The sequence below is a fragment of the Klebsiella sp. R445 genome (genome assembly GCF_051131755.1).
GTDB classification, from domain to species: domain Bacteria; phylum Pseudomonadota; class Gammaproteobacteria; order Enterobacterales; family Enterobacteriaceae; genus Klebsiella; species Klebsiella lignicola.
On the sequence record NZ_CP180446.1, the window covers coordinates 744712 to 1202699 of the forward strand.

Below are 457988 nucleotides of genomic sequence, written 5' to 3' on the forward strand. Positions count from 1 at the left end.
TCAGGAAGAGCGCTATCCTGAAGGCAAGTACCCGAACCGTTCAGTCCATGACACCGGTCTCGGCGCCTATGCCAAGGATAACGAGTCGCTGAACAACCACGATGACGTCGTGTGGATCACTACCGGCACCACCCACGTGGCCCGTGCCGAAGAGTGGCCGATTATGCCGACCGAATGGGCGCACGCGCTGTTGAAGCCGTGGAACTTCTTTGACGAAACGCCGACCCTCGGCGAGAAGAAAAAGTAGTCCACGTTTCAGACCGACAACCTGGCCTGCCCGGGTTACGGTGTAAGATGATGGTGTTGTGAGTGAGCGCCACCGAGGGTAATCCGTCGCGTGGCGCTCACGTTTTCACGAGGCGTCGTTCCAGCTTTGCACCACAAAGCGCAACCGCCCCGAAATGCCCGGTACCGAAGGGCGTTTTTTGCCGTTGGCATCCAGCGTGACGCTGTCTACCGGGATGGTGACCTCACAGGCCTTACCGGCTATTTCCTTCGGTTGCAGAACGATATCGGCGCTGGAGAATCCGGCGTCCTGCCAGGCATATTTTATCTTCCAGAGCGTGTTATCGTTGGTCGGCGGGACAATCTCGAGGATCAGCGAGTTGCGGAACAGATACCCTCCTTCATAGTGTTCGTTGAACCAGAATCGCTTCTCGATTTCATAATCCGGCATTTTGACCCCGAGTATCAGGCTGTAGGCCAGCGAGCGCCGGTTTTTATTGACGCGCGCGCTCTTCGACAAGAACACGCTGGAGAGGTACTGCGACGCACGTTTTTTCTCCGACCACTCTTTTTGCGTCAGACAGGCAACGGAGTCTTCTTCCGAGACGCGACGGGTTAGCGACCACGGCTTGCCGCGAGGCGAGGCGATCGCCTCTATCTGATAGATGGCGTCAATTTTCGACGCATTGCCCCCCGCCGCTTTGATTGCCGCCTCCGGCAGGCGAATGTCATCAATATCCAGCCAGATATCCACCCGCACATCGCCAAACAGAAAACGAGCCAGGTTCTGGAAGGCCTCTTCGCTGTTCACAATGCCAAAATAGCCAGAGTGTGAGCGATAGGTGAAGGCTTTCGCACAGGGGGTGCCAAGAGAGCCATCGGCATTCAGACCGGTTAACGTGGCATTCTCGATTTTGACCAGACCATCGCTGCCGTTGCCGACAAAGGTTCGCGATAGCGCGGCGGCGGCATCATAATCGAGGCGGTTGGTGCCGACCATGGTGAAAATCCGCGAGGACGGCAGGCAGGATTCCGGTATCACATCGACCCGGTTATGGCGTTGGTAGGCCTGTTGCAGGTTCAGGTAATCCGCCATCCGCTCGCGGTTAAAATTGCTGACGCTGCTTTGCCACGGCAGGTCCGGAACGTTGAGCCCCGCGAACTCAATCCCGTTATGGGGCGTCGCATAGGTGAAAAATTTATCAACACTGGCCACCATCATGCCCGGATCGAGCTGCGGATTTTGCAGCAACGCCCGGCATACCAGCCCGCCCATCGAGTGCGCCACCAGATAGCAACGAAAATCGCCAGCCACCTTCACGCCACTGTTGGGATTCGCCAGCAGTAACGTCCGCACCTTGAGCAGTAGCTTCGATAGCCCGATGGCGGCGTCCTCGATTGACGGCGTCTTACCGGACCCGAGCAGTGTCGAGGCGTCATCATAATAGCGATAGACGATCACCGATTTATCATCCAGTACATTGCCGGTGGGTTTCCCCTCCGGATCGGTCTCCCAGCCCTCATCCATGATATCCAGCCCCTGCTCGAACACATCGCTATAGCCAAACTCCGTGGCCAGGCGAATTACCGGGGATTCGAAAAAAAACTTCCTGGGGCGATCTTTCTGGCTCGCCGATGCACGCAGCATCGTTGAGCCAAGATTAAAACCATTAAACGGATCTGCTGTAGTCTCATTAACGTCGCGTTGCGTCATCGCATAACCACGAACGTAAATAATAGGGAAAAAAGGCACTTTATTATTAGCCATTTTTATTTTCCTGAGAATTATTATGCTTATACCCAACAAATTTCAAGATGCAGCCAACGCTCCTGCATGTTGAAAACAACGGGTATATTATGGGTGGCGAGACACGCCATACAGCCCTTTGTATTTATCATTGGTTGCAGAGGCGACTAACACTGACCACGAATAATGAAAGATATTCACTTTCGAGGGATAAGCACCGCGGTTACCTTCGATAGTCCACAAAATACCGTCAGCGTAGCGTTGAACAATGCCGACATGGCCCTGCCAGGCGCTCTCCTTTGGTTTTTTCGGGTCAACTCTCAGCCAGCAGATAATATCGCCCGGTTGCGGTGGGTTACTTAATGACGGGGTATAGGCATAGCCCAATGATTTCATTTTATTATGCAGCGCCTGGGCGGAGGTTTGATAACCAAATACCGCCGGTGATGCCTGGTTAAAACAGTAGCTGACAAAAGCGGCACACCAGCTTTGCCCCTGTGAACCGTGCCCGGAAAAGTACTTCTTAATATCCGGCCCGTGGTTGTCGGAGCCCTGCTCACCGTGGCCAAGTTCACCCTGCGCTATCTTGAGCGCCGCCTGGCCTGCGGGACTGCCGCCTTTGACGTTCACCAACGGAGGCGCAGCCGGCACCTGCACAACCGGCTGCCTGCCTAATGCCACATCCAGCGCCCAGCGGGTATGCGGGCCGACTTTACCATCAACCACCAGCGGTTGGCCTGAGGCATCAAGGTTGGCTACCTGAAATGCTTCTACCGACTTTTTAACCACCTGGTCAAATTTATTACCTGGCGCCAGGCCAAAAGATAATTCCCGTAAATCATTTATTAGCTGCGCGACTGCGCTGCCTTCATCACCGAGTTTAAGCATATCGTCCCCGTCATATTCACGTTGGTTAATAAAGAAATAATTCGCATGATAAATGTAATGCTAAACACCACAGACTATTACAGATAAAAAAATAACATCACCTCCCGAGAACCAGGAATGTTAGCTCGCTATTTTAAACGCGAAATAGTTCTCTTATAAAAAATCATCATAAAAGAATTATCATATTATACCCCGATCAATTGCATGATAAATATCAGGCTTTGAGCCTGGCGGAAAATAGCGATAGAGAATAACCACCATCAATATGGCGCTGGGCCAGTTTGGTCACCGACAGGCTCTTATTTAGCGTAGTTATCTCGTGCAAGAGATCAAGTGGCGGGCCGACCGCCCTTTTAGCCGCCACCTGGATTGCGGCGTAAGCGCCTGATCCGGGCTACAGGGTGGTGAAATCGAGAAGGTATTTACCGTGGCTGCTGGCGCGGATCGCCTCCTGCCAGCGATGCAGCGGCACCACCTCCACCGGCGGCAACGTTGTCGTCGGCAGCAGACGCCAGATCCCGGCAAACGCCGCCTGCCATTGCGCGTCCGAAAGGGTCGTCAGCGCCTCGCGCAGATGGAATTTGTGCACCCGCGGAAGCGACCGGGTCTGGGTCAGCGCCTGGCCGGATAACAGCCCGTAGGAGATCAGTCCGGTGCGATCCGCCAGTACCGACAGCAGGGTGTTCGCCAGCTCCCCGCCCACCGCATCAAATACCCAATCGGCATTCTGCCCGACCTGCTCCAGCATCAACCGGTCCGCTTCCAGCAACGGGTAGACCCCCTGCTGCTCCAGCCGGGGAATATGCTGCGGCGAACGGATAACCCCACTCACCGATCGCGCCCCTTTATGCAGCGCCCACTGCGCCAGCAGGCTGGCACAGCTGGAACCCGCCGCGGTCAGCACGATATTGCACCCGGCTACCGGCCAGCGGTTGAGCATCAGCAGCGCGGTTAACGGGTTGATATAGGCACGGGCGGCCAGCAGATCGTCGATGGCGTCAGGTACCGGCACCAGCCAGCGCTCGGGGATATCCAGATAACGCTGCCAGGTACCATCGCCACGCAGGGGCAACACCCGCTGTCCGGGGGCAACTCTGGCACCGGACGGCGCCTCCACAACGACTCCAACGCCTTCGTAACCCGCCGTCGCCGGCAGCCGGGTACGGTGGCTGTAGCCCCCAGTGATGGGGATCAGATCCGAGGGATTGACCGGCGCATAGCGCATCGCAACCCGCACCTTACCCGCCGCCAGCGGCAGCATGGGAGTAGTACGCAGCGTAAGCGCCGCGGCCGGCGCCCCGTAAGTGTCATAGCAAAGCGCGTGGTTCAGCATAGCGTGGGAGTTACCACCCTCCGGCAAAACAGAGGCGCAATAATAGCAGGATTCGGCGGGACATTTCCCGCCAAAGACGGGGCCATTAGCCCGGACCATCGCTGGCGGCAGCCAGCAGCGGGACGATCAGATCGCTCATCGGCGTCGGAATACCATGGCGACGGCCTCGCCGCGGTATCACGGCGTTGCGGATCTCCCACTCCAGCGGATGCCCGGCTTCACGGTCAATCAGAATCGAGGTGCTGAGGTCGGGCGGCGCACGGTGGAAGCCGTCGAGGATCTCCTGCGGGACGCCGTCGCTCAGCGACGCGCCCTCGGCGCGGGCGACGGTCAGGCATTCACGCAAATAGGCCAGGGCAACCTCACTGATATCAGCGCGGGAGAACATACCGGCCCGACGCCCGGTCAACACCATCAGCCCGGCGACGGCATTTTGCAGCAGCTTACGCCATGCCACAGAGGTAAAATCGGCGGCCAGATCCACCGCACAGCGGGTTTCCCGCAGCGCGTGTTGTACCCGTTGGGCTTGCGGCACATCCGGTAGCGTCAGGCGTGGCGCGGCCCGTAGCCACACCGAGGTTTCCGATTCGCGCAGCGCAGGAAACCACACCACCGAGGGCAACACCGGGGAACCGGCAACCCACGGGGCAAACTGCTCCTGCTGTTCTACGCCGTTTTGCAGGACGCACACTACCGTATTGTCATCGCATAATACGGCCAGCCAGGGCGCAATCGCACGGATCTGGGTGGTCTTCACCGCCACAAAAACCACATCGACCGGCCGGGCTATCGTCGCCGGATCGCTCAACAGCGGTCCGGGCACGGTAATCTGGCCGCCGTCAAAGCGCAGCGACAGTTGCGGATGGGGCGTGCGGGCGCAAATTAGCGGCGTACGCCCGGCTTCATGCAGCGCCGCCGCGATGGTGGTACCAATGGCGCCGGGCCCAATCAGGGCAACGCTTGGCTCTTGCGATCTCATTTCTGCCTCCTGAGGATGATCTCCGCCCGATGGCGGGCAGTAATCAACAGTAGCGAGAAAGGATAGCGTTGAGCAAGCCCGGCGGTCCGGGCGCCGTCAGCGGGTTATCGTCAGGGAGACACTAAAAACGCTCAGGATTGACAGATTAAAAATAGCGGACTGTAATCGAAGCAGGAGTTCAAACGAAAAAACGCGCGTAATACCCGGCATCGCCTGATGCTGGTGGGCACTCGTGGAACTTTTTTGGCTAACGCCATAATTAAGAGTCTATCCCAGTAGGCGTAGATTGATGTAGCCAGTTTGGTCACGAACAGCGCGGACCACCCGAGCGTACACGCAGAATGTGAGGATGGTGAGCACCGCCCAGGACCAAAGTGGCAAATAAAACAGCCTTATGGGATAGGCTCTAAGTCAATGTTATTGCGGGGATCATCATGGTAACCGATACGCACTACCACCTGGCTCTCAACGAGTTGGCTAAATTACACTCATTACCCCCAGAACAAAAGCTGAGCACTATTTTTCGCATAACTACCATGTACGAACAAAATATTACCAATTGGTATAAAAATGAGGTCAAGAAAAAACGCAGACTCTCTTTATTACTGCTATCAGTAATATTAATTATTATGGTGGCCATCGGTTACATTCAGATCCTTAAGCTTCCTTTTATTAATGATGTCGATAATAAGCTGTGGTTTACCCAAATATCCCTCGGACTACTAACGCTTGCCGTACTGCTATTTACTGCCGACAGAGCATTTCGTATTACTGGTGGATGGATGAATTACATTAATACTATGATGGTCATCGAGACACGCCATGCGGAATTTATTGCGGAATGGATAAAAAACGATGGCACCCACCATCAACAACCAACTGAGCACTATCGTCAAGCGACCGACATTGCGGCTGCGTTTATTAATGCGCTCCACCTTGCACAGTTACAAGAAACTCAATCATGGTCAACCCAGCTAACGGAGTCCATTAAGCAGCTAGATTCCTTGATGATTAAAAAACAGAAGGAAAAAAACGGTAATTAATGAGCCAAAAAGTGAGAGCAGCGCCCGGTACTGCATGACCAGGCGCTGGGTTTAACGATTAATAACGTACGCAGACCGATTTGGTCTCGCACCAGTCGTCCAGCCAGTCCGGGCCGAAGTCGCGCCCGGTACCGGACTGCTTCATGCCGCCGAACGGCAGGTTGGCATCGATAAGCGTATGGCTGTTGATCCATACCGTGCCCGCCTGCAGGCGTTCGGTATAGCTCAGCGCCTGGGTCAGATCGCCGGTCCAGACGCTGGCGGTTAAGCCAAAGTCGCTGTCGTTGGCAAGGCGCAGCGCTTCTTCGCCATCGGCGACGCGCACCAGATTCACCACCGGCCCAAACACTTCCTCGCGGCTCAGACGCAGTCCGGCAGCCGGGTTAATCACCAGGGTTGGCGCAATGTAGTAGCCCTGGCTATCTGGCCCGAGCTGTCCGCTGATCAGTTCAGCATTGTGCTGGCGGGCATCATCAAGATAGGCCGCCACTTTGGCGCAGTGGGCCTTCGAGACCACCGGGTTAATATGGGTGGTTTCCAGCATTCCCGGCCCGACCTGCAGGGATTTCACCGCCTGCTCAAACCCGCTCACCAGAGTGTCGAACAGCGGTGCTTCAATGTAGATCCGCGAGCTGGCGGCGCACACCTGGCCCTGGTTGAGGAAGCTTCCGGTCATCAGGCCTTCAATCACCCATTCCGGGTTAGCATCTTTGAGGACGATCGCCGGGTTTTTCCCACCCAGCTCCAGCGTCACCCGGGTCAGGCGATCGGCAGCCACCCGCGCAATGTGCTTGCCCGTGGCGGTGGAGCCGGTAAAGCTCACCTTCGCCACCTGCGGATGTGCCGTTAGCGCCGCCCCGCACTCGCTTCCGCTACCGGTCACCACGTTAAACACCCCGTCCGGGATCCCGGCTTCGGTCGCCAGCTCGGCAACGCGCAGCAGGGTCAGCGGGGTAGTTTCCGACGGCTTAATCACGATAGAACACCCGGCCGCCAGCGCCGGCATCACCTTCCACATGCCAATCATCAGCGGGAAGTTCCACGGGACGATCCCGGCGACAACCCCCACTGGCTCTTTCTTCGTCCACGCCTGGTAACGTGCACCTTGCGGGAACGGAATCGACACATCGAGCGTGCGCCCGCTGATTTTGGTCGTCAGTCCGGCGGTGTAGCGCATCCAGTTCAGCGTGCAGCCCACTTCAAAAGTGCGGGAAATATTGATGGATTTGCCCTGTTCCAGGGTTTCCAGCTGCGCCAGCTCTTCACCATGCTGTTCGACCAGGTCGGCAAAACGCAGCAGGATCCGCTCACGATCGGCAGGGGTACGCCCCACCCAGCTACGGGCGACAAATGCCCGCCATGCCGACATCACCGCACGATCGACATCAGCGGCATTGGCATCCGCCGTGCTGGCAATAGCCTGGCCAGTCGCCGGGTTCCAGACGGTGAGCCGCTGTTCGCTTTGCGATTCCTGCTGGCTACCATCGATATACAAACCATGCTGTCGGTCTAAAAACTGCTGTACGCTGGCGAGCAGCGCAACCTGTGCTGTGGACATATCGCTTCCTTATTCCTCTCGGGTCGTGAATTGAGTCTACGACGAGGTCGGCATCCGCGCTTTTTTCTCTGTGACATTCGTTTGTGCCGCTGTGACAGGCTCCGCAATTAAGCATTTTGCGTACCCAGAAGTGTGCCGCAGGTAATAGTTCTTTCATATACTCCGGCTCCCGCTCTTGTATGCCGCAACGTAAATGCAACAATGCAGAAACATTATATCGATAAGAGAAACATTATGGCGACGGCGGAGCACGGACAGGATTACCAACGCTGGTTGGCGAAAATCAATCAGGTCTGCGGCCATTTTGCCGCCCGTCCGCTGGAGGGGAACTTTCACGGCGAGATTGACGCCAGCTACGCGGGGAATCTGAAAGTCAGCACCGTCACCGCCTGCGGGGTGAATTTGTTCCGCACCCGCAACGAGATCAAACGCAGCAACGACGACTGGTTTTATACCGTGTTCCAGCTCGCCGGCCAGGCGGCTATTGAGCAGGACGATCGCCAGGTGGTGCTGGAAGCCGGCGATATCACGCTGATTGACGCCTCGCGCCCCTGCTCTATCTTCTGGCAGCAGACCTCGCGCCAGGCCTCGCTGCTGCTGCCCCGGCAGCTTATCGAACACCAGCTGCGCGGCAGCGAAATCAGCATTGCCTCGCGCCTGCAAAAATCGCTGCCGATGGTTCAGCTCAGCCAGCGCCTGCTACAGGAAAGCATGAACAGCCCGGAACTGTCGGACAGCGAAAGCGAAGCGGCGCTGGAGGCCATCGTCTGCCTGCTGCGCCCGATGCTGCACCAGCAGGAAGCCCAGCCGTCTCGCCGGGAGAAGCAGTTCCAGAGAATTATTGAGTTAATCGATGCGTCGATTCAGGCAGAACATCTGCGCCCGGAATGGCTGGCGAACGAAACCGGGATGTCATTGCGCAGCCTGTACCGGCTGTTTGCTGACAAGGGTCTGGTGGTCGCTCAGTATATTAAGAACCGCCGGCTCGACCTCTGCGCCCGGGCGCTGCGCAGCGCCCATGACGATGAGAAGCTGGCGGGGATTGGCTACAGCTGGGGATTCAGCGACCACAGCCACTTCTCCACCGCGTTCAAGCAGCGTTTTGGCGTGTCGCCGGGAGAGTACCGCAAGCGCTGCCGCTAATTATTTGCGTAGCCATTTGCCGTTCAGCCCCTGGACATACTCCCCAGGCTGCGCCCGGTTGACCAGCTTCTGCCCGGCCATTTTGGCCACTTCATCCACCGGCAGATTATTTTCATCCGCCAGCTGCTGGTAGCTTTCACTGCGCGCCGTATTGATCCGTGCGACCAGCGCCAGAGTTTCCTGATCCTGACGCAATGGCGCCAGATAGCCCTTCAGCGTTTCGCCGACCCGCCCCTGTTCCCGGGCTTCGCTCAGCGTCAGCGCCAGCGCCGGCGTACTGAGGAGTAGCAGCGTCAGCGCCGCGATTGTCAGTCGTTTTCTCATCGCCACCTCAGAATAGATCGCTGCGCGACTTCAGTAACGCTTCAACATCCTTATCCACTTTGATACGAATCTCGTGCTCAATTTTGACATTCATATTGATGGTGATCGGTTCCTTTGATGCCGCGATTTCAATGCGCGGCGTACAGCCCGCCAGCAGCATCGGCACCAGCACCGCCGTTAGCAATTTCATCATTGTTGTTCCTTACACTTTTTACTGTCCGTACAGCTGCGCACGGGGAGCACGGCATTCTGCTCAAACCATGCCTGTAAATTGTCGCCAAAACGTAAACTGCGCCACAGGTCAAAAATATTCTCTTGATGAGAATAGTTTAAATGCACCGTATTACTCTGATCCCCGACGCGGCTGGTGCCGCTGATGGTCGCTTTCAGGGTCAACATCCCGAGGTTATCGAGGTCGATGCGCGTCCATGAGCGGGAGATCTCCATATAGCGCAACCAGTTAATTGCCGCGCCGACGGAGATATTATCGTTCACCATCGCGTCCGCCATGTCCTTATCGAGACGCAGCGTCATCGGGCCGGGGTTGCCCAGCCAGCCGTCTTTGATGATCCATTTCTCGTTGTTCAGCCACAGCGGCAGCGCCCCGTTGAAGGCGCCGGACATGGCAAACTGTTTGATATTAACCGCGCTCACCAGCTCGCTGCTGGAGATATGCTGCAGCCGCAGCAGCGCCGGGTCATGCTGTGGCATCCGCAGCTGCTGCATGGTCACCTGGCCCCCGAGAACATCCACGCTGACGTTGCTCAGCTGTAGCGGCTGGCTCTCGCTCCACGGCCAGGCTCCCTGCAGGTCTGCGGTCAGGTTTTTCGCCGTCACCTGGTTGACGATCTCGCCGATGCGCAGCGATACCGGACGGCGGGTCCCCAACTGCCAGACCCCCTCGCTAAAGCGGAACGGCAGGACAAAATCGACGCCATTGATCTGGTTGTCCGGCATCCAGGCGCTACCGCCTTTCAGCACGCCGTGCCCCCCGGCTTCGAATCCCTGTTCGGCTGCCGCCGAGAAAGCCACCTGGGCGTACAGCATCCCTTCGCGCAGGTTCATTTTCCACTCCGGTGGTACCAGCGGCTGAAACACAGTCAGCGACTGTTTCGGCCACCATGCCTTACCGCGCAGGCGTTCACCATCCCAGCGCCCGATGACCCGAACCGGACCGATTTTGTTGGCATGAAGCGTGCCGTTAAACTGAAACCAGGTCGGGTCGCGACCATCAATGGTGAATTTTAACGTTGAAGGTGGCAGCACGCTGCCGTGACTAAAGCTGGTGGTCCCCGCATCCAGCGACAGTGCGCCGGTCAGTTTCGGGTGCTGCTCATTACGCAACCAGTGGATCGGTTGATCCAGCGTCAGGCGCGGCGCGCTCACCAGCATGGTGCCATATTGCAGTTTATCAAAGCCCGTCGACAGGCTGTTCAGGACAATCGAGCTGTCGACCCATGCTCCTGCCCCTTTGACGTCCCACCGCGCCTGCATCGGGGTGAAGTGACCGTCGCCCCAGTAACGCCACTGCCAGCGACCGCTGTCAGGCATAAAATTGTCGGCCTGGCCGTCAAGATGCAGCGTGAAGTCTCCCATCTGCTGTTCATGGGCGCGCAGAATCGCCTGCAGACGGCCGTCCACGCCCTGCTGGGTCACCTTGACCCCCGCCAGCGGCAGACGGACTTCATCAATATTCAATGAATCGACCACCCGCCCGCGGGAACGCAGCAGCGCGCCGGGGTTGAAGGCCAATGCCGGAGTGGTCAACGGGCCGCTGAGCCTGGCCGGCAGTACGGCATAAACAATCAGATCTCCCAGCTTCGCCTCGCCGGTCAGCTGTAACGGCATGTCGCTGTTGTCCATGCTCAGTTTGCCGGGGCCGATGTTCAGCACGGCGTTGCCTTTACCGGCTTTGCCCTGGGTCAGGACGTTGAGCCTACCGCTCACCTCCATCTGCTCGGTGCCTTCCTGCCAGTTGCCCACCGACAACGCCAGACGACCACTTAATGGGTAGCCGGCATAGTTGGTGCTCCAGCGACCATCGCTGATGACGATGCGCTCGGGGGTCACTTCCCAGGGAAGATCGAGTATCGGCTGCACTTCACCGCGCGGCGTCACTACCAGTTGGCCGCGGTTTTTCTGCCACTCCAGCTCGGCGTCAACCAGCCCGCCGGTTTGCGGAAATTCAAAGGTGGTCAGCAGTTGGCCATCGACCGGCAGGCCGTCCGGAACCAGCGGCATATGAAACTCGCCGGCCAGCTTCACCGGCGGTTGCTCGTCGACCAGCTGGGCGGAAAAATGGCTGACGGTAAGCGCCTGTCCGCGCAGGCGCGCCTGCAAGGTCAGCTCTTTGCCGCTGTAGCCAATATCCTGCTGCTGCGGAGTCAACGACATCACCAGTCGCCCCTGCCATTTTTCCCACGGCGAGAGGCGCAGGTTTTCAATGGTCAGCCAGCTGTAAGGCAGCATCGACTGCCACTCCGCCAGGGTACGCGGCGCGCCCACCGTCGGTTCGCTTTCGGGCAGTTTGCTCAGACAGGCGCTATTGATATCGAGTTCGTCGAGGTGCAGCCGCCAGCGGCTGGGATGAGAAAGTTGGGCATTGGTCACCCGGGCCAGCTCACAATCGCCGACCAGATAGCGCAATTCGGGAATGCGTAAAGCAGAACGCGTCAGTCGTGGGCTGTCGGAAAAAGCGATGCGGGTCCCCTCTGGCAGCCAGATCCCTGCAAGCGTTGGCACCCAATGGGTAAGCGTCGACAACATGGCCAGCGGTAGCAGAATAAGTGCTAACAATAGCGCGATGGCGGCTTTATATTTACCCTTCATGGGCAGTAATATCCTGATTAAACAAAAGTAAAAGCCGAAAGAAGTGCGTATTGTGGCACGTTCGACTAGCGAGTTAAAGGATCTATCCAGCTTAAGAATAGCTGGTACACAACACCACCACCGTGAATTTATGCCTTTCGCCCGTTAAGCCGCCATTTAATCGTCCCCTGTCACACTCGACGTCTTCGTTCCCGTCGCCGGAGGATCCCGTGGACTTTTTTGTTTTGCTTATCGAACACGCCCAGCGCCACTATTCATGGCTCTTGATGGTGGTGTTTATGCTGACTCTGGCTAAATCCTGCGCCCTGATTTCACTGCTGGTGCCGGGCACCTCCGGGTTGCTGTTGCTCGGCCCGCTGGCCTCCGGCAGTCTTAACCATTTCTTATTAATGTGGCTCAGTGCCAGCCTCGGGGCAATCGGCGGATTCTGGCTCTCCTGGTGGCTGGGACGGCGCAACCGGCATCGCCTGACGAGCATACGCTGGCTGCGCGGCCAGCGATTGACCCGCAGCCTGGTATTTCTGCAACGTCACGGGGCATGGGCGGTATTTTTTGGCCGTTTTCTGTCGCCGCTTCGCGCCACTCTTCCGCTGGCCAGCGGCGCCAGCGGGACCGCGTTCTGGCCATTTCAGCTGGCCAACGTCGGTTCCGGGCTGCTGTGGCCACTGATGCTGCTGGCTCCCGGAGCCTTTAGCCTCAGTTTTTGGTAAAACACATTGTGTTTTAAAGAGATACCTCAACACCGCGATATGCTCTAGAATTATCTGTATCACCGTTAAGGCAAACTTATTTTTAATATTTGTATGATTATTTTAAATATGCTACCGTGCCGGTATAATCACTGGAGAAAAGTCTTATGAAAATCGCTGTGTATAGTACAAAGCAGTACGATAAAAAGTACCTTCAGCATGTTAATGATGCATATGGCTTTGAACTTGAATTTTTCGACTTTCTGTTAACCGAGAAAACGGCGAAAACCGCCAACGGCTGTGAAGCAGTGTGCATCTTCGTCAACGACGACGGAAGCCGCCCGGTGCTGGAAGAGTTAAAATCGCACGGCGTGAAGTACATCGCCCTGCGCTGTGCCGGCTTTAACAACGTCGACCTCGAGGCGGCAAAAGAGCTGGGTCTGCGCGTTGTGCGTGTCCCGGCCTATTCGCCGGAAGCCGTTGCAGAACATGCTATCGGCATGATGATGTCGTTAAACCGCCGCATTCACCGCGCCTATCAACGCACCCGTGATGCTAACTTCTCCCTCGAAGGGTTAACCGGCTTCACCATGCACGGTAAAACCGCCGGGGTGATCGGTACCGGGAAAATCGGTGTGGCGACGCTGCGTATTCTGAAAGGATTTGGCATGCGCCTGCTGGCGTTTGATCCCTATCCGAGCGCAGCGGCGCTGGATCTCGGGGTCGAGTATGTCGACCTGCCGACACTGTACGCGCAGTCTGACGTGATCTCCCTGCACTGCCCGCTGACCGATGAGAACTACCATCTGCTGAACCATGCGGCGTTCGACCAGATGAAAGATGGCGTGATGGTGATCAACACCAGTCGCGGCGCGTTGATTGACTCTCAGGCGGCAATTGATGCCCTGAAACACCAGAAAATTGGCGCCCTGGGAATGGACGTCTACGAGAACGAGCGCGACCTGTTCTTTGAAGACAAATCCAACGACGTGATTCAGGATGACGTATTCCGTCGTCTCTCCGCCTGTCACAACGTGTTGTTCACCGGACACCAGGCGTTCCTGACCGCCGAAGCGCTGATCAGCATTTCGCAAACCACGCTGGACAACCTGCGCCAGGTGGATGCCGGCGACACCTGTCCGAACGCACTGGTCTGATTTCTTTTTCCTTTTGTGCCCTCCTGCTACGGGGGGCACTTTCAGATAACCCCCACAGAAAAAGTCCGCAGTAAAGTTAACAATCGCTTATGCCATTCATCGTTCAGGTTGCCTGGGAATTGACGGCCCTGCCGCCTGCAAGCAGCCCGAATAATATTGGCTAAATCTGATAAACGTAATGAATGATTTGGGGGAGTAATGAATAAGTTTGCTGTACTGCTGGCGACGGGAATGCTGTTATCGGGTTGTGTGTATAACAGCAAGGTATCAACTGGCGCCGAGCAACTTCAGCACCATCGCTTTGTTCTGACCAGCGTCAACGGCCAGGCGCTGAATACGCAAGGAAAGCCGCTGGAGCTGAGTTTTGGTGAAGATATGTATGTCTCAGGCAATATGTGTAACGGCTTTAGCGGCAAAGGCAGCATCAGCGGCGGCGAGCTGAAGGTCAAAGCGCTGGCCATGACCCGTATGATGTGCAGCGATTCGCAGCTCAATACGCTGGATCATACGCTGGGCACGATGCTACGTGATGGCGCGCAGGTCGACCTGACGGAAAATCAGTTAACGCTGGCTACCGCCGATCAAACGCTGGTCTATAAACTTGCGGATCTGGTGAACTAGTAGTTACCGCAGCTGCCGCCCGCTAACGCTTGCTCGCTGCAACGCTTACCGTTGGGTAATGCGCACATCCCGATCGCTGATCCATCAAGCTGCCGTGCCACCGATAATGAGCCGCCAATCATCGCGCAGTTCGCCTGCCCGGTGCTGCTCATTGCGGCACGCATGCCAGGCGGCACATGTGCCGCTGTCGCCTGTTGAACCGGTTCACTACTACAGGCCGACAATAATAACGCGGCACACCCCACTAAAAACGCAGCTCGCATCGATTTCCCCTCAGCAATATCTAAAAATAAGCAAACCCAAGAATAATAGGCAGCGCAGCCGTGAACGTCGAGAGGCGAAATACGTATTTATGCGCCCCATTAACATTTCTTAGCAAAATATCTGGTGTAACCTTGATCTCGACAGGGTTTGTCATGCATCTCAGGGCCTGAATCCCCTACAGCTCAACGATACCGCCATGATGACGCCCCCCGGATGATGACCGGCAGACCGCAGCAAGTCCGGTTTAAGATCATAGCGATATCCTCCGCCATCCCCGCCGCCGCGCCTGTCTTTCATGGATCAATTTGTGCACTCGAAAGCCTCATAACTTCAAGGGTATAGATAATACTCTTATACTAACGACTATAATTACAGGACCTGTGGCCGTTTGTCGGGTCCCTTCTTTTGCGCAATGTTAGGGTGTCTTCTTATGATTACTATCGACGGTAATGGCGCGGCCGCTTCAGTCGCGTTTCGCACCAGTGAGGTTATCGCCATCTACCCGATTACGCCCAGTTCAACCATGGCGGAACAGGCGGATGCCTGGGCGGGAAACGGGCTGAAAAATGTATGGGGCGACGTGCCTCGGGTGGTAGAAATGCAGTCGGAAGCCGGGGCCATCGGGGCCGTACACGGTGCGCTGCAAACCGGCGCCCTGTCGACCTCGTTTACCTCATCGCAGGGCTTACTGCTGATGATCCCGACACTGTACAAACTGGCCGGGCAGCTGATGCCGTTTGTCCTGCACGTCGCCGCCCGTACCGTAGCGACCCATGCGCTCTCTATTTTCGGTGACCATTCGGATGTGATGGCCGTGCGCCAGACCGGCTGCGCCATGCTGTGCGCTAGCAGCGTGCAGGAAGCGCAGGACTTTGCGCTGATCTCCCATATTGCGACCCTGAAAAGTCGGGTGCCGTTTATTCACTTCTTCGATGGTTTCCGGACCTCGCACGAAATTAATAAAATCATCCCGCTGGCGGACGACACCGTGCGCAGCCTGCTGCCGCAGGCCGACATCGACGCGCACCGTCTGCGCGCGCTGAATCCGGAACATCCGGTGATCCGTGGGACCTCGGCGAACCCGGATACCTATTTCCAGTCCCGCGAAGCGACCAACCCGTGGTACGACGCGGTCTACGACCATGTCGAAACAACGATGGACGATTTCGCCAGCGCCACCGGACGCCAGTACAAGCCGTTTGAGTTCTACGGCCATCCGCAGGCGGAACGGGTGATTGTGATCATGGGCTCGGCCATCGGCACCTGTGAAGAGGTGGTGGACGAGCTGCTCAGCCGGGGTGAAAAAGTCGGGGTTCTGAAAGTTCGCCTCTATCGCCCCTTCTCCGCCATGCATCTGCTGGCGGTGCTGCCGGAGAGCGCCCGTGCCATCGCGGTGCTGGATCGCACCAAAGAGCCGGGTGCCCAGGCGGAACCACTGTATCTCGATGTGATGAGCGCGCTGGCGGAAGCCTTTAACCGCGGCGAGCGCGAAACCCTGCCGCGCACCATCGGCGGGCGCTATGGCCTGTCGTCAAAAGAGTTCGGCCCGGAGTGCGTGCTGGCTATTTTCAATGAGCTGAACGAAGCCCGCCCTAAACCGCGTTTTACCGTCGGCATTTATGATGATGTGACCAACCTTTCTCTGCCGTTGGTTGAGAACACCTTGCCGTCGCAAGCCAAGCTTGAAGCCCTGTTTTATGGCCTTGGCAGCGACGGCAGCGTCTCGGCTACCAAAAACAATATCAAGATTATCGGTAACTCCACCCCGTGGTTCTCGCAGGGCTATTTCGTCTATGACTCGAAAAAAGCCGGGGGGCTGACCGTCTCGCACCTGCGGGTAAGTGAAAAACCGATTCGCTCCTCCTATCTGATCTCCCAGGCGGATTTTGTCGGCTGCCATCAGCTGCAGTTTATTGATAAGTATCAGATGGTCGAGCGGCTCAAACCGGGCGGCATTTTCCTGCTCAATACGCCCTATGCGGTAGATGAAGCCTGGTCACGCCTGCCGCAGGAAGTCCAGGCAGCACTGAACCAGAAAAAAGCGCACTTTTATATTATCAACGCGGCGAAAATTGCCCGCGAATGCAGCCTGGGCGCGCGCATCAACACCGTGATGCAGATGGCGTTTTTCCACTTAACGCATATTTTGCCGGGCGACAGCGCGCTGAGCGAACTGCAGGGGGCGATTGCCAAAAGCTACAGCAGCAAAGGTCATGAGCTGGTTGAGCGCAACTGGCAGGCGCTGGCGCTGGCCCGAGAGTCCCTGGCTGAAGTGCCGCTACAGCCAGTCGATGCCACCAGCCCAAACCGTCCGCCGGTGGTGTCCGACGCCGCCCCGGACTTCGTGAAAACCGTCACCGCCGCGATGCTGGCCGGACTTGGCGATGCGCTCCCGGTTTCTGCGCTGCCGCCGGACGGCACCTGGCCGATGGGCACCACCCGCTGGGAAAAACGCAATATCGCCGAAGCGATCCCTATCTGGAAAGAGTCGTTGTGTACTCAGTGCAACCACTGCGTCGCGGCCTGTCCGCATTCGGCAATCCGTGCCAAAGTGGTTTCCCCGGAAGCGATGGCCGACGCCCCTGCCAGTCTGCACGCCCTTGACGTGAAATCCCGCGATATGCGCGGGCAGAAATATGTGTTGCAGGTCGCGCCGGAAGATTGCACCGGCTGTAACCTGTGCGTCGAAGTGTGCCCGGCAAAAGACCGCCAGGATCCGCAGATCAAGGCCATCAACATGATGTCGCGCCTTGAACACGTCGAAGAAGAAAAAGTGAATTACGACTTCTTCCTCAACCTGCCGGAAATTGACCGTAGCAAACTGGAACGCATTGATATTCGCACCTCGCAACTGATTAGCCCGCTGTTTGAATATTCCGGAGCCTGCTCCGGCTGCGGCGAAACGCCGTATATCAAGCTGCTGACTCAGCTGTACGGCGACCGGATGCTGATCGCCAACGCCACCGGCTGTTCGTCGATTTATGGCGGCAACCTGCCGTCTACCCCTTACACCACCGACGCCAACGGCCGCGGTCCGGCGTGGGCAAACTCATTGTTTGAAGATAACGCCGAATTCGGTCTCGGCTTCCGGCTCTCTGTCGATCAGCATCGTCAGCGGGTAATGCGCCTGCTGAGCCAGTTTGCCGATAAGATCCCGGCGGCGCTGAACGAGGCGCTACAGGCACAAGCCACTCCAGAGCTACGCCGCGAGCAGGTTACGGCGCTACGTCTGGCGCTGGCTGACGTTGAGGGCGCCGAGGAGCTGCTCACCGATGCCGATGCGCTGGTGGAGAAATCCATCTGGCTTATCGGTGGCGATGGCTGGGCCTATGACATTGGTTTTGGCGGGCTCGACCATGTGCTGAGCCTGACCGAGAACGTCAATATTCTGGTTCTCGATACTCAGTGTTACTCCAACACCGGCGGTCAGGCATCGAAAGCCACGCCGCTTGGGGCGGTGACCAAGTTCGGTGAGCATGGCAAGCGTAAAGCGCGCAAGGATCTCGGCGTCAGCATGATGATGTACGGGCATGTGTATGTGGCGCAAATCTCGTTGGGCGCGCAGTTCAATCAGACGGTGAAAGCGATTCAGGAGGCGGAGGCCTATCCGGGTCCGTCGCTGATCATCGCCTACAGCCCGTGTGAGGAGCATGGCTACGACCTGGCGCTGAGTCACGATCAGATGCGTCAGCTCACCGCTACCGGCTTCTGGCCGCTGTATCGCTTTGACCCGCGTCGTGAGGATGAAGGGAAATTGCCGCTGGCGCTGGACTCACGCCCGCCGTCAGACGCGCTGGCAGAAACGCTGCTGAACGAGCAACGCTTCCGTCGTCTCAACGCTCAGCAGCCGGAGGTCGCGGAGCAGTTATGGAAAGATGCAGCGGCGGATCTGCAAAAACGCTACGACTTCCTGGCACAGATGGCCGGCAAGGCAGAGAAAACGGGCAGTGAAAGTTAGGATACAAGCCGAGTAATGCCATAAAGAAAAAAGCCCGAATATCCATTCGGGCTTGTCACCTCTACCGCCAGAACATATCGTGCAGAAATATCTGACGGTAATAAACCGTACCAGCGACAATAAAGTACATATAACAGGAGAATAGTACGCCAACGGTTTCTCTATGTATAATTTTTATTTTATACATATTCACGCAATACATTCACGAGAATTATCACCGCAACCATCAAATTACTTATTTTAGATTTTATTTATATCGTAACAATTGATTCTTATCTGATCTTAACCCCCTCCTTTAGCAGGTGACCACTTTTTCATCGGAAGTTAAAAAATAAAAACATTCAAAGGAATATCTCAATGAAAAGACGTTACTCCAGCATTATTAGCCGCTGGTGCGGCGCACCCTGCTGAATTTATAATAAAGACGGCAATAAATTAGATCTCTATGGCAAGGTTGACGGTCTGCACTATTTTTCTGATGATGCCTCAAAAGATGGCGACCAATCTTACGTTCGTCCTGGCTTCGTTGTTACCCCTGGTGGTTTACCAGTTCTGATGTCCCGGCCCGTCGGCAACGGCGGGCATTATCAACGCACCTTAAACAGCGGCCATCTCAGCAAAACAATAAATCTTCTGTATTAAAATAGTCACCCGATGAATGATATATTACCGGTAAAGCCTGTCGTTGAGGACGCCTGTCATGCACCATCATCCTGTGAGATCATCCCGAATTGCCTCCGTCGCCTATGACGATGCCTCTGGCACCCTCGAAATCCGTTTTCGCGACCACTCCACGTTGCAGTACGAGAATGTGCCGGAACGTTTGTTCCAAAATTTTCTGCAGGTCGTCTCTAAAGGACGTTTTTATGATGGCGTGATCAAAGGAAAATTTACCGAACGTCGCGGGAACTAACCCCAAAGTGTGACCCGGTCATAAGACAAACCTCCCCGTAATGGCATATACTTTAAGCGGTTACTTAAACAGGAGGTTTTATGGCCAGAATAATTCTTGTACCCATTGATATTTCAGATAAAGAATTAACTCAACGCGTTATTTGCCACGTTGAGGCAGAAGCACGCATTGATGATGCCGAAGTGCATTTTCTGACCGTGATCCCATCCCTTCCCTATTACGCTTCGTTGGGGATGGCCTATACCACCGAACTGCCGCCGATGGATGAGTTCAAGGCGGAGTCGGAAACGCGTCTGAAAGAGATCGTGGCGCAGTTTTCCATTCCGGAAGACCGGGTGCGACTCCATGTTAAAGAGGGCTCGCCGAAGGATAATATTCTGGAGCTGGCGAAAACGCTGCCGGCGGATCTGGTTATCATCGCCTCTCACCGCCCGGACATCACCACCTATCTGCTTGGCTCTAACGCTGCTGCCGTGGTACGGCACGCCGACTGCTCGGTGCTGGTCGTGCGTTAATGCTTTGGCCCGCCGCCCCGGCGGGCCTTTTTATCTGCATCACCGGCAGGCTAAACGCCGGAAATGTGCTGACATCCCCTCCGTGAATCCGTACCATACACGCCACAGACTTACACCCTTCATCCTTCAAGTTGCCTGGGTGTTGGCTGCACCCGTTCACCCCAGTCACTTACCTGAGTAAGCTCCAGGGGATTTACGGCCTTGCCGCCTACACGCAACTCGAATTATTCAGGGTATAAACTCATCAATGTCAGACATCATTAATTGCGCCCACACGCCGCGCCGCAAGCACCGTGCGTGGGTCACACTATGAATTGAGCCACTATTAAATGCTGCAAAATCAAGATATTAGCAAAAAAGAAAAGTACAACATCGATAAACTGCAAAAGCGCCTGCGCCGTAACGTGGGCGAAGCGATTGCCGACTTCAACATGATTGAGGACGGCGACCGGATTATGGTGTGCCTTTCCGGCGGCAAAGACAGCTACACCATGCTGGAAATTTTGCGCAATCTGCAGAAAAGTGCGCCCATTTCATTCTCGCTGGTGGCGGTCAACCTCGACCAGAAACAGCCGGGCTTCCCCGAGCATATTCTGCCGGAATATCTGGAGCAGCTGGGCGTCGAGTACAAGATTGTTGAAGAGAATACCTACGGGATTGTGAAAGAGAAAATTCCAGAAGGCAAAACCACCTGCTCACTGTGTTCTCGCCTGCGTCGCGGGATCCTCTACCGTACCGCCAGCGAACTGGGCGCGACGAAGATTGCCCTCGGCCACCACCGCGACGACATTTTGCAGACCCTGTTCCTCAACATGTTCTACGGCGGCAAGATGAAAGGTATGCCGCCGAAGCTGATGAGCGATGACGGGAAACACATCGTGATTCGCCCGTTGGCCTACTGCCGCGAAAAAGACATCGAGCGTTTCGCTCAGGCGAAAGGCTACCCGATTATTCCGTGCAATCTGTGCGGTTCGCAGCCGAACCTCCAGCGTCAGGTTATTGCCGATATGCTGCGCGACTGGGATAAACGTTACCCAGGGCGGATCGAGACCATGTTCAGCGCCATGCAAAATGTGGTGCCGTCTCATCTGAGCGACATTAATCTGTTCGACTTTAAAGGGATTAACCACCAGTCTGCGGTGGTGGACGGCGGCGATTTGGCCTTTGACCGGGAAGATATTCCGTTACAGCCTGCGGGCTGGCAGCCGGAAGAAGACGCTGCGCCACTGGAAGAGCTGCGTCTGGACGTGGTGGAAGTGAAGTAACAAACCTGCGTCTCAGCTTTGTGGCTGGGACGCGTTTTGATACCCGTCATACTTCAGGCTGCAGGTGCGTTGGCTTTCCTCGTTATTGGGCTCATCCATAAGCCTCGCCCTTGCCGCTTGTATGCAACTCGAATTATGTTGGGTATACCGTTTACTTCAGCAGACGGACCCGGCAGTTTTTGCCTTTGATCTTGCCGTTTAGCAATTGCTTATAGGCTTTCTGCGCCACGCCCTGACGAATTGCCACATACACATGCGCCGGATGGACGTTAATCTTGCCAATGTCGGCACCATCAAAGCCCATATCCCCGGTCAACGCTCCCAGCACATCGCCAGCACGCATTTTGGCCTTCTTGCCGCCATCAATACACAGCGTCGCCATTTCTGCATGCAGCGGAGCGATATTGTCGCCTGCCGGTGGGTTCATCCAGTTGAGCTTGAGCTGCAGCATTTCGGACAGAATATTCGCGCGCTGCGCCTCTTCCGGAGCACACAGGCTGATCGCCAGACCGCTCTCGCCCGCACGGGCGGTACGGCCAATACGGTGTACGTGAACTTCCGGATCCCACGCCAGCTCATAGTTAATCACCAGCTCCAGCGATTTAATATCGAGGCCACGGGCGGCGACGTCAGTGGCCACCAGCACCCGCGAGCTACCGTTGGCAAAACGCACCAGCGTCTGATCGCGATCGCGCTGCTCAAGGTCGCCATGCAACGACAGCGCACTCTGCCCGGCGGCGTTCAGCGAATCACACACGGACTGGCAATCCTTTTTGGTGTTACAGAACACCACGCAGGACGCCGGTTGATGCTGGCTGAGCAGCTTTTGCAGCAGCGGGATTTTGCCGCGTTGAGAAGTTTCAAAGAACTGCTGCTCAATGGCTGGCAGCGCATCGACGGAGTCGATCTCAATGGCAAGCGGATCGCGTTGCACACGGCCGCTAATCGCCGCGATGGCTGGTGGCCAGGTGGCAGAAAACAGCAGCGTCTGGCGATCGGCCGGTGCAAAACGGATCACCTCATCGATGGCGTCGCTAAAGCCCATATCGAGCATACGGTCGGCTTCGTCCATCACCAGCGTCTGCAGGGCATCCAACGACACGGTGCCTTTTTGCAGGTGGTCCAACAGGCGGCCCGGCGTGGCGACAATAATATGCGGCGCATGCTGGAGTGAATCACGCTGGGCACCGAAGGGTTGCCCGCCGCACAGCGTTAAAATCTTGGTATTCGGCAGAAAGCGTGCCAGACGGCGCAACTCGCCCGCGACCTGTTCGGCCAGTTCGCGGGTCGGGCACAGCACCAGAGATTGTGTCTGGAACAGAGTCGCTTCAATATGCTGAAGCAACCCCAGACCAAATGCCGCTGTTTTACCACTGCCGGTTTTTGCCTGCACGCGTACATCTTTGCCCGCCAGAATAGTGGGCAAGGCCGCAGCCTGAACAGGCGTCATCGCGAGATAACCCAGTTCAGTAAGATTAGCGAGCTGGGCGGCAGGTAAAGCATTCAATGTAGAAAAAGCGGTCACAATGGTTTCTCGATTTAACGGGCACATAAAGGGCAGGCGCGTATCCTCGCAGATCTGCGGCTCTGATGCGACAATTTAATCGGTTCATCATCCGGCGGCGGGTCTGGCAGTGGATGCGGGCGTGGGCGCGGATCGGGCTGCGGTGTCGGGTCGTTCGGTTCAGGTGAAATCGGTATTGATGTCAGGGGTTGGTATGGCATGTCGACTCTCCCGGTTGTGTGCGGGTGTACCCATTAAGCGTAGAAGCTGGCAACCAGAGAGCAAAAAAAAGCCGACTTAATCAAGTCGGCGTCGTACGAATCAATTGTGCTATGCAGTAATTCAAAAAAGGAAGTAAGACAATATGGAGCGCAACGCCCATCGCTTGACGTTGCATTCACCTGCGAGAGAGATATTGCCCCGAATGGGTAGATGGTTTATTGATTTCGCTCAAACATTACCGGATTTTCACGTTCAGGCAGGCGATGAAACACGATTATTTACAGCCATTTACTACGATGCAACCACCATGTAACACCGCCAATGAGAACGACTAACATTATGCAGAATAGAGAAAAGCCCAAATGCCACTCGTTGCCGGGGATCCCGCCAAGGTTGACGCCAAACAGGCCGGTCAAAAAGGTGCTGGGCAGAAACACCATCGCCATCAATGACATGGTATAGGTACGGCGCGACAGCGCCTCCTGCATAATCTGCGCGATTTCATCGCTCATGATTGCCGTCCGCGAAATGCAGCTGTCGATTTCGTCCAGCCCTCTCCCCAACCGGTCGGCAATATCCTGCATCCGCCGGCGATGATCGTCATTCATCCACGGCAGGCGTTCGCTGGCAAGGCGGGCGTACACATCGCGCTGCGGGGCCATGTAGCGGCGCATCACGATCAGCTGTTTGCGCAGCAGCGCCAGGAAACCGCGCGGCGGCACCTGCTGGTCCAGCAGATTGTCTTCGAGATCGATAATCCGGTCGTGCAGCTGCTCGATAAATTCACTGGCGTGGTCAGTTAGCGCATCGCAGATCTCCACCAGCCAGCTACCGCAATCCACCGGCCCGGTGCCCTCCCGCAGATCGCCGAGCACATCATCCAGCGCCAGCACCCGCCGCTGGCGGGTCGAGACGATTAAGCGTTCGTCCATGTACAGGCGCATAGCCACCAGCTGATCGGGCCGCTCATCGGTGCTGCCATTGATGCAACGCAGCGTGATAAGAGTCCCGTCACCGACCCGGGTCACCCGCGGGCGGGTACTCTCGCCGGCTAAGGCATCCCGGACGCTGTTGGGCAACAGCGGTGTGGATGTCAGCCACTGTGCGCTATCGGCGTGGGTATAGTTCAGATGCAACCAGCAAGGGTGATCCTTATTAATCTCGTCACTGTCAGTCAGCGGTTTAACGCCGCCCTGCCCGTCGAATTGCCATGCAAAAACGGCATCCGGTACGTTCAATTCCGATCCCTTAATGGCGTCCACCCGACCTCCGTCAGTTATTGCGTATTTTTGCTAGTCTAGCCTGGCACCTCGGTTAATCAAGCGCTAATGGCAGCAGGGTGCTGAATTTGCTGATGAAAAAGCAATCTGGGGAGGGAGCAACAGAAGGGGAAATAAAGAACCCGCCGGCGGCGGGTCATGGGTGTGCTTAACGATGATGCGTCCAACCCGCCGGATTAACCACCGCCAGAAACTATGCTGGCGGACAGGCAGGCTGGCAGGAGCCGTTCATTTTTTCTCTTGTGCGTACTGACGCGCGTAGTCGTGCAGATGGGTACACATGTTTATTTCCTCCATTGTGATAAGCAGGGTAAGCGTAGACCGTCCCGGCTGTTTTGCAAACCCGGATTAAAATAGCGTTCGCCCCACTTCTGCCCGACCTGTCCCGCGGTTTCACGCCGTTAACCTGCGTAACGCACGGTTCCCTTTGCTGCTAATTGCTGTATTATGCTGTTTGTTGCAATATTTTGCTGGATTCGCACATCATGCACAAAACCGCCAGACAAAAATACCTACTTGATATTATTAGTGAAAATGGACAGGTTAGCATCAGCGAGCTGGTGGCGAAGCTGCAGGTTTCCGCGGACACCATCCGTCGCGACCTCGGCGACCTCGAAAAACAGGGCCTGGCGCAAAAGAACCACGGCGGCGCGATTGCCCTCGATCTATCCGCGATGAACCGTCAGGGTAGAAACGCCCTGCTGTCGGAAACCAAGCAGCGTCTGGGCCGCCTGGTCGCCGACAAAATCCCGGCGGGTTCGACGCTTTTTTTAGACGCCGGCAGTACGATTCTGGCCGTCGCCAGCCAGATTACGGTGCCGGTGACGGTGATCACCACCTCTTTGGATATTGCGTCACATTTCAGCGCGCGCCCTGATATCCAGCTGATCCTGCTGGGGGGAACCTGGGACAGCCAACAACGACTGTTTGCCGGCAGCGCCACCCTGGCGCTGTTAGCTCGCTATCGCGCCGATATCGCTATTCTTGGCGCCTGTGCGATTCATGCGCAGCTGGGCTTAAGCGCCAGCCAGGAAGCAGATGCGGAAATTAAACGCGCGATGCTCGCTGCCAGTACCGAACACTGGCTGGTGGCCGATCATATGAAGCTAAACCACTGTGAACCGCATCTGGTGGCCGGGTTAGCCGACATCGATCAACTCTTTTTGGACAGACCCTGGGAAGAACTGGGGGACAACAACGCACTGCAGGTCAATATTGCTGGCGCACAACAACGTGGAGAAGGTAATGAATAAAGTCATCGCTCGTGGGGGTAAAGAGATCAATATCGCGTTGATCGGATATGGCTTCGTCGGCAAAACGTTTCATGCCCCACTCATCCAGTCGGTCGACGGGCTGAAGCTGGCGATAGTCGCCTCCGGCAATGAAGAGAAGGTTAAGCAGGATCTGCCGGATGTGACGGTCATCGCTTCACCAGAACAGGCTATTCAGCACCCGGATGTTGATGTGGTGGTGATCGCCTCGCCGAACGCAACCCATGCGCCGTTAGCCAAACTGGCGCTGAATGCCGGTAAACATGTGGTCGTGGATAAACCTTTTACTCTGGATATGCAGGAAGCCCGCGAGCTGATCGCCCTGGCGAAGGAAAAACAGCTGCTGCTGTCGGTGTTCCATAACCGCCGCTGGGACAGTGATTTCCTCGGCATTAAGCAGGTTATCGAGCAGGGGCAGCTCGGCAAGGTTAAGCACTTTGAATCGCATTTTGACCGCTTCCGCCCGGAAGTTCGCGTCCGCTGGAGAGAGCAAAACGTCCCTGGTAGCGGTTTATGGTTTGATCTCGGGCCGCATATGATCGACCAGGCGCTGCAGCTTTTCGGCCTGCCACAGTCGGTCCAGGGCAATATCGCCACCCTGCGTGAAGGCGCAGAGATCAACGACTGGGCACACGTGGTCCTCAATTACCCGCAGCACAAAGTGATTCTGCATTGCAGCATGCTGGTGGCCGGCGGCGTTTCACGCTTTACCGTGCACGGCGATAAAGGCAGCGTCGTCAAACAAAGAGCCGATCAGCAGGAAGCGCAACTGCTGGCAGGCGTGATCCCAGGCAGCGAAAGCTGGGGCCACGACGACGACAAGATGGTGATGTTTGATGCCGCGGGACAGACTCAACAGCATGAGACGCCGCGCGGCGATCAGCGTCAGTACTATATTAACGTGCGCGATGCCTTAACCGGGGCGATTGACAACCCAGTATCGCCGCTGCAGGCACTGGCGGTGATGGCGGTATTAGAAGCGGCGGTCCAGTCAGCGGAATCTGGTACGGTGCAAACCGTCGCCCTGACCGCCGACGAGCGGGCTGCGCTGTAATCACCCTTCTCTTAATAACATGGCCTGCCTGGCTCGCAGGCCATGCGTTATTGTCTTTTCTCCCCGCTTTAGCTCGCCTTTAGCCACTGCCATACTGAGCATAAACGTAATGTCCACACCGATCCTGGCATGAGTAATAAAGCATCATCGCACCAGCGACATCTCTGGATATTTCCGCTATTTGGGAGGAGGATGGACTGGTAAACCTGCGCGTTATAGGTTATTGCTATTACGATGGCTGTTTTTCCGAGAGACTGAACTGGAGATGTTTATGTACTACACGTTAGGAGATACCACCCTCCACTTTTATCGTTATCAATGTCGCTTCTACGTCGCCCACTGGGATGGCGGTAACGTGATGACCGATAAATTCAAACAGTTCATTGAAATGATTGCCGACAAGACTGGTCTCGAGCCAAAGGGCGTCGAGACGGTTGCCCGGGATTACTTCAACAACGTGGATTAACGCCCGGCAAATCTATCCTGCTTTTGCCGCACCATCTGGTGCTTTACCCAGAAAATAATCGAAGCCCCTTGGCATCATCTGCGCAAACGGCGCGCGTATTGTGCTACTGAATACGTCTTACAGAGGGGCTTATCGCATCTGCCATTCTCTCGTTTTAGCCCCACATTCAGGTGTTCAACGATTCTGCAATTTATATTTATTTTTTAGACATATACGCAACCTGCCTGCATACTTATCGTGCGACACTGATCCTGTTTAAAGCCGAGTTAGCCCGGAATTTTTAAGTGAAAAATCCATCTGTCGTATCCATAACATGCTATACCCCTTATTGGTTATTGGCATTTCTCGCCAAAAAAATCACTTACGCAGCATAAAAACGCATTTCTATAAACAAGCCAAAATATTTAATTAGGATTTTTCTTAACCCTGGAGTAGATTGCATTTGATAAAAGCAAGAATATCCATGAACGTCCCGGGGAATAAAAAATGGCAAACTTACTGTTTTTAGTTCTGGCAATAATACTGCTTCTTGTCGCTGTTTTTTCTCTCGTTTCTTATATCAGAGACAGAAAAAAACAACAGTTTACGTTCAAGAAGCGTCGTTAACCACAACGTTTAGCTAACAGGAAAAACTTTACTTACCACTAACACGCCTAAGCATAAGAAAGACTAATACATAATATAGCAATCATATTAACCATTTAATAACATAATGGGACTGCCACCTCATGCACCTTCGAGACGTTATGACGCGTTGAGTAGAGTATATTCTGTCAGTCCAAATTATATTATTTTCAATTATCAGGTAGCTAATAAAATGAATCAGGTCATACGCTAGCGTATCTTTATATCCAGAAGACAGCGATGACCTGATGTCTGCAAGCGCAACTCCTTCATCAGTTCAGCATCGCCTGTAACTGTGGTGACCAGTAATAAGGAATGACCTTTTTGGCCGTTATTCCATCGAAATCCGGGATTGCCCGCCATGACGGCTCATTATTAGCTCTATACACTACGGTTCCTTGCAGATTGATACCAATAAGCCCGCCGCTGTTATCCACAGCGTAAGATGATACCCCTTTCGGATACACCACCTTTTTAAATTCAAACGCCGAATTGAAGTTTTTCTCTTTGCTGGTAAATAATACTGAGCCCGGGATATTATAAATCTTCCCGTCTTCACTCATTATGCGCATCAGAAAGTACTGACTCATATCCGGCTCGTCAAAAAACACCACCGGGGTAATGCCGTCGAATACAAAGTGGGTAAATCCTTCTTTCTGCACGCAGGCTATCTTAACCCGCAGCAGATAGCACTGTTCTTTATTGCCAAAGTAAGCGTCGCGAATGACTGCGCGATCCTCCGGCGAAAGCCGCTGGTAATGACTGACTATTGGCCCTTTTATCGGGTCCCATGCGGGTAAAAAAGTATAGGCTTCGACTTTGCCATTTTCATGAAAAACAACCGGGTAGCCATTATAGTTGGCCAGTGCCACGATGTTATCCTCGAACGCTTTAATCAGCGTCAATTGCTGCCCGTCAAAAAACAGCACTCTGTTTTGGCTGTCTAAAATCAGGCCTCCTTTCTTCAGGCCAAAGGGGGCATCGTTGAAGGCATATTCTACGGTGTGGACGATCAGCATCCGTACTTTAAATTTGTCGCCTTCGTTTTTTAATATTTTATGTAGCTTCAATAAATAGGAAAGCTGAAAGGCATGACTCCCCTGCTCTTCAAATGACCTATCGCACTCGGGATAGGATAACGACATAAAGATCCCATGGGTACATTTCACATGCTTAAACCCATCCATATGGCGGGCTTCGTGAACGAGGGTCATGGCAAGACCTGAGACCGACGCCTCGCCATTTAACATACACAGGCGCATGGTTTTGTCTGCTTTCTCGCTATCCAACACCACGCCCCCTTCCTGAAACCCGCAAATGTTCGCGTTGTGGGGTAACAGAATAATATTTTTGATCCTGCTGGTAATATATTCAAACGACTGTGCTTTGCCGGAATCGGACCGTTCTTTTGACGGGACTTTTATTTTTGAAACGGTTTTAATTTGCTCAAGTGCGAGGATGAGTTTAGTAAAATCGCCATTATCACAATGATCCTTAACGCTGTATTGCCGCACCTCTTTGCCATCTTCATCCTGCGCACTGACCTTAAAGTGAGCGAGCATCGCTTTAACCCGCTGGGGCTCGAGACATTTAGCCGGTTCTGTCCCGGCAGCCTGGGAAAATGAACTGAGTAGCAACAAGGTCGCAATAACCAACACCGGGGAAAGCGATCTCACTGCGTTCATGCGGATCCCTCTTAACACTTTAAAAAGCCGAGAGAACGGGTATCAGTAACAGGAAAGAATGGCAGGCACTTTTAAGCGTAGCCCACCGGCAGATGGCGCGATAGCTACCGCCATCACTTTGTGACGTTTCAGGAGAGACACAGCCAGTACCGGCGTAAAAAATGGCGCGAATTATCGCGCCATGGTGATATTCCGGAGTTAACTCTAGCTTAATGCTTTTCGATATACATCGTGCGGCTATAGGCCACGTCTTCCGGGTTATTGATCGGGTAGCCTTTCAGCCACGGTTTAATTAACCGGCCGTTGGTGTACTGGTAGATTGGCGCAATCGGCGCTTTGCTCATGATGATTTTTTCTGCCGCGTTGTAATCATCATTTCGCGCTTTCTCCGAAGTTTCCAGCGCCGCCTGATTCAGAATTTTGTCATAGGCCGGGTCGTTAAAGCGGGAAATATTGCCGCTATGGGTCGACGTCAGCAGCGACAGGAAAGTCGAAGGTTCATTGTAATCCCCCACCCACGACGCGCGGATCACATCAAAATTACCGGTGTTGCGGCTATCGATGTAGGTTTTCCACTCCTGGTTCTGCAGCTTCACGTCCACGCCGAGATTCTTCTTCCACATCGACGCCACCGCTATCGCAATTTTCTGGTGGTTTTCTGAGGTGTTATAGAGCAGCGTCAGTTGTAAAGGACGGCCCGGACCATAGCCTGCCGCCTGCAGCAGCGCTTTCGCCTGGGCGTTCAGCTCGGCCTGGCTCATGCTTTCCATCTGCGAAGGCTGCGGGGTAAACCCGGCTGTCACGTCCGGGGTAAAGTGCCAGGCCGGTTTTTCACCGGTCCCCAGTACCTTCTCGGCCATGATACGCCGGTCGATGGTCATACTCAGCGCCAGACGCACGCGCTCATCGGCGGTCGGCCCTTTTTGGGTATTGAAGGCGTAATAGTAGGTTCCCAGCTGTGGCGGGGTGTACACCTGACCAGGAATATCTTTTAGCAATTTCTGATACATGTTTTTCGGGAAGGACTCAGTGATATCAATATCACCGGCCAGATAACGCTTGGTCGCCGACGACTCCTGGTTGATCGGCACGAAGGTCACCTGCTGGATCACCGTTTTGGCGTTATCCCAATAGTGGCTGTTCGGCACGACCACCAGCTTTTCGTTCACCACCCGGTCCTTTAAGACATACGCGCCGTTACCGATCAGGCTGCCCGGACGGGTCCAGTTGGCTCCGCTTTCAACATTCGCTTTCTGAACCGGATAGAAGGCAAAGCTGGCGGTCAGATTACTGAACCACGGCAGCGGTTTATCGAGCTGTACGCGCAGGGTGCGCGCATCCACGGCGGTGACGCCCAGGGTATCTGGCGCGGCCTTGCCGTCGATAATATTCTGGGCATTGCTGATCCCCGCCAGCGCGGCGAACCAGGCAAATGGCGATGTGGTTTTCGGATCGACCAGTCGCTGCCAGCTGTAGACAAAATCTTGTGCGGTGACCGGCGAGCCATCGGACCAACGCGCATTATCGCGCAGGGTAAAGGTCCAGACGCGGTTGTCGTTGCTCTGCCAGCGGGTTGCAACGCCAGGGATAATATTGCCTTTTGCGTCCTGGTTGACTAAACCTTCAAACAGATCGCGAATGACCTGGATTTCCGGCAGACCAACGGCTTTGGCGGGATCTAACGACGCTGGCTCATCTTTAATGTGCCGTACCAGCACCTGCTTTTCCGCTAATACGGTGCCCTGAGGGACATCCGCCGCCCAGGCAAGAGAAGAAACGCTGGCTAACCACAGCGCGCCGCATGTCAATGTGACAGGATACTTCATGAGATCCCCTTTAAAATAAAAGAACCAAAGCTGGCAGAACGATAATTATTTGTTTCATCATCGAAAATTGCAAACGGCTTATGAGAGAAAATTGACCTCTCTTGTGTTTTAACGGCGACAGGAAACTATTTGATTCCGGGGCGCTTTTACACAACACTGCTGGAAATAACCTGCTAACAGGATGCCCTATGCCTCTTTCTCGTCCTCGCCCACTGCGCGGCGCCTTTCCGCCCGGCACACAACGCTATGGTCAGTCCCATCTTGGGGCGCCGCTGCTCTGGTTCCCCGCTCCGCTGGCGGAAAGCCACAGCGGGCTGATCCTTGCCGGGACCCATGGTGATGAAAACTCTTCGGTCGTCACGCTCTCCTGCGCGCTGCGCACGCTCAAGCCAGAATTACGGCGTCATCATGTGGTGCTGGCGGTGAACCCTGACGGCTGTCAGTTGGGGCTGCGGGCCAACGCCCGGGGCGTCGATCTGAACCGTAACTTCCCGGCGGCAAACTGGAAAGAAGGGGAAACGGTGTATCGCTGGAATAGCGCCGCGGAGCAGCGTGACGTAGTACTGCTGACCGGAGAAAAGCCCGGTTCGGAACCCGAAACCCAGGCGCTGTGCCAGCTGATCCACCAGATCCACCCGGCGTGGGTGGTCTCGTTTCACGATCCGCTGGCCTGCATTGAAGACCGCGGCCACAGTGAGCTGGGGCAATGGCTGGCAGATGCCTTTACGCTGCCGCTGGTCAGTAGCGTGGGTTACGAGACGCCGGGCTCTTTTGGCAGCTGGTGCGCCGATATCGGCCTGCCCTGCATTACCGCCGAGTTCCCGCCCGTTTCAGCTGACGAAGCGACAGAAAAGTATCTGTCGGCGATGACTGACCTGCTGCACTGGCACCCTCAGAGATGAAGCACGCCGGTGCTGAAATGCAGCGCCGGTTCAACATCCACCGCCAGCCAGGTAGGACCGTCCAGATCGGCAAAGCGCGCCAGCGGTGCCAGCGGTAGCGCCGCAGAGATGGCCCGCGACGTGCAGAGCATGCAGCCGAGCATCCGTTCAAACCCAAGCTCCTCAGCCTCCTGAGCCAGAAACAGCGCTTCGGTCAGACCGCCAGTTTTATCCAGCTTGATATTCACCATCTCATAGCGCCCGCGCAGCTTCGGCAGGCTGGAACGGGTATGGCAGCTTTCATCGGCACAGATCGGCAACGGATGAATAAAATTCTCCAGCGCGGCATCATCGTCCGCCGGTAGCGGCTGCTCGAGCATCGCCACGCCAATATCTGCCAGCAGCTGACAACGTGCCGCCAGCCCGTCGCTGTGCCAGGATTCATTGGCGTCGACAATCAGCGTGGCCTGCGGCACCGCGTTACGGATGGCAATCAGTCGTTCGCTGATCAGATGATCGTCCAGCTTCACCTTCAGGAGCCGGGCGCCGTTTTCCCACAGCGCTGCGGCACTGGCCGCCATCTGCTCCGGGGTGCCAATCACCACGGTTTGCGCCGTGACCACCCGATTCGGCAGCCCCACCCCCAGCAGTTGCGGGATCGTTTTCCCGACGCTTCTGGCCTGCAAATCCCACAAAGCGCAATCCACGGCATTACGCGCCGCGCCGGCCGGCAATAGCTGCTGCAGCTGTTCGCGGGTAACGCCGCTCTCCAGTTGCTCGCCAATGGCGAGGATCTGCGCCATCACCGAAGCGATGCTCTCGCCATAGCGTGGATAGGGGGTACACTCCCCGACGCCTTTCACGCCGTTCTCTTCCACTTCGACCACCACCACTTTTGCCTCGCTGCGGCTGCCGCGGGCAATCACAAAGGGGGTATGTAAGGGCCAGGCTTCTTCATACACTCGCAGATTTCGCATTCCCAGGTTCCTCCAGGGGAAACAGTAAATAGGATTTGCCGTGCCGATAACGGATGTCATACACTACCGGTGACGTTAACTATATGTAAACAGGAAGATAAACATGTCACAAACCGTGCATTTCCAGGGCAACCCCGTTTCTGTTCAGGGCACCATTCCTCAGGCAGGCGCCGCAGCGCAGCCGTTTACGCTGGTCGCCAAAGATCTCTCTGACGTCGCGCTGAGCCAGTTCGCCGGCAAACGTAAAGTACTGAATATTTTCCCGAGCATCGATACCGGCGTGTGCGCGGCATCGGTACGTAAATTCAACCAACTGGCATCCGAGCTGGATAACACCGTTGTGTTATGCATCTCTGCCGACCTGCCGTTCGCCCAGTCTCGTTTCTGCGGCGCGGAAGGCCTGAACAATGTCGTCACCCTCTCCACCCTGCGCGCTCCGCAGTTCCTGGCTGATTACGGCGTAGCTATTGCAGCCGGTCCGCTGGCGGGTCTGGCAGCACGTGCTGTGGTCGTTGTTGATGAAAATGACCAGGTTGTATACAGCCAGCTGGTGAATGAAATCACCGAAGAGCCGGACTACGATGCAGCCCTGGCTTCGCTGAAAGGCTAAGATAGCCCGCGAAACACAAGCCTCCGGTGACGGGGGCTTTTTTATTTCTGCGGCGCTATTTCTGCGGCGCATAGCGCGAAATAAAGCGCGCGATCGCCGGGCCGGTCAGCAAAATAGTAAACAACCGCAAGGTCTGCATCGCCATGATAAACGACATATCAGCCCGCGTGCCGGCGGCGATAATCGCCACCGTATCCAGTCCACCGGGGCTGGTCGCCAGATAGGCGGTCATAAAATCAAGCGGCAGTACCTGAGTCACCCCCAGCGCCATCAACGCGCAGACCACAATCAGGCCGATAATCGAGGCGATAATCTGCGGCAGCGTCTTGAGGGCCAGCAAAAAGATGGCCTTATTAAACTTTAGACCAACGCTCCAGCCAACAGCGGCATAAGCCAGTGCCAATAACCATTCCGGCAGCTCCAGCATCAGCCAGCCCTCGCCTTGCACCAGCGCGCCGGCTAGCATCGGAAAGAGCATGACGCCGGAAGGAAAACGCGTTTTCAGCCCCAGCCATCCTGCGGCGGCGGTCAGCAGCAATGTACAGGGCAATTGCCAGGTTACGGGCGGAAACCAGACTATCTGCTGGCTCATCTCCTGGGCTTCGCCACCGAGGGTAAAGCGCACCACCAGCGCCGCGGCCCCGGCCACAAAAAGCACCCGCAGGTACTGCATCAACGCCACCAGCCGCACGTCAGCACCGTAATCCTGCGCCATCACCACCATCGCCGAGGCGCCGCCGGGCGAGCTGCCCCACGCCCCGGTCGCGCCGGGGAGCGAGCTATAGCGAACCAACAACCAACCGGTCAGGGCGCTGACGGCAAGAGTGGAGAGCAGAATGAACAGCACCAGCGGCCAGTGCTCGATGAGCACGCCAAAAATCGAGGGGGTCAGCGTGCGGGCGATCATGCAGCCGATAATGGCCTGGGCGGCAATAAAAAAGGGACGGGGTACCCGGATGTTGGCCCCGCGCAGGCTCAGGGCGATCCCGGCGATCATCGGCCCCAGCAGCAGCGCCGCCGGCAGATGAAGCCAGAACAGCAGCCATGAGAGTCCGGCAGAGAGAGCCAGCAGTTTCATCCACTGAAGCAGATGACCCGGCGAAGTCGACATCCGTATTCCTGGGAGAATGAGTAAAACCTGAGTATATACAGAACGGTGCGAAAGACAGCCCCTTCGTCATAATCAACCGGCTGCGGGCAGCCGGTGACAGACTTACTCCTCGCCTTTTTTCTGGCTGAGGCCGTATTCGCGCAGCTTATTGGCGATCGCCGTATGCGATACCCCAAGACGTTTCGCCAGTTTGCGGGTGCTCGGGAAACTACGGTACAGCTGGGTCAGCACCGAGCGCTCAAAACGACGGGTAATATCGTCCAGCGATCCCTCCATGGCCTCTTCGCCTACCGGAAGAGAGGCCGCATCGTGGTCCGGCAGCAAAATATCCTGCGGACGCATCTCGTAACCATCCAACTGAGTTAACGCGCGGTAGACCGCATTCTTCAGCTGACGAACGTTGCCAGGCCAGCTGTAGCGGGTCAGGACGGTACTGAGATCGGCAGAGAGTTTCGGCCGCGGGATCCCCTGCTCGTCGGCAAAACGGGCGACAAACAGTTCGGTCAGCGGAATGATGTCCTGCGGACAGTCGCGCAGCGGCGGCAGATTCAGGGTCAGTACATTCAGACGATAGTAGAGATCTTCGCGGAATAACCCCTTCTGCACCAGCTCCACCAGATTCTTCTGGGTGGCGCAGATAACCCGGACATCGACATGAACTTCGTGATCTTCCCCGACCCGACGGAAGGTGCCGTCATTGAGAAAACGCAGCAGTTTAGTCTGCATCCGCGGCGACATTTCGCCGATTTCATCCAGCAGCACCGAGCCGCCGTTGGCCTGCTCAAAGAAGCCTTTTTTGCCCTGAATGGCGTCGCCGAACAGCTCGCTCTCCACCGCATCTTCCGGAATCGAGCCGCAGTTCAGTGCCAGATAGGGTTTAGCCGCCCGCGGACTCGCCAGATGGCAGGCATGCGCCAGTAAATCTTTGCCCGTGCCGGTATCGCCGACAATCAGCAGCGGCGCGCTCAGCATCGCCAGCTTACGGGCCTGCTCAACGACATGACGCATTTTCGGCCCGACGGCCAGAATCTGGCTGAAGGCGCTGGTGTCCTGGGTGGTCATGGTTTGCAGTTGACGCCCCATACGCACGGTCGAACGCAACATCGCGACCGCACCGGTCAGGACCCGTTCACCGTGCTCACCTTCCAGGTACACCGGGGTGATTTCCAGCACGAAGTTCTGTCCGTTCACCACCACATGTTCGCTCAGCGACTCCTGCGGGCTGCTTTCCAGCCAGCGCTGAACGTTAAAATCGGTAATTAACTGCGCGACCGGATGATTACGCAGCCGCTCCGGGCTTTGCGCAAACAGCTGGCAGCTGGCGGGGTTCGCCAGTTCAACCTTGCCTTTGGTATCCAGCGACAGCACCGGCTCCGGCATCGCCACCAGCAGCGCGCTCAGCGCCAGGTGTTCACGCTCCGACGGCATCCATGGCACGGTACGCACGTCGGTCACGCCGGAAATACGGCGGATTTCCGCCATCAGGCTGCTGAAGTTGGCAAACTCCAGCTCGGCAAAATTGAGGTAAATTCGGCCAATAGGATCGATGTCAATGCCGCGTAAATCGATACCGCGTAGCACCAGCAAATCCAATAATTCACGGGTCAGACCAAGACGGTCTTCACAAAAGACTTCAAGACGCATGGGAGTTTTCACCCTAAAAAGGCCAATGACGGATGAATAATAGGACAGTTATTTGCTGGCGTGAAGATAGCTGTCAACAAATATTGACAGCATGGCGGAAAAAGCGCCGTTGTGGCGTAAAGATATCCGCTCACTGGCGCTGTGCCCGGCGCGCGGAAACAAAAAAGCCGCCGGTTAGCCGACGGCCCTGATGATTGACGTCGCTATCAGGCCTGAGGTTTACCCTTCTGCAACGTATCCTTGAGCTGGCCTATCAGTTCGCGGCGGAAATCACCCAGCCGCGGTTTATCGTCGGCGATCCACGGCAGCGGACGGCACAGCTCCATGGCCTTAATCCCCAGACGGGCGGTCAGCAACCCGGCACCGATCCCCTGGGCCGCGCGCGCCGATAAGCGCGCCGCCAGATCCTGCGACATCCAGTCCATACCTACTTCGCGCACCAGTTCACTGGCCCCGGCGAAGGCGATATTCAGCAGCACCAGGCGGAACAGACGCAGGCGGCTGTAATAGCCCAGTTCGATACCGTACAGCGTGGCGATGCGGTTAATCAGCCGCAGATTACGCCAGGCGATAAACGCCATATCCACCAGCGCCAGCGGACTGACGGCGATCATCAGCGTCGATTCCGCCGCCGAACGGCTAATTTCTCGGCGCGCCTGGGCATCGAGAACCGGCTGCACCAGTTGCGCGTACAGACTGACCACTTCGCGGTCATTTTGCGTTTCGTGGATGGCCGCATACCAGCGTTGTAACGCCGGGTGCGCCTGATCCAGTCCAGCCTGCTGGGCCAGCTTCTCGCAAAATGCGCGCCCTTTGCCGACCGCATGGCTGTGCATCAGATCCCGGGCCTCATCGCGCTCATGAGCGCGCTGGCGCAGACGCCACAAGCGACGCCATTCGGTCGCCACCGAGCCGACGCCGGCGCCGACAATCAGCGCCCCGGCGACGCAGCCGCCGAGGGAGATCCAGTCCTGCGTCTGCCAGGCGGTCATGGTCCACTGTACCCCTTGCGCCACCACGCTGACGCCAAAGATCGCCAGCCCGGTGCTTACCATCCGCCGCCACAGGCTGCGTTTTGGCCGCAGCACCGACTCCACCACCGCCTCTGCTGCGCCCTCTTCTTCTTCCAGCGCGTCGAGGCGGGCCGGGGCAAATTTCTCCGCCTCGACGCCATCAAAGGCTCGGGCCGATTTCAGGGCATCTATTTTCTCCGCTTCCAGCGGCCCGTCGAAGTCGATACGCGGTTTTATCGGTTCGCTCATCGCAATTTATCTCCGATCAAAAATTCAAGCGCTGCGTCCATGCGGATATGCGGCAGCGGCTTATCAACGTCCATCACCTGCGGACGGAAATTCTCAAACTGGAACCCCTGCTGTTGCCAGAACGCCTGGCCCGGCAGACGGGCCGGTACTTCACCCGGATAGACCGTCAGGGGCTGACCATCGCTCAGGCGAGCCCCGCGCAGTGCGGGAATTTTCTCGCCGTTAACCTCGATTAACCCGCTCTGCGTCGCCTGAATCGACGCCAGGCCCAGGCAGTCCATGCTGATACCTTCGAAGGCGGCATTTTGCCAGGCATCCTGAATCAACTGCTGCAGCAGAGAGACCATATTGCCGTGCTGATCGACGGTGACGTGGTCAGCTTTGGTAGCGGCAAACAGCAGTTTGTCGATCACCGGGGAAAACAGGCGGCGGAACAGGGTCCGCTGGCCATAATGAAAACTCTGCATCAACTGGGTCAGCGCCAGGCGCATATCGTTAAAGGCCTGCGGCCCGCTGTTCAACGGCTGCAGACAGTCCACCAGCACGATCTGGCGGTCAAAGCGCAGGAAATGATCCTTGTAAAAGCCCTTCACTACTTTTTCGCAGTAGTACTTAAAGCGCTCGCGCAACATGCCGACATTGCTGTGTCTGTCGGCCTGCGTCAGCCTGGCTTCCCCGATCGCGTCGACATCCGGCCACGGGAAAAACTGTAGCGCGGGCGCCCCGGCCATGTCGCCGGGCAGCACAAAGCGGCCTGGCTGAATAAAGTGCAGCCCTTCACGCTTGCAGGCGTGCAGATAGTCGGTCCACGCGGCGGCAATCTCCGCCAGGCGGTTTTCATCCGCCGGCGCCAGCGGGTCCAGCCCTTCGCACAGCTGACGCCAGCGAGCTGACCACTCCGCACGATCCCCTTGCAACAGGCCGGTCATCTGCCGTGACCAGCTCAGGTAATCCTGGGCCAGCATCGGTAAATCGAGCAGCCATTCACCTGGGTAATCGACGATTTCCAGATACAGCGTGGAGGTTTCTTTAAAGTGACGCAGCAGCGATTCGCTGGAGCGGTAGCGTAGCGCCAGGCGAATTTCACTGACCCCGCGGGTCGGCGTCGGCCACACCGGCGGCGAACCATACAGCTGCGCCAGTCCTTCATCATAGGTAAAACGAGGAATGCCGAAATCACGTTGCGGCACGCGTTTGACGCCAAGCAGGCGCTCTTCACGGACCGCGCTGAGCAGCGGCAGGCGCGCGCCGGAGTGAATATTCAGCAGTTGGTTTACCAGGGCGGTGATAAAGGCGGTTTTACCACTTCGGCTAAGGCCGGTCACCGCCAGACGTAAATGCCGGTCAACCCCGCGGTTGACCAGCGCATTGAATTCTGTTTTGAGTCGCTTCATTGCCATCCTGTAGTGCGCTGAAGGAAAGTGCTTTTATTATAAGCTATTAGGTGAAGATAAGCAGAAAGTTCTCCTGCCTGCGCCGCAGACGCCAGGCACGCCTGCCCGGCCTCTTATTTCATCCCGCGGGCAAAGCGCTGGGCCAGGCGACTGAGCACCGGCTCAAGGGCAACGGCCAGCAGCATTTTTAACGGTCGACGCGCTACCGACTTCACCGCCCAGCCAGCAACCCCGGCTGGCCCGTAGCGTAACGCCGTCAGCAGCACCAGCTTGCCCACGATTTTCAGACCGGGCTTCATCTTTTGTCCTGTTTGCTGCCATTTGATATTCATGCGTGACCTCGTCGTTAGGCTACAGCTGGCGGAACCGGCTGCGCAGCGTAAAAGTATCTGACGTGACGTAACGCTCCATTTCCCGCAGACGGCGTTCACTGGCCGCCAGCTCCTTGTCCGCCGCGGCTAACAGTTCGCCGCTGGAGGGCATTTTCTCGCCATGCAGTTCGCTATCCGGCATCGGGTCGAGTACAAAGGTCAGGATGATGTACGCCACCACCACAAAGAAAAACAGGCCAAATATCATCGCCAGCACGGTAATCAAGCGCACCAGTTTGACCGGTACATCCAGGTACTGCGCAATACCGGCGCAGACCCCTTTGACCATGCCAAGCTGCGGCACGCGCCAGAGTTTTTTATTCAGGTCCAGTCCGCCCATTATTTTTCTCTCCAGTTCGGATGTTCGGCATCAAGAATGTCTTCCAGCGTCTGGATACGTTCGCGCATGCGCTTCGCATCATCGGTCAGCTGCAATAAACGCTGCTGTTCGTTCTGCGATAAACTGCCGCTGGCGCTGCGGTTGTTGTAGTGCAGCCACAACCAGACCGGTAATACGAACAGCACGAACAGCGTCAGGGGTATGGCAATAAAAAGCGTACTCATGTGTACTCCTTACAGTGAGTGAACGGCGGCGCATCACCGCGCCGCAACACCTGCGCCTTCAGTCTGCCGGAACTGCACAGCATGTGCCGAAGGCGTGGGTGTATTCCATTAGTTATTTTGGTTCATTTTACTTTTTAAGGCCGCCAGCTGTTCGCTGATTTCGTCGTCCGCTTTCAGGTCGGCAAACTGTTGGTCCAGGGTTTTCTGTTTGCCAAAACCATGGCTCTCTGCTTCCGCTTCCATATGGTCGATACGACGTTCAAAAGATTCAAAACGCGCCATCGCTTCATCAATTTTGCCACTGTCCAGCTGACGACGTACGTCGCGAGAGGAGCTGGCTGCCTGATGACGTAAGGTTAACGCCTGCTGGCGAGCGCGGGTTTCGCTCAGTTTGTTTTCCAGCTCGCCAATCTCTTTTTTCATGCGCGTCAGGGTTTCATCGATCATCTGCGCTTCATTTTCGAGGCTGGCAATAAGGTCGGTCAGTTTTTGTTTTTCGATCAGTGCCGCACGGGCCAGATCTTCTTTATCCTTGCGCAGCGCCAGTTCGGCTTTTTCCTGCCACTCTGCCTGCTGGGCAAGGGCTTGTTCGATACGGCGGCTCAGCTGTTTCTTTTCGGCCAGCGCGCGAGCCGAGGTGGAACGTACTTCCACCAGAGTGTCTTCCATTTCCTGAATCATCAGGCGAACCAGCTTCTGCGGGTCTTCCGCTTTCTCCAGCAGGGAGTTGATGTTGGCGTTCACGATGTCGGCAAAACGAGAAAAAATACCCATAATAATAATCCTCATAGTTCTGATATCAGGCGGTGGCCTGTGGCAATACTGAGAGTATTAATACAAGTTACGTGCCAAGTTTTTATCTTATTGATTTAAAAGGAAGTGATTGTTATCTGCACAACGGGTTGCTAGAGTAACCTGGTGAATCACACGATTAAATGGCGAATTTCATCATGGCGGACTACAAGGATAACCTGCTCGGCGAAGCCAACAGCTTTATCGAGGTACTGGAACAGGTTTCGCGGCTGGCACCGCTCGATAAACCGGTGCTGGTCATTGGCGAGCGCGGTACTGGTAAAGAATTGATCGCTAACCGTCTGCACTTTCTCTCTTCCCGCTGGCAGGGGCCGTTTATCTCCCTCAACTGCGCGGCATTAAATGAAAACCTGCTGGATAGCGAACTGTTCGGCCATGAGGCCGGGGCTTTTACCGGCGCCAGCAAACGTCATCCCGGCCGTTTTGAACGCGCCGATGGCGGAACGCTGTTTCTGGATGAGCTGGCCACGGCGCCGATGCTGGTACAGGAAAAGCTGCTGCGGGTGATTGAATATGGTGAGCTGGAGCGCGTCGGCGGCAGCCAGCCGTTACAGGTCAACGTGCGGCTGGTGTGCGCCACCAATGCCGACCTGCCTGCAATGGTTGAATCCGGCCATTTTCGTGCCGACCTTCTCGACCGTCTGGCCTTTGATGTGGTGCAGTTGCCGCCGCTGCGCGAACGGCAAAGCGACATCATGCTGCTGGCAAATCAGTTTGCCATTCAGATGTGCCGCGAACTGGGGCTGCCGCTGTTTCCGGGCTTCAGCGAAAACGCCTGCGACACGCTGCTGGGCTACCGCTGGCCGGGGAATATTCGTGAGCTGAAAAACGTGGTGGAGCGTTCGGTCTATCGCCATGGCACCAGCGACAGCGAACTCGACAACATCATCATCAACCCTTTTCATCAGCAGCAATCGCCACTGCCGTCACATCAGCGCGCCGATGCCGACCTGCAAACCGCCGGGCCTGCGCTACCGTTGGATCTACGAAGCTTCCAGCATGAGCAAGAAAAAAACCTGCTGCAGGCAAGCCTACAGCAGGCGAAGTTCAATCAGAAACAGGCGGCGCAGTTGCTCGGCTTAACCTACCACCAGCTACGGGCGCTGCTGAAAAAGCATCAGCTGTGAGACAGCCGCGGCAGCATCAGGGCGCTGACTACCGTCGCGCCCAGACACATCGCTGCGTTGAACCACAGGGCATACTGCGCGGCGCTGGCCATGCCAAGCGGTAACAGCAGCGCGAAAAGTGACGCTGTCACGGCAATCCCCATCGCCCCGCCCAACGAACTGCCCATCTTGTAAATCCCAGAAGCGACACCGACTTTATTTTCCGGGGCGTTCACCACCGCGGTGTCGGTGGACGGCGTGGCGTAGCAGCCCAGCCCAAGGCCAAACAACACGTTACTGAGAAAGACCGTAACGATATAGACGGATTTATCGAGGAAGGTGCAGGAGATAAGCAGGATTGCCACCGCGGTAAAGACCGGCCCGGTCATCATCGGCAGCCTGGCCCCGTAGCGCTGCAGCAGCTTTTCACCGACGCGGATCATCGCCAGCACGGTGACCAGATAGCCCAGCGTCATTCCGCCGGTTTCCAGCGGGCTCAGGTTGTGCCCTTTCTGCAGCCAGATGCTGGTGATCATCATCGTGCCGACGGCGCCATTGAGCATAAAGTTTGACAGTACCGCCGCGCTGTAGGCCCGGTTGCGAAACAGCGCAAAATCAATCAGCGCCGATTCCCCTTTACGCAGTCCGCTGCGGATGAAATACCCGCCCGACACCAGTGAACCGGCGAGCATCGCCAGCGACAGGCCGCTGCTCCAGCCCCAGCTGTGGCCTTTGCTGATAAACAGATTAAACAGCACCAGCGAGACGATCAGGCTCAACAAACCGCTGATATCCAGCTTGTGCTCCTGCGCGCTGGCGCTACGGCTCTCCGGCGTGCCGCGCAACAGCAGCAAGGCCACCAGCGCCACGGCAATGGAAAAGACAAAGATCCAGCGCCAGCCCAGCCCGGTCGCGATAGCCCCGCCGACAAACGAGCATAAGCCGCTACCGCCCCACGAGCCGATGACCCAGAAGCTCACCGCCCGCTGACGCGCTTTGCCTTCGTACCAGGTTTTTATCAGCGCCAGGGTGGCCGGCATAATGCAGGCCGCCGATAACCCCTGCAGGGCGCGCCCGGCCAGAAACAGCCACGGCCCCTGCGCCAGCACCAGCAGAGCACTGCCGCCAATACTCAGCATCAGGCCGATATGGGTCATGCGCATCCGGCCAAATTTATCCGCCAGCCCGCCGCTGGCCACCACAAAGCAACCGCTGAACAACGCGCTGAGGCTCACCGCCAGCGTCAACGTTTCAAGGGAGATATCAAGACTGTTTTTCATTGCCGGTACGACGTTAATCACCGACTGGGCAAACAGCCAGAAGGTCAACACGCTCAACACAATGCCCGTCAGCAGACGGTCGGTACCAACAAAAGGTGCTTCGGTCAGAGATACGGAACTCATAAGTGGGTCCTCCCCATCGTGAGTGGTTAACGCAGATAATGTTCCGTCAGACCGCACCACAGCGCCGCGCCCTTGAGCAGGATCTCATCGTTGAAGTCGTAGCCAGGGTTATGCACCATACAGCGGTCGGCTTCGTCCCCGGCACCGATGATGAAGTAGCTTCCGTGCGGGTTATGCTCCAGCATAAAGGCGAAATCTTCGCTGCCCATAAAGGGCTTCACTTCGCCGACCAGCGCTTCGCCAAACAGCGAGGTTGCCACCGTGCGCACCATCTCATTGGCGGCAGGATCGTTTTGCAGCACCGGGCTGCCGTTGATATGGCTCAAGGTGGCAGTAGCGTTAAAGCTTTCCGCCTGGGCAACGGCAATGTCGTGGATCCGCTTGAGGACCGTTTCGCGCACCTGTTCGTTGAGGGTACGTACCGTCAACTTCATCAGTACTTTGTCGTTGATAATATTGGGCGCATGCCCGGCCTGGATACTGCCCACGGTCACCACCGCCGGTTCAAAGGGGGTGATATTGCGCGACACAATAGATTGCAGCGCGAGGGTGATATGACAGGCGACCAGCGTCGCGTCGACGGTGTGTTCCGGTACTGCCCCATGCCCGCCGACCCCTTTCACTTCAATGTGCAGCGTATCGGAAGAGGCCATCATCGCGCCGTCGCGCAGGCCAATTTTGCCCAGCGCCTGCCCCGGCATGTTGTGCAGGCCAAACAGGATGTCGCAGGGGAATTTATCGAACAGACCATCTTCGACCATCACCCGCCCGCCATACAGCAGCTCTTCCGCCGGCTGGAAAATCAAATGCAGCGTGCCGTCGAACTGCCGGGTACGCGCCAGATATTCGGCGGCGTAGAGTAGCGTGGCGGTATGTCCGTCATGGCCGCAGCCGTGAAACCGGCCATCGGTCTGGCTGGCCCAGGCCTTGCCGCTGGCCTCCTGCATCGGCAATGCGTCCATGTCTGCCCGCAGGCCCAGACGACGCTCGCCGTTGCCCACCTTCAGGGTTCCGACCACTCCGGTCCCTCCCAGACCACGGTGTACCTCATAACCCCACTCCGTCAGCAGACGAGCCACCTCATCGCTGGTTTTATGTTCTTCGAAGCCAATTTCCGGTTGTTGATGGAATCGACGGCGCAGCTCAATAAACGATGCTTCTTTAACCTGTAATGCCTCAATAAGCGGATGTGTCATTTTTGTTATTCCTTGATTGTGTTTGCGCGACACTTTCGAGTTTATGCTGTCCGATTAGCATTAAAGTGCTGTTTTTTTTGTTTTATATTGACGGATTATTCATGAGTGTTTTTCATACAGATCGGTTATGACAAAAAATAACCTGTTATTTTTTGTCCTTGAGAAGAGGTGACGGTGGAGCATCATTCAGGCGATTTTAGCGTCGCAGTCCGCGATATTCGGCAGTTCAATCAGCCGGAGAGTGAGCTGTTAACCCTGATCTGGGTGCTGGAAGGTCACGTAGAGCTGCATGACGGTGACGGGCAGCAGATACTGCACCCTGACGAGCTGGCCATCGTGAACCGCAACCGTCGGTGGCACCTGCACGCGGCGGCCGGTAACGCAGTGATGCTCCTGACCTTGTCCTGCAGCTGGCTGACACGCCTCGATAGCGAGTTCTTTGCCGTGGGCTACCAGGTCAGCGACGAAACGCGCGACGCCGATGATAATCTGCGCCGGTTAATGCGCCAGTTGCTGGTGATAGAGCTGGTGAATCATCAGGCCCGCTACCGGCTTGAAGCCAACCGCTGGCTGAGCGAGATTGCCCTGCTGCTCTCCACCCGCTTCTCCCGCCCACTGACTTCCAGCCCCAAACGCGGGGCAGATAAGTGGAGCCGGCGCATTGAGCGGGTGGTGGCGCGTATCGATGCAAACTACCAGCGTCGGCTTTCGCTCCACGATGTTGCCGCCGCCGAGTTTGTCTCTGAAGCCTGGCTGTCGCGCCTGTTTCGCAAGGAAGTGGGCATGAGTTTCATGCAATACATGACTGCCCTGCGTCTCAATAAGGCGGCGGAGCAGCTGATCGCCACCCGCAAACCGGTCCAGCAGATTGCCCAGGAGCAAGGTTTCGCCAGCACCCGCATCATGAGCGATCTGTTTAAACGCCTGCATGGGGTGACGCCGCGTCAGTTTCGCCAGCAGCACCCGCAAACCAGCGGCGAATCCGCGCGCCCACGTACCGGGCTGGTGGATATCTGGCAGCCGGTGGCCGTCGAGCGTCTCTATGCCCGTCTCAATGAGCCGGAACAAAATGGCTGGGACAACCCGCCGCCGCTGCTCAACCCGCAGCAAACCCGGCAGATCGATCTGCGCCAGCTGCCGACCCGCGTCGCCACATTACGCCACACCCGCATGGTGGTCACCGTCAGGGAACTGGATGATTTACTGCGTGAGGATGTACGCCGTGAGCTGGAGCAGCTACACCGCAGCCTGCCGGTCTACGCGATTGATATTAACGATCCTTTTCTCAGCAGCCAGTTGTTTGCCACCGGCTGGGACGATCCGCAAATGGCTGGCTACGCCTGCTGGTATAACCTGCAACAAATTTTTAGCTGGCTGGCGAAAATGGGCTGGGGGGTGATTTTACATACCGGGCTGACCACCCGCTGTGATTTGCTACAGCGCTTTTTGCGCCTCGCCGCCAACCATTTCCCGGCGACAACCCTCGCCAGCTGGCGTTTTGTCTGGCACTGGTCTCCCCAGGCCACCGAAGCGGCCCGCCAGCATGCCTGGCAGCAGCAGCGCGAGACCTTACAGGCCTATCTGTCGCAGCCGCAGCTGGGGGTCTGGCACCGCTTCCCTGAGCTTGCCATTAGCGATGATCCGCTGCTGCAGTCGCCCATTCTCAGCGAAGCCAGCTTTCTCGCCTGCCAGGCCGACGCCAATGAACTGCTGGATCTGGCCCAGTTGGATAGCAGCAGGCTGGCCTCGAGCGAATACTATCCGGTGCATAAGCTGCGGCAGATCCACAGCGCCCTGCGCCAGCGTCAGCTGTCGCTGCCGGTCTGGCTGTTGTCCTGGAACACCTTAACCGGCAATACCCGCGACACCAACGGTCGGTTTTTCCGCGGCGCATTGCTGATGGATAACCTGCTGGGGCTGGCGGAGCAGGTATGGCTGGCGGGCTTCTGGCTCAACTCTGGCCTGCAAGGGGAATCGAGCGTTACCGGCAAGCTGGATACCTCCAGCCTGGCGCTGCACTATCTCCATGGCCTGCCCCGTCCGGTTTACTGGGTGCTGTGGTTATGGCGACGGCTGCGCGGAGACGTACTGGTTAACGACAAAAAAATGTTGCTGTTACGTCACGGCAATCAGTATCAGCTTCTGCTGCGCAATACGGTGGTGTTCAACCCCTGGCTCTCCAGCGAAGAGGCCTTTATCCAGCGCTTTCGTCAGCCCTACAGCGTGCGTTTGTCCGGGCTTGAGGGGCGCTGGCGGGTGAAACAGCATCTGTTCGATCAGAATCACGGCGCATTATTCCCGCTGTTTGAAGACTTTCGCAGCCACAGCGGCCCGGACGATGAGGATTATCAGTGGCTGATGCACCAGGCCCGCCCGGCGCTGAGCGTTTCGGAAGAGGCACCGGAGAGCGGCTGGCATATTGTCGACTCCCTGGACAGCAACGCGCTGGTGCTTTATGAGTTCACCCCGTTAGGTGATTAACCAGACAATTTTCTGCACTAATTGATGCACTGCGCATTTTCATCAACCACAGCGGCATAATGTAGACACGGGACTCCATCGAGGATCACACCGTGAAAAAACTACTGATATGTTGCTTGTTCGGGGAAACCGCGAACCTCTTAGCGAAGAAAATGCAAAAAATCGCGGATACTCAGGGGATGAATATGCTGATTAGCGCCGTCGGTCTGGAGAATGTCTTTAGCGTGGCTCCCGCCTACCACGCGGTTTTAGTGGCGCCGCATATTCAATATAAGACCGATGAGATCGCCGCCGTGTTGCTGGATAACCAGCAGATTGCGGTGATTGAAAGTCTGCCCTACGCCGCTTTTGACGGCGAAAAAGTACTGCAGTTTGCCATGACCAGGCTGGCCCATTCGCTCACCTGATAGCGCCTGATTCCGGCCTTCGCGATGCCATGCGGGTCGCTCGCAGCGCAGCAGCCCGCATTTTACCCGCCGTCGCCTGCCGGGCCAGATTGCCCTGTGTTTTCAGCGCCCTGGGGTTAAATATTTGTAACTGGCAAGATGTGTCAATGTGAATTATAGTCTGCGCCATCATCGTTCAATGGACTGAAAACGCACATGATTCCGGTTAATATTCATACTCTTAGTCGCTATGCGGCCCACGTCAGCTTAACCCACACCATGAAGCATCATCATTCACCGGCGCTGTCGCTGATGATGATTTTCTCGGACCTGTGCATTCGTTCGACTCTTGATGCCTATCGCCAGCAAGGCTGGGAAATTAGCGAGAAACGCAGCGGGATGGTATTGCGGTCTTTCGTGGCCACCCATCGTGAAGGCTCAGAAATTGAAATCACACCCAAGGAGTATATCGGGCGTTATAACCGCCTGCTTCCGCTGTAATCACCAAGCTTACTGGAGAATTCAGCCATAAAAAGATACCATGTTTCATTATCCCCCATACAACGCATGAATATGCTGAGAAGCGCTTAAAAGAGCACCATACCCTCAGGTTTTTGATGAATATCAACCCGTCACCTCCTTGGACGCATCACGATCGGCGCGGCTTGCGCCCTCGCGGGTTTTACGCGTTTATTCAGGGAAATGGCAGATAAAAACGCCGGATGGGTTTACGAGGTATACTCGAAGGAGTGGTGCTCTCGCACAATGACGCAGCGACTGACTAAATGGTTCCTGTGAGCGTTTAAGGTGATGGAATATGTCATTGAACATTAATAAAACAGAGCTCTGCTCTATAACCAAAAAAATATTATGCGCCTGAAACTCTCCTCCCTGCTGGCGGCGCTATCGCTGCTGTGTACGCAGGCAATGGCCGCGCCCACGCTGCCGGCAAATGCCGACATCCGCGACAGCGGTTTTGTTTACTGTGTAAGCGGTCAGGTCAATACCTTTAACCCGCAGAAAGTCAGCAGCGGGCTGATTGTCGATACCTTAGCGGCTCAACTCTACGACCGCCTGCTGGATGTCGACCCTTATACCTACCGGCTGGTGCCGCAGCTGGCGGAAAGCTGGGAAGTACTGGATAACGGTGCCACGTACCGCTTCCATCTACGTCCTCACGTCGCTTTCCAGTCGACCTCCTGGTTTAAGCCCTCTCGCGCTTTTAATGCAGACGATGTGATTTTCACCTTCAATCGCATTTTTAAGCGCGACGATCCGTGGCACAACGTCAACGGCAGCAGCTTCCCCTATTTCGATAGTCTGCAGTTTGCCGACAGCGTAGAGAGCGTGCGCAAGCTGGATAATCAAACCGTCGAATTTCGTCTGAAGCAGCCGGATGCCTCGTTCCTCTGGCATCTGGCGACCCACTATGCCTCGGTGATGTCGGCGGAATATGGCGCACAGCTGGCCAAAGTCGATCGCCAGGAACAGCTCGATCGCCAGCCGGTCGGCACCGGTCCGTTCCAGCTTGAAGAGTATCGCGCGGGGCAGTATGTACGCCTGCAGCGCCATCCTGGCTACTGGCGCGGTAAGCCGCTGATGCCGCAGGTGGTGGTCGATCTCGGCTCTGGCGGCACGGGGCGTTTGTCAAAACTGTTAACCGGTGAGTGCGACGTGCTGGCCTGGCCGGCTGCCAGCCAGTTAACGATCCTCCGTGACGATCCGCGCCTGCGCCTGACGCTGCGCCCGGGCATGAACATCGCGTGGCTGGCGTTCAATACCGCCAGGCCGCCGCTGGATAAACCCGAAGTTCGCCACGCGCTGGCGCTGGCCATTAATAACCAGCGTCTGATGCAGTCCATTTATTACGGTACCGCCGAAACCGCCGCGTCGATGCTGCCGCGCGCCTCGTGGGCCTACGATAACGACGCAAAAATCACGGAATACAACCCGAAGGAAGCCCGGGCCCAGCTTAAAGCGCTAGGTCTGGAAAAGCTGACGCTGAAGCTCTGGGTCCCGACCAGCTCGCAGGCCTGGAACCCCAGCCCGCTGAAAACCGCGGAACTTATCCAGGCGGACATGGCGCAAATTGGCGTGAAGGTTATTATCGTGCCGGTGGAAGGCCGATTCCAGGAAGCCAGATTGATGGACATGAACCACGATCTGACCCTTTCCGGTTGGGCTACCGACAGTAATGACCCGGACAGTTTTTTCCGTCCACTGCTGAGCTGCGCGGCCATTGCCTCGCAGACCAACTTTGCCCACTGGTGCAATCGCGAATTCGATGAGGTGCTGCAAAAAGCGCTACGCTCACAGCAGCTGGCTTCGCGTATTGAGGCCTATAAAGAAGCGCAGCATATCCTGGCTCGCGACCTGCCGGTGCTGCCGCTGGCTTCATCGCTGCGCCTGCAGGCCTACCGCTATGATATGAAAGGTCTGATCCTGAGTCCGTTCGGTAACGCCTCCTTTGCGGGCGTCTCGCGGGAGAAAAAAGACGAGGTGAAAAAACCATGATTATTTTTACCCTGCGCCGCCTGCTGCTCCTGCTGGTGACGCTCTTTTTCCTGACCTTCGTGGGCTTCAGCCTGAGCTACTTTACGCCCCATGCCCCGCTGCAGGGCGCCTCGTTGTGGAATGCCTGGCAGTTCTGGTTCACGGGACTGCTGCACTGGGACTTTGGCGTCTCCAGCATTAACGGCCAGCTGATTTCAGAGCAGTTGAAAGAGGTGTTCCCGGCGACCATGGAGCTGTGCATCCTCGCGTTTGGCTTTGCGCTGTTAATCGGTATCCCGGTGGGCATGCTGGCGGGCATCATGCGCAATAAGTGGCCGGATACCCTGATCAGCGCCCTCGCGCTGGTGGGATTTTCGATTCCGGTGTTCTGGCTGGCGCTATTGCTGACGCTGTTTTTCTCCCTGACGCTTGGCTGGTTCCCGGTTTCCGGGCGCTTTGACTTGCTCTATGAAGTGAAAACCGTCACCGGCTTTGCGCTGATTGACGCCTGGCTTTCCGATTCGCCGTGGCGCCATGAGATGATCGTTAGCGCCGCGCGCCATATGGTTTTGCCGGTCCTCACGCTGGCGGTGGCGCCTACCACCGAAGTGATCCGTCTGATGCGCATCAGCACCAGCGACGTGTACGACACCAACTACGTTAAGGCCGCCGCCACCCGCGGCGTTTCGCGACGCACGATTTTACATCGCCACGTGCTGCACAACGCCCTGCCGCCGGTGATCCCGCGTCTTGGCCTGCAGTTTTCAACCATGCTGACCCTGGCGATGATCACCGAAATGGTCTTTAGCTGGCCGGGCCTGGGCCGCTGGCTGATAAATGCCATCCGCCAGCAGGATTACGCCGCGATTTCGGCAGGCGTGATGGTGATTGGCGCGCTGGTGATTACCGTCAACGTGATATCAGACATTCTGGGAGCAATGGCTAACCCTCTGAAACATAAGGAATGGTATGCCTTACGATAGCGTCTATCTGGAAAAGCGCCCACCTGGCGCGCTGCGTACCGTATGGCGGAAATTCTACGGCGATACCACCGCCATGATCGGCCTGTACGGCTGTGCCGCTCTGATCCTGCTGTGTGTTTTCGGCGGCTGGTTTGCCCCCTACGGTATCGATCAGCAGTTCCTCGGCTATCAGCTGCTGCCGCCATCATGGTCGCGCTATGGTGAAGTGTCGTTTTTCCTCGGCACCGACGATCTCGGTCGCGATGTGCTGAGTCGGCTGTTAAGCGGTGCGGCTCCCACCGTGGGCGGTGCTTTTGTGGTGACCTTCGCGGCCACCCTGTTCGGCCTGGTGCTTGGGGTTATCGCCGGTTCGACCCACGGCCTGCTGTCGGCAATGCTGAACCACATCCTCGATACCCTGCTGTCGATTCCGTCGCTGCTGCTGGCGATTATCGTCGTCGCCTTTGCCGGGCCGCATCTGAGCCATGCGATGTTTGCCGTGTGGCTGGCGTTGCTGCCGCGCATCGTCCGCTCGGTCTACAGCATGGTGCATGACGAACTGGAAAAAGAGTACGTCATTGCCGCCCGTCTCGACGGGGCCTCTACCCTCAATATTTTATGGTTTGCGGTGCTGCCCAATATCGCCTCCGGGCTGGTGACGGAGATCACCCGCGCCCTGTCGATGGCCATTCTGGATATTGCCGCCCTCGGTTTTCTCGACCTTGGTGCCCAGCTCCCCTCGCCGGAATGGGGCGCGATGCTTGGCGACGCGCTGGAGCTTATCTACGTGGCCCCGTGGACGGTCATGCTGCCCGGTGCGGCGATCATGATTAGCGTGCTGTTGGTCAATCTGCTGGGCGACGGTATCCGCCGTGCCATTATCGCCGGGGTGGAATAATGCCGTTACTCGATATTCGCAATTTAACCATTGAGTTCAAAACCAACGAAGGCTGGGTCAAAGCCGTCGACCGCGTCAGCCTGACCCTCGCGGAAGGGGAAATTCGTGGCCTGGTGGGAGAATCCGGCTCCGGTAAAAGCCTGATCGCCAAAGCGATCTGCGGGGTGACCAAAGATAACTGGCGGGTTACCGCGGACCGCATGCGCTTCGATGATATCGACCTGCTGCGTCTCTCCAACCGTGAACGCCGCAAGCTTATCGGCCACAACGTGTCGATGATTTTCCAGGAGCCGCAATCCTGTCTGGATCCGTCTGAACGCATCGGTCTGCAGTTGATGCAGAATATCCCCGGCTGGACCTTTAAAGGTCATTGGTGGCAGCGTATAGGCTGGCGTAAACGTCGGGCCATCGAGCTGCTCCATCGCGTCGGGATTAAAGACCACAAAGACGCGATGCGCAGTTTTCCCTACGAATTAACCGACGGGGAGTGTCAGAAGGTGATGATTGCCATCGCCCTCGCTAACCAGCCGCGTCTGCTGATCGCCGATGAGCCGACCAACGCCATGGAGCCGACGACCCAGGCGCAGATCATCCGTCTGCTCACCCGCCTGAACCAGAACAATAACACCACGATTTTGCTGATCAGCCACGATATGCAGATGCTCAGCAAGTGGGCGGATAAAATCAATGTGATGTACTGCGGGCAAACTGTGGAAACGGCACTCAGCGAAGAGCTGGTGAACACGCCCCATCACCCGTACACCCAGGCATTGATCCGCGCGATCCCCGATTTCGGTAGCGCCTTGCCGCATAAAAGCCGTCTTAATACCCTGTCGGGCGCGATTCCCCTGCTTGAGCAACTGCCGATCGGCTGTCGGCTGGGGCCGCGCTGCCCGTACGCGCAACGAGAATGCATTGAGACGCCGCGCCTGGTCGGAGCCAGAACGCATCTGTACGCCTGTCATTTCCCGTTGAACATGGAGAAAGAGTGAAATGGTCGAAACATTGCTCGAAGTCCGCAATCTGAGTAAGACCTTTCGCTACCGTACCGGTTGGTTTCGGCGTCAGACTGTGGAAGCGGTCAAACCGCTGAGTTTTACCCTGCGCGAGCGTCAGACTCTGGCGATCATTGGTGAGAACGGCTCGGGGAAATCAACCCTGGCGAAAATGCTGGCCGGGATGATTGAACCGACCTCCGGCGACCTGCTGATCGACGATCATCCTCTGGCGTTTGGCGATTACTCGTTCCGTAGCCAGCGGATTCGCATGATCTTCCAGGATCCCTCAACTTCGCTTAACCCGCGGCAGCGGATTTCGCAGATCCTCGACTTTCCGCTGCGCCTGAATACCGACCTCGAACCCGAGGCCCGGGAGAAGCAGATCATTGAAACGCTGCGAATGGTCGGCCTGTTGCCGGATCACGTCAGCTACTATCCCCATATGCTGGCTCCGGGACAGAAACAGCGTCTGGGTCTGGCCCGAGCGCTGATCCTGCGCCCGAAGGTGATCATCTGCGATGAAGCCCTCGCGTCGCTGGATATGTCGATGCGCTCGCAGCTGATTAACCTGATGCTGGAGCTTCAGGAAAAACAGGGAATTTCATATATCTATGTCACCCAGCATCTCGGCATGATGAAGCATATCAGCGATCAGGTGCTGGTGATGCACCAGGGGGAAGTGGTCGAGCGCGGCAGCACCGCCGACGTACTGGCTTCGCCGCTGCACGATTTAACCAGACGCCTGATTGCCGGACACTTCGGTGAAGCGCTCACCGCCGATGCCTGGCGTAAAGACGGGAAATAACCGTCTGTATACTATTCCGGCGGCGCTGCCGTCGGGATACTGCATTTTTCGCTAGCGCCCGCACCTGCTTTTTATTTTGCCACCTTCCGCCAACAGCACTTGTCTATACAAGCATTGACAAATCCCTCATCGCTCACAATGATGACGCAGCGTTACACAACCAAAAAACTGACCTGATGGTGAAACTGCGATGCTGACTTCCTTTACCTTCTCCGCTTTGCCGATAACGCCGTGGAAAAACGGCGGCGGTACGACACGTGAAATCCTCTGCGTTCCGTCACCCGATCCCGATGCGCCGTTTCTCTGGCGCGCCAGCATCGCCACGCTGCAAAACGACGGCCCGTTCTCCCGGTTTACCGGCATCGATCGGGTGATTATGCTGCTGGAAGGCGAACCGCTGTGGCTGCGGGGCGACGGAATTAATCATCAGCTGAGATACCCGCAGCCGTGGGCATTTCCCGGCGAATGGGCGCTCAGGAGCGAAGGCATCACCGCTCCGGGGCTGGATTTTAATATTATGACCCAGCGCAGCCGGGCCAGTGCCAGCGTCAGCGTTGTCTCCGACCAGCAACTGCCCGGCAGCGAAGGGATTGCCTGGGTGCTGCAGGGACGCTGGCAGCTGGCTGGCGCTAGCTATGATGCCCGCTCGGGGATCGGCTGGCAGGGGGAGTCGCCTGGCATCATGACGCCGGACTCTGTCGATGCTCTGTTATTGCTGGCACAAATTACCCGTCACCGGAGTGAAATTGACCGGGTGAATGACGTCAAACGGGGCTGATATCCGGTGATATACTGGAGGGTGTCCGGTCGTCATTACGTGTGAAGACACGAAAATAGCGTGACACAAGGGGTCGTCAGTGGGATATAATTCTCGGCTAAATTTGAGTTATTTTGAAATAACAACCTTAACCCCATGATTGTTAAAGTAAAAATAAGCAATAACGATAAGGATTAAAGCTATGGGTTTTCTTTCCGGTAAGCGCATTCTGGTGACTGGCGTTGCCAGCAAACTGTCCATCGCCTACGGTATTGCGCAAGCAATGCACCGTGAAGGGGCTGAACTGGCGTTCACCTATCAGAACGAAAAACTGAAAGGTCGTGTGGAAGAATTTGCTGCGGCACTGGGTTCAAACATTGTACTGCCGTGCGACGTGGCTGAAGATGAGAGCATCGAGTCTCTGTTCACTGAACTGACCAAAGTGTGGCCGAAGTTTGACGGTTTCGTTCACTCCATCGGTTTCGCACCGGCGGATCAACTGGACGGCGATTACGTTAACGCGGTTACCCGTGAAGGCTTCAAAATTGCCCACGACATCAGCGCTTACAGCTTCGTGGCGATGGCCAAAGCCTGCCGCGGCATGCTGAACCCGGGTTCTGCCCTGCTGACCCTGTCCTACCTGGGCGCAGAGCGCGCTATCCCGAACTACAACGTAATGGGTCTGGCGAAAGCATCCCTGGAAGCTAACGTACGCTATATGGCGAACGCGATGGGTCCGGAAGGCGTGCGCGTCAACGCTATCTCTGCGGGTCCAATCCGTACTCTGGCAGCATCCGGGATCAAAGATTTCCGTAAAATGCTGGCCCACTGCGAAGCGGTTACCCCGATTCGTCGCACCGTCACTACCGAAGACGTCGGCAACAGCGCAGCCTTCCTGTGCTCTGACCTGTCTGCCGGTATCTCCGGTGAAGTCGTTCATGTCGATGGTGGCTTTAGCATCGCGGCAATGAATGAGCTGGAACTGAAATAAGTTCCTTCCCCTCCTCGGGTCTCTGAGGAGGGGTCTCCCCCGCCAGTTCCCCTTTCTGTTATTCCAATCCGCTATTTGTTAGTACGGATCAATATTTTCTACTGCCTCAGGGTTACGCCAGGATAGTTATGCATATATGGCCCACAAAAGTGCGGCTAGTCATATACCTATCAAGGAACGCCCATGGAGCAACGCCGCGTTTATGGCAAAAATCACTGGTATCATGAAACCCAGTCAACCATCTGCCCGGTCGATGTACTGCCACTCGTCCCTGAAGCCGCCGATGTCGAAGACCGCTTTTTACTCGATCTGACGTTGCCGGAAGCCTGGAGCCAGGCGCATGCAGGCTGGCTGCTGCCGGCCAGGCGGCTGGCGGATGCCTTTTTCCCTGCCACCGTGATGGTCAACCGATTACATACGTTGAGCGCCTACGATCGCCTGAGCACCGCCCTGACCGTCGCCCAGGTGTATGGCGTCCAGCGCCTGTGTAATCACTATGCCGCGCGCCTCGCACCGCTGTCCGGCCCGGACTCTTCCCGGGAAAGCAACCGCCGGCTGGCACAAATTACGCAGTATGCCCGCCAGTTAGCCAGTTCCCCGTCGGTGATTACCGCGCTGTCCCGCAGCCAGCTCGATGAGGTGGGCTTAACCCCGCGCGATATCATCCTCATCAATCAAATTATTGGTTTTATCGGCTTTCAGGCGCGGACCATTGCCACGTTTCACGCGCTAATGGGCTTCCCGGTGCGCTGGATGCCGGGTATGCCGCAGCAAGACGATGCGCCGGCAGAGCTGTTTTCGCCAGATCCCGTCAGCTGGCAGCCCGATGTGAACGAAACCGAATGGCGCTATGCGGATGATGAGCGCCAGGCTCTGCTGGCAAGCTGTCAGCCACACTCGGGATTTTCCGCGCTGGCGCCGCTACTGGCGACCCACGAAGCCATCTTCAAAACCCAGAATACCCTGCTGGGCCGCTTACATGACCTTCAGCCCCATGCCGAGTCGATGGCGCTGCTGTCCGCCCGCATCAACGGCAGCGCCAGCTGTTTTAACGCCTGGGTGCAGGCGGACGCAGAAAGCGACGCGCTGTCCACATTGCTGCGTTACGACGATAACGCCCTGGCGCACTGGGGAAAAAACCATCCCGATGAGTACGCGTTGCTGCAGGCGGCACAACTTTTAACCCGCGCTCCCGCCCGGTTAAGCGCCGCGCAATTAACCCCGTTGATCGAGCAGGGGCTTTCGCCGCGAGAGATTATCGATATTCTGGCGTGGTGCGGTTTGTGTGGCTGGATTAATCGTCTGAAAATCGCCCTCGGGAATGTGAGTCAGCAGACCTAAAATGCCAAACATCGCTTGCTGCAACAGGCATTATCGCGTAAAAATGTCAGCCGCTCTTTTAGCCACGAAAATACCTAATTATGTTTCAGGACAACCCGCTGCTCGCGCAGCTTAAACAGCAACTGCATTCTCAGACTCCTCGTGTTGAAGGGGTCGTAAAGGGTACAGAAAAAGGCTTTGGCTTCCTCGAAGTTGATGCGCAGAAAAGCTACTTTATTCCGCCGCCGCAAATGAAAAAAGTGATGCATGGCGACCGTATCAGCGCCGTGATCCACACTGAAAAAGAGCGCGAAAGCGCTGAGCCGGAAACATTGATTGAGCCTTTCCTGACGCGTTTCGTCGGTAAAGTGCATAAGAAAGATGACCGCCTGTCGATTGTTCCCGATCATCCGCTGCTGAAAGACGCTATCCCTTGCCGCGCCGATCGGAGCGTGAACCATGATTTTCAACAGGGTGACTGGGCCGTTGCAGAAATGCGCCGTCATCCGCTGAAAGGCGACCGTGGTTTTTATGCGGAATTAACCCAGTTCATTACCTTCAGTGACGATCATTTCGTTCCCTGGTGGGTTACGCTGGCACGCCATAATCTGGAAAAAGAAGCCCCGGATGGTGTCGCCACCGAGATGCAGGATGAAGGTCTGGAACGTCGCGATTTAACGGCGCTGGACTTCGTCACCATCGACAGCGCCAGCACCGAAGATATGGATGATGCGCTGTATGTCGAGACAGCCGAAGACGGTAAACTGCACCTGACCGTCGCGATTGCCGACCCGACCGCCTGGATTGCTGAAGGTAGCAAGCTGGATCAGACCGCGAAAATCCGCGCGTTCACCAACTATCTGCCGGGCTTCAATATCCCAATGCTGCCGCGTGAACTGTCTGACGACCTGTGCTCGCTGCGTCCCCAGGTTGTGCGCCCGGTTCTGGCCTGCCGCATGACGCTGGCCGCCGACGGTACAATTGAAGACGATATCGAATTCTTCGCCGCTACCATCGAGTCAAAAGCGAAGCTGGCTTATGACAACGTCTCCGACTGGCTGGAAAAAACCGGCAGCTGGCAGCCTGAAAACGACGCTATCGCACAGCAGATTAACCTGCTGCAGGATGTTTGCCTGCGCCGCAGCCAATGGCGTCAGACCCATGCGCTGGTGTTCAAAGACCGCCCGGACTACCGTTTCGTGCTGGGTGAAAAAGGCGAAGTGCTGGATATCGTGGCCGAACCGCGCCGCATCGCCAACCGCATCGTCGAAGAGTCAATGATTGCCGCCAACATCTGTGCCGCTCGCGTCCTGCGCGACAAGCTGGGCTTTGGTGTTTATAACGTTCACACCGGTTTTGATCCGGCGAACACCGAGCAGTTGGCAGCACTGCTGAAAACGCATGACGTGCATGTTGATCCGGTCGAAGTCCTGACCCTCGACGGCTTCTGCAAACTGCGTCGCGAACTGGATGCTCAGCCATCAGGTTTCCTCGACAGCCGCATTCGTCGTTTCCAGTCCTACGCAGAGATCAGCACTGAGCCTGGTCCTCACTTCGGCCTTGGCCTGGAAGCCTATGCCACCTGGACTTCACCGATTCGTAAGTATGGCGACATGATTAACCATCGTCTGCTGAAAGCGATTATCAAAGGTGAAAACGCCTCTCGTCCGCAGGATGAAGTTGCCGTTCAGATGGCCGAGCGTCGTCGCCTGAACCGCATGGCCGAGCGCGATGTCGGTGACTGGCTGTATGCCCGTTATCTGAATCCGCAGGCGGGCACCGATACCCGTTTTGCCGCTGAAATCATTGATATCAGCCGTGGCGGTATGCGCGTGCGTCTGGTGGATAACGGTGCCGTCGCCTTTATCCCGGCGCCGTTCCTGCACGCCGTCCGCGATGAGCTGGTCTGTAGCCAGGAAAACGGCACCGTCCAGATCAAAGGTGAGACCGTCTACAAGGTGACTGACGTTATCGACGTCAAGATTGCTGAAGTTCGCATGGAAACCCGTAGCGTCATCGCGCGTCCGTTCGCCTGATAGCACGCCTCAGCGGCTCCTGATCCCAGGGGCCGCTCTCTTTATCACCTCATTTGACCGCATTTCTCCGCTATTTATGCTCGAATGATTTATGTTGTGCTATTTTTTCACTTCTCTTTTTCATCCGTTTTTTGCATCATTGATTTCATTCGTTTTTGTCACCAGGATAATGCTATGTCTGAATTGAATGCCCGCCTGCTCGCCCAACGCATCGATACCGTGCTGGATATTCTGGTTGCCGGAGATTATCACTCTGCGATCCACAATCTGGAGATCCTGAAAGCGGAACTTCAGGCGCTCACTGACGATCAAGCGGAAACAAAGCCCGGCCAGCCAAAAGCACCCTGGGAAATCTGAACGTCCATCTCGCCACAATCGCCCGCTGGAGTCGATTGTCGGCAAAATAGCCCTCTAACTGCGATGTTGCTATGAACGCCCGACAACAAAGTATTTTGCAAATGGTCATCGATAAAGGCCGCATGAGCGTGGCCGATCTCGCCAAAATGACCGGTGTTTCTGAAGTTACGATTCGCCAGGATTTAAATTTACTGGAAAAGCAGAGCTATCTGCGCCGGACCCACGGTTTCGCCGTTCCGTTGGACAGTGAAGATGTCGAAACCCGCATGATGACCTACTTCTCTATCAAGCGAGAGCTCGCCAGCCGGGCCGCCAGCCTGGTCAATGCCGGAGAGACGGTGTTTATCGAAAACGGCAGCTGTAACGCTCTGCTGGCCCGTACGCTGGCTGAGCGCGGCGATATCACCATCATTACCGTTAGCAGCTATATTGCCCATCTGCTGAAGGAGACCCCTGGTGAGGTAATTCTGCTCGGCGGGCTGTACCAGAAACGCAGCGAAAGCATGGTCGGCCCCTTGACCCGGCAATTTATCCAGCAGGTGCATTTCAGCAAGGCCTTTATCGGTATTGATGGCTGGCAGCCGGAGACCGGTTTTACCGGGAAAGATATGATGCGCGCCGATGTGGTCAACGCCGTGCTGGCAAAAGGATGTGAAGCCATCGTGTTGAGCGACAGTTCGAAGTTCAGCGTGGTGCATCCGTATCCGCTCGGCCCGACGACGCTCTTTAGCCGTCTTATTACCGATGAAAACCTTAGTGACGATGCACGCCAGCAGCTGGCGGACAATGGTTTAACCGTTGATATCGTCAGCTGCAGCTGATTTCACCCCAGTCATCCCCTTCTCCATTCGCTTCTCCTTCCGCCGCCCACCTTCGTGGGCGCAGGCGCCACGCGGCCTATCTGAGAGTTTTCCGAGCCGGCAATTAAGAGTTTTTACCTGCCGGTAAAATTTAAAAAAAGTAGAATTAATGTTAGCGATATAACAGGAAGTGACTATCACCCGCGTGATTAAAGTAACACCTGCGCAACTTAAGTTTCATGGAATAGCCCTTAAAGCTGAGCATCACGCTATGATTTAAGGGAAGTTGGATCCATGAATAGATTATTCAGGAGAAAAATTATGATGACTTCAACGAGCAAAAAAATGGCTGCCGCAGTACTGGCTATCACTGTCGCAATGTCTCTGAGCGCTTGTTCTAACTGGTCTAAACGCGATCGTAATACCGCTATCGGTGCGGGTGCGGGTGCAATTGGTGGCGCAGTATTAACCGATGGTAGCACCCTGGGTACTCTGGGTGGCGCGGCCGTCGGTGGGATTATCGGCCACCAGGTTGGCAAATAAGTTTTAAACTAAACAACCAATAAAAATAATTTACTTCATCAGACTTACGCACCTGAAAGTATCAAGGCCACGGGATTTACCGTGGCCTTGTCATATTAGCCGCCCGCCAGTTTTACTTTCAAGCCTTTGGCTTCCAGCAGCGATTTCAGCAGATCCCGCTTATCTCCCTGAATCTCAATAATACCGTCCTTAACTGAACCGCCGCAGCCGCATTTCTTTTTCAGCTCAGCGGCCAGTTTCGCCAGCGCATCATCGTCGAGGTCGATTCCGGTGATCAGGCATACGCCCTTACCTTTACGGCCGCTGGTCTGGCGCTGAATGCGCACCACGCCGTCGCCTTTCGGACGCTCTACCACCGTCTTGGGTTCATCGATGCGGCCGCTGTCGGTCGAATAGACCAGCCGACTATTAGAATCGCTCATTATGCCCCCTTGTGCAGTGATGCATTGATGCTGCGTAAGGTCGCTGCCGGATCTGCAGACTGGGTGACTGGACGACCGATAACCATATAGTCAACGCCGGCTTCCTGTGCCTGTTCCGGGGTCATAATACGACGCTGATCGCCCGCGTCGCTGCCCTGCGGACGGATACCCGGCGTGACCAGCTTGAATGCCTGGCCCAGTTCCTGCTTGAAGCGCACCGCTTCTTGCGCCGAGCATACCACGCCATCCAGACCACAGCGCTGGGTTAATGCCGCCAGCTTCGCTGCATGATCGGCAGGCGATAGCGTGATCCCGAGATCCTGCAGGTCGCTGGCTTCCATGCTGGTCAGCACGGTTACGGCAATCAGCAACGGCGCATCGTTACCAAACGGCAGCAGTGCTTCACGCGCCGCGGTCATCATCCGCGCGCCGCCGGAGGCATGTACGTTGACCATCCAGACGCCAAGCTCTGCCGCCGCCGCCACGGCACGGGCCGTAGTGTTCGGGATGTCATGGAATTTCAGATCGAGGAACACCTCGAAGCCACGCTGATGCAGATCGCGTACAAACTGCGGCCCCAGCAGTGTAAACATCTCTTTGCCCACCTTCAGGCGGCAATCGCGCGGGTCGATAAGGTCAACAAATGCCAGCGCTTTGTCGCGGTTATCATAATCGAGCGCAACAACAACCGGAGAGGATGTAACAACGCGAGGAGAAGAGGTAGCAGTAGACATCGTGACCAGACCTTAATTGTTGATAGGCGCCGTCTGGCGCAAAAAAGGTAAACGGGCAGCATTCTACCTGCGATATCGGCAAATTGACAGGCTGCTTTTATCCCCTGCCAGACGAGGCTGTCTACGGAGCTGAGGTGGTGAAACGCTATAAATTCATTAGTATGTTGTAACTAAAATGCGATTTTTTTAGACCTTGCGTCGGTTATTGTCCGTCGAGGCCGCGAATCGGTTTAATGGTTGACCATGAGCGGCAGGACGGGCAGTGCCAGTAGAGCGTATGCGCCGTGAAACCACATTTCTGGCAGCGATAGCGCGGTTTACTGCGTACCTGTTCACCCACCATATTGCGCAGCACGCCGAGGCTCTCTTTCGCGCGTCCCTCTTCGGCTTCATTGAGGTGATAGTCCATCAGCTTATGGAACACCCGCATAGTCGGATGACGCTCCAGCTGACGGGTCACATAGTTTTGCGCAGACTCGATCCCTTCCCGCTGCTCAAGGATTTGCGCCAGCATCAGCTCTGCGGTGGCACCGGTGTTTTCATCGGCACAGCGGCGTAAGAACTGCTCCCACTCGTCGAGCTTCCCCAGCTGCTGGTAGCAGGTCTGCAGCATGTCGAGGGTTTCCCCCACCAGCTCTTTATCCTGATTGATGACCCGCTCGAGGCTCTCTACCGCTTTCGCGTAGTCGCCCTTCTCCATCCACACCCGGCCCATCATTATCGATACCCGGGCGCTGTTGCGGTCCGCCGCTGCGCCTTTCTTCAGCAGCGTCATGGCTTTGTCCATCTCGCTGTTCGCCATCTGCTGCAGCGCCAGCTCACACCAGAAGTTGGCGATATCGCCCCGGTGTTTTTCTTTACCGAGCTTAACCAGCCGTTCGGCGACATCAATAGCAGACTGCCAGTCGCTGGTGGCCTGATAGATTTGCAGCAGTTGCTGCAACGCGCTGAGGCGAAAATCGGTCTCGTCTACCAGCTGCTTGAACATATCTTCCGCGCGGTCGTAGAGGCCGGCGGCCATGTAGTCGCGACCAAGCTGCTGAACGGCCAGCAGTCGCTGGTCGTAGGTCAGCGAGGCGCTTTCCATCAGGCTCTGGTGAATACGAATGGCCCGGTCAACCTCGCCGCGGGAGCGGAACAGGTTACCCAGCGTCAGGTGGGCCTCAACGGTGCCGGTGTCCTCTTTCAGCATGTCGAGGAACAGATCCACGGCTTTATCCTGCTGATTGCTCAACAGGAAGTTCACCCCGGTCACGTAATCACGTGACAGGCGGCTCGCATCGTCCTGTTTGGACTGTTGTGCACTTCTGCGCCCCATATACCATCCATAAGCAGCGGCAACGGGCAAAAGCAGAAACAACAACTCCAGCATAAATGATTATTCCTTCAGCGCAGGAACGGCTGCACCAGCCGGCGTGGTGCTGGCAGGAGCAATTTGATGTTCGAGACGCTTAATTTTACGTTCAGCACGAACCAGGGAAACGCGTACCCGCAGCCAGAAAAGGCCGCAAATCAGCCAGCCAATCGCAAAACCTGCGGCGAAAAGGACCGCCAGCAACGTTGAAATACGGAATTCACCCTGCGCAAGCAGATAGTTGAAGGTGACCTGTTGATCATTTTGCGCGCCCAGCGTCACCGAGATGACGAAGATGGCGAGTACCAGTAAGAAAATAAGTAAATATTTCACACTACTTCCCGTTTTGTGGGTTGAGCGAAAAAATCCCGCATTCAGCCCTATAAAGTATCATTTTCGCTGCAGTGGTGAAATGGAAAAGCATGACACCCTGTCAGGATATGTGTCCGGCTGGCGCGAAAATCAACGCTATTCCTGTTTTATGGCCCGTTTCTTAATATCCTGGGCCTCTTCGCCCGGTGGCGTAAGCGGACCGCACAGCCGCTGCGTGAGCCAGGTCGCCAGCGTCACCAGCAACCACGAGATAAGCGTTGCAACAATCAGGTCCTGCGGCCAGTGCATACCCAGCGCCAGGCGGCTGCCCATCACCGCCGTTGCCCACGTCAGCAGAGCGGCCATGGTCAACCAACGCCGACGCGGCCACAGCAGCCCCACGCCGAGCAGCGCCCAGCTGGCGGCAAACATGGTGTGGCCGGAAGGGAACGCAAACCCGGTTTCTTTTTGCCAGTGCTTACGCAGGAATTTAGGAATATCCTGCTGCTGCGCCAGCTGTTCATGCACCAGTTTAGCGCGTTCTTTGCGTTTTAACGCGTAGAATTGCTCGACGGGCACCTGTTGGCTCTTTTCTAACCAGACCACATACGGGCGCGGTTCCTGCGCCTGCTCTTTAATCCAGGATTTAATGCCCTGCCCCAGCAATATTGCCGCCGCCAGTATCATAAACAGCACCACGGCCGCGCGCAGGCGAAAACGCAGACACCACAGGAACCAGGCGCATAACAGCGTATGGGTGATAATCCCCCACGGCTGGGTCACGCTCTCGGTCACCCAGTACAGCATTTTGAGCTCGGCACCATGCAGTCCGGGCTGCCACTTCCATCCGGATATCCAGACCACGGCGGGCATAACAATGAGCAGTGTCGCCGCAACGGCAGTTCGTCTGGCTATCGACAGCATCTTATCTCCTTATTTCATCTCCCGACTATCATAACGGAAAGTGGTTCGTTTGTGCGCTTTACGCGCAGGCAGCCGTGCGTAATTAGGAGAACGTCACGGCATTGTGGCAAAATAGCGGCAAACAGAAAGCACATTCAGGTGCTGACAAAATCTGGAGAATCACATGCAGCTTAAACGTGTGGCAGAAGCCAAACTGCCAACCCCCTGGGGCGATTTCCTGATGGTGGGATTTGAAGAACTGGCAACCGGGCAGGATCATGTCGCACTGGTATTCGGCGACATTTCGGGCCAGCAGCCCGTCCTGGCTCGCGTACACTCTGAGTGCTTAACGGGCGATGCCCTTTTTAGTCTGCGTTGTGATTGTGGTTTTCAGCTGGAAGCGGCCCTGTCGCATATTGCCGAAGAGGGACGCGGCATTCTGCTGTACCATCGTCAGGAAGGCCGTAATATCGGTCTGCTGAATAAGATCCGCGCCTATGCGTTACAGGATCAGGGCTACGACACCGTAGAAGCGAACCATCAGCTGGGTTTTGCCGCCGATGAGCGCGATTTCACGCTATGTGCCGATATGTTCAAACTTCTGCATGTTGACCAGGTTCGTCTGCTGACCAACAACCCTAAGAAGGTCGAAATCCTGACCGAAGCCGGAATCAATATCGTCGAGCGCGTGCCGCTGATTGTGGGCCGCAATCCGAAGAATGCCCATTATCTGGATACGAAAGCCGCGAAAATGGGTCACCTGCTGAATAAGTAAGGCGTCGGAAAAGATTCAGGGCCAGCAATTGCTGGCCCTTTTTTTACAACATTTACAGCATATTGCGGATCACATAATGCAGAATGCCGTCATTCTGATAGTAGGTGAGCTCTGTGGCGGTATCGATGCGGCAGCGGCAGTCAAGCACCTCCTGCCTGCCGTCCGCGCGCGTTAAGAGCACCTCAACCGTTGCACCAGGCTGTAGCGCCTGAAGATTGCCGATGTCGATCTGCTCTTCACCGCTGAGGCCCAGCGTTTTGCGCGTGACGCCCTGCGGGAACTCCAGCGGCAGGATCCCCATCCCAATCAGGTTAGAACGGTGAATACGCTCGAAGGATTCGGCAATCACCACCCGTACGCCCAGCAGGCGCGGCCCCTTAGCTGCCCAGTCGCGGCTGGAGCCAGAACCGTACTCTTTCCCGGCGACCACCGCCAGCGGTACGCCCTCGCGTTTATACTGCATCGCAGCGTCATAGATAGCGATCGGTTCGCTGCCCGGCAGGTGGCGGGTCATCCCCCCCTCAACGCCCGGTACCATTTCGTTGCGAATGCGGATGTTGGCAAAAGTACCGCGCATCATCACTTCGTGGTTACCGCGACGGGATCCGTAGGAGTTAAAGTCCGCGCGCGCCACACCGTGCTCTTGCAAATAGCGCCCGGCCGGGCTGTCGGCTTTGATACTCCCGGCGGGGGAAATATGGTCGGTAGTGACCGAGTCTCCGAGCATCGCCAGAATGCGCGCCCCGTGAATATCCTCCACCGGCTTCGGCTGTACCCCCATGTCATCAAAAAATGGCGACAGGCGAATGTAGGTGGAGTCTTCCTGCCAGTCATAGGTGTCGGAGCGTTCGACCTCAATCGCTTTCCACTCCGCCGTGCCTTCAAACACCTCAGCGTACTCTTTGTGGAACATCTCGGTCGAGACCTGCTCCACCGCCCGAGCAATCTCATGGCCGCTCGGCCAGATATCTTTCAGATAGACCGGCTGCCCCTCTTTGCTGGTGCCCAGCGGGTCGCTCGTCAGGTTGATGTTCATATTCCCGGCCAGCGCATAGGCCACCACCAGCGGCGGCGACGCCAGCCAGTTGGTTTTCACCAGCGGATGAATGCGCCCTTCAAAGTTGCGGTTACCCGACAGCACCGCGCCGACGGTTAAATCACCTTTTTTGATGGCCTCTTCGATCGGTTCCGGCAGCGGCCCGGAGTTACCGATGCAGGTGGTGCAACCATAACCTACGAGGTTAAAACCAAGCGCATCGAGGTACGGCGTCAGCCCGGCATGCGCCAGGTAATCAGAGACCACTTTGGAACCCGGTGCCAGCGATGCTTTAACCCACGGCTGTGGTTTAAGGCCCAGCTCCACCGCTTTTTTCGCCAGCAGACCGGCAGCCATCAGGACGCTGGGGTTGGAGGTGTTGGTGCACGACGTAATGGCGGCAATCGCCACCGCGCCGTCTGGTAATGCGTAATGGTGTCCGTTCAGCGTATAGTCTACCGGCTGACGGGCGTTCTGTGCCCGATTGACTTCCAGCTCGCTGCTGGCGGCGAATGCCTTAGGTACATCGCCCAGCGCCACGCGATCCTGCGGCCGCTTCGGCCCTGCCAGGCTGGCTTCCACCGAAGCCATATCCAACGCCAGCATGCTGGTAAAGACCGGCTCATCCCCGGTCTGGCGCCACATGCCCTGCGCTTTGGCGTAGGCTTCCACCAGCGCCACCTGCTCGTCGCTGCGGCCACTCAGGCGCATGTAGCTCAGGGTGACGGCGTCGATCGGGAAGAAACCGCAGGTCGCCCCGTATTCAGGCGCCATATTGGCGATGGTAGCGCGGTCCGCCAGCGGTAGTGAATCCAGACCATCACCATAGAATTCGACAAACTTACCAACCACGCCATGCTGGCGCAGCATCTGGGTTACCGTCAGCACCAGGTCGGTGGCGGTGATCCCTTCACGCAGTTTACCGCTGAGCTTAAAGCCCACCACATCCGGGATCAGCATTGAGACCGGCTGTCCTAACATCGCGGCTTCCGCTTCAATACCGCCGACGCCCCAGCCGAGCACCCCCAGCCCGTTGATCATCGTGGTATGCGAGTCGGTTCCCACCAGGGTGTCAGGCCAGGCAAGCCACTCGCCGTTTTGTTCTTCGCTCCAGACCGCTTTACCGAGGTATTCGAGGTTAACCTGGTGGCAAATACCGGTGCCCGGCGGCACGACGCTGAAGCGGCTGAAGGCCTGCTGACCCCAGCGCAGGAACACATATCGTTCATGGTTGCGCTCCATTTCAAGGCGGACGTTTTCTTCGAACGCCGACTGATGGCCAAAGCGGTCGACCGTCACCGAGTGGTCAATCACCAGATCAACGGGCGACAGCGGATTAACCTTCGCCGTATCTCCGCCCAACCGTTTTACCGCTTCACGCATGGCGGCTAAATCGACCACTGCCGGGACGCCGGTAAAATCTTGCATCAACACGCGCGCCGGACGATAGGCAATTTCCCGGTCAGCATGCGCATGTTCAAGCCAGCCCGCGAGGGCCTGAATGTCTTCGGCGGTCACGGAGTCACCGTCCTGCCAGCGCAGCAGGTTTTCCAGCAGTACTTTGAGCGATTTGGGTAGACGGGTCAGATCGCCCAGTTGTTTAGCGGCCAGCGGTAAGCTGTAGTAATGGTAGGTTTTATTTTTGACCTGTAGCGTATCCTTACTGGCTGCTCGTAGGGTTGACGACATAGCTCCTCCTTTATTGCAGGGATGGCATGCCCTGAATCTCCTCAGGGTTAATAATAAAGATAACACATCCCAGCCATAACACTTTGATAACAACCCAAATTGCTAAAATCGGCAAAAGCGCCAAAAACAAAAATCCTGAATAAAGACAGGGTATATTGTCGAATGAAATTGATAGAAAAGAATATATCTGAGGGAATCGTATTAGTACATGAGTACAGAAAGAACTAATCGCCAGGTATCTGACGATTAGTTCAACAGAAGGGATGATTGTTTAAAACTTGTGGTCGCGAAATATATCCTCCTTGTCGCCGCGGGTTATTAACTAAAATAATTTCTCACGATTTCGCTGTCATAAAAATGAAACATACCGCCTTCCAGAAAATGTACGCTCAGCTGATGATCCAAACGTTACAGACGACGAGCGCGATGATACTCCAGAACATCGCTAACCCGATGAGTACGGCACTCCAGGCCCGACTCCTCAACACAGGATCAATCTCCGTTTTGTCACTTTCCTGTGACATCGCCAACTTCATATAATCGATATCACTAATCATTTTATCACCACCAATCGCTAAAATTATCAGGTACAGTTAAAGCTTAATTAGAGATAATAAATTAATCCAGTGAATTCTGATTTCTCCTATTATCTTTGATTATTATTTTGACCCCACCGGGTATATTTGCATTCGTGTTAATAGAAATAATGATTTTTGTGATTCAGACGACGTTTACAAATGTAATTAAGGGCCATTATAGGATTTGGCATCCCACTAGGGGATGCCCCATATGCAGTGCTATCACTTTTCCGGCAGTTTAATATCTTTAAACATCGCCTCAATGTCTTCATTCGAACGTAAAGCCACCGCCGTATCAACCACATCACGCGTCAAATGCGGCGCAAAACGTTGAATAAAATCATACATATAGCTACGCAGGAAGGTGCTGCGGCGGAAGCCTATTTTGGTGGTGCTGTGGCTGAAGATGCCGTTAGCATCCAGCTTGACGAGATCCGGATCGGAGACTGGATCGACCGCCATGCTGGCAATCACCCCGACGCCAAGGCCCAGACGCACATAGGTTTTGATGACATCGGCATCGGTGGCGGTGAAGACGATACGCGGTGTCAGCCCGGCACGGTTAAACGCGGTATCCAGTTCGGAGCGGCCGGTAAAGCCAAAGGTGTAGGTCACCAGCGGGTATTGCGCCAGCTCTTCGATCGTCACCGAGCCTCGGGAGGCCAAAGGATGTTCCGGCGTCACCACGATCGAGCGATTCCAGTGGTAGCACGGTAGCATCACCAGGTCATCGTAGAGATGCAGCGCTTCAGTGGCGATGGCGAAATCGGCATTGCCCTTTGAGACCGCTTCAGCAATCTGCGTCGGCGAGCCCTGGTGCATATGCAGGGAGACACGAGGATAACGTTCAATAAAGCCCTTAATCACGCCAGGGAGCGCATAGCGGGCCTGGGTGTGGGTGGTGGCAACGTACAATGAGCCTTTGTCGGGCCAGGTATGTTCGCCGGCCACCGATTTAATCGCATCAACCTTGGACAGCACTTCGCGTGCAATACGAATGATCTCCTGGCCTGCAGGAGTGACCTGAGTTAAATGTTTGCCGCTACGGGCAAAAATCTGAATGCCAAGTTCATCTTCCAGCATCCGAACCTGCTTACTGATGCCGGGCTGCGAGGTATACAGGCCTTCGGCAGTAGAAGAGACGTTCAGATTATGGTTAACCACCTCAACGATGTAGCGGAGCTGCTGTAATTTCATGGCTGATATCCGTTAACGCGTAAAATGAGCCAGCTTGATACATGAACGTTTCAATCGATTGAGGTCTGTTGCACACCAGGACGATCCCTGCGGGTTGCAGTGATATCGCCATCAGGCACGCTGAAACGATGATGTATAAGACGATTTAATAATAAAAAAGAGATTAACTATAACCACTATATCATTTATACCTTCAGTGTATAGACACTAACAAAAAATAATAAGCCGGTTATAAGGCAGCGTTCAGGCGGGGAATAAAAGCCATTTTAGCTGAAAAATCAGCAAGAAAAAGGGCCGCTATGCGGCCCTTTCAGGAGAGTCATGTGCTTACTTTTTCGCTTCAGTCCATTTGCCATCAATATAGAAGGCTGACCAGCCGGTCGCTTTGCCATCTTTCTCTGAGGCCACGTACTGCTGCTTGGTCTTACGGCTAAAACGCACCAGCGTTTTGTTGCCTTCAGGATCCTGCTGCGGTGCATCGGCGAGATAACGCAGTTTCTCGGCCAGACGATCGCGGAAGCGATACAGTTCTTCAACTAATGGTGCACGTGTTTCACGTGATTTCGGGAAGGTGTTAGCCGCGAGGAAGACCCCTGCAGCACCATCACGCAGCACAAAATAGGCATCCGATTTTTCGCAAGGCAGTTCCGGTAATGGAACCGGATCTTCCTTCGGCGGAGCCACTTCGCCATTACGCAGAATTTTACGCGTATTCTTACATTCGTCGTTGGTGCAGGCCATGTATTTGCCGAAACGTCCCATTTTCAGGTGCATTTCAGAACCACATTTCTCGCACTCAACGACCGGGCCGTCATAGCCCTTGATGCGGAATTCGCCCTCTTCAATCTCGTAGCCGTCGCAGGTCGGGTTGTTACCACAGACATGCAGCTTGCGCTTCGGATCGATCAGGTAGCTGTCCATCGCCGTGCCGCATTTCTGGCAACGACGTTTGGCACGCAGCGCGTTGGTTTCGGCGTCATCACCTTCCAGCACGTTGAGTACTTCGTTTTCCGGTACCAGGTTAATGGTGGTTTTGCAGCGTTCTTTTGGCGGCAGCGCGTAGCCTGAGCAGCCGAGGAACACGCCGGTGCTGGCGGTACGAATACCCATCTTGCGGCCACAGGTCGGACAGTCGATGCTGGTCAGCACCATCGGGTTCGGCTGCATGCCGCCCTCTTCCGGATCCTTCTCAGCCTTTTCCAACTGGGTGGTGAAGTCGCCAAAGAAGTGGTCCAGCACCTTACGCCACTCGGCCTGGTGGTTAGCCACCTGGTCAAGACGGTCTTCCATCTGCGCGGTGAAATCGTAGTTCATCAGATCGCGGAAGTTCTCTTCGAGGCGATCGGTGACAATCTCACCCATTTTTTCTGCATAGAAGCGACGGTTTTCTACCCGCACGTACCCGCGATCCTGAATGGTCGAGATGATCGACGCATAGGTAGACGGACGGCCGATACCGCGTTTCTCCAGCTCTTTTACCAGCGACGCTTCACTAAAGCGCGCAGGCGGCTTGGTGAAGTGCTGCGCTGGCATCAGCTCAACCAGGGTCAGGCTCTCGCCCTGATTGACCACCGGTAAGGTGCGATCTTCATCGCCTTTACGCAGCGCCGGCATCACTTTGGTCCAACCGTCAAAGCGCAGCGTACGGCCACGCGCTTTCAGTTTGAAGTCACCGGCTTTCACGGTCAGCGTGGTGGAGTCGTACTGCGCCGGTGTCATCTGACAGGCGACAAACTGGCGCCAGATCAGCTGATACAATTTCAGCGCGTCCGCTTCCATCCCTTTCAGGTCTTCAGCCATCACGCTCACATCAGAAGGACGAATCGCTTCGTGCGCTTCCTGCGAGTTTTCTTTGCTGGTGTACTGGTTGGCGTTTTCCGGCAGATACTTTTTACCAAAGTTATCGTCGATATATCCGCGAACCATGCTGAGCGCATCCTGGCTCAGGTTGGTGGAGTCGGTACGCATGTAGGTGATGTAGCCCGCCTCATAGAGACGCTGCGCCATCATCATGGTTTTCTTAACCCCAAAGCCCAGACGCGTACTGGCGGCCTGCTGCAACGTCGAGGTGATAAACGGCGCACCCGGCTTGCTGCTGGTCGGTTTATCTTCACGCTCGAGGACGCTGTAGCTGGCTTTTTCCAGCAACGCCACCGCGGCCATGGTTTCGTCACGGTTAACCGGACGGAATGGCTTGTCGTGCTTGTGCGTGACTTCCAGCGGCAGGGCATCGCCCCCCGGCGTGGTGGTACTGGCGTCGATTTCCCAGAACTCTTCCGGGACGAAGGCTTTAATTTCGCGTTCGCGTTCAACCACCAGACGTACAGCAACGGACTGGACGCGGCCGGCAGACAGGCCACGCGCAATTTTTTTCCACAGCAGCGGAGAAACCATATAGCCCACAACGCGGTCCATAAAGCGACGCGCCTGCTGGGCGTTAACACGATCGATATTCAGCTCGCCAGGCTTATCAAATGCCTGACGGATCGCGTTTTTAGTGATTTCATTGAACACCACGCGGCTATAGCGTTTTTCATCTCCACCGATAACTTCCCGCAGGTGCCATGCAATGGCTTCCCCTTCGCGGTCAAGGTCAGTTGCGAGATAGATATGGTCGGCTTTTTCAGCCAACTGTTTGAGTTCTGAAACTACCTTTTCTTTACCCGGAAGTACTTCGTACTGTGCATCCCAGTCATGCCATGGGTCGACGCCCATACGATTGACCAGAGCGCTACGTTCATCCTTTTTAGGCTTTTTAGCCCCTTTGGTGGAGGTAGAGTCGGCGCTCTTTTTGGAAGCTGAGCCACTGGTCGGCAAATCGCGGATATGACCGACGCTGGATTTCACCACGTAGTCATTACCCAGATACTTATTGATCGTTTTGGCTTTTGCCGGGGACTCAACGATAACGAGAGCTTTACCCATATTCACCTTTACCTAATTTGATTCATCCAGGAATAGATCGCACATGTTGATTCACCATCCATGGACGGCGTACGTCAAATGTTGCGACGCCGTCGATGGATATCAACCCTTTGCACGTCTGGTTTCACATCCATAAAACCAGATAGCTGAGTTTACTGACGTTTGCCCGTCAGGTGACATAGCACGAAGAATTTTTGGCCGAATGTCAAGCAAATCTGTTGCCAGATCGCCGAAAGCGTCACACTGTACCTGATAAAATTCGTTACGCAACTTTATTAGCATGCAAATGCAAATCCTGCCAGTAAAGTCATGTTTCTTAGACCCTTGCCATTATCCATGTATTCTAAATGGAAAATTTGCCCCTGCTCGCCACGCGGCGTAAACTATCGCAGGAAGAAACACAGGAGTCCGTTATGCAAGATACAACCCAACCTATCGATCGCCAGACACTACTTGAAGTAGCGAACAAACTCATTCGTGAACATGAAGACACGCTCGCCGGAATCGAAGCGACCGACGTTGTTCAACGTAATGGCGTACTGGTTTTCAGCGGCGAGTTTTATCTTGATGAGCAAGGCCTGCCAACGCCCAAGAGCACCGCGGTATTTAATATGTTCAAATATCTGGCGCATACGTTGTCAGACAAATACCACCTGGCAGATTAGGCTTTGTAATTTATCCAAAGCCCATAATGTCAACGCGAGGCATTTGCCTCGCGTTGTTGTTTGATAAGCCAGTTACATCAGCGGTTTTTGTCCCCGCTGCCACCAGCGGAGCAGTAACCGGTCGGCACTTTCCGCGGCGCTCCCGGTAAAACGGTCGAGCATTTTTTTACGCTGCTGGTAACGCACGGCAATCACGTCATGATTGTCAATCAGACCCAGAAGCAGTTCGTCACTGGTTTTCACCGCGTCCACCAGTCCCTTCTCCAGCGCCTGCACGCCATACCAGTGTTCACCGGTTGCCACTTGCTCGATATCCAGTGTGGGTCGCATTTCATGGACAAAATCTTTGAACAACTGATGGGTCTCGTTCAGGTCTTCGCGGAACTTGCGGCGGCCTTCATCCGTGTTCTCACCCAGCAGTGTTAAGGTCCGTTTGTACTGCCCGGCGGTATGCAGTTCAATATCGATCTCTTTGCTCTTCAGGAAACGGTGAAGGTTTGGGATCTGCGCCACCACCCCGATAGAGCCGAGGATGGCAAAGGGAGCGGCAACAATGTTGTTCGCCACACAGGCCATCATATAGCCACCGCTGGCCGCGACTTTATCGACCGCGACGGTGAGTGGAATTTGTTTGTCACGCAGACGCTGCAGTTGCGAGGCTGCCAGGCCATAACCGTGGACCACGCCACCGGGGCTTTCCAGACGCAGAATAACCTGGTCGCGGGGGTTTACCGCCGCCAGCACTGCGGTGATCTCTTCGCGCAGGCTACCGACTTCGTGTGCATCCATACTGCCTTTAAAATCCAGCACCCAGGCACGCGGTTTGCTGTCCGGCTCCGCGGAGCCCATCTTGGCCCGCGCTTTGGCGGCTTTCGCCTCCTGCTTGAGCTTTTTCTTTTGCGCTTTATGCCAGAGCTTTTGCTGCGGGCCATCGAGCAGCGCTACCGCCAGCTCTTCCCGCATATCCTTGTATTGCTCGCTAAGATTAGTCACCCGTAGCTCTCCGCGCTGTTTCTTGCGCAGAGCCTGGTTAACGATAATTGCGGCAATAACCGCAATCGCGACAACCACTGTCACGATTTTGGCCAAAAACAGGCCATATTGAGCAAGTAATTCCACGTTTTCACCTTGTGTAAACCACTGACGTTGAAGCACAGTGTACATCAGCCGCCTTCAGGAAGTCTCTGCGCTTTGTGTGCGGTACGACGGTCGTTCCTCTTTTTTTAGCGACGATGAAAACGTTGCAAGATATTCATTTCGATACGTGTTTCCCCCTTCGCCGATTGCAATAGCCGCCTGTTTCAGGCATAAAACGCAAAAGTGAGATACCGAATACACCGTGCGATCGTCTGAAGATTGCTCAAGGAGTCGCCGTGCACTATCAGCCGCAGAGTCATTTATTAAAAGATCGCATCATTCTGGTTACCGGCGCCAGCGATGGGATCGGTCGTGAAGCCGCGCTAACCTACGCGCGCTACAACGCCAGCGTTATCCTGGTCGGACGTAACGAAGAGAAGCTGAAAAGCGTCTCGCATGAGATTCAACAAACCGGCGGGATCCCCGCGCCGTGGTTTACGCTGGATCTACTCACCTGTACTCCTCAGGCGTGTCAGCAGCTGGCGCAACAGATAAGCATCCACTACCCGCGCCTCGATGGCGTGCTGCATAACGCAGGCCTGCTGGGTGACGTGTGTCCGATGGACCAGCAAAAACCGGACGTCTGGCAGCAGGTTATGCAGGTTAACGTCAACGGCACCTTTATGCTGACCCAGGCCCTGCTTCCTTTATTACTGAAGTCCGAGTCCGGCTCATTGGTCTTCACCTCCTCCAGCGTTGGCCGTCAGGGACGCGCCAACTGGGGCGCATACGCCGCCTCCAAGTTTGCGACTGAAGGCATGATGCAGGTGCTGGCCGAAGAGTATCAGAGCCGTCACCTGCGAGTGAACTGCATTAATCCAGGTGGCACGCGCACCAAAATGCGCGCCAATGCCTTCCCGACGGAAGATCCGCAAAAACTGAAAACTCCCGCCGATATCATGCCGGTCTATTTATGGTTGATGGGCGATGACAGCCGTCGTAAGACGGGAATGACCTTCGATGCCCAACCCGGGCGCAAACCAGGAATTGCACAATGAGTGATGAACGCTACCGTGAACGCCAGCAGCGGGTAAAAGATAAAGTCGACGCCCGGGTGGCGGCAGCGCAGGAAGAGCGCGGCATTGTTATCGTGTTCACCGGTAACGGGAAAGGGAAAACCACCGCCGGTTTTGGCACCGTCACCCGTGCCATCGGGCATGGTAAAAAAGCCGGCGTCATCCAGTTTATTAAAGGTACCTGGCCCAATGGCGAGCGCAACCTGCTGGAGCCACACGGGGTTGAATTTCAGGTGATGGCCACCGGTTTTACCTGGAATACTCAGGATCGGGAAAGCGACACAGCCGCCTGCCTCGCCGTCTGGGAGCATGCGCGGCGGATGCTGGCTGACCCGACGCTGGACATGGTTCTGCTTGATGAACTGACCTACATGGTGGCCTACGACTATCTGCCGCTAGAAGAGGTACTGTCTGCCCTGCGTAACCGCCCAGCCCAGCAAACGGTGATTATCACCGGGCGCGGCTGTCATCGTGAAATCATCGAGCTGGCCGATACCGTCAGCGAACTGCGGCCGGTGAAGCACGCCTTCGATGCCGGTATCAAAGCGCAGATGGGAATTGATTACTAAGCGCCAGGCGCTCAAGCAGCACCTGATTAAGCGGTAAACACAGGCAGTCCTCACCCAATGCCAGTGCGCTTTCCATCCTGTTTTGCTTTGAGACAAAACGCTTGCGGTATTCCGTCGGCGTCAGACCACAGTATTTATTAAAGGCGGCAATCAGGTATTTGTGTTCCTGAAAGCCGCAGCTGTGGCTGATGTCGGTGATTGGCGTACGGGTATCGCGCAGCAGCATTCTGGCCTTATTCAGCCGAACCAGCGTGAGATACTCCTTAAAATTATGCCGGCTGACCTTCTTGAACAGCCGCGAAAACCACGAATAGCTCATACCGCTATGGTTCGCCACCTCGCTCAGCGTCAGCGGCTGATCGAAGTGCTGGTTAATAAAATCGATTCCTTTTTTGATCATCGCCTCTTCACGCAATGAGCTTTCCACGTGCGGGGCCGGCTCTCCTGCCTGTACCAGCGCATCGAGCAGCAGGTAAGTCATCGCAATACGTTGGAACGGCGTCTGGTTATCAATCAGCTGTGCTAACAGTTCACTGAGCCGCCGGTACACCTGCTGGTCCGTAACGGTTTTACTGCGCCCCTGGGTACACCAATGGAGTACCGGCGCGGTGTGCAGTTCATCAAACAGGCCGGGAGAGAACTGGACGGTCACCAACGAACTGCCCTGCTCTTCGGCACACAGTGAATGTACCGCCTCGGCATTGATATACACCATGTCTCCCTGTACCAATTCCACGTTCTGCTGGCCAACGACGATCGAAAACCGCCCGCTCATAACGGTGATTAACTCTGGCGCCGGGTGCCAGTGAGGTTCGCAATAGCGCACCTCGGCGGCAAAGACATTTAGCTTATCGGCATCAAAAGCAATCAGCTCATAGCCGCTGTTTACCGTATGCCGCCCGGCCTCTGGAGCCGGGCGTGGATGAGTAACGGAAAATGGAAACACGCATCATCTCCTGTGCCGGGACGATTATTCACGCCCGGCAAGTACATCATTGAGCTCGTCGCGGTCGATATCCAGTGCTAAAAACTCGGTCAACGCGATCAGCAATCCACAGAACAGATCGGGAGCCAGTTGGATCAACCGTTCGCGGATTTGCGCCGGTGGCAGCTGGCTTTTACGGGCAATCAGGGCCACAACCCGTTCGAGCGCTTCCGGCTGCTGAATCAACTGCTGCAGCGAGTTATCGTCACGTAGCGGGACGCAGCGCGGCGGGCAATCTACCTCGACCTCAGCATGCAGCGCCAGATCGCGGGAAGAACTCCCCACCCGAATCTGCCAGCATCCCGGCGTGATAACCCAGTCGGCCAGCCCTGGATGATAACAGGCCAGCTCCGCGATGGGCAGTTGCAGGCTTACGTGGCGGGTTTCGCCTGCGGCCAGCGACACTTTGCTAAACGCCTTAAGCGCCCGGACTTCGCGGATAAGCTCTCCGGCCGGCGCGCTGACGTACAGTTGAACGACTTCTTTCCCTGCGCAATCGCCAGCATTAGTGAGTGCGAAAGAGACGGTCAGCGTCTCGTCGGCGCCCACGCGCGGCGCGGAAAGCTGGATATCACGATAGACAAAACGAGTATAGCTCAGGCCAAAACCGAACGGGAATTGCGGCGCCAGGCGGCGTTTATCATAGTAACGGTAGCCGACAAACAGCCCTTCGCCGTAATGATGACGCAGGTTTTCCCCTGGATAGTGAAGCCAGGCTGGAGTCTCTTCAAGGGTATTCGGTACCGTCACGGTCAATTTACCGCACGGGTTGCGCTTACCGAACAGAATCTCCGCTACCGCCCGCCCCATGCCCTGCCCGGCAAAGAAGGTCTCCAGAAGGGCTTTACAATCCGTAAGCCAGGGCATCACCACCGCATCGCTGTTAGCCAGCACGACCACCACATTAGGCTGAACGGCTGCTACTTCCCGAATCAGCTGCTCATGTACCGCCAGAATATTCAGATCATGACGATCGCCATTCTCCCCATCTTCACCAACGGCGGTGCTGACAAAGATAATGGCCACGTCCGCCGCCTGAGCTACGTCTCGGGCTTCAGCCAGCGCCTGCGGATCGCTGCACAGATCGTCCGGCGCTCCAACGGCCCAGGAGACACTGAAATCATCCCCGGCAAGGTCAAAAATTTCGTCGAGCGGGCGATCCAGCAGCCAGGGAACTGTGGTCGCACAGCCAGAACCTTGAATCACTGGCTCCTGCGCTGGCTTACCAAGCACCGCAATCCGTGGCGTACGTTCCGCCCGCAGCGGCAGCAGATTATCCTCGTTTTTCAGCAGCACGATAGATTCAGCCGCCAACTGCTGCGCCAGCACGTGGTGCCCCGGGAAATCAGCCTGAGTCAGTGGGAGACGGTGGCGCTGAACTTTATCCAGCAGCGCCAGCATCCGCTGACAGGCGCGATCGACCACCGCCATAGGCACCTCGCCGGCGTTAATTGCTGCCAGCAGCGTCTGTTTGTCGCGACGGGTTTCCGGCATGGCCAGATCGTTTCCCGCCAGCAACGAGGCCGGACGGTCCTTGATGCCATACCAGTCGGACATCACCAGCCCGTCGTAGCCCCACTCCTCACGCAGAACCTGAGTCAGTAAAAAGGGGTCCTGCGAGGTCTGAACGCCATTAAGCCGGTTGTAGGATGACATCACGGTCCACGGCTGAGATTTAGCGATCGCCCGCTGGAAACCGGCAAGATAGATTTCACGCAGCGCCCGCTCATCAATGATCGAGTCCATCTCCGTGCGGCGGTATTCTGAATTATTCGCCGCAAAATGTTTCAGACTGGCGCCTACCCCCTCCTGCTGCAACCCGTTAATTAACGCGGCGGCAATGTCCCCGCTGACCACCGGGTCCTCGGCGTAATATTCATAACCCCGTCCGGCCAGCGGCGTACGACGGATATTGATCCCTGGCCCCAACAGAATACCAACCCCCATCTGCTGACATTCACGCCCCAGCGCCTGCCCCATTAGGAATACCAACTCCACATCCCAGCTACAGGCGAGGCTGGAGCCGTTGGGAAAGCAGGTTGCCGGCAGCGAGGCGCTGAACAGGGCTTCACTGCCACCTTTCGCCACCGGCTCTTCCACCGCAGCCCGGTCAGCCGTCTGGGTGATAACCGAGATGAAGTCGTCCATGCTCCACTTTTCGTGGCCATCGATTTGCGCACTGCTGTAGCGCACTCCGTAGGTACCATCGGTCATCACGATATCGCTGATCCCATGTTGCGCTAGCGAGGCCGTTCGCCACAGACCATTTCCGGTCAACAACGCCACTTTCTCTTCTGCGCTCATCGCGGCAATTAAAGTATTAAATTCAGTATTCATCTCTGACTCCCTGAGGCTAAAGCGCATTCTGTTTACGCAGGCTAATTTTCTGAACAATCTCACGATAGGTTTTTTCATCCAGCGAATAACAGGCCACAAATATTGCGCTAATCGTGAACATGGTCCCTGGGAATAACGTCATCAAAATATTAATCCCGTTAGTTGCGCTGGCCGTAATATTAGCCGCGTCATAATGATAGTAATCCAGCATCCAGCCCGCACAGCCGCCACCAATCGCCATCGCAATTTTGGTGATAAAATTAAAGAAGCCATAAATTGCACCTTCCGTGCGCACGCCGTGATGCCATTCGGCATACTCCACCGTATCGGCAATCATTGACCACATGGCAACAAACCCCATCCCCAGAGTAATACTATAGAGACACACGCCGGTCATAATGAGCCATAGATTATTCGCCGCCACAAAGTACTGCATCAGCACCCCCAGGACACCAATCAGCAGCGCTACCAGCGCCATTCTCTTTTTGCCCATCAGGGCGATCGCCTTTTCTGAAATAACGGTCCCGACAATATATGCAGCAGACTGAATCAGGAAAAATGTTGCGGTATAACCTTCACTGCCAATAATGTATTTAATAAAGTAGATCGCAATTGCCATCCATACGGTGTAGGCGATATAGAAGAAGACCGTAAACAGCGACAGATTAAGCAGCGGCGCATTCCCCATCACCGCCCGCAGCATTTCTCGCAGCGTTGGTGCCGGGGCCTCCTCTTCTTCGCCCACTCGCTCTTTGGTCATCTCAAAGCAGGCAAGGAACAGAAACGTCGCCAGCAGTGCAAAGCATGAGACGGCAAAAACATAGCCTGACTGCTTATCCGTAAACGGCGAGATCAGCATATCGGCGGTAGTTGGAACGATTAAATAGCCCACAATCGCCAGCACAAATCGATATACTGACAACGATGACCGGGAAGCTTCGTGCTGCGTTAGACGATTAGTTAACGCCGAATATGGAGTATTAACTGCGGTATAAGCCAGGCAGTAAATGGTATAAGAGAGCAAGGCAAAATAAAACTTCGCCTCACCGCCAAACGGCACAAAGCACAATACAGTTAAAAAACCTAATGGCACTGCCCCATATAATAACCAGGGGCGTAGCTTCCCATATTTGCTGTGAGTTTTATCGATAGCAAAACCGATAATAATATTAAAGACAGCATCAACCACCCGCGCAATGACAAATATCAGACTAGCCTGCACGGCGCTGATACCATAAATATTGGTATAAAAGAACAGTAAAAAAAGAGAAACAAAACCGAATGATAAGTTGGACGCAAAGTCACCGAAACCGTAACCTATTTTCTCTTTCACGCCGATAACCACATAGCTTGCCGATAATTTTCCTGCTGTATCCATTTTTGGCTACCTGTTATTGTAATCAGTATCGACAGTATATGGCGTTAGCAGCAAAGGTACTTTGCGTTATTTGTCCGGGTATTTCCTGTTTTTTGTCTTTATACAGAAGTGTGAAAGGCGTCACATGAGGGAGAAGCGTGGGAACAGCGTCCGGCGGGAGCCCGCCGGACAGCATCAGATTAGCCGTTGTTACGGCTGCCGCCAGAACGGCGATTGCTGCTGTTGCCCACCTGGCTATGGCGTTTCACCGCGCGACGAATCTGATTCGCCTTCACACGACGACGATCTTTCTCTACCGCTACTTTAGTGGTGGTTTCTGCCGGCAGCTCCACCAGCTCACGCAGGTAGTTGGTCTGCGCCAGATCCAGCTCGGTATAGCCGCCGCGAGGCAGGCCTTTTGGCAGCGGGATATCACCGTAGCGAACGCGGATCAGACGGCTGACCTGAACACCGACGGCCTCCCACAGGCGACGGACTTCACGGTTACGCCCTTCGGTCAGCGTCACGTTGTACCACTGGTTGATCCCTTCACCGCCGGCAAACTTGATAGTTTTAAAGGCCGCCGGGCCATCTTCCAGTTGCACACCGCGAGACAGCTGACGCAGTTTGTCTTCGTCAACCTGACCAAACACGCGCACGGCGTATTCACGTTCGACTTCACGGCTTGGGTGCATCAGTCGGTTTGCCAGTTCACCATCGGTGGTAAACAGCAGCAGACCGCAGGTGTTGACGTCCAGACGCCCCACCGCGATCCAGCGTGCGCCACGCAGTTTTGGTAAACGGTCAAACACCGTCGGACGGCCTTCCGGATCGTTACGGGTACAGAGTTCACCTTCCGGTTTGTAGTACGCCAGAACGCGGCAAATCTGCTCAGCAGACTCTTTCACCGAGATCACATGACCATCGATACGAATTTTCATACCCTGTACAACTTCAACGCGATCGCCGAGGGTGGCGATTTTGCCATCGACGCTGACGCGGCCAGCTTCGATTTTAGATTCAATCTCACGGCGGGAGCCGTGGCCGGCGCGGGCCAGCACTTTCTGTAGTTTCTCGCTCATTGAGCTTCCTTAAGGTGTCGCCTTCCCAGGCGTCTGGTATACTTTATAAAACAACCGGATAGCTATATAACCAGTTGTTTTGTAGATGCTTTCTACATCAAAGGGGGGCGTTATCTTCAGCTGAAGCCGGGCCCGCCCGTCTACGTGGGCGGCTATTCTACACTAACTAAAAAATGAATGCTGCTTTGCGTTGCATTCGCCTGCTACGCCGGTCTACAGGCACCATGGATTATGCGTCAGATTGCCGCCGTTATCCTCCCTGTTGCGCACAATTTCACGCCTGTTCACCCTTTTTTTCATCGTCAGCGGGACTCTCAGTCTGGTAATAGAACGCCCCGGTTTCACAGCGGAAGCTGGAAAAGGCCGCCGGGTGATGGAAATAGTATCCCTGCGCCTTCTGACAGCCCAGCTTCTGCAGCTGCTGCTTCACGCCCTCATCTTCTATCCCTTCAGCAATCAGCGGCACTTTAAATCCGCGAGCCAGCACGATCAGCGAGTTAATCACCGATGTCGCTTTCTCATCATCCAGATAATTACTGATAAACTGCTGGTCGATTTTAATACTGTCGAACGGCAGCGTATGCAAATAGGACAGGCTGGAGAAATTGGCGCCAAAGTCATCGAGCGAGACGGATATACCGTGGCGACGCAGGTAGCTCAACATCTTACCAATCCGCTCAACGTTATTGGCCAGCACGCGTTCGGTTATCTCGATACAGACGTTGGCATTTGATAGCCCATTGCGACGAATGGAATCCATTAAGTGCCAGGCAAAATCCTGCTGCAGGATCTGGATCGCCGAGACATTAATATAGATAACGAAATCTTCCGGCGCGCCGCGGGCAATCATCGCGGCCAGCTCACGGCACGCCTCTTCTATGATCCATTTCCCCAACGGAATGATAAGCCCGGTTTCTTCGGCCAGCGGAATAAAACGGTCAGGAGGGACGTCACCCAGCACCTCAGAATGCCAGCGGATCAGACACTCCCCTTCACGGCAGTGTTCCTCATCGCCCTGATCGATAATGGGCTGCAGGACCAGATGAAACTCCTGACGATGAATCGCATCGCTCAGGTGCTCATGCAGGCGGATATTAAACAGTTCGCGATCGCGCATTTCGCTGGAGAACAGCGCAACCACACCATTGCCCTGCTTTTGCGCCTGCTTCAACGTAATCCATGCTTCCTGCAGTACCTGGGTCACGTTCTGCGCGGTGATCTCGCTGAAAACCATCCCGACATTACCGGTATAGACATACTTTTTATCTGACGGATAGTGCTCCAGCTCTTCGCTGATAAACAGGGACGATAAAATCTCGCGGTAGCGTTGATAATCCTTTTGCTGATTCATCCCCGGAAAAACAATAATAATTTTATCGTCTTTATCGCGGGCGAGCAGCGTGTCCGTCGGCAACAATGTCTGCAGACGACGGATAAACTCATTAATAAAGGTGTTGCCGTACTCCGCCCCTAACGAGTTAATAATGGTGTTCATGTTGCTGATACTCACCAGCCCCAGCAGGTTGCGGCGACTGTACAGCGCATCTTGTTGCAGAAGACCCGCCCGGGTAAACAGCCCCGTGCTTTCATCCTCTTCAATTTTCCGCCGCTGGCTTTCGAAACTTTCCGCCAGCTTGTACGACAGCGCCATAAAGGTGGTTTCGAGGGAGACAATCTCCGGGAAATGTCGCTTATTATCCGGCGGGGTCCAGCGATGTGTCGCCAGTTGGTCGGACTTACGCACGATATCCTGCAGCGGTTTCGCCACCCGTTTCAACACCCAGAACACCACCAGCAGGCCAGTTATCAGCACCAGACACAACACCGCCATCGTCATCATCGAATACTTCACCACCGTGTGGGTAATGGTTTTCGCCGGGCTGATGATCATCCCCTGCCATTGCAGTAATGACTCGCGGTCTCGTACCGGGAAGGCATCGACGTAATAATCTTTGCCCTGCACCGTCATCGCTTGCAGGCCCGGCTGCCGCGCCTGTTTTACCGCCTCGTTCGCCGCGACGATAACCGGGTTGTCGAGGGCGTCAAGATTTTGCAGCGTGAGCGCGCTCTGCCCCTCTTTTTTCAGCATGCCGTGCGCCAGCGTCGGGAGGGATGAGGCGATTAATTGCTGCTGCTCGTTGACGAGCAACAGCACGCTGCCCGGAAAGGGTTTAAGTTTTTCCAGTTGCTGATTCAGTTCTTCGAGATGCATTTCGCTGGCCACCACGCCGACAAATTTCCCCTGACGGTTAAACGCCGGGGAACTGTACGCGACCGCGATTTCCTGACGATGCTCATCGTTCTGAAAAGGGGCTGTCCAGCCAGCATTCTGGCTGTGTGCGACAGGCTTAAACCACGCGCTCTGTAAAACATCTACATTGTCGATCGTTTTATCGACGCTGGCGTTCACGCTGAGATGGTTGTAGACCGTCAGTTGATGCTGAGTTTGCGCATCCTTGAGCGAGAGATAGTCATTATCCGAATGCGTTTTATCATGTGCCACCTGAACCAGGTCGCCATTTACGCTACCAAACTCAATGGTGCTCAGATCCTGCTTGTTGATAAATACGTTGTTGAGGGTATTGGCGATATCGCTGACCAGATGACGAACCTCGATGGTATCACCCACTTCGCGCCCAATGGCATGAACAATAATGGCATTCGACTGGATCGGGACATCGATATAGTCATGAATAGCCTCTTCGATGGCGATTCGCCTGGCGCTGAGAATGCTCTGGCTGACTTCATCAATAAAAGCCGATCCCTGGAAGTAGAGAAAAGTATAAACGATCAGCAAAACCGCGATAACGGTGGTAAGCATCGTTAACGGAATCATATGCGCCAGCGACAGCGGATAGCTCTTGATAGAAAACTGTTTCTTGAGAATTTGCATAGAGTCTCCCGAAGGCGCCGCCGTTATTCCGGCTCGACAAACAAAATGCCGTTTTCCGGTGTGAATTGATCGAAGGCCTTCGGTCGGGAGTAGTAATAACCCTGAGCGAGATCACATCCCATCTCCTTGAGCCTGGCCGCCATTTCTACGGTCTCGACCCCTTCGGCAACCAGCGGAACTTCAAAGCTTTGTGCCAGCATCAGTACGGAGGCGATCACCGCCTCACTCTTCTTGTCATCCAGCACGTTTTTCACGAACCCGCGATCGATTTTCAGGCAGTCAAACGGCAATGAATGCAGGTATGAGAGGCTGGAATAACCAGAGCCAAAATCATCAATCGCCACCGATACGCCCAGACGGCGTAAATAGGCGAGGATCTTCACCACCCGGTGGGTATCGTGCAGCAGGACGCTTTCCGTAATTTCGATGCAAATATTGCTGTTCATCAGCTCATAGCGCTGGATGGCAGCCAGTAAATGGGTCGAGAAATCAGGTTGTTGTATCTGCACCGCAGAAATATTCACATGCAGCTTAAAGTCCTGCGGCGCACCGTTGGCAATAAATGCCGCCAGTTCACGACAGGCGGTTTCGACAATCCACTTACCGAGCGGCACAATCATGCCGGTATGCTCGGCCAGACCAATAAATTTGTCCGGCGGCACAAAGCCCAGCACGTTGGACTGCCAGCGGATCAGGCATTCACCCTCTTTGCAGTGGCTGCCTTCTTCAAAGGAGACGATGGGCTGCAACACCAGATGGAAACCTTCGGTCTGCAGGTCATCGCACAGGGCCTGGTGCAGACGCAGGTTATTGACCTCTTCTTCGCGCATTTGCGAGGTAAACAACTCGCTGGCTCCGCTGCGTTGGAGTTGCGCATGCTGTAAGGCAATACTGACGTTCATCAGGCATTCGCTGATGTTCTCCTGCGACAGGGTGTCCTGGACCATCCCGACGTGGCCGGTGAAAATATGCGCATCACCGGATGACTCCGGCGTCGCCAGGCGGAATATAGAGGAGAGCAATGAGCTGTAATAGGCCACATCTTTGCTTTCATAGGTTCCGGCAAACGCGATGATAAACAGATCTTCACGATCGCGGCAGCACAGCGCCCCTTCCGGCAGGATCTCGCGGATACGCAGGGCAAACTGGCGGATAAACTGGCGTGCCAGCTCATTGCCCAGCACGTTCTTCACCGAGTTGTAGTTGCTGACATGCACCATCGCTAACAGGTTGCGGTTGTGATACAGCGACTCGGTCAGCAGCAGGCCGTTGCGGTTTAAAAATCCGGTTTCCGGATCCTCTTCTAACTTTTTACGCTTATTTTCGAAAGCCCCTGGCAGGGTCTGCGAGACGTTATTCAGCGCCTCATCGAGGTTAGCGATCTCCGGGAACAGCCGTTTAGGCTGTTTGGTCCACGGCATCAGGCCTGGGCGCACTTTATCCGCCACCTCTTTCAGCGTGCCAGTAAAGTGAGAAATAATAAGCGCCACAACGACCATCAGTGCAAAGATGAACAGCATATTGCTGAAGGTCATCATCAACCGCTGCTGGTTCATCGCGGTATTCGCCTGCTTATAAGGCGCGATCATTAGCGCCTTCCACTTCAACGCCCGATCGCGATCCTGGACATCAAAGACGGTAGCCAGATACTCACGGCCCTCAATATTAAAGGACGTGACATCCTGCGGACGGCTGGTCTTCAGGATCTCGCGAATCACCGGCTGGCTTTGTTGCAGCGCCGCAGTGACGCCAGAGGAGGCGACGATATGGTTGCTTTCATCGCTTATCAACAGCGCTGAGCGGGTGCCCGGAAGAATACTTTGCAAATATCCCTTCATATCGGCCGGCATCGTCCCGCTGGAGATCAGCCCGCAGAACATCCCCTGCTTATTGAATACCGGCAGATGATAGATGATGGTCGGGCTCCCGGTGAGGCGCTCGATACTCCAAAAAGGTTGTTTCTTTTGTAGCGCCTTAACAAACCACGGCTGCCCGGTAACGTTGAAATGCTCGTTAACTTTGACAATCGTCGAATCTTTGGTGATGCCGCTATAGCTCACCAGACGCTGCGGCTCGCTAGCCAGCGTGCGTTGTAAATAGATTTGGTTGCTGTGATCGTTTCGCACCACGGAATAGTAGCGACCGCTGGTTTCAGCCCAGGAAAGGCTTTTAAATGCCGGGGTGGAATTCAGAGCATGAGCGGTTAAATAGACTAACTCCGGCACCAGTTGCTGTTCCGGGATATTATTGTCACTGCCCTGAATATATTGCTGCAACAGATTACTGACCTGCCGTGGGCGCTCGAAGAAATCTTCCAGCTTATGTTGCACCAGTTGACTATTACTGAGCAGCAATTGCTTACTGACCACCTCTTCCACCTGATGAGACTGATAATTAAATAATCCAGTCAGGCAAACGATAATGACAATCAATAAGAGCAGAGAAACCAGAAGCACACTTTTTAATAAAGTGAACGGATACGTTTTATAAGAAAATTTGGTCATAGGACACGTTATGTTAATCATACCCATGTGGGTGAAATCGTTTAATAAATATCACCCCACAATGACGCATCAAGGGCAATCAGAATGAAGCTATCGGCTAGCGAATTGCCAATACGGACGGTGCGCTGGTACGATTGCGCCCCGTTTTTTTCGATTGGTATAAATAGCCATCTGCTTCTGATAGCAGCTTGTCAAAGATATCGACAATATTCTGCCGCATCGCTGTTCCGTAGCTCAGTCCAATACTGACAGTCAGTGACAGCTTTTTACTGCCCCATTCGACTTCCATCTCCTCAACGGCCTGACGGATCTCTTCCGCCAGTTGTAAACCCGCGTCACCGGGCTTGCCGGCCATAATGACCGCAAACTCTTCGCCCCCCAGACGGGCGACGATACCGAGCTTACCGACGACGCTCTTCACCCGGCCCGCAAAGGCGGTAAGCACGCGATCGCCGCAGTCATGTCCCCAGGTATCGTTAATATTCTTGAAATGGTCGATATCAAGAATCAACACGTTAAGCGGGGTGGCATTGCCGGTATCATCCAACTCTTTTAGCCGTTCATAGAGACCAAAACGCGAATAGACCCGAGTCAAATAGTCATACCTGACCTGATGTGAGAGCTGCGTAACGAGGGTATTAACCGCCTCAACGCTGACCGCCACAATCAGCGGGCTGAGCGCAACGGCTGCGATACCTAATCGCGCCGAAATGATCGGCGGGATCGGCCCCATCAGATGAATTCCGGAGACTTTTTGGTCCACCATCAGCACTTCAACAACGCCGGCCAGCAAGGTCAGTAAGCAGGTGGTCGGCAACGAGTAGACAATTGCACACCAGATTAACGCAGGCAGGATCATCGACAGCGTCCCCATACTTTCCAGGGTACCGGTGGTGATGGAAACCGTCAGCGACAGCACCAGCAGGACCAACGGTAATGGTCGACTCAGCGTTATGCGTCGCGGCGTGCGATCTGCTCTGCGAATTAAGATGACCGGTAATACCAGCACGCTGGTGGTAAACTCTTCACTCAGCCAGGCCGGGTAGATTTGCCAGAAGTCGTTCTGATGCATCTGCGCATAAAAATAACTGCCAGGAATAGCGCACAGTAACCCGGTAAACAAACAGTAGCTGTACAGTCGAAATATGGTTATTTTTAAATGAGGTTCGGCGGGCTGGCGTTCTCTTAATATCAACCCGCTTAATATTGCCACGAAAGCAATATCAGACATGTTCATCAGTATGCCGGTCAGGTCGTAGTTATCGAGCACCAAGCCGGAAAACAAAACCGCCAGGATAAAAATCACAAAATAGTAAGGCTGGCGCAGAGACTGGTGACGAATAAATAATCCTGCCACTACTGCATTCATTGGCCAGAATAGCGCCGTACCGTGATGGCCAATAAATTGCCCAACGGCATACAGCGCCACCGTCAGACTAAAAAGAACAACGGTGTTCAACAGGGGTTTATCCTTCTTAAAACCAGCAGAAGGATAAATTGTCAGCTTATGCATAATATTCAGATTCTATTAAAACGCTGTCTTCAGCAGACATCGTAAGCGCAATAATAGTAGCGAGGTTAAAAAACAGCCGCAACGCGAATGTTATCTTAAAATAAACTATGGCAGGAACAGCATACCGGGCGGTCAGCAATATACCGCCCGGTGTGGATATTTACTGGAACGGTTTTACATCGCCAACGCCTTCACGCAGCACCACCGGTGAATCTTCGGTCAGATCGATTACGGTTGTCGGCTGTTGCCCCAGATAACCCCCGTGAATAATCAAATCCACCAGCTTCTCCAGCCGGTCTTTGATCTCTTCCGGATCGGACTCGGTGAATTCGCTGCCGGGGAGCATCAGCGAGGTCGACAGCATCGGCTCACCCAGCGTCTCCAGCAGCATCTGGGCTATCGGGTTTGACGGGACACGCATCCCGATGGTCTTACGTTTTTCCTGCAACAGACGGCGCGGCACCTCTTTGGTCCCTTTGAGGATAAACGTGTAGTTGCCCGGCGTGTTGTTTTTAATCAGTCGGAAGGCCACGTTATCGACAAACGCGTAAGTCGACAGCTCAGACAGATCGCGACACATTAGGGTGAAGTTGTGACCATCTGGTAGCTGACGAATGCGGCAAATACGCTCCATGGCGCCTTTATCTTCGATCTTACACCCCAGCGCGTAACCGGAATCTGTGGGATAGACAATCACCCCACCCTTACGCACAATTTCCACCGCCTGGTTAATCAACCGAGCCTGCGGGTTGTCCGGATGAATATAAAAAAACTGGCTCATATTTCCCTCTCAATTTTATTCTGCGGCCGTTTCCCAGCTGTGCCAGATCCCTTCTACGCCTGCGGGTAGCCAGAGCTTGCGGCCCAGCTCAATCCACGGGCAAGGCTGATGAAAATCAGAACCTTGCGAGCCGAGCAGGCCAAATTGTGCAGCGTACGCGGCAAGCTGCGTACGTTCGTGGGGTGCCTGCTGACATTGCGCCAGCTCCATCGCATCGCCACCCTGCTCACTGAAGTGGGCCAACAGCCGTTTCAGCCACTTGGCGGAGAGGTCGTAACGCCCGGGATGGGCGATAACCGCTTTGCCGCCAGAATGATGAATGACATCAATCGCTTGTTTTATTGTACACCACTGCGGGGGAACGTAACCGGTTTTCCCACGTGCGAGATATTTTTTGAAAACGTCGGCCATATTGCTGGCGTGACCGGCTTCGACCAGGAAGCGCGCGAAATGACCGCGGGTAACCGCCCCGCCGTCGGCGAGCGCCAGCGCTCCTTCCCAGGCGCCGGGGATCCGCGCTTTGTCCAGCCGTTCAGCAATTAACTGCGCCCGCAGCATACGGCGGGCTTTCTGTTCCTCTAACAGGCTGGTCATTGCCGGATGGGCAATATCAATATTGAGACCCACGATGTGAATTTCATGGTTTTCCCACAGAGTGGAAATCTCAACGCCGGTCACCAGCGTCAGCGGCAGGCCGGAGCGGGTAATTTCGGCCTGGGCCGCGGGGATCGCCGCCACGGTATCATGGTCGGTGATTGCCAGCGTCCCGACCCGCATCTGGTGCGCGCGATGAACCAGTTCTTCTGGAGTCAACCGCCCGTCAGAGGCGGTGGTATGGCTGTGCAGATCGTAAATGACTGCGTATTGACTGTCGCTCAAAGAGACTCCTGCTGGACATAGACTTAAATTAGCGCATTATCATACCGACTCGCGGAGAAAATCTGCAAACAAGGGTTGACTTTATTCCTCTGGACTAGTTAACTAGTACGCAAGTTCACATGAAGGGGTATCACGATGAAAACGCAATCTATCACTCTGCACGGCTGGTGGCGCACCTCCTGATATCGGGCGGCGTAATCGCGTTTTGCACTCAGCATACAGATACCCGGCCCGCCAATGAGCGGGCTTTTTATTGGACAAAATATTATACCGAAAGGCGAGAATAATAATGCAAACAACAAAACCGGCACTCGAGCTTCTCACCAGCGACGCCATCTACCGCGAAAACCCGACGGCGTTGTTCCACCAGCTGTGCGGCGCGCGTCCCGCCACGCTGCTGCTGGAATCTGCAGACATTGACAGTAAAGATGATTTAAAGAGCCTGCTGCTGGTTGATAGCGCGTTGCGTATTACCGCATTAAGTGACACCGTCACTATCCAGGCACTCTCCGCCAACGGCGCGGCCCTGCTGGAGCTACTGGATAACGTGCTGCCGGCGGGCATCGACAATCAGCGCCAGCCAAACATCAGAACCCTGACGTTTCCACCGATCAGCGCCCTGCTGGATGAAGACGCTCGCCTGTGCTCTTTATCGGTCTTCGATGCCTTCCGCCTGCTGCAGGAACTGGTAACCGTTCCGCAAGATGAGCGTGAAGCGATGTTCTTCGGTGGCCTCTTTGCCTATGACCTGGTAGCCGGATTTGAAAACCTGCCGCCGCTGGAGAGCGATACCGCCTGCCCGGATTACTGCTTCTACCTGGCGGAAACCCTGCTGGTTATCGATCACCAGACCAAAAACACCCGCATTCAGTCCAGCCTGTTCACCCCGCTGGAGAGCGAAAAACAGCGCCTGACGCAGCGCATCGCCCAACTGCGCCAGCAGCTTAACGAACCGCCGGCGCCGCTGCCGGTCACTAAAGTCGAAGCGATGACCTGCGACTGCGATCAGACCGACGAAGAGTACGGCGCCGTAGTGCGCAAAATGCAGCGCGCCATCCGGGCCGGTGAGATTTTCCAGGTGGTGCCATCGCGCCGCTTCTCGCTGCCCTGCCCATCGGCACTGGCGGCCTACGATGTGCTGAAGAAGAGCAACCCTAGCCCGTACATGTTCTTTATGCAGGATAACGATTTCTCGCTGTTCGGCGCCTCGCCGGAAAGCTCGCTGAAGTATGACGCGCTGAGCCGCCAGATCGAGATCTACCCGATTGCCGGTACCCGTCCTCGCGGCCGCCGTGCCGACGGGTCGCTGGACCGCGATCTCGACAGCCGTATCGAACTGGAAATGCGTACCGACCATAAAGAGATGTCCGAGCACCTGATGCTGGTCGACCTGGCGCGTAACGATCTGGCACGCATTTGTACGCCAGGCAGTCGCTACGTCGCCGATCTCACCAAAGTTGACCGCTACTCTTTCGTCATGCACCTGGTTTCCCGCGTGGTCGGTGAACTACGCAGCGACCTTGACGTCCTGCACGCCTACCGCGCCTGTATGAATATGGGCACCCTCAGCGGAGCGCCAAAAGTGCGCGCCATGCAGCTCATCGCCGCTGCCGAAGGTAAGCGTCGCGGCAGCTACGGCGGTGCCGTCGGCTACTTTACCGCCCACGGCGACCTCGATACCTGCATCGTCATTCGTTCTGCCTATGTCCAGGATGGCATTGCCACTGTTCAGGCCGGTGCCGGTATCGTTCTGGATTCCGTGCCTCAGTCCGAAGCGGATGAAACCCGCAATAAAGCTCGCGCGGTGCTGCGCGCAATCGCCCAGGCCCACCACGCTAAGGAGACTTTCTGATGGCCGACATTCTGCTGCTCGATAATATCGATTCTTTTACCTATAACCTGGCAGACCAGCTGCGCGCTAACGGCCATAACGTGGTGATTTACCGTAACTCCGTCCCGGCACAGACCTTGATTGAGCGTATCGGCACCATGGACAACCCGGTACTGATGCTCTCCCCAGGCCCTGGCACCCCCAGCGAAGCGGGCTGCATGCCTGAGTTGCTGACCCGGATGCGCGGCAAGCTGCCGATCATCGGCATCTGCCTCGGTCACCAGGCGATTGTCGAAGCCTACGGCGGCTATGTCGGCCAGGCTGGTGAGATCCTGCACGGTAAAGCCTCCAGCATTGAACATGACGGCCAGGCGATGTTTGCCGGACTGACTAATCCGCTGCCGGTTGCCCGCTACCACTCACTGGTCGGCAGCAATATTCCCGCCGGGCTGACTATCAACGCCAACTTTAACGGCATGGTAATGGCAGTACGTCATGATGCGGATCGCGTTTGCGGCTTCCAGTTCCATCCGGAATCTATTCTCACCACCCAGGGCGCGCGCCTGTTGGAACAAACGCTGGCGTGGGCGCTGCAGAAACTGGAGCAAACCAACACCATCCAGCCGATTCTGGAAAAACTGTATCAGGCCGAAACCCTGAGCCAGCAGGAGAGTCATCAGCTGTTCTCTGCGGTCGTGCGGGGTGAAGTCAAGCCCGAGCAGCTGGCTGCCGCACTGGTCAGCATGAAAGTGCGTGGCGAGCAGCCGCAGGAAATTGCCGGTGCCGCCACCGCGCTGCTGGAAAATGCCGCGCCGTTCCCACGCCCGGATTACCTGTTTGCCGATATCGTTGGCACCGGCGGCGACGGCAGCAACAGCATCAATATTTCCACCGCCAGCGCCTTTGTTGCCGCGGCCTGTGGCCTGAAGGTGGCGAAACACGGTAACCGTAGCGTCTCCAGCAAATCGGGGTCTTCCGACCTGCTGGCCGCCTTCGGTATCAACCTGGACATGAATGCCGATAAATCCCGCGCCGCGCTGGATGAACTGGGGGTGTGCTTCCTGTTCGCACCGAAGTATCACACCGGTTTCCGTCACGCGATGCCGGTCCGTCAGCAGTTGAAAACCCGCACGCTGTTTAACGTGCTCGGGCCGTTGATCAACCCGGCGCATCCGCCGCTGGCGCTGATTGGCGTCTACAGCCCGGAACTGGTGCTGCCGATTGCTGAAACTCTGCGAGTGCTGGGTTATCAACGTGCGGCGGTGGTGCATAGCGGCGGGATGGATGAAGTGTCGCTGCATGCGCCGACGGTGGTTGCCGAGCTGCACAACGGTGAAATCAAAAGCTACCAGCTGACGGCAACGGACTTCGGTCTGACCCCTTACCATCAGGAGCAACTGGCCGGCGGCACGCCGGAAGAAAACCGTGACATTCTTACGCGCTTGCTACAAGGTAAAGGTGAAGCCGCTCATGAAGCCGCTGTCGCCGCTAACGTCGCGATGCTGATGCGTTTACACGGGCATGAAGACCTGAAAGCCAACGCTGAGCAGGTGATCAACGTGCTGCGCAGTGGAGCGGCCTATGACAGAGTGACCGCATTAGCGGCAAGAGGGTAAATAATGCAGACCGTTTTAGCAAAAATCGTTGCCGACAAAGCGATTTGGGTAGAAGCCCGCAAACAACAGCAACCGTTAGCCAGTTTTCTGAATGAGGTCGTCCCGACACAGCGTCATTTTTACGATGCGCTTGCCGGAACCCGCACCGCGTTTATTCTGGAATGCAAAAAAGCGTCTCCGTCGAAAGGACTGATTCGCCAGGATTTTGACCCGGCCGCTATCGCCGGCGTCTATAAAAACTACGCCTCAGCCATCTCCGTACTGTGTGATGAGAAATATTTCCAGGGCAGCTTCGACTTTCTGCCGATCGTCAGCGCCATCGCGCCGCAGCCGATACTGTGCAAGGATTTCACCATCGATCCTTACCAGATATACCTGGCGCGTTATTACCAGGCCGATGCTTGCCTGCTGATGCTGTCGGTGCTGGATGACGAGCAGTATCGTCAGTTGGCCGCCGTCGCCCACAGCCTGAATATGGGCGTGCTGACCGAAGTCAGCAACGAAGAAGAGCTGGAGCGCGCGATTGCGCTGGAAGCCAAAGTGGTCGGGATTAACAACCGCGACCTGCGCGATATGTCGATCGACCTGAACCGCACTCGTCAGCTGGCGCCACGTCTGGGCCATGATGTCACGGTGATCAGCGAATCCGGTATTCATACCTACGCCGAGGTGCGCGAGCTTAGCCATTTTGCCAACGGCTTCCTGATCGGCTCCGCGCTGATGGAACATGCCGACCTCGATGGCGCCGTGAAGCGCGTGCTGCTCGGGGAAAACAAAGTCTGCGGCCTGACCCGTCCACAAGATGCGCAGATTGCCTGCGAATCCGGCGCGATTTATGGCGGTCTGATTTTCGTCCCTACCTCGCCACGCGTGGTGAACGAGACTCAGGCAAAAGAGATTATCCAGGCGGCGCCGCTGCGTTACGTTGGCGTGTTCCGCGATGCACCCGTCGCCGAAGTAGCGGCACGGGCAGAGCATCTGCAGCTGGCGGCCATTCAACTGCATGGCAACGAAGATCAGGCCTACATCGACGCCCTACGCGCGGCGCTGGCGGATAGCGTTGAGATCTGGAAAGCCCTGAGCGTCAGCGATACGCTGCCGCCGCGCGATCTCAACCACGTCGACAAGTATCTTTTCGATAATGGCCAGGGCGGTAGCGGTCAGCGTTTCGACTGGACACTGCTGCAAGGCCAGGACCTGCGTAACGTCATACTGGCGGGTGGACTGGGTGCCGATAACTGTGTAGACGCCGCCAAAAGCGGTTGTGCCGGACTCGATTTTAATTCAGGCGTTGAGTCGCAGCCGGGGATTAAAGATGCCAGCAAGCTGGCCTCGGTTTTCCAGACGCTGCGCGCATATTAAGGAGCAATGCAATAATGAGTACTTTACTGAACCCCTATTTTGGTGAATTCGGCGGTATGTACGTCCCGCAGATCCTGATGCCTGCCCTGCGCCAGCTGGAAGAAGCGTTCGTCAGCGCGCAGAAAGATCCTGCGTTTCAGGCCGAATTTAGCGATCTGCTGAAAAACTACGCTGGTCGCCCGACGGCGCTGACCAAATGCCGTAACCTGACCGAAGGTACCCGCACCACGCTGTACCTCAAGCGTGAAGATCTGCTGCACGGCGGTGCGCACAAAACTAACCAGGTTCTGGGTCAGGCGCTGCTGGCTAAGCGCATGGGCAAAACCGAAATTATCGCTGAAACCGGCGCCGGTCAGCACGGCGTGGCCTCGGCGCTCGCCAGCGCCCTGCTCGGCCTGAAATGCCGCATCTATATGGGAGCAAAAGACGTTGAGCGTCAGTCGCCGAACGTCTTCCGTATGCGTTTAATGGGCGCTGAGGTAATTCCGGTGCACAGCGGTTCCGCCACCCTGAAAGATGCCTGTAACGAAGCGCTGCGCGACTGGTCTGGCAGCTACGAAACCGCGCACTACATGCTCGGCACCGCCGCGGGTCCGCACCCGTTCCCGACCATCGTGCGTGAGTTCCAGCGGATGATTGGCGAAGAGACCAAAGCGCAGATTCTGGACAGAGAAGGACGTCTGCCGGATGCGGTTATCGCCTGCGTCGGCGGTGGTTCCAACGCCATCGGGATGTTTGCTGACTTTATCGACGAAACCAACGTCGGACTGATCGGCGTCGAGCCTGCAGGCCACGGGATTGAAACCGGGGAACACGGCGCGCCGCTGAAACACGGCCGCGTTGGCATCTACTTCGGCATGAAGTCACCGATGATGCAGACCGCAGACGGCCAGATTGAAGAGTCCTACTCCATTTCGGCCGGTCTAGATTTCCCGTCGGTTGGCCCGCAGCACGCCTTCCTCAACAGTACCGGGCGCGCCGATTACGTCTCGATTACCGATAACGAAGCGCTGGACGCCTTTAAAGCCCTCTCCCGTCATGAAGGGATTATTCCGGCCCTCGAGTCCTCCCATGCGCTGGCCCACGCGTTGAAAATGATGCGTGAGAACCCGGAAAAAGAGCAGTTGCTGGTGGTTAACCTGTCCGGTCGCGGCGATAAAGACATCTTCACCGTACACGACATTCTGAAAGCGCGAGGGGAAATCTGATGGAACGTTATGAGACGCTGTTTGCACAACTGAAAAGCCGCCAGGAAGGCGCATTTGTTCCTTTCGTCACCCTCGGCGACCCGACCCCGGAACTGTCGTTAAAAATCATTGATACGCTGATTGAAGCCGGCGCCGATGCGCTGGAGCTGGGGATCCCCTTCTCCGACCCGCTGGCGGACGGCCCGACCATTCAGGGTGCCACCCTGCGCGCCTTTGCCGCCGGTGTTAACCCGGCGCAATGTTTTGAGATGCTGGCGGCGATCCGCCAAAAGCACCCGACGATCCCGATTGGCCTGCTGATGTACGCGAATCTGGTGTTCAGCCCGGGGATCGACGCGTTCTACGCCGAATGCCAGCGCGTGGGTGTCGATTCGGTGTTGGTCGCCGACGTTCCGATTGAAGAGTCCGCGCCGTTCCGTCAGGCCGCGCTGCGCCATAACATCGCGCCGATCTTCATCTGCCCACCGAACGCAGATGACGAACTGCTGCGCCAGATAGCCTCCTGGGGACGCGGCTATACCTACCTGCTGTCGCGCGCCGGGGTAACCGGAGCGGAAAATCGCGCCGCGCTGCCGCTGCACCATCTGGTGGCAAAACTGGCCGAATACAACGCCGCGCCACCGCTGCAGGGCTTTGGTATCTCCGCGCCGGATCAGGTCACTGCCGCGCTTGACGCTGGCGCCGCCGGGGCCATTTCCGGCTCGGCGATCGTCAAAATCATCGAGCGCAATTTGAACGATCCGCAGGCCATGCTGGCCGAGCTGAAAACCTTCGTCCAGAGCCTGAAAGCTGCCACCAAAGCGGCATAACGGCACCCACCGCCTGGCACCATGCCAGGCGGTTATTTTTGCTGAAGGCTATTGGCATATTGCCGCGTCAGACGAAATAACGCCCGCACATCCGCTTCATCCCACCCCGCCAGCGCCTGGCCGCAGGATAACAGTCAGAAACGCACCGTTTTTATGATCGATTAAAAAAATCGCTTCCGCACAAAAGTTGGGGTTGATATATTAGATGAGAACTATTATCTTTCTCATTACCGAATAGTTGAGCAAAACACTCAGGTATTCGGTACGACATTGCTCACATTGCTTCCAGTATTTTTCGCCCGCACTTGTGCGGGCTTTTTTTTGGCCTCATGCCACCTGCTGCCTAAGCCGGGCGTGCCCCGTAGCTCAGGAACAGCAAAGCTGGTCATACTGCAACCAGCTTCACTCAGACAGCGCAGACGCGTTTAGAACCGATAACCCGCAGAGAACATAAACACCCACGGATCCAGGCGGGTACTGACTTTCTGGTCCACGCCGCCGGCTTTGAATTTCACGTCGGTGTCGATATCCATGTACCACACCGACATGTTCAGCAGCCAGTCGCGGTTGATCAGATAGTCCAGCCCCACCTGGCCTGCCGCCCCCCACGAATCCTTCAGGCTTAGATCCGACAGCCCGGCGTCTTTGCCGGTATCGTTAAAATCTTCATTAAAGAAGGTGGTGTAGTTGATACCGGCACCGATATAGGGACGGACTTTGCTCTGCGCGTCGCCGAAGTACCATTGAGCCATTAAGGTTGGCGGGAGCAGGTTTACGGTAGCGATGTTGCCCGTCGGGCCGGTGCCGACTTTATGGCGGAACGGCGTGGCGGCCAGCAGCTCAACGCCAATGTTGTCCGTCGCCATATAGGTGAAGGTTAACCCCAACTGCGTATTATTGTTGACGTTGAACCCGCCCAGACTTCCCAACACGTTATCCGAGCCTTCCGTCGGGCGGACGGTCGCCGTACCTGCACGGATAAAGAACTCCCCGGCTTCATGCGCCCAGACGCCGCCAGAAAGGGTACTTAAAATAATGCCAGCCACTGCTAATTTTTTCATATCCACTTCCTCATTATGGTTATTGCGCGGTGAATATACCCATAATGAGTTATGTTTGATCCAACATAGATCACACTAAGTCATGAGATGTAACATTTATTGATCCAGATTAATTTTCTGTAAATGACTGTAATTGAATCATGGTCGATTACATCAGTTTTACCCCGGATGCGCTAATACTGGCGACTTACTCCCCGAACAGCCGTGAAAAACGGTGTCCGCGAGTGATTGTTGTCTTCATCCGTCTTTACAAAGATATACTTAGCCTGATGTGAGCAGAGCGTGCTACGCCGAAGGGATTTGCGGTACAATCGCCGGCTAGCTAACACCAGCAATACTCAAGGAGAGTGCATGTCTATCACGGCGAAGTCCGTCTACCGTGACACGGGAAATTTCTTTCGTAATCAGTTCGTCACCATTTTGCTGATTGCGTTGTTGTGCGCATTAATTACGGTAGTCCTTGGCCATGCTTTTTCACCCAGTGAAGAGCAGCTCTCAATACTTAGCGAAGGCGACAATCTGGCGGGTAGCGCCGGGCTGTTTGAACTGGTACAGAACATGACCCCTGAGCAACAGCAGATCCTGCTGCGTGCCTCGGCGGCCTCAACTTTTTCCGGTCTGGTCGGGAATGCGATTCTCGCCGGCGGCATGCTGCTGTTGATTCAGCTGGTTTCCGCAGGTCAGCGGGTCAGCGCCCTGCGCGCGATTGGTGCTTCTGCGCCGGTCATGCCAAAGCTGCTGTTGCTGATCCTGTTCACCACTTTTGTGGTGCAGATGGGAATGATGCTGGTTCTGGTGCCGGGCGTACTGCTGGCGATCGTGCTGTCCTTTGCCCCTATCATGCTGGTGCAGGATAAGCTGGGGATCTTCAACGCCATGCGTAGCAGTATCCGTCTGGCGTGGGCCAATTTACGTCTGGTGGCACCGGTGATCCTCGGCTGGCTGCTTGCGAAAACCCTGCTGCTGCTGTTTGCATCGAGCTTCGCGGTACTGACGCCAAACGTCGGCGCAGTGGTCATCAATACGATCAGCAACCTGATTTCCGCCCTGCTGCTGATCTATCTGTTCCGCTTGTATATGCTTATTCGCCACTAAATTTAACCCTGGCCGGTAATCATTCCGGCCATATCTGAACAACGGATCCAATGTATGAAGCAGTTTCTGGATTTTTTACCGCTGGTAGTCTTCTTCGCATTCTACAAGCTCTATGATATCTACGCCGCGACCACCGCGCTGATTGTCGCTACCGCAATCGTGTTGATCTACACCTGGGTACGCTATCGCAAAGTTGAAAAAATGGCGCTGATCACCTTTGTGCTGGTGGCCGTCTTTGGTGGTCTGACGATTTTCTTCCATAACGATGAGTTTATTAAATGGAAGGTCACGGTCATCTATGTGCTGTTCGCCGGTGCGCTGCTGTTCAGCCAGTGGGTGATGAAAAAGCCGCTGATCCAGCGCATGCTGGGTAAAGAGCTGACCCTGCCGCAACAGGTCTGGTCGCGCCTGAACCTTGCCTGGGCGCTGTTCTTTATTCTTTGCGGGCTGGCCAATATCTACATCGCGTTCTGGTTACCGCAGAATATCTGGGTCAACTTCAAGGTCTTCGGCCTGACGGCGCTGACGCTGGTCTTCACCCTGCTGAGCGGCGTGTATATCTACCGCCACATGCCGCAGGACGATAACCACTAATCCCTGCTCTGGCGACACGCACCGCTTTCTGCGTGTCGCTTTTCTCCCCGCCATTTTCATAGTAGCATCGCGCTGATCTTCATTGACCAGCACAGAGTACAGAATGACAACAACAGATCTCGCGCCGAAGGGCGAAATGGTTTTACGCACCCTGGCGATGCCGGCGGACACGAACGCCAATGGCGATATTTTTGGTGGATGGTTGATGTCGCAAATGGATATTGGCGGCGCCATTATGGCCAAGGAGATCGCCCATGGTCGCGTGGTGACCGTGCGCGTAGACGGCATGACCTTTTTACGACCGGTCGCCGTGGGTGACGTGGTGTGCTGTTATGCGCGCTGCGTGAAGCGTGGCAACACCTCTATCACCATCAACATCGAAGTATGGGTGAAGAAGGTCTCTTCAGAACCGATTGGTCAGCGCTATAAAGCTACAGAAGCACTTTTTATCTACGTCGCGGTCGACAATCAAGGTAAACCGCGCGCCATTCCTGGCGAGTAACACGAAAAATGGCCCGGTTTACCGGGCCATTTTTGTTACAGGAAGCCGAGCAGAGAGAAGAAGATATAGCCGAGGACAATCACGATCACCGGCAGGATATACAGCGGAAAGTATTGCACCAGTATGGTATGACGCGGCACCACGATACTCCCCGCAATTTGCTCACGGGTGCGCCCTTCTGGCCCTTTAGCCTGTTCCAGCAGCAGCTGATCTTCCACCCCTTCGCGCAGGAACTTCGCCTGACGACTCATCCGCGCACCCGAGGCCTGTAACGCCATGCCGACAAACACCAGGATATAAATAATCCAGAAGCCGATATTCAGGCTGTGTCGAAAATCCGGCAGCGGCGAGTTGTACCAGAAAAAGTTAAGAAATGGCGTATTGAAACGCATCATTTCAATCATGACGTGCGCAAAGTCCATCAGCACCGCATCAATGCCCGGCTTCTTTTCGCTGTGCTCGTACATAAACTTCAGTACCGAAATCAGCGTCGAAATCACCGCGGGAATAAAAATCACCCACCCTAAAATGCGTTTAAGCACTGCAATGCGTCCAGCTTGTTGATACGTCATCGATTCCCCTTAATTAAGACGCCTTAACCACTTGCTAAGTCTACCTTCAGTGGCGAATTTCGCCCAATAATGCGCGGTATGATATACCATGAGGAGATATTCATACTACTTACGCTACTGGAGAGGGACTTATGTCAGCAAAGCGACACATTCATGCCGCTATTTTTGATATGGATGGATTACTGATTGACTCCGAGCCGCTATGGGATCAGGCGGAACTGGAGGTTATTGCAAGCCTTGGCGTCGATATCAGCCGCCGCGATGAGCTGCCGGACATGCTGGGACTGCGCATCGATTTAGTAGTGGACCTGTGGTTTGCCCAGCAACCGTGGCAAGGCCCGGACCGCGCCGAGGTCACCGCGCTAATTATCAACCGTGCGATTCAACTGGTTGAAGCCTCCCAGCCGTTACTGCCGGGCGCCCGTGAAGCCGTTGCCCTGTGCAAAGCCCAGGGGCTGAAGATTGGCCTCGCCTCCGCCTCGCCGTTACGTATGCTGGAAAAAGTGCTCGCCATGTTTGATCTACGCGACCAGTTCGATGCCCTTTCCTCCGCCGAATCGCTGCCCTACAGCAAGCCCCATCCGCAGGTGTACCTTAACTGCGCCGCCAGCCTGGGGGTCGACCCCATGGCCTGCGTGGCGCTGGAAGACTCCGTCAACGGTATGATCGCCAGCAAAGCCGCCCGAATGCGCTCGATCGTCGTGCCTGCCGAGGAAAACCGCAACGACCCACGTTTTGTGCTGGCTGACGTCCGCCTCACAACCCTGTCCTCGCTGACCGCCGCTGAACTCGGCCTCTGATTTTACCTCCTGTTGTGATGTGCGGGTGACAATCCGCTCATCACAAAATAAAACAGCGTTTCATTTTTAATTGTTTTTTCCTGCCTCAGCCTCTATGCTTGAACATAACGGTGATGTTTAACGTATATATCAATCGGCATACAGAGGTGAATATGGTACTTAACGCCTTCGACCTGACGGGTAAGGTCGCGATCGTGACGGGATGTGACAAGGGACTGGGTCAAGGGATGACGCTGGGCCTTGCGCAGGCCGGGTGTGATATCGTCGGCGTCAATCGGAAGATCCCCCACGAAACGGCCGCCAAAGTCGAGGCGCTGGGCCGCCGGTTCACCGCCATTCAGGCCGACCTCAGCCGTCAGGATGATATTAGCGAGATCGTCGCCAAAGCGGTCTCCGCCATGGGCCATATCGATATTCTGGTTAATAACGCCGGCACCATTCGTCGTGCGGACGCCCTGACGTTTACGGAGCAGGACTGGGACGATGTGCTGAACCTCAACCTCAAGTCGGTGTTCTTTTTATCGCAGGCGGTTGCCAGGCAGTTTATTCAGCAAGGGCGCGGCGGCAAGATCATTAACATCGCCTCGATGCTCTCTTTCCAGGGCGGCATCCGCGTCCCCTCGTATACCGCGTCCAAGAGCGGCGTGCTGGGCCTGACCCGCCTGATGGCCAACGAATGGGCGGGACACCAGATTAACGTCAACGCCATTGCGCCAGGCTACATGGCCACCAATAACACCCAACAACTGCGCGATGATGCTGAACGCAGCAAAGAGATCCTTGACCGTATTCCTGCCGGTCGCTGGGGCGTTGCCGATGACCTGCAAGGCCCGGTGGTATTCCTGGCTTCCGGCGCGGCGGATTACGTGAATGGTTATACCCTTGCGGTGGATGGCGGCTGGCTGGCACGGTGATATTTTTGTGACATAGAGTTACACCGTCACCTCTTCCGTGTACTGTATAAAAACCCTATACTGTATGAATTGACAGTTTAGGGTTTTTATCATGACGGCGGAAGGCCATCTCCTCTTTTCTATCGCCTGTGCGGTATTTGCGAAAAACGCAGAGTTAACTCCCGTGCTGGCACAGGGTGACTGGTGGCATATTGTCCCCTCCGCTGTGCTGACCTGCCTGCTGCCGGATATCGATCATCCTAAGTCGTTTCTCGGGCAGCGATTAAGCTGGATAGCCAAACCAGTTGCCCGGGCCTTTGGCCATCGGGGGTTTACCCATAGCCTGCTGGCAGTCTTCGGCGCCATGACGCTGTTTTATCTGAAAGTACCGGAAAGCTGGATTGTGCCCGCCGACGCGGTACAGGGACTGGTGCTGGGTTATCTGAGCCATATTCTTGCCGATATGCTGACGCCAGCGGGGGTTCCGCTGCTGTGGCCCTGCCGCTGGCGTTTTCGCCTGCCGATCCTCGCGCCACGTAAAGGCAACCAGCTGGAGCGCGCGCTCTGTATGGCGCTGTTTGTTTATGCCGTGTGGATGCCGCAAACCTTCGCCGAAAACAGCGCCGTTCGCTGGTCATCGGGGATGATTAACTCACTGCAGATCACCTTTAATCGCTTTATTAGTCATCAGGGCGGACGATAAACAGGCGGAAAATGCAGATTAGTTATAATCAATTCCATTTGAATATAAGTAATGAATTCCGCTTCTGCTAACCTTGCGCCCATAGCGCTGGTAACAGACCAGCCAGATAAAAAACAAATCAGGAGAACGGGGATGAATTTTCCATTAATAGCGAACGTTATCGTGTTCGCGGTTTTACTGTTTGCGCTGGGGCAAACGCGGCATAAACAGTGGAGCCTCGCCAAAAAAGTCCTGGTCGGCCTCGTGGTCGGCGTGGTATTCGGCCTGGCGCTGCAGCTGATCTACGGTTCTGACAGCCAGGTGCTGAAAGACTCCATTCAGTGGTTCAACATCGTCGGCAATGGCTACGTCCAACTGCTGCAAATGATCGTGATGCCGCTGGTATTTGCCTCGATTCTGAGTGCGGTTGCGCGTCTGCATAACGCTTCTCAGTTGGGCAAAATCAGCTTCCTGAGCATCGGTACACTGCTGTTCACCACCCTGATCGCCGCGCTGGTCGGCGTACTGGTGACCAACCTGTTTGGTCTGACCGCCGAAGGTCTGGTGCAGGGCACAGCGGAAACCGCCCGCCTCAACGCCATTCAGAGCAATTACGTTGGCAAAGTTGCCGACCTCAGCGTCCCGCAACTGATCCTCTCTTTCATTCCGAAAAACCCGTTTGCTGACCTGACCGGCGCCAACCCGACCTCAATCATCAGCATCGTTATCTTCTCCGCGTTCCTCGGCGTCGCGGCGCTGAAGCTGCTGAAAGACGACGTCGCCAAGGGCCAACGCGTGCTGACCGCCATCGACACCCTGCAGGGCTGGGTGATGAAGCTGGTACGTCTGGTAATGCAGTTAACGCCGTACGGCGTGCTGGCGCTGATGACCAAAGTTGTGGCCGGTTCCAATCTGCAGGACATCGTTAAGCTGGGCAGCTTTGTGGTGGCTTCTTATCTTGGGCTCGGCATCATGTTTGTGGTGCACGGTCTGCTGCTGGCGATCAACGGCGTGAGCCCGCTGAAATACTTCCGTAAGGTGTGGCCGGTTCTGACCTTTGCCTTTACCAGCCGTTCCAGCGCCGCTTCTATTCCGCTGAACGTCGAAGCGCAAACCCGTCGTCTGGGCGTACCGGAATCTATCGCCAGCTTCTCAGCTTCCTTCGGGGCGACTATCGGCCAGAACGGCTGTGCGGGCCTGTACCCGGCGATGCTGGCAGTCATGGTCGCACCAACCGTCGGTATCAACCCGCTTGACCCGCTGTGGATCGCCACCCTGGTCGGCATGGTTACCGTCAGCTCTGCCGGCGTTGCTGGCGTCGGTGGCGGCGCGACCTTTGCGGCGCTGATCGTGCTGCCGGCGATGGGGCTGCCGGTGACGCTGGTCGCTCTGCTGATCTCCGTTGAACCGCTGATCGATATGGGCCGTACCGCCCTCAACGTCAGCGGCTCAATGACCGCCGGCACCCTGACCAGCCAGTGGCTGCGCCAGACCGACAAAACGATTCTCGACAGCGAAGAAGACGCCGAACTGGCGCATCGCTAACCGCCCTTTCCGGCAGGCATAAAAAAACCGCAGAGGGTTAACTCTGCGGTTTTTTTTATGGTTCACTGGGCTATCAGGAAGCGATATCGCCTTCCTGACGGGTCTGCATGGCCCAGCGTTGTGCCGCCTCTGGCAGAGTAAACGGCGGTGAACGCCGGAAGTTCTCGCCCATCAGCACGAACGCGACATATTTACCCCGCAGCAGCCACACATCGCGAAAACCGTCCATTTTGACGGCGTGTTCCGGCGGGGCTGGCTCCACTCGAGGCACGTAGCTAATGACAGGGCGATTTTGTTGGCGAAGTGTTTTCATAACCGATAGATTCACTAAACAAAGCGGGAAACATAATCAGCTATGATAGCCGATTGCAGCCCCTTTCGTCGCCCCTAACGTTGTACGTTCAGTGCGGCTGGCGGAATATCAGAGAGTGGGTTGAGATGAAATCAGGGGAGGACAAGCCTCCCCTGCGTGCTTCAGATTACACGTCGCGATAGGTTCCTAAACGATAACCGCGTTCAGCAATCGCATACTTCAGCGATGCCGACGTCAGCACCTCCAGCTCCGCCAGGCGCGGGTAGCAATAGGCGCTCCCCATGATGGTGTTATCAACAAATGCCGGGTGACACATCACTTCCAGCGATGTTTCATCACGTTGAATGGAATCATCGAGGGTTTGCAAAAACAGCGCTTCAGAAATGGCCTCGCCGTAAAACTCGCTGGTAAAGCCGTCGCTGCTGCGCGCCGCGTCCTGCGCCAGGCCATCCCGCTGGGCGAGCTGGCGGTCAATACGCAGCGCCACCCCTTTTTCGCGGGCAAACGCGGCCACAATCGGGTAAATCCCGGCGATCATATGCACATGATGATGGCTGTCGATGTGCGTCGGTTCGCAGCCAAACAGCTCGACAAACCGGCGATACTGGCACTCCAGCTCATGCGCGATTTCGTCCAGCGGCAGGCTGTCTTCTTCCGCCATCTGCCAGATCCACTTGCCTAACCGTCCCTCGCGGGTCAGCCCCGGCATGGCCGATAACGGCTCGCCCAGCGTCAGGACAAAATGCATCCCGATGCCCAGCTCCGGGACGCTGCGGCTCAGCTGGGCGGCGTGACCAATAGCCGCCCCGTTGACCAGCGCCGTTGTCGACGTGACAAGTCCATTTTTGCAGGCTTCAATAATCCCGTAGTTCTGGCCTTTACTCAGGCCAAAATCGTCGGCATTAACGATTAACACGCGTTCCATCGGCCGCTCCTGTTAGTGTTTCAGTTTTTCAATGGTCGCCGCAAAGTTTGGTAGCCACTTTTCGTGCGCCAGGATCATTTCACGCGCCAGCAGTTCGGCATCGCGGTCAGAATGGATCAGCGGGCTTAAATTCAGCGCCAGCAGCACATCGTTAAGCTCTCCGCTGATCGCCGCCTGGCTGGCCGCTACTTCAAACCCTTTGATGGTATAAATCAGCCCCAGCACTTTCTCATCGAAATGAGTAATACGTGGCGTCGGGGTTGCCCCGTCACGGCCCAGCGTACAGGTCATTTCCACCGCCCAGTCGGCCGGGATGTTATCGATATGGCCATGGTGTGGAATGTTGACGTAGTGCTCGGTCTGCTTGTCATTGTAGATGGCGTTGATGACTTCGCAGGCCGCATCGGAGTAATAGGCCCCGCCGCGCAGCTCCAGCTCTTTCGGTTTGACGTTGAGATCCGGATTTTTATACAGCTCGAACAGCTGTTTCTCGACTTTCTGCACCACCTGGGCACGGGCGCCGCCTTTGTAATACTCTCCCATTTCGATAGCCAGCATCTCTTTTGGCTTGAAGTAGTACAGCAGATAGGAGCACGGAATCAGGCGCAGAGAGCGAATCAGCCCCTCGCTGAACGGCAGATCGAAGATGTTTTTTACCGAGTTGGCGCTCAGGGTGCCGGCTGCGACACCATCCAGCAGCTCGTCGAAACGAGACACGCCGTTAACCAGCACATCGCGCACGAACACCAGGTGGTTCAGACCAAACAGATCGATAGACAGCTCATCGCTCGGGCTCAGCTGCAGCACGTCGGTGATGAACATTTTCATGCCGATAGGAATATTGCAGACGCCGATGAAACGTTTGAAGCCGGTGTGACGATAGACCGCTTCGGTAACCATCCCGGCCGGGTTGGTAAAGTTGATGATCCAGGCATCCGGGCAGATTTCCTGCACGTCTTTGACGATATCAAAAATTACCGGAATGGTACGCAGGCCTTTAAACAACCCACCTGCACCGTTGGTTTCCTGACCAAGATAGCCGTGGCTGAGCGGAATGCGCTCGTCTTTTTCTCGGGCCTTAAGCTGGCCGACGCGCAACTGGGTGGTAACGAAGTGAGCACCTTCGAGGGCGGCACGGCGATCCAGCGTTTTGTAGACCTTGATCGGCACGCCGGCTTTTTCCACCATGCGCTCGCACAGTGCATGAATAATATCGAGTTTTTCCTGGCCTTCCGCCACGTCCACCAGCCACAGTTCCGTTATCGGCAGCTCGTGATAACGTTTCAGGAACCCTTCCAGTAATTCTGGGGTGTAGCTGCTTCCGCCGCCGATCGTGACAACTTTTAATTTCTGGCTCATTTTACTCTCCCTTTTGGCATCGCGAATTGCACGTAGCCTACCCTCCGCATCTACACGGACAGTAACTTGAATAGTGTCTGAGGCGGAACATTCCGCCCCGGATTAATTAATGCTGGTCAGCTTTTTACGATAATTGCTCGGGGTAAAAGAGGTCAGCCGTTTGAATGTTTTAATAAACAGACTTGGGCTACTGTATCCCGACTCATAGGCAATATCAGTGACCGAATAGTTGGTGATTTCCAGCTGTTTTTTCGCGAAATTGATGCGAATATCATTAATAATCTGCATCGGCGTCTTACCATAATAGCGCTGGGTCGCCCGGGTTAAATATTCCTGAGTTTTCCCGGAACGCTCAATCATATTCTCAAGCGCCCCTTCGCCAAACTTCAGTTTATCGTGCATATCCTCGACGGTATTTTTCAGCCATTGCGGAATGACATCCTGCACCGGCTCCTCGCGGTAATGCCGTAAACGGTTAATGGTATAAAACGACACCAGTTCAATAAATTCGTCAAATTCGGTATCGCGAAAATTCAGCGAAGCAATCACCGACTCGATATAACTAAGAAAGGTGCTTTTGACAGCGTAGACCTGTGAAGCGACCAGTCCAAACGGCAGCAGCGGTAAATAGTGTTTCTCAAAGAAACGCTTGCTGATACCCACGTTAAGAATGCGTGTCGCGCCAAAAGCATAAAAGCTCTGATGATGCGACCCCATTGGGATAAAGACAAAATCCCCGCGCTCCAGCAGCACCCGTTTACCGTTGATTTCCTGGTAATAACGCCCGGTTAAAACGATGGTGTACTCGTAATAATCATGCTGGTGAAGCCCGCTTACGCTTTCCGTTTTGTTGTAAATAACCACATGAAAATCTTTGCCGTTGAAAAGCTGCTGTTCTCTGGCGGTACTGATCTCGGTGGTTATCATCTTTGGCTGCCTCATCGTGTAGATGGCCTATTGTACCTTCTCGTGCAGCTCAATCAATTCGGCAACCAGTTCACGTGCCAGCATTGAGGTCATCAAATGATCTTGCGCATGAACCAGCACCAGGCTGACCTTCATTTTACCTTCACCTTCATCGCTTTCAATCAGTTGGGTCTGTACACGATGTGCTTCACTCAGCGCCAGGCGCGACTGCTCCATCATGTTTTTAGCGGCGGCGAAGTCGCCCTGCTTTGCCTGCTTCAGTGCAGCATAGGCCAGGCTGCGGGCCTGTCCGGAGTTGATAATCAGCCCCATCACAACCTCTTCGAGGTCGTTCTCAGGTGCAGCAACTGCGTCGATATGGTCCAGATCAAACATAATTATTCCCTCGTTTCTCAGGCGGTACGGGAGTGCTCCCGTACCGCTCGACATCAGAATTTCAGTGCGTTAGCGATATCTTCTTCGCTTTCCTGCTCTTCAATCACCGCCTGCGCCTTATTGGAGACCGCCACGAACGGCAGGTAAACCAGCACCGACACACCCAGGTTGAACAGCGCCACGAAGAGTGCAGCGATACTGCCGTTACTGTTAAAGAACGCGCCGAGGCCGGTAGGCATGGTCCACGGTGCCAGGTTGGTCACCGGTGGGATAATCCCCATCGAGTAGGCAGCAAGCGTAATCGCCGCCAGAATCGGCTGAATCAGGACGAACGGGATGAACATCACCGGGTTCATGATGATCGGCAGACCAAACAGAATCGGCTCGTTAATCTGGAAGATGCCTGACGGCAGCGCCAGCTTAGCCACCTGACGGTGATCCGCACGGCGTGAACCGATGAAGATGGCGATAATCAGGCCGAGCGTTGCCCCGGAACCACCCAGCAGAATGTAGGAATCCAGCATCGGCTTAGCCCAGAAGTGGAACTCTTTACCCGCGGCGATAGCAGCTTCAACAGAACCGTACTGGTTGTACAGCGCGATGTTTTCCAGCGCCCATGGGGTCATGATGCCGTTATCCAGCGCGGTCAGCGCCAGTGAACCGTGTACACCAAAGAACCACAGCAGGGAGTTGAAGATAACGTAAGCCCAGCCCACCACGCTGCCCATTGACGCCAGCGGTTTGGAGATGGAGTCCATGATAATCTGGTGGAAGTTGCTGCCATGGTTCGCCAACAGCCACGAGATAATGCCGAATACGGACAGGATCAGGAAACCCGGAATCAACGCTGAGAATGAACGCGATACCGAGGCCGGTACGCTATCCGGCAGGGTGATAACCCAGTTGCGACGGATAACAAAGGTGAACATTTCTGCCACCAGCAGGCCGATGATCATGCCCGAGATAATGTTCGCCCCACCCAGCCAGTTGGCACCGACCGCATAGGCTTCGCCCACGCTGTAGGGAGTCACGGTCATAAATGCCGCAACCGACAGCAGACCTGCCGCCAGCGGATCGACTTTTCGCTCTTCAGCCAGCGCCATGCCGATAAAGAATGGCGCCATCAGCGACATAATGCCTAACGTACCGTTATAAACGTTTCCGCCGATGGCTTTAAAGCCGTTTAATGTTTCAATGGTTGAGCCATCCAGGCGAATACCCATTGAATAGAAGAAAGAACCTTCACCAAAGCTCAAAAATACGTTGTTGATTAATACGAACATGGCCCCCGCAAGGGTCAGCGGCATTAATTTAATAAAGCCGTTTTTAATCGCATTGATGTGCGGTTGCTTTCCTATTTTAACAGCAAAAGGAAGGAGTACCTTTTCAAGCGAGTCAATCACTTTACTCATATCAAATACCCTTTAAAGCCGTAATCGAATAATTACGGCATGATGTATGAAATTACTCTTTGACGGGAAATAAACTCTCACCTTTCACTTTTTCGCCAGTTCCATATTACCGCTGTGGACAATTTCCCCAGCGAAATCACGAAAAGATATCGAGTTTTAAAATAAAATTATTGTGCAGCAGCTTTCTTAATGGCCGCAACGGCCGCTTTCAGGACACCTAAACCATCGACTTTGCCATACAGCGTCGAGTCGATAACTTCCACCGGCTTATTCGACAACAGCCGCTGAATTTCTGGAAGCATATACGCAATTTGTGGGCCTAATAATACGACATCAGCTTGCGGGCCTTTTTCTCCAGCCAGGGTTTCCGGATAGGCTTCAATGATGACCGGCACTTCATATTTTTCTGCCTGCGCCCGCATTTTTGAGACCAGTAGTGATGTAGACATTCCAGCCGAACAGAATAAATAGATGTGTTTCTTTTCCATGAGCGCTTCCTCAATTTGTAAGACCTGGCGGCTTCAGAATCACCTTAAGTCTGAAAGCCGGCTAAGGCGTGTCGTCATTTCGATTAATATTGTTTATGCATTGAGTATACGGCATCGCTCGGGACCTGGATAATTCCTGGTTAATCAAAATTGTCTCTCATTGACCTCGCGTTTTGACAACCTTCACATTTCCCTCAAATAATTCGCGCAATTAAATAAGCATCAGTGCTCATGAAAAAGCCCGACCGGTGGTCGGGCTTTCGTAGATCTAAGCGTGATGAACTACTTAGTCGTGCGCGGGTCGGTATCGTATTCGGCACAGGTCTGGTAGCCAGAGTTCATGACGTGCCCGGTCTCATCGAGGGCGACAAAGTAGGTCTCCATTTTACCATCTCGTTGACCCAGGATGTAGGTCTGGCAGGTTCCGCGAGCGTGGATCATGGTGACCTCAGATGCCGGTTTACCCGCGATCTGCAGGACCTGTGAACGGGTCATGCCTTTTTTCACATCTTTAACTACCGGCTGCGTGAACTGGTCAGCGGTACGATCGTAGGCAGTACAACCAGCCAGAATGGTCAATACTGCTGCTGCGCCTAAAAATCCTGCAAAATGCTTGTTCATATTCCGTCCTCTTTTATTCGTGTGTTAATAAGCCTGGAATAAAAACCGTTATTTTTCAAGCTGAAGGTCCAAATCGGCTAAATTTAAGATCTTTCTAATAAAAAATATCTATACCCTAAATAATTCGAGTTGCTTGTAGGCGGCAAAGCCGTAAATCCCCAGGAGCTTACTCAGGTAAGTGACTGGGGTGCGCGGGTGCAGCCAACACCCAGGCAACTTGAAGTATGACGGGTATATGTCGTTGATTGCCTTCTTTTGCATCAGTCAAAACTGTGATCCTTGTCGTTTTACCGTCAAAGAGGTAGCTTAAACCCTAACTGGCAGCCAAACAGATTCACTTCCCGGAGGGCGCGATGACGCTACAACACGAAATTATTCAGGCGCTGGGTGCTAAGCCCCAGATTGATGCTGAAGGCGAGATCCGCCGCAGCGTGGATTTCTTGAAATCCTATTTGCAGACCTATCCTTTTATACAGTCACTGGTGTTGGGCATCAGCGGCGGCCAGGACTCAACGTTGACCGGGAAACTGTGCCAGCAGGCTATCAATGAACTGCGTGCGGAAACCGGGAAGACGGAGCTGCAGTTTATCGCCGTGCGCCTGCCCTACGGCGTTCAGGCAGATGAGCAGGACTGTCAGGACGCCATCGCCTTTATTCAGCCCGATCGCGTGCTGACGGTGAATATTAAAGGTGCCGTGCTGGCCAGCGAGCAGGCCCTACGTGAAGCCGGCATCGAGCTCAGCGACTTTGTTCGCGGCAATGAGAAAGCCCGTGAACGCATGAAAGCGCAGTACAGCATTGCCGGCATGACCCACGGTGTGGTGGTCGGCACCGACCACGCCGCAGAGGCGATTACCGGCTTTTTCACCAAATACGGTGACGGCGGTACGGACATCAACCCGATCTTCCGCCTCAATAAACGCCAGGGCAAACAGCTGCTGGCGCAATTAGGCTGCCCGGAGCATCTCTATAAGAAGCTCCCGACCGCCGATCTGGAAGACAACCGCCCGTCCCTGCCGGATGAAGTGGCACTTGGTGTGACCTACGAAAATATCGACGACTATCTGGAAGGCAAAACGCTGGATGCCAAAACCGCGGGCATCATTGAAGGCTGGTATCTGAAAACCGAGCATAAGCGCCGCCCGCCGATCACCGTCTTCGACGATTTCTGGAAAAAATAGCGCCTGCCCTGCTGACGACACAACCCCGGCCTCTGCCGGGGTTATTTTTTGCAGCGAAGAACAAAAAACCTGTACCGCACAAACGAAAAAACCGCCGGTCCTGCCCAATGCCATACGGCAAGTGTTGGGCAAGACCGGCGGTCTTCATTCAGTGCGCTGAATTACTCAGCTGATGCAGGCATTTTACCTTCTGGCGCTTTGCGATCTGTCAGATGCTTCTCAAAATTCGCATTGAACTGTTTTTTCTGTTCCGGCGTCAGGATGTTGTAGATCTTGTTCTGGGTTTCCATACGGGAAAGCGCCATTGCTTTGTGCTGGGCTTCCATCTTGTCAATCTGCGCTTCTGCCTTCGCTTTATCGAAGGTATCGCTGGCGATCAGGTTATGCATCGCGCGGCGCTCGTCCAGTGACGGACGTTTCATGTTGTCGCGCTGGCCTTTCATGATGTCGCGGACCTGCTGTTTTTGCGCATCGGTCAGATTCAGACCTTTGAACATCATCTCGTGCGGGCCGCCGTGCATCCCTTTATGGTGCATCATCGGTTTGCTTTCGGTTTGTGTTGCAGTGGTATCAGCAGCGTGGGCCAGGTTAGCAGCGCCCAGGGCCAGGGTAGAGGCAACAAACAGAGCAGTAATCTTCTTCATAATCAGTCCTTACTTTACGTTATTCTTACGGCGATTTGCCGTGTTGACGAGATAAACTTTACGACGTTTATCGTCAATTAGTCAGAGCAAGAGTAAAACAATGAAAGTGTAATAAACAGTTTCTCACCAATTATGGAGAAAATAAGGAATGGAGGAAAATAATTGCAACAAATGTTATTTAACAGGCTGTTTTTAATGACATTAACCAAAACTATAAAGCAACACAGATTAAAAACAAAGCATTTATCCAGGAATAATCCGCAATCAAATCTCAAAGCACGAAAAAATAAGAACGGAACTAAAAAATGGCGGTGAAAAATTAACGATGCCGCCCGCATGAGCGGCGAAGATATTCAGGGGATGCGCTCCAGCATCAGCCCGGCGCGCAGGCCCGTCGCCACCGAAGGGTTAGGAAACAGCACGTACTCCTGCGCCTTCTCCACCGTGTAACGTGTCTCGCCATCTTCTGCCAGCAGGGTACCGGCGGTGAAGGCGGTAAAGTTGAGGGTCTGCGCCGACATATGCAGCTGGAAATTATCACTCTTGCGGATGATCTGCTGCACCACCCGGTAGCGCAGCGGCGCCGCGTCGCTGTCAACCACCGTCAGATCTCCCACCAGCAGACGCATTAAGGCCTTGCGGGTGACAGCGAATTGCGCAAGGTCATTCTCCCCAAACGGTAGCGCCTTACCCAACTCAAGAGTGCAGGAGAGCGCGTCAAAATGTTCACTGCTGTAATGACTGAAGGTTCCCGCCGGCTGCTGATGAAACACCAGCGCCTCCAGCCCGGCTCCTGCGAGCCAGTGTAAGAATCCCTCGTCCCACGGCGTTTCCCGCGCCGGAAGCACGCCGAAGCGCGTATGTCGCGACCCGCGGATGGCGGTATGTAAATCCAGGTGCCAGCGCAGTCCCGTAGAGGCGGCATAAAACCGGGTCAGCGTCTTTTCCAGCAGACGCGCTCTGCGGGTCTCCTCACCGGCGGGAAACTGCTGCCAGCACCCACCAAACATCCGGTTAATATCGCTATCGAGGTAGCGTTTATCCGCGCGTAACGCGCCAGGGTTGCCAAAAACCACCAGCAGCCGCCAGCGCAGCGGTAGCTCGCCGGTAAACAGTTGCTGGAGCAGATCATGCACCATTTCCACCGGCGCGGTTTCATTGCCGTGCAGACCTGATGAGAGCACCAGCGAGCGCTCACAGCGGGCGTGCGGAGTCAGTTGCAGCACCCCGCAATCCAGCCAGTGCCAGCGAAAATGGGCGGTTTCGCCATGAAAATGGTGGGGCAAGCGCCCCGCCAGAGTTAATGCCAGAAAGTCGTCCACGACGCCTCCTTGAAAAGATAAACACGACCGCAGCTAGTGCTGGAACGGGTAGACGGAACCGAGCTGCAGGATTTGCGTCAGCCGGTCGAGAGCCTCGCGGCCTTCGCTTAGCAACTGCGGGTCAGCCAGATCCGCCTGGGTCAGACGGTCGCGATAGTAGCGTTCGACCCAGTCATTGAGGGTGGCAAATAGTGCATCGTTCATCATCACCGCCGGGTTGACAGCCCGAAGCTCCTCTTCGCGCACCACCACTCGCAAGCGCAGACAGGCCGGACCGCCGCCGTTGGCCATGCTTTCGCGCAGGTCGTACACCTGCAGTTCATCAATTGGGTTAGCTTCCGCCAGCAGCTGGTTCAGATAGCGCCAGACCCCGGCATGCTCCCGCGCCTCCTGAGGCAAAATCAAACGCATCGCGCCATCGGATTTACTCAGCAGCTGGCTGTTGAACAGATAGGTCGCCACCGCATCTTCTACGCTGACGGCGCGGGTCGGCACCACGACCGGCGTAAAACCGGCGACCTGCCCGGCCAGTTGCTGCATCAGCTGAGACTGATCGACAAACGCCTGCTCATGGCAAAACAGCACCTGCTGATTGCTGACCGCAATCACATCGTTATGAAACACGCCTTTGTCGATGATCGCCGGGTTCTGCTGGGCAAAAATCACCTGCCGCGGGTTAACCAGGTTCAGGCGCGCGACCGCTTCACTGGCTTCGCGGGTCTGTCGCGCCGGATAACGCTGCGGCCGCTCATCATTACCGCCCTGCTGACGGCCATAGACAAAGAGCTGCAGACCGGGAGCGCCATACTCCGCGCCCAGCCGGTTATGGTTGGCCGCCCCTTCATCGCCGAACAGCGCCACCTGTGGGAGCGCCGAATGGACCGCAAAATGTTGCGGGTCGGGAAAGATCGCCCGCAGCAATGCCTCCGTGGTCGGCGCTTCGCTGGCACGATGGAATTTATCGTTAAGATTGGCAACGGTCAGGTGGACCCGACCGTCGAGCGAATCGACAGAGGGCGACACCGTAGCCGCGTTAGCTACCCACATCGACGAAGCCGAACTGACCGCCGACAGCAGATCCGGTGCCTGACGGGCCGCCTTCTCGATGACCTGCGGGTCGCTGCCGCTGAAGCCCAACTGGCGCAACAGCGGCACATTCGGGCGCTCCTGCGGCGGCATCACCGCCTGCGGATACCCGGCATCCGCCAGCGCTTTCATCTTCTTGAGCCCCTGCTGTGCCGCCAGCAGCGGGCTGGAGACCCGGTAGCGGTGGCGGGTCGAGGCCTCATTGCCAAAAGAAAGCCCGGCGTAGTGATGGGTCAGGCCAGGAAGCCCGTCAAGATTCAGCTCCCAGGCTTTCATTGTGACCCACCCCGCCAAAAGTCGAGACCAGGGCTGAGGGTTTCCGGCATGCTCAGCGTTGGCGTTTCGAGGCTTGCCATCGGCCAGGCGCAATAATCCGCGGCGTACCACGCCCCTGGGCGATGGTTACCGGAGGCACCGGTCCCGCCAAAGGGTGCAGTACTGGCCGCGCCGGTCAGCGGTTTATTCCAGTTGACGATCCCGGCGCGCGCCTCCAGCAGCAGGCGGTCGAATTTCTCCCGGTCGGGCGAGATCAGCCCGCATGAGAGGCCGAAGCGGGTGGCGTTCGCCAGCGCTATCGCCTGATCAAAATCGTCATAACGCCAGACCCCAAGCAGCGGCCCGAAGACCTCTTCATCCGCGACCCCGGCTACTTCCGTCAGCTCGATAATCCCCGGCGTCAGCAGCGAGGTACCGGCCTGCAGCAGCCGCGGCTCCAGCAGCGTGGTGCCACCGCTGGCAACCAGTTTGAGCCAGGCCTGATGGACCTTGTGCGCCGCCTGGGCAGAGATCAATCCTCCCATGAACGGCTGGGGGGAAGCATCCCAGGTGCCGGGAATCACGTTTTGTGACACCGTCACTAATCGGTCAAGAAAACGATCGCCGGTTTCGCCCCGCTTCACCAGCAGCCGACGCGCGCAGGTGCAGCGCTGCCCGGCGGTGATAAAGGCCGACTGAATAGTCAGATGCACCGCCGCATCAATATCCTGCGGTTCATCAACGATCAGCGGGTTATTGCCTCCCATTTCGAGCGCCAGAATTTTTTCTGGCTGCCCGGCCAGCTGGCGATGCAGCTGAAAGCCGGTCGCCGAACTGCCGGTGAACAACAGCCCGTCAATATCCGGCCGGGCGCTCAGCATTTCGCCGGTTTCCCGTCCGCCCTGGAGCAGGTTCAACACCCCCGGCGGCAGACCCGCCTCGGCCCACAGTTTCACCACCGCCTCGCCGCTGTTGGGCGTCAGTTCGCTGGGCTTGAACACCAGCGTATTTCCGGCCAGCAGCGCCGGCACGATATGGCCGTTAGGCAGATGCCCGGGGAAATTGTAGGGACCAAATACCGCCAGCACCCCGTGAGGCCGGTGGCGCAGCGTTGCCGCACCATCGCTCATGGTGGTCTGTGCTTCACCGGTACGGCTATGGTAGGCTTTCAGCGAGATCGCAATCTTGTTGATCATCGCGCCGATTTCCGTGGCGGCCTCCCATTGCGGCTTGCCGGTTTCCGCCGCGATAATCGCCGTCAGCGCGGCTTTGTGCGTCTCCAGCAGCACGGCAAATTTTTCGACGATCGTCTGCCGGGCGCTGAATGGCTGCCTGGCCCACGCCGGGAACGCCTGGCGCGCGGCCTTCACCGCCAGGGCAACCTGCCCGGCGTCGGCGTCGTTGCCCTGCCACAGCAGCACCTGGCTGACCGGGTCGGTTTTAGTGCGGGCCGGGCCGCGTCCGCTCTGCCAGTCGCCGTTAATCCACAAACTCATGATTTTTTCTCCTCAGGGATCAGCTGAACCAACCGCAGCGAGTCGCCAGCGTGGCATTTCAGGACATCCAGTTCGCGGGGGCTTAACAGCAGGCGATCGGTCTGCGGATCGGCCGCAACCAGCATGGCGCGAAACTGCTGATACTGTTCATTGGCCACCAGGCAAAGCGGCCATTCCCCCGGCGCAGGCTGTCCTTCAGCCACGGTGACCATCCGGCTTTTCCGAATCGCCCGCACCCGGTCAATGTCACACTCCAGCGTCGGCCCGCCGTCGAAGATGTCGATATAGTTGCGATAACGGAACCCTTCTTTCTCCAGCACCGCACGAGCCGGCGCGGTTTGCGGGTGTACCTCGCCGATCACCGCACGCGCTTCGTCGGATAAAAAGTCGATATACAGCGGATGCTTGGGCATTAAGGCAGCAATAAAAGCTTTTTGCCCGGTGCCGCACAGGTAGTCAGCGCGGGAAAACTCCATAGCGAAAAAGCGTTTCCCGAGGCTTTCCCAGAACGGCGAGTAGCCATTCTCGTCAATCACGCCGCGCATCTCCGCCACCACTTTTTCATTAAAGTGCTCGCGAAACGCGGCCATAAACATAAAGCGCGATTTCGACAGCAGGTAGCCGTTGCCCTCTTTACGCCAGGCGGGGTCGAGAAACAGCGTGCACAGCTCGCTGCTGCCGGTGTGATCGTTGCTGAGAAACAGCGTCGGCAGTGCGTTGTAGACATTAAGCTCTTTCGAGGCATGCACCTGCGTCCCCACGCGGTAGTTGTACCAGGGATCGTTCAGCCCTACCGCCACTTCAATGGCACAAATCCCCACCACCTTGCCGCTGACGCTGTCTTCCAGCACGAACACGTAACCCTGTTCGCTTTTTGGCAGCTCTCCACGCCAGGTCTTCATTGAGCGCTCAATGCGTGCCGCCAGCGTCGCTTCATCCGCCGGCAACGACGTCAGCCCGCCGCCGGTTTCCCCGGCAAGGATCATCAGACCGGCCAGATCGTCTGGCGCAACCGGACGGATCACCATCATGATGATGCTCCCGCGAGGAAGTGGCGGCAGGCCAGCTCAAAGCGATCCAGCCCGGTGTTCACCTCTTCCTCACTCACAATCAGCGCCGGGGCGAAACGCACCACGTTGGCCCCGGCAATCAAAATCATCAGCCCGTCTTCCGCAGCCTGTGTACTAATGGCTTTCGCCTTGCCGGCCCAGGCATCGTTCAGCACGCAGCCGATCAGCAACCCCATGCCACGGATCTCCTTGAACAGGCCGTAACGGGCGTTAATGGCGTTCAGTCGTTCGCTAAACCACTGATGACGTTGCTTAACGCCGTTCAGCACCGCCGGCGTATTGACGATGGACAGCACTTCACCCGCCACCGCACAGGCCAGCGGGTTCCCACCATAGGTGGTCCCGTGGGTCCCTACCGTCATGACGCTGGCACAAGTTTCGCTCGCCAGCAGCGCGCCAATCGGGAAACCGCCGCCCAGCGCTTTCGCCGTCGACAGCAGATCCGGTATCACGCCATAGCGCATGTAGGCGTACAACTCGCCGGTACGCCCCACGCCGGTCTGGACTTCATCAAAAATCAGCAGCGCCTGATGGGTATCGCAGAGTTCACGCAGGCCGCGCAGAAACGCCGGGTCGGCGGGCACTACGCCACCTTCACCCTGCATCGGCTCCACAATCACCGCACAGGTGTTGTCATCGATCAGCGCGCGGGCGGCGTCGAGATCGTTATAGGCGGCATGCTGGATCTGCGGCGGCAGCGGCGCAAAATCCTGAGAATAAGCCGGTTGTCCGCCGGCGGAGACGGTAAACAAGGTGCGCCCGTGGAAAGCGTTGTTGAACGCCACGATGCCGCTTTTCTGGCTACCGAAGCGATCGTGGGCGTATTTGCGCGCCAGCTTCAGCGCCGCCTCGTTGGCCTCCGCGCCGGAGTTACAGAAGAACACCCGGTCGGCGAAGGTGGCGTCGATAAGCTGTTTCGCGAGACGCAGGACCGGCTCATTGGTGTAACCGTTGCCGGTGTGCCAGAATTTTCCGGCTTGTTCCGTCAGCGCCTTAACCAGTCGCGGGTGAGCATGACCAAGCGCGTTAACCGCGATACCGCCAGCAAAGTCGATGTACTCTTTGCCCTGCTGATCCCACAGGCGCGACCCTTCACCACGTACCGGAATAAAAGCCGCCGGCGCGTAGACCGGCATCATCCATTCATCAAAGTTGCTACGCGTAATTGACTGAGACATATCGACCTCTTCAGGTAAATAAAAAGTATTAATAATGTTAAATATTATGAGTTGTTACGCTGTAAATGTAGATTGCACACTTCGTGCCAGCCAGCAGTAAAAGTGCATAAACCGGGGTCAATAACGGAATATCAAGGAGTTACAAAAGTAGATTATTCACATCTAATGCATAATTAGTGAATAACTATCTTATTTTGCGCCACAGGCAGTGAATAAAACAGCTGTGTTATGCATGAGTAAGATATAATTCTGCATTTGTGATCGTATGCGAAATTTATCGTAAAAATTCGCCCTTTTTTGGCGCAACTTGCGCCAGCATGGTGCGCAATAGCAATCCTCGCCGCGCCTATAACACTAACAGGCACAATAAAATGCCTTCCGGCAGCCAGCTCGACGAAATTCTGCTACCATCCCTGCACTATTCACCTTGCACAGTGGCAGCGACTATGAAATTTGTCTCTTTTAATATCAACGGCCTGCGTGCCCGTCCTCACCAGCTGGCCGCCATCGTCGACAAGCACCAGCCCGACGTGATCGGCTTACAAGAAACCAAAGTGCACGACGACATGTTTCCTCTCGAAGAGGTCGCAAAGCTCGGCTACAACGTGTTCTACCACGGACAAAAAGGCCACTATGGCGTGGCGCTGCTGACCAAAGAGACGCCGGTCTCGGTGCGTCGCGGGTTCCCTGATGATGGCGAAGAGGCCCAGCGCCGCATCATCATGGCGGAGATTCCCTCGGCATTTGGTAACGTGACGGTCATTAACGGCTACTTCCCGCAGGGGGAAAGCCGCGATCACGAAACCAAATTCCCGGCCAAAGCCGCGTTTTACCAGAACCTGCAAAACTACCTTGAGAGCGCGCTGAATAAAGACAATCCGGTGCTGATCATGGGCGATATGAACATCAGCGCAACCGATCTGGACATCGGCATCGGCGAAGAGAACCGCAAGCGCTGGCTGCGCACCGGCAAGTGCTCGTTCCTGCCGGAAGAGCGTGAGTGGATGGATCGCCTGATGGGCTGGGGGCTGGTCGATACCTGGCGCCGCGCCAACCCACAAACTAACGATCGTTTCTCGTGGTTCGATTACCGCTCTAAAGGCTTCGACGATAACCGCGGGCTGCGTATTGACCTGCTGCTGGCCAGCGAACCATTGGCCCAGCGCTGCGTTGAAACCGGCATCGATTACGAGATCCGTGGCATGGAAAAACCGTCGGACCATGCGCCGATCTGGGCCACCTTTAAACCGTAACGCCGTCGCGCTATCGACTCTCCCGACCCTCGCGGTCGTGGAGAGTCACCTTTTTCTGAGCAACATCAATAAATCAGCGGTAAGACATTGTTGTGATTCGTCATTTGTAATACTGTCTCGCCCACTTTTCCCGGTGGGAAAGCGCGCGCGACACAGGGTTGATACAGGAGACTCCGCAATGCAAAAGAAGCCGTTACCCGGCAGAATATAAGCTGCTGATTATTATCGCCCTGCTCTCTGTTCTGGCCGTCGTTATCACCCTTTCCGGCTTCGCCGACCTGATTACGCATTTTCATCATCTGCAGACCCTCATCCGCCAAAGCGGTGCCCTGGGCTGGACGTTGTACATCGCCCTGTTTATCGTCGCCACCCTGTGCCTGTTCCCGGGCAGTATCCTGGTGATGGTCGGCGGTGTGGTCTTTGGCCCACTGTGGGGAACGATACTCTCGCTGTGCGCGGCGACGATGGCCTCGGCGCTCTCTTTCCTGCTGGCCCGCTGGCTGGGGCGCGATCTGCTGCTGAAATATGCCGGCCATACCGCCACCTTTCAGGCGATTGAACGCGGTATAGCCCGCAGCGGCAGCGACTTTTTAATTTTGACCCGCCTGGTTCCCCTGTTTCCCTACAATATCCAGAACTACGCTTATGGCCTGACGGCTATTCCATTCTGGTCATTCACGCTGATCTCGGCGCTGACCACTCTGCCGGGGCTGTTCATCTACACCCTGATGGCCAGCGAGCTTGTCCGGGAGGGGATCACCCTGGGCTTCGTGCTGAAGCTGAGCCTCGCTGGTCTGGTCTTGTTTGGCATCATTCAGGGGGCAAAAATCTTTGCCCGCCAGCGGCAGATTTCTGCCGACGGGTGGCAGGTGAACGATGGCGAAAAATAGCGGGTCTTTAGTCTGGTACTGGCGGGGCGTGCTTATCGTCGCGGGGATAAGCGCGCTGCTTGCCTGGTGGCTGATCCCCGGCGTCAACGCCTTCATTGAACACAGCCTGGCGGCGTTTTCCGCCTTAGATCAGCAGGCTATTGAGCGTTTTATTGACTCTTATGGCGCTCAGGCGGCGCTGGTCTCCTTCGCCTTAATGCTGTTACAGGCGGTGGTAGCCCCGCTGCCCGCCTTTCTGATCACCTTTGCCAACGCCTCGTTATTTGGCGCCTTCTGGGGCGGGCTGCTCTCCTGGACCAGCGCCATGGCCGGCGCGGCGCTGTGTTTTTACATCGCCAGAATTCTCGGTCGCGAAGCGGTGGAAAAACTGACCGGCAAAACGGTACTGCATGGGATGGACAGTTTTTTTGAGCGTTACGGCAAGCATACGATTTTAATCTGCCGGCTTTTGCCGTTCGTCCCCTTTGACCCCATCAGCTACGCGGCCGGCCTGACCTCGATTCGCTTTCGCCAGTTTATGCTCGCCACCGGCATCGGCCAGTTGCCTGCGACTATCATATACTCCTGGGCTGGCAGTATGCTGACCGGAGGCACCTTCTGGCTGGTCACTACATTATCGATTCTGTTTGCTTTGGCGTTGATTATCTTTATCGCCAAAGCCTGTTATCTCGAACGACATAAGAGGAAGTCCTGATGCGACTGCCGCCGCTCGACACGATCCCCCTGATCCTTCGCCCGCAGGCGTGGCTCCATCGTCGCCACTACGGCGAGGTGCTCAGCCCTATTCGCTGGTGGGGGCGTATCCCGTTTGTGTTTTACCTGGTGTCGATGTTCGTCGGTTACCTGGAACGTAAACGCTCGCCCCTCGACCCGGTGCTGCGCGCGCTGGTCAGCGCCCGTATTGCCCAGATGTGCCTGTGTGAATTCTGCGAGGATATCACCAGCATGAAGCTGGCGGAACGCACCGGTAGCGTCGATAAATTACAAGCGGTAGCCGACTGGCGTAATAGCCCACTGTTTAACGAGCAGGAGCGGCTGGCGCTGAGCTACGCCGAGGCCGCCAGCCTCACGCCGCCCACCGTTGACGATGCGCTGCGCGCCCGACTGGCCGACAGCTTCGACCCTCAGGCCCTGACCGAACTGACGGCGCTGATCGGTTTACAAAATCTCTCCGCCCGCTTTAACTCCGCCATGGCGATCCCGGCGCAAGGTTTGTGTCAGATCCCCACGGCCACCTCTTCCGACATCAGATCATAAGGATATGGGTATGCGCTATTGTTTACTCTGGCTGGCGGCGCTGTGGTTCACGCCAACCATCGCCAACGCCGGTGAAAGCTGGCAGCTCATCAAAGAGCAGGCTCGCGGCCAAACGGTGTGGTTTAACGCCTGGGGCGGTGACCCGGCGGTGAATCGCTACCTCGACTGGGTCAGCGACGAAGTAAAACGCGACTATGCCGTCGATCTACGGATCGTGCATATCGCCGATGCGGCCGATACCGTCAAACGCCTGAAAAGCGAGGCCCGGGCCGGGCGAAAGCATAATGGCTCGGTGGATCTGCTGTGGGTCAATGGCGAGAACTTCCATAATCTGAAGGCCGCCAGGCTGCTGCAAACCGGCTGGGCAGAGTCGCTGCCTAACTGGCGTTACGTCGATACCCGTCTGCCGGTCCGGGAAGATTTCTCCGTCCCCACCGATGGCGCTGAATCACCATGGGGCGGCGCGCAGCTCACCTTTATTGCCCGCCGCGCACAGACCCCGATGCCGCCCAGCGATCCGCAGGCCCTGCTGGACTTTGCCACCGCGCATCCAGGCACCATCACCTACCCGCGCCCGCCCGACTTCACCGGGACCGCTTTTCTCGAGCAGTTGCTGATTAACCTGACGGAACGGCCAGAGGCCCTGCGTCAGCCGCCGAACGCCAAAAGCTATGCCGCCGTGACCGCGCCGCTATGGCACTATCTCGATCAGCTCCATCCTCAGCTATGGCGCGCAGGACGAGACTTCCCGGCGTCCCCCTCCCGGATGGATGCGATGCTGACCAACGGCACCCTCGCGTTATCAATGACCTTTAACCCATTGCACGCCTTGCAGAAAGCTGCCAGCGGTGAACTGCCGTCTGACAGCTACAGCTTTGGCTTCAAACGCGGCATGCTCGGCAACGTCCACTTCGTAGCGATCCCGGCCAGCGCCCGCGCCTCTGCCGGGGCCAAAGTGGTGGCCAATTTCCTGCTCTCGCCCGCGGCACAGTTGCGTAAAGCCGATCCGGCCATCTGGGGCGATCCGAGCGTGTTAAATCCGGAATCGCTCTCCACCCAGCAGCAGCAAGCGCTACAGGTGCTGATGCCGCAAAACAGACCGCCGGTGCTGGCGGAACCACACGCTGCCTGGGTTGATGCGTTGGAGCAGGAATGGCTGCGCCGCTACGGTACGCACTGATCCTGCTGGCCTGGGGAAGCATGGTGCTGATTTATCTGCCCGTGCTCCCCGGCATCGCGTTGATGATCGCCCCGGCGCTTCAGCTTTCCAGCTGGCAGGCGCTGTTTGCCGACCCGCAACTGTGGCAGGCGCTGGCCGCCACCCTGGTTTCAACGCTGCTGGCGGTGGCGGTTGCGGCACTGATCACTCTGACGATCGTTAGCGCGCTGTGGCCCTCTCGCGGCTGGCAGCGGCTGGCGTCACGTCTGCCGCTGCTGCTGGCGGTGCCCCATGTTGCTTTCGCTACCGCGGCGCTGCTGCTCTTTGCCGAAGGCGGCTGGCTCTATCGTGTCTGTACCCTGTGTACCCCCTTCGCCGACCGTTACGGCATCGGCCTGGGGCTAACCCTCGCCGTCAAGGAGAGCGGTTTCTTGTTATGGGTGGTATATGGCCTGCTGGGAGAAAAACGGCTGGCGGAGCAGGTCACGGTGATGAAAAGCCTCGGCTACGGCCGCTGGCAGTGCCTGAAATGGCTTATTCTGCCGACGCTGCTGCCAGCGATGACGCTGGTGCTGATCGCCACCACCGCGTGGAGCCTGTCGGTGGTCGATGTTGCGCTGGTGATCGGTCCGGGAAACCCGCCGACCCTGGCGGTGCTGGCCTGGCAATGGTTAAACCAGGGCGATGAACTCCAGCAGGCAAAAGGGGCCCTCGCCAGTCTGCTCCTGCTGCTGATCCTCGCGGGTCTGGTCGCTGGCGGCTGGGGCCTGTGGCGTCTCTGGCAGCGGCAGCCTGCGGATCTGCGCGGCATTCGTCGCCCGCAGTCGAAAGCGCGATCCGGTCGACTGCTGGCAGGACTTCTGCCGTTCTGCGGCCTGGGCTGCGCGCTGTTTCTGACCTGGCTGGCATACGGCACCGCGCCGGTCAGCGGCAGCCTCGCCACCAGCCTGACGCTGGCGCTGCTGGCCGCGTTGATCGGCGCTGCGCTGTGCCTGCTGTGGCTGGAGTGTGGCCCGTCCCGTGGTGATAGCTGGGTCTGGCTGCCGTTGGTATTACCCGCGCTCCCGCTGGCTGACGGACAGTATCAGTTGGCGCTGTACGCCTGGCTGGACGGCCAGATGATGACCGTATTGTGGGGCCATCTGCTGTGGGTGATCCCGTGGATGTTATTTATTTTGCGTCCGGCCTGGCGGCAGCGCGATCCGCGTATGGCGCTGGTCGCCCGCACCCTTGGCTGGGGACGCGGCAAGATATTCTTCCGGGTCACGCTGCCGCTAATGCTGCGTCCGCTGCTGGCGGCGCTGGCGGTCGGTTTTTCGGTGAGTATCGCGCAATATCTGCCTACACTGTGGTTAGGGGCCGGGCGGATGAACACCCTCACCAGCGAAGCCGTGGCGCTCAGCGCCGGCGGCGATACGCAAACCCTTGCCGCGCAGGCCTTATGGCAACTGCTGCTGCCGGCGTTCTGTTTTAGTCTGACTGCCCTGCTGGCCTGTGTGGCTGGCCGCTATCGCCGAGGATTACGCTAGTGCTCACCGTCAAGAATCTGACCCTGACACAACACCACCAGCCGCTGCTGCGCGAGGTCGGGTTTTCCGTGCGTGCCGGAGAAGTATTGACGCTGATGGGCCCTTCCGGTAGCGGGAAATCCACGCTGTTTGCCTGGATGGTAGGAGCGCTGGCGGAACATTTTCAGGCCACGGGCGAACTGTGGCTGGCCGACAGCCGCTGCGATACGCTGCCCACCGAACGGCGTCGGATCGGGATTTTATTTCAGGATGCGCTGCTGTTTGACCACTTCAGCGTCGGGCACAATCTGCTGCTGGCGCTGCCGGCTGAAGTGCGCGGTGGTGAACGCAAAAATCAGGTGCAACAGGCGCTGGAGCGGGCCGGACTGACCGGGTTCTACTCCCGCGATCCGGCGACCCTCTCCGGCGGCCAGCGTGCGCGAGTGAGCCTGCTGCGGGCGCTGCTGGCACGACCGTTAGCGCTACTGCTGGACGAGCCTTTTAACCGCCTGGATGCCGAACTGCGCGCTGATTTTCGCCAGTGGGTTTTCGATGAACTGGCGCGGCTGGCGATCCCCGCCGTGCTGGTGACTCACGACAGCCACGATATCCCCGACCGCGGTCGTTGTCTGAAAATGAGCGACTGGCAATGAAACCCCGGCTAACCTGCGTTACCGCAAAGAATTTGCCCGCGTCGCAGTGGAGAATGTGCGCTCAATTTTCTCTTGTCGGGCATTTCGATGAAACGTGTTTCTCAATTGACCGCACTCGCCCTGCTGATCGGGCTTGCTGCTACTACCACCTCCGCCGCTGAAACCATGCCAACGCTGACGCTCTCCGCTTTGCAGCAACAGCACGGTGTCGCTATCGATACCCGTCTGAGCGCGTTCTACAACGGCTGGCCCCAGTCCGCTAACGGTCCCCAGGGCCATGAACCGCAGGCGCTAAACCTCTCCGCCAGCTGGCTCAGCGCCATGAGCGACGATCGGCTTAGCACCTGGGCGAAACAGCACCAGTTGCAGGCCACCTCGCCGCTGGCGCTGTACGGTAGCGAGGCGGACAACCGCAAAGTGGCAGCGCGTCTGCAGGCCGCAGGGTTTACCCATCTCAACACCCTGAGCGATGCGCTCACCCAGACCGACCGACTGCAAAAACTGCCGCATTTTGAACAGCTGGTTTACCCGCAGTGGCTGCACGATCTCCAGCAAGGCAAAGCGGTGACCGCCGCGCCGGCCGGAGAGTGGAAAGTACTGGAAGCCGCCTGGGGCGCGCCGAAATTTTATCTGCTGAACCATATTCCCGGCGCCGGCTACATCGACACCAACGAGGTGGAGAGCGAACCGCTGTGGAACAAGGTCTCTGACGACAAGCTGAAGGCACTGCTGGCAAAACAGGGGATTCGCCATGACACCACGGTGATCCTCTACGGCCGTGACGTGTATGCGGCGGCCCGCGTGGCGCAGATTCTGCTGTATGCCGGGGTGAAAGACGTTCGTCTGCTCGATGGCGGCTGGAAAACCTGGTCCGATGCGGGCCTGCCAGTAGAACGAGGGACGCCGTCGGAGCCGAAACCGGCGCCAGACTTCGGCGCCCCGATCCCCGGTCAACCGCAGCTGATGCTCAATGAAGAGCAGGCGCGCGGACTGCTGCACCGTCAGGACGCGTCGCTGGTCAGCATTCGTTCCTGGCCTGAGTTTGTCGGCACCACCAGCGGCTACAGCTATATCAAGCCCAAAGGTGAGATCGCCGGCGCCCGCTGGGGACACGCCGGAAGCGACTCAACCCACATGGAAGACTTCCATAACCCGGACGGCACCATGCGCAGCGCCGACGATATTGCTACCATGTGGCAACAGTGGAACATCCGCCCGGATCAGCAGGTGGCGTTCTACTGCGGTACCGGCTGGCGCGCTTCTGAAACCTTCATGTATGCCCGGGCCATGGGCTGGAAAAATGTCTCGGTGTATGACGGCGGCTGGTACGAGTGGAGCAGCAATCCGAAAAACCCGGTACAGCGCGGCGAACGCGGCCCCCAGAGTAGCCTGTAATTCTCTACGCCTGACGCTGAAGCTGCTTCAGCGTCAGGTAGCCACTGTAAATCCGGGTAGCGGTCGTCAGCCAGCACAGCGTGCCGAAAAGCCAGGCCAGCCACGCAAAGTGCGCCGGAAACAGGCAGCAGAGCACAAACAGCAGGATAGTTTCACTCCCCTCCGTCAGCCCGCCCAGATAGTAAAAAGATTTGTGGGCGTAGCCCGGGTTATCAATCTGATGCTTTGCCGCCAGCGCCGCAAAGGCGAGGAAACTGCTGCCGGTGCCGATAAAGGCAAACAGCAGCCAGCCGCCGGCCACCGCGTTCTGTGCCGGATCGGCGAGGATAAAACCAAACGGTACCAGCGCATAAAACAGAAAATCGAGCGCGATATCGAGAAACCCGCCCGCATCCGTCAATCCCCGACGACGTGCCAGCGCGCCATCCAGGCCGTCCAGCAGGCGGTTCAGCACAATCGCCACCAGCGCCGCGCCGTACCAGCCTAACGCCAGAAACGGTAACGTCAGTACGCCAATAGCGAAGCCGGTCAGCGTGACGCCATCGGCGGTCATGCCGATGCGCTCCAGACGTGCGGCGCAGACATTGAGTAACGGTTTCAGGCGGGGATGCAGATGACGATCGAGCACGACATATCTCCAGCGGGCTAAAGGTTGTCTGGTACAGACAAAGACGGTGATAATAGGCCATTATCCTGCAAGGAACGATGATTCAGATGCAAAAAACGCTTGATGTAGTGGCCGCCGTCATTGAACAGGACGGCAACATTCTGCTGGCGCAGCGCCCTGCCCACGCCGATCAGCCAGGCATGTGGGAGTTTGCCGGTGGCAAAGTCGAGCCTGGCGAAAGCCAGCCCCAGGCGCTTATCCGCGAACTGCAGGAAGAGCTCGGTATCACCGCCGAGGTGGAACGCTACATCGCCAGCCATCAGCGCGAGGTTTCCGGCCGCCTGATTCACCTGCACGCCTGGTGGGTGCCGCGTTTTAGCGGGCTGCTCGCCGCCCGCTACCACCAGCAACTGCACTGGTGTACCCCGCAGGAGGCGTTAACCTTCAATCTCGCCCCGGCGGATATTCCGCTGCTGCATGCCTTTATCGCCCAACGGGCGACCGACCTTCCCCGCTAGCCCTTTCATCTGGCGTCATCGTTTTTAGTTATGACAGACGCCAGATTATAAATTTTCCTGTCAGGTTAATTTTTCCTTGCTTGCCTAACGATTCCCGGTGTTATAGTCGGAAAACCGGCCTTTTCAAGGGCCACATAATAAAAAAACAGACCAAAAATCATTCAGATTACCGCGCGACCGCCGCTAACACGCTTTTGACGCTGGCGACGAGGCAATCTGAGATGTGACGCGAATACATGCAACCACAACCATAAGGGGAAATTATATCTATGGATCAGATGTGCACTCTGGAAAGCTTTCTCACCCGCGTTCAACAGCGCGATCCTCAGCAAACCGAATTTGCTCAAGCCGTCCGCGAGGTCATGACCACGCTGTGGCCGTTCCTTGAGGAAAATCCGCGCTATCGCCAGCTCTCGCTGCTGGAACGTCTGGTTGAACCAGAACGTGCTATTCAGTTCCGTGTGGTTTGGGTCGACGACCGCAATCAGGTTCAGGTCAACCGCGCCTGGCGCGTGCAGTTCAACTCCGCCATTGGTCCGTACAAAGGCGGGATGCGCTTCCACCCGTCGGTTAACCTGTCGATCCTCAAGTTCCTCGGCTTTGAACAGACCTTCAAAAATGCCCTCACCACGCTGCCAATGGGCGGCGGCAAAGGCGGTAGCGACTTCGATCCTAAAGGTAAAAGCGATGGCGAAGTGATGCGCTTCTGTCAGGCGCTGATGACAGAGCTGTATCGTCATTTAGGCCCGGATACCGACGTTCCGGCGGGCGATATCGGCGTTGGCGGTCGTGAAGTCGGCTTTATGGCCGGGATGATGCGTAAGCTCTCCAACAACAGCGCCTGCGTCTTCACCGGTAAAGGACTCTCCTTCGGCGGCAGCCTGATCCGTCCGGAAGCGACCGGTTACGGCCTGGTCTACTTCACCGACGCGATGCTCAAGCGTCACGGTCTGGGCTTTGAAGGGATGCGCGTTGCGGTGTCCGGTTCCGGCAACGTGGCGCAGTACGCCATCGAAAAAGCGATGGAGCTGGGGGCGCGCGTCATCACCGCTTCCGACTCCAGCGGCACCGTGGTCGATGAAGCCGGCTTCACGCCGGAAAAACTGGCCCGTCTGTGCGAAATCAAAGCCAGCCGCGACGGCCGGGTTGCCGATTACGCGCGTGAATATGGCCTGGTTTACCTCGAAGGCCAGCAGCCGTGGTCCGTGCCGGTTGATATCGCGCTGCCATGCGCCACCCAGAACGAACTGGATACCGATGCCGCACGCGTGCTGATTGCAAACGGCGTGAAGGCTGTTGCGGAAGGCGCCAATATGCCGACCACGATCGCCGCCACAGACCTGTTCCTCGAAGCGGGCGTCCTGTTCGCACCGGGCAAAGCGGCCAACGCCGGCGGCGTTGCCACCTCGGGCCTCGAAATGGCGCAGAACGCCGCGCGCATGAGCTGGAAAGCAGAGAAAGTCGACGCGCGTCTGCATCACATCATGCTCGACATTCACCACGCCTGTGTTGAATACGGCGGCGAAGCTCAGCAGACCAACTATGTTCGTGGCGCCAACATCGCCGGGTTCGTCAAAGTGGCTGACGCCATGCTGGCGCAGGGCGTTATCTAAGCTCAGCATCCGTTGCAAAAAGAGCCGCGAACAACGCATCAAAAACCAACGAACGGTGGCCGCCTCATTGCGAGGCGGCCATGTGTTTATAGTTGTCCGACATTGAGTTGCAGGTTGTCCTGAGGCCTGTTTTTAAGGCTTTGCCAGAAAAATCCGTACATACCAATCAGCACAAAGCAGAACAGAGGCATAACGAAACCAACGAACATTGACCAGATGTCGGCAATTGCCCCCATTGCCATTGGCATGACGGCCCCCCCGACAATCGCCATAACGATATACGATGAGGCTTTTTTGGTTTTTTCCCCCAGTCCCGAAATCCCCAGAGCGAAAATAGTCGGGAACATAATCGACATAAAATAGAAGCTCAATATCAGAGCGAGCACGCCCGCCCAACTTGATGAGAACATGGTAATAAGCATCAGCAGACAGTTGATGATTGAGAAGACATACAGGATTTTGTGCGACGCATATTTGCTCAGCAATAACCCTCCAGTGAAACGGCCAATCATAAAGAGCCCGAATCCTCCGAAGGCCAGTAGCTGAGATGCGCCGCGCTCCGTAATCTTCCAGCCTTCGGAAGTGTTCCAGCTCCAGCTTTCAGGTAACCACTGCGCAGTGGCAAGGGAAAACAACGGTGAATGGTCCACGACGTAGTTAATAAAAAAGCTGAAAATACCGGTCTGCCCTGCCACGTAGAAGAACTGCGCGACAATGGCAAAGACGAAATGCGGCTTTTTCCAGAGGCTGTCAGTGCCTGTCGACTGCCCGGAGACGGTAGTCTCTTCTTCTGGCGTGATGTCGGGCATTTTTTTGAACAAGAACAGTGCGGCCAGTAGCAGTACCGCCACGCCTATACCCAGATAGGGAACAAACAGGGATTCGTTGCTGGTGGAGACTTCACCGGTAGATGACAGAATAAAATGACCGCCAATCAATGGCCCCAATATGAGACCAATTCCGGTGACTGACTGCGAAAGATTAAGCCTTGCAGCACCTTTATCGGGCGGCCCCATCACTGCGGCATAGGGATTGGCGATAGTTTCAATACAAGTCAAACCGGTTGCCAGAATAAACAGCCCGACCAGAAACGCCCAGAACTCTTCACTGCGTGTGGCGAGGATAAAACAAAAAGCGCCGCAGGCAATCAGCGCCAGGCCAGCGAAGATGCCGCCTTTATAGCCAAATCGCTGAGCCAGAATCCCTGCGGGGATCGCCATAAAAAAATAACCAATATAATTAGCAAACTGTACTAGCGCAGACTCTGCTTTACTCACATTCAACGTATTTTGGAAATGTTTATTTAATACATCTATCAGCCCGGTACTAAATCCTAAGACCAAGAAAAGACAGGTTAATAATAAAAACGAAGCAAGATGATTTTTGCCATCAGGGGTGCTGAACATTTTATTAATTCCCATGATGTGTTCTTCCTGTATAGGTAGGGTAAGTTTAGTCTCCGCGCTGCGTATCCCTGGCGTTATTCAGCCCACAAAAATCCCTCGCCATTACCAGGATGACGATAACACTTCTGTTTTTTAATATAACGGAGACGTTTTTTCACATATTAAATAGCGGCGATTATTTGTTCTTTGGTTGGTGGATTCGCGCCCTTTTCACGACAATTGAGGGCCGCGGCGATACAGCCCATTTTTAATGCTTCGCTCAGAATCACTTCATTGGCGTTGAGTTGGTACCGGTCATCAATGTAATCCACGATGACCGACAAGAATCCCGCGGTAAAGGTGTCTCCGGCGCCGATAGTATCCACGACATCAATACTCATTGCAGGCTGGTGCAATACGTGATCGCGGGTGTAAACCCAGGCGCCATCACTCCCGGAGGTAATCGCAACGACCTGAATGCCACGTGAAATCATGTGAGTACAAAACGATTCAACAGATTCATTCGGAGCCAACCATTGCATATCAGCAAGACTTAAGCGTAGCAGTTGTATGCCTGAGGTAATTCGCTCAAAACGGGCCAGATAATCGTCACGGCAAGGAATCAAAGCTGGTCGGATATTAGGGTCAAAAGAGATAAATCCATCTAAATTATGAATGTATTTTTCCCAGAATGTCCCGCATGGTTCCTGCATTAATGAAATAGATCCAAAATGATGTAATCTGGCTGTCGACTGTGAAAAAGAACTTGTATTATCCAGTATCACATCTGCGGCACCAATAGAATAAAAAGCATATTCTGGCTCGGCATTTTCTGGTGTTGATACAAAGGCCAGCGTGCTGGGTGAATCGCTACGAATAATATTATCAACGCCTACATGATTCTTGTGCAGATAATCATAAAGCTGTTTACCAAACATGTCCGTGCTGAGCTGAGAACAAAATTCAACGGAGCACTCCAGACGACCCAGGGCTATCGCCACGTTGTAAGGTGAACCACCCGGATGGGGAACAAAAGTACCGCCTTCTTGAGTAAAGTCGATAAGTCCTTCGCCATAACAAGCAACTGCGCTCATGCTACTGCCTCCTTACTCGCAGGTTGCTCTATTTCTCTTTTACAGACGTCCAAAACGTCAATATCCGGCCCGGAATCTTTTCCTGACAGCAAAAGATAGGTCGCCTGGCCATGCAAGGCATAGGGAGCAAAATGCCACGTGTCCCGGTGAAGCTGGATGCCACAGCTGCCATCAAGATGAATAGCCACTAGCTCGTCTTCCCTTAGCGCACCCGGTTTGCCTAAGACCATGACACTTTCCCCCGTTAAAGGAATAAAGGTCTCTTCTGTCTGGCGGTGACGTTCAATTTTTTCCAGCACCAGTGGGCGTGGGTAAGATACTAAGTAGCTGGTGACCGGATGGTCGGTAAAGTCATTTGAATCTGCAACGTGGTGGTAATAGTCAATATCACCTCTGGCGAGCGTGGGTGTTGATGTGGGCTTGCCGAGCAGGTGCCCATAGGGGGCAATATTTTCTGCTGTTATCTCAATTAAGGGAATCGTGTTGAGGTACATAGGTCAGTCTCCTTCTGGCTGGTTGGATAAACGCGGCCGGGTAGTAGAGCCGCGAACAATAAGCTCAGGCGTAAAACGCCATGTAGCGGGCATTTCCGTCAGTTCCCCACGCAGCCTCTGAAAGAGCTGTCTGGCGGCAAACTGGCCCATTTCGTATACGGGCTGGCGGATTGTCGTTATCGGACAAGGGAAAAATTCGGCCCATTCAGGATCGTCAAAAGCAAGAAATGAGATATCGTCAGGCATCGACAAACCTTGCTGAAAGGCGGCTTTCATGATGCCGGTGGCAATGTCGTTATTGGCGGCGATGATCGCGGTGGGTCTTGTTGCTGCCTGTTGCGCGAAGATCTGACTGGCTGCTTCAAACGCCTGTGAATACAGTGCTGTAATGCCCGGAAGTTCAACTATCTGGTGGGTAATGGCCGAACCACAGGCTTTCTCGAAGCCCTCCAGACGTTCGCGGAAGGTTTCCGCTTGAATGCTGCCACCAATGTAAGCCACATGGGTATGGCCAAGATGGGCCAGATGTTGCGTGGCAATCCTCATACCTTCTTCGTTATCCAGACGCACAATGTCACTTTGCGGACGTCCGGAATAACGGTCGATTTCAATCACCGGGATGGTGTCGAAGTTGCTCAGATTGTTAAGGGCATTGACGGTAGGAATGATCAGTAATCCCTGCAACTGGTGACTTCGCAGCTGCGCGATAATATTTTCCTCTTTCGCGGCATCTTCATCCGAACTGCCCACCATCAGGGTAAACCCCTCACGATATACAACGTCCTGGATGGATTTCACAATGACCGCATGAAAGGGGTTAAGGATATCGGATACCACCAGTCCAATGGTGCGCGATCCGCCCTGACGCAGGTTACGGGCAAAGATATTGGTTTCATAACCCAGATCTTTAATTGCCGTCATGATTCTTTGTCGTGTACTTTCAGCAACTTTTTCGGGTTTGGACAATGCCCGGGATACTGTGGAAGGCGAAAGCCCGGTTTTCTTCGCAATATCAATAATATTCGCCATGCTTGCCTCAATGACAACGTTTGCATTTTGGGTTAAAAATAAATAGCAATAAAAAAGTTTCACAAAGAAATTAAATGACAACGTTTGCATTGCTATGGAGGACATTTTATAGACAAAATGTGGCGAAAGACTTTAACCCGCCTCACAGATCTCTGGTGCAGAAAATTTATTTTAGGGAAGTGTGAAGAGGCGTGAGTTTTTTTGTCGTTGTTCATCCGGCTTTGGCGTAATGCCGATCAGTAAATGAACGGCATTGCGCCAAAGCGGTTTTCTATTAAGGATTGTCAGACGCGGGATCTGCCGCCGGCTTACGCGCTTTCGGTTTGGTTTTAGCCTTGCCTTTGCTGAAGTTCTTTTTGCCATCACCGGGGGCGACGATTCCGCGGAACTGGCGCACCGGCGTGCTGCGGGCCTGGTCAATCAGCTGGTACAGCGTGCCGACCAGCGGCTGCATAAAGTCCTGATAGCGGCACTGCTTTTCGCTGATTTGCGTCAGCACCGACTCCCAGTGGGCGGTCATATCCGGGCGGGCCGCCATTTCCGGCAGCGAGTGGATCAACGCCCGTCCCGCGTCGGAAGAGTGAATATAGCGCCCCTTTTTAACCAGAAAACCGCGCTTAAACAGCAGCTCGATGATCCCGGCGCGGGTCGCCTCCGTTCCCAGGCCGTCGGTCGCGCGCAGGATTTTCTTCAGATCTTTATCCTGCACAAAGCGGGCGATCCCGGTCATCGCCGACAGCAGCGTCGCATCGGTGAAGTAGCGCGGCGGCTGGGTCTGGCGTTCAACAACCTCGCCCTTTTCACACAGCAGTTCATCGTCCTTCGCCACCACCGGCAGCGGCGTCCCGTCGTTCTCTTCGTCGCGCTCTTTATTGCCGAGCAGCGTCCGCCAGCCGGCTTCCGCCAGGAAGCGCGCTTTGGCAACAAATTTACCGTTGGCGATGTCGAGATCGATCTGACATTTACGGAATACCGCGTCCGGACAGAACTGCATCAGATACTGACGGGCAATCAGGCCATAGACCTTCTCTTCGTTATCCGAGAGTTTCACCTTGCTGCTGCGGGCGGTCGGGATGATCGCATGGTGAGCATCGACCTTTTTGTCATCCCAGCAGCGGTTGCGGATTTCCGGGTCAACCACCGGCTGCGGCAGCAGATCCGCAGCATGCACAGTAATGGCGTTCAGCACCGAATGGCGACCGGCGAAATGCTCCTCCGGCAGGTAGCGGCTGTCTGAACGCGGATAGGTGATCAGCTTGTGGGTTTCATACAACTTCTGGCAGATATCCAGCACGTTCTGCGCACTAAAGCCGAAGCGTTTCGCGGCCTCAATCTGCAGCGCCGAGAGTGAAAACGGCAGCGGTGCCGGCTCGGAATCCCGCTTATCGTTATAAGCGGTCACCAGCGCTGGCTTACCTTCAATGCGCGCCACCACGTGCTCAGCCAACGGGCGATGCAGCAAGCGGCCCTCTTCATCCTGATAGGGTTCGCAGGCATCGCTTGGCTGCCAGGTGGCGACGAAACGTTCCTCTTTCGGCGTCACAATATGCGCTTTGACGTCAAAGAAATCTTTGGCCACGAAGTTCTCGATCTCTTCGTCACGCCGCACCACCAGCCCCAGTACCGGCGTCTGGACACGTCCTACCGATAGCACGCCCTGATAGCCGGCATTGCGGCCCAGCAGCGTATAGGCGCGGGTCATGTTGATGCCATACAGCCAGTCGGCACGGGCGCGCGCCAGGGCCGACACGCAGAGCGGAATAAATTCGCTGTTGGCGCGCAGACGCGTAATCGCCCGCTCTACCGCCTGCGGGTTAAGGTCGTTAATCAGGCAGCGCTGCACCTGCTGACGCTTTTCCGGCGCCAGTTGCAGATAGTCGAGCACTTCATCCACCAGCAGCTGCCCCTCTCTGTCGGGGTCACCTGCGTGAATCACCTCCTGCGCGTCGCCAAGCAGACGCTTGATCACGTTGAGCTGTTTGGTGACCGACGGTTTTGGCTGCAGCTGCCATTTTTCCGGCACGATAGGCAGGTCAAGCAGGTTCCAGCGCGCATAGCGGCCATCATAGACGTCCGGCTGGGCCTGCTCCAGCAGATGGCCGATACACCAGGTGACCACCTGCCCGTTGCCACACTCGATATAGCCATCACCTTTCCGGTGCGGTTTGGGTAGCACTTCAGCGATGGCACGCCCGAGGCTGGGTTTTTCCGCTATAAACAACCGCATGTAATCAACGAATCTCGATCATCGGGCGTCCGCCCCGGGCGGTTACCAGCTCGCCGATGGCGGCCAGTTGAATGCCGAACTCTTGCGCAGCGGCATAGATCTCGTCCTGCGCATCCGGCGTCACCGCCAGCAGCAGACCGCCGGAGGTTTGCGGATCGCACAGCAGATCGCGCCACTCTGCCGGCATCTCGCCCATCAGGTGACCGTAGCTGGCAAAGTTACGCCCGGTACCGCCAGGCACCGCGCCCGCCGCGATATACGCTTCCACACCAGGCAGTTTCGGGATATCGGCATAGTTGAGCAGCGCCTGCACGCCGGCACCGCGGCACACTTCACTCAGGTGGCCCAACAGACCAAAACCGGTGACGTCGGTCATCGCTTTGACCCCTTCAATATTGGCGAAAGCCGCCCCGGCGAGGTTCATCTGGCACATGGTTTCCGTTGCCAGTCCCTGATGCTCTGCTTTGAGCAGCGATTTTTTCTCTGCCGTGGTCAACACGCCAATCCCGAGAGGTTTGGTGAGGAAGAGCTTGCAGCCCGCCTGGGCGGTACTGTTTTTCTTGATTCGCTCCGTCGGCACGACGCCGGTCACCGCGAGGCCAAAAATGGGCTCCGGGGCGTCAATGGAGTGGCCACCAGCCAGCGAGATACCGGCCTGCTGACAGGCAAAGCGCCCGCCATCAACCACTTCGCGGGCAATCTCCGGCGCCAGGGTATTGATCGGCCAGCCCAGAATGGCAATCGCCATGATCGGTTTTCCACCCATCGCGAAGATGTCGCTGATGGCGTTGGTAGCGGCGATACGCCCAAAGTCGAATGGATTATCGACAATCGGCATAAAAAAGTCGGTGGTGCTGATAATGGACGTGCCGTTGCCCAGGTCGTAGACCGCAGCATCATCGCTGGTCTCATTGCCGACCAGCAGGTTTGGGTCGATAAACTTGGCCCGATCGCTCTTGAGGATCGTTTCCAGCACTTTAGGGGAAATTTTACAACCACAACCGGCTCCGTGGCTGTATTGCGTTAAACGAATAGCTTGCTCGCTCATGGACATCTCCTGTCATTGCAATCCCGCTATGGTAGCGCTCAAACGCCAAGGTAGTAAGTCCGTCAGTCTTAAATCGCGAGTGGTTGCTCATTAAGCAGACAAAAGTCCGCTTTTAGCGGTGGAGGGGGTGACAAATACAAATTCTGCTGCATTTACCGCAAGGGGCACGTTTCCGGGCAGATTCAAAAGAGAGCGTTTCCACACTAGCCCGGCATGTTATGCCTGCCGGGCTATCCGATGGCGATCAGAAACGGATCACAAACGGTGAGGTGTCAGGCACTGAAATGGTGGTTGAGGCTTTCAGCTGCGGCGTACCGAGGTAGAGAAAACCGACGATTTTATCCTGCTCACGACAGGCAAAGCCGTCACGAACCACCGGGTTTTCGGTCAGGGCGCCGCTGCGCCAGATGCCGTTAAAGCCTTGCGCGACCGCCGCCATCTGCATGGCCATTACCGCACATCCCGCCGACATCTCCTGCTCCCACTTCGGCACCTTCGGATGATCTTCGCAGCGGGCGACGACGGTAATGATCAACGGCGCACGGAACGGCGCGCTACGTGCTTTTTCGATCCCTTTTTCATCCTGCCCGGCGGCAATCGCCCCTTTCTCCAGCAGTTGGCTGAAGCGTTCGCGGCCGTCATCAGCAATAATATAAAAGCGCCACGGCTGCAGCGTGCCATGGTCCGGCGCGCGCAGGCCAGCGCGAAGAATGTTTTCCAGCTGTTCGCCAGCCGGTGCCGGATCGGCCAGGCGCGAGGCGCTACGGCGATTAACCAGTAGTTCGAGAGCATCCATCTGTATAACTCCTGTGATGTCATTTTTCATAAAATTAACATGCACGAGAATTTTGTTACAGCACGACCGGTGATTCCTGCTGACAACCGCCAGTGGTCTCTTTAGGATAACCAGACGCGGCAACCCCTGCGGTTAGCCCATTTTTAATAATGTTAGGGAGAATACATGCGAACTCTTTGGCGGCTGCTCGCCGGATTTTTTAAATGGACATGGCGGGTGCTCAATTTTATTCGCCAGCTCGCACTGAACCTGGTATTCCTGCTGCTGGTCCTGGTGTGTGTCGGTATCTGGGCGCAGTTCAGCAGCACCACGCCGGAACATGCGGCACGCGGCGCGTTGCTGATGGATATCACCGGCGTGGTGGTGGATAAACCGTCCGCCAGCAGCAAGCTCGGGGTTATCGGTCGCCAGCTTTTTGGTGCCAGCTCCGACCGCCTGCAGGAAAACTCGCTGTTTGATATCGTCCAGACCATTCGTCAGGCCAAAGATGACCGGAACATCACCGGTATCGTGCTGGATCTGAAAAATTTTGCCGGTGGCGATCAGCCGTCGATGCAGTACATCGGTAAAGCCCTGCGCGAATTCCGCGACAGCGGTAAGCCGGTTTATGCCGTTGGCAGCAGCTACAGCCAGGGGCAGTATTATCTGGCGAGCTTCGCCAATAAAATCTGGTTGTCACCACAGGGTGAAGTCGACCTGCACGGTTTTGCCACCAACGGGCTGTACTACAAGTCGCTGCTCGATAAGCTGAAAGTTTCTACCCATGTCTTCCGCGTCGGCACCTATAAATCGGCGGTTGAGCCGTTTATCCGCGACGATATGTCACCGGCCGCCCGTGAAGCCGATAGCCGCTGGATTGGCGAACTGTGGCAGAACTACCTCAATACCATCGCGGCTAACCGTCAAATCACGGCGCAGCAGCTGTTCCCAGGCGCTCAGGGCCTGTTGGACGGACTGCGTAAAGTGGATGGCGATACCGCACAATACGCGCTGAATAATAAACTGGTTGATGAGCTGGGTACCTCCACCGACGTAGAGAAAGCGCTCACCAAACAGTTTGGCTGGAGCAAAGCGGATAATAACTATCGCGCCATCAGCTATTACGATTACAACGTCAAAACGCCGGCCGACCAGGGTGCCTCTATTGCGGTGATCTTTGCTAACGGCGCGATCATGGATGGCGAAGAGACCCCTGGCAACGTCGGCGGTGACACCACCGCGGCACAGGTCCGCGACGCCCGTCTCGATCCAAAAGTGAAAGCGATCGTCCTGCGCGTAAACAGCCCTGGCGGCAGCGTCAGCGCATCGGAAATCATTCGTGAAGAGCTGGCGGCGGCGAAAGCAGCCGGTAAACCGGTGGTGGTCTCCATGGGTGGAATGGCCGCGTCTGGCGGTTACTGGATCTCCACGCCGGCTAACTACATCGTGGCGAACCCGAGCACTCTCACCGGCTCCATCGGTATTTTCGGGGTGATTAACACCGTTGAAAATACGCTGGATTCGATTGGCGTGCATACCGATGGCGTGGCGACCTCCGTGCTGGCGGATGTGTCTACCACCAAATCCCTGCCGCCTGAAGTGCAGCAGCTGATGCAGTTGAGCATCGAGAACGGCTACAAGCGCTTTATCACGCTGGTGGCTAACTCACGTAACAGCACGCCGGAGAAAATCGATCAGATTGCTCAGGGCCACGTCTGGACGGGTGAAGATGCGAAGGCCAACGGGCTGGTCGATAGCCTTGGCGATTTTGACGATGCGGTGGCAAAAGCCGCTGAACTGGCGAAGCTGAAGCAGTGGCATATCGATTACTACCAGGAAGATCCGACCTTCTTCTCAATGGTGGTTGATAGCCTGACCGGTTCGGTGCGTGCTTCGCTGCCGGCCGCGATACAGGCCTGGCTGCCGGCGCCTGTCGCCGCTGCCGCCAATGTGGTCAAAGCGGAGAGCGATAAGCTTGCCGCGTTTAACGATCCACAAAACCGTTACGCCTTCTGCCTGACCTGCGCCAACATTCGTTAATCCTTTCCCGGCAGATACGCCCCGCTGACGTTGTTATTGATGTCAGCGGGGCGAAACCACGCCAGCAATCTTAGTCAGAACTCCCCCGGTCAACGCTGCTGTGACCTGAAGTATGTGTAATTTTCGATACGTCACTTTATACTGCGCCTGTCTACGTACAACCTAAGCGATGATATGCAAAAGAAATCGATTTACGTTGCCTACACCGGTGGGACCATCGGTATGCAGCGCTCTGAACACGGTTATATCCCCGTTTCCGGCCACCTGCAGCGCCAGCTTGCGCTGATGCCTGAGTTCCACCGTCCGGAGATGCCGGATTTTACGATTCATGAATATGAGCCGCTGATGGACTCTTCCGATATGACACCGGAAGACTGGCAGCATATTGCTGACGACATTCGCGCCCATTATGACGAGTACGACGGTTTCGTGATTCTGCACGGCACCGACACCATGGCGTTCACCGCGTCGGCGCTGTCGTTCATGCTGGAGCATCTGGGGAAACCGGTTATTGTGACAGGGTCACAAATTCCGCTGGCCGAGCTGCGTTCCGACGGGCAAATCAACCTGCTGAATGCCCTCTACGTTGCCGCCAATTATCCCATCAATGAAGTGTCGCTGTTTTTCAACAACCGACTGTATCGCGGCAACCGTACCACCAAAGCCCATGCCGACGGTTTCAATGCTTTCGCCTCGCCGAACCTGGCCCCGCTGCTGGAAGCCGGGATCCACATTCGACGCCTCGGTACGCCGCCTGCGCCACAGGGCAACGGTGAGCTGATTGTCCACCCGATTACCCCGCAGCCCATTGGCGTAGTGACGATCTACCCGGGGATTTCCGCCGATGTGGTGCGTAACTTCCTGCGCCAGCCGGTCAAAGCGCTGATCCTGCGCTCTTACGGCGTCGGTAACGCCCCGCAAAACGGTGAGTTTATCGAGGTGCTGGCGGAAGCCAGTCAACGGGGGATCGTGGTGATCAACCTGACCCAATGCATGTCGGGTAAAGTCAATATGGGGGGCTACGCCACCGGTAACGCCCTCGCCCAGGCCGGTGTTATCAGCGGTTTCGATATGACCGTCGAAGCGACGCTGACCAAGCTACACTACCTGCTGAGCCAGAATCTCAGCGTCGAGGCCATCCGCCAGCTGATGCAGGAAAATCTGCGCGGTGAGTTGACCCCTGACGAGTAAGGAGAACCGATGACCCATCGCGCACTTTTGTTGGTCGATTTACAGAATGATTTTTGCGCCGGCGGCGCGCTGGCCGTACCGGAGGGTGACAGCACCATTGATGTCGCCAACCGACTAATCGACATGTGCCAGGCCCGGGGTGAGCCCGTTGTCGCCAGCCAGGACTGGCACCCGGCGGATCATGGCAGCTTCGCCAGCCAGCATCAGGTTGAACCCTACTCCCAGGGTCAGCTTGATGGCCTGGCGCAGACGTTCTGGCCGGATCACTGCGTGCAGAATAGCGAAGGTGCGGCGCTGCATCCGCTGCTGAAGCAGCAGGCTATCAGCGAGGTGTTTCATAAAGGCGAAAACCCGGCGATCGACAGCTACAGCGCCTTTTTTGATAACGGACATCGCCAGAAAACCCGGCTGGATGCGTGGCTGCGGGAACGCGACATCAGCGAACTCATCGTCCTGGGTCTGGCGACCGATTACTGTGTCAAATTTACCGTACTGGACGCGCTGGCGCTGGGCTATGTCGTGAACGTGATCACCGACGGCTGCTGCGGGGTCAACCTTCAGCCTCAGGATAGCGCCCACGCCTTTATGGACATGGCCGCCGCTGGCGCCACGCTGTATACCGCTGACGACTGGCAGGAAACGCAGCCTTAATCCTGCCGTGAAGTACTCTCATCAGCTCACTCCCCGATCGCACATTGCTTGCCGGGGGGATGGGCTGGTGCTAACCGTTCCCGGTTGTCCGGGCGGTTACTGCAGTTTAAACGTGGAGATCGGCTTGGGTGCGATACCGAAATCTTCTTTCAACTGCTGCTTGCTCTTCATCACCATCTGGCCATTGGTATCGATGGTCATATGCTGAGCATCGCTGTTATGCCGCGCCTGATAGAGCATCACCAGCTGCAGGCTGTTCTCTTTCTGGGCCTCGGTTAACGCCACGCCATCCGGCCATTTTCCCAGCTCCACCGCGGTCACCAGACGCTGGTAAACTTCGGGGGTCATGCTGTCTATCATTTGCTCGATTTCCATGGTCCGCTCGACTCCACGTTGGAATAATTTGCTGAATCGTTTCTCTAACCTTTAATTTGCTCGCCGTTATCGTCGTCGTTGAAGCTTAATGACGCCGAATTTACGCAAAAACGCTCGCCGGTAGGTTGCGGGCCGTCGGGGAACACATGCCCGAGGTGGGCATCGCAATTTCCGCAGCGAATTTCGGTGCGCTGCATGCCGTGCGAGTAGTCATTCAGATAACGAATTGCTTCGTCACTGACCGGCTCGTAGAAGCTCGGCCAACCGCAACCTGAGTCATACTTCGAATCAGAGCGAAACAGCGCCGCATCGCATACCAGGCAGTGGTAGATGCCGTCGCGCTTGTTGTGGAGCAGTCGTCCGGTGAACGGCGGCTCAGTACCGTGATTCTGCGTCACGTAAAACTGCATCTCACTCAAGTTTTTTTTGAGTTCGTCTGAGGAGGGTTTATTCGCCATGTGCATGCTTCTCACTGTGAAAGGACAACGTTACCGGCCGATTCTAACAAAACATTAACAATGAAGCGTGGACTTTTGTTCTAAACTTATTCGATGCCAAAAGGCAGCCCAGATAATTGTGATTTACATCACATTTTTATCTTTACCGACCTTTAAAATTCCGGGCGCAGCCCCAATATGGAATTGGGCTCAAAGGGAGAGTGAGGCAGATCAATGGTGCGAAGGTATGCTCAGTATTGATTTGTCGCAATGATTGACACGATTCCGCTTGACGCTGCGTAAGGTTTTTGTAATTTTACAGGCAACCTTTTATTCACTAACAAATAGCTGGTGGAATATATGACTATCAAAGTAGGTATCAACGGTTTTGGCCGTATCGGTCGCATTGTTTTCCGTGCTGCTCAGGAACGTTCTGACATCGAGATCGTTGCAATCAACGACCTGTTAGACGCTGACTACATGGCATACATGCTGAAGTATGACTCCACTCACGGCCGTTTCAACGGTACCGTTGAAGTGAAAGACGGTCATCTGATCGTTAACGGTAAAAAAATCCGTGTTACCGCTGAACGTGATCCGGCTAACCTGAAGTGGAACGAAGCAGGTGTTGACGTTGTTGCAGAAGCAACTGGTCTGTTCCTGACTGACGAAACCGCTCGTAAACACATCACTGCTGGCGCGAAAAAAGTCGTTCTGACTGGCCCGTCCAAAGACAACACTCCGATGTTTGTTAAAGGCGCTAACTTTGACAAATACGAAGGCCAGGACATCGTTTCTAACGCATCCTGCACCACCAACTGCCTGGCACCGCTGGCTAAAGTTATCAACGACAACTTCGGCATCATCGAAGGTCTGATGACTACTGTTCACGCGACCACCGCAACTCAGAAAACCGTTGATGGCCCGTCTCACAAAGACTGGCGCGGCGGCCGCGGCGCAGCTCAGAACATCATCCCGTCCTCTACCGGTGCTGCTAAAGCAGTAGGTAAAGTACTGCCAGAACTGAATGGCAAACTGACTGGTATGGCGTTCCGCGTTCCTACTCCGAACGTATCCGTTGTTGACCTGACCGTTCGTCTGGAAAAAGCTGCTTCTTATGAAGAAATTAAGAAAGCAATCAAAGCTGCTTCCGAAGGCGCAATGAAAGGCGTTCTGGGCTACACCGAAGACGACGTTGTATCTACCGATTTCAACGGTGAAGTTTGCACTTCCGTGTTCGATGCTAAAGCTGGTATCGCACTGAACGACAACTTCGTGAAACTGGTTTCCTGGTACGACAACGAAACTGGTTACTCCAACAAAGTTCTGGACCTGATCGCTCACATCTCTAAATAAGTTGAGATGAGAATCTGATCCAAAAAGGCGACTTCGGTCGCCTTTTTTTATGTACACGCCACCCCGCATGCTGCCTGTGCACTGGCTGCCTTTTGGGGGATGGAGGTGTCACGCCAACGAAGGATTGCACCATGATTAATAAAATTTTTGCTCTCCCGGTTATTGAAGAAATCTCGCCTGTCCTGTCCCGCCGTCAGCTCGATGAGCTGGAGCTGATCGTTGTTGACCATCCGCAGGTCAAAGCCTCCGTCGCCTTCCAGGGCGCCCACCTGCTGTCGTGGAAACCTGCCGGCGAGGAAGAAGTCCTGTGGCTGAGCGGGAACACGCCATTCAAAACCGGCGTTGCGCTGCGCGGCGGCGTACCGGTGTGCTGGCCGTGGTTCGGCCCGTCGGCACAGCAAGGTCTGCCTTCCCACGGCTTCGCCCGTAACCTGCCGTGGACGCTGAAAGGCCATGATGAAGACGACAGCGGCGTGATGCTGACCTTCGAACTGCAAAGCAGCGAGGAGACCCGTCAATACTGGCCGCATGACTTCACCCTCTATGCGCGCTTCAAACTGGGTAAAACCTGCGAGATCGAACTGGAAGCGCACGGCGAGTTTGAAACCACCTCCGCGCTGCACACCTACTTCAACGTCGGCGATATCGCTGCCGTTAAAGTCAGCGGCCTGGGCGATCGCTACATCGATAAAGTCAAAAATGCCGAAGAAGGCGTGCTGAGCGACGGCGTACAGACCTTCCCGGACCGTACCGACCGCGTATACCTCAATGCCGAAGCCTGCAGCGTGATCCACGACGATGCGCTGAACCGCAATATCGACGTTGTCCATCATCATCACAGCAACGTGGTCGGCTGGAACCCTGGCCCGGCGCTGTCCGTGAGCATGGGCGATATGCCGGATGATGGTTACAAGACCTTCGTTTGTGTGGAAACCTGCTGCGTTACCGAACCGCAGAAAACCAGCGAAGAGAAGCCTTCTCGCCTGGCGCAAACTATTCGCGTCGTGAAACGCGGATAATCCCCGCCCTCCCGCGATGCGGGACACGCCGGATCAAAAACAGGGCGATATCGCCCTGTTTTTATGGCTGACAAACGTCCGTTACCAGAATCCCACCAGCTTCATCCACGCACCGCCCAATACCAACCAGATAGCAATAGACGCCAGTGAAACCACAAAGCTGACGCTCCACCACTGCCCTGTGGTGTTATAGCCCGAACCAAACAGCGCCGGCCCCGGGCCCCCCGAGTATTGCGTCAGCCCCATCGACAGATTAGAGGTATATCCGAGCACCAGCGCGGCGAAAAGCGGCGGTACGCCGACGGAAACCGCCACCGCCAGGAAAGCCAGATACATCGCGGAAATATGCGCCATCGCCGAGGCGAAGAAATAGCGGGTATAGAAATAGACCACCACCAGCAGTAAAAACACGGTGATCCATTCAAAGTGCCCGACATAACCGACAATGCGCTCCGATATCCATTTGATCATGCCATATTTGTTAAGCGCGTTGGCCATCATCACCAGCACCGCGAACCAGAACATAGTGTCCCAGGCGGTTTTTTCTTCAATGATGTTTTTCCACGACATGATGTTGCTGATCAGCAGCACCATCAGCCCAATAAACGCCGAGAGCGTGGCGGGAATGGAAAAGAAGATATCCCCGACGGTCCAGAGCAAGATCAGCAGCACAAAATCAAAGGCGAGGATTTTCTCTGCCAGCGACATCGGCCCCATTTTGCGCAGCTCTTCGCGGGCAATAGCCGGGATTTCCGGCGTTTTCTTCAACTGCGGCGGATAAATCGCGTAGATCACCAGCGGCAGCAGGATCAGCGAGGCAATCCCCGGTACGATGGCCCCGACAAACCACGTCGTCCAGGTGATCTCGATTCCCTGACTTCTCGCCAGCTCAGCCACCAGCGGATTGCCGGCCATGGCCGTTAAAAACATCGTACAGACGATGGCATCGATCTGCGACACGCAGATCATCAAGAACGCCCCGGCTTTTCTCGCCGTCGCCCCCGGTTCGGACTGGTAGGCGGTGGCAATGGATTGGGTAATCGGATACATAATTCCGCCGCCCCGCGCGGACGCCGAGGGGATCCCTGGCCCGAGAACCACGTCCGACAAGGCCAGGCCGTAGGCCACGCCCAACATGCTGGATCCGCACTTAGAGATAAACCACAGCGCCACCCGCTTGCCCAGCCCGGTTTTGATCACCGCCCGGGAGATGAACATCGCGATACCAATCAGCCAGATGGTGCCGTTGGCAAACCCGGATAGCGCCGCGACTTTGTCGCTCTTACCCGGCGAGAGAGGCGTCACTCCCAAAAAGGCGGAGACGATCAACGCAATCATCGTCACCGCGCCCATCGGCAGCACTTTCAGGATAATGGCGAAGATGGTGGCGGCAAAAATGGCAAACATCTGCCAGGCGTGGAGGGTGAGCCCATCGGGTGGTGGAGTAAACCAGATAATCACGCCGAAGAGTATTGTCAGAACGGCTTTCCACAGCGGGAAAGCCAGCTTCACATCCAGAGGCTGAGTAGGTTCAGTCATATGTATCTCCTTTTTCTTGTATCTTTAAGGGGATACTCACGACTGAGCCATGATTCTCATCAACAAAGCGCCAACGTTTTTTGGCTGAATAGTTCTCTTTTACACCATATCCAGCGGCGTTTTGTGGCCCGGGGCCGGAAAGGCCTGCTCCATTAGCGCGATATCGTGCTCATCCAGCACCACCTCAAGCGCGGCGGCGTTCTCTTCGACGTGGTCCACACTTCCCGCTTTTGGAATCGCGATCACACCCCGGTGGCTGATGACCCACGCTAATAACAGTTGGGCCACGGTAATGCCTTTTTGCATCGCCAGTTTGCTCAGTGCAGGATGATTCATTAAGCCATTGCGCAAGCGCCCCGCCTGAGCCAGCGGGCTGTAGGCCATTACCGGCAGCGACTGTTGCTGGCACCACGGCAGCAGGTCATGCTCAATGCCCCGTGACGCGAGGTGATAGAGCACCTGATTGGTGGCCGTCAGCCACCTGCCACAGCGCCTGCATCTCGTCTATGTCGAGGTTTGATACGCCCCAGCGGCGAATTTTGCCCTGCGCGACCAGCTTCTCCATTGCCTCAACGGTCTCGGCAAAGGTGAACTCACCGCCCCAGTGCAGCAGATACATATCAAGATAGTCGGTACGCAAACGGCGCAGGCTAGCCTCGCAGGCGGTCACCATTTTTTGCCCGCCGGCATTCCACGGATAGACCTTGGACACCAGTATCACCCGGTCACGCAGGCCGCAAATCGCCTCGCCCACCACCTCTTCTGCCCCGCCGTCGGCGTACATTTCGGCGGTATCGATAAGCGTCAGCCCTCGTTCAACGCCCGCACGTAGTGCAGCGACCTCCTGCGAGCGCCGGGCGCTATTTTCGCCCATAAACCAGGTGCCTTGCCCGATAGCCGGAACCGCCGCCCCCTCGCCAAAACGCACTGTTTTTCCCATCATCGACTCCTCGGGGTAGATTGTTGCACCACCGTAATGCAAAACGGGGCGTAACGCCCCGTTATGATGCATGAAATTCTTGGTTATGGTGCACAACGGCTGCCAATCAGAAGGTATAGGTGATCCCGGTGGAGATCAGGCCGCTCCAGGATTTATCCACCATCGGGCTATCGGTGATTTCATCGGCCAGGCGGGTGTAGCGCGCGACGCCATAGACGCTCCAGTCACCGAGGAAACGATAGTTTGCCGACAGCTCAAGATAAGGGTTCCAGCTGCTGTCCGGGTCATAGCTACGCATACCGCTACGATTTGACTCATGCTGTGACACACCGTAGTAGTATTCGTTCTGATTGTCGCTGTTCCACTCGAGGCCAATGCCCGGCGTCACGGTCAGGTTGCCGTTGGTGTAGCGATACAACCAGGCCGCATCCCAGGTGATACCATTGCTCTGATCCAGCGTATCGCCCGCGAGAGTGGTGCGCAGAAAGCCATATTGTGTGTTGTGGATATAGGTCAGCCCGGCCATCATGGTGGTTTTACGACGGTCCAGCTTGCGCATTTGCTCGCTGTCACTGTCGCCCGGCTTGAAGTACATCGGCGACCAGTAAGCGGTAATAGACAGTTTGTCGCTGTTGTCATTCCATAAATAGTAACCGCCACCTAAGCCGTGAAACCAAAAACTGTCGCTTTCATAGCTGATGGCCGGGACCGGATAGACATCGACATCATATTGTTTATACGGGCTTTCGACGATACCCACGCCGGCCCCTAACGTAAATTTCCCTTCAGCGTGGGCCGCTGAAACAGATGCTGCAAGGCACACACTGAGTGCCAGCGGTTTGATCTTATTCACAATCCATTTTCCCGTTTGTCAAATAATACGCCCCGGCAGTTTAACGTCGTAGACCTCATGCCTCAAATTCTTTACCCGTCATTACATAAAACCATTCAATCTGGCATCAACCTGTGACCATTCGCTTGCAGGGAAATGACACCACGATGACAGCACCTGACAATTGATGCGAAATAGCCGCTCTTTTCCGGATGAGTTATTGATATGTCATTGAAATTGTATTTTGGCGCCATGCAAGTTTTCTAAATGCATCTACGCTTTAATTTAGAAGACGTCTTTCTGCCGCACGCGATCTTTACCCCCCCAACAACCTGGCATAAGGGTTGCTGGAGAATCAGTGAACGTCGTGCAGTTTACCTCTTCCGGGAGCTCCCACTATTCATATGAACGGCTCTCAACTTGTGCTAAAAACGAAAGGACGGCATGCCATGAATATATTCGATCACTATCGCCAGCGTTATGAAGCTGCCAAGGACGAAGAGTTCACACTGCAGGAATTTCTTACCATCTGCCGGCAAGATCGCAGTGCTTATGCCAACGCGGCAGAACGGCTACTGATGGCTATTGGTGAACCAGTTATGGTCGATACGGCCCTGGAGCCACGGCTGTCCCGTCTCTTTTCAAACCGGGTAGTCGCACGCTATCCGGCATTTGAAGAGTTTTACGGTATGGAAGATGCTATTGAGCAGATCGTTTCTTACCTGAAACATGCCGCGCAAGGCCTGGAAGAGAAGAAACAGATCCTGTATCTGCTGGGGCCGGTCGGCGGGGGTAAATCATCGCTGGCCGAACGTCTGAAGTCCCTAATGCAGCGCGTACCGATTTACGTACTCAGCGCTAACGGTGAGCGTAGCCCGGTCAATGACCATCCGCTGTGCCTGTTTAACCCGCAGGAAGATGCCCAGATTCTGGATAAAGAGTATGGCGTACCGACCCGCTACCTCGGCACCATTATGTCGCCGTGGGCGGCAAAACGTCTGCATGAGTTCGGCGGCGACATCACCAAATTCCGCGTCATCAAAGTCTGGCCCTCCATCCTTGAGCAGATTGCCATCGCCAAAACGGAACCCGGTGATGAAAACAACCAGGATATCTCGGCGCTGGTTGGTAAAGTGGACATTCGTAAACTGGAGCACTATGCCCAGAACGATCCGGACGCCTATGGCTACTCCGGCGCCCTGTGCCGCGCCAACCAGGGGATTATGGAATTCGTCGAGATGTTTAAAGCACCAATTAAGGTGCTGCATCCGCTGCTGACGGCCACCCAGGAAGGGAACTATAACGGTACCGAGGGAATTTCCGCCCTGCCGTTCAACGGCATTATTCTCGCCCACTCGAACGAATCGGAATGGGTGACATTCCGTAATAACAAAAACAATGAGGCCTTCCTCGACCGTGTGTATATCGTCAAGGTGCCTTATTGCCTGCGCATTTCCGAAGAGATGCGTATTTACGAAAAACTGCTCAATAACAGTGAGCTGACCCACGCGCCTTGCGCGCCCGGCACCCTTGAGACGCTGTCCCGCTTCTCTATTCTCTCACGCCTGAAAGAGCCGGAAAACTCGAGCATTTACTCTAAAATGCGCGTTTATGACGGTGAAAGTCTGAAAGACACCGACCCGAAAGCGAAATCCTACCAGGAGTATCGCGATTACGCCGGCGTTGATGAAGGCATGAATGGTCTGTCCACCCGCTTCGCCTTCAAAATATTGTCACGCGTGTTTAACTTTGACCACGTCGAGGTCGCCGCCAACCCGGTGCATCTGTTCTACGTGCTGGAGCAGCAAATCGAGCGTGAGCAGTTCCCGCAGGAGCAAGCGGAACGCTATCTGGAATTCCTCAAAGGCTATCTGATCCCGAAATACGCCGAGTTTATCGGCAAAGAGATCCAGACCGCCTACCTGGAATCCTACTCCGAATACGGGCAGAACATTTTCGACCGTTATGTCACCTATGCGGACTTTTGGATCCAGGATCAGGAGTATCGTGACCCGGATACCGGTCAGTTGTTTGACCGTGAGTCCCTGAATGGGGAGCTGGAAAAAATTGAGAAGCCTGCCGGGATCAGCAACCCGAAAGACTTCCGTAACGAGATCGTCAACTTCGTGCTGCGTGCAAGGGCCAACAACAACGGCCGCAATCCAAACTGGACCAGCTACGAAAAACTGCGCACGGTTATCGAGAAGAAAATGTTCTCGAATACCGAAGAGCTGTTGCCGGTCATTTCGTTCAACGCCAAAACCTCAACCGACGAGCAGAAAAAGCACGACGATTTTGTCGACCGTATGATGGAGAAAGGCTATACCCGCAAGCAGGTCCGTCTGCTGTGCGAATGGTATCTGCGTGTACGTAAATCGTCCTGACGGAGCAGCCCGGCAGTGACGTCACTGCCGGGTATATAACAACTGCGTATGCCCGTAATCAATCGGCGATGGGCGTGGGAAGCGCCCAGGGTCAGCGGCCCGGAAAGCGGACCGCCGAGGCTTGAGTGATGAACGGCAGAGTTGGCAATTGCGGTACAGGAGGGCATATGACCTGGTTCATAGACCGGCGCCTGAACGGGAAAAATAAAAGTGCGGTGAACCGCCAGCGCTTTTTGCGCCGTTATAAGGCGCAGATAAAACAGTCGATCTCCGAGGCAATTAACAAGCGCTCGGTGACCGATATTGACAGTGGAGAGTCCGTCTCCATCCCAACGGATGATATCAACGAACCGATGTTTCATCAGGGTCGCGGTGGGCTGCGCAATCGCGTCCATCCCGGCAACGATCACTTCGTCCAGAACGACCGCATCGAACGACCCCAGGGCGGCGGAGGCGGCGGCGGGAGCGGACAGGGGCAAGCCAGCGCCGATGGCGAAGGCCAGGACGGGTTTGTCTTTCAGATTTCCAAAGACGAGTACCTTGATCTGCTGTTTGAGGATCTCGCCCTGCCGAATCTGAAGAAAAACCAGCAACGTCAGCTCACCGAGTTTAAAACCCACCGCGCGGGCTTCACTGCCAACGGGGTGCCAGCCAACATTAGCGTTGTCCGCTCGCTACAGAATTCGCTGGCGCGGCGTACCGCTATGACCGCTGGCAAACGCCGCGAACTGCGGGCGCTGGAGGAGGACCTCGATACCATCAGCAAAAGTGAGCCAGCGCAATTGCTGGAGGAAGAACGTCTACGCCAGGAGATCGCCGAGCTACGGGCAAAAATCGACCGGGTACCGTTTATTGATACCTTTGATTTGCGTTACAAGAACTATGAAAAGCGGCCTGAGCCTTCCAGCCAGGCGGTGATGTTCTGTCTGATGGACGTGTCGGGATCCATGGATCAGGTGACGAAGGATATGGCTAAACGTTTTTACATCCTGCTGTATCTGTTCCTCAGCCGGACCTATAAAAACGTCGAAGTGGTCTATATTCGCCACCATACCCAGGCCAAAGAGGTCGACGAGCATGAGTTCTTCTATTCGCAGGAGACCGGCGGCACGATCGTTTCGAGCGCCCTGAAGCTGATGGATGAAGTGGTGAAAGCGCGCTATGACCCGTCGCAGTGGAATATCTATGCGGCGCAGGCCTCGGATGGTGATAACTGGGCCGATGACTCACCGCTGTGTCACGAACTGCTGGCGAAAAACATCCTGCCGGTGGTGCGTTACTACAGCTACATCGAGATAACCCGCCGGGCGCACCAGACGCTGTGGCGTGAATACGAGCATCTGCAGGAGAAGTTCGACAACTTCGCCATGCAGCATATCCGCGATCAGGAAGATATCTACCCGGTCTTCCGTGAACTGTTCCATAAGCAGGGTACAGAAGTGAAAAACTAACCCGCAGATCGGCCAGCGACGCGACGTTTCTGGCTGATTTTTTGCCTTCCCCTTCCACCGGCAACATGCACCTTTGATGAACGCCCCATGGCCTGCACCGACAGACCATAGGGCTTAAGGCCGTTGAAACGGCACTCCGCATCAGAAGTTGTATTTCACACCGACGCGATAACGCGTTTGCCGCTCATCCGTCACTTTACTGCCTGAGATGTTGCCGATAGCCATATACGGCGACCAGTTCTTGTCGATTTTGTAGGTCAGTTTGAAATCATGAGTCCACTCATAGCTCTCATTATCTGACAGAATCACCCCGGCAGAGTTGGCTTTTTTATAGTCAAACTCATAGTCCAGTTGATAATCATTGAAGAATTTCCACGACAGGACGCTGGTCAGGTTATAGCCGTTTTCTGAGGTGTCCTTTTGGGTACCGATGTTGGTGGAGTTACGCTTGAAGTACGGGCGATAACGCAGCGTGGCGCTGACATCCTTGCTCAGGTTGACCTTACCACGCAGATAGGGGCGATAGTTATTTGAGGTTGAGCTACTATCCAGTGAAAAACCCGGTTCAACCTGAAAGGTATCATTGATTTTATAGACATAGCTGGCGATCGCTTCCGTACCGTTACTGACGGTCTCATTCCAGGCTTTATCTTTCTTCTGTGACCCCTTCCATTTGCCTTCCAGCGACAGACCAAAACCATTAGCAAAGCGATGCGACATTAACAACCGGTCTTTATGGTTATTACCGCCGCTGTCGTTAATCTCGTGACGATAGTCAAAAGTCACCGCATGAACCGAAATACTTAAAAGTGAAGCGCTAAGTAATAAAAGCGGACGCAACATATAACCCTCTATGTTTTTATATTCCAAAGGTAAGGGAAATCCCCTGCGCATTGGCAGGTGAATGAATAAAATCATTTTAATAATGGGGTGTGTGGTGCCGGGTGCCTCCCGGTGAATTGGGCGCTGAAACACCAATCCGTCCATAAAATAGAAACGTCATCAGAGGATACTCTCATGTCAGCATGACCCCTCCGCATAGGGGGATTCACCACACATAATTCTTTTACCTGTATGAGAAACATCAGGCAATGACCATATGATTTTATGGCCTACACTTTCACATAAATTGAAATATTGTTTTGAGATCGTGATCCAATTATTTATCAGTAAATTAAAATTAATTAAGATACTTTTAATAAAGATAATCCTAAGAATGCAAATCAATAAATACAAAGAGTTACGTAAAATCACCAGAAACTGGTCATTTAATTATCTGAAAAATTAAGAACGAGCATTTAAAAAAAGTAAAAATCATCCTGGCTAACAGAGAAGATGCGAACAATAAAATGCCGTAAGCTTGCCGGGTAACTTTAGGGCTGACAGACGCTGCAGGCTAAACGAAAGACAAACCATCTTACTGTCAGGATTGATTTGTTGAGGCAACAACACAACACTCAGGGAAACATCTGCGGAAACGCAGAGAATAACCGCACCACGACCGCTGGAGTCTCACTATGACTATCTATGGAAAGGACAGTTTTTACCTCTATGGGATAGAGAAAATTCTGAAAGAGTTACATCCTGAAGGAAGTAAATACGCTAATAACGAACAACCATATGTATATGTCACCTGCGGCATGGAGGTGCATGAAATATACTCTTTGTTATTTTCCAGGCCGCCAGTGCACCACTCTGTATTTATAACTTCAGAGCGTTATTTTGATACGATCAACCGGCTGTTCCCGGGATTAATAAAATTATATCTGCCGGAAAGGCTGGGCGTCGACGCGTTACGGCAGGCGCTGTGGGTGATGCGCTTGTTATCCGAGCAGAACAAAACGGCGGGCTACCTACCCCATACCTTCAAATTCACCACCGCGGAACAACAGATCATGAGGCTGCTGATACGCGGGCACTCGTTGGGAGATATTGCCCGCATCCGGGGCGTCAGCCCGACGACGGTGAGCGTCCAACGCAATGGCCTGATGAAACGCACGGGAACGAAAAGCCTGCAGGAGCTCTGCTCGCTCTATAGCGCTCTGAGCCCCTATTAACAAAAACGGCCGGCGGTATAATGCCGCGAGCCGTTGACGATTATGTCCAGGCCGCCAGCAAGGTCGCCGGCCGTCAGGCCGTTTCAATGCTGGCGCGTTCTGGCAGCACCCCGCCCTTCATCTCCGCCATAACCAGGCTGGCAATGTCGGCATGCTGATGCACCTTGCCGCACTGCAGAATAATCTGCCGCGCATTATCGTAGCCCGGCGCCCACAGCCGGTTATTCATCAACACGTCTTTATAGATGGCAATCAGCGGCTTCTTCCACGCCGCGGCCATATGCACGACCGAGGTGTCCGGCGAGATAATCAGGTCGGCACCGGCAATTAACGCCATCGCGTGATGCAGGGTCTTAAACGGGTTGATGCTCACCCCTTCCGGCAACGGGAGGCGGATTTCATTTCGGTGATCGAGCAAAATAATGTGCAGGTCAGGGTAGGCTTCGCGCAGCCTGTCGATGATGACCGACAGCTGCTCCTGCGACAAACTGCGGTCGGCATGGCCGGCAAAAATATTAATAACCACCTTTCTCCCGGCTAAACCGTCGAGATAAGCGCGGACTTGCTGACTAATATCCGCAGGGATATGCAGGTCATATCTCTCAAGGTGGCTGGCATCAAGATGCAGATAGTCGGCAATAAAGGTAAAGGTTTTGCTGACGTGCCAGTTTTCACAGTCAAAGGCAAAAGATTTGGTGTAATGGTTAATCGATGCCCATTTATTAAAGCCCAGTACCGATTTGGCTTTTATTTGGCGTAGTAACAGCATGCGGTGTATGGGCATATCGAATAACGAAGGGTCGATAACAATATCGTACTTATTATTCGCCAGCTCATTAATAACAGACTTAGGAACGTTATGGGTAAATTTGCGCAGAAAATCGCTTGAGGACACATTTTCAGCCTCATAGATCCGGCGGATGCCGGGATGATTTTTCATGACCAGGCTGTTCGATTTGGTCAGCAGAAAATCGACGATATAGCCCGATTCATGCAGGCATTTCACCAGCGCCGAATCTACAACGACATCGCCTATCGCCCCTTCATTGCGCATCAGTAACACCGTTTTCGCCGGTGATAATGCGGAATCATTGCGCTTGTGGTTGTCCCATAATGTTTTCGCAATATAAACACGCATAACATTGCGGACTTTCTTAGTAAAATAATTACGGCGCCTGTTCAGCTCCCTTATTTTTTTGAATTTTCGGGGGGATACGCGCACCGCGGTGTTTGCTTTCATCATAACCTCGTAACCACAATCAATAACATTCCTGCTGGTTTTGTTAAGGACTAAATAAAATGAGAAAAGTTCGATTGCGTAATATAAATCCTTACGCCAGCAGCATTCCAGCATTTTCCTTTGGAGACAAAATGAGTAAATTATGAATTAATTACGAATAATACCGCAGGTTATTAACGTTACCCCGCTCGGATGGCGATTGCCGCCGCCAGAGGTTTTCATCTGTTAAGAAGAAGTTTATGCTGATGGTTTTGCCAGGGTGGACGTCACAAAATGAACGCGCCAGAAAAACAGGATACCCATCGCCAGTTGCTCGCATTGCTTGATAACAATCAGGCGCACTATCGGGTGGTAGAACATGATGCCGTGGGCAAGTGCGAAGCCGTGTCAGAAATTCGCGGTACCGCGCTGGGCCAGGGCGCAAAAGCGCTGGTCTGCAAAGTTAAAGGCAACGGCGTGAATCAACACGTGCTGGCGATCCTCCCCGCCGACCAGCAGGCCGACCTGTCGCGTCTGGCGCAGCATCTTGGCGCGCGCAAAGCCTCACTGGCCAGCCCGGCCGAGGTCGATACCCTTACAGCCTGCGTTTTTGGCGCCATTCCGCCTTTCAGCTTCCATCCTGCGCTGCGGCTGATCGCCGATCCGCTACTGTTCGACCGCTACGGTGAAATCGCTTTTAATGCCGGCCTGCTGGAGAAATCAATCATCCTCAATACCGCCGACTATCTGCGCATTGCCCGTCCGGAGCTGCTGGCGTTTCGTCGCGAAGCCTGACGCTGATTCTGGCGTGCCGCTGGTGATTGTTATGCAGATGCATGAATACGCGGCCAGAAAGTAAAAAAAGCCTGTTTACTCACGCTATTACGCGTAAAGTAGACAGGCTTATTCTGTTGGCAAGGATCCCTTTTTATGTTCGATACCACCCTGTTTATTCTTCTGGGGCTGGCCGCGTTGGGTTTTGTTAGCCATAACACCACCGTCGCCATTTCTATCCTCGTGTTAATTATCGTCCGCGTGACCCCGCTCAACGTCTTTTTCCCGTGGATTGAAAAACAGGGGCTGACGATCGGCATTATCATTTTGACCATCGGCGTGATGGCGCCGATTGCCAGCGGCACCCTGCCGCCGTCAACGCTCCTCCACTCATTCGTGAACTGGAAGTCGCTGCTTGCCATTGCCGTCGGGGTGTTTGTCTCGTGGCTCGGCGGGCGCGGCGTGGCGCTGATGGGCTCGCAGCCGCAACTGGTGGCCGGGCTGCTGGTCGGCACGGTGCTGGGGGTGGCGCTGTTCCGCGGCGTACCGGTTGGCCCGCTGATTGCCGCCGGGATTATCTCGCTGTTTATCGGGAAGTCGTAGTCAGGCTCGCCAGGTAGCGTCCTGGGGTCTGCCCCAGCCCCTTTTTGAACATCGTAATAAAGGCGGTGGTCGAGTCGTAGCCGAGGGTTTGCGCCGTTTGCTGCACCGTCTGGCCGCGAATCAACATTTGCAGGGCCAGGATCAGCTGCAGCTGATGGCGCCAGCGACGAAAGCTCAGCCCGGTCTCCCGCACCACCAGTCGCGCCAGGTTGCGTTCGCTCATGGCAAACTCTGCGGCCCACTGCCCCAGTGTCTGCCAGCGCGCCGGATCAACCGCCATAACCTCCGCCATTTGCCGGATCCGCGGATGGGCGGAAACCGGCAGCTGAAGATGTTCCTGTGGTTGCTGCGGCAGCTCGTCGAATAACACCTGAACCAGCCGCTGGGTTGTCGGATGGGTTAACTCCGCCCCACTCCGACCGGCAAGCGCCAGAATCAACTCACGAACCAGCGGCGAAATTTTTAGCGTACAGCAGTGCTGCGGCATCGCTGCCGCCTCAGGTTCTATAAACAGAAAGCTGATTTGCGCCCCGGGCGTGGCGCGATTGCTGTGGGGCATCAGCCCGGGAACCCACACCGCATACTGCGGTGGCACCATCAACATGGCGTTTTCCACCTCGCAGGTGAGCGCACCGTGCAGCGCGAGAATCAGTTGGCCTTTCCGGTGCTGATGCTGCGCAATATATTGCTCATCTTCCACCACCTGTATGCGAAACGCGAGGGCCGCTTCGTGACCGCTGTCGGGGTCGTAGCCGTCGAGGCCGAGTCCAATCATCATTTTGTCCGATATTAGCGATAATCTGTCATTTTAGCTTGATTTAAACAGCGAGCAAACGCGCTATGGTAAGCGCCCTGTTTACTCGTCAGAGAACGTTATGAGTTCTGTTTTATCTTCTGCTACCGGCCGCCGCAATCTGCTGCTGATTACCGGTATTTTATTGATTGCCGCCACGCTGCGGGTCACCTTTACCGGCACCGCCCCGCTGCTGGATGCCATTCGCGCTGAATATGCGCTGACTACTGCACAAACCGGGATGCTTACCACGCTGCCGCTGCTGGCCTTTGGCCTAATCTCGCCGCTGGCGGCGGGTGTCGCCCGACGCTTCGGCATCGAACGTAGCCTGCTGGTCGCGTTGATACTGATTTGCCTCGGTATCGGCCTGCGTTCGCTGCCTTCAACCTTCCTGCTGTTTGGCGGGACGGCGATCATCGGCTGCGGTATTGCCCTGGGCAACGTTCTGCTGCCGGGCTTAATCAAGCGCGATTTCTCGCAGCACGTTGCCCGAATGACCGGGGCCTATTCGCTCACCATGGGCGGTGCGGCGGCGCTGGGTTCGGCGATGGTGGTCCCGCTGGCCATGGCCGGCTATGGCTGGCGCGGCGCGCTTCTGATGTTGATGGTCTTCCCGCTGCTGGCAGTGTTGTTCTGGCTGCCGCAATCGCGTAAGCCGTCGGTCGCACCGTTGACCGGCTCCGGCGCGATGCATAATCGCGGGATCTGGCGCTCGGCGCTGGCGTGGCAGGTGACGCTATTCCTCGGCATCAACTCGCTGGTGTATTACGTGATTATTGGCTGGCTGCCCGCTATCCTGCAGAGCCTCGGCTACAGCGAAGCGCAGGCAGGCTCCCTGCACGGCTTGCTGCAACTGGCAACCGCCGTACCGGGCCTGGCGATTCCGCTGATCCTCCATCGGTTGAAAGATCAGCGCGGGATTGCGATTCTGGTGGCTTTACTGTGCGCCATCAGCGCCTGCGGCCTGTGGTTCTGGCCCGGGCAGGCGGTATTGTGGACGCTGATCTTTGGGTTTGGTTCCGGTGCAACAATGATCCTCGGACTGACCTTTATTGGTCTGCGCGCCAGTTCCGCTCATCAGGCGGCGGCGCTGTCGGGTATGGCACAGGCGGTCGGCTATCTGCTGGCAGCCTGCGGGCCACCGTTGATGGGGAGAATACATGATGCCAATGGCAGCTGGCAGATTCCACTGCTCGCCGTGGCGCTGATTTCAGTGGTGATGGCGGTGTTTGGTGCCCTCGCCGGTCGTAACCGGGAGATCGCCGGATAACCCGCCACTGTCCTGCTAAGCCGCCAGCATGCTGGCGGCATCTTCACGTCGGATGGCGATGTTAATGGCTCGCCGCATGTAACAGCGCCTGCACCAGCGGCGACGGGCGGCCCTCCAGGGCGTTACGCTCATGCTGGAACAAGGTCGCCACAAAGAACGGATGGGTGACCAGTTCCACCGCGCGGATTTCCCCTTCGTCATCCCAGCCGGTAACCCGCAGATCGCCCTGCTCCAGTTCAGCCGCAAAGCTCTCAGAGATACCGTAATTGCAGTGGTAGCCCTCTTCGATATTATCGCGGCCATAGGCGCGCGCAATCAGGGTGTTGGCACGCAGTTCAATCGTGTCCGTTTTTTCCACCAGCGAGCAGCTTAATGGCGCAATGACCATCCGCCCTTCGGTGTCGGTTTCCGCATGCGCCGCATCCTGCCAGCCCAGCACATTGCGGGCATACTCGATAATCGCGTGCTGAAAACCACCGCAGGTTCCAAGGAACGGCACGCTGTTTTCACGGGCATAGCGAATGGCGGTAAACGCACCTTCGGCATGTTGGTACGGGCTGGCGGGCACCACCCAAATCGCATCGTAGTCGGCGAGCGCATCGGCATCGTGGATATCGCGGGTTGCCAGCCAGTCATAGCGTACTGGCAGTTCCATGACGGCGGCAGCATCATCGATAGCAAGGGGGATCGCTTTATGGGCAACCACGTCAGGATTGTAGTCACCAACCAGGGCAATACGCAGGGGGGAGTTCATAGCAGGTTCCTTATGTCATAGCGATTTTCGGGCAACACAAGGACGCTCAGGTTAGCGATCTCCGCTGCAGAACACAATCCCTATTTTTGCGCGGACCTCCTGCCATTTTTGGGGCGCTTTCCTGCGGGTAATTTTCATCTGAAGGCGTTATGGTATAGCGCAGAACAACACCGGCGGACGAAATATGAAGAGCAAGATTCTGGTCAGCGCCTGTTTGATGGGGTTTCAGGTGCGTTATAACGGCAGTGAAAAAGCGCAGCTTGCCGGGATGCTGGCGCGCTGGCAGCAGGATAACCGGCTGGTGATCCACTGCCCGGAACTGGCCGCCGGGCTGCCGATTCCGCGACTTCCCGCCGAGATTGTCAGCGCCCAGGGAGCAGAGGTGATGCAGGGTCGGGCGCAGATTGTTGAAAGCAACGGTCAGGACGTCACGGCACACTATCAGTTGGCCGCCTGGCTGGCGTTGCGGGCCGCCCAGGAATCCGGTTGCGATGCCGCGTTATTAACCGACGGTAGCCCAACCTGCGGCAGTCAGTTTATCTATGATGGCACCTTCAGCGGACAGCGAAAGCCGGGCTCAGGCGTCGCCGCAGCCCTGCTGCGCGAGCACGGTATTACGGTGTTTTCCGACGGGCAGGTACCGCAACTCCTCGCCTGGATGGCGGCAAGAGAGAACAACGATGATCCATTGTAAACGAGTATACGATCCGGCAGATCCCAGCGATGGTTATCGTGTCCTGGTGGACCGACTCTGGCCCCGCGGGATCAAAAAAGAGGCCCTGCTGCACGATGAGTGGTGTAAAACGCTCACCCCGTCCACGGCGCTACGTCAAGCGCTGCACGGCGGGGTGATCGATTTTAACCATTTCAGTCAGCAATATCGCGACGAACTCGACGCCCACCGTGACGAGGGATTGCGCCTCGCCACGCTGGCTCACCAGCAGCCGTTAACCTTGCTGTATGGTGCCAAAGATACCCGGCAAAACCATGCGCTGGTGCTGGCCCAGTGGCTGGAGACGCTGGCCTGATAGCGGTTCATCAGGATTTGGTAGGGTGGTCGCGACGCCAGAGCGCCCATTCGTCGATCGTTTCGCCACTCGGCAGTTTACAGTCCGAACGCGCACCCTGCGGAGTTTGTACCGGGATCAGCGTTCCCCCTTTCTGCGTACAGTAAACGGCAGCCGGGTTGGCCATGCCAATCTGTTGCGGCGGTGGCGGCGCATCCTGTTGCTGAGCACAGCCGGCAAGGGCCAGCGGCAGCATAATCGTCATCCACTTCATGTCGGTTCCCTTTTTGTACAGAGCGTGTATTCGCCCTGATTCTTCATGGTTTCTCCATTTTACCTACACTTTTGCCCGGTAGAGTAGCCTTGTTCTCGAACTGACCAGAGAACAGATCATTCCATAATCAATGAGTTTTTCCCCGTCGCCCCCGACGGGGCTTTTTTTTGGGCGTTAACAAAGTGAAATAAAAGGATTTATTTCAGTGATTGTCCACACTTCGACCACATTGACCACATTTACAAGAATAGCCCCCTCTTCAGGGGGCTATTTTTATACCGCGAGAGTAAGTTGGCTGTTCCCGTAGTGAGAAGCCGGGAAAGCATCGCCAGGAATGAAGCCTGGTGGCAAGGGTTCTGAACTGGTCGAACGCTTAGTCACTCTGCGCTCTACGGTGTTCAGCGTCGTGAATGACTCGCTGCATTCGAGATTCTGGCATTGATGGTATTGCCGGATGGTGAACTCGCTTAACCGGCGGCTAGTGCGGGTGCGGGCATTGGCGCCGCAGTATGGGCAAACAAACATGATGATCTCCCATAGGGAGTTGAACTCATGCCTATTATGAACGTTACTGTTCAGTTTCTGCAATCCAGTCGCTTATTTTCGCCTCAAGCTCCATTTGTGTCGTAAACCCGTTATCACCGATGTCATGTTCTGCCCTGGCAATAATCCAGTCCTGTGAGTCTATTTCTGCCTTAAAACCCGACACGGTCAGATGCATCCCCGGATATAAATCAGCGCGTCCACGCGCCAGGGTAATTGAAAACTGTGCAGCCCCTTTCTGCAGCTGTATCCACTTCGCTGCCGCTGCGCGCTTAGCGGCTGTTTCGTTCTGGTAGGTTTTACGCAGTACGTACACATTGCCCTCTGCGCCTTCCATATAATCCCCTTCCGGGCGACTGCTTTTCTCCTGCGTTTTTTCCCTGGCGGCGCTGGTTTTGCGTCGGGTCACCTTAACCGGCTTTTTCTTCCCAAAGTTAAGATCCAGCCAGTACGCCCGCACACCAGTGTAAGCATCTCGATCGGCAATGCGGAAACGGTGGCGATCTCCGCTGGCGCGGGTGATGTCAGCAGAGGGCAGCGCTCTGCCAGATGCACTGAAACCACCTCCGGGCAGGATAAACAACAGACAGCCATTTTTCACGGTGGCAATTGCCCCCAGCATGTCGGCCATACGGGTTAAAAAGGACATGTCGCTTTCTTCGGTCTGATCTGCATGGTCGATCTCAATGTCGATCAGGGCCTCGCTGATCATCGGTTTCAGGGTGTAGCGCCGGGCAATGGCCGACACGACACGCTCTACCGTCACGTCATGCCAGGACACTTCACGCCTTACGTTCATCTCTTCGCGAAAATCAGCGCTGTGCGCAGTAATGTCGATAACATCCGGCGGCCCGCTATGTCCCACCTCATCAACGGTGTACAGGCCTTTGTAGATCAACGCCTCTCCCATCCAGCCGATAGATACCGCAAGCTCTGCGCCACGGGGCGGCAGCTCCGTCATCCCGTCAGCGTCATCGATTGACAGCGTTAACTGGTCAGCATCAAAACCGTTGTTATCCGTGATGGTGAGCGCCGTAATGCGCCCGGCCAGCTCGGTGAGCACAACCCCACCCAGCGTGATACTAAAATCAGGCTTTTTTACTGCATCACGTAACGTTTCTGCATACGTCTCCGCCGCTGTTTTTAGTGTGTCTGCAATCGCCATAACACCCCCGTTTTTTGCTGATGATTCCACGCCCGCGCGCGGGGCTGAATCCCTTTTTGTTGTCAGCGAACGGGCAGACCGGTAAGCACGCGACGGCGACGGGCCGAACGTTGAATATTGCCCTGAACTCAAAGAGCAACATGATGGTGAACATATGTCTGAAACTCGTTTTCATGGCGTCCGCTCACGCGAAACTACTGACCTGCAGCGGGCAATCAATGACATTGATTCCAGCGTGATCGGTATTGTCGCGATTGCTGATGACGCCGATCCCGACACTTTCCCACTGAATACACCAGTTTTACTGACGCGGGTGCGAAATGCGTTAGGTAAAGCCGGGCAGACCGGCTCCCTCTACAAAACCCTTAAAGCCATTTCCGATCAGTGCAGCCCGCGCGTCGTGGTAGTCCGGGTGAAAGAGGCTGCCGGTAACGGCGCCGGCCAGTCTCAGGCCATTATTGGCGGGACGGATGGTGACAGCTATACCGGCATGTATGCCCTGCTGACGGCGGAAGCTAAAACCGGCTATCGTCCGCGCATCCTGGCGGTACCGGACTATGACACTGCAGAGGTGACAGCACAGCTTTGCGTGATTGCCCAGAATCTGCGTGCTTTTGTTTATGCCAGTTGTCAGGGATGCAACACCGTGGCAGAAGCTAAAGCCTATCGGACAACTTTTGCTTATCGCGAACTCATGCTGATCTGGCCGGACTGGATCGCCTACAACCCGGTGACCGATGACAATGAAACGTTTCCCGCACCGGCTTATGCCTGTGGGTTACGTGCAGCCATCGATAACAGCCAGGGCTGGCATAAATCACTGTCGAACGTAGTAGTGAATAACGTACTGGGTATTTCGAAGGATGTTTTCTGGGCATTACAGGCAGAAGACAGTGACGCCAACGAGCTGAACAATAATGAGATCACGACGCTTATCAAGCGCGACGGATTCCGTTTCTGGGGTAACCGTACCACCGACACCGAAATCTACACCTTCGAGGTGTTTACCCGTACCGCACAGATCCTGGCGGACAGTATTGCAGAAGCCCAGTTTACCTCTGTTGATGATCCACTGACTCCAGCCAACGTGAAAGACGTAGTAAGTGGCATCCGCGCAGCACTCAACAAAAAAGTCACTGCAGGCCAGCTTATCGGCGCTGACTGCTGGTATGACACGCTGGACAACGGCACCACGGATTTACGTCAGGGTAAGCTGATTGTTCGCTACAGCTATAGCCCGGTCCCGCCGCTCGAAGATCTGACGCTCTACCAGACATTTACCGATGATTTTTACGAACCGGCGTTCGCGTCGCTTGGGGGTGAATAATGGCAGTTCCTCATAAACTGCGGCTTTTTAGCTGCTTCGTTAATGGTGATAACTACCTGGGCAAAGTGACCTCCTTCACCCGGCCCAAACTGTCACGAAAAATCGAGGATTATCAGGGCGGCGGCATGCTGGGTGCGGTCGGGGTTGATCTCGGTTTTGATGCGGGTGCGCTGGACTCCACGATTGTTTTTGGTGGTGTTATCAAGGCTCTGTTTCTTGAATACGGTGCGGAAATTGACGGCACGCGGCTGCGCTTTGCGGGCGAATACTACACGGATGGTGAGAGCCAGCTTGTGGAGGTTGAACTACGCGGGCGGTTTACTGAACTCGACGGCGGAGATTCGAAACAGGGGGAAGATACGGAGGAAAGCTACACGTTTAAATCCACCTATTACAAGTTCTCGATTGATGATCAACCCATCATCGAAATCGACCTGCTGAACTTCATCTACAAAAAGAACGGTCAGAACATGATCCCGGACCGCATCACTTCCGCCCTGGGCATGGGCAATTAATCACCTTTCAGGGGCGGCGATAATGCCGTCCGGAGATATCAGAGATGACAAAAAAAGCGAAAAATATTTTCACGCTGACTCAGCCAGTAGTGCGTAAAGACAGTGAGATTAACCAGGTAGAAATCACCGGTGCGATCAGCCAGGCCGGCTCGTTGCGTGGTCTGAACCTTATCCGGGTTGCCAATATGGATGCAGACTCCATCGCAACGCTGTTAACACGAGTCACCGCCCCTGCGCTGACGCAAAAAGAGATTAACGAGATGCACACCCTGGACTTTATCGGGCTGGCGGAGTTACTGATCCCTTTCTTGAATCCGCCGGAGCCTGGGGCGTCGAACGGGGCGGAGACGGAGAACGCGTAATCACCGTTGCATTTGACCAGATTGACGATCTGGTTGCGGATATTGCCGTTATTTTTAACTGGCCGCCCTCTGAGGTTTTCGGCATGGATCTTGGCGAGGTGATAGCCTGGCGCAAGCGGGCGGCGCTTCGAAGTGGTGCCAGTGATGAAGAATCTTGATATTCGCGTCGCCTTCAGCGCGATCGACAGATTTACCCGCCCCGTTAACGCTGCCCGCCAGAGTGCGGGCGGTCTTTCCAACTCCCTCAGAACAACCCAGTCCACTCTAAAGGGCCTCGATAAAAGCAGCGCCACCTTTCAGCGCATGGCCGCTGCCGTCGGCAAAACCGATCGCTCCATCTCACGTGCGCGCACTCGTTTCGAGGGACTGTCTGAAGCGCAACGCAAAAACGGAACGCTGACGGAAAAACAGCAGGTACTGATGACCCGGCTGGGTGAACGTCTCGAGCGACTGACCGCAAAACGAGTGACGGAAGTCGCCCGTCTTCGAGAGAGCGCATCGGCGTTACGTCAACATGGCGTGATGCTTTCCGGCAGTAGCGCCACTATCGGGAATGCGATACGCCGTACCGATCAGCTCAGTCAGTCGCTTGAACGGGAAAAGCACCAGCTGGCTGCGGTGACCCTGGCCCGCAAACGCTATGAAGGCGCGCAGCAGACCGCCGGTAAGTTGCGATCCGGTGGGGCGATGGCAGTCGCTACGGCTACAGCGGCCGGGTACGGTGCCGGGCGTTTTCTGTCGCCGGCAGTGGGTTTCGATGAGGAAATGTCAAACGTTCAGGCTCTGACGCGGCTTGATAAGGGTGATTCACAGCTGGCCGCCCTGCGCGATCAGGCCAAAAAACTCGGTGCAGAAACCGCCTTCACGACCCGCGATGCAGCCAGCGGCCAGGCCTTCCTGGCAATGGCTGGCTTCCCCCCTGAAGCTATTCGTGACGCCCTGCCAGGCGTGCTTAACATGGCACTGGCGGGCAGCATGGAGCTGGGGGAAACGGCAGATATTGGTTCAAATATTCTCTCTCAGTTCGCCCTCAACGCCGGAGAAATGGACCGTGTCAGCGATGTACTGACAGGCACATTCACCCGAACTAACACCACACTAAGCAGCCTCGGCGAAACCATGAAAGTTGTCGGGCCGGTGGCTGCTGGTCTTGGGATCAGCCTGGAAGAAGCTGCAGCCATGACCGGTACACTGGCTCGAGTGGGCATCCGCGGTAGTGAAGCCGGTACGGCAATGCGTCGTTCACTCTCCCGACTGGCCTCCCCCACAACGGCAGCAAAGAAGGCGCTTAAGGAACTGGGAGTAGCAACAGCCGACGCAAGCGGCAAAATGCGTCGCCCGTTCGATATCCTTCTGGATCTACAAAAACGCGTCTCCCGCTTCGGCGATGTGGATCAAATTTCTTTTTTCAAAGATATCGCCGGAGAGGAAGGCTTTGCCAGCCTTCAGTCACTGGTTAACGGTGCAGGAGATGGTTATCTCCAGTCACTCTATGAGCAAATCGCGGAAGCACATAAGAACCAGGAAGCGCTTGCCGTCGCCAACAAGAAGAAAGACAACCTTGGCGGTGATCTGAAAGAGCTGGACAGCGCCTGGGAGGCGTTTCGCATCGCTGTGGCAGAGACTGTGGACGGTCCATTACGCAGTCTGACACAGGGGCTTAGCCGCGTTATTGGCAATATTAAAAGCTGGGTAGAAGAAAATCCCCGACTCACACGGACATTGTTACTGGCCGGCGGTACCGCGCTGGCGTTGACTGCCGCCATTGGTGGGTTGTCACTGGCTGCAGGCCTGCTTATTGGGCCAATTGCAAAACTCAGGCTGGGCTTTGCGCTGCTGTCGGGTGGGAGTGGCATTGGCGGGGTCGTTTCGGCGTTCCGATTACTGACCACGGTGGGCGGCAGCTCTCTGACAAAGCTCAGTGGCTGGGGTGTTTTTCTCAATGGTCTGGCTGGGCGCGTCAGCATTTTAACAGGAGTGATGGCACCCCTGCGTGGTGCATTGCTGGGTGCGTTTGCCTCTCCGGGTGCTGCAATAGGTTCCCTGCTAAAAGGGATTTCGGGGCTGGCACTGCGACTGACCGGTCTGCCCGCTCTGTTTGGCGTGATTAAAGTGGGGATCACTGCGCTGGGTGGCGGATTGTCATTGTTGCTGAGTCCGATCGGTCTGCTGGGTGCTGCGTTCGTGGCGGCTGGGGTACTGATCTGGAAATACTGGGGACCGATTAAAGCTTTCTTTAGCGGCTTTTTTACCGGTGTGGTCCAGGGACTGGCACCCGTACGAGTTGCATTTTCCCGGCTGTCTCCCGTTTTCGGCGTCATTGGAGACGGTGTCCAAAAGGTCTGGGACTGGTTCAGGAAATTACTGACCCCCGTTGAAGAGAGTCGCGAAACACTCAATAAGTGCGCCAGCGCGGGTGAGACCTTTGGCAAGGTGCTGGGAACAGCTCTTAGCGTGCTGCTGTGGCCGCTTCAGAAATTAATGGAAGGTGTCGGCTGGCTGCTGGAGAAACTCGATCTTATCCCTGATGGCATTGAAAGAGCCAGGCTGGAAGCGGCCAGGATCCGGGCTATCCCGGTCATGTGGGTGTGGGATGAAAAATCCGGACGCATGGTTAAAAAGGAATGGACGTGGTCACCCGAAAAGCCAGTGGGAAAAACTGAGAATCCTGCGCCTAATATTCTGGGAGGTGAATCAGGAACAGAGCGACGTCTGGGCCAGATTGCAGATAACACAAAAGGCCTTCTGGATGAGGAAAAACGCAAGCGCGTCGGACCTGGGGATATCGTATTCAAAAACCTGCCCCCCGCTCTGGCAGTACGAGGTGAGTGGCAGGAATCGCGACTTGTCCAGCAACCTGTTAGTGCTCGCCCGGTTATTGCTGCCGGAGAGCCATTGATTAAGCAGGTCCCCGCCAGGCAGCCAGTCCGCCGAAATGAAATCAGGCGCCCGGCAGCTGCAGTGCCGGCTGATGGTTTTTCCGGTGAGATTCACGTCCATTTGCACGGCATCAAGAATGACAATCCGCGCGAACTGGCTCTACTTGTCGGCGAGGCGGTCCGCACTGAGTTAGATAAACAGCAACGTGCTACCCGGGGTTCATTCCGGGACCATGATTAACAGGAGTTATAGCTATGATGATGGTATTCGGACTTTTTGTTTTTGAACTCAGGACATTGCCCTATCAGCAATTGCAGCTATCCCGCAACTGGCGGCACGTCAAGAATGATCGCGTGGGCCGTAGCGCAAAATGGCAGTACGTTGGCGCCGGTGAGAACCAGCTGACGCTGGGCGGGTTGCTGTATCCCGAAATTACCGGCGGAAATCTGTCGTTAGGCGCTGTCTCCACTATGGCATACACCGGGCTTGCCTGGCCGCTGATCGATGGTGTCGGCTCCATCTACGGGATGTATGTCATTACGGGATTGCAGGAAACGCATCAGGAGTTTGATCGCTATGGTAAAGCGAGAAAAATTGAGTTCACACTCTCGCTGCAGCGGGTCGATGAAGATATCCGGGAGCGGCTGCAAAGTTCCTCTGTTAGTGAACTGATAGCAACCCTTAGAGAGGACACTGAAATTGCTTTAAATACAGCACGCGATACGCTCGTTTAAGGATAGATTTGCAGAGATTCGTTGAACTCACAAAGAAGAAGACAATGTCACTGATACCTATTCATCTGTGTCATAGCTTCAACAGATTTAGTAGATACTCCTGGGAAATATGCCGACGATGGACATCATCATGGCACACATTGCAGAGAGTAATTAAGTTATCCAGGGTATTTTCACCGCCGTCTGCATGATGCTCGATGTGATGTAGTTCGAGGAAAGTTCTTGGGTCATTTGCTGTTTTACGCGCATGGGACCACCCACAGTTTCTGCAGGCATGATGATCACGTTCAAGCACAGCTACACGGACCGGATCAGGGATTTTGCGGTCATGTACCTCAGCCTGTCGATCTTCTTCCAATAAATAGGCACCTACTTCCAGCTCTGGTCTACCTGAGTTTTTGGTCGCAATTGGCCAACCATCTTCAGTACGAAGCTCACGTGTACGCCGGGCCCATTCCTTACTGTCATTGGCCAGATATCGTAGCTCTTCACCCGTAACAGGACGACCGACATTCTTACGCAGATGAGAGAGAATTTTATCTTTTGTGGAGATTTTACTGCGCCTAAGAACATTAGCTTCATTCCAACGCCACGCAGCCTCTTTGTCCTGCTCCGTGGTCATCAGCGCATAAACATCAGTTTTAAGAACGCTCAATGAGTCGGCCTGAAGTTCCTCCAGCGTCACTTCCTGTTGTTCAATCATTTCCCTGAGAGTGGTTCCACTCAGCACGGACCAGCCGAACTGAACACGTAGTTCCCTGATTCTACGGGCATATTCACTGATGCCCGCGACCACCATGAGCTCGTCACCATGGATGACGATGCCGGGATATTTAAGCAAATACGCCATGATCCGATCACGGGCAGAATTACAGTTCTCCTCATTAAGCAGGGAACTGCCTAAATCACGTAATAAATGATTGGCAGGAACAAGCGTCAGTACTTGTTCCCTGAGAGAGTCGTCCGTGAGCTTATGCTCAAAGTCCGTAATTAACTCCAGAAGCTGTTTACGCAGCGTTTCCGGTTCGCTCTTCTTCGATCTTCTCGCCATTTTTAATCAAATATTCCATTAAATTAAGAACATAGGATGCAATTTTTTGTGCAAACAACGGAGGAACTGCGTTACCAATCTGCCTAGCGATTTCAGTTTTTGTCCCTACAAAAGTAAAGTCATCCGGAAAACTCATCAGCCGAGCGGCTTCACGATGAGTTATGGGACGATGCTCTTCCGGATGAAGATAACGTCCCTTCTCGGGCTTAAAGAACTCTGTACGGATAGTAACCGAAGGGCGCTCCCACCATAACCGGCCAAACAGATCTGTCCCACCTGAAGTTTTTTTGATCCAGCATGCTGGTGTGATATCAGGTCTATTCTTTTGCAAATCAAATCTATTACCCCCTACCGGTACCGCGCGATAACGTTCCTGGGAAATGGGGGTCGGGTTCCTGCCAAAGTGCAGATCCAGTGGAGAAGGAACGTCTCTGATATCTGTTCCTACTGGTTCAGGTAAATCACCAATAAAATCTCGGACCGTCAGCCACGCTGGCAACGTTCCTTCCTTGTCCGGGTTCCGGTGCGAAGGCGCAGGCGGGAATGCAGGAATATCATCCAGCAGGAAGCGATCCTTTTTAATACCAATCGCAATGGCTCGTTTCCGAGTCTGAGGGGCTCCATAATCGGCGGTATTTAGGACTGAAGGGTTTAGAAGAAGAAATCCCATACCCTCGGCACGATCGCGAATGTCCTGAAATTCATCACTCGATAAAAGACCAGGTACGTTCTCCATTACGAATACTGATGCCGAAGACCGCTCAATAATATCCATATATGGTTCCCACAGAGCTCGTCGGTGGTCACCTTCTCGATTCTTATTGAGTAAGCTGAATCCCTGGCACGGCGGTCCACCGATGACAAGATCCGCCTCAGGAATGGTGTTTTCAGCAATCCACTCTTCAATGTTTGCTACGACACCATGTTCACCAAAGTTCGCATTGTATGTCCTGATGGCAGCCTTATCATTATCAAGGGCCAAGACGCTTTCGAAATGAGCGCCATTTTCACCTTTCATGAAACCGCACGATAACCCGCCAGCGCCACAAAACAGGTCAATGACCTTTAACTTATTGATTCTACTCATTCAAATTCAATCCCAACTCCGAATTTAATATCATTAGATAAGTGTACCATAAAGATAATCTGTATGTATTTACAGTGTAATATTATCCTGTCTTGTAGCCATTGATTCAAGAATGGGTATAGCCCGTACGTACTACATACTCTGCAAACCAGACGTACCCGTGACCATGTATGCCATCAGGGTCCCAGGCTGCACCCGGTGACCTGTCACCAGAACGGTGCCAGTGCGGCGGCAGGTTATCAGCCTCAATTTTCACGTTGTTGCTGCCGCTAGCCACACAGTGTTGAGAGCCAACCCGTACAACCCTATCGCTTAAATCAACCCATGTCTGCCAAGGGAACTGAGTCGCTGGGCTTTGTTCACCAGAGATGATGATCCCGACGTAAAAAATAGCATCAACAATGGCCTTGCATCCAGCTCTATAGCTGTCCAGCCCAAGCGATTTCAGCGCCTCAGATGGATTGCTCAGATCGAACATTTTTTCTCTTTTTGCAGTGCGTCAGTAATGCGTGAATTATCCCCTGCAGCTAAAGTGCCTCTGTGTGCGATCTGATGACAGCCTTAACGGATGGGATTGAAACCACATTAAAAACAGCTCCGTACATATTTACTAACTTTACATTCCGAATTTAGCCTTACACATCACCAGATATTCCGAAGTATGGATGCATAATACTACTGACATATTGTATGTTAAAAAAATACGTCAACATCTATAGTTCAAAAGTAAAAAATCTCATACTCCACTGTAGATAATAAGTCTTTGAAGCAGAACCATATCAATATTTATAATATATATCCCACACACTTCACTTCAACAAAGACAGCAAGTATGATCCTTGCTGTCTTTACTATTTGACTGCATTTAATCAAATCAAACCTTCATTTCGTGCCATCAACTCGATTTCAGTGCGTACGGGTCTTACAAATTCGAGCCATTCCGGTGTTGTAGCAAATAATTCTATAACGTCTTTAATAATCACTTCCGTTGATTCAGGGTAGTGTGGCTGAATAGCGTTAACATAATCATGCGAATTTAACACAGCTTGTACACGATCAAGAGAATTGTAAATATCTAATTGAATCCCGTTTAATTCCGCAGGATTCAATCGCAAAATGCAATTTCGTACAAATTGCTCAGGTTTTTCACCTGCTGGAAGTTCATATTGCTGTATTCTTGAAAATAAATCACCCCGCCACTCGCGAGATCTTGCGTCTGTACCGTTTATAACTTTGGCAATTTGGTCCTGTTTCTCTAATGAAGTGCTGTACACATCCCCATCTATTATGGATAATATCATGTCTTTATCTTTCCCAGTCATGATAAGCCCAGCAGTCAAGCTGAACGCATTTTGCGCAGTTCCAAACTCACTAATATCGACATATCTCACAACACCTAGCTGCTGACATATTTTTTTTATTATCCTGGCAGAGAAATCATCCTCAACAAATAGAGACAACGGCCTTTCGAGGATACCAGTGAGGGCTAGCATTGCATCATGCGTAATCTGCTGCATACATAAAGTTTGCGCACCTGTCTTATATATATAGCGTATATTTATTCTATCCGATTTTTTTAACACACCCTCTCTGTGAGTAGTGAATATTACTTGCAAGTTTCGCGATCTAGAAATATCAACCACTACCTGTAATAGCCGCTGAAACGCATCCTCATGCAATAATAAATCTAGCTCATCAATAAGTATTAGGGAATATTCTGGCGCCTCATATAAAACCTTAAGCATTTTAATTATTCGTTGTTCACCAGCTCCCATGCTTACTTGTGAATATGTAACACCATTGATACCTAATCCATATACAACTTCATTCCATTTTTGAATAGTGTGCTTGTATATTTCAGTATAAGCTCGATTGAAAACAAACCCTGTTTTATTTCTAATATTGATGCTATCGGCATCTGTCAATAAGGTTGTAACATACTTCACCTGTTGTGAACCTGTCCGACTTTTATTTTTAATATAATTGATATATTCAAGAGTAGGGGTGGATGTATAGATACCTATAAAGAAAACACTGCGATAAGGTTTAGATTCTTGTCGAGGAGACCAGCGAGTACTTCTTTTTTCACTCACTGCATCGGTTACAACCACCTCAGCATCAAGATTATTTCTTTCTACATAAGAGTAAGTCAGGTAGAACCTTGTACCTGACCATAAAGCATGGGGATTAGGTTTGAAATACTCGCTCATCTTATGTGTTTCTGATAAATCGTTACGATCAGGTCGAAAACTTGACGCTAAAGCATGAAGTAAACTTGATTTGCCGACACAATTGGCACCGAGAATTGCAGTCACTTGATGAGGAGTAAAAGTAAGACTATCTAAATTATCAATGTTTTTAAGCTTATCGATTTTTATCGATACTAATTTCTGCCTTGTATGCCTACCCATTCCAACTCCTTAAATCATAGGTATAGAATTCGTTTCGTACACCCATCGCACTTTGATGATTAAAACACTTCCAATCATACTCCCCGGTTATTAGTTTGGGAATTGCGATTTTATGATTGACATATCATTTAGTAATCTCGTCCAGTTTAACACTCACCTTGATTAACCAGTGAGAATTCAATTATTCGATGCAACTACTGCAAGTATTGCCCTACTTAAAATTAAAATTTTACCTAAGAAATGTGACTACATCAGTTGACTTTTTTTAGTTTTCAATCCATCGAACTTTCATTCCAAAAAATTAATATATACAATAATGTGTTACCTATGCTGTGCGTTTCCACATAACCAGTGAGACATACTCGTTGGTCACATCTATCGCTTTGTTGCTGGATTCCTTCAGGCCTGCTGCATCAGTGTATGTTCCCTCAGTCAGCGCAAGCGGACCGTTTTTCTGGTTATCCGTGCCATGTGTAGCATCTGGGTCCCAGGCCGCACCCGGTGACCTGTCACCAGAGCGGTGCCAGTGCGGTGGCAGGTTATCAGCCTCAATTTTCACCTTGTTGCTGCCGCCGGTCACGCCGTATTGAGAGCCTATCCGCACAACCCTGTCAGCAAAGGTTTCGCTTAAATCAGCCCATGTCTGCCAGGGGAAGCGAGTCGCCGGGCTTTTCTCACCAGAGATGACGATCCCAACGTAAAAAATGGCGTCAACAATGGCCTTGTATCCGGCGCCCTCGCTGTCCAACCCCAGCGACTTTAGCGCCTCTGATGGATTGCTCAGATCGGACAGGTTTTGCTCTTTTTGCAGTGCGCCAGTAATGCGTGAATCATCCCCCGCCGCTACCGTTCCTGCAGCGGTTCCAACATCCCGCGTGGCTGAATCCCCCAGTCCCAGATTATCCCTGGCCTCTTCTTTGTCCGTTAAATCAGAAAGGTTGTCATCTTTCTGCAGTGCGCCAGTCATGCGGGAATCATCCCCTGCCGCTACCGTTCCCGCCGTGGTACCGACGTCCCGCGTGGCTGAATCGCCCAGTTCAAGATTATCCCGCGCCTTTTCTGCATCTGACAGATCCGACAGATTCAGCGACCGGCGAAGATAACGTTTATCGCCTGACTCCTGGGTTATGGTGGCAAGCGTCGGATCGATAACGAGCTGCACGCTGGCGGTGTGTGTGAGAGTCAGCACCAGAGTCAGGATGATCTCTTTGATGATAGAATCAGATTGCGCCGGCAGGTAGGTCGCCGGGTATGCGCCGTAAGCGATGAGCGTCCCCTTAGCACTGACCAGCCCCACCTCTTTGAGAGTTTTATCAGGATAATCCCGACAGTTGATGACGATCTGACCGCTGATAAACCCCTCATAGCTGGAATCAGAGTCAAAACTTTCACGGCCAAACTGACCAAAAAGGGCCGTTACTGCCGCCAGGTCATCGGGATCGGTTGGCAAAATCGCCCCTCCGCCATCCCCAATCAAGACGGACGTAATGTGAACGACTTCGCCGGCCTGATACGCGGCCTCAATTTCGGCGGCGCCTGCCGTTGTGAGTGTCAGTCCTGTTGCCATAACGTATCCTCAGTTTGCTGTTCTGGTTCAATGCCATACACACTGGCAAGGCAATCGTAAAAATCCTCGCTGATGTTTTTGCCATCAGCATCAATATCGCCGTCATTCACATGAATCACCCCCGCCGCCTGCAACATCTGCAGATACTCAAGGAAAAATTCATCGGTCTGGCAAAATCCGATCAGTGTTTTGATTTGATTGAATGTTTTCATAATTGGCTCGCTATCCAGTTACCCGGTAATGCGTCGTAATCATCCAGGCTGGCGCAGTTGGAAAACGTGTAATAGTGCGCGGTAACATTCGGCACTTTGCCCATAAATACCAGCCCCTTACCAGTGATCTCGGCACATCCACGGAATGTGGCGGTGGTGGTGACAATGTCCGGGTAGCTGCTGAGATCAAAGATTGCGTTAATGTCTGTACGCAGCAGAGCACAACCGTCGAACAGGTAACCAACTGTCGTGGCCGGCGTGCTATTCAGCAGGCCAGCACCGACCTCTGTCAGTGCAACACAGCCGGCGAACGTATTGGCCATGGTGGTCGCTTTGATACTGGTGGCGAACAGACCGGCAGGCACTGAACGGAGATTTTTACATCCACTAAAGGTCTGCACATAGGCGGTGACGTTGGGGTTGCCGCTGAACAGGCTTTCGGGTATTTCCACCACGCCGGTATTCTGGAACGTTGCATTAAACGCGGTGATCAGAGGGCATGATGTGAATAATGCTGCCGGAATGCCTGCGAGTGAGGTGCAGCCGTAGAACGTTGAATCGACACTGGTCACCAGCGTGTTATGCCTCAACAGGTCAGCGGGTAATGCTGACAGTGCAGTACAGCCCGAAAACGTCATGGTTAATGAGGTGATATTGACGCAACCCGCAAACAGACCGGATGGCACCGCTACCAGCGCGGTACAGTCCAGAAAAATCGTACCCAGCGCCTTCAGAGAGAGCATGTCGCTGAACAGTGTTTCAGGTACCGTGGCAAGCTGGCTGCATTTATTAAACAGGTGGGTCAGACTGGTGACCTTAATGCACCCGGCAAAGATATCACCGGCCAGCGACACCAGCGACGTACAGCCCATGAACATGTACTGTATGTTGGTCAGAGCGCTACAATCGCGGAACGCCCCGGCCCCAATACTCGCCAGTGAGGTGCACTGAGCAAATGCCTCGTAGAACGTCGTGACTAACGACATACCCGCAAAGGCCTCAGCTCTGATAACTGTCAGGCTTCTGCAACTGTAGAACGCATCACTAAAGGTTGTTGCCTTGCGACAGTCAGCAAACGACGGGAGGCCGGTTAATGCCTGGCAACCAGAGAAGACACTGGAAAATGAGGTCGCACTGATACAACCCCGGAAAATGTCGTCCCCTACTGACTCCATGATGCGACAGTTATAAAACGCGGATGAAAATGTCTGTGCCCCGATACAGCCCGAGAAAACAGCACTGCCAACGGTGACCAGTGAAGAGCAGCCATAGAAAACCGTGCCAAAGTACGTGACTAATGGCAAATCTTTAAAGAACTCATCAGGCACTGAGGCCAGTTGTGAACATCCGCTGAATGCCCCGCCAAAGTGAGTTGCCTCCAGACAGTTGCGGAACAAGCGTGAGGGTAACGCCTCCAGAGCGATACAGTTCTGGAAAATTGCGGTGAACAGCCCGCCCGGTACATCGCTGAATAAATCACCTGACAGGGTTTTAAGCGCACGGCACCCGTTAAATGCGGAGCCAAAGTGATACCCGCTACTGCACCCGGCAAAAACACCGGTCCCCGAATCAGTCAGAGATATGCACCTCGAAAACGCGCTGAGGAATTGTGTTGCGGAAGCGCAGCCCCGGAAGGTGTTGTTGCCTGTACTGCGCAACAGCGTGCAGTTTCCAAAGACCGATTCAAACGAGATAACATGAGATAACCCGCTGAACAGCCCGTCAGGAATAACGGTCAATGCGGTGCAGCCGTAGAATGCCATAGTGAAGTCTGTGGCACCCTGCAGGCCAGAGAAAAGGCCCTCCGGCAATTCAACCAGTGAGGTGCAATTCCTGAAAATGAAACGGCACTGCTGGATATTGGGCAGATCGGCAAAGGCCCCTTTGTGAACCATGGTCAAACTGGTTGCACCTTCCGCGAAATAATCCAGGCCGTCCCTCTCTCCTGTCACGCAGATAATCTCCCGCACGGGGTTTAATGCCATGCCGATGGCACCCTCCACGCGCTGGAGAGTGGCGCTCTCCGTATTCTTAACCGTTATCGTATATTCCCGGCCCACTTCCAGTGGGCGAGTGGTGGCAACCCATCCCCAGACCGCGCCGGGGTTAACAAACTGGTAATCCCGGCTGTCGATGCCATCGCCGTAATCAATCGTAAAATCCTCATCCAGACGCACATAAAAAAGCGGACTGGCGAGGTTATCAATACGCGACACAAACTTAAGCACCGCAACCACTTTCACCGTAATGGCCGCACTGACGCCGTTGGCGGTTGTCACTGTGACGGAGCAGCTTCCCCGCTTCACGCCAGTGACCACAATGGCGCCGTTACCGATCCGGGCAGTCGCTATGGTGCTGTCAGACGCGGTCACCGTAAATGTCTTGTCTTCTGCATATTCTGGCAGAATGGTCACCGTGACGGTTTCAGCATCGCCGGGGGCCAGGTTCAGGGTGTAGCGGGATAAAGCCACCTGCAGCGGGACAAAGTGCGGCATGATTTTCTCCGTGGCGTACATGTACCCGGCGGCATATGAGGCGCCCTGAAGCCGGCCAAATACGTGAACAGAAAACCAGCTGCGCAGGTTTCTGGCACGCAGCACTGCGATTTTCAGATCCTGCTGGTCGTATTCCGTCACCGGCAAATCATTCTGATGTACGTTCAGGCGGAAGGTGTACGGATCCCCCTTCGGATTCTGGTTGAACCATTCGACAATGTCCGTACCGAAAGGGCTGTCCACCAGGGCATGGCGGACGGAGGCAACCGTACCGCGATGGCGGTGAATGTAGTGCGCACGCTTTATCGCATCGCGTTTCTTTTGCTCTGACCAGTTGATATTCCAGGTATCAACCTGATATTCCCATGCCAGCCAGGGCAGAAGCGCCAGCGGGCAACTGTCAGGATCTTTAACCCAGCGGATCAGATGCACAGGCAGGCTTACCAGTGCGGCAGCGCTGGCCCTGTCAATGGCACGCTCTACGGCGGTGGCGTTGGGTGGCAGGATACTGACGGGATAATTAGCGGTCATAATCCATCACCACGAGATTAATGTTAACGGAAGTGCAGTACGGCGCCTCCCCCATGCCCGCCACGACGTCGGCGGCAGGTGAATGCAAATCGACGGTAACAACCCCGTCCTGATGCAGAGCGCCATCAATGCCGGACCGCGCGGCGGTGGCATTTATGAGGTGCGCTGAAATGGTGTAATCGTTCAGTGCGGCAGTGGCTTTTTCCAGCACCATTTCAGTGTCCACCCCGTACGGGACGTAAATGTCGGCGACCACCGTATAGTTCACAATCACAGCAGAGCGGACATAATCGGCGACATAATCTGTAATCGGGCGCACGTCCTCCGGGTTCACGGCGTCGAGAACCTTATCCAGCAGTGTCTGGGGTGCCGTGCCGTCCCCGATACGCGACAACACGTAGAGAAACACCCGCCCTTCCTGATCGTGTGTTTCCGGGCCATAGGCGCGTACATCAAGTACATCCGCGTCGGCTCCCCGCGCAAAATAGTGATAGGCATTCCGGGCGCCCGCCGTACTCAGGCGTGCCCATGAGAGCAATGTCCGCGCGCGCAGTGCTTCGTCGCTTTCGTATACGGCGTCCGTCTCGTCAGTGGCTTCAGCAATCAGCAGGCGTTCCGTGTCAAAATTACCCGCGACCTGATCGAGATCCGCTTTCAGTGCGCTGGACAGTAGTACGGCGCGAACGGCTTCATTGATACGTTGCAACAGGTGGATCTCGCGATAGGTGAACGCCTGCGCCAGTGCGGCCATCGGTTCAGACTCCAGCTGCAGCGCAGCAGATACCGATGCCTGTTGCTGTGCAGGCATTGCCGCGACAATGAGCGCCTGAACATCGGCCAGCACGGTTTCATAATCCGGCACCTCGACAATGTCAGGCTGTGGGATCTGGGATAAATCGACGGACGTCTGCACGCTAACTCCTTAACCTGATGGTGTTGCCGGTTTCGGTCATGGTTTCGGTGATCGTGCCGGCCAGTTCAGCGGTGACGGCGCCTGTTTCCGAAAACACCATATTGACCGTGGTCAGACTGATCCGCGGCTCCCACTGCGCCAGTGCAATGGCAGTGGCGCCCATCAGCTGCATACGGGTGACGGTGTTCTGCGGCGCATCGAGTAAGTCAGGCACCGCACTACCGAAATCCCGACGCATCACGCGGGAGCCTGTTGGCGTGGTCAGGATTTTCGTCACGGACTGCCAGAGCTGATCATGGTCGGTCAACGTGCCGGTGCCTTCCGGGTTCATCCCCGTGTAACTGGCTGTCATCGCGTTCCCTCCGTCCAGCTTCCGCCTGTCTGCACCTTGCCATGTCCATGGTCGTCGACCTGAACACCATTGGACGTCAACGCGCCTTTGCTGTGGGTCACATCACCGGCCATCGTCCCGCCATGGGTCAGCTCGAAGGTCCGTGTTTTGAGGTGACGGGTACACTCCACCTCCGGCGTGTCCAGCGTGACGCGGGTTTCTGCCTGGATAAACGCGGTTTTAATGCCAGTCACGGTGAGCGCTCCGATGTCGTCGGCGGCGTTGTAATGCAGGCACGCACCATCCGGCGCGGTAATGCTGATTTCCAGCAGGCTACTGCCCGCAGCCGGGTTGTCCTCGCTGTACGCAGATCCGAGAACAAACGCACTCTCCGGGTTACCGCCAGGGCAACCGATCCACACCTGCTCTCCGATCGAGGGCGGGAGCCAGATGCTGAAGGCCCCGGCTCGGGTGACGTTCCAGCGGATCCAGGTGGTCAGCAGCCTGCCGGAGCGAACGCGCACGGCTTTAGCATCCGCACTGATTTGCTCAACCACCCCCAGACGCAGAATGTTTTCCAGCAGGCGATATAAATCGGTATTCATGACGCACCGCCTAGGCTGCCGATCACGGCGTTTTCCGTTGCGATCATATCGGCTGGCGTCATGCCCAGCAGCTCACGTGCGGGGTACTGCGCGTAAGCGCCAGGACCAACTTCATCTTTGAGGCCGTACTGATGAATACGGGCAATACGCGCGGCGATGCCGTCAAATCCCACCGTAACGCCGTCCGCGTCCGGTCTGACTTTCATAAAGCGCAGGGCGCGCAGGCGGGTAAACATCGGCGTTTTTTTGGTTGCTGTCTGCGTCGTTGTCTGGGTTTTAATTTCCAGATAGCGCTCAATATCAGCCCGGTAAAATGTGCGAATATCGCGGCGCTTCTCATCAAAACCGGTGATCGTCCGGCCATATTTACCGCGTCCGCTACGCCAGTTTTTCAGTGCCCGGACCTCGTTATTCCAGAAGAACTTAATCCCCTGCTGAGTGCGATAAACTTTTCGGCGACGTGCGGCATAGCCGCTGCCGTCCGGGTTTTTCTGTGACGCGATGCGGCGCTGCTGACTGCGGCGCACTGCCAGGCCAATTTTGTGCGCGGTACGGGTACGCTCCGCCGGGCTGACGCCGTCGAGGATCTCCTGAAAAACCCGATCCAGTTCGCTGAACATACGATCGCTCACGTCCCGGCCTCCTGTAACATGCCTTCAAACACCAGGCCCCAGCTGGCAACATGAGGGGTCAGCACACGAGGGCGCGGCTCCGGCAAATGCTCCGCATGCGGCGCACCGTTGTCATCCAGCTGCACCAGTACCCGCTGGCGAACCGGCAGCTCAAACATCAGATCGGCGGTATCGTCGCTGTTGATCAGCGTGGTGAATTTTATCTGCTGGTTTTTATCCGGGTTCAGCAACAGATCGGGCTGGTTGAACCACAGCCAGGCCATCAGCGGTAAGGTGAAATCATCAATGTTCCCGGTGTAGTTCATCACGAACAACACCAGGGAATAGCGATACATGAAAGACGGCGTTTCGCCTGTCGTTTCAATGCTGCCCTCTTCCACAAATACCGTCCAGGCTTCCGGGTTCGCCCGGCACCAGGTGTTTGCCTTCTCAATTGCGGCGCGCAGTGTGTTTATCTTCAGCATTTATGGCTCCTTACGGGGGATCTGGCGCAGCGTGTCCCACTGGCGGATCGCGGCTTTATCGGCATTGCAGGAATCAAGCGCATCAAGCAGCCGATCGCTGAATATTGCTACCGCGCCCCATGTCACCGGCTCATCCAGCGCCGGGGTCGGCGTCTCGTCGGTCAGGCTCTCCGGTACGGGTTCACGGAGCAACTGTATGACCGGTACGGGTGGCGCGGTTTTGCAGGCTGTGGCTGACAGCGTCAGGCACAGGAGAAACAGCGCATGTATCACCGCTGATCGCTGTTCGCATCTCTTCACGTCGGCGCTCTCCTTCGTCGTTACGCTGCTGATCGCGGGCTTTTAGTTCCGCCAGTAATTTATGGGTCTGTAAGGTGGTCGCCTTCACTTCCTCAATAACCTGGCCGTACCCGGTTGCTGTTTCGGTCAGCAGTTTGTTGCGGGTGCGGACCTCGCTCAGGCTGTCGGTCTGCCACCAGACGATGACAAGAAGAACAAGCACGACAACGGCATAAGCGGCCTTCATGGCAAGGCACCCGCACCCAGCAGGCACCAGGCTGTAAAATCAGTACGTCGGTTAACCAGGCCTGGGGAGCGTTTACCCCCGACATTGACGAAATCATTCAGCCTGCCGCACATCAGCGGCCACTGTCTGGCCTGCGCGTGCTTCCAGATTGTCGTTCTCTGTTTGCGACCGTTTTTATCGGTAAACCACATCAGCCCGGAACACCCCAGATTGAGCGCGGCATCCGTCATGGCTTCAAAGGTGAACTGCGGCATATCGGCACCATGAAAATTGTTATTGATGCAGTTTTCTGCCCGCTGCAGATCGTTTATCCAGCGTCGGGCAATCTCCTGGCTGGTGTACTCGCGATTTTCCACGCCGCCGGTGGAGCCAATGCCAATAGTCAGCACCCCTGCCGTACAGTAGTAAGGCGTGCTGCGGCAGTCCTCCCAGGCAGCGATTTTCTGCTGACCTTCCGGCGACGTTCTGACGCTGCCGGGCGCCAGCGAAACGCTCAGCGCCACAATCACCGCAATCGAACATTTTTTGATGATGCTCTTCATGCAGAGCGATCCTCCCGAAGCTGCTCCAGCTTCTGCCGCTCGGCCTCCAGAAGATCCCGCCTCTCCGCCAGGCGTAATATCTGCTCAATCAGATCATTACGGCGACGACTGGCCTGCTCAATACGGTGGCGGTGAATCGCCAGCCGGGCGGCAGAAACCAGCCCCAGAAGAAGGCCAGCCAGTGCCAGCTTTTCGCTGACGGTCATCACACCCACGCCGGTCACCACACCTGATGCCAGAAAGGTGATGTATTCGTTAATGCGATCCAGAGTCATTCCCATAACTGGACGGTTGCCCGTTCCACCTCACTGGTTACATCGGGCATGTCGATCTCCTGCCCGGCGTTCAGGAATATCTGGTTGCTCAGTCCCGGATTGGCTTCAAGCACTTTCTCCGTGACACCGGCTGTTTTGCCGTAATGCCGCCAGCAGAGCTGATCAACCGTGTCGTTTTGTAGCGCCCGGACTTTCATCAGAACAACTCCGCATAAATACGGGCTTCTTCCCGAATGTCAGCGATGCTCCAGCGCCCGTCTCGCCAGAGATCATCTATCTGCCGGTCCAGGGCTTCTGCATCCTTGTCACCCTTTGGCGTGGTGCTAACGTCCCTGTATCCCTCCAGCACGCTGGCGCGCGTAAAGGAGTAAACGGCCCGCCGGAAGCGGTAAACTTTTGCGCTTTCACCGTTAATCAGCTCGACGGGGTCACCGGCAGATGTGAGCAGGACAGAGGCCAGTGATTCAGCACCTTCCGCCTCCCGTTGCCTACGCCAGTCTTTCAGCTGATCCGCAACATGCAGCGCGGCCTCAGTTGCCATGTGCATCAGTCGTGAGGTGGTAATATCCCCGGCGATGCGGGCAGCCAGGCGCAGATCGTGGAGTTTCACCGTCGGCCAGAAAGTACTGACGGTGATCTGCGCGCCGCCGTCATCCACGTCCGTCACATCACTGTCGGCGGGTCTGACGGGACGCTGTGCGATAAAGCTCATCGACGTTTCTCCGGTAGATCAGGCGGTGGGCGTCCGGTAAAAAGACCGCATAACGGGCAGATCGCCGGGCGCGCCGCCTGTGGCGCGGGGCCAGTTCGTTACATTCAGACGTTTTCTCTGGCGGCGGCTTTCGTGGTCTTCTTTGCCGCCGTTGTGCGGGTGGCTTTTCTGGTGCCGGTCGCCGCTTTCGTCTGCCTGCGTGTTCGTGTTGTTTTTTCTGCAGCGGGTGGTTCAGCTGCCGGCGCCTCAACTGCAGCGGCCTCGCTGAATACAGCGCTGGTCTGCGGTACCTTTTTCAGGGCGATGACCAGGGAGGCGATCTCCCGCTTAACGCCTGCACCAGGGTTCAGGCTCATGGCTTCACGGAAGAGTTTTAACGCCTCGCCTTTCGTCTCTGCGTCTTCGGTAGCGCGTCGGCAAAATGCCTGAACCTTACACAGCTTCGCGCGGACCTCATCGGGCATATCGCTGGCACCCACGATCCCGGCCAACTCATCAAGCATGGTGATATACCCGGACAGATCAGCTTCGGCGTCCGTCGTAGCGAGGTTCAGAATGGGATTACAGATTTCTTCTGCCAGCACCGTGGCGGCCGATCGGCGGTAGTTGTCCTCCGGCATGCTCAGGCCATGCTTAACGACATAACGCCCGATACGCAGTGCCAGCGCATAATCAAAGCAGTCCGCGGCCCACACCATCAGCGTGGAGATAACCGGATCCACGCGTCCACTGTCACCTTCGATTGTTCCGTCAATCCACCCCTGAAATTCCGGGAGAATGCTGGCTTTAACAGCAGCTTTCGCCTGTCTGGACTGAATCTGACTCAGCGAGGATTTATGCATGCGCAGGCGAAAGAGGATCTGCTCATGCGCGGTGCGCGTCTCTGCATCCCGCTGATCGCTGCCGCCCCGTCGTTCTGCCATCACCTTCTGGAAGTGTTTTTGTGCCGGTGTAAGCATTCGTTAGCTCCTGGCGGGCGCGTTGCCCGCCTGGTTGTGGTTATTATCAGGCGAATGTCACGCCGTCGATCATGGCAATCATGCCGTACTCTTCAATGACATAGTCGTCATTGCTGGACTGGTAAGTCGCAATACGGTTGTAGTGCGGTTCTTCCCGGATAGAGCGACGCAGGGAGCCTTTCTGGTAGTACACAGAGAGGTTTTTCAGGTTGGTGATTAACACCACGTCTTCCGGGATCCCCGGCACAAACACCGTCGGCAGGCCGCCAATCTTTTCCTGACTGACAATCAGCTGCGCGGCCAGCAATTCGGTATTCGGGTTGGTCTGACTGAGTGCGTTGACTTTTGGCAGGTTCACTTTCAGCAGCAGATCGGAAGAGAGCACGGTGACCAGACCAGGGGTACGGCGGAACCATGGATCCATGAGACTGTGACGTGCATCGAGCACGGCGGCGTCAATATTGCCGTAGGTGCCTGATGCAATTACCGCGTTGTTCTCATCGCGGGAGGTCAGCGTGATGCCTGGCATAATGCGCTGCGGTGCTTCATCGCGGATCTTTTGCAGCCAGCCCACGCCGCAATCCTGCAATAACGGATACGCAGTGCGATCGGAGTTTTCGGAGTAGTGCGTACCATTGAAGCCAACCATCTGGCGGTCCAGCCCCAGCTGGCGGGCCATGGCATTGCTAATCAGTGACTGAAACTCAGGGTGACCGGCCCACGCATCCAGTTCCGCATAGGAAAGTGCATAATCATAGTTGGTTTTGCGGCAGTGATAGTTCTGCGGCTCTTTGTTATGGTTCGGCGCCGGGTTGCGGCGGTTGGTGCCGTCCGAGCTATTATTGGTGCTCGCCATCGGCCCTTTACTGCCGATCTTCACTTTCTGGCCTTCCTGCTCCTTAACCCCAAAGTGGTTAACCTGCTTCATAAAGTCGTCCGACTCCATGGCGGCCTGTTCCAGCTTTTGCTGAATGGTCGGATCAACGCTAAAGCGGTTGGCAACGGCTGAAGGTGAAACGCCATTCAGTTGCGCCTGACGCACAATATAATTATCAAATAGTTCGCGGGTCTGGTTTTCCATGATTACCTCTTAAAATTCTGCAAGCTGGGTGCTGCAGGCACCGGTAGCCGCCGGCCGCGCGCTGTAATTCTCTGCTGGCTGGAGCTGAAGTTGACTACGCAAGGCGTTGAGTTCACTGGTCAGTTGCTGAATAGTGGTTTTGTCCTGCTGGCGTTCCTGCTCCAGGGCACTGAACCGGTCAATCTGATCGGCCTGAGATTGCGCCACGGCTTCAACAACCTGATGCAGTTGACTGAAGCGCTGATCGTCAGTCTTCTGGCCCTTATTCAGAATGCCCATCATGCGGTTGAACCAGTTGGCGCCCTCTTCACTGCGCTGGGCGGCCAGCTCGACCACTTCGGCCTCCAGCGCATCAGAGAACAACGGCGCCTCTGCCTGTTGGTTATTGAAGGCCATCACCTGAGCACGCTGCTGGGAGGCAAATTTGAGGCGCTCAGTCCCCAGGCTTGCCGGCGTGTCTGTCATCGCGAGGCCAACCACGTACGCCTTACCGTTAAGAGCAAATTGCGGATGCAGCTCAATGCTGGAGTAGACTTTTTTCCCGTCATCAGTGAGCTGCTTCATACGCGTTGATGCGTCGATTTCGGCATACAGCGCAGTGCGACCAGAAAGCGGACCGTCAGTGATATCTTCAACGCTTAATGCCGCCACATCCCCCATGGCGCCAAAGTCACTGCCCGGATAAGGGGAAAGGTAGTGCTCGACATTCACACGGGCGCCGTAAACATCGGGGTTGTAGTTAGCCGCAGCGTCGCGAAGGTGTTCCGGGCGGATCTCGCGACCGTCAACCGTCGCGCCAGAAACCGCAACACGGAACTTTTTACGGGCTGGTTTAGTGGTGCTGGCCATGTCGTTTATCCTGTTGGTTTGTGTCAGTCGCAGCATCATGGCATTGCGTAAAAGCCCCGCGCCACGCGGTTTTGTTGTCGGAGAACGCCCAGACCTGAAACCCCGCGCCGCCGTGATCGCGCGCGGGTAATCTCCCTGCTCAAAAGGGGGTGTGAATGATTCAGGATGCGTTTATTCGGTTGCGAGCCAAGCAGCTCTACTGGCAGGGGTATCCGCCCGCCGAAATATCCCGGTTGATGGGTATCAACTCCAATACGGTGTATTCGTGGAAAAAGCGTGATGAGTGGGACGAGACGACACCGATCAAACGGGTCACGCAATCCATTGACACCCGTCTCTGCCAGTTAAGTGCAAAGGACAATAAAACCGGTGGTGATTTCAAAGAGATCGATCTGTTAACCCGGCAGTTAAAAAAGCTGGATACCGGGCAGAGCATCACCCTCTCTGGCGTTAATAAAACCAGTCGTCGCAAGAAGAAAAACCATTTCACCGACGAGCAAATAGAAGCGCTGCGCACAAAAATCATTGACTCACTTGCCTGGCATCAGCGCGGTTGGTACGAGCAACGAGATCAGCGTAACCGGATGATCCTCAAATCGCGCCAGATTGGGGCGACCTGGTACTTTGCCCGCGAGGCACTGCTGGGCGCATTGAGGACTGATGTTAAACATGACTATCAGCGCAACCAAATCTTCCTTTCAGCATCCCGTAAACAGGCGCTTCAGTTCCGAAACTTTATCCGTAAAGCGGCAGAAGAGGTGGATGTTGAACTCAAGGGCGGTGAGCAAATCACTCTGTCAAACGGCGCAGAGCTGCACTTTCTCGGGACGTCAGCGGCAACCGCGCAGTCTTACACCGGCCACCTGCGATTTGATGAGTTTTTCTGGACCGGTAACTTTATCAACCTGCGTAAGGTCGCCGGGGCCATGGCGACGCTAAAGGGATTAACGCGCACCTACTTCTCCACGCCCTCCAGCGAAAGCCATGAAGCCTATCAGTTCTGGACCGGAGATCGTTGGAATGCAAAGCGGCCTAAAGCGCAGCGCGTTGATTTCGATGTGACCTGGAAGAAAACCCATAGCGGCGTGCTGTACCCGGACAAAACATGGCGGCAGATCGTTACTATTCAGGATGCCATCAACAACGGCTGGGACTATACCGACATTGACGAGATCAGGGATGAAAACAGCCCTGATGAATTTGAAAACCTCTACATGTGCGAGTTCGTCAAAGACGGTGAAAGCGCGTTCAACCTGAGTCAGTTGTTGGGATGCGGCGTTGACGGATACGACGACTGGCCGGACTGGAAACCTTTCGCAGGTCGCCCTATGGGCCTGCGTGAGGTCTGGCTGGGTTATGACGCCAACGGCGGCAGTGGCAATGGCGATGCCGGCGCACTGTCCGTCACCGTCCCTCCCCTGGTGGCAGGAGGGCGGTTCCGCACGATTGAGATTCAGCAGCTGCGAGGCCTTGAATTTGAGCAGCAGGCGGCAGTGATCAAGGAGGCGGCAGAACGCTACAACGTCACCCATATTGCCATTGACGGGCAAGGCATCGGCGAGGCGGTCTGGCAGATTGTTAAAAACTGGTTCCCGGCGGCTATCTGCTACCAGATGAGCCTCTCATCCAAGCGCGCCCTAGTCCTTAAAATGCTGCAGGTGATACGCGCCGGACGCTGGGAATACGACCGAAGCGAGCAAGGCCTGGTCAGAGCCTTTAACGCCGTCCGCAAAGTCGTTACGCCCGGCGGTTTCATGACATACGAGACGGACCGGTCACGCGGCGTGAGCCATGGTGATATGGCGTGGGCGACCATGCTTTCGATTATTAATGAACCGCTGGGCCAAGAAAGTGGCGGCGGTGGTTTCGCGATGGGGTGGTAACAGTGAAAAAGAAATACAGTAAAAAACCGGTAACCAGCACCTCCGGTTCTGACATTGCGGAGTCACTGAAGGCCGATCCTGAGTTAACAGCATTCAGCTTTGACGGGCCTTATCCGGTGCGTGATATGGCCGACCTGCTGGACAATCTCTATTGCCTGGATAACGGGCGATACTATGAAACACCGGTAGATTTTTATGGTCTGGCTAAAGCGCCACGCCAGAGCGCCTGGCATGAGTCTGCCCTGTACTTCAAACGGAATGTGCTGACCGGCTGCTTTATCCCGCACAAGCTGCTCAATCGCCAGACCTTTTCCGCGTTTGCGCTGGACTGGTTCACGTTTGGCAATGCCTACCTTGAACTGCCGCGCAATCGCCTGGGCGGACCGCTTCCTTTCAGGCATTCACTGGCAAAGTACACCCGGCGTGGAAGTGCAGACCTTGATCAGTACTGGTTCATCCGGCGCTGGAAAGAGGAACACTCGTTTAAACCGGGTTCAGTGTGTCATGTTCTGAATCCGGACATTAATCAGGAGGTCTACGGCATGCCGGAATATATGGCAGCGCTGCTGGCGGCCAGTCTGGCTCACTCCGCTGACATGTTCCGCAAGCTGTACTACGACAACGGGTCCCACGCGGGCTGTATTGTCTACATCGGTGCGGGACAGGTAGACGATAAAAGCATGAAGGCGGTCAAGGAGACACTGACCGGAGCGCGCGGTCAAGGCGCGTTTAAAAACCTGTTGCTGCATGCGCCAGGCGGCGGCAAGGATGGTGTCCAGATCCTGCCGTTTCAACAGATCACCGCGAAAGATGAGTTTATCAACATCAAGAATGCCACGCGGGACGACATACTTGCGGCACACCGTATTCCGCCGCAGCTGATGGGCGCCATGCCAGCAGGAAATGGATCATTTGGGGATATTGAGAAGGCCGCCAGGGTCTATGCCATCAACGAGCTGACTCCGGTGATGGAGGCGCTGAAGGTAGTCAACGAGTGGCTCGGAGAAGAAGTGATCCGCTTTAACCCTTATGCGTTGCTTTCCCCTGAGAAATAACCGCCAGAAAATTCAGTTTCTTTAAACAACATCAGTCAGTTATAACAGGCCAGCGCTGTCGCTGGCCCATCTTTTCTGCTTTAAAAATTCCACATCAGCGCCCCTCTACGCGTCACTGCTTTTTCCCTGCGTAGGGCATGCCTCCACCCAAAACGACCGCTTACCGTGACGCAGAATCCGTGAAAATGCGCATTCTGCCACCTTCCCTGCCCTGACCCACTTGCGGGGGCTTGCCCCCCGTCACCTGCGCGCAACTATCCTTTCATTTTTCATGCATGCACCAACCTGGCCTCAGACCGCGCCCCACATGGGCTTAAAAGGGATAAAGTGCATCAAAAAAATTGTGCAAAACTGCGCACTATTGCGCATCGTGATAACGATGAACAAGCAGAGGAAATATAGGGCTAATAGTGATCTTATGTTGACAATATAGGGTTAAACCCCTATATTTAAATCATCCCAATCGTGGGAGTGCTCTTTGACAATTTGGCATGCTGAGGAAATGTCTATGGCTAAGATACTCTGGACAGGTAGAGCCGTTAAGGATCTGATTAAACTACCTGCAAGAGATCAGGAGTCAGTGCGCGAAAAGGTAAACTCCATGCAGTCGTATCCCAATATTGACTCGCTGGACGTTAAAAAACTGACCGATCAAAAAGGTCAGTACCGCCTAAGAGTTAAAAGTTACCGCGTTCTCTTTCAGTTTATTGATGGAGAGGCGCAGATAATTGAGATTCAAAGAGTTTTGCGCCGTACTTCGTCGACATATTGATCCAATGTGTTTACTCATGGCGGGGCAACCCGCCTTTTCCTTTGCATGCTGATTGATTTTTGGGCGAGACACACACAGCAAGAAGTAAATTAAATATATAAATTTATTAAATAATTAAAGGCGAATTATGAGCATTCAGTACATCACCGACAGCCGCGGCCAGAGAGTCTCCGTTGTGGTGCCAATTGACCTTTTCGAAAAGTTAGTTGACGCCAGCGATCTCGATGAGCTGTACGAAGCTGTGCAGGATGAACCGGGCGCATCAGATAACATTCGTTATCCAAATGAGGTCGTGAATATCCTGTCACAAAAAGGGTGCACCATGCAGGCAGCCTGGCGTATTTACAGAGGCATGACGCAAAAACAAGTGGCTGATTCCTTGGGTATCAAACAAGCCACTGTCTCTGAATTTGAGAAATCTGAACGACCACGTAAAGATAATATTGAACGACTAGCCAAGCTCTACGACTGTTTACCAGAACAGCTCACTCTTGAGTAAAGAAAAAGCCCCGCTATGCGGGGCTTTTTTACACGGCGTACGCGCACCGTGTTAGCTTAGGAAGTGAGGTGTATAGGTGGTTGGTATCTTAAGGTTTTGTCCTATTTCCTCGATGAGTTTGGACAAACCCTCCCTGCTACCACCTACAAGCACTGATACTATCATATTCAGGTTTCTCGCTGATTCAAGCACTTCAACTGGTGTGGGGACACACCTCATCCCAATATAACTTTTCTTGAGGAAGCACGACAAAGCTGAATACTTCGCTATTAACTGAGCCGCAGCATCTTTCAGATCGTGAATTGTTACAGCATCAGCATTAAAGCTCGTAATTTTAGCTTGCTCACGCAACAATAATGCTGAAATACGTCCTAACTGTTCCTTGAACGATACATAAGGTTCAATGACTCTTTTGGCTATGAGTTGACCGGCGACAAAAACAGCAACACCAGTGAGAACTGTAACGGCGACAGAAGTACTCATAATTGTGCCAAGATAATTAATCATGAAAATTATCCTATCTGCTTGATAAGCGTCTGTCCACTGGCTGTCAGATACAATACCTAGCACCAAATACCAATGCTAATCGCACTGTAGGACGTAGGCACGAAACACGGCGCGACTCTACGATCATACACCTTTCCGTTTCGACAATTTGCAGGCCTCGCATACTCTTCAGCCATAACTTATCGCCTGGCTCCGGTACTGATGGCAGATCCAGGACTATCTCAGGGCAAGTGCTCTTTTTAAGCTGGGCAACGATATATTCATTAATTTCTACAGTAAACATGGTCATGATTTCTTCCTGATAGCCCTTTGGCAGCGATCAAGCAGCTCACTTTTTCTGGTCAATGATTCCGGTGCATGGTTGGCGTGTTTAAACAACCGGCGCTCCACTATTAACACCCCTTCTCTGATGGCAAATTCCATTTCACCACGCGACAGAATGCAGCCACCAACTAACAATCTAACCTCCCAGTCACTGAGAACGATATTACGTCTATTCAGTTCGGCGATCGCGTGGTCAGGCACTTTTTGCGAGATCCCGCGAATGCCTTGCTGCGGTAAGTTTCGCCCTTGACCGTTCACTGCCTTGCCGTTCTGTTGAAGTAATTCTACCTCTGACTTTTTCTTTTGGTATTCCGAAGCCGCAGCGGCATAGTTATCTGCCCGTCGTTTCGCTTCGAGCTGTAACTGCTCGCGCCAGCGCTGCTCTGCCTCTTCCGGCATCAGGCTCATATCTTTCGCAGCGGTGACTTTTGGCCCCCACGCCAGCGCGGCTTCGTCATCAATCGACATGCGCAGGCTGCGCGCGGTACGTGTGAAGGCTTGCTCTGAGTTTTCGCGATCGGATTTTCTTAGCCTGCTGGTGATCTCCTGCCTTTGCTGGCGTGAATATTGGCGTAAATTTTCGATATTCAGCGGAAGTTCTGTCACTGGACTGCTGTCTGGCGCAGTTTTATCCGCTGGCACCGTTGTTTCTGACGGTGGTTTTTCATCCGAAACGGAGCGCCCCGTACAGTTATTGACAGAACTCCAAGGGGCCGCGTCGCGGCCTTCTAAGGTCAAATTCTCGACCGACGATAGCTTACGCTTCGGTACGATTTTGTAATCATTGGTACGGGTATAAATGACCGAATCACTGAACGTAAACGGACAATAGACGCCGCTGATTTTGGCGACTGTGTCACCATAATCATTGCCGTTTTCGGTGTATTCATAATTGAGACGAACACGCAAACAATCGCGAGTTACAAACGGGCCGCCTTGGGCGTTGACGTATCCCGGCCAATCAGGCGCATCAGCCGCAGCGCGGGCAGCTTCAAGTTCCGGGTGCAAGACAAGCTCACGACTTCCTAGGCGCCTTAGCTCGCGCCAGGTGGATACGGGCGCGCCGCCAATCTGCTGAAACTGGCGAATACTCCAGCGTGAAGCCCACGCCCGCACGCGCTTTGCCATCTCTTTAACGGGTTTGCCTGACTCGTGATCAAACTCGCCATCCATTCCATAACCGTCGATATTTTTTGAGATGTACTTTGCGATGTATCCCGTTGCCGATCCAAACTCTTCATCAATTGGTTTGGCAGTAAAACGATACTGAGCCGCGCCGGGTTCGCCTCCATCCACTTGGAGGGCGTACTCATGAAAAATTTCAGTGGCAAGCTCCACCTCTTCAGGGTGGAGAAATAACAGCAGGTGCCAGTGCGGCGTTCCGTCGTGATGTGGTTCGGCTACACGAAAACCAAATGTGCGGATGCCTTCCCTTCCCCATTTGGCGCGTACACGTGACCAGACGTTGCAAAGGTACTTTTGAGTTTTGCGTGGGCTGGCATTGCAGTATTTATCGTTGCGCTTGCCGGAATGCACATGCGTGGCGTGATAACGTGACGGTGCGGTCAACGTGTAGAACATGCCAACCAGTCCCATCTCGTTAGCCATATCCTCAAAACCGCGCATGCGCACCATCAATTCATGACGGGCGATCTTCGGGTTGGAAACGCTGCCCATGACCTTATCGAGCAAGGAGGTACGCTCGCCAGTGTCCTGGTCTTCCAGTTCCATCGCCTGAAGGTATTCAAAGTTGGCTTTTTTTTGAGCTACCCACTCCCTGAGGCAAGGTTCAGAGCAATAAGGGGATGCCACTTTGCTGACGTAGCTAGTGGCGATCATGAGGTGCTCACGCCAGCGGTCATGAATTTTGCGGAGCTTAACTAGCCACCACTTTTCCTTTTGAAGTCTGGCAATAACACGCAATGCATCTTCTGCTGTCAGTACTTCATCGCAATACTGTTTCCAGCCAGGGATCGCAATGTTGAGTGAGGTCGCTTTGCTGGCAATGGCGCCGTAAGCGTAGATCGTGGAAAACTCCACATCTGCCGTTTTCTCGTACCGAAAATCAAACTCGCGCATAAACTCGCTTTTCATCAGATTGGCGAGCCTATAGGCCAGTCGTCTCAGGCGCTTTTTATCTGCCCATGGCAGCAGATGAAAATCATCACGTAGCGGAAAGAGAATTGCAGGCAGATTACTTTGCGGCAGATATTGTGCGTTTACCGCATCAACACGACGCAATACATGGCGCTCGAACGTGTTGAATAACCAGCGTACAGCCTCTTTCGGGTTCCTACGGTCCAGAGTTTCCAGGTGCATTGAAAAGCGCTTGCGGATAAACGCAGGGAGAGCCTGGACGCGGCGCCGCAGATGACGCGCCAGTCTTGCTCGATCAAATGCCCTGCGCGCCACCTCATCACGAGGGCGCAACGGTACCCGATAAACAACATCAACAAGTTCGCTATAGGCAAGCGCCTTACGCTCGCCTTTGGGGGTGAGATACTCAATTGCAGGCTCTTCGGCGTCGCTTGGATTAATAGCCCGCCGTGGGGCATTCCAGCTCCATGCCAGGGCTGTGGAATCAGGCATAGCTCACCGTCGTTATCTTATTTTGCCAGGTCAACGCCTCAACAAGCTGGCGCAGCAAACACTTCGGCATATGTCGCATCGCCCATCACCGCCCCACAGTCCGGACAACCTCCACTACCAGAACGACCGCAACCACCACACACACGAAGCACGCCAATCACTTCACCGGCTATATCGCGGGTTTTGGCGCTAACGGAACGGCGAACTCTGAAGGCGTGGAGATTGAAAGCGGAGTAGATCTGGCGTGTTTCTGATGTGTCGCTATTCGAGATGACCGAGCGCGTTCCATGCTGGCGATTAATGTCCAGCAGCGCCGTAACCAAAGCGCGGTGATCATCCAGGGTAAATGGCTTGCCGTAAGCGGTGAAATTGGCTGTTTTGCTAGTCGGGATGTACGGCGGATCGCAGTAAATCACGGAGTCCAGGCGGTTCTTCGCAACATACGGAATGGAAGTACGAAAATCATTACAAAGAAAGAGCGCGTGAGTATCCTGCGCCTTTTCGGCAAACAGGCGCATTTCGGCTTCTGGAAAATAGGGAGCCTTATAGCTGCCAAACGGGACATTGAAACCGCCATCCCTGTTGGTGCGATACAGCCCGTTAAAGCAGTGGCGGTTCAGGTATAAAAATGACGCCGCCCAGCGTACAACGTAATCATCTGTACACTCGTCATCCCACGACAGGTGGTTGAACAGCTTGCGCTCTTCGTAATAGCTATCCTCGTTGTTGCCATTTCTAAATAAGTTCCTGGCGATCTGAGTCAATCTTTCTGGGCTATCCCTGAGTGCGCGGAGGAAATTGATCAGTGCGCGATTGCTGTCACAAAGCACATACCGGCGGTAATCCGTATTCATAAATACGGTACCGCTACCGGCAAAAGGCTCAATCAGGCAATCAGCTTTCGGCAGGTGCTTCAGCAACTCCGGCATCACACGGGCTTTACCGCCTGCCCATTTAATCGGTGACTTAATCATTTGCGGTATTCCTGGTTGTAGGTTTCGTGGGTCATGAGTTGCCACTGCTGGCCGCCGTTTTTACTAAGCAGGCGCCAGCGACGACCAATGCGGATCACGAGATAGGAATGCGGCTTTACACAGGAGAAATTATGCTTCCCGTGAGAAAAGCATTTAAGAGCAGCCAGCGCCCTGGTACAGACGGGTAGCGGTGCGTTGCATACGATGGAGAGACGCGAATGCATAGCAGCCCTCACAGCGATTCAATATATGGATTTGTCAGCCGCCGCCAGATCTCGCAGACCTGCCCCGCTTGATAGAGCGCATCAGTGAGTGTGTAACGCACCATCTCGTTTCGCGCGTGTGGTGCATAACCCGTGCATGCGGCAAGATCGAGAAGAGAGCGGATACAGCGGAATTTTGTACCTTCAGGGAAAATGCCAGACACCTCTGAGCGATCCGCGGCATAGCGCAGCGAAACCAACTTTTCCGGGGTATCTTTGAACCAGACAAATAGCGCTGCATTCTGGGGCTGGGTGTTATCAGCAATGAAACCTGCAAGGTCGCAAAGCACCCCCTCTTCAGCTGCGGTGGCACTCATCACTTCTGCGCGCCAGTGAGGATCTTTTTTCATCCAATCAAACGCAGTCTGAATACTGAGACGCCCTTTCAGGCTCTGCGCTTTACGGATATCGATTGAGGAATAAAACGTCTTCCCAATCTGACCAGTTGACGGTTCAAAGAACACAGCTTCGATTGCACACAGAGGGGAAGACTGTTTCTCGTAGACATTAATCAAATCAATCATTAAATGGTTCATTGTTTTGAGTCCTTGATGGGTGGGGCTATTTCACGGTTGATGATCCACAGCTCTACAGCTGCATGAATTTCATCTGCGGCAACGTTTTCCTTTTCGAGGTGGGCCATAAGGATGCGAAGAAGCCCCAGTAAATGAATACGCTCTTGCCTACGCGCATTTGTGCTAATTTCTACAAACTGTGGGTCACTTATTCCGCCCTCTAGCTTTATCGACGTAACCGACATACAACCTCCTGAAAAAGGCAAAGCGGATCCCCGGCAAAGTGAATGCCGTTATTTTTAACGCTGGTTAATTAGTGGTTAGGTCGCGGTTTTCTTTTTATCTGCTTGAATAACCTTTCATGCCAGTAATACATGAAATCAATAAAGGTCATTCGCGCGCGTTCGTGATTACCACGAATTTCTTTTTCCAGACCGTAAATAATGAGTTCAATTGACGGGCTGTTTGCTGGCACACCAATGACACAACCATTCTTAAGATGGACAGTAAAACCCTGCGCGGCGTTTTCTACCGCCTCGCGGATCACCATTTCCTGTGCCCAGGAGGTCTTCTCTTCGGTGAACATGCTCATATGGCATGCTCTAGTACAATTGGTGGCGGTATCTCACCATTCATGATGGCGGTAATGGATGGGCGAAGTTCACAGAGGGTGTCATCATCATTCATGCAGAAAGCGGCACCGTAGACATGCTGGACACCGCTGGCTAATACGCCGTAATGAGACTCGCGACCCTGCGGGTTATTTTCAAGGTTGAAATAATAATCTTCCAACATCTTATTAATCTGATCAGCATAAAGGCGTTTCATTTACTCGCTCTCCTTTAGTGAATAATAAAGAGGTCCGCATTAATAATTCGGTCTATCGTTCTGCACGCTTCCGCTAACGCGAAGTCGATGCCGTAATAATGGCCTTCATGCGTAATTTGATAACGCTGGCGGTTGTACGGTTTTTTGCGTGGGAGTCTCAGAATAGTAAAGCCACAGTAAAGGCTGGTTTTGCTGTTGAGATGTAATACCGCCCCGCGTGCTCCTCTCTTCATGTGTTATCTCCTGAAATCTGGGATCAACTGGGTTAACCCAGTCCCAACCACATTAACCACCCTTCCCTGATTTCTTTTGGGCGACTTTCGTAGGCCAGTTTCATGCCGTTGTTCCAGGCCGGAAGGTAAACCCAATATTCCCCAGCACGGCCAGAGGTAGATTGAGGATCTGTCATCTCAATCACCGGTAACTTCCCTTTCTCGATCATGCCCTTCACAGCTGCAGGGGTTTTTCCAATGAGCCTGGCGAACTCCTGATAAGGCAGAGCATCAGTACTGCTTACAAGCTGCTTATTCATCTGTTACGATTCTCCGTTAGTGCAATTAATTGCTCTGAATGGGTTTTAATTGCTCCTATAGGGAAAATTTACCATAAGTAATTTATTCCACTATAGGAGAATAATCATCTTATGGAGAACTTATGTCAACCCCGGTACATGAAAAAATCAAGCTCATTAGAGAGTCAGAGAGGCTAAACAGAAAGGAAATCAGTGAATTAACTGGCATTGCCTACGGTTCATTTTGTGGCTATGAGGCCGGTGATAAAAAACCAGGAGTGGAAGCAATCATGAGGCTACTACAGCACCCTAGGTTCACTAAATACACCATGTGGTTTATGGCCGACCAGGTAGCACCTGAGTCCGGTCAGATAGCACCGGCTCTCGCACACTTTGGGCAAGGCTCGGAAAAATCTCAGTCCTCAGACCAAAAGACTGGCTGACGGTTTATCGACACTACATGCATTACAAGTGCATGCAGCTAGTCGCGAAACACCCACCACCCAGGCATAGAGAATCAAGTAGAAGTAAGAAGCGAACCAATCGGAGGGATTTCTTATGACAATTAAGAAACTCGATGATGGTCGATATGAAGTGGACATCAGGCCTGCAGGGCGCAACGGAAAGCGCATCCGCAGGAGATTTGACAAGAAGAGTGAAGCGGTAGCATTTGAGAAGCACACGCAGTTTAACCACCACACCAAAGAGTGGTTATCAAAACCGACAGATAAGCGGCATCTGTCTGAGTTAATACAGCTCTGGTGGAATTTGAAGGGAAAACACGAGGAGCATGGACGGATAAATCGCAACAAGATTGAGACGTTCTGCAGGATGACTAACGATCCTTGTGCATTTCAGATTACAAAAGCACTGATAAGTCGGTACTACTCGGCAAGAAGAAGCCAGGGCATTAAAGCTTCGACCATAAACCGCGACCTCAATAGCACCAGTGGCATGTTCACTGCACTAATTGAGGCTGAATTGTTCTCCGGCGAGCATCCAATTCGGGGCAGGAAAAAGCTGAAAGAAGAAGTACCTGAAACCGGATATCTGACCGAAGGAGAGATAGCCCTGTTGCTCTCCAAGCTCGTTGGCGACAACAAGAAGATCGCAATTCTCTGTTTAAGCACCGGTGCCCGTTGGGGTGAAGCAGCACGACTTAAGGCGGAAAACATCATACAGAATCGCGTAACGTTTGTTAAAACCAAGAGCAACAAGCTGCGCACTGTTCCAGTATCCGCAGAAGTCGCGAAATTCATAGCCGGTGGTAAGCGCGGTTTGTTGTTCACCAGTGCGTCATATACCGACTTCAGGCAGACACTTCGGGAAGTAAAACCGGATCTCCCGACTGGTCAGTCTACGCATGCCTTAAGACACAGTTTCGCGACGCACTTTATGATTAATGGGGGAAGCATCATAACGTTACAAAGGATCCTCGGACACGCAAGAATTGAGCAAACAATGGCCTATGCTCACTTTGCGCCTGAGTACTTACAGGATGCCATTTTGCTTAACCCGTTAAGGGGTGGCATTGATGCGGAGAACGTCCACATTTTGTCCACACTTAGGCAGTAAAATATAGCTTTCGATGGTGTTGGGTGCCGCGCAACCCGCATTCCACTGTCGAAAGCCACAACTACCGGTTCTGGGTAATGCACCCGACGGGGCTTTTTCCCCCCCCGCTGCGATCGCAAGTATTCCTCGAATTAATGTGTTAAATTTGATGTATCTATGTTTACTTTTCGTGGGTAGCCGTCGCCAGCTGGATCTGCTGGCTGTCTTCACTCGCGATCGGGAGCCGTACATTCATGTCAGATTTTATTCTTGCTCGTGTTTCGCAAACACTCGCCAACGAACATTCCCTGGAATTATTAGTTCGGCAGTTGCTTGAGATGCTGGAGCTGGTGACCAGAATGGAGTCGACGTATCTGACTCGTATTGATTTTGAAGCACAGCGTCAGCTTATTATGTATGCACATAACAGCAGCGTTATGCAGATCCCGGAAGGGTTTTCCGTGCCCTGGAATGATTCATTATGCAAACGAGCCATCGACGAGAACTGCCAGTTTAGCAATGATGTCAACCATCGCTGGCGCTCGTGCATTGCCGCTCAAGAGCTGGGGATCATGACCTTCTTCAGCATCCCCGTGCGCCTCGCCGACGGCTCGCTGTATGGCACGCTGTGCGCCACCAGCCGCGATAAGCAGCCCTTCAACCTTGAGGGCGAGCAGGTCATGGGGCTGTTTGCGAATTTAATCTCTCACTATATTGAGAAAGAGACGCTGGTTGACCAACTGCGCGAGGCCAACGTCGCGTTAGAGATGCACTCTTATACCGATGAACTCACCGGGCTGGCGAACCGTCGGGCGTTGTTTAAACACCTGACGTCGATATTTCCCCGTGCGCGTGAGCAGCAGCGCAATATCCTGATGGCCTTTATTGACCTTGACGATTTTAAAGCGATTAACGATCGCTTCGGTCACCAGTGCGGCGACAGCTTCTTAATTCAGATTGGCGAACGCTTAACTGCCCACCTTGAACCTGGCGATCTGGTGGGACGACTGGGTGGCGATGAGTTTTTAGTGGTTGGCGCCGAACGGGATGCCGCACAGCAGCAAGCCTTTGTCGCCACGCTGCGCCAGGCCTTAAGCGGGGTGTATCATCTCGCCGGCCACCGGATCGATTATCCTGGGGCCAGCTTTGGCGTTATTGACGTTAATCCTCATAACCAGGATGTTGAAGGCGCTTTACGTGCCGCCGATGATGCCATGTATCAGGATAAAAAATCCCGTCGCAAACAAACCTTCCTGTATCTTGATTAAGGTATGATAGCGCGGCTTAATGGACTCTTATATTGCGGGCACGATGTCTGGCCCCAGAGGTAACACAATGAGATTGGGTATTCTTTTCCCGGTGGCCATCTTTATCGTCGCCGTTATTTTTCTCGGTTGGTTTTTTGTCGGCGGTTACGCGTCGCCGGGAGGCGCGTGATGAAAAAAAGCACCATTATTATGCTCATCGTCGCCATTATTGCGCTGGCAGGCGTGCAGTTCGGCTGGTGGTAATCGCATTTTTTATCAGGCTGAAATTGCAGAGTTGTCTTATCCACTCAATAACTTAACGCTATACACTCACTTCATCAGCCGATTCCGCAGGCCCTTTGCCCGCGGACGGTGGACCAGCGGAGAAGTGAGAAATGAAAAAACCGATCGTGTTAACGTTGCTACTTACGCTATGCACGCTGTTATCGGGTTGTATCGTGCATGATGGCTATCATCACGGGCGCCACCACCATCATTATGACGGTCGCGGTTGGTAATTGAGGGATTAGTGAGCGAAGCATCAAGCAGGGCGAACGTCGGTTCGCCCCGTTTTATAGAGACTGGCAATCAGTCCTGACGATCGGAACCTAAAAAGAAGAACCCCAGCGGAATAGAGAACAGCAGCGTGAACACGGTGCTGTAAACGGTCACCATCGCCCCTTGCAGGAAGAACATCGACACCGTCCACTCCGAATACGGCATATTGTATTCGCTTACCACGCCGCCGAACGTCGCACGCCCAACCACGGTAAGCGCGATGGCAAACACAATCCCTATCGACAAGAAGAATTTCTTGCTGTTTTTATTGCTGATGAGTTTTTGCAGAATCATCCGGGTTCCCTTTTGACTGACCGATAATCGGCTGTATATGTAACATCAATGCAATAAAAATTGAAGGGTTTTTGTTACAACGTAGTGATTACCACTGCCTGGCCGGGATGGTTACCGGCCTGCAGGTCAGGATTGCAGCGTTGCCAGTCGCGCGGCAAAGCCGACGAAAACAAGGCCAATCAGGCTGTTACCGATTTTTGCCAGCTTGGTTTTCGTTTTCACATAGCGCGTCACGAACGAACCGGAGAGGATCAGGAAGCTCATATACATAAAGCTAATGATCTCCAGCGTCAGCGCCAGAATAAAGAATGCCAGTCCCGGCGTTTTCGCGCTCACGTCAATAAACTGCACGAAAAACGAGACATAGAAGAGGATGGCTTTCGGATTGGTCAGGCTCAACGTCAGCGAGCGTTTCAGGATCGCGCTCCCCGGCTCGGCACTGGCATCGGCATGCCCGTCCCGCTGGGTCAGCACAGCGTACAGCATTTTGCCACCAAGCCACAGCAGGTAAATCGCCCCCAGATAGCGAACGATATTAAATAACACCGGCGTGGTCTTAATCAGCGTCGCGACACCGGCAAAAGCCAGCATCATCAGTACGGCATCACCAATGAACACCCCGGCCGCCGCCAGATAGCCTTTCTTTACGCCGTGAGCAATCCCGGTTTTCAGAACAAAAAAAGTATTAGGGCCGGGAACCAGGATGATAAAAATAGCCCCGACCAGGTAGGTCAAATAATTCAGTACACCAAACTCAGCGAACACGCTGCACTCCTTCGCTTTCAACAAAAAACATGATCGCGCTCACGTTAACGCAACTGCTGCGATTTTGAAAGCGCTTACGGTGCTTGTTGAATTAGTAGAGTGAACCTTCACCCAGCGGACGCGTTTTGAAACGGCGATGCACCCACAAATATTGCTCCGGTGCGCGCAGAATCTCTTTTTCGATCACTTTATTGATATAGCTGGCGGCATCCTGTTTATCCTCACCAGGATAATCGTTCAGCACATCGCTGATATATAAGGTGTAGCCTTTTCTGTCGGCTTTGCGCACCATGCTGATGCTCAGCATCTTCGCCCCTGACAGGCGAGAGAGCACATAGGTACCGTTAGTGGTCGCCGCCTGCGGAACAGAGAAGAACGGCGCAAACACGCTGCCTTTCGGGCCGTAGTCCTGATCCGGGGCAAACCACACTGCTTCGCCGGCTTTCAGCGCATGCACCAGGCCAGACAAATTACGACGATCGATCATCGCTTTATTTGAACGCAGTCGTCCGCGGGTCTGTACCCACTCCATCAACGGGCTGTTGTGCGGACGATAGGTCGCCATCATTGGCCGACACAGGCCCATAGTACGACCGCCAAGCTCCAGCGACATAAAGTGCACGCCTACCACCATCACGCCCTGCCCGGCACTCAGCGCTTTGCTGAGATTATCGAAGCCTTCAACGTCAAACCATTTTTTGACCCGCTCGTCGCTCCAGAACCAGGCCATACCCGTTTCGATAAGCCCCATACCCAGCGACATGAAGTTCTGTTCAATCATTTTTTCTCGCGCTTCGGCGGACATGTCCGGGAAGCACAGTTCAAGATTACGTCGGGCGATATGTTCCCGGCGCTTGAGAAAACGGCGTGAGGCCTTACCCGCGCTGGTACCAATAGTATGGAGAAGTGGATAGGGTAATTGCACTATTAACCAGAGTATGGCGAGGCCAAACCAGGTCCCCCAGTTGCGAGGGTGAAGTAGACTTTTATTAAAAGCGCAAGGCATGATTTTTCCTGTAAACGTCTATAAATGGGGTAACGCTTAAGGAAAAAACGAAGTCCCTTCATCAGTCGTTAGGCGGTACGTATAGCAACTATGACAATAGTAATCCGGCTAAATTCACTCGGGCAAGTAAAAAACGCCGCTGGTGTGAAAAAAGCATAATAACGCCACAACTGTAACAGAATGTAAAATAAAAAAGAAGCGTTGATTACAATTATTTACCGTGCCAATACTTTATTCGCTAATTATGTCGTTAATCTGATTGCACATTATTAAACCAACTTGCAACTTCTGCGATCGTCCACTACCGCAGGCCCCGCTATGACTAGGCTAACGGTTGAGACCGCCCGCCCTCACCGTTGTCGATGCGCCAGATCATTAAAACAATAAAGGGTGGTCATAAAATAGCTGCGGAATATAGCTACTGATTATTGTCGCCGCAATTTCATTTGAAAATTTCAGGGAGTGGATATTTTCATTCCTTTTTTATCTATGAAATAAGAATCCCCTCAATTTTATAAATTATGCTAATGCTTTTTACTCTTACAAAATAAACGATCCTTTACTCAATTATAACGAATAATTATCGTTCTTTACCCTAAACCAGCGAGGATGCCCTGCTGGCGGCGCACTTCATGGTCTGATACACCGAATGCAGATCAATTCATCAATCGCAACAATCACTTATTGATATTATTGCCCGTTAGCGCCTTTTTAGCCGCATTTCAATTGAAATGAGAACCATTCTCATATTAACATAAACCTTATTGATAACTTGCTTCGAACCCGGTCATGTCTCAGCTTTCCGCCACCAGCACACCTTTGACGCTTGCGTCGCTTTACCAGGCCCATCACGGTTGGCTGAAAACGTGGCTTACCCGGAAGCTGCAATCTGCCCATGACGCTGACGACGTTGCCCAGGATACATTCTTACGGTTAATGAGTGGCGAGGCGTTAGCCACCATTCGCGATCCGAAATCCTTTCTCTGCACCGTGGCAAAACGGGTGATGATCGATCTGTTCCGCCGTAACGCCCTGGAACGTGCCTGGCTGGAAATGATGGCCCAGCTCCCCGAAGAACTTGCCCCTTCTCCGGAATTACAGCAAAGCCAGCTCGAAACATTACAGCAGATCGATGCCATGCTTGATGGCCTGAGCCGCAAGGCCCGCGAGGCCTTTTTGCTGTCGCAGCTTGAAGGCCTGACCTACGCCGAGATTGCCGTTCGACTGGGAGTCTCCGTCAGCTCTATCAAAAAATATATCGCCAAAGCCACCGAACACTGCCTGCTGTTCCGCCTGGAGAACGGCCTGTGAACACATCATTAAGCGAGTCCCGTCGTCAGGCGCTACGTTCTGCTTCGCACTGGTACGCGGTATTGAGCGACGGCCGGGCTAATCCGCAGCAGGAGGCGCGCTGGCAGCAATGGTATGAACAGGATCGCGACCACCAATGGGCGTGGCAACAGGTGGAGAATCTGCGCCAGCAGATGGGGCAACTCCCCGGCACGCTTGCCAGCCGCACCCTCAACGACAACCGCCTGACCCGCCGCCAGGTCCTGAAAGGGGTGATGCTGCTGATTGTCGGCGGCAGCGGCTGGCAGATCTGGAACAGCGAACTGGCCAGCGGGTACCGTGCCGATTACCGTACGGCGAAAGGCATGCCGCTGCGCCATACCCTCGATGATGGCACCCTGCTCACGCTGAATACCGACAGCGCCGCCGATGTCCGCTTTGATGCCCGCCAGCGGTTGGTCAAGTTGCGCTACGGCGAGATTGCCATTACCACCGCGCGCGATAAACAGCAGCGACCGTTTCGCGTGCAGACTCGCGACGGTTTACTCACCGCGCTGGGGACCGAGTTTATCGTCCGTCAGTGTGCCACTGAGACACGCCTGACGGTGCTACAGCACGCGGTAGAAGCCGTATTGCCCAACGGCCTGAACGCCATTATTCACGCCGGTGAAAGCCAGCGCTTTACCCGCGAGAGTTTCTCCCCTCTGCAGCCGGTAAACCACAGCGAAGAGAGCTGGACCGAAGGGGTGCTCAGCTTCCGCGATCGGCCGCTGCGCGAGGTCATCGCGACCCTCTCTCGCTATCGGCCCGGCATTCTGCGCTGCGATCCTGCGGCCGGCGATTTACGGCTGAGCGGCACCTTCCCGCTGGGCAATACCGACGCGATTTTACACATCATCGCCCAAACGCTGCCGGTGAAACTGCAGTTCGCCACCCGCTACTGGGTCACCGTTATCGCCGCCTGAGAAAAAAATACCAAAAATTCTCATTCTCCATTGTCCCTTTTCATCTTCTCGTTCGACTTAACAGATGAAGACAACCAAAAACGATCATGGAGAACACATGACGCCTTTCCGCGTTTTACGCAAACCGATGCCTCTGGTGATGGCCATCCGTTTAAGCCTGCTGCCGCTCGCGGCGCTGACCGTGACACCGGTATTTGCCGCTGCCCAGTTTGACATTGCTGCCGGGGATTTAGACAACGCACTGAACCAATACGCCGCGCGGAGTGGCATCGCCTTATCGGCGGATGCCAGCCTGACGCGAGGAAAACACAGCAACGGGCTGCACGGCAGCTATGACGTTGAAGAGGGTCTGCAAACCCTGCTCGACGGCAGCGGCCTGCAGCAGAAATCGTTGGGCAATAATGCCTGGACCCTCGAGTCCACGCCGCTCAGCACGGAATCGACGCTGACGGTGGTCGGAGACTGGCTGGGCGACGCCCGGGAAAACGATGTGTTTGAACACGCCGGCGCCCGCGATGTTATCCGTCGGGATGATTTCGCCAAAACCGGGGCCACCACCATGCGCGAGGTGCTGAACCGTATCCCAGGCGTTAACGCCCCGGAGAACAACGGGACCGGCAGCCACGATCTGGCGATGAACTTCGGTATTCGCGGCCTCAACCCGCGTCTTGCCAGCCGCTCCACGGTACTGATGGACGGCATTCCGGTGCCGTTCGCCCCTTACGGCCAGCCGCAGCTGTCGCTGGCCCCGGTGTCGCTCGGCAACATGGATGCTATCGATGTGGTACGCGGCGGCGGCGCGGTGCGCTATGGGCCGCAGAGCGTCGGCGGCGTGGTGAACTTCGTGACCCGCGCTATTCCGCAGGATTTTGGTATGGAGGCCGGTGTTGAAGGTCAGCTCAGCCCGACCTCTTCGCAAAACAATCCGAAAGAGACGCATAACCTGATGATCGGCGGCACCGCGGACAACGGTTTCGGCAGCGCCCTGCTTTATTCCGGTACCCGCGGCAGCGACTGGCGCAAACACAGCGCCACCCGTATCGATGACGTAATGCTGAAAAGCAAATATGCGCCAAACGAGGTACATACCTTTAACAGCCTGCTGCAATATTACGACGGTGAAGCGGACATGCCCGGCGGCCTCTCACGCGCCGACTATAACGCCGACCGCTGGCAGTCTGCCCGCCCTAACGACCGCTTCTGGGGACGCCGCCAGCTCGCCAGTCTCGGCTATCAGTATCAGCCGGATGCCCAGCATAAATTCAACATTCAGGGTTTCTACACTCACACCCTGCGCAGCGGCTATCTGGATCAAGGAAAACGTACCACCCTCTCCCCGCGCGAATACTGGGTACGCGGCATCGAACCGCGCTACAGCCAGAGCTTTATGATTGGCCCTTCCGCTCATGAAGTCGGCGTCGGTTACCGCTACGTGAATGAAGCCACTCACGAAATGCGCTACTACACCACCACCGCCAGCGGCGAGCTACCGACCACCGCCAGCCCGTACGATCGCGATACACGCTCTGGCACCGAAGCGCACGCCTGGTACATCGACGATCGTATTGATATTGGCGACTGGACCATCACCCCCGGAATGCGGTTTGAACACATCGAATCCTACCAGGACAATAACCTGAAAGGCACCCACGAGCAGGTCAGCTACAACGCACCGCTGCCGGCCTTGAACGTGCTGTATCACCTCAACGACAGCTGGAATCTTTATGCCAACACCGAAGGATCGTTCGGAACCGTACAGTACAGCCAAATTGGCAAGGCTGTGCAAAGCGGCAATGTGGAGCCGGAAAAAGCCCGAACCTGGGAGTTCGGTACCCGCTACGACAACGGCGCGTTAAGCGCCGAAATGGGGCTGTTCCTGATTAACTTTAATAATCAGTACGACTCCAACCAGACCAACGATACCGTGACCGCCCGCGGTAAAACCCGGCACAGCGGCCTGGAAACCCAGACGCGCTACGATCTTGGGGATCTCACCCCGCGCCTGGAAAACCTGTCGGTCTACGCCAGCTACGCCTACGTCAACGCTGTTATTCGGGAAAAAGGCGACACCTACGGCAACCAGGTACCGTTTTCACCGAAGCATAAAGGAACCCTTGGCGTGGACTACAAGCCAGGCCAGTGGACCTTTAACCTCAACAGTGATTTCCAGTCCAGCCAGTTTGCTGATAACGCCAATACCGTGGAAGAGAGCGCCGACGGCAGCACCGGGCGGATCCCCGGCTATATGCTGTGGGGCGCGCGCGTCGGCTACGATTTTGGCCCGCAGATGGCAAATCTCAACCTCGCGCTGGGGGTGAAGAATATCTTCGACCACGACTATTACACCCGCTCTTACGACGATAACAACAAAGGTCTTTATGCCGGTCAGCCGCGTACGGTGTATCTGCAAGGATCAATGAAGTTCTGATCCACCACCCGCAGCGCCGTAGTATCGCGGCGCTGCGGGGTGTTTTTGCTTGCCCGGCATCTGCCGGGCCTTGTCATTTACAGGAGCACGTATGCCGTCCGTTTTACGTCTTTTCATCACTATGCTGCTGGTGTTCAGCGGCCCGGTTTTCGCCGTCACGGTCCAGGATGAATACGGAACCGTAACCTTCGAGAACACTCCTCAGCGTATCGTAGTGCTGGAGCTGTCCTTCGCCGATGCGCTGGCGGCGGTAGACGTCTCGCCCGTTGGGATTGCCGACGATAACGACCCGTCGCGTATTTTGCCGGAAGTCCGCGCGCACCTGAAACCGTGGCAGTCGGTCGGCACCCGCGCGCAGCCCTCGCTGGAAGCCATCAGCGCCCTGCACCCGGACCTGATCATTGCCGACAGTAGCCGCCACCGCGGTATCTATGGCGCGCTGCGGCAGATTGCCCCGGTGCTGTTGCTGAAATCCCGCAACGAAACCTACCAGGAAAACCTGCATTCAGCGGCCATTATCGGCAAGGTGATTGGCCAGGAAACCGCCATGGCGCAGCGTCTGGCGCGGCATCATCAGCGGATGGCCGATTTTGCCCGTCAGCTCCCGGCGGGGGCAAACGTCCTGTTTGGCACCTCCCGCGAGCAGCAGTTTACGCTCCACTCCCGCGACACCTATACCGGCAGCGTGTTGGTTGCGCTGGGGCTAACGGTGCCGCAGGCCATCAACGGCGCGCCGATGGCGACTATCAACCTCGAGCAGCTGCTGGCGATGAACCCGCAGTGGCTGTTGGTGGCCCACTACCGGGCGGAAAGCATCGTGCGCAAATGGCAGCAGGACCCGCTATGGCAGATGCTGCAGGCGCAGCAACAGCATCAGGTCGTCGCCGTGGACAGCAACAGCTGGGCGCGGATGCGCGGTATTTTTGCCGCCGAACGCATTGCCAGCGACATGGTAAAAATGGTTCACCACCAGGCGGTTGACGTGCCGCAATGAAGCCTTCTCGTGGTGTCCTGTTGCGCTGGTTTGCGCCGCTATTGATGCTGGCCGGTCTGTTCTGGCTGAGCCTGTTTTGCTATTCCGCGATCCCGATTACGCCGCTGGATGCGCTGCGCGCGTTGCTCGCCCCCGACTCGCCGTCTCTGCCCCAGGCGCTGGTGCTGAATATTCGTCTGCCGCGCAGCCTGGTGGCGCTGCTGCTGGGCGCCAGCCTGGCGCTGTGCGGAACCTTGCTGCAAACGCTGACCCATAATCCACTGGCCTCGCCGTCGCTGCTCGGTATTAACAGCGGCGCGGCGCTGGCAATGTCCCTCACCAGCGCGTTCAGCCCGGCACCGTTGGCCGGCTATTCGTTGGCGTTTATCGCGGCCTGCGGCGGAGGTATCAGCTGGCTGCTGGTGATGACCGCCGGCGGCGGCTGGCGCCATGAGCTGGATCGCAACCGCCTGATTCTGGCCGGGATCGCGCTGTCGGCGCTGTGCATGGCGCTCACCCGCATTACCCTGCTGCTGACGGAAGATCACGCCTACGGCATTTTATACTGGCTGGCCGGGGGCGTATCACATGTGCGCTGGGCACAATTCTGGCAGCTGTTTCCCTTTACGCTGTTGATTATTCCGCTGGTCTGCCTCTTCGCCCATTCATTGAACTTGCTCAACGTCAGCGATACCGCCGCCCATTCGCTGGGCATAAACCTGCCGCGTCTGCGGCTGCTGATTCACGCAGCGGTGCTGCTGTTAACCGGCGCCTGCGTGAGCGTCGCCGGTCCAGTGGCATTTATCGGCCTGCTGATGCCGCACCTGGCCCGTCTGTGGGTCGGTCACGATCACCGGCTCCTGCTCCCGATGAGCGTGGTGCTCGGGGCGATGTTTATGCTGCTGGCCGATGTGATCGCTCGTGCCCTGGCCTGGCCCGGCGAACTGCCGACCGGGGTGGTGCTGGCGCTGGCTGGCGCCCCGTGCTTTGTCTGGCTGGTCAGGAGGCGGGGATGAAATGTCGGCTGTTCAGCCTGCTGCTGTTGCTGGTTATCTTATCCGTGTTGTCGCTGCGGATGGGGGTGATTACCCTGCCCTGGCATGCCCTGCTCGAGGGCTGGCGCAGCGGCAGCGAATATCATTATGTCCTCACGCAATATCGCCTGCCGCGCGTGGTGCTGGCGCTGATGATCGGCGCGGCGTTGGCCGTCTCCGGGGTGTTGATTCAGGGGATCGTCCGTAATCCGCTGGCCTCGCCGGATATTCTTGGCATCAATCACGCGGCCAGCCTGACCTCGGTTGCGACACTCGCTTTCCTGCCGTCGCTACCGCTGCTATGGCTGCCGGTGCTGGCCTTTATCGGCGGCATGGCGGCAATGCTGATGCTGATCGCCCTGTCAGGTTTCACTCGCCCGATGCGCCTGGCGCTAACCGGGGTTGCGCTCTCTGCGTGCTGGGCCAGCATCGCTGATTACCTGCTGCTGTCGCAGCCTCAGGATATCAACAACGCGCTGTTATGGCTGACGGGCAGCCTGTGGGCGCGTGACAGCGCCTTCGTCATGGTGGCCCTGCCGGTTCTGGCGCTGTTGCTGCCGCTGAGCCTGCTGTTCAGTCGTGACCTCGACCTGCTGGCGCTGGGCAACGAACGTGCCGGAACCCTGGGAGTTAATATCAGCAGGCTCAACGGCTACGGCCTGGCGCTGGCAGTGGCGCTGGCGTCGGTAAGCGTCGCGGTGTGTGGCCCGATAGCCTTTGTCAGCCTGGTGGTGCCGCATCTGGTCCGCCGCCTGACCGGGGGAAGCCATCGCTATGTGCTGCCCTTCTCTGCCCTGGTGGGTGGGCTGGTTCTGCTGCTGGCGGATCTGCTGGCACGGACGATCCATCCTCCAATGGAGCTGCCGGCCGGTGTGTTAACCGCCATTATCGGCGCCCCGTGGTTTATCTGGTTACTTGTGAGAATGCGCTAAATGGAACTAAGAACGGAAAATCTGTATGCCGGATATGGCGCCAAACAGATCCTGAGCGGGCTCAATCTGACGCTTCCTTCCGGGAAAATCACCGCCCTGCTGGGGCCGAACGGCTGCGGTAAATCGACGTTGCTGAAGTGTTTTTCGCGCTTACTGGCCCCTACGACAGGCGAGATCTGGCTGGGTGAACGGCCGCTGTCGGCCTTGAGCGCCCGGCAGCTGGCTCGCCATCTGGCGCTACTGCCCCAGCAGCATCTGACACCTGAGGGGATCACCGTCCGTGAGCTGGTCGGCTATGGCCGCAGCCCGTGGCTACCGCTGTGGGGACGGCTCCCGGAGAGCGATCGGCGACTTGTCAGCGACGCCCTTGAGCGAACCGGCATGGCGTCATTTGCAGAACAGCAGCTCAGCGCATTGTCAGGGGGCCAGCGACAGCGGGCGTTTCTGGCGCTGATCCTTGCCCAGGATACTCCACTGGTATTGCTGGATGAGCCAACCACCTGGCTGGACATCAACCATCAGGTGGAACTGATGAAGCTGATGCGCCAGTTGCAGCAGGCTGGCAAAACGGTCGTCACCGTGTTGCATGACCTGAACCAGGCCAGCCGTTACTGCGATCATCTGGTGGTACTGAACAGCGGCAAAGTGCAAGCCCAGGGTTCGCCCGAGAGTGTCCTGACGCCCGCTATGCTGCGCGACGTTTTCAGTCTGGATGCCGAAGTTCACCCCGACCCGATTTCTCAGCACCCGATGTGCGTGGTGAAATAACCAGCAGGTGTCGCCCGGTAACGTTAATTATCCGTGCGAAACACGAAGAATCTGAAATGGCTATTCTCTGTGCAGCGATCGCCAGTTCTGTTCTAAAATAACTAAGGGCTTATCGCGAAAATAGATATGTATCAAAGTGACGCTAAATTAATACCGTGGCCTTCCGCTGTTTATTTTCTTTTTATGGACAAAATGATTAACTAGCGGCCATTACAGATTTTTTCGCTATGACACGCGTTTTGGCACAATGCGTGTCGGTATTAGGCGTGGGTGAAAATGTACACACTCTGGTATTCACTCATCTGCCATTTTATCCTGCACGACAGCGACGTTATCAAGATACCGACAACCAGAATAAAGTTATTTCTCCGGGGCTCGCGAAGGGAGCAAAACGATGCGTCTCGCCTTAAAATCAGCGTTAATACTTACTACGCGCGTTATCCAGGTTATCAACCCGGTATTGCAACTGCATATGCAACGCACGGCCTTAATTGCCCTCGAACTGTCGCTGGCCTTAAAGCTGCCGCGTCCGCAGCAGCAGACGATCTTCTGTGCCGCATTGCTTCACGATATTGGTGTGCTCGGCGACAAGCGGGTCGTCACCACCCTCAATGATATTGATAATATTGAAGATCCCCACCAGCACCGGGGGGCGGAAATGCTTGAGGGGTTATCCTCCCTCGCGCCGCTGCTGCCGATCATTCGCCACCACCATTTTAGCCCTGACTATAAAGGGAGCCAGGAAGAGCACATCGTCTTTTTTGCCGATGCGTTTGAACGTCTGTTATCCACCAGCAATATCACCACCGAGCGGCAATCGGGGGCAATCGTCGAGGCGTTTCGCGCGCTGTATTATCAGATTGACCCCACGCTCTGTCAGACCCTGTGTCAACTCGCAGAGAAAGAGCATTTCTGGTTGCACCTTCATCCCGGACATATCCAGCGCATGCTGGAAATCATCGGTCCGATTAACGACCTGTACATCGATATTGATGGCCTGAAAGATTTTTGCTTATTAATTGCCAAAATTGTCGATACCTACAGCAGTTTCACCGCCAGCCACAGCATTATGGTTGGGGAAATATCCCGCCAGCTCGCCACCTGTATGCAGCTGCCGGAAATCGAGTGTAAAAAAATCGAAGTGGCGGGCTATCTGCACGATATCGGTAAAATTTATACCCCGCTGGCGATTCTGGAAAAACAGGGCGAGTTAACCCGCGATGAGCTCCTGCAAGTTCGCGAACATAGCTACATGACCGGGGCGATGCTCAGCGCTTTCAGCGAACTCGGCGAAATTATTAACTGGGCCTCAAACCATCATGAAAAACTGGATGGCAGTGGCTATCCCCTGCACCTGAATGAGGATTATCTGCATCTGCCTGACCGCATCATCGCCATTGCCGATATTTTCACTGCCCTGACGGAAGACCGTCCCTACCGCATCGCCATGAGCTACCAGGATGCATTACAGCTGATCGAAAATGATGTTATAAAGGGCACGCTGGATAAGGATGTCTACTGCACCTTACGCCAGCATGCAGCGGATCTGCATCGCGATATCATCAGGAAACAGCGCCGCTAATCCCCTGCCCGCGAGTTGACGGGTCGGGGGTCTATAATAAGCAATAACATCATTTTTTATTCATCTGCACGCAAGGAATATTCCGGTGAGAATCGCCACCATGACCAACTGGGCGTACGGGATCACCGTGTGTCTGACTATTACCTCCGGCATTGCCATGCTGATGGCTTCCAACGCAGAAAAAAGTGAACGCCAGGCCGTTCAACAGATGCAACAATTCGATCGCTTAACCGAAGCGGTGGAAACCGACACCTGGGCCCTCTCCGACCTCGCTCGCACGTTCGTTATCAACAAAGACCCGGAAGTGCTGCAGGAGTATCGCCAGAAAGCGCGGGAGCTTGCCCCCATCGAGCAGCGCCTGACGAAACTGAAAGATCAGGGCGCCACCGCCCAGGAGCTGGTGCTGTTGCGCGACGGGCTACAGATTGCCGATGAGCTTCGGGACGAGGAACAAAGCGCTCTCGCCAGCATCGACCGGGGTGCAGATAAAGAGGCCGTCAACCTGCTCTACGGCGACACCTTTGAACAGGAACTGGAGCGGGTTCAGACCCAGCTCGACCACTTTCGTTTGATGCTCGAAGGTCGGGCCAACAACGCTATCGCCGAAGCGACGGAAAAATCGCATACCTGGCGCACTCTATCAGAGGTGATGGTCGCCCTGACGGCATTGATGTTTCTGTTTGTGCTTGGGTTTATCCTGCAGCGGCGGGTGTTGTATCCGGTCGTTCGCTTAAGCGATGTGGTGCAGCGGCTTGCCTCGCAGGATTATGCCGTCGAAGCGCCCCAGTTTTCTCAGATCGATGAGATTGGCGATATGGCGCAGGCGATCCGCATCTTCCGTGAAAACGGTCTGGCGCGTCAGCGTCTGGAGCAAGAGCGCGATGCCGACTGGGCCATCAGGGAGCTGCTGGCGCGGATGACGCAACGTCTGCAGGGCTGCGAGTCCTTCGATGATGTGGTTAAGGTCGCGGAGCTGTTTGCCCCTAACGTGGCACCAGGCATTCCGGGACGACTGTATATCCTGGAGACCGATCCCTGGCAGCTGCGCTGTGCCGCGCAGTGGCTCTCTCCACCGGATGAACCCGAGGTATTTTATCCCGACAACTGCTGGGCGGTGCGGCGTGGACAGAGCCATCCGCCGGTGAACGGCGAGCCTGATGTCGCCTGCGACCACCTGCATGCGTCGTCTGTCGGCCAGTCGCTGTGCGTCCCGTTGATTGCCCAGGGGGAAGCCATCGGCCTGCTGACGTTTAGCAAAGTGACCGCTGAATCCGCCCCGTCTCGCGCCTATCTGGAACTGATGGCCGAAGCGCTGGGCCTGGCCCTGGCGAACCAGCGCTTGCGCAGCGCGCTGCTGGAAAAGGCGCTGTTCGACTCGCTCACCGGGCTGCGCAACCGCCACCATCTGGATGATGCCTTGCATACACAAATCAGCCTCGCGGTGAATAACCATACCCCATTGAGTTGCCTGATGATCGATATCGATCATTTCAAAGCGATCAACGATCAATACGGCCATGAAGCCGGCGATCTGGTGATCAAAAACGTGGCCGCGATTATTCAGCGCGAAGTCCGTGATATCGGTATGGCGTTCCGCTACGGCGGAGAAGAGTTTCTGGTGCTGCTGGGCGGCAGCAATGAAGAGTCAGCCCGGGCCTGCGCGCAGGAAATTTATAACCACGTGCACAACCTGACGTTGCGCTATGGTCCGACCGATCTTGGTCAGGTGGACGTCTCCATTGGCATTGCCAGCTTCCCCCAGCATGCCCAGAGCGATAGCCTGCTGCGGGCCGCCGATGCGGCGCTGTACCGGGCCAAAGAACAGGGCCGCTCCCGCATCGTCAGCTTCGGCATGTTGGAAGCGGGATAACGGCCAGACGGTGATAACCTGTTTATCGCTGTTTTAGCAGATGGGTGGCGATGCCCCATTTCACCAGTGAGAGCTTCCCTTCGGCATAGTCGAGGATCGAGTAGCTACCGTTGGGATGGGCATAGCGTTGAAAGCGTTCGGGGCCCGCGTGATTCAGGCACGAGATAACCGCCTGAATCACATGTCCGTGGGACACCACACAGACGCAGCGTTCGGCCGACGCGCCGATCGCCAGCAGCGCCGCCAGGGTTCTGCTGGCCGCTGCTGCGAGCGACTCGCCGTGCAGCGGCGTCACTTCAGGATCCGCGGAATAGATACGGTCAAACAGCCGTTGCTCGTCCGGGTTTAACTGGGAGTAAATCTTCCCCTCCAACACGCCAAATCCCCGTTCATTCAACCGGGCATCGAGGCGCGTCTGGCAGGAAAAGTGAGTAGCGAGCTGTCTGGCCGCCGCCACCGCACGGCCAGAGGGGGATGAGATAATACGCTCTATCTTTTCATCACCCAGTGCGCCGACCAGAGCCGCGATTTGAGCGCGCCCGCGCTCGGTTACCGGGCTATCAAGCTGGCCCTGGAGGCGATTGACGCGGTTCCATGCCGTTTCGCCATGTCTGACCAACAGGATTTTCATTGGCTACGCTGATGTGGCCCGTTAACGGCTACTCATTGCCCCACTGATTGAGGAAATTCGCGATATCATCGATACGCCCGGCGTCAACGGTCGCTTCAAGGGCCATTTCATGCTGCGCTGCCTCGTCGATCTCTTCGTTATTCGTCAGCCGGGTGATCAGCAACTGAAAATAACGCGCCAGGGAGTCACGTTCCGCCTCACTGACCGGGTTGGCGGTCTCCGTCGAATACTCGTCGACGATGTCATAATATTTGAGTGGTATTTCATTCTTCATAACTAACCCCTGGTTTAATGCCGGTGTGCATAACAGCCTCTATTATCAGCCGTCGATAATAGCATTCTTGTCTCTTTTTTTCTGTGCTCTCTGCAAGCCAGGCCTGCACACGCTGACGCTTCAGACGTCAAACAGCCTTTGAGCCTGGCTGACGACAACGGTATTTCGCCCCTTGCGCTTGGCTTCATACAGGGCGAGATCCGCTTTACGCAGGACAGCGTAAACGTCATTGCCGTTGTCATTGAATCCAGCGACGCCGAGCGAAATAGTGACCTTTTCGCCATGCGGGAAGTCGGCATTTTCGATGGCGGCGCGGATATGTTCGGCCACCACGGCCGCCTCGGCCACTGCGGTTTCCGGCAGTAACACGATAAACTCCTCGCCCCCAAAGCGGCTGATAATCTGACCGCGGGTAGAGAGCCGGCGTAAGGTCTCAGCGAATGTCACCAGTACCGCGTCGCCGCCATCGTGCCCATACCGGTCATTAATGGTTTTGAAATGGTCGATATCAATGGCGATGATGCACTGCTCCGTCGACGGGTCGTACTGTTTAATCAGCGCGTTAAAACCCCGGCGGTTATACAACCCGGTCAGCGGGTCAGTCATGGTTTCATCGCTGAGGGCATTGACCCTGCGGGTCATGGTCTGCAAATGCAGGCTAAGGGCCTCTTTAAGACGTTCCGCCTCTTTGTACCACACGCTGATGTGCGCCAGTTTTTTCAGAGTAGCTTCACTGTCGTTGGTTTGGGTAAACTCTGCCAGTTTTTCAAGTGGGGAGGAGATGCGGGCAGCAAACAGCGTCACCACCGTGATCGTTAGCAGGACGATAGCCAGGGTAAACCAGAAGGCATTGACCACCGTCTGCATCAGGATACGCGACACGCTTTCCGAGGCGCCCGAAATGACGACCTTCCAGTCGGCCTGCTTCAGGCTGGCATAGCCCACCAAGCTGCCGCCGCGTTTATCATCGCCAAAAAAGTGTCCGCTCTGTTCCCTGACCACCTGTTCCTGCAGTCCGGAGACCGACTGATAGCCACCCCCGACTAATTTCGGGTCACGATTGAAGATGATCTTACCGTCATTATTAATCACGCTGACATCGGTGGATTTGTCATAAAAATGCATGCTGAGGATATCGCTGAGCATGCTTTCTTTTTGCAGATAGATACTGCCGCCAATAAATCCGAGGTACTCGCCGGCCTGATTAAATAAGGGCTGAGAAACAAACACCACATAGTTGCCGGCAGCCGAGATGAACGGCTCAGAGATAAAGAGTTTCTTTTCCGCAATGGCTTTCAGGCTGGCATTCGAATGGAGTTTCACCCCTATCAGACCGAGGCTTTCAGGGGATGCGGCGGCGATCACCGCGTGGGCGTTCACAATCACCACCGAGTTGAAAAAACCGGACTGCAAGCGCAGTCGGTCGACTTCGTCTCTCAGGTATTGCGTATCGGTGAGGCCTTTTATCTGACTCGCGCTGTAGCCCAGTTCGCGTTGCGCGGTCACCAGGTAGCGGTCCGTGGTGTCGGCCAACTTGCGGGCGTATGCTAGGTTATTCTCGAGCAACCGGTCTTCGATGTTACCTTTCTGGAAAAGCGTCAAGGCACTGAGCAGCAGCAGAGAAGTAAGCAGGATCCCTCCGACTGACAATATCAACATCAGAGTGCGCAGACGCAATTTTTTCCTGAGCATAAGCCTTCACAGTCGTAGAAGTTTTCCTTATTTTATCAGCTTTTGCGCCGGGAAGATAAACCGATCTTATCTGCCCTCAGCGGCGAATAGCACGAACCGGTCATCGCGTTCACATTGTCCCTGTCGGATCACAGATTTCAGCGAAACCGCCGAGAACGGGCGATAATCGCACATATTTTCGATTATCGCCATTGACCACCGCTCTCCCGCCCTCCTATTGTCAGAAGCGGTTGTGAGCCCATTACCCTACAGGTTAACGCCGGGCTCTGCGCTCAGGCGCCAGTCCGCGTCAGTCACCCTCTCTCTGAAAATGCATGACTGACGTCATCGCACGTGGACTCATCGCGACCGCAACTCGAAACACAACAAGAAATGCCATGCGCACTGCCAGCCAGGCTGCTATCCGACAGACCTGCCTGGCAGATAAAAACATCTGACATTGCAAGGAGCCTCCGGGTAATCCGGTAAATACACATGAGTAAAATCACCCACTTTTTCACAGAACTGATGCGCCGCTATCTGCCCGATCCTTTTGTCTTTGCCATTCTGTTAACCCTGCTGACCATGGCGCTGGCTTTTGTGATCGAGGGCCGTTCGCCCTTGCAGACCACCATGGACTGGGGCAACGGTTTCTGGCAGTTATTAAGTTTCACCACGCAAATGGCGGTGATTCTGGCGATGGGTTATGTTTTAGCCGCCGCCCCGCTGGTGGACCGTTTTCTTAACCGGATCGTCAGCCATGTTCATACTCCGCGTACGGCGATTATTGTTGCTACCCTGGTTGGCTCCATCGGTAGCTATCTGAACTGGGGATTCGGGCTGGTGATTGGCAGCATTATTGCCAAAAAGCTGGCCCGCAGTATTCCGGGCGTCCATTACCCATTGATTATTGCGGCGGCATACAGTGGATTCACTTTTTATGGCCTGGGATTTTCCGCCACTATCCCGCTGCTGATATCGACGCAGAATCACGCCCTGGAAGCGCAAATGGGCATCATTTCATTGAGTGAAACGATATTTTCACTGCCGATGCTGCTGACCACCACCGTGCTGCTCGTGACCCTACCCCTGCTCAATGCGTCACTCCATCCGCGCAAAGGGGAAAAGACCGCCGAATACCATGAGCCAGAAGCACCAGTCGCCCCCACAAGCAGTGGGCATGACGATCTGGCGGGTCACGCCACTTTCGCGGCGAAACTGAACCACAGCAAGCTCACCAGCTATACCATCGGCACGGTAGGGATGGTGTATGTGGTCGGGCATTTTGTCAGCGGCGGCGTGCTGGACCTGAACATTATCAATTACTTTATTCTTTTCCTCGGCGTGATCTTGCTGGGGACACCACTCAATTATGTCGAGAAGCTCAACGAAGGTATCCGCACGATTGGCGGCATTATTCTGCAGTTCCCGTTTTATGCCGGGATCATGGCGATTATGGCGGCCTCAGGGCTGGTAAAAACCATTGCGGAACTGTTTGTCCAGATTTCAACACCGGAGACATTGCCGTTCTGGGGACTGATCAGCTCCTTCTTTATTAATTTCTTTGCCCCTTCCGGCGGCGGCCACTGGGTGGTGCAAGGGCCCTTTATGATCGACGCGGCGCAATCGATGCAGGCATCTCTGGCCCAGACATCGATGTCCGTGATGTTGGGTAATGCCTGGAATGATCTGGTTCAACCGTTCTGGCTCCTGCCAGCCCTGGCCATTTCCAGACTGAAATTACAGAGCATTATGGGCTACACCGTGGTCATGATGATGTGGGTGGGCGTCGTTTATATGGCGGCCATATTGCTCTGGCCCCATCTGGGCTAACAACGGCGAAACCGGTAGTCATCCGGTAGTCATAATGAGCAGCAAACACGAGCGTCGCACCGCGCGTTGGTGTTTGTTGTTTGCGGCTAACTACTCATGAAGGCTTTTTACTTCCCAAAAATACGCTGTATTATATTGCGCAATAAAAACACAGGCGAATATAACGCGCTATTCACACGGAATGACATGACGAATACACTCAGTGGCTACGTCTATATCCTCGAAGTTGCGGATATTGACTTACCGGTCTGCAAAATTGGCATGACCACCCGAGATCCCGTTGCCCGCTGCCAGGAAATAAATAAAAGCTCCACCGGCGATTTTATTTGGTCGGTGGCCTATTCGTTCGCGGTTAATGATTGCCAGAAATTTGAGAGCCTGATTCATCACAAGCTCACGCCATTACGCCAGAAGAGAAGAGAGTTTTTTAATCTCGGTGCTGACGATGCTTGTAAAGCCATCGTGTCAATCCTTGAGTCGCAGCAAGACATAAAAACCATCACTCCCGCCGACGTAGCTCCCTCTGCAATGCAGAGTCCTGAGCTGAAAACCAAAAAGACAAAAAGGCCACAACACACTTTCACCACCCGGCATGATGCCGCCGAATACAGCGCTTTGCTGCAGTCTTTTTGCACTATCCTGGGAATAAAAGGCCGGCCTTTTGGTCAACTGAATAAGCCGTTTTTTGGCATGAGCGATGGCCATGAAGGCGTCCAGTGGAATATATCATTGCGGCCTCAGGAAAACGTTGCCCGGGTCGGCGTGAATCTTGAAGGGCTAATGTACAAGAGCTGGCCAATCTCGCGGCTTATCCAGTCAGAATTATCAACGCCCAGGTTGTTAAACGTTATCCAGGAACTGGACCCGGCAAACGAAGTGTCGTTGACATTTGCCCGGGATGCCTGGCAGGTTGCATCGAGACCTGACATCAAAGAGAAGTATATCGGCGGCAAATCCTTTACGTTGAGTGAATTAACCGCCGGGCAATGGCAACACATATTAAAAGAAGCGCTGGAGTGCCTGGATAAAACTCATCATTATCAAAAGCGCAACCAGCAAGAGGTCACCGTTATCAAAAAAGATGGTGACCACCAGCTGCGGACCATGCAAGTGTCGCCTCATTTAACCATCTGGTCATCATTTGCCTTAAATAACGCTGATGAACAGACGCTCCGCGCCAGGATTAATCAACTGGATGCGATTTATCGCTGGATGAACCAGGTAAGCTAACGCCTCCCCACGTTACCCCAGCAGCTTGTCGATGGCTGGCCGAAGCGCGCGGATTAGCTCAGCAGGCGAAACCGGTTCTGACTGCCGATCCCAGGCATTCTGAAACTCGGCAATTTCCACGCCGACCACCTCGGACTCTGCCAGCACCGCGCAGGCCTGTTGCAGATCGCTAAGCCCCATGCCGCCCGGATGGTTATAGTCGGTCGGCACAATACCCGGCTCGAGAACGTCGCAATCGAGATGCATATAAACCGGACGCTGGTTAATGGCCGCGCGCAATCGCTCGAGGTAACCGTCGGCGAAGGGAATACAGGTGATAGCCTGCTCAGCGATCAGTTGTTTTTCAAAGGGATCAAGATCGCGCTGCCCGACCAAAATAATCGACCCCAGCGCCAGACCAGCACCGAGCCCGGACTGCCACAGGCCAGCCGGGCCTGATAACGCTAATCCCCCCAGATATCCCGACGCGCTGGACGCCGGCGTGTTGAGGTCGGCATGAGCATCAAACCATACCACGCAGGCCTCGGGATGATGCTGTGCCACCACCGGCAAAGTCGCCAGCGAAACCGCACAGCGACTGGTCGCGGCGAGCGAACGCCCACCAGCGGCGTAGATGTCCGCCATATGGTTTTGCATCTCTTTTAATGCCGGTAAAGCCGCCTGGAGTTCAGTTGACCAGTCGCGGTTCAGCGCCGGCTCCGGTTCAGCAATCCTGACCGGCGGTAAATACGTGATGCGGGAAAGATAATCTGCCAGCGAACGGGCGCCCGGCATCGCCAGATCGTTATGGTCGCCCGCCCGTCCCTGAAAACAAGTAAGTGTTGTCGTCATTATGCCGTCCTGTATTGTCAGATATTCACCGCAGACAGGTTGATGAATATTTAAAAGTAAGGCAAATTAATTAAAATCACGATACGTAAGTTTTACTTAATATGAAATTAAACTACTCGTTCTTAGAAACGTTTATGGAAATCATCCGCGGCGGCAGTTTTGATATGGCGTCCAGAAAGTTGCATATCACCCCTTCCGCCGTGAGCCAGAGAATTCGAGCGCTTGAGGAAGAGATTGGCCAGGTGCTTATCGTCAGAGGCAGCCCGTGTCGGCCAACGCAATCGGGGAGAGAACTTTATCGCTATGCGGAAAAAATAGAGTTTCTGGAAAATGACTTTTTCTCCGTTCAGGAGAAAAAACATCAGGGCAAAGCCGTGGTAGCGGTGAACGCCGATTCCGTTGACGGCTGGTTTTTAACCGCCATCTCCAGCGCTTTTCGCGAATATGGCATCGTGGTGGATGTCCGCATCGAAGATCAGGATTTTTCCGCCACATTGCTCCAGAGCGGTGAAGTGATGGCTGCGGTGAGCGCCGATGACGCCCTGCTTCAGGGATGCAAAGTGGAGTATCTCGGCACCATGAAATATAAAGCCTATGCCTCGCCCGAGTATTATCAGACCTATTTTCGCGACGGCGTCAGCGAAACCGCGTTAAGAGATGCGCCGGTGATTATGTTTAATCATAAGGATGACCTGCAGAACAAATTTATTCAGCGTTTGTTCTCCTCGGATATTACGCCGCCTTCGCAATTTATCCCTTCGACCTCCGCCTATCTTCTCGCCGTTTCACGCGGACTGGGATGGGGAATGCTCCCCGAACATCTCTCGGCCCCGTTGTGTGAACAGGGCCGCCTGGTCGACATCGCCGCGGATCATTGCGTCGATACTCGACTGTACTGGCATCGCTGGAGCCTGAAACTCACGTTATTAGAACAGCTGAGCGAGTGCGTCCACGCCGCTGCGCGGCAGGAACTTTATGTCTAGATCTCGTCAGGCCTGAGTAAGTTCACGCAGTACCCTGAGTAAGTGCTGCGTAGATTGTTCGTTGTCGCTCTGCCGATAAGCCAGGCCTAATTCTCGCCATAGCGCCGGTTTTAAGGCGCGGGTGACGATACGGCCATCCGCTGAGGCAGGCGTCCCCGATTCCAGCGGTAACAGGGTCGCGCCATACCCTGCCCCCACCAGACTTTTGATCGCATCGTTGTAGTCGAGGGTAATCCGCGGCGTTGGCCGATGACCCGCGTCGGCAAACCAGTTCCCGGTCAGCTGTGATAAATGGGTGCCCGAACCGTTCAAAACCAGGGGCTTTTCGCTCAACCACTCCGGCGTCACCACCTCCGGCGCCGGCCAGTTTTGCGGCAGGAAAGCGACAACCGGATCCCGGCGCCAGGCCTCAATATTCAGACCGGCGCAGCGCGGTTGCGGCAGCGCCACAATACCGATATCAAGCGCCCCGGATTTCAGTTGCTCAAGGGTCTGCTGCGACGTGAGCACAGCGATGTGGACATCGATACCGGGGTGCGACTGCGCCAGTTTTTCAATCGCCCGCGGCAACAGATTGGCGATCGCGCCGGTCGACGCACCAAATCTGACGCGCCCGGTCAACCCTTTGGCCTGGCGTGAGATATCGTCGAGCACATAGGCGGCATCCGCCAGCAGGCGGCGCGCATGGGCGACCAGATTTTCCCCAATGGCCGTGGGCCTGACATTCCCGCGGGCACGGGACAGCAGTTTCGCCCCCACCCGCTGTTCCAGTTCAGAGATATGCAGGCTGACCGTCGGCGGCGACAGGTGCAGCCGTTGGGCGGCCTCGTTGAACGAGCCGGTCTCGGCGATGGTCATCAGGGTGCGGAGCTGATCGAGGTTGATCTCACGCATACACGTACCTCAGAAAAACTGAATTTGACATTAGAGTAATTCAACTTTACCGATTCTGAAAGCTGGCACAACATCATGGTTTTCACCGACGACCCGATCACAGGAGAGAACGATGACCCACCTGTTTATTGATGGCGAGCAGGGTACTACAGGCTTGCAAATCCACGATCGTCTGCGCCACCGGTCAGACATCACCCTCATGACGCTGCCGGTTGCGCAGCGTAAAGACAAGCGCCTGCGGGCTGAGATGTTGAACAGCTGCGATATTGCGATCCTGTGTCTGCCGGATGAGGCGGCGCGCGAGTCGGTGGCGATGATTGAGAACCCGCATGTCCGGGTGATCGATGCCAGTTCAGCGCACCGGGTTACCCCCGGCTGGACCTATGGTTTTCCGGAGTTGAGCGCCGACCAGCCGGATCGTATCAGGGCGTCAAAACGGGTGACCAATCCCGGCTGTTATCCTACCGGTGCGATTGGTCTGCTGTTCCCGCTGGTAAACGCCGGACTGCTACCCGCTGATTACCCGGTCAGCATTCATGCGGTTTCCGGATATTCCGGCGGTGGCCGGGCGGCGGTGGATAGTTACGAGAGCGAGGACGCTGCCGGGCCAGCGTTTCAGGTGTATGGCCTGGGCCTGAAGCATAAACACGTGCCGGAAATCGCGCGTTACGCCGGGCTTTCTGCCCCGCCCTTCTTCATGCCCGCCTACGGCGCCTATCGCCAGGGGATCGTCCTGAGTGTGCCGTTACAACAGCACCTGCTGGCGAAAAACGCCGATGCCGCCACGATACATGCCTGCCTCACGCAGCATTACCGCGAGAGCCGCCACGTCAAGGTATTAGAATCCCTCAGCGCTAACGACGCGCAGCGCCTCAATCCTGAACGATTGAATGGCACCAACGACATGGAGTTAGGTATTTTTTCAAACCCCGACAACGGGCAAATACTGCTGACCGCGGTCTTCGATAACCTGGGCAAAGGGGCCTCCGGCGCCGCCGTGCAGAATCTGGATCTGATGATTGAGGCTGGCTAATAACGCAGTGAGAGTGCCATGAGCGAGAATGTCCGCGCCATGCCTGGGGCGGACGCAACACGCTATTCATCCACTCAATGTGATAAACACCGGCATTCCAGTATGTGTTTCCAGCACAGCGATGTTCTTTCCAGCCTTTCGAAATACAGTCTCAGCACCCATAAGATTCAGTCAGGAGAAGGCCCACGTTCTAAAAAGGTAGAGAGTGCAATATAACTTCGCACCGATCGCACCCCATCCACGCTTTGAATTTCCATCAGAAAATTCTCCAGCGATTCGGTATCTGCAGCACGAACCTTAATCAGTACGCATCCGTCACCTGCTACGGTATGCAGCTCTTCAACTTCCCTTCGGTTGGTAAATTGCAGCAGCGCGCGCGTCGCCTGGTAGCTGCTGGTATCCACCACAAGAAACGTCAGCAATGTTCTGCCAAGTCGACAGCCGTCGAGTATCGCCACCGTCCTTTTTATGACGCCATCACGCTTTAAACGCTTTACGCGATCGTGCACCGCCGGTGCCGATAGGTTAACAATCTCACTCAGTTCGGAGTAACTGCGACCGGCATCCTCTGCCAGAGCACCTAATATTTTTCGGTCAATCGCGTCGAGTTCAGCAGGTTTATGTCTTGCCTGCCTGATACCATCTTTTTCTTTATCAAATACGCTCACAAGCCTTTCCTTACTGAATAAAAGTATGAATATAATTTATTTCACCTAATTAAATTCAGCAAGAACAGCAACTGGAGTTTCAATGCCCATCGCACTTTTAGCACTCGCCGTCGGCGCATTCGGTATCGGTCTGACCGAATTCGTTATCGCCGGAATTCTCCCCCAATTAGCAGATGATTTCGCAGTCAGTATCCCATCAGCCGGTACCATGGCCACGTCCTATGCGCTGGGTGTTTTTGTCGGCGCACCGCTTATGACGGTGTTAGGCGCGCGAATACCTCGCAAGACCATGCTGATAACACTGGCGATAATTTTTACCCTCGGTAACCTTGTTACCGCGACAGCACCGTCACTGGCTGTTGCCGTTACAGGCCGTATCATCACCTCCTTTAATCACGGCGCCTTCTTCGGTATCGGCTCCATTATCGCGGCCTCGCTGGTTGCACCAGGTCGCCAGGCCAGCGCCATTGCCTTCATGTTTTCCGGACTGACGCTGGCCAATCTGGTTGGCGTACCCGCAGGAACCTGGCTCGCTCAGGCCTTCAACTGGCGGTTTGTTTTCTGGGTTATTGCCGGTATAGGACTGCTTACGATCGCCGCTATCGCCCTGCTTGTTCCACCTATCGAAAAGGGAAAATCCATAGCGTTACGGACGGAGCTCCGAGCTTTTGTTGACCCTCAGGTTCTGTTGGTTATGGGCATTACGGTCTTTGGTCCGGCGGCATTTTTTACCTCAATCACCTACATCGCGCCGATGATGACCAGGCTGGCAGGTTTCTCAGATGCGGGTATTGCGTGGTTAATGGTTCTTTTTGGCCTGGGGCTGGCAGTCGGCAACTGGATTGGCGGACACTTCGCAGATCGCTCGCTGTTTGGCACCCTGTTCGTCACGCTGGCTGCACAAGGGATTGTCCTGCTCGTCTTCTGGGCTGGCGTTGAAAACCCGTTCATTGCCGGCGCGTCGGTATTCCTGATGGCCGCATTCGGTTTTGCGACCGTTTCACCTATCCAGAAACTGGTCATGGATCGCGCCAGCCATGCCGGAGCCCCTACGATGGCCGCTTCCGTTAATATCGGCATGTTTAATCTGGGAAATGCCTTAGGTGCATGGGCTGGCGGAGCCACTATTGCTGCCGGTTTTGGTCTGGTTTCGCCAAACTGGGCGGGGGCAATACTGTCATTTATCGCGCTCGGATTAGCGTTTCTCGCATGGCTAAGTGCCCGTAAGGGATTTACTCTGAGAGCGAGTTCATGCTGATGACTGAATGGCGACACCTGATTTAAAAGCTGTCTGGTAAAACAAGATGTCCGCTGCGTGCCAAAAGCGGACATTTCACACTTCTGCTTATGTGGCCAAAATGGGTATGCCACTACAGAGAGCCTCTCAATACCGAATCATCGTGAAAGAACTTTGATGATTCGCGAGACACATTCATCGCTGGATAAACGGTATGAGTCTAAAATGAGGTGTTCTCTGTTCCATGGTTCATAAGTCACACCTGTGACATATTTCCAATCAGGCAAGGTTAAACCCTCTACTTCAGAGACCCTGGTTTCGACTCGTTTACGATGTTCGCTCTCATCGGAACATACAACCTCAATTTCTAAAAAGTCGGTTCTTGCGGATAAAGCGATTTCTCGATAGGCATCACGGGTTAACGCCAGTGGGTTCACTGAGTCCGTGATTACTGTTGCTCCCAGTTGCAGATTATCCTTGGCGAGTGAGTAAGCGACAAAATAACCAACAGGGCCAACTTGACGGTCATCTTCTTCGGCTTTGAGTATGGCTTGCTCAATCGTGTCGATTCGCAAGTAAAAAGCGTTTAACTGCTTTGCCAAAGCCTGAGCGATAGTGCTCTTCCCGCTTCCAGGCAAACCACTGAAGATGATTAGCATAACTTGTCCTTTAAATGATGAAACCTAACAGTATTAAATCACACCGGGCCTTGAGTTGTGGGAGTTCTCGCCGTTTTTAAGACTAGTGATATGACCAAAGTCGAAGAGCATTTCTACTCGTGTTAACACTTGGCATGTCCGCTCCTCGCTCACAGCGGACATTATACTCCTGGGGCTATCTGCTCCGCGCCAAAAACGGGCACAATCTTGCAAGAAACCTCTGGACTGGCCCCTATAAAGTTGACGACCTTTTAAGTAACATTTATTTACACTAATCTCTCAGGCATTCTCTTTACATTGACACTAGTGTCAATGTTGTAGATTGAGTCCACAGCGAGAGGAAAAGTATGCGTCCATCCGATTTGGCAAAACTAACCGGAGTAAGCACCAGGGTGCTTCGTCATTATGAACTGAAAGGGCTGATCGTTTCACGACGACTGGATAACGGTTACCGTGATTTTGATGCCGGAGAAGTGGAAAAAGTGAGGTGGATAACCTCTCTTATCAAATGTGGATTCAGTACCCGACAAATTGCTGAGTTGGAGAAATTTTCTCAGGTCAGTGATATAGATGATGAACGTTTTATTATGTGTCTGGCCCAGCATCGGGATAAATTACATGCGCTGGACGTGTTGATTGATTTATTAAATGAACGCCGAAATGCCCTTGCTGTACGTATTCAGTCTTGGGAGTGAAAAATATCTGTTATCGCAAGTGAGATAAAATATGAAACTGTTAGAAAATAAGGTTGCCTTAATTACCGGCGGCAGCAGCGGTATCGGCCTGGCAACAGCTAAAAGATTTGTTGATGAAGGCGCAAAAGTCATTATTACCGGCAGAAATAAAGAAGCTCTGGACCAGGCCATACATCAGCTCGGTAACGACAATACTATCGCTATCCAGTCAGACGTCAGTGATTTAAATAATCAGGATGAACTTTTCTCAGCAATTGAAAAAAGATACGGCAAGTTGGATATTGTCTTCGCTAACGCGGGTGTTATTTTACTTTCTAATTTCACCGGGGCCACTGAGCACGATTTCGATCGCCAGTTTGAAATAAATGTGAAAGGGACTTTCTTTACTGTACAAAAGGCGATACCGCTGATGTCGCAAGGTGGTTCCATCATCCTGACATCATCTATTGCGCACTATAAGGGCCTGGACGGACACAATATCTATGCCGCGACCAAAGCCGCACTGCGTTCTTTCGCTCGCAGCTGGACGACAGATCTTAAAGACAGAGGCATTCGCGTGAACTGCCTGAGCCCCGGTCCTGTCGCCACGCCGATCATCAGCAAAATGGGCGTTTCAGAGGCAGAGCGCGAACTGTTTGATATGAAGGTGGCAAGCCAGATACCGGTAGGTCGACTAGGCCTGCCGGAGGAAGTTGCCGCCGCTGCGCTTTTCCTTGCATCTGCTGAAAGTAGCTTTATTTCTGGTATCGATCTCTGTGTGGATGGTGGTATGGGACAGATTTAAGAGGATATTTACTCTGCAGACAAAAATAAAATCAAAATCGATTAAATTCTGTCAATTTTGATGAAGTCTTAGCTGACTTATTCCTCTATGTTTATTGCGGCGTCATACACATCATTATCCGATTTCTATTACAGGTATCTATATGAAAAAACGTATTATTGTGGCTGGTGCTGGTTTCGCAGGTATGTGGGCAGCTATATCAGCGGCCAGGCTGGTGCATTTAAAAAATGCCGATGACCAGATTGATATATTTCTTGTTTCACCTGAGCCGAAATTAACAATACGCCCGAGGCTGTATGAGGCTGTCCTTGAAAGTATGGATCCTTCTATTTTTGAAGTGCTTCAGGCGGCGAATGTGAAATATATTCGGGGGCGAATTACTGATATTGACACCAAAAATAAAAAAATTACCGTCAGCAAGCCTGATGAACAGACGCAGGTCAATTTTGACAGCTTTGTGCTGGCTGCGGGAAGTCAGGTTTTCCATCCTGACCTTGAGGGATTAAAGGAATACAGTTTTGATGTCAACTCGCTAGAAAAAGCCCAGGAGCTTGAGCAACATTTACAGGATCTTGCCAAAGAGCCTGATTCGCAGGCGAGGAATACCGTTGTGGTTGCCGGGGGAGGATTAACGGGTCTGGAGACGGCGACGGAAATGCCGGAACGCCTTAAGTGTTTGTTTGGCGCGGAGTGTAAACCGCAGGTCATCATCGTTGATAACGCGGCCAGAATTGGCCAGGCAATGGGCGAAACAGCCTGCGATATTATCAATCAGGCGCTGACCAGCAGTGGCATCTCGGTGCGTACCGGGGTGAGGGTCTCCTCCATTGAAGCCAATGGCGTCACGCTGTCCGACGGCGAATTTATTCCTAGCAAAACCGTCATCTGGACCGCCGGTATGCGAGCCAGTCCATTAACCCGTTTCATTCCCGGTGAACACGATTCACTGGGCCGCGTGATCGGAGATTCCTGTTTACGGGCCCCCGAAGCCACTGGCGTTTATGTAACCGGTGATACGGTAAAAGTGCCGACTGACAACGACGGTAACTACAACGTCATGTCCTGTCAGCATGCTATGAGCCTGGGCCGCGTGGCCGGACACAACGCGGCGGCTGAACTACTGGGGCTGACGCTGCATCCTTACAGCCAGCCGAAGTACGTTACCTGCCTCGATCTGGGCAAATGGGGAGCTGTTTATACCGAAGGCTGGGATCATCAGGTTGTGTATCAGGGCGATGAAGCCAAAAAAATTAAGCAGGAAATTAATACCCTATGGATTTACCCACCCGAACCCGATCGAGAAAAAATGTTCTCTGTCGCCAACCCTGACTACATCATTGTGCCGTAATGCTCAACGCCTGTGAGTAACACATCACGGGCTTCTATTTTGTGGCGCTGTACTTTTTGCGCCACTGGCTGGGGGTTAATCCAGTCATTTTTTTGAAAGCACTGGTAAAGGCATTTTGCGAACCGTAGCCGCTTTCAAATGCAATATCAGCAACCTGTTTGTGAGGGGATTGTAACTGCAAAAATGCGCGTTCCATTACGCGCTGTTTGAGCCAGCCGTAGGGCGTCAGGCCGGTGCTGTTTTTAAATGCGCGGCAAAAATGGGCAGATGAGATACCCAGTTCTGTCGCCAGAGCCTGAATAGAGACTTCCCCGACAGGGCTGCTGTCCAGGACTTCCAGTGAGTTTTTAAGTGCACGCGCAGATAAAACAGCGTTCGTCTGCTGAACAAACGTAGTGGTAGAGGAGTGGTTTTGCATCAGTTGGAGTATCAGCGCCAGCATTAAGTGTTCGCAAAGCAACTGACCGATCCGGTTGTTATCGGCCAGTGTGTCGCTGATGGCTGAGATGATTTGGGCTGTGGATTTATCATGGTGCGCCGTGCGGAGCAAAAGTTCCCCGGGAGGCACGTCTGCCTGCAGTAACAGCGCTTCAAACGTCTGGTTTGGGATATAAAAATGAATAACGTCGACGGTGCCCGCCATATCCCAACGTGAAGTGCTGCCGAGGGGAATGGTCGAGATTGTGCCTTCTCTGATGGTCTCTTTAACAAGCTGCGTTCCTGTTCTTCGTTCAACGCGCTGCATATTACCGAAGTGGGCGATGATCACATGTTGGTCCATCGGAGCGATGGTTTCATGCAGTGGCCCATGCGGCCAACGATAACAGCTTCCTGATGGGAGGTTGCTGCTATAAGAACTTAATTCTGGTTGATTTTTCAGAACTCTGGTCATCTCTTTGACGGTATCGTTGAGTGCAATTTGATGATTTTTCATGACAATCTTCGCCATGCTGAAACAGGAGGAGTTCAGAGTATAGGTGAATTTTTATATGGCTATAAATCTATTATCTGGAGGTATTATGGAATCGTCTAAAACCGCTGTAGATCCGATGAACCCCGATTATCTTACACATGCCAATGAACCTGCCCCTGAATTCGTTCCGTCACGTTACCCTCTGAAGATTGGTGATATTGATGTCATCGTCGTCAGTGATGGAGTTCTGCCGCTGCCAGGGCAGATGCTGGGTCATAATGCCGACCCGGCCATCAGAACAGCCTGGTTTGAGGATAAGTTTCTGCCGTCCGATGAACTGGAGTGGGCGCTTAATGTTATTGTGGTAAAAAGCGGTCAGCAAACACTTCTTATCGATGCAGGAATGGGGGCGGCTTTCCCTGATTTACCGCGCGCTGGGCGGACAGTCCAGCGCCTTGAAGACGCAGGGATCGATATTGCATCCATTACTGATGTCGTGATCACTCATCTGCATATGGATCATATCGGGGGACTGCTTATCGACGGCGTGAAGGCGCGCTTACGCCCGGACATACGTATTCACGTTGCGGACGCTGAAGTTAAATTCTGGGAGTCACCCGATTTCTCCCAGGTTTCGATGCCGCCGGGTTTTCCCGATGCGCTTCGGCAAACCGCCTCGCGTTTCTTACAGGAATACCGCAGTCAACTGCATACTTTTGAGGATCGTTATGAGGTCGCGCCGGGCGTTCTCGTCACGCGCATTGGTGGCCATACGCCTGGGCACAGTGTGGTGCGTCTGTCCTCCCATGGTGAACGCTTAACCTTTGCTGGCGATGCGGTATTCCAGGTCGGATTCGATCATCCTGACTGGTATAACGGCTTCGACCACGATCCCGAAGAAGCTGCGCGGGTAAGGGTTCAGCTTTTGCAGGAGTTGGCCGCCAGTCGGGAATCTCTGGTGGCAACACATCTCTCATTTCCATCCGTGTGTCATGTTGCTGTCGACGGCAATGCCTTCCGTTGGGTTCCGGGTCCCTGGGAGTATTAAAAAAGTGGTACGACGCGGACCAGCTTTGTCGGGTGGGACTTAAAAATCACAAGCCCTGCAGTTGAGCGTCACCGGGCAAAGGAGGGCAATACGGACTGATGCCCTCCACACAAGTAGAATATGCAAACTTCCGCTCCTCGCTCACAGCTGATCTTCAGAGTCGTCACTTCCGTCAGCCCTGTGCCAGGAGCGCACCAGTTACCCTGGCACGGGTACAGACTGGCCTTCATTCATAAATTCTCAGTGTATCGATAACCGCTCGCAGACCGGGAGACACATTGCGGTGCGGATAATAGAGAAATGAGCCTTCCAGGCGTTGGCTGTAGCGTTGTAAAACTCTGATGAGCGAACCCTGCTCTAAATCATCGGACACCAGTTCTTCCGGAACATAAGCCAGCCCCAGTCCCAGTCTGGCGGCTTTGGCTTCCATATAACTGTCAGCGAAAGCCCATTGTCCCTGTGGCTGATGAGTTATTTTTTTACCATCCTGTTGAAGTTCCCATGTATAGAGGCTTCCATCGCCAAATTGATAAGCGATGCACGGATGAACCGCTAAATCTGCCGGGACTTGTGGAAAGCCATAGCGGCGAAAGTGTTCTGGCGTACCGACAATGGCCATCTCCATGTCGGGGGATATACGGACCGCTATCATGCCACCGCCAACTTCCGGCCCGAGACGTACACCGGCATCGAATCTTTCCGCAATAATATCGACAAACCGGCTTTCGCTGATGAGTTCCAGCCGGATGTCAGGGTAACGTTGCTTAAACACCGCAAGCTTTGGCAGGAGTAGTTTATCAATCGCGTGCTGGCTGGCATTAATCCGTACCGTACCTGATGGGGACTGGCGATAATGGGCCAGCGTGGCGAGCCCCATATCTAAAGCGTCGAATCCTGACTCAATGCTCCGGTAGAGTTGTTCGCCGGCTTGGGTGAGCGATAGCCTGCGCGTAGTGCGTGCCAGAAGCTGAACGCGCAGTCTTTCTTCAAGTTCGCGTACAGAACGGCTTATACCTGATTGTGCCAGGCCGAGTCGTTGCGCCGCAGCAGTAAAACTCCCTTCCCGCACCACCTGCATGAACAGGTATAAATCATTATAGTTTTCCCGTTTCGCCATCACGTTTCCTTCGCTATCGCATCACCATTTAGAACAATATGGTATTAATTCTAGCAATTTTAACCCTCTAATAAGCACTATTTCTGCTCACTATAATGCTCGCATTGCAACAAAGCACAGCAGTGTTGTCCGTATGAAACCTGTATCTATCACGCTTTATGAGGGGATTTTGATGACTGCCTTCACCAAAAAACTGACAGCCGCGATACCAGCCATGCTGCTCTGCGCATCATTAAGTGGAGTCACAACGATGAGCTATGCCAATACAACTAATCCGAACGCGCCGGTTTCACTGGTCGAGAAATGGGATAAAACCTTCGCTGAAAGTACGAAAGTTAATCATCGTAAAGTGACCTTTCAGAACCGCTTCGGGATCACCCTGGTCGGTGATCTCTACATTCCAAAGGATCGCGGCGAGCGCAAACTGGCGGCCATTGCCGTCAGCGGGCCTTTCGGCGCGGTGAAAGAGCAGTCCAGCGGTCTGTATGCGCAGACGTTGGCTGAGCAGGGATTTGTTACCCTGGCTTTTGACCCTTCATATACGGGGGAAAGCGGTGGCTATCCGCGTAACGTTGCCTCTCCGGATATCAACACCGAGGATTTCAGCGCGGCTGTTGATTTCCTGGGCCTGCAAAAAGAGGTCGATCGAAATCGTATCGGGTTACTGGGTATCTGCGGCTGGGGCGGAATGGCCTTAAACGACGCCGCGATGGATACCCGCGTGAAAGCGGTGGCGACCAGCGTGATGTATGACATGAGCCGTGCGATGGGGCATGGCGTGGGTGATGGTAAAGACCGTTATACCACTGCGGATCGTCGCACCGTATTACAGTATCTGAACGCACAGCGCTGGGAAGATGCGAAGAACGGAGCTTTCGCGCCCGGCGGGCATGACATTTATGTTGATGAAAAGGGGAACGTCAGTACGTCGAAACGTATTCTGCCAGAAACGTTACCCGCCAATCCCAATCCGGTTCTGAAAGAATTCTTTGATTATTATCGCATGCCGCGTGGTTTCCATGCGCGTTCGGTCAACTCAACCGGAGCCTGGAATGCGACGATGCCGCTGTCATTTATGAATATGCCGCTGCTGAGTTACGCCAATGAAGTCACTATCCCTACGCTTATCGTGACCGGCGAAAAAGCCCATTCACGCTATTTTGCTGAAGATGCCTTTAAGGCGATCGGCAGCAACGAGAAAGAGCTGGTGATTGTCCCGGGGGCAAATCATGTTGATCTGTATGACAACGTTGCGGGTAAGATTCCGTTTACTAAATTTGAGCAGTTTTTCAAAACCAACCTAAGATAATCGTCCCAAGCCGCCTGATATGTGCAGGCGGCTGTAAATCCCCTGCACATCATTTTCACCCATGTTTTGACGTGATTCCCTGAATGACGTCTGTCCGGACTGCGCCTGAATCTTGCCGATTTGATATTAAGGGATCTGATAATGTCCACATTAAGACTAAAACCGCCTTACGAAAAAAACCATGCGCAGTGGGGAGGCGTGTTTGCCATGACGCTTTGCGTGTTTGTGCTGATCGCTTCCGAGTTTATGCCGGTCAGCCTGCTTACGCTTATTGCCAGTGATTTACACATTACCGAAGGGCTGGCTGGCCAGGGAATTGCAATCTCTGGCGCACTGGCGGTCATGACCAGCCTGACTATCTCCCATATTGCCGGAAATCTGAACCGAAAATATCTCCTGCAGGGGCTGACGGTTTTAATGGCCATATCGGGGATAGTCATCGCCCTGGCCCCCAGCTATCCGGTTTATATGCTGGGGAGGGCCCTGATTGGGGTGGTCATTGGTGGATTCTGGTCCATGTCGGCTGCAACCGCCATTCGGCTCGTTCCGCAGCGTCAGGTTCCCCGTGCGCTGGCGATTTTTAACGGTGGGAACGCGCTGGCTACCGTTGTAGCGGCACCATTTGGCAGCTATCTGGGCACGACCCTGGGCTGGCGAGGGGCTTTTTTATGCCTCGTTCCCCTGGCTATAGCCGCGTTCATCTGGCTGTGGGTCAGCCTGCCATCGATGGAAAGCGATAAAAAACAAAAATCCCAGAGATCTCTGCATCGTCTGTTCCGCATCACCATTGTCCCTACGGGACTTCTGGCCTGCGGGCTCTTCTTCATAGGGCAGTTTGCCTTATTTACCTACGTGCGCCCCTTTCTTGAAACCGTGACCCGCGTAGGTCCTTCTGGTCTCTCTCTTATTTTGCTCGCAATAGGCGTGGCGGGTTTTGTCGGCACACTGGCCGTTTCAATATTCCTGAACGCAAGGTTTTATCAGACCTTAATCATGATACCCCTGCTTATGGCAGCGACTGCCGGGGCGTTACTGCTGGTTGGACACAGCATCTGGGCTGTTGCCGTATTGCTGAGCCTGTGGGGACTACTAGCAACGGCTGCGCCAACGGGATGGTGGACATGGATAGCGCGGGCGCTACCCGAAGATGCAGAGGCAGGTGGTGGCCTAATGGTTGCGGTGATCCAGCTCTCGATTGCACTGGGTTCAACGGCAGGAGGGTTAGTATTCGACACTCTGGGATGGCGCAGTGCTTTTGGCTTGAGTGGTTTCTTACTCCTGGGGGCGGCAGCGATGACGATTGTCACATCCCGTCAAAACAGTAAAGCGAACTAGAGCTACCCATTCTTTTCTGGCGTGCTCTCTGTCATGACAAACGGCAGAGAGCCGAATGTCTGCTCCTCGCTCTGAGCCGCCCTCAAGCCCTGCTTCCGGGCAGCACCCAGCCACGAACGGTCCTTCACAAGGTTTGCACCATACAGCCTGTAGAATCGCTGTGTCAGATCAACATCGCTCGCCCATCCAGAGCTTTCAACTGCACATGGACATCCCACAGTGAAAAACATCCCATATGACCGCCGAACGACTATTTATTTAAGAATGACTCAACCGCGCCAGAGAACCGTTCAGGCTGATCAAGCATAACAAAGTGAAAACTATCATCGATTCGCGTGTAATGGATATCTGGTACTGAGTCATAAGCTTGACGGTACATCGCATCCACTCTGGCTGCGGGGATCCCAAACAAGGCGTCATAGGCGTACACGATCTCAACTGACGCCCTAATACGGGTAAGCTCGGGACGCAAATCGGTTACCATCAATTCATACACGGCATCAGCAACGGTCTTACGATCAGAATTGATCCCCGCCGCCACCAGTGCTGGTTTCACCGCCTCAGTCTTCACCAAACGGGCTATGGAGGTTTTCTGATACTCTGCGCTTTGCCCGGACGACAACCCCAGTAGCCATTCACGCGTGGTAGTGGCCTGTCGGGCAGTATTTTCACTGGTCGCGGCAGGGTTGAACATCAACGAATAGAACGGCAAAGCATCAACAATCATCAACCGACCGACCTGGTCGGGATGGCGAGCGCCAAGCATCAATGCAATTTCTCCACCAAGAGAATGGCCAATAATCACCGGTGCTTTAATATGCTGGGTGTGAATGTATTCAGCGATGGCGTCAACTGCCGGAGCGATGACCTTCCCCTCTGGATTAGCAATGGCTGGCGTACTCGCAAAACCCGCAAGTTCGACAAGATGAATACGGTGGTTCATCTGTAAATTTGAGACTAAACCAGCCCAAACATCACGCGAGGAAGCCAGCCCGGGAATCAATATAATATCTGCTCCTGAGTCTTTGCCCTGCGTCTGTACAGAGATACGCTGCGAGCTGGGATATTCTGAATGTATGGTTACGGACGCCGGGACTAAGGCTGACATCAATAAAAGAGTCACGCCAATCATTGTACGGATATTTGCGGTATTCATTAGACCTCCCTTTCTTTAGCTGCGCACTGTTCGCAAAGCCAGTTATGCTTTTCATCCATTAGAAGATCGTGAAGCAATATAACTAATGGACCTTTCCATCAGCACGCTATGACAACTGAGTTTTCCCCGATGTTACCAGCATCCCCCTCTCCAACACTTTCCGTGGGAACAGAACGCATACACGTCACTATACAGTGATCCTCAACGAGCAATGGTATGGACTCCGTGTATCGCTCACAGCGGGTAGTTACTTTTCAGGAAAAGGTGCGTTGTTAATTAGGAAATTCTCAATAGATTCGATTAAACCTGGTGCTAAGGGAAGTGTGGGCTCCGCATATGAAGTGATATTTGCCTTGAGATCGTCCGACGTTACCTCTTTCATAACATGGTTCATGTTGGGCAATATGACCAGGGACGCTTGAGGATTAGCTGTTTGAAGCCTTTTTGCATCCATTTCGTCTACCTGGAGGTCGCGTTGCCCTTGTAGCACTAACACGGGTTTGGAAATGGTAGAAATGAGTTGGCTCGGATTATATGAAAACGCATCAATCAAAAATCCCTGAATATCCGGATTAAAGATATTTTGCAGTGCTGGATGTATATTCGTTGTATCGACTCGCCGCCGATGCTCCAGAGCATCGATTATCGGCAATGCTTCATTTAATAAAAGTGCGTTTGCCGGATTAGCCTTAAATTGTCCTCTCAACACCTCGCCCAACGGCCTCCCGGGCGTTGCAATAAGAACCACTCCGCACACATCCTCTTCCAGAGCCGAGGCAAGTGCGATAATACCTCCTTCGCTGTGCCCTATAATCCAAACACAGGGGGTTTGGGTCTCACGTTTCAGCACTTTTATCCAAGCTCGAACGTCGTCAACATAGTCAGCAATCGTCACCGCATTGGGATTATCTACAGCCGATGCGCTAGCGAACATTCCTCGTTTGTCGATACGAAGCGTTGCAAAGCCTTTCGAAGCCAGGCCTTCGGCAAGAAGTCGGTAAGGTGATGCATTCACACCAAGCGGGTTGTTACCATCCCGATCTGTAGGCCCGGAGCCAGGAATGATAAGAGCAACTGAAGTTGGTTTTGAATATAGAGTTAGTAACGTACCTTTCAAAGGGCCTTTTGGTCCAGGAGCTTCCAGGAATATTTCGGAAAAGGTCAGCGGCTTCGACATCTGACTCACAAATGGACATGCGCTCAAAAGAGCAATGCAGGCTGTCATACTCACCGGTTATTTTCCTGTAAAAACTAAGCGCAGATGACAATTTATATGATAAATATGTTCTGCTATCCATTAATTAATACATTAGTGATAGTAGTCAAGTTCACCTCCGTAAATTCAGAAGCGCAATACTACCCCCCTCACCCTTTACCCAGCTTCGACAGCATGTCCGGGCGCATAAACTTATGGATGACCAGCATAAACAACAGCGACGGCACCAGCAGAATCAGGGCCGTAATGGACGACACCTGATAATTCCCCGACATACTGGCGTTGTACAGCAGCAGCGGCAGTGTGCTGATGTCCGGCGCGCCAACGAAAAACGTACCGGTAAATTCATCCAGCGATTCGAGGAAGACAAAAATACTGGCGGCAATAATTCCCGGCGAGGCCTGCGGCAGCACAATATGCCAGAAGGTGTAAATCGGCCCGGCACCGAGGTTACGCGATGCCCTCGCCAGCAACGGGTCTACGGCGGAAAAGGCCGCCACGCAGATCCATACTGAGTACATCAGGCCGTGCATGCTGTGTACCAGCACGACGCCGGCAATCGTACCGTTTAGCCCCCACTGATAGAAAAGTCGGGCAATATTCATGTACACCGTCAGATTCGGAAACGCCTGCGGAATCAAAAACAGCAGCATGAACAGCACCCGCAGCGGCATCCCCCGCCGTGAAAGCGCATAACCTGCCGGCACTGAAATCAACAGACACACCACCACGGAAAGCAGCGCAATGAGCACACTGGTCAGCATCGAGCCAGAAACATCACTGTAGGGGCTGAACACCTGATACCAGTATTTCAACCCCCATTGGCTCGGCAAAGCATGGGGGAAAAACCAGCTCTCTGCTACCGTCCAGATAAGCAAGTTCAGCAGCGGGCCAAACATCGCCAGCAGCATAAAAATCAACAGCAGCGTCTGTAGCGGCAGACTGGCGCTCAGTTTTCGGCGCCCTTTCGCCAGCCATGTGTTCGGCAAAGTCATACTCACCTCTTTCATAAATCGCCCCCCTTCTGTTGCAGGCTGTGACGCAGGTAGAACCACGACAGAGCGCCACAAATCAGCAGTGACACCACGCCCAGCGCATTGGCCACCGCGTAGTCGCCGTAAGAGTTGACGCGAAACGCCATGTCCACGGTCATCATCGTCGGCGTGCCGACGCCAATCATCAACGGCACGGACAGCACCGACATCATGGTCACGGTGGAGAGCACCAGCGCCACACCGATAGCAGGCAGCACCTGCGGCAGAATAATGTCGAACAGAATGCCCGGGCGCGAGGCCCCGAGGTTTCGTGCGGCCAGGATTTGCGACTGCTCCAGCGCCGCCATTGCGCCGCAGATAAGCAGCGTGGCGAACGCCAGTTGTTTCCAGACAAAGGTAATGATGATCCCTTTCCAGCCCAGCCAGGAAATCGTCTCCATCGGCGTAAACAGATCGGTTGCCACCAGCGCATTGTTCATCAGGCCGTTTTTGGCCAGAAAGGTGCGCATCATCTGTGCTGCCACAATAAACGGGATAAACAGCGGCAGGCGGTACAAGAACCCCAGCACGCGCACAATTGGCCGACAAGGTGACAACGTGATGACCGCCGAGAGCGTGATGGAAATAGCGGCCAGCAGCACCACGGAGATCAGCACAATCACCACCGTAAAGGCGATGTCGCTGGAATAGAGGGTATAAACCTTAGTGAAATGGGCCAGGGTCAGTTGCCCCGCATCGTTGGTAAACGCGGCAATCAGTGAGAACCCAAGCGGGTACAAAAAGAGTACGGCGATCATCAGCGCGGCGGGGACTACCAGTAACAGATATTTCAACGAACGGCGCATAGCAAACCTGACATCAGAAAAAAACGCTCAGGACGGCGTCATGCTGAACCTGAGCATTAGCGATAATTAATTGGCGACCTGGCTTTCGTAGCCTTCTTTTATGTCGTCAAAGTAAGGGGCGATCGGGAAGCTTTTGCCGTGGTCTGCCAGCGCTTGCGGGGATATTTCCGCGAACAGCTTCTGCCAGGTTGCCGGATCCAGCTTCGGCTTCACGTGCTCCGCATCAATACCTGGATACCAGTTAAACTGTTTTACGATCCCCTGAGCCTGTACGTCCGGGCTGGTTGCCAGCTCGATAAACTCACGCGCCAGCTGCGGGTTTGCCGCCTTCGCCGGGATCACGTAGTACATCGGTTGTCCAGGCATACCCGGCGACAGCAGCGCCAGTTTGATTGACGGCGGCAGCTTGCCCTGGTCTTTCCAGCTGTAGAACATATCCACCCACACCGGCCCCATGGTGATCTCCCCGCGACTGAGCATATCGAGCGTACCGGCATTGCCTGGCGTAAAGGTCACGTTCTTATTGAAGGCCTTAAGCTTCTCGTACGCCTGGCTCCAGTTTTTCTCCACGCCTTTGTCGTAAGGCAGCGCAGACAGACGCCGGGCGTCCGTACCGTAGGCGTACATCCAGCCCACCACGAAGCTCACTCCGGACATGCCGTTTTTGATGCCGTTATAGCCGAAAGCCTGCGGGTTTTTCTGCGCCCAGCTGACCAGCTCGTCATAAGACGCCGGAGGCGTTTTGATGGCTTCGCTGTTCCAGGCGATGGCGGTCTGGCTTAAGAACATCGGCATCACGTAGCCGTCGACATTCACGCCGAGGGCATTTTTCGCGTTATCCGCGCTCACCATGCTGCCGGTGCTAATCTGCTGGCGATATTTCTCCAGCAGTCTCTTTTCCACGAGTTCACCACCGGCTTTCTGGTGAACGACCGCCACATCTATATCCCAGGTCTTCGCACCACTCTCTTTTTGCGCACTCAGTTTCTCGATGATTTTATTCGAGCCAGCATCTCCAGGACCCGTGCCCACCACCTGTACTTTCACGCCTGGATGCGCCGCTTCAAACTTCGGCCCCAACCAGGTTTTCACGTAATCCACCATATTCTGATCGCCTGCTGTGGCAACGTTCAGAATGGTATCGGCCTGCACGCCGTAGCTCATAAACAATGCCGTCACTACCGCAGCTTTCGTTTTAGTAAACATGGTCTATCCCCAAAATGAACACGATGAAGTCAACTTGCTTGAGACGATGGAAAAATATGTAAAGCAGCAGCCGGAACGTGCAGTCGCACGGATGACTGCGCCGGCCAGCACTGGGTTGAATCTGCCAGCAATACGCGCTCGCAACAGCGCACGCTGTGGCGGTATAAATTGCCGAGAAAAGCACTTTGCTCGACCACGCCATTAAGGGTTATCCCCTCCTCCGGAGCGCGGTCGGTTAATGCACAAAGTGCTGCGTCGGCGCTACGAAAATAAAGGGTACAGTCGCGGAAATCATCGATATAAGATTCCTCTTGCGCGCTCGGGGAAATATTCTCTTTCGCGAAGAAGTCGTTAACGTTGATTTTATTGTCCGCGCCCATGAAATCAGCAACGAATGGCGTTGCTGGTCGCTGGTAAATATCTTCCGGCGTCCCTATTTGCTCTATGCGGCCATTATTTAACACCGCAATACGGTCGGCCATAACCAGTGCTTCCTGCTGATCGTGGGTCACAATTAATGAGGTAAACCCGAGGCGCTTTTGCAGGGATTTGATTTCATGGCGCACGTTGAGGCGCACTTTGGCATCAAGGTTCGACAGGGGTTCATCCAGCACCAGCACGTCCGGCTCAATGGCCAGCGCCCGTGCCAGCGCAACACGTTGCCGCTGCCCGCCGGAAAGCTCGGTGACCTTCACATCTGCCAGACCGGTCAGATTAACGATGCTGAGCAGTTCCGCAACGCGGCGGTCAATATCGTCACGACGCCATTTGCGCAGTTTCAACCCATAGCCAATATTGCGCGCGACCGTCAGATGCGGCCACAGTGCATAGCTTTGAAATACCATGGTGATATTGCGCTGCTCCGGCGCACTATGGGTAATATCACGGCCGGCAACGGTAATCTCCCCGTGTTTTACCGCAATAAACCCGCAAAGCGCATTGAGAAGCGTTGTTTTTCCGCAGCCGGACGGTCCCAAAAGGGCAATCATCTCGCCTTTCTCGACATGCAGATCGATATTATGCAACACCACCTTTTCGCCATAGCTAATTTTAAGCCCGGCTATCCGTAAATAACTCATTTTTATTACCCAAAAATCGCTGCGTTGACTTTTTTTACTGCAATGAACACGTGTTCATTTGAATGTAAAAAAAATGCAATGTTGACTCGACATTATGTGAGCCTACTTTGTCGGGTATTTGTGACAATTTAATTAAGCGTCAAACATTTTTGGTGAGAGAACATGAAAATAGATGTGCTTGGGTGCGGTAGCGCCTTCTCCCGCGAACAAAATACCTCTGCGCTGCGGATAATCGATGAGATGAACCGACAATGGTTAATTGACTGCGGCCCCACTATTCCACGGGCATTGTGGCAGCGTGGAGGCGACGTCAATGATATCGACGCCGTCTATTTTACCCACGTCCACCCGGACCACTGTACCGGGCTGACGGCGCTGCTGAATCACTGGCACAGCTTCTCGCGCCAGAAAGCGTTGATTATTTACAGTCAGCCGCAGCAGCGCCCCGTGCTGATGCAGCTGGCCGCTCTCGCCAACTGGCCACAGACCACGCTGTGTTTTGATCTCCACTGGCGCGACACCACCGACGCATGGACGTGGCACGACTGGCATATCCAGACCGCTGAAACCCGCCATGAACTCGCCAACCGTGCCATTCGTATCACCCAGGGTGAGCAGACGGTGTTTTACAGCGGCGACGGTCGCCCAACGCCGGAATCTGTGGCACTAATGGAGGGGGCCAGTCTCGCTTTCCAGGAGTGCGCATCACTGGCGGCACTCAGCGATGATGCGTCCCACGGTGATTTTCCCTCCTGTCTGGCGCTGTTTCAGCACCTGAATCTCCCGGCACTGGGGCTCTATCATTGTAACGACGCGATATTGCATGACCTCAAGCGCGCTTGCCAGCCCAGGAACGGGTTGTTCGTCAGCTATGACGGTCTACAATGCACGCTTAACACACCCGTGATTTCCAGCGAGGAACGCCCGGCATGAGTTCCGTCTCCCGTAAACAGAGCGTTACCGCGCAGGATGTCGCCTACCGGGCGGGCGTTTCACGGGCGGTGGTCTCACGTGCACTGAGCAACAACGGCAGTATCTCTCCCGCCACCCGGGAGCGAGTCCTGCGCGCAGCAACGGAGCTCGGTTATCAGGTCAACTTTCTCGCGCAAGGGCTAAACCGTCGCCGCAGTCATCTGGTCGGCGTGATTGTCTCGCGCATTAGCGACCCGTTTCGCAGTAGCCTGCTGGATGCCCTACTGAGCGAGATCCAGCGGTGTGGTTTTCAGGCGCTGGTGAGTGAAATTCACAGCGAAAAGGATCTGGCCCACACGCTGCGTCGTTTTGCCCAGTTTCGGGTGTCCGGGGCGATCGTGACCTCGGGTCAGCCCCCGGAATCACTGGTGAACGAGTGCGTGTCGCAGCAGATCCCGGTGGTAGGTATCAACCGCCAGCCGGATATCCCCTTCGTGGATTACGTCAGTTCGGACAACGTCTACGGCGCAACCCTCGCCGCCGGGCAACTGGTGCGCAACGGCTGTCGTCGTTTTGGCTGGCTCAATACCGCGCACTCCACCTGGGCCGGTCGCATGCGCGGCGATGCCTTTTATCAGGCGCTACAGACCTTAGGTGTCGACACCGCCCACAATCTGCAATCGATTATCGCCCCCACCGAAGGCTACGACGGTGGGTTTCAGGCCGCCGTCGGGGCGGATGAGACTCTTGAAGGCATCTTCTGTGCCAATGCGCAGCTCGCCTGCGGTTTTCTTGACGGGATGCGCCAGCGCGGCAGACACAGTCCGGACGATTTTCAGCTCATCGGTTTTGATAATACGCCGCAAACGGCACAATATAGTTACCAGCTCACCACCCTGCATCAGGACGTTGAGGAGATTTCCCGTCAGGCATTAACCCGCCTGCTGGAACGCGCCGACGATCCGTTACAACCCTCGCGGACCACCTGGGTGGATGTACAACTCATTTCCCGGCGCACGTCGCCATTACCTCAATAAGAGCAGGCTATGACCGAACAACAGCAACAGTCACTATGCGCATTGATTCGCCAGTTGGGTGCAGAAGCACAGACGTTACGTAATGCCGGATTACAGGTGGATAAAAAAGCGCGTCAGGATTTTGTTTCACACGCCGATCTGTATGTGGAACAAGAGATCAAACACTGGCTGAACGCCCACTGTCCAAAGGATGGTTTTCTCGGGGAAGAGAGCGGTCTGCAGACCGGTGAGCGCGGTACCTGGGTGCTGGATCCTATAGACGGGACGACCAATTATATTCAGGGGATGGATTACTGGTGCATCTCACTGGCTTACGTTCGCGAGAACACAACGGAGCTGGGAATTATCTACGCCCCGGATCGTCATGAATTTTTCTTCGCCCGCCGTGGTGAAGGGGCGTTTCTTAACGACCAGCGCCTGACGCTCCGCGAGCCGGATCCAGAAACGGTAGTTATCGGTATGGGCCGCTCCAGCCGCGCGCCGGTCGAAAACTATACCCGCACCCTGGCCCATGTGCTCAATGCCGGCATGGAGTATCGCCGCTTTGGTGCCGGGGCGCTGATGCTCGCTCACGTTGCTACCGGGCAGGTGCATGCCTATTACGAGGAGCACATGAACAGCTGGGACGCGCTGGCGGGAATGTTGATCATTGTTGAAGCGGGCGGTGCCAGCAATGCCTTTCTTGCCGATAATGGCCTGGTAAACGGCAATCTGGTGCTGGCCGGGTGTGCCGAGGTTCAGGCGCGTCTTTTCGCCCTGCTGGCGAGCCACTAAACGCTCGCGTCAGACAGCCGTCAATCTGCAAGGCCAGTCATGTCTGCTCAGTGCCAGGAAGTGGACATAGCTTGAAACTGGCCTGAAAAAATGACTTTGTTCCTTTTAATTAACTTAACGTGCCGTGCTGCTTGCGAAAGAACGATGATTGCACAAAAATGAATGAACGTTCATTCACTATCGGATTGTGATTCACTCAAATCAGTCCGTTGTCAAAACAAGCAAAGGCAAACTATGACCAGTAAAACGCTCAGACTTTTATTTCCTCAATGGCAAGGTGGCAATAATCCCCCCTATCACCTTGGGTCGCTTCTCCTCTCGTATCTTTCCCCTGAATCAGATGGCCCTGTTGAGTCTGTTGCGGTTGATGAGCCCACAACGGAGCCACAGGCCGAAGTGGATGGCATTACCGCTAAACCTCAAATTATCAGGCAGCTCAATGATGCAGCCACTCTGATTGAGAAACATGATCCCGATTCCATTGTCGTTTTTGGTGGCGATTGCCTGGTGTCACTGGCTCCGTTTTCACATCTGCTCAATAAATACGGAGATAAACTGGGTGTACTCTGGATCGACACTCACCCTGACGTGCAGACTGCTGAACAATATCCAAACGCTCATGCCCATGTTCTTGGAGCACTAATTGGAACGGGTGATAAAGACTTAGTTGCTCACGTCACCACCAGGCTCAGTCCCTCAAAAATACTGATTGCAGGTATTCACGATCCATTGGCTTATGAAGCTGAATACCTTGCTCGTCATAACATTGCGACTATCAGTCCTGAACAAGTCAAAAAAGACGGGAAAGACGTTATGGAGTGGATTGACAGGGAAAGTATTGAGTATCTGGCGATACACCTGGATCTGGACGTTCTCGATCCGTCACTTTTCCGTTCTGTTCTTTTCGCCAGGCCTGGCAGAGGAGAGCACGACTTTGGTGAGGTGGCAGAAGGCAAACTGACTATTGAAGAGGTACTCAATCTGATAGCTCAGGCTACTTCAAAAGCCGCACCGGTCGGCCTTACGATTGCTGAACATCTGCCGTGGGATATGCTGAACCTCAAGAATATGCTCAGTGCGCTACCGCTGATGAAGTAACATCTGATTCCAGGAGCCAGACTACAGAGTTCAACTCTGGCTCCTGGAAGAAAACAGCGTTAAAGTCCGGGCACAGGATTAAACATCATAGACGACATGTTAAAGAAAACCGAAACCTACCATAAGCTGATTACCGCTGCTGCTGCCTGCTTTGCAGAAAAAGGCTTTAGTGCGACAAGCGTGCGTGAAATTTCTACCCGTGCTGGGATCAGTCAGGGAGCGATGTATACGTATTTCAAAAGTAAGGATGACCTTATCAAAGCTATCGTTCTTGAAGAGCAGAGTTCTGCGTTAACAGCCCATAATGCTCCATCTGACGGCACTTATTTCGCCCGCCTTTGCGAGCAGATTACGTCGTGCATAAGCGATGTAGGATACCCAGTCACGCATCAATTGTGGGTTGAAATTATGGCGGAGTCTGCGCGGAACCCTGAATTGCAAAAAACGTATATTTCCAGTGATACCATCATGCGGCAAAGTATTGCAGGGATTATCGCAGAAGGTATTGCTGCGGGAGAGTTTCGCCGGGACATTAACCTGGAGGAAACCACGATTATACTTTTTGCCTTTATCGATGGTTTAATCGCCCGCAAAGCTATAAACGCGTCCTTCTCTTTTAGCCGTGACCTGCCTATGTTTTTTGAGCTAATGTCAAAATTATTGAAATAATGCCAAACAGGTTTAGGCATCGCAAATGCCTGCTTCTCGCACGCAGTGGACATGGACCTGCTCACAAGTTCGCTTTGTGCCAGCAGCGGACATTATGTACAACAAGGAATGCATAACCGCTTTAATATAATAGAAAATTTATCTGTTTTGTTTCAGAACTGCTTCAATAAATGGCATTTTATGCGCTAAATACTCTTTTATACCCGAGGTATTTTCAGCCTCGAGTTTAAATTTTAGTGCCTGATAGCGTGACTTGAGTTCAACATCCTGCCTTAGAATGTCACGAAAACTGAGCATACTGGAAATATCTTTATGCCCGGATTCACATACATGCACTTTATGTGTTCTGATCCCATCAATGTCTTTACGATAAAAATGGTGGCCTGCAGAAAGGTCACAGCCTCTGATATAGCCGAATCCACCCATTAATGTATCAACCCTGGCTGCGTTAGTGAAGATGGATACTTCAACCAGCAAATCAATTTCAGGTTTTGCGGCTAGTCCAGGTATAGCAGTGCTTCCAACATGATGAATAGCAACGAGATGATCGCCAAAAATGAATGCAATTCTATTTCTCTCAGCTACAAACATACCCGGCCAGTTAGGGTTATAAAGTGTTATTTTGCTGGTAAGTGTCATCAGTTTTCTCCTTAAGCAAACATAACCATTCCCTCTTTTAGCTCTGTTCAATATGACCCTGGACAGTAAGCTACGAGGCTGCGATCTGGTCAAACTCAAAGTATCTGATGTTGCATATGGTAGCTCTGTTTCAAGCAGAGCAACGGTGTTGCAACAGAAAACCGGTAGCCCTGTGCAATTTGCATGGTTATCAGGGCTGCAACAGCAGCCCCGTTCCTGGAGCGGACATTGTTAACATCAGGGATCATGGCTCCAGGGGAGTTGGTCAAAGTATGAAATCCATTCTTTAATTCAAATGAATATCCAGTTCCTTCTGACTCCCTCCAAACTCTTTGGCATCAGTTGAGAGCTTGTCCATGGTCGAAGCCTTACCTTCAGGTGTTACGAAAGTCACTGTATCGCCAGAATCCAGCATCATTTTAACTGGCTGCATCAATTCATTTAGATAAAAACCCGTTGCGTGGGTTTTGCCGTCTCGAAGTTGCAGACTATTACTATCCGACAACACTACCAGGATATTGGCTGCATTAGCCCAGGAACTCACTGCCATCAGTGCGGGTACTAGCAGCGCAAGTGTTAACTTTTTTTCATCACCCAACCTAAGGTTAATATGCCAAAAGTTTATCGCGAATAGCCTCACCAACCCCTGCAGCGGACTGAGGGTTCTGGCCGGTGATCAGATTGCCATCAGTGACCACTTTGGTATTCCAGTCAGGCGCTCCTTCGTGAATAGCACCGTGCGCTTTAAGTGTGCTTTCCAGCAGGAATGGCACTACATCAGCCATACCTACCGCGCGTTCTTCTGAATCAGTAAATGCAGCGATGTGCTTACCTTTCACCAACCAGTCACCATTACTAAGTTTGACGTTAACGAGTGCCGCTGGGCCATGACATACTGCGGCAACAATCTGACCGTTTTCATACATTTCACGATTAAGTCGCTGCACGCTGCTATCCAGAGGGAAATCCCACATAGTTCCGTGGCCACCAACATACATAACGGCGCTATATTGCGAACTATCTATGTCAGCCAGTGCCGGGGTATGATTCAGCCGTTGCGGGAAATCGCTGTTATTCCAGTAATGCGCATTAATAGGATCATCCAATTCAACGCCATACACGGGTGGCAGGCCGCCCTTGATTGAGGCCAGCATAGTTGGAATACCAGCCTCATCCAGAACATGAAGAGGATGCGTCAGTTCTGGTAAATAAAATCCGGTATCCCCCTCTCCTTCATAGCTGGTGAGCACGAACAAGACTGGCTTTAATGAAGATGGCAACTTAGACATATTTAAACCTCTGCAACAAGTTTTCCGACGAAATCACGGCGCTCTAAGCGCAGAAGATAGTCAGCGAGATCGATAAATTTAAAGGTAATGATCTTTTCACCGGTTAATGAGCCAGCCTCCATCTGCTCCAATAACCGCTCACCATCAGCGGTAAGCCGATCCCAGGCACGGACATCGCCGTAGATGTGTAATGCACCAAGTGCAACTTCATGTAGCGAGAAGGTGCGGGTAAAGGGTTTGCAAGGCCAACTTTCCGGGCGGCCAAGAATGGCAACGAAGTGACCATTGGCAACCAGCCCACGACATAGCCAGAGATAGCTTTCAGAACTGGAAGAATCAATAATTACATCGTAACGTGCTGGTGAGACCCAGTTGTCGGTATCATCTGGCGTCGTGTAACAATGGCTGGCTCCCAGAGCCGTAAGACGTGCGTGATGGCGTGGATGGCTCAAAACATCAACCTCAAAACCACGCTGATGTGCCAGCTGAACCAGGAAGCCGCCTACTGACCCACCGGCACCGCCGATAAGTATCCGGTCACCAGTACGGGATGGCACTTTCTCTAACGCCTGCCATGCGGTTAATCCAGGGCAGGGAAACGCTGCGGCCGTTACGGTATCCAGCCCATTTGGGATTCTCATCACGACTTCAACATTAAGCACGGTGAATTCAGCAAAACTACCGGGTTTTTCCAGACTTTGATGCCATGCGACTCGCTGGCCTACCCAGTGTTCCGAAACGCCGGAGCCAACGGCAACCACAACACCTGCACCATCTACTCCAGGAATTTTATCTTGCTTAATATTCAACAACTTCCAGTCTACAGGGTTCAGCCCAATGGCCTGATTTTGCACCAATACCTGGCCCGCTTGCGGACATGGTAGAGGCATCGTTTCCAATTGAAGTCCGGTTGGCAATGCTCCGCCGTGCCAGACCCAGGCGCTATAATTTATTGGTAACAAAATAGAATTCCTGTATCAGATATTCAAACAGTGGTGTAAATCGCATCAGCGAAGAATATACAGATTATTTGATTAGTGGATGACCACTATAAGGAGCATAGTCAGTATAGCCATGCTCATCGCCGCCGTAGTATAAGGAGTGATCCGGCTCGCTAACTGGCCAGCCGTGACGGTAGCGTTCAACCAGGTCTGGATTGGCGATATATTTCGCACCGAATGCGGCAAGATCGATAACACCACGGCCTAACAGTTCGTTCGCTTTCTCGAGAGTCATACCACCCGCCAGGATTAACGTACCGGTATAAGCTGCACGGAATTTTTCGAGGAACCCTTCCGGCATTGCAGGCGCACCACGGCTTGCCTGATCCATGATATGAACGAAGGCGACTTTACGTTGGCTCAATTCACGGGCCAGCGTCAGAAAGGTATCTTCTTCTCCATCAAAATCACCCAGCTCGTGCAGGCGACCAAACGGTGACAGACGAATTCCCACTCGGCTGGCACCGATGCGGGCAATACAGGCGTCAACCACTTCCAGTGTGAAACGCAGGCGATGTTCTGTCGTATCACCACCGTATTGGTCGTGACGATCGTTCACAGCACCATTAATAAATTGCTCAATCAGATAACCATTTGCACCATGGATTTCCACACCGTCAAAACCAGCTTCAGCCGCGTTTTCCGCTGCCTGAGCAAAGTCTTCAACCACTCGGTGAATCTCCGAAACTGTAAGAGCATGGGGTCTGCTGGCGGTGACAAATCCAGGTTTACCATTTTCGTCATACCCAAAAGCTGAGCTTTGTGCTGCCTGTGTTGACGTAGAGCTCACCGGCGCTTTGCCGTCTGGCTGCAAAGATACATGACTGATGCGACCAACGTGCCAGATCTGAGTAACAATAGCACTACCTAGATCGTGGACACGGTCAGTCACTTTTTTCCATGCTTCAATCTGCTGAGCATTCCAGATCCCTGGGCAGTCGACAAACCCACATCCTTCCTGGCTGATAGGCGTACCTTCTGTCACGATAAGTCCTGCGCCAGCCCGCTGGCCATAATAACGAGCGGTTAATTCATTCGGAATATGCCCAGGAGCACGAGCACGGGTCATTGGTGCAACAACCGAACGGTTTTTAAGTACTAAATTACTAAGATTGTACTCCTCAAAAAGCAGGGGCATGATTTTTCCTAATTGTTTAAGTAAAACAAGGCCCCATGTTAGACCAATTGGTCTATATACATAATATCGTTTTGCTTATGTGCATTATCACCAAAAGTGATATCAGATAGTCCCTTCTAACGAGGGCATTATCGACAATGTATGGTAAGGCTGTTAGCAGCTACTGAGAGGGAATATTAGCTAGTGAGCTAGTGTGATGTTACCCGGCAATGGCGGACACGTGGGCACAATGAAAAACCTCAGGCATCCCCGGAGGATGTTCATTGTTTAATGATGTCTTATGGTATGTGGCAAAACGAACTTCTGCTTCTCGCTCTGAGCGGACCTTCAGTCCAGTTAGCTTGTCCGCTCTGTGCCATGAGCAGATGTTATTGGCGTCGTATCATGTTATTACCCGTGAGCAGTTCATGGGGTATGTGGTTCGCGCAATGAGGGAGTGGTCTAACTGGCGTGCCGCAGGCCTTTTCCCCCAAAGCTTCGGGAGACCAGTGCTGCGCAGCTGGCTGACTATGAGCTGATCCCGCGTGGCATTCACTGAGACGCGCTGAACGAAGACCTGTCACTTGCAGCTTGATGAGCCTGGAAGCCTTTCAGGCCTGAAATATCAGTTGGTTTCGCCCTGCAGTCGGTGCCGATAATGTTTCAGGACAACGTGTGTAACGATCTGCCCGTAAATAAAGCCTCCCAGCCCAGCAAGTATTACTGTGCCGGCCATACCGCCAAAGTGCGCTCCCGCGCCGCTGAAGGCCCCGCAGAGGACGAGGCCCCCCCAGGTCTGCCAGTGCCGGAAGGCCGATTTATACGCATTCCGCCACCGTCTTCCGCGCTCCCAAAAAGATAGGTCTTTTAGTTCAGTAATACTTTTTAGGGTCCAGTAGATTTTCACGGTGTTTTCCTTGTTCCGTTGCCTAAGCCAAGGAAAACATAAAACGCTGGGCCAGGAAAGGATTACTCAATGTCAGCTCTTCGCACAACGGACCTTCAACTCGATAACTTGTCCGCTCCGTGCAAGAAACAGAAATTCACGGCTTTACTCAAGCAATCATAATTCCTACCTTTTAGCCCGCAATCATGACAAGTCCACTTAAAACTCATATCAGTCAGTATTTGAGCACTGGCGAAAGCATACCTTAACCCGCCTCCCCAAAGTACGCGAGTTGACGATATGCCGTAAAGAGGTATAACGATGTAGGCATAGCAGTAGTACTCATAGCGAGCACTCTGACCTTTGTGGTTTCGTGGTCTTTTTTTTGTGATGTGACGTTCGAAAACCGCCCTACTTTTCCAAGTAGTACATTAAAGGATTTTAGATATGGAAATTATATATACTTTCAGCTTCAAGGACTTAATCGCCTTTGCTGTGCCGATAATCATCACTGCTTTATTTTTCAAAAGAAGAAGGAAACGAAAAAGCATAAGAGTTAACTGCTCATTTTTATTTATTGTTTTATCTGTCGGATCTGCACTCGAAATTTGGGGTAATATCTACGAAACGTTCTCTTACAGGAACAACCATCTATATAACAATGACAAGTTCACCACGGTGTTCAATTACGATCTTCCTAAAATCGTATTTTTTTCCATTATCATAGTGGCGTCCATTACGCTTTTCATCCAGGAAGTTCGTATCAGGAAAACTCTTATGTGAAATTAAATATTTGTACTTATCAGCAAGGCGGGCCAACAAACTGCCTCAGCCCCGGGATAAAACATTCTCCTGCAGTAACGGTCAGATCAAGGACGTTACAGTCAAATAGACCCAGAGCTGGCAAGAAAAGCCTCGGAATCAGGATAATGTGTTCTGAGGCTGATTTGCCCTGAGTTGAATCGCTACGACTTAACTAGTCATCTGGCCGCGGTCAACTTCTGCTCCTCGCTCTCAACGGACCTTCAGTCCAGTTAGCTTGTCCGCTCTGTGCCAGGAGCGGACGTTAGTACTGATTTAATATTGAGCGCAAGGATAGCCACGATGTATAGATTTTAATGGCTTAGCATTGCCAGGAGTACCAGGCACAGTAGGAGTACATAGATTCGTGCGTGCCATATATCAGGTACAACAGGTATAGCCCGGCGGCTAAAAACTATCCCGGCCCAGCCCGTCAGTACCAACAGACCTAAAATTTTCAGGCTGATAAAACCGAGAAATCCGCTCACCGGAATACTTTGCCAACCAATGACTGCATATGTCACGCTACCACACAGCGCAACAGGCAAAGAAAGCGGGTTAGAAGCGCTAACACACTCGTGCATTGCATAGCCGTGTCGCCGCAACATTGGCACCGTCATAACGCTGCCGCCCACGCCAAGCAATGCGGCTATCATACCGATGATTACACCGCCTCCCGTTACCATAGGAAGTGACAAAGGACGCGGAGAACTAACGCAAAAGAAACCCTTACGCAACAAACAATCGCTGATTGTTACCAGCATGTAGAGAATGAACAGAGCCCGAACGATATTCTCGCTAAACATTCCCGCCAGACAGGAACCCACAACAGCCCCGATGGCGATAAACCATAACAATGGAAACAACGTCTGGGCTGAAAGCTTGCCGCCGCGCCAGTTTTGATAGCTGACCCAGCTAGCGTTAAATATCATCACCGCCGTTGACGTAGCAATCGCGATATGCATGGCATTTCCTGTAAGTTCAGGCTGCCGCAGCATCAGTTGATAAACAAATGGTACCACGACAAAACCGCCCCCAAAGCCAAAAAGTACAGTGGTAATACCGGTAGTAAAACCTGCCAGTGCAATAATTACGATATCGTTCAAGAGAATATCCCCGACCTGAAAATGAGCCAGCAGCTTATACCGGTAGCACACTGCTTCCCATTTGCGCAGCGCTCAATTACCTTTGTAAATCGGTCAAACGGAGACGGGTATGCGCAACGTAAAAATTGAAGATGTCGATTCGCTCGATCGTGATGTGGTGGCGTTAGGCAATGACTATGAGCAGGGATTTATACTGCCACAACACCAACATCGCCGCGCGCAGCTACTGTATGGCGCTACCGGATTGATGTATGTAACAACTCAGGACGGAGAGTGGGTTGTTCCTCCACAACATGCTGTGTGGATCCCCCCCGAAACAATGCACGCCGTCAGATTTGTGGGGGTGACCACACGTAGCGTGTATATTGAACCAGATTGCGTGAGAGCTTTGGTTAAACATCGTCGCTGTGAAGTGATCAGCATATCGCGATTGTTACGTCAGTTATTACTTGAGGCAGTGGATCTGCCGCCGCTGTATAACAGCGCACGCGACTGTGTTCTGATAAATCTGATGTTACTGGAACTGGCGGCAATGCCGGCTCGCGAATTCAATATTCCGCTGCCACAGCATCCGGCGCTACGGGCACTTTGTCAGGCGTTTTTACTCACCCCCTCTATCCATGATCCTGCTGAGCGCTGGGCCAGTGCGCTTTTTATGAGCGCCAGTACCTTTCGCCGTCATTTTCTGCAGCAAATGGGCCTGTCGTTTTCAGCCTGGCGCCAGCGAGCCTGTGTGGTTAGTGCGCTAGCATTGCTGATAACAGGCAAACCCGTGAACGAAGTGGCTTTGTCCCTTGGATACGATAATGCATCCTCTTTCGCAACCATGTTCCGCCGCGTTACAGGGTTGTCGCCTTCATATTATCACCCTGCTTGATTTCAAAAATTCTAACGGGGAACGGACATCGCGGCAGCTTCGCGCCAGGAGCGGACGTTTCGTGCATATGAAAACAAGGGGAAATGCCTATGGCAATCCCCTTAGCATTGAGAAGAGTAAATTAGCTTTGACAGAAGCGCAGCCGATTACCAAACGGGTCATACACTTCCAAAGTATCTCCCCAGTCTTGCTTCACTATTTCCGGGCGACCGTAGCCATATTGTTTTCCATGTAGTTCGTTTCTGAACAACTCAATATTCTGCATAGGTATAAATATCGTTGCTCCCGGGCTGGCGTCACCGTGATGTTCAGACAGGTGCAACTGCAAACCCTCCCGGACAATGCCCAGATACAAAGGTAAGTTGGGCTCGAACCGATGTTCAAATTCAACGCTGAATGACAGAAACCCGAGATAGAACTCCCGCGCTTTTCGCTCATCGAACATTCGTAAGATGGGGATAGGCTTAATGAAATGAATTTGAGACTGAGGAATTTGTGGACGTAACGCTGCCGCAGCTGTGTTCCAGTCCTTGTAGCCTAGCTGGTGTGAAACAGTTTCGAGTGCAGCGGAATAAGAAATCTTATGATCGCGCAACTCAAGAGAGTTTTTTAACTTTGCAGCCATCTGCCTGGCCTGCTCGATTGATAACATACTTTCTCCTGTCGTCAGGAATTAATGGTGCTCGCATTACCAAATCCCGACCGTCAAGAGTAGTAAAATCAATGAGGTTGAGGACGAACATGCTTTCACCTTTTCCACCTAGGAAGCGAGCGGCAGGCAGCACGGACCCAAGATGAGAATATACAGGCCGGGGCAATTGCACAAGTGTTCAGGTTTGAATGAGTCCAGGCTCAAGGCGCTAAATTTTTACGGCCATCAGACGTCAAATACAATGCGTCCAACTTCCGCTCCTTGCAACGGACAGCTGTGCGCCAAAAGCAGAGGTCACAATGTTCGCCTCTACGTCAGAGGTTCTTGCCCTACGGACTAACATTTTGCACTACTCTCTTACAATAATTCTTTTCAAAAGAATTAGTTACGATAAATGTCTGGTCGATTGACCTGCCAGACAAAATCTGTCCTGTTCAATGGGCTATACCCTAGCTTCTGGTATAACCAGGGCGCGCTGTCGGTTACCAGCATTATCCGTCGCAAACGTGACATCAATGGGTGAGCATGACAGCATTCAATCAGCCAACGGCCAAGGCCACCCTTTTGATAATCGTTCAGCACATAGACGTCACACAGATAGCCAAAAGTGGCATAGTCCGTGACCAGACGGGCGAAACCGATTTGTCTGGTTCCATCCAGAAGCGCAAAACAAAGGCTGTTCTGGACTGATAACCTGACCGTATCGATATCAATCCCAGGAGCCCAGGAGGATTGCGAGAGATAATCTTGAATGGCTTCCAACTGGAAAAAAGAGGGATCGGTTGTGACAGTAAATTTATCTTTTGTAAAACTCAGATGCTGATTATTCACTGAAAATATCCTTCTGGGCTTGCTTGTGATGAGACAGCCCTACTGGCTAGGGCTGAACGCTATATTGGGTAACACTCAGGACGCCTTTTCATTTACTGTCATGATGAAAACCAATGGGCTCTCCCCTCGGTTTTCATAGAAATGAGGAACATCCGTTCTGGCCGTTGCCGAACAACCGGTCTTCACCAGATACAGGTGATCCTGAACACCAAGTGTGAGCGTGCCCGTTTGTACGTAAAATAATTCAAGCGTCCCTTCCGTGTGGCCGGGTGAAGCAAATTTTTCCCCTGGTTGCATTTCCCACATCCAGAGCTCTGTCATATCGGGACCACCAGACCCTGCGAGCAGCCTTGCTCTCCCGCCTTTTTCGCCTTTCCACAATTCAGGGATCTCATCTTCAGCAATGAGATGCACTGTCGGTTTTGAACTGACATCCACAAAATCAGCCACTGAAACCCCCATTGCAGCAGCCAGGCGGCATAACAGAGCAATGCTGGGGTTCGCCCGGCACCCCTCAATCTCAACCAGCGCTCCCTTGCTGACGCCCGCCCTACGGGACAGTTCATCGAGTGATATTTTCTTTTGCTTACGATACAACTTTATCCGCTGAGACACCGCTTCATTCACGGTGCTGACAATCGAATCAGCCTCGGTCATTAAATTGACTTTTTTGGTCATCGGTCATTATCATGTATTAAATTGGTCATTACAGGATTATCCCGTGTTAACAGTATCTCCGTCAATTGCCCCAGAAATTTATCGTATCGCCCCCGGCTTCCGGGCACTCAGTATCTCCGTCAAAGCCGCGCCGGTGCAGAACCCTGATACTGGAGAAACAGCGTTGCGGGAAGCATGTGAAGCCGTTCTGGCCGATGAACCTGAATGGGCGGAATCTCATCTGGCCGCATGGGCTGAGGTTTTCCAACAGTTTGGAGCTAAACCCAAACGCACTCCTTGTTCAGCTGATGCGTTACGTAAGCGCGTATTACGCGACGGTACAATGCCAGCGCTCGATCCAATCGTTGATCTTTATAACGCTGTTAGCCTCCGCTACGCCGTTCCGGTTGGCGGCGAAAACATTGCAGCCTATCAAGGGTCACCACGCCTGGTTGTGGCAAAAGGCACTGAGCCTTTTGATACGGTAAAAGCGGGTGAAACCGCCGTTGAATATCCTTCACAAGATGAAGTTATCTGGTGCGATGATGCAGGCGTCACCTGCCGTCGCTGGAACTGGCGACAGGGAATCAGAACTCGCTTAAGTATGGAAGCTCAGCAAATGTGGTTCATTCTGGAGAGTCTGCCACAGATGCCGCTGGAGAAGCTTCACGAAGCCGGGATGATGCTGACCGACGGCCTGGAAAAAATGATGCCAGGTCTGTGGTTTGAAGTTGCGCTCATCGAAGATCAACACCGGTAATATCGTTCAGGATAAACACGATGTTTACCGGCTTGTGTGCGTTCCCATTTTGAGACCGTTACCTGGAGTATGGATTTTCAGGGTTGCTTCAGCAACCCTGTTAGCGCATAACCCATTGTTTTATCAATGAGGTAAAGGCTATACCTCAAGCCCTGCTCTGTATTGTCCCCATTTCAGCACCGAATTGACGCCAATCGACAAAAACGGCTCCGGCGGCGTTTTATTTGGCCCTGGAGATGACTTGAGAAAATGAATTAATTCATTGTTTTCGCCCGCAATCATATCCGCCAGCAGTTTGCCCGTGGCCGTGCCGCGCGTGATCCCCAGGCCGTTACAGCACAGTGCGCCGTAGACGTTGTGGGCCAGCTGGCCAAAGAAGCCTTCATGATTTTCTGACAGACAAATGGCCCCGCTCCAGGAGTATTCAAAATCGACCTGATTAAGCGTGGGGAAGCGCCGCTCAAAGGATTTACGGTGCCGGGCAATAAAATTCTTCAGATGATGCTCCCGCGGGCGGCCATCCGGGTGGAAGCTAAAGCTATTACGCATCAGAATTCGGTTATCCATCGTGCGGCGCACGGTGCTGCCAAACGGATGAGCCGGGATCACGCCCCACACTGGCTTGCCGCCCAGCAAGGATTGCTCGTCGGTCGTCAGCGGACGGGTCAGGCTGCCGTACAGGAAGGTGGGCAACAGTCGTCCGCGCAGGAAGCCAAAGTGCGATGCAAAGGCGTTATTCGCCAGGATCAGCTTATCTGCCGTGATGCTGCCGTTATCATGCACCAGCGTGATCTTATCGCCGTAATCAATGGAAGCGATCGGCGTATGTTCGTAGAGCGTCACGTTCGAAGGCAGACTGTTTGCCAGCCCTTTTACCAGCGCAGACGGCTGGAGCAGAATGGTCCCCGGAATATAGAGCGCCTGTTTATAGTACGAGGTACCGATATGTTCCGGGAGATCTCTGCCTGCAATCATCTGCGTTTCACGGCCAATCTTCTCCAGTCCACGGCGATAGGCCTCCAGAATCGCCACGCCCTGCTCGCCCACCGCTGCCTGGTATTTTCCGGACTCGGACATCTGACAGGCGATCCCCTGCTCCTTCACGATAGCGCGCAGGTAGTCCTGCCCCAGGGTGTTGAGCTTGAGTATCAGGTTGGCGGTTTTCACATCACCAATGTAGTCCTTCGCGCCAATGTCATGCGGCACGTCGATAGCAAAACCCGCGTTACGCCCGGAAGGACCAAACCCCACCTCCTGCGCTTCAATCAACACGATTTCATCATCAGGGAAGTTAAGCGCCATCTGACGCGCCGCAGCAAGCCCGGTTAACCCGGCACCAACGATTGCCCAACGCGCATGCTTTTGCCCAACATGGGCAGGACGCGGGGTGCGCGATGGACTGGTGTGATACCACCCTGGCAGGGCGTCATCGGCAGGAAGAGAGGTGATCTTTTGCACGTTAATTACTCCGGTACGCTGTCATGTTTGCTTGTTCGCTTGAAATGCGAGGCTGAGATTATGTTAGCCAGGCTAAAAAAATGAATACGTGATGTATATCTCATGTATACAACAAGTATAAATTTAGTTAAATCAAGGTGAATTCAGACGTGCGAAAGCCCCCGTACGTGCGGCGATATAGCTGTTTCTGGTACCGTTAAATCCCACAGGCGGATGCCTGCAGGCTGGTCTTTACGTGGGGTTACTCAGGGGACTGCACACGCTCATCGGCTTTCAATCCCTGAGGGGCAATAAACATCTCCATGTTTTCCCGCGACAGCTCCCAGTGTTCAAACACTAAATCCACCACGGCCTGCTCATCGCGCGCCTCCAGTGCGGTAATAAAAGCATCGTGATGATCGGCAGAAAGCTGCAGACGTCGCTCCATATCCTCATTCCGCGGTCGGAAAAAAGTATGACCTATGCGGCAATGGTCAATCAGCAAACGCCCAAGGCTCGGCTGCAGATAGGGGTTGGCCGCCATCTCGCCCATGATTTCGTGAAAGCGGTTGTTCTCCAGCGCCAGCGCTTCTGCATCATGGCTGTGTACCGCTTTGCGAAAGCGCTTTTGCGTCTCTTTCAGCGCCTTTAACTGCGCCGGCTTGTAGTGTTGTACCGCAAGACGTCCGGTGGCCGCGTAGATCATCGGCGCCACCAGGAAAAAGTTACGCAGCGTCGCATGGCTCATGGGGATAACGCGAACGCCGCGCTTTTCGACAATCTCAAGATAGCCTTCACCCGCCAGGCGCTGAAATACTTCGCGCACCGGCGTGCGTGACAGGCCGTATTGCGCGGTCAGGCTGGCTTCATCCAGCAGCTCATCCGGATCGAGTTCCATCGTTAAGATGTGCCGCTTGAGATCCTCATACAGCGCTGCCTTCCCCGTTCCCATTCCCGCCTCCTGAATATCAACCTGTTATGCTGCTTAACCTACAGATAAAGGGGCGTTACAGCAAAAATTATCCACCGCCGGGATCACGTTCTGCCTATTTCACTGCAGGCACGCGGGTGAAAAAAGGCGGCGTTCTGCCGGTGAGAGAAGATGCGTCCCTGCGTTCTCTTAAGGCTAGCCGCCACCAGAAGACAGAATCAGAAAGGCATTCTCGCTTCCAGGCCGTTTAATAGGGCTTCAGGCGTCGTTTTCTGCAACATCAATCCAGATGGTCTTCAGTTCGGTGTACTGATCGAGGGCAAACACCGATTTATCACGCCCACCAAAGCCGGACTGCTTATAGCCGCCAAAAGGCGTGGTGGCATCCCCTTCACCAAAGCAGTTCACGGTTACCGTTCCGGCGCGAATCGCACGGGATACGCGGATCGCGCGATTGAGCTTGCTGGTATAGACCGACGCAGCCAGGCCATACGGCGTGTCATTCGCCAGCGCAATGGCTTCGGCTTCGGTTTTAAAGGTGGTCACACACAGCACCGGTCCAAAAATCTCCTCCCTGAACAGAGCGCTTTCAGGGGTTACACCGTCGATTACCGTCGGCTGCACGTAAGCACCCTGCTCCGTGTCACCGCCATGCAGTACGCGCAAGCCTTCCTGACGCGCCGTGTCGAGGTAACTGCTCACCTTACTGAAGTGTTCCGGGGAGACCATCGTGCCAAGCCGGTTGTGCGGATCGAGCGGGTTGCCCATCGTCCAGCCGCCTATCTGCTTCGCCATCTCCGCCAGCAGCGCATCTTTTATCTCTTCCTGTACCAGCAGGCGCGAGGTGGCAGAACAGTTCTCGCCCATGTTCCAGAATGCGCCGTTAAGCACGTGTCCGGCTACCGCAGCAATATCATCGGCATCATTAAAGACCAGCGCCGGGTTTTTGCCACCGCACTCCAGCACCACCTTTTTAAGATTGGACTCCGCCGCATAATGCAGGAAACGACGTCCGGTTGCCGTGGAGCCGGTAAAGCTCACCATATCGATATCGGCATGCAAACCTATCGGCTCGCCCACCGCTTGCCCGGTACCGGTGACAATATTCAGCACGCCCGCCGGCACGCCTGCCTCAAACGCCAGCTCCGCCACCCTCAGCGAGGTCAGAGAGGTCTGCTCAGCCGGTTTCACCACCACCGAACAGCCTGCCGCCAGCGCCGGACCAATTTTCCAGGCAAGCATCAACAGCGGGAAGTTCCAGGGCAGGACGCAGCCCACCACGCCGATTGGCTCACGCACCACCAGCGCCATGGCGTTACCGGCCGGCGCCGTGTGATCGTAAAGCTTGTCGATCGCTTCCGCATGCCACTTCAGCACATGGATAGTCTCCGGCACGTCCACGGCCAGACACTCGCTAACCGGTTTACCGCTGTCGAGGCTTTCCAGCACCGCCAGCGACTCAAGCTCCTGTTCCATCAGCGCAGCCAGCTTAAGCAGCACGGACTTACGCTCGCCCGGCGCCAGCTTGCTCCAGCTACCGGCCTCAAAGGTCGTTCTTGCGGCGCTTACCGCCGCGTTAACGTCGTCAATATCACAGGCTGCAATATTGACGATGGCCTCACCGGTCGCCGGATTGTGCGTCGTCAGCGTGTTACCGGAACGCGCGGCGGCAAAACGGCCGTTGATAAACGCCTTGTCTGGAAGCGGAAGATCATGCGCAAGGCGCGTGACGTCATTAAGGGTCTGAAGCTGTTTCATTCTGCCCCCTTACACCACCGTGACCGCAGCCACGTTCCGTTTCACATCGGCAATCACCGCTTTCAGCTGCGCTTTCTCGTCTTCATCGAGGTTTTGCAGCGGGGCGCGGACCTGACCGGAATTCAGGCCGTTCAGCTCGCAGCCGTAACGGATGGACTGCACAAACTTGCCCCCGTCGAGGAAGTTCATCAGCGGCATCATGGCAGCCATGATCTTGCGCCCTTTTTCGAAGTCTTTTTCCACCACGCAAGCTTCATACAGCGCCACGTGTTCACGTGGAATAAAGTTGGAGCCGGCACATACCCAACTGCGCGCGCCCCATGCAAAGAACTCCAGCGCCTGGTCGTCCCAGCCGCAGGAGAGCGCAATGTTCGGGAATTTGCAGGCCAGCAGGTGCAGGTTATTGAAATCCCCTGAGCTCTCTTTGATGGCCACGATGTTGGACGAGCGGCTCACTTCGCGGAAGTAGGTCTCCCCCATGGTGATGCCCATGCGGCCCGGGTAGTTGTACAGCATGATCGGCAGCTGCGCGGCTTTATCGACCGTCAGCGCATGATGGGCGTTTTCCAGTTCGGTCGGCAACGCGTAGGGCGGAGAGGTAACCAGAATCGCATCGGCTTTAATTTCCCGGGCATGCTTTGCGTAATCCACCGCATCTTCGGTGCGGATGGCGCCGGTGCCGACAATCAGCGGCAGACGGTTGCCAATGACCTGACGTGCGTGCTCGGCCAGCGCCTTACGCTCTGCCGGGCTCTGAGCGTAGTATTCACCGGTCGAACCACCAATGATGATGCCGTGTACGCGGCCTTCAATCAGCGACTCCAGTACCTCGGAAAAACGAGTGAAATCAATGCTGCCATCGGCTGCGTAAGGGGTAATTGCCGGGGTGTAGATACCTTCAAATGTCAACACGATAACCTCCAGGGGGAATTCACGACCATGACAGTCTGTTCAGCAGCCCACCAGGCTGCGTTTGTTAAAAATTTGCACGTGGTTGTGAAAGAGGTCAATGGTTGAATATTTTTTGTATACATAGAAAATACAACGTAAATACCAAAAAGTAGGATGTTTATACGAGAGATATAATTTTAATTGTTATTTATCAATGAATTATAAATATATTTTCACCGTAGTTATTTTCTACATGATTTCAGATAGCGATCACATTCCGGTATTATTGCTCATCAGAACGTATTTACAGCGTTCATCTGGAGGCATAGTTTTAAGGCAGGATTTAACCGGCCATTAACAGAACTCCACATCGGACGACCCGGTTGTGAAGCTAATGTAAACAGAGGTACAGGGTATGCCCCAGAAGAAAGCGACGCTCACCGGACTCATAGCTGTCCTCCTGTGGAGCGCGATCGTTGGGTTGATTAAAAGTGTGAGCGAGGGTTTTGGCCCGGTGGGAGGCGCGGCGTTGATCTACACCTGTAGCGCCATTCTGCTGCTGTTCACCATTGGCTTTCCGAAACTGCGGCAGTTTCCGCCACTCTACCTGATCGTCGGCAGCATCCTGTTTGTGTGCTACGAGCTCTGTCTGTCGCTCTCGCTGGGCTTCACCCACTCGGGCCGCCAGGCCATCGAGGTCGGAATGGTTAACTATCTCTGGCCGAGCATGACCATTTTACTGGCGGTTATCGTGAATCGCCAAAAGACCAGCCCGCTCATTATTCTGGGGGTTATTTTAGCTGTTGCCGGAATATGCCTGGTATTGGGCGGCGATAAAGGCTTCGCGTTCAGTGAAATGACCAGCAACATTATGGAAAACCCGCTCAGCTACGGCCTGGCCTTTAGCGGCGCGATTATTTGGGCAATATATTGTGTGGTAACCAAAATTATCGCCAACGGTAATAACGGCATTACCCTGTTCTTTATTTTAACCGCCCTGACATTATGGCTGAAATATCTGTTATCACCGCAACCGGAGTTTGTGCTTTCCTGGCACGCGGGGCTTAGCCTGGTGCTGGCCGCCATCGCGATGGGCTTTGGTTACGCGGCCTGGAACGTCGGGATTTTACACGGAAATGTGACCGTGCTGGCTGCCGCCTCGTACTTCATCCCGATCATCTCGGCGGTACTGGCCGCATTTATGCTGAATTCACAGCTGACCCTCGCGTTCTGGCAGGGCACCGCCATGGTGAGCCTGGGCTCGTTAATCTGCTGGTGGTCTACCCGCAGCGTGGCGCCAAAAAATGAACCTGTAGTAACTGAAAGTAAGTAAGCACCCGATAATAAAAAACATCTTATCCGACTATCCTGCACCGGAGGAGTATTTGCCATGAATTGCCAGAAATGACTATTTATTGATTTATCCAAATCGCTATCTCTGCGCTGGATAACATTTTAACTTTTTTACCTGACCTACATTTATTCTGCGATCGTTTGATTAACGGCACCGGTTTCGCGTGTCTGTAATACGCCTCCATCGTAAATAAGGCTTGTTACCACAGTTAATTCAACGTCATCGGGGAAAGACAGGAGTAACCATGTCAAATACTATTTCTGTAGAAGACGTTCCACTTAACCGCTTCCATCGGTTGCTGACCGTGCGTTCAGGCGGGGGATCCTTTGTTGATGGCTATGTGCTGAGCATCATCGGCATTGCGATGATGAAAGTCTCCCCTGCCCTAGGCCTCAACGCTTTCTGGGAAGGTCTGATTGCCGCTTCGGCGTTGATCGGCATCTTCTTTGGTGGCTTTATTGGCGGCGCTCTGACTGACCGCCTTGGACGCCGCGTTCTCTATTTCGTTGGCCCGACGCTGTTCGTCGTCTGCTCCGTGGCACAATACTGGGTACAAAGTGGCGAAATGCTGTTTGCCCTGCGCTTTATGAACGGGGTTGCCGTGGGGATTGAATACCCGGTCGCCACCGCCTTCCTGGTAGAGTTTCTGCCGAAGAAAAATCGCGGGCCGTGTCTCGCTACGCTGACCATCTTATGGTTCGCAGGTGCAGCCGCAGCTTATCTGATCGGTGAAGCGCTGCTGAATTTTGGCGGCCCTGATGCCTGGCGCCTGACCCTGGCCAGCACTGCCATCATTGGTGCCCTGCTGTTCATTGTGCGCATGGGCACCCCGGAGTCCCCTCGCTGGCTGATAAGCAAAGGCCGGCACGCCGAGGCCGAAGCGGTTATTCGCCGCGTTTATGGCCCTGAGTTTGGCCTGGACAACTTACCAGCGCAGGCTGAAAGCAAGAATCTCTCTTTCGCCAACCTGCTCCACTCCGGCTACGGCAAGCGTATGGCGTTCGTCACAATCTTCTGGACCTGCTCCGTCATTCCGGTGTTTGCCGTCTACGCGTTTGCACCAAAGGTTCTGGATGCACTGCACCTGACCGGCGGCTGGGCCTCCTACGGGTCGGTGGCCATCACCCTGCTGTTCGTGGTGGGCTGCATCATTGCCACCCGCCTGGTGAATACTCTGGGGCGTCGTAAACTCTTGCTGCATAGCTTCCTGTGGTCGGGGCTGGCGCTGCTGCTGTTAGGTTTGCTGCGCGATGGGCCGTCTGCGGCGATCCTGCTGATGTTCGGGCTGTACGCGCTGTTTATTGGCGGCGCACAGGTGTTGCAGCTGGTCTATCCAAACGAAATTTTCCCCACGGAAATACGCGCTGGCGCGGTGGGCGTCGGCACATCGCTGTCGCGAATTGGTGCGGCGGTCGGTACCTGGCTGGTGCCGGTTTCTCTGCAAAGTATTGGCATCGGCCCGACGATGTATATCGCCGCGGCAATCACCTTCTTTGGCCTGGTGGTGTCGTGGTTCCTCGCGCCGGAGACCAACGCCCGCAGCCTGGAAGATGCTTCCTCGCTGGACGACGATCGTCCGCGTGAAAAGATGACTATGCAGGCCACGATGCCAAAACGACAGAGTCTCTGAGACGCCAAGGGCTGCACGATGCAGCCCTTTTCTATTTCTTCACCAGTTTTTCAACTTCCCTGCGCCGCTTGCGGAATGCGCTCGGCGTTTCGCCATACTGTTTACGGAACCATGAAATCAGATGTGAAGCGTCCGAAAATCCGGTAGCGGTCGCGATGGCATTGATGCTGTTACTCGAATCCGCCATCAGCTTACGCGCATGTTCGAGGCGCATGCTGCGCCAGTACACCGCTGCCGAATGGCCGGTACAGCGGGTAAACATCAGGTTTAGCTGGCGGAAGGTGATACCCGCGAAATCCGCGACCTCTCCCAGCGGGATCGGCGAATCAAGGTGATGCTGCATAAACCCAATCACCTTGCCGATCAGCTCGTTTTCATAGACGTCCGGCGCGTTGAGCGGGGCGTTGTGCCGGGTCCTGGCGGTCGACTGCGTGGCGTTATCGACCAGCAGATATTTAAGCACTTTTTGGGAGCGCACCACCCCACAGTGCTGACGGATGAGATCCGCCGCGAGGTCAATGGCCGTGCCGCCGGGACAAGAGATAATCCCGCCGTCTTTGATGTAAGTCTTATCGATCACCGGAATAGCTTTGGGAAAGCGCATCCGGAATTCATCGCGGGTCGTGAAGTGAATAGCGCAGCGACGCCCGTCCAGCAGGCCCGCGTTTCCCGCCACAAACGCCCCGCTGCACAGGGTAATGATAGGTATGTTTCGCACATGCAGTTCGCGCAGCGCCTGCAATAACCACTCTGGTGAATTACGCGTCTCTTCGAGCAACCCACCCGCCACCACGAAGTAGTCCCACGCTTTAGTGAAATCCAGCTTTGCCGTCGGCGAGACAGGCAGTCCGCAGCTGGCCGTTACCGGCCCATCGTCGCAGGTCATCCACTCCCAGCGACAAAAAATCTGTCGGCTGGAGAAGGATTCATCCGCTGCAAAACGCAAAGACTCCACCAGCCCGGCAACGGATGCCAGGGTAAACTGACGCATCAGCAAAAAGCCGATGGTCAAATCTGGTTTCGGCTCAACGTGGGTCAAAGGCATTCATCATGCTCCTTCAGTCCACCCAGCTTGCTCAGCAGGCGTTTCAGATCGCTGATATCCTGCGCATCCAGCCCTGCTGTAATCATCTTTTCCGCGCTTTTCGCCTGCTCAATCATCTGTGCGAGCATCGCTTCGCCGCTCGCGGTCATCCTCACCAGCTTGCGGCGGCGATTTTGCGGATCGATCTGGACATCCAGCAACCCGCTTTTGGTCATACGGTCGATCACATAGGTGCCGGTCGCTTTATCAAACCCCGCCCGGTTGCCCAGCGTTTGCTGATCGCAGGTGGCCTCTTCGGCTAATACCACCAGTATGGCGTACTGCACCGCAGATAACCCGGTATCGACGCACTGTGTCCAGCACATCGATGAGTGCTGCCCTGCCCGACGCATCAAATGCATTAGCGAACTGTCTCCGTGTGGCCAGAGCGGCGCGGCAACAATGAGATCGTGATTTTCTGACATCGGCTGTATTGACTCCTGAAAACGATAAAACTATAGTTCGAACACAAACAGTTTGAACTCAAACTATAACTCAAAGGTTCGATTAAAAGAAACCCTCATGAAGCTTGTCGTAGGCATGACTGGCGCTACCGGCGCTGCAATTGGTATTCGCGTTCTGGCCGCGCTCAAGGAGCTCGACGTTGAAACGCATCTGATCATTTCCAAATGGGCACGTGCCACGATTCAACTTGAAACGCCCTACAGTGTACAGGACGTTATCGCTCTCGCCTCGAAGACTTACAGTGAACACGATCAGGCGGCTGCCATCTCCAGCGGCTCTTTTCGCGTCGATGGCATGATTGTGGTCCCCTGCAGCATGAAAACGCTGGCCGCCATCCGTTGCGGCTACGGCGACGGACTGATTGCCCGGGCAGCGGACGTCACGCTCAAAGAGCAACGCAAGCTGGTGCTGGTTCCGCGCGAATCGCCGCTTAACGCCATCCATCTGGAGAACATGCTTGCCCTGACGCGCATGGGCGCCATGATGCTGCCGCCGATGCCCGCCTTTTACAACAAACCAGCCACCACTGATGACATCATCAATCACTGCGTGTCGCGCATTCTGGATCAGTTTGGCCTCGATAACGATTTAACAAAACGCTGGGGCCAGCCCCACTCGTCTTCCCTTTCGGCCTGAGGAGTGCCGCATGAAGTATTATGATGATTTAAGAAGTTTTATTGATGCGCTTGATGACCTGGGCGACATCATGCATGTCACCCGCGAAGTTGACGGCGATTTCGAACCCAGTGCCATCACCCGCCGCAGTTATGAAATCCAGTCTCCGGCGCCCCTATTCCATAAAGTGGCCGGCGTTGCTCCCGGTTTTCGCCTGTTTGGCGCCCCGGCCAGTCTCTCCTCACGTGCCGATATGCCTTATGCCCGCGTCGCCATGTCTTTGGGGTTGGCTCCGGGATCCACCGGGCCAGAAATTATTGAGGCGCTCTCGACGGCACGCAGCCAGCCTGGCATCCCGCCCGTGCGGGTTGATTCTGCTGCCGCGCCTTGCCAGCAAAACATCTTGCGCGGAGATAATGCCACGCTGGATAGCTTCCCCATCCCCTTTGCCCATGATAAAGACGGCGGTCGCTATGCCAACACCTGGGGCACGCTGATTGTTAAATCGCTGGACGGCAAGTGGATTAACTGGTCGATCGCGCGGGTGATGAAGGTTGACGGCAAGCGCATGGTGGGGTTGATTGTTCCCAGCCAGCATATTGGGCAGATCTGGACCGAGTGGGTAAACGCAGGCAAACCAATGCCATATGCGCTGGTTCAGGGGCCTGCTCCGGCCATCTCCTGCGTCTCGGGCATTCCGATCCCGGCGCATGCTGATGAAGCCGATTACATCGGCACGCTGGCTGGCGCACCGGTTCCCGTCGTGAAAGCCGTCAGTATTGACCTGGACGTGCCTGCCACGGCGGAAATCGTTATCGAAGGGCACGTCTCCATCCACCGGGATTGTCAGGAAGGCCCTTATGGTGAATATGGCGGTTATCTGGGCGAAGGATCTTCGGCGCAGCCAACCTTCCACGTGGAGACCATTACCCATAGGGACGATCCCATCTGGCCAATGTCCATTACCGGCCGCCCGACGGATGAGTCTCATACCCTGTGGGCGATGGGGCTTGCCGCCGACGCGTTAACACATCTGCGTGACGCCGGGCTACCGATAAAAACCGCATGGATCCCGGAAGACTCCACGGTGCACTGGTTGCTGGTGGTGGTGCCGCAGGACTGGCATGAACGCTTGCCTGGGGTCACCAGTCACGAACTGTCCCAGCGCATCGGCGACGTGCTGTTCCGTACCGACGCGATGGTCTTTATTCCAAAAGTCTACGTGGTGGATGATGATTTCGACCCGACCAACCTCCGGGAAGTGGTATGGGCGCTCTCAACCCGCGTCCACCCGGTTGGGCGCCGCGTGGTGTTCGATGATCAACGCGTCATTCGTCTGCCACAGTGCTATGAAGAAGCAGAGTATGTCGCAGGTAAAGGGGCCAAAGTGGTGTTCGATACACTCCAGGCCACCCGGCATCTGCATGCATCATTTGAGCAAGGTTATCCAGAAGACGTTCGCCGGCGAGTGCTGGAAAACTGGTAATATCAACTCAATCAACGACCCCTGAGACGAAACCAGGGGTACGACCGCAGTTTTAGCGCAAGCAGCGCAATTCAATGCGCTGCTACGCTCAGTCGCACTTACTTAAGTGCAATACGCGCCACGCTATCTTTGCCCTGTGTGGAGCTATCTTCATTAAATGCCTGCTTCAGCGAGACATACAGCGTTTGACCATCCGCCGAGACCAGCAAGCTGTTCGGATTGGTGTCGAATGACCAGCTGTTTTTCACGGCATAGGTGGTAGCATCAAGCTGCAGTACTTTCTTAGACTCGCGCTGAGATATATAGATCTCATTACGTTTACTGTTGAACTTAATACCCAGTGCATCGCCCGGAAGACGTTTGATTACTTTGCCAGTGTGCTCGTCGAAGACCAGAGAGGCCTTGCCTTTAGAGTCGTCGGTGACGAACAGGCGACCCGTGGACGGATCTTCCGCCATATTCAGGAACAGATATTCCTTTCCATCGCCCGCCGTCCAGCGCTGTTCAATTTTGTAGGTCCGTGGGTTAATGACTAAAATTTCACCCGCACCATTAGCGGCATAAACGCGTTCGGTTACCGGGGAGTAAATCAAGCCCGTCACCCATTTACCGGCATTCTTGATGGTCGTTTTCAAGGTGAACGTTTTGGTATCCACCACCGAGATAAATCCAGGATCGGCTACGCGACCCACGAATAATTCGTCCCCCTGTAGCAACATTTCACGTGCACCTGGCACATCGCCATCTTTGTCTTTCTTGCCCCCCAGCATCAGACGTTTCTGCACCTTGCCGCTCTGCGCGTCAACTTGCGACACGCCGCCGTCCAGCGAATTGGTGGTGTAGAAGATGCGACCGTCGTCTGTCATCGCCATACCAAAGTTTTTCAGATCGGTGTGGGTTTCAGCCTGAGTCTCCAGAGTCACGGGATCGAGGCGGTAAATCATACCGCCATTGACGTTTTTAAAGCCCTGAGCACTGGCTACATACAACGCCTTCTCCGCAGGAGAATAGGCCAGTTCATACAGGCCATCCCCCAGTACACGCTGAGTCAACTGCGTATTGACTGGCTTCACTACGGCGGCAGGCACTTCTGCTTTTTTGGCCGGTGCCTGGCAAGCCGTCAGGCTTATGGCGGCGATGATCGCCGCGGCAAGGGGCACCTGACGCGGGCTGAAAAACAATTTCATTCTTAACTCCATCGATGGATAAAGGGATCCCGGTAGATGACTGCCTTAACCGGAGGACCGAAGAGAGAATGAGAATAATACGCATTAACCAAAATGACGCAAATGTGCGGAAAACCACAGATTCCTGTGCCCTGCCAATTCATAGCATAAACACGTTTTTTTAAGCTGAAAACGGCGAAATTTGGCAATGAATTCACGGCGATAAAAGTCTGAACATCGACAACCAACGTTCCGATTTCACCGCTATATATTGATTTACAGTAATTTACATAACTAGTTACACAATTAAATGAGACATTTTTAGTTTTTTTAAAGCAAATGATTATCATTGGCTTTCTCAACAAGTGCGGTTCTTAGCATTAAATGCCGCTGCATCGTGCGTAATACTAAAATGTTTGGGCACATGCCGTCGCTGTGACATCCCCCCGCAAAACTTGCGTGAGAAATCGCGCCGCTACGAAACCGCTCTCCGCTGACGCGTTCATTCGGTTGGCCAGACGAGAACGCGTAGCGCTGCACTTAAAAATAAGAATTAACACAACAACACTCTTTTTGGCGGGAAATACTATGTTTTTGGATCGCAGGGAAATCTGTGCGGGTACGGGCGAGCCACGCATCCGTAAAACCTTCACCATCTCATTTCTGACACTGGCGATACATGCCTTCCTCAACCCGGCCCTGGCGGCAGAGGAAACGCAAACGCCGGAAGTCATGGTCGTGAATGCCAATGCTGATAGCGACGCCACGGCATCTCAGGACAAGACAGATTACCAGGTTAAAACCACGCGTGCGGGGACCAGGCTGCTGCTGACACCGCGTGATGTCCCGCAGTCCGTCAGCGTGATCACTCAGCAACGTATGCAGGATCAGCAACTGCAGACGGTGAATGATGTTCTCAATAACACCACAGGCATCACCAGTAATTTGATTGACAGTGAGCGTACTTACTACTTCTCGCGTGGGTTTCAACTGAGCAACTTTACTTTTGACGGTATTCCTACCTCGGTGGGTGATGCCTGGAACTATGGCGATGCGGCTTCAGACACGGCAATTTATGACCGTATCGAGGTGGTTCGTGGCGCAACGGGCCTGATGACCGGGGCGGGTAGTCCGGCAGCCTCCGTCAATATGGTGCGTAAGCATGCTGACAGCAAAGAGTTTACCAGTACATTCAACGCCAGTTACGGCAGTTGGAATAAACAGCGTTATGTCGCCGATGTGTCCACCCCATTAAATGCATCAGGATCGGTGCGCGGCCGCGTCATTGCCGGTTACCAGAATCAGGACAGCTGGCTGGATCGGTATAGTAAAAACACCAAATTCTTCTATGGCGTGGTAGATGCGGATATTACCGATAACACCACGTTATCGCTTGGCTACGATTATCAGGATGCCGATACCAACGATCCCACCTGGGGTGGCAACCCGGTGTTCTACAGCAATGGCGCCCTGACCCATTACTCGCGCAACCTGAATTCTGCCGCCGACTGGACCTACTATCATACAACCGCTCGCAAAGTGTATGCCGACCTGACACATAACTTTGATAACGGCTGGACGTTCCGCCTGAACGGTACCCATGCTGAAAACACCTTCAGCGATAAGCTACTTTATGTGGGCTATTTGTCATACCCGGATCAGGACACCGGCGAAGGTGCCGATGGTTTTGGCAGTATGGACCGGGGCAAGCGTGAACTGACCTCCGTGGATGGTTACGCCAGCGGTCCGTTTGAGCTCTTCGGGCGTGAGCATCAGTTGATGGCGGGTATGAGCTACAGCCGTCAGCATAATGTGACCAACAGTAGCAACGGCATCACGGATGAGGATGCCGGTGATATTGCCGCTAGCGATATCGGTATCTTCAACAATCACTGGAATGGCAATATCGCCGAGCCCACATGGGGTGACTGGTATCAGAACGCGGATGACGTAGTGCGCCAGAAATCGGCCTACACCGCGGCGCGTTTCTCTCTTAGCGATCCACTGTCGCTCATTGTCGGTGCACGTTATACCAAGTACAGCACCGATGGGACGAGCGGCAATATGGAAAAAAACAACATTACACCCTACGCTGGCGCGGTGTATGACATCAATGACACCTGGTCTGCTTATGCCAGCTACACCTCTATCTTCCAACCGCAGACCTATCGCGACAGCAGTGGAAAATATCTGGCCCCCGTCACGGGAAAAAGCTATGAAACTGGTCTGAAATCCGCCTGGTTTGATGGCCGCCTCACCGCAACCATGGCGGTCTTCCGCATAGAACAAAATAATGTTGGTCAGGCCGTGGATGGCAGTTTTGTCAATAACAGCAGCGAGCAGGCATACGCGCCAACCAAAGGGGCCCGCAGCAAAGGAGCCGAGTTTGAGTTGAACGGCGCACTCACCGATAACCTGCAAATGACCTTTGGCGCAACCCGCTATGTCGCGCGTGATTCTGAGGGGCGCTATAACCCGGATCAGCCTCAGACTGACCTGAAATTGTTTACCCGTTATCGCCTGCCGATGCTCCAGGCGCTGACCATTGGCGGGGGAATCAACTGGCAAAACCGTGTGTTTGAGGATGTTACCGCACCCGATGGCAGCACCCAGCGTGTTTACCAGGGTAGTTATCCACTGGCTAGCCTGTTTGCCCAATATCAGGTTAATAAGCAGGTCTCGGTACAGGCTAACGTGAATAACCTGTTTGACCGGACGTACTACACCTATATGAGTGGCTACGTCTACGGTGAGCCGCGTAATGTTTCAGTCACCGTTGCGTATCAATTCTGATAAAAGAAACCTGCAGCGAGGAGTCGTTAGAACAACTAATGTTTGCTCCTCGCGCATAGCAGCATTGAAACTTGGTTTATGGGCAGCAACGCGGCCTGACCGGCGCCACACTCACTACAGATAACATGGCCGCCTTTAATACCAAATTTTACGCAGCGTTAGGTTTTTATATTATTGACATTCATTAGAATTGAATCACAGACCCGTATCGGTAAGCCAGCAGGCAACAAGCTGTGCCAGTTCCGCTGGCTGTTCCATAGGAATAAGGTGACCACTGCCGTCAATGCAATCAAGACGAGCTCCGGTCAGTGCAGCCAGCTCTTCGGCTTCCGTCAATGAGCGAAGCTGATCCTGCTTTGCCGCAATGACATATACCGGGCAAGTAACCGGTTTTATGGTAATGCGTTCGCGGTTCAACCCTGACTGGGCTTTGAATACCTCAACTCCCAGCCGCTTTCCCATCTTCCTGATTTTTTCAATGATCGCAGCATCAGAGGCAGAGTCAGCATGAAGGGATTTTCTGATAGCCGTTGCGCTCAGTCCCCTGAATTCCTTTGCTGAAGTGGCACTCGAGGCAGCGATGCGGGACTCTTTCTGTCTGGGCGAATCTTCTCTCAGCGAGGTGGCGATCAGGATCATAGCGGCTGTACGGTCAGGAAAAGCATCATATATGGCTCTGGCAACATAGCCCCCCAGAGAAAAACCGGCCAGGATAAAGCGTTCAGGTAACGTCTTTGCTATGTTCGTGGCTATCTCATCAATGGTGGTTCCCTGCGCCAGGCTTACCGGAATGAAATACCGCTTGCCGGGATACTGCGCGATAAAATCGTCCCATAATGTTTCATCAAGCATAAAGCCAGGGATAAGAACCACGGGTAAATTATTTTCGTTCACTGTTCAGAACCTTCTGCCTGACTATAGAGTTATTGTTATTTTGCAGCGCTTAGTTACGTTCGTCATTCCTGTTTCACAAACGCTACCCGGACCGTTTATCCATTCCTGTAATCAAGGTAATCAATAAACTGTTTTACCGCCCGGGAGAGGGTTTTCCTGTTTCTAAAGGCCAGGCCGATGTTACGGTATGGTGATATGTCTATTTTTCTGGTCACGATATCTTCGGCAACCGCTGGGATCTGTACCAAAACAAGCAAAACTAAAGTGCCTACTCTTTCACTCATCGCCAGACCTGCAATGCATTCGAGGATTGATTTCTGTTCAGCCCTATTAAGGAACCCATTATGAATAAGGTGATTCGCAAAAATTATCCTGAATTAGGTGAGGTAAAAGCCCCCTACGTTCACTCCGTGAGACATGGCGACACGCTCTATATTTCAGGGCTAACCGCATTCGGCACGCCCGCGCAGCAATCAGGTATCGCTGAACAGGCTGAGGAAATATTCAGTCAGATTCGGAAAATCGTCAGCGCCGAGGGAGCTGATTTCTCGTCCCTGATTAAAGGGACCATTTTCATTACCTCTTTTGAAGAGATCAATGCGCTGCGCGAGGTGCTCTACCGACATTACGGCGATCACTTGCCTGCCAGTTCGCTGGTGGAAATCAGCCGCCTCTTTTCACCCGACCTCAAGATTGAGATCGAAACGGTATTTGCCCTCTGATTCATGGCTTATCAGTCATGCCAAATCAGCCTTATAGCCTAATGGGCCAGGCGCTTAATGCGATGAAATAAATACCGACGCTTGCTGGGCTGGCGGAACAGCGAAATAACGCTGCATGCGTTTTATCTCCTCCGCCGGCGGCAGGCCAAATAAGCGTTTAAACTCGCGATTAAATTGAGACGGACTTTCATAGCCGACGGCGTAACTGGCGGCGCTGGCAGTGATCCGCTGGCGCACCATCAACATCCGCGCCTGGTGCAGGCGGACCGACTTCACATACTGCATCGGCGGCATCCGGGTTATCGCTTTGAAATGGCTATGGAACGTCGGCACACTCATGCCGGCTTCCATCGCCAGCTGCGTTAACGTTAACGGCTCAGCGTAGAGGGCATGGATGCGCTGTAGCACTTTACCGATTTTGCCGAACTGCCCCTGCAAGGCCAACGCGGCACGCATCGCATTGCCCTGCTCGCCCGTCAGGACGCGGAAATAGAGTTCGCGCACCCGCGCAGGACCGAGGATCGCTGCCTCAAGCGGGTTGTTCAGAACTTCAAGCAAGCGCAGAACCGCCGTTTTTACCGCATCGTCCATCGGGCTCGACATCATGCTTTGCGGCACAGCGGAGGGCTGCGGGGCGCCATGTTGTTCAATTTGCAACATCAGTTCAGCAGCAAGCTGAAAATTAAGATGCATATAAATCGCCAGCAACGGATGTTCCGCCGAGGCGTCAGTTTCCATCACAAACGGCACCGGCACCGAAACCGCCAGGTAGTGCTGCTCATCATATAGATAGGTCTGCTGGCCGAAATAACCACGTTTGCTGCCCTGGCAGACAATCACGATCCCCGGATCGTAGAGCACAGGGGTTCTGGCAAGCGGCCGGTCGGCACGCAAGATCCGCACATCAGGCAACGCAGTCAGGTTGTACCCCTCCTGCACGGCCAGTGCTTTCATCAAGGTCATCATCCCGGACATCACAGCACCTCATAAAATCAGGCAATAAAAAGAGAAGATTCGGCCTCAAAGTACGGCAATACAGAGAATACCATGCAACATTAACTGTTCATGGGAGTTCTTTTTATGCCATCTGTAAAAACGATTTTAATCACCGGTGTCAGCAGCGGCTTTGGCCTGGCACTGGCGCAGGAAGCACTCGCCGCGGGTCATCGGGTCATCGGGACCGTGCGTAACCACAACGCAAAGCAGGCTTTCGAGGCGCTCGATGCGCATCGGGCTTTTGGCCGCTTACTGGATGTTACGGACGCTGAGCGTATTGCTGAGGTGGTCGCGGAAGTTGAGTCAACCGTTGGTCCGGTTGATGTGCTGGTGAACAATGCCGGTTACGGCCATGAAGGCATCATGGAAGAGTCCTCGCTCGCAGAGATGCGCCAGCAGTTTGAAGTGAATGTGTTTGGCGCAGTAGCGATGATCAAAGCCGTATTACCGGGCATGCGCCAGCGCCGTCGCGGGCATATTATTAATATCACCTCGATGGGCAGTTTTATTACCCTGCCCGGCATCAGCTATTATTGCGGCAGCAAATTTGCGCTGGAAGGCATATCAGAGACGTTAAGCAAAGAGCTGGCTCCGTTCAATATCCACGTGACCGCCGTGGCGCCAGGCTCGTTTCGCACCGACTGGGCCGGGCGCTCAATGGTACGCAGCGCTCGCAGCATCCCGGACTACGATGCCCTGTTCGAACCCATTCGGCAGGCGCGGATGGAAAAAAGCGGCAAGCAGTTGGGCGATCCCGTGAAGGCCGCCCGCGCCATGCTGGCGAACATTGAGAGCCACAACCCACCCACACATTTATTGTTAGGCAGCGATGCATTGAGTTTAGTGCGGCAAAAACTCGCGGCGTTAGAGAAAGAAATTGAACAATGGGAAACACTGACACGTTCAACGGATAGCGATTCTCAGGCTTAGACAGAGAGTACTTGAGATAGCCCGTCATGCCCGGTGACTCGCATCACCGGGCATGACGTTATTCTTGAACTGCTTTGTAATGTACTTCCAGCTTATTCAGGAAACCAAAAAGCGCCTGATTCATTTCATTGTAATCGTGCGCCCGGAGTTCCTCTGGAGTATTAACGAAACGGTATTCTGTGGCATGACTCAGCTCTTTTTCAGAATTGGCGATCAGCAGTTCAACAACGTCCAATGTAAGCTCCATGTGGCACTGAAAACCAAAGACCCGCTCCGAGTATGAAACGATCTGGCGCGGACAACCTTCGCTATAAGCGATAATTTTTGCTTCCGGTGTCAGACCTGGCATGTCGTTATGCCAGTGACCGACTTCAAGCGTTTTCGTAAAATGAGAGAACATCGCATCCTTGCAGCCATCTTCAGTCAGGGTGATCGGGAATTTACCAATCTCTTTTTCAGGGCTGTGAGCGAATGGCGCACCCAGCGCTTCACCGATGAGCTGTGAGCCGAGGCAGATACCGATCACGGCCTTTCCCGTTTGAATTGCAGAAGCAATCAACGCCTGTTCACCTTTGGAATCAAAGTGCGGGCATTCTTCCAGGGTAGTAACTGGATCTTGCGGACCGCCCATGACGATAAGGAAATCGATGCCTTCGGCGTTTGCTGGCAGTAGGTCACCTGCGTACACACGTGAGTACGTCACATCATGACCTTGATTTCTTGCCCATGTTTCATAAGCCCCTGGTGCTTCGAAACTTTCATGTACGATAAAGTGGACTCGCATTATGATATGTTCCTGTAATATCTATGATAATTTGAATTATAAATCACTCATCCATCCATTAAGGCTATACTGCGGGTGATTCCAACTTCGATCATAATTGCAGGGGCTAAATCTGAAATGCCAGGTAGTATAGATAAGGCGCCAAGACATGATGCAGCAACAGGTTGGTCAAGCACAGCGATAAGCTATCAACGTGGAGAGGCGGATCCTCCACATCATCATGTTGAGGGACAGCTACTGTTTGCCACCAGAGGTGTGATGCTGGTTGAAACAGAGAGTGACCGCTGGGTAATACCTCCTCAGCGTGCATTATGGCTACCGCCTCTTCAAATCCATAGCTATCACCTGCTTTCACAAACCGACCTACGGGCCATCTATTTCAGCAGCAGCCTCATCGAAGAATGCTCGAACTTTATGAAGAGTCATCAGGTGCATGTGATTACAGCTACGGCACTGGTGAAAGAGCTGATTGCCGGGCTATTCAGCGAGGACTACAACAGACCGAGTCAACGGAAAATGGCGCTGTTGCTTCTGGAAATTCTCAGCGAGGCTCCCCCCTTAACTACAGAGCTTCCAATGCCGCATGATGAGAGATTATTCAGTGCAGCGAGAGAGTTACTGGTTAATCAGCGCTGGGATGCATCGCTGGGTGAGCTTGCTTATATCGCGGCTGTGTCTGAACGTACATTTTCGCGATTGTTTATTAAAGATACTGGCTTTAGTTACAGAGCATGGAAGCAGAGAGCCAGAATTTGTGCCTCGTTAGATCTTCTGGCGAATGGCATCCCAATCAAACAGGTTGCTTACCAGCTAGGTTTCTCATGCCCAGCCGCATTTACTGCTGCTTTTCGCTCCATTTTAGATTCAACGCCGCGCGATTTTACTCACCCAGTTACCCTAAAGAGAGAACCATGAGCAACAATCAAGATATTTGCATTGCAGCTGCCATTATTACTGACGAGTCCGGGCGTTGTCTGCTGGTCAGGAAGCGTGGCACGACCCATTTTATTCAGCCAGGCGGAAAAATGGAACCGAATGAATCCCCCGTCGCAGCCCTAACGAGAGAGTTGCAAGAGGAGCTGAATCTTAACCTGACTGGCCAGGACTTTAGCTACGTTGGGCGTTTCACGGACAAGGCGATAAACGAGCCAGGACGCGTCGTTATTGCTGAAATTTATCACAATGTCCTGACTGCCAGCGATATTCAGCCAGCGGCGGAGATAGAAGAAGTTATCTGGTATCCCACTGACGGTTCGAAATCTCTGTTACTGGCACCCCTGACAGAAAATCATCTGATGCCTCTGGTGGCAATGCTGCACCAGAATTATTCAGAATCGCTTAGGGAAAGTAACAGAGGCAGCTAATCAGCAATAAATGTTCATTCAAACTAAATGTGAAGGTCCGTTCTTCGTGCATAGCGGACCTTTAGCTCATTTAGCCAGTTTTTTTTGCAGTGCCATGACCATCAGGGGAAACCCAATTGCAGTTAATGCACAGACGACCAGTAATCTGTCTAAATTCTGTGTTGTTATGCCGTGGTCGGACAGTAATAAGGACGACAAAAAGAATGCAAGAGTTGTTATCAGGGACATTATCGCAGCCTGTAACGAAGAAAAACTGGCTCGTTGCTCATCCGCTGGATATTGGATCGTAACCGAAGACGATGAAACCAGCCGGCTATACGATGCAGCAAGAAATAAGATAATAAATAGAACCGCATTATGATAGCCGATTGCAGGGATCAGTAAACTGAGTACAAAAAGGAGCGTTGAGATTGTAGCCAGCATCAGAGCGGAAAAACGTGATGTCAGAACTCCTGTTATTTTTGTAGATAGATAACCGGCAATCCCTCCGCTTAAGAACAGCAAAGGCAGTTGGTCTTGCTGTGCCCCTAAATGATGGGTCATTAATGGGGTCAAAATGGGGATAATCAGCATCGGGCTAAACTGGACCAGCGCATTACAAGAAGCGAAAAGCAGGGTTTGAGCATCAATAGATAGCTTGTTCTTAGCGCGTGATTGAGCTGCATTCTTGGGAATAAAACAGGCTATAAGTGGTAAAGACAGCAGACAAAGAAAACTGATTGCCCACAGAGAAATATGCCAATCATAGTGTGTGCAAAAAAATAATGTCACTGGCATACCAACGATACTAACTATTGAAAATGATGCAATGACCGTTGCCAGCATTTTCCCACGCATGTTAACGGGAGAATAATTTATCAAGATGCTCGTCCCCACCCCCATCGTTGTACCACCAACCAATCCTGCGCAAAATCGTAGAGCCAATAGCGCGTCAAAATTTGTTGTAAATGTAGACATAAACGTTAGTGAACCCAACAGCAACATGTTCTGCATTAAGAAACGTTTTTTATCAAATCGGTCTATCCAATAAAAAGCAGCAACACCGGAAAGAACTGCACCTAATGTGTACATCCCGGAAACATATCCAGAAAATGAAACTGGAACCGAAAACGCTTCCGCCATAAAAGAAAAAACAGGCGTTAACGCCATATATTCCAGCGCATTAGTAAACTGGATAAAGGCAATTATGATGGCTATCCGCATTAGCGTTTTATGATTAAACATCTGAGTAACCTGTGGCATTACAAGCAACCGATAAGTGAAGGATGCCAAAAGCTTATCTGCTATCAATAATCAGGATAAGATGGTAAAAACGGCATATATTGTTATCAAATATGGGATTTACTATGCGTCCGACTCTCGACTTTATTACCCTGAAAGTATTCATTGCCGTGGTTGATAGAGAAAGCTTCGTTGGAGCATCCAAAGCCCTTGATATGCCGACATCAAACGTAAGTCGTTGTATTTCTAAGTTAGAAGAAAAACTGAATCTTCAGCTTATCGAGCGCAGTACACGTCATATGAAGCTCACCCAGGCGGGGCAACTGCTCTACGCGCGAGCAAGACCGCTACTTGAAGCACTTGAACAAACTGAGTCTGAATTAGCACAGGGGCAGGTTCAGCTCAAAGGCCCATTACGTATCTGTATTCCCAATGAAATAGGTCCTGCATTGCTGGGTTCGGTGATTGCCGATTTCGCCTGTCAGTATCCAGATGTGGAGATCAGCTGTGTCACTAATTTGTCAGGCTTCGACTCTCTGCGAGATGATCTTGATTTGGCTGTCATTGTTAGCCGTGGTCAGATGGATGACAGTGACTACATCGCCCGTCATCTGGTCACTATCCCTTGTACCATAGTTGCATCTCCCTCCATCATTCAGCGTTATGGCACCCCTTCTCATATCCAGCAATTTGAAGAATTACCCTGCATTACAACGGTAAGCGCACTGAAAGGGACCCCCTGGCAATTTGTCAGTGCAAAAGGTAGGTTCGAGACAATTGCAGTTAAAGAGCATTATCGGGTAAACAGCGGAGAGATGGCAGGACGAGCTGCGGTAGCAGGTGTCGGTTTTGCCATTCTCTCGAAACAAGCCTGCCAACCCTATATCAACAATGGGCGACTCATCGAGATTGAGTTTGAACAGTCGGCAGCCCCATTGCACCTGTTTGCGCTTTATTCCAATCGACGCTACTTGCCCGCGAAAACACGAGCACTGATTGATTTTATGCATGAGAAGTTGGGTCATCTCCCCCTTGTAACGTAAGGCCGTATTGAAGAACCACAACAAATTGAACATCCATTCCTCGCTCAAAGCAGACCTTCGCAGCGGTCAGTTAAATGCCAGACGCAGACGTAGAAAACAGTAATGGCACTGTTGCGTTATGAAACAGATGACGACCGATAGCTATCTTCGTAAGGTAAGTGATGATTCGAAAGACACAGACGGGGTAATCATGAGCAGATTTCAGGGTAAACGCGTACTTATCACAGGCGGTACCAGCGGCATGGGATTCGCAGGTGCGCAGCGTATTGTCAGTGAGGGCGGTCATGTGGCCGTCACTGGGCTTAATGAAGAACGGCTTGAACATGCCCGCAGCCTACTACCTGAGACATCACTTATCCTCAAAAGTGATGCTGCCAGCGAAGCGGATATAAATAAGCTGCAAACAGAGATCAGCCGTTGGGGCTCGCTTGACGGGCTATGGCTTAATGCCGGCTTCGCGGAGGTCGGTTCTCCGGAATCGGTGACGGCTGATGCTTTCAACAATATGATGAATACTAACGTCCGTGGTCCCATGCTGCAGCTGGCCGCTCTCTCCGGCTCACTCAATTCAGGAGCATCTGTTCTTGTAACCTCATCTTCTTCGGTTTATGAAGGTGCCGCAATGACAAGCCTCTATGCAGCAACTAAAGGCGCCGTTGTCGCAATGGTTAAAAGCTGGGCCGCTGCGCTGGCCGTACGCGGTATTCGAGCCAATACTCTGGTACCCGGCCCGATTGAAACGAACTTCAGACATTTTATGCCGGAAGAGTCACGCCAGCAGTTTGAGGATTTTGTTGTCAGCCAGGTCCCTCTTGGCAGGGCAGGAACAGCAAAAGAAGCCGCTGCTGTTGCACTCTTTCTGCTTTCTGATGATGCATCCTATGTAACCGGCAGCCAGTACGCCGTAGATGGCGGACTTGTGCATTACTAGAGAGCTACCTCTCCCCGGACGCGGTACGTTTTTAGAGACGACAGGGAATATTTTATGACCATCCAGGAAGCAATAACGAATAACGGCGAGCTCGCATACTGGCTGGAGCGCTGGAAACTCATCCCGGATGGCCCGCCGCTTGCCACGCATACATCCCAGCTTCTCCCGGTAAAAATGGCGGCTGATGGCATGAAGGCCATGCTCAAAATCACCCACGACGAGTCTGAACAGCTCGGCTGTGCGCTTATGGCGTGGTGTGGGCTTTCTGCCACATGGTCACTCGAAATTAACGCCCCCATTTCAATTCAATACCACGTCGCAGAGCTGGCTCTTGTTGAGCAGGACAGGTAAACCCCGCCCCACTGCACTCACCGCCCATCGCGAGCCCGCCAGGCGACATTGCGCCAAAAGGGCGTGAAAACGCCTCGTGCGTTTCCTTTCGCTCGCTGCAGCAGCCTGCCCGATATTCACCCTACTCTTTCAAGAAAAAGGTGATTTCAAACTCATCACATATGATTTACCATATGTGAAACATAAAGGAACGGAGTGAGAAATGCTACAACCTGTTCAGCTTTTCAAAATTCTGGCCGATGAAACACGTCTGGCTATTGTCATGCTTCTCCGGGAATCCGGAGAGCTTTGTGTCTGCGACATCTGCGCGGTCACTGCCGAGTCACAACCCAAAATTTCGCGACACATGGCGATCCTTCGTGAATCCGGGCTGGTGCTCGACCGTCGGGAAGGTAAATGGATCCACTATCGCCTGTCCCCCCACATGCCGGCATGGGCGGCGGAGGTGATCGCAACCTCCTGGCAATGCCTGCGGGAGGATGTGCGCGAGCGGTTGGCGACATCGGCCTGTAGCTCCTGCTAATCACGTCAATCATATACATATAATCATATATATTGGAGCCCGACATGTTTTTGGCCGCAAGCCTCTTTTTACTAACTCTGGTGCTGGTTATCTGGCAACCAAGAGGCCTCAGTATCGGCTGGAGTGCAAGTATTGGAGCCGCGCTGGCGTTGGCCACCGGGGTCATCCACGTTGGGGATATCCCCATCGTCTGGAATATCGTCTGGAACGCGACGGCTGCATTTATCGCGGTGATCATTATCAGCCTGCTGCTTGATGAGTCCGGTTTCTTCGAATGGGCCGCGCTGCACGTCGCCCGCTGGGGAAACGGGCGAGGCCGGTTGTTGTTTACCTGGATAGTGCTGCTCGGTGCTGCCGTTGCTGCGCTGTTTGCCAATGACGGTGCGGCGTTGATCCTGACGCCGATTGTCATCGCCATGCTGCTCGCGCTGGGATTCAGCACAAGGACCACGCTGGCCTTTGTTATCGCGGCGGGCTTTATCGCAGACACCGCCAGTTTGCCGCTGATTGTCTCTAACCTCGTGAATATCGTCTCGGCGGATTTCTTCAATCTGGGCTTCACCCGGTATGCCTCCGTGATGGTCCCGGTGAACCTGGCCGCCATTGCCGCCACGCTGATCATGCTGCATCTGTTCTTTCGCAAGGATATCCCAGCAACATATGACGTTACGCTGCTGAAAACGCCGGCCAGTGCGATCAAGGATCCGGCAACGTTCAGGGCGGGCTGGGTAGTACTGTTATTCCTGTTGGTGGGCTTCTTTATTCTGGAACCGCTGGGGATCCCCGTCAGCGCAATAGCAGCCACTGGCGCGGCAGTGCTTATGGTGGTGGCGAAGAAAGGCCATGTCATTAATACCGGGAAAGTCCTGCGGGGAGCCCCCTGGCAGATCGTGGTTTTCTCGCTGGGCATGTACCTGGTGGTATACGGACTTCGCAATGCCGGGCTGACGGAGCATCTGTCCTGGGTGCTGAATCAGCTGGCCGGCAAGGGGTTATGGGCCGCAACGCTCGGCACCGGTTTCCTTACCGCGCTGATGTCGTCGGTGATGAATAATATGCCGACGGTTCTGATTGGCGCGCTGTCGATTGACGGCAGCACGGCGACGGGGGTCATCAAAGACGCGATGATTTTTGCCAATATCGTCGGCTGCGATTTAGGCCCGAAAATTACCCCGATTGGCAGCCTTGCCACCCTGCTGTGGCTGCATGTTCTGGCACAGAAAAATATGACTATCACCTGGGGATATTACTTCCGCACCGGCATCATCATGACCCTGCCGGTACTGTTTGTTACCCTGTCCGCGCTGGCATGGCGGCTCTCAGCCACTTTGTCGTGAGATACTGAAATGAGCAATATTATTATCTATCACAACCCGGCCTGTGGTACCTCGCGTAACACATTGGCATTAATCCGCAACAGCGGCGTGGAGCCGGAAGTGATCCTGTACCTTGAAACGCCGCCAACACGCAACGAGTTGGTTACGCTGATTGCCGATATGGGTATCACCGCACGGGAGCTGCTGCGTAAGAATGTCGAGCCTTATGAACAGCTGGGGCTTGATGAAGACCAGTTTTCCGAAGCGCAGCTGATCGATTTTATGCTTCAGCACCCGATACTGATGAATCGCCCTGTGGTTGTCACTCCCCTTGGCACCCGCCTTTGCCGTCCTTCGGAAATGGTGCTGGATATTCTTCCCGAAGGCCAGCAAGGCGCGTTTGTCAAAGAGGATGGCGAAGCCGTGGTGGACCACACGGGGAAGCGGGTTAAATAATCGCTCCAGGCGTCCTCCCCCGCACCAGCCCCCTCAATCTGACAGTATGGTTCGGGGGCGGAGGATGCTGTTCACTGACTCCGGCGTTGACTGAGGAAGTGGTCAAGCCACGGCAGCAACTGCTTCTTCCGGCTGACCATGCCCGGTTGGTCACATGAACCCACGTTGTTCCCTTCAGGCCCGGCAAAATAGAGTGTGGAGCTGCATTCACGAATATCGGTCACCATCAGTACGATCAGCCCGGCGCCGGTGGTTACCGCCATCTGCGCCATCGCGCTTTGCAGCTCTCCCAGTAAAGGAGCGACCTGCTCGGGTGAACCCACCTCCAGTTGCGCAATCCGCACATCGGTACCGGCGAGCGAAAACGCCTTGAGGTCCTTATTGAGCAACTGTCCGGCAGACTGTCCGCTGATATCTGTTTTGGCGGCCAGCAGCTGGTGAACAAACGACTCACGCTCCACTCCCGCCAGGGCGCAGAGCTCAGTGGCGATACGGATGTCATCTTCGGTGGTCGTGGGTGAGCGCAGATTGACGGTGTCGCTGAGCAGCGCGCCAAGCAGCAGGATCACATACGCCGGGCGCATCGTGCGGTGCATCTCTGCGTCCATCAGCAGCCAGAGAACCGTTGCGCTGCTCCCTACCGGTTTAACCCACACCTCCGGCGGCAGCTGCGTGACCAGCCCACCCAGGCGGTGATGGTCGATAACGCCGATAATATTGCTCTGCTGAAGATCTGCAGGCCCCTGCGCCGGTTCGGTAAAATCCACCAGCCATACCGGTTCATCAATCAGGGGAATATCAAGGAGAGGTGGCAGGGCCAACCCGGCCGCGTCAAAAATAAAGCGCGTTTCAGGGTTCGCCTCTCCGGGTCGCCAGGCACGAGCCGGACGACCGCAGCGGTTCAGCCAGTCCGCCGTCACGGTGGCAGTGCAGATAGCATCGCTGTCTGGGTTAAGGTGACCAAATACATTAATCAATGGTGTATCCCCGCTTAAGGGAAGTACACAGGCCGGAAAGGATTTTCAACGGCCTGACATACCTCCTGGAAATCAAGAGTCATATCAGGCGTCATCAGCCCCGAACGGGGCGGTTGGGAAAGGTGGAACGCCATCACCTTGCAGGCAAGTATAGGTAAGAAAAACCGGCCTGTCAGCCGCCATGTTGGCTGGAAGCAGATCACATTTTTCCCCTCTCAAATACACCTGTAAAAAATGTGTGTTACTATTCATCACGTAAATACCTTTCAACTCAACCCGAGGCTTTGATGCTGGAGAATGTCATCATCTGATAATCAGCTCCCCCGACCTTTTCAGGCCGGACTGATTATCACTGCGCTGAAATCGAATGCGGACACCGCTGTGTGTTTGCACGTTTTGCACATGATGATGAAACAGGTTTTCCAGTATGAATTTATCCCGTCAGGAACAACGTACCTTACACGTACTCGCCAAAGGTGGACGTATTACGCACGTCCGCGATGTATCTGGCCGCGTCACTTCCGTTGAATGCTACAGCCGCGAAGGGCTGTTGCTCTCCGACTGCACGCTCGCCGTCTTCAAAAAACTCAGAACCAAAAAGCTGATTAAGTCCGTGAATGGTCAGCCCTACCGCATCAATACCACCGGATTGAGCCAGGTTCGCGCTCAGCCCGATAACCGTTAAGGAGAGGATAATGGATATCCCACGTATTTTTACCGTTAGTGAAAGTGAACACCGGATCCATAACCCTTTCACGCCAGAAAAGTACGCCACGCTGGGTCGCGTATTACGCATGCCGCCGGATGCACGAATTCTCGATCTCGGCAGCGGCTCGGGCGAGATGCTCTGCACCTGGGCGCGCGATCATGGTATTCACGGCATCGGCATCGACCTGAGCCCCCTCTTCACCGCCCAGGCAAAGCAGCGCGCGGAGGAACTTGGCGTCAGCGGACAGGTGCATTTTATCCATCACGACGCCGCCGGTTACGTTGCTGATGAGAAATGTGATGTGGCGGCCTGCATCGGCGCGACCTGGATTGCTAACGGCGTCGCCGGGACGATTGAACTGCTGTCAAAGAGCCTCAAATCCGGCGGGATCCTGCTTATTGGTGAGCCTTACTGGCGACAGCTCCCCGCGACAGAAGCGATCGCTAAAGCCTGTGGGGTCAGCGCCGTGGCCGATTTTCTGCCCCTTCCCGAACTTGTCGCCACGTTTGACGAGCAGGGTTATGACCTGGTAGAGATGGTGCTGGCAGATCAGGAAGGCTGGGACCGATACGAAGCAGCCAAATGGCTCACGATGCGCCGCTGGCTGGAGCAACATCCAGAAGATGACTTTGCACCGGAGGTGCGTTCGACCTTAACGACCGCGCCGGAGCGTCATGTACACTGGACGAGGGAGTATTTCGGCTGGGGTGTTTTTGCCTTAATGCAGCGGTAATCTCAGATGGCGTGATAGTGCTCAAAAACTAAGCCCCGCAACCGCGGGGCTTATCGCAATGTGGCTGGCTTAATCGAAAACACCGTTGATGATTGAGGTCACAATGGCGGTGCTCAACGCAATCAGCACCAGGTCATCGCCAACGGCGCGCCATTCGTAGCCCGGATAATAAGGCAAATCGTTGATCATCGACGCTGGTAAGGTTTTTTTGGCAATTCCCGGAGGTAACGGCTTACCGCGTACCAGATTTTTTGCGATACCCGGCGGCAGCGTTTTATATCCGACGAGGCCGTAATTCACCGCAAGCGAGCGCGCGCGGGTGAAGCTGATATCGGAGTCAACGTGGTCCGGTTTGCCATAGTTTTTACGGCTACCGTGGTCGGCATTCGACTTGCCCTTCTCCTGGCCGTTATTGGCATTGTTACCATTATTGCCGTGATTACCGCTGTTGCCACTATTACCGTGCCCATTGCCGTTACCGTTGCCAGGGTTTGCATAAACCGGCGCGGCCAGCACGGCGAGGGATATCATGGCCGCAAGCGCGGTTTTGAGGGTTCGACGCTTTAGCATTCTGTTTATTCCGTGAGGTGAAGTACACAATGAGAATATAGGATAAGGCAATACCCTTAACAATCTCATGCTTTCTGAATATTAAACACTTCGCGGATATTGATAGCCGGGATAGCCTGGGCAGGCTCCCGGCCAGTAGATTCACTGTGATATTGCGAATTCGATAGCCTGGTGGAGTGTGACAACCTGCGCCCGGGTGCACTCCTGCGGCGTAGTTGATGCGCTGTCGGGATAGACTTCCGTGGTGGTGGTAAAGGGCGCGTTGGTCATGCTGGCGCATAAATGCCAGGCGCCGTTGTCATACTCAACCACCCCGTGAGCCACCACCGGATAGCCCAGCATGCTGCCTTTCTGGTCTGCCGGGGCAATATGCGTCACCGTTTCCACGGCGGAGATAATTGCGCTCTGGAAGTCCAGCCTGGAGTTGCGTGTATCGCTGACCAGGTAATAACCATCCGGCACGCATTCTGGCTCGTACTGTCGGCCATCTCTGGCGGCCAGTGCCGGACTGAACTCGCTTTCATCGCTGTCCGTCGTTTCATGCAAATCGACGTGCACCAGGAAGCTTTCTGGTATCTGCGCGATAAATGCCATCAACGTTAACGACTCTTCCGCTTTACCTTCCGGGTAAAACTGCCGGTTGGGATCCACCGCATGGTAGTTCCAGCGGGCAACACGCTCGTACGCCCAGGGGCTGACACAGGGGATAACCAGCAGATTAACCGCGCTGGCATAGTCGTTCTGATAGTGGGATAAAAATTCCAGCGCGCCCAGTACGCCGCTGGTTTCATAACCGTGGACACCGCCGGTAATCAGCGCCACAGGCAGGCTGGGATCCCACGCTTTAGACCTGGCCGCCATTAACGGATAGTGGTCATCGCCGTAGTGTAGCTCGCCATACTGAACAAGATCGTAGCGGTCATTGAGCGAGTGCAGGACGTCAAGGACATCATTTTTATAGTATCTGACGCGGGTCTGGCGCTCTCGCCACAACTGCTTTTCAGTCTCGGACCAGGGCTGCCCAGGCGTACCGATGGGATAAAACGGTTCAGTTGTCATATTTCTCTCTACAGAAGAATTAATTAGTTAAGCCGCGACGACGCGCCGGCAACCAGACGGATAATACCGACGCGCCAATAATTAACACCGCTCCCATCAGGGTTTGCCCGCCCGGTTGCTGATGTAAGAAAATCCAGGCCAGAAGCACAGCATACACCGGCTCCAGCACAATCATCATCGATACGGTACTCGCCTGCAGCGTGCGCAAGCCCCAGGTCAGCATCCAGTATGCCAGGCCAGTACACAGAATGCCCAGTAAACCAATGAAAACCAGATCGTGGCCGCTGCTGTGAACCAGGCCCGCGACCCCGCCAGGAAGCGTTACCAGCGCGCAGCCCGCACACTGCCACCAGGAGGACTGTATCGCTGATGCCCGAATGCGCAGGTAGCGATTAAAAATGATCACCAGCGCATGGATAAACCCCGATCCCAGCGCCCAGAGTAGCCCCGTCAGGCTGCCGGCATTTTCAGTCCGCATCGGCGCGAGTATATAGACACCAGCAACGATCATCGCCACCAATAACATATCGAAAAGCGCCGGTTTCTTATGCGACAGCACCGCCTCAATCATAATGACAAAAGCGGGGAATGTCGCAAAACCGAGCGTGCCGATCGCCACGCCCCCGGCTTTGACGCCCATAAAAAAGCAAAACCAGTGGCCGGCCAGCAATGCACCATTCAGCAGCAGCTTGCTTTTATCGCGCCAGGGGATGTCTGTGCGCGATCTGTCAAACAGGCACAGCAACGCGCCGAGAAAAAGCAGCGCGAACACCCCTCTTCCCAATACCACCGCCGTAATATCACTCTGGATTTGCTCCCCCATCAGCGCCGATAAACCGAATAAAACCGTGCATGCCTGGATGGCGAGATAAGCTCTGACGTTGCCCATATTTCACCTCAATTAGCCGTAAGGCGAATTTACCCGGCACACGATTACCCGTAAAATGAATAATACACTGCATTAGCATTCGATAATCGGATAGGTGATATGACCGAACCCCATCTGGAAATTAGCTGGCTAAAGACCTTTATTACCGTGGCCCGCACGGGTTCGATGACGGAAGCCACCTCGTCGCTGTACCGTTCTCAATCGGCAATCAGTATGCACATCAAAAAAATCGAGGAGACGCTGGGCCGCAAGGTGTTCAATCGCGAGGTCAGACGGCTTACTTTGACGCCCGCAGGTCAGGAGTTGCTGCTCCATGCCCAGCGCCTGCTGGGGGTATATTCCGAAGCCATGCAGAGCCTGACGGGGTCGAACGTGCAGGGAAAAATCAGCCTCGGGATCCCCGATGACTACGCCGTGCGCTACCTGCCCCAGGTGCTAAAGGCCTTCGGGGAAAAATACCCGGCGATTGAGATATCGCTTTTCTGCGAGCCTTCCCTGACCCTCATTCCGAAAATCGAGTCCGGGATGCTGGATGTGGCGATTGTCACCCGGGATATCTCCGGGCGCGGCGAGCTGCTATTCAGCGAACAGCTAGTATGGACGGGGATAAAAAGCACGGTCATCAAGGAGGATCACCCCTTGCCTGTTGCCGTTTATGAATATGGCAGCGAAGCGCGGAAAAAGGTGCTGGCCGCGCTTGAACAGCTACCTTCGGGGTACCGAATCGCCTACAGCAGTCCCTATGTTGCTGGTCAGATTGCCGTTGTCGAAAGTGGAATGGCGGTCGCGGTACTGACGCGCTGCAGCGTCCCGGAACATTTGCACATCATCCATTCGGAGAAACTCCCGGCGTTACCGTCGCTGGAGGTAGTAGTGATCTCCCGGGAAAATGCGGCCAGCGCAACGCTCAATCCGCTGCTGGTCAATGAGATAAAGCTTCAGCTGCAACGGTAGACGGGTGAATATCTGAAACCTGTGCTATCAGCATAAACCCCTGTTACCCCGCGGCAATGTTCGCTGTGTCAAACCAGACTGTCTTGTAAAGTGGCGGCAATCTGGCGAAATGCCCGGTTACAGATGGCTTCGTTATACGCCATCTTTCCGGGTACATCGGCTTTCGGGTAGGTAAAAGCGTCTACGGCATCAGCATAGTTGACCAGCTGGAAATTAGCGCCAACGGTGGTCATTTCCTTCACAAAGCTGACGGCATCGGCCTGAGAGGTTCAGGACTTCATGAAGGTTTCAAACGCCGCTTTCCAGTCGGGATGCCAGCGAGACAGCGCGGGCCGGTTTTGAATAATATCCTGATAGGCCCAGGTAATGCGCTTCGCGTCTATTTCCGACGTTACTGCCGCATCCGGACAGATAATATAAAAATCACCGTCAGAGAAATGTTCGACAAAATAGTCAATGACTTGCTCAGAGGTCCACGTGCCGGTTGGCTGAATATCGGTATTCTCGTTCATCCCGGGGAAATTCATCGGTGTCCAGGTATAGCCCGGTACCAGCAGATGCGCCGAAATCCTGTTTCCGCACTCTTTTAATAAGTCATGCGCAAGCTGCTCGGTAACAATTTTGACGCCGGCTTTTGAGACGTTATAAGCATTGTTGCCTGGCGGCGTCGTGATGCCTTGTTTAGAGCCAAGATTAACGATCGCACTACGTTTATTTAGCGATAACATCACCGGCACGAAGATATGCTGAACATTAATAACAGAGAGCAGATTGCCTTCGAGTTGGATCCGCCAGTCATCAGGATCGCCCCACGGTCCACCAGAGTGCGAAATTCCGGCATTGTTAATCAACAAGGCAATATCAGCGAACTCGCGCAAGGTGATATTAAGCAGCTTTTGAATATCCTCGGGATTTCTGACATCCCCGGAGACCTGGCGGACTTCCGTTTCCAGCGTGTTGGATAATGCCTGCAATGCCTGCTCATCTCGATCGAAAAGACACAGGTTCATCCCTTCCCGGGATAATCGTTTTGCTGCTGCTGCGCCAATTCCTTTTGCTGCACCAGTTATCACGGCCGTACGCCCTTTTGCGATCACAGGATTCGTCATTTTTCACCTCCAGGCGATATTAATTTCCCCAACTGTTCGGAGAACCTTGTTTATTCAAGGTTATCTGAACTATAACCGAAAACAGGCATAACTTTGTTTACGTCAGCCAGATGCCTTATTGAATTAAATTCATCCTTCTGAATGTAATGTCAGCAATGTTATTTCCGATGGTTTGCCTAATCTTAACGGGAAGCCATTCCAGAGCCCGGTTCCGTTACTCACATATAAAGACATCGCTTTGACCTGATAATACCCGGAGACGTAGCCGTTATTAGCGGGCGCAATCATCTTATCGAGGCCGTAGATCATCCCCCCGTGAGTATGACCTGACAATTGCAATGACACCCCGGCGTCGGCGCTGTCCTGGGCATTTCCTGGGCGGTGACTCATCAGTATGATTTTATCGGATGGGCCGGTCCCAGAAAGGGCTGAAGATAAATCCGGCGGAGCGCTGCCATATTCTGTGGCCACATCGTCAGTAATCCCCGCAATAACTAATCGCGTACCGTTTCGTGAAAGCACGACGTGTTGATTATTCAGAAAATGCAAACCCAGACGGGTAAATTCAGTGGTCCATGCGTCAGCACCAAAATAATATTCGTGATTACCGGTAACGGCATATACACCATCATGAGCGTTCAGCAGAGCAAGCGAGCTGACATCATTTTTTCTGTTGGTCACGGAGCCGTCAATTATATCTCCGGTAAGCAATATCAGGTCAGCGTTTAAGGCATTCGTTTTCTCAACAACCTGACGCAACCACGCCCCTGTCAGGAGACGGCTAACATGGAGATCGGTAAGCTGGACAACGCGATAGCCGTCATACTCTTTCGACAACCCCGGAATAACGACCTTTACTTCACGAACGTCAGGCACTTTTAACGATTCGTACACCCCAATGCCGGAGAGCAATGCCGCGATAATGACCAGCGCCCCATCGACTTTCAAAGATGAATATCGATGCCGCGTTATCAGATAATGAACAAGGATCAAAACATCACGAACAATCAGCAGAACGAACAGGATAACGATGCAACCGAAGCCCCAGCCTAAAAACGTCATCACCAATTGCGGCAGCTCCGGTGAAAACATCGTGCCGAATATCATCCTGCTGAGAAGATGAAAATCTGAAACCATGGCAAGCGCGATAAAGATCAGGCATCTCAATAGCCACGAGATCCGACGAGGGTAAACCAGCCTGATCCCAATATAGAGTGCCGGGAGGAAAGTCCAAAGATGAAACACGCAAAGCATTCCTTATGTGATGAACATTGAAGGCTTCTCATCAGTCAAATCGGATGTGACACCGGCCGTAGACAAGATTGTTGAATTACATTAAAAATAACACTTAATTATGGCAGTAATTGTTGAGTTTAATGCAATGTTGCAATGAGCTATATTCACGGTTGATGAGAATTTCGTATGCCTGTAAGACCTATAGCAAAACTATCACGCAGTGACCTCGCTGATCTAAATGCCTTCAGAACGGTTGAGAGGTTGCGAAGTTTTACCCAAGCCGCCGTTGAACTGGGCATCACTACCTCCGCGCTTAGCCATTCGGTGCGTAATCTTGAAGCCAGGTTGGGCGTGCGTCTGCTCAACCGAACAAGCAGAACGGTTGCCCCAACCGATGCGGGTGCTAATCTCGCCAGACGCTTAGAGATTGGGTTCAATGAAATTGGTGAGGCACTGGATGAAATCAACCTGATGCGTGACCGGCCCGTTGGCAGATTACGTATCAACGTGCTGGCTGACGGCGCAAGGCTAATCGTGTCACGGCTTTTACCAAAATTTGTCCAGAGCTATCCAGACGTCGAAGTTGAAGTAGCGGTCGATGACAAAATGGTCGATATCGTCTCGGCGGGCTTTGATGCCGGGATTCGCTTTGGCGGCACGGTACCCGAGGATTTCGTTGCCGTTAAATTAGGGCCAGAGCTCAGGTGGGTTGCGGTCGCCTCACCCCGTTATCTTTACCGAAAACAGACGCCGGTGATACCTGAAGATTTGAAATCGCATAACTGCATTCAAATTCGAACCGGGCAAGGGGTTATTTATCGCTGGGATTTTGAAAAAGGTGATGACCACAGGACGATCGAAGTACCAGGGCAGGTCTGTGTCAATGAAACCACCCTCGGTATCGAGTTGGCATTAAAAGATGTTGGTATTATGTATTGTCTGGAAGAACGGGTCGCCGAATATATTAAGAGGGGTGAACTGCACATTGTGCTGCCTGACTGGTCACCGATGGAACCTGCTCTGCATCTGTATTATCCTGGACACCGCCAGGTGCCTCAAGGACTGAAGGAATTTATCGAAGTGTTGAGATCGGCGTACAACGATCTCACATAACACGGGTTTGAGGTGGGCCACCTGCCCCACCTCATCATCTCTTAATATAGTCCCTTGGTTGCTATTTATCACTTTAGCAACGCGTATAATATTACATCGCAGCACAACTTCGTATTTCATTATTCACGGCAGTTAGCCATCATGATTAAACACGTCATAAACGTTTAATTCAGTTATTACTCTTTAATAAAATAAGACCATAGCAATAATCACGTTTATTTTTTATTCGTCACTCTGACGGATAAAAACATAAGAACCAGACCGATGAGTGAAAAACAAACCCCGACCCAGCCTGTCGATACCCAGGATCCTCCGCATGAAATCGCAAGCGCGCCGAATGCGGCACCTAGTGCATTTGAAATATTAAATGCGCTATGTGTTAAGGATGAAGCCAGGGTTTGCGCTTCTCCGGCAATGTTCATCATGTGGGCCTGCAGCGCCGGAACCAGGGCAAAGCCATTGCCAAGCAGAAAAATGGTAATTAAAGCCGAAACTTTCCATTGTGCGACAACGGCAAATACCGCAAGGAAGACGATATTCCAGATAATCATGCCATAGATCGATGGAATCAGAGCCCGGTCAGCCAGTCTCCCTCCCACAATATTGCCGGTTACCATGCCTAAACCCCATAGCACAAGTATCCAGGGAACCTGTTTGAGATCGAAGCCGCTCACTTCGGTAAGCGCTGGCGTAATAAAGCTGTAGACCGCAAACATGCCGGCGAACCCCACCGAGGCCACCCCAAACGCCATTAAAACCTGCGGGCTGCGCAGCGCGCTTAATTCTTTAAGAGGGGATGCACTTTTCTCTGGTGGGATTTTGGGAATAAATGCCGATACCATCAGCCCTGTGAGCACAATCCCAATACAGACGAAGATGAATGACATCCGCCACCCAAGCTCCTGCCCGGCCCAAGTGACCAGAGGGACCCCGGCAACATTCGCCACCCCGAGGCCAAGCATCACATAGGCGATATATTGTGCTTTCTGGTTTTCTGGCACCATTGAGGCCGCAACCAAAGCCGCGACACCATACCAGGCACCGTGTGGCAGACCGGAGATAAACCGCGCCACCATCAAAGAGGAATAATTCCATGCCACCGCGCTTAATGCGTAACCTGCTACCGCGATGATTAATAAAATGATCAGCAGGGTTTTGCGCGGCCAGCGCGCGGCCATCACCGCGAGTAAAGGCGCACCAATCACCACGCCGGCGGCATAGGAACTGATGTATGCGCCAGCTGCCGGTATCGACACTGAGGTACCCGCAGCCAAATCAGGCAAAAGGCTCATCGGAGCAAATTCACCGGTACCGATACAGAGTCCACCAGCGCCTAGCGCGAGCATTGCGGGCAACAGACCCGATGGGGGAATAACTTTTGCTTCGTTAATATTTTCAGTCTGACAGTTCATTGCTGAAACATCTCCCGTGTATAAAACATAGAGTGAATTGCGCGATTGCTCATCACGACCCATCCTGACATCGCTGTGCCAGTAGATATGAAGATCATTGATGATAATGTTGAGTGGAATTAAACTATACACGACAAACTGACCGTAATTGTTTAGCCACAACAGATGCTTCATTGAATTTAATTCAATTGAAACATACGAATAAAGGCGTTGTTGCTGTTCGGTGGGTTATGTATTTCGGGCCAGGATAAACTATGCCATCAACAGGCTATTTCAGATATCCCGGGATGAATGTGAACAACCGGAAGGTTTACTCCTGGCAAGCTACTGACTTCCTGCCTGTGCGCCCTTTTCCAGCGCCTGACGTGTCGGGGCATTCGCCAGCACATTGTCACCTCGCTGTACAAAGGCCTGAGCGATAGCAAAATTAATACCACTTGATGCACCGGTGACGACGACGGTTTTCGTTTTCATTATAGTTTCCTGGGTTAGTTATGACTTCAGGGAAACTATAATAGCGGTATACAGGAGGTTGTACGGCTGCGGAATGACATCAGTAATGACATCATGGAATAAATGAGAGAAGCGAAGGATTCCGTACATTTACTGCATAAATAATCACAATTCCTTTCGATAACGGGGCGAAAATACGCATCGCCCAGTTAAAGGGATTAGCTCTAAAACAGGAAAGCTATTACTTTGGCTGTTCGATGTTCTCTGCAATACGGCGCAGATACTCATTATTCTTGAAAGCAATCATGATGAGTTCAAAAGTGACCCGACAACCAATCAAACTGAAAATCGTGCCAAAAAAGCCTGCGATAAACTGCCCATTAAACATCGAAAAAACGCCGCCGACGATGATAAGGACCATTAATAGCCAATACAAAAACACCAGCACTTTAGGGGTAATTAAATGGTCAAAACCCAAAAGATCTTTCATTTTAACTCCTGTAAAAAATAAACTTCATCCAAAAGAAAAGTGAATATACGAAACACATTTCAAAATGTAAATATTTATTATTTGAACAATGAGTTTTCAGAAGTGAGACGGTGTGCATCTACCGGCAGGCCACAATTTGAAGGCAAAAAAATGGGAGCCCAATCGGCTCCCATTATTGTTTAACCCAGAGGCTGGATTACATGTTCGCGATGATTGCGTCGCCAAACTCTGAACATTTCAGCAGTTTAGCGCCTTCCATCAGACGTTCGAAGTCATAGGTCACGGTCTTAGCAGCGATAGCGCCTTCGGTGCCTTTAACGATCAGGTCTGCGGCTTCGAACCACTGCATGTGGCGCAGCAGTAGTTAAAGGGATACATCATTACCTTATGATTTAAATGAAAAAAGTAGGATTTCACTAGTGTAGACAAGTTTTTTAACCGTCTTGCTAACCCATTGATATTCAATAACCGATTTTGGGTTTTGATAACCATTTTTTAAGACAGATGCCGGGATAGACACACATTCATAGCACCAGCAAGTCATCCTCCCGCACGTTGATGAGCGCATGTGCCACACCTCCACAAACTTCCACATCATCCATTACCTCTTTTTTCCATGGTTATGCAATCAATGGATAGCTACAGTGCCATTGGGGCGCCAGGGGGTCTGCGCAGAGGTGGAGGTTAAAATCATCTCATACCGATTAAAACGCCTCGAGAAACTGGCCTCTTATGGCTGGTTTTTTGTACGGGAAGTTAATGGTGTGAAACCACCGTCAAAAACTGATCGTAGGCAATGATCCGGCCCCTCTGAACGTACAGTATTGATTAGAAAAATTCCGACTCCCTTCATCCCCGCCTCATTCAGAGCCTCACCTTCTATTGCCTCCCCATCTTTTGTTACAGATGATCGTCCACGGATCTTGGCAAATGCTACCTTCCCTTCACTTCTGATCAAGACCATGTTTTCCTGTTTATCTTTCATAGGCAAATCGATAACTGCATACCCACAGTCTGTAACTATTGTACGAGTGTTAGCATCTAAACCCGGGAAGAACGACCATTGACCTCAGGTAATTCACATGGTGACAGAAACCTCCAGCGCTTTTTCTCTTTGCCGACACGTCGTTGCTGGCATAATGCGCTAATCAGCGCAAAACGATTCGGGAACTCACCACCTGACTGGCTGTATGCCGCCACAGCCCATTGACTGAAGACAGCAGCATCAGCGCTTTTCTGATCTATATGCGTGGCCTGCCAACTCTGGTAGCGCTGGCGCACCGACCCACGCTCTGCCCCTGCGAGCATGATATGCAGACAGAGCAACAGGAACTTCGTGCGGGGTGAACGTTTTATCCTGTTTGCCCAATGCCGTAGCCTGATACTCAGAGTGTGAGACAGGTGTTTACGAAAGACGGTAAGCATCAACAGCAGGACGATGCCCGATACAATGAACCACCACGTCTTCGCTGAGAGCATCGACAGGCGTTCACCCACCGATAAAGAGATGGCAGGCTGTGCCACCTCGGTACTTTCACTCTTCAGAGTGAGGCCATCGACGCTGGTCGTCCGGAAACGCTGATGCTGCGTGTCATACCAGCGGATCTTCAACGGGTTTAACGTCAGCGTGCCGGATGACTGAGGAGCGTAAAACCAGCGTTCGGTGCGGGTGCCGCCGATAAACTCATCGTAGTTCAGCGTATCTGTTGTCTCAGCTTCATGTTGTGCCACCTGCGGATCAACAGACAGTTCTGGAATAAGCTTCCCTTGAACGCCCTGTGCTTCGATCAGGATCTGTCGTTCTATCAGTTGACCATTTTTCAGAGTGACCTTTTTCAGCGCATCGGCATCCAGCGTCTGCTCTTGCTTATCTGCGGTTAATAAAGAGAACGACTGCCTGATTTTCACCTCGGTTGCGGGGAGAAAATGCGCTATATCGCCAGCCCCTTCCGGCATAGCCACCTCAACGCTCACCGCAGGCAGCGGCAGCGTCGGGGAGTCTTGTCGATCGGGATAAAGCGTAAGAGAGGTGGGCGACAGCGCCAGCGTTCCTTCACTGAGCGGCGTTAACAGATAGTTCTGGGTCGCCCCCCGTTGGGTAAAGTTGCTCTGCGGACGCTCAAGGGAAGGCGACAGCATAAACAGCGGCACCACCGTCGCCCCCGGCATATCCCATTGCGGATACTGAGGAAACCAGTTCACTTTTTCCGGCATCCACACGGTGGCGGTGAGCTGGATGCTCTGTTTCGGAACCAGAGTGGTGGGTGGCGTTTTATGCAAATCCTGAATGGTGCTCAGGTTCAGCGTTGCTTCCCAGCCTTCGCTGTTCTGCTGGGCAAAAACGGAGCTCGCGCACAACAGACTGAGTGCAATACCACGCTTAAGCATTTAGCGATCCCCCTGCGACTGCAAAATAAATAGCGACTTGAGCATCTCTTTCGGCGAGGTATTCACCTCTTTCATCCAGCTGTTCAGCTCGCTGTCGTTCATGTTTTTTGCCGCACCGGGCTTCTCTGTGTTGCTCTTTGCATGCTGTTGTTCAATCTTCATAAAGCTGAAGTTAGTGTGATTATCCGCTTTCTGCCGGGTTCCCTGCTTTTTACGCATTTCTTCCAGCATCGCCCTTACGGTTCGGGCATTAGTTTCGGCTTCTTTCATCGATGGGTCGAGAGATAAAGCTTGCTGATAATAATGCAGTGCAGCCTGAAACTGCTGCATCTGAACCAGGCTGTTCGCCAGGTAAAAGTTGCCCTGCGCAGTGTTCACATTCCGGAATGCTGCAGCGGCAGCCTGGTACTCCTTAGCCTGATAGAGCGCCCGTCCTTTGCGGTAGTTGTCCTGGTAGAGGTTTCCAGCGGCGAGATACTCTTTCTTATCCAGCGCCTTTTGCCCCAGTTGGTCAGGCGTCCACCACAGATGGTTCCAGTCAGCTTTGGCCGGTGGCATCCAGAGCGATGCTCCCAGCACCAGCGGTAATAACACGGCGGCGACGGAAAGATGACGGAATAGCACTAATGCAAGCGGCAGCATCAACATCAGTAGCCAGTAGCCGGAATCCTGCCAGCGCCAGCGGCTGCTCTCATTTTGCGCCTGCTGGATGTTGTTGCGGATTTGCCCAACCAGCCAGGTCAAATCGCCTTCATCCGGGGTCATGCTCAGCACAGGAATACCGGCTTGCTTGAGGGCTTCAAAGCGGGCAAAGGGTACTGCGGTAGTGGCGGGCTGATTGATGTTGTAGGGAGCAAAACGCAGTGCGCCGCCATCAGGCGTACCAGTGACCAGCACTTCTAGCGCCGGGAACTGCTGGTGAAACAGGCGCATCGCCGCATCATCCAGCGTCGATAAGGTATCGGTCACCACCACGATATTGATCGGCAGACCGCTATTTTTGGTGCTTTCCTCGGCCAGCGAAAGCGCGGCCTTCAGTGCTGATTCAGGACGCGAGGCCGTTGGCATGATGTCAGGCTCCAGCGCTGGCAGAAACAGGCTGAAGAAGTCGGCGTTTTGCGTGAGCGGGATCACCAGATGGGCGGTATTGGCCCAAGCGATCACCCCGAAGGAAGACTGCGGAAGTCGCGCCCGCAGCGCGTCGATTTTCGCCTTTGCCGCCCAGTTGCGATTTGGCACCGCGTCTCCGGCATACATTGACGGGCCGTTAGAGAGAACGATCATCACTGCCGCCTTGTCGCGTAAACCTTCCGGCATCTGCTTGTGCCAGCTTGGCCCTGCCAGCGCCACAATACCGACAGCCAGTATCAGCCACAGCACATTAATCGCGCTCCACACTAACTGTCCTCGATGCTGCTTAATTAACGAACCGGCCAGCTTAGAATCGATAACCTTGAACCATTCAGAACCGCCTTGCTGACGACGATGGGCAATTAGCGCAGCTATCGCCACCAGAACAATCCCCACCAGCCACCAGGGCCGCAAAAAATGCAGATCGCTCATGATTGCATCCTCCTGGTACACAAACAAAACGCCATGATGATAAGTCCGGCAAGCGCTGCTCCCAGCGGCCAAACAAATAGCGCCTGGCGATAAGACCAGCCGAGTTTTTTCAGTTTATGCGGCGTCAGGCTGTTGATGGCCTGGTAAACCTCACTCAGATCTACCGCTCGCCCATCGACCTTGTGGAAGGTGCCACCGGTTTCACGGGCAATTTTTTGCAGCAGCGGCAGGTTAATGCTCTCTTCATTGCCGCCCGCCAGCGCAATGGTATGAATAATCAAGTGTTCTCGTTTTGCCAGTCTTAAGGCCACATCCGGCGGTAGGGTCGAGGCTGTATCTTTGCCGTCGGTCAGCAGAACCACCATCCGTTCGTTGCCTGCGTTCTCATCGTTTGTGCTGCTAAGGCTGCTGTACATTTTGATGGTGCTGCCGATGGCATCGCCAATGCTGGTCTGCGGCCCGGCCATCGCAGGACGCAGATCGTTGATGCGCTGCAGCAGGACCTGATGATCTGCACTCAGTGGGGCAAATGGATAGGCTTTACTGCCGAAAACCACCAGCCCGATATTGTCTTCCTTACGGTCGGAAATAAACTCGCGCACCGCATTTTGCATCGCCACCGCCCGGCTCAGGGTTTTGCCCTGGCTGTCCTTCATATCCTCCGTGGCCATCGAGCCGGATACGTCCAGCACCAGCACGATGTCTCGCGTCGATCGCTCTTCAAATTGCAGAGGCGTCACCCACTGCGGACGCGTCGCCGCAAAGACCAGGCACAGCCAGATAAACGACCACAGCAACAGCAGCGCACACCTCCCCCGCGCCGTTGAACGCCCGACTACCGGCGCACCTACCAGCAGATTCGGCAGATTTGGCACTCGCACGCTGTAATGATGAGAGGCTTTCGGTGTGGGTAGAAACTGAAGTAGCGAAGGCAGCGGAAGCGCCAGCCAGAGCCATACCCACTGAAATTCCAGCCGCTGTATAAGAGAAAGTGCAGTGTCAAACATCGGATAGTTCCTTCAGCCAGCGGCGGAACGCGTCTGCCACATCGGCGTTGTCCTGCGACGACAGCGTCCTTTCACGGCGGTAATGCTGGCGTAGGAGCGCCTGTCGGGCATCCTCAGCAAGATCGGGCAACTGCATCAACAGTTGGCTATCGCTAAGGGAGAGGAACTCGTCAGCAGCGAGATGCAAACGCGTTACGCGCTTGATGAGAACAAACCACTCGTCCGCCGCACCGCTAAGCTCCGCTTCGCTCGCTAGCTCCTGGGCCTGACGACGCCAGAGTCGGCGCTGGTACCGGTGCCAGTAATAGAAGCTCACGGCCAGAGCAAGCAGCAAAAGTGTCAGCACCAGCAACTTCCACGCCAGCGTTTCCGGAAACATGCTGACGGATGTGGGCAGCGGTAGTTCTGCCAGGTCCGGCATATCGATGCCGGAGAAGGTATTCAGTTGCGGGTTACTCACCTTACTTTTGCCCGTTCAGTAACAGCGCGTCCTGAAGCTGTTCATTAGCCAACTCCCAGGTCGTCAAAGGGTGGGTTGCGATGCCAATTTTCGACAGGCGTTGCTGCAAGACGGAAAGATTCTCCTGCGCGCGATCGGCAATGTGCTGGCGCTGCTGTCGGGAAGAGAACTGGAGTTCTGCGACCAGCCCTCCCCAGGTCGATAAAAACTCCCCGTGAGTCGGCCAGGCGTGCATGATGCCGTCATATACTGGCAGTGCCACCGTTTGTGCCAGGGCGGCAATATCGCTCATTTGCTGCCATGTAGCTTCGCTGACGTGGTTAAAGTCGCTGATCATCGCCACCAGCGCGTTGGTAGACATCTGGCGACGAAGATGACGAACGGCCGTCAAAAATTCGGCTTCCGCACGGGTCTCGTTGGCCTCAGAAGAGAGGCGCTGATTTGCCTGAACCAGCTCAGTGAGCAGGCGAATAAGGTGCCCACGATGGTGGCGCGGAGTGAAAACCTGAGCCTGCTGCTCGGTCAAGATGATCAGCCCGTAAGGCTGTTTTTTATGGTGTGACATCCACAGCAACTGCGCGGCCACCCGTACGGCAAGCACCGATTTAAGCTGGCGCTGGGTGCCAAAGAACATATCGTTGGTTTGATCAACCAGCACAAAGAAGGGACGCTCACGTTCTTCGTTGAAGACACGAATGAACGGAACACCACGCATCCTTGCCGTCACGTTCCAGTCGATATCACGCACGTCATCACCCTGCTGGTAGTGGCGTATCTGATCGAACGCGCCGCCGCGCCCGTTGATGCGCGAAGGGCGATTCCCCTGCAATAACTGGCTGGAGATACGGGTAAATGAGCTGGCCATCTGGCGGGTAGTCGCTCCATAACCCACCAGTTCATCAAGCGTGACGTAAATACCTTCCTGCAGGTTCATGATTTTAGCCCGCCACCGTCAGTTGCAGGATCCGGGCGATCGCCTGCTCAACTTTGACACAAGAAGCCGCCGCCTGGAAAGAGAGCACCAGACGGTGCCTCAATACGTCACAGGCAATCGCCTGCACGTCGCCGGGCTCGACAAAATCACGGCCGGCAAGCCAGGCATGAGCACGCGCGGCGCGCTCCAGCCCCAGCGTGGCTCGCGGGCTGCCGCCAACACTCAGCCACTGAGCCAGCTCTTCGTCATACTCAGCCGGATGACGGCTGGCGTTGATAATGCCGACGATGTAGTCCTTCACCACCTCACTGACGTGGATCTCAGCCACTTCGCGCCAGGCCTGGTAGATCACCTCTTTGGCGAGTTTATCATCCGCTTTATCAGCCGATTTTACTGCCGCGCTATCGCTGTAACAGCTCAGTTGCTCTCTGCGAACCAGATCGAGAATCGTTTTCTCACTTTCCGGCGAAGGGTAATCCACCTCTACTTTCATCAGGAAGCGATCGAGCTGCGCCTCGGGCAGATTGTAGGTCCCTTCCTGCTCCACCGGGTTTTGCGTGGCCAGAGCCATAAACAGCTTCGGCAGCGCGTAGGTTTTCCCTGCTACCGTAATTTGCCGCTCTTCCATGGCCTCAAGCAGCGCTGACTGCACTTTTGCAGGCGCACGGTTGATTTCATCGACCAGAACCAGATTGCCAAACACCGGGCCTTCACGAAACTGAAAAGACTCATTCACTGAGGCGGCATCCGGCATATAGATTTCGGATCCGGTGATATCTGCAGGCAGCAGATCCGGCGTGAACTGAATACGGCGGAATGTGGCGTCAAGATTTTCGGCAAGACTACGAATGGCTCGGGTTTTTGCCAAGCCCGGCATCCCCTCCAGCAGCAGGTTTGAGTCGCAAAGCAGGCAAATAATGATACTGCGCACCACCTTTTCCTGACCGATAATGGCATGCCCCATTTTTTCTTCGAGGGCAAGCACATGGGAAAGGGTATTCATGATTTGAGCTACTCCTGGCGTAAACGATACGCCTGAAAGCAAATCACCCTGGCTTGCAGGATGATTCACTAGATTCAACAACTACTTATCAACGCGCTCGAAGTCGGTCAGCGCCCAGCTCTTATCGAAGAATTTCTCCGTTGGACCGTAGAAGCGGAAGTAGTTAAACCAACCTTCGCCAGGCTTAGTCTGTACCCAGTTCTGCTCGTAGCCTTTCACCGGTTTTGGTCCGAAATAGAGGTCAACAGAACCATCGTCGTTCACCTTCAACCCCTGTTTATTGGAAGAGACGTCCGGTGAGTGTTCATCGTTAATGATCAGCTGACGCTCTTTTTCGTCATACACGGTTGCGGACCAGAACTGCTTCACCGGCACATTGGCAGGAACGTGCAGCTTATAGGTATGCTCACCAGTCAGCCAGTTACCGTCTTTATCCTGGTAAGCCACGATATAACGCTGGCCCACACCCGGGGTCTGCGTCAGCATCGCTTTCGAGACTGAAACGGCCTCGTAGAACCAGGAAGCTCGTTCGTCGAACTGATCCCAGTTAGGCATACGCTGATCGACGGAAACTGTCAGAGCGTGTTTCCAGTGGGTACCCTTCCAGAAGGCTGGCTCCCAGCGCTTTCCGTAATTGTTGGCTTTTGCCATGGCCTGACCCACGACAGAAGCCTCTTCCAGTAGCTTTTTCTGCTCCGGAGTTGGATTAAATGGTTTGCCTTTTTCAATACCCAGGAAGCGCAGATGTTCCAACATGAAGCGGTCGCGATCTTTTACGGTTTCAGTCTGAACCAACTGATCGACCAGCTTCCAGTACTCCATGCCTGTAGCCGGGGTTTGGCTCCATTTTTTCACTGGCGCAGGCACTACGTGGATTGCTTCACCCTCTTTACCGTCTTTCCAGAACGAGGTGGTAATGTCCGGAACAATGCGTTTCACGGCTTCAGCTTTATCTTTATCCAGCAGACGTACGCCGAAGAAGACCACGTTACTTGGTGAATGAATCACGTTGTAACCTTCAGGTGGCGTTGATGTGTCACCTGGTGGCAGTATCAGGTATTTTCCGCCTTTACCTGCATCCGGGCCGACAACGCCCAAATCGCTCAGTACGCGCTGATCAACGTCCATCACCATCCCGGCCATCAGACCCTGAGGTAGCGTCAGAACCATTGGGCCTGTTTTAGACAGATCCGCCAGGGTCAGGATGTACGGCGTAGTGTAGTTCGGCGTCAGAATCCCCTGCTTCTGCTCCTGAGAAACATAGGAAGCCATATGCCCGTCAGGGATACCGAGAATGTCGGTCTGCGCATTTTTCCACTCGATGATACCGATGGCAGGCAGGCCCCACATATAGGCCTGCGTGGCGCGCATAAAGTCCATCTCATTTGTAAGCTTCGCCATGGTCGACGCGGTTGGGTAACCGCCATCAAACTCCAGTTTTCCAATACGGGTGTCCTGGGTTTCCATGGTGCCTGCGAAGGCCTGAGCACTCAGCGCCAGCAGGCTACCGCTGATCAGGGAGACAAGAAGTTTCTTCTGTAATGTCATGTTCAATTACCTTAAAGGATTTGATGTTTAGTTGATTTCTTCAATATCACCCGGTACCCAGGAGCCTTTCAGGGCCGCTTCTTCAGGGGCATACAGGCGAAGAATGGAGAAGAAACCGCGTCCAGGCGCCGTCGCCAACCAGTTTTTCTCTTTTCCTTCCGGGGCTTTTGGCCCGATATAGAGATCGGTGCTGCCATCTGCGTTTTGTACCGGCCCGTTAAGCTTACCGAGTGACGGGAATGGCTGGCTGGTCGCCAGACCAGAAGCATTTTCCGCTTCATAAAGGGTCAACGACCAGAAAAGACGAGCAGGAATATTCGCTGGCAAATGGAGTTTGTAGGACTTGTCGCCGTCAAGCGGCTTACCCGCTTTGTCGTTGAAGCCGATCATGTAGTAAGCCCCTTTACCCGGCGTCATGGTGACCATGCCTGGGCTCAGGGAGAAGTAGTTGGTGAAGAACCAGGTACGGGCATCAATGTCGAGGAAGCCCCCCTGTTTTGCTTTCCAGGTGAGATCCGCCGGCTGATTTGGCCAGTGGGAGGTCATGTTGTTCACCGGGTTCAGCCACTGACGATCTTTATAGACGTGGAAATCGACTCCGTTAATGCCGTTCTGGAAGCTGATTGCGCGGCTGGTTTTGTAGGCCGTTTTAGCGGCATTATCCAGAATATCGTGGTTACGCTGAGAAGGTTTGAAAGGCTGGCCCTGAGTGATACCAATGCCTGCCAACATGCCTAATGAGTCCGGTCCAGCAAGGTTCGAGCCTTCCTCGTCCACAATACGTTTCAGCTCTTCAAAGGCGCTGAAATCGCTGCGTGGTAGCATGTTCAGATCATGTTCGGAAGCATCCGGGAACTCCATCTTCTTCGCATCGTCTTTGTGGCCGAGCGGGTAGAACACAGATTGCTCAAGAAGTTTTACCGGTGGCGAAATGTCATCCAGACTTTTGTAGAAGGCGCGCAGGAAAACGAAAATATTGTTGGTCGTCGAACGGTAAACGTAGTATCCCTTCGGTACTTCTTTTTTATAACCCGGTGGTAGGATCAGGAATTTCCCGCCTTTGCCACCGTCAGGACCCGGCAGGCCGACATCCCCCTGATACTCCATGCCGTCCACTGGCATTGGGCGCTGCCAGAAATCGAGCAGGATCCCTTGCAGGCCAGGAGGCGCCTCAAACACCAGTGGTCCGGTTTTAGCCAGATTTTCAAACATCACGCCATAAATCAGGTCGGAGTTGGGTGTGGTGATCTTGGTTTTCGCATCCAGACGTTTTTTCCAGATTGGCATGATGTTGTAACCGGTGCCAAACGCCTGCTCAGCGCCATCGCGCATGCCTGCTGTATTCAGCAGTGGCATTGCCCACAGGTAGGACTGCGATGCACGCTGGAAGGTCAGTTCCTGCATCAGCGTGTCGGCGGTCGAAACCGTTGGGCGGTTTTTTTCCATCGGCAGGTTGGCAAGGTCCTGAAAACGATCGGCCATGGCCGACGTAGAGAAAAGTATAGCCGCCATTACGCTGGTGCAGGCGGCTAACTTGAAGCGAGTTGTCATTCTATTTTCTCCGGAGAAGGAATGATGATTTTAGCGGTTAACTAAATCGATCAGTTGTTGTTTTTTCAGCACAAAAGGCCAGAAATCATTAAGTTAAAGCCTAGGATACGATGTTGAAAACGCAACACGAATTTTGCTTTCTTCGCCGTTTCTCTTCGATGAATGAAGTGCATCTGCTCTGTTAAAATGAGTAGTACTCATCCCCCCCAATAGATTCTTTGTTCTGAAATGAGAAAGGGGTAATAAGTTTTAATTGAGGCCATTGGCGTCATACGAAGTGTGTGTACTGTAATTTAATTTGGTGAAAATAAAAGTCCACACAGAGACTTTTATAATAAATCCAGCTCCACACACATCGATTCAGACAAAAAAATTAGCATTGAAATCAAAAAAAATGGAATTATTGGTGATGGGTGTTTTTAGATGTGAAATTTATCGTAAAAATTAAATACACCACATTATGTCGACAGCATTAATAACAACAACGCTCGCTAGCCATTTAATAATTGAGCTAATTTTCAGCTGTAACCAGATAAGCAGAATTATTTTCTATTTTTTATTTTTAAAATAAGCAACAACTACAAATGATATACCGAAAATATGTCTTTTGGGAATTTAGAGTGACCTCACCCATTTTTACTCTTTAACATCTCTGTAGTCAAACCAATCTAGTTTCCGTAATTCCATGAACTCTATATACTATATTGCCCCAGTAGATAAATCGCCACCTGCATTATGGCTTGATAAATTCGGCTACTCACAGTTCTTATCGAGCTCACACTGCTGCAGAGCTAAGTAATTGGTCACAAATCCGTTATCTTCCGTAGGGCGAGTTATTACGAAACTATCGTGGTGGGCAAGATGACCACCAGCCGACTTAAATTAGTTATGTAATTTCTCTTCCAATGCTGATACTCGTGCCTCCAGTTCCTTGTTATGTGCCAGCAGTAGACCAATCGCCGCCAGTGGATCGATGGACTTAGTATCATCGCTCATCGTCTGGATAAGGTCTGGAATAACCTTCTCCGCCTCCTGTGCCAGAATCCCGAAGCTGTATGTCTTACCGACTGAGTATTCCGTATTTTTGAACTTGTAAGATACCGGTCGCAGTTGCTTTATCACGTTGGCGGCCGCACCAGGAACCGCATCACTTATATCTTCCTTCAGACGAATGTCTGAGTTGAAGAAGTTCACACCACGCGCCGACCCGTCAACGTAGATCTCAAGATAGTTCGCTTCGATAACTGCCAAGAGTTTAACTCTATGGTGATGTGCCTCATATAGATCTACTTTCATTTATCGCCCCGTTGTTTAATCTCAAATTTATATTGAACAAGTGGAGAGATCAAAAAATATCGCTATATAACAATCTGTTACTGGCGCCGGCGTCAATATGACGAGCATTGGCATTATGCCGATTTAGCTTCTATGCAAGCGTCCATCGAGAACCGTATTGACGAAGATTACGCCGCAAGTAGATCGATACCCTCTCATCTCAGTGACCTGAAAAGAAGAACAGCCAGATGTTTTGTCTTCGATGCTTCATTCCATTTTTATTCCGGTCGAAGTGACCAGATTGGTATGTGCATGCCATGAATTTTCGACTGGCATATGCTTCAGCCGATGTTCGAACACGGTTCCATTATCAGGACTATTCTGGCTTGAAAAGAAGGTTCCCTCCTCGGGTTTACATTTAAACCCAAATTAACTCACGACCCCATTAATATTTGACTATTCTTTTCAGTAAGTTCGTCTAATTATACTGGAAATATTATGAAGAAAATTCTTTGCGTTAGTGTCCTTGCTTTGTTCGTCAGTAACGCTTGGGCGGCTGCGCCTCTCAGTCTGGATAAAGCCCGTGAACTGGAAACCTCATTGCCAGGCAAAACAAATGTGAGTGTCACACCAGAAAACTATGCGTTCGCTGAACTTGATATGTCGATGAATGCGGAAGTAAAGCATGGTGCAACCAACACCTTCTACCATCACAGAATGCCGATGGAAATCGACAAGCAACCTGCTGTGTTGATGAATCGTGACACACTGTATTCTTTTGCCATTATCGATGCTTCCCACGGTGCAACAGTACATGTTCCGAAGGGGGATGGCCGCTACATCTCGTTGCACATCATGGATCACGACCATACGACCGAGCATGTCTACTATGGTGCGGGTGACTACAAGATCGATCCTGCTAGGGCGACTAATTTCGTTGTACTGAATATCCGTACTCAGGTTAACCCTAACGATCCAAAAGACATCGAAAAAGCGCATCAAATCCAGGACCAGTACAAAGTCACCTTCCCTGATGGTTACACACCAAAGGCATTTAAAGCGACTGACTGGAACAAAGCTGAACTGAAAAAACTGCAAACGCACTATCGTCAGTTGGCGGATAAACGTGGTGTAAGCAAAACAATGGGCGCACGTGGTAAATATCCGCAAGAAGATGTAAATATCGGAGCCGCAGTCGCCACGGGTTTATTGCCTGATAATGCAGCCTGGTATTCCTTTAACACCTATAAAGTCAGTAAGGATGTTTGTTACACCGCGACCTATGCAGTGCCGGGTATGGCAAAGCCTGACCTCGGATTCTACTCGATGACTATCTACGGTGATGATCTTTATCTGCACACAGAGAAAGGTTCAAGCTTGTCCAATAAAGAGCTGAAGCTAAATCCAGATGGAAAGACGTTCACGATGCATTACGGTACAGCGGAGACCTGCGGGAATAATGCGGAAAACCTGTTAATTGCTCCAACGGATAACTGGACGCTGGCATTGCGCGTTTACTTCCCGACGCAGGGCATTCAGGACAACACCTATAACCTGCCTGAACCAAAACCCGTTAAATAACGTTCAGTATTAACCCCAAGGCGGCGATTGCCACCTTATTAAACAGGGAAAAACAGATGAAAAAATTAGCATGCTCTTTTGCGATTGCGGCAGCACTTCTGACCAGTACATGTGTATTTGCTGTAGATACGGGTGTGAAACCGGATGGTGATGCCACCGCGACTAACCCATCATTTACCGCTAAAGATGGCGTCAAAGTTACCATGGATAACGTTATCCGTGCAGAAACGGCGAAATATTTTGCAGCGGAAACCCTTGATTCGGGCGGGAATAAGTTTCGTCATGAACGAAAAGGGATCGATCTGAAAAATCAAACTGTCATTCGTTCAAACTTTGATCTGGTTTATTCATATGGTGTCTTCGACACCAAAGAAGGTTTAACCGTTTCGGTTCCACCTTATGACCTTTATCAAAGTGTTCATATCTTCGATGAAGACCATTTCACTATTGCTGTGGTTTATCCGGGCCAGACGGTGACTATCAAACCTTCTGATTTGACGTATGGTCGATTTGTTTATCTCTTCATGCGTACACAACCGCGCAGCCTTGATGAGAAGGGCATTGCGGAAATGAACAAACGCCAGGACTCGGTAAAAGTCAGTTTTGGTGGAACCCCGGAACCCTACAAAAGTAAAGTGAAGTATGATGTTGATTCATTCAACAAACTGCGCACTGAACTGGTAAAACGTGGTCCGAAAGAAGCCGTTATCTACAAAGGTTTTGTCTCTAAAGGGGACAAGCCAATCACTCCGCAATATCAACTGGTGAATATCGGTGGATGGGGCGGGTTGCCAGCAAAACATGCATTTTATTGGGTTGTCGCTCCGGCAGATGAAGGCGCGAAGAACGCACAGTGCAGCTCCACCACCATTAAACCGTTACCTGTCCAGTATGACAAAAATGGTTACTGGTCGTTGACGGTCTACAATGCCGAAGGCTGGGTAAAAACCGATCATTTTGTGATTAACTCGCACAATGCAGAAGCAAACAAAGATGGAAGTTACACCCTGCATTTCAACTGCGGAGATAATGCGATAAATAATTTCCAGACCACTAAAAACTGGAATGCCCTGATGCGTGCTTATTTACCTGATTCAGTAGATTCGATCTTGAAGTATTCGCAGAATATGCAGAAAAACCATCCAGTGGTATCACAACCGGAATAAAACTTAGCACATGAAGGAGGATCAGTCTGCGTGATTGATTCTCCTTATCTGTCAGCAGTACAAGAAATCTGACAACATCTATTGCCATTTTTTTGGCTGTTGATGTTCAGGATTATTAAAAATAATGACTACTTCTTGGATTAATATGAAGAAAATACTTGGTTTTGGCGCATTAGCTCTACTTGCAAGCAATACCTGGGCAGCTGATGGTGGTGGAAATGTCGCACAGGCCAACAACCCGCTTGCTAACATGACTGCGTTTAACATGCAGAACTACTATATTGGCAATGTGAGCGGAACCGATAAGGATGCCAACCAGTTCTGGTTCCGGTATGCGACACCGTTTTCATTAGGCGAAAGCAAATGGCTTCTGCGTGCATCATTGCCAATTAATACCTATCCAGCCCCACCAACTGGAAGCCATCAGACAGGTGTCGGTGATCTAAATCTCTTTGCTTCCTGGCTTATTGACACTGGAAACCCGGCTGTAAGTTTTGGTTTTGGCCCACAGGTAACACTACCCACCGCATCAGAAGATGCACTCGGTACGGGTAAAACCTCCGCAGGGCTGGTCAACGTCCTGTTTGACGCCAGTAATCCAAAGTTCCAGTATGGTTATCTCGCATCATGGCAACATAGCGTAGGGGGTGAGGGTGATCGCGCGGATGTAAATCTGGCGACATTCCAGCCGTTTATGTTCTATCAGTTGGGTGGCGGCACCTATTTACGTTCAGCCCCAATTTGGGCCTATAACCTCCAAAACGACGATTACAGCGTTCCGCTGGGGCTTGGTATCGGTCAGGTGATTAAAGATCAAAAAACAGTGTATAACTTCTTTATCGAACCTCAGGGGAGTATTGCAGATCGTGGCCCAGGACAACCTCGCTGGCAAATTTTCGCTGGACTTAACCTGCAATTCCTCAACTAGCATATAAGACTGTTATTTGGGGAAATACGTCCAAATTTTCCTCTACAACACAACAGCAGGCAAAGTCGGCGCTAACGATGTGTGCTATTCAGCAGGTAGCGTAATGCTCCATGGCAGCAATTCGCTGACCCAATTGACCGGCCTGTCAGCGCATCGCTTTCCGTCTGAAGCCGGTTAAGCTCGGCTTCCATCCGTGCGATACGCCGGGATACTTTTTCTGAGCGACAGCCAAAATTCATCCGGCGAAGCTTATCCACCTGTGCCGGGGTAAGGAACACTTTGCCATCACGGGCCGATGGCCAGGCAAAGCGTCCACGCTCCAGCCGTTTTGTCAGCAGGCACAACCCGTCGCCGGAGGACCAGAGCAGTTTGACTTGGCTGCCGCTGCGGCCCCGGAAGATGAAGACGTGGCCGGACATCGGATCATCTTTCAACGCTTTCTGCACCCTGGCGGCCAGCCTATTGAAGTCGTTGCGCATGTCGGTAATACCGGCAACCAGCCAGATTTTGGTTCCTGAAGGTAGCGGGATCATCGCTTCAGTTCCTGTATCAGCAGAGTCAGAAGATTTTCGCTGACAGCGCCGTTGAGGCGGAGCGTTCCATGCCGGAAGGTCACCTCGCAGGTTATATCAAGGACTTCATGTACCGATATGGGTTTTAACGATGCTCATCTGGCTGCTCCTACATTCTTCCGATAGTCAAATCTGCATAGGTCAAAATCGATGACCGCGCGCTGGTCACGAAACAACCCCAGGCTCCCATAGCGAATAACTTTTCCGGTTTTGGCAGCTGATCGGAAATACTTTCCAACCACATCCCGACACATGTGCAACTCGCCGCAGGCCTCTTTGACCGTCAACCGGCCCTTCTCCCGGGTCAACTCAATAGTTTTCCGGACACTAACCTGTTGTTGCTCGCGTGATTTATTAGCCATGATCAGCACCTCGCCGCGTTGCGGAGACAGCGGTTGCGCAAGCGTGCGATATTCCACAACTCGCTAGCATTGCTGACCATTCCTAGAATGGCTGTGTAAGTCGTCGCCGCGCGGCGGTATAGCCCTTTTTCTTCAAGTTGGCGGGCCAGAATGATGGCATCGTTCACCTGCTGAGCTTTCTCCGACGTAGTTTTGATGGCCGGCTCAGGCAATTTAACGTTTGGGATCTCAGTGCCTACAGGCACCCGATAAACATACTGAGTGCCGTTGTGTATGCGCCGTAATTTGCCAGCAGCATGGAGTCGGCGTAGAAGATTACCCGCGGAGCTCGAGGGTAAATCCAGTACATCGCAAACATCCTGCAGGACGCATTCCGGCGTTCTGTGCACGATGGCGATTACCATCTGTACTTGTGTAACTCGTTCTTTAGATTTTTTGGTCATGGTCAAAACTCGCTTACTTGGTTAAACCTGCCGCTTTGCGGCGTTTGTACTCTTCTATCAAAATCTGTGCGGGTGTCGGCCCGGGTGGATGCCGTGGTGCTTCAAGCTGCCGGTGGATCGGTGGAATGGTGAATCCGTTGGCAACATGCTTTGTCCACTTCGTCAGTAGTTTCTCTGCCAGTTTTTGCAGCTCCTTCTCTGTCATCTGGCGCTCTACACCAGCTCGCCGCATCTCAACGCAAATGTGATACAGCACGTCTTGTGTCCACGGATATTTATCACTGCCAGCGTAGCGGTAGGATTCGTTACGCCAGCGTTTGTACTCGGTCATGACCGTTTCGGAGGTCAGATTGAACGGATTTGCCCCGCTCTCTGAAACCAACGCTACAAACTCAGCCAGATCTGGCGGCCAGGTGTTCCCCATAGCGCACCGCTCCATGCACTGACGACAAACCAGCGTGATCTGCGCATCAGTCATCGACCCAATCTGGGCAATCCACATATCCGACGGCGCCGCCCCGTTCTTCTGGGTCCAGCGGTTCGAAAATATTTCCCCCATGACCGTCCAGAGCCTCCATGCCATGTCCGCCTCCAGTAAGCCCGTTTTCCTGCTCCCAGCGCTCTCTGGCTGCCTGAATTTCCTGGACTGCCCGGGATGCGGTGTTAACTGGTTGAAGTCCTGCATGGCCGTTACCTCCGGTTACTGGTTGTGGTCTGGATTTAGCTCTGGCGTTCACGACGCTACGGGCGAATTTTTGTTCCCACTGGACCTGTGTGAATACCTTCCGTTCTGATTCCCAGTAGGCGGTAAACTCAGCCAGTTCAGTCGGCAGGTAAGCCGGTTCAGGAAGCGATATTCCCCACGTGGCTGCCAGACGTGGCCAGTCCTGCGATGGTCGCCAGTTTTCATGCATCGTGAATTTACCGATGGGGATATCCATGCCTGCGAGAAATTGCGGCTCCTGAACATCTGGAATTTCGCTCCCGCGTAGAGAGGGGGTTTTCTTTTAGATCTGTATCTATATCTGGATCTTTATTAGTTGGATTGCCGTTGCCATCCTGTTCAAACGGATTATCAACGCCCGTTGAACGGTCGTTACCTTCTCGTTGCTCTGTCGTTGATTTTTTGGCCTTTCTTGCTTTTGCTGAGGCTTTACCGGCATCAGATTTCTGACGTTGAGAGGAACGAACCATCTCAAGATCTCTTTCAATGCGCTCATGAACCCATTCGGTACCGTTGTCGTTAAAAAACTCCTTTAACGAGGATTCAACGGAAGACCAACGGTCGTTGCTTAGCCGTGCTATTTTCGATAACCGACTTTTAGGGATCGCCCTCCCCGTTTGCCAGTAATTGAACATCAGCAGCAGGTAGCAAGATAGCCATTCCTCTGGCATTGCGATGCAACGCGATAAACTGGAGCCTTCGCGACGTAATAGGTCGTTGCCGGGATTATGCGGTGAGTCCATTTTTGGTGCATTTTTTCAGAACAACATCTCAGGCAGAACGTGGCGCTCAGGTTAAAGCCAGAACGCTGACGATGAATTTTAGCAAGGCAAGGGATTGTGCAAATATCGACTGGGGTGAAGGTACGCCGGCAACGTTCCATGAGCAAAGATCACTTTCCGAACGACTTTATAAAGCACAGGGCATAAACACAAAAGATTTACTGGGGCATAAGACTCAACAACAAACGGACAGATACCATGATGACCGTGGGAAAGGATGGACCAAGGTGGCTATTTGAGGTTTTTGTGGAGGGGGTTTTGATAACTTGTTTTGATAATGTTTTGATAACCATTCGAAAGCCAATAATTAAAAACGGGAACTGTTAAGCTCCCGTTATTGTTTAACCCAGAGACTGGATTACATGTTCGCGATGATCGCGTCGCCAAACTCACTACATTTCAGCAGTTTAGCGCCTTCCATCAGACGTTCGAAGTCATAGGTCACGGTCTTAGCAGCGATAGCGCCTTCGGTGCCTTTAACGATCAGGTCTGCGGCTTCGAACCACTGCATGTGGCGCAGCATCATCTCAGCGGACAGAATAATAGAACCTGGGTTCACCTTATCCTGACCTGCATATTTCGGTGCAGTACCGTGGGTCGCTTCGAACAGTGCACATTCGTCACCAATGTTTGCGCCCGGAGCGATACCGATACCACCAACCTGTGCCGCCAGGGCATCAGAGATGTAGTCACCGTTCAGGTTCATACATGCAATGACATCGTACTCAGCCGGACGCAGCAGGATCTGCTGCAGGAAGGCGTCAGCGATAACGTCTTTGATGATGATTTCTTTACCGGTGTTCGGGTTTTTGATCTTCTGCCACGGGCCGCCGTCAATCAGTTCGCCACCGAACTCTTCGCGAATCAGCTGGTAACCCCAGTCTTTGAACGCGCCTTCGGTGAACTTCATGATGTTGCCTTTGTGTACCAGAGTCAGCGAATCGCGATCGTTAGTGATAGCGTATTCGATAGCCGCACGAACCAGGCGCTTGGTGCCTTCTTCAGAGCACGGCTTGATACCGATACCGCAATGTTCCGGGAAGCGAATTTTCTTCACACCCATCTCATCACGCAGGAATTTGATAACTTTTTCAGCGTCAGCAGAGTCTGCTTTCCACTCGATACCTGCATAGATATCTTCGGAGTTTTCACGGAAGATAACCATGTCGGTCAGTTCAGGATGTTTAACCGGGCTCGGGGTGCCCTGGTAGTAACGTACTGGACGCAGGCAGACGTAGAGGTCCAGTTCCTGGCGCAGCGCAACGTTCAGAGAACGAATACCGCCGCCAACTGGCGTCGTCAGAGGGCCTTTGATAGCAACACGATAGTCACGAATCAGATCAAGAGTTTCGGCAGGCAGCCAGACGTCCTGGCCATAAACCTGGGTCGATTTTTCGCCGGTGTAAATTTCCATCCAGGAAATTTTACGCTCGCCTTTATAGGCTTTCTCAACGGCGGCATCCACCACTTTCAGCATCGCTGGGGTCACATCAACACCGATACCATCACCCTCGATAAACGGGATGATCGGGTTGTTAGGAACATTCAGTTTGCCATCTTGCAGGGTGATTTTCTGACCTTCCGCCGGAACTACTACTTTGCTTTCCATTAACCTCTCCTTCGAGCGCTTCTGGTTCTGCTCTTCCTTTTCACACTAACCGAGCGTTGGCTTTATCCGCCCACTCCCGCCACCGGGTCATCCCGCTAACCGGAGATTCGCGTCCGTGCCGCCTTCTAGTAGCGCGAATCAGTTTGAGCAATATTTTTGTTAAAAAATTGTGATGAGCATGTCAATACTACCTGAATGTTTGCGTCCATGAAAGGCATTCGTAATTAGGCTATAATGCGGCAATTGCCAGGATCTGAAAATACCATGCAGAAAACTTCATTTAGAAAACATCGCGTTGAGCGATTCAGCTCACAACAAAGTGCCAGACAACGTAAAGAACACCAGCCAAAACGCGTCATCTTGTTTAATAAACCCTACGATGTGTTGCCGCAATTTACAGACGAAGCCGGACGCAGCACCCTAAAAGATTTTGTTCCGGTCGCCGGCGTCTATGCCGCGGGTCGTCTTGACCGCGACAGCGAGGGGCTACTGGTGCTGACCAACGACGGCGCGCTGCAGGCGCAACTGACCCAGCCGGGCAAACGCACCGGCAAAATTTACTATGTCCAGGTTGAGGGCCTGCCAACAGACCAGGCCCTGAGCGCGCTGCGCGATGGCGTCCCCCTCAACGATGGCCCCACCCTGCCCGCCGGTATCGAACGGGTGGCGGAACCCGCCTGGCTATGGGCGCGAAACCCGCCCATCCGCGAACGTAAAGCGATTCCCACCAGCTGGCTGAAAATCACCCTCTATGAAGGGCGCAACCGTCAGGTTCGCCGCATGACCGCTCACGTGGGATATCCCACGCTGCGCCTGATTCGTTACGCCATGGGTGGCTACACGCTCGATGGTATTGCTAACGGTGAGTGGCGCCAGGTTGAGTAATCACAAAAGGAACCCACCGCATGTTTAAACCGCACGTCACCGTCGCCTGCATCGTCCACGCGCAGGACAAATTTCTAATCGTTGAGGAAACCATCAACGGTAAAGCGCTGTGGAACCAGCCCGCCGGTCACCTCGAAGCCGATGAAACTTTGGTCCAGGCCGCCGAACGCGAGTTGTGGGAAGAGACCGGCATTCGCGCGACGCCGCAGCACTTTATCCGCATGCATCAGTGGATAGCCCCCGACAAAACGCCGTTTTTGCGCTTTCTGTTCGCCATTGAACTTAACGATATGTGCGCCACTGAACCTCACGACAGCGATATCGACCGCTGCCTGTGGCTGAGCGCGGAGGAGATCCTCAACGCGCCAAATCTACGCTCCCAACTGGTTGCCGAGAGCATCCGCAGCTATCAACAGGACCCGCGCCAGCCGCTGTCACTGATTGGTGCGTTTAACTGGCCGCTCCTGGGGGGTGCCTGAGCCGCTAGTGCGTGCTAGAATATGCCGCCTTGAAGTTCAATGTGGTGAATATTCCAATGTCAGAAAGCCAAAAAAAAGTGATCGTCGGCATGTCCGGCGGCGTCGATTCCTCTGTTTCTGCCTGGTTGCTGCTTCAGCAAGGTTATAAGGTAGAAGGCCTGTTCATGAAGAACTGGGAGGAAGACGATGGTGAGGAATACTGCACCGCCGCTGCCGATCTCGCCGACGCGCAAGCCGTCTGCGATAAGCTCGGGATTGAGCTTCATACCGTAAACTTTGCCGCAGAATACTGGGACAACGTGTTTGAACTGTTCCTGGCCGAATATAAAGCCGGGCGCACGCCGAACCCGGATATTCTGTGCAACAAAGAGATCAAATTTAAAGCCTTCCTGGAGTTTGCTGCCGAAGATCTCGGCGCCGACTATATCGCCACCGGCCACTACGTGCGCCGTGCCGATGTCAACGGCAAAAGCCAGCTGCTGCGCGGCCTGGATGGCAATAAAGATCAGAGTTACTTCCTCTACACCCTCGGCCACGAGCAGATCGCCCAAAGCCTGTTCCCGGTGGGTGAGCTGGAAAAGCCGCAGGTGCGTAAAATCGCCGAAGATCTTGACCTTATCACCGCGAAGAAAAAAGACTCCACCGGGATCTGCTTTATCGGTGAACGTAAATTCCGCGAGTTCCTCGGCCGCTACCTCCCGGCCCAGCCAGGCAAAATCGTCACCGTTGATGGCGACGAAATCGGCGAGCACCAGGGTCTGATGTACCATACCCTGGGGCAGCGTAAAGGCCTCGGTATCGGCGGGACCAAAGAAGGCAGCGAAGATCCGTGGTACGTTGTCGATAAAGACGTCGAAAACAATATTCTGGTGGTGGCACAAGGCCACGACCACCCGCGTCTGATGTCAAAAGGTCTGATAGCTCAACAGCTGCACTGGGTTGACCGTCAGCCGGTTACCGGTACCCTGCGCTGCACGGTGAAAACCCGTTATCGTCAGACCGACATCCCCTGCACGGTGAATGCTCTGGATGACGAGCGCATTGAAGTTATCTTTGACGAGCCGGTTGCGGCCGTTACGCCTGGCCAGTCTGCGGTCTTCTATCGTGGTGAAGTGTGCCTCGGTGGTGGCGTGATCGAGCAGCGTCTGCCGCTGCAGTCCTGACAGACCGTTTTTACCGCCGGTGCGGCAGAGTCCGTCGCCGACGGTTTACAAGGAGTATGTGTGGCGAAGAATTATTATGACATCACATTGGCGCTAGCCGGTATTTGCCAGGCCGCCCGTCTGGTACAGCAGCTGGCACATCAGGGCCATTGCGACAGCGATGCCCTGCACGTTTCACTGAACAGCATTATCGATCTCAACCCGAACTCCACGCTGGCAGTGTACGGTGGCAGTGAAGCTAATCTTCGCCTCGGGCTGGAAACCATGCTCGGCGTACTCAATAGCGGCAGTCGTCAGGGCCTCAATGCAGAACTGACCCGCTACACATTGAGCCTGATGGTGCTGGAGCGTAAGCTTGACGGTAGCAAAGGGGCGATGGACACCCTTGGCAACCGCATCTCCGGCCTGCGCCGCCAGCTGGAACATTTCGACCTGCAGTCTGAAACGTTACTCAGCGCCATGGCCGGGATTTATGTTGATGTGATCAGTCCGTTAGGCCCACGTATTCAGGTAACCGGCTCACCGGCCGTGTTGCAAAGCCCGCAGGTTCAGGCGAAAGTTCGCGCCTCTCTGCTGGCAGGCATTCGCGCCGCCGTGCTCTGGCATCAGGTCGGCGGTGGCCGCATGCAGCTTATGTTTTCTCGTAATCGTCTGGTTAACCAGGCAAAACAAATTCTTGCTCATTTAACCCCGGAGTTGTGATCTATGGAATTATCCTCACTGACCGCCGTTTCCCCTGTCGATGGACGCTACGGCGATAAAGTCAGCGCGCTGCGCGGAATTTTCAGCGAATTCGGTTTGCTGAAATTTCGTGTACAGGTTGAAGTACGTTGGCTGCAGAAGTTAGCCGCGCACGCAGCGATCAAGGAAGTTCCTGCTTTTGCTGCCGACGCAAACGGTTACCTTGATAAAATCGTTGCCGACTTCAGCGTGGAAGATGCTCAGCGCATCAAAACCATCGAACGCACCACTAACCATGATGTGAAAGCCGTCGAATATTTCCTCAAGGAAAAAGTGGCCGATATCGCTGAACTGCACGCGGTGTCCGAGTTCATCCACTTCGCCTGCACCTCCGAAGACATTAACAACCTCTCCCATGCGCTGATGCTGAAAACCGCGCGTGACGAAGTGGTGCTGCCTTACTGGCGCCAGCTGATCGACGCGATTAAAGCGCTGGCGGTTCAGTACCGCGACGTCCCGCTGCTGTCCCGTACTCACGGTCAGCCGGCAACGCCGTCTACCATGGGTAAAGAGATGGCGAACGTCGCTTACCGCATGGAGCGCCAGTATCGCCAGCTGAATCAGGTGGAAATCCTGGGCAAAATCAACGGTGCGGTCGGTAACTATAACGCCCACATCGCCGCCTATCCGGAAGTTGACTGGCACCAGTTCAGCGAAGAGTTTGTCACTTCGCTGGGCATCGAATGGAACCCGTACACCACCCAGATCGAGCCGCACGATTACATTGCCGAACTGTTTGACTGCATCGCACGTTTCAACACTATTCTGATCGATTTCGATCGTGATGTGTGGGGTTACATCGCCCTGAACCACTTCAAACAGAAAACCATCGCCGGCGAAATCGGTTCTTCCACCATGCCGCACAAAGTTAACCCGATCGACTTCGAAAACTCCGAAGGTAACCTCGGTCTGGCTAACGCCATGATGCAGCACCTGGCCAGCAAACTGCCGGTCTCTCGCTGGCAGCGTGACCTGACGGACTCCACCGTACTGCGTAATCTCGGTGTGGGTATCGGCTATGCGCTGATTGCCTACCAGTCCACCCTGAAAGGCGTTAGCAAGCTGGAGCTGAACGGCGATCGTCTGCTGGACGAACTGGATCACAACTGGGAAGTTCTGGCCGAGCCGATCCAGACCGTGATGCGCCGCTACGGGATCGAAAAACCGTACGAGAAACTGAAAGAGCTGACCCGTGGCAAACGCGTTGATGCCGAAGGGATGCAGCAGTTCATCGACAGCCTGCCGCTGCCGGACGCGGAAAAAGTGCGTCTGAAAGCGATGACCCCGGCCAACTACATCGGCCGCGCTACCACTATGGTTGACGAGCTGAAGTAAGCCCCACAACCCTCTTTCCGCAAGGGAAGAGGGTTTTCCGAATTCACCCGGCACCAGCGCCCCCCGACATCCGAATGGATCGCTTTCCCCAGTTTTTCTATAGCACGCCTGCCTGTTTATTTGCCAGACGCCACGCGGCGGGTTGCAAACCAGAATATGAGCGCCAGCAGGCTGACGACAGCCCCCAGCACGCACACCCCTTGCCATCCGGCGACGGCGTAAACCGCCGTCGTACCGGCAGCCCCCAGTCCGCTGCCAACAGCATAAAACAACATATAGAGTCCTACGAGCCGGCTGTGTGCTTCGGGTCGGGTACGAAAAATCATACTCTGGTTAGTCACATGCAGCGCCTGTCCCCCCAAATCCAGCAGCACGATCCCGATCAGCAACGCTACCGGCGACCACGCCATCAGCGATAGCGGCCACCAGGCAAGTAGCAGTATCACCAATGCCGCGGCGCTGGTACGTTGCCCGTAGCCCCTGTCGGTCCACTTTCCGGCATGCCCGGCAGCCAGTGCCCCGATAACCCCAACCAACCCCAAAGCACCGATAGCCGTGTGGGAAAAACCATAAGGCGGCGCACTCAGCGGCAGCACCAGCGCACACCAGAAAATATTGAAGGCGGCGAACATCAGCAGCGCCAGCACGCCGCGAACCTGAAGGATTTTCTCCTGACGCAGCAGAGTCAGCATCGATGCCAGCAGTTGCGGATAGCTCAGCGTACTCTTTGCTACCGTGAGCACCGGCAACCGTCGCCACAGCGGAAATGCGATGCTCAGCATCAGCAGGGCGGCGAACAGATAGACCCCGCGCCAGCCGAAGAGGTCGCTAATGCCACCGGAAAATACCCGAGCCAGCAACAGCCCGATAAATACGCCGCTCTGCGCGGCACCGACCACCCGCCCCTGCTCGTGCGGTCTGGCTGCGCTGGCGGCATAGGCGATCAGGCCCTGCGTCATTGCGGTGCCCAGTAGTCCCACCGCCAGCATGCTGCCCAGCAGCATAACCGCAGAAGATGCTGCGCTTACCGTAATCAGCGCGCCGATCAACAGGATAAGCTGCGTGCCCATCAGCCGACGGCGATTCAGGCGATCGCCAAGCGGCACCAGCAGCAGTAGCGCCAGAGCGCAGCCGATCTGAGTTGCCGTTACCACGCCTCCGACGGAGGCGTCGCTGATAGCAAACTCCCGTGCCAGCCCATCAAGCAACGGTTGGGCGTAATAGACGTTTGCTACACTGAGGCCACTGGCGATCGCGAACAACCATACCAGGCCAGTGGACATAGCCACTACCGGGCCGGAAGGTGAAAGCGATACGATGGATGTTTTCATGATTCTCTGCCCCGGCAACCTGGTTTCAAAATAAAACTAGTTGAAGGCTAGAGCATGTGGTTTTAAAATGCAACTGGATTCATAACCGCGAGGATCGCGCATTGTGCCGAGTAAAATAATGAAAAACGAACCCTGTCCCGTCGCCCGCAGCGTGGATATTATCGGCGACCGTTGGTCGCTGCTGATCGTGCGCGACGCTTTTGATGGCATGAGCCGCTTCAGCGACTTTCAGCGCAGCCTGGGAATGGCGCGCAATATTCTCTCCGACCGCCTGCATAAGCTGGTTGATGCCGGCATCCTCAGGACCCAGGCCGCCTCGGATGGCAGCGCTTATCAGGAGTACGTCCTGACAGCAAAAGGAGAATGCCTGTTTCCCCTCGTGGTCGCACTGCGCCAGTGGGGAGAGCACTATCTTTTCGCCAGCGGCGAGCCTCATTCTGTGCTGATCGATAAGCGCACCCGGCAGGCGATTCCGCTAATGTCGCCGGTTGCTGAGGACGGCACTCCGCTACTGCCTTCGGCAACCAAAGTATGCAAGGTGCAGGCGGACGGATGACGGTCTACACCACGTGTTTCAGTATTCTGCCAGCATATCAATGACCTGGTAGCAAAATGACGTTTCAGCGGGGAAACACGCGAAGCGTTAATTGAAATTCGTTATTTAACAGCTGTTTATATTCAACGTGTATAATTAGCGCTAAACTATTCAAATCAAAAATGAAAGGGAGAACTGGCATGCGCGTACTCGTGGTTGAGGATAACGCTCTGCTGCGCCATCACCTGAAAGTTCAGCTGCAGGAGCTGGGACACCAGGTGGATGCCGCGGAAGATGCAAAAGAAGCAGACTATTATCTCGGCGAACATGTGCCGGATATCGCCATCGTCGACCTTGGCCTTCCGGATGAAGACGGTCTGTCCCTGATTCGCCGCTGGCGGAGCCATGATGTATCGGTGCCGGTGCTGGTGCTCACCGCCCGCGAAGGCTGGCAGGATAAGGTAGAGGTGCTGAGCGCCGGGGCGGATGATTACGTCACCAAGCCATTCCACATTGAAGAAGTTGCCGCGCGCATGCAGGCGCTGCTGCGCCGTAACAGCGGCCTGGCATCGCAGCTCATCTCTCTGCCGCCTTTCCAGGTCGATCTGTCGCGTCGCGAACTGTCGATTAACGATCAGCCGATCAAACTGACTGCGTTTGAATACACCATTATGGAAACGCTGATCCGCAACCGCGGAAAAGTGGTCAGCAAAGATTCCCTGATGCTCCAGCTCTATCCCGACGCCGAACTGCGCGAAAGCCACACCATCGATGTCCTGATGGGACGACTACGGAAAAAAATCCAGGCGCAACACCCGAATGATGTGATTACGACGGTACGCGGCCAGGGTTATTTATTCGAACTCCGCGGATGAAAGGCCCGCTACGGCATATTTTGCCGCTGTCTTTACGCGTTCGCTTTTTACTGGCGACAGCTGCCGTGGTGCTGGTGCTCTCACTGGCTTACGGTATGGTCGCGCTGGTGGGCTACAGCGTCAGCTTCGATAAAACCACCTTCCGCCTGCTGCGCGGGGAAAGCAACCTGTTCTATATGCTGGCGAAGTGGGAAGACGGTCACATCGATGTTGATATCCCCGAAAATCTCAACATGCAGAGCCCGACGGTCACGTTAATTTATGACGTTAAAGGCAACCTGCTGTGGATGCAGCGCGATGTCGGATGGCTGGCCAAGCGCATCCAGCCCGAATGGCTCAAAAGCAACGGCTTCCACGAAATCGAATCCGACGTCGACAGCAGCAGCAAGTTGCTGCGTAATAATCAGGAAGTCCAGGAGCAGCTGGATGAGCTGCGCCAGCAGGACGACGAATCAGAAATGACCCACTCGGTGGCGATCAATATCTATCCGGCTACCGATAAGATGCCGCAGCTGAGTATCGTAGTGGTCGATACCATCCCGGTCGAACTGAAGCGCTCCTACATGGTGTGGAGCTGGTTTATCTACGTGCTGGTCGCCAACCTGCTGCTGGTGATCCCGCTGCTGTGGGTGGCCGCCTGGTGGAGCCTGCGGCCGATTGAGTCGCTGGCAAAAGAGGTGCGTGAACTCGAAGAGCACCACCGCGAGATGCTCAACCCGAACACGACTCGCGAACTGACCCGCCTGGTCAGCAACCTTAACCGGTTGCTGAAAAGTGAGCGCGACCGTTATGACAAATATCGCACCACCTTAACCGACCTCACCCACAGCCTGAAAACGCCGTTGGCGGTGCTGCAAAGCACGCTACGCTCCCTGCGCAGCCAGAAGCTGGATGTCACAGAGGCAGAGCCGGTGATGCTCGAACAGATCAGCCGTATCTCGCAGCAAATTGGTTACTATCTCCATCGCGCCAGCATGCGCAGCGACAGTACGCTCCTGAGCCGTGAACTGCACCCGGTGGCCCCGCTGCTCGACAAGCTGACATCGGCCCTCAATAAGGTTTATCAGCGTAAAGGGGTCAATATCACCCTCGATATCTCGCCGGAAACCAGCTTCGTCGGCGAACAGAATGACTTTATGGAAGTGATGGGCAACGTGCTGGATAACGCCTGTAAATATTGTCTGGAGTTTGTCGAGGTGTCCGTGCGTCAGACCAACGACCATCATCTGCATATTCTGGTGGAAGATGACGGCCCCGGCATCCCGATGAGCCTGCGGGATAGCGTGTTTGACAGGGGCCAGCGCGCCGATACGCTGCGGCCTGGACAAGGGGTCGGACTCTCCGTGGCCCGTGATATTGTCCTGCAGTACGACGGCGAGATTATTGCCAGTGAGAGCCTGCTCGGCGGCGCCTGTATGGAAGTGATTTTTGGTCGCCAACTGCCGGACGATAGCCAAAGTTAACCCGCTGTGCAGCAGAGGTCACTGAACTCTGTGACTGCACAGGACAATCGCCGTCAACAAAGAGGCAGTTTGAAGGATGGCGTGTATAATCCCAAACAAACACCTGCTGTGGAATAAATAAAATGGATTATCAATTAACGCTTAACTGGCCTGATTTTATCGAACGCTACTGGCAAAAGCGCCCGGTGGTACTAAAACGCGGGTTTGCCAATTTTATCGATCCGATTAGCCCGGACGAACTGGCCGGTCTGGCGATGGAAAGCGAAGTCGACAGCCGCCTGGTCAGCCATCAGGACGGAAAATGGCAGGTCAGCCATGGTCCCTTCGAAAGCTACGATCATCTGAGCGAAAACAACTGGTCGCTGCTGGTTCAGGCGGTGAACAACTGGCATGAACCTACGGCTGCGCTGATGCATCCGTTCCGCGCCCTGCCCGACTGGCGGATCGACGATCTGATGATCTCGTTCTCCGTTCCCGGCGGTGGCGTAGGCCCGCACCTCGATCAGTACGATGTGTTTATCATCCAGGGAACCGGACGTCGTCGCTGGCGCGTGGGCGAGAAGGTGCCGATGAAGCAGCACTGCCCGCATCCGGACCTGCTGCAGGTCGATCCTTTCGACGCCATCATCGATGAAGAGATGGAGCCGGGTGATATTCTCTATATCCCGCCAGGATTCCCGCACGAAGGCTATTCGCTGGAAAACTCGCTCAACTATTCCGTAGGTTACCGCTCGCCTAACGCCCGTGAGCTGTTCAGCGGTTTTGCCGATTATATTCTGCAGCGTGAACTGGGCAGCCAGCGTTACGCAGACCCGGACGTGCCGGCACGCGATCATCCTGCGGATATTCTGCCGTCAGAGCTGGATCGTTTGCGGGACATGATGCTGGGTCTGATCAACCAGCCGGAACATTTCAAACAGTGGTTTGGCGAGTTTATTACCCAGTCACGTCATGAACTGGACGTCGCCCCTGCAGAACCACCGTATCAGCCGGATGAGATTTACGACGCGCTGCAGCAAGGCGATCGTCTGGCGCGCCTTGGCGGGCTGCGGGTGCTGCGCATTGATGGCGAGGTCTTCGTCAACGGCGAGAAAATTAACTCTCCGCACCGCCCGGCGCTGGACGCTCTGGCGACTCACTTGTCGTTGAGTGCGCAGCATTTTGGCGATGCGCTGGAAGATCCGTCCTTCCTCGCCATGTTGGCCGCGCTGGTCAACAGCGGATACTGGTTCTTCGAAGACTAAATCAGCTACATCCCCGTCCCGGCTGGCGGCGCGTTGCGCCCTGGCCGGGTTACAGACGGGTATTGGTAGCGGGTAGCCCGGATAAACTCAGCGCTATCCGGGAGTTCTGCGCAGATCAGGCGCCGCGTTTTGCCGTCAGCTCGGCAATACGAACAATCACCTGCACCGCTTTCTCCATGCCTTCCAGGGTCACGAACTCATGCTTACCGTGGTAGTTGTAGCCACCGGTGAACAGATTCGGGCAAGGTAACCCCATAAACGACAGCTGGGCGCCGTCGGTGCCGCCGCGAATCGGCTTCATCTGTGGCGCAATATTGCAATCTACCATCGCCTGACGAGCAATTTCGACCACATGCGGATGGGCAATCACTTTTTCATGCATATTGTAGTAGCTGTCTTCAATCACCAGCTCAATATAGCAATCCGGGTGCAGCCCCTTGCCGACCTTCTTGGCAATTTCCATCATCTTGCGTTTGCGGGCTTCAAACTGCTTGCGGTCAAAATCACGGATGATGTAATGCATCTCCGCACGGTCAACCGTGCCTTTGATATTCGCCAGGTGGTAAAACCCTTCATAACCTTCGGTGGTTTCGGGGGCCTCATCGGCCGGGACTTCAGCATGGATGCGGGCCGCCAGCGACAGCGCATTCACCATCACCCCTTTTGCGGTTCCCGGATGAACATTGTTGCCCACAATCTTGATGGTCACCGACGCTGCGTTGAAGTTTTCACACTCCAGTTCGCCCACGCCGCCGCCGTCGACGGTATAGGCCCAGCGGGCATCAAAGGCCGCAACGTCAAAGTGCTTTGCCCCTTTGCCAACCTCTTCGTCAGGCGTAAAGGCCACACGGATGTCGCCGTGCGGGATCTGTTTGGCCTGTAACGTAGCCAAAGCCGTCATAATTTCGGCAATGCCGGCTTTGTCGTCGGCACCAAGTAACGTTTTACCATCGGTGGTAATCAGCGTGTGCCCCAGCAGCTGATGCAGCACCGGGAACATCACCGGCGACAGCACTTCATCGCCAATCCCCAGCGCGATGTCGCCGCCGCGGTAGTTTTCGACGATCTGTGGGTTCACATTCTTGCCGCTGAAATCAGGAGCCGTATCAACGTGAGAAATAAAGCCGATGGCCGGAATATCGCCGGCTACGTTTGCCGGAAGCGTTCCCATTACCGTCCCTTTGTCACTCAGCGTTACGTTGGCCAGTCCCATCTCTTCCAGCTGCTTCTGTAGCAGGCGTAACAGTTTCCACTGCCCTTCCGTACTTGGTACCTGACGCACACCAGGCTTCGACTGTGTGTCCAGAGAAACGTATTGTAAAAAACGCTCAAGCAATTTATCCATGTAGCCACCCTCTTCTTTTGTGACAACATTATTCATAAGCCCGAAAATACAAATATTGCGTCAGGTCATTTTTAGCCCGGCAAATAAGAATTTAATACATTAACCGGCGTAATGTTGTAAAGGTCATGCTTCTGTATGCGACAAGGTTTGGCTATCGTAAGCGTTTGCCGTAGAATGTTGGCCCTTAAATAATCATGTGCAGCGCCAAAGGTGGTTAACCACAAACCCCGCAACGACCCGTTTTTCGTTGCGTCTACATGGGACAGAGTCAAAAATTGAATATACAACCGCGTTCGCTTTCTCCGCTAGTACAGCTGGCGGGAATTGGCAAAAGCTTTGATGGAAAAATGGTCATCGCCGATCTCAACCTGACCATCAATAATGGTGAATTTCTCACCCTGCTTGGCCCGTCTGGCTGCGGTAAAACCACCGTTCTTCGTCTTATCGCCGGGTTGGAAAATGTCGACACCGGGCGAATTCACCTCGAAGACCAGGATATCACCCATGTTCCGGCGGAAGACCGCCACGTCAATACCGTCTTTCAAAGCTACGCCCTGTTTCCCCACATGAGCGTCTTCGAAAACGTCGCCTTTGGTCTGCGTATGCAGAAAACGCCGGCGGCGGACATCCCCCCTCGCGTCATCGAGGCGCTGCGGATGGTGCAGCTCGAAGAATTTGCCCAACGTAAACCCCATCAGCTCTCCGGCGGCCAGCAGCAGCGTGTCGCTATCGCCCGCGCCGTCGTCAATAAACCGCGCCTGTTGCTGCTCGATGAGTCACTGTCGGCGCTGGATTACAAACTGCGCAAGCAGATGCAAAACGAGCTGAAAGCGCTCCAACGTAAGCTCGGTATCACCTTCGTGTTTGTCACCCACGATCAGGAAGAGGCATTGACCATGTCCGACCGCATCGTGGTCATGCGCGACGGGAAGATAGAACAGGACGGCTCGCCGCGTGAAATTTACGAAGAGCCGAAAAACCTGTTCGTTGCCAGCTTCATCGGCGAAATCAACCTCTTCAACGCCACGGTTATTGAACGCCTTGACGCGCAACGTGTGCGTGCCAGCGTCGAAGGCCGGGAATGCAACATCTACGTCAATTTCCCCGTCGAGAAGGGCCAGCGGCTCAACGTCCTGCTGCGACCGGAAGACCTGCGGGTCGATGAAGTTCACGACAGCAACGATGCCGACGGCTTGATCGGCTATATCCGCGAGCGCAACTACAAAGGGATGACCCTGGAATCGGTCGTCGAACTGGAAAATGGCAAAATGGTGATGGTCAGCGAATTCTTTAATGAAGACGACCCCGATTTTGACCACCCGCTGGACCAGAAAATGGCCATTAACTGGGTAGAGAGCTGGGAGGTTGTGCTGGCCGATGAAGAACACCAGTAAATTCCAGAATGTGGTGATCGCCACGATCGTGGGCTGGCTGGTGCTGTTTGTCTTCCTGCCCAACCTGATGATCATCGCCACCAGCTTCCTGACCCGCGACGACGCCAGTTTCGTCAAAATGGTCTTTACGCTGGATAACTATACGCGCCTGCTGGACCCGCTCTATTACGATGTGCTGCTGCACTCGCTGAATATGGCGCTGCTGGCGACGCTGGCCTGCCTGGCGCTGGGCTATCCCTTCGCCTGGTTTCTGGCCCGACTGCCGGAGAAGGTGCGTCCGCTGCTGCTGTTTCTGCTGATTGTGCCGTTCTGGACCAACTCACTGATCCGCATCTACGGGCTGAAAATCTTCCTCAGCACCAAAGGCTATCTCAACGAGTTCCTGCTGTGGCTGGGGGTCATCGATACGCCGCTGCGCATCATGTACACCCCGTCGGCCGTTATCATCGGCCTGGTCTACATTCTGCTGCCGTTTATGGTAATGCCGCTCTACTCCAGCATTGAGAAGCTGGATCGCCCGCTGCTGGAAGCGGCGAAAGATCTCGGCGCCAGCAAGCTGCAAACCTTTATCCGCATTATCATTCCGCTGACCATGCCGGGTATTATTGCCGGCTGCCTGCTGGTGATGCTGCCGGCAATGGGGCTGTTCTACGTCTCGGACCTGATGGGGGGCGCGAAGAACCTGCTGATCGGTAACGTCATCAAGAGCCAGTTCCTGAATATTCGCGACTGGCCGTTTGGTGCCGCCACCAGCATTACGCTGACCCTGGTGATGGGCCTGATGCTACTGGTTTACTGGCGGGCAGCAAGCCTGTTGAATAAGAAGGTGGAACTCGAATGATCGGTCGACTGCTGCGCGGCGGCTTTATGACCGCCATCTATGCTTATCTTTATATTCCGATCATTATTCTGATCGTCAATTCGTTTAACAGTTCACGTTTCGGCATCAACTGGCAGGGCTTCACCAGCAAATGGTACGGCCTGCTGATGAACAACGATAGCCTGTTGCAGGCGGCCCAGCACTCGCTGACCATGGCGGTGCTGTCGGCGACCTTTGCGACGCTTATCGGCGCATTAACCGCCGTGGCGCTGTATCGCTATCGCTTTCGCGGCAAGCCGTTCGTCAGCGGGATGCTGTTTGTGGTGATGATGTCGCCAGATATTGTCATGGCGATCTCGCTGCTGGTGCTGTTTATGCTGATCGGCATTCAGCTTGGCTTCTGGTCGCTACTGTTCTCGCACATCACCTTCTGCCTGCCTTTCGTGGTGGTGACGGTCTATTCGCGCCTCAAAGGCTTTGACGTGCGGATGCTGGAAGCGGCGAAAGATCTCGGCGCCAGTGAGCTGACGATCCTGCGCAAAATCATTCTGCCGCTGGCGATGCCGGCGGTGGCGGCGGGCTGGCTGCTCAGCTTTACGCTGTCGATGGATGACGTAGTGGTCTCTTCGTTCGTTACCGGGCCGGGCTATGAAATTCTGCCGCTCAAGATTTACTCGATGGTCAAAGTAGGCGTCTCACCGGAGGTGAACGCGTTGGCGACCATTCTGTTACTGCTTTCTCTGGTTATGGTAGTTGCCAGCCAGATTGTTGCTCGTGATAAAACGAAATCTCAGGGGACATCGAAATGAAAAAAATGCTCGCCGCCGCGGCGCTGGTGCTCGGAATGGGTGCTGCGCACGCCGATGACAGCAAAACGCTCTACTTCTACAACTGGACCGAATACGTGCCGCCGGGACTGCTGGAACAGTTCACTAAAGAGACCGGGATCAAGGTTATCTATTCGACCTACGAGTCGAATGAAACCATGTACGCCAAGCTCAAAACCTACAAAGACGGCGCTTACGACCTGGTGGTCCCGTCCACCTATTTCGTCGATAAGATGCGTAAAGAGGGCATGCTGCAGAAGATCGACAAGAGCAAGCTGAGCAACTTCGGCAATCTCGACCCTGAAATGCTCAATAAACCGTTCGATCCAGGCAACGATTACTCGATTCCCTACATCTGGGGCGCCACCGCTATTGGTGTCAACAGCGATGCCATCGACCCGAAAACCGTCACCAGCTGGGCCGACCTGTGGAAGCCGGATTACAAAAGCAGCCTGCTGCTGACCGATGATGCGCGTGAAGTATTCCAGATTGCCCTGCGCAAACTGGGCTATTCCGGCAACACCACCGACCCGAAAGAGATTGAAGCGGCCTACCAGGAGCTGAAAAAGCTGATGCCTAACGTCGCGGCGTTCAACTCCGATAATCCGGCCAACCCGTATATGGAAGGCGAAGTGAATCTCGGGATGGTGTGGAACGGCTCAGCCTGGGTGGCTCGTCAGGCCGGCACGCCGCTGGAAGTGGTCTGGCCGAAAGAAGGCGGGATCTTCTGGATGGATAGCCTGGCTATTCCGGCCAATGCGAAAAACGTCGACGGCGCGCTGAAGCTGATCAACTTCCTGCTGCGCCCGGAAGTGGCTAAACAGGTCGCGGAGACCATCGGCTACCCGACGCCTAACCTGGCGGCGCGCAAGATGCTGAGCCCGGAAGTCGCCAACGACAAATCGCTGTATCCGGATGCCGAAACCATCGCCAAAGGCGAATGGCAGAATGATGTCGGTAGCGCCAGCACGCTGTATGAAGAGTATTACCAGAAGCTGAAAGCGGGCCGTTAATCCGCCGCCGCAACGCCGCCCCGGCCTGAACGCCGGGGCGTTTTTATTTATGCTTCGTCGCCCATCAGAATCTGGCCGAACTCGGCCCGCAGCTGGTTCTTCAGTACCTTACCGGTAGCGCTGACCGGCAGACTGTCGATAAACAGAATCCGGTCCGGGAGCTGCCATTTCGGTATTCGCTGCTGATACCAGGCCAGCAGCTCATGCTCTTCGATCTCGCCGCCCTCCTCCCTGACGCACAGCACTACCGGTCGCTCATCCCAACGTGGATGCTGCGCCGCAATCGCCGCCGCGCTGCGAATCGCCGGGTGAGCGATGGCAATGTTCTCCAGCTCTACCGTGGAGATCCACTCGCCGCCGGATTTAATAATATCTTTCGCCCGATCCTGAATCACCAGATAGCCATTTTGATTGAGGGTGCCAATGTCGCCGGTATCGAACCAGCCGTCCGGGGTCATGGCACTCTCCGGGCGACCATAATAACTGGCGACCACCCAGTGTCCGCGCACCTGCAGATATCCCTGAGTCTCACCGTCGTCGGGCAGCGGCTGACCGTCCACATCCACCACCCGCAGTTCGATGCCAAAGATCGCCCGCCCCTGGCCGTGACCCAGTTTATCCTGCACCGCCTGGGGCAACGCCTTGTGTTTGCTTAACGGCGTGTTGATCGTGCCGATCGGCGAGGTTTCCGTCATTCCCCAGGCGTGGATCAGCTCAATATCATAATCGCGGCGGAACGCCTCAATCATCGACGGCGGTAAGGCCGAGCCGCCAACAAAAGAGCGTTTAAAATGCGGCAAGCGGATCTCTGATTTGCGCAGCGCCGCCAGCAGGCCGGCCCAGATCACCGGGACGCCGAACGCCACGCTGACCTGCTCTTCACTCAGCAACCGCAGCAGACTTTCGCCATCAAGATTCGGCCCCGGCAGCACCAGTCGCGCCCCCACCATGGCGGCGATAAACGGCGTTCCCCAGGCATTGACGTGAAACATCGGCACCACCGGCAACAGCGAATCCCGCGCCGAAATACCGGCGGCATCGGGCTGATTGCCGCTGAGGGCATGCAGCACCAGCGAACGATGGGTGTTCAGCACCCCTTTCGGCTTTCCCGTCGTTCCCGAGGTGTAGCACAGCGAGGCGGGCGACTGCTCGCTGAGATCGGGCCAGCGATACTGTGGGTCAGCCTCGGCGAGCAGGTCATCAAAGAACAGCAGCGACTCCACGGTGGCAAGCGCCTCTTCGTTGCGCGGTTCCAGCACAACAAAATGTTTCACCGTCGGTAAGTGTGGGCGCAGCGCGGCGATCAGCGGCAGGAAGGTATAGTCAAAAAACAGGACCTCGTCGGCAGCATCATTGATGATAAACACCAGATGCTCAACGGACAGACGCGGGTTGATGGTGTGCGTCACCCACCCGCCGGAGCTGATGCCAAAATAGATTTCCAGATGCCGGCGATTATTCCACGCCAGCGTGCCGCAGCGGGCACCTTGCGTTATCCCCAGGCGCTGCATGGCACAGGCCAGACGCCGCGCATTCTCCGCCACCTGCCCCCAGCTGCTGTACTCCCGTCCTGCTAACGTCCCGACCGAGACAATACCGGTATCGGTGTGATAGCGCGCGGCATGTTCGATTAGCGCTCGGGTCGTTAAATCCTGATACATCATCGATGGATGCATGAATGATACTCCGCGACTGGCTGATTATGTTGTGTGTTGGGCTACCACTAAATCTGGCAACAACCCGCAGAACCGACCAAAAGAGATGTGCAAAATTTAGCGTTGACGCACAACAATCGCCCTCTGGCGGTGGGGAATGTGATGGAAGCTGGTTTTTTACAACAGCTTACGACTGGCAACCGGTCGGGCACCGGATAAGTTTCCGGCAGGAATTATCACAATTAATTTAAGGTTTTGTGATACATCGGGGACCACTTTTGAGCCACACTGTTTTTAACGCACCGACCGGGAATATAACAATGAACACGCCAACGTTTCAGGTTAAGCCCGCGACCATTCATCCTTTATGGTTAAGAATATGTCACTGGGTGAATGCCCTCGCGATATTAATAATGATCACCAGCGGCTGGCGCATTTATAACGCATCGCCGATATTTGCTTTCGATATTCCGGATATTATTACCCTCGGCGGCTGGCTCGGCGGGGCATTACAATGGCATTTCTTCGCTATGTGGTTATTTGCGGTGAATGGCCTGGCGTATTTGGTACTGAATATCTGCAGCGGGCGATTAACACGCCAGTTTTGGCCGCTGTCGCCGCGAGGGCTGGTACAGGATTTACTTTCGGCCCTGCGCGGTAAGCTGGCCCATGACCATGCAGGACAATATAACCACGTCCAGAAACTGGCTTATCTGTTTGTGATGGTCGATAGCATTATTCTGACGCTATCGGGCCTGGTTATCTGGAAATCGGTGCAGTTTCCCCTGCTAAGAGAATTACTCGGCGGTTATGATAACGCCCGCGTTATCCACTTTCTGGCGATGTCGGCGCTAGTGGGTTTTGTGGTGATTCATCTGATCATGGTGCTGTTAGTACCGAAAACATTACTCGCCATGCTCCGTGGACGATAAGGGGTCTCTGATGAGCCAACGTGATAAATCACTGCCGACTGCCGATAAGAATATCATTATCCAGGACGCCAGTCGGGAAATAAATAAACATCTTCCTGCCGAAGGCCGTCGTCGTTTTTTAAAACAGGGCTTAACCCTCGGTGGTTTAATGATGTTGACCGGCTGCGACATCAGTAATAACAGTTCGATCGAGAATACCCTGAGCCGTATTTCCCGATTTAACGATCGTGTTCAGCAATGGTTATTTAACCCTGATGATCTCGCGCCGGTATATCCCGAAAGCATGATAACGCGCCCCTTCCCGTTTAATGCGTTTTATAGCGAGGATCGGGCGCCGACGATCGATGGCAGCGATTATCGGCTGGAGGTTACCGGGCGCGTGAGCGATAGGCGTGCATGGCGCCTTGCCGAACTGCATAACATGGCGCAGGTCAGCCAGGTTACGCGGCATATTTGTGTGGAAGGATGGAGTGCCATCGGTAAATGGGGCGGTGTACCCTTTGCCCTGTTTCTCAAAACGATCGGTGCGGACCTGAATGCCAGCTACGTCAGCTTCCGCTGCGCGGATGATTACTACACCAGTATTGATATGGCAACCGCCCTCCACCCGCAGACCCTGATGGCATTAACCTACGACGGTCAGATTTTGCCTCGGCAATATGGCTTCCCGATGAAGATAAGGATCCCAACCAAGCTGGGCTATAAAAACCCCAAACATATTTTGGCTATTGAAATCACCAATCGCTACCCCGGCGGTTACTGGGAGGACCAGGGCTATAACTGGTTCGGCGGTAGCTAATTCACTGTGGTCATCATCTGTGATTGATCCAGAACGTATACACTCATGAAGGAATGACGAAATGAAAAAGCTCAATACCCTGCTGATGTGCTCTGCTTTGCTGTTTGGAATGGCCGGCGCCAACGCGGCTGACAATATGGCCAAGGACAATATGGCGAAAGACAGTATGGCCAAAATGTCCCATGACTGTACCAAAGACAGCATGAAAAAAGAGTGTATGTCGAAGGATGGCATGGCCAAAGACGGGATGAAGAAAGATGGCATGGCCAAAGATTCAATGTCGAAAGACAAAATGGCCAAAGACGCGATGGGCCACTAATTCTCGTCGCGCCCGACGCCAGGGTCAAAGCGATTGCCCGCCCAGGCAATCGCTTTTTATTATCGGGTAAGGCCCCGACGCTTACAGATCCTTTAACAGCTGCTCAATGAATGCCGGAACCACTTCACTCGCCAGCCCGTAGTGTTTTTCAGCAAATTCGCTGCCCACCTGGCTCGGTTCAAGGTTTAGCTCCACCGTATGCGCTCCCTGCAGACGGGCTTCGTGAACGAAACCGGCCGCCGGATAGACATGCCCGGAGGTGCCGATGGCAATAAAAATATCGGCATCGGCCAGCGCGCTGTAGATGTCATCCATCCCCAGCGGCATCTCGCCAAACCAGACCACGTGCGGGCGCAGCGGTGCCGGGAACTGACAACAGTGGCACTTGTCCTCTGCGGTGACGTCCCCGGTCCACTCCAGCACCTGCCCGCTCCACGAACAGCGGACTTTGAGTAATTCACCATGCATGTGGATCACCCGCTGATTCCCAGCGCGCTCGTGCAGGTTATCAATGTTCTGCGTCACCAGCAGGAAGTTGTCGCCCAACGCCGATTCCAGTTGCGCCAACGCCTGATGCGCCGCATTTGGAACAATATCGGGGCCTTGCAGTTGTCGGCGACGGGCGTTGTAAAACGCCTGCACCAGCGCGGGGTCACGGGCGAAACCTTCCGGCGTCGCCACATCCTCAACCCGGTGCTCTTCCCACAAACCATCGGCAGCACGGAAGGTTTTTATACCGGATTCTGCAGAAATCCCAGCGCCTGTCAGCACCACAACCTTAGGTTTATCCATTGTATCCACCGCCGTCTTATCCTCTCTAAAGAAAATCCGCTGGCGCAGACGTTCACGCAAGCGACGTTTGTTACGGCGAAAACGGCTCAATCGGTGTAAGCGGCGCGACAACATAGCTCCCCCTGTGGTTAACGAGTCAAATGAAGGAAGGCCGCACCGCGCATACCCCCAGCATCACCATGACGCGCGCGTTCAATTCGCGGCACCCTGGCAACCGGCAGTAAATGACGCGGCAGGCGCTGCGCCAGCCCTTCGCTTATTGCTGTAAAGTTAGACAACCCACCGCCAAGCACCAGCAGATCCGGGTCGACAATGGTTAAAATATTCCCCAGACAGACCGCCAGCAAGTCAAGATAGCGCTCGACGTGCGCACGCGCACGCGCCTCGCCCTGTTGCCATTGGGCGACGATCTCGGGGGAAGTTAAGGTGTGTTGATAAAAGTGTTCATACAGCCACGCGAAACCGCGGCCGGAAAGATAATTTTCAATGCAGCCCAGTTGGCCGCAGCCGCAACGGGTGAGCGGGAAATCACGTCCCACCACCTCGAGGGCATCAACCGGCAGGCGGATATGGCCAAACTCGCCGGTGATATAACTATGTCCGGTAATCGATTTACCGTTGAGTACCAGTCCACCGCCAACGCCGGTGCCGAGGATCAGCCCCATCACCAGCGGATATTGCGTGAACTCGTCGTCCCAGGCTTCTGAGAGGGCAAAACAGTTAGCGTCGTTGTCCAGACGAACCTCGCGCCCGAGACGGGCGCTGAGGTCGGCACGAAGCGGCTGGCCGCTGGCGGCGGGAACGTTGGCGGCGTACAGCGTGCCGTCCGCCGTTTCCGGCATTCCCGGAATACCAATGCCCACCGTTCCCTCACAGTCAAAACGGCTGTCCGCTTCACGTACCAGCGACTCCACCGCCTGCTGAAAATCCTCATAACCTGTTTTTGGTGTGGCAACGCGCTTTTCCCAACGCAGTCGCCGCTCCTGATCGAAGACACCCAGTGCTATCTTGCTGCCGCCAATGTCAAATCCGTAGTACATTCAGCAATTCCTCTTGTTAACCAGCAAAGCCGGTTATGACGATAAATTACTGGCCACTCAGCACCCTCGCCGGGTCAATGCGGCTGGCGCGGCGGGCAGGATACCAGCTGGCCAGCAAACTCAGCAACAGTGCCGTCACCAGCACGTAAACGACGTCCAGCCAGTGCAGTTCAGACGGCAGGAAGTCAATAAAATAGATGTCGCCAGACAGGAATTTGTGCCCAATCAGATATTCGATCCCGTTAATCACCGATGTCAGCTTCAGCGCGCCAACCACGCCGATCGCTACCCCAATCAGGCTCCCGACCGAACCGGCAAGCAAACCATACCAGACAAAAATGGCGCGGATCAGGCCGTCTTTGGCCCCCAGCGTGCGCAGGACCGCAATATCACTGCTTTTATCTTTCACCGCCATCACCAGGGTCGAGACGATGTTAAAGCAGGCCACGCCGATCACCAGCACCATCGCGAGGTACATAATGGCGCGGATCATCTGAATATCACGATACATATAGCCGTACGTCCCGATCCAGCTCTTGATGTAGACGTAGCTGTTGGTCACTTCCCCCGCGTCACGCACCAGCGTGTTGGCGTGGAAGACATCGGTGACTTTAATCGCAATCCCGGTGACGCTGCTACCCATATCCAGGTACTGTTGGGCATCGCTCATCGGGATCATCGCAAAACTGTGATCGAGCTGACCGCTTAACTGCAAAATCCCGGTCACATGCAAGCGGACGCGTTTAGGTTGCAGGAGCTGATGTTCAGAGTCGGAATTGGGGATCATAATCGACACCCAGTCGCCCTGCTTCACGTGCAGCGCATCCGCAACCCCTTTGCCCAGAATCACCTGCTGCTCGCCGGCTTTAAAGCTGGCCCAGGCGTTATTCTGGATATATTGCGGCAGCGAACTCAGGCGGCTCTCCTGCTGCGGGTCGACGCCCTTCACCTGGATCGCGCGCATGTTGCTGCCGCTCTCCACCAGCCCGGTAAAGTTGATGTAAGGGGCGGCGGCAACGATGCCCTTCACCTTCTCAACTTTCGCCAGCGCCTCGTTCCAGTTGGTCCAGGGCTGTTTGACCGGCTCAATTTCGCCATGAGGCACCACCGCCAGAATGCGGTTATTCAGCTCACGTTCAAAGCCGTTCATCGCGCTGAGGCCGACGATTAATACCGCCACCCCGAGAGCAATGCCGATGGTCGAAATCACCGAAATCAGCGACACCATGCCGCCACGTCGCCGACCGCGACTAAAACGCAGGGCAATCAATAACGATAATGGAGCAGTCATTACCTGGCTCCCATCAGGGTCAGTTCCGCGTTCAGGCGCCCGTCACGCATCTCCAACTGGCGGTTCATACGCTGTGCCAGTTGCAGATCGTGGGTCACCACCAGGAACGCGGTGCGCTGGGCAACGTTCAGTTCTCCCAGCAGTTGGAAAATACTATCAGCATTGCGCGCATCGAGGTTACCGGTCGGTTCATCCGCCAGCACCAGCCGCGGTTTGTTCACCAGCGCACGGGCGATGGCCACGCGCTGACGTTCGCCGCCGGAAAGCTCGGACGGACGGTGGTGGCTACGGTGTTCCAGCCCTACCGCGTGCAGCATCGCTTTTGCCTGGCGCTCGATATCCGAAGCCTTCTGCTTGCCGATCAGCAGCGGCATCGCCACGTTTTCGAGGGCGGTGAAATCAGGTAACAGATGGTGGAACTGGTAGATAAAGCCCAGCTCGCGGTTACGCAGGTCGGCACGGGCGGCGGCTGAAAGCTGGTTCATCGACTGCCCGGAGAACACTACGTCGCCAGAGGTTGGGGTATCCAGCCCGCCGAGCAGATGCAGCAAGGTACTTTTGCCGGAGCCCGAAGTCCCGACAATCGCCATCATCTCCCCTTCATTAATGCTGAAGCTGACATTGTGCAATACGTCCGTTTGCACGTTGCCTTCCTGATAGCGTTTGCACAGATTGTCGCATTGCAGCAGGATATTATTCATAACGTAAAGCCTCAGCGGGTTGAGTGGCGGCAGCGCGCCAGGAAGGATACAACGTAGACAACAATGCCAGCACCATGGCGACCAGGGCGATAATCGTGACCTGTAACGGTTCGATAGCCACCGGCAGCGCCGCGCCATCCAGGAACGCGCCGATCACCGGCATTAAATTATTTAACTGACTGGCAAGCAGCACGCCGAGGATTGCTCCCAGCAGCGCGCCGACGATCCCGGCGCTGGCGCCCTGGACCATAAAGACCACCATGATCTGCCGCGGCGTCAGCCCCAGCGTTTGCAGGATCGCCACTTCGCTTTGTTTTTCCATCACCATCATCCCCAAAGAGGTGATGATGTTAAACGCCGCCACGGCAACGATCAGGCTCAGCAGCAGCCCCATCATGTTTTTTTCCATGCGCACGGCCTGGAACAGCTCGCCTTTACGCTCGCGCCAGTCCTGCCACTTAGTTCCCTGCGGCAGCGTCTGCTGGCTGAGGGTATCGACCTGCAACGGCTGGCTGAGCCACAGGCGCCAGCCGGTAATATTCCCCAGCGGATAACGCATCAGGCGCGAGGCATCGTCGATATTGGTCAGCATCTGGTAGCCATCCACTTCGCTATTGGCGGCGAAGGTTCCGATGACGTTAAACAGTCGCTGGCTGGGCACCCGTCCCATCGGCGTAAACTGGCTGGCAGAAGGCACCATCACGCGGATCTGGTCGCCGCGATTCACCCCGAGCTGGCCCGCCAGCTGTTCGCCGAGGATCACGTTATATTTCCCGGCGGTGAGATCGCTTTGCTTGACGTTAACGAGGAACGGGGTGAGCGGATCTTTTTGTGCCGGGTCGATACCCAGCATCACGCCCACCGCTACGCTGCGGGCACTTTGCAGCACCACATCGCCGGTGGTGATCGGCGCCACGCGGGTAACGCCCTGTAATTTGACAGCGCTTTCCGGCAGTTGCTGAGGATTCACCGAGCCCTGTTGGGCGCTGAGGATGGCCTGCGGCATCAGCCCCAGGATGTTGTTCTGCAGTTCGCGCTCAAAGCCGTTCATAACCGATAGCACGGTGACCAGCGCCATCACACCGAGCGTGATGCCGATGGTGGATAGCCAGGAGACGAAACGACCGAAGCGGTCGGCTGCACGGCCGCGCATGTAGCGCAGGCCAATAAATAGTGCGGCAGGTTGGTACATGTAATCCATCTGGTTGCTGATAGCCGATGCACGAGTATATATGTCATCACCCAACGCGTAAATCACTGAAACGGTAAGTTTTTGTCGCAGATAGAAGAAAAAACAATGAAAAATCAACTGGATATTTGATTCCTCAGCGCTTATCTATCAGAATCTTTCCCCTGGATACCCTCGCCTGCCGTCAATCGGGTTGGCGAATGCGGGTCAATCACGGATAATCATCTTCATTGAATGTACGGTATTCACATAGAGCGAATCACGAAGGGATCCTGATAACAGCTATGTCTCAACACTATCGATACGCACTGCCGGTGAAGCCCGGCGATCAGCGGCACCTCGGCGAATTAACCGGTGCGGCCTGCGCCACTCTGGTGGCGGAAATGGCCGAACGCCACGCCGGACCGGTGATACTCGTCGCCCCGGATATGCAAAATGCCCTGCGTCTGAATGATGAAATCCGCCAGTTTACCGACAGCATGGTGATCGGCCTGGCGGATTGGGAAACCCTCCCGTACGACAGCTTCTCGCCGCATCAGGATATTATCTCTTCCCGCCTCGCCACCCTTTACCAGTTACCCACTATGCAACGCGGCGTGCTGATCGTGCCGGTCAGCACGCTGATGCAGCGCGTCTGTCCGCATAGCTTCCTGCACGGGCATGCGCTGGTGATGAAAAAGGGCCAGCGTCTGTCGCGCGATGGCCTGCGTACCCAGCTAGACAGCGCCGGCTACCGCCATGTGGATCAGGTGATGGAGCACGGCGAGTATGCTACTCGTGGCGCCCTGCTTGACCTGTTCCCGATGGGTAGCGAACAGCCCTATCGTCTCGACTTCTTCGATGATGAAATTGACAGCCTGCGCCTGTTCGACGTCGACAGCCAGCGCACGCTGGAAGAAGTGCAGGCCATCAATCTGCTGCCTGCCCACGAATTCCCGACCGATCAGACCGCCATCGAGCTGTTTCGCAGCCAGTGGCGCGATCGTTTTGAAGTGAAACGCGATGCCGAACATATCTATCAGCAGGTCAGCAAAGGCACGCTGCCAACCGGGATCGAATACTGGCAGCCGCTATTTTTCAATGAACCGCTGCCGCCGCTGTTTAGCTACTTCCCGGCGAACGCCCTGGTGGTCAACACCGGCGATCTGGAAGCCAGCGCCGAGCGTTTTCAAAATGAAACCCGCGCGCGCTTCGAGAGCCGCGGCGTTGATCCTATGCGCCCGTTGCTGCCGCCAGAACTACTGTGGCTGCGGGTCGATGAGCTGTTTAGCGAGCTGAAAAAGTGGCCGCGCGTGCAGCTCAAAACTGAGCGCCTGGCCGAGAAAGCCGCCAACACCAACCTCGGCTATCAGACGCTGCCGGATCTCTCCATCCAGGCGCAGAGCAAAGCGCCGCTGGATAATCTGCGCCGCTTCCTCGAATCTTTTGCTGGCCCGGTGATCTTCTCGGTAGAAAGTGAAGGCCGCCGTGAAGCCCTTGGTGAAGTGCTGGCTCGCATCAAAATCGCCCCGAAACATATTCTGCGGTTGGAAGAGGCAAGCGGTAACGGTCGCTATCTGATGATTGGCGCGGCTGAGCACGGTTTTATCGACGGGCAACATTCGCTGGCGCTGATTTGCGAAAGCGACCTGCTGGGCGAGCGCGTGGCGCGTCGCCGTCAGGATTCCCGGCGCACCATCAACCCCGATACCTTAATCCGCAACCTGGCAGAGCTGCGTGAAGGCCAGCCGGTGGTGCATCTGGAGCACGGCGTCGGCCGCTATGCCGGGATGACCACCCTGGAAGCAGGCGGCATCACTGCTGAGTATCTGATGCTCGTCTATGCCAATGATGCCAAGCTGTACGTGCCGGTCTCTTCCCTGCACCTGATCAGCCGTTACGCCGGCGGCGCGGAAGAGAACGCACCGCTGCATAAACTCGGCGGCGATGCCTGGACCCGTGCGCGACAGAAAGCGGCGGAAAAAGTCCGCGATGTGGCGGCAGAACTGCTCGATATTTACGCCCAGCGTGCCGCAAAATCCGGCTTTGCCTTCAAACACGATCGCGAACAGTATCAGCTGTTTTGCGATGGTTTCCCCTTTGAAACCACCCCGGACCAGGCGCAGGCCATCAACGCCGTGCTCAGCGATATGTGCCAGCCGCTGGCCATGGATCGCCTGGTGTGCGGCGACGTTGGCTTCGGTAAAACCGAAGTGGCGATGCGCGCCGCCTTCCTGGCGGTTGAGAACCACAAGCAGGTCGCGGTGCTGGTGCCGACCACCCTGCTCGCTCAGCAGCACTTCGATAACTTCTGCGACCGTTTCGCCAACTGGCCGGTTCGCATTGAAATGCTGTCGCGTTTTCGTAGCGCAAAAGAGCAGGCGCAGATCCTGGAACAGGCGGCGGAAGGCAAAATCGATATTCTTATCGGAACGCACAAGCTGCTGCAAAATGAGGTCAAACTGCGCGATCTTGGACTGCTGATCGTCGATGAAGAGCACCGCTTCGGGGTCCGTCACAAGGAGCGCATAAAAGCCATGCGCGCCGATGTCGATATCCTGACCCTGACCGCCACGCCAATTCCGCGAACCCTGAATATGGCGATGAGCGGAATGCGCGATCTTTCCATTATCGCCACTCCGCCGGCCCGTCGCCTGGCGGTGAAGACCTTCGTGCGTGAGTACGACTCGCTGGTGGTGCGCGAGGCGATCCTGCGTGAAGTGCTGCGCGGCGGCCAGGTGTACTACCTCTACAATGACGTGGAAAACATTCAGAAAGCCGCCGACCGTCTGGCGGAGCTGGTGCCGGAAGCGCGCATTGCCATCGGTCACGGGCAGATGCGCGAGCGCGAGCTGGAGCGCGTCATGAACGATTTCCACCACCAGCGGTTCAACGTGCTGGTGTGTACCACCATTATCGAAACCGGGATCGATATCCCGACCGCCAACACCATTATCATTGAGCGGGCTGACCACTTCGGTCTGGCACAGCTGCACCAGCTGCGTGGGCGCGTCGGGCGTTCGCATCACCAGGCCTACGCCTGGCTGCTGACGCCGCATCCGAAAGCCATGACCACCGATGCGCAAAAGCGCCTCGAAGCCATCGCCTCGCTGGAAGATCTCGGGGCCGGCTTCGCGCTGGCCACCCATGACCTCGAGATCCGCGGGGCCGGGGAACTGCTGGGCGAAGATCAGAGTGGACAGATGACCACCATCGGCTTCTCGCTGTATATGGAGCTGCTGGAAAATGCCGTCGATGCGCTGAAAGCCGGGCGTGAGCCTTCCCTTGAGGATCTCACCAGCCAGCAGACCGAAGTAGAGCTGCGGATGCCGGCCTTGCTGCCGGATGATTTTATTCCTGACGTCAACACCCGCCTGTCGTTCTACAAGCGGATTGCCAGCGCCAAGCACGAGCACGATCTGGAAGAGATAAAAGTCGAGCTGATCGACCGTTTTGGCCTGCTGCCGGATGCGGCGAGAAACCTGCTGGACATCGCCCGCCTGCGACAACAGGCGCAGAAACTCGGCATTCGTAAGCTGGAAGGCAACGAGAAAGGCGGCGTGATTGAGTTCAATGAAAAGAACAACGTCAACCCGGTATGGCTGATTGGGCTGTTGCAGAAGCAGCCGCAGCATTTCCGCCTCGACGGGCCGACCCGCCTGAAATTTATGCAGGAGCTGGGCGAACGTAAAACCCGAATGGAGTGGGTGCGTCAGTTTATGCGCCAGCTCGAAGAGAACGCCGCAGCATAAGCCTAATCACCTCAGGGATACGGTAACGCACGCCGTATCCCTGCCCTCTGGCCGCTGGTTTCTGTCACTCCCGGCAACCTTTACAAATGTTTTGCAATACACCAGGGTTTCCCCACATTCACCCGCGCGATAATCCCCGTCTGTTTCTGCATAAAAATAACCGCTTATTTATTATGACTATTTCCGTATCGCGTTTATCTCTCTGGCTGGCAGCGATGGCCATCGCCGTCGTCATGGCGCTGCCCGCCCGCGCCAACACCTGGCCGCTACCGCCGGCGGGCAGCCGCGTCGTGGGGCAGAACCAGTTTCACGTCGTGCAGAATAACGGCGGTTCACTGGAGGCTATCGCCAAGCGCTATAACGTCGGCTTCCTGGCCTTGCTGCAGGCCAATCCTGGCGTCGACCCTTTTGTGCCGCGGGCCGGGAGCGTCCTGACCATTCCGCTACAGACCCTGTTACCCGATGCGCCGCGTGAAGGGCTGGTGATCAATCTCGCCGAGCTGCGCCTTTATTATTACCCGCCGGGTAAAAACGAGGTTACCGTCTACCCTATCGGTATCGGCCAACTGGGGGGCGATACGATTACGCCCACCATGGTCACCACCGTCTCCGACAAGCGCGCCAACCCGACCTGGACGCCAACCGCCAACATTCGGGCCCGCTATAAAGCAATGGGGATAGACCTCCCTGCCGTGGTGCCTGCCGGGCCAGAAAACCCGATGGGTCATCACGCCATTCGCCTCGCGGCCTACGGCGGTGTCTACTTGCTGCATGGTACCAATGCTGATTTTGGTATTGGCATGCGCGTCAGCTCCGGCTGCATTCGTCTGCGCGATGATGACATCAAAACGCTGTTTGACAAGATTACCCCAGGCACCAGAGTCAACATCATCAACACGCCGATTAAGGCCTCCGTTGAGCCGGACGGAACGCGTCTGGTGGAGATCCATCAGCCGCTGTCCAAACATCTGGATGACGATCCGCAAACCCTGCCGATCGTTATGAACAGCACGATGGAGAGCTTTAAGCAGTCACCGGCGACCAACCAGGACGTAATGAACCACGCCATTGAACTGCGTTCAGGCATGCCGGTTAACGTGACCCGCCACCATGTGGCGCACGAGCAAGCAATGTAAAGAAATCGGTCGGACTACCGACATAAAAAAAACCGCCTGCAGGTAACCTGACAGGCGGTTTTTTTATGGATATCTAACAAACAAGATAACGCGAAAGGTCGACATTCAGCGGTCTCATAAAGGGGTGAAGACCGCCTCACATCTGTGGCATAGCAAGGAACATCTTACAGCGAACTGCTCGCGAGCTGATAAAGGGGTCAGGCTCGCGTGTTGTCAGTGGCATGACAGGGGTAAAACAAACTTATTTATAGATAACTGCTGTCCCGTGCAGGGTGTTCGGACCCGTGACGGAAGTGATACGGAAAGAGGTCGCGCCCATTTCTTCCGCTTTTTGTGCCAGCTGTTCTTCCAGAGAACCTAAGTTGGTGCCGGCGGTCGCGGAAACGGTACCAATTTTGTGTTGGTTAGCTGGAGTGGATTGCACTTCAACAGCAGCAAAACTGGCGAAAGAGAGAGAGCTCAGCACAGCGGCCAGCGTCAGAGTTTTGATGGTTTTCATGATTATTATACCTATGCAGATGATTTTAGTAGGGTCGCAAGAATTAACTTAACGATCGATAGGTAAATATTAATGTGATCTATATCACGCGTCAAATCATTTTTATAACGATCGTTTATTTATTTATAAACAACTTAAAATTCATATATATATGAATTATTTATTTTTGCGGGTTCGGCGCTGGTAGGTTGCGGCGTTTATTTTTATAATGCCCACTCAACAAACCAACATAGGTACAGCGGCACCATGACAACTGACGTTCAAAGTTGCACAAAAAAAAGCCGTGGCCGACCAAAAGTGTTCGACAGGGAAGCGGCGCTGGATAAGGCCATGGCACTTTTCTGGCAGCACGGCTACGAGGCAACTTCTCTTGCCGATCTTGTAGAAGCGACCGGGGCAAAGGCGCCGACGCTATATGCGGAGTTCGTCAACAAAGAAGGGTTATTCCTGGCGGTACTCGATCGCTACATTTCGCGTTTCGCCGCCCGGCACGAAGCGATGCTGTTTGACGAGGATAAATCCGTCGACCAGGCGCTGCGCGACTACTTCACCGCTATCGCGACCTGCTTTACCAGCAAAGATACGCCGGCGGGCTGTTTTATGATCAACACCTCTGCGGCGCTGGCGGCCTCATCAACCGATATCGCCAACACCATCAAATCGCGCCATGCGAAGCAGGAGCAGACCCTGGCCCAGTTTCTGCAGCAGCGTCAGCTGCGCGGCGAGCTACCGGAAAAGGGCGACGTCCAGCAGCTGGCGCAGTTTTTGAACTGTGTTTTACAAGGGATGTCTATCAGCGCACGCGAAGGCGCAGACTTCGAGAAACTGATGCGCATCGCCGACACCACGCTGCGGCTGTGGCCACAAATCCTTCAGCACTAATCTGCGCTGCCACCCGGTGACACTCGCCACCGGGCCTTCACGTTCTACCCCCCAGCTTTAACCTTATTTTTATTAATGTTTTCATATTATTAAGTCGTTATTTTGTTGTAAATGATATTGATAACGATAATCAATGTGTGCAAAATTCGCATTTGCTTTTCAAAATATTTCAGTCTGTAACCACCGGCGCGTCTGCCCCGGAATAACAAAAACAACGCTGTAATTACTCATAAAAGGAATGCGAATGAACACGCGTCTCTGGGTGCTTAACCCACTGCTGCTGGCTACTGCCCTGCCCGCGTTTGCCGCTCAGGTCGATGAAGAAAACATTATCGTGAGTGCCAACCGAACCCATCGCACCGTCGCCGAAATGGCGCAAACCACCTGGGTTATCGAAGGTCAGGAAATTGAACAGCAGGTGCAGGGCGGCAAAGAGTTTAAAGACGTTCTGGCCCAACTGATCCCCGGCATTGACGTCAGCAGCCTGGGACGCACCAACTACGGCATGAACATGCGTGGCCGGGCCATCGTGGTACTGATTGACGGCGTGCGCCTCAATTCATCCCGTACCGACAGCCGCCAGCTGGATTCTATCGACCCGTTCAATATTGAACACATTGAAGTGATTTCTGGCGCCACCTCTCTGTACGGCGGCGGCAGTACCGGCGGCCTGATCAATATCGTCACCAAAAAAGGCCAGCAGGAGCGCCAGGTGGACCTGGAGCTCGGCGGTAAAACCGGTTTTGCCAACAGTAACGACCATGACGAGCGGGTAGCGGCGGCGGTCAGCGGCGGAACCGAGCACGCTTCCGGGCGTTTATCGGTCGCCTATCAGCGCTTCGGTGGCTGGTATGACGGCAACAACGATGCGCTGATCCTCGATAACACCCAGACCGGCCTGCAGCATTCTGACCGCCTGGATGTCATGGGCACCGGGACGATTAACATCGACGAAAACCGCCAGCTGCAGCTGGTAACGCAATACTACAGAAGCCAGGGCGACGATTACGGCCTCTATCTTGGCAAAAATATGTCGGCGGTCACCGGCGACGGGAAGGCCTACACCACTAACGGGCTGGACTCCGACCGTGTTCCCGGTACCGAACGTCATCTGATTAGCCTGCAATACTCCGACGCCGATTTCTACGGCCAGAACCTGGTCAGCCAGATCTACTACCGCGACGAGTCGCTGAGCTTCTACCCCTTCCCGACCCTTAGCAAAGGCCAGGTCAGCAGTTTCTCCTCCTCAAAACAGGATACCGATCAGTACGGGGCGAAAATCACCCTCAACAGCCAACCGCTTGACGGCTGGGACCTGACCTGGGGGCTGGATGCCGACCACGAGACCTTCAACGCCAACCAGATGTTCTTCGACCTCAACACCTCAATGGCATCCGGCGGCCTGCACAACGACGCGATTTACACCACCGGCCGCTATCCGGGCTACAGCATCACCAACCTGGCGCCGTTCCTGCAAAGCAGTTATGACCTTAATGAGATCTTCACCCTGAGCGGCGGCGTGCGCTACCAGTGGACGGAGAACCGGGTCAACGATTTTGTCGGCTATGCCCAGCAACAGGACGTTGCCAACGGCAAAGTCAACTCGGCCGATGCCATCCCCGGCGGCAAGACCGATTACGATAACTTCCTGTTTAACGCCGGGATTGTTGCCCACCTCACCGACCGCCAGCAGACCTGGTTTAATTTCTCGCAAGGGGTCGAGCTTCCGGATCCGGGGAAATACTACGGAATCGGTAAATATGGCGCGGCGGTAAACGGCAACTACCCGCTGCTGTCGAGCGTCAACGTCGGCGACTCGCCGCTGCAGGGGATCAAGGTCAACTCCTACGAGCTGGGCTGGCGCTACACCGGCGATAACCTGCGCACGCAGCTGGCGGCGTATTATTCCACCTCAGACAAAACCATCGTCGTTAACCGCACCGATATGACCATCGACGTGCAGTCTGATAAGCGACGCATTTACGGGGTGGAAGGCGCGGTCGACTACGCCTTCCCGCAGAGCGACTGGAGTACCGGTGCAAACTTCAACGTCCTGAAATCACAGGTGAAGACGGACGGCAGCTGGGAGAAATGGGATGTCACCCTCGCCTCACCATCAAAAGCCACCGCCTGGGTCGGCTGGGCGCCGGATCCGTGGTCACTGCGCGTACAGACTCAGCAGGTCTTCGATCTGAGTGACGCCAGCGGCAACAAGCTGGAAGGCTACAATACCGTCGACTTTATCGGCAGCTATGAACTGCCGCTGGGCAAGCTGACCTTCAGCATTGAGAACCTGCTGAATGAGGATTATGTCACCATCTGGGGTCAACGAGCGCCGCTGCTGTATAGCCCGACCTACGGCAGCAGTTCACTGTATGAGTACAAAGGACGCGGACGCACCTTTGGTTTGAACTACGCCCTGAGCTTCTGATAAAAAAAAGCCCCCCAGCCTGAACGGGTGGGGGGCTTATGGTGAATGGCATCTTTTTTACGCTTTATTGTTCAGAATTAACTGGCCGTTGTTGTCCAACGGAATTTGCGTGCCGGGATCGCGATCCATCCGGATTTTGCCCTGCTGACCGCCAATTTTATAAGTGACGTCGTAACCAAGCATTTTATCCGACTTATCGTACACCGTTTTGCAGCGTTGCTGCGTCGTGGTGTAAGTATCGCCTTCCTGCATCGCGCCCTGGATCTGGTTGCCGGCATAGCCGCCACCCAGCGCGCCCGCGACGGTCGCCACGCTACGACCGCGACCGCCACCAAACTGGTGACCGATAACACCACCTGCCACGGCGCCCAGCACCGAACCGGCAATGCGGTTTTCATCCTGCACCGGACGACGATGGGTCACGGTGACGTTACGGCACTCCTGACGTGGGGTTTTCACCGTCTCTTTAATGGGGCTGCTGGAAACCACCTGGGCATATTGCGGGCCGCGATCTAACACGTTCAGACCAGCGACGGCTGCTACGCCCAGCGCGGCAGCGACGCCAATCCCTATACCCGCCAACATTGATTTATTCACGGGACATCCTCCCTTGTTGCTGATAACCCTAATTTTGCGATCGAGCAGGGAACCTTGCAAATGAGAAAGCGGATGAAAAATGCGAGAAGCAGCGGCAAATAGCGTGGATTCAGAGGAGTCTGAGACGATATGGCGAGCAAAGCAGATAGATATTCTGGAAATAACCCGGCGCGTCGACGCTTCGCCGGGTTATCGCTCCGGACAGGCCTGTGGGCCTGCACCGGATGCGGAGACTTCAGGACATTAGTGCAGTTTCAGGCGCGGGCGAATAATACGGTTGATACGCCCTACCAGCATCATCAGCCCGGTTTTGCAGTACCCGTGCAGCGCAATCTGGTGCATGCGGTACAGCGAGATGTAGACGAAGCGCGCGATACGCCCTTCCACCATCATCGAACCGCGCATCAGGTTACCCATCAGGCTGCCGACCGTCGAATAGTTGGAGAGCGACACCAGGGAACCATGGTCTTTATAGACGTAGGATTTCAGCGGTTTGTCTTTCATCTGCGCCAGAATATTATTCAGCGCGCAGGTAGCCATCTGATGCGCAGCCTGCGCACGTGGAGGCACAAATCCACCTTCCGGGCGCTCGCAGGAGGCACAGTCGCCGATAGCATAGATATCCGGATCCAGCGTGGTCTGCAGGGTTGGCTGCACCACCAGTTGGTTAATACGGTTGGTTTCCAGACCACCGATCTCTTTCATAAAATCAGGCGCTTTGATCCCCGCAGCCCAGACCATCAGGTCGGCATTGATAAACTCACCATCTTTGGTGTGCAGACCGTTGGCGTCGGCGCTGGTTACCATAGTTTTGGTCAGCACGCGCACGCCAATCTTGGTCAGCTCGCTATGCGCCGCGCCGGAAATACGCGGCGGCAACGCTGGCAGAATACGCTCACCGGCTTCCACCAGCGTCACGTTCAGCGCTTCGTTGGTCAGCCCTTTGTAACCGTAGCTGTGCAGCTGTTTCACCGCATTATGCAGCTCAGCGGACAGCTCAACGCCGGTCGCCCCGCCGCCAACGATAGCGATATTCACTTTGCCGTTAGCACCCAGGTTGGCCGAGTACTTCAGGAACAGGTTCAGCATCTCCTGATGGAAACGACGCGCCTGGTGCGGGTTATCAAGGAAAATGCAGTTTTCTTTGACGCCCGGAGTGTTGAAATCGTTGGAGGTACTGCCCAGCGCCATCACCAGGGTGTCATACGGCAGCTTACGTTCCGCCACCAGCAGATCGCCCTTCTCGTCACGTAATTCCGACAGGGTAATGGTTTTGGCTTCACGATTGATATCCGCCACCGAACCCAGCTGGAACTGGAAGCCGTGATTGCGGGCATGAGCCAGGTAGCTCAGCGCATCGACACCTTCATCGAGTGAACCAGTCGCTACTTCATGCAGCAACGGCTTCCATAAATGGCTATGGTTACGATCGACCAGCGTGATTTTCGCTTTTTTATGACGTCCCAGCTTTCTCCCCAGCTGAGTCGCCAGTTCCAGCCCGCCAGCGCCGCCACCTACGATGACGATTCTTTTCAATGGTGTAGTCACGAGACCCCCTAAAATTATTAACCAATTGTTAATTAAAAGTTATAAAAATAGCTCTTATTTAACAACAGGTTACAGCAGTGAAACCATTCAGCGATATTGAGAATACCATGAACGGGTCATTGGTCATACCAAAATTGATATGCATCAAGTTTTACCGCATGTTTTTTGAGCGGGCAATAAAGATGGCATAAAAAAACCCGCTGTATGGTCATACAACGGGTTGTGGGGAGGGGTCAGCCGAGGGTCTTAAAGGCTTTTATACGCTGCAGATGCGGTGAGATGTTTTTGAATTTATGGGTCTGCTCGTTATCCCAGATGATCTCATAGTAGTGATGCAGCAGGTCGGCGGAACGCTGGCTGTCCAGCGCCTCATCCTGACGAGAGAGAATCACCAGGCAACGGTCACGATTTTTTTCGCGAAAGTTGTTCACGCATTTGGTGCCGATATCCGCGTACTCTTCAGGCCGGTCAATCTTGCCTTCCATGTTTTCAGCCGGAAACAGATTAGGGTTGAAAACCGCCTGACGGATATCGCACAGAAAGCCGATCCGCTCAGCCCAGTAACCGCCCAACCCCACACCGCAAATCAGCGGCCGGTCGTCGGTATTGAGCTGCAGCATCTTGTCGACCTCTTTTAACAAATGCTGCATATCATGTTTCGGGTGCCGCGTGCTGTAACTTATCAGGCGCACATCGGGGTCGATAAACTGCAGCTGGAGCACCTTTTCATGGTTGCCGGGGCTGTTTGAGTCAAAACCATGTAAATAGATAATCATCGCATCCTCACCAGACTTCAGGTCAATTACGCAGACTTCGCCTCTTGCCAACGCGCGTGGAGCTGTTCCAGCTGCGCATTAACCGTCTTCCAACGGGCAGAATCCCTTAACTCCTGACGGGTAAATGAACCTTTATGATACAATTCCGTAACACGCTCTGCTTTGATCGGCGACAGGTTATCCAGCACGCTGACCGCACCCTTACGATTATTGCAGACCAGGATCATATCGCAACCGGCATCCAGAGAAGCCTGCCCGCGTTCAGCATAGCTGCCCATGATCGCCGCCCCTTCCATCGACAGGTCGTCGGAGAAAATCACCCCGTCAAAACCCAGCTCGCCGCGCAGCACCGTCTTCAGCCAGTGTGCCGATCCGCTGGCCGGGCGAGGGTCGACGTCGCTGTAGATAACGTGTGCCGGCATAATGGCATCGAGGCGGTGTTCCTCCACCAGGGTACGAAATACCGCCATATCTTTAGCTCGGATCTCAGCTTCAGCGCGCGGGTCACGCGGCGTCTCTTTATGGGAATCGGCGGTCACCGCGCCGTGTCCCGGGAAGTGTTTGCCGGTGGTTTTCATGCCCGCGTCGTGCATCCCGTCAATAAAGTGACGGGCAATGGCCAACGCTTTCTGCGGATCTTCATGATAGGACCGCTCACCAATGGCGGCGCTGATATGCCCGACGTCCAGCACCGGCGCAAAGCTGATATCAATGTCCATAGCAATCATTTCGCTGGCCATTAACCAACCGGCCTCGGCCGCCAGGGCGCCACCTGCTTCCATCCCCAGCAGTGCGGCAAAAGATTGCGCGGCAGGCAGACGGGTAAAGCCTTCACGAAAGCGCTGAACGCGGCCCCCTTCCTGATCGACCGCTACCACCAGATGGTTGCGTGAAGCCTCGCGGATCTGGCGCACCAGTTCCCGCAGCTGCGCCGGATCGTGGTAGTTGCGGGTGAATAAAATCAAGCCGCCTACCAGAGGATGCGCCAGAATCTCGCGCTCTTCTGCATCCAGTTCAAACCCTTCGACATCCAACATTACCGGACCCACACTGACCTCTCTTATCCGTTTATTCTTTGTCTAACTGACACCATGTTTCATCTGCCAGCGTGATAAATTGCCGGTCGCCGGTCTGCTGCCAACGACGCTCATACCAGCCCGCCATCAATAAGATGACCCACGGGCGCCAACGTTGAACCTGTCGCCACAGCTGACGCTCATCAATATGCGCCAGCCGGACATAATTGCTCACCAGTTGGCGATGTACCTCAGGGGCGATCCATACCGCCGCCAGCTCCAGCGCGATATCGCCATCGCCTGCATATTCCCAGTCGATCAGCCGCAAGGTCGTTCCGGCGTGGACGATATTGCCGGCGTGTACGTCCATATGTAACGGCGCCAGACGCAGAGGACGAGGCTCACCGCGCCGCAGCAAACGCCGGTACCAGCGCAGCCATAATGGCGTCCGCCGCGCGCTATCGCTCTGCTGCCAGTAGCGCGTAAGCAGTGGCGCCAGCGCAATGCGCCAGCCCAGACGCGGCTGCTGGTGCAGATGATACAGTAATCCTGCCAGCTGCGGACTGCCCGGCAGCGCGCTTTTTATCTCGCCCGTGCAATAATCCACCACCATCCAGTTCGGTGAATAAAAACGCGGCGCGGGGACGATGGTCTCCGGCAGGCGAGACAGCGTGCGGTACTGACGAAGGAAGTCACTGGCGGGGGCTTCGGGGTCATGCGGCTGGCGAAGCACCAGCCGTTTAACGCCATCGCTGATAATACAGCTGCCGCCGCTCAGGCCTTGCTGGCCCGGGTCGGCGACAGGTGAATAGCGGGGAAAATAGCGCGACAGTACCTCGTCGCGCGTTAGTTTACTGTTGCTGAACTGCACCTTTACCTGACCAAATAATCTCGCCAGTTTGCACCAGCATCAGCTGCATTTTCAGCTCCGGCGAATTGACGTTGCCGGTGGCGTTAGAATACAGCACGTACTGCGCGCCGACGGTGCGGGCAATGCCCATCGCTTTACTGCGGCTGCCAAGGCTATCCTGCGGCGACAGACCAAGCTGCTGCTTTGCCACGTTCAACTGCTGCGCGGAGACCAGGGTAAATTTGCCATTGCCGCTCAGGGCATTGCGCAGTGCGCTGGTGGCGTCGGCGGCGTTGAGGGAACCGTTGGTGCGGTTATTCACGCTGTCGACCAGCAGAATGCTCCCGGCATTGACGCCACCGGCCTGCAACATTTGCCCCGCCAGCGGTTGAACCGCGGCATTCCAGTCGTAATGACGCACCCGCGGTGCCGGCTGTGCCGGTTGCTGCTCGTGTTCAATCGGCCCCGGCTGTTCAGGAATAGTCGGCACGGACGGTACCGTCGGAACAGTCGGCTGAGGCTGAGCGGGTTGCTCAGGCTTCGGCTGCGCCTCCTCGACGGGTGCGGGCTCTTGACGTTGCCCTACGCACCCAGCAAGGAATATCGCCAGTGCTGTGATTAACGCATAGCGACACATTTTAATCATTACAATTACCCCTTACAGATAAAGATAAAGGCGGGCTTTGTGCGCCCCCAGAAGATTTGCGCTGCCGTATAAGGTGACGGAAGAGCGTGCTGGCACCGTAATGCTGCGAGCCGGCTCCAGCGGATGCATTTCCAGCCCTCGTGCGTCATACCAGAAGAAGCGGTAATGCACGACGATCGGCTCCGACCGTTCATTAAACAGCCGGGATGTGGCGGTGGCCTGAATCTCTGACGCGGTGACCGACGGTGGATCGGCGCTGATGCCCGCCGCCAGCACGTTGGATTCCATCACCAGCGTCTGCTGTTCACCTACCGGGATTTCCGCATGTGAACCGCACCCGGCCAGGAGTACCGCCGCCAGAAGTGTGCCGAAATGAGCTGCGCGCATCGATTAACCTTTGTGTGCCAGCATCGGGCCCAGTGGGCGACCGCCCAGCAGGTGCATGTGGATATGGTAAACTTCCTGACCGCCGTGGCGGTTGCAGTTGACGATCAGGCGATAACCGTCGTCGGCCAGACCTTCGTCACGCGCAATTTTCGCGGCAACGGTCATCATGCGGCCCAGCGCCAGTTCATGTTCAGTGGTCACATCGTTGACGGTCGGAATCAGGATATTGGGGATGATCAGAATGTGGGTTGGCGCCTGAGGGGAAATATCGCGAAATGCGGTCACCAGTTCGTCCTGATAAACCATATCCGACGGGATCTCCCGGCGAATGATTTTGCTAAAAATCGTTTCTTCTGCCATGACTGATTCCTTATAAATTTTTATACCGTGCTCTGGCCTGCCTCTGCAGATAAACGCGGATGCACAGGATTCGCCTAAGAGTATGAGCGAGTTACTCCCTCTCTTTCAACCTGATTGCGCTTTTTCTTATGCCACAACGCCGCTGGCTGCTGGCGGATTAAGCATATCGCGGGTGATGACCTTTCAGCTGACGTGCTGATGCGCGTTGTTGAGAACTTTTCTTACGCTTGTTTACACATTAAATACTAATGCGTATATTTCTCATTTGTATTCATTAAGAATGCAGTGCGCTTTAACACAACGATGACCGTGGCCGCAGAGCCCCGGCGCATAACAATAACCATTCTATTAAGGGTTCATGATGTCTCCCACTATCCATTCCGGGGAATGGCGCCTCGCGCCTTCCCTGCTGGCTGTCGGCATTGCGCTGGCGCTGCATCCCTCCCTCAGTTCCGCCGCCGACAACACTGAAGATACTATTATTGTAGAAGGCACAGCGGACACCGGCGTTGAGGCGCAGCAGCAGGATTACAGCGTCAAAACCACCACTACCGGCACCAAACTGCTGTTAGTGCCGCGGGATATCCCGCAATCCGTCAGCGTCATCAGCCAGCAACGCATGGAAGATCAAAACCTGCAGACCATCGGCCAGGTGCTGAGCAACACCACCGGGATCACGCAGCAGGTACAGGATAGCGACCGTACGGTCTTTTATTCCCGCGGTTTTTTCGTCAGTAACTACGCCTACGACGACCTCCCGACCTCCATCAGCGAAGTATGGAACTTTGGTGATACCACCACCGATACCGCGATTTATGACCGTATCGAAGTGGTGCGCGGTGCCACCGGCCTGATGAGCGGCTCCGGCAACCCATCGGCCTACGTCAATATGGTGCGTAAACACGCCGATAGCCGTGAGTTCAAAGGGAATGTCTCCGCCAGCTACGGCAGCTGGGACAAGCAGCGCTATGTGCTGGATCTGCAGGCGCCGCTGGTCGAATCAGGCAACGTGCGTGGACGCATGATTGCCGGCTACCAGGATAACGATTCCTGGGTCGACAACTATCACTACCGCAAGAAATTCCTCTACGGCGTGGTAGATGCCGACCTCACCGACAGCACCACCCTGTCGCTGGGCTATGAGTATCAGGAAAGCACCACCGAAGACCCAACCTGGGGCGGCCTGCCGACCTGGTACAGCGATGGCAGCAAAACCCATTACAACCGTAGCAATACCGTTGCGCCGAACTGGGCTTACTCCGATAAAGACAGCAAAAAGGTGTTCGCTAACTTCACCCAGCGCTTCGATAACGGCTGGGAAGCGCACATTAACGGTATGCACACCGATACTAACTTCGATACCAAAATGATGTACATGTACGGTTACCCGGATAAGGACACCGGAAATGGCATGGTGGGATACGGCGGCTGGAACCGCGGCGAACGTAAACAGGACGCGGTTGATGCCTTCCTGCGCGGGGGATTTGACCTGTTTGGCCGCCAGCACGAAATGATGATCGGCGGCAGCCTCAGCCGTCAGCGCAACCACTACGATAACTCGCTCCCGGATTCGCTGTACGGGATGGTCGATGTCGGCAGCTTCCGTAACTGGAACAGCAATATTGCCGACCCGCAGTGGACCGACTGGCAGCTGTACAGCAAGGACGACATTCGTCAGTCATCGGCCTATACCTCGGCCCGCTTCTCGCTGGCCGACCCGCTGCACCTTATCCTTGGCGCCCGCTATACCAGCTACAACATTCGTTATAACCCTGCTGGTTCGCCGCAGACGCGTCTCGAAAGCACCAAAGATGACGTGACCCCATATGCCGGCGTGGTGTATGACATCAACGACGCCTGGTCGGCCTATGCGAGCTACACTTCGATTTTCCAGCCGCAGGATAAGCGTGATGCCAACGGTCGTTATCTCGACCCGACAACCGGGAAAAGCTACGAAGCCGGCGTCAAAGCCGACTGGTTTAACACCCGCCTGACCACCTCGCTGGCTATCTTCCGCATCGAGCAGGATAACGTGGCCAACAATACCTATACCTACCTGCCGAGCGGCGAGTCTATCTATGAGTCTCTGGATGGCGTGGTCAGTAAAGGGGTGGAATTTGAGTTGAACGGCGCGCTGACCGATAACTGGCAGCTCACCTTTGGCGCGACCCGCTATGTCGCCGAAGACAAGAGTGGTAATGCGGTGAGTTCCGACCAGCCGCGTACCACCATGAAGCTGTTCACCCGTTATCAGTTGCCGATGATGCCGGAGCTGACCGTCGGCGGTGGGGTTAACTGGCAAAGCAAAATCTGGAATGACGTGAGCGGCGGGCCAAACGGTCGTGATTACATTGATCAAGGCAGCTACGGTCTGGTGAATCTCTTCAGCCGTTATCAGGTGACTAAAGACTTTGCTCTGCAGGCGAATATCAACAACCTGTTTGATAAAGAGTACTACGACTATGTCGGCTCCTACGTGGTGTACGGTGCCCCGTTGAACGTCTCGGTGTCAGCCAGCTACGACTTCTAACCTTCCCTCTCCCGGGCCGACATCGCGCCCGGATCTCCACTTTATTTCAGGCATTAAAAAAGGCAGCCATTCGGCTGCCTTAGTCTCCCCACATCACCACTTAGTTGCCGCGGATGTACTCATCCATTTCAGTTTTCAGGTTATCGGATTTAGTCCCGAAGATAGCCTGAACACCTGAACCTGCAACAACCACACCTGCAGCACCCAGTTTTTTCAGGCCAGCCTGATCAACTTTTGCTACGTCAGCAACGCTGACACGCAGACGGGTAATACATGCGTCGAGGTTAGTAATGTTTTCTTTACCGCCGAAGGCTGCAATCAGTGCTGGCGCCATTTCGCTGGTCGCACCGACTTTGCTGTCTTCAGTCGAATCTTCACGGCCCGGCGTTTTCAGATCCAGTGCTTTAATCAGCACGCGGAAGACAACGTAGTAAACGATGGCGTAGCAGATACCGACGATTGGGAACAGCCACAGTTTGCTGCTGTTACCGGACAGAACGATGAAGTCGATCAGACCGTGCGAGAACGATGTACCGTCACGCATACCCAGCAGGATACAGATCGGGAATGCCAGACCTGCAAGAATTGCGTGGATGACGTACAGGATCGGCGCAACGAACATGAAGGAGAACTCGATCGGCTCGGTGATACCGGTCAGGAACGAGGTCAGCGCTGCGGAGATCATGATACCGCCCACTTTCGCGCGGTTTTCCGGTTTAGCGGAGTGCCAGATAGCGATAGCAGCAGCCGGCAGACCGTACATTTTGAACAGGAAGCCGCCAGACAGTTTACCTGCAGTCGGGTCACCTGCCATGTAACGCGGGATATCGCCGTGGAAGACCTGGCCTGCGGCGTTGGTGTATTCACCAATCTGCATCTGGAAAGGAACGTTCCAGATGTGGTGCAGACCAAACGGTACCAGGCAACGTTCGATGAAGCCGTAGATACCGAATGCCACAACCGGGTTCTGATACGCAGCCCACTGAGAGAAGGTCTGAATAGCAGTACCGATCGGTGGCCAAATGAAGGAGAGGATCACGCCAGTGAAAATAGCGGCCAGACCGGAGATAATCGGAACAAAACGCTTGCCCGCAAAGAAGCCCAGATACTCTGGCAGCTTGATGCGATAGAAGCGGTTGAACATGTAGGCTGCAATAGCACCAGAGATAATACCGCCAAGTACACCAGTATCTGCCAGGTGTTTGGCCGCAATTTCTTCAGCAGGTAAATGCAGAACCAGAGGTGCAACGACCGCCATGGTTTTCACCATGATGCCGTAAGCCACAACGGAAGCCAGGGCAGAAACGCCGTCGTTATTGGTGAAGCCAAGCGCCACACCGATAGCGAAGATCAACGGCATATTAGCGAAGACTGAACCGCCCGCTTCTGCCATGACGTGAGAAACAACGGCTGGCAGCCAGCTGAAGTTTGCGGAACCGACGCCCAGCAGGATACCTGCGATAGGCAGCACGGAGACCGGCAGCATCAGCGATTTACCGACCTTCTGCAGGTTAGCAAATGCATTCTTAAACATAATTGAGAGTGCTCCTGAGTATTTGGTACTTTTTTACGCTTTCACGCATTGGCCCGGGGGGAGAACCGTGCCGTGGACAGGACATCTAAGCGCCCTTTATTTATTACACAGAGTAAAATAATTACCGAAAAGATTGTTTGACGGCTATCACGTTTCAATCAGTCAGCGCTGAAAAATTTACACCATCTTACATAAGCTGTATCTGGATGTTGCAAAAAGCCATTCACCGCCTGTTTTGTGGCGGTGAACTTTACTCGCTTTGCGTATTAATTACGAGCCTTAAAATAATAGAAAGATCGACAGGTTACAGCCGGGAGGGGTCAATGTGGAACAGGCTGGCAAAGTTCTCTGTGGTCTGTTGTGCCAGCTGTTCGAGCGAAACGCCCTTCAGCACCGCCATGTACTCCGCAACGTCGCGTACCATGGCCGGCTGGTTCTCTTTGCCACGATGCGGAACCGGTGCCAGATACGGCGAATCGGTTTCCACCAGCAGGCGATCGAGCGGCACATAGCGCGCAGCATCGCGTAGCTGCTCGGCATTACGGAACGTCACGATGCCGGAAAACGAGATATAGAAGCCCATATCCAGCAATTTACCCGCAGTCTCCCTGTCCTCAGTGAAACAGTGTAGTACGCCACCGCAATCCGTCACCTTTTCTTCCTGCAAAATAGCCAGGGTATCGGCACGGGCGTCACGGGTATGCACGATGACCGGCTTGTTGAGCTCGCGGCCGATGCGGATATGGTCGCGGAAAGAGGTCTGCTGGCGGGGTTTCGTTTCCGGCGTGTAAAAATAATCCAGCCCGGTCTCCCCCATCGCGACAACGCCCTCTTCCGCCGCCAGCTGACGCAGTTCGTCGACGTCGTACTCCTCGTCCTGATTAAGCGGGTGAACGCCACAGGAGAAAACCACATTGTCACGCGGCCCGACCAGCTCACGCATGCCGCGGTAGCCCGGCAGGGTCGTGGCCACGGCAAGGAAAAACTTCACGTCACGCGCGGCGGCTTTTGCCAGCACATCGTCCACGTCTTTATGCAGCGTTTGATAATCCAGACCATCCAGATGGCAGTGGGAGTCGACTAAAAACATAATGTCTCGCTCAGAGGTGGGATACGGGCAGTACCGTCCCGGGTTGCAGGTAATGTTCCCAGCGCAGAAGGCGCTCGGTAAGCAGCAGTTCGCGGTTGACGCCGACGACGTTCAACAGCCGATCGCGGCAGGTACTGACATCGCGCGCAATGGCCTGTAAACGGGCGGCAGGCAGCGTCTGGGCCAGTTGGTTGACCAGCGCCCAGGCATCAGGGTTGCTCACCTGAGTGATGCCCTGTTGCCGTTTTTGTGCATCCAGCAGCAGCGATGCCAGCCAGTGCAGACGAACTGCAGCCTGTTCGTGATTCAGGATAGACAGCAGCGACAGCCAGTCGCCGCTGGTTAAGACATTTTCCAGGGCTGCGATCAGCTGCTGGCGGGCAGCCCAGTGGCTCTCCTGCAGCAGATCCAGCGCGGCGGCGGGCGCATTGGCGCTCAGGCGCAGCGCCGAAAGCAGCGCCTCCTGCGGCAAGGACACCTCACGCTCCAGCCACGCCAGCCCATAGGACTCCGCCGGCGGCATCAGGTGATACAGACGACAGCGGCTACGCAGCGTCGCCAGCAGGCGCGCGGGCTCCTGGCTGAACAGGAAAAACCAGGTATTTTCCGGCGGCTCTTCCAGGGTTTTCAACAAGGCGTTAGCCGCCGCATCGGTTAACTGCGCGGCGTCAGCGATCCACACCACCTTGGCACCGCCCAGGCGTGAACGCTCATACAGCTTTTCGTTGACGTCACGCACGGCGTCAATCCCGAGGGCGCTTTTGCCCTTTTCCGGCGCCAGGGTGTAGTAATCGGGGTGCGTGCCCGCCTGCATCAGCTGGCAGCTATGGCAATGTCCGCAGCTTTTGTTCCCTTCCGGCTGTCGGCACATCAGATAACGACACAGCGCGTAGATCAGCGCATCGCCTCCCATGCCAGGCAGTGCCTGAAGCAGTAACGCATGGTGACCCCGTCCAGCCTGATAGCTGGCGACTAGTTGCTCAAATGACGGGCGTAACCACGGGTACCATTTCATGCGCGTTGCTCCGCAACCCACTGGCTGATGAGCGCATGGATATCACGGGCGACAGCGTCCAGCGGCTGCGTGGCGTCAATGGTGCGGATCGTCGGGTCCTGCGCCGCCAGCTCGAGATAACGCGCCCGGGTACGGTTGAAGAAATCCAGCGACTCCTGTTCGATACGGTCGAGGTCGCCGCGGGCACGCGCGCGTTTCAACCCGACTTCCGGCGTCACATCCAGGTACAGCGTCAGGTTCGGACGGAAATCCCCCAGCACTGCATCACGCAGAGTGGCGAGCATGGTCTGGTCAATACCACGACCACCGCCCTGATAGGCCTGAGTCGACAGATCGTGACGGTCGCCAATCACCCACTGTCCGCTGGCCAGCGCTGGCTTAATCACCGTCTCGACCAGTTGAACGCGGGCGGCATAAAACATCAGCACTTCGGCTTTGTCATTAATGACTTCATCGCCGGTTGACTGGATATCCAGTACCAGGCTGCGCAGTTTTTCAGCGAGAATGGTCCCGCCCGGTTCCCGGGTAAACACCAGATCGCTGATGCCCGATTGTTGCAGCGCCTCCACGACCAGATTGCGTGCCGTGGTCTTTCCCGCGCCTTCCAGGCCCTCGATGACAATATAATTACTGCGCATTTTTTTCCTTAAGTACTTTCAGATAATCCTGTACCGAGCGGTTGTGGCTGGCCAGATTAGTATTAAACGTATGCCCACCTTTGCCGTCGGCAACAAAATAGAGATACGGCGACTTCGCCGGGTGGGCCGCTGCGTTCAGCGATGCCTCTCCCGGTGCGGCGATAGGCCCTGGCGGCATGCCGGCGATCACATAGGTATTGTAAGCCGTCGGCGTCTCAAGATCTTTGCGGCTCAGCTTGCCATTATAGCTCTCACCCATCCCGTAGATCACCGTCGGGTCGGTCTGCAACCGCATGCCAATCCGCAGACGATTAATAAACACCGACGCCACGCGGTCACGCTCTTCCGCAACCGCCGTCTCTTTCTCAATGATCGATGCCATCGTCAGCAGCTGATTCTGATCTTTGTACGGCAGGTTATCCATCCGCCCTTCCCAGGCCTTATTGACCTGAGTGACCATTTTCTGATGCGCACGTTTGAGGATCGCTACATCGCTGGTATTGGCGGTATACATCCAGGTGTCCGGCCAGAACCAGCCTTCAACCCAGTCCTCATGTTCAAGATCCAGAGCTTTGGCGACCGTCGCGTAGCTGTCGTCGGCCAGCGTATGTTTGACATAAGGCGCATCGCGAAGCTGGCGTAGATAGTCACTGACCCGCATCCCCTCAACGAAACGCAGCGGGAACTGTGCCTCTTTGCCGCTGCCCAACAGCTGCAGCATCTCGCGCACCGTCATCGACGGCGTGAGGCGGTAAGTACCGGCTTTAAAGTGGGATAGTTCGGGCTCCAGGCGCAGCAACCATTGGAACACACGTGGTCGGTTGATCACCTTGTCGCTATAGAGCTGTTCCCCTAACGCCATGCGTCCGGTGCCGGCCTCCAGGGTGAAGATGGTCTCTTCTTTAATCAACAGCGTGCTGCTCGCCAACTGGCGAACTTTCCAGATGCCCGCGCCAGCAGCGATGCCCAGCACCACCAACAACAACAGGATAAAACGTAACATTTTCTTCATGACTAACCAGACAGCTCACACAGTGGGGCTAAAAAATGATAAAGCTCTCGCGAGGACCAACATGTGTCGTCCCAGCTGCGAACCGGTACCAGCGGCATCAGCGCGTTGCAAATCAGCACTTCGTCAGCCTCCCGCAACGCATCAGGCTCCGCTGTGACTTCGACAACGCGAAACGGAGATTGTGCCAGCTGCGCCATACAGTGTTGACGCATAATGCCATCGACTCCCGCCTGATCGAGGCGCGGAGTAAAGACCGTCGTCCCCTTGCGCCAGAACAGATTCGCGGCACAGCATTCCGTAAGCCACCCGTCGCTGTCAAGAACCAGCGCCTCATCGGCTTCCGTCTGCTCAAGATGAGACCGGATCAGCACCTGCTCCAGCCGGTTCAGGTGCTTTAGCCCGGCCAGCGCCGGATTACGTCCCAGCCGAATCGGGCTAAGTGCCAGGGTAATGCCGGTCTCTTGCCAGCGGGAATAGTGTGCCGGGTAAGGCGAAACGCTCAGAATACGCGTCGGCGCCTGGCATGCCGTACCGCTATAGCCGCGACCACCGGCACCACGGGTCAGAATGACTTTCAGCACGCCGCTTTGCTGCCCACGGGCGAGTTGCTGCATTTCCGCTTCCAGCGTTTGCCATTGCGTGTAGGGGATCAGCAGTTTTTCACAGGCCTGCTGTAAACGTCGCAGATGAGCGGGCAGCATGTACACCTGATTCCCGACAATACGCGCGGTGGTAAAGCAGCCGTCGCCAAACTGTACGGCCCGGTCACTGGCGGCCAGGGTGTCCTGTTCAATGCCATTAATCAAGAACATAGCGGCTCCTTATCGATGGCCTGTCAGTGTCTCAGGATGAATGTCGTGGGACAAGCAGAGAAAGCTGAAGAAAAAAGAAGGCCTGCATAAAATGCAGGCCTGAGAGAGGTCAGCGGGGTAAGCGAGACGCTTAGACCTTTTTAAAGATCAGCGACCCGTTAGTACCACCAAAACCGAAGGAGTTACACAGAGTGTATTCCATGCCGGCAACCTGACGCGCTTCGTGCGGCACGAAGTCCAGGTCACAACCGTCATCCGGATTATCCAGGTTGATGGTCGGCGGAACCACGCCATCGCGCAGCGCCAGAATGGAGTAGATAGATTCTACTGCCCCGGCGGCGCCCAGCAGGTGCCCGGTCATTGATTTGGTTGAGCTGACCATCACACGGCTTGCTGCATCGCCGAAGACCGACTTAACAGCCTGCGCTTCTGCTTTATCGCCAGCCGGCGTGGAGGTACCGTGTGCATTGACGTAAGCGATTTGACCCGCTTCAATCCCGGCATCGCGGATAGCGTTAACCATCGCCAGCGCGGCACCCGCGCCGTTCTCCGGCGGAGAGGTCATATGGTAAGCATCGCTGCTCATGCCAAAACCGACGATTTCTGCGTAGATTTTCGCGCCGCGTTTTTTCGCGTGCTCGTACTCTTCCAGCACCACCATACCCGCGCCATCGCCCAGTACAAAACCGTCGCGATCTTTGTCCCACGGACGGCTCGCAGCCTGCGGGTTTTCGTTGTGGGTAGAGAGCGCACGTGCAGCACCAAAGCCACCCACGCCAAGCGGGGTACTGGCTTTTTCTGCACCACCGGCCACCATTGCGTCAGCGTCGCCATACGCAATGATACGCGCGGCCTGACCAATGTTGTGTACGCCTGAAGTACAAGCTGTCGCGATAGAGATACTTGGTCCACGCAGACCAAACATGATGGTCAGATGCCCGGCCACCATGTTAACAATTGTAGACGGTACAAAGAACGGGCTAATCTTACGAGGGCCACCGTTCGTTAAAGAACTATGGTTTTCTTCGATCAGGCCGAGGCCGCCAATACCGGAACCAATAGCGGCACCGATGCGGTTTGCGTTCTCTTCCGTTACTTCAAGACCAGAATCCTGCATGGCCTGAACGCCAGCGACAATTCCATATTGAATGAAGGCATCCATCTTGCGCTGTTCTTTGCGCGAGATAATGTCATCACAGTTAAAATCCTTTACTAAGCCAGCAAATTTTGTTGCATAGGCGCTAGTATCGAAATGGTCGATCAGGCTGATGCCACTCTGACCGGCAAGGAGAGCTTTCCAGGTAGACTCTACGGTATTGCCGACAGGAGACAACATGCCCAGTCCGGTCACAACTACACGACGCTTAGACACGGTTGTCCTCCAGGGAGGGAAAATAGATTCTTGTGGGACAAAAAGATAAAACTCAGGCGGTCGAATGACCGCCTGGAGATGTTCACTTACGCCTGGTGACCGTTGATGTAATCAATGGCAGCCTGAACAGTGGTGATTTTCTCAGCTTCTTCGTCCGGAATCTCAGTATCAAACTCTTCTTCCAGAGCCATTACCAGCTCAACGGTGTCAAGAGAATCAGCGCCCAGGTCTTCAACGAAGGAAGCATTGTTGGTAACTTCTTCCTGCTTAACGCCCAGCTGTTCGCCGATAATTTTCTTAACGCGTTCTTCGATAGTGCTCATACTCTTAAATTTCCTATCAAAACTCGCTTTCGCGATGGTTTTCGTAGTGTATAAAATGTTGAAAAATTTGCAACTAAATCCCGGCAGGTCTTACCACGATTTTACGCTATTTTGAGGCCGTTTGCCCTCAGAACGCAAATCATTTTGCACAAAACAGTATGAGGGATCGCACAGACTGCGCGGTTCCTGAACGTTTTGTGCAAATCTCGGTCAGACCATGTACATTCCGCCGTTGACGTGCAGGGTTTCACCAGAGATGTAACCTGCTTCGTCAGAAGCTAAGAATGCAACCGCACTGGCGATTTCTTTTGCATCGCCGAGGCGACCCGCCGGAACTTGCGCCAGAATACCCGCACGCTGATCATCAGACAGCGCACGCGTCATGTCCGTTTCAATAAAGCCCGGAGCAACAACGTTAACCGTAATACCGCGGGACGCGACTTCACGTGCCAGCGATTTACTAAAACCAATCAGACCCGCTTTCGCCGCAGCGTAGTTGGCCTGACCAGCATTTCCCATGGTACCGACCACAGAACCGATAGTAATAATGCGACCATGACGCTTTTTCATCATAGCGCGCATTACTGCTTTTGACAGACGGAAAACTGATGACAGGTTGGTTTCGATAATATCGTTCCACTCGTCATCTTTCATCCGCATTAACAGGTTATCACGAGTAATACCGGCATTGTTAACCAGGATATCAACTTCACCAAACTCTGCGCGAATATTTCCCAGAACAGATTCGATAGATGCTGGATCGGTCACATTCAACAGCAGACCTTTACCATTCGCACCTAAATAATCGCTGATTGCCTGCGCACCGCTCTCGCTGGTGGCAGTGCCAATCACTTTCGCGCCACGGGCGACGAGGGTCTCTGCGATTGCGCGGCCAATACCGCGACTTGCACCGGTAACCAGCGCGACTTTTCCTTCAAAACTCATGGTATTCCTCTTTTATTGCTCAAGCGCCGCAGACATCGCTGCAGGCTCGTTAAGCGCGGAAGCGGTCAGGGTGTCAACAATACGTTTAGTCAGACCGGTGAGGACTTTACCCGGACCGACTTCATACAGGTGCTCTACGCCCTGGGATGCCATAAACTCAACGGTTTTGGTCCACTGAACCGGGCTGTACAGCTGGCGAATCAAAGCGTCGCGAATCGCATCAGGTGCCGTTTCACATTTCACATCAACGTTGTTCACAACGGAAATAACCGGTGCGTTGAAGGTGATTTTCTGTAGTTCAAGCGCCAGTTTCTCTGCCGCTGGTTTCATCAGCGCACAGTGAGAAGGCACGCTCACCGGCAGCGGCAGCGCACGTTTAGCGCCCGCCGCTTTACAGGCGGCGCCAGCACGCTCAACGGCTTCTTTGTTGCCGGCAATGACCACCTGACCCGGAGAGTTGAAGTTTACAGGAGAAACCACCTGCCCTTCAGCAGACTCTTCACAGGCTTTCGCAATGGACGCATCGTCAAGGCCGATAATGGCGGACATCGCGCCAGTGCCTTCCGGTACCGCTTCCTGCATGAATTTACCGCGCAGCTCAACCAGACGCACGGCATCAGCAAAATCAATCACCCCGGCGCAAACCAGCGCGGAGTATTCACCGAGGCTGTGACCAGCCAGCAGTGCCGGGGCTTTGCCACCCTGCTGCTGCCAGGCACGATACAGCGCCACGGAAGCGGTCAACAGTGCAGGCTGAGTCTGCCAGGTTTTGTTCAGTTCTTCTGCCGGGCCCTGCTGAACCAGCGCCCACAGATCGTAGCCCAACGCCGCAGAGGCTTCGCGGAATGTCTCTTCGATAACCGGAGAGGTTGCTGCCATGTCAGACAACATACCGACGGTCTGAGAACCCTGTCCCGGGAACACAAAAGCAAATTGCGTCATGTCTAAATCCTTATACTAAAAACGAACCAGCGCGGAACCCCAGGTGAAACCGCCACCAAAGGCTTCCAGCAGAATCAGCTGACCACGTTGAATGCGGCCATCGCGTACCGCTTCATCCAGCGCACAAGGAACGGAAGCCGCTGAGGTGTTGCCATGACGGTCAAGCGTCACAACCACATTATCGATCGACATTCCCAGTTTTTTCGCCGTCGCGCTGATGATGCGCAGGTTCGCCTGATGCGGCACCAGCCAGTCCAGCGCGGAGCGTTCAAGATTGTTCGCTGCCAGCGTCTCATCAACAATGCGCGCCAGCTCGGTCACTGCCACTTTAAATACTTCGTTGCCAGCCATGGTCAGATAGATCGGGTTTTCCGGATCCACGCGATCGGCGTTTGGCAGCGTCAACAGCTGACCGTAGCGACCATCTGCATGCAGATGAGTAGAGATAATGCCCGGCTCTTCAGACGCGCCCAGCACTACGGCACCCGCACCATCACCAAAGATGATGATCGTCCCGCGATCGGTTGGATCGCAGGTACGTGCCAGAACGTCAGCGCCAATCACCAGCGCGTAATCGACTGAGCCGTTTTTGACGTATTGATCGGCAATGCTCAGCGCATAGGTAAACCCTGCGCAGGCCGCTGCAACGTCGAAGGCCGGGCAACCATTAATACCCAGCATAGACTGAATCTGACAGGCTGAACTTGGAAACGCGTGAGTCCCGGAGGTGGTCGCAACAATGATCAGACCAATTTGCTCCGGCGAAACGCCCGCCATCTCCAGCGCATTTTTTGCCGCTTCAAAACCCAGCGTAGCAACGGTTTCATTCGGTGCAGCAATACGACGTTCACGGATACCCGTACGGGTGACAATCCACTCGTCAGACGTATCTACCATTTTCTCCAGGTCGGCGTTAGTACGCACTTGCTCGGGCAGATAGCTGCCGGTACCAATAATCTTCGTATACATGTACGCTCAGTCACTCTAGGGTAATATACCCGCCTTGTCCGAACCGCTGGCGCGTCAGTCTCGCGGGTTCGTCCCGTTTTGCTGTCGGGAGTTGCCGTTGCTGTCGCCCGTAGGCAGTTCAAAACCAGCTGGGTATAAAGATTCCAGGCGAGCGGCAATCCGCTGAGGAATCTGCCGCTGCACCGCCTGCACTGCCTGCTCTATCGCCACGCTGAAGGCGCGCTGATTGGCAGCACCATGACTCTTAATCACGGAACCGCGCAATCCTAACAGACAGGCGCCATTATACTGGTCGGGGTTGAGGTGACTGAATCGCCTGGCCAGGCTCTTTTGTAACCAACGCTTCAATAACAGCAGCCACCACGACCGTTTTTTGCCCTCACCCTGCGATTTCAGCAGCGAAAGGAACATTCTGACAACACCTTCCATAGTTTTTAATGTGACGTTGCCCGTGAATCCATCACAAACCAGTACATCGGTTTTGCCCGTCAATAATTCGTTAGCTTCAAGATAGCCGATATAGTTAAGTGACGGCAGCGTTTTCAAAACTGCGGCAGCATCGCGGATGCTGCTGAGCCCTTTCATCTCTTCTTCGCCGATATTCAGCAGCGCGACGCGAGGATTCTCAATACCGACCACTTCTTCTGCCAGCACCGCCCCCATCACCGCAAACTGCACCAGCATCGTGCTATCACAATCGACGTTAGCGCCTAAATCAAGCACCACCGTCTTGCCCTTCTGCTGATGCGGCAGAACCGTTACCAGCGCCGGACGCTCAATCCCCTCAATGGGCTTGAGTAATAATTTTGCCAATCCCATCAGCGCACCGGTATTTCCCGCGCTGACACAGGCTTGCGCCCGGCCTTCTTTTACTAACTCCAGCGCCACGCGCATTGAGCTTCCGCGACTGCTGCGGATCGCTTGTGCGGGCCGCGCATCACTAGCAATAACTGACTGCGCAGGGATGACCTGCAGTCGCGAACGTTGTTCGAAATCAGCTTTGGCAAGTAATGGCGTGATGGTGTCGGGATCGCCGACTAAAAGAAGTGTGAGTTGCGAATTAGAGTTCAGTGCCTGCAGTGCTGCAGGCACTGTCACGGTGGGGCCAAAATCGCCCCCCATGACATCTAACGCCAGGGTTAGACGTGTCAAGGTATCGTCGCTGCCCGCTTCGGTTATTCCCCAGTTGCCTGGGGATATCCTCGCTAAGCTTCATCACGCTTTTACTCTTTGTCTTTTACACGACAAGTCGCTTGCGCTTTCTTGTCACGAAAATCCATGGAGTAGTGCGTGATTACTTAGCGATGACCTTGCGACCGCGGTAGAAACCGTCGGCAGTGATGTGGTGACGCAGGTGTTTCTCACCAGAAGTTTTGTCTACAGACAGGCTGGTGACTGCGGTCAGAGCGTCATGGGAACGACGCATGCCACGTTTGGAACGGGTTGGTTTATTCTGTTGTACGGCCATGGACCTTACTCCTCAATTACTTATGCTTTAAGCTGGCTAATACGGCAAATGGATTTGGTTTTTGTGCCTCTTCAGGCAGTTCACCAAACACCATGTCCGCGTCGGACACTTCACAGTGTTCAGAATCATGCACCGGAACTACAGGCAAGGAGAGAATGATTTCATCCTCGACCATCGCTTGCAGGTCGATTTCACCGAATTCGTTAACCTCAATCGGCTCATACGCTTCCGGGAGTGCCTCAGCCTGCTCATCATTTTTGATCGGGCTGAAACAATACGTTATGTGGACATGACGGGGGAACGGTTTCCCGCAACGCTGACATTCGAGGGTTACTGACACCTTTGCATCACCGGTAATAACGGCAAGGCGCTGATTATCAATAGCGAACGACATGCTGCATTCCACATCGCTGTCCACGCTGACTACAGAATCGGCTACACGTTCAACCTGATCACGGGCATAAATACCTTCGTAATCGAGGCGTTTTTGAGCCGTGCGGACCGGATCAAGAGTCAGGGGTAATTTTACCTTTTGCATAGGGCGCGCATATTAACTTTGTAATGTCATAGAGTCAAAGAAAAAGGCAGCCTCAGGTTGCCTTTCGCCATTTATTCGCACACATTGCGGCCCATAGTTTAAAATGATGCTCTTCGAAGCGCTATATGTGGATGAAAAAATATGTCTGAGATTATCCTGGCGTCGACATCGCCCTGGCGGCGCATGCTGATGGAAAAGCTGGCGATGCCGTTTGACTGCGCGGCGCCTGATGTCGATGAAACCCCACATCCCGGCGAACCTGCTCGCCAGTTGGTGGTTCGTCTGGCACAGGCGAAAGCCCAGGCTCTGGCCGCACGTTACACGAATCACTTAATTATAGGCTCTGACCAGGTCTGCGTTCTGGACGGTGAGATCGCCGGCAAACCCCACACCGAGGAGAATGCCAGACGCCAGCTGCGTGCCGCGAGCGGGACGATTGTTACCTTCTATACCGGGCTGGCACTCTATAATTCAGCGAACGGCCATTTACAGACCGAGTGCGAACCCTTTGATGTCCATTTTCGCCATTTAAGCGATCAGGAGATCGACCATTACGTCCGCAAAGAGAACCCCCTGCACTGTGCCGGAAGTTTTAAAAGTGAAGGACTCGGTATTACGCTGTTTGAACGCCTTGAGGGGCGCGATCCCAATACCCTCGTGGGTCTGCCGCTGATTGCGCTGTGCCAGATGCTGCGTCGGGAAGGCTGTAACCCGCTGTTAAGCTAGCGCCTTGCCTTTTATCGGGCCGGAGTCACCGCTCTGGCCCTGCTGCCGGTCATCACTTTTTCGTCATAGCTTTTTCAGCACGCTGCCAGTACTCTCCATTTATTCCCCCTTTGCCGACCAAAACTCATCGTGGACTCACTTTCAGCAAAACCTGCCGCCGCCAGGATGTGGCTACCTATTGCGCTCGCCAGCCTGATATTACTCATCACCATGGGCATTCGTCAGACCGTCGGCCTGTTCGTCCATCCGCTGATGGGCGAAACCACCATGAATATCGCCGAAATCAGTATGGCGCTGGCGATTGGTCAACTGATGTGGGGCGCATTCCAGCCACTGTTTGGCGCCTGGGCCGACAAACGCGGCGCGCTGGGCGTGTTGGTGATCGGCGCTCTGCTGATAGCCCTCGGGCAGGTGGCGACGCTGTGGGCGACCTCCTTCTCCTCGTTGACCCTGGCCCAGGGCCTGCTCAGCCCGGCGGGTGCGGCCGCAGGCAGCTTTTCCGTCCTGATCGGTATCGTCGCCGGGCGTTTGCCGACCGATAAAGGTTCGATGGCCAGCGGGCTGATTAACGCCGGCGGCTCAATGGGGCAATTTATTTTTGCGCCGCTGGTGCAGCTGATCGTCAGCCTGCGCGGCATGGCTTCCGGGCTGATCTTTCTGGCGATTGCCGCGCTGGCGACGCTGTTCCCCTCGTGGTTGCTTTGCCGGGATAGCGTGAAAAAGACCGATACTTCGCACGCCTGCGTACCTGAACAAGGGCTGAAGCAGCAGATCCATGCGGCGTTTCGCAATCGTAGCTACCTGCTGTTGCATACCGGATTTCTCACCTGCGGCTTCCATGTTGCCTTTTTGACCACCCATCTCCCAGGTGAAGTCACGCTGTGTGGACACGAAGCCTCGGTCTCGGCGGTCAGCCTGTCGCTGATTGGTCTATGTAATATTGCCGGCAGTATCTTCGCGGGCTATCTCGGCAAGCATTTTCCGATGAAATATATCCTCGCCGTGCTGTATGCCTCACGTGCGGTGCTGATTGGTCTGTTCCTGGTTTCCGACAAAAGCGTACTCGACTTTTATATTTTCGCCGCGGCGATCGGCTTTACCTGGCTTGCCACCGTCCCACCGACCGCCGGGATCATCGGGAAGCTGTTCGGCACTCGCTATCTGGCGACCCTGTTCGGCTTCACCCTGTTCAGCCATCAGATTGGCGCTTTTTTCGGTGCATGGCTTGGCGGACTGGCGATGGAGCACAACGGTAATCTGGATTGGGTGTGGTATGCGGATATCGCTCTGGCCCTGCTGGCGGCGCTGGTGAACTTACCGATTAAAGAGAAGAGCGTCGCCGTTAGTCTTAACGAAACGACGCCGTAGCCTGCAGCGGCGGACCGACGGCCCGCCGGGAGAATTACTTGGTTTTACGCAGCACCTGCAGACAGCGCTTCAGCTGGCCATCAAGCGGGGCCTCGACGCGCATTTCCTCACCCGTTCCCGGATGGGTAAACTTCAGCGCGGCGGCGTGCAGGAACAGACGGTTGAGGCCGGTACCCGCTAACTGCTTATCGAACTCACGGTCACCATAGCGATCGTCAAAGGCGATGGGGTGGCCCGCGTACTGCGTATGCACACGGATCTGGTGGGTACGCCCGGTCACCGGGCTACAACGTACCAGCGTCGCATGGGTATAGCGCTCTTCGATCTTAAAGCGGGTCTCTGACGGCTTACCTTCCTGGCTGACGCGGACAATACGTTCGCCGCTTTGCAGGATATTTTTCAGCAGCGGCGCCTGCACCACTTTGGTGTGGGACTGCCACTCCCCGCGCACCAGCGCCAGGTAATCTTTTTGCATGCCTTTTTCGCGCAGCTGTTCATGCAGCGAACGCAGTGCAGAACGTTTCTTCGCCACCAGCAGCACGCCGGAGGTATCGCGGTCAAGGCGATGCACCAGCTCAAGGAAGCGCGCTTCCGGACGCAGGGCTCGCAGGCCTTCAATCACGCCGAAGCTCAGACCGCTGCCGCCGTGTACCGCGGTTCCGGAGGGCTTATTGAGCACCAGAATATGGTCATCTTCATACAGAATCACGTCCGCCAGCGCGGCGACCTTCTGCAGATGCGGAGAGATCGCCTCGTCTTCACGCTCGGCGACCCGAACCGGTGGGACCCGAACCTCGTCGCCCGCTTCCAGTTTGTATTCCGGCTTAACGCGTTTTTTGTTCACCCGCACCTCGCCTTTACGCAAGATGCGATAAATCATGCTCTTCGGTACGCCCTTCAGCTGCGTACGCAAAAAGTTATCGATACGTTGCCCCGCTTCATCGGCGGTAATGGCAATCATTTTTACGCTTGGAGTCTCAGTTTTCATGGTGCGCGATTCTAAATAGCCCGACGCATTAGCGCCACTCATTTTTATATGCTTATATTTATCATTATCCGGTTTCGAGTGGATGCTTCATCGCCGTTTTGTTTGTTATTAGAACAATCTCAATGAGCTGGTGAAAAAACTGTGAGTAACCGGGTGATAAAAGGTAAAAGTCAACTTGCTATAACAAGCTTAGCAATGGAATAATGATGCTGTTTTCCGTGTTGAATCTTGTTAGAACAAGAAATTAGCGGAATGACCAATTTTGTCTGACCGATCATCCACGCAGCAATGGCGTAAGACGTATTGATCTTTCAGACAGTTAGCGGGCTGCGGGTTGCAGTCCTTACCGGTACAGGCCTCTATGGATTTCACGTCGCAGGAAGGCGTCGACTCCGGGTATTCCCGGGTGCTCTTCTCAGTCCACTGATTGAGATGAGCGGGTTAAGCCACTACCTCTGCAACGTGAAAGACGACGAGATATACGCAACGTGATTCAGGATGCGTCAAGGCGGCGAAAGAAGAGAAACCCCGATACTGACCTCGTCAGTGGCAGGGGTGAACGAGCATAGCCGACGCAGAAGCAACCTGAAAAGTGACGCGTATAAATGGAATCTTCTCTGGTGATACATCCCAGGCTGTTCCCCTGCTAATTGCGCTGTGTTTCCGTTTGAAATACAGGCGACCGACACTCTGCGCCTCTTAAGCGCGCGACAACCGTGAGGTTGGCGACGTGAAACAGACACGAGGCCATCGGTTTTCCCCGGCAAGGCAATACTCTGCCCGCAGCTTAGTCGTCAATGTAAGAATAATGAGTAAGTTACGATGAAAAGAATGTTAATCAACGCAACTCAGCAGGAAGAGTTGCGCGTCGCCCTTGTTGATGGGCAGCGCCTGTACGACCTGGATATCGAAAGCCCCGGGCACGAACAGAAAAAAGCGAACATCTACAAAGGCAAAATTACCCGTATTGAACCTAGCCTTGAAGCGGCATTTGTCGATTACGGTGCCGAGCGTCATGGTTTCCTCCCCCTCAAAGAAATCGCCCGCGAATACTTCCCTGCCAATTACAATTCTCATGGTCGTCCGAACATCAAGGATGTGCTGCGTGAAGGTCAGGAAGTTATTGTTCAGATAGATAAAGAAGAACGTGGCAACAAAGGTGCTGCGCTCACTACCTTTATCAGCCTGGCGGGAAGCTATCTGGTTCTGATGCCAAATAACCCACGCGCTGGCGGTATCTCACGCCGTATCGAGGGTGATGACCGTACTGAACTGAAAGAAGCGCTGGCCAGCCTTGAGCTGCCAGACGGGATGGGGCTTATCGTGCGTACCGCAGGCGTCGGCAAATCAGCCGAAGCCCTGCAGTGGGACCTGAGCTTCCGTCTGAAACACTGGGAAGCTATCCAGAAAGCCGCAGAAAGCCGCCCGGCGCCGTTCCTGATCCATCAGGAAAGCAACGTCATCGTGCGCGCATTCCGTGACTACCTGCGCCAGGATATCGGCGAAATCCTGATCGATAACCCGAAAGTGCTTGAGCTGGCTCGCCAGCACATTGCCGCGCTGGGTCGTCCGGATTTCAGCAGCAAAATTAAACTGTACACCGGTGAAATCCCGCTGTTCAGCCATTATCAGATCGAATCGCAGATCGAATCCGCTTTCCAGCGTGAAGTCCGTCTGCCTTCCGGCGGCTCTATCGTTATCGACAGCACCGAAGCATTGACCGCTATCGATATCAACTCCGCTCGCGCCACCCGCGGCGGCGACATCGAAGAGACGGCGTTTAACACCAACCTGGAAGCGGCCGATGAGATTGCCCGTCAGTTGCGTCTGCGTGACCTCGGCGGTCTGATCGTTATCGACTTTATCGACATGACCCCGGTTCGCCACCAGCGTGCGGTTGAAAACCGTTTGCGTGAAGCCGTCCGCCAGGACCGTGCGCGCATTCAGATCAGCCACATTTCACGCTTCGGTCTGCTGGAGATGTCGCGTCAGCGTCTGAGCCCGTCACTGGGTGAGTCCAGCCACCACGTCTGCCCGCGTTGTAGCGGTACCGGTACCGTGCGTGACAACGAATCGCTGTCGCTCTCTATCCTGCGTCTGATTGAAGAAGAAGCGCTGAAAGAGAATACCCAGGAAGTTCACGCTATCGTGCCGGTGCCGATTGCGTCCTACCTGCTGAACGAAAAGCGTGCCGCTGTGAGCGCCATCGAAACCCGTCAGGGCGACGTTCGCGTGATCATCGTGCCGAACGATCAGATGGAAACGCCGCACTACTCTGTTCTGCGCGTCCGTAAAGGCGAAGAGACCTCAACCCTGAGCTATCTGCTGCCGAAACTGCACGAAGAAGAGATGGCGTTGCCGGCCGATGAAGAACCGGCAGAGCGTAAACGTCCTGAGCAACCGGCCCTGGCTACCTTCGTGATGCCAGACGTCCCGCCAGCGCCAGAACCAGCAGCGCCTGTTGATGCTCCGGTTGCTGCAAAAGCTACCGTCGCGTCTGCTACCGTTGCCGCACCAGCTCAGCCTGGCCTGCTCTCGCGTTTCTTCGGCGCCCTGAAAAACATCTTCTCCGGCTCGGAAGAAGCCAAACCGGCTGAACCGCAGCAGGTTGAGAAGAAAGCCGAAGAGAAACCAGAACGTCAGCAGGAACGCCGTAAACCGCGTTCCAACAACCGCCGCGATCGCAACGATCGTCGTGATAACCGCGATAATCGTGATAATCGGGACAACCGTGATAACCGGGACAACCGCGCGGAAAATGGCGAAGGTCGTGAGCCGCGTGAATCCCGCGAGGAAAACCGCCGTAACCGTCGCGAGAAACCGCAGCAGAACGTCGAGCAGCGTGAATCTCGTGCAGCGACGACCGACGATGCTGATAAAGGCAAAACCCGCGATGAGCAGCAACCGCGTCGCGAGCGTAACCGTCGTCGTAACGACGATAAGCGTCAGGTATCCCAGGAAGCGAAAGCGCAAACCCGTGACGAGCCGGTTGTTCAGCCGGAAACCGAGCAGGAAGAGCGTGTTCAGACCCTGACACGTCGTAAACCGCGTCAGCTAGCCCAGAAGGTTCGCATTGAGTCTGCTGCGGCTGAAACGGTTGAACAAGTTGTTGAAATCGCTGCCGTTGCCCAACCGGAAGTCGCTGCTCCGCGCACCGCTCTGGCGAAAGTCGACCTGCCAGCCGTTGTCGAAAACCACGCAGAGCATGACGATAGCAACGAAGCACGTGAATCCAACGGGATGCCGCGTCGCTCACGTCGTTCGCCGCGCCATCTGCGCGTCAGCGGCCAGCGTCGTCGCCGTTACCGCGATGAGCGTTACCCGACCCAGTCAGCGATGCCGCTGACCGTTGCCTGCGCATCCCCGGAAATGGCTTCAGGTAAAGTGTGGATCCGTTACCCGGTGGTTCGCCCTCAGGATCAGCAGGAAGAGCAGCAGGTTGCTGAAGTCGTTGCACAGGCCATCGCCCCTGTCGCAGCCGCTGAGCCGGTCATCGCACAAGCGACGCCGGTTGTTGAAGCAGCTCCGATTGTTGAAGCAGCTCCGGTTGTTGAAGCAGCTCCGGTTGTTGAAGCAGCTCCGGTTGTTGAAGCAGCCCCGGTTGTCGAAGCAGCCCCGGTTGTCGAAGCAGCCCCGGTTGTCGAAGCAGCCCCGGTTGTCGAAGCAGCCCCGGTTGTCGAAGCAACTCCGGTTGTCGAAGCAGCTCCGGTTGTTGAAGCAGTTCCGGTTGTTGAAGCAGCTCCGGTTGTTGAAGCAGCTCCGGTTGTTGAAGCAACTCCGGTTGTCGAAGCAGCTCCGGTTGTTGAAGCAGCTCCGGTTGTTGAAGCAGCCCCGGTCGCCTCCGTGGCGAGCGTTGCCAACCACCATGCTACGGCACCGATGACCCGCGCACCGGCTCCGGCGTATGAGCCAGAAGCACCGCGTCACAGCGACTGGGTTCGCCCGTCCTTTGACTTCGGTGGCAAAGGTGCCGCAGGTGGTCACAGCGCGACCCATCAGGCAACGGCGGAACCAACCCGTCCACAGCCTGTCGAGTAAGCGCGACATCACCTGTAAAACCGGCCTTAGGGCCGGTTTTTTTTGAGCCTACCCTACAGGCTATTTTATTTGCCATTATTCTCCTTCTGGCCGTTTCATTCCGGCCACCTGCGGCATCACCTCCCGCATCAGATCGAGAAATTTCCGCAGGCGGGTTGGATAATAACGTGCCCACGGATAGACCAGATGTACCGGCAATGAAGCCGCCCGCCACGATGTAAACGGCTCAACCAGCCGCCCGGCGGCAATATCCTCGGCCACCGCCCAGCTCGATACGATTGCTACCCCCAACCCCGCCAGCGCGGTATTGCGCGCCACATAGACGCTATCGGTACTCAGACAGGGGACAATGCTAAACGTCAACTCCTGGCCATCCTCCTGCTGCAGCTTCACTTCATGCTGGTAGAACGTACTGATGGCAACCCACGGCAGTTGCGACAGATCCTCGGGCCGGGTTAATGCCGGATAACGCGCCAGCAGCGCGGGCGAAACCACCAGACTACGCGGGACTTCTGCTAACAACACCGACACCGTCGCCGGGTCAACTTCCGCACCCACGCGAATCGCGCAATCGATATTGTCACTGAGGAAGTCGACGGTTTTGTCGTTGAGCATCCACTCCACCGCCAGCTGCGGGTAGCGTTGCAAAAAGCTAACCAACGGATCTAATAGTTGCTGCTGGCCGAAGGCATGAGGCGCTCGCACCCGCAAGATGCCCACCGGCCGGTCGTCCGCAATACTCAAATCATCTTCCAGAGCCAGCCACGCATCCATCACCTGCCGCGCGTGCTGGTAGCAACGTTCACCATCTTCGGTCAGTTTCATCGCGTGGGTGGTGCGCAGGATCAGCTTGCTGCCGAGCATCCCTTCCAGCGACTGCAGGCGGCGGCTCACCGTCGCCTGAGTCGTCTCCAGCAGCAGCGCCGCTGCGGAAAGCGAACCGGCCTCAACAATGCGAATAAAGGTCCGCATCAGTTCAATCCGATCTATACGCTCAGGCTTTTTCATTGTCTTTTCTCTATACGTTCTACGTATAACCGTTTTACCACCACGCTATCTACCGCGCCAGCCGTATTCAGGGAACAATAGCGCCATCTCATCTACGAGGACTTCATCATGACTCCAACACCGTTATCCTCCCGCGAGGCAGGCTGGATTATTTTTATACTCGCCCTTGGCGCTGGCTTTAGCGTCGCTTCCATTTATTACGCTCAACCCCTGCTGCCCTTAATGGGAGCCAATCTGCATCTCAGCGTTGAAGGGATGGGGCTGGTCCCGACCCTGACTCAGGCTGGCTACGCGCTGGGCATTCTGTTCCTGCTGCCGCTCGGCGACCGTCACGATCGACGGACGCTGATCCTGATGAAAAGCGCGGCGCTGGCGGTATTGCTACTGCTGTGCAGCCTGACGGGCCAACTGACCTCACTGCTGGTGGTCAGCCTGCTGATCGGTATGGCCGCAACGATGGCGCAGGATATTGTCCCGGCCGCGGCGATTCTGGCGCCGGCGGGGAAACAGGGGAAAATGGTTGGCACGGTGATGACCGGCCTGCTGCTGGGGATTTTACTCTCAAGGACCGTCAGTGGACTCGTCGGCGCGCTGTTTGGCTGGCGCGTGATGTATCAGGCCGCAGCGGTAAGCATCGCGCTTATTGGGTTGCTGATGTGGCGCATTCTGCCCCGCTTTGCGATCCACTCTACCCTGAGCTATCCGCAACTGATGGCATCGATGGCACACCTCTGGCGACGCTATCCCGCCCTGCGTCGCGCCGCCATGGCGCAAGGCTTTTTATCTATCGCCTTTAGCGCCTTCTGGTCAACCCTGGCGGTGATGCTGCTCGAACATTATCAGATGGGCAGCGCCGTCGCCGGAGGATTCGGTATCGCCGGAGCCGCCGGGGCGTTAGCCGCACCGCTGGCGGGCGGGCTGGCCGATAAATATGGCGCCGGCAGAGTGACTCAGCTGGGTGCCGGGCTGGTGACCGTCTCGTTTGCCCTGATGCTCCTGATGCCGGCATTGCCGCCGCATGGCCAGCTGATATTGATCGGGCTTTCGGCTATCGGTTTTGACCTTGGACTGCAGTCCAGCCTGGTGGCGCACCAGAACCTGGTGTACAGCCTGGAACCACAGGCTCGCGGCCGACTGAACGCCCTGCTGTTCACCGGCGTATTTATCGGCATGTCGCTCGGTTCAGTCCTTGGCAGTAAGCTGTATGTGGTGGCTGGCTGGAACGGCGTGGTGATTCTGGCCGTGGTAACCGGCGCCATCGCCCTCGCCATCCGTCTGCGTGAAAGCGCCAGCCTGGCTGCCGCTCAGCGGGTAAACCCATAAAAAAACCCGCTCCGCAAAGCGGAACGGGTCTCTTTCAGTCTGACGCATCGTTTCAGGCGGTGCGTCGGGCAAACTCTTTGATTCTGAAGCCCAGCAGCAGCAAGGTGGCGAAATAGGCCACCACGCCCACCACCACCACTGCCATCAGACGCAGCAGGCGGTACGGCATTGACCCTAGCGACCATTCAGGCATCAGATACATCATGCCGAGCAGCGCCGCGGACATCACCAGCACCGCCACCACCAGACGCAGCAGGAACGAGAACCAGCCCGGCTGCGGGGTGAAAATCTTTTGCTTACGCAGTTGCCAGTAAAGCAAACCAGCGTTAAGACAGGCCGCCAGGCCGATAGACAGCGACAGACCCGCATGCTTTAACGGCCCGATAAAGATCAGGTTCATCACCTGGGTCATTATCAGCGTTACGATGGCGATCTTCACCGGGGTTTTGATGTCCTGACGCGAGTAGAACCCCGGCGCCAGAACCTTAACAACGATCAATCCCATCAGCCCGACGGAGTAAGCCACCAGCGCGCGCTGGGTCATCGCGGCATCAAAGGCGCTGAATTTCCCGTACTGGAACAGCGCCACGGTCAACGGCTTGGCGAGGATCCCCAGCGCCACCGCGCTCGGCAAAGCCAGCAGGAAACACAGGCGCAGGCCCCAGTCCATCAGGCGGCAATATTCATCATGGTTACCGCTGGCGAAGCTTTTTGACAGCGACGGCAGCAGGATCGTCCCCAGTGCCACGCCCAGCACTCCGGACGGGAACTCCATCAGACGGTCGGCGTAATACATCCACGAGACGGAGCCCGACACCAGGAATGAAGCAAAAATGGTGTTAATAATTAAAGAAATCTGGCTGACAGAGACGCCGAGGATCGCCGGCCCCATCTGTTTTACCACTCGTATTGCCCCCGCATCTTTTAGGCTAATACGCGGCAGGACCAGCATGCCGATTTTTTTCAGGTGCGGCAGCTGATAAGCCAGCTGCAGCACACCGCCTACCGTCACCGCCCAGGCCATCGCCAGCATTGGTGGATGGAAATACGGGGCGGCGAACAGCGCAAAGCCAATCATGCTGACGTTGAGGAACGTCGGGGCAAACGCCGGAACGGAAAAACGGTTCCAGGTATTGAGGATCGCCCCAGCCAACGAGGCCAGTGAAATCAGCAGAATATACGGGAACGTGATCCGCAGTAGTTGGGTGGTCAATGCAAATTTATCAGGACTGTCGGCAAAGCCCGGCGCGGTCACGGTGATGACCCAGGGCGCAGCCAACATACCCAGCACGGTCACTACCGCCAGCACTAGCGTCAGCAGGCCAGAAACATAGGCCACAAACACCCGGGTCGCATCCTCGCCCTGCTTGCTCTTATACTCCGCCAGAATCGGGACAAATGCCTGAGAGAACGCCCCTTCTGCAAAAATACGCCGCAGTAAATTGGGTAATTTGAACGCCACGAAAAAGGCATCCGTCGCCATCCCGGCGCCAAAAATTCGGGCGACGATCGCATCACGCGCAAACCCGAGAACGCGCGAGAACATCGTCATCGAACTGACTGCCGCCAGTGATTTTAATAGGTTCATTAACGTGTTATTCCACAACCCTGAAGTAAAACGCCCGCAATGGCGGGCGCTGGAAAGTGGCGATAGTCTACCGGGTTCGTGGTGAATTACTACTCCCAGTTGTTACAACCAATTATTCACTCATCGCCTCGCGCCAGAGTTTTTCAACGATGCGCTGGGCCAGCAAAGCCTGTTCACCCGAGGTTTCGGGAACCGTCTGATTTTGCACGCATTCGATAAAATGCCGGGCGCAGCCGACAAAACCGCGTTGCTCCAGCGTGGTCTGCCAGCCCGGCACCGGGCGCTGCACCACACCCTGTCCGCGCTCTTCCTGCCATTCACGCATATCGCGGACTTCATACAACCCGCCATCGGTAACGGCCTGCACCCACTCCCGCTGGCTACCGGCACGCCGGTGCATGCTGGTAGTCACTTCGAGCTGTCCGGCGCTGAAATGGTGCTCGGCATAGAGCATCTCACCCTGGGCCGTCGTCTGCAGTGTACCGCCGCTCAGGCGCGCGTTGCCGCCCGCCAGCCACAGCGCGGTATCCACCACATGCAGATAATCATCCAGCAGTGTGAAACGCAGATCGTGGCCCACGCTGTCGGCGCGATGTTTATCCATCCGCAGCGATGCGCCGTTGCCCAGCTGCGCTTTCAGTTCGCGATAGAGTGGTGCGAAACGGCGGTTAAAACCCACCATCAGCGTCAGCTTACGACGCGCGGCAAGCTCAACTAACGACTCGGCCTCGTTCAGTTTATCGGCCAGCGGTTTATCGACACAGACATGCACTCCGGCGTTCAGCAGACGACTGACCACCTCAAAATGTGAGGCTGTCGAAGTGTGGACAAAGACCGCATCACACTGCGCCGCCAGTTGATCCAGCGATTGCGCATAAGGGATCCGCCAGGTGTCGCAGACACGCAGCGCCTTTTCTTTGCCTGGCGACCAGGCGGCCTGCAGCGTCCAGCCATCCGCGGCGCCGAGCACTGGTAGCCAGGCCTTCTGCGCAATGCCTCCCAGCCCCACCACGCCAACACGTAATGTCGTCACGATTAATCTCCCAGGTGTGCCAGCAATGAGTCCAGCCGGGCTTTGAGTTCAGCCACTTCATCTTCCAGTGCCGCCACTCTGCTGACCAGATCGTCCGCCGGTGGCGAGACGGCCTCCACGGCAGTAATCAGCGAGTCCATGTCGTCACAGAACAGGTGCATATAGCGGGATTCACGCTTCCCTGGCTCACGGGGCAGGCGCGCCACGAAAGGGCCGTCGTCGCGGTTAGCCAGCGTCTCAAGCACCCCTTCAACTTCAGCCATATCGCTAAAGTCGTGCATCCGCTGGGCGCGGCTGCGCAGCTCGCCCGGCGTTTGTGCACCGCGCAGCAGCAACGTTGTGACCACCGCCACTTCCGCCGACGTCAGCTTCAGATCGCCAAATTCAGAATTGCAGAAGCGCTGTTCATATTTAGTGACCCGATTGCCAAATCCGCTGACCGTGCGCAGATAGTGGCGTTTCACTAAGGTATCCAGCAGATCCTGAATTTCACTTTCACTGAGCGACATCACCGGTTCACGGTTGGTTTTCTGATTACAGGCGGTCACCACCGCGTTTACTGACAGCGGGTACTGCTCTGGCGTGGTCACCTGCTTTTCCAGCAAACACCCAATCACGCGCGCTTCATGTGCGGTTAACTGATATTTCATGCTTTCTCCTTAGCGACCCGGAGTCCAGTCCGGTGTCGTTAACGCCGTCAGTACATGGTCACGCCACTGCCCATCAATGAGCAGGTAATTTTTGGCATAACCCTCTTTTTCAAAACCGAGACGCGCCAGTAAACCGCCGCTGCGCTGATTATGCGGCATGTAGTTGGCCATAATGCGATGGATATGCTGCGTGCGTTGCATATAACGAATCGCCGAGGTCAATGCTTCAAACATCAGCCCCTGCCCCTGCCATTTCTCGCCAATCGAGTAGCCGAGGTAGCAGGCATGAAACGACCCGCGAACCACATTGGAAAAATTCGCTACGCCGATAATCTCTTTTTCTTCCGGATCGAGCAGCGCAAAATAGAAGGCTGTCCCCTGCTTGTGAAACTCAGAGATCATCGACAAGCGCGCCTGCCAGCCAGAGGGGTAGCAGTGGCTGTCATCGCGCACTGGCTCCCAGGGTTTTAAGAACCCTTTATTCTCCGCGTAATAATCGGCCAGACGCCAGGCGTCACGATCGTATACCAGCCGCACTACCAGCCTGTCCGTCGTCAAACGCACCTTTGGCACGTTACTGCGATAGCCAAACATTCCCTTCTCCTGTTCCCCTGACTGATTACCCTGCTCCCTTCACTATACCTGTCCTGAACGATTGTGTGAAAACAGCAACATACCATTTTCTGCACCATCTCCACTTTTCGATTAATAGACTCTATCGATCTTGCATTTTGATAAAAAAATATTGTCACAAGGAAGCTGGGAAAGTCTGCCGCTTCCCCGCACACTATCCGGGCAACTCTTTATTTTCCCAGGAGGGGAAATGTCCCGCGTATCGCAGGCAAGGAACCTGGGTAAATATTTCCTGTTAGTCGACAATATGCTGGTGGTGCTTGGCTTTTTTGTCGTCTTTCCACTCATTTCCATTCGCTTTGTCGATCAGATGGGCTGGGCCGCGTTGATGGTCGGCATTGCCCTCGGTTTGCGCCAGCTAGTCCAACAGGGACTGGGCATTTTTGGTGGGGCGGTCGCCGATCGCTTTGGTGCCAAACCGATGATCGTCACCGGCATGCTGATGCGCGCGGCCGGCTTCGCAGCGATGGCCGTAGCCCATGAACCGTGGGTGCTGTGGCTCTCCTGTATTCTCTCCGGCCTGGGCGGCACCCTGTTCGATCCGCCGCGTGCGGCGCTGGTGGTCAAGCTGGTACGACCGCATCAGCGCGGGCGGTTCTTCTCCATCCTGATGATGCAGGACAGCGCCGGGGCGGTGATCGGTGCCCTGCTCGGCAGCTGGCTGTTGCAATACGACTTCCGCCTGGTGTGTAGCGTGGGAGCGGCAATGTTTATTGCCTGCGCCGCCTTCAACGCCTGGTATCTCCCGGCGTGGAAACTGTCGACGGTGAAAACGCCGGTACGCGAAGGGCTCGGCCGGGTGCTGCGCGATAAACGCTTTGTGACCTACGTGCTGACGCTCACCGGGTACTACATGCTGGCCGTCCAGGTAATGCTGATGCTGCCGATTATGGTCAATGATATCGCCGGCTCGCCTACCGCGGTGAAATGGATGTATGCCATTGAAGCGGCGATATCGCTGACTCTGCTCTACCCCATCGCCCGCTGGAGCGAACAGCGTTTTCGCCTGGAGCACCGGCTGATGGCCGGATTGCTGGTGATGACCGCCGCCATGCTGCCGATTGGCCTGACCAACAATTTACAACAGCTGTTTACCCTGATTTGCCTGTTCTATATTGGCTCGATCATCGCAGAGCCGGCTCGTGAGACCCTCGGGGCATCGCTGGCTGACGCCCGAGCGCGCGGCAGCTATATGGGGTTTAGCCGGCTGGGGCTGGCCTTCGGCGGCGCCTTTGGTTACGCCGGCGGCGGCTGGCTGTTCGATTCCGGCAAAGCGCTGAATCAACCGGAACTGCCATGGTTGATGCTGGGGATTATCGGCTTTATTACCTTCATTGCCTTGTGGTGGCAGTTCAGCCAGAAACGCTCCACATCCGGTATGCTGGAGCCCCGGACCTGACCGGCATACAGGCTGAAGCGCATTTTCAGCCTGTTCTGCTGTTCCTTTCGGCACTGGCAGGCCATGCTGCTTTATGTCAGGATAAGTGCATGGCACGACCGTTAAGGAACCCAATGAAAAAGATGTTTATCGTGGCCGCGCTCATGGTTAGCGGCCTTCTGAGCGGCTGTAATCAGCTCACGCAGTACTCGGTGAGCGAGCAGGAAATTAACCAGGCGCTGCAGAAACGTAACCACTTCGCCAAGGATATCGGCCTGCCCGGCGTGGCGGATGCACACATTGAACTACACAATCTGACCAGCGCCATCGGCCGTGAAGAACCCAATAAGATCACCCTGAGCGGTATCGCCAATCTGGATCTGAACTCATTGTTTGGCAACCAGAAGGCCACCATCGACCTGAAACTGAAAGCGCTGCCGGTCTTTAATAAAGAGAAAGGGGCTATCTTCCTGCAGGAGATGGAAGTGGTTGATGCCAAAGTATCGCCCGACAAGCTGCAGTCCGTGGTGCAGACGCTGATCCCCTATCTGAATCAATCTCTGCGCAGCTACTTTAACCAGCAACCAGCCTACGTCCTGCGCGAAGATGCCAGCACCGGCGAGGCGCTGGCGAAAAAATACGCCAAAGGCATAGAAGTGAAGCCAGGGGAAATTATCATCCCGTTCACCAATTAACACTCCGGGCGCATTGGCGCCCGTTTTTTTACAGAAATTGATGCAAAGGGAAACGTTTACGCTTATCCTTAGTGCCCGGCAAAAACAGCCCTGATGACTGACCCTATTAGCCGGAGCTCTCCATGACAGCACAACCCCAGGTATTGAAAATCCGCCGCCCTGACGACTGGCATATTCATCTGCGCGATGACGATATGCTGAAGACCGTCGTGCCTTACACCAGTGAGTTTTATGGCCGGGCGATCGTGATGCCGAATCTGGTGCCGCCTGTCACCACCGTCGAGGCCGCCATCAGCTATCGCCAGCGCATCCTTGATGCGGTACCGGCCGGGCACGATTTCACGCCGCTGATGACCTGCTACCTCACCGATACGCTCGACCCGGCAGAGCTGGAGCGCGGCTTCCACGCAGGCGTGTTCACCGCAGCCAAGCTTTACCCGGCCAATGCCACCACCAACTCCAGCCACGGCGTCACCAGCATCGATGCGATTATGCCGGTGCTTGAGCGCATGGAAAAACTGGGCATGCCGCTGCTGGTTCACGGTGAAGTGACCCACGCGGAGATCGATATTTTCGATCGCGAAGCGCGCTTTATCGAAACGGTGATGGAACCTCTGCGCCAGCGCTTACCGGGCCTTAAAGTGGTGTTTGAACACATCACCACTAAGGATGCCGCCGAGTACGTTCGGGATGGCAATGACCTGCTGGCCGCCACCATTACCCCGCAGCACCTGATGTTCAACCGTAACCACATGCTGGTTGGCGGCGTGCGTCCGCATCTTTACTGCCTGCCCATTCTGAAACGTAATATTCACCAGCAGGCGCTGCGTGAGCTGGTCGCCAGCGGCTTTACCCGCGCATTCCTCGGCACGGATTCGGCGCCACACGCCCGTCATCGTAAAGAAGCCAGCTGCGGCTGTGCCGGTTGCTTCAATGCCCCGACGGCTCTGGGCAGCTACGCTACGGTATTTGAAGAGATGAATGCCCTGCAGCACTTTGAGGCATTCTGTTCGCTGAATGGCCCGCGCTTCTACGGCCTGCCGGTCAATGAGACCTTCGTTGAACTGGAGCGCGAAGAGAGCACCGTCGTCGAGAGCATCGCGCTTGCGGACGATACGCTGGTGCCGTTCCTTGCCGGTGAAACCGTGCGCTGGACAATGAAAAAATAAAAACGGTACCCCCTGTTGTAAACGCCAAATACATACTGTATAAATAAACAGTATATTACACAGGGGGCAATCATGCGCATTGAAGTGTCTATCGCCAAAACTACAGCCTTACCCAACGGCGCCTTAGAAGCGCTAAACAATGAACTCTCCCGACGCATTGAACAACAATTCCCGACTAACCCAAGCCAGGTTACCGTGCGCTTTGCCACCAGCAACAGTCTGTCTGTGATTGGTGGCCTCAAAGAAGATAAAGACCGGATAAGCGAAATCCTGCAAGAGACCTGGGAAAGCGCCGATGACTGGTTTATCCATGACGTATCCTGACGCCCTTTCGGCTACCCGAAGCCGCATACGCGTTTCACGCGCGTGCTCAGCGTGAGTTAATCTCGTGCTCGTACCAGGGTTGCCTGAAGTGTGACAGGTACAGCAAATAACATTTGCTCCCTCATTGTGCTTTTTTTGCCGGGTCGCCCCGGCTTTTTTATCCCGGTAAAATTCAGACTTTTCATTCCTCTCATGATTATTTCCTGTAAAAATAACCCTTCACGACACTATATTTGTGCAAAAAAGCGGCAAACAGAGGAGTGTTCGCTCTGTTTACGTTAATTTCTCGAGTTTATTCTTAACTCCTGATATAATTAACTTGCTTCAAAAAACATGCATTAAACCTCGAGAATTGTTGTCTTTTAACATGTGAATAAGGGGTTATGATGGAAAAGAATAATGAAGTCATCCAGACCCATCCCCTCGTCGGATGGGACATCAGCACCGTTGATAGCTACGATGCCATGATGTTGCGCCTGCACTACCAAAACCCCACTCAAGAAAGCAGTCACGAAGCTGAAATTGGCCAGACGCTATGGCTCACCACGGAAGTCGCACGTCAATTTATCTCTATTCTGGAAGCAGGTATTGCCAAGATTGAATCAGGTGAATACCAGGCAAACGAGTACCGCAGGCATTAAAGATTATGCCGCACGCAATATACACTCACTAAACAGGCACCCGTCGGGTGCCTGATTTATTTTCGCGCTTGTATAAGTGCAAACGGTTAATTACCCTGCTTATTAAAACAAAAAACGGAACATATCATGCAATACGACCTCATCATTATCGGCAGCGGCTCAACAGGTGCTGCCGCTGGCTATTATGCCCGCCAGGCGGGACTTAACGTGCTGATGACCGACGCGCACCAGCCGCCGCACCAGGAAGGCAGCCACCATGGTAATACGCGCCTTATCCGTCACGCCTATGGCGAAGGTGAAAGATATGTCCCGTTGGTCCTGCGCGCCCAGACATTGTGGGATGAGTTCGCCGCCAGCAGCGGCGAAGCGGTGTTCGAACGCACCGGGGTCATTAACCTGGGCCCGGCAGACTCGACGTTCCTCGCTAACGCCGCCCACAGCGCCCGTACCTTTCAGTTGGAGACCGAAGAACTCGATGCCCAGGCGATCATGGCCCGCTGGCCTGAAATTCGCGTACCGCAAGATTACCGCGGCATCTTCGAACCCGCCTCCGGTGTGTTACGTAGCGAGCTGGCGATCAAAACCTGGATCCGCCTGGCGCGTGAAGCCGGCTGCGCACAGCTGTTCAACTGCCCGGTAACCGCCATCCATCACCATGCAGATGGCGTCTCTATCGAGACCGCTGACGGCACCTACCACGGTAAGAAGCTGCTGGTTAGCGCCGGGACCTGGGTAACTCGTCTGCTACCAAACCTGCCGATCCAGCCGGTGCGTAAAATCTTTGCCTGGTTCCAGGCTGACGGGCGCTACAGCAGCAAAAACAACTTCCCGGCCTTTACCGGCGAGCTGCCAAACGGCGATCAGTTCTATGGTTTCCCGGCGGAAGATAATGAACTGAAGATTGGCAAGCACAACGGCGGCCAACCGATCGCTGCGCCAGAAGAGCGTACACCGTTTGGCGCCGTGGCCACCGATGGCTCTGAATCGTTTAATTTCCTGCGAAATGTCCTGCCCGGCATTGGCGGCTGCCTGCACGGCGCCTCCTGCACGTACGACAATACAGTAGATGAAGATTTTATTATTGATACCCTGCCCGGCCACCCGGATACCCTGCTGATTAGCGGGCTAAGCGGCCACGGTTTCAAATTTGCGCCGGTGTTGGGTGAGATTGCCACCCAGTTTGCCCGTGGAGAGACGCCGGCCTTTGATCTGGCGCCCTTCTCATTGTCACGCTTTTAGTCATACTGCAGGCTTTTCAGGCCGCCTAAACGCGGCCTGGACATCACAGATAAAAAAACGGCCTCAACAGAGGCCATAGAATACCGAGAGAGATTATGCGTCGCCTGTATGAATTACTGGTCAACAACGTCCGCGAGCACTTTATGATTTACCTCGCGCTGTGGCTTCTGCTGGCGATCATCGATCTCATCTGGTTATGGTTTTTCTGACAGGTCAGGGTCCGGGATCCCCAGCTTGGTATTCAGACGACCGCGTGATTTATTGAAAATCTTGTTGCCATTTTCCCGCCCGGCGCGCAGCTGACGCTGCTCTTCTTCCGGGAGCTTATGCTCTTCCATGCACGCCTCGCTACAGCAGCCGGCAAATTTTTCGGCACAGCTCGGGCACTGGATAAACAGCAGATGGCAGCCGTCGTTCAGACAGTTAGTATGGCTGTCGCACGGTGTGCCGCACTGGTGGCAGTGCGCAATCACATCATCGGAGATGCGCTCACCCATACGTTCGTCAAATACAAAGTTTTTGCCAATAAAACGGACCGGCAACCCCTGCTCGCGGGCGCGGCGTGCATATTCAATGATCCCGCCTTCGATATGCCAGACTTTGCTGAAGCCGTTATGCTTCATCCAGGCACTGGCTTTTTCGCAACGAATCCCGCCGGTGCAGTACATCACGATCTTTTTATCTTTATGGTCCTGCATCATCTCAACCGCTTTTGGCAGTTGATCGCGGAAGGTGTCCGCCGGAATTTCAAGCGCCTGCTCAAAATGACCGACTTCATACTCGTAATGGTTCCGCATATCGATAAAGACCGCGTCAGGATCGTCCAGCATCGCATTCACTTCCGCGGCCTTCAGATAATCGCCCACGTCTGAGGCATCGAACGTCGGATCGTCGATACCATCCGCCACAATGCGGTCACGGACTTTCAGCCGCAGCACCCAGAAGGATTTACCGTCGTCGTCCAGAGCAATGTTCATCCGCAGGCCATCCAGCGCCGGGTCGAAGGCGTAGAGAAACTCACGCAGGGCATTCACCTGGCTTTCCGGCACGCTAATTTGGGCGTTGATCCCTTCATGGGCCAGATAGATGCGGCCAAAGACGTTTAATCGGGTGAGGGCAAGCCACAAAGCATCGCGCGTCGCTTTCGGATCCACGATGGTGAAATATTTATAAAACGAGATCGTCGTACGCGGTTCGCTCTCGGCTAACATCTGCGCTTTTAACGTCTCATTTGAAATGCGGTTGTGTAACACTGGCATGGTGTACCTGCTCGGCATAGGAAATGAGTAAAATAAACGGCCGGCATCATATAGCAAACAACGTAAATTTACATCCCCTCATTTTGCGCTACATTTCCCTCACGCCCCTGGATTGTCGTTTAACAATAAATGCCACCCGGGACAGTCGTTTTGGCTGATGCACTAAATAATGCGATAATAGAACGAGTTGCTTACTTGAACAGGTATGAGATGACCCATTTACCTAAATTCTCTGTGGCGTTGCTGCATCCGCGTTACTGGCCACTGTGGTCAGGTATTGGTCTGCTGTGGTTGGTTGTCCAACTGCCCTATCCGCTGATTTACCGCCTTGGCACCGCTATTGGCCGCCTGGCACTGCGCTTTATGAAACGTCGCGCTAAAATCGCCTACCGCAACCTGGAACTCTGCTTCCCGGACAAAACGCAAGAAGAACGTCACCAGATGGTGGTGCAAAACTTTGAATCTGTCGGCATGGGATTAATGGAAACCGGGATGGCCTGGTTCTGGCCGGCCCACCGTATCGCCCGCTGGACCGACTCTATCGGGGTCGAGCATATCAGAGCGGTACAGGCCCAGCATCGCGGAATTCTGCTGATCGGCATCCACTTCCTGACCCTGGAAATGGGGGCCCGAATGTTTGGCATGAACGAGCCCGGCATCGGCGTCTACCGGCCGAATGACAACCCGGTCATCGACTGGCTACAAACCTGGGGACGCCTGCGTTCCAACAAAGACATGATCGACCGTAAAGATCTGAAAGGCATGATCCGTTCGCTGAAGAAAGGTGACGTCATCTGGTATGCCCCCGATCACGACTACGGCCCTAGCGCCAGCGTCTTTGTACCGTTTTTCGCCGTCGATCAGGCCGCTACCACCTCCGGGACCTGGATGCTGGCGAAAATGTCGAAAGCCTGCATCGTGCCTTTCGTTCCGCGCCGGAAGCCCAATGGCCAGGGTTATGAACTGATTATCCTGCCGCCGGAATGCGACCCGCCGTTGGATGACGCAGAGACCACCGCTGCGTGGATGAACCATATCATCGAAAAGTGCATTCTGATGGCGCCGGAGCAGTATATGTGGCTGCATCGCCGCTTTAAAACTCGTCCGCCTGATATGCCTTCACGCTACTAAGTTGCTCTCCCTCCGGTGGCATCAGCCTGCCGGAGGAGCTACCCTTTCCCCCGCTTTTAATCGCTCGCCTTTATTGCGATGATCATTTCTCAGGCGCATAATTAGCAGGCTCATATTTCCACTTTTTCTGACCTGCCCCGCAGGCCACCGGAAGCCTATGTTGTCTGCAGATACCCCGATTAACTGGAAGCGAAATCTCACTGTTACCTGGTTTGGCTGTTTCTTGACTGGCGCCGCCTTCAGCCTGGTCATGCCCTTTCTCCCGCTCTATGTCGAGCAGCTCGGCGTCACCGGCCACAGTGCCCTGAATATGTGGTCCGGATTAGTGTTCAGCATTACGTTCTTATTCTCAGCCGTCGCGTCCCCCTTCTGGGGCGGACTGGCCGACCGCAAAGGACGTAAAATCATGCTGCTGCGCTCGGCCCTGGGGATGGCTATCGTCATGATGTTAATGGGGCTGGCGCAAAATATCTGGCAGTTTATGGTGCTACGGGCCTTGCTGGGGCTGCTGGGTGGGTTTATTCCGAATGCCAATGCGCTTATCGCCACCCAAATTCCCCGTCAGAAAAGCGGCTGGGCGCTGGGCACGCTTTCAACTGGTGCAGTCAGTGGCGCCCTGCTCGGCCCACTGGCGGGCGGATTTCTCGCGGACCATTGGGGTCTGCGTATGGTCTTTTTCCTCACCGCCAGCGTGTTACTCATCTGCTTTATCCTGACGCTGCTGCTGATCCGCGAACAGTTTGTACCGGTGGCAAAAAAAGAGATGCTCAACGCCCGAGCGGTGTTCTCCTCCCTGAAGAGCCCAAAGCTGGTCCTCAGCCTGTTCGTGACCACCATGATTATTCAGGTTGCCACCGGGTCAATTGCGCCGATTCTGACGCTCTACGTGCGAGACCTGGCGGGGGATGTTGGCAATATTGCCTTTATCAGCGGCATGATCGCCTCCGTGCCCGGCGTTGCGGCACTGATCAGCGCGCCCAGGCTCGGCAAGCTCGGCGATCGTATCGGTCCGGAAAAAATCCTCATCGTTGCTTTACTGGTCTCTGTACTGCTGCTGATCCCGATGTCGTTCGTCCAGACGCCGCTACAGCTCGGGATATTGCGCTTCCTGCTGGGTGCCGCCGACGGTGCGCTGCTACCCGCGGTGCAGACGCTGCTGGTCTACAACTCCACCAGCCAGATCGCCGGGCGGATCTTCAGTTATAACCAGTCGTTCCGCGATATTGGCAACGTTACCGGCCCGTTAATCGGCGCCTCGGTCTCCGCCAGCTACGGTTTCCGCTCGGTATTCCTGGTGACGGCCGCCGTGGTGCTGTTCAATGCTCTTTATTCCACCTTCAGCTTGCGACGTCCCAACCGCGATAACTCGGCGCCACGTACCGATACCCGCGACAGTTCGGTAAATTAAGTTCAACATGGGGCCTTCCCCTTGACGCATTGCTGACTGCCTTCTATAGATTGAATCGTGTCCATTTTTCATTCTTCTTAGGGGGTTAGCCATGCCAAAGGATTCGATTTTCTACGCCACGCTCGAAGAAGCTATCGATGCGGCCCGTGAAGAGTTCCTTGTCAATAATCCGGATAGCGACGAGGAGAGTGCCAACGTTGAGCAGCTAAATATTCAGAAATACGTTTTGCAGGATGGCGATATCGCCTGGCAGGCTGAATTTTTTGCCGACGAAGATGAAGAAGGTGAATGCCTGCCCATGTTAAGCGGCGAGGCGGCACAGAGCGTGTTTGACGGTGATTATGACGAGATAGAGCTGCGTCAGGAGTGGCTGGAAGAGAATACACTGCATGAATGGGATGAAGGCGAATTCCAGCTGGAACCCTCTCTGGACACCGAAGAGGGTCAGACAGCCGCGGACGAATGGGACGAGCGCTGATCAGTTATACGGGCCGTGACTGGCATCCAGTGGCAACAGCAGCGTATCGAAGACCAGCGAAAACGGCAGGTCGAGAATGGTGATATAGCGCCATGATGAATCACGGACGTCCCATTGCACGCCGGGGTAATACTGATTTCCGTGCCCCTGTCCTGGCACCGTACGGCTAATAATGCTGCCGCAACCGCTAAGCAGCAACGTCATGGCGACAATCAGTAACACTCTCATCTCTACCCTCAATTCTCAGATAAAAAAATACCGGCACTATTGCCGGTATTTTTCCTTAACAAACGGCTTACTTGCTCTTCAACGCCAGCGGGTTGAGTGTCGTTTGCTGATACGCGCTCACCCACGAAGAGTATTTCTCCGGTGCTGCCCACACGCGATAGTGTAGACGAGACAGAGTGACCGGGTCGCTCAGCAACACCAGACGGCGATCGCGATTGAGCTTATCCGGCGTTTCGTTCAACGCCTGCTCAACGTGACGCTCACGAGCGATATCCAGAATATGTCCGTGACGGTGACGTGCCGTTGCCATCGCTGTCGCCAGCGCGTTAAACGATGGGTTAAACACGGCATGCATAAAGCCATCATCCAGCGAACGCTGACGGTTCAGGGTCAGGTAAGCGTCGGTATCTTTCAGCACCTGCGGCGGCGAATACTCTTCCGGGATCAGGAACAGCTTCCAGCGTTTGGTACGCAGGCCCACGGTCGCCCGGCTGGAGATCACCGAGACAAACGGCGACAGGATCAGCGAGAAGACAATCGGTGCCAGCCAGAACAGGAAACGCAGATCCAGCCAGGCCATACCAACCGCCCACACCAGACCCAGCAGTAGCTGAGAACCATGGCGCATGAAGGCTTCACCCCACGGCGTGGAGTCATCATCACGCTGCGGAGAGTTCCAGACCACTTCCCAGCCAAGGAACGCGCTGACCACAAACACGGTGTGGAACAGCATACGCACCGGCGCCAGCAGCACGGAGAAGAGCACTTCCAGAAGCAGAGAAAGGGTCACGCGGAAAAATCCGCCATACTCTTTCGAGCCTTTGCACCACACCAGAATAATGCTCAGCAGTTTCGGCAGGAACAGCAGCACCATCGTCGAGGCAAACAACGCAATCGCCAGTTCCGGACGCCACTGAGGCCAGACCGGGAACAGCTGACGCGGCTGCAGGAAGTACTGCGGCTCCGTCAATGCATGTACGACCTGCAGCGCGGTGGACAAAGCAAGGAACATGAACCACAGCGGTGCCGACAGATAGGACATTACGCCGGTCAGGAACACCGCACGGTGTACCGGGTGCATACCTTTCACCAGGAACAGGCGGAAGTTCATCAGGTTACCGTGACACCAGCGGCGGTCACGCTTCAGTTCATCCAGCAGGTTTGGCGGCAGCTCTTCATAAGAACCCGGCAGATCGTAAGCAATCCACACGCCCCAGCCGGCACGACGCATCAGCGCCGCTTCGACGAAGTCATGCGACAGAATCGACCCGGCAAAGGAGCCTTCGCCCGGCAGCGGCGCCAGCGCGCAGTGCTCGATAAACGGCTTCACGCGGATAATGGCGTTGTGACCCCAGTAGTGCGATTCACCCAACTGCCAGAAATGCAGCCCTGCGGTAAACAGCGGACCGTAGACGCGGGTCGCAAACTGCTGGCAACGCGCATACAGGGTGTCCATTCCGGAGGCGCGCGGCGAGGACTGGATGATCCCGGCATTCGGGTTCGCTTCCATCAAACGCACCAGCCCGGTCAGACACTCACCGGTCATCACCGAGTCAGCGTCCAGCACTACCATGTAGCTGTACTGGCTGCCCCAGCGGCGGCAGAAGTCATCAATGTTCCCGCTTTTGCGCTTCACACGACGACGACGGCGGCGGTAGAAAATCTGCCCTTCGCCCTGCACTTCGGCAATCAGTTCCATCCACGCTTTCTGCTCAGCAACACAGATGTCCGGGTTGTAGCTATCGCTGAGGATATAGACGTCAAAGTGCTGCTGTTGGCCCGTGGCCTTCACCGATTCCCAGGTCGCACGCAGCCCGGCGAAGACGCGATCGACGTCTTCGTTACAGATAGGCATGATCAGCGCGGTGCGATGTTCTGGATTCAGCGGCTCATCACCGACGGTAGAGGCGGAAATACTGTATTTATCTCGCCCCATCAGCAGCTGCAGGAAGCCCATCAACGCCGTCCAGAAGCCTGCCGAAACCCAGCAGAACAGCACGGCGAAGAGGATCAGAATCCCGGTCTGCAGCATGTATGGCAACAGCTGCATAAAGGAGACCCACAGGTTCTGCCCGACCATATCTGCCGGGTTGATTAACGCCCAGCCCTGATACGGCAGAATGGTTTTCATATACCAGGTCGCGACGACGGTCTGCGCCAGGGTCAGCAGCAGCAGAGTATAACGACGAAGGGTGCCGACGGTACGCCACTTCTGTTCGCTCTCCTGCTCTTCCTTGGTCAAGCGAGAGAGATAGCGCGGAGTCACGTCGCGGCCACGCAGACGATCCCAGAAGCGGCCCACCGGGTTGGTGCGCCACGGGTCCGGGAACATCGAGGAGCGCTTAGCTTTCGGCATTGCCTGTAACTGCGTGCGGCCTTCATCATCTTTTATCAACTGGTCAGCGGCCACGGAGTCTGGCCAGCTGTGTTCCAGGCGTGATTTAACGGACCCCAGCGGGGAATCGTCTTCACGAGCAAAAGTATGATGCTCCGCATCCAGCGCCTGGTGTACCGCCTGCAGGCTGGTATCCGGAAGCGCCGCTTTTTCAGCATCGGACAGCGGCAATGCGTCAATGTACTTCGTTATCTTATTCATTGGCAGGCAGCTGATAGCTCCAGGTTTCGCTCAGCGGCTGATCGGCATTGACCAGTGCAGCGCGCATTTCCGTGGTTTTCTTCGGATCTTTGACTTTTACGCGCAGAATCATACGCCAGCCTTTAGTCACCGGGTTGTAACGCACGGTATTCTCAACGATCTCAGCGTTATCACCGATGCTCGCCTGCGCCGTTACCGGCGTGTCTGACGGCATTTTTTTCATGTCAGCGCCGGTGAAATCGACGATAAACGCAATGGTACCATCCGGCTGACGGATCAGGTTTGACTGCTTCACATCGCCGGTGGAACGGCGAGTCTGCATCACGTAGGCGTTATCCGGCGCATGCAATTTGTCTTCATCGCGACTGAAGGTAATCGAGTATTTGAAGTTCATCTCTTTACCCGGCTCCGGCAGCTGATCCGGCGTCCAGTAGGTCACGATGTTATCGTTGGTTTCGTCATTGGTCGGGATTTCAACCAGCTCGATTTTCCCTTTGCCCCAGTCGCCTTTCGGGGTGATCCACGCGCTCGGGCGGAGATCGTAACGATCGTCAAGGTCTTCAAAGCGGGAGAACTGGCGGCCACGCTGCAGCAGACCAAAGCCCTGCGGGTTTTCCATCGCATAGCTGCTGACAGCCAGATGTTTTGGATTATTCAGCGGACGCCAGATCCATTCGCCGTTGCCGGCAAGAATCGACAGACCGTTGGAATCGTGCAGCTCCGGACGGAAGTTAGACGCAGCAGAAGGCTGGTTCGGGCCAAACAGGAACATACTGGTCAGCGGTGCCACACCCAGTTTGCCAACCTTGTCGCGCAGGTACACCTTGGACTGCACGTCAACCACGGTGTCGCGGCCCGGCATGATCACAAAGCGGTAGGCGCCGGTGGCTCGCGGAGAGTCCAGCAGTGCATAAATCGTCAGGCGCTTATCGGTAGCTTTTGGACGTTCAATCCAGAACTCACGGAAACGCGGGAATTCTTCGCCGGAAGGCAGCGCGGTATCGATAGCCAGACCGCGAGCGGATAATCCATACACCTGGCCCTGACCGAGAACGCGGAAGTAACTGGCGCCGAGCATGCTGACAATTTCGTCGTTCTTATCTTTGCTGTTGATCGGGTACAGTACTTTGAAGCCGGCGAAGCCGAGGTCTTTCACCGTATCTTTATCATGCTGGACGCTGCCAAAATTGAAGTAATCCGGGCTATATTTAATCTTACGCACGCTGTTCACGGTGACTTCGTTGATGGTCACCGGCGTGTCGAAGTACATACCCTGATGATAAAACTCAAGCTTGAACGGCGTCTTTTGATTGTTCCAGTAAGCCTTGTCGTGATTAAACTGAATTTGCTGATAGTCCGCGTATTTCATATCGCGGAAAACGGAGGGCAGGTTGCTCTTAGGGGCTTCATAGCCTTTCCCGGCTAACGCTTTGGCCTCTTTTGCAACGTCATCAATGCTAAACGCCCATGCAGATGAAGTACACAGGGACAACATTACGGCTGCGCTTAACCAGCGCATTTTCATCATCTGTGGTTTAAGTTTCATATAAGTAAGCACTTCCCCCTTTGTGTGCTTAAATCGATCCGATCTATTTTAATGGTAATTCAGGCAATCCGACAACATAATCCCTGCTTTGTTCATCTCAGCGGTGCAGGTAACAGACTGTTAACTCCACTTTTGTACTTTGCGTACTTATCCTGGAGACAGATACCCTGAGTTGATGTAGGGTTGCTGGGAATTTAAACGTTATCACCTTGAGTGGTAAGACGAATTGTCTGAGAATGTAGTGATATTGTATGAATAACGCGCCAGCACAACGTGAATACTTCTTCGATAGCATCCGCGCATGGCTGATGCTGCTGGGGATCCCTTTTCATATATCGCTGATTTACTCCAGCCACAGCTGGCATGTGAATAGCGTAGAGCCTTCCTGGTGGCTGACGCTGTTCAACGACTTTATCCATGCGTTTCGCATGCAGGTCTTCTTTGTCATTTCCGGCTATTTCTCCTACATGCTGTTCCTGCGCTATCCGCTCAAGAAATGGTGGAAAGTGCGTGTCGAACGCGTCGGCATCCCGATGCTCACGGCGATTCCGCTGCTGACGCTCCCGCAGTTCATCATGTTGCAGTACGTGAACGGCAAGGCCGACAACTGGCATACGCTTTCGGGCTATGACAAGTTTAATACCCTGGCGTGGGAACTGATCTCGCACCTGTGGTTCTTGCTGGTGCTGGTGGTCCTGACAACTCTCGGGGTGGTGCTGTTTAAATGGCTGACTGGCCGTCGTTCCGGGGATGGCCACACCTTTGGTGACACTGTCACATTAAGCCAGCTGTCGATGATTTTCCTCGCGCTCGGCGTGCTTTATGCCCTGATCCGCCGCACCCTGCTGGTGGTCTACGCGCCGGTGCTGAGCAATGGCCTGTTTAACTTTATCGTTATGCAGACCCTGTTTTATCTGCCGTTCTTTATTCTTGGCGCCCAGGTGTTTATCAATGCGCGCTTAAAAGCGATGTTCACCACCCCATCGCCGTGGTGCTTCGTGGGTGCTGTGCTGGGCTTTATTGCCTATCGCCTGAATCAGCAATATGGCTCCGGTGACGGCTGGATGTACGAAGTCGAATATGTCATCACCATGGTGCTGGGGTTGTGGATGGTCAACGTGGTGTTTTCACTTGGCCACCGCCTGCTGAACTTCCAGTCGGCACGAGTGACCTATTTTGTGAATGCCTCACTGTTCATTTATCTGGTGCACCATCCGCTGACCCTGCTCTACGGCGCCTGGATAGCCCCGGCGATAAAATCGAACGCGCTCGGCTTTGTGACTGGCTTAATCTTTGTGGTGGGTATTGCCGTGGTGCTGTATGAAATTCACCTGCGCATCCCCCTGCTACGCTTTCTCTTCTCGGGGAAGTTCCAGGCCAAACCCGCTAAACCACAGGTTTCTGCCAGCTAACTCAACGCGCATGCCCGCTCGTTCACCTGCTTATATCTGGCGCTGAACGAGCGGCACTCCCCTTTCGCCATGATTACTGCGGCTGCAATAACCGACGGTAAATTTCCGCGGTTTCATCGTCAAAGCAGACGAAAAAGACCCGCTCCAGCGGGTTATAACGAACCAGAAAGGCATTCACCGTCTGCACCGCAATTTCCGCCGCGGCCTGTTTCGGATAACCGTACACCCCGGTACCGATCGCCGGGAAAGCAATCGACCGATAGCTGTTGGCTGATGCCAGCAGCAGGCTGTTGCGGTAAGCATCGGCGAGGATCTGCGCCTCATGCTGTTCGCCACCGTGCCAGACCGGCCCGACCGCATGAATAACCGCGCTGGCTGGCAGCTGACCCGCCGTAGTAATCACCGCGTGACCCGGGGGACACTCCCCTTGCTGTTGGCGGACCACCTTGCAGGCGGCAAGAAGTTCAGGCCCGGCAGCGCGATGAATGGCGCCATCGACGCCCCCACCACCCAGCAGTGAAGGGTTAGCGGCATTGACGATAACATCGACCTCCAGCGTGGTGATATCACCGAGAATCACCTCAGGTTTAACCGTCATTTTGCCTCCTGTCGGCTTATGTCTTTACATAATGCATTGTGGCTAATATGGCACGATAGTCCCCAGGACGAAAGTCTGTGTATACGACTACGGGCAATCGACCCGCGCAGCACGGCAAGAGAATGAGGCGGACTGACCGAACGGCAAAAGGGATAAACGTGTAGAAAGCAAAACAGGACCTGAGGTCCTGTTTGGGTATTGCGGGTCGTTAAGATCGCGCCCGGTCGGGCGTTTCATTCACTAAAGGGGCTTTATTCTTCTGCGCTCGCGCAGCCAGCCACAGCCCACAATTTTTCATCGCGTAGCCAAAGACCAGTCCCAGAGCCAGAGAAGGCACCACCACTCTCCAGTCACCGTTGCCGGCAAAAGTGGCACAAGCGCCAATAAAGGTGCCGGGGACAAAAGAGAGCAGCAGCTTGCGCGCCTGAATACACATCAGGAAGGCGACAACGCCGGTCATCATATAGCCCAGGATCTCAAGATGCGGCGCCAGCGCGCTGCCGTAGATGATGACCAGCGCCCACACCACCCCGCTCATCACCGTACAGGTAGAGATCAGCAGTCCTTTCAGACCGCCCTGCGGGCAGGCGAAATAGGCCGTGCAGCCCAGGAAACCCGCCCAGCTCAGCAGGCCAAGCGCGACCGCCACCCATCCCCAGAGACCGGAGAGAATGCCTGTCGTTATTGCAATTGCGAGAAGTATGTTCATGGTGCGTATCATACCAGATACGCACCGCTCAAATGAGATCTGAAGCACGTTATATGCAAGCATGCATTTTCACTTGCACTTAATATGTGACTTAAGTCACATGTTATTCTTCAGTTTCTTCTTCTAACTCATCCCACATCGCAGAGATCGCTTCGCGCGTCAGCAGGGCCATGGTGCGCCAGAACGGCGTCTCCGCATGGGCTTCGACTTTTCCGAGGAAGGTCCCGCACCACGGCAGAATGTAGTCTGCGAACAGGGTTTCCAGGACTTCGCTTTCGTCTTCAGTTGCATGATCTTCCAGCCAGGATGCAGCCAGCAGCAGGGAACCGATATGGTCGGCTTTGCCTTCTCCGGTCGGGATGCCGTGAGCGTTCAGGAAACCACGCACTTCGGCTTCACTCGCCCCTTCAACCCAGGCGCTACGGTACGGGGGAACGCTGCATTCGTCCCCGATAAACAACGCGTTATAGTCCGCGGCCAGCGGTTGTACATCGCAGCTTTTTTGCAGGCGTTCCAGCAGTTCATCCTGTTCCAGCGGCCAGCTTGCCGCCAGTTTCCCTTCACGAATCAGGGTAAACAGCGGCACCAGCAGCGGATCCTGAGGTTGGCGATAGTACAAAGAGCCCAGTACGCGGCAGAGGATTGAAAACTCGTTCATTCAATTATTCCAGTTATTCACATTAAAGGTCGGCAAATTCAGGGATTGCCGGCATCCCGCGAGACTCAAGGAAATTCAGCAGCCGACGTGGAGAAACGTTAAGGATCCGATCCTCAGGGAAGCCCACTTCATCAAGGATCTTACGACACGCGGAAAATTCGCCGAGGGTAAAGGCGGTGTGCGAATCAGAACCCAGCGCCACCCAGCCGCCAGCATCGCGGACCGCGGCGGCAATGGCCCGGCAGTTATCTTCACTGCCCACCCGCGAGGAGACAAAGGATGAGTTATTGATTTCCAGCGCCACCTGATATTTTGCCGCAGCCGCGGCGATGGCCGGGATATCGACGGGGAATTTCGGGTTACCCGGATGGCTGATAATGTGTACCGCGCCGCTGGCCATGGTAGCGATCATCGCTTCGGTATGGGTCGCTTTATCCTGCGGCGGGAACACCGGTTCATGAAAACCGGCGATGAACAGATCCAGCGACGACAGCATCGGCCCGGTGCAGTCGATTTCGCCCTGGGTATTTTTAATGTTGGCTTCAATGCCGCGTAAAATGCCGACGCCGTCCACCATCCGCGGCCAAATGCGCATATTGACGAAATGCCAGTAGTGCGGCGCGTCGGCCATGTCCGGACCGTGGTCGGTAATGGCGAAAAGTTTGATCCCCTTGCGCTTTGCTTCAGCAATATAATCGTGCAGGGTACTGTAGGCGTGGGTACTGGCGACGGTATGCATGTGCAGGTCAACAGGATACATCACATTCTCCTTCTCTGTTTGTGGCAAGGATAGCAGGAATCAGGGCCTATGATTAGCAAAAACCCCGCCGCAGCGGGGTTATGTCTTAGTATCCGCGCTGACGATCGACCTGCCCGCTTACCGTTTCACCTCGCTCCAGCTGGCCGATGGTGCCAGCAATATAGGTAATGGCTTCCAGCGGACGCGTGACCGCGGCCACGTGCGGGGTCATGGCTACCCGAGGGTGCGCCCACAGCGGGCTTGTTGCCGGTAACGGTTCACGGCTAAAGACATCCAGCATCGCCCCTTTGAGCTTATCGCTATTCAGCGCCGCTAACAGGTCATCTTCAACAACGTGAACGCCACGCGCCAGATTGAGAACATAGCTGTTATCCGGAAGCTGCGCCAACAGCTGCTGGTTAATAATCCCGGCGGTTTCCGCCGTGTTCGGCAGCAGGTTGATCAACACCCGTGTTTCGCCGAGAAACGCCCCTAGTTCTTCTGCCCCGGCAAAACTTTGCACCTGCGGCCAGGCTTTGCGGCTGCGACTCCAGCTACGCAGCGGGAAGCCCCATACCTGCAGCGCTTCGGCGACTTTCGCGCCGAGAACGCCCGCGCCCATAATCCCGATAGTAAAGGTATCTCGCGGATAGTCGTCCAGCGGTTGCCAGCGCGCTTGTTGCTTTAAGTCCTGATAGTCATCAAAGCGACGGAACCAGTGCAATACCTGGCTGACCGCGTACTCCTGCATCTGCTGACCCATTCCGGTGTCTTCGAGGCGGAAAAGCGGGATCGACATTGGCAGCATTTCCGGGTGCTCGCGCAGTTTGCTGAGGATCGAGTCGACACCCGCCCCAAGGGCGAAGACGGCTTTTAGATCCCGACCTTTAAGCATTTCTACCGGCGGGTGCCAGACCAGCGCGTAATCGGCATGCTGGTTGTCGCCGGATTTCCATTCGCGGACGCGCGCGCCTGGCAGCTGTTTTTCCAGCTCTGCAATCCAGTAAGCGGTATCAAATGTCGGGTGATAATAAATAATGTCCATCGTGGCTCCTGATAGCTGACGCGTCGTGTTTTATTTGTTGTTTTCTATTGGTTTGTCAGCATAACAAATTTCATTTTTCTATCGAGTAAAAAGAGAGTGGTGACAAAAAAATCGATTGTCGCGCATTTAAAACGCAAGTTGCGCGAAGTTTGGCTAAACGCGCGTTTTTTTGAAAAAGTTGATTGACGAGAGATACGTATTTCCCTAAATTAGCGCCCGTTCCCAGCAGCAACGGGAACGACAATATGGTGAGGTGTCCGAGTGGCTGAAGGAGCACGCCTGGAAAGTGTGTATACGGCAACGTATCGGGGGTTCGAATCCCCCCCTCACCGCCATATTTTAAGAAGAGCTCGTACGCAAGTACGGGCTTTTTTTTCGCATGTTGCACCCCACCAGGGGGGATGAGAACCCCCGACCGGGGTTCGACAACTGGCAACGCCAGTTGGACAGACCGCGAGCCTGTGAGCGGGCTGCCCGCACAAAAATGCCGGGAGCATTTTTGAACAACGCTTGCGTTGGCCCCGAAGGGGCGAGGCCCAGGGATGGGCCGAGTAACGGCGAGCGAAGCGAGTCAATCCCCCCCTCACCGCCATATTTTAAGAAGAGCTCGTACGTAAGTACGGGCTTTTTTTTCGCATATTGCACCCCACCAGGGGGGATGAGAACCCCCGACCGGGGTTCGACAACTGGCAACGCCAGTTGGACAGACCGCGAGCCTGTGAGCGGGCTGCCCGCACAAAAATGCCGGGAGCATTTTTGAACAACGCCTGCGTTGGCCCCGAAGGGGCGAGGCCCAGGGATGGGCCGAGTAACGGCGAGCGAAGCGAGTCAATCCCCCCCTCACCGCCATATTTTAAGAAGAGCTAGTACGCAAGTACGGGCTTTTTTTTCGCATGTGACCCGTCCTGAATAGCGTTGACACGTTCCTGACTTAAATCCGGAGAACGTGATGATGACTGAGTTCAAACGCACCCAACGTGATTATCCTCTATCCTTTAAAATAGCCGTTGTCGGGCAGGTCGAAAAAGGCGAGATGACCTACAAGCAGGCCCAGCAGCGGTATGGCATTCAGGGGCGCTCCACCGTGCTTGTCTGGCTGCGTAAATATGGCCGGCTTGACTGGAGCCCCGGTCTTCCTGACCTGGTGAAGAGGAAACTGCCTGTGGCTCAGACGACTGTCCCGCTTACACCCGAGCAAAGAATCAGGGAACTTGAAGAACAGCTTAAGCTGGCAAACCAGAAAGCTGAGTTTTTGAATCGGTTATCAATGTTCTGAAAAATGATTACGGGGTGAGCATCGTAAAAAAGCGGCCCGGCAAGTCCTCTCGCAAAGTCCGGCCCAAAAATAACCGTTACACGCGTATGCCAGTTCCTGGGGCACAGCAGACAGGCATGGTATCAGGACAACACAAGGCGCAGAAAACAACAGGAACATCATGCTCAGGTTCTTGATTTTGTTGCCCGCGTCAGGTGCCGTCAGCCGCGAATCGGTACGCGTAAACTGCACTATCTGCTGAACACTCAGGCCGATAAAACGCTGAATATCGGACGGGACCGTCTGTTTAACCTGCTGGATGAATACCGACTTCTGGTGCCAGTGAAACGGGCATATCACAAAACCACCAACAGCCATCATCGCTTTTACCGGCATCCTAATCTGCTGAAACCCGGCCCTGAACAGGTTACCGCCCTTGGGCCAGAGCAGGTCTGGGCCGCTGATATAACTTATCTTCCTCTGCGCAGCGGCACGGCTTATCTGAGTCTGGTCACTGATGCCTGCTCCAGAAAAATCGTGGGCTACCATGTCGGGGAAAACCTGCAGACAGAAAATGTGGTAAAAGCGTTCAGACAGGCACTGAGGCAGAGAAAAACGACAGGTCCGCTGGTACACCACTCTGACAGAGGACTGCAATACTGCTCGGTACTTTATCAGTCAGTTCATGAAAGAAACGGAATAACCTGTTCAATGACCGATGGTTATGACTGCTACCAGAATGCGCTGGCTGAGCGGGTAAACGGGATCCTAAAAAATGAATTTTTACTCTCGCGTCCTGCAGACCTGGCGCAGGCCCGGGAAATGGTAAAAGAATCCGTGGCAATCTATAACCATGAGCGGCCACACCTGGCCCTGAAATACAAAACGCCCGATGATGTTCATCAGGCGTTTTACAGACAGAAAACTGTCAACCTATATCAGGACTAGTCAATGTTGCACCTGCCATTTTGTCAGCACAGTTATCGCAACCATCGCTCCCCTCGCTGTTGCATCCCCACACTGCCATCCACTCTCTGGCAGATTACGCAATATTTGTTAACAAAACGTTACTGCATCTGCTGGTGCAATGAATAGCCTGATGACATTTGCGTAGTCTGAAATTGCATTTTCGGATGATACTGAATGTAAATATTTGTATTGCTAATAACACCATTTCTCCTTATTTTTCGCTACTACAGGAGTTGTGTTTACAGCCAGACCGTGAGCACAAAAAATAACCACATCATTAAAAGGTGTTACAAGTCATATTTATCAATACGTTATAAATAACAGCGTGCCAGATCACATTCCCCTCAGCCCCTGTATCCCTGATGGAAAATTTTTACATCCTCTTACATAAAAACGAAAAATTGACGAACAATGTAGAAAAAAAGGAGAAACGCCGCACCCAATATACAATGATAATCAATCTCATTATCATCCGCATCTGCGCCTTATTCCTGCATATTATGGAGATAATGAAAATGAATGTTACTTTTTATGGTAGAAAGCGCCCGATAACGCTGCTTTTTGCCAGCTTACTGTCCACTCCTGCTTTGGCTGCCGAACCGACAGAAAATCTCGCTGATGATGAAGTCATGCTGGTCACGGCTGAACAGGAGCTAAAACAGCAACCAGGCGTCTCGATCATCACGGCAGAAGACATTCAAAAAAGCCCTCCGGTGAACGATCTTTCTGACATCATCCGTAAAATGCCCGGCGTCAACCTGACCGGCAACGGTGCCAGCGGCAGCCGCGGTAACAACCGCCAAATCGATATTCGCGGCATGGGGCCGGAAAACACCCTGGTACTGATCGATGGTGTGCCGGTGAGTTCTCGTAACTCCGTTCGCTACAGCTGGCGTGGCGAACGTGATTCTCGCGGCGATACCAACTGGGTGCCGGCGGAAATGGTGGAACGTATTGAAGTGATTCGCGGCCCGGCAGCCGCACGTTATGGTTCAGGTGCAGCCGGTGGTGTGGTGAATATCATCACCAGGCGCCCTACCAACGATTGGCACGGTTCACTCTCTCTCTACACCAACCAGCCAGAAAACAGCAAAGAAGGCGACACCCGTCGCGCTAACTTCAACCTCAGTGGCCCGTTGGCAGGCGACGCACTGACGATGCGTCTGTACGGCAACCTCAACCGCACCGATGCCGATGCCTTTGACATCAATACCGCACAAAACGGCTCCTATGCCGCGGGCCGTGAAGGCGTGCGCAATAAAGACATCAGCGGTGTGCTGTCCTGGAAAGTGACGCCAACCCAGATCGTTGATTTCTCCTATGACTACAGCCGTCAGGGAAATATCTACGCTGGTGATACTCAAAACAGCAATAGTAATAGCAGCGCGAACGGTCTGGTTGAATCGTTATATGGCAGCGAAACAAACCGCTTATACCGTCAAAACTACGGTATCACCCATAACGGTATCTGGGACTGGGGGACGTCCAGGCTTAACTTTAACTATGAAAAAACCAATAACACGCGCTTAAAAGAAGGTACCGGCGGCAGTACCGAAGGCATGATTAATAGCGATGAGAATTCGACCAGCCGCCTGGAAAGTTATCGCGCGGGCGGGGAAATAAACTTCCCTCTGCAACTGCTGGTTGATCAAACGGTAACCCTCGGGGCGGAATGGAACCGTGATGAGCTCAACGATCCCGCCTCCATGCAATCCGCAAACACAAACTTATATTTGCCGGGTAGCTCAGGCGATCCTTCCCAACGCAGCAGTAAAAACTCCGCCACCATCAGCTCACTCTATTTCGAAGATAATATTGCGGCAACCGACAGCACCGAGGTTATTCCGGGCCTGCGCTTTGATTATCACGATCAATTCGGTGCTAACTGGAGCCCCAGCCTGAATATGTCGCAAGGGCTGGGCGAATATTTCGTCTTGAAAGCTGGTATCGCGCGCGCATTTAAAGCTCCCAACCTTTATCAGTCAACGCCTGGCTATCTCCTGTCCACCCGTGGCAACGGCTGCCCGATTGGTCTGAGCCAGTGCTATTTACTCGGTAACGATAACCTCGATCCTGAAATTAGCGTCAACAAAGAAGTGGGAATAGAATTCAGCCATGCAGGCTACACTGCCGGTATTACCTACTTCCGTAATGATTATAAAAATAAAATCGTGTCAGGGACGTCTGCTATTTATAGCAATGGCACCTATAACGTATTGCAGTGGGAGAACGGCGGTAAAGCCATCGTTGAAGGGCTCGAAGGTAACCTGGCCATTCCTCTGATTGCCGATACGCTGGAATGGCGCACCAACGCGACCTACATGTTCCGTTCTGAAAGCAAAAAAACGGGTAATCCGCTATCCGTCATCCCGGAATTTACCATCAACTCCCAACTGGAATGGCAAGTAACTCAGGACCTGAGTACCGACATTAACTGGACGCAATATGGTCGCCAGAAACCGCGCCAGTATGCTGAAACCACCCTTGAAAGCAGGAATGGACTTTCCCAGAAAGAGATTAGTCCTTACTCCATCGTGGGTTTAAACGTCAATTATGACATCACAAAAAGTCTGCGCGCCAATGCCGGTATCAACAACCTGTTTGATAAACGTGTTTACCGCGAGGATGAAGGTGCTTCTACCTATAATGAACCGGGCCGTGCTTATTACGCTGGGGTCACCATGTCGTTTTAATTGAGGTCATTTCCGTGCCCCACCGGGCACGGAAACATCAGTCCTCTTCCATCCGCTGATATTCTTCACTGAGAAAATCCACCAGCGCCCTTACCGACGGCAGCAGGCCACGGCGCGAGGCAAAAACCGCATGAATGACTTCCCGCTGCGGCTGCCACGCATCCAGCACCACCTCCAGCGTTCCGGCCGCCAGCTGATCGCGCACCATTAATAAAGGAAGCTGAACCACCCCCACGCCGGCTATCGCCGCTTCGCGCAATGCCAGCATATCCGTCGTGACCATCCGCGGCGCAAAATAGACTTCCGCCCTTGCCCCCTCGGGCCCGCTCAGCTGCCATTTATGCTGATGTTTTCCGGCATCGAGACTCAGTCCCGGCCACGTGCTCAGTTGCGATGGCGCCTGCGGCCGCCCCATTCGCGCAATACACGCCGGACTGGCGACCAGCCGTTGCCCGCGGTCGGCCAGCACCCGCATCACCAGATCGCTATCGTCAAACGGGCGCGGACGCACGCGGATCGCCACATCAATTCCTTCGCCGACTACGTCAACCCGCCGGTTGGTGGCCTCCAGCTGCACATTGACGCCGGGGTAGCGCAGCATAAATCGCGCCAGCATAGGCCCGACGTGGGCATGGAGTAAGGTCACCGGACAAGTGAGTTTGACGCTGCCGCGAGGCTCTGAACGCAGCGTTTCCACCGCCTGCTGCGCCGCTTCAGCCTCTATCAGCATCGCTTTGCAGTGCTGATAGAAGGTCTGACCCACTTCAGTGACCACGAACTGGCGGGTCGTACGATGAATCAGCCGTACGCCAAGCCGCTCTTCCAGCTGCGCGATCCGACGGCTTAATTTTGATTTCGGCTGATCGAGCGCCCTGCCCGCCGCGGCGAATCCTTCATGATCGACGACCTGGACAAACCAGGCTAAGTCATTGAGATCCAGCATCCTTCCTCCATTGTTCCATTTTCAGAACAGTATAGGTTATTTTTGCTATCTACCGGTTTATTGCCCGCGCATATAAGCTTATGGTCATCAGAAATCGCGACACAGGAGAGCATCATGAAACAGATTACAGGCGTCTACACCGCACCGGCCCAGCATTGGGTGGGGGATGGCTTCCCGGTCCGCTCGCTGTTCTCTTACCAGACTCATGGCGAACCGTTAAGCCCGTTCCTGCTGCTGGACTATGCTGGTCCGCACCACTTCCCGGCGGGAACTGGCAGACGTGGGGTTGGCGAGCATCCGCACCGTGGGTTTGAAACCGTCACCATCGTCTATGCCGGTGAAGTTGAGCACCGTGACTCAACGGGTAAAGGTGGGGTCATTGGCCCGGGCGATGTGCAGTGGATGACCGCGGGTGCCGGCATTCTGCATGAAGAGTTTCATTCGGCGGAGTTTACCCGCACCGGCGGCGAACTGAAGATGATCCAGCTGTGGGTCAATCTGCCAGCCAAAGACAAGATGGCTCATCCAGGCTATCAGAGCATTACCGCGGATGTCATCCCTGACGTCGCCCTGCCGGACGGCGCGGGAAATATCCGGGTTATCGCCGGCAGCTATGGCGAAGTGTCTGGTCCTGCGCATACCTTCTCGCCGCTGAACGTCTGGGATATGCAGCTGAATCATGGCCATGACATTACGCTCCGTCAACCTGATGGCTGGAGCAGCGCGTTAGTGGTCCTTGAAGGTGAGATCGCGGTCAACGGTGCCGAGCAAGCGCGTGAAGGACAGCTGGTCGTATTGAGCCAGCAGGGAGAAGCGATTCATCTCCACGCAACGGCGAATGCCAAAGTGCTGCTGCTGGCCGGTGAGCCGTTACAGGAGCCCATTGTGGGTTACGGTCCGTTTGTGATGAATACCCGGCAGCAGATCGCCGAAGCCATTAGCGATTTTAACAGCGGGCGCTTCGGCCAGATCTGACATCAGCGCCTTACTGGCCTGCCAGCGTAGCGTTAAAGCATGGCAAACCGCTTGATTCTCTGCGTTAAAATCACTGCCCCGCTGGTTTTCAGTGGGGCAGTGTTCATTGCTTGACCGAACGGTAAAGAAAGAATAAATACTGCTTGACCGTTTTAGCGCAACTCCCTATAGTAGCGCCCCGTTGCCCACCCAAGGTGAGCAGCAAAACAATATGGTGAGGTGTCCGAGTGGCTGAAGGAGCACGCCTGGAAAGTGTGTATACGGCAACGTATCGGGGGTTCGAATCCCCCCCTCACCGCCATATTTTAAGAAGAGCTCGTACGCAAGTACGGGCTTTTTTTTCGCATGTTGCACCCCACCAGGGGGGATGAGAACCCCCGACCGGGGTTCGACAACTGGCAACGCCAGTTGGACAGACCGCGAGCCTGTGAGCGGGCTGCCCGTAGGGCGAGCGAAGCGAGTCAATCCCCCCCCTCACCGCCATATTTTAAGAAGAGCTCGTACGCAAGTACGGGCTTTTTTTTCGCATGTTGCACCCCACCAGGGGGGATGAGAACCCCCGACCGGGGTTCGACAACTGGCAACGCCAGTTGGACAGACCGCGAGCCTGTGAGCGGGCTGCCCGCACAAAAATGCCGGGAGCATTTTTGAACAACGCCTGCGTTGGCCCCGAAGGGGCGAGGCCCAGGGATGGGCCGAGTAACGGTGAGCGAAGCGAGTCAATCCCCCCCTCACCGCCATATTTTAAGAAGAGCTCGTACGCAAGTACGGGCTTTTTTTTGCATGTTGCACCCCACCAGGGGGGATGAGAACCCCCGACCGGGGTTCGACAACTGGCAACGCCAGTTGGACAGACCGCGAGCCTGTGAGCGGGCTGCCCGCACAAAAATGCCGGGAGCATTTTTGAACAACGCCTGCGTTGGCCCCGAAGGGGCGAGGCCCAGGGATGGGCCGAGTAACGGCGAGCGAAGCGAGTCAATCCCCCCCTCACCGCCCTCACCGCCCTCACCGCCCTCACCGCCCTCACCGCCCTCACCGCCCTCACCGCCCTCACCGCCATATTTTAAGAAGAGCTCGTACGCAGTCACGGGCTTTTTTTCGCATGTTGCACCCCACCAGGGGGATGAGAAGCCCCGCCCCTAAGAACCGTGCATGCAAGTTTTAGCGGAAAGATCGCTGGGCCAGTTCGAAGATGTGTAGATACTTACGCCCAGTGTGAGGGGGTGAGGGGCGCACTCCACCCCACACTTCCCCAAACATCTGAAACCGGTTTTATTTCTGTACAAATCCAAGGGAGATCACACTTCTTTGCATTCCGCTTTGCACCTCACCAAGTGTTTCTATAAAAGAAACGATAACAACAATGATATGACGCCTCGTACCTTTTAAAACCTTAAAATGATGAGAACACCTCTATGTCAGAACAACCGATAACAGAATCTGCTGCCCGCTCGACCGGACGGGTACGCTTCTTTGTGCTAGGTCTGGTGTTTATTAATATTATTATCAACTATATGGACCGAACTAACCTCTCAGTCGCCGCCACGCAGATGTCCGGCGAGCTGCAGTTTACCCCGCTACAAATGGGGCTGATTTTCTCGGCATTCGGCTGGATCTACGCCGCGCTGCAGATCCCCGGCGGCTTCCTGATTGACCGTCTCGGCTCACGTCTGGTGTACGGCGTGGGGCTGTTTGTCTGGTCGCTGATTACCGCGCTGCACGCCATCGCCAACAGTTTTGGCGCGCTGGTTGGCCTGCGTCTGGGCGTCGGCGCGTTTGAAGCCCCGGTAATGCCATCGAACAACCGCGTGATCTCCAGCTGGTTCCCGGAACAAGAGCGTGCGACGGCCATCGGCATTTACTCTTCCGCGCAGTTTGTCGGCATGGCACTGATGACGCCGGTACTGTTCCATGTACAGGATCTCTTCGGCTGGCGCGGTCTGTTTCTGATTACCGGCGTAGTGGGGATGATTTGGGGCGTGCTGTGGTACTGCGTGTACCGCGATCCGCTGGATCATAAAACAGTATCGAAAGCCGAACTGGATCACCTGCGTGAAGGCGGTGCAGTGATGGAAAGCCGCGAGAGCGCCGCCAGGCGCGCGTTCAGCTGGCAGGACCTGGGGCTGATGTTCAAAAGCCGTAAGCTGATTGGCATCTACTTCGGCCAGTTCACCATCTCGGCCACCTTCTGGTTCTTCCTGACCTGGTTCCCGACCTACCTGGTGCAGTATCGCCATATGGACTTTATTAAGTCCGGCTACGTTGCCTCAGTCCCTTACCTTGCCGCCTTCGTTGGCGTGCTGCTGGCGGGCTTTGTATCGGATCGCCTTATTCGTCGCGGCGTCTCCACCAGCTTTGCGCGTAAAGCGCCGGTGATCCTCGGCATGGCGCTGACGCTGTTTATCCTTGGTGCCAACTACACCGATGACCCGACGCTAATCATCCTGTTTATGTCGATCGCCTTCTTCGGCAATGGTCTGGCGACGATTACCTGGGTGTTTGTGACCGCACTGGCACCGCGTCATCTGATTGGCCTGGCGGGCGGCGTGTTCAACTTTACCGGCGCGCTCTCCTCCATCGTGGTGCCGATTGCCATCGGCGCGCTGATCGACGGCCACAACTTCGCCCCCGCGCTCGGTTTCATCGCCGTACTGGCCTGTCTGGGGATCTGCTCTTATCTGTTTGTGGTCGGCAAGATTGACCTTGACGGCGATAACGCTACGCCGTCAGCCGGTCGCAAAGCGTAATCAGCTCGGCCAGCCGGGTGGACGTCTGTTCCGGGGTGGCGTTATACATCCCGGCGAAGGCCAGCGCCGCCTTGTGCGAACCGAACTGTATCGGCTGAGCGAGGGAGAGTTCGCCGTCTTCATGCGGCCAGACCACGTGGCCAAGCTGGCGCTGCTGCAGAAGGAACGGCGCAATACGCGCCATCTCTTCCGCGCTAAAGCGCTGGGCCAGCACCTCTTCCTCCTCGGCGGCGAGCAGCGCAATACCAATGACCGACTGACAAGCAGGCATCATATGAAAACCCGCCAGCGCCTGGCTGATATGGCTGCCGGGGCGGGAGTGGAAGATGTAGATAACCTGGTCCTCCCACAATACACCCATCGCCACCACGATATCTTTCGGGGCGTAGGTTTCCAGCAGCGGGAGGGCTTTTGAGAACAGCGTTGAACCGCGGATCGCCTGCGCGGCCAGCGCGTGAATACCGGGGCCTGGCAGGTAGCGGCGCTGCTCGTCCTGGGTGGTCAGGCCAATGGCCGCCATGGTCATTAGCAGACGGTTCACGCGGGTGGGGTTAATGCCCATCAGGCGCGCCAGTTCGCGACAACCAATAGCCCGATCGCTTGACACCAGATACTGGAGACAGCGAATACCGTCGATAAGACTTTGATTAGGTTGAGACGACATAGCGGGATCCCGATTTTTTAAAGACTGTTATTTTATCGCCAGAAAGGCAGGAATTACAATTTATGCAAATTTTCCAGCAAACCCATGAACGAGATTTCCCCCACCAGACCCTGCGCACCGATCTGCTGGTCGCGGGCGGAGGGCTGGCCGGCCTGTGCGCCGCGCTGGCCGCCGCCCGCGACGGTCTGCAGGTGGTGCTGGTGCAGGACCGTCCGGTGCTCGGCGGTAATGCCTCCAGCGAAGTACGCCTGTGGGCCAACGGCGCCACCTCGCATATGGGCAACAACAACCGCTGGTCGCGCGAAGGCGGGATTATGGGCGAAATCCTCGAAGAGAACCTGTGGCGTAATAAAGAAGGCAATCCGATGATGTTCGACCTGCTGCTGCTGGATCTGGCGCAGCGCGAAAAGAACCTCACCGTGCTGCTGAACACCGCCATTTATGCCGTTGAGCGCGAAGGCCAGCGCATTACCGAGGCCACCGGCTTTAACGCGGTTAATGAAACCTTCTACCATATTCAGGCCGCGCAGTTCTGCGATGCCACCGGCGACGGCGTGCTCGGGCATCTGGCGGGCGCGGAGTACCGCATCGGCGCAGAAGACGCGGAAGAGCTGGGCGAGAAAATGGCCCCCGGCGATAACTTCGGCCACAAGCTCGGCCACTCGATCTATTTCTATACCCGTAAAAGCAGCGGGCCGGTGAAGTTTGTGCCGCCCTCTTTTGCGTTGCAGGATATTGAAGCTATCCCGCGCTATAAGCGCCTGACCTCCACGCTCAACGGCTGCGATCTGTGGTGGCTGGAATGGGGCGGCCGCCTCGACACCATCCACGACAGCGAGCAGATCAAATGGGAGCTGTGGAAAATCGTCTGGGGCGTGTGGAACTACATTAAAAATTCCGGCGAATTCCCAGAGGCCGAGAACCTGACCATCGAATGGGTAGGCTCCATTCCCGGCAAGCGCGAGAGCCGCCGCTTTATCGGTGACCATCTGCTGTGCCAGCAGGATATCATCGGGCAGCGCGACCATTACGACGCGGTGGGCTACGGCGGTTGGTCTATCGACCTGCACCCGGCGGATGGCGTCTACAGCCAGCACGACGGCTGTCGCCAGTTCCATAGCAAAGGCACCTACACCATTCCGTACCGCAGCCTCTACAGCCGCTCGCTGGACAACCTGTTCCTGACCGGGCGTCTGATTTCCGCGTCTCACGTCGCCTTCGGTAGCGCCCGCGTCATGTGTACCTGCGGCCTGCTGGGTGAGGTGGTAGGCCGCGCGGCTGCCCTGTGCCAGCAGCATCAGCTCAGCGCGCCGCAACTGGCGGAAGCCAAAAACATCGACAAATTACAGCAGCATCTCCAGCAAACCGGCTGCTACATTCCACGCCAGCAGCTGCGTGACCCGGCACGCGGTGCGCGGGTGAGCGCCAGCAGCGAACTGGTACTCACCGCTCTGCCCGCTAGTGGTCGCTGGATGGTGTTAGAAGATCGCATGGCGCTGCTGCTGCCGGTGAAAGCGGGCGAATCGCTGCCAGCCCTGCGCTTTACCCTGCGCGCCGCCAGCGCACAGCCGGTGCACATCAGCCTGTTGAGCAGCCAGAAGGCCGCCAACTACTGCGCCGACACGCTGCTCGACAAGCGGACGTTAACGGTGCAGGAAGCCGGGGAATATCTTGTAGAATTTAACTGGCAGAGCGATGCCGACCGCTATCTGTTTATCGCCTTCGAGCGCAACAGCGAGGTGGAAATTGCGCTGAGCGATATCGCCTTACCAGGGATCATGACGGTATTTAATAGTCAGAACGCCCGCGTGGCGAAGCATCCACGCCAGGTGGTGGACGGTGATTACGGCGTGGAAGCGTTCGATTTCTGGGTGCCGCGCCGCCGCCCGCACCAGATTATGCCAGCTATTCAGCTCGCCACGCCGCTGCTCTGCTATGACGTGCAGAACCTGCTCAACGGCCGCCTGCGCCCGGAACAACAGATTAACGGCTGGGCGCCCGCGCTGGATGACGTGACGCCACACCTGACCTGGCAGTGGGAAGTGCCGCAGACCATACAGTCGCTGACGCTGATGCTGGACAACGACTTTGATAACGCGATGGAAACCGTGCAGATGGGCCACGCGGAATCGGTCACACCGCATTGCACAACCCACTACCGCCTGTGGGCCGACGATGCGCTGATTGCCGAGGTGAGCGACAACCGTCACTCTGTGTGCCAGCACACGCTGGAAGCACCGCGTGCAGTGTCAAAAATCACGCTTGAGCTGGTGAAATCGGCTGGGGGAGTGCCTGCTGTCTATTCGCTGAACGTGAAGTAACTGCGCCATCAATGTAAAAGGAACTATTGACGAAAACCAGTTTATGAAACATCGTTTCATAAACTGGTTTTATTTGTTACGCTCAACCAACATGGTTTTCATTGCTAATTTAATGGAGAGAGTATGACTAAGAACGTCGCCGTTCTGCTGGCACCAGGCTTTGAAGAAGCAGAAGCTGTTATAGTGATAGATATCCTGCACCGTATGAAGATCGATGTGAAAACGCTGTCCTGTCAGGATATGCTGGAAGTGCGTAGCTACCACAATATACGCATGCTTGCAGATACGCTGTTGGAAAATAGCATGGATAAATTTTTCGATGCTGTGGTCATACCCGGCGGCTTGCAGGGCACGCTGAGTCTGGCCGCGAATCCGCTAGTAGTCGAATTTATCCGCCGGCATGATGACGCAGGAAAACTGATATGTCCTATCTGTTCCGCCGCAGCACGCGTGCTCGGAGGTAATAAACTACTTAAAGGCCGCCGCTACGTCTGTTCAGGAGACCTCTGGAAAAATGTAACAGACGGGGTCTATGTCGATCGGGAAGTGATAAAAGATGGTAACCTGATCAGTGGCAAAGGATTGGGAGTGGCTTTCAACTTCGCTGGCACGATTGCCTACTGCCTGACCGGGGATAAGGAAGACACCAATCTCCAGATTGAGCATATCTATTACGACCACTGGCGCGTATAGCTTTGACGCCCCACCCCGAAAGGAAGTCTAGAACTAAAGCAGGTGTACTTACAGCCGTAGAATGATTTCCGTTTTGCATGCGGCCTGCAGGAGGACCAATTGGGTCAGGGTCAAGTCACGGGCTTTTTTTTCGCATGTTGCACCAGCCATTCTGTCAGCACGCGGCCCCCTTCTCCCGAGGGTCGGCATAAATGCCTCGCCCGGGCTACCAGCAACCCCCAGCCCTGCGAAGCAAAAATCCAACAATCGCCGTTTTTTATCGTCAGCATATTACGTCATCGCTATTTACCCAAGGAGCATGACCGCTAATACTTAAAACAAAACCCCAGTCATTTACTCCATCATTACCATAAAAACATCCAGTTAATGCCATCCACACCGCCCACAATGCCCCCTTTGCCGTGTAGATCGCATTCGTTGACAAATCTATACTTGCCGCCAAATTGACTGCCAAAGGCCTGAACATGACGTTCTCTTCTCCACAAACTAAACGCGGCGTTACCCCGGCAAAAGCCATGGTCGCCGCCATCAGCGGCTATGCAATGGACGGCTTTGATCTGCTGATCCTCGGTTTTATGTTACCGGCCATCAGCGTTTCACTCGCCCTCAGTACCTCGCAGGCCGGCTCCCTGGTAACCTGGACGCTGATCGGGGCGGTGCTGGGCGGGATTATCTTCGGCCACCTGAGCGACCGTCTCGGCCGTATTCGCGTCCTGACCTTCACCATTCTGATGTTCTCGGTCTTTACCGGCCTGTGCGCCGTCGCCCAGGGCTACTGGGATCTGCTAGCCTATCGCACGCTGGCGGGAATGGGGTTAGGCGGTGAATTCGGCATTGGCATGGCGCTGATCGCTGAAGTCTGGCCGGCCCACAAACGCAACCGGGCCTCGGCCTGGGTGGGCATCGGCTGGCAATTGGGGGTTCTGCTTGCCGCCTTTATCACCCCGCTGCTGCTGGATATTATCGGCTGGCGCGGGATGTTCCTCGTCGGCTTGCTGCCGGCGCTGGTGTCATTTGCCATCCGCCGTGGCATGGGCGAACCGGAAGCGTTTACCAAAGATATCGATACCACCCAACAGCTCTCATTCTCGTCGCGGATCAAAATGTTGTTCTCCGACCGCGCCACCTCGAAGGCCAGCCTCGGCATCTTTATTCTCTGCTCGGTCCAGAACTTTGGTTACTACGGCCTGATGATCTGGATGCCGAGCTATCTGTCGTCCAACTTTGGTTTTTCGCTGACCAAATCAGGCGTTTGGACCGCCGTCACCGTGGTGGGGATGACTTTCGGCATCTGGTTGTTTGGCGTGCTGGCGGACCGTTTCGCACGCTGGAAAATCTTCCTGATTTATCAGGCCGGGGCGGTAGTGATGGTGATTATCTACGCCCAACTGCGTGACCCTACCATTATGCTGTTTACTGGGGCGTTAATGGGCATGTTCGTCAACGGGATGATCGGCGGTTACGGCGCGCTGATCTCGGATACCTACCCGCTGCAGGTCCGCGCTACGGCGCAGAACGTCCTGTTTAACCTCGGTCGGGGCGTCGGTGGTTTTGGTCCTCTGGTGATTGGTCTGTTCGTCAGCCACTGGTCATTTACCGCCGCCATCACCCTGCTGGCCCTGCTGTACCTGCTGGATATTTTCGCCACCCTGTTCCTGTTACCGAAAAGCCAGGGGAATGACGATGCGCTGGGCGCCATTGGCTAACCCACGATACTGAGCAAAAGGTGGTTCACGCGGACCGCAAAATAACAAAGCCCGGGTTTCCCCGGGCTTTGCACACTAATTAGCCGCTAGTAGTAAGCTTTCAGCGTTCGCTGGCAGAGCATCGAACGGACGCAATCATCGGCGGTAAAGCGCACGACACCGATCATCTCGTCTTCCTCAAAACGTGCCAGCGCATCGACCAGGCCAGACTTCACACCAGACGGTAAATCACACTGGGTAATGTCGCCATTGACGATGACCGTGACGTTCTCCCCGAGGCGGGTCAAAAACATTTTCATTTGCGCAGCCGTCACGTTCTGGGCCTCGTCCAGAATCACCACGGCATTTTCAAATGTACGTCCGCGCATATAGGCGAACGGCGCGATTTCCACCTTACCAATTTCCGGTCGCAGGCAGTACTGCATAAAGGAAGCGCCCAATCTCCTCACCAGAACGTCATAAACCGGACGGAAATAGGGAGCAAACTTCTCGGCGATATCTCCCGGTAAGAAGCCGAGGTCTTCGTCGGCCTGCAGAACGGGACGGGTAACAATAATCCTGTCCACATCTTTGTGGACCAGGGCTTCGGCTGCTTTCGCGGCGCTAATCCAGGTCTTACCGCACCCGGCTTCGCCCGTGGCAAAAATCAGCTGTTTATTGTCTATGGCATTCAAATAATGCGCCTGAGCATCATTGCGTGCTTCAATTGGGGAAGTATCACGGCTATCCCGCGCCATGCCAATTGCTTCTACGCCACTCATGTGCACCAGCGATGTGACCGATTCTTCTTCGCGTTGCTTATGACTGCGTGAATCGCGTCTCAGCACACGTTTTGCTTCACGACGAGCTTTGGTCACTGCTTTTTGTCTTCCCATGGATAGCACCTTGCGTTGTTGGTTTACATCACACGCGTCACCATCGACGCGACTATGCGCACAAACGATTGAGGTTTGGCTTCCTTTTAAGCCATTGCTTGCCTGTTGAATTGACGATGAGTCACGGCTACGCGCACCGCGTACCCTGTCAGGGTTCGGATGTTCTGTCGTGGTGGAAAGGGGTGAATTTACGGTGACGAAGTCGCTGCCGGAGGTTTTCCCTCCGCGCTGAAGAGTACGGTGTGTTGTTTTGCTTTGTCCGGTACGGGACCCTACCATTCGCGATCTCCATAGTGAAACGACATCACTGCCGGGAACTACCGCGTCTGTAATAATTACATCAAAAAACATCTAAGATGCAACTATTTTTTTACACAAACGCAACAAACAATTCCCCGAACAGCTGAAGAGAGTTTCCGTCATTTAGATTACAGAAAAATAACACAAGGCAGGAAATACAAAAAAAGAATGGAAAAACAGCAGAAACGCCCTGCCCCTACGGGCAGAGCGGTCAGGCTTCAAGCAGAGATTGCCCCAGGTAGTGCTGGCTGTCGATAACCCCCGGCAACACAAAGAAATAGCCGCCGCCAATCGGTTTGACGTACTCCTCCAGCGCCTCACCATTCAGGCGTTTTTGCACCGTCAGGAATCCCTTTTCGAGGTCGTGCTGATAGCAGACAAACAGCAGCCCCATATCCAGCTGACCGGAGTTGGTCACCCCTAATGAATAGCTGTAGCCGCGGCGCATCATCAGGCTCGACTGCGTTTGCGGCGTGCGCGGATTTGCCAGTCGAATATGGCTATCCAGGGCGATGGTATCGCCGTTCGGATCCTTGCTGTAATCCGGCACATCGTGCTCGTGCTGCATCCCCAGCGGCGCGCCGCTGTGCTTGTCCCGGCCGAAAATGGTCTGCTGCTCCTTCAGCGGAGTACGATCCCAGAACTCCACATGGAACTGGATGATACGCGCCGCCTGATAGCTGCCGCCGGTGGCCCACGCGGGCTCACCCTGGCCGGCGGTGACCCACACCACTTCATCCATCAGCGCCTTATCGGTGCTAACCGGGTTTGCGGTGCCGTCTTTAAAGCCCAGCAGGTTTACCGGCGTCTCTTTGCCTTTACTCTGCGCGGCGCTACTGGAGATAAACCCTTCACGCTTCCAGCGCACGCTCAGCAGATCCGGGGTGTGCTTAATCACATCGCGCAGCGCGTGGATCACCGTATCCTGAGTATTGGCACAGATTTGCAGCAGCAGATCGCCGTGACAGAGCGCGGCGTCCAGCGAATCGTTGGGGAAACGCGTCATCGGTTGCAGCTTTTTCGGCGCGTGGTTCGCCAGCCCGTAACGCTGGTCAAACAGCGAATAGCCCAGCGACACGGTCACCGTCAGGTTGTCCGGCGAGATCCACGGTCCGAGGATCCCCGAGTCCATCGGCGGCAGACGCGGATTCGGCGTATCCGGCGCCGGGCCACCTTTGGTCAGAAAGGCAATGCGCTGGGTCAGCAGACGAAACAGCCGTTCAAGGTCTGCTTTATCGCTGGCCAGTACATCAAAGGCCACCAGCATCATCGAGGCCTGCTGCGGCGTCAGTACGCCCGCCTGGTGCTGCCCGTAAAAAGGCTGCACCTCGGCCCGCGCGTCAGGAGAGAGCACGCCCGGCGCGCTGCCGCCCTTCGCCGCGTGCGCCACCGGACAGCCACCGGCAATGGCCAGCGCGCCACCCAGCGCGCCGATCCCTTTTAATAATTGACGACGTGAAGGTTCATCCACGTCGAATTGCTTCTGTTCTGCCATCGACTTAGTCCAGACCGAGGATCCCACGCAGCTGCGCCAGATCTTCCGCCAGAGTGGTGATCGGCCCTTTCAGCGCATTACGGTCCGCATCGGTCAGCTTGTCATAGGTTTCAAAGCCGTCTTTGGTGCGGTATTTGCTGAGAATGCCGTCAACTTTCTTGAAGTTAGCGTCAATTTTCGCCAGCAGCGTACTGTTCTCTTTTTGCAGTTGCGGACGCAGCAGGTCAACAATCTTCTGCGCGCCGTCGATGTTGGCCTGGAAGTCCCACAGGTCGGTGTGGCTGTAGCGATCTTCTTCCCCGCTGATTTTGCTGGCCGCCACTTCTTCGATCAGGCCAGCCGCGCCGCCCACCACTTTAGACGGCGGGAACGCCAGCTCGCTGATGCGTTTTTGCAGCTCCAGCACATCGTCGTTCAGCTGGGTGGCATACTGCTCCATCCCTTTGACGCTGTTGTCGCCAAACAGCGCTTTTTCCAGACGGTGGAAGCCGGTAAATTTCGGATCTTCCGCCTTCTTCTCATAATCGTCTTCACGGGCATCAATGCTGCCGTCAAGGTCGGAGAACAGCTCGGCGATAGGCTCGATGCGCTCGTAATGCTGGCGGGTCGGCGCATACAGCGCTTTGGCTTTTTCGATATCGCCCGCTTTCACCGCATCGGTAAAGGCTTTGGTGCCGCTGACCAGCGCAGCGGTTTCGGCGGTGACATAGGCTTTATAGGCGGTGATCGCCTCGCCCAGGCTCAGGACCGCATCGGCTTTAGCCGCGTCTTTAGTGGCCTCGCCGGTAACAATCAGCTTGCCTTTCGGGTTCGTCAGCAGGCCGCAGGTCATGTCATATTCGCCCGGCTGCAGGTTTGCCGTCAGCTTTTGGGTGAAGCCCGGCGCAATGTTCTCGCGCTCTTCCACCACCATCACGCCCTTGAGGATCTCCCACTCCAGCGCTTTCTGGCTGTGGTTCTGAATAATGAACTGTGTTTTACCCGCTTTCACGGTCACGTTCATTGGCTCACACTGTTTATCATTAACGGTGACTTTTACCTGCGGAATATCCGCAGCCTGAGCGTAAAAGGCAGAGCTGAACAACGCTGCGACGGCAAGCTGCAGCGCACTACGGCGAAAATGAATCATGATGATCATCCCTTTCGGTAAGTAGGTGTAACCCAATATCCTGCGGAGCTCTATTTAAGGGGAGCCGTGCGCGAGGTTGCTGTATTGCTACGCGGCGGCAGGGCAAACAGCACCAACGCCGGAATCAAATAGATAAAGTACACCGCCACTTCGCTGACGGTCGGCGTCTCCTGGTATCCGAAGATCCCTTCGAGTAGCGTACCGAACAGGGTGTGCGTCGACAGCACGCCGCTCAGATCGAACGCGACGTCCTGGAAATGGTTCCACAGCCCGGCTTCATGGAAAGCGCGAATCGCCCCGGCAGCCAGACCCGCCGCCACCAGCAGAATAAACAGGCTGGTCCACTTGAAGAACGCGCCGAGATTAAGGCGAATGCCGCCCCAGTACAGCAGAAAACCGAGGACAATGGCGGTCGCCAGTCCGAGCATCGCCCCGATCGGCGGCCAAATCCCGACATCCTGCTGAAAGGCTGCCAGCAGGAAGAACACCGACTCCAGCCCTTCCCGCGCCACGGCGAAAAAGACCATCATGACCAGCGCCCAGCCGTGGTTATTGCCGCGCTGCAGCGCATTATCCACCGCCTGCTCCAGCTGTTGCTTAACGTTGCGCGACACCTTGCGCATCCAGAACACCATCCAGGTCAGGATGCACACCGCCACCAGCGCGACGATGCCTTCGAACAGCTCCTGTTCACGCTGCGGAAATTCGCCGGTGGTTTCGTTGATAAAGATGCCGAGGCCCAGACAGAGTGCTGCGGCGAGGATAACGCCGATCCACATCACGCCAATCCAGTTACCGCGCTGGGTGCGTTTGAGATAGCTGGCAATCAGGCTGACAATCAGCGCCGCTTCCAGCCCTTCGCGTAACATAATGAGAAATGGGACAAACATGCCGACACCTTAAATGTGAATCGCCGTCAGAAGATGCAAAGATAGGTAAATATTTCTGATAGTGATTATCATTACAATAAGCAGAAACACAAGCAAAATGTAGAGCGAATGGTATCGAGTTGTAAATTAATCGCTACAAAATAATTACTTATGGGATTATTTGTCTGCGCCAACAGCACACCATCGTCATGGTGGATTTTTCCGGTTAGATATTTACCGGGCGTAACGGCTGTGGCTAAATAGCGGCCTTATTGACCTGCGAAATGAATAACATGACACAATTTTTGCACTTCCTGCTGGCGCTGGTGGTTATCCTTGGCCTTGCCTGGCTGGTCAGCTATGACCGACAAAAAATCCGCATCCGCTATATTATCCAGTTAATTATCATTGAAATTGCCCTGGCATTCTTTTTCCTCCACGCCGAAAGCGGCCTGTGGATAGTGAAAAATATTTCCAGCTTCTTCACCTCTTTACTCGGCTTTGCCGCCGAGGGCACCAACTTTGTATTTGGCGGCATGAGCGAAAAAGGAATGGCCTTTATTTTCCTCGGCGTGCTGTGTCCGATTGTCTTTATTTCTGCGCTGATCGGCATCCTCCAGCACTGGCGCATCTTGCCAATCTTTATTCGCCTGATTGGCACCCTGCTGTCGAAAGTTAACGGCATGGGGAAACTCGAATCCTTTAACGCCGTCAGCTCACTGATCCTCGGGCAGTCCGAGAATTTCATCGCCTACAAAGGCGTGCTGGGCGACCTCTCCTCGCGCCGGTTGTTTACCATGGCCGCCACCGCGATGTCGACAGTGTCGCTTTCCATCGTCGGCGCGTATATGAGCATGCTCGATGCGAAATATGTGGTCGCCGCGCTGATCCTGAATATGTTCAGCACCTTTATTGTTCTGTCGATTATTAACCCGACGCGTCCGGGCAGCGAAGAAGAAATTAAGCTCGAGAAGCTGCACGAATCACAAAGCTTCTTTGAAATGCTCGGAGAATATATTCTTGCGGGCTTCAAAGTGGCGATGATTATTCTGGCCATGCTGATTGGCTTTATTGCCATCATCAGCGCCATTAATGCCCTGTTTGCCACGCTGTTTGGTCTTAGCTTCCAGCAGATCCTCGGCTATGTCTTTTATCCGCTGGCCTGGCTTATCGGTATTCCGCTGAGCGATGCGCTGAACGCCGGCAGTATTATGGCAACCAAACTGGTGGCCAATGAGTTCGTGGCGATGATTGAGCTGCAAAAAATTGCCGCCAGCATGACGCCGCGCGGGCTGGGGATCCTTTCGGTGTTCCTGGTCTCGTTCGCCAATTTTGCCTCCATTGGCATCATTGCTGGCGCCATTAAGGGGCTGAACGAGCAGCAAGGGAATATTGTTTCCCGCTTCGGCCTGCGTCTGGTGTACGGCGCCACCCTGGTGAGCCTGCTGTCCGCCAGCTTTGCCGGACTGGTGCTGTAAGCACCTGAACTCAAACCGAATCCCGGCTAAGCGCAACGCCAGCCGGGATTATCCCTCACGCTATCAGAAGTGAACGCAGACCGGCTGGTCGACCCGCATCACCGACTCCTGAGCAAAGCGTGATTTATAGAGGTTACGCAGCGCTTCAATCCCCTCTTCGCTCTTGCCGTCTTTACCGTGAATCAGCATCAGCGCTTTGCTCTGCTCGCGGGCCACGCTACCGTCATTACCCAGCCACTGGCCACGGGCATCAAACACCGTTAAGCCGTCACGAAAGCGCGGCGTTACGTCCCGGTCAACAAACTGCTGCCACTCCTGGGCGGTAATATCTTTCCCCGCCGGACGACTTAAACCGAAATAGAGCGTGGTCTGCACCATGGCATTATCCGCCGGGCAGGCCGCGCTGGCCGGAACCGGTGCACTGTTCTTCGCCGGAGCCACACAGCCGCCAAGCAGCCCTACCATCACCAGCACCATCGCACCCTGTCTGAACGTCATTTTGCTATCCTCATTGTTTTTTTGTGCCACGATATCAGCGTATTTTCAGCGAATTAGCAAGAGGAAGACGCCGCTCACACGTAGGCAGCAACAGGATCAAAAAAGCCCGCTGGACGCGGGCTTGAAGAGAAAGCGGGGTTTACTCTGCGACGGTACCTGTCGGCGGCGCGGAGTGATAATGCGCATCCGCTTCGGCAAAACGCTTCTGCATCGACGCCGAAGGCGCTTTATCCAGCAGGCTGAAGAGGACAATCCCGATGCTACCGAAGATAAAGCCAGGAATGATTTCATACAGCCCCAGCCAGCCGAACTGTTTCCAGACAATCACGGTCAGCGCGCCGATCACCATCCCGGCCAGAGCACCGTTACGCGTCATACGTGACCACATCACCGAGAACAGGACCACCGGACCAAACGCCGCCCCGAAGCCTGCCCATGCATAGCTCACCAGACCCAGGACGCGGTTGTTCGGGTTCGCAGCCAGCGCGATAGCGATCAGCGCCACCACCAGCACCATGGTCCGTCCAACCCATACCAGCTCTTTCTGACCGGCGTTTTTACGCAGGAACGCTTTATACAGATCTTCCGTAATCGCGCTGGAGCACACCAGCAGCTGGCAGCTCAGGGTCGACATTACCGCCGCCAGAATGGCTGACAACAGGATCCCGGCAATCCACGGGTTAAACAGCAGCTGTGCCAGTTCAATGAACACGCGCTCGGAGTTCTGGTTGACCGCCCCTGCCAGCGCCGGGTTGTTGTTGAACCAGGCAATACCGAAGAAACCGACCGCAACCGCACCCGCCAGACACAGGATCATCCAGGTCATACTGATACGACGTGCGTGGACGATACTGTGGTGGGAATCCGCCGCCATAAAGCGCGCCAGAATATGCGGCTGGCCGAAATAGCCCAGACCCCAGCCCATCAGCGAGATAATCGCCACAAAGTTCAACCCTTTGAGCATATCGACGTTTTCAATGCTCTTCTGCTTAATCACTTCCAGCGAGGTGTCGAAACCGCCAACGGAAATAATCACCATCACCGGCGTCAGGATCAGCGCGAAAATCATCAGGCTCGCCTGCACGGTATCGGTCCAGCTCACCGCAAGGAAGCCACCGACAAAGGTATAAATAATGGTGGCGGCCGCACCGGCCCACAGCGCCGTTTCATAGCTCATACCGAAAGTGCTTTCGAACAGACGGGCACCAGCCACAATCCCGGAGGCACAATAGATGGTGAAGAACAGCAGAATAACCAGCGCGGAAATAATACGCAGCACCCGGCTTTTATCTTCAAAACGACCGGTGAAATAATCCGGTAAGGTCAGCGCGTTATTATTCACTTCGGTGTGAACACGCAGGCGACCGGCAACCAGCTTCCAGTTAATCCACGCGCCGAGGGTCAGGCCGATGGCAATCCAGCTTTCGGAAATACCGGAGAGAAATATCGCCCCCGGCAGACCCATCAGCAGCCAGCCGCTCATATCAGAGGCACCGGCAGACAGCGCGGTCACGAATGGACCAAGACTACGGCCACCGAGAATATAATCATCAAAGTTTTTCGTCGAACGCCAGGCAATAAAACCGATAAGTACCATGCCGCAAATATAAATAATAAAAGTCACCAACATGGGGGTGCTGATAGCCATGTAAAATCTCCAGTTTTTTTGTCGACAACGTCCTGCTTTGTCATTTTATTCCACTACCGGAACGGGGTAATGGCACATTGGTTGTATTGGCGACCGTATCCTGACGGAAGCAACTGCATTTCACAAACGATTTAACACAGCATTTACACTAATTTTTATCGTGACCAAACTTCATTTCGCCATAGGTTGCACTCTCTCACATTTTTATTGGTTGCACCTGGTGAAACTGTTAACTCACGCATATAAATCCCCTATTGGACAAATGTTAATTCTTGGCAATATGCACCATTATATTTAACAACCAGCCCATTTTTCGCCGTGCGACACAAATCACGATTAACAAGGTTGCACAAAGTTGCAACATGGTAGATATTTTCGCGTAACCGAGAAAAGAACAACGATTCATTACAGGAGTGATAAGCATGGGCACCACCACCATGGGTGTTAAGCTTGACGACGCGACGCGCGAACGCATTAAGTTTGCCGCAAGCCGTATTGACCGCACGCCGCACTGGCTGATTAAGCAGGCCATCTTCAATTACCTGGAAAAACTGGAAAACGACGAGACGCTGCCTGAGTTACCGGCGCTGCTCTCCGGTGCCGCCAATGAAAGCGACGAAGCCGGCAGCCCGGCGGATGAGCCTTATCAGCCGTTCCTGGAATTTGCCGAACAGATCCTGCCGCAATCCGTCTCCCGGGCGTCGATCACCGCCGCGTATCGCTGGGCAGAAACCGACGCCGTACCGATGCTGTTAGAGCAGGCCCGTCTGCCACAGCCTCTGGGCGAGCAGGCGCACAAGCTGGCGTACCAGCTGGCGGAAAAACTGCGCAATCAGAAAACGGCCAGCGGCCGCGCGGGGATGGTGCAAAGCCTGCTGCAGGAGTTCTCCCTCTCTTCACAGGAAGGGGTCGCGCTGATGTGTCTGGCGGAAGCACTGCTGCGTATTCCGGATAAAGCCACCCGTGACGCCCTGATCCGCGACAAAATCAGCAACGGTAACTGGCAGTCGCATATCGGCCGCAGCCCGTCGCTGTTCGTCAACGCCGCCACCTGGGGTCTGCTGTTTACCGGCAAGCTGGTCTCTACCCACAATGAAACCAGCCTCTCGCGCTCGCTGAACCGGATTATCGGTAAAAGCGGCGAACCGCTGATTCGCAAAGGCGTCGATATGGCGATGCGCCTGATGGGCGAGCAGTTCGTCACCGGCGAAACCATTGCCGAAGCGCTGGCCAACGCCCGTAAGCTGGAAGAGAAAGGGTTCCGTTACTCCTACGATATGCTGGGTGAAGCGGCGCTCACCGCCGCCGATGCGCAAGCCTACATGGTCTCCTACCAGCAGGCGATCCACGCAATTGGTAAAGCCTCCAACGGTCGGGGCATTTATGAAGGCCCGGGGATTTCCATCAAGCTTTCCGCACTGCATCCACGCTACAGCCGCGCGCAGTACGACCGGGTGATGGACGAACTCTACCCGCGTCTGAAATCACTGACCCTGCTGGCCCGCCAGTACGACATCGGGATCAACATCGATGCCGAGGAAGCGGATCGTCTGGAGATCTCGCTCGATCTGCTGGAAAAACTGTGCTTTGAACCGGAACTGGCCGGCTGGAACGGCATCGGCTTCGTGATTCAGGCCTATCAGAAACGCAGCCCGTTTGTCATCGATTCGCTGATCGACCTCGCTACCCGCAGCCGCCGTCGCCTGATGATCCGTCTGGTGAAAGGGGCTTACTGGGACAGCGAAATCAAACGTGCGCAGATGGACGGCCTCGAAGGCTACCCGGTCTATACTCGCAAAGTGTATACCGACGTCTCCTACCTCGCCTGCGCCAAAAAGCTGCTGGCGGTCCCGAGCCTGATCTACCCGCAGTTCGCCACCCATAACGCCCATACCCTGGCGGCTATCTACCAGCTGGCGGGACAAAACTACTACCCGGGTCAGTATGAGTTCCAGTGCCTGCACGGCATGGGTGAACCGCTGTATGAGCAGGTGGTTGGTAAAGTGGCCGACGGCAAACTGAACCGTCCGTGCCGTATTTATGCTCCGGTTGGCACCCATGAGACGCTGCTGGCGTACCTGGTGCGTCGTCTGCTGGAAAACGGCGCCAACACCTCTTTCGTCAACCGCATCGCCGACACCACCCTGCCGCTCGATGAGCTGGTTGCTGACCCGGTCAGCGCGGTGGAGAAACTGGCGCAGCAAGAGGGCCAGACCGGCCTGCCGCACCCGAAAATCCCGCTGCCGCGCGATCTCTACGGCAAAGGCCGCATCAACTCCGCTGGTCTCGATCTGGCGAACGAACACCGCCTGGCCTCCCTCTCCTCTTCACTGCTGAACAGCGCGCTGCACAAGTGGCAGGCCCTGCCGGCGCTGGAGCATCCGGTGATTGAAGGCGAACTGCAGCCTGTGGTGAACCCAGCCGAGCCGAAAGATATCGTCGGTCACGTGCGTGAAACCCGTCCGGAAGAGGTCGAGCTGGCGCTCACCAGCGCGGTCAATAACGCGCCGATCTGGTTTGCGACACCGCCGCAAGAACGTGCCGCGATCCTCGAACGCGCAGCGATCCTGATGGAAGGACAGACCCAGACGCTGATCGGCATTCTGGTCCGTGAAGCAGGTAAAACCTTCAGTAACGCCATCGCCGAAGTACGCGAAGCGGTCGACTTCCTGCACTACTACGCCGGTCAGGTTCGTGACGATTTTGACAATGAAACCCACCGTCCGCTGGGCCCGGTGGTCTGTATCAGCCCGTGGAACTTCCCGCTGGCCATTTTCACCGGCCAGATTGCAGCCGCTCTGGCAGCAGGTAACAGCGTGCTGGCCAAACCGGCCGAACAGACGCCGCTGATTGCCGCTCAAGGCGTGGCGATCCTGCTGGAAGCCGGCGTGCCGCCGGGCGTCATTCAGCTGCTGCCGGGCCGCGGGGAAACCGTCGGCGCCGCGCTGACCAGCGATGAGCGCGTGCGTGGCGTGATGTTTACCGGCTCCACCGAAGTCGCCACCCTGCTACAGCGCAACATCGCCAGCCGCCTCGATGCTCAGGGCCGCCCGACGCCGCTGATTGCCGAAACCGGCGGGATGAACGCCATGATCGTCGACTCCTCCGCCCTGACCGAGCAGGTGGTGGTCGATGTGCTGGCCTCGGCATTTGATAGCGCCGGACAGCGTTGCTCCGCCCTGCGTATCCTCTGCCTGCAAGAAGAGATCGCCGACCATACCCTGACCATGCTGCGCGGCGCGATGGGCGAGTGCCGGATGGGCAACCCAGGCCGTCTGACCACCGACATTGGCCCGGTGATTGATGCCGAAGCCAAAGAGAATATTGAACGTCATATTCAGGCCCTGCGCGCCAAAGGGCGTACCGTCTTCCAGGCGGTGCGTGAGAACAGCGACGATGCGCAGGAGTGGCAAAGCGGGACCTTTATCCAGCCGACGCTGATCGAGCTGGACAGCTTTGATGAGCTGAAAAAAGAGGTCTTTGGCCCGGTGCTGCACGTGGTTCGCTACAACCGTAATGAACTGGATAAGCTGGTCGAGCAGATTAACGCCTCGAACTACGGTCTGACCCTCGGTGTACATACCCGTATCGACGAGACCATTGCCCAGGTCACCGGCAGTGCGAAAGTAGGCAACCTGTACGTCAACCGCAACATGGTTGGCGCGGTGGTTGGCGTCCAGCCGTTCGGGGGCGAAGGTCTGTCGGGAACCGGTCCTAAAGCCGGCGGCCCGCTGTATCTGTATCGTCTGCTCTCCAGCCGTCCGCAAAACGCAGTAGGGACCACCCTCGCCCGTCAGGATGCTGAACGTCCGCTGGATGCGCAGCTGAAAACCCTGCTGGAAAAACCGCTGACCGCCCTGCAGCAGTGGGCAGCCGGTCGTCCGGAACTGCAGGCCTTGTGCCAGCAGTACAGCGAGCTGGCGCAGGCCGGGACCCAGCGTCTGCTGCCGGGTCCAACCGGCGAGCGCAATACCCTGACCTTTATCCCGCGCGACCGCGTGTTGTGCATCGCGGATAACGAGCAGGATGCGCTGATTCAGCTGGCGGCGGTCACCGCCGTGGGGTCTGAAATCCTGTGGCCGGATAGCGCCCTGCAGCGTGAGCTGGTGAAGAAGCTGCCGCGTGACGTCAGCGAGCGCATCCATTTTGCCAAACCAGAGACGCTGACCACCCAGGCCTTCGACGCGGTGATCTACCACGGCGATTCCGACCAGTTGCGCGAGCTGTGCGAACAGGTGGCGGCGCGCGATGGCGCCATCATCTCGGTGCAGGGCTTTGCCCGCGGTGAAACCAACCTGCTGCTGGAACGCCTCTATATTGAACGCTCGCTGAGCGTCAATACCGCCGCGGCAGGCGGTAACGCCAGCCTGATGACGATTGGCTAAGCCTGTTTCCGCACCTGTCCGGGCTACGTAGCCCGGACAGCGCAGCACCACCGGGGAAGCCCGCGACAGATAATGACACCAGCCCAAAGCTGTGCTTAATTAAAGCTCCCCGACGGGAGCTTTTTTATGGGAGAAAACCAATGAAACGTACTGTAATTGCCCTTGCCGCCCTGCTGGTAAGCGGACAGGCGCTGGCGGACGAATGCGCCAGTGCCAGCACGCAAGCTGAAATGAACCAGTGTACGGCGGCGCAGTATCAGGCAGACGATCAAAAACTCAATCAAACCTATCAGGAAGCGCTGAAGCGGGCCTCAGGCAAGCAGCAGGAGATGTTGAAAAAAGCACAGCTGGCCTGGATTGCGCTGCGCAACGACGACTGCGCGTTCCTCGTCTCCGCAGCGGATGGCGGCAGCGTCCAGCCGATGTTGCTCAATCAATGCATGGCGGATAAAACCGTCGAGCGCGAATCGTTCCTCGCCTCGCTCCTGCAGTGCGAAGATGGCGATCAGAGCTGCCCGCTGCCCCCGGCCAATTAACGTACCCGGATCCCTTCAATGATCATCCGCTGAACGTTATCCACGGTTTGTTGAAAAAAGGCCTCGTCGCGTAACGTTGCGCCGGTTACCGCCTCGATCTGAGTGGCAAAATCGGCGTAATGCTGCGTGGTGGCCCAGATCATAAAGATCAGGTGCTGCGGATCCACCGGCGCCAGTTTGCCGCTCTCAACCCAGCCAGAGACAATCGCCGACTTTTCATCCACCAGGGTTTTCAGATCCCCGGTCAGCTCGCCCATCAGCAACGGCGCGCCCTGCAACATCTCCAGACAGAACAACCGCGAGGCCTGCGGATAATCGCGGGAAACCTCCAGCTTCAGGCGGATGTACTCACGGATCGCCACCAGCGGACTGATATCCTCACGAAACGCCCGCAGCGGCGCGAGCCAGATAGTCAGAATCTGTTGCAGCACCGCGACATACAGCGCCTCTTTCGACGGGTAGTAATAGAGCAGATTGGTCTTTGATACCCCCGCCAGGTCAGCCACCTGCTCAAGCCGCGTCCCGTGAATACCAAATTGTGAAAAGGCGTCCAGTGCTGCGGCCAGGATCGCCTCTTTTTTGGCGTTCACCGCCTGTACCCGCTTGCCGGTTTTTTTCACAGCGCCCTGCGCCATACGTCATCTCCTGTAATCAACGCCCTCAGCATAGCAAAAGCCCAACGCCGACACGACGTTATGCACCCCAATTGCGCATGACTGCCGTTTTTTCGTGCACTCTTTTTGACCATTCAGTCCACTTTTTCAATCGACACACTCAGCAACCAACGTGCAACACATTAATAACATTAGTTTTTGAAAAACTGGCATCGAGTTTGCTTTATCTTTCAGGCGAGGTGACCAGGGAGATGCAGGATGCAGCACCACGCGCCTTCTTCTTCCCCGACTGCAGAGAGGTACGTATGAAAATTGGTGTCTTCGTTCCGATTGGTAATAACGGCTGGCTGATCTCCACTCACGCTCCGCAGTACATGCCGACCTTTGAGCTGAATAAAGCGATCGTTCAGAAAGCCGAGCACTACCACTTTGATTTCGCACTGTCGATGATCAAGCTGCGCGGCTTCGGCGGCAAAACTGAATTCTGGGATCACAACCTCGAATCCTTCACCTTAATGGCCGGACTGGCGGCGGTGACCTCGCGGATCCAGATCTATGCCACCGCCGCCACCCTTACCCTGCCCCCGGCGATCGTTGCGCGCATGGCCTCCACCATCGATTCCATCTCCGGCGGACGCTTCGGGGTCAATCTGGTGACCGGCTGGCAAAAACCGGAATACGATCAGATGGGCATCTGGCCCGGCGACGAATACTTCTCTCGTCGCTATGAGTATCTCACCGAATATGTTCAGGTGCTGCGCGACCTCTGGGGCACCGGGTACAGCGACTTTAAAGGTGACTACTTCACCATGAACGACTGCCGGGTCAGCCCGCAGCCGTCGCAGCCGATGAAGGTGATCTGCGCCGGACAGAGCGACGCGGGCATGGCCTTCTCCGCGCAATACGCCGACTACAACTTCTGCTTCGGCAAAGGGGTGAACACCCCCACCGCCTTTGCCCCTACCGCGGCACGCATGATGCAGGCGGCAGAAAAAACCGGTCGCGACGTCGGCTCGTACGTGCTGTTTATGATTATCGCCGACGAAACCGACGAGGCGGCGCGCGCCAAATGGGAACACTACAAAGCCGGTGCCGATGACGACGCTCTGGCCTGGCTCACCGAACAGAGCCAGAAAGACACCCGTTCCGGCAGCGACACCAACGTGCGCCAGATGGCGGACCCGACCTCGGCGGTCAATATCAACATGGGCACGCTGGTCGGCTCCTACGCCAATGTCGCCCGCATGCTCGACGAGGTGGCGACGGTGCCGGGCACCGACGGCGTGCTGCTCACCTTTGACGATTTCCTGCTCGGCATTGAAGCCTTTGGCGAGCGTATCCAGCCGCTGATGCGTTGCCGCGACGCTGTTTCCACCGTTACCCGCGAGGTTGCCTGATGATTACCCTTCCCGCCCGTCCGGAATCCCTGACTTTCCCGGCGCAGAACAGCGCGCTGATCGTCGTCGATATGCAAAACGCCTATGCCAGCCAGGGCGGCTACCTCGACCTCGCCGGGTTTGACGTCTCCGCCACCCGGCCGGTGATCGACAATATCAATACCGCCGTTGCCGCAGCCCGCGCCGCCGGCATGCTGATTATCTGGTTCCAGAACGGCTGGGACGAACAGTACGTCGAAGCCGGCGGCCCCGGTTCGCCGAATTACCATAAATCGAACGCCCTGAAGACCATGCGTAACCGCCCGGAGCTGCAGGGCAAACTGCTGGCGAAAGGCGGCTGGGACTACCAGCTGGTCGATCAACTGCAACCGCAGCCCGGCGATGTGGTGCTGCCGAAACCGCGCTACAGCGGCTTTTTCAACACCCCGCTCGACAGCATCCTGCGCAGCCGCGGCATTCGCCACCTGGTGTTTACCGGGATTGCCACCAACGTCTGCGTGGAATCGACCCTGCGCGACGGCTTCTTCCTTGAGTATTTCGGCATCGTGCTGGAAGACGCCACCCACCAGGCTGGCCCGGCCTTCGCCCAGCAGGCCGCATTGTTCAATATCGAAACCTTTTTCGGCTGGGTCAGCGATGTCGCCAGCTTCTGCGAGGCGCTGGAGCCCGCCGCCCCGCTCTCATTCCCGGAGGAGAAACGTTATGCCTAAACAGGTCATTATACCGCCCGGCACCACCACGCCGATTGCCCCTTTTGTTCCCGGCACCCTGGCCGACGGGGTGGTCTATGTCTCCGGCACGCTGCCGTTTGATAAACAAAATAATGTGGTTTATCCCGGCGACCCAAAGGCGCAAACCCGCCACGTCCTCGATACCATCAAAACGGTGATCGAAACGGCGGGTGGCAGTATGGAGGATGTGACGTTCAACAGCATCTTTATCACCGACTGGAAAAACTACGCCGCGATTAACGAAGTCTATGCTGAGTTTTTCCCCGGTGATAAACCGGCGCGTTTTTGTATCCAGTGCGGGCTGGTCAAGCCTGAGGCGCTGGTCGAAATCGCTACCGTCGCCCACATCGGGAAACCAGCCTTATGAAACTGAATATCTCCCCAGCCCCTTTCGATGGCGCACCGGTGGTGGTGCTAAGCGCGGGTTTAGGCGGCGCGGGCAGCTACTGGCTCCCGCAGCGCGCGGTGCTGGTGGAGCGGTATCAACTGGTGAGTTATGACCAGAACGGCACCGGTGAAAATGCCGGCCCGCTGCCCGCCGGTTACAGCATGGCGGCGATGGCGCTGGAGCTTAAGCAAGCGCTGCAGGCGGCGAGCATCACCCGCTTTGCCTTCGTCGGCCACGCCCTGGGCGGCCTGATTGGGCTCCAGCTGGCGCTCGACTTTCCGCAGGCGGTCAGCGCGCTGGTGCTGGTTAACGCCTGGCTGAGCCTCTCGCCGCATACCCGCCGCTGTTTCCAGGTGCGCGAACGCCTGCTGCACGCCGGCGGCGCCCAGGCGTGGGTCGAAGCCCAGCCGCTGTTCCTCTACCCGGCAGAATGGATGGCCGCCCGCATGCCGAGGCTGGAAGCGGAAGATGCGCTGGCCCTCAGCCACTTCCAGGGTAAAGACAACCTGCTGAAGCGCCTGCATGCGCTGAAAGAGGCCGATTTTTCACGCCGGGCGGCCCAGCTTGCCTGCCCGACGCTGATCGTCAGCGCCAATGACGATTTGCTGGTTCCCGCCTCCTGTTCCCGTAGCCTGGCGACAGCGATACCGAACAGCCAGCAGGTGGAGATGGCCTGGGGAGGACACGCCTGTAACGTGACCGATGCCGGGACCTTCAACCCCATTTTATGCGACGGACTGGCCGCGATGCTGGCCCCGTAATTAAGGAAAATCTATGAGCGAAAGCATTAGCCAGAACGCGCGGGACACCCTGTTCACTCACGCCAGAACCCATAACAGCTGGCTGGATCAACCGGTCACTGATGAGGTACTGCGCGACATTTACGACCTGATGAAAATGGGGCCAACCTCCGCCAACTGCTCCCCGGCGCGGATCCTGTTTGTCCGCACCCCGGAAGGCAAAGCGCTGCTGCGCCCGACGCTCTCCAGCGGTAACCTCGAAAAAACCATGACCGCCCCGGTGACAGCGGTCGTCGCCTGGGATAGCGCCTTCTACGATCGCCTGCCCGAGCTGTTTCCCCACGGCGACGCCCGCAGCTGGTTCACCTCCAGCCCGCAGCTGGCGGAGGAGACCGCCTTTCGCAACAGCTCGCTGCAGGCGGCGTATCTGATTTTCGCCTGCCGCGCCCTCGGGCTGGATACCGGCCCGATGTCGGGATTCGATCGCCAGAAGGTCGATGCGGCGTTCTTCGCCGACAGCGGCTGGCAGAGCAACCTGCTGATCAATATCGGCTATGGCGACGCCGGCAAGCTGTATGGCCGCCTGCCGCGTCTTTCGTTTGATGATGCCTGCCAGCTGGCGTAAGGAGCCCCCATGTCCGTAGCGGATAAACAGCATTTTCGTGACGCCATGGCGCAGGTCGGCGCGGCGGTCAACATTATCACCACCGACGGTCCGGCGGGACGCGCCGGGTTTACCGCCAGTGCGGTCTGCAGCGTCACCGATACGCCGCCGACCCTGCTGGTGTGCCTGAACCGCTCGGCCTCGGTGTGGCCGACCTTCAATCAGCATCAGGCGCTGTGCGTCAATACGCTGGCGGCCGGGCAGGAGTCGTTATCTAACGTCTTTGGCGGCAAAACCCCGATGGCGGAGCGCTTTGCCGCCGCCGCATGGCAAACCGGTCTTACCGGCTGTCCACGGCTGGTCGATGCGCTGGTCAGCTTCGACTGCCGTATCAGCCAGATAGTCAGCGTCGGCACCCACGATATTTTGTTCTGTGAAGTCGCCGATATTGTCAGACACCCAGAGCCGCGCGGGCTGATGTGGTTCGACCGCGGCTACCACACGCTCATGCGTCCAGCCTGTTAACCTCAAACCCGGGATATCATCATGGCACTTTTCGATTTTCCTCGCTGGCAGTTGACCTCCCCCTCCGCCGCGTCCGGCGTTGTGGCCCCCGATGAACGGCTTTCCTTCGGGCAGACGATGGTGATGGGCGTCCAGCACGCGGTGGCAATGTTTGGCGCCACGGTGCTGATGCCGATTCTGATGGGGCTGGATCCGAACCTCGCGATTTTGCTCTCCGGCGTCGGGACCCTGCTGTTTTTTGTGGTCACCGGCGGCCGGGTGCCCAGCTATCTTGGCTCCAGCGCCGCTTTCATCGGAGTGGTGATCGCCGTCACCGGCTTTAACGGCCAGGGGCTGAACCCGAATCTTAGCGTCGCGCTCGGCGGGATCATCGCCTGCGGCCTGGTGTATACCCTGATTGGCCTGGTGGTGATGAAAGTCGGCACCCGCTGGATCGAACGGCTAATGCCGCCGGTGGTGACCGGCGCGGTGGTGATGGCTATCGGCCTGAACCTCGCGCCTATCGCCGTGCGCAGCGTCTCGGCCACGGCCTTCGATGGCTGGATGGCGGTGCTGACCGTACTGTGCATTGGACTGGTGGCGGTGTTTACCCGCGGAATGGTGCAGCGACTGCTGATCCTCGTCGGCCTGATCGTTGCCTGTGCGCTGTACGCGCTGCTGGCGAACGTGTTCGGACTGGGTAAGCCGCTCGATTTTAGCCTGCTGGAACAGGCCGCGTGGTTCGGCATGCCGCACTTCACCGCCCCGACCTTTAGCGGTCCGGCGATGATGCTAATTGCCCCGGTGGCGGTGATCCTGGTGGCGGAAAACCTCGGGCACCTGAAGGCGGTCGCCGGTATGACCGGGCGCAATATGGACCCGTACATGGGGCGGGCGTTCGTCGGTGACGGGCTGGCAACCATGCTCTCCGGCGCGGTTGGCGGCAGCGGGGTGACCACCTACGCGGAAAATATCGGGGTGATGGCGGTGACCAAAGTCTACTCCACGCTGGTGTTCGTGGCGGCGGCGGTGATTGCGATACTGCTCGGCTTCTCGCCGAAGTTTGGCGCCCTGATCCACACCATTCCCGGACCGGTGATCGGCGGAGCATCGATCGTGGTGTTCGGCCTGATTGCGGTGGCCGGTGCGCGTATCTGGATCCAGCACCGGGTGGATTTGAGCCTGAACAGCAACCTGATTATGGTGGCGGTCACGCTGGTGCTCGGCGCCGGCGATTTTGCCCTCTCCCTCGGCGGCTTTACCCTCGGCGGTATCGGGACAGCCACCTTTGGCGCCATCCTGCTCCACGCCCTGCTTAACCGTCGTGCACCGGAAACGGCGCAGTCCAACGTGCCCGTGTAACTCCCTTCTGTGCGCCGGGGCGACGGTACCCACCGTGCCGTTCGCCCGGCATACAGGCATAAAAAAACCGCCGGTAGAGACCGGCGGCGGGGAGGATATGGCGGGTGCCCAGGAGATTAACGCCACATCACAAACAGTCAGCCTGCTCGTCAGCTATGACGGTTGCCGTGACTGTTTTTCCCTCCTTTTTTGCCAGCTTCCGACGCGCGTTGAGGATCGTTTTTGAAGTTCCCCCCGCTATGCTGGCCACCTTTGCGACCTGCTTCTGATGCTCTTTCACGGTCCTCGGCAAAGTTGCCGGAACCGCCACGATGGTTTGCCATCACTGACCTCCACTTGGTTAGACATCATCTTGCGTTACCGGCAGCGCCTGGCCCTGCAGCGCAGCATAGGGCATGGCCATTGTGGTGCTGCGTACTGTTAAGCGTAGTGAATGAAACGCATTCACCTGGCGAATAGAAACATTTTGCAATACCTGTCGGGGTAAAACAGCCCCTCCCTCGCCCGCGTCACGCTAAGCGTTTCTTATGGCTCACGAAAAGCCGTCTGGTAAAGATGTTTCTTTTTGCGACAGCGCCACTTTTTGCAATTTTGTTATAAATCAAATAAATGATTGTTAGATTTGCACTCTTAGCCAGACGCCTTATCTTTAAAGGTAGCCAGTCGATTGGCTGGTCTCAAACGCAACCGAGGAGTGATGCAAATGGCTAAAATTCTGGTGCTTTATTATTCAATGTATGGACACATCGAAACCATGGCTCATGCCGTCGCCGAAGGGGCGAACAAAGTCGATGGCGTTGACGTGGTCGTGAAGCGCGTGCCGGAAACTATGCAAGCAGAGGCGTTTGCCAAAGCAGGCGGGAAAACGCAGAATGCGCCCGTCGCCACGCCGCAGGAACTGGCAGAGTACGACGCCATCATCTTTGGTACCCCAACACGTTTCGGCAATATGTCCGGACAGATGCGCACCTTCCTCGATCAGACCGGTGGCCTGTGGGCATCGGGTGCACTGTACGGCAAACTGGCCAGCGTCTTCTGCTCCACCGGTACCGGTGGCGGGCAAGAACAAACCATTACCTCCACCTGGACGACCCTGGCCCATCACGGGATGGTGATTGTGCCAATCGGCTACGGCGCGCAGGAACTCTTTGATGTGTCGGCGGTTCGCGGCGGTACGCCGTATGGCGCGACCACCATCGCCGGCGGCGACGGTTCACGTCAGCCAAGTCAGGAAGAGCTGGCGATTGCCCGCTATCAAGGTGAACACGTCGCAGGACTGGCAGTTAAATTACACGGCTAACCTTCAGCAGGAGGATGTGCATGCCAACTCAAGAAGCGAAGACCCACCATGTGGGCGAATGGGCAAGTTTACGTAATACCTCTATCGAGATCGCCGAGGCGATTTTCGAATTAGCCAAATACGATGAAAAGCTAGCAGAAAAAATCTGGGAAGAAGGCAGCGACGAAGTGCTCTCTTTGGCCTTCGCCAAAACGGACAAAGACGCGCTGTTCTGGGGCGAACAAACCATCGAGCGTAAAAACGTCTGACGCAAAACGCCCCGGTATCGCTACCGGGACGCCAGTACTGAGAACCGGAGCGGCCAGCAGGCCGTCCGGTTTTTTTATGCCTATTTTGCCGCTTCGTTCATCACCTGCTTAAAGGTTGCCATCGGGCAGAAACCGTCGGCATCCACCGGGCAGCCATTAAGCGCCAGGGTCACCCGCTGCGGTGGCGATTGCAGGGTTAATGGTTCAGCATTGCGCAGCTGTGAGGTGCTTTGATAGACGTACTCAATTTTCATCAGCTCGCGATTGCTGCCGCTGTCATGCCAGCGCTGGAAGACGATTTTGCCGCCGATGGGGGTACGCTCATACTGGTTATGCAGCTGATAAGGCTTGAAGTCCAGCGCGGTCAGCAAAGAGGCGATATTGGAATCGTGCCCCACCAGCAGCGTCACTTTGGCCGCCTGCTGCTCATCGCTGACCAGCGCCTTATCGATATATTTCACCAACGGTTTAGCCACGTTGCGCGCCACCTCTGGCGAGGTAAACAAGCTGTCCTGATAGCCGTTTTTCAGCTTCGACAGCACCTGCCACTGCTTATCGCTTTTGATCTCTCCCCACGCCACCTGGTCCAGCGGGAAACCTTCGTAATACTGCAACGTGAAGGCGTCGACCAGCGAGTTGCCCACTTTCAGCGGCCCGGAAACCCCCGGCTCCTGTTGGTATTTGGCGCTAAAAGTATCTTTCGCGGCGCTTAACTCACACACCTGCTTCTCTTTGCAGGAGGGTGAATTTTGGTAATCCGTCATTTCCTCGAGCAGCTTGTAGCTGTCGGTCAGCTGCATGCCCTGACGCTCTTTGGTCATCGCCTGCACCGCTTTTTCGCTGAAGGCGGCGGAATCTTCGGTGATCACCGGGTTAAACGTCGGGTCCATGGTGCCCATTTGCGGCTGGTGATGAACCGTCACGCCGCAGCCGGGAAAGGCGCCGGTGATAAAGAACTGGGCGGTGGCGACGGTCCGTTGCAGGCTGTTGGCGTAAGCGTAAACCGCGTTGTCCGGCGGGCACTCACCGCTGGTCACCAGTCCCTGCTGGGCCAGCCATTCACGCATATAGTGCCCCATGTACACTTCGAGCACCCCGCCTTTGGTGGTCAGTTGACCGCCGGGAACATCCCACTCCGGCCACGATTTTGGCGTCGATTGTTCCAGTACGCTGCCGTTATTGGCCAGCGGCGCGCGCAGGTTGTGGCGGCTCATGATCAACACCTGCTGCAGCTGATAACCCTGCGGTGCCACCGCGTCCTGCGCCTGGGCTGCGGCGGATAGCACCAGCGCCTGGACCACGATACCTGCGAGTAGACTCTTTCTCATCCCTTTATCCTCAGTCATTTTCATCGCTTCTATTGTGGCAAATTAATGACATTTTTCCGCCTCGGCGCTCGCAAACTGAGGCACCGGGAGTAATTTTTATCCACCCGCTTTAACGCCTGAGCAGATGACCGTGCTGGCTCATCCACTCCGCCAGCGGCTGTAACGCGCTGCGCATCGACAGCCCCAGCTCGGTTATCTGATATTCCACCCGAGGGGGGATTTCTGCATAGACGCAGCGCGACACCAGCCCGCGCTGCTCGAACAAGCGGAGCTGACGGGTCAGCTCTTTTTGCGTGATGGGCGCCGCCGCCCGCAGCAGTTCGCCGAAGCGCACCGGCGCATTGAGGACGATCAGCCGGTAGAGGATCGGGATCGCCCACTTCCCGGCAATCAGATTAACAAAGTCGGTCATCGGGCAAGATGAGTGCCCCAAATTTTTTTCATCGACGCTCACCGCGGTCTTCGCCATAGCACACCTTTTGCCTCGTTAGTATCCAATTGGTACCTGGTATCCTTTGGATACTAAAGCTTTTATAGTCCCATTTCCAGAGACCCAATCAGGAGCATCATCATGGGACGTTTAACAGGAAAATATACGCTGATTACCGGGGGCACCAGCGGCATCGGCCTCGCCACCGCGCAGGAGTTTATTGCCGAAGGGGCGCAGGTAGCGGTTACCGGCCGCCAGCATGCGGCGCGCGAACAGGCGCAGGCGCTGCTGGGAGAAAACGCATGGGTTATTGCGGCTGATGCCGGTGACGCCGCCGGGCAGCACCAGCTGGCGGAGACCCTGAGCGCACGCTGGCCGCGGCTGGATGCGGTGTTTATCAACGCCGGTGACGTGACCCACGGCGCCTTTGGTGAATGGCGCGAGGAGGAGTGGGATCGGCTGATGAACATTAACCTCAAAGGACCGTTCTTCTTGCTGCAGGCCCTGCTGCCGCTGCTTGCCAACCCCGCGTCGGTGATTCTGTGCGGATCGGTCAGCGCTCATATCGGCTTGCCGACCAGCAGCGCCTACGCCGCCAGTAAATCCGGGCTGCTATCGCTGGCGCGTACCCTGTCGGCGGAGCTGCTGACGCGCGGCATTCGCGTGAATGGCCTGAGCCCCGGCCCGGTTCGCACCCCGGCGCTGGATAAGCTGGGCCTCAGCGCGCAGGCCATGAGCGCCCTGCAGGAGGAGATCAAGAACCTGGTGCCGGTCGGACGCATGGGCACGCCGCAGGAGCTGGCCAAAGCCGCGCTGTACCTGGCATCGGATGAGTCCAGCTACGTTGTTGGCAGCGAGCTCCTGGTGGATGGCGGGACGAAAAATCTCTGATCCCTTGATGGCGGCGGGCGTTACTCCGGCAGCGGGACCGCCGCCAGGGTGCAGATGGCTTCATGCTGTCCGCCGCGGCGATCGAGCATCACCACTTTGTCGCCGGCTTTTTTGCCTTCACAGGGCTTTAATACCTGGTCCATAACCCGTTCGCGGGTTTGCTGGCTCTCTGACTCCGCCACAGTGGTAAAAGAGGTCAGGATCAAGGTCAGCCCAAGCAGGCTGACGATAGATTTATTACACATGCATTGTTCTCAGATAATTCTCAATCAGGTACAGGGTAACAGCCTGAAGGTCTTACGTCTGTAAAATCAGTTAACGGATTGTTTCTCAGCGATAAAATTGGCTGGCATGCTAGTCACAAAAACCATATCACCCTGATTTACGTCGAATTTATCACTGCAACATGTCACATTTCAGACACATCCTGATGCTATCGTGGCGGCAAATTTATAGAGTTCGTGTTTTCCACTCAAGCCCAGGATCGCTTATGTCCGGTATTATTCTCATTGTTGTCGCGGTCATTTTGCTGGGGGTTGCACTTTACAGTCTGGTGTCATACATCAAAGAACGCCGCGCCAGTCAGCTCCCTTTCCATAAAAAGAAAAAGTAGCCCCGCTCAGTTGGTCACAACGTATAAAAAAAGGCTGGACACCTTAGTGACCAGCCTCAGACGCTATGTTGGTTGTTACTCCCGCTCAGCCTGAACGACTACGATTCCCACGCCCGCTCCGCTTTCGCCGCATCAAACTGCGGCGGCGGCTGACGGAAACGCCGGGTTAAATAGGTCAAATACAGCAGCCCCACCGCGCCCCAAACCAGCCCCAGCGTTAACGATGTCGCCTCGAGGTTGATCCACAGCACCGCCACCGTCGCGGCGCCGATCAGCGGCAGAATCAGATAGTGCAGGCGATCCTTCCACGTTTTGTTATAGCCCTTGCGCCGCCAGAAGTGGTTGAACACCGACAGGTTAACGAAGGTAAAGGCCACCAGCGCGCCGAAGTTGATCAGCGCCGTGGCGGTGACCAGGTCGAAGAACAACGCTGACAGCGCCACTACCCCAACCATCAGCACGTTCAGCGCCGGCGTCCGCCACTTCGGATGCACATAGCCGAAAATACGTTCCGGGAAGACGTTATCCCGCCCCATGACGTACAGCAGACGCGACACGCTGGCATGCGATGCCAGGCCCGACGCCAGGGTATTCACGAAGGTGGTGCACAGGAAAATTGACTGGAACAGCTTGCCGCCGACATACAGCGCAATTTCCGGCAGCGCCGCATCCGGGTCCTTAAAGCGGCTGATATCAGGGAAAAAGAGCTGCATAAAGAACGAGGCGACGATAAAGATAATCCCGCCGTACACCGCCGTCAGGAAAATCGCTTTCGGGATTGTCCGCGCGGCGTCCGGGGTCTCTTCTGACAGCGTCGTCACTGCGTCAAAGCCAAGGAACGAGAAGCAGACGATCGTCGCCCCGGTAATAATCGGGATCAGATGCGCGTTCTGGCTGATAAACGGCTGCAACGACCATACGGTGCCAACCCCTTCCCCTTTGTGCAGCCCCTGCACCACCAGGAAGATAAACACCACCATGATCGCAATCTGCACCAGCACAAACAGGGTATTAAAGTTCGCCACCAGGTTAACGCTTTTAAGATTCGCCGCCGTCAGAATCACGACAAACCCCACCACCCAGATCCACGGCGGCACTTCCGGGAACAGCGCCGACAGATAGATCTTCGCCAGTAAGACGTTAATCATCGGTAAGAACAGGTAATCGAGCAGCGATGACCAACCCACCATAAAGCCGACGTGAGGACTGATCGACTTCTGCGCGTAGGTGTACGCTGACCCGGCCTCCGGGAACTGCCGCACCAGCTTACCGTAACTGATCGCGGTAAACAGCACCCCGGCCAGCGCCAGAAGATAGGAAGCGGGCACGTGGCCGTTGCTGATGCCGGACACAATCCCGAAGGTATCAAATACCGACATCGGGGTGAGATAGGCCAGCCCCATCACCACCACTTGCCACAGCTTGAGCGACTTGCGCAGGCCGGGTTTGCCAGCGGTAGACGACACATCGAGCGAGGAGTTAGCAACCATGAGCATCCCCCCCCATGCAAACGTCGGTTTGTGCGCACAATGATCGGGTGACAAACCTGCTTAACAGGGGGGTAAAGCATAAAAAATCGTTCAGGACAGACCGACGAGCGGCGGTTGATTCGGACATCTTGCGGCCTTCATGGCCCCCTTCTCCCTGCGGATATTTGAACATCGGCATCATCTCTTTCCTCGTCACACACTGTGTCGTTAACTGAAGCCCGGTATCGCCTGCGCTCCTTTACGCGACATCCGGGAAATCGCTGGACTACCAGCAAAAACGTCCGACCAGGCTCCGCTCAGGCCGTATGATGCAACTTTATCGCTCGACGGTAGTGGCCCCTTACGGGGCAACCATCAGGCGTTTTTCAACATCCACTCAATTTCGGTTTCGGTGATAAGCCGTTCAAACTGCATTAATTCATCATTCTTACAGGCGTGATAAACGTGGCAGAAGCGCTCACCCAGGCGCGCGCGCAGGCTATCGTTTTGCATAAACTCCCACAGTGCATCGCTTTGACGGATCGGGAACGGCAGCCCTTCCTGTTCCAGGCCGTTGCCTTCCACTTCTTCCTGCAGCGGCAGCGTATTGTCCAGCCCGTGCAATATGCCGGCGAAAATCGCCGCCATCACCAGATACGGGTTGGCATCCGCCCCCGCCACGCGATACTCCACGCGGTGGTTCTGACGATCGCCACACGGGATCCGCAGCGCTACGGTGCGGTTGTTATGCCCCCAGGAGGCCTGGGTCGGGACATACATCCCCGGCTGGAAACGACGCCACGAGTTAACGTTCGGCGCCAGCAGCGCCATCGACGACGGCATCAGGTCAATCATCCCGGCCAGCGCGCGTTTCAGCAGCGCAGAATCCTCGCCGTCGGCGTCCGCCAGCACGTTTTCGCCCCGGTGGTTTTGCATGCTGATATGGATGTGCATCCCGCTGCCAGCGTGCTCTTCATAGGGCTTGGCCATAAAAGTGGCATGCATCTTATGCTTCTCGGCCATCAAACGCACGAGGCGTTTTAACGCCAGCGCATCATCGCAGGCATCGAGCACGTTATCGGTATGGTGAAGGTTGATTTCAAACTGACCCGGAGAGGCTTCAGCCACCGCGCCATCGGCCGGAATCAGCTGCAGCTGGGCCAGTTCATCGATGTCATTGAGCACGTCGGCGAAGTGGTTAAGGTTGTCCACCGAGTAGACCTGGCTCTGGGTGTTGCGATCGCCGGTGCCCGGCGCGCAAGGCGGCTGTAGATAACCTTCGGCATCACGTTTACGATCCAGTAAATAGAACTCCAGCTCTACCGCTACCACGGGGAACAATCCGCGCTGGCGCAGCTGCTGCCAGAGGCGGTTAAGCACGTTCCGCGGCTCAACGTCAAAGGGAGCGCCATCTTCATCCACCATCGTCAGCTGTACCTGAGCGATAGATTGCGGATCGGCAGCCGACGGGGTTAAGGTCCCCGGCACCGGAATGCAGGAACGATCCGGTTCGCCCATATCCTGGCCAAGACCGGCCTCTTCCACCACATTGCCAAGAATATCCATGGCAAAAACCGACGCCGGGAAGTAGCAGCCTTTTTCCAGTTTGCTCAGGCTGGAGACCGGAATACGTTTGCCACGGAAGCAGCCGTTCAGGTCGGTCAGCAACACATCGACATACTGCGTCTCAGGATAACGCTCAAGGTAGCGCTTCACCTCATGAGTGAATGCGCTGCCCCGTCTCTCTTCTGACTGCTGAACAAAATTCTCAACTTCTACAATATTGGTTTCCATCATTCACCGCCGTTGTGTTGGTTTCGGACCGCTGGCTATCTTGCCGTTAAATATAATGTCCACCACTCGAATGTGTATGCAAACAAAATGTTTGTCAAATGTTAAATTAAGTTTGCAAACGGCTATTTGCGCTGCTAGATTGAGAAAATATTGAACGATATGGCCATTTGGCACGCTAAACGGTCATTATTTAGTCCACTTTGTGAGGGCGATCATGGAAAATATAATGTACAGACCAGTTATTGGTGTCGTGATGTGCAGGAACAGGCTGAAGGGTCACCAGACCCAGACTCTGCAAGAAAAGTACCTGAATGCCATTATTAACGCCGGAGGGTTGCCGATTGCCCTGCCGCACGCGCTGGCCGAGCCGGAAATGCTTGCCGCGTTGTTACCGAAACTGGATGGCATCTACCTGCCAGGCAGCCCTAGCAATGTGCAGCCGCACCTTTATGGTGAAAACGGCGATGAGCCTGACGCCGATCCCGGGCGTGATCTTCTGAGCATGGCATTGATTAACGCCGCGCTCGAAAGGCGCATCCCCATTTTCGCCATCTGCCGTGGGTTACAGGAACTGGTTGTCGCCACCGGAGGGACTCTGTATCGTCGTCTTTTCGAACAGCCGGAACTCCTTGAGCATCGCGAAGATCCGGAGCTGCCGGTTGAGCAACAATATGCCCCCTCTCACGAAGTACTGGTTCAGGAAGGAGGATTACTTTCTCAGTTAATACCGGGCTGCAACACGTTTTGGGTAAACTCGCTACATGGGCAGGGAGCACGCACCGTAAGCTCACGTCTGCGCGTCGAAGCTCGTTCTTCGGATGGGCTGGCTGAGGCGGTCAGCGTCACCGACCACCCTTTCGCGCTGGGCGTGCAATGGCACCCAGAATGGAACAGTAGCGAATACGCCCTCTCGCGTTTGTTGTTTGAAGGTTTTATCACCGCCTGTCAGAACCACATGGCTGAAAAGCAGCGGCTCTGACCATTACAGTTAAGGAAATGCAAATATGAGCGATGACGGCCTGGCGCCAGGAAAACGTCTGTCAGCGATCCGCCAACAGCTGGGTCTCTCACAACGTCGTGCCGCCGAACTGTCTGGGTTAACACATAGTGCCATCAGCACCATAGAACAGGACAAAGTCAGTCCTGCCATCAGTACGCTGCAAAAGCTGCTGAAAGTTTATGGGCTGTCGCTCTCGGAATTCTTTTCTGAACCAGAAAAACCTGATGAACCCCAGGTGGTGATTAATCAGGATGACCTTATCGAAATCGGCAGTCAGGGGGTTTCGATGAAGCTGGTCCACAATGGAAATCCGAACCGTACGCTGGCGATGATTTTTGAAACTTACCAGCCTGGAACCACGACCGGGGAGAGGATCAAACATCAGGGTGAGGAAATAGGCACCATACTGGAAGGTGAAGTCGTACTGGAGATGAACGGCCAGTCGTATCATCTGGTGGCTGGACAGAGCTATGCCATTAATACCGGCATACCGCACAGTTTCAGCAATACCTCGGCAGGCGTCTGCCGAATTATCAGTGCCCATACTCCCACCACATTCTGATTTTTTAGCCTGAGACTATCTCAGGCTTTCTTCAGGCCAGCGCCGTCGGAAGTCCTTTTTCCCGCGGCGCGAAGAACACGCAAATATGCTGCTGCGCAACGATTCTGCTGCGTCGTGCGGCGGCTTATTTCCTGCGGGCCAGACTAATACATAGGCGCAAATAAAACGCGCAATAACGGTATCTGACCCCGGGGACGCCCTACGCCCTGCACGGTCCGGCATGCCTACAATTCGATTATGTGATTAAGGAGTCTTATATGGATTTCAAACATCTGGCCTGGTGGCAGGATAAAGCGAAAAGCATGGAGATTGAAACGCGGTTATTTATTAATGGCGACTATTGCTCTGCTGTCGATAATACCACGTTTGAAACCATCGACCCCGCCGCACAGCAGACCCTGGCGCACGTTGCCCGGGGCAAAAAGGCCGACGTCGAACTCGCCGTGCAGGCCGCCCGTCGCGTGTTCGATCGCGGTGACTGGTCCCAGGCCTCGCCGGCGCAGCGCAAAGCCGTGCTCAACAAGCTGGCGGACCTGATGGAGCTTCATCGTGAAGAGCTGGCGCTGCTGGAAACCCTCGATACCGGGAAGCCGATCCGCCACAGCCTGCGCGACGATATTCCAGGCGCCGCCCGCGCCATCCGCTGGTACGCCGAAGCCATCGACAAAGTGTATGGCGAAGTGGCCCCCACTGGCGCTAATGAACTGGCGATGATCGTCCGCGAACCGGTTGGCGTCATTGCCGCCGTGGTGCCGTGGAACTTCCCTCTGCTGCTGGCCTGCTGGAAGCTTGGGCCGGCGCTGGCAACCGGCAACAGCGTGATCCTCAAACCGTCAGAAAAATCCCCGCTGACCGCCCTGCGTCTGGCCGGACTGGCGAAAGAGGCCGGCCTGCCGGATGGCGTGCTGAACGTGATCAGCGGCTACGGCCACGAAGCGGGTCAGGCCCTGTCGCTGCATCCCGACGTCGAAGTGCTGACCTTTACCGGCTCCACCCGGACCGGCAAACAGCTATTAAAAGATGCCGGCGACAGCAACATGAAACGCGTCTGGCTGGAAGCGGGCGGCAAGAGCGCCAACATCGTCTTTGCCGACTGCCCGGACCTGCAAAAAGCGGTTAACGCCACCGCAGGCGGCATCTTCTACAACCAGGGCCAGGTCTGCATCGCCGGCACCCGTCTGCTGGTCGAAGCGAGCATCGCCGACGAGTTCCTGCGCCGCCTGCAGGAGCAGGCGCGCCTCTGGCAGCCGGGCAACCCGCTGGATCCCGAGACCACCATGGGGATGCTGATCGATAACACCCATGCCGACAGCGTGCACAGCTTCATCCGCGTCGGAGAAAGTCACAGCACCTTGCTGCTCGACGGGCGCAAAAATCCGTGGCCCGCCGCCGTCGGCCCGACGATTTTCGTCGACGTTGACCCGGCTTCCCCGCTGAGCCGCGAGGAGATTTTTGGCCCGGTGCTGGTGGTAACCCGCTTCACCTCGGAAGAGGAAGCCCTGCGCCTCGCCAATGACAGCGATTACGGCCTGGGCGCCGCGGTCTGGACCCGCGATCTTTCCCGCGCCCACCGGATGAGCCGTCGTCTGAAAGCCGGCTCCGTGTTTGTGAACAACTATAACGATGGTGACATGACCGTGCCGTTTGGCGGGTATAAGCAGAGCGGCAACGGACGAGATAAGTCGCTGCACGCGCTGGAAAAATTCACCGAACTGAAAACGATATGGATGACTCTGGAGTCTTAATCATGACCGAACATACCACCAGTTATTACGCCGCCAGCGCCAACAGCTACGAACCCTTTCCGACGCTGAGCGAATCCATCAGCTGCGATGTCTGCGTTGTCGGCGGCGGCTATACCGGCCTCTCTTCGGCCCTGCATCTGGCCGAAATGGGCTACGACGTGGTACTGCTGGAAAGCGCGCGCATTGGCTTCGGCGCCAGCGGGCGCAACGGCGGCCAGTTGGTCAACTCCTACAGCCGCGATATCGACGTGATTGAAAAAACCTACGGCCCCGACGCGGCACGCATGCTCGGCAGCATGATGTTCGAAGGCGGCAATATTATTCGCGAGCGCATCCAACGCTATCAGATCCAGTGCGACTACCGCCCCGGCGGCCTGTTTGTGGCGATGAACCACAAACAGCTGGAAACCCTGGAAGAGCAGAAAGCGAACTGGGAACGCTACGGTAACCAGCAGTTGGAGCTGCTGGACGCCAGCGCCATCCGCCAGGAAGTCAACAGCGACCGCTACACCGGCGCCCTGCTCGACCATAGCGGCGGGCATATTCATCCGCTGAACCTGGCTATCGGCGAAGCGGATGCCATTCGCCTTAACGGCGGCCGGGTGTACGAGCAGTCGCCGGTCACCCGCATCCAGCACACCAGCCCGGCGGTGGTGACCACCGCCAAAGGCCAGGTCACCGCCCGCTACGTGATCGTCGCCGGCAACGCCTACCTTGGCGATAAAGTCGAGCCAGAACTGGCCAAACGCAGCATGCCGTGCGGCACCCAGGTCGTCACCACCGAACCGCTTTCGGAGGAAGTAGCGCGCTCGCTGATCCCGAAAAACTACTGCGTGGAAGATTGTAACTACCTGCTGGATTACTACCGTCTGACCGGCGACAACCGCCTGCTGTACGGCGGCGGCGTGGTCTACGGCGCCCGTGACCCGGACGACGTCGAGCGCCTGATTATGCCGAAGCTGCTGAAAACCTTCCCGCAGCTGCAAGGGGTGAAAATTGACTATCGCTGGACCGGCAACTTCCTGCTGACGCTCTCGAGGATGCCGCAGTTTGGCCGCCTCGATAACAACATCTATTACATGCAGGGCTACAGCGGGCACGGCGTGACCTGTACCCACCTCGCCGGACGGCTGATCTCCGAGCTGCTGCGCGGGGATGCCGAACGCTTCGACGCCTTTGCCAACCTGCCGCACTATCCGTTCCCCGGTGGTCGCAGCTTGCGCATTCCGTTTACCGCTATGGGCGCGGCCTACTACAGCCTGCGCGATCGGCTGGGCGTTTAATCCCCTCTGCCGACGGCGCCCGCCGTCGGCAACCTTGCCTCACTCTCCTGTTCTGGCAGGCTCTGGGGGAAATGCTGCTGAAAGTAGTGGCGCAAAAACTCCACGCAGATGCGAATTTTCGCCGAGGTCGCCAGCCGCGACACGTACACCGCCCAGATGCTGGCGGGCTGATAATACTCCGGCAGCAGATGCAGCAGATTGCCGCTGGCGATATTCTCCCTGACGTCCCACCACGATCGCAGCGCGATCCCCTGGCCCCCCAGACACCACTGGTGGACGATTTCGCCGTGGTTCGACGACAGCGGCCCGGTCACTTTAATCGCGTGTTCCCCTTCTTTATCGTGCAGCTGCCAGACGCCAAACGGCCGGTCGCGCTCTTTGATCACCAGGCAAGGTAGCGCGGCAAGGTCACTCAGCTGCTTTGGCCGGGAGTGACGGGCCGCAAACTCCGGCGAGGCGCAGAGAATACGGTGATTGGTAGCCAGCTTGCGGGCAATCAGATGGGGAGCGATATCGTCCCCCACGCGGATATCCAGATCGACCCCCTCATTGGCTAAATCCACCAGCCGGTCGGCGACATCAAAACGGATCTCCAGTTGCGGATAGCACTGGGCCAACTCAGACAACGCCGGAGCGACCACCCGGCGACCAAAGCCAAAACTGCTGATAATCCGCAGCGTCCCCTGCGGCACCTGCCGTACGTCTGAGAGCTCATCCATCATCTGGTCGACATCCTGCAAAATGCGCTGCCCCCACTCGTAGATACGCTCTCCCTCTTCGGTGATGGCGACCCGGCGGGTGGTGCGGTGCAGCAGCTGGACATTGAGCGTTTGCTCCAGCAACGATACCCGCTTGCTGACAAACGCCGGCGAAACGCCCAGCTCTTCGGCGGCGGCGGCAAAACCGGCGCGACGGGCAACCAGCATAAAGACGCGTAAATCGTTCAGCAGCGGCAGATTATTCATGATTCGTGTTTTATGTTTCACCAGTTGACGGGATTAATTATGAATCAGTCAATTATAGGATAGCGGTGAAGTCAATTTTCCTTACCGCAAACTGAGAACAACGATGAATAAAACCCTACGTATTGCCGCCATCCCCGGCGATGGCATCGGTAAAGAAGTGCTGCCTGAGGGCATTCGCGTACTGCAGGCCGCCGCCGAACGCTGGGGGCTGGCGTTAAGCTTCGAGCACATTGAATGGGCCAGCTGCGATTATTACGCCCGGCACGGAAAAATGATGCCCGACGACTGGCAGGCGCAGCTAAAACCGTTCGATGCTATCTATTTCGGCGCGGTCGGCTGGCCTGATATTGTGCCGGATCACATCTCCCTGTGGGGTTCGTTGCTGAAGTTCCGCCGCGAGTTCGACCAGTACGTCAACCTGCGCCCGGTGCGCCTGTTCCCTGGGGTTCCCTGCCCGCTGGCAGGTAAGCAGCCCGGCGATATCGATTTTTACGTGGTGCGCGAGAATACCGAAGGTGAATATTCCGCCCTCGGTGGGCATGTTAATCCTGGGACCGAGCATGAAGTGGTGATTCAGGAGTCGGTGTTTACCCGCCGCGGCGTGGACCGGATCCTGCGCTACGCCTTTGAGCTGGCGCAAAGTCGCCCGCGCAAGACGTTAACGTCGGCGACCAAATCCAACGGCCTCGCCATCAGCATGCCGTTTTGGGACTCGCGGGTTGAAACCATGGCTCAGCACTATCCGCAGGTACAGTGGGATAAGCAGCATATTGATATTCTGTGCGCCCGTTTTGTGCTGCAGCCGGAGCGTTTTGACGTGGTGGTCGCCTCAAACCTGTTCGGCGATATCCTCTCCGACCTCGGCCCGGCCTGCACCGGCACCATCGGGATCGCCCCGTCGGCAAACCTCAATCCAGATCGCACCTTCCCGTCGCTGTTTGAAGCGGTCCACGGCTCGGCGCCGGATATCTACGGTAAAAATATCGCCAACCCCATCGCCACCATCTGGGCCGGGGCGATGATGCTCGATTTCCTCGGCAACGGAGATGCGCGTTATCGGGCCGCCCATAACGGCATTCTGGCAGCGATTGAGCAGACCATCGCCAGCGGCCCGAAAACGCCGGATATGCAGGGCAGCGCCTCCACCCAACAGGTGGGCGCGGCAATTTGCCAGGCGCTCGGCCCCCCGGTGGCGCTGCGCTGACCGGGGAGGACGTCCGGGTTACAGCTCCAGCTCCCGCTGCAGTAGCGCGGCAATCGCCTCGCTGCTTTCGGCGGTCACCAGCGATTGCCGGAACGCTTCGTGCATAATGCGTCGCGCCAGCCGCGAGAAGATCCGCATATGCTGGTCGCCGGCGGAATGCTTGTTGAGGGTCAGCATAATCACAAACTGCGCCTCGTCATCACCCCACACCACCGGCTGCGCCAGACGCGCCACGCTAATGGTCGACTGCTCGATATGCTCTGACTTGCTGTGCGGGATGGCAAAACTAAAACCTAAACCGGTGGAAAATACCGCCTCGCGGGCCCACAGGTCGGCCTCCAGCTTGCGCGGGTAACGGCAGCGCCCGGCCAACAGCAAGTTATCGGTCATGCCTTTGATCACCTCTTCTTTACTGCGCCAGTCGCTGTTCAGCGTAATGCACTGGGCGGTAATCAGCGGCGCATCCTGCTGGGTCATGCGGAACTGGGCCAGCAGATGCTCCACCTCCAGCGAGGTGCGACACCGCATCGCCTGATTCAGCAACTGCCGACAGGCGCGGCTATCGAGCTGTGCCAGACGCGCTTTGGTGGCCGGGATCGACGGCGCGCTCATGCTCAGCTCGTCCAGCCCCAGCCCCACCAGCAGCGGCAACACCGACCCTTTGGCCCCCAGCTCGCCGCACAGGCCGATCCATTTCCCCTGCCGATGCACCGCCTGAACCGCATAATCCAGCGCGCGTAAAAATGCCGGATTAAGGCTGTTATAGTGACGCGTCACCCTGGCGTTATCGCGATCCACCGCCAGCAGATACTGGGTCAGGTCGTTGCTGCCGATGCTAAAGAAATCAATCTCTTCACAGCACTGGTCGATGATAAACATCACCGACGGCACTTCAAGCATAATCCCGAACGGGATCGTCTCATCAAACGGAATGTGTTCGCTGCGTAGCGACTGTTTGGCATCCGCCAGTTGCTCCTTCACCCATAAAATCTCCTCCATTGAGGAAATCATCGGGATCATGATCTTCAGCGAACCATGCGCCGACGCGCGCAAAATAGCCCGCAGTTGGGTACGGAACAGCGCCTGATACTCTTCATAGATCCGCACCGCCCGGTAGCCGAGGAACGGGTTGTTCTCCGCCGGAATATTAAGGTAGGACACGGGCTTATCGCCGCCGATATCCATGGTGCGAATGATAATGCTGCGTCCGTTGGCCGGCTCCAGCGCCTGGCAAAAAATATTGTAGAGCTCGTTTTCCGACGGCGCGCTCGGGCGATCCATATACAGCATTTCGGTGCGGAACAGCCCCACCGCCTGCGCGCCGTGACCGAACGCCGCCGCGGCCTCAACAGAGTGCGCGATATTCGCCGCCACTTCTACGCGAATGCCGTCTTCGGTGCGGCCCGCTTTATCCAGCCAGGCCTGCTGCTGCTGGTGTATCTGCTCCTGCACCCAGGCTTCCTGCCGATAGTAACGCGCCACCGCCTCGTCCGGCTGCACCACCACCAGACCGGCGTTGCCGTCGATCTGCACCGGCCGATCAACCCACGGCAACAGCGCCGCCATATCCACCCCCACCAGGGTCGGAATATTGAACGACCGCGCGAGGATCACCGTATGTGAAGTGGTGCCGCCGCTGCGCAGCAGCAGGCCTTTGAGCAGCGTTTTATCCAGCTCCAGAAACTGGCTGGGGGTTAACTCATCGGCAAGGCACACGGAGGCTTGCGTCAGTTTGCCCGGCGCCGGAAAGCGCGATTCGCCATAGATGTGCTGCAGCAGCTGGAAGCAGACATCGCGAACGTCCAGCACCCGCTCCTGCAAATAAGCGTTCCCGGAGGCGCTGAACTGCGTGCAAAAATGTTCGCCAGTGGCGACGATCGCCTCGGCACAGCTCAGGCCGGTCAACAGCCCGCCCAGCAGGTGCTGGCGCAGGGAGGCGTCGGTCGCCAGAGAGCGATGCGCGTCGAGGATCGCGCTGGCGGTACCGTCGTTGTCCAGCAGCCGAAACTCGATATTTTTGACCAGCAGCGTCAGGCCGTTATCCAGCAACGCCTGCTCCTGCTCGATGCTCCCCGCTGCGGGCAGCGTCCCGGTGTCGCGCAGATCCAGCGATTTCAGGTGCGTGAGCACGCCCCCGGCGCTGCCCGCGCAGACCGGTAACGCGTGGAACAGGGTCGGATTAAGACCGGACAGCGATTGCGGCACCGGCTGGATATCCACCTTGTCCGCCGTCGGCAGCGGCGTATCGCAGTGCGGAAATTCATCACGCATAAACGTCGACAGCGCATCGAACGCCTGCTGCTGGTCCTGACCCTCAATAAGCAACTGGCAGCCATCCCCTTTGATGGTATTCGTGCCAATAATCGCCAGCGCGCTTTTAGCATTACCGCGCCCGTCGCTGCGGGTATTGACCCATTCGACCGAAGACGAAAACCGGTTGCACAGCGTTTCAACCAGACTTGCCGGTCGCGCATGGACGCCATTGGGCAAATCACAAATGAATTCAATTACCAGAGCCATCGCCTTCCTCCTGAGCAATGCGTGAGTTATTCAAAAGGTAAAGAATGTCTTTGCCAGTCACTACACGACAAAACTGGCAATTACTGGACAATTGTATGCTTCGTTCGTTTTTATGCCCGCCATCACAAATCGCGTATCAAAATGATTCAATGCCCCAGCAAGACTAAGATTTGAGGTGGATCGCAATTTTCCGCTCACCTTACAAATATCCAGTAAATGCACTTTTTCTCTACTGTTTTAAGCGTCGTCCTTTTTCTAAGGTTGATGCATCAACTCAGCCACGGGCCACACAGCGCTCAGGAGAAAAATGATGAACGAACTGGTGCAAATACTAAAAAATACACGCCAGCACCTGATGACCGGGGTCTCGCACATGATCCCATTTGTCGTGTCCGGGGGGATCCTGCTGGCGGTCTCCGTGATGTTGTATGGCAAGGGGGCGGTGCCCGACGCGGTCTCCGACCCTAACCTCAAAAAACTGTTTGATATCGGCGTGGCCGGCCTGACGCTGATGGTGCCGTTTCTGGCGGCCTACATCGGCTACTCCATCGCCGACCGCGCGGCGCTGGCCCCCTGCGCCATCGGCGCCTGGGTCGGCAACAGCTTTGGCGCCGGTTTCTTCGGCGCGCTGATTGCCGGGCTGATTGGCGGCCTGGTGGTCTACTACCTGAAAAAAATCCCGGTGCACAAAGTGCTGCGCTCGGTGATGCCAATCTTCGTTATTCCGATTATCGGCACCTTTATTACCGCCGGGATCATGATGTGGGGCCTCGGTGAGCCGATTGGCGCGCTGACCGCCAGCCTGACCGGATGGCTGCAGGGGATGCGCGAAGGCAGCATCATCGTGCTGGCCGTCATTATGGGACTAATGCTGGCCTTCGACATGGGCGGCCCGGTTAACAAAGTGGCTTACGCCTTCATGCTGATCTGCGTCTCGCAGGGCGTCTACAGCGTGGTCGCCATCGCCGCCGTCGGTATCGCCGTGCCGCCGCTGGGTATGGGTCTGGCGACGCTGATTGGCCGCAAATACTTCTCCGCTGAAGAACGCGAAACCGGTAAAGCCGCGCTGGTGATGGGATGCGTGGGCGTCACCGAAGGCGCCATTCCTTTTGCCGCCGCTGACCCGCTGCGGGTGATCCCCGCCAATATGATTGGTGCCGCCGCAGGCTGCGTGACCGCGGCGCTGCTCGGCGCACAGTGTTACGCCGGCTGGGGTGGGCTGATTGTCCTGCCGGTGGTGCAGGGCAAAGGCGGCTTTATTGCGGGCCTGCTGGTAGGGGCCGTAGTCAGCGCAGGCTGCGTCATCCTGCTCAAAGCCCTCGCCAGAAAGAAAGCGTCCGCCGTGAAAGCCGACGACGAGATAGATCTTGATTTCGAAATTAACTGATACACGGGAAGGAATATTGTATGACCAAAATTATCGCCGTTACCGCTTGCCCGTCTGGCGTTGCCCATACCTATATGGCCGCCGAGTCGCTGGAAAGCGCCGCCAAAACCAAGGGCTGGCAGGTCAAAGTCGAAACGCAGGGCTCTATCGGGATTGAGAACGAACTGACCAACGAAGACGTCGCCAGCGCCGATATCGTGATCCTCACCAAAGATATCGGTATCAAGCTCGAAGAGCGCTTCGCTGGCAAAACCATCGTGCGCGTCAACATCAGCGACGCGGTGAAACGGGCCGACGCCATTATGAACAAAATCGACAGCCATCTTGCCCAGAAAGCCTGAATGAAACACGCGGGGCACGGTTTGTGCCCCGCCTGAATAACATGGAGTTTGTCATGACCAATCGCACTCAACGCCTGAAAGACCGTCTGTTCGCCCAGCCGCGGGAGATCTCCCTCGAGCGCGCCCTGCTCTATACCGCCAGCCATCAGCAAACGGAAGGACAACCGGTGATGATCCGCCGGGCCAAAGCGACCGCCTGGATCCTCGACCATGTGCAGATTTCGATTCGTGATGATGAACTGATCGCCGGTAACCGCACCGTGAAACCGCGCGCCGGCATTATCTCTCCGGAGATGGACCCCTACTGGCTGCTCAACGAGCTGGATAGTTTTCCGACCCGTCCGCAGGACCGCTTCAACATCAGTGAAGAAGACCAGCGCATCTACCGGGAAACGCTGTTCCCCTACTGGGAAAAGCGCTCAATGAAGGACTTTATCAACCAGCAGATGACCGATGAGGTTAAACGCGCCATCAGCACGCAGATTTTTAGCGTGAACCAGACCGATAAAGGCCAGGGACATATCATCATCGACTACCCGCGCCTGCTGGACAATGGCCTTGCCGCGCTGGTGGCGGAGATTGACGCGCTCCACACTCAGCAGCCGCAGAACCGGTTTTACGAGGCGGTGCTGATCCTGCTGCAGGCCGCCCAGCGCCATATCCTGCGCTATGCGATCCTGGCTGACGAGATGGCCGCCACCTGCGTTGACCCGGTGCGGCGCAAAGAGCTGGAAACCATTGCCACTATTTCCCGCCATAACGCCCTGCACCGCCCGGAAGATTTCCCCCAGGCCTGCCAGCTGTTCTGGTATATGAACATCATTTTGCAGTACGAATCTAACGCCAGCTCGATTTCCCTGGGGCGCTTTGACCAGTACATGCTGCCCTATTATCAGGCATCGCTGAATCGCGGCCAGGACCCGCAGTGCCTGCAGGAGCTGCTGGAGTCACTGTGGGTGAAATGCAACGATATCGTCCTGCTGCGATCCACCAGCAGCGCGCGTTATTTCGCCGGCTTCCCCACCGGCTATACCGCCCTGCTCGGCGGCCTCACCGAAACCGGGCGCAGCGCGGTGAATATCCTCTCCTTTTTGTCCCTCGACGCCTATCAGAACGTTCGTCTGCCGCAGCCGAACCTCGGTGTGCGGGTCAACGAGCTGATTGACCGTCCTTTCCTGCGCAAAACTGCCGAGACCATCCGTCTGGGCACCGGTATTCCGCAAATCTTCAACGATGAAGTGGTGATCCCGGCGTTCCTCAACCGTGGCGTGTCGCTGGAGGACGCGCGGGATTACGCGGTGGTCGGCTGCGTGGAGCTGTCGATCCCCGGACGGACGTACGGCCTACACGATATCGCGATGTTCAACCTGCTGAAGGTGATGGAAATCGTGATGCTGGAAAACGAAAGCAATCCGGACGTCACCCGTGACGGGCTGATGACGCAGATCCGCGACAAGATCCGCTACTACATCAAGCTAATGGTCGAAGGCAGCAATATCTGCGATATCGGCCACCGCGACTGGGCACCGGTACCGCTGCTCTCCTCGTTCGTCGAGGATTGCGTGCCGCATGGCAAAGACATAACCGAAGGCGGCGCGCGCTATAACTTCTCCGGCGTGCAGGGTATCGGCATTGCCAACCTGAGCGACTCGCTGCACGCCCTCAACGGGATGGTGTTTGAGCAAAAACGCCTGAGCTTCGCCGATCTAGTAGCGGTGCTGAAAGCCAACTTCCAGACGCCGGAGGGCGACAAAATTCGCGCCCGGCTGATCAACCGCTTTGAAAAGTACGGGAACGATATCGACGAGGTAGACAACATCAGCGCCGATCTGCTGCGTTTTTACTGTAAAGAAGTTGAACGCTATGAGAACCCGCGCGGCGGCCGCTTTACCCCCGGTTCCTACACCGTCTCTGCCCACGTGCCGTTGGGCTCGGTAGTTGGTGCAACGCCGGACGGACGCCTGGCCGGGGAACAACTGGCGGACGGCGGACTGTCGCCGATGGTCGGTCAGGATGCCCTCGGGCCGACGGCGGTGCTGAAATCGGTAAGCAAGCTGGATAACACCCTGCTCTCCAACGGGACGCTGCTGAACGTTAAGTTCACCCCGGCGACGCTGGCCGGAGATAGCGGGCTCAACAAGCTGGCGGATTTTTTACAGGCCTTCACCCGGCTCAAGCTGCAGCATATTCAGTTCAACGTGGTCAACGCCGATACGCTGCGCGAAGCCCAGCAGCGGCCGCAGGATTTTGCCGGTCTGGTGGTGCGCGTTGCGGGCTACAGCGCCTTTTTTGTCGAGCTGTCGCAGGAGATTCAGGATGACATTATCCGTCGCACCGCGCATCAGCTGTGAGGTGATGGCCACGCGCGCCGACAGGGCGCGCATTTTTAACATCCAGCGCTACTCGCTGAACGACGGTCAGGGGATCCGTACCGTCGTATTCTTCAAGGGCTGTCCGCACGCCTGCCCGTGGTGCGCCAACCCGGAGTCGATCTCGCCCAAAATCCAGACCGTGCGCCGGGAGAGCAAGTGCCTGCACTGCGCCCATTGCCAGCAGGATGTGGTCGAATGCCCCACCGGCGCCTGGGAGCAGATTGGCCGCGACGTCACCCTGGATAATCTGCTTAAGGAGGTGCTGAAAGATGAGGTCTTCTTCCGCGCCTCCGGCGGCGGCGTGACTCTGTCGGGCGGCGAAGT

At 54.9% G+C, this 457988-nt stretch carries 435 protein-coding genes, 2 tRNA genes, 9 pseudogenes, 1 riboswitch and 1 other annotated feature (2 of these 448 only partly in view); of the genes and pseudogenes, 206 read left to right on the forward strand and 240 right to left on the reverse strand.

Annotation, left to right across the window (positions count from 1 at the left end; all coding sequences use genetic code 11):
• Window positions 1-247: the final stretch of a primary-amine oxidase gene (gene tynA, locus ACMYSN_RS03435; RefSeq protein ID WP_462497024.1), read on the forward strand. 2012 nt of this gene lie to the left of the window's left edge; the window shows 247 of its 2259 coding nt (coding positions 2013-2259); its start codon lies beyond the left edge, outside the window; it ends in the stop codon at window positions 245-247.
• Between the two features lie 105 nt (window positions 248-352).
• On the opposite strand, the gene ACMYSN_RS03440 is transcribed toward tynA, so the two are convergent.
• The 4 genes from ACMYSN_RS03440 to ACMYSN_RS03455 all read right to left on the reverse strand — a co-directional run bounded on the left by ACMYSN_RS03440 (window position 353) and on the right by ACMYSN_RS03455 (window position 5172).
• Window positions 353-1993 carry an esterase/lipase family protein gene (locus ACMYSN_RS03440; protein WP_462497025.1) on the reverse strand — a complete coding sequence of 547 codons (1641 nt, stop codon included), beginning with the start codon at window positions 1991-1993 and terminating at the stop codon, window positions 353-355.
• An 87-nt stretch (window positions 1994-2080) separates the two neighbouring features.
• The gene (locus ACMYSN_RS03445; RefSeq protein ID WP_462497026.1) at window positions 2081-2860 is read right to left on the reverse strand and encodes a CHAP domain-containing protein; all 780 of its coding nucleotides are present in this window, start codon (window positions 2858-2860) and stop codon (window positions 2081-2083) included.
• A gap of 394 nt (window positions 2861-3254) precedes the next feature.
• On the reverse strand, window positions 3255-4193 hold the full coding sequence (locus ACMYSN_RS03450) for a zinc-dependent alcohol dehydrogenase family protein (RefSeq protein WP_462497027.1): 939 nt from the start codon (window positions 4191-4193) through the stop codon (window positions 3255-3257).
• A gap of 85 nt (window positions 4194-4278) precedes the next feature.
• Window positions 4279-5172, reverse strand: coding sequence for a ketopantoate reductase family protein (locus ACMYSN_RS03455; RefSeq protein ID WP_462497028.1), 894 nt, complete (start codon window positions 5170-5172; stop codon window positions 4279-4281).
• Between the two features lie 434 nt (window positions 5173-5606).
• Here ACMYSN_RS03455 and ACMYSN_RS03460 point away from each other — a divergent pair, with 434 nt between their 5' ends.
• Window positions 5607-6215, forward strand: coding sequence for an SLATT domain-containing protein (locus ACMYSN_RS03460; RefSeq protein ID WP_462497029.1), 609 nt, complete (start codon window positions 5607-5609; stop codon window positions 6213-6215).
• A gap of 58 nt (window positions 6216-6273) precedes the next feature.
• Here the strand turns inward: ACMYSN_RS03460 and ACMYSN_RS03465 are convergent, their stop codons facing one another.
• A complete protein-coding gene (locus ACMYSN_RS03465) occupies window positions 6274-7773 on the reverse strand; it encodes an aldehyde dehydrogenase family protein (protein WP_462497030.1) in 1500 nt (499 codons plus the stop codon).
• 231 nt (window positions 7774-8004) lie between these two features.
• On the opposite strand from ACMYSN_RS03465, the gene feaR reads away from it, so the two are divergent.
• Window positions 8005-8916 carry a transcriptional regulator FeaR gene (feaR, locus tag ACMYSN_RS03470; protein ID WP_462498192.1) on the forward strand — a complete coding sequence of 304 codons (912 nt, stop codon included), beginning with the start codon at window positions 8005-8007 and terminating at the stop codon, window positions 8914-8916.
• Here feaR and ACMYSN_RS03475 read toward each other — a convergent pair whose 3' ends face one another.
• Genes ACMYSN_RS03475 through ACMYSN_RS03485 form a run of 3 tightly spaced genes read right to left on the reverse strand, consistent with a single transcriptional unit; the run spans window position 8917 to window position 12069 of the window.
• Window positions 8917-9240, reverse strand: coding sequence for a YdbL family probable chaperone protein (locus tag ACMYSN_RS03475; protein ID WP_462497031.1), 324 nt, complete (start codon window positions 9238-9240; stop codon window positions 8917-8919).
• Between the two features lie 7 nt (window positions 9241-9247).
• Entirely contained in the window at window positions 9248-9433 is a 186-nt protein-coding gene (locus ACMYSN_RS03480) for a YnbE family lipoprotein (protein ID WP_462497032.1), read from the reverse strand.
• Window positions 9430-12069 (reverse strand): intermembrane phospholipid transport YdbH family protein, encoded by a 2640-nt coding sequence (locus ACMYSN_RS03485; protein WP_462497033.1) that lies wholly within the window; start codon window positions 12067-12069, stop codon window positions 9430-9432. The genes ACMYSN_RS03480 and ACMYSN_RS03485 overlap by 4 nt, the downstream gene beginning before the upstream one ends.
• A gap of 266 nt (window positions 12070-12335) precedes the next feature.
• On the opposite strand from ACMYSN_RS03485, the gene ACMYSN_RS03490 reads away from it, so the two are divergent.
• From ACMYSN_RS03490 to hslJ, 3 genes are all read left to right on the forward strand, one after another.
• Window positions 12336-12779: a DedA family protein gene (locus tag ACMYSN_RS03490; protein WP_462498193.1), complete on the forward strand. Its 444-nt coding sequence runs from the start codon at window positions 12336-12338 to the stop codon at window positions 12777-12779.
• A gap of 146 nt (window positions 12780-12925) precedes the next feature.
• Entirely contained in the window at window positions 12926-13915 is a 990-nt protein-coding gene (locus tag ACMYSN_RS03495; RefSeq protein WP_123754094.1) for a 2-hydroxyacid dehydrogenase, read from the forward strand.
• 198 nt (window positions 13916-14113) lie between these two features.
• Window positions 14114-14536: an META domain-containing protein gene (gene hslJ / locus ACMYSN_RS03500; RefSeq protein WP_462497034.1), complete on the forward strand. Its 423-nt coding sequence runs from the start codon at window positions 14114-14116 to the stop codon at window positions 14534-14536.
• Here hslJ and ACMYSN_RS03505 read toward each other — a convergent pair.
• Complete coding sequence (locus ACMYSN_RS03505; protein ID WP_123754092.1) at window positions 14533-14799, reverse strand: putative hemolysin; 267 nt, start codon at window positions 14797-14799, stop codon at window positions 14533-14535. The genes hslJ and ACMYSN_RS03505 overlap by 4 nt on opposite strands.
• Window positions 14800-15230: 431 nt before the next feature.
• Here ACMYSN_RS03505 and nifJ point away from each other — a divergent pair, with 431 nt between their 5' ends.
• The 5 genes and pseudogenes from nifJ (at window position 15231) to ttcA (ending at window position 21451) form a co-directional block, all read left to right on the forward strand.
• Window positions 15231-18758: a pyruvate:ferredoxin (flavodoxin) oxidoreductase gene (nifJ, locus tag ACMYSN_RS03510; RefSeq protein WP_462497035.1), complete on the forward strand. Its 3528-nt coding sequence runs from the start codon at window positions 15231-15233 to the stop codon at window positions 18756-18758.
• A 367-nt stretch (window positions 18759-19125) separates the two neighbouring features.
• Window positions 19126-19283 (forward strand): annotated as a pseudogene (locus tag ACMYSN_RS03515) (porin); the annotation flags it as partial.
• Between the two features lie 175 nt (window positions 19284-19458).
• Window positions 19459-19671: a KTSC domain-containing protein gene (locus ACMYSN_RS03520; protein WP_174508864.1), complete on the forward strand. Its 213-nt coding sequence runs from the start codon at window positions 19459-19461 to the stop codon at window positions 19669-19671.
• 80 nt (window positions 19672-19751) lie between these two features.
• Window positions 19752-20186, forward strand: coding sequence for an adenine nucleotide alpha hydrolase family protein (gene uspF / locus ACMYSN_RS03525; protein ID WP_462497036.1), 435 nt, complete (start codon window positions 19752-19754; stop codon window positions 20184-20186).
• 329 nt (window positions 20187-20515) lie between these two features.
• Window positions 20516-21451: a tRNA 2-thiocytidine(32) synthetase TtcA gene (gene ttcA, locus ACMYSN_RS03530; protein WP_123754087.1), complete on the forward strand. Its 936-nt coding sequence runs from the start codon at window positions 20516-20518 to the stop codon at window positions 21449-21451.
• 151 nt (window positions 21452-21602) lie between these two features.
• Here the strand turns inward: ttcA and dbpA are convergent, their stop codons facing one another.
• From dbpA to zntB, 3 genes are all read right to left on the reverse strand, one after another.
• Window positions 21603-22976, reverse strand: coding sequence for an ATP-dependent RNA helicase (gene dbpA / locus ACMYSN_RS03535; protein ID WP_462497037.1), 1374 nt, complete (start codon window positions 22974-22976; stop codon window positions 21603-21605).
• Between the two features lie 14 nt (window positions 22977-22990).
• Window positions 22991-23176, reverse strand: coding sequence for a proline-rich small protein YnaL (gene ynaL, locus ACMYSN_RS03540; protein WP_370453873.1), 186 nt, complete (start codon window positions 23174-23176; stop codon window positions 22991-22993).
• A 279-nt stretch (window positions 23177-23455) separates the two neighbouring features.
• On the reverse strand, window positions 23456-24439 hold the full coding sequence (zntB, locus tag ACMYSN_RS03545; protein ID WP_123754086.1) for a zinc transporter ZntB: 984 nt from the start codon (window positions 24437-24439) through the stop codon (window positions 23456-23458).
• A 503-nt stretch (window positions 24440-24942) separates the two neighbouring features.
• On the opposite strand from zntB, the gene ACMYSN_RS03550 reads away from it, so the two are divergent.
• From ACMYSN_RS03550 to ACMYSN_RS03565, 4 genes are all read left to right on the forward strand, one after another.
• Complete coding sequence (locus ACMYSN_RS03550) at window positions 24943-25710, forward strand: DeoR/GlpR family DNA-binding transcription regulator (protein ID WP_462497038.1); 768 nt, start codon at window positions 24943-24945, stop codon at window positions 25708-25710.
• A complete protein-coding gene (locus tag ACMYSN_RS03555; protein WP_462497039.1) occupies window positions 25703-26782 on the forward strand; it encodes an oxidoreductase in 1080 nt (359 codons plus the stop codon). Before ACMYSN_RS03550 ends, ACMYSN_RS03555 begins: the two co-directional genes overlap by 8 nt.
• A 271-nt stretch (window positions 26783-27053) precedes the next feature.
• On the forward strand, window positions 27054-27248 hold the full coding sequence (locus ACMYSN_RS03560; RefSeq protein WP_462497040.1) for a hypothetical protein: 195 nt from the start codon (window positions 27054-27056) through the stop codon (window positions 27246-27248).
• 486 nt (window positions 27249-27734) lie between these two features.
• The gene (locus tag ACMYSN_RS03565) at window positions 27735-27854 is read left to right on the forward strand and encodes a small membrane protein (RefSeq protein ID WP_174508874.1); all 120 of its coding nucleotides are present in this window, start codon (window positions 27735-27737) and stop codon (window positions 27852-27854) included.
• Between the two features lie 290 nt (window positions 27855-28144).
• On the opposite strand, the gene ACMYSN_RS03570 is transcribed toward ACMYSN_RS03565, so the two are convergent.
• Both ACMYSN_RS03570 and ACMYSN_RS03575 read right to left on the reverse strand, forming a co-directional pair.
• A complete protein-coding gene (locus ACMYSN_RS03570; RefSeq protein WP_462497041.1) occupies window positions 28145-29557 on the reverse strand; it encodes a hypothetical protein in 1413 nt (470 codons plus the stop codon).
• A 209-nt stretch (window positions 29558-29766) separates the two neighbouring features.
• Window positions 29767-31383 carry a peptide ABC transporter substrate-binding protein gene (locus tag ACMYSN_RS03575; RefSeq protein ID WP_123754075.1) on the reverse strand — a complete coding sequence of 539 codons (1617 nt, stop codon included), beginning with the start codon at window positions 31381-31383 and terminating at the stop codon, window positions 29767-29769.
• A gap of 188 nt (window positions 31384-31571) precedes the next feature.
• On the opposite strand from ACMYSN_RS03575, the gene mpaA reads away from it, so the two are divergent.
• Window positions 31572-32285, forward strand: a complete 714-nt coding sequence (gene mpaA, locus ACMYSN_RS03580; RefSeq protein WP_462497042.1) for a murein peptide amidase A — start codon at window positions 31572-31574, stop codon at window positions 32283-32285.
• Here the strand turns inward: mpaA and ycjG are convergent.
• Window positions 32276-33241, reverse strand: coding sequence for a dipeptide epimerase (gene ycjG / locus ACMYSN_RS03585; RefSeq protein ID WP_462497043.1), 966 nt, complete (start codon window positions 33239-33241; stop codon window positions 32276-32278). The genes mpaA and ycjG overlap by 10 nt on opposite strands.
• A gap of 103 nt (window positions 33242-33344) precedes the next feature.
• Between ycjG and tpx the strand changes: the two genes are divergently transcribed.
• A complete protein-coding gene (tpx, locus tag ACMYSN_RS03590; protein WP_123754072.1) occupies window positions 33345-33851 on the forward strand; it encodes a thiol peroxidase in 507 nt (168 codons plus the stop codon).
• Between the two features lie 55 nt (window positions 33852-33906).
• Here tpx and ACMYSN_RS03595 read toward each other — a convergent pair whose 3' ends face one another.
• From ACMYSN_RS03595 to pspA, 8 genes are all read right to left on the reverse strand, one after another.
• On the reverse strand, window positions 33907-34962 hold the full coding sequence (locus tag ACMYSN_RS03595) for an AbrB family transcriptional regulator (protein WP_462497044.1): 1056 nt from the start codon (window positions 34960-34962) through the stop codon (window positions 33907-33909).
• 102 nt (window positions 34963-35064) lie between these two features.
• Window positions 35065-36606 carry a transcriptional regulator TyrR gene (gene tyrR, locus ACMYSN_RS03600; protein WP_123754071.1) on the reverse strand — a complete coding sequence of 514 codons (1542 nt, stop codon included), beginning with the start codon at window positions 36604-36606 and terminating at the stop codon, window positions 35065-35067.
• 206 nt (window positions 36607-36812) lie between these two features.
• Complete coding sequence (locus ACMYSN_RS03605; RefSeq protein WP_462497045.1) at window positions 36813-37868, reverse strand: TIGR01620 family protein; 1056 nt, start codon at window positions 37866-37868, stop codon at window positions 36813-36815.
• Window positions 37865-39262, reverse strand: a complete 1398-nt coding sequence (locus ACMYSN_RS03610; RefSeq protein ID WP_462497046.1) for a YcjX family GTP-binding protein — start codon at window positions 39260-39262, stop codon at window positions 37865-37867. Before ACMYSN_RS03610 ends, ACMYSN_RS03605 begins: the two co-directional genes overlap by 4 nt.
• Before the next feature lie 113 nt (window positions 39263-39375).
• Complete coding sequence (gene pspD / locus ACMYSN_RS03615) at window positions 39376-39594, reverse strand: phage shock protein PspD (protein WP_174508883.1); 219 nt, start codon at window positions 39592-39594, stop codon at window positions 39376-39378.
• 19 nt (window positions 39595-39613) lie between these two features.
• A complete protein-coding gene (pspC, locus tag ACMYSN_RS03620) occupies window positions 39614-39973 on the reverse strand; it encodes an envelope stress response membrane protein PspC (protein WP_462497047.1) in 360 nt (119 codons plus the stop codon).
• On the reverse strand, window positions 39973-40197 hold the full coding sequence (gene pspB / locus ACMYSN_RS03625) for an envelope stress response membrane protein PspB (RefSeq protein WP_123707669.1): 225 nt from the start codon (window positions 40195-40197) through the stop codon (window positions 39973-39975). The genes pspC and pspB overlap by 1 nt, the downstream gene beginning before the upstream one ends.
• 108 nt (window positions 40198-40305) lie before the next feature.
• Complete coding sequence (gene pspA / locus ACMYSN_RS03630; protein WP_123754066.1) at window positions 40306-40971, reverse strand: phage shock protein PspA; 666 nt, start codon at window positions 40969-40971, stop codon at window positions 40306-40308.
• Window positions 40972-41132: 161 nt separating this feature from the next.
• On the opposite strand from pspA, the gene pspF reads away from it, so the two are divergent.
• Window positions 41133-42137, forward strand: a complete 1005-nt coding sequence (gene pspF / locus ACMYSN_RS03635) for a phage shock protein operon transcriptional activator (protein ID WP_462497048.1) — start codon at window positions 41133-41135, stop codon at window positions 42135-42137.
• On the opposite strand, the gene ACMYSN_RS03640 is transcribed toward pspF, so the two are convergent.
• The gene (locus tag ACMYSN_RS03640) at window positions 42128-43519 is read right to left on the reverse strand and encodes an MFS transporter (protein WP_462497049.1); all 1392 of its coding nucleotides are present in this window, start codon (window positions 43517-43519) and stop codon (window positions 42128-42130) included. The genes pspF and ACMYSN_RS03640 overlap by 10 nt on opposite strands.
• A gap of 26 nt (window positions 43520-43545) precedes the next feature.
• Complete coding sequence (locus tag ACMYSN_RS03645) at window positions 43546-44715, reverse strand: M20 aminoacylase family protein (protein ID WP_462497050.1); 1170 nt, start codon at window positions 44713-44715, stop codon at window positions 43546-43548.
• A gap of 174 nt (window positions 44716-44889) precedes the next feature.
• Between ACMYSN_RS03645 and ACMYSN_RS03650 the strand changes: the two genes are divergently transcribed.
• From ACMYSN_RS03650 to osmB, 15 genes are all read left to right on the forward strand, one after another.
• Window positions 44890-47196, forward strand: coding sequence for a helix-turn-helix transcriptional regulator (locus tag ACMYSN_RS03650; protein ID WP_462497051.1), 2307 nt, complete (start codon window positions 44890-44892; stop codon window positions 47194-47196).
• Window positions 47197-47288: 92 nt separating this feature from the next.
• Complete coding sequence (locus tag ACMYSN_RS03655; RefSeq protein ID WP_462497052.1) at window positions 47289-47603, forward strand: PTS sugar transporter subunit IIB; 315 nt, start codon at window positions 47289-47291, stop codon at window positions 47601-47603.
• Window positions 47604-47798: 195 nt separating this feature from the next.
• Window positions 47799-48083, forward strand: a complete 285-nt coding sequence (locus ACMYSN_RS03660) for a hypothetical protein (RefSeq protein ID WP_462497053.1) — start codon at window positions 47799-47801, stop codon at window positions 48081-48083.
• A 369-nt stretch (window positions 48084-48452) separates the two neighbouring features.
• Window positions 48453-50096 carry an ABC transporter substrate-binding protein gene (gene sapA / locus ACMYSN_RS03665; protein ID WP_462497054.1) on the forward strand — a complete coding sequence of 548 codons (1644 nt, stop codon included), beginning with the start codon at window positions 48453-48455 and terminating at the stop codon, window positions 50094-50096.
• Entirely contained in the window at window positions 50093-51058 is a 966-nt protein-coding gene (sapB, locus tag ACMYSN_RS03670) for a peptide ABC transporter permease SapB (RefSeq protein ID WP_462497055.1), read from the forward strand. The genes sapA and sapB overlap by 4 nt, the downstream gene beginning before the upstream one ends.
• Window positions 51045-51935 carry a putrescine export ABC transporter permease SapC gene (gene sapC, locus ACMYSN_RS03675; protein ID WP_123754057.1) on the forward strand — a complete coding sequence of 297 codons (891 nt, stop codon included), beginning with the start codon at window positions 51045-51047 and terminating at the stop codon, window positions 51933-51935. Before sapB ends, sapC begins: the two co-directional genes overlap by 14 nt.
• The gene (sapD, locus tag ACMYSN_RS03680) at window positions 51935-52927 is read left to right on the forward strand and encodes a putrescine export ABC transporter ATP-binding protein SapD (RefSeq protein ID WP_123754056.1); all 993 of its coding nucleotides are present in this window, start codon (window positions 51935-51937) and stop codon (window positions 52925-52927) included. The genes sapC and sapD overlap by 1 nt, the downstream gene beginning before the upstream one ends.
• Before the next feature lies 1 nt (window position 52928).
• Window positions 52929-53738, forward strand: a complete 810-nt coding sequence (gene sapF, locus ACMYSN_RS03685) for a peptide ABC transporter ATP-binding protein SapF (RefSeq protein WP_154143701.1) — start codon at window positions 52929-52931, stop codon at window positions 53736-53738.
• A 190-nt stretch (window positions 53739-53928) separates the two neighbouring features.
• Window positions 53929-54516, forward strand: coding sequence for a HutD/Ves family protein (locus ACMYSN_RS03690; RefSeq protein WP_462497056.1), 588 nt, complete (start codon window positions 53929-53931; stop codon window positions 54514-54516).
• 181 nt (window positions 54517-54697) lie between these two features.
• A complete protein-coding gene (fabI, locus tag ACMYSN_RS03695) occupies window positions 54698-55486 on the forward strand; it encodes an enoyl-ACP reductase FabI (RefSeq protein WP_434585202.1) in 789 nt (262 codons plus the stop codon).
• Window positions 55487-55669: 183 nt separating this feature from the next.
• Window positions 55670-56827, forward strand: a complete 1158-nt coding sequence (locus ACMYSN_RS03700) for a CMD domain-containing protein (protein WP_462497057.1) — start codon at window positions 55670-55672, stop codon at window positions 56825-56827.
• A gap of 80 nt (window positions 56828-56907) precedes the next feature.
• Window positions 56908-58842 (forward strand): exoribonuclease II, encoded by a 1935-nt coding sequence (locus ACMYSN_RS03705; protein WP_462497058.1) that lies wholly within the window; start codon window positions 56908-56910, stop codon window positions 58840-58842.
• Between the two features lie 174 nt (window positions 58843-59016).
• On the forward strand, window positions 59017-59199 hold the full coding sequence (locus tag ACMYSN_RS03710) for a YciZ family protein (RefSeq protein WP_123754050.1): 183 nt from the start codon (window positions 59017-59019) through the stop codon (window positions 59197-59199).
• Between the two features lie 71 nt (window positions 59200-59270).
• Complete coding sequence (yciT, locus tag ACMYSN_RS03715; RefSeq protein ID WP_462497059.1) at window positions 59271-60020, forward strand: DNA-binding transcriptional regulator YciT; 750 nt, start codon at window positions 59271-59273, stop codon at window positions 60018-60020.
• A gap of 303 nt (window positions 60021-60323) precedes the next feature.
• The gene (gene osmB / locus ACMYSN_RS03720; RefSeq protein WP_123755455.1) at window positions 60324-60542 is read left to right on the forward strand and encodes an osmotically-inducible lipoprotein OsmB; all 219 of its coding nucleotides are present in this window, start codon (window positions 60324-60326) and stop codon (window positions 60540-60542) included.
• A 95-nt stretch (window positions 60543-60637) separates the two neighbouring features.
• Here the strand turns inward: osmB and yciH are convergent, their stop codons facing one another.
• The 5 genes from yciH to pgpB all read right to left on the reverse strand — a co-directional run bounded on the left by yciH (window position 60638) and on the right by pgpB (window position 64288).
• The gene (gene yciH, locus ACMYSN_RS03725) at window positions 60638-60964 is read right to left on the reverse strand and encodes a translation initiation factor (RefSeq protein ID WP_462497060.1); all 327 of its coding nucleotides are present in this window, start codon (window positions 60962-60964) and stop codon (window positions 60638-60640) included.
• Entirely contained in the window at window positions 60964-61698 is a 735-nt protein-coding gene (gene pyrF, locus ACMYSN_RS03730) for an orotidine-5'-phosphate decarboxylase (protein WP_174508911.1), read from the reverse strand. The genes yciH and pyrF overlap by 1 nt, the downstream gene beginning before the upstream one ends.
• Before the next feature lie 202 nt (window positions 61699-61900).
• Window positions 61901-63070 carry a lipopolysaccharide assembly protein LapB gene (gene lapB, locus ACMYSN_RS03735; protein ID WP_462497061.1) on the reverse strand — a complete coding sequence of 390 codons (1170 nt, stop codon included), beginning with the start codon at window positions 63068-63070 and terminating at the stop codon, window positions 61901-61903.
• 6 nt (window positions 63071-63076) lie between these two features.
• Window positions 63077-63385: a LapA family protein gene (locus ACMYSN_RS03740; protein ID WP_174508913.1), complete on the reverse strand. Its 309-nt coding sequence runs from the start codon at window positions 63383-63385 to the stop codon at window positions 63077-63079.
• A 135-nt stretch (window positions 63386-63520) separates the two neighbouring features.
• The gene (gene pgpB / locus ACMYSN_RS03745) at window positions 63521-64288 is read right to left on the reverse strand and encodes a phosphatidylglycerophosphatase B (RefSeq protein WP_462497062.1); all 768 of its coding nucleotides are present in this window, start codon (window positions 64286-64288) and stop codon (window positions 63521-63523) included.
• A gap of 163 nt (window positions 64289-64451) precedes the next feature.
• Between pgpB and ribA the strand changes: the two genes are divergently transcribed.
• Window positions 64452-65042 carry a GTP cyclohydrolase II gene (ribA, locus tag ACMYSN_RS03750; RefSeq protein WP_123754042.1) on the forward strand — a complete coding sequence of 197 codons (591 nt, stop codon included), beginning with the start codon at window positions 64452-64454 and terminating at the stop codon, window positions 65040-65042.
• Window positions 65043-65094: 52 nt separating this feature from the next.
• On the opposite strand, the gene acnA is transcribed toward ribA, so the two are convergent.
• The 4 genes from acnA to topA form a co-directional block, all read right to left on the reverse strand.
• Entirely contained in the window at window positions 65095-67767 is a 2673-nt protein-coding gene (acnA, locus tag ACMYSN_RS03755) for an aconitate hydratase (protein ID WP_462497063.1), read from the reverse strand.
• A 389-nt stretch (window positions 67768-68156) separates the two neighbouring features.
• Window positions 68157-68324: a YmiA family putative membrane protein gene (locus tag ACMYSN_RS03760; RefSeq protein WP_123754040.1), complete on the reverse strand. Its 168-nt coding sequence runs from the start codon at window positions 68322-68324 to the stop codon at window positions 68157-68159.
• Between the two features lie 243 nt (window positions 68325-68567).
• Window positions 68568-69542, reverse strand: a complete 975-nt coding sequence (gene cysB / locus ACMYSN_RS03765; RefSeq protein WP_004861036.1) for an HTH-type transcriptional regulator CysB — start codon at window positions 69540-69542, stop codon at window positions 68568-68570.
• Between the two features lie 327 nt (window positions 69543-69869).
• Window positions 69870-72467, reverse strand: a complete 2598-nt coding sequence (gene topA, locus ACMYSN_RS03770; RefSeq protein ID WP_462497064.1) for a type I DNA topoisomerase — start codon at window positions 72465-72467, stop codon at window positions 69870-69872.
• Between the two features lie 413 nt (window positions 72468-72880).
• Here topA and ACMYSN_RS03775 point away from each other — a divergent pair, with 413 nt between their 5' ends.
• Window positions 72881-73132 carry a YciN family protein gene (locus tag ACMYSN_RS03775; protein WP_434668677.1) on the forward strand — a complete coding sequence of 84 codons (252 nt, stop codon included), beginning with the start codon at window positions 72881-72883 and terminating at the stop codon, window positions 73130-73132.
• Window positions 73133-73204: 72 nt separating this feature from the next.
• Here ACMYSN_RS03775 and sohB read toward each other — a convergent pair whose 3' ends face one another.
• The gene (sohB, locus tag ACMYSN_RS03780; protein WP_462497065.1) at window positions 73205-74251 is read right to left on the reverse strand and encodes a S49 family peptidase; all 1047 of its coding nucleotides are present in this window, start codon (window positions 74249-74251) and stop codon (window positions 73205-73207) included.
• Between the two features lie 254 nt (window positions 74252-74505).
• Between sohB and ACMYSN_RS03785 the strand changes: the two genes are divergently transcribed.
• Both ACMYSN_RS03785 and cobO read left to right on the forward strand, forming a co-directional pair.
• Complete coding sequence (locus tag ACMYSN_RS03785) at window positions 74506-75267, forward strand: NAD(P)-dependent oxidoreductase (protein ID WP_462497066.1); 762 nt, start codon at window positions 74506-74508, stop codon at window positions 75265-75267.
• Window positions 75264-75854, forward strand: coding sequence for a cob(I)yrinic acid a,c-diamide adenosyltransferase (gene cobO / locus ACMYSN_RS03790; RefSeq protein WP_462497067.1), 591 nt, complete (start codon window positions 75264-75266; stop codon window positions 75852-75854). Before ACMYSN_RS03785 ends, cobO begins: the two co-directional genes overlap by 4 nt.
• Here cobO and ACMYSN_RS03795 read toward each other — a convergent pair.
• The 9 genes from ACMYSN_RS03795 to rnm form a co-directional block, all read right to left on the reverse strand.
• On the reverse strand, window positions 75826-76800 hold the full coding sequence (locus ACMYSN_RS03795) for a helix-turn-helix transcriptional regulator (RefSeq protein ID WP_462497068.1): 975 nt from the start codon (window positions 76798-76800) through the stop codon (window positions 75826-75828). The two genes, cobO and ACMYSN_RS03795, sit on opposite strands and share 29 nt — an antisense overlap.
• A 24-nt stretch (window positions 76801-76824) precedes the next feature.
• Window positions 76825-79176, reverse strand: a complete 2352-nt coding sequence (locus ACMYSN_RS03800; protein WP_462497069.1) for a beta-glucosidase — start codon at window positions 79174-79176, stop codon at window positions 76825-76827.
• Between the two features lie 16 nt (window positions 79177-79192).
• Window positions 79193-80554, reverse strand: a complete 1362-nt coding sequence (locus ACMYSN_RS03805; RefSeq protein ID WP_462497070.1) for an MFS transporter — start codon at window positions 80552-80554, stop codon at window positions 79193-79195.
• A gap of 179 nt (window positions 80555-80733) precedes the next feature.
• On the reverse strand, window positions 80734-81615 hold the full coding sequence (gene rluB, locus ACMYSN_RS03810) for a 23S rRNA pseudouridine(2605) synthase RluB (protein WP_123754035.1): 882 nt from the start codon (window positions 81613-81615) through the stop codon (window positions 80734-80736).
• 274 nt (window positions 81616-81889) lie between these two features.
• Complete coding sequence (locus ACMYSN_RS03815) at window positions 81890-84508, reverse strand: bifunctional diguanylate cyclase/phosphodiesterase (protein WP_462497071.1); 2619 nt, start codon at window positions 84506-84508, stop codon at window positions 81890-81892.
• 23 nt (window positions 84509-84531) lie between these two features.
• Window positions 84532-86877, reverse strand: a complete 2346-nt coding sequence (locus ACMYSN_RS03820) for a bifunctional diguanylate cyclase/phosphodiesterase (RefSeq protein WP_462497072.1) — start codon at window positions 86875-86877, stop codon at window positions 84532-84534.
• Window positions 86878-87109: 232 nt separating this feature from the next.
• Window positions 87110-88471, reverse strand: coding sequence for a GGDEF domain-containing protein (locus ACMYSN_RS03825; RefSeq protein WP_462497073.1), 1362 nt, complete (start codon window positions 88469-88471; stop codon window positions 87110-87112).
• A 214-nt stretch (window positions 88472-88685) separates the two neighbouring features.
• Entirely contained in the window at window positions 88686-89306 is a 621-nt protein-coding gene (locus tag ACMYSN_RS03830) for an L-threonylcarbamoyladenylate synthase (RefSeq protein ID WP_123754031.1), read from the reverse strand.
• Between the two features lie 15 nt (window positions 89307-89321).
• Complete coding sequence (gene rnm, locus ACMYSN_RS03835; RefSeq protein WP_462497074.1) at window positions 89322-90185, reverse strand: RNase RNM; 864 nt, start codon at window positions 90183-90185, stop codon at window positions 89322-89324.
• 159 nt (window positions 90186-90344) lie between these two features.
• Window positions 90345-90440 (forward strand) — a sequence feature (Trp leader region).
• Between the two features lie 34 nt (window positions 90441-90474).
• Here rnm and ACMYSN_RS03840 point away from each other — a divergent pair.
• The 5 genes from ACMYSN_RS03840 to trpA are packed head-to-tail and all read left to right on the forward strand — an operon-like array spanning window position 90475 to window position 97011.
• Window positions 90475-92037, forward strand: coding sequence for an anthranilate synthase component I (locus ACMYSN_RS03840; RefSeq protein WP_462497075.1), 1563 nt, complete (start codon window positions 90475-90477; stop codon window positions 92035-92037).
• Window positions 92037-93632 (forward strand): bifunctional anthranilate synthase glutamate amidotransferase component TrpG/anthranilate phosphoribosyltransferase TrpD, encoded by a 1596-nt coding sequence (gene trpD / locus ACMYSN_RS03845; protein ID WP_123754028.1) that lies wholly within the window; start codon window positions 92037-92039, stop codon window positions 93630-93632. The genes ACMYSN_RS03840 and trpD overlap by 1 nt, the downstream gene beginning before the upstream one ends.
• A 3-nt stretch (window positions 93633-93635) precedes the next feature.
• Complete coding sequence (gene trpCF, locus ACMYSN_RS03850; RefSeq protein WP_462497076.1) at window positions 93636-94994, forward strand: bifunctional indole-3-glycerol phosphate synthase/phosphoribosylanthranilate isomerase; 1359 nt, start codon at window positions 93636-93638, stop codon at window positions 94992-94994.
• A 14-nt stretch (window positions 94995-95008) separates the two neighbouring features.
• Window positions 95009-96202 carry a tryptophan synthase subunit beta gene (gene trpB, locus ACMYSN_RS03855; protein WP_462497077.1) on the forward strand — a complete coding sequence of 398 codons (1194 nt, stop codon included), beginning with the start codon at window positions 95009-95011 and terminating at the stop codon, window positions 96200-96202.
• On the forward strand, window positions 96202-97011 hold the full coding sequence (gene trpA / locus ACMYSN_RS03860) for a tryptophan synthase subunit alpha (protein ID WP_462497078.1): 810 nt from the start codon (window positions 96202-96204) through the stop codon (window positions 97009-97011). Before trpB ends, trpA begins: the two co-directional genes overlap by 1 nt.
• A gap of 425 nt (window positions 97012-97436) precedes the next feature.
• Here trpA and ompW read toward each other — a convergent pair whose 3' ends face one another.
• On the reverse strand, window positions 97437-98072 hold the full coding sequence (gene ompW, locus ACMYSN_RS03865; protein ID WP_462497079.1) for an outer membrane protein OmpW: 636 nt from the start codon (window positions 98070-98072) through the stop codon (window positions 97437-97439).
• 351 nt (window positions 98073-98423) lie between these two features.
• On the opposite strand from ompW, the gene ACMYSN_RS03870 reads away from it, so the two are divergent.
• From ACMYSN_RS03870 to yciA, 3 genes are all read left to right on the forward strand, one after another.
• Window positions 98424-99167 carry a YciC family protein gene (locus ACMYSN_RS03870; protein ID WP_123754021.1) on the forward strand — a complete coding sequence of 248 codons (744 nt, stop codon included), beginning with the start codon at window positions 98424-98426 and terminating at the stop codon, window positions 99165-99167.
• Window positions 99168-99221: 54 nt separating this feature from the next.
• A complete protein-coding gene (locus tag ACMYSN_RS03875; RefSeq protein WP_462497080.1) occupies window positions 99222-99761 on the forward strand; it encodes an inner membrane-spanning protein YciB in 540 nt (179 codons plus the stop codon).
• A 103-nt stretch (window positions 99762-99864) separates the two neighbouring features.
• On the forward strand, window positions 99865-100263 hold the full coding sequence (gene yciA, locus ACMYSN_RS03880; protein ID WP_095096945.1) for an acyl-CoA thioester hydrolase YciA: 399 nt from the start codon (window positions 99865-99867) through the stop codon (window positions 100261-100263).
• A gap of 35 nt (window positions 100264-100298) precedes the next feature.
• On the opposite strand, the gene ACMYSN_RS03885 is transcribed toward yciA, so the two are convergent.
• The gene (locus ACMYSN_RS03885) at window positions 100299-100835 is read right to left on the reverse strand and encodes a YniB family protein (RefSeq protein WP_123754018.1); all 537 of its coding nucleotides are present in this window, start codon (window positions 100833-100835) and stop codon (window positions 100299-100301) included.
• Window positions 100836-100966: 131 nt separating this feature from the next.
• Here ACMYSN_RS03885 and hxpB point away from each other — a divergent pair, with 131 nt between their 5' ends.
• The 4 genes from hxpB (at window position 100967) to ACMYSN_RS03905 (ending at window position 104755) form a co-directional block, all read left to right on the forward strand.
• Window positions 100967-101635 (forward strand): hexitol phosphatase HxpB, encoded by a 669-nt coding sequence (gene hxpB, locus ACMYSN_RS03890; protein ID WP_462497081.1) that lies wholly within the window; start codon window positions 100967-100969, stop codon window positions 101633-101635.
• 152 nt (window positions 101636-101787) lie between these two features.
• Window positions 101788-102549 (forward strand): 2-dehydro-3-deoxy-D-gluconate 5-dehydrogenase KduD, encoded by a 762-nt coding sequence (gene kduD, locus ACMYSN_RS03895; protein WP_174508929.1) that lies wholly within the window; start codon window positions 101788-101790, stop codon window positions 102547-102549.
• 91 nt (window positions 102550-102640) lie between these two features.
• Entirely contained in the window at window positions 102641-103231 is a 591-nt protein-coding gene (locus ACMYSN_RS03900; protein WP_174508930.1) for a metal-dependent hydrolase, read from the forward strand.
• Window positions 103232-103363: 132 nt separating this feature from the next.
• The gene (locus ACMYSN_RS03905) at window positions 103364-104755 is read left to right on the forward strand and encodes an L-cystine transporter (protein WP_123754015.1); all 1392 of its coding nucleotides are present in this window, start codon (window positions 103364-103366) and stop codon (window positions 104753-104755) included.
• A 73-nt stretch (window positions 104756-104828) separates the two neighbouring features.
• Here the strand turns inward: ACMYSN_RS03905 and cedA are convergent, their stop codons facing one another.
• From cedA to osmE, 8 genes are all read right to left on the reverse strand, one after another.
• The gene (gene cedA / locus ACMYSN_RS03910; protein ID WP_154143687.1) at window positions 104829-105068 is read right to left on the reverse strand and encodes a cell division activator CedA; all 240 of its coding nucleotides are present in this window, start codon (window positions 105066-105068) and stop codon (window positions 104829-104831) included.
• A gap of 166 nt (window positions 105069-105234) precedes the next feature.
• Window positions 105235-105993, reverse strand: a complete 759-nt coding sequence (chbG, locus tag ACMYSN_RS03915; protein ID WP_462497082.1) for a carbohydrate deacetylase — start codon at window positions 105991-105993, stop codon at window positions 105235-105237.
• Between the two features lie 12 nt (window positions 105994-106005).
• Window positions 106006-107352 carry a 6-phospho-beta-glucosidase gene (locus ACMYSN_RS03920; protein ID WP_123754012.1) on the reverse strand — a complete coding sequence of 449 codons (1347 nt, stop codon included), beginning with the start codon at window positions 107350-107352 and terminating at the stop codon, window positions 106006-106008.
• Window positions 107353-107454: 102 nt separating this feature from the next.
• Entirely contained in the window at window positions 107455-108279 is an 825-nt protein-coding gene (gene chbR, locus ACMYSN_RS03925) for an AraC family transcriptional regulator (RefSeq protein ID WP_462497083.1), read from the reverse strand.
• A gap of 27 nt (window positions 108280-108306) precedes the next feature.
• A complete protein-coding gene (chbA, locus tag ACMYSN_RS03930; protein ID WP_123754010.1) occupies window positions 108307-108654 on the reverse strand; it encodes a PTS N,N'-diacetylchitobiose transporter subunit IIA in 348 nt (115 codons plus the stop codon).
• Window positions 108655-108707: 53 nt separating this feature from the next.
• Window positions 108708-110066 carry a PTS N,N'-diacetylchitobiose transporter subunit IIC gene (chbC, locus tag ACMYSN_RS03935; protein ID WP_123754009.1) on the reverse strand — a complete coding sequence of 453 codons (1359 nt, stop codon included), beginning with the start codon at window positions 110064-110066 and terminating at the stop codon, window positions 108708-108710.
• Between the two features lie 167 nt (window positions 110067-110233).
• Window positions 110234-110554, reverse strand: a complete 321-nt coding sequence (gene chbB / locus ACMYSN_RS03940; protein WP_123754008.1) for a PTS N,N'-diacetylchitobiose transporter subunit IIB — start codon at window positions 110552-110554, stop codon at window positions 110234-110236.
• 282 nt (window positions 110555-110836) lie between these two features.
• Window positions 110837-111175, reverse strand: a complete 339-nt coding sequence (osmE, locus tag ACMYSN_RS03945; protein WP_123754007.1) for an osmotically-inducible lipoprotein OsmE — start codon at window positions 111173-111175, stop codon at window positions 110837-110839.
• Window positions 111176-111528: 353 nt separating this feature from the next.
• Here osmE and nadE point away from each other — a divergent pair, with 353 nt between their 5' ends.
• Window positions 111529-112356 (forward strand): ammonia-dependent NAD(+) synthetase, encoded by an 828-nt coding sequence (nadE, locus tag ACMYSN_RS03950; RefSeq protein WP_123754006.1) that lies wholly within the window; start codon window positions 111529-111531, stop codon window positions 112354-112356.
• A 161-nt stretch (window positions 112357-112517) separates the two neighbouring features.
• Here nadE and spy read toward each other — a convergent pair whose 3' ends face one another.
• The 6 genes from spy to astC form a co-directional block, all read right to left on the reverse strand.
• The gene (spy, locus tag ACMYSN_RS03955) at window positions 112518-113003 is read right to left on the reverse strand and encodes an ATP-independent periplasmic protein-refolding chaperone (protein WP_462498194.1); all 486 of its coding nucleotides are present in this window, start codon (window positions 113001-113003) and stop codon (window positions 112518-112520) included.
• A gap of 350 nt (window positions 113004-113353) precedes the next feature.
• A complete protein-coding gene (gene astE / locus ACMYSN_RS03960; protein ID WP_462497084.1) occupies window positions 113354-114322 on the reverse strand; it encodes a succinylglutamate desuccinylase in 969 nt (322 codons plus the stop codon).
• 33 nt (window positions 114323-114355) lie between these two features.
• Entirely contained in the window at window positions 114356-115684 is a 1329-nt protein-coding gene (gene astB, locus ACMYSN_RS03965) for an N-succinylarginine dihydrolase (protein ID WP_462497085.1), read from the reverse strand.
• On the reverse strand, window positions 115681-117159 hold the full coding sequence (astD, locus tag ACMYSN_RS03970) for a succinylglutamate-semialdehyde dehydrogenase (protein WP_462497086.1): 1479 nt from the start codon (window positions 117157-117159) through the stop codon (window positions 115681-115683). Before astD ends, astB begins: the two co-directional genes overlap by 4 nt.
• A complete protein-coding gene (gene astA, locus ACMYSN_RS03975; protein WP_462497087.1) occupies window positions 117156-118190 on the reverse strand; it encodes an arginine N-succinyltransferase in 1035 nt (344 codons plus the stop codon). The genes astD and astA overlap by 4 nt, the downstream gene beginning before the upstream one ends.
• Complete coding sequence (gene astC / locus ACMYSN_RS03980; protein WP_462497088.1) at window positions 118187-119407, reverse strand: aspartate aminotransferase family protein; 1221 nt, start codon at window positions 119405-119407, stop codon at window positions 118187-118189. Before astC ends, astA begins: the two co-directional genes overlap by 4 nt.
• Before the next feature lie 446 nt (window positions 119408-119853).
• Here astC and xthA point away from each other — a divergent pair, with 446 nt between their 5' ends.
• The 8 genes from xthA to ACMYSN_RS04020 all read left to right on the forward strand — a co-directional run bounded on the left by xthA (window position 119854) and on the right by ACMYSN_RS04020 (window position 127522).
• Window positions 119854-120660: an exodeoxyribonuclease III gene (xthA, locus tag ACMYSN_RS03985; protein WP_462497089.1), complete on the forward strand. Its 807-nt coding sequence runs from the start codon at window positions 119854-119856 to the stop codon at window positions 120658-120660.
• Window positions 120661-120884: 224 nt separating this feature from the next.
• Complete coding sequence (locus tag ACMYSN_RS03990; RefSeq protein WP_462498195.1) at window positions 120885-121550, forward strand: TVP38/TMEM64 family protein; 666 nt, start codon at window positions 120885-120887, stop codon at window positions 121548-121550.
• Window positions 121537-122244, forward strand: coding sequence for a TVP38/TMEM64 family protein (locus tag ACMYSN_RS03995; protein ID WP_462497090.1), 708 nt, complete (start codon window positions 121537-121539; stop codon window positions 122242-122244). The genes ACMYSN_RS03990 and ACMYSN_RS03995 overlap by 14 nt, the downstream gene beginning before the upstream one ends.
• On the forward strand, window positions 122244-122807 hold the full coding sequence (locus ACMYSN_RS04000; protein WP_462497091.1) for a carboxymuconolactone decarboxylase family protein: 564 nt from the start codon (window positions 122244-122246) through the stop codon (window positions 122805-122807). Before ACMYSN_RS03995 ends, ACMYSN_RS04000 begins: the two co-directional genes overlap by 1 nt.
• Window positions 122808-122817: 10 nt before the next feature.
• Entirely contained in the window at window positions 122818-123987 is a 1170-nt protein-coding gene (locus ACMYSN_RS04005; RefSeq protein ID WP_462497092.1) for an ABC transporter substrate-binding protein, read from the forward strand.
• Entirely contained in the window at window positions 123960-125495 is a 1536-nt protein-coding gene (locus ACMYSN_RS04010; RefSeq protein ID WP_462497093.1) for an ABC transporter permease family protein, read from the forward strand. Before ACMYSN_RS04005 ends, ACMYSN_RS04010 begins: the two co-directional genes overlap by 28 nt.
• Entirely contained in the window at window positions 125495-126127 is a 633-nt protein-coding gene (locus ACMYSN_RS04015) for an ATP-binding cassette domain-containing protein (protein WP_462497094.1), read from the forward strand. Before ACMYSN_RS04010 ends, ACMYSN_RS04015 begins: the two co-directional genes overlap by 1 nt.
• Window positions 126128-126214: 87 nt before the next feature.
• Complete coding sequence (locus ACMYSN_RS04020) at window positions 126215-127522, forward strand: sulfurtransferase (RefSeq protein WP_462497095.1); 1308 nt, start codon at window positions 126215-126217, stop codon at window positions 127520-127522.
• Between the two features lie 4 nt (window positions 127523-127526).
• Here the strand turns inward: ACMYSN_RS04020 and ACMYSN_RS04025 are convergent, their stop codons facing one another.
• Entirely contained in the window at window positions 127527-128150 is a 624-nt protein-coding gene (locus tag ACMYSN_RS04025; RefSeq protein WP_462497096.1) for a CDP-alcohol phosphatidyltransferase family protein, read from the reverse strand.
• 86 nt (window positions 128151-128236) lie between these two features.
• On the opposite strand from ACMYSN_RS04025, the gene ACMYSN_RS04030 reads away from it, so the two are divergent.
• Together ACMYSN_RS04030 and gdhA are read left to right on the forward strand one after the other, a co-directional pair.
• Complete coding sequence (locus ACMYSN_RS04030) at window positions 128237-128647, forward strand: (deoxy)nucleoside triphosphate pyrophosphohydrolase (protein WP_462497097.1); 411 nt, start codon at window positions 128237-128239, stop codon at window positions 128645-128647.
• Between the two features lie 269 nt (window positions 128648-128916).
• Entirely contained in the window at window positions 128917-130260 is a 1344-nt protein-coding gene (gdhA, locus tag ACMYSN_RS04035) for an NADP-specific glutamate dehydrogenase (RefSeq protein ID WP_123753991.1), read from the forward strand.
• Between the two features lie 86 nt (window positions 130261-130346).
• Here gdhA and fucP read toward each other — a convergent pair whose 3' ends face one another.
• The 7 genes from fucP to ACMYSN_RS04070 form a co-directional block, all read right to left on the reverse strand.
• On the reverse strand, window positions 130347-131681 hold the full coding sequence (fucP, locus tag ACMYSN_RS04040; RefSeq protein WP_462497098.1) for a sugar MFS transporter: 1335 nt from the start codon (window positions 131679-131681) through the stop codon (window positions 130347-130349).
• Window positions 131682-131827: 146 nt separating this feature from the next.
• Entirely contained in the window at window positions 131828-132739 is a 912-nt protein-coding gene (locus ACMYSN_RS04045) for a carbohydrate kinase family protein (RefSeq protein WP_462497099.1), read from the reverse strand.
• On the reverse strand, window positions 132736-133233 hold the full coding sequence (locus ACMYSN_RS04050; protein ID WP_462497100.1) for an ureidoglycolate lyase: 498 nt from the start codon (window positions 133231-133233) through the stop codon (window positions 132736-132738). Before ACMYSN_RS04050 ends, ACMYSN_RS04045 begins: the two co-directional genes overlap by 4 nt.
• Before the next feature lie 3 nt (window positions 133234-133236).
• On the reverse strand, window positions 133237-134262 hold the full coding sequence (locus ACMYSN_RS04055; protein WP_462497101.1) for a LacI family DNA-binding transcriptional regulator: 1026 nt from the start codon (window positions 134260-134262) through the stop codon (window positions 133237-133239).
• 274 nt (window positions 134263-134536) lie between these two features.
• Entirely contained in the window at window positions 134537-136489 is a 1953-nt protein-coding gene (locus ACMYSN_RS04060; protein ID WP_462497102.1) for a DNA topoisomerase III, read from the reverse strand.
• 4 nt (window positions 136490-136493) lie between these two features.
• Window positions 136494-137537 carry a selenide, water dikinase gene (gene selD / locus ACMYSN_RS04065; RefSeq protein ID WP_462497103.1) on the reverse strand — a complete coding sequence of 348 codons (1044 nt, stop codon included), beginning with the start codon at window positions 137535-137537 and terminating at the stop codon, window positions 136494-136496.
• Window positions 137538-137781: 244 nt separating this feature from the next.
• Window positions 137782-138333 carry a nitroreductase family protein gene (locus ACMYSN_RS04070; RefSeq protein ID WP_462497104.1) on the reverse strand — a complete coding sequence of 184 codons (552 nt, stop codon included), beginning with the start codon at window positions 138331-138333 and terminating at the stop codon, window positions 137782-137784.
• A gap of 165 nt (window positions 138334-138498) precedes the next feature.
• Here ACMYSN_RS04070 and sppA point away from each other — a divergent pair, with 165 nt between their 5' ends.
• The 3 genes from sppA to pncA all read left to right on the forward strand — a co-directional run bounded on the left by sppA (window position 138499) and on the right by pncA (window position 142194).
• The gene (gene sppA / locus ACMYSN_RS04075) at window positions 138499-140352 is read left to right on the forward strand and encodes a signal peptide peptidase SppA (protein ID WP_462497105.1); all 1854 of its coding nucleotides are present in this window, start codon (window positions 138499-138501) and stop codon (window positions 140350-140352) included.
• Window positions 140353-140526: 174 nt separating this feature from the next.
• Entirely contained in the window at window positions 140527-141543 is a 1017-nt protein-coding gene (gene ansA, locus ACMYSN_RS04080) for an asparaginase (protein ID WP_462497106.1), read from the forward strand.
• A gap of 9 nt (window positions 141544-141552) precedes the next feature.
• Complete coding sequence (gene pncA, locus ACMYSN_RS04085) at window positions 141553-142194, forward strand: nicotinamidase (protein ID WP_462497107.1); 642 nt, start codon at window positions 141553-141555, stop codon at window positions 142192-142194.
• A 96-nt stretch (window positions 142195-142290) separates the two neighbouring features.
• On the opposite strand, the gene ACMYSN_RS04090 is transcribed toward pncA, so the two are convergent.
• On the reverse strand, window positions 142291-142569 hold the full coding sequence (locus tag ACMYSN_RS04090) for a YeaC family protein (RefSeq protein WP_123753984.1): 279 nt from the start codon (window positions 142567-142569) through the stop codon (window positions 142291-142293).
• Window positions 142570-142613: 44 nt separating this feature from the next.
• Entirely contained in the window at window positions 142614-143027 is a 414-nt protein-coding gene (gene msrB / locus ACMYSN_RS04095; protein WP_123753983.1) for a peptide-methionine (R)-S-oxide reductase MsrB, read from the reverse strand.
• 339 nt (window positions 143028-143366) lie between these two features.
• On the opposite strand from msrB, the gene gapA reads away from it, so the two are divergent.
• Window positions 143367-144362 (forward strand): glyceraldehyde-3-phosphate dehydrogenase, encoded by a 996-nt coding sequence (gene gapA, locus ACMYSN_RS04100; RefSeq protein WP_004860805.1) that lies wholly within the window; start codon window positions 143367-143369, stop codon window positions 144360-144362.
• Between the two features lie 131 nt (window positions 144363-144493).
• A complete protein-coding gene (locus ACMYSN_RS04105; RefSeq protein ID WP_462497108.1) occupies window positions 144494-145381 on the forward strand; it encodes a D-hexose-6-phosphate mutarotase in 888 nt (295 codons plus the stop codon).
• A gap of 81 nt (window positions 145382-145462) precedes the next feature.
• Here ACMYSN_RS04105 and ACMYSN_RS04110 read toward each other — a convergent pair whose 3' ends face one another.
• The 3 genes and pseudogenes from ACMYSN_RS04110 to ACMYSN_RS04120 form a co-directional block, all read right to left on the reverse strand.
• Window positions 145463-146920 (reverse strand): anion permease, encoded by a 1458-nt coding sequence (locus ACMYSN_RS04110; RefSeq protein ID WP_174508950.1) that lies wholly within the window; start codon window positions 146918-146920, stop codon window positions 145463-145465.
• Between the two features lie 99 nt (window positions 146921-147019).
• A pseudogene (locus tag ACMYSN_RS04115) lies at window positions 147020-147863 on the reverse strand (aldo/keto reductase).
• Between the two features lie 103 nt (window positions 147864-147966).
• Entirely contained in the window at window positions 147967-148713 is a 747-nt protein-coding gene (locus ACMYSN_RS04120; RefSeq protein WP_123753979.1) for a MipA/OmpV family protein, read from the reverse strand.
• A gap of 428 nt (window positions 148714-149141) precedes the next feature.
• On the opposite strand from ACMYSN_RS04120, the gene yeaG reads away from it, so the two are divergent.
• Window positions 149142-151076 (forward strand): PrkA family serine protein kinase, encoded by a 1935-nt coding sequence (gene yeaG / locus ACMYSN_RS04125; RefSeq protein ID WP_462497109.1) that lies wholly within the window; start codon window positions 149142-149144, stop codon window positions 151074-151076.
• A 167-nt stretch (window positions 151077-151243) separates the two neighbouring features.
• The gene (locus tag ACMYSN_RS04130; RefSeq protein ID WP_123753977.1) at window positions 151244-152527 is read left to right on the forward strand and encodes a YeaH/YhbH family protein; all 1284 of its coding nucleotides are present in this window, start codon (window positions 151244-151246) and stop codon (window positions 152525-152527) included.
• 141 nt (window positions 152528-152668) lie between these two features.
• Here ACMYSN_RS04130 and ACMYSN_RS04135 read toward each other — a convergent pair whose 3' ends face one another.
• Window positions 152669-153370, reverse strand: coding sequence for an oligogalacturonate-specific porin KdgM family protein (locus ACMYSN_RS04135; RefSeq protein WP_462497110.1), 702 nt, complete (start codon window positions 153368-153370; stop codon window positions 152669-152671).
• Window positions 153371-154044: 674 nt separating this feature from the next.
• Here ACMYSN_RS04135 and ACMYSN_RS04140 point away from each other — a divergent pair.
• Window positions 154045-154584, forward strand: coding sequence for a helix-turn-helix transcriptional regulator (locus tag ACMYSN_RS04140; RefSeq protein WP_462497111.1), 540 nt, complete (start codon window positions 154045-154047; stop codon window positions 154582-154584).
• 73 nt (window positions 154585-154657) lie between these two features.
• Here ACMYSN_RS04140 and ACMYSN_RS04145 read toward each other — a convergent pair whose 3' ends face one another.
• Complete coding sequence (locus tag ACMYSN_RS04145; protein WP_462498196.1) at window positions 154658-155824, reverse strand: glycosyltransferase family 9 protein; 1167 nt, start codon at window positions 155822-155824, stop codon at window positions 154658-154660.
• 273 nt (window positions 155825-156097) lie between these two features.
• On the opposite strand from ACMYSN_RS04145, the gene ACMYSN_RS04150 reads away from it, so the two are divergent.
• Together ACMYSN_RS04150 and ACMYSN_RS04155 are read left to right on the forward strand one after the other, a co-directional pair.
• Window positions 156098-156598, forward strand: a complete 501-nt coding sequence (locus ACMYSN_RS04150) for a YbaK/prolyl-tRNA synthetase associated domain-containing protein (RefSeq protein ID WP_462497112.1) — start codon at window positions 156098-156100, stop codon at window positions 156596-156598.
• Window positions 156599-156733: 135 nt separating this feature from the next.
• Window positions 156734-157180 carry a DUF441 domain-containing protein gene (locus ACMYSN_RS04155; RefSeq protein WP_123753972.1) on the forward strand — a complete coding sequence of 149 codons (447 nt, stop codon included), beginning with the start codon at window positions 156734-156736 and terminating at the stop codon, window positions 157178-157180.
• Here ACMYSN_RS04155 and ACMYSN_RS04160 read toward each other — a convergent pair.
• Window positions 157164-157958 carry an AraC family transcriptional regulator gene (locus tag ACMYSN_RS04160; RefSeq protein WP_462497113.1) on the reverse strand — a complete coding sequence of 265 codons (795 nt, stop codon included), beginning with the start codon at window positions 157956-157958 and terminating at the stop codon, window positions 157164-157166. The two genes, ACMYSN_RS04155 and ACMYSN_RS04160, sit on opposite strands and share 17 nt — an antisense overlap.
• A gap of 97 nt (window positions 157959-158055) precedes the next feature.
• Here ACMYSN_RS04160 and ACMYSN_RS04165 point away from each other — a divergent pair, with 97 nt between their 5' ends.
• Window positions 158056-159243: a CynX/NimT family MFS transporter gene (locus tag ACMYSN_RS04165; RefSeq protein WP_462497114.1), complete on the forward strand. Its 1188-nt coding sequence runs from the start codon at window positions 158056-158058 to the stop codon at window positions 159241-159243.
• A 61-nt stretch (window positions 159244-159304) separates the two neighbouring features.
• Here the strand turns inward: ACMYSN_RS04165 and ACMYSN_RS04170 are convergent, their stop codons facing one another.
• Window positions 159305-159997, reverse strand: coding sequence for a CTP synthase (locus ACMYSN_RS04170; protein ID WP_462497115.1), 693 nt, complete (start codon window positions 159995-159997; stop codon window positions 159305-159307).
• Window positions 159998-160181: 184 nt separating this feature from the next.
• Here ACMYSN_RS04170 and ACMYSN_RS04175 point away from each other — a divergent pair, with 184 nt between their 5' ends.
• Both ACMYSN_RS04175 and ACMYSN_RS04180 read left to right on the forward strand, forming a co-directional pair.
• Complete coding sequence (locus ACMYSN_RS04175) at window positions 160182-160691, forward strand: 2-thiouracil desulfurase family protein (RefSeq protein ID WP_462497116.1); 510 nt, start codon at window positions 160182-160184, stop codon at window positions 160689-160691.
• Window positions 160678-161025, forward strand: a complete 348-nt coding sequence (locus ACMYSN_RS04180) for a DUF488 domain-containing protein (RefSeq protein ID WP_174508959.1) — start codon at window positions 160678-160680, stop codon at window positions 161023-161025. The genes ACMYSN_RS04175 and ACMYSN_RS04180 overlap by 14 nt, the downstream gene beginning before the upstream one ends.
• A 10-nt stretch (window positions 161026-161035) precedes the next feature.
• Here ACMYSN_RS04180 and ACMYSN_RS04185 read toward each other — a convergent pair whose 3' ends face one another.
• From ACMYSN_RS04185 to ACMYSN_RS04195, 3 genes are all read right to left on the reverse strand, one after another.
• Window positions 161036-161278 (reverse strand): putative hemolysin, encoded by a 243-nt coding sequence (locus ACMYSN_RS04185; protein ID WP_462497117.1) that lies wholly within the window; start codon window positions 161276-161278, stop codon window positions 161036-161038.
• Between the two features lie 273 nt (window positions 161279-161551).
• Window positions 161552-161803, reverse strand: a complete 252-nt coding sequence (locus ACMYSN_RS04190; RefSeq protein WP_462497118.1) for an Ogr/Delta-like zinc finger protein — start codon at window positions 161801-161803, stop codon at window positions 161552-161554.
• Between the two features lie 43 nt (window positions 161804-161846).
• Window positions 161847-162986 carry a phage late control D family protein gene (locus ACMYSN_RS04195; protein ID WP_462497119.1) on the reverse strand — a complete coding sequence of 380 codons (1140 nt, stop codon included), beginning with the start codon at window positions 162984-162986 and terminating at the stop codon, window positions 161847-161849.
• Window positions 162987-163140: 154 nt separating this feature from the next.
• Here ACMYSN_RS04195 and ACMYSN_RS04200 point away from each other — a divergent pair, with 154 nt between their 5' ends.
• Genes ACMYSN_RS04200 through ACMYSN_RS04225 form a run of 6 tightly spaced genes read left to right on the forward strand, consistent with a single transcriptional unit; the run spans window position 163141 to window position 168804 of the window.
• The gene (locus ACMYSN_RS04200; protein ID WP_462497120.1) at window positions 163141-164313 is read left to right on the forward strand and encodes a phage tail sheath protein; all 1173 of its coding nucleotides are present in this window, start codon (window positions 163141-163143) and stop codon (window positions 164311-164313) included.
• Window positions 164313-164828, forward strand: coding sequence for a phage major tail tube protein (locus ACMYSN_RS04205; RefSeq protein ID WP_462497121.1), 516 nt, complete (start codon window positions 164313-164315; stop codon window positions 164826-164828). Before ACMYSN_RS04200 ends, ACMYSN_RS04205 begins: the two co-directional genes overlap by 1 nt.
• A 44-nt stretch (window positions 164829-164872) precedes the next feature.
• A complete protein-coding gene (locus ACMYSN_RS04210) occupies window positions 164873-165190 on the forward strand; it encodes a phage tail assembly protein (protein WP_433903898.1) in 318 nt (105 codons plus the stop codon).
• A complete protein-coding gene (locus ACMYSN_RS04215) occupies window positions 165190-165348 on the forward strand; it encodes a GpE family phage tail protein (RefSeq protein WP_032440702.1) in 159 nt (52 codons plus the stop codon). The genes ACMYSN_RS04210 and ACMYSN_RS04215 overlap by 1 nt, the downstream gene beginning before the upstream one ends.
• The gene (locus tag ACMYSN_RS04220) at window positions 165335-168310 is read left to right on the forward strand and encodes a phage tail tape measure protein (protein ID WP_462497122.1); all 2976 of its coding nucleotides are present in this window, start codon (window positions 165335-165337) and stop codon (window positions 168308-168310) included. Before ACMYSN_RS04215 ends, ACMYSN_RS04220 begins: the two co-directional genes overlap by 14 nt.
• A gap of 14 nt (window positions 168311-168324) precedes the next feature.
• Window positions 168325-168804, forward strand: a complete 480-nt coding sequence (locus tag ACMYSN_RS04225) for a phage tail protein (RefSeq protein WP_462497123.1) — start codon at window positions 168325-168327, stop codon at window positions 168802-168804.
• Window positions 168805-168874: 70 nt separating this feature from the next.
• On the opposite strand, the gene ACMYSN_RS04230 is transcribed toward ACMYSN_RS04225, so the two are convergent.
• The 21 genes from ACMYSN_RS04230 to ACMYSN_RS04330 all read right to left on the reverse strand — a co-directional run bounded on the left by ACMYSN_RS04230 (window position 168875) and on the right by ACMYSN_RS04330 (window position 186047).
• Window positions 168875-169855, reverse strand: coding sequence for an HNH endonuclease (locus ACMYSN_RS04230; protein WP_462497124.1), 981 nt, complete (start codon window positions 169853-169855; stop codon window positions 168875-168877).
• Window positions 169812-170942, reverse strand: coding sequence for a DNA cytosine methyltransferase (locus tag ACMYSN_RS04235; RefSeq protein WP_462497125.1), 1131 nt, complete (start codon window positions 170940-170942; stop codon window positions 169812-169814). Before ACMYSN_RS04235 ends, ACMYSN_RS04230 begins: the two co-directional genes overlap by 44 nt.
• Before the next feature lie 106 nt (window positions 170943-171048).
• A complete protein-coding gene (locus ACMYSN_RS04240; protein WP_462497126.1) occupies window positions 171049-171420 on the reverse strand; it encodes a hypothetical protein in 372 nt (123 codons plus the stop codon).
• A gap of 391 nt (window positions 171421-171811) precedes the next feature.
• The gene (locus ACMYSN_RS04245) at window positions 171812-173353 is read right to left on the reverse strand and encodes an AAA family ATPase (RefSeq protein WP_462497127.1); all 1542 of its coding nucleotides are present in this window, start codon (window positions 173351-173353) and stop codon (window positions 171812-171814) included.
• Window positions 173354-173678: 325 nt separating this feature from the next.
• A complete protein-coding gene (locus tag ACMYSN_RS04250) occupies window positions 173679-174920 on the reverse strand; it encodes a phage tail protein (RefSeq protein WP_462497128.1) in 1242 nt (413 codons plus the stop codon).
• Window positions 174905-175132, reverse strand: coding sequence for a hypothetical protein (locus ACMYSN_RS04255; RefSeq protein ID WP_174508966.1), 228 nt, complete (start codon window positions 175130-175132; stop codon window positions 174905-174907). The genes ACMYSN_RS04250 and ACMYSN_RS04255 overlap by 16 nt, the downstream gene beginning before the upstream one ends.
• Complete coding sequence (locus ACMYSN_RS04260) at window positions 175129-178158, reverse strand: phage tail protein I (protein WP_462497129.1); 3030 nt, start codon at window positions 178156-178158, stop codon at window positions 175129-175131. The genes ACMYSN_RS04255 and ACMYSN_RS04260 overlap by 4 nt, the downstream gene beginning before the upstream one ends.
• The gene (locus tag ACMYSN_RS04265; protein ID WP_462497130.1) at window positions 178148-179071 is read right to left on the reverse strand and encodes a baseplate assembly protein; all 924 of its coding nucleotides are present in this window, start codon (window positions 179069-179071) and stop codon (window positions 178148-178150) included. Before ACMYSN_RS04265 ends, ACMYSN_RS04260 begins: the two co-directional genes overlap by 11 nt.
• A gap of 1 nt (window position 179072) precedes the next feature.
• Complete coding sequence (locus tag ACMYSN_RS04270; protein ID WP_462497131.1) at window positions 179073-179423, reverse strand: GPW/gp25 family protein; 351 nt, start codon at window positions 179421-179423, stop codon at window positions 179073-179075.
• The gene (locus ACMYSN_RS04275) at window positions 179420-180007 is read right to left on the reverse strand and encodes a phage baseplate assembly protein V (protein ID WP_462497132.1); all 588 of its coding nucleotides are present in this window, start codon (window positions 180005-180007) and stop codon (window positions 179420-179422) included. Before ACMYSN_RS04275 ends, ACMYSN_RS04270 begins: the two co-directional genes overlap by 4 nt.
• Window positions 180004-180639, reverse strand: coding sequence for a phage virion morphogenesis protein (locus tag ACMYSN_RS04280; RefSeq protein ID WP_462497133.1), 636 nt, complete (start codon window positions 180637-180639; stop codon window positions 180004-180006). The genes ACMYSN_RS04275 and ACMYSN_RS04280 overlap by 4 nt, the downstream gene beginning before the upstream one ends.
• Window positions 180636-181103, reverse strand: a complete 468-nt coding sequence (locus tag ACMYSN_RS04285; RefSeq protein ID WP_462497134.1) for a phage tail protein — start codon at window positions 181101-181103, stop codon at window positions 180636-180638. The genes ACMYSN_RS04280 and ACMYSN_RS04285 overlap by 4 nt, the downstream gene beginning before the upstream one ends.
• Window positions 181104-181295: an Rz1-like lysis system protein LysC gene (gene lysC / locus ACMYSN_RS04290; protein ID WP_462497135.1), complete on the reverse strand. Its 192-nt coding sequence runs from the start codon at window positions 181293-181295 to the stop codon at window positions 181104-181106.
• Entirely contained in the window at window positions 181285-181629 is a 345-nt protein-coding gene (locus ACMYSN_RS04295; RefSeq protein WP_462497136.1) for a DUF2570 family protein, read from the reverse strand. The genes lysC and ACMYSN_RS04295 overlap by 11 nt, the downstream gene beginning before the upstream one ends.
• Window positions 181626-182171 carry a lysozyme gene (locus ACMYSN_RS04300; protein WP_462497137.1) on the reverse strand — a complete coding sequence of 182 codons (546 nt, stop codon included), beginning with the start codon at window positions 182169-182171 and terminating at the stop codon, window positions 181626-181628. The genes ACMYSN_RS04295 and ACMYSN_RS04300 overlap by 4 nt, the downstream gene beginning before the upstream one ends.
• On the reverse strand, window positions 182168-182452 hold the full coding sequence (locus ACMYSN_RS04305; RefSeq protein WP_462497138.1) for a phage tail protein: 285 nt from the start codon (window positions 182450-182452) through the stop codon (window positions 182168-182170). The genes ACMYSN_RS04300 and ACMYSN_RS04305 overlap by 4 nt, the downstream gene beginning before the upstream one ends.
• Window positions 182443-182643 (reverse strand): tail protein X, encoded by a 201-nt coding sequence (locus ACMYSN_RS04310; protein WP_099843245.1) that lies wholly within the window; start codon window positions 182641-182643, stop codon window positions 182443-182445. Before ACMYSN_RS04310 ends, ACMYSN_RS04305 begins: the two co-directional genes overlap by 10 nt.
• A complete protein-coding gene (locus tag ACMYSN_RS04315) occupies window positions 182643-183158 on the reverse strand; it encodes a head completion/stabilization protein (RefSeq protein WP_099843243.1) in 516 nt (171 codons plus the stop codon). Before ACMYSN_RS04315 ends, ACMYSN_RS04310 begins: the two co-directional genes overlap by 1 nt.
• Window positions 183159-183262: 104 nt before the next feature.
• A complete protein-coding gene (gene gpM / locus ACMYSN_RS04320; protein WP_462497139.1) occupies window positions 183263-184117 on the reverse strand; it encodes a phage terminase small subunit in 855 nt (284 codons plus the stop codon).
• A gap of 46 nt (window positions 184118-184163) precedes the next feature.
• Window positions 184164-185198: a phage major capsid protein, P2 family gene (locus ACMYSN_RS04325; RefSeq protein ID WP_099843239.1), complete on the reverse strand. Its 1035-nt coding sequence runs from the start codon at window positions 185196-185198 to the stop codon at window positions 184164-184166.
• 9 nt (window positions 185199-185207) lie between these two features.
• The gene (locus ACMYSN_RS04330) at window positions 185208-186047 is read right to left on the reverse strand and encodes a GPO family capsid scaffolding protein (RefSeq protein ID WP_462497140.1); all 840 of its coding nucleotides are present in this window, start codon (window positions 186045-186047) and stop codon (window positions 185208-185210) included.
• A gap of 155 nt (window positions 186048-186202) precedes the next feature.
• Between ACMYSN_RS04330 and ACMYSN_RS04335 the strand changes: the two genes are divergently transcribed.
• The 4 genes from ACMYSN_RS04335 to ACMYSN_RS04350 all read left to right on the forward strand — a co-directional run bounded on the left by ACMYSN_RS04335 (window position 186203) and on the right by ACMYSN_RS04350 (window position 190256).
• A complete protein-coding gene (locus ACMYSN_RS04335) occupies window positions 186203-187930 on the forward strand; it encodes a terminase large subunit domain-containing protein (protein ID WP_462497141.1) in 1728 nt (575 codons plus the stop codon).
• A 2-nt stretch (window positions 187931-187932) separates the two neighbouring features.
• On the forward strand, window positions 187933-188985 hold the full coding sequence (locus ACMYSN_RS04340; protein WP_462497142.1) for a phage portal protein: 1053 nt from the start codon (window positions 187933-187935) through the stop codon (window positions 188983-188985).
• A gap of 508 nt (window positions 188986-189493) precedes the next feature.
• On the forward strand, window positions 189494-189757 hold the full coding sequence (locus ACMYSN_RS04345; RefSeq protein ID WP_462497143.1) for a type II toxin-antitoxin system RelE family toxin: 264 nt from the start codon (window positions 189494-189496) through the stop codon (window positions 189755-189757).
• Window positions 189758-189881: 124 nt separating this feature from the next.
• Window positions 189882-190256, forward strand: coding sequence for a helix-turn-helix domain-containing protein (locus ACMYSN_RS04350; protein WP_462498197.1), 375 nt, complete (start codon window positions 189882-189884; stop codon window positions 190254-190256).
• Between the two features lie 51 nt (window positions 190257-190307).
• On the opposite strand, the gene ACMYSN_RS04355 is transcribed toward ACMYSN_RS04350, so the two are convergent.
• The 9 genes from ACMYSN_RS04355 to ACMYSN_RS04395 form a co-directional block, all read right to left on the reverse strand.
• Window positions 190308-190763 carry a hypothetical protein gene (locus tag ACMYSN_RS04355; RefSeq protein WP_462497144.1) on the reverse strand — a complete coding sequence of 152 codons (456 nt, stop codon included), beginning with the start codon at window positions 190761-190763 and terminating at the stop codon, window positions 190308-190310.
• A gap of 285 nt (window positions 190764-191048) precedes the next feature.
• Window positions 191049-193676 (reverse strand): replication endonuclease, encoded by a 2628-nt coding sequence (locus ACMYSN_RS04360; protein WP_462497145.1) that lies wholly within the window; start codon window positions 193674-193676, stop codon window positions 191049-191051.
• 38 nt (window positions 193677-193714) lie between these two features.
• Window positions 193715-194650, reverse strand: coding sequence for a DNA adenine methylase (locus tag ACMYSN_RS04365; protein ID WP_462497146.1), 936 nt, complete (start codon window positions 194648-194650; stop codon window positions 193715-193717).
• Entirely contained in the window at window positions 194647-194874 is a 228-nt protein-coding gene (locus tag ACMYSN_RS04370; RefSeq protein ID WP_462497147.1) for a ParE family toxin-like protein, read from the reverse strand. The genes ACMYSN_RS04365 and ACMYSN_RS04370 overlap by 4 nt, the downstream gene beginning before the upstream one ends.
• A gap of 8 nt (window positions 194875-194882) precedes the next feature.
• Window positions 194883-195449 carry a 3'-5' exonuclease gene (locus tag ACMYSN_RS04375; protein WP_462497148.1) on the reverse strand — a complete coding sequence of 189 codons (567 nt, stop codon included), beginning with the start codon at window positions 195447-195449 and terminating at the stop codon, window positions 194883-194885.
• Complete coding sequence (locus ACMYSN_RS04380; protein ID WP_174508986.1) at window positions 195446-195673, reverse strand: hypothetical protein; 228 nt, start codon at window positions 195671-195673, stop codon at window positions 195446-195448. Before ACMYSN_RS04380 ends, ACMYSN_RS04375 begins: the two co-directional genes overlap by 4 nt.
• 68 nt (window positions 195674-195741) lie before the next feature.
• Window positions 195742-196014: a hypothetical protein gene (locus ACMYSN_RS04385; RefSeq protein WP_099843220.1), complete on the reverse strand. Its 273-nt coding sequence runs from the start codon at window positions 196012-196014 to the stop codon at window positions 195742-195744.
• 2 nt (window positions 196015-196016) lie between these two features.
• A complete protein-coding gene (locus ACMYSN_RS04390) occupies window positions 196017-196256 on the reverse strand; it encodes a DUF4754 family protein (protein WP_462497149.1) in 240 nt (79 codons plus the stop codon).
• 265 nt (window positions 196257-196521) lie between these two features.
• Window positions 196522-196788 (reverse strand): regulatory phage cox family protein, encoded by a 267-nt coding sequence (locus tag ACMYSN_RS04395; protein WP_266199516.1) that lies wholly within the window; start codon window positions 196786-196788, stop codon window positions 196522-196524.
• A 122-nt stretch (window positions 196789-196910) separates the two neighbouring features.
• On the opposite strand from ACMYSN_RS04395, the gene ACMYSN_RS04400 reads away from it, so the two are divergent.
• From ACMYSN_RS04400 to ACMYSN_RS04420, 5 genes are all read left to right on the forward strand, one after another.
• Complete coding sequence (locus ACMYSN_RS04400) at window positions 196911-197210, forward strand: helix-turn-helix domain-containing protein (RefSeq protein WP_266199517.1); 300 nt, start codon at window positions 196911-196913, stop codon at window positions 197208-197210.
• Between the two features lie 115 nt (window positions 197211-197325).
• The gene (locus tag ACMYSN_RS04405) at window positions 197326-198342 is read left to right on the forward strand and encodes a phage integrase (RefSeq protein ID WP_174508989.1); all 1017 of its coding nucleotides are present in this window, start codon (window positions 197326-197328) and stop codon (window positions 198340-198342) included.
• A 233-nt stretch (window positions 198343-198575) separates the two neighbouring features.
• Window positions 198576-199589, forward strand: coding sequence for a sensor domain-containing diguanylate cyclase (locus tag ACMYSN_RS04410; RefSeq protein WP_462497150.1), 1014 nt, complete (start codon window positions 198576-198578; stop codon window positions 199587-199589).
• Window positions 199590-199656: 67 nt separating this feature from the next.
• Entirely contained in the window at window positions 199657-199758 is a 102-nt protein-coding gene (locus ACMYSN_RS04415; protein WP_123755447.1) for a YoaK family small membrane protein, read from the forward strand.
• 205 nt (window positions 199759-199963) lie between these two features.
• Complete coding sequence (locus ACMYSN_RS04420; protein WP_227540094.1) at window positions 199964-200086, forward strand: hypothetical protein; 123 nt, start codon at window positions 199964-199966, stop codon at window positions 200084-200086.
• 70 nt (window positions 200087-200156) lie between these two features.
• Here the strand turns inward: ACMYSN_RS04420 and ACMYSN_RS04425 are convergent, their stop codons facing one another.
• The 3 genes from ACMYSN_RS04425 to lpxP all read right to left on the reverse strand — a co-directional run bounded on the left by ACMYSN_RS04425 (window position 200157) and on the right by lpxP (window position 202191).
• Window positions 200157-200420: a DUF2534 family protein gene (locus ACMYSN_RS04425; protein ID WP_123753964.1), complete on the reverse strand. Its 264-nt coding sequence runs from the start codon at window positions 200418-200420 to the stop codon at window positions 200157-200159.
• 126 nt (window positions 200421-200546) lie between these two features.
• Window positions 200547-201185: a leucine efflux protein gene (gene leuE / locus ACMYSN_RS04430; protein ID WP_462497151.1), complete on the reverse strand. Its 639-nt coding sequence runs from the start codon at window positions 201183-201185 to the stop codon at window positions 200547-200549.
• 91 nt (window positions 201186-201276) lie between these two features.
• Window positions 201277-202191 carry a kdo(2)-lipid IV(A) palmitoleoyltransferase gene (gene lpxP, locus ACMYSN_RS04435; RefSeq protein ID WP_123753962.1) on the reverse strand — a complete coding sequence of 305 codons (915 nt, stop codon included), beginning with the start codon at window positions 202189-202191 and terminating at the stop codon, window positions 201277-201279.
• A gap of 789 nt (window positions 202192-202980) precedes the next feature.
• On the opposite strand from lpxP, the gene fecI reads away from it, so the two are divergent.
• The 9 genes from fecI to ACMYSN_RS04480 all read left to right on the forward strand — a co-directional run bounded on the left by fecI (window position 202981) and on the right by ACMYSN_RS04480 (window position 214033).
• On the forward strand, window positions 202981-203502 hold the full coding sequence (gene fecI / locus ACMYSN_RS04440; protein WP_154143668.1) for a ferric citrate uptake sigma factor FecI: 522 nt from the start codon (window positions 202981-202983) through the stop codon (window positions 203500-203502).
• On the forward strand, window positions 203499-204446 hold the full coding sequence (gene fecR, locus ACMYSN_RS04445) for a FecR family protein (RefSeq protein WP_462497152.1): 948 nt from the start codon (window positions 203499-203501) through the stop codon (window positions 204444-204446). Before fecI ends, fecR begins: the two co-directional genes overlap by 4 nt.
• Before the next feature lie 97 nt (window positions 204447-204543).
• Window positions 204544-206874, forward strand: a complete 2331-nt coding sequence (fecA, locus tag ACMYSN_RS04450) for a TonB-dependent Fe(3+) dicitrate receptor FecA (protein ID WP_462497153.1) — start codon at window positions 204544-204546, stop codon at window positions 206872-206874.
• A gap of 91 nt (window positions 206875-206965) precedes the next feature.
• Window positions 206966-207868: a TroA family protein gene (locus tag ACMYSN_RS04455; RefSeq protein ID WP_462497154.1), complete on the forward strand. Its 903-nt coding sequence runs from the start codon at window positions 206966-206968 to the stop codon at window positions 207866-207868.
• Complete coding sequence (gene fecC / locus ACMYSN_RS04460) at window positions 207865-208863, forward strand: iron-dicitrate ABC transporter permease FecC (RefSeq protein ID WP_462497155.1); 999 nt, start codon at window positions 207865-207867, stop codon at window positions 208861-208863. Before ACMYSN_RS04455 ends, fecC begins: the two co-directional genes overlap by 4 nt.
• Complete coding sequence (fecD, locus tag ACMYSN_RS04465) at window positions 208860-209813, forward strand: ABC transporter permease (RefSeq protein ID WP_462497156.1); 954 nt, start codon at window positions 208860-208862, stop codon at window positions 209811-209813. The genes fecC and fecD overlap by 4 nt, the downstream gene beginning before the upstream one ends.
• Entirely contained in the window at window positions 209814-210581 is a 768-nt protein-coding gene (fecE, locus tag ACMYSN_RS04470; protein ID WP_462497157.1) for a Fe(3+) dicitrate ABC transporter ATP-binding protein FecE, read from the forward strand. It begins immediately after the preceding gene.
• Window positions 210582-210975: 394 nt separating this feature from the next.
• Window positions 210976-212163: an HD domain-containing phosphohydrolase gene (locus ACMYSN_RS04475; protein WP_462497158.1), complete on the forward strand. Its 1188-nt coding sequence runs from the start codon at window positions 210976-210978 to the stop codon at window positions 212161-212163.
• An 85-nt stretch (window positions 212164-212248) separates the two neighbouring features.
• A complete protein-coding gene (locus ACMYSN_RS04480) occupies window positions 212249-214033 on the forward strand; it encodes a diguanylate cyclase (RefSeq protein WP_462497159.1) in 1785 nt (594 codons plus the stop codon).
• 22 nt (window positions 214034-214055) lie between these two features.
• On the opposite strand, the gene ACMYSN_RS04485 is transcribed toward ACMYSN_RS04480, so the two are convergent.
• The 3 genes from ACMYSN_RS04485 to ACMYSN_RS04495 all read right to left on the reverse strand — a co-directional run bounded on the left by ACMYSN_RS04485 (window position 214056) and on the right by ACMYSN_RS04495 (window position 216630).
• On the reverse strand, window positions 214056-214664 hold the full coding sequence (locus ACMYSN_RS04485; protein ID WP_462497160.1) for a histidine phosphatase family protein: 609 nt from the start codon (window positions 214662-214664) through the stop codon (window positions 214056-214058).
• Window positions 214665-214692: 28 nt separating this feature from the next.
• The gene (locus ACMYSN_RS04490; protein ID WP_462497161.1) at window positions 214693-214938 is read right to left on the reverse strand and encodes a YmjA family protein; all 246 of its coding nucleotides are present in this window, start codon (window positions 214936-214938) and stop codon (window positions 214693-214695) included.
• Window positions 214939-215058: 120 nt separating this feature from the next.
• Window positions 215059-216630 carry a sensor domain-containing diguanylate cyclase gene (locus ACMYSN_RS04495; RefSeq protein WP_462497162.1) on the reverse strand — a complete coding sequence of 524 codons (1572 nt, stop codon included), beginning with the start codon at window positions 216628-216630 and terminating at the stop codon, window positions 215059-215061.
• A gap of 474 nt (window positions 216631-217104) precedes the next feature.
• Here ACMYSN_RS04495 and ACMYSN_RS04500 point away from each other — a divergent pair, with 474 nt between their 5' ends.
• Together ACMYSN_RS04500 and ACMYSN_RS04505 are read left to right on the forward strand one after the other, a co-directional pair.
• A complete protein-coding gene (locus ACMYSN_RS04500) occupies window positions 217105-218442 on the forward strand; it encodes a short-chain fatty acid transporter (protein WP_462497163.1) in 1338 nt (445 codons plus the stop codon).
• Window positions 218443-218628: 186 nt separating this feature from the next.
• Complete coding sequence (locus tag ACMYSN_RS04505) at window positions 218629-219672, forward strand: GIY-YIG nuclease family protein (RefSeq protein ID WP_462497164.1); 1044 nt, start codon at window positions 218629-218631, stop codon at window positions 219670-219672.
• A 12-nt stretch (window positions 219673-219684) separates the two neighbouring features.
• On the opposite strand, the gene ACMYSN_RS04510 is transcribed toward ACMYSN_RS04505, so the two are convergent.
• Window positions 219685-220503 carry an arginase family protein gene (locus tag ACMYSN_RS04510; protein ID WP_462497165.1) on the reverse strand — a complete coding sequence of 273 codons (819 nt, stop codon included), beginning with the start codon at window positions 220501-220503 and terminating at the stop codon, window positions 219685-219687.
• Between the two features lie 134 nt (window positions 220504-220637).
• Here ACMYSN_RS04510 and ACMYSN_RS04515 point away from each other — a divergent pair, with 134 nt between their 5' ends.
• Window positions 220638-221486, forward strand: coding sequence for a LysR family transcriptional regulator ArgP (locus tag ACMYSN_RS04515; protein ID WP_462497166.1), 849 nt, complete (start codon window positions 220638-220640; stop codon window positions 221484-221486).
• Window positions 221487-221492: 6 nt separating this feature from the next.
• Here ACMYSN_RS04515 and ACMYSN_RS04520 read toward each other — a convergent pair whose 3' ends face one another.
• Window positions 221493-222380 (reverse strand): LysR family transcriptional regulator, encoded by an 888-nt coding sequence (locus ACMYSN_RS04520; RefSeq protein ID WP_462497167.1) that lies wholly within the window; start codon window positions 222378-222380, stop codon window positions 221493-221495.
• A gap of 112 nt (window positions 222381-222492) precedes the next feature.
• Between ACMYSN_RS04520 and argC the strand changes: the two genes are divergently transcribed.
• Complete coding sequence (gene argC, locus ACMYSN_RS04525) at window positions 222493-223413, forward strand: N-acetyl-gamma-glutamyl-phosphate reductase (RefSeq protein ID WP_462497168.1); 921 nt, start codon at window positions 222493-222495, stop codon at window positions 223411-223413.
• 167 nt (window positions 223414-223580) lie between these two features.
• Here argC and ACMYSN_RS04530 read toward each other — a convergent pair whose 3' ends face one another.
• Window positions 223581-224081 carry an Lrp/AsnC family transcriptional regulator gene (locus ACMYSN_RS04530; protein WP_462497169.1) on the reverse strand — a complete coding sequence of 167 codons (501 nt, stop codon included), beginning with the start codon at window positions 224079-224081 and terminating at the stop codon, window positions 223581-223583.
• Window positions 224082-224163: 82 nt separating this feature from the next.
• On the opposite strand from ACMYSN_RS04530, the gene ACMYSN_RS04535 reads away from it, so the two are divergent.
• A complete protein-coding gene (locus ACMYSN_RS04535) occupies window positions 224164-225339 on the forward strand; it encodes an MFS transporter (protein ID WP_462497170.1) in 1176 nt (391 codons plus the stop codon).
• 137 nt (window positions 225340-225476) lie between these two features.
• On the opposite strand, the gene ACMYSN_RS04540 is transcribed toward ACMYSN_RS04535, so the two are convergent.
• Window positions 225477-225977 carry a P-loop nucleotide/nucleoside kinase family protein gene (locus ACMYSN_RS04540; protein ID WP_462497171.1) on the reverse strand — a complete coding sequence of 167 codons (501 nt, stop codon included), beginning with the start codon at window positions 225975-225977 and terminating at the stop codon, window positions 225477-225479.
• A 347-nt stretch (window positions 225978-226324) separates the two neighbouring features.
• On the opposite strand from ACMYSN_RS04540, the gene ACMYSN_RS04545 reads away from it, so the two are divergent.
• From ACMYSN_RS04545 to ACMYSN_RS04555, 3 genes are all read left to right on the forward strand, one after another.
• Window positions 226325-226672, forward strand: coding sequence for a MerR family DNA-binding transcriptional regulator (locus tag ACMYSN_RS04545; RefSeq protein WP_407579691.1), 348 nt, complete (start codon window positions 226325-226327; stop codon window positions 226670-226672).
• 31 nt (window positions 226673-226703) lie between these two features.
• Entirely contained in the window at window positions 226704-227456 is a 753-nt protein-coding gene (locus ACMYSN_RS04550) for an SDR family oxidoreductase (RefSeq protein ID WP_462497172.1), read from the forward strand.
• 142 nt (window positions 227457-227598) lie between these two features.
• Entirely contained in the window at window positions 227599-228804 is a 1206-nt protein-coding gene (locus ACMYSN_RS04555) for an NAD(P)/FAD-dependent oxidoreductase (protein ID WP_462497173.1), read from the forward strand.
• Between the two features lie 34 nt (window positions 228805-228838).
• Here the strand turns inward: ACMYSN_RS04555 and ACMYSN_RS04560 are convergent, their stop codons facing one another.
• Window positions 228839-229753 carry a helix-turn-helix domain-containing protein gene (locus tag ACMYSN_RS04560; protein ID WP_462497174.1) on the reverse strand — a complete coding sequence of 305 codons (915 nt, stop codon included), beginning with the start codon at window positions 229751-229753 and terminating at the stop codon, window positions 228839-228841.
• A gap of 70 nt (window positions 229754-229823) precedes the next feature.
• Between ACMYSN_RS04560 and ACMYSN_RS04565 the strand changes: the two genes are divergently transcribed.
• Window positions 229824-230765: an MBL fold metallo-hydrolase gene (locus tag ACMYSN_RS04565; protein ID WP_462497175.1), complete on the forward strand. Its 942-nt coding sequence runs from the start codon at window positions 229824-229826 to the stop codon at window positions 230763-230765.
• Window positions 230766-230991: 226 nt separating this feature from the next.
• On the opposite strand, the gene ACMYSN_RS04570 is transcribed toward ACMYSN_RS04565, so the two are convergent.
• Window positions 230992-231882 (reverse strand): LysR family transcriptional regulator, encoded by an 891-nt coding sequence (locus ACMYSN_RS04570; RefSeq protein WP_462497176.1) that lies wholly within the window; start codon window positions 231880-231882, stop codon window positions 230992-230994.
• Between the two features lie 172 nt (window positions 231883-232054).
• On the opposite strand from ACMYSN_RS04570, the gene ACMYSN_RS04575 reads away from it, so the two are divergent.
• Window positions 232055-233191: an alpha/beta hydrolase gene (locus ACMYSN_RS04575; protein WP_462497177.1), complete on the forward strand. Its 1137-nt coding sequence runs from the start codon at window positions 232055-232057 to the stop codon at window positions 233189-233191.
• A gap of 141 nt (window positions 233192-233332) precedes the next feature.
• Window positions 233333-234526 (forward strand): MFS transporter, encoded by a 1194-nt coding sequence (locus ACMYSN_RS04580; protein ID WP_462497178.1) that lies wholly within the window; start codon window positions 233333-233335, stop codon window positions 234524-234526.
• 250 nt (window positions 234527-234776) lie between these two features.
• Here ACMYSN_RS04580 and ACMYSN_RS04585 read toward each other — a convergent pair whose 3' ends face one another.
• From ACMYSN_RS04585 to ACMYSN_RS04610, 6 genes are all read right to left on the reverse strand, one after another.
• Complete coding sequence (locus ACMYSN_RS04585) at window positions 234777-235682, reverse strand: alpha/beta fold hydrolase (RefSeq protein WP_462497179.1); 906 nt, start codon at window positions 235680-235682, stop codon at window positions 234777-234779.
• A gap of 247 nt (window positions 235683-235929) precedes the next feature.
• Window positions 235930-236907 carry an alpha/beta hydrolase gene (locus ACMYSN_RS04590; protein ID WP_462498198.1) on the reverse strand — a complete coding sequence of 326 codons (978 nt, stop codon included), beginning with the start codon at window positions 236905-236907 and terminating at the stop codon, window positions 235930-235932.
• Between the two features lie 140 nt (window positions 236908-237047).
• Window positions 237048-237893 (reverse strand): ABC transporter permease, encoded by an 846-nt coding sequence (locus ACMYSN_RS04595; RefSeq protein ID WP_462497180.1) that lies wholly within the window; start codon window positions 237891-237893, stop codon window positions 237048-237050.
• Window positions 237894-237904: 11 nt separating this feature from the next.
• Window positions 237905-238738: an ABC transporter permease gene (locus ACMYSN_RS04600; protein WP_462497181.1), complete on the reverse strand. Its 834-nt coding sequence runs from the start codon at window positions 238736-238738 to the stop codon at window positions 237905-237907.
• 66 nt (window positions 238739-238804) lie between these two features.
• Window positions 238805-239944 (reverse strand): ABC transporter substrate-binding protein, encoded by a 1140-nt coding sequence (locus ACMYSN_RS04605; protein WP_462497182.1) that lies wholly within the window; start codon window positions 239942-239944, stop codon window positions 238805-238807.
• 29 nt (window positions 239945-239973) lie between these two features.
• Complete coding sequence (locus ACMYSN_RS04610) at window positions 239974-241023, reverse strand: ABC transporter ATP-binding protein (protein WP_462497183.1); 1050 nt, start codon at window positions 241021-241023, stop codon at window positions 239974-239976.
• Window positions 241024-241185: 162 nt separating this feature from the next.
• Between ACMYSN_RS04610 and ACMYSN_RS04615 the strand changes: the two genes are divergently transcribed.
• From ACMYSN_RS04615 to ACMYSN_RS04635, 5 genes are all read left to right on the forward strand, one after another.
• Window positions 241186-241956 (forward strand): MBL fold metallo-hydrolase, encoded by a 771-nt coding sequence (locus ACMYSN_RS04615; protein ID WP_462497184.1) that lies wholly within the window; start codon window positions 241186-241188, stop codon window positions 241954-241956.
• Window positions 241953-242972, forward strand: a complete 1020-nt coding sequence (locus ACMYSN_RS04620) for a LacI family DNA-binding transcriptional regulator (RefSeq protein ID WP_462497185.1) — start codon at window positions 241953-241955, stop codon at window positions 242970-242972. The genes ACMYSN_RS04615 and ACMYSN_RS04620 overlap by 4 nt, the downstream gene beginning before the upstream one ends.
• 9 nt (window positions 242973-242981) lie before the next feature.
• Window positions 242982-243746 (forward strand): inositol monophosphatase family protein, encoded by a 765-nt coding sequence (locus tag ACMYSN_RS04625; protein ID WP_462497186.1) that lies wholly within the window; start codon window positions 242982-242984, stop codon window positions 243744-243746.
• 234 nt (window positions 243747-243980) lie between these two features.
• A complete protein-coding gene (locus tag ACMYSN_RS04630) occupies window positions 243981-244844 on the forward strand; it encodes an arginase family protein (RefSeq protein ID WP_462497187.1) in 864 nt (287 codons plus the stop codon).
• Window positions 244845-244940: 96 nt separating this feature from the next.
• Window positions 244941-245513 carry a TetR/AcrR family transcriptional regulator gene (locus ACMYSN_RS04635; protein ID WP_462497188.1) on the forward strand — a complete coding sequence of 191 codons (573 nt, stop codon included), beginning with the start codon at window positions 244941-244943 and terminating at the stop codon, window positions 245511-245513.
• 138 nt (window positions 245514-245651) lie between these two features.
• Here the strand turns inward: ACMYSN_RS04635 and ACMYSN_RS04640 are convergent, their stop codons facing one another.
• The 6 genes from ACMYSN_RS04640 to ACMYSN_RS04665 form a co-directional block, all read right to left on the reverse strand.
• Window positions 245652-246152, reverse strand: coding sequence for a GrpB family protein (locus tag ACMYSN_RS04640; protein WP_462497189.1), 501 nt, complete (start codon window positions 246150-246152; stop codon window positions 245652-245654).
• A 286-nt stretch (window positions 246153-246438) separates the two neighbouring features.
• Window positions 246439-246750, reverse strand: coding sequence for a type 1 glutamine amidotransferase family protein (locus ACMYSN_RS04645; RefSeq protein ID WP_462497190.1), 312 nt, complete (start codon window positions 246748-246750; stop codon window positions 246439-246441).
• A gap of 7 nt (window positions 246751-246757) precedes the next feature.
• Window positions 246758-247441 (reverse strand): type 1 glutamine amidotransferase domain-containing protein, encoded by a 684-nt coding sequence (locus ACMYSN_RS04650; protein WP_462497191.1) that lies wholly within the window; start codon window positions 247439-247441, stop codon window positions 246758-246760.
• A gap of 2 nt (window positions 247442-247443) precedes the next feature.
• On the reverse strand, window positions 247444-248403 hold the full coding sequence (locus tag ACMYSN_RS04655) for an MDR/zinc-dependent alcohol dehydrogenase-like family protein (protein ID WP_462497192.1): 960 nt from the start codon (window positions 248401-248403) through the stop codon (window positions 247444-247446).
• A 64-nt stretch (window positions 248404-248467) separates the two neighbouring features.
• A complete protein-coding gene (locus ACMYSN_RS04660; protein WP_462497193.1) occupies window positions 248468-249580 on the reverse strand; it encodes an alkene reductase in 1113 nt (370 codons plus the stop codon).
• Window positions 249581-251560: 1980 nt separating this feature from the next.
• Window positions 251561-252352, reverse strand: coding sequence for a sulfite exporter TauE/SafE family protein (locus ACMYSN_RS04665; RefSeq protein ID WP_462497194.1), 792 nt, complete (start codon window positions 252350-252352; stop codon window positions 251561-251563).
• Between the two features lie 109 nt (window positions 252353-252461).
• Between ACMYSN_RS04665 and ACMYSN_RS04670 the strand changes: the two genes are divergently transcribed.
• Entirely contained in the window at window positions 252462-253229 is a 768-nt protein-coding gene (locus ACMYSN_RS04670; RefSeq protein ID WP_462497195.1) for an AraC family transcriptional regulator, read from the forward strand.
• Between the two features lie 121 nt (window positions 253230-253350).
• Here the strand turns inward: ACMYSN_RS04670 and ACMYSN_RS04675 are convergent, their stop codons facing one another.
• From ACMYSN_RS04675 to ACMYSN_RS04685, 3 genes are all read right to left on the reverse strand, one after another.
• On the reverse strand, window positions 253351-253881 hold the full coding sequence (locus ACMYSN_RS04675; RefSeq protein ID WP_462497196.1) for a glyoxalase superfamily protein: 531 nt from the start codon (window positions 253879-253881) through the stop codon (window positions 253351-253353).
• Window positions 253882-254262: 381 nt separating this feature from the next.
• Window positions 254263-254712: a GNAT family N-acetyltransferase gene (locus tag ACMYSN_RS04680; protein WP_462497197.1), complete on the reverse strand. Its 450-nt coding sequence runs from the start codon at window positions 254710-254712 to the stop codon at window positions 254263-254265.
• A 75-nt stretch (window positions 254713-254787) separates the two neighbouring features.
• The gene (locus ACMYSN_RS04685) at window positions 254788-255390 is read right to left on the reverse strand and encodes a helix-turn-helix domain-containing protein (protein ID WP_462497198.1); all 603 of its coding nucleotides are present in this window, start codon (window positions 255388-255390) and stop codon (window positions 254788-254790) included.
• 43 nt (window positions 255391-255433) lie between these two features.
• Between ACMYSN_RS04685 and ACMYSN_RS04690 the strand changes: the two genes are divergently transcribed.
• Window positions 255434-256129, forward strand: a complete 696-nt coding sequence (locus ACMYSN_RS04690) for a B3/B4 domain-containing protein (RefSeq protein WP_462497199.1) — start codon at window positions 255434-255436, stop codon at window positions 256127-256129.
• 138 nt (window positions 256130-256267) lie between these two features.
• Here ACMYSN_RS04690 and ACMYSN_RS04695 read toward each other — a convergent pair whose 3' ends face one another.
• From ACMYSN_RS04695 to ACMYSN_RS04710, 4 genes are all read right to left on the reverse strand, one after another.
• Window positions 256268-257587 carry an NAD(P)/FAD-dependent oxidoreductase gene (locus ACMYSN_RS04695; protein WP_462497200.1) on the reverse strand — a complete coding sequence of 440 codons (1320 nt, stop codon included), beginning with the start codon at window positions 257585-257587 and terminating at the stop codon, window positions 256268-256270.
• A gap of 241 nt (window positions 257588-257828) precedes the next feature.
• Entirely contained in the window at window positions 257829-258518 is a 690-nt protein-coding gene (locus ACMYSN_RS04700) for a GntR family transcriptional regulator (RefSeq protein ID WP_462497201.1), read from the reverse strand.
• Between the two features lie 237 nt (window positions 258519-258755).
• Window positions 258756-260255 (reverse strand): aldehyde dehydrogenase, encoded by a 1500-nt coding sequence (locus tag ACMYSN_RS04705; RefSeq protein WP_462497202.1) that lies wholly within the window; start codon window positions 260253-260255, stop codon window positions 258756-258758.
• A 9-nt stretch (window positions 260256-260264) separates the two neighbouring features.
• Complete coding sequence (locus ACMYSN_RS04710; protein WP_462497203.1) at window positions 260265-261167, reverse strand: dihydrodipicolinate synthase family protein; 903 nt, start codon at window positions 261165-261167, stop codon at window positions 260265-260267.
• Window positions 261168-261561: 394 nt separating this feature from the next.
• Here ACMYSN_RS04710 and yddG point away from each other — a divergent pair, with 394 nt between their 5' ends.
• Both yddG and ACMYSN_RS04720 read left to right on the forward strand, forming a co-directional pair.
• Window positions 261562-262479: a drug/metabolite transporter permease gene (gene yddG / locus ACMYSN_RS04715; protein WP_462497204.1), complete on the forward strand. Its 918-nt coding sequence runs from the start codon at window positions 261562-261564 to the stop codon at window positions 262477-262479.
• A gap of 265 nt (window positions 262480-262744) precedes the next feature.
• Window positions 262745-264130, forward strand: a complete 1386-nt coding sequence (locus tag ACMYSN_RS04720; protein ID WP_462497205.1) for an MFS transporter — start codon at window positions 262745-262747, stop codon at window positions 264128-264130.
• 31 nt (window positions 264131-264161) lie between these two features.
• Here ACMYSN_RS04720 and ACMYSN_RS04725 read toward each other — a convergent pair whose 3' ends face one another.
• Both ACMYSN_RS04725 and ACMYSN_RS04730 read right to left on the reverse strand, forming a co-directional pair.
• Window positions 264162-265175 (reverse strand): GlxA family transcriptional regulator, encoded by a 1014-nt coding sequence (locus ACMYSN_RS04725; RefSeq protein WP_462497206.1) that lies wholly within the window; start codon window positions 265173-265175, stop codon window positions 264162-264164.
• Window positions 265166-265639: a MarR family winged helix-turn-helix transcriptional regulator gene (locus tag ACMYSN_RS04730; RefSeq protein WP_462497207.1), complete on the reverse strand. Its 474-nt coding sequence runs from the start codon at window positions 265637-265639 to the stop codon at window positions 265166-265168. The genes ACMYSN_RS04725 and ACMYSN_RS04730 overlap by 10 nt, the downstream gene beginning before the upstream one ends.
• A 97-nt stretch (window positions 265640-265736) precedes the next feature.
• Between ACMYSN_RS04730 and ACMYSN_RS04735 the strand changes: the two genes are divergently transcribed.
• Window positions 265737-266315: a non-oxidative hydroxyarylic acid decarboxylases subunit B gene (locus tag ACMYSN_RS04735; protein ID WP_462497208.1), complete on the forward strand. Its 579-nt coding sequence runs from the start codon at window positions 265737-265739 to the stop codon at window positions 266313-266315.
• Between the two features lie 10 nt (window positions 266316-266325).
• The gene (locus ACMYSN_RS04740; RefSeq protein WP_462497209.1) at window positions 266326-267780 is read left to right on the forward strand and encodes a UbiD family decarboxylase; all 1455 of its coding nucleotides are present in this window, start codon (window positions 266326-266328) and stop codon (window positions 267778-267780) included.
• Between the two features lie 98 nt (window positions 267781-267878).
• Here ACMYSN_RS04740 and ACMYSN_RS04745 read toward each other — a convergent pair whose 3' ends face one another.
• Window positions 267879-268967: a YncE family protein gene (locus ACMYSN_RS04745; RefSeq protein WP_462497210.1), complete on the reverse strand. Its 1089-nt coding sequence runs from the start codon at window positions 268965-268967 to the stop codon at window positions 267879-267881.
• 567 nt (window positions 268968-269534) lie between these two features.
• Between ACMYSN_RS04745 and fhuE (ACMYSN_RS04750) the strand changes: the two genes are divergently transcribed.
• Complete coding sequence (fhuE, locus tag ACMYSN_RS04750; protein WP_462497211.1) at window positions 269535-271739, forward strand: porin family protein; 2205 nt, start codon at window positions 269535-269537, stop codon at window positions 271737-271739.
• A gap of 195 nt (window positions 271740-271934) precedes the next feature.
• Here the strand turns inward: fhuE (ACMYSN_RS04750) and ACMYSN_RS04755 are convergent, their stop codons facing one another.
• Window positions 271935-272633 (reverse strand): alpha/beta fold hydrolase, encoded by a 699-nt coding sequence (locus ACMYSN_RS04755; RefSeq protein WP_462497212.1) that lies wholly within the window; start codon window positions 272631-272633, stop codon window positions 271935-271937.
• Window positions 272634-272977: 344 nt separating this feature from the next.
• On the opposite strand from ACMYSN_RS04755, the gene ACMYSN_RS04760 reads away from it, so the two are divergent.
• On the forward strand, window positions 272978-273355 hold the full coding sequence (locus ACMYSN_RS04760; protein WP_462497213.1) for a RidA family protein: 378 nt from the start codon (window positions 272978-272980) through the stop codon (window positions 273353-273355).
• 54 nt (window positions 273356-273409) lie between these two features.
• Here ACMYSN_RS04760 and ACMYSN_RS04765 read toward each other — a convergent pair whose 3' ends face one another.
• Window positions 273410-274330 (reverse strand): AraC family transcriptional regulator, encoded by a 921-nt coding sequence (locus tag ACMYSN_RS04765; RefSeq protein ID WP_462497214.1) that lies wholly within the window; start codon window positions 274328-274330, stop codon window positions 273410-273412.
• Window positions 274331-274435: 105 nt separating this feature from the next.
• Between ACMYSN_RS04765 and ACMYSN_RS04770 the strand changes: the two genes are divergently transcribed.
• Window positions 274436-275281, forward strand: coding sequence for an oxidoreductase (locus tag ACMYSN_RS04770; RefSeq protein WP_462497215.1), 846 nt, complete (start codon window positions 274436-274438; stop codon window positions 275279-275281).
• 58 nt (window positions 275282-275339) lie between these two features.
• Here the strand turns inward: ACMYSN_RS04770 and ACMYSN_RS04775 are convergent, their stop codons facing one another.
• Entirely contained in the window at window positions 275340-276065 is a 726-nt protein-coding gene (locus ACMYSN_RS04775; RefSeq protein ID WP_462497216.1) for a type 1 glutamine amidotransferase, read from the reverse strand.
• Window positions 276066-276182: 117 nt separating this feature from the next.
• Between ACMYSN_RS04775 and ACMYSN_RS04780 the strand changes: the two genes are divergently transcribed.
• Together ACMYSN_RS04780 and ACMYSN_RS04785 are read left to right on the forward strand one after the other, a co-directional pair.
• The gene (locus tag ACMYSN_RS04780) at window positions 276183-276980 is read left to right on the forward strand and encodes an AraC family transcriptional regulator (RefSeq protein WP_462497217.1); all 798 of its coding nucleotides are present in this window, start codon (window positions 276183-276185) and stop codon (window positions 276978-276980) included.
• Window positions 276977-277429, forward strand: coding sequence for an NUDIX hydrolase (locus tag ACMYSN_RS04785; protein ID WP_462497218.1), 453 nt, complete (start codon window positions 276977-276979; stop codon window positions 277427-277429). The genes ACMYSN_RS04780 and ACMYSN_RS04785 overlap by 4 nt, the downstream gene beginning before the upstream one ends.
• A gap of 66 nt (window positions 277430-277495) precedes the next feature.
• Here the strand turns inward: ACMYSN_RS04785 and ACMYSN_RS04790 are convergent, their stop codons facing one another.
• Window positions 277496-278671, reverse strand: coding sequence for an MFS transporter (locus ACMYSN_RS04790; protein WP_462497219.1), 1176 nt, complete (start codon window positions 278669-278671; stop codon window positions 277496-277498).
• A gap of 104 nt (window positions 278672-278775) precedes the next feature.
• On the opposite strand from ACMYSN_RS04790, the gene ACMYSN_RS04795 reads away from it, so the two are divergent.
• The 6 genes and pseudogenes from ACMYSN_RS04795 to arsC all read left to right on the forward strand — a co-directional run bounded on the left by ACMYSN_RS04795 (window position 278776) and on the right by arsC (window position 283270).
• Entirely contained in the window at window positions 278776-279693 is a 918-nt protein-coding gene (locus tag ACMYSN_RS04795; protein WP_462497220.1) for a LysR family transcriptional regulator, read from the forward strand.
• Window positions 279694-279883: 190 nt separating this feature from the next.
• Window positions 279884-280624, forward strand: a complete 741-nt coding sequence (locus tag ACMYSN_RS04800) for an SDR family oxidoreductase (RefSeq protein ID WP_462498199.1) — start codon at window positions 279884-279886, stop codon at window positions 280622-280624.
• A gap of 54 nt (window positions 280625-280678) precedes the next feature.
• Window positions 280679-280879: pseudogene (locus ACMYSN_RS04805) on the forward strand (aminoglycoside phosphotransferase family protein); the annotation flags it as partial.
• 298 nt (window positions 280880-281177) lie between these two features.
• A complete protein-coding gene (locus ACMYSN_RS04810; protein ID WP_462497221.1) occupies window positions 281178-281498 on the forward strand; it encodes a metalloregulator ArsR/SmtB family transcription factor in 321 nt (106 codons plus the stop codon).
• Window positions 281499-281542: 44 nt separating this feature from the next.
• The gene (locus ACMYSN_RS04815; protein WP_462497222.1) at window positions 281543-282835 is read left to right on the forward strand and encodes an arsenic transporter; all 1293 of its coding nucleotides are present in this window, start codon (window positions 281543-281545) and stop codon (window positions 282833-282835) included.
• A 9-nt stretch (window positions 282836-282844) separates the two neighbouring features.
• Complete coding sequence (gene arsC / locus ACMYSN_RS04820) at window positions 282845-283270, forward strand: thioredoxin domain-containing protein (protein ID WP_462497223.1); 426 nt, start codon at window positions 282845-282847, stop codon at window positions 283268-283270.
• Between the two features lie 71 nt (window positions 283271-283341).
• Here arsC and ACMYSN_RS04825 read toward each other — a convergent pair whose 3' ends face one another.
• Window positions 283342-284247 carry a DHHA2 domain-containing protein gene (locus ACMYSN_RS04825; protein WP_462497224.1) on the reverse strand — a complete coding sequence of 302 codons (906 nt, stop codon included), beginning with the start codon at window positions 284245-284247 and terminating at the stop codon, window positions 283342-283344.
• Window positions 284248-284325: 78 nt separating this feature from the next.
• Window positions 284326-284394, reverse strand: a riboswitch (Fluoride riboswitch).
• Window positions 284395-284674: 280 nt separating this feature from the next.
• Between ACMYSN_RS04825 and ACMYSN_RS04830 the strand changes: the two genes are divergently transcribed.
• Complete coding sequence (locus ACMYSN_RS04830) at window positions 284675-284932, forward strand: YjhX family toxin (RefSeq protein WP_123753881.1); 258 nt, start codon at window positions 284675-284677, stop codon at window positions 284930-284932.
• 10 nt (window positions 284933-284942) lie between these two features.
• Window positions 284943-285689, forward strand: a complete 747-nt coding sequence (locus tag ACMYSN_RS04835; protein ID WP_462497225.1) for an SAM-dependent methyltransferase — start codon at window positions 284943-284945, stop codon at window positions 285687-285689.
• 69 nt (window positions 285690-285758) lie between these two features.
• On the opposite strand, the gene ACMYSN_RS04840 is transcribed toward ACMYSN_RS04835, so the two are convergent.
• The 3 genes from ACMYSN_RS04840 to ACMYSN_RS04850 form a co-directional block, all read right to left on the reverse strand.
• Complete coding sequence (locus ACMYSN_RS04840) at window positions 285759-286259, reverse strand: anti-virulence regulator CigR family protein (RefSeq protein WP_462497226.1); 501 nt, start codon at window positions 286257-286259, stop codon at window positions 285759-285761.
• A 141-nt stretch (window positions 286260-286400) separates the two neighbouring features.
• Complete coding sequence (locus ACMYSN_RS04845) at window positions 286401-287318, reverse strand: M14 family metallopeptidase (protein ID WP_462497227.1); 918 nt, start codon at window positions 287316-287318, stop codon at window positions 286401-286403.
• 19 nt (window positions 287319-287337) lie between these two features.
• Window positions 287338-288207 (reverse strand): DMT family transporter, encoded by an 870-nt coding sequence (locus ACMYSN_RS04850; RefSeq protein WP_462497228.1) that lies wholly within the window; start codon window positions 288205-288207, stop codon window positions 287338-287340.
• Between the two features lie 99 nt (window positions 288208-288306).
• Between ACMYSN_RS04850 and ACMYSN_RS04855 the strand changes: the two genes are divergently transcribed.
• A complete protein-coding gene (locus ACMYSN_RS04855; protein ID WP_462497229.1) occupies window positions 288307-289161 on the forward strand; it encodes a LysR family transcriptional regulator in 855 nt (284 codons plus the stop codon).
• 68 nt (window positions 289162-289229) lie between these two features.
• On the opposite strand, the gene ACMYSN_RS04860 is transcribed toward ACMYSN_RS04855, so the two are convergent.
• From ACMYSN_RS04860 to ACMYSN_RS04870, 3 genes are all read right to left on the reverse strand, one after another.
• The gene (locus ACMYSN_RS04860; protein WP_462497230.1) at window positions 289230-289394 is read right to left on the reverse strand and encodes a hypothetical protein; all 165 of its coding nucleotides are present in this window, start codon (window positions 289392-289394) and stop codon (window positions 289230-289232) included.
• A 36-nt stretch (window positions 289395-289430) separates the two neighbouring features.
• On the reverse strand, window positions 289431-290270 hold the full coding sequence (locus ACMYSN_RS04865) for an SDR family oxidoreductase (RefSeq protein WP_462497231.1): 840 nt from the start codon (window positions 290268-290270) through the stop codon (window positions 289431-289433).
• 129 nt (window positions 290271-290399) lie between these two features.
• Entirely contained in the window at window positions 290400-291515 is a 1116-nt protein-coding gene (locus tag ACMYSN_RS04870; protein WP_462497232.1) for a metallophosphoesterase, read from the reverse strand.
• Window positions 291516-291692: 177 nt separating this feature from the next.
• On the opposite strand from ACMYSN_RS04870, the gene ACMYSN_RS04875 reads away from it, so the two are divergent.
• Entirely contained in the window at window positions 291693-292619 is a 927-nt protein-coding gene (locus ACMYSN_RS04875) for a LysR family transcriptional regulator (protein ID WP_174510048.1), read from the forward strand.
• A 215-nt stretch (window positions 292620-292834) separates the two neighbouring features.
• On the opposite strand, the gene ACMYSN_RS04880 is transcribed toward ACMYSN_RS04875, so the two are convergent.
• The 14 genes and pseudogenes from ACMYSN_RS04880 to ACMYSN_RS04945 all read right to left on the reverse strand — a co-directional run bounded on the left by ACMYSN_RS04880 (window position 292835) and on the right by ACMYSN_RS04945 (window position 306724).
• Window positions 292835-294205, reverse strand: a complete 1371-nt coding sequence (locus tag ACMYSN_RS04880) for an MFS transporter (protein ID WP_462497233.1) — start codon at window positions 294203-294205, stop codon at window positions 292835-292837.
• A gap of 150 nt (window positions 294206-294355) precedes the next feature.
• Window positions 294356-294505, reverse strand: a complete 150-nt coding sequence (locus ACMYSN_RS04885; RefSeq protein ID WP_462497234.1) for an SDR family NAD(P)-dependent oxidoreductase — start codon at window positions 294503-294505, stop codon at window positions 294356-294358.
• 220 nt (window positions 294506-294725) lie between these two features.
• Window positions 294726-294974, reverse strand: a complete 249-nt coding sequence (locus ACMYSN_RS04890; RefSeq protein ID WP_123753868.1) for a DUF4282 domain-containing protein — start codon at window positions 294972-294974, stop codon at window positions 294726-294728.
• Between the two features lie 196 nt (window positions 294975-295170).
• Window positions 295171-295338: pseudogene (locus tag ACMYSN_RS04895) on the reverse strand (isocitrate/isopropylmalate family dehydrogenase); the annotation flags it as partial.
• A gap of 366 nt (window positions 295339-295704) precedes the next feature.
• Window positions 295705-295959 carry a hypothetical protein gene (locus ACMYSN_RS04900; RefSeq protein ID WP_462497235.1) on the reverse strand — a complete coding sequence of 85 codons (255 nt, stop codon included), beginning with the start codon at window positions 295957-295959 and terminating at the stop codon, window positions 295705-295707.
• 56 nt (window positions 295960-296015) lie between these two features.
• Window positions 296016-297362 carry a hypothetical protein gene (locus ACMYSN_RS04905; RefSeq protein ID WP_462497236.1) on the reverse strand — a complete coding sequence of 449 codons (1347 nt, stop codon included), beginning with the start codon at window positions 297360-297362 and terminating at the stop codon, window positions 296016-296018.
• On the reverse strand, window positions 297363-298925 hold the full coding sequence (locus ACMYSN_RS04910; RefSeq protein WP_462497237.1) for a VWA domain-containing protein: 1563 nt from the start codon (window positions 298923-298925) through the stop codon (window positions 297363-297365). It lies immediately after the preceding gene.
• Window positions 298922-299932, reverse strand: a complete 1011-nt coding sequence (locus ACMYSN_RS04915) for a vWA domain-containing protein (RefSeq protein WP_462497238.1) — start codon at window positions 299930-299932, stop codon at window positions 298922-298924. Before ACMYSN_RS04915 ends, ACMYSN_RS04910 begins: the two co-directional genes overlap by 4 nt.
• Complete coding sequence (locus ACMYSN_RS04920; protein ID WP_462497239.1) at window positions 299925-300392, reverse strand: DUF4381 domain-containing protein; 468 nt, start codon at window positions 300390-300392, stop codon at window positions 299925-299927. The genes ACMYSN_RS04915 and ACMYSN_RS04920 overlap by 8 nt, the downstream gene beginning before the upstream one ends.
• Window position 300393: 1 nt before the next feature.
• Window positions 300394-301326, reverse strand: a complete 933-nt coding sequence (locus ACMYSN_RS04925) for a DUF58 domain-containing protein (RefSeq protein ID WP_462497240.1) — start codon at window positions 301324-301326, stop codon at window positions 300394-300396.
• Between the two features lie 4 nt (window positions 301327-301330).
• Entirely contained in the window at window positions 301331-302329 is a 999-nt protein-coding gene (locus tag ACMYSN_RS04930) for an AAA family ATPase (RefSeq protein ID WP_462497241.1), read from the reverse strand.
• Between the two features lie 81 nt (window positions 302330-302410).
• Window positions 302411-303877, reverse strand: a complete 1467-nt coding sequence (locus ACMYSN_RS04935; RefSeq protein ID WP_462497242.1) for a DUF1254 domain-containing protein — start codon at window positions 303875-303877, stop codon at window positions 302411-302413.
• A 27-nt stretch (window positions 303878-303904) separates the two neighbouring features.
• Entirely contained in the window at window positions 303905-305428 is a 1524-nt protein-coding gene (locus tag ACMYSN_RS04940) for a DUF1254 domain-containing protein (RefSeq protein ID WP_462497243.1), read from the reverse strand.
• An 882-nt stretch (window positions 305429-306310) separates the two neighbouring features.
• Window positions 306311-306724: a tail fiber domain-containing protein gene (locus tag ACMYSN_RS04945; protein ID WP_462497244.1), complete on the reverse strand. Its 414-nt coding sequence runs from the start codon at window positions 306722-306724 to the stop codon at window positions 306311-306313.
• 477 nt (window positions 306725-307201) lie between these two features.
• Here ACMYSN_RS04945 and ACMYSN_RS04950 point away from each other — a divergent pair, with 477 nt between their 5' ends.
• The 3 genes from ACMYSN_RS04950 (at window position 307202) to ACMYSN_RS04960 (ending at window position 310378) form a co-directional block, all read left to right on the forward strand.
• Window positions 307202-308284 carry a DUF1254 domain-containing protein gene (locus ACMYSN_RS04950; protein WP_462497245.1) on the forward strand — a complete coding sequence of 361 codons (1083 nt, stop codon included), beginning with the start codon at window positions 307202-307204 and terminating at the stop codon, window positions 308282-308284.
• Between the two features lie 56 nt (window positions 308285-308340).
• Entirely contained in the window at window positions 308341-309450 is a 1110-nt protein-coding gene (locus tag ACMYSN_RS04955; RefSeq protein WP_462497246.1) for a DUF1254 domain-containing protein, read from the forward strand.
• A 124-nt stretch (window positions 309451-309574) separates the two neighbouring features.
• Window positions 309575-310378 (forward strand): hypothetical protein, encoded by an 804-nt coding sequence (locus tag ACMYSN_RS04960; protein ID WP_462497247.1) that lies wholly within the window; start codon window positions 309575-309577, stop codon window positions 310376-310378.
• A gap of 137 nt (window positions 310379-310515) precedes the next feature.
• Here ACMYSN_RS04960 and ACMYSN_RS04965 read toward each other — a convergent pair.
• From ACMYSN_RS04965 to ACMYSN_RS04995, 7 genes and pseudogenes are all read right to left on the reverse strand, one after another.
• Window positions 310516-310641 (reverse strand): annotated as a pseudogene (locus tag ACMYSN_RS04965) (IS66 family transposase); the annotation flags it as partial.
• Window positions 310624-310911: pseudogene (gene tnpB / locus ACMYSN_RS04970) on the reverse strand (IS66 family insertion sequence element accessory protein TnpB); the annotation flags it as partial. The pseudogenes ACMYSN_RS04965 and tnpB, both read right to left, overlap by 18 nt.
• 134 nt (window positions 310912-311045) lie before the next feature.
• Window positions 311046-311312 (reverse strand): DUF977 family protein, encoded by a 267-nt coding sequence (locus ACMYSN_RS04975; protein WP_462497248.1) that lies wholly within the window; start codon window positions 311310-311312, stop codon window positions 311046-311048.
• 2 nt (window positions 311313-311314) lie between these two features.
• Entirely contained in the window at window positions 311315-311755 is a 441-nt protein-coding gene (locus ACMYSN_RS04980; RefSeq protein WP_462497249.1) for a PerC family transcriptional regulator, read from the reverse strand.
• A gap of 13 nt (window positions 311756-311768) precedes the next feature.
• Window positions 311769-312314, reverse strand: a complete 546-nt coding sequence (locus ACMYSN_RS04985; protein ID WP_462498200.1) for a replication protein P — start codon at window positions 312312-312314, stop codon at window positions 311769-311771.
• Complete coding sequence (locus ACMYSN_RS04990) at window positions 312226-312696, reverse strand: DnaT-like ssDNA-binding domain-containing protein (protein WP_462497250.1); 471 nt, start codon at window positions 312694-312696, stop codon at window positions 312226-312228. The genes ACMYSN_RS04985 and ACMYSN_RS04990 overlap by 89 nt, the downstream gene beginning before the upstream one ends.
• On the reverse strand, window positions 312677-313222 hold the full coding sequence (locus ACMYSN_RS04995; protein WP_462497251.1) for a DUF1376 domain-containing protein: 546 nt from the start codon (window positions 313220-313222) through the stop codon (window positions 312677-312679). Before ACMYSN_RS04995 ends, ACMYSN_RS04990 begins: the two co-directional genes overlap by 20 nt.
• Here ACMYSN_RS04995 and ACMYSN_RS05000 point away from each other — a divergent pair.
• Window positions 313123-313500: pseudogene (locus ACMYSN_RS05000) on the forward strand (site-specific integrase); the annotation flags it as partial. The gene ACMYSN_RS04995 and the pseudogene ACMYSN_RS05000 overlap by 100 nt on opposite strands.
• 119 nt (window positions 313501-313619) lie before the next feature.
• Here ACMYSN_RS05000 and icd read toward each other — a convergent pair.
• On the reverse strand, window positions 313620-314870 hold the full coding sequence (gene icd / locus ACMYSN_RS05005) for an NADP-dependent isocitrate dehydrogenase (RefSeq protein ID WP_123753867.1): 1251 nt from the start codon (window positions 314868-314870) through the stop codon (window positions 313620-313622).
• Window positions 314871-315104: 234 nt separating this feature from the next.
• On the opposite strand from icd, the gene rluE reads away from it, so the two are divergent.
• From rluE to purB, 5 genes are read left to right on the forward strand one after another with little or no spacing between them, the layout of a single operon-like run.
• On the forward strand, window positions 315105-315755 hold the full coding sequence (rluE, locus tag ACMYSN_RS05010; RefSeq protein WP_462497252.1) for a 23S rRNA pseudouridine(2457) synthase RluE: 651 nt from the start codon (window positions 315105-315107) through the stop codon (window positions 315753-315755).
• Window positions 315756-315775: 20 nt separating this feature from the next.
• Window positions 315776-316234: an NUDIX hydrolase gene (locus ACMYSN_RS05015; RefSeq protein WP_123753865.1), complete on the forward strand. Its 459-nt coding sequence runs from the start codon at window positions 315776-315778 to the stop codon at window positions 316232-316234.
• 56 nt (window positions 316235-316290) lie between these two features.
• Entirely contained in the window at window positions 316291-317397 is a 1107-nt protein-coding gene (gene mnmA / locus ACMYSN_RS05020; RefSeq protein WP_434585436.1) for a tRNA 2-thiouridine(34) synthase MnmA, read from the forward strand.
• Window positions 317398-317457: 60 nt separating this feature from the next.
• The gene (gene hflD, locus ACMYSN_RS05025) at window positions 317458-318099 is read left to right on the forward strand and encodes a high frequency lysogenization protein HflD (RefSeq protein ID WP_123753863.1); all 642 of its coding nucleotides are present in this window, start codon (window positions 317458-317460) and stop codon (window positions 318097-318099) included.
• Window positions 318100-318102: 3 nt separating this feature from the next.
• The gene (gene purB / locus ACMYSN_RS05030; RefSeq protein WP_154143632.1) at window positions 318103-319473 is read left to right on the forward strand and encodes an adenylosuccinate lyase; all 1371 of its coding nucleotides are present in this window, start codon (window positions 318103-318105) and stop codon (window positions 319471-319473) included.
• Between the two features lie 116 nt (window positions 319474-319589).
• Here purB and ACMYSN_RS05035 read toward each other — a convergent pair whose 3' ends face one another.
• Entirely contained in the window at window positions 319590-320804 is a 1215-nt protein-coding gene (locus ACMYSN_RS05035; RefSeq protein WP_462497253.1) for an MFS transporter, read from the reverse strand.
• Window positions 320805-320922: 118 nt separating this feature from the next.
• Between ACMYSN_RS05035 and ACMYSN_RS05040 the strand changes: the two genes are divergently transcribed.
• The 4 genes from ACMYSN_RS05040 to ACMYSN_RS05055 all read left to right on the forward strand — a co-directional run bounded on the left by ACMYSN_RS05040 (window position 320923) and on the right by ACMYSN_RS05055 (window position 324921).
• Window positions 320923-321360 carry a winged helix-turn-helix transcriptional regulator gene (locus tag ACMYSN_RS05040; protein ID WP_462497254.1) on the forward strand — a complete coding sequence of 146 codons (438 nt, stop codon included), beginning with the start codon at window positions 320923-320925 and terminating at the stop codon, window positions 321358-321360.
• A gap of 179 nt (window positions 321361-321539) precedes the next feature.
• Window positions 321540-322214, forward strand: a complete 675-nt coding sequence (phoP, locus tag ACMYSN_RS05045; protein ID WP_462497255.1) for a response regulator transcription factor PhoP — start codon at window positions 321540-321542, stop codon at window positions 322212-322214.
• Window positions 322211-323677, forward strand: a complete 1467-nt coding sequence (gene phoQ / locus ACMYSN_RS05050) for a two-component system sensor histidine kinase PhoQ (protein ID WP_462497256.1) — start codon at window positions 322211-322213, stop codon at window positions 323675-323677. The genes phoP and phoQ overlap by 4 nt, the downstream gene beginning before the upstream one ends.
• A gap of 122 nt (window positions 323678-323799) precedes the next feature.
• A complete protein-coding gene (locus ACMYSN_RS05055) occupies window positions 323800-324921 on the forward strand; it encodes a ribosomal protein uL16 3-hydroxylase (protein WP_462497257.1) in 1122 nt (373 codons plus the stop codon).
• Window positions 324922-325036: 115 nt separating this feature from the next.
• On the opposite strand, the gene pepT is transcribed toward ACMYSN_RS05055, so the two are convergent.
• Window positions 325037-326266 (reverse strand): peptidase T, encoded by a 1230-nt coding sequence (gene pepT / locus ACMYSN_RS05060; protein WP_462497258.1) that lies wholly within the window; start codon window positions 326264-326266, stop codon window positions 325037-325039.
• 257 nt (window positions 326267-326523) lie between these two features.
• Between pepT and potA the strand changes: the two genes are divergently transcribed.
• Genes potA through potD form a run of 4 tightly spaced genes read left to right on the forward strand, consistent with a single transcriptional unit; the run spans window position 326524 to window position 330320 of the window.
• Complete coding sequence (gene potA, locus ACMYSN_RS05065; protein WP_462497259.1) at window positions 326524-327660, forward strand: spermidine/putrescine ABC transporter ATP-binding protein PotA; 1137 nt, start codon at window positions 326524-326526, stop codon at window positions 327658-327660.
• On the forward strand, window positions 327644-328501 hold the full coding sequence (potB, locus tag ACMYSN_RS05070; RefSeq protein ID WP_123753854.1) for a spermidine/putrescine ABC transporter permease PotB: 858 nt from the start codon (window positions 327644-327646) through the stop codon (window positions 328499-328501). Before potA ends, potB begins: the two co-directional genes overlap by 17 nt.
• Complete coding sequence (gene potC / locus ACMYSN_RS05075) at window positions 328498-329289, forward strand: spermidine/putrescine ABC transporter permease PotC (RefSeq protein WP_462497260.1); 792 nt, start codon at window positions 328498-328500, stop codon at window positions 329287-329289. The genes potB and potC overlap by 4 nt, the downstream gene beginning before the upstream one ends.
• Window positions 329286-330320: a spermidine/putrescine ABC transporter substrate-binding protein PotD gene (gene potD, locus ACMYSN_RS05080; protein WP_123753852.1), complete on the forward strand. Its 1035-nt coding sequence runs from the start codon at window positions 329286-329288 to the stop codon at window positions 330318-330320. The genes potC and potD overlap by 4 nt, the downstream gene beginning before the upstream one ends.
• A 47-nt stretch (window positions 330321-330367) precedes the next feature.
• On the opposite strand, the gene ACMYSN_RS05085 is transcribed toward potD, so the two are convergent.
• Window positions 330368-331996: a long-chain fatty acid--CoA ligase gene (locus ACMYSN_RS05085; RefSeq protein ID WP_462497261.1), complete on the reverse strand. Its 1629-nt coding sequence runs from the start codon at window positions 331994-331996 to the stop codon at window positions 330368-330370.
• A gap of 299 nt (window positions 331997-332295) precedes the next feature.
• On the opposite strand from ACMYSN_RS05085, the gene ACMYSN_RS05090 reads away from it, so the two are divergent.
• From ACMYSN_RS05090 to ACMYSN_RS05100, 3 genes are all read left to right on the forward strand, one after another.
• Window positions 332296-332907, forward strand: a complete 612-nt coding sequence (locus tag ACMYSN_RS05090; RefSeq protein ID WP_462497262.1) for a cytochrome b/b6 domain-containing protein — start codon at window positions 332296-332298, stop codon at window positions 332905-332907.
• A gap of 10 nt (window positions 332908-332917) precedes the next feature.
• On the forward strand, window positions 332918-333706 hold the full coding sequence (locus tag ACMYSN_RS05095; RefSeq protein ID WP_462497263.1) for a molybdopterin-binding protein: 789 nt from the start codon (window positions 332918-332920) through the stop codon (window positions 333704-333706).
• A 61-nt stretch (window positions 333707-333767) separates the two neighbouring features.
• Window positions 333768-334025 (forward strand): pentapeptide MXKDX repeat protein, encoded by a 258-nt coding sequence (locus ACMYSN_RS05100; RefSeq protein ID WP_462497264.1) that lies wholly within the window; start codon window positions 333768-333770, stop codon window positions 334023-334025.
• A gap of 81 nt (window positions 334026-334106) precedes the next feature.
• On the opposite strand, the gene cobB is transcribed toward ACMYSN_RS05100, so the two are convergent.
• Genes cobB through lolC form a run of 5 tightly spaced genes read right to left on the reverse strand, consistent with a single transcriptional unit; the run spans window position 334107 to window position 339041 of the window.
• On the reverse strand, window positions 334107-334931 hold the full coding sequence (gene cobB, locus ACMYSN_RS05105; protein WP_462497265.1) for an NAD-dependent deacylase: 825 nt from the start codon (window positions 334929-334931) through the stop codon (window positions 334107-334109).
• A 14-nt stretch (window positions 334932-334945) separates the two neighbouring features.
• Window positions 334946-335857 (reverse strand): N-acetylglucosamine kinase, encoded by a 912-nt coding sequence (gene nagK / locus ACMYSN_RS05110; RefSeq protein ID WP_462497266.1) that lies wholly within the window; start codon window positions 335855-335857, stop codon window positions 334946-334948.
• Between the two features lie 46 nt (window positions 335858-335903).
• Entirely contained in the window at window positions 335904-337148 is a 1245-nt protein-coding gene (gene lolE / locus ACMYSN_RS05115; RefSeq protein WP_187042894.1) for a lipoprotein-releasing ABC transporter permease subunit LolE, read from the reverse strand.
• Window positions 337148-337849: a lipoprotein-releasing ABC transporter ATP-binding protein LolD gene (lolD, locus tag ACMYSN_RS05120; RefSeq protein WP_462497267.1), complete on the reverse strand. Its 702-nt coding sequence runs from the start codon at window positions 337847-337849 to the stop codon at window positions 337148-337150. The genes lolE and lolD overlap by 1 nt, the downstream gene beginning before the upstream one ends.
• Window positions 337842-339041 (reverse strand): lipoprotein-releasing ABC transporter permease subunit LolC, encoded by a 1200-nt coding sequence (gene lolC, locus ACMYSN_RS05125; RefSeq protein WP_123753843.1) that lies wholly within the window; start codon window positions 339039-339041, stop codon window positions 337842-337844. Before lolC ends, lolD begins: the two co-directional genes overlap by 8 nt.
• Window positions 339042-339322: 281 nt before the next feature.
• On the opposite strand from lolC, the gene mfd reads away from it, so the two are divergent.
• Window positions 339323-342769: a transcription-repair coupling factor gene (mfd, locus tag ACMYSN_RS05130; RefSeq protein ID WP_462497268.1), complete on the forward strand. Its 3447-nt coding sequence runs from the start codon at window positions 339323-339325 to the stop codon at window positions 342767-342769.
• Window positions 342770-342942: 173 nt separating this feature from the next.
• Entirely contained in the window at window positions 342943-343905 is a 963-nt protein-coding gene (gene ldtC, locus ACMYSN_RS05135; protein WP_462497269.1) for a L,D-transpeptidase family protein, read from the forward strand.
• A gap of 241 nt (window positions 343906-344146) precedes the next feature.
• Here the strand turns inward: ldtC and bhsA are convergent, their stop codons facing one another.
• Window positions 344147-344404 (reverse strand): YdgH/BhsA/McbA family protein, encoded by a 258-nt coding sequence (gene bhsA / locus ACMYSN_RS05140; RefSeq protein WP_462497270.1) that lies wholly within the window; start codon window positions 344402-344404, stop codon window positions 344147-344149.
• Between the two features lie 246 nt (window positions 344405-344650).
• Here bhsA and ACMYSN_RS05145 point away from each other — a divergent pair, with 246 nt between their 5' ends.
• Together ACMYSN_RS05145 and ACMYSN_RS05150 are read left to right on the forward strand one after the other, a co-directional pair.
• Complete coding sequence (locus ACMYSN_RS05145) at window positions 344651-345286, forward strand: TetR/AcrR family transcriptional regulator (RefSeq protein ID WP_462497271.1); 636 nt, start codon at window positions 344651-344653, stop codon at window positions 345284-345286.
• 244 nt (window positions 345287-345530) lie between these two features.
• The gene (locus ACMYSN_RS05150; RefSeq protein ID WP_462497272.1) at window positions 345531-347717 is read left to right on the forward strand and encodes a porin family protein; all 2187 of its coding nucleotides are present in this window, start codon (window positions 345531-345533) and stop codon (window positions 347715-347717) included.
• A 57-nt stretch (window positions 347718-347774) separates the two neighbouring features.
• Here ACMYSN_RS05150 and ACMYSN_RS05155 read toward each other — a convergent pair whose 3' ends face one another.
• The 8 genes from ACMYSN_RS05155 to hinT all read right to left on the reverse strand — a co-directional run bounded on the left by ACMYSN_RS05155 (window position 347775) and on the right by hinT (window position 353897).
• A complete protein-coding gene (locus ACMYSN_RS05155; RefSeq protein WP_462497273.1) occupies window positions 347775-348314 on the reverse strand; it encodes a glycine zipper 2TM domain-containing protein in 540 nt (179 codons plus the stop codon).
• A 243-nt stretch (window positions 348315-348557) separates the two neighbouring features.
• Window positions 348558-349862, reverse strand: a complete 1305-nt coding sequence (locus ACMYSN_RS05160; RefSeq protein ID WP_462497274.1) for an NAD(P)/FAD-dependent oxidoreductase — start codon at window positions 349860-349862, stop codon at window positions 348558-348560.
• A 233-nt stretch (window positions 349863-350095) separates the two neighbouring features.
• A complete protein-coding gene (gene ycfP / locus ACMYSN_RS05165; RefSeq protein WP_154143625.1) occupies window positions 350096-350638 on the reverse strand; it encodes an alpha/beta hydrolase YcfP in 543 nt (180 codons plus the stop codon).
• 26 nt (window positions 350639-350664) lie between these two features.
• Complete coding sequence (gene nagZ, locus ACMYSN_RS05170; protein ID WP_462497275.1) at window positions 350665-351675, reverse strand: beta-hexosaminidase; 1011 nt, start codon at window positions 351673-351675, stop codon at window positions 350665-350667.
• Window positions 351676-351706: 31 nt separating this feature from the next.
• A complete protein-coding gene (gene thiK / locus ACMYSN_RS05175) occupies window positions 351707-352525 on the reverse strand; it encodes a thiamine kinase (protein WP_462497276.1) in 819 nt (272 codons plus the stop codon).
• Window positions 352506-353141, reverse strand: coding sequence for a penicillin-binding protein activator LpoB (gene lpoB / locus ACMYSN_RS05180; RefSeq protein ID WP_462498201.1), 636 nt, complete (start codon window positions 353139-353141; stop codon window positions 352506-352508). The genes thiK and lpoB overlap by 20 nt, the downstream gene beginning before the upstream one ends.
• Window positions 353142-353162: 21 nt before the next feature.
• The gene (locus tag ACMYSN_RS05185) at window positions 353163-353537 is read right to left on the reverse strand and encodes a YcfL family protein (RefSeq protein WP_123753831.1); all 375 of its coding nucleotides are present in this window, start codon (window positions 353535-353537) and stop codon (window positions 353163-353165) included.
• 3 nt (window positions 353538-353540) lie between these two features.
• The gene (gene hinT / locus ACMYSN_RS05190) at window positions 353541-353897 is read right to left on the reverse strand and encodes a purine nucleoside phosphoramidase (RefSeq protein WP_123753830.1); all 357 of its coding nucleotides are present in this window, start codon (window positions 353895-353897) and stop codon (window positions 353541-353543) included.
• Window positions 353898-354255: 358 nt separating this feature from the next.
• Between hinT and fhuE (ACMYSN_RS05195) the strand changes: the two genes are divergently transcribed.
• Window positions 354256-356427 carry a porin family protein gene (gene fhuE, locus ACMYSN_RS05195; RefSeq protein ID WP_462497277.1) on the forward strand — a complete coding sequence of 724 codons (2172 nt, stop codon included), beginning with the start codon at window positions 354256-354258 and terminating at the stop codon, window positions 356425-356427.
• Between the two features lie 100 nt (window positions 356428-356527).
• Here fhuE (ACMYSN_RS05195) and ptsG read toward each other — a convergent pair whose 3' ends face one another.
• The 14 genes from ptsG to yceD all read right to left on the reverse strand — a co-directional run bounded on the left by ptsG (window position 356528) and on the right by yceD (window position 369085).
• Complete coding sequence (gene ptsG, locus ACMYSN_RS05200) at window positions 356528-357961, reverse strand: PTS glucose transporter subunit IIBC (RefSeq protein WP_462497278.1); 1434 nt, start codon at window positions 357959-357961, stop codon at window positions 356528-356530.
• Window positions 357962-358265: 304 nt separating this feature from the next.
• Entirely contained in the window at window positions 358266-359051 is a 786-nt protein-coding gene (locus tag ACMYSN_RS05205) for a metal-dependent hydrolase (protein ID WP_462497279.1), read from the reverse strand.
• Window positions 359052-359061: 10 nt separating this feature from the next.
• The gene (gene holB, locus ACMYSN_RS05210; protein WP_462497280.1) at window positions 359062-360066 is read right to left on the reverse strand and encodes a DNA polymerase III subunit delta'; all 1005 of its coding nucleotides are present in this window, start codon (window positions 360064-360066) and stop codon (window positions 359062-359064) included.
• Window positions 360063-360704, reverse strand: coding sequence for a dTMP kinase (tmk, locus tag ACMYSN_RS05215; RefSeq protein ID WP_187042902.1), 642 nt, complete (start codon window positions 360702-360704; stop codon window positions 360063-360065). Before tmk ends, holB begins: the two co-directional genes overlap by 4 nt.
• Window positions 360694-361716, reverse strand: coding sequence for an endolytic transglycosylase MltG (yceG, locus tag ACMYSN_RS05220; RefSeq protein WP_462497281.1), 1023 nt, complete (start codon window positions 361714-361716; stop codon window positions 360694-360696). Before yceG ends, tmk begins: the two co-directional genes overlap by 11 nt.
• A 2-nt stretch (window positions 361717-361718) precedes the next feature.
• Window positions 361719-362528 carry an aminodeoxychorismate lyase gene (gene pabC / locus ACMYSN_RS05225; protein WP_462497282.1) on the reverse strand — a complete coding sequence of 270 codons (810 nt, stop codon included), beginning with the start codon at window positions 362526-362528 and terminating at the stop codon, window positions 361719-361721.
• A 130-nt stretch (window positions 362529-362658) separates the two neighbouring features.
• Window positions 362659-363900, reverse strand: coding sequence for a beta-ketoacyl-ACP synthase II (gene fabF / locus ACMYSN_RS05230; protein ID WP_462497283.1), 1242 nt, complete (start codon window positions 363898-363900; stop codon window positions 362659-362661).
• A gap of 86 nt (window positions 363901-363986) precedes the next feature.
• The gene (acpP, locus tag ACMYSN_RS05235) at window positions 363987-364223 is read right to left on the reverse strand and encodes an acyl carrier protein (RefSeq protein WP_000103754.1); all 237 of its coding nucleotides are present in this window, start codon (window positions 364221-364223) and stop codon (window positions 363987-363989) included.
• Between the two features lie 210 nt (window positions 364224-364433).
• On the reverse strand, window positions 364434-365168 hold the full coding sequence (gene fabG, locus ACMYSN_RS05240) for a 3-oxoacyl-ACP reductase FabG (RefSeq protein ID WP_123753820.1): 735 nt from the start codon (window positions 365166-365168) through the stop codon (window positions 364434-364436).
• Between the two features lie 12 nt (window positions 365169-365180).
• Complete coding sequence (gene fabD / locus ACMYSN_RS05245) at window positions 365181-366110, reverse strand: ACP S-malonyltransferase (protein ID WP_462497284.1); 930 nt, start codon at window positions 366108-366110, stop codon at window positions 365181-365183.
• Window positions 366111-366125: 15 nt separating this feature from the next.
• Window positions 366126-367079, reverse strand: coding sequence for a beta-ketoacyl-ACP synthase III (locus tag ACMYSN_RS05250; protein ID WP_123753818.1), 954 nt, complete (start codon window positions 367077-367079; stop codon window positions 366126-366128).
• A 54-nt stretch (window positions 367080-367133) separates the two neighbouring features.
• Entirely contained in the window at window positions 367134-368231 is a 1098-nt protein-coding gene (gene plsX, locus ACMYSN_RS05255; RefSeq protein ID WP_462497285.1) for a phosphate acyltransferase, read from the reverse strand.
• A gap of 142 nt (window positions 368232-368373) precedes the next feature.
• Window positions 368374-368547 carry a 50S ribosomal protein L32 gene (rpmF, locus tag ACMYSN_RS05260; protein ID WP_000290724.1) on the reverse strand — a complete coding sequence of 58 codons (174 nt, stop codon included), beginning with the start codon at window positions 368545-368547 and terminating at the stop codon, window positions 368374-368376.
• 16 nt (window positions 368548-368563) lie between these two features.
• Window positions 368564-369085 (reverse strand): 23S rRNA accumulation protein YceD, encoded by a 522-nt coding sequence (yceD, locus tag ACMYSN_RS05265; protein ID WP_123753816.1) that lies wholly within the window; start codon window positions 369083-369085, stop codon window positions 368564-368566.
• Between the two features lie 141 nt (window positions 369086-369226).
• On the opposite strand from yceD, the gene ACMYSN_RS05270 reads away from it, so the two are divergent.
• The gene (locus tag ACMYSN_RS05270; RefSeq protein WP_462497286.1) at window positions 369227-369811 is read left to right on the forward strand and encodes a Maf family protein; all 585 of its coding nucleotides are present in this window, start codon (window positions 369227-369229) and stop codon (window positions 369809-369811) included.
• A gap of 165 nt (window positions 369812-369976) precedes the next feature.
• Window positions 369977-371179 (forward strand): MFS transporter, encoded by a 1203-nt coding sequence (locus ACMYSN_RS05275; protein ID WP_462497287.1) that lies wholly within the window; start codon window positions 369977-369979, stop codon window positions 371177-371179.
• Window positions 371180-371213: 34 nt separating this feature from the next.
• Here ACMYSN_RS05275 and rluC read toward each other — a convergent pair whose 3' ends face one another.
• Window positions 371214-372167, reverse strand: a complete 954-nt coding sequence (rluC, locus tag ACMYSN_RS05280) for a 23S rRNA pseudouridine(955/2504/2580) synthase RluC (protein ID WP_187042905.1) — start codon at window positions 372165-372167, stop codon at window positions 371214-371216.
• Between the two features lie 822 nt (window positions 372168-372989).
• On the opposite strand from rluC, the gene rne reads away from it, so the two are divergent.
• The gene (gene rne, locus ACMYSN_RS05285; RefSeq protein WP_462497288.1) at window positions 372990-376205 is read left to right on the forward strand and encodes a ribonuclease E/G; all 3216 of its coding nucleotides are present in this window, start codon (window positions 372990-372992) and stop codon (window positions 376203-376205) included.
• Between the two features lie 75 nt (window positions 376206-376280).
• On the opposite strand, the pseudogene ACMYSN_RS05290 reads toward rne, so the two are convergent.
• Window positions 376281-377305 (reverse strand): annotated as a pseudogene (locus ACMYSN_RS05290) (LysR family transcriptional regulator).
• A 16-nt stretch (window positions 377306-377321) separates the two neighbouring features.
• Here ACMYSN_RS05290 and ACMYSN_RS05295 point away from each other — a divergent pair.
• Window positions 377322-378536 carry an MFS transporter gene (locus ACMYSN_RS05295; RefSeq protein ID WP_174510075.1) on the forward strand — a complete coding sequence of 405 codons (1215 nt, stop codon included), beginning with the start codon at window positions 377322-377324 and terminating at the stop codon, window positions 378534-378536.
• A gap of 52 nt (window positions 378537-378588) precedes the next feature.
• On the opposite strand, the gene murJ is transcribed toward ACMYSN_RS05295, so the two are convergent.
• The 4 genes from murJ to rimJ all read right to left on the reverse strand — a co-directional run bounded on the left by murJ (window position 378589) and on the right by rimJ (window position 382401).
• Entirely contained in the window at window positions 378589-380124 is a 1536-nt protein-coding gene (murJ, locus tag ACMYSN_RS05300) for a murein biosynthesis integral membrane protein MurJ (RefSeq protein ID WP_462497289.1), read from the reverse strand.
• A gap of 112 nt (window positions 380125-380236) precedes the next feature.
• Window positions 380237-381160 (reverse strand): Gfo/Idh/MocA family protein, encoded by a 924-nt coding sequence (locus ACMYSN_RS05305; RefSeq protein WP_462498202.1) that lies wholly within the window; start codon window positions 381158-381160, stop codon window positions 380237-380239.
• Window positions 381160-381807: a YceH family protein gene (locus tag ACMYSN_RS05310; protein ID WP_174510076.1), complete on the reverse strand. Its 648-nt coding sequence runs from the start codon at window positions 381805-381807 to the stop codon at window positions 381160-381162. Before ACMYSN_RS05310 ends, ACMYSN_RS05305 begins: the two co-directional genes overlap by 1 nt.
• A 9-nt stretch (window positions 381808-381816) precedes the next feature.
• Complete coding sequence (rimJ, locus tag ACMYSN_RS05315; RefSeq protein WP_123753806.1) at window positions 381817-382401, reverse strand: ribosomal protein S5-alanine N-acetyltransferase; 585 nt, start codon at window positions 382399-382401, stop codon at window positions 381817-381819.
• Window positions 382402-382630: 229 nt separating this feature from the next.
• On the opposite strand from rimJ, the gene mdtH reads away from it, so the two are divergent.
• From mdtH to ACMYSN_RS05350, 7 genes are all read left to right on the forward strand, one after another.
• Entirely contained in the window at window positions 382631-383839 is a 1209-nt protein-coding gene (mdtH, locus tag ACMYSN_RS05320) for an MFS transporter (RefSeq protein ID WP_462497290.1), read from the forward strand.
• Window positions 383840-383952: 113 nt separating this feature from the next.
• Window positions 383953-384513 carry a lipoprotein gene (locus ACMYSN_RS05325; protein WP_123753804.1) on the forward strand — a complete coding sequence of 187 codons (561 nt, stop codon included), beginning with the start codon at window positions 383953-383955 and terminating at the stop codon, window positions 384511-384513.
• A 122-nt stretch (window positions 384514-384635) separates the two neighbouring features.
• Window positions 384636-385682 (forward strand): dihydroorotase, encoded by a 1047-nt coding sequence (gene pyrC, locus ACMYSN_RS05330; RefSeq protein ID WP_462497291.1) that lies wholly within the window; start codon window positions 384636-384638, stop codon window positions 385680-385682.
• 72 nt (window positions 385683-385754) lie between these two features.
• The gene (gene dinI / locus ACMYSN_RS05335; protein ID WP_462497292.1) at window positions 385755-386006 is read left to right on the forward strand and encodes a DNA damage-inducible protein I; all 252 of its coding nucleotides are present in this window, start codon (window positions 385755-385757) and stop codon (window positions 386004-386006) included.
• A gap of 386 nt (window positions 386007-386392) precedes the next feature.
• A complete protein-coding gene (gene bssS / locus ACMYSN_RS05340; protein WP_123753801.1) occupies window positions 386393-386647 on the forward strand; it encodes a biofilm formation regulator BssS in 255 nt (84 codons plus the stop codon).
• Between the two features lie 126 nt (window positions 386648-386773).
• Entirely contained in the window at window positions 386774-387886 is a 1113-nt protein-coding gene (gene solA / locus ACMYSN_RS05345) for an N-methyl-L-tryptophan oxidase (protein ID WP_462497293.1), read from the forward strand.
• Between the two features lie 95 nt (window positions 387887-387981).
• The gene (locus ACMYSN_RS05350; protein WP_123753799.1) at window positions 387982-388095 is read left to right on the forward strand and encodes a DUF2770 family protein; all 114 of its coding nucleotides are present in this window, start codon (window positions 387982-387984) and stop codon (window positions 388093-388095) included.
• Here ACMYSN_RS05350 and trhO read toward each other — a convergent pair.
• Window positions 388081-389145, reverse strand: coding sequence for a tRNA uridine(34) hydroxylase (trhO, locus tag ACMYSN_RS05355; RefSeq protein ID WP_462497294.1), 1065 nt, complete (start codon window positions 389143-389145; stop codon window positions 388081-388083). The genes ACMYSN_RS05350 and trhO overlap by 15 nt on opposite strands.
• Before the next feature lie 210 nt (window positions 389146-389355).
• On the opposite strand from trhO, the gene ACMYSN_RS05360 reads away from it, so the two are divergent.
• The 3 genes from ACMYSN_RS05360 to ACMYSN_RS05370 all read left to right on the forward strand — a co-directional run bounded on the left by ACMYSN_RS05360 (window position 389356) and on the right by ACMYSN_RS05370 (window position 392162).
• On the forward strand, window positions 389356-390276 hold the full coding sequence (locus tag ACMYSN_RS05360) for a Kdo(2)-lipid IV(A) acyltransferase (protein WP_462497295.1): 921 nt from the start codon (window positions 389356-389358) through the stop codon (window positions 390274-390276).
• Between the two features lie 157 nt (window positions 390277-390433).
• A complete protein-coding gene (gene mdtG / locus ACMYSN_RS05365) occupies window positions 390434-391684 on the forward strand; it encodes a multidrug efflux MFS transporter MdtG (RefSeq protein ID WP_123753796.1) in 1251 nt (416 codons plus the stop codon).
• Window positions 391685-391775: 91 nt separating this feature from the next.
• Complete coding sequence (locus tag ACMYSN_RS05370; protein WP_004860482.1) at window positions 391776-392162, forward strand: MysB family protein; 387 nt, start codon at window positions 391776-391778, stop codon at window positions 392160-392162.
• Here ACMYSN_RS05370 and ACMYSN_RS05375 read toward each other — a convergent pair whose 3' ends face one another.
• The 3 genes from ACMYSN_RS05375 to mdoG form a co-directional block, all read right to left on the reverse strand.
• Window positions 392163-392390 (reverse strand): YceK/YidQ family lipoprotein, encoded by a 228-nt coding sequence (locus ACMYSN_RS05375; RefSeq protein WP_123753795.1) that lies wholly within the window; start codon window positions 392388-392390, stop codon window positions 392163-392165.
• Between the two features lie 67 nt (window positions 392391-392457).
• A complete protein-coding gene (gene mdoH, locus ACMYSN_RS05380) occupies window positions 392458-394986 on the reverse strand; it encodes a glucans biosynthesis glucosyltransferase MdoH (RefSeq protein WP_174510083.1) in 2529 nt (842 codons plus the stop codon).
• Complete coding sequence (gene mdoG, locus ACMYSN_RS05385; RefSeq protein ID WP_174510084.1) at window positions 394979-396532, reverse strand: glucans biosynthesis protein MdoG; 1554 nt, start codon at window positions 396530-396532, stop codon at window positions 394979-394981. The genes mdoH and mdoG overlap by 8 nt, the downstream gene beginning before the upstream one ends.
• A 251-nt stretch (window positions 396533-396783) precedes the next feature.
• Here mdoG and mdoC point away from each other — a divergent pair, with 251 nt between their 5' ends.
• Entirely contained in the window at window positions 396784-397944 is a 1161-nt protein-coding gene (gene mdoC, locus ACMYSN_RS05390) for a glucans biosynthesis protein C (RefSeq protein WP_462497296.1), read from the forward strand.
• A gap of 73 nt (window positions 397945-398017) precedes the next feature.
• On the opposite strand, the gene ymdB is transcribed toward mdoC, so the two are convergent.
• From ymdB to ghrA, 5 genes are all read right to left on the reverse strand, one after another.
• Window positions 398018-398542: an O-acetyl-ADP-ribose deacetylase gene (gene ymdB, locus ACMYSN_RS05395; RefSeq protein ID WP_123753792.1), complete on the reverse strand. Its 525-nt coding sequence runs from the start codon at window positions 398540-398542 to the stop codon at window positions 398018-398020.
• A gap of 208 nt (window positions 398543-398750) precedes the next feature.
• Window positions 398751-399251 (reverse strand): DUF1097 domain-containing protein, encoded by a 501-nt coding sequence (locus ACMYSN_RS05400; protein WP_154145268.1) that lies wholly within the window; start codon window positions 399249-399251, stop codon window positions 398751-398753.
• A 103-nt stretch (window positions 399252-399354) separates the two neighbouring features.
• Window positions 399355-399909, reverse strand: a complete 555-nt coding sequence (locus tag ACMYSN_RS05405) for a TorD/DmsD family molecular chaperone (RefSeq protein ID WP_462497297.1) — start codon at window positions 399907-399909, stop codon at window positions 399355-399357.
• A 22-nt stretch (window positions 399910-399931) separates the two neighbouring features.
• On the reverse strand, window positions 399932-400669 hold the full coding sequence (locus tag ACMYSN_RS05410) for a phosphatase (protein ID WP_154145269.1): 738 nt from the start codon (window positions 400667-400669) through the stop codon (window positions 399932-399934).
• An 85-nt stretch (window positions 400670-400754) separates the two neighbouring features.
• The gene (gene ghrA / locus ACMYSN_RS05415) at window positions 400755-401693 is read right to left on the reverse strand and encodes a glyoxylate/hydroxypyruvate reductase A (protein WP_462497298.1); all 939 of its coding nucleotides are present in this window, start codon (window positions 401691-401693) and stop codon (window positions 400755-400757) included.
• Window positions 401694-401940: 247 nt separating this feature from the next.
• On the opposite strand from ghrA, the gene ACMYSN_RS05420 reads away from it, so the two are divergent.
• From ACMYSN_RS05420 to ACMYSN_RS05430, 3 genes and pseudogenes are all read left to right on the forward strand, one after another.
• A tRNA-Ser gene (locus ACMYSN_RS05420) sits at window positions 401941-402028 on the forward strand.
• Between the two features lie 614 nt (window positions 402029-402642).
• A pseudogene (locus ACMYSN_RS05425) lies at window positions 402643-403896 on the forward strand (IS3 family transposase).
• 536 nt (window positions 403897-404432) lie between these two features.
• Window positions 404433-406610 carry a TonB-dependent siderophore receptor gene (locus ACMYSN_RS05430; protein ID WP_462498203.1) on the forward strand — a complete coding sequence of 726 codons (2178 nt, stop codon included), beginning with the start codon at window positions 404433-404435 and terminating at the stop codon, window positions 406608-406610.
• 37 nt (window positions 406611-406647) lie between these two features.
• Here ACMYSN_RS05430 and ACMYSN_RS05435 read toward each other — a convergent pair whose 3' ends face one another.
• The gene (locus ACMYSN_RS05435; protein WP_174510517.1) at window positions 406648-407553 is read right to left on the reverse strand and encodes a LysR family transcriptional regulator; all 906 of its coding nucleotides are present in this window, start codon (window positions 407551-407553) and stop codon (window positions 406648-406650) included.
• Window positions 407554-407667: 114 nt separating this feature from the next.
• Here ACMYSN_RS05435 and ACMYSN_RS05440 point away from each other — a divergent pair, with 114 nt between their 5' ends.
• The 3 genes from ACMYSN_RS05440 (at window position 407668) to ACMYSN_RS05450 (ending at window position 411275) form a co-directional block, all read left to right on the forward strand.
• Window positions 407668-408528, forward strand: coding sequence for a pirin family protein (locus ACMYSN_RS05440; RefSeq protein WP_462497299.1), 861 nt, complete (start codon window positions 407668-407670; stop codon window positions 408526-408528).
• A gap of 213 nt (window positions 408529-408741) precedes the next feature.
• Window positions 408742-408829, forward strand: a tRNA-Ser gene (locus ACMYSN_RS05445).
• Window positions 408830-409943: 1114 nt separating this feature from the next.
• A complete protein-coding gene (locus tag ACMYSN_RS05450) occupies window positions 409944-411275 on the forward strand; it encodes an MFS transporter (protein WP_462497300.1) in 1332 nt (443 codons plus the stop codon).
• Here ACMYSN_RS05450 and ACMYSN_RS05455 read toward each other — a convergent pair.
• A complete protein-coding gene (locus ACMYSN_RS05455) occupies window positions 411247-411939 on the reverse strand; it encodes an IclR family transcriptional regulator (protein ID WP_462497301.1) in 693 nt (230 codons plus the stop codon). The two genes, ACMYSN_RS05450 and ACMYSN_RS05455, sit on opposite strands and share 29 nt — an antisense overlap.
• Before the next feature lie 62 nt (window positions 411940-412001).
• On the opposite strand from ACMYSN_RS05455, the gene ACMYSN_RS05460 reads away from it, so the two are divergent.
• The 3 genes from ACMYSN_RS05460 (at window position 412002) to ACMYSN_RS05470 (ending at window position 416659) form a co-directional block, all read left to right on the forward strand.
• On the forward strand, window positions 412002-414260 hold the full coding sequence (locus ACMYSN_RS05460) for an FAD-dependent oxidoreductase (protein ID WP_462497302.1): 2259 nt from the start codon (window positions 412002-412004) through the stop codon (window positions 414258-414260).
• A 123-nt stretch (window positions 414261-414383) separates the two neighbouring features.
• On the forward strand, window positions 414384-414953 hold the full coding sequence (locus ACMYSN_RS05465) for a DJ-1/PfpI family protein (protein ID WP_462497303.1): 570 nt from the start codon (window positions 414384-414386) through the stop codon (window positions 414951-414953).
• A gap of 464 nt (window positions 414954-415417) precedes the next feature.
• Window positions 415418-416659, forward strand: coding sequence for an MFS transporter (locus ACMYSN_RS05470; RefSeq protein WP_462497304.1), 1242 nt, complete (start codon window positions 415418-415420; stop codon window positions 416657-416659).
• Window positions 416660-416745: 86 nt separating this feature from the next.
• Here ACMYSN_RS05470 and phoH read toward each other — a convergent pair whose 3' ends face one another.
• The 4 genes from phoH to efeU all read right to left on the reverse strand — a co-directional run bounded on the left by phoH (window position 416746) and on the right by efeU (window position 421348).
• Window positions 416746-417534 carry a phosphate starvation-inducible protein PhoH gene (gene phoH / locus ACMYSN_RS05475; protein ID WP_174510337.1) on the reverse strand — a complete coding sequence of 263 codons (789 nt, stop codon included), beginning with the start codon at window positions 417532-417534 and terminating at the stop codon, window positions 416746-416748.
• A 511-nt stretch (window positions 417535-418045) separates the two neighbouring features.
• Window positions 418046-419329 carry a deferrochelatase/peroxidase EfeB gene (gene efeB, locus ACMYSN_RS05480; protein WP_462497305.1) on the reverse strand — a complete coding sequence of 428 codons (1284 nt, stop codon included), beginning with the start codon at window positions 419327-419329 and terminating at the stop codon, window positions 418046-418048.
• A gap of 4 nt (window positions 419330-419333) precedes the next feature.
• A complete protein-coding gene (gene efeO, locus ACMYSN_RS05485) occupies window positions 419334-420461 on the reverse strand; it encodes an iron uptake system protein EfeO (protein ID WP_123755436.1) in 1128 nt (375 codons plus the stop codon).
• Window positions 420462-420508: 47 nt separating this feature from the next.
• On the reverse strand, window positions 420509-421348 hold the full coding sequence (gene efeU / locus ACMYSN_RS05490; RefSeq protein WP_123753781.1) for an iron uptake transporter permease EfeU: 840 nt from the start codon (window positions 421346-421348) through the stop codon (window positions 420509-420511).
• A 272-nt stretch (window positions 421349-421620) separates the two neighbouring features.
• Between efeU and ACMYSN_RS05495 the strand changes: the two genes are divergently transcribed.
• On the forward strand, window positions 421621-422805 hold the full coding sequence (locus ACMYSN_RS05495) for a NupC/NupG family nucleoside CNT transporter (RefSeq protein WP_123753780.1): 1185 nt from the start codon (window positions 421621-421623) through the stop codon (window positions 422803-422805).
• Between the two features lie 63 nt (window positions 422806-422868).
• Here ACMYSN_RS05495 and ACMYSN_RS05500 read toward each other — a convergent pair whose 3' ends face one another.
• A complete protein-coding gene (locus ACMYSN_RS05500; RefSeq protein WP_462497306.1) occupies window positions 422869-423303 on the reverse strand; it encodes a DUF3574 domain-containing protein in 435 nt (144 codons plus the stop codon).
• Window positions 423304-423442: 139 nt separating this feature from the next.
• Entirely contained in the window at window positions 423443-424951 is a 1509-nt protein-coding gene (putP, locus tag ACMYSN_RS05505) for a sodium/proline symporter (protein ID WP_462497307.1), read from the reverse strand.
• 422 nt (window positions 424952-425373) lie between these two features.
• Here putP and putA point away from each other — a divergent pair, with 422 nt between their 5' ends.
• Both putA and ACMYSN_RS05515 read left to right on the forward strand, forming a co-directional pair.
• On the forward strand, window positions 425374-429336 hold the full coding sequence (gene putA / locus ACMYSN_RS05510) for a trifunctional transcriptional regulator/proline dehydrogenase/L-glutamate gamma-semialdehyde dehydrogenase (protein ID WP_462497308.1): 3963 nt from the start codon (window positions 425374-425376) through the stop codon (window positions 429334-429336).
• Between the two features lie 140 nt (window positions 429337-429476).
• Complete coding sequence (locus tag ACMYSN_RS05515) at window positions 429477-429872, forward strand: lysozyme inhibitor LprI family protein (RefSeq protein ID WP_462497309.1); 396 nt, start codon at window positions 429477-429479, stop codon at window positions 429870-429872.
• On the opposite strand, the gene rutR is transcribed toward ACMYSN_RS05515, so the two are convergent.
• On the reverse strand, window positions 429869-430507 hold the full coding sequence (rutR, locus tag ACMYSN_RS05520) for an HTH-type transcriptional regulator RutR (protein ID WP_123753775.1): 639 nt from the start codon (window positions 430505-430507) through the stop codon (window positions 429869-429871). The two genes, ACMYSN_RS05515 and rutR, sit on opposite strands and share 4 nt — an antisense overlap.
• A gap of 284 nt (window positions 430508-430791) precedes the next feature.
• On the opposite strand from rutR, the gene rutA reads away from it, so the two are divergent.
• Genes rutA through rutG form a run of 7 tightly spaced genes read left to right on the forward strand, consistent with a single transcriptional unit; the run spans window position 430792 to window position 436212 of the window.
• Window positions 430792-431883 (forward strand): pyrimidine utilization protein A, encoded by a 1092-nt coding sequence (rutA, locus tag ACMYSN_RS05525; RefSeq protein WP_462498204.1) that lies wholly within the window; start codon window positions 430792-430794, stop codon window positions 431881-431883.
• Window positions 431883-432593, forward strand: coding sequence for a pyrimidine utilization protein B (gene rutB / locus ACMYSN_RS05530; RefSeq protein WP_123753773.1), 711 nt, complete (start codon window positions 431883-431885; stop codon window positions 432591-432593). The genes rutA and rutB overlap by 1 nt, the downstream gene beginning before the upstream one ends.
• Window positions 432586-432981, forward strand: coding sequence for a pyrimidine utilization protein C (rutC, locus tag ACMYSN_RS05535; RefSeq protein ID WP_123753772.1), 396 nt, complete (start codon window positions 432586-432588; stop codon window positions 432979-432981). The genes rutB and rutC overlap by 8 nt, the downstream gene beginning before the upstream one ends.
• Window positions 432978-433763, forward strand: a complete 786-nt coding sequence (rutD, locus tag ACMYSN_RS05540) for a pyrimidine utilization protein D (protein WP_462497310.1) — start codon at window positions 432978-432980, stop codon at window positions 433761-433763. Before rutC ends, rutD begins: the two co-directional genes overlap by 4 nt.
• A 13-nt stretch (window positions 433764-433776) precedes the next feature.
• A complete protein-coding gene (locus tag ACMYSN_RS05545; protein WP_462497311.1) occupies window positions 433777-434367 on the forward strand; it encodes a nitroreductase family protein in 591 nt (196 codons plus the stop codon).
• 9 nt (window positions 434368-434376) lie between these two features.
• Window positions 434377-434871, forward strand: coding sequence for an NADH-dependent FMN reductase RutF (gene rutF, locus ACMYSN_RS05550; RefSeq protein WP_123753769.1), 495 nt, complete (start codon window positions 434377-434379; stop codon window positions 434869-434871).
• A gap of 21 nt (window positions 434872-434892) precedes the next feature.
• The gene (gene rutG, locus ACMYSN_RS05555; protein WP_123753768.1) at window positions 434893-436212 is read left to right on the forward strand and encodes a pyrimidine utilization transport protein G; all 1320 of its coding nucleotides are present in this window, start codon (window positions 434893-434895) and stop codon (window positions 436210-436212) included.
• Window positions 436213-436361: 149 nt separating this feature from the next.
• Here the strand turns inward: rutG and ACMYSN_RS05560 are convergent, their stop codons facing one another.
• A complete protein-coding gene (locus ACMYSN_RS05560) occupies window positions 436362-436535 on the reverse strand; it encodes a con-10 family general stress protein (RefSeq protein WP_004860412.1) in 174 nt (57 codons plus the stop codon).
• A 380-nt stretch (window positions 436536-436915) separates the two neighbouring features.
• On the opposite strand from ACMYSN_RS05560, the gene wrbA reads away from it, so the two are divergent.
• Both wrbA and ACMYSN_RS05570 read left to right on the forward strand, forming a co-directional pair.
• A complete protein-coding gene (gene wrbA, locus ACMYSN_RS05565) occupies window positions 436916-437512 on the forward strand; it encodes an NAD(P)H:quinone oxidoreductase (protein ID WP_123753767.1) in 597 nt (198 codons plus the stop codon).
• A 20-nt stretch (window positions 437513-437532) separates the two neighbouring features.
• Entirely contained in the window at window positions 437533-437760 is a 228-nt protein-coding gene (locus tag ACMYSN_RS05570) for a YccJ family protein (protein ID WP_123753766.1), read from the forward strand.
• Window positions 437761-437840: 80 nt separating this feature from the next.
• On the opposite strand, the gene agp is transcribed toward ACMYSN_RS05570, so the two are convergent.
• Both agp and ACMYSN_RS05580 read right to left on the reverse strand, forming a co-directional pair.
• A complete protein-coding gene (agp, locus tag ACMYSN_RS05575) occupies window positions 437841-439088 on the reverse strand; it encodes a bifunctional glucose-1-phosphatase/inositol phosphatase (protein ID WP_462497312.1) in 1248 nt (415 codons plus the stop codon).
• A 109-nt stretch (window positions 439089-439197) separates the two neighbouring features.
• Window positions 439198-439557, reverse strand: coding sequence for a winged helix-turn-helix transcriptional regulator (locus tag ACMYSN_RS05580; RefSeq protein WP_462497313.1), 360 nt, complete (start codon window positions 439555-439557; stop codon window positions 439198-439200).
• A 102-nt stretch (window positions 439558-439659) separates the two neighbouring features.
• Here ACMYSN_RS05580 and ACMYSN_RS05585 point away from each other — a divergent pair, with 102 nt between their 5' ends.
• Complete coding sequence (locus ACMYSN_RS05585) at window positions 439660-440409, forward strand: SDR family oxidoreductase (protein WP_462497314.1); 750 nt, start codon at window positions 439660-439662, stop codon at window positions 440407-440409.
• A gap of 20 nt (window positions 440410-440429) precedes the next feature.
• Here ACMYSN_RS05585 and ACMYSN_RS05590 read toward each other — a convergent pair whose 3' ends face one another.
• Window positions 440430-440654, reverse strand: a complete 225-nt coding sequence (locus ACMYSN_RS05590) for a hypothetical protein (RefSeq protein ID WP_462497315.1) — start codon at window positions 440652-440654, stop codon at window positions 440430-440432.
• A 245-nt stretch (window positions 440655-440899) separates the two neighbouring features.
• Between ACMYSN_RS05590 and ACMYSN_RS05595 the strand changes: the two genes are divergently transcribed.
• On the forward strand, window positions 440900-441022 hold the full coding sequence (locus ACMYSN_RS05595; RefSeq protein ID WP_123753761.1) for a small membrane protein: 123 nt from the start codon (window positions 440900-440902) through the stop codon (window positions 441020-441022).
• 98 nt (window positions 441023-441120) lie between these two features.
• On the opposite strand, the gene ACMYSN_RS05600 is transcribed toward ACMYSN_RS05595, so the two are convergent.
• Both ACMYSN_RS05600 and ACMYSN_RS05605 read right to left on the reverse strand, forming a co-directional pair.
• Complete coding sequence (locus tag ACMYSN_RS05600) at window positions 441121-442512, reverse strand: APC family permease (protein ID WP_462497316.1); 1392 nt, start codon at window positions 442510-442512, stop codon at window positions 441121-441123.
• A 354-nt stretch (window positions 442513-442866) separates the two neighbouring features.
• Window positions 442867-444285: a glutamine synthetase family protein gene (locus ACMYSN_RS05605; RefSeq protein ID WP_123753759.1), complete on the reverse strand. Its 1419-nt coding sequence runs from the start codon at window positions 444283-444285 to the stop codon at window positions 442867-442869.
• Window positions 444286-444511: 226 nt separating this feature from the next.
• Between ACMYSN_RS05605 and puuD the strand changes: the two genes are divergently transcribed.
• From puuD to ACMYSN_RS05625, 4 genes are all read left to right on the forward strand, one after another.
• Window positions 444512-445264: a gamma-glutamyl-gamma-aminobutyrate hydrolase gene (puuD, locus tag ACMYSN_RS05610; RefSeq protein ID WP_462497317.1), complete on the forward strand. Its 753-nt coding sequence runs from the start codon at window positions 444512-444514 to the stop codon at window positions 445262-445264.
• Window positions 445265-445289: 25 nt separating this feature from the next.
• Window positions 445290-445847, forward strand: a complete 558-nt coding sequence (puuR, locus tag ACMYSN_RS05615; protein ID WP_123753757.1) for an HTH-type transcriptional regulator PuuR — start codon at window positions 445290-445292, stop codon at window positions 445845-445847.
• 257 nt (window positions 445848-446104) lie between these two features.
• Window positions 446105-447592, forward strand: a complete 1488-nt coding sequence (gene puuC, locus ACMYSN_RS05620) for an aldehyde dehydrogenase PuuC (protein ID WP_462497318.1) — start codon at window positions 446105-446107, stop codon at window positions 447590-447592.
• 2 nt (window positions 447593-447594) lie between these two features.
• Window positions 447595-448875, forward strand: a complete 1281-nt coding sequence (locus ACMYSN_RS05625; RefSeq protein WP_462497319.1) for an NAD(P)/FAD-dependent oxidoreductase — start codon at window positions 447595-447597, stop codon at window positions 448873-448875.
• Here the strand turns inward: ACMYSN_RS05625 and ACMYSN_RS05630 are convergent.
• On the reverse strand, window positions 448872-449861 hold the full coding sequence (locus ACMYSN_RS05630) for a LysR substrate-binding domain-containing protein (protein ID WP_462497320.1): 990 nt from the start codon (window positions 449859-449861) through the stop codon (window positions 448872-448874). The two genes, ACMYSN_RS05625 and ACMYSN_RS05630, sit on opposite strands and share 4 nt — an antisense overlap.
• Before the next feature lie 82 nt (window positions 449862-449943).
• Between ACMYSN_RS05630 and ACMYSN_RS05635 the strand changes: the two genes are divergently transcribed.
• Complete coding sequence (locus tag ACMYSN_RS05635; protein WP_462497321.1) at window positions 449944-451044, forward strand: isocitrate/isopropylmalate dehydrogenase family protein; 1101 nt, start codon at window positions 449944-449946, stop codon at window positions 451042-451044.
• A gap of 18 nt (window positions 451045-451062) precedes the next feature.
• Here ACMYSN_RS05635 and ptsP read toward each other — a convergent pair whose 3' ends face one another.
• A complete protein-coding gene (ptsP, locus tag ACMYSN_RS05640) occupies window positions 451063-453564 on the reverse strand; it encodes a phosphoenolpyruvate--protein phosphotransferase (RefSeq protein WP_462497322.1) in 2502 nt (833 codons plus the stop codon).
• A gap of 310 nt (window positions 453565-453874) precedes the next feature.
• On the opposite strand from ptsP, the gene ACMYSN_RS05645 reads away from it, so the two are divergent.
• The 4 genes in view from ACMYSN_RS05645 to ACMYSN_RS05660 are tightly spaced (at most 53 nt apart) and all read left to right on the forward strand, a layout consistent with a single transcriptional unit that may run on beyond the window.
• Complete coding sequence (locus tag ACMYSN_RS05645) at window positions 453875-454951, forward strand: PTS fructose transporter subunit IIC (RefSeq protein WP_462498205.1); 1077 nt, start codon at window positions 453875-453877, stop codon at window positions 454949-454951.
• Window positions 454952-454971: 20 nt separating this feature from the next.
• On the forward strand, window positions 454972-455292 hold the full coding sequence (locus ACMYSN_RS05650) for a PTS fructose transporter subunit IIB (protein ID WP_462497323.1): 321 nt from the start codon (window positions 454972-454974) through the stop codon (window positions 455290-455292).
• 53 nt (window positions 455293-455345) lie between these two features.
• Complete coding sequence (locus ACMYSN_RS05655; protein WP_462497324.1) at window positions 455346-457643, forward strand: glycyl radical protein; 2298 nt, start codon at window positions 455346-455348, stop codon at window positions 457641-457643.
• Window positions 457609-457988 carry the 5' end (the start) of a radical SAM family protein gene (locus ACMYSN_RS05660; protein WP_462497325.1) on the forward strand. 496 nt of this gene lie beyond the right edge of the window, so the window shows 380 of its 876 coding nt (coding positions 1-380); the start codon lies at window positions 457609-457611; the stop codon falls past the right edge of the window. Before ACMYSN_RS05655 ends, ACMYSN_RS05660 begins: the two co-directional genes overlap by 35 nt.

Bases quoted from the DNA above. Each gene is read 5' to 3' on its own strand.
- ACMYSN_RS03440 (WP_462497025.1), bottom strand. From the start codon at position 1,993: ATGGCTAATAATAAAGTGCCTTTTTTCCCTATTATTTACGTTCGTGGT.
- ACMYSN_RS03445 (WP_462497026.1), bottom strand. From the start codon at position 2,860: ATGCTTAAACTCGGTGATGAAGGCAGCGCAGTCGCGCAGCTAATAAAT.
- ACMYSN_RS03450 (WP_462497027.1), bottom strand. From the start codon at position 4,193: ATGCTGAACCACGCGCTTTGCTATGACACTTACGGGGCGCCGGCCGCG.
- ACMYSN_RS03455 (WP_462497028.1), bottom strand. From the start codon at position 5,172: ATGAGATCGCAAGAGCCAAGCGTTGCCCTGATTGGGCCCGGCGCCATT.
- ACMYSN_RS03460 (WP_462497029.1), top strand. From the start codon at position 5,607: ATGGTAACCGATACGCACTACCACCTGGCTCTCAACGAGTTGGCTAAA.
- ACMYSN_RS03465 (WP_462497030.1), bottom strand. From the start codon at position 7,773: ATGTCCACAGCACAGGTTGCGCTGCTCGCCAGCGTACAGCAGTTTTTA.
- ACMYSN_RS03475 (WP_462497031.1), bottom strand. From the start codon at position 9,240: ATGAGAAAACGACTGACAATCGCGGCGCTGACGCTGCTACTCCTCAGT.
- ACMYSN_RS03480 (WP_462497032.1), bottom strand. From the start codon at position 9,433: ATGATGAAATTGCTAACGGCGGTGCTGGTGCCGATGCTGCTGGCGGGC.
- ACMYSN_RS03485 (WP_462497033.1), bottom strand. From the start codon at position 12,069: ATGAAGGGTAAATATAAAGCCGCCATCGCGCTATTGTTAGCACTTATT.
- ACMYSN_RS03490 (WP_462498193.1), top strand. From the start codon at position 12,336: ATGGTGGTGTTTATGCTGACTCTGGCTAAATCCTGCGCCCTGATTTCA.
- ACMYSN_RS03495 (WP_123754094.1), top strand. From the start codon at position 12,926: ATGAAAATCGCTGTGTATAGTACAAAGCAGTACGATAAAAAGTACCTT.
- hslJ (WP_462497034.1), top strand. From the start codon at position 14,114: ATGAATAAGTTTGCTGTACTGCTGGCGACGGGAATGCTGTTATCGGGT.
- ACMYSN_RS03505 (WP_123754092.1), bottom strand. From the start codon at position 14,799: ATGCGAGCTGCGTTTTTAGTGGGGTGTGCCGCGTTATTATTGTCGGCC.
- nifJ (WP_462497035.1), top strand. From the start codon at position 15,231: ATGATTACTATCGACGGTAATGGCGCGGCCGCTTCAGTCGCGTTTCGC.
- ACMYSN_RS03520 (WP_174508864.1), top strand. From the start codon at position 19,459: ATGCACCATCATCCTGTGAGATCATCCCGAATTGCCTCCGTCGCCTAT.
- uspF (WP_462497036.1), top strand. From the start codon at position 19,752: ATGGCCAGAATAATTCTTGTACCCATTGATATTTCAGATAAAGAATTA.
- ttcA (WP_123754087.1), top strand. From the start codon at position 20,516: ATGCTGCAAAATCAAGATATTAGCAAAAAAGAAAAGTACAACATCGAT.
- ynaL (WP_370453873.1), bottom strand. From the start codon at position 23,176: ATGCCATACCAACCCCTGACATCAATACCGATTTCACCTGAACCGAAC.
- ACMYSN_RS03550 (WP_462497038.1), top strand. From the start codon at position 24,943: ATGCACAAAACCGCCAGACAAAAATACCTACTTGATATTATTAGTGAA.
- ACMYSN_RS03555 (WP_462497039.1), top strand. From the start codon at position 25,703: ATGAATAAAGTCATCGCTCGTGGGGGTAAAGAGATCAATATCGCGTTG.
- ACMYSN_RS03560 (WP_462497040.1), top strand. From the start codon at position 27,054: ATGTACTACACGTTAGGAGATACCACCCTCCACTTTTATCGTTATCAA.
- ACMYSN_RS03565 (WP_174508874.1), top strand. From the start codon at position 27,735: ATGGCAAACTTACTGTTTTTAGTTCTGGCAATAATACTGCTTCTTGTC.
- ACMYSN_RS03570 (WP_462497041.1), bottom strand. From the start codon at position 29,557: ATGAACGCAGTGAGATCGCTTTCCCCGGTGTTGGTTATTGCGACCTTG.
- ACMYSN_RS03575 (WP_123754075.1), bottom strand. From the start codon at position 31,383: ATGAAGTATCCTGTCACATTGACATGCGGCGCGCTGTGGTTAGCCAGC.
- mpaA (WP_462497042.1), top strand. From the start codon at position 31,572: ATGCCTCTTTCTCGTCCTCGCCCACTGCGCGGCGCCTTTCCGCCCGGC.
- ycjG (WP_462497043.1), bottom strand. From the start codon at position 33,241: ATGCGAAATCTGCGAGTGTATGAAGAAGCCTGGCCCTTACATACCCCC.
- tpx (WP_123754072.1), top strand. From the start codon at position 33,345: ATGTCACAAACCGTGCATTTCCAGGGCAACCCCGTTTCTGTTCAGGGC.
- ACMYSN_RS03595 (WP_462497044.1), bottom strand. From the start codon at position 34,962: ATGTCGACTTCGCCGGGTCATCTGCTTCAGTGGATGAAACTGCTGGCT.
- tyrR (WP_123754071.1), bottom strand. From the start codon at position 36,606: ATGCGTCTTGAAGTCTTTTGTGAAGACCGTCTTGGTCTGACCCGTGAA.
- ACMYSN_RS03605 (WP_462497045.1), bottom strand. From the start codon at position 37,868: ATGAGCGAACCGATAAAACCGCGTATCGACTTCGACGGGCCGCTGGAA.
- ACMYSN_RS03610 (WP_462497046.1), bottom strand. From the start codon at position 39,262: ATGAAGCGACTCAAAACAGAATTCAATGCGCTGGTCAACCGCGGGGTT.
- pspD (WP_174508883.1), bottom strand. From the start codon at position 39,594: ATGAATATCAAATGGCAGCAAACAGGACAAAAGATGAAGCCCGGTCTG.
- pspC (WP_462497047.1), bottom strand. From the start codon at position 39,973: ATGGGCGGACTGGACCTGAATAAAAAACTCTGGCGCGTGCCGCAGCTT.
- pspB (WP_123707669.1), bottom strand. From the start codon at position 40,197: ATGAGTACGCTTTTTATTGCCATACCCCTGACGCTGTTCGTGCTGTTC.
- pspA (WP_123754066.1), bottom strand. From the start codon at position 40,971: ATGGGTATTTTTTCTCGTTTTGCCGACATCGTGAACGCCAACATCAAC.
- pspF (WP_462497048.1), top strand. From the start codon at position 41,133: ATGGCGAATTTCATCATGGCGGACTACAAGGATAACCTGCTCGGCGAA.
- ACMYSN_RS03640 (WP_462497049.1), bottom strand. From the start codon at position 43,519: ATGAGTTCCGTATCTCTGACCGAAGCACCTTTTGTTGGTACCGACCGT.
- ACMYSN_RS03645 (WP_462497050.1), bottom strand. From the start codon at position 44,715: ATGACACATCCGCTTATTGAGGCATTACAGGTTAAAGAAGCATCGTTT.
- ACMYSN_RS03660 (WP_462497053.1), top strand. From the start codon at position 47,799: ATGATTCCGGTTAATATTCATACTCTTAGTCGCTATGCGGCCCACGTC.
- sapA (WP_462497054.1), top strand. From the start codon at position 48,453: ATGCGCCTGAAACTCTCCTCCCTGCTGGCGGCGCTATCGCTGCTGTGT.
- sapB (WP_462497055.1), top strand. From the start codon at position 50,093: ATGATTATTTTTACCCTGCGCCGCCTGCTGCTCCTGCTGGTGACGCTC.
- sapC (WP_123754057.1), top strand. From the start codon at position 51,045: ATGCCTTACGATAGCGTCTATCTGGAAAAGCGCCCACCTGGCGCGCTG.
- sapD (WP_123754056.1), top strand. From the start codon at position 51,935: ATGCCGTTACTCGATATTCGCAATTTAACCATTGAGTTCAAAACCAAC.
- sapF (WP_154143701.1), top strand. From the start codon at position 52,929: ATGGTCGAAACATTGCTCGAAGTCCGCAATCTGAGTAAGACCTTTCGC.
- ACMYSN_RS03690 (WP_462497056.1), top strand. From the start codon at position 53,929: ATGCTGACTTCCTTTACCTTCTCCGCTTTGCCGATAACGCCGTGGAAA.
- fabI (WP_434585202.1), top strand. From the start codon at position 54,698: ATGGGTTTTCTTTCCGGTAAGCGCATTCTGGTGACTGGCGTTGCCAGC.
- ACMYSN_RS03700 (WP_462497057.1), top strand. From the start codon at position 55,670: ATGGAGCAACGCCGCGTTTATGGCAAAAATCACTGGTATCATGAAACC.
- ACMYSN_RS03705 (WP_462497058.1), top strand. From the start codon at position 56,908: ATGTTTCAGGACAACCCGCTGCTCGCGCAGCTTAAACAGCAACTGCAT.
- ACMYSN_RS03710 (WP_123754050.1), top strand. From the start codon at position 59,017: ATGTCTGAATTGAATGCCCGCCTGCTCGCCCAACGCATCGATACCGTG.
- yciT (WP_462497059.1), top strand. From the start codon at position 59,271: ATGAACGCCCGACAACAAAGTATTTTGCAAATGGTCATCGATAAAGGC.
- osmB (WP_123755455.1), top strand. From the start codon at position 60,324: ATGACTTCAACGAGCAAAAAAATGGCTGCCGCAGTACTGGCTATCACT.
- yciH (WP_462497060.1), bottom strand. From the start codon at position 60,964: ATGAGCGATTCTAATAGTCGGCTGGTCTATTCGACCGACAGCGGCCGC.
- pyrF (WP_174508911.1), bottom strand. From the start codon at position 61,698: ATGTCTACTGCTACCTCTTCTCCTCGCGTTGTTACATCCTCTCCGGTT.
- lapB (WP_462497061.1), bottom strand. From the start codon at position 63,070: ATGCTGGAGTTGTTGTTTCTGCTTTTGCCCGTTGCCGCTGCTTATGGA.
- pgpB (WP_462497062.1), bottom strand. From the start codon at position 64,288: ATGCTGTCGATAGCCAGACGAACTGCCGTTGCGGCGACACTGCTCATT.
- ribA (WP_123754042.1), top strand. From the start codon at position 64,452: ATGCAGCTTAAACGTGTGGCAGAAGCCAAACTGCCAACCCCCTGGGGC.
- acnA (WP_462497063.1), bottom strand. From the start codon at position 67,767: ATGTCGTCAACCCTACGAGCAGCCAGTAAGGATACGCTACAGGTCAAA.
- ACMYSN_RS03760 (WP_123754040.1), bottom strand. From the start codon at position 68,324: ATGATTAGTGATATCGATTATATGAAGTTGGCGATGTCACAGGAAAGT.
- cysB (WP_004861036.1), bottom strand. From the start codon at position 69,542: ATGAAATTACAGCAGCTCCGCTACATCGTTGAGGTGGTTAACCATAAT.
- topA (WP_462497064.1), bottom strand. From the start codon at position 72,467: ATGGGTAAAGCTCTCGTTATCGTTGAGTCCCCGGCAAAAGCCAAAACG.
- ACMYSN_RS03775 (WP_434668677.1), top strand. From the start codon at position 72,881: ATGCAAGATACAACCCAACCTATCGATCGCCAGACACTACTTGAAGTA.
- cobO (WP_462497067.1), top strand. From the start codon at position 75,264: ATGAGTGATGAACGCTACCGTGAACGCCAGCAGCGGGTAAAAGATAAA.
- ACMYSN_RS03800 (WP_462497069.1), bottom strand. From the start codon at position 79,176: ATGAATACTGAATTTAATACTTTAATTGCCGCGATGAGCGCAGAAGAG.
- ACMYSN_RS03805 (WP_462497070.1), bottom strand. From the start codon at position 80,554: ATGGATACAGCAGGAAAATTATCGGCAAGCTATGTGGTTATCGGCGTG.
- rluB (WP_123754035.1), bottom strand. From the start codon at position 81,615: ATGAGCGAGAAACTACAGAAAGTGCTGGCCCGCGCCGGCCACGGCTCC.
- ACMYSN_RS03815 (WP_462497071.1), bottom strand. From the start codon at position 84,508: ATGCAAATTCTCAAGAAACAGTTTTCTATCAAGAGCTATCCGCTGTCG.
- ACMYSN_RS03830 (WP_123754031.1), bottom strand. From the start codon at position 89,306: ATGAGCCAGTTTTTTTATATTCATCCGGACAACCCGCAGGCTCGGTTG.
- ACMYSN_RS03840 (WP_462497075.1), top strand. From the start codon at position 90,475: ATGCAAACAACAAAACCGGCACTCGAGCTTCTCACCAGCGACGCCATC.
- trpD (WP_123754028.1), top strand. From the start codon at position 92,037: ATGGCCGACATTCTGCTGCTCGATAATATCGATTCTTTTACCTATAAC.
- trpCF (WP_462497076.1), top strand. From the start codon at position 93,636: ATGCAGACCGTTTTAGCAAAAATCGTTGCCGACAAAGCGATTTGGGTA.
- trpB (WP_462497077.1), top strand. From the start codon at position 95,009: ATGAGTACTTTACTGAACCCCTATTTTGGTGAATTCGGCGGTATGTAC.
- trpA (WP_462497078.1), top strand. From the start codon at position 96,202: ATGGAACGTTATGAGACGCTGTTTGCACAACTGAAAAGCCGCCAGGAA.
- ompW (WP_462497079.1), bottom strand. From the start codon at position 98,072: ATGAAAAAATTAGCAGTGGCTGGCATTATTTTAAGTACCCTTTCTGGC.
- ACMYSN_RS03870 (WP_123754021.1), top strand. From the start codon at position 98,424: ATGTCTATCACGGCGAAGTCCGTCTACCGTGACACGGGAAATTTCTTT.
- ACMYSN_RS03875 (WP_462497080.1), top strand. From the start codon at position 99,222: ATGAAGCAGTTTCTGGATTTTTTACCGCTGGTAGTCTTCTTCGCATTC.
- yciA (WP_095096945.1), top strand. From the start codon at position 99,865: ATGACAACAACAGATCTCGCGCCGAAGGGCGAAATGGTTTTACGCACC.
- ACMYSN_RS03885 (WP_123754018.1), bottom strand. From the start codon at position 100,835: ATGACGTATCAACAAGCTGGACGCATTGCAGTGCTTAAACGCATTTTA.
- hxpB (WP_462497081.1), top strand. From the start codon at position 100,967: ATGTCAGCAAAGCGACACATTCATGCCGCTATTTTTGATATGGATGGA.
- kduD (WP_174508929.1), top strand. From the start codon at position 101,788: ATGGTACTTAACGCCTTCGACCTGACGGGTAAGGTCGCGATCGTGACG.
- ACMYSN_RS03900 (WP_174508930.1), top strand. From the start codon at position 102,641: ATGACGGCGGAAGGCCATCTCCTCTTTTCTATCGCCTGTGCGGTATTT.
- ACMYSN_RS03905 (WP_123754015.1), top strand. From the start codon at position 103,364: ATGAATTTTCCATTAATAGCGAACGTTATCGTGTTCGCGGTTTTACTG.
- cedA (WP_154143687.1), bottom strand. From the start codon at position 105,068: ATGAAAACACTTCGCCAACAAAATCGCCCTGTCATTAGCTACGTGCCT.
- chbG (WP_462497082.1), bottom strand. From the start codon at position 105,993: ATGGAACGCGTGTTAATCGTTAATGCCGACGATTTTGGCCTGAGTAAA.
- ACMYSN_RS03920 (WP_123754012.1), bottom strand. From the start codon at position 107,352: ATGAGCCAGAAATTAAAAGTTGTCACGATCGGCGGCGGAAGCAGCTAC.
- chbR (WP_462497083.1), bottom strand. From the start codon at position 108,279: ATGATAACCACCGAGATCAGTACCGCCAGAGAACAGCAGCTTTTCAAC.
- chbA (WP_123754010.1), bottom strand. From the start codon at position 108,654: ATGTTTGATCTGGACCATATCGACGCAGTTGCTGCACCTGAGAACGAC.
- chbC (WP_123754009.1), bottom strand. From the start codon at position 110,066: ATGAGTAAAGTGATTGACTCGCTTGAAAAGGTACTCCTTCCTTTTGCT.
- chbB (WP_123754008.1), bottom strand. From the start codon at position 110,554: ATGGAAAAGAAACACATCTATTTATTCTGTTCGGCTGGAATGTCTACA.
- osmE (WP_123754007.1), bottom strand. From the start codon at position 111,175: ATGAACAAGCATTTTGCAGGATTTTTAGGCGCAGCAGCAGTATTGACC.
- nadE (WP_123754006.1), top strand. From the start codon at position 111,529: ATGACGCTACAACACGAAATTATTCAGGCGCTGGGTGCTAAGCCCCAG.
- astB (WP_462497085.1), bottom strand. From the start codon at position 115,684: ATGAAAGCCTGGGAGCTGAATCTTGACGGGCTTCCTGGCCTGACCCAT.
- astD (WP_462497086.1), bottom strand. From the start codon at position 117,159: ATGAGTTTGTGGATTAACGGCGACTGGCAGAGCGGACGCGGCCCGGCC.
- astA (WP_462497087.1), bottom strand. From the start codon at position 118,190: ATGATGGTGATCCGTCCGGTTGCGCCAGACGATCTGGCCGGTCTGATG.
- astC (WP_462497088.1), bottom strand. From the start codon at position 119,407: ATGTCTCAGTCAATTACGCGTAGCAACTTTGATGAATGGATGATGCCG.
- xthA (WP_462497089.1), top strand. From the start codon at position 119,854: ATGAAATTTGTCTCTTTTAATATCAACGGCCTGCGTGCCCGTCCTCAC.
- ACMYSN_RS03995 (WP_462497090.1), top strand. From the start codon at position 121,537: ATGGCGAAAAATAGCGGGTCTTTAGTCTGGTACTGGCGGGGCGTGCTT.
- ACMYSN_RS04000 (WP_462497091.1), top strand. From the start codon at position 122,244: ATGCGACTGCCGCCGCTCGACACGATCCCCCTGATCCTTCGCCCGCAG.
- ACMYSN_RS04005 (WP_462497092.1), top strand. From the start codon at position 122,818: ATGCGCTATTGTTTACTCTGGCTGGCGGCGCTGTGGTTCACGCCAACC.
- ACMYSN_RS04010 (WP_462497093.1), top strand. From the start codon at position 123,960: ATGGCTGCGCCGCTACGGTACGCACTGATCCTGCTGGCCTGGGGAAGC.
- ACMYSN_RS04020 (WP_462497095.1), top strand. From the start codon at position 126,215: ATGAAACGTGTTTCTCAATTGACCGCACTCGCCCTGCTGATCGGGCTT.
- ACMYSN_RS04030 (WP_462497097.1), top strand. From the start codon at position 128,237: ATGCAAAAAACGCTTGATGTAGTGGCCGCCGTCATTGAACAGGACGGC.
- gdhA (WP_123753991.1), top strand. From the start codon at position 128,917: ATGGATCAGATGTGCACTCTGGAAAGCTTTCTCACCCGCGTTCAACAG.
- fucP (WP_462497098.1), bottom strand. From the start codon at position 131,681: ATGGGAATTAATAAAATGTTCAGCACCCCTGATGGCAAAAATCATCTT.
- ACMYSN_RS04045 (WP_462497099.1), bottom strand. From the start codon at position 132,739: ATGAGCGCAGTTGCTTGTTATGGCGAAGGACTTATCGACTTTACTCAA.
- ACMYSN_RS04050 (WP_462497100.1), bottom strand. From the start codon at position 133,233: ATGTACCTCAACACGATTCCCTTAATTGAGATAACAGCAGAAAATATT.
- ACMYSN_RS04055 (WP_462497101.1), bottom strand. From the start codon at position 134,262: ATGGCGAATATTATTGATATTGCGAAGAAAACCGGGCTTTCGCCTTCC.
- ACMYSN_RS04060 (WP_462497102.1), bottom strand. From the start codon at position 136,489: ATGCGGTTGTTTATAGCGGAAAAACCCAGCCTCGGGCGTGCCATCGCT.
- selD (WP_462497103.1), bottom strand. From the start codon at position 137,537: ATGAGCGAGCAAGCTATTCGTTTAACGCAATACAGCCACGGAGCCGGT.
- ACMYSN_RS04070 (WP_462497104.1), bottom strand. From the start codon at position 138,333: ATGGATGCTCTCGAACTACTGGTTAATCGCCGTAGCGCCTCGCGCCTG.
- sppA (WP_462497105.1), top strand. From the start codon at position 138,499: ATGCGAACTCTTTGGCGGCTGCTCGCCGGATTTTTTAAATGGACATGG.
- ansA (WP_462497106.1), top strand. From the start codon at position 140,527: ATGCAAAAGAAATCGATTTACGTTGCCTACACCGGTGGGACCATCGGT.
- pncA (WP_462497107.1), top strand. From the start codon at position 141,553: ATGACCCATCGCGCACTTTTGTTGGTCGATTTACAGAATGATTTTTGC.
- ACMYSN_RS04090 (WP_123753984.1), bottom strand. From the start codon at position 142,569: ATGGAAATCGAGCAAATGATAGACAGCATGACCCCCGAAGTTTACCAG.
- msrB (WP_123753983.1), bottom strand. From the start codon at position 143,027: ATGGCGAATAAACCCTCCTCAGACGAACTCAAAAAAAACTTGAGTGAG.
- gapA (WP_004860805.1), top strand. From the start codon at position 143,367: ATGACTATCAAAGTAGGTATCAACGGTTTTGGCCGTATCGGTCGCATT.
- ACMYSN_RS04105 (WP_462497108.1), top strand. From the start codon at position 144,494: ATGATTAATAAAATTTTTGCTCTCCCGGTTATTGAAGAAATCTCGCCT.
- ACMYSN_RS04110 (WP_174508950.1), bottom strand. From the start codon at position 146,920: ATGACTGAACCTACTCAGCCTCTGGATGTGAAGCTGGCTTTCCCGCTG.
- yeaG (WP_462497109.1), top strand. From the start codon at position 149,142: ATGAATATATTCGATCACTATCGCCAGCGTTATGAAGCTGCCAAGGAC.
- ACMYSN_RS04130 (WP_123753977.1), top strand. From the start codon at position 151,244: ATGACCTGGTTCATAGACCGGCGCCTGAACGGGAAAAATAAAAGTGCG.
- ACMYSN_RS04135 (WP_462497110.1), bottom strand. From the start codon at position 153,370: ATGTTGCGTCCGCTTTTATTACTTAGCGCTTCACTTTTAAGTATTTCG.
- ACMYSN_RS04140 (WP_462497111.1), top strand. From the start codon at position 154,045: ATGACTATCTATGGAAAGGACAGTTTTTACCTCTATGGGATAGAGAAA.
- ACMYSN_RS04145 (WP_462498196.1), bottom strand. From the start codon at position 155,824: ATGAAAGCAAACACCGCGGTGCGCGTATCCCCCCGAAAATTCAAAAAA.
- ACMYSN_RS04150 (WP_462497112.1), top strand. From the start codon at position 156,098: ATGAACGCGCCAGAAAAACAGGATACCCATCGCCAGTTGCTCGCATTG.
- ACMYSN_RS04155 (WP_123753972.1), top strand. From the start codon at position 156,734: ATGTTCGATACCACCCTGTTTATTCTTCTGGGGCTGGCCGCGTTGGGT.
- ACMYSN_RS04160 (WP_462497113.1), bottom strand. From the start codon at position 157,958: ATGATGATTGGACTCGGCCTCGACGGCTACGACCCCGACAGCGGTCAC.
- ACMYSN_RS04165 (WP_462497114.1), top strand. From the start codon at position 158,056: ATGAGTTCTGTTTTATCTTCTGCTACCGGCCGCCGCAATCTGCTGCTG.
- ACMYSN_RS04170 (WP_462497115.1), bottom strand. From the start codon at position 159,997: ATGAACTCCCCCCTGCGTATTGCCCTGGTTGGTGACTACAATCCTGAC.
- ACMYSN_RS04175 (WP_462497116.1), top strand. From the start codon at position 160,182: ATGAAGAGCAAGATTCTGGTCAGCGCCTGTTTGATGGGGTTTCAGGTG.
- ACMYSN_RS04180 (WP_174508959.1), top strand. From the start codon at position 160,678: ATGATCCATTGTAAACGAGTATACGATCCGGCAGATCCCAGCGATGGT.
- ACMYSN_RS04185 (WP_462497117.1), bottom strand. From the start codon at position 161,278: ATGAAGTGGATGACGATTATGCTGCCGCTGGCCCTTGCCGGCTGTGCT.
- ACMYSN_RS04190 (WP_462497118.1), bottom strand. From the start codon at position 161,803: ATGTTTGTTTGCCCATACTGCGGCGCCAATGCCCGCACCCGCACTAGC.
- ACMYSN_RS04195 (WP_462497119.1), bottom strand. From the start codon at position 162,986: ATGGCGATTGCAGACACACTAAAAACAGCGGCGGAGACGTATGCAGAA.
- ACMYSN_RS04200 (WP_462497120.1), top strand. From the start codon at position 163,141: ATGTCTGAAACTCGTTTTCATGGCGTCCGCTCACGCGAAACTACTGAC.
- ACMYSN_RS04205 (WP_462497121.1), top strand. From the start codon at position 164,313: ATGGCAGTTCCTCATAAACTGCGGCTTTTTAGCTGCTTCGTTAATGGT.
- ACMYSN_RS04210 (WP_433903898.1), top strand. From the start codon at position 164,873: ATGACAAAAAAAGCGAAAAATATTTTCACGCTGACTCAGCCAGTAGTG.
- ACMYSN_RS04220 (WP_462497122.1), top strand. From the start codon at position 165,335: ATGAAGAATCTTGATATTCGCGTCGCCTTCAGCGCGATCGACAGATTT.
- ACMYSN_RS04225 (WP_462497123.1), top strand. From the start codon at position 168,325: ATGATGATGGTATTCGGACTTTTTGTTTTTGAACTCAGGACATTGCCC.
- ACMYSN_RS04230 (WP_462497124.1), bottom strand. From the start codon at position 169,855: ATGGCGAGAAGATCGAAGAAGAGCGAACCGGAAACGCTGCGTAAACAG.
- ACMYSN_RS04235 (WP_462497125.1), bottom strand. From the start codon at position 170,942: ATGAGTAGAATCAATAAGTTAAAGGTCATTGACCTGTTTTGTGGCGCT.
- ACMYSN_RS04240 (WP_462497126.1), bottom strand. From the start codon at position 171,420: ATGTTCGATCTGAGCAATCCATCTGAGGCGCTGAAATCGCTTGGGCTG.
- ACMYSN_RS04245 (WP_462497127.1), bottom strand. From the start codon at position 173,353: ATGGGTAGGCATACAAGGCAGAAATTAGTATCGATAAAAATCGATAAG.
- ACMYSN_RS04250 (WP_462497128.1), bottom strand. From the start codon at position 174,920: ATGGCAACAGGACTGACACTCACAACGGCAGGCGCCGCCGAAATTGAG.
- ACMYSN_RS04255 (WP_174508966.1), bottom strand. From the start codon at position 175,132: ATGAAAACATTCAATCAAATCAAAACACTGATCGGATTTTGCCAGACC.
- ACMYSN_RS04260 (WP_462497129.1), bottom strand. From the start codon at position 178,158: ATGACCGCTAATTATCCCGTCAGTATCCTGCCACCCAACGCCACCGCC.
- ACMYSN_RS04270 (WP_462497131.1), bottom strand. From the start codon at position 179,423: ATGACAGCCAGTTACACGGGGATGAACCCGGAAGGCACCGGCACGTTG.
- ACMYSN_RS04275 (WP_462497132.1), bottom strand. From the start codon at position 180,007: ATGAATACCGATTTATATCGCCTGCTGGAAAACATTCTGCGTCTGGGG.
- ACMYSN_RS04285 (WP_462497134.1), bottom strand. From the start codon at position 181,103: ATGCTGAAGATAAACACACTGCGCGCCGCAATTGAGAAGGCAAACACC.
- ACMYSN_RS04295 (WP_462497136.1), bottom strand. From the start codon at position 181,629: ATGAAGGCCGCTTATGCCGTTGTCGTGCTTGTTCTTCTTGTCATCGTC.
- ACMYSN_RS04300 (WP_462497137.1), bottom strand. From the start codon at position 182,171: ATGAAGAGCATCATCAAAAAATGTTCGATTGCGGTGATTGTGGCGCTG.
- ACMYSN_RS04305 (WP_462497138.1), bottom strand. From the start codon at position 182,452: ATGGGAATGACTCTGGATCGCATTAACGAATACATCACCTTTCTGGCA.
- ACMYSN_RS04310 (WP_099843245.1), bottom strand. From the start codon at position 182,643: ATGAAAGTCCGGGCGCTACAAAACGACACGGTTGATCAGCTCTGCTGG.
- ACMYSN_RS04315 (WP_099843243.1), bottom strand. From the start codon at position 183,158: ATGAGCTTTATCGCACAGCGTCCCGTCAGACCCGCCGACAGTGATGTG.
- gpM (WP_462497139.1), bottom strand. From the start codon at position 184,117: ATGCTTACACCGGCACAAAAACACTTCCAGAAGGTGATGGCAGAACGA.
- ACMYSN_RS04325 (WP_099843239.1), bottom strand. From the start codon at position 185,198: ATGGAAAACCAGACCCGCGAACTATTTGATAATTATATTGTGCGTCAG.
- ACMYSN_RS04330 (WP_462497140.1), bottom strand. From the start codon at position 186,047: ATGGCCAGCACCACTAAACCAGCCCGTAAAAAGTTCCGTGTTGCGGTT.
- ACMYSN_RS04335 (WP_462497141.1), top strand. From the start codon at position 186,203: ATGATTCAGGATGCGTTTATTCGGTTGCGAGCCAAGCAGCTCTACTGG.
- ACMYSN_RS04345 (WP_462497143.1), top strand. From the start codon at position 189,494: ATGGCTAAGATACTCTGGACAGGTAGAGCCGTTAAGGATCTGATTAAA.
- ACMYSN_RS04355 (WP_462497144.1), bottom strand. From the start codon at position 190,763: ATGATTAATTATCTTGGCACAATTATGAGTACTTCTGTCGCCGTTACA.
- ACMYSN_RS04360 (WP_462497145.1), bottom strand. From the start codon at position 193,676: ATGCCTGATTCCACAGCCCTGGCATGGAGCTGGAATGCCCCACGGCGG.
- ACMYSN_RS04365 (WP_462497146.1), bottom strand. From the start codon at position 194,650: ATGATTAAGTCACCGATTAAATGGGCAGGCGGTAAAGCCCGTGTGATG.
- ACMYSN_RS04370 (WP_462497147.1), bottom strand. From the start codon at position 194,874: ATGCATTCGCGTCTCTCCATCGTATGCAACGCACCGCTACCCGTCTGT.
- ACMYSN_RS04375 (WP_462497148.1), bottom strand. From the start codon at position 195,449: ATGAACCATTTAATGATTGATTTGATTAATGTCTACGAGAAACAGTCT.
- ACMYSN_RS04380 (WP_174508986.1), bottom strand. From the start codon at position 195,673: ATGTCGGTTACGTCGATAAAGCTAGAGGGCGGAATAAGTGACCCACAG.
- ACMYSN_RS04385 (WP_099843220.1), bottom strand. From the start codon at position 196,014: ATGTTCACCGAAGAGAAGACCTCCTGGGCACAGGAAATGGTGATCCGC.
- ACMYSN_RS04390 (WP_462497149.1), bottom strand. From the start codon at position 196,256: ATGAAACGCCTTTATGCTGATCAGATTAATAAGATGTTGGAAGATTAT.
- ACMYSN_RS04395 (WP_266199516.1), bottom strand. From the start codon at position 196,788: ATGAATAAGCAGCTTGTAAGCAGTACTGATGCTCTGCCTTATCAGGAG.
- ACMYSN_RS04400 (WP_266199517.1), top strand. From the start codon at position 196,911: ATGTCAACCCCGGTACATGAAAAAATCAAGCTCATTAGAGAGTCAGAG.
- ACMYSN_RS04405 (WP_174508989.1), top strand. From the start codon at position 197,326: ATGACAATTAAGAAACTCGATGATGGTCGATATGAAGTGGACATCAGG.
- ACMYSN_RS04410 (WP_462497150.1), top strand. From the start codon at position 198,576: ATGTCAGATTTTATTCTTGCTCGTGTTTCGCAAACACTCGCCAACGAA.
- ACMYSN_RS04415 (WP_123755447.1), top strand. From the start codon at position 199,657: ATGAGATTGGGTATTCTTTTCCCGGTGGCCATCTTTATCGTCGCCGTT.
- ACMYSN_RS04420 (WP_227540094.1), top strand. From the start codon at position 199,964: ATGAAAAAACCGATCGTGTTAACGTTGCTACTTACGCTATGCACGCTG.
- ACMYSN_RS04425 (WP_123753964.1), bottom strand. From the start codon at position 200,420: ATGATTCTGCAAAAACTCATCAGCAATAAAAACAGCAAGAAATTCTTC.
- lpxP (WP_123753962.1), bottom strand. From the start codon at position 202,191: ATGCCTTGCGCTTTTAATAAAAGTCTACTTCACCCTCGCAACTGGGGG.
- fecI (WP_154143668.1), top strand. From the start codon at position 202,981: ATGTCTCAGCTTTCCGCCACCAGCACACCTTTGACGCTTGCGTCGCTT.
- fecA (WP_462497153.1), top strand. From the start codon at position 204,544: ATGACGCCTTTCCGCGTTTTACGCAAACCGATGCCTCTGGTGATGGCC.
- ACMYSN_RS04455 (WP_462497154.1), top strand. From the start codon at position 206,966: ATGCCGTCCGTTTTACGTCTTTTCATCACTATGCTGCTGGTGTTCAGC.
- fecC (WP_462497155.1), top strand. From the start codon at position 207,865: ATGAAGCCTTCTCGTGGTGTCCTGTTGCGCTGGTTTGCGCCGCTATTG.
- fecD (WP_462497156.1), top strand. From the start codon at position 208,860: ATGAAATGTCGGCTGTTCAGCCTGCTGCTGTTGCTGGTTATCTTATCC.
- fecE (WP_462497157.1), top strand. From the start codon at position 209,814: ATGGAACTAAGAACGGAAAATCTGTATGCCGGATATGGCGCCAAACAG.
- ACMYSN_RS04475 (WP_462497158.1), top strand. From the start codon at position 210,976: ATGCGTCTCGCCTTAAAATCAGCGTTAATACTTACTACGCGCGTTATC.
- ACMYSN_RS04485 (WP_462497160.1), bottom strand. From the start codon at position 214,664: ATGAAAATCCTGTTGGTCAGACATGGCGAAACGGCATGGAACCGCGTC.
- ACMYSN_RS04490 (WP_462497161.1), bottom strand. From the start codon at position 214,938: ATGAAGAATGAAATACCACTCAAATATTATGACATCGTCGACGAGTAT.
- ACMYSN_RS04495 (WP_462497162.1), bottom strand. From the start codon at position 216,630: ATGCTCAGGAAAAAATTGCGTCTGCGCACTCTGATGTTGATATTGTCA.
- ACMYSN_RS04500 (WP_462497163.1), top strand. From the start codon at position 217,105: ATGAGTAAAATCACCCACTTTTTCACAGAACTGATGCGCCGCTATCTG.
- ACMYSN_RS04505 (WP_462497164.1), top strand. From the start codon at position 218,629: ATGACGAATACACTCAGTGGCTACGTCTATATCCTCGAAGTTGCGGAT.
- ACMYSN_RS04510 (WP_462497165.1), bottom strand. From the start codon at position 220,503: ATGACGACAACACTTACTTGTTTTCAGGGACGGGCGGGCGACCATAAC.
- ACMYSN_RS04515 (WP_462497166.1), top strand. From the start codon at position 220,638: ATGGAAATCATCCGCGGCGGCAGTTTTGATATGGCGTCCAGAAAGTTG.
- ACMYSN_RS04520 (WP_462497167.1), bottom strand. From the start codon at position 222,380: ATGCGTGAGATCAACCTCGATCAGCTCCGCACCCTGATGACCATCGCC.
- argC (WP_462497168.1), top strand. From the start codon at position 222,493: ATGACCCACCTGTTTATTGATGGCGAGCAGGGTACTACAGGCTTGCAA.
- ACMYSN_RS04535 (WP_462497170.1), top strand. From the start codon at position 224,164: ATGCCCATCGCACTTTTAGCACTCGCCGTCGGCGCATTCGGTATCGGT.
- ACMYSN_RS04540 (WP_462497171.1), bottom strand. From the start codon at position 225,977: ATGCTAATCATCTTCAGTGGTTTGCCTGGAAGCGGGAAGAGCACTATC.
- ACMYSN_RS04545 (WP_407579691.1), top strand. From the start codon at position 226,325: ATGCGTCCATCCGATTTGGCAAAACTAACCGGAGTAAGCACCAGGGTG.
- ACMYSN_RS04550 (WP_462497172.1), top strand. From the start codon at position 226,704: ATGAAACTGTTAGAAAATAAGGTTGCCTTAATTACCGGCGGCAGCAGC.
- ACMYSN_RS04555 (WP_462497173.1), top strand. From the start codon at position 227,599: ATGAAAAAACGTATTATTGTGGCTGGTGCTGGTTTCGCAGGTATGTGG.
- ACMYSN_RS04560 (WP_462497174.1), bottom strand. From the start codon at position 229,753: ATGGCGAAGATTGTCATGAAAAATCATCAAATTGCACTCAACGATACC.
- ACMYSN_RS04565 (WP_462497175.1), top strand. From the start codon at position 229,824: ATGGAATCGTCTAAAACCGCTGTAGATCCGATGAACCCCGATTATCTT.
- ACMYSN_RS04570 (WP_462497176.1), bottom strand. From the start codon at position 231,882: ATGGCGAAACGGGAAAACTATAATGATTTATACCTGTTCATGCAGGTG.
- ACMYSN_RS04575 (WP_462497177.1), top strand. From the start codon at position 232,055: ATGACTGCCTTCACCAAAAAACTGACAGCCGCGATACCAGCCATGCTG.
- ACMYSN_RS04580 (WP_462497178.1), top strand. From the start codon at position 233,333: ATGTCCACATTAAGACTAAAACCGCCTTACGAAAAAAACCATGCGCAG.
- ACMYSN_RS04585 (WP_462497179.1), bottom strand. From the start codon at position 235,682: ATGAATACCGCAAATATCCGTACAATGATTGGCGTGACTCTTTTATTG.
- ACMYSN_RS04590 (WP_462498198.1), bottom strand. From the start codon at position 236,907: ATGACAGCCTGCATTGCTCTTTTGAGCGCATGTCCATTTGTGAGTCAG.
- ACMYSN_RS04595 (WP_462497180.1), bottom strand. From the start codon at position 237,893: ATGACTTTGCCGAACACATGGCTGGCGAAAGGGCGCCGAAAACTGAGC.
- ACMYSN_RS04600 (WP_462497181.1), bottom strand. From the start codon at position 238,738: ATGCGCCGTTCGTTGAAATATCTGTTACTGGTAGTCCCCGCCGCGCTG.
- ACMYSN_RS04605 (WP_462497182.1), bottom strand. From the start codon at position 239,944: ATGTTTACTAAAACGAAAGCTGCGGTAGTGACGGCATTGTTTATGAGC.
- ACMYSN_RS04610 (WP_462497183.1), bottom strand. From the start codon at position 241,023: ATGAGTTATTTACGGATAGCCGGGCTTAAAATTAGCTATGGCGAAAAG.
- ACMYSN_RS04615 (WP_462497184.1), top strand. From the start codon at position 241,186: ATGAAAATAGATGTGCTTGGGTGCGGTAGCGCCTTCTCCCGCGAACAA.
- ACMYSN_RS04620 (WP_462497185.1), top strand. From the start codon at position 241,953: ATGAGTTCCGTCTCCCGTAAACAGAGCGTTACCGCGCAGGATGTCGCC.
- ACMYSN_RS04625 (WP_462497186.1), top strand. From the start codon at position 242,982: ATGACCGAACAACAGCAACAGTCACTATGCGCATTGATTCGCCAGTTG.
- ACMYSN_RS04630 (WP_462497187.1), top strand. From the start codon at position 243,981: ATGACCAGTAAAACGCTCAGACTTTTATTTCCTCAATGGCAAGGTGGC.
- ACMYSN_RS04635 (WP_462497188.1), top strand. From the start codon at position 244,941: ATGTTAAAGAAAACCGAAACCTACCATAAGCTGATTACCGCTGCTGCT.
- ACMYSN_RS04640 (WP_462497189.1), bottom strand. From the start codon at position 246,152: ATGACACTTACCAGCAAAATAACACTTTATAACCCTAACTGGCCGGGT.
- ACMYSN_RS04650 (WP_462497191.1), bottom strand. From the start codon at position 247,441: ATGTCTAAGTTGCCATCTTCATTAAAGCCAGTCTTGTTCGTGCTCACC.
- ACMYSN_RS04660 (WP_462497193.1), bottom strand. From the start codon at position 249,580: ATGCCCCTGCTTTTTGAGGAGTACAATCTTAGTAATTTAGTACTTAAA.
- ACMYSN_RS04670 (WP_462497195.1), top strand. From the start codon at position 252,462: ATGCGCAACGTAAAAATTGAAGATGTCGATTCGCTCGATCGTGATGTG.
- ACMYSN_RS04675 (WP_462497196.1), bottom strand. From the start codon at position 253,881: ATGTTATCAATCGAGCAGGCCAGGCAGATGGCTGCAAAGTTAAAAAAC.
- ACMYSN_RS04685 (WP_462497198.1), bottom strand. From the start codon at position 255,390: ATGACCAAAAAAGTCAATTTAATGACCGAGGCTGATTCGATTGTCAGC.
- ACMYSN_RS04700 (WP_462497201.1), bottom strand. From the start codon at position 258,518: ATGGGAACGGGGAAGGCAGCGCTGTATGAGGATCTCAAGCGGCACATC.
- ACMYSN_RS04705 (WP_462497202.1), bottom strand. From the start codon at position 260,255: ATGAAACAGCTTCAGACCCTTAATGACGTCACGCGCCTTGCGCATGAT.
- yddG (WP_462497204.1), top strand. From the start codon at position 261,562: ATGCCCCAGAAGAAAGCGACGCTCACCGGACTCATAGCTGTCCTCCTG.
- ACMYSN_RS04720 (WP_462497205.1), top strand. From the start codon at position 262,745: ATGTCAAATACTATTTCTGTAGAAGACGTTCCACTTAACCGCTTCCAT.
- ACMYSN_RS04725 (WP_462497206.1), bottom strand. From the start codon at position 265,175: ATGCCTTTGACCCACGTTGAGCCGAAACCAGATTTGACCATCGGCTTT.
- ACMYSN_RS04730 (WP_462497207.1), bottom strand. From the start codon at position 265,639: ATGTCAGAAAATCACGATCTCATTGTTGCCGCGCCGCTCTGGCCACAC.
- ACMYSN_RS04735 (WP_462497208.1), top strand. From the start codon at position 265,737: ATGAAGCTTGTCGTAGGCATGACTGGCGCTACCGGCGCTGCAATTGGT.
- ACMYSN_RS04740 (WP_462497209.1), top strand. From the start codon at position 266,326: ATGAAGTATTATGATGATTTAAGAAGTTTTATTGATGCGCTTGATGAC.
- ACMYSN_RS04745 (WP_462497210.1), bottom strand. From the start codon at position 268,967: ATGAAATTGTTTTTCAGCCCGCGTCAGGTGCCCCTTGCCGCGGCGATC.
- fhuE (WP_462497211.1), top strand. From the start codon at position 269,535: ATGTTTTTGGATCGCAGGGAAATCTGTGCGGGTACGGGCGAGCCACGC.
- ACMYSN_RS04760 (WP_462497213.1), top strand. From the start codon at position 272,978: ATGAATAAGGTGATTCGCAAAAATTATCCTGAATTAGGTGAGGTAAAA.
- ACMYSN_RS04765 (WP_462497214.1), bottom strand. From the start codon at position 274,330: ATGTCCGGGATGATGACCTTGATGAAAGCACTGGCCGTGCAGGAGGGG.
- ACMYSN_RS04770 (WP_462497215.1), top strand. From the start codon at position 274,436: ATGCCATCTGTAAAAACGATTTTAATCACCGGTGTCAGCAGCGGCTTT.
- ACMYSN_RS04775 (WP_462497216.1), bottom strand. From the start codon at position 276,065: ATGCGAGTCCACTTTATCGTACATGAAAGTTTCGAAGCACCAGGGGCT.
- ACMYSN_RS04780 (WP_462497217.1), top strand. From the start codon at position 276,183: ATGCCAGGTAGTATAGATAAGGCGCCAAGACATGATGCAGCAACAGGT.
- ACMYSN_RS04785 (WP_462497218.1), top strand. From the start codon at position 276,977: ATGAGCAACAATCAAGATATTTGCATTGCAGCTGCCATTATTACTGAC.
- ACMYSN_RS04790 (WP_462497219.1), bottom strand. From the start codon at position 278,671: ATGCCACAGGTTACTCAGATGTTTAATCATAAAACGCTAATGCGGATA.
- ACMYSN_RS04795 (WP_462497220.1), top strand. From the start codon at position 278,776: ATGCGTCCGACTCTCGACTTTATTACCCTGAAAGTATTCATTGCCGTG.
- ACMYSN_RS04800 (WP_462498199.1), top strand. From the start codon at position 279,884: ATGAGCAGATTTCAGGGTAAACGCGTACTTATCACAGGCGGTACCAGC.
- ACMYSN_RS04810 (WP_462497221.1), top strand. From the start codon at position 281,178: ATGCTACAACCTGTTCAGCTTTTCAAAATTCTGGCCGATGAAACACGT.
- ACMYSN_RS04815 (WP_462497222.1), top strand. From the start codon at position 281,543: ATGTTTTTGGCCGCAAGCCTCTTTTTACTAACTCTGGTGCTGGTTATC.
- arsC (WP_462497223.1), top strand. From the start codon at position 282,845: ATGAGCAATATTATTATCTATCACAACCCGGCCTGTGGTACCTCGCGT.
- ACMYSN_RS04830 (WP_123753881.1), top strand. From the start codon at position 284,675: ATGAATTTATCCCGTCAGGAACAACGTACCTTACACGTACTCGCCAAA.
- ACMYSN_RS04835 (WP_462497225.1), top strand. From the start codon at position 284,943: ATGGATATCCCACGTATTTTTACCGTTAGTGAAAGTGAACACCGGATC.
- ACMYSN_RS04840 (WP_462497226.1), bottom strand. From the start codon at position 286,259: ATGCTAAAGCGTCGAACCCTCAAAACCGCGCTTGCGGCCATGATATCC.
- ACMYSN_RS04845 (WP_462497227.1), bottom strand. From the start codon at position 287,318: ATGACAACTGAACCGTTTTATCCCATCGGTACGCCTGGGCAGCCCTGG.
- ACMYSN_RS04850 (WP_462497228.1), bottom strand. From the start codon at position 288,207: ATGGGCAACGTCAGAGCTTATCTCGCCATCCAGGCATGCACGGTTTTA.
- ACMYSN_RS04855 (WP_462497229.1), top strand. From the start codon at position 288,307: ATGACCGAACCCCATCTGGAAATTAGCTGGCTAAAGACCTTTATTACC.
- ACMYSN_RS04860 (WP_462497230.1), bottom strand. From the start codon at position 289,394: ATGACCACCGTTGGCGCTAATTTCCAGCTGGTCAACTATGCTGATGCC.
- ACMYSN_RS04865 (WP_462497231.1), bottom strand. From the start codon at position 290,270: ATGACGAATCCTGTGATCGCAAAAGGGCGTACGGCCGTGATAACTGGT.
- ACMYSN_RS04875 (WP_174510048.1), top strand. From the start codon at position 291,693: ATGCCTGTAAGACCTATAGCAAAACTATCACGCAGTGACCTCGCTGAT.
- ACMYSN_RS04880 (WP_462497233.1), bottom strand. From the start codon at position 294,205: ATGAAGCATCTGTTGTGGCTAAACAATTACGGTCAGTTTGTCGTGTAT.
- ACMYSN_RS04885 (WP_462497234.1), bottom strand. From the start codon at position 294,505: ATGAAAACGAAAACCGTCGTCGTCACCGGTGCATCAAGTGGTATTAAT.
- ACMYSN_RS04890 (WP_123753868.1), bottom strand. From the start codon at position 294,974: ATGAAAGATCTTTTGGGTTTTGACCATTTAATTACCCCTAAAGTGCTG.
- ACMYSN_RS04900 (WP_462497235.1), bottom strand. From the start codon at position 295,959: ATGAAAGATAAACAGGAAAACATGGTCTTGATCAGAAGTGAAGGGAAG.
- ACMYSN_RS04905 (WP_462497236.1), bottom strand. From the start codon at position 297,362: ATGCTTAAGCGTGGTATTGCACTCAGTCTGTTGTGCGCGAGCTCCGTT.
- ACMYSN_RS04910 (WP_462497237.1), bottom strand. From the start codon at position 298,925: ATGAGCGATCTGCATTTTTTGCGGCCCTGGTGGCTGGTGGGGATTGTT.
- ACMYSN_RS04915 (WP_462497238.1), bottom strand. From the start codon at position 299,932: ATGTTTGACACTGCACTTTCTCTTATACAGCGGCTGGAATTTCAGTGG.
- ACMYSN_RS04925 (WP_462497240.1), bottom strand. From the start codon at position 301,326: ATGAACCTGCAGGAAGGTATTTACGTCACGCTTGATGAACTGGTGGGT.
- ACMYSN_RS04930 (WP_462497241.1), bottom strand. From the start codon at position 302,329: ATGAATACCCTTTCCCATGTGCTTGCCCTCGAAGAAAAAATGGGGCAT.
- ACMYSN_RS04935 (WP_462497242.1), bottom strand. From the start codon at position 303,877: ATGACATTACAGAAGAAACTTCTTGTCTCCCTGATCAGCGGTAGCCTG.
- ACMYSN_RS04940 (WP_462497243.1), bottom strand. From the start codon at position 305,428: ATGACAACTCGCTTCAAGTTAGCCGCCTGCACCAGCGTAATGGCGGCT.
- ACMYSN_RS04945 (WP_462497244.1), bottom strand. From the start codon at position 306,724: ATGAAAGTAGATCTATATGAGGCACATCACCATAGAGTTAAACTCTTG.
- ACMYSN_RS04950 (WP_462497245.1), top strand. From the start codon at position 307,202: ATGAAGAAAATTCTTTGCGTTAGTGTCCTTGCTTTGTTCGTCAGTAAC.
- ACMYSN_RS04955 (WP_462497246.1), top strand. From the start codon at position 308,341: ATGAAAAAATTAGCATGCTCTTTTGCGATTGCGGCAGCACTTCTGACC.
- ACMYSN_RS04960 (WP_462497247.1), top strand. From the start codon at position 309,575: ATGACTACTTCTTGGATTAATATGAAGAAAATACTTGGTTTTGGCGCA.
- ACMYSN_RS04975 (WP_462497248.1), bottom strand. From the start codon at position 311,312: ATGGCTAATAAATCACGCGAGCAACAACAGGTTAGTGTCCGGAAAACT.
- ACMYSN_RS04980 (WP_462497249.1), bottom strand. From the start codon at position 311,755: ATGACCAAAAAATCTAAAGAACGAGTTACACAAGTACAGATGGTAATC.
- ACMYSN_RS04985 (WP_462498200.1), bottom strand. From the start codon at position 312,314: ATGGGGGAAATATTTTCGAACCGCTGGACCCAGAAGAACGGGGCGGCG.
- ACMYSN_RS04990 (WP_462497250.1), bottom strand. From the start codon at position 312,696: ATGGATATCCCCATCGGTAAATTCACGATGCATGAAAACTGGCGACCA.
- ACMYSN_RS04995 (WP_462497251.1), bottom strand. From the start codon at position 313,222: ATGGACTCACCGCATAATCCCGGCAACGACCTATTACGTCGCGAAGGC.
- icd (WP_123753867.1), bottom strand. From the start codon at position 314,870: ATGGAAAGCAAAGTAGTAGTTCCGGCGGAAGGTCAGAAAATCACCCTG.
- rluE (WP_462497252.1), top strand. From the start codon at position 315,105: ATGCGGCAATTGCCAGGATCTGAAAATACCATGCAGAAAACTTCATTT.
- ACMYSN_RS05015 (WP_123753865.1), top strand. From the start codon at position 315,776: ATGTTTAAACCGCACGTCACCGTCGCCTGCATCGTCCACGCGCAGGAC.
- mnmA (WP_434585436.1), top strand. From the start codon at position 316,291: ATGTCAGAAAGCCAAAAAAAAGTGATCGTCGGCATGTCCGGCGGCGTC.
- purB (WP_154143632.1), top strand. From the start codon at position 318,103: ATGGAATTATCCTCACTGACCGCCGTTTCCCCTGTCGATGGACGCTAC.
- ACMYSN_RS05035 (WP_462497253.1), bottom strand. From the start codon at position 320,804: ATGAAAACATCCATCGTATCGCTTTCACCTTCCGGCCCGGTAGTGGCT.
- ACMYSN_RS05040 (WP_462497254.1), top strand. From the start codon at position 320,923: ATGAAAAACGAACCCTGTCCCGTCGCCCGCAGCGTGGATATTATCGGC.
- phoP (WP_462497255.1), top strand. From the start codon at position 321,540: ATGCGCGTACTCGTGGTTGAGGATAACGCTCTGCTGCGCCATCACCTG.
- phoQ (WP_462497256.1), top strand. From the start codon at position 322,211: ATGAAAGGCCCGCTACGGCATATTTTGCCGCTGTCTTTACGCGTTCGC.
- ACMYSN_RS05055 (WP_462497257.1), top strand. From the start codon at position 323,800: ATGGATTATCAATTAACGCTTAACTGGCCTGATTTTATCGAACGCTAC.
- pepT (WP_462497258.1), bottom strand. From the start codon at position 326,266: ATGGATAAATTGCTTGAGCGTTTTTTACAATACGTTTCTCTGGACACA.
- potA (WP_462497259.1), top strand. From the start codon at position 326,524: ATGGGACAGAGTCAAAAATTGAATATACAACCGCGTTCGCTTTCTCCG.
- potB (WP_123753854.1), top strand. From the start codon at position 327,644: ATGAAGAACACCAGTAAATTCCAGAATGTGGTGATCGCCACGATCGTG.
- potC (WP_462497260.1), top strand. From the start codon at position 328,498: ATGATCGGTCGACTGCTGCGCGGCGGCTTTATGACCGCCATCTATGCT.
- potD (WP_123753852.1), top strand. From the start codon at position 329,286: ATGAAAAAAATGCTCGCCGCCGCGGCGCTGGTGCTCGGAATGGGTGCT.
- ACMYSN_RS05085 (WP_462497261.1), bottom strand. From the start codon at position 331,996: ATGCATCCATCGATGATGTATCAGGATTTAACGACCCGAGCGCTAATC.
- ACMYSN_RS05090 (WP_462497262.1), top strand. From the start codon at position 332,296: ATGAACACGCCAACGTTTCAGGTTAAGCCCGCGACCATTCATCCTTTA.
- ACMYSN_RS05095 (WP_462497263.1), top strand. From the start codon at position 332,918: ATGAGCCAACGTGATAAATCACTGCCGACTGCCGATAAGAATATCATT.
- ACMYSN_RS05100 (WP_462497264.1), top strand. From the start codon at position 333,768: ATGAAAAAGCTCAATACCCTGCTGATGTGCTCTGCTTTGCTGTTTGGA.
- cobB (WP_462497265.1), bottom strand. From the start codon at position 334,931: ATGTTGTCGCGCCGCTTACACCGATTGAGCCGTTTTCGCCGTAACAAA.
- nagK (WP_462497266.1), bottom strand. From the start codon at position 335,857: ATGTACTACGGATTTGACATTGGCGGCAGCAAGATAGCACTGGGTGTC.
- lolE (WP_187042894.1), bottom strand. From the start codon at position 337,148: ATGACTGCTCCATTATCGTTATTGATTGCCCTGCGTTTTAGTCGCGGT.
- lolD (WP_462497267.1), bottom strand. From the start codon at position 337,849: ATGAATAATATCCTGCTGCAATGCGACAATCTGTGCAAACGCTATCAG.
- lolC (WP_123753843.1), bottom strand. From the start codon at position 339,041: ATGTACCAACCTGCCGCACTATTTATTGGCCTGCGCTACATGCGCGGC.
- mfd (WP_462497268.1), top strand. From the start codon at position 339,323: ATGTCTCAACACTATCGATACGCACTGCCGGTGAAGCCCGGCGATCAG.
- ldtC (WP_462497269.1), top strand. From the start codon at position 342,943: ATGACTATTTCCGTATCGCGTTTATCTCTCTGGCTGGCAGCGATGGCC.
- bhsA (WP_462497270.1), bottom strand. From the start codon at position 344,404: ATGAAAACCATCAAAACTCTGACGCTGGCCGCTGTGCTGAGCTCTCTC.
- ACMYSN_RS05145 (WP_462497271.1), top strand. From the start codon at position 344,651: ATGACAACTGACGTTCAAAGTTGCACAAAAAAAAGCCGTGGCCGACCA.
- ACMYSN_RS05150 (WP_462497272.1), top strand. From the start codon at position 345,531: ATGAACACGCGTCTCTGGGTGCTTAACCCACTGCTGCTGGCTACTGCC.
- ycfP (WP_154143625.1), bottom strand. From the start codon at position 350,638: ATGATTATCTATTTACATGGTTTTGACTCAAACAGCCCCGGCAACCAT.
- nagZ (WP_462497275.1), bottom strand. From the start codon at position 351,675: ATGTTGGATGTCGAAGGGTTTGAACTGGATGCAGAAGAGCGCGAGATT.
- lpoB (WP_462498201.1), bottom strand. From the start codon at position 353,141: ATGTGTCGCTATGCGTTAATCACAGCACTGGCGATATTCCTTGCTGGG.
- ACMYSN_RS05185 (WP_123753831.1), bottom strand. From the start codon at position 353,537: ATGCGCGCAGCTCATTTCGGCACACTTCTGGCGGCGGTACTCCTGGCC.
- hinT (WP_123753830.1), bottom strand. From the start codon at position 353,897: ATGGCAGAAGAAACGATTTTTAGCAAAATCATTCGCCGGGAGATCCCG.
- fhuE (WP_462497277.1), top strand. From the start codon at position 354,256: ATGATGTCTCCCACTATCCATTCCGGGGAATGGCGCCTCGCGCCTTCC.
- ptsG (WP_462497278.1), bottom strand. From the start codon at position 357,961: ATGTTTAAGAATGCATTTGCTAACCTGCAGAAGGTCGGTAAATCGCTG.
- ACMYSN_RS05205 (WP_462497279.1), bottom strand. From the start codon at position 359,051: ATGTTTTTAGTCGACTCCCACTGCCATCTGGATGGTCTGGATTATCAA.
- holB (WP_462497280.1), bottom strand. From the start codon at position 360,066: ATGAAATGGTACCCGTGGTTACGCCCGTCATTTGAGCAACTAGTCGCC.
- tmk (WP_187042902.1), bottom strand. From the start codon at position 360,704: ATGCGCAGTAATTATATTGTCATCGAGGGCCTGGAAGGCGCGGGAAAG.
- yceG (WP_462497281.1), bottom strand. From the start codon at position 361,716: ATGAAGAAAATGTTACGTTTTATCCTGTTGTTGTTGGTGGTGCTGGGC.
- pabC (WP_462497282.1), bottom strand. From the start codon at position 362,528: ATGTTCTTGATTAATGGCATTGAACAGGACACCCTGGCCGCCAGTGAC.
- acpP (WP_000103754.1), bottom strand. From the start codon at position 364,223: ATGAGCACTATCGAAGAACGCGTTAAGAAAATTATCGGCGAACAGCTG.
- fabG (WP_123753820.1), bottom strand. From the start codon at position 365,168: ATGAGTTTTGAAGGAAAAGTCGCGCTGGTTACCGGTGCAAGTCGCGGT.
- fabD (WP_462497284.1), bottom strand. From the start codon at position 366,110: ATGACGCAATTTGCTTTTGTGTTCCCGGGACAGGGTTCTCAGACCGTC.
- ACMYSN_RS05250 (WP_123753818.1), bottom strand. From the start codon at position 367,079: ATGTATACGAAGATTATTGGTACCGGCAGCTATCTGCCCGAGCAAGTG.
- rpmF (WP_000290724.1), bottom strand. From the start codon at position 368,547: ATGGCCGTACAACAGAATAAACCAACCCGTTCCAAACGTGGCATGCGT.
- yceD (WP_123753816.1), bottom strand. From the start codon at position 369,085: ATGCAAAAGGTAAAATTACCCCTGACTCTTGATCCGGTCCGCACGGCT.
- ACMYSN_RS05270 (WP_462497286.1), top strand. From the start codon at position 369,227: ATGTCTGAGATTATCCTGGCGTCGACATCGCCCTGGCGGCGCATGCTG.
- ACMYSN_RS05275 (WP_462497287.1), top strand. From the start codon at position 369,977: ATGTGGCTACCTATTGCGCTCGCCAGCCTGATATTACTCATCACCATG.
- rluC (WP_187042905.1), bottom strand. From the start codon at position 372,167: ATGAAAACTGAGACTCCAAGCGTAAAAATGATTGCCATTACCGCCGAT.
- rne (WP_462497288.1), top strand. From the start codon at position 372,990: ATGAAAAGAATGTTAATCAACGCAACTCAGCAGGAAGAGTTGCGCGTC.
- ACMYSN_RS05295 (WP_174510075.1), top strand. From the start codon at position 377,322: ATGACTCCAACACCGTTATCCTCCCGCGAGGCAGGCTGGATTATTTTT.
- murJ (WP_462497289.1), bottom strand. From the start codon at position 380,124: ATGAACCTATTAAAATCACTGGCGGCAGTCAGTTCGATGACGATGTTC.
- ACMYSN_RS05310 (WP_174510076.1), bottom strand. From the start codon at position 381,807: ATGAAATATCAGTTAACCGCACATGAAGCGCGCGTGATTGGGTGTTTG.
- rimJ (WP_123753806.1), bottom strand. From the start codon at position 382,401: ATGTTTGGCTATCGCAGTAACGTGCCAAAGGTGCGTTTGACGACGGAC.
- mdtH (WP_462497290.1), top strand. From the start codon at position 382,631: ATGTCCCGCGTATCGCAGGCAAGGAACCTGGGTAAATATTTCCTGTTA.
- ACMYSN_RS05325 (WP_123753804.1), top strand. From the start codon at position 383,953: ATGAAAAAGATGTTTATCGTGGCCGCGCTCATGGTTAGCGGCCTTCTG.
- pyrC (WP_462497291.1), top strand. From the start codon at position 384,636: ATGACAGCACAACCCCAGGTATTGAAAATCCGCCGCCCTGACGACTGG.
- dinI (WP_462497292.1), top strand. From the start codon at position 385,755: ATGCGCATTGAAGTGTCTATCGCCAAAACTACAGCCTTACCCAACGGC.
- bssS (WP_123753801.1), top strand. From the start codon at position 386,393: ATGGAAAAGAATAATGAAGTCATCCAGACCCATCCCCTCGTCGGATGG.
- solA (WP_462497293.1), top strand. From the start codon at position 386,774: ATGCAATACGACCTCATCATTATCGGCAGCGGCTCAACAGGTGCTGCC.
- ACMYSN_RS05350 (WP_123753799.1), top strand. From the start codon at position 387,982: ATGCGTCGCCTGTATGAATTACTGGTCAACAACGTCCGCGAGCACTTT.
- trhO (WP_462497294.1), bottom strand. From the start codon at position 389,145: ATGCCAGTGTTACACAACCGCATTTCAAATGAGACGTTAAAAGCGCAG.
- ACMYSN_RS05360 (WP_462497295.1), top strand. From the start codon at position 389,356: ATGACCCATTTACCTAAATTCTCTGTGGCGTTGCTGCATCCGCGTTAC.
- mdtG (WP_123753796.1), top strand. From the start codon at position 390,434: ATGTTGTCTGCAGATACCCCGATTAACTGGAAGCGAAATCTCACTGTT.
- ACMYSN_RS05370 (WP_004860482.1), top strand. From the start codon at position 391,776: ATGCCAAAGGATTCGATTTTCTACGCCACGCTCGAAGAAGCTATCGAT.
- ACMYSN_RS05375 (WP_123753795.1), bottom strand. From the start codon at position 392,390: ATGAGAGTGTTACTGATTGTCGCCATGACGTTGCTGCTTAGCGGTTGC.
- mdoH (WP_174510083.1), bottom strand. From the start codon at position 394,986: ATGAATAAGATAACGAAGTACATTGACGCATTGCCGCTGTCCGATGCT.
- mdoG (WP_174510084.1), bottom strand. From the start codon at position 396,532: ATGAAACTTAAACCACAGATGATGAAAATGCGCTGGTTAAGCGCAGCC.
- mdoC (WP_462497296.1), top strand. From the start codon at position 396,784: ATGAATAACGCGCCAGCACAACGTGAATACTTCTTCGATAGCATCCGC.
- ymdB (WP_123753792.1), bottom strand. From the start codon at position 398,542: ATGACGGTTAAACCTGAGGTGATTCTCGGTGATATCACCACGCTGGAG.
- ACMYSN_RS05400 (WP_154145268.1), bottom strand. From the start codon at position 399,251: ATGAACATACTTCTCGCAATTGCAATAACGACAGGCATTCTCTCCGGT.
- ACMYSN_RS05405 (WP_462497297.1), bottom strand. From the start codon at position 399,909: ATGAACGAGTTTTCAATCCTCTGCCGCGTACTGGGCTCTTTGTACTAT.
- ACMYSN_RS05410 (WP_154145269.1), bottom strand. From the start codon at position 400,669: ATGTATCCTGTTGACCTGCACATGCATACCGTCGCCAGTACCCACGCC.
- ghrA (WP_462497298.1), bottom strand. From the start codon at position 401,693: ATGGACATTATTTATTATCACCCGACATTTGATACCGCTTACTGGATT.
- ACMYSN_RS05430 (WP_462498203.1), top strand. From the start codon at position 404,433: ATGAATGTTACTTTTTATGGTAGAAAGCGCCCGATAACGCTGCTTTTT.
- ACMYSN_RS05435 (WP_174510517.1), bottom strand. From the start codon at position 407,553: ATGCTGGATCTCAATGACTTAGCCTGGTTTGTCCAGGTCGTCGATCAT.
- ACMYSN_RS05440 (WP_462497299.1), top strand. From the start codon at position 407,668: ATGAAACAGATTACAGGCGTCTACACCGCACCGGCCCAGCATTGGGTG.
- ACMYSN_RS05450 (WP_462497300.1), top strand. From the start codon at position 409,944: ATGTCAGAACAACCGATAACAGAATCTGCTGCCCGCTCGACCGGACGG.
- ACMYSN_RS05455 (WP_462497301.1), bottom strand. From the start codon at position 411,939: ATGTCGTCTCAACCTAATCAAAGTCTTATCGACGGTATTCGCTGTCTC.
- ACMYSN_RS05460 (WP_462497302.1), top strand. From the start codon at position 412,002: ATGCAAATTTTCCAGCAAACCCATGAACGAGATTTCCCCCACCAGACC.
- ACMYSN_RS05465 (WP_462497303.1), top strand. From the start codon at position 414,384: ATGACTAAGAACGTCGCCGTTCTGCTGGCACCAGGCTTTGAAGAAGCA.
- ACMYSN_RS05470 (WP_462497304.1), top strand. From the start codon at position 415,418: ATGACGTTCTCTTCTCCACAAACTAAACGCGGCGTTACCCCGGCAAAA.
- phoH (WP_174510337.1), bottom strand. From the start codon at position 417,534: ATGGGAAGACAAAAAGCAGTGACCAAAGCTCGTCGTGAAGCAAAACGT.
- efeB (WP_462497305.1), bottom strand. From the start codon at position 419,329: ATGGCAGAACAGAAGCAATTCGACGTGGATGAACCTTCACGTCGTCAA.
- efeU (WP_123753781.1), bottom strand. From the start codon at position 421,348: ATGTTTGTCCCATTTCTCATTATGTTACGCGAAGGGCTGGAAGCGGCG.
- ACMYSN_RS05495 (WP_123753780.1), top strand. From the start codon at position 421,621: ATGACACAATTTTTGCACTTCCTGCTGGCGCTGGTGGTTATCCTTGGC.
- ACMYSN_RS05500 (WP_462497306.1), bottom strand. From the start codon at position 423,303: ATGACGTTCAGACAGGGTGCGATGGTGCTGGTGATGGTAGGGCTGCTT.
- putP (WP_462497307.1), bottom strand. From the start codon at position 424,951: ATGGCTATCAGCACCCCCATGTTGGTGACTTTTATTATTTATATTTGC.
- putA (WP_462497308.1), top strand. From the start codon at position 425,374: ATGGGCACCACCACCATGGGTGTTAAGCTTGACGACGCGACGCGCGAA.
- ACMYSN_RS05515 (WP_462497309.1), top strand. From the start codon at position 429,477: ATGAAACGTACTGTAATTGCCCTTGCCGCCCTGCTGGTAAGCGGACAG.
- rutR (WP_123753775.1), bottom strand. From the start codon at position 430,507: ATGGCGCAGGGCGCTGTGAAAAAAACCGGCAAGCGGGTACAGGCGGTG.
- rutA (WP_462498204.1), top strand. From the start codon at position 430,792: ATGAAAATTGGTGTCTTCGTTCCGATTGGTAATAACGGCTGGCTGATC.
- rutB (WP_123753773.1), top strand. From the start codon at position 431,883: ATGATTACCCTTCCCGCCCGTCCGGAATCCCTGACTTTCCCGGCGCAG.
- rutC (WP_123753772.1), top strand. From the start codon at position 432,586: ATGCCTAAACAGGTCATTATACCGCCCGGCACCACCACGCCGATTGCC.
- rutD (WP_462497310.1), top strand. From the start codon at position 432,978: ATGAAACTGAATATCTCCCCAGCCCCTTTCGATGGCGCACCGGTGGTG.
- ACMYSN_RS05545 (WP_462497311.1), top strand. From the start codon at position 433,777: ATGAGCGAAAGCATTAGCCAGAACGCGCGGGACACCCTGTTCACTCAC.
- rutF (WP_123753769.1), top strand. From the start codon at position 434,377: ATGTCCGTAGCGGATAAACAGCATTTTCGTGACGCCATGGCGCAGGTC.
- rutG (WP_123753768.1), top strand. From the start codon at position 434,893: ATGGCACTTTTCGATTTTCCTCGCTGGCAGTTGACCTCCCCCTCCGCC.
- ACMYSN_RS05560 (WP_004860412.1), bottom strand. From the start codon at position 436,535: ATGGCAAACCATCGTGGCGGTTCCGGCAACTTTGCCGAGGACCGTGAA.
- wrbA (WP_123753767.1), top strand. From the start codon at position 436,916: ATGGCTAAAATTCTGGTGCTTTATTATTCAATGTATGGACACATCGAA.
- ACMYSN_RS05570 (WP_123753766.1), top strand. From the start codon at position 437,533: ATGCCAACTCAAGAAGCGAAGACCCACCATGTGGGCGAATGGGCAAGT.
- agp (WP_462497312.1), bottom strand. From the start codon at position 439,088: ATGAGAAAGAGTCTACTCGCAGGTATCGTGGTCCAGGCGCTGGTGCTA.
- ACMYSN_RS05580 (WP_462497313.1), bottom strand. From the start codon at position 439,557: ATGGCGAAGACCGCGGTGAGCGTCGATGAAAAAAATTTGGGGCACTCA.
- ACMYSN_RS05585 (WP_462497314.1), top strand. From the start codon at position 439,660: ATGGGACGTTTAACAGGAAAATATACGCTGATTACCGGGGGCACCAGC.
- ACMYSN_RS05590 (WP_462497315.1), bottom strand. From the start codon at position 440,654: ATGTGTAATAAATCTATCGTCAGCCTGCTTGGGCTGACCTTGATCCTG.
- ACMYSN_RS05595 (WP_123753761.1), top strand. From the start codon at position 440,900: ATGTCCGGTATTATTCTCATTGTTGTCGCGGTCATTTTGCTGGGGGTT.
- ACMYSN_RS05600 (WP_462497316.1), bottom strand. From the start codon at position 442,512: ATGGTTGCTAACTCCTCGCTCGATGTGTCGTCTACCGCTGGCAAACCC.
- ACMYSN_RS05605 (WP_123753759.1), bottom strand. From the start codon at position 444,285: ATGGAAACCAATATTGTAGAAGTTGAGAATTTTGTTCAGCAGTCAGAA.
- puuD (WP_462497317.1), top strand. From the start codon at position 444,512: ATGTACAGACCAGTTATTGGTGTCGTGATGTGCAGGAACAGGCTGAAG.
- puuR (WP_123753757.1), top strand. From the start codon at position 445,290: ATGAGCGATGACGGCCTGGCGCCAGGAAAACGTCTGTCAGCGATCCGC.
- puuC (WP_462497318.1), top strand. From the start codon at position 446,105: ATGGATTTCAAACATCTGGCCTGGTGGCAGGATAAAGCGAAAAGCATG.
- ACMYSN_RS05625 (WP_462497319.1), top strand. From the start codon at position 447,595: ATGACCGAACATACCACCAGTTATTACGCCGCCAGCGCCAACAGCTAC.
- ACMYSN_RS05635 (WP_462497321.1), top strand. From the start codon at position 449,944: ATGAATAAAACCCTACGTATTGCCGCCATCCCCGGCGATGGCATCGGT.
- ptsP (WP_462497322.1), bottom strand. From the start codon at position 453,564: ATGGCTCTGGTAATTGAATTCATTTGTGATTTGCCCAATGGCGTCCAT.
- ACMYSN_RS05645 (WP_462498205.1), top strand. From the start codon at position 453,875: ATGAACGAACTGGTGCAAATACTAAAAAATACACGCCAGCACCTGATG.
- ACMYSN_RS05650 (WP_462497323.1), top strand. From the start codon at position 454,972: ATGACCAAAATTATCGCCGTTACCGCTTGCCCGTCTGGCGTTGCCCAT.
- ACMYSN_RS05655 (WP_462497324.1), top strand. From the start codon at position 455,346: ATGACCAATCGCACTCAACGCCTGAAAGACCGTCTGTTCGCCCAGCCG.